450 protein-coding genes, 8 tRNA genes and 1 pseudogene (2 of these 459 cut by a window edge) are annotated in these 453,641 nt (G+C 69.8%); 129 read left to right on the plus strand and 330 right to left on the minus strand.

The genetic code is table 11. From position 1 onward, the window contains the following. A protein-coding gene (locus ASG74_RS05155; RefSeq protein WP_056139737.1) for a hypothetical protein crosses the window boundary here: on the plus strand, positions 1-236 show its 3' portion. Its footprint begins 703 nt before the window's first position; the window shows 236 of its 939 coding nt (coding positions 704-939); its start codon lies beyond the left edge, outside the window; its stop codon occupies positions 234-236. Between the two features lie 43 nt (positions 237-279). On the opposite strand, the gene ASG74_RS05160 is transcribed toward ASG74_RS05155, so the two are convergent. From ASG74_RS05160 to ASG74_RS05205, 10 genes are all read right to left on the minus strand, one after another. Further along, complete coding sequence (locus tag ASG74_RS05160) at positions 280-690, minus strand: DoxX family protein (RefSeq protein ID WP_056139739.1); 411 nt, start codon at positions 688-690, stop codon at positions 280-282. Between the two features lie 89 nt (positions 691-779). Next, positions 780-1,133, minus strand: a complete 354-nt coding sequence (locus ASG74_RS05165; protein ID WP_056139742.1) for a YciI family protein — start codon at positions 1,131-1,133, stop codon at positions 780-782. 100 nt (positions 1,134-1,233) lie between these two features. Then, the gene (locus ASG74_RS05170; protein ID WP_056139745.1) at positions 1,234-2,079 is read right to left on the minus strand and encodes a GNAT family N-acetyltransferase; all 846 of its coding nucleotides are present in this window, start codon (positions 2,077-2,079) and stop codon (positions 1,234-1,236) included. An 89-nt stretch (positions 2,080-2,168) separates the two neighbouring features. After that, positions 2,169-3,329: a flavodoxin-dependent (E)-4-hydroxy-3-methylbut-2-enyl-diphosphate synthase gene (ispG, locus tag ASG74_RS05175; RefSeq protein ID WP_056139746.1), complete on the minus strand. Its 1,161-nt coding sequence runs from the start codon at positions 3,327-3,329 to the stop codon at positions 2,169-2,171. Between the two features lie 143 nt (positions 3,330-3,472). Continuing rightward, positions 3,473-4,837, minus strand: a complete 1,365-nt coding sequence (locus ASG74_RS05180) for a M50 family metallopeptidase (protein WP_056139749.1) — start codon at positions 4,835-4,837, stop codon at positions 3,473-3,475. 3 nt (positions 4,838-4,840) lie between these two features. Then, positions 4,841-6,100 (minus strand): 1-deoxy-D-xylulose-5-phosphate reductoisomerase, encoded by a 1,260-nt coding sequence (dxr, locus tag ASG74_RS05185; protein ID WP_056139752.1) that lies wholly within the window; start codon positions 6,098-6,100, stop codon positions 4,841-4,843. Beyond that, complete coding sequence (locus tag ASG74_RS05190; RefSeq protein WP_235498828.1) at positions 6,097-6,609, minus strand: acyl-CoA thioesterase; 513 nt, start codon at positions 6,607-6,609, stop codon at positions 6,097-6,099. The genes dxr and ASG74_RS05190 overlap by 4 nt, the downstream gene beginning before the upstream one ends. 76 nt (positions 6,610-6,685) lie before the next feature. Beyond that, the gene (locus ASG74_RS05195) at positions 6,686-7,030 is read right to left on the minus strand and encodes a barstar family protein (RefSeq protein ID WP_056143173.1); all 345 of its coding nucleotides are present in this window, start codon (positions 7,028-7,030) and stop codon (positions 6,686-6,688) included. Beyond that, positions 7,030-7,530: a ribonuclease domain-containing protein gene (locus ASG74_RS05200; RefSeq protein ID WP_056139767.1), complete on the minus strand. Its 501-nt coding sequence runs from the start codon at positions 7,528-7,530 to the stop codon at positions 7,030-7,032. Before ASG74_RS05200 ends, ASG74_RS05195 begins: the two co-directional genes overlap by 1 nt. A gap of 14 nt (positions 7,531-7,544) precedes the next feature. Then, positions 7,545-9,008, minus strand: coding sequence for an NAD-dependent succinate-semialdehyde dehydrogenase (locus tag ASG74_RS05205; RefSeq protein WP_056139770.1), 1,464 nt, complete (start codon positions 9,006-9,008; stop codon positions 7,545-7,547). Between the two features lie 51 nt (positions 9,009-9,059). Between ASG74_RS05205 and ASG74_RS05210 the strand changes: the two genes are divergently transcribed. After that, a complete protein-coding gene (locus ASG74_RS05210; RefSeq protein WP_056139773.1) occupies positions 9,060-10,166 on the plus strand; it encodes an LOG family protein in 1,107 nt (368 codons plus the stop codon). Here ASG74_RS05210 and ASG74_RS05215 read toward each other — a convergent pair. From ASG74_RS05215 to rpsB, 7 genes are all read right to left on the minus strand, one after another. After that, positions 10,150-11,340 (minus strand): monooxygenase, encoded by a 1,191-nt coding sequence (locus ASG74_RS05215; protein ID WP_056139776.1) that lies wholly within the window; start codon positions 11,338-11,340, stop codon positions 10,150-10,152. The genes ASG74_RS05210 and ASG74_RS05215 overlap by 17 nt on opposite strands. Before the next feature lie 208 nt (positions 11,341-11,548). Further along, positions 11,549-12,790, minus strand: coding sequence for a 23S rRNA (adenine(2503)-C(2))-methyltransferase RlmN (rlmN, locus tag ASG74_RS05220; protein ID WP_056139780.1), 1,242 nt, complete (start codon positions 12,788-12,790; stop codon positions 11,549-11,551). Between the two features lie 55 nt (positions 12,791-12,845). Beyond that, on the minus strand, positions 12,846-13,778 hold the full coding sequence (locus ASG74_RS05225; protein WP_082569678.1) for a phosphatidate cytidylyltransferase: 933 nt from the start codon (positions 13,776-13,778) through the stop codon (positions 12,846-12,848). A gap of 21 nt (positions 13,779-13,799) precedes the next feature. Beyond that, complete coding sequence (gene frr, locus ASG74_RS05230) at positions 13,800-14,357, minus strand: ribosome recycling factor (protein ID WP_056139783.1); 558 nt, start codon at positions 14,355-14,357, stop codon at positions 13,800-13,802. 93 nt (positions 14,358-14,450) lie between these two features. After that, entirely contained in the window at positions 14,451-15,203 is a 753-nt protein-coding gene (pyrH, locus tag ASG74_RS05235; RefSeq protein WP_056139788.1) for a UMP kinase, read from the minus strand. A gap of 246 nt (positions 15,204-15,449) precedes the next feature. Beyond that, positions 15,450-16,280 carry a translation elongation factor Ts gene (gene tsf / locus ASG74_RS05240; RefSeq protein ID WP_056139789.1) on the minus strand — a complete coding sequence of 277 codons (831 nt, stop codon included), beginning with the start codon at positions 16,278-16,280 and terminating at the stop codon, positions 15,450-15,452. A 61-nt stretch (positions 16,281-16,341) separates the two neighbouring features. Then, entirely contained in the window at positions 16,342-17,313 is a 972-nt protein-coding gene (rpsB, locus tag ASG74_RS05245; RefSeq protein ID WP_056139792.1) for a 30S ribosomal protein S2, read from the minus strand. Between the two features lie 354 nt (positions 17,314-17,667). Here rpsB and ASG74_RS05250 point away from each other — a divergent pair, with 354 nt between their 5' ends. Genes ASG74_RS05250 through ASG74_RS16865 form a run of 3 tightly spaced genes read left to right on the plus strand, consistent with a single transcriptional unit; the run spans position 17,668 to position 19,251 of the window. After that, a complete protein-coding gene (locus tag ASG74_RS05250) occupies positions 17,668-18,930 on the plus strand; it encodes an MFS transporter (protein ID WP_235498829.1) in 1,263 nt (420 codons plus the stop codon). Continuing rightward, positions 18,923-19,141 (plus strand): hypothetical protein, encoded by a 219-nt coding sequence (locus ASG74_RS17590; protein ID WP_056139799.1) that lies wholly within the window; start codon positions 18,923-18,925, stop codon positions 19,139-19,141. The genes ASG74_RS05250 and ASG74_RS17590 overlap by 8 nt, the downstream gene beginning before the upstream one ends. Continuing rightward, positions 19,072-19,251 carry a hypothetical protein gene (locus ASG74_RS16865; protein ID WP_235498908.1) on the plus strand — a complete coding sequence of 60 codons (180 nt, stop codon included), beginning with the start codon at positions 19,072-19,074 and terminating at the stop codon, positions 19,249-19,251. The genes ASG74_RS17590 and ASG74_RS16865 overlap by 70 nt, the downstream gene beginning before the upstream one ends. Here the strand turns inward: ASG74_RS16865 and ASG74_RS05260 are convergent. Next, on the minus strand, positions 19,238-19,930 hold the full coding sequence (locus ASG74_RS05260) for a DNA alkylation repair protein (protein ID WP_056139802.1): 693 nt from the start codon (positions 19,928-19,930) through the stop codon (positions 19,238-19,240). The two genes, ASG74_RS16865 and ASG74_RS05260, sit on opposite strands and share 14 nt — an antisense overlap. A 43-nt stretch (positions 19,931-19,973) precedes the next feature. Between ASG74_RS05260 and ASG74_RS05265 the strand changes: the two genes are divergently transcribed. After that, positions 19,974-21,134 carry a pyridoxal phosphate-dependent aminotransferase gene (locus ASG74_RS05265; protein WP_056139805.1) on the plus strand — a complete coding sequence of 387 codons (1,161 nt, stop codon included), beginning with the start codon at positions 19,974-19,976 and terminating at the stop codon, positions 21,132-21,134. A 90-nt stretch (positions 21,135-21,224) separates the two neighbouring features. Continuing rightward, positions 21,225-21,782, plus strand: a complete 558-nt coding sequence (locus tag ASG74_RS05270) for a murein hydrolase activator EnvC family protein (RefSeq protein ID WP_235498830.1) — start codon at positions 21,225-21,227, stop codon at positions 21,780-21,782. Between the two features lie 9 nt (positions 21,783-21,791). Here the strand turns inward: ASG74_RS05270 and ASG74_RS05275 are convergent, their stop codons facing one another. The 12 genes from ASG74_RS05275 to ASG74_RS05325 form a co-directional block, all read right to left on the minus strand. After that, positions 21,792-22,808 (minus strand): DUF3152 domain-containing protein, encoded by a 1,017-nt coding sequence (locus ASG74_RS05275; RefSeq protein WP_056139808.1) that lies wholly within the window; start codon positions 22,806-22,808, stop codon positions 21,792-21,794. Beyond that, complete coding sequence (locus ASG74_RS05280; RefSeq protein ID WP_056139810.1) at positions 22,801-23,778, minus strand: tyrosine recombinase XerC; 978 nt, start codon at positions 23,776-23,778, stop codon at positions 22,801-22,803. The genes ASG74_RS05275 and ASG74_RS05280 overlap by 8 nt, the downstream gene beginning before the upstream one ends. 59 nt (positions 23,779-23,837) lie before the next feature. Next, positions 23,838-24,992 carry a DNA-processing protein DprA gene (gene dprA / locus ASG74_RS05285; protein ID WP_082569540.1) on the minus strand — a complete coding sequence of 385 codons (1,155 nt, stop codon included), beginning with the start codon at positions 24,990-24,992 and terminating at the stop codon, positions 23,838-23,840. Beyond that, a complete protein-coding gene (locus ASG74_RS05290; protein ID WP_056139817.1) occupies positions 24,989-26,533 on the minus strand; it encodes a YifB family Mg chelatase-like AAA ATPase in 1,545 nt (514 codons plus the stop codon). Before ASG74_RS05290 ends, dprA begins: the two co-directional genes overlap by 4 nt. Next, positions 26,530-26,889, minus strand: coding sequence for a YraN family protein (locus ASG74_RS05295; protein ID WP_056139820.1), 360 nt, complete (start codon positions 26,887-26,889; stop codon positions 26,530-26,532). The genes ASG74_RS05290 and ASG74_RS05295 overlap by 4 nt, the downstream gene beginning before the upstream one ends. A gap of 108 nt (positions 26,890-26,997) precedes the next feature. Then, a complete protein-coding gene (locus ASG74_RS05300; RefSeq protein WP_009778240.1) occupies positions 26,998-27,312 on the minus strand; it encodes a DUF2469 domain-containing protein in 315 nt (104 codons plus the stop codon). Beyond that, complete coding sequence (locus tag ASG74_RS05305; RefSeq protein ID WP_056139823.1) at positions 27,302-28,087, minus strand: ribonuclease HII; 786 nt, start codon at positions 28,085-28,087, stop codon at positions 27,302-27,304. Before ASG74_RS05305 ends, ASG74_RS05300 begins: the two co-directional genes overlap by 11 nt. Before the next feature lie 74 nt (positions 28,088-28,161). After that, complete coding sequence (lepB, locus tag ASG74_RS05310) at positions 28,162-29,004, minus strand: signal peptidase I (RefSeq protein ID WP_056139826.1); 843 nt, start codon at positions 29,002-29,004, stop codon at positions 28,162-28,164. 17 nt (positions 29,005-29,021) lie between these two features. Continuing rightward, positions 29,022-29,705, minus strand: coding sequence for a signal peptidase I (gene lepB / locus ASG74_RS05315; protein WP_056139829.1), 684 nt, complete (start codon positions 29,703-29,705; stop codon positions 29,022-29,024). Between the two features lie 58 nt (positions 29,706-29,763). Beyond that, a complete protein-coding gene (gene rplS / locus ASG74_RS05320; protein ID WP_056139832.1) occupies positions 29,764-30,120 on the minus strand; it encodes a 50S ribosomal protein L19 in 357 nt (118 codons plus the stop codon). Between the two features lie 215 nt (positions 30,121-30,335). Continuing rightward, positions 30,336-30,497, minus strand: a complete 162-nt coding sequence (locus ASG74_RS17110) for a hypothetical protein (protein WP_156465294.1) — start codon at positions 30,495-30,497, stop codon at positions 30,336-30,338. After that, positions 30,490-30,921 carry a hypothetical protein gene (locus ASG74_RS05325; RefSeq protein ID WP_156465295.1) on the minus strand — a complete coding sequence of 144 codons (432 nt, stop codon included), beginning with the start codon at positions 30,919-30,921 and terminating at the stop codon, positions 30,490-30,492. Before ASG74_RS05325 ends, ASG74_RS17110 begins: the two co-directional genes overlap by 8 nt. A 64-nt stretch (positions 30,922-30,985) precedes the next feature. Between ASG74_RS05325 and ASG74_RS05330 the strand changes: the two genes are divergently transcribed. After that, the gene (locus ASG74_RS05330; protein ID WP_056139839.1) at positions 30,986-31,744 is read left to right on the plus strand and encodes an ABC transporter permease; all 759 of its coding nucleotides are present in this window, start codon (positions 30,986-30,988) and stop codon (positions 31,742-31,744) included. A gap of 123 nt (positions 31,745-31,867) precedes the next feature. Here ASG74_RS05330 and trmD read toward each other — a convergent pair whose 3' ends face one another. From trmD to rpsP, 4 genes are all read right to left on the minus strand, one after another. Then, positions 31,868-33,058, minus strand: a complete 1,191-nt coding sequence (trmD, locus tag ASG74_RS05335; protein ID WP_056139842.1) for a tRNA (guanosine(37)-N1)-methyltransferase TrmD — start codon at positions 33,056-33,058, stop codon at positions 31,868-31,870. Between the two features lie 14 nt (positions 33,059-33,072). Beyond that, positions 33,073-33,624, minus strand: a complete 552-nt coding sequence (gene rimM / locus ASG74_RS05340) for a ribosome maturation factor RimM (RefSeq protein WP_056139847.1) — start codon at positions 33,622-33,624, stop codon at positions 33,073-33,075. A 91-nt stretch (positions 33,625-33,715) separates the two neighbouring features. Further along, positions 33,716-33,958 (minus strand): RNA-binding protein, encoded by a 243-nt coding sequence (locus tag ASG74_RS05345; RefSeq protein ID WP_056139850.1) that lies wholly within the window; start codon positions 33,956-33,958, stop codon positions 33,716-33,718. 2 nt (positions 33,959-33,960) lie between these two features. Then, positions 33,961-34,563: a 30S ribosomal protein S16 gene (rpsP, locus tag ASG74_RS05350; protein WP_442910079.1), complete on the minus strand. Its 603-nt coding sequence runs from the start codon at positions 34,561-34,563 to the stop codon at positions 33,961-33,963. A 243-nt stretch (positions 34,564-34,806) separates the two neighbouring features. Here rpsP and ASG74_RS05355 point away from each other — a divergent pair, with 243 nt between their 5' ends. Beyond that, positions 34,807-35,241: a hypothetical protein gene (locus ASG74_RS05355; RefSeq protein ID WP_056139857.1), complete on the plus strand. Its 435-nt coding sequence runs from the start codon at positions 34,807-34,809 to the stop codon at positions 35,239-35,241. On the opposite strand, the gene ASG74_RS05360 is transcribed toward ASG74_RS05355, so the two are convergent. Together ASG74_RS05360 and ASG74_RS05365 are read right to left on the minus strand one after the other, a co-directional pair. Then, positions 35,184-36,167: a phosphotransferase enzyme family protein gene (locus ASG74_RS05360; RefSeq protein ID WP_056139860.1), complete on the minus strand. Its 984-nt coding sequence runs from the start codon at positions 36,165-36,167 to the stop codon at positions 35,184-35,186. The two genes, ASG74_RS05355 and ASG74_RS05360, sit on opposite strands and share 58 nt — an antisense overlap. Positions 36,168-36,185: 18 nt before the next feature. Next, entirely contained in the window at positions 36,186-37,751 is a 1,566-nt protein-coding gene (locus ASG74_RS05365) for an SDR family NAD(P)-dependent oxidoreductase (protein WP_235498831.1), read from the minus strand. A 188-nt stretch (positions 37,752-37,939) separates the two neighbouring features. On the opposite strand from ASG74_RS05365, the gene ASG74_RS05370 reads away from it, so the two are divergent. Next, a complete protein-coding gene (locus ASG74_RS05370; protein ID WP_056139863.1) occupies positions 37,940-38,863 on the plus strand; it encodes a sulfite exporter TauE/SafE family protein in 924 nt (307 codons plus the stop codon). A gap of 1 nt (position 38,864) precedes the next feature. Here ASG74_RS05370 and ASG74_RS05375 read toward each other — a convergent pair whose 3' ends face one another. From ASG74_RS05375 to ASG74_RS05400, 6 genes are all read right to left on the minus strand, one after another. Next, on the minus strand, positions 38,865-39,953 hold the full coding sequence (locus ASG74_RS05375; protein ID WP_056139865.1) for an amidohydrolase family protein: 1,089 nt from the start codon (positions 39,951-39,953) through the stop codon (positions 38,865-38,867). A 72-nt stretch (positions 39,954-40,025) separates the two neighbouring features. Beyond that, entirely contained in the window at positions 40,026-40,859 is an 834-nt protein-coding gene (locus tag ASG74_RS05380; protein WP_056139868.1) for an alpha/beta fold hydrolase, read from the minus strand. Further along, on the minus strand, positions 40,856-42,463 hold the full coding sequence (ffh, locus tag ASG74_RS05385) for a signal recognition particle protein (RefSeq protein ID WP_056139872.1): 1,608 nt from the start codon (positions 42,461-42,463) through the stop codon (positions 40,856-40,858). The genes ASG74_RS05380 and ffh overlap by 4 nt, the downstream gene beginning before the upstream one ends. 187 nt (positions 42,464-42,650) lie before the next feature. Further along, a complete protein-coding gene (locus ASG74_RS05390; RefSeq protein ID WP_056139875.1) occupies positions 42,651-45,029 on the minus strand; it encodes a [protein-PII] uridylyltransferase in 2,379 nt (792 codons plus the stop codon). 84 nt (positions 45,030-45,113) lie between these two features. Further along, positions 45,114-45,452 (minus strand): P-II family nitrogen regulator, encoded by a 339-nt coding sequence (locus tag ASG74_RS05395; RefSeq protein WP_056139877.1) that lies wholly within the window; start codon positions 45,450-45,452, stop codon positions 45,114-45,116. Beyond that, on the minus strand, positions 45,449-46,885 hold the full coding sequence (locus ASG74_RS05400) for an ammonium transporter (RefSeq protein WP_056139882.1): 1,437 nt from the start codon (positions 46,883-46,885) through the stop codon (positions 45,449-45,451). The genes ASG74_RS05395 and ASG74_RS05400 overlap by 4 nt, the downstream gene beginning before the upstream one ends. A gap of 141 nt (positions 46,886-47,026) precedes the next feature. Here ASG74_RS05400 and ASG74_RS05405 point away from each other — a divergent pair, with 141 nt between their 5' ends. Further along, entirely contained in the window at positions 47,027-47,419 is a 393-nt protein-coding gene (locus ASG74_RS05405) for a thiol-disulfide oxidoreductase DCC family protein (protein WP_056139885.1), read from the plus strand. A gap of 27 nt (positions 47,420-47,446) precedes the next feature. Here the strand turns inward: ASG74_RS05405 and ASG74_RS05410 are convergent, their stop codons facing one another. Genes ASG74_RS05410 through ASG74_RS17595 form a run of 4 tightly spaced genes read right to left on the minus strand, consistent with a single transcriptional unit; the run spans position 47,447 to position 51,675 of the window. Continuing rightward, entirely contained in the window at positions 47,447-48,145 is a 699-nt protein-coding gene (locus ASG74_RS05410) for a maleylpyruvate isomerase N-terminal domain-containing protein (protein WP_056139888.1), read from the minus strand. 1 nt (position 48,146) lies between these two features. After that, entirely contained in the window at positions 48,147-49,364 is a 1,218-nt protein-coding gene (ftsY, locus tag ASG74_RS05415; RefSeq protein WP_082569541.1) for a signal recognition particle-docking protein FtsY, read from the minus strand. Positions 49,365-49,399: 35 nt separating this feature from the next. After that, positions 49,400-51,361, minus strand: coding sequence for a M13 family metallopeptidase (locus ASG74_RS05420; RefSeq protein ID WP_056139894.1), 1,962 nt, complete (start codon positions 51,359-51,361; stop codon positions 49,400-49,402). After that, positions 51,361-51,675 (minus strand): hypothetical protein, encoded by a 315-nt coding sequence (locus ASG74_RS17595; protein WP_235498832.1) that lies wholly within the window; start codon positions 51,673-51,675, stop codon positions 51,361-51,363. Before ASG74_RS17595 ends, ASG74_RS05420 begins: the two co-directional genes overlap by 1 nt. Positions 51,676-51,825: 150 nt before the next feature. On the opposite strand from ASG74_RS17595, the gene lepB (ASG74_RS05430) reads away from it, so the two are divergent. Next, on the plus strand, positions 51,826-52,563 hold the full coding sequence (lepB, locus tag ASG74_RS05430; RefSeq protein ID WP_082569542.1) for a signal peptidase I: 738 nt from the start codon (positions 51,826-51,828) through the stop codon (positions 52,561-52,563). On the opposite strand, the gene smc is transcribed toward lepB (ASG74_RS05430), so the two are convergent. The 3 genes from smc to ASG74_RS05445 form a co-directional block, all read right to left on the minus strand. After that, positions 52,485-56,051 (minus strand): chromosome segregation protein SMC, encoded by a 3,567-nt coding sequence (gene smc / locus ASG74_RS05435; protein ID WP_056139897.1) that lies wholly within the window; start codon positions 56,049-56,051, stop codon positions 52,485-52,487. The two genes, lepB (ASG74_RS05430) and smc, sit on opposite strands and share 79 nt — an antisense overlap. Positions 56,052-56,313: 262 nt before the next feature. Continuing rightward, the gene (locus ASG74_RS05440) at positions 56,314-56,601 is read right to left on the minus strand and encodes a chorismate mutase (RefSeq protein WP_056139899.1); all 288 of its coding nucleotides are present in this window, start codon (positions 56,599-56,601) and stop codon (positions 56,314-56,316) included. Positions 56,602-56,684: 83 nt separating this feature from the next. After that, on the minus strand, positions 56,685-57,008 hold the full coding sequence (locus ASG74_RS05445) for an acylphosphatase (RefSeq protein ID WP_056139902.1): 324 nt from the start codon (positions 57,006-57,008) through the stop codon (positions 56,685-56,687). 73 nt (positions 57,009-57,081) lie between these two features. Between ASG74_RS05445 and ASG74_RS05450 the strand changes: the two genes are divergently transcribed. Continuing rightward, positions 57,082-59,040 carry an acyltransferase family protein gene (locus ASG74_RS05450; RefSeq protein WP_056139908.1) on the plus strand — a complete coding sequence of 653 codons (1,959 nt, stop codon included), beginning with the start codon at positions 57,082-57,084 and terminating at the stop codon, positions 59,038-59,040. Between the two features lies 1 nt (position 59,041). Here the strand turns inward: ASG74_RS05450 and mutM are convergent, their stop codons facing one another. The 9 genes from mutM to ASG74_RS05495 form a co-directional block, all read right to left on the minus strand. Continuing rightward, the gene (gene mutM, locus ASG74_RS05455; protein WP_056139912.1) at positions 59,042-59,917 is read right to left on the minus strand and encodes a bifunctional DNA-formamidopyrimidine glycosylase/DNA-(apurinic or apyrimidinic site) lyase; all 876 of its coding nucleotides are present in this window, start codon (positions 59,915-59,917) and stop codon (positions 59,042-59,044) included. A 13-nt stretch (positions 59,918-59,930) separates the two neighbouring features. Beyond that, positions 59,931-60,704, minus strand: a complete 774-nt coding sequence (gene rnc / locus ASG74_RS05460; RefSeq protein ID WP_056139914.1) for a ribonuclease III — start codon at positions 60,702-60,704, stop codon at positions 59,931-59,933. Positions 60,705-60,715: 11 nt separating this feature from the next. After that, complete coding sequence (rpmF, locus tag ASG74_RS05465; protein ID WP_056139918.1) at positions 60,716-60,910, minus strand: 50S ribosomal protein L32; 195 nt, start codon at positions 60,908-60,910, stop codon at positions 60,716-60,718. Position 60,911: 1 nt separating this feature from the next. After that, positions 60,912-61,493 (minus strand): YceD family protein, encoded by a 582-nt coding sequence (locus tag ASG74_RS05470; protein WP_056139921.1) that lies wholly within the window; start codon positions 61,491-61,493, stop codon positions 60,912-60,914. Between the two features lie 294 nt (positions 61,494-61,787). Beyond that, the gene (gene coaD, locus ASG74_RS05475) at positions 61,788-62,294 is read right to left on the minus strand and encodes a pantetheine-phosphate adenylyltransferase (protein ID WP_056139925.1); all 507 of its coding nucleotides are present in this window, start codon (positions 62,292-62,294) and stop codon (positions 61,788-61,790) included. Positions 62,295-62,327: 33 nt separating this feature from the next. Next, entirely contained in the window at positions 62,328-62,966 is a 639-nt protein-coding gene (locus ASG74_RS05480) for a hemerythrin domain-containing protein (protein WP_056139929.1), read from the minus strand. A gap of 48 nt (positions 62,967-63,014) precedes the next feature. Then, complete coding sequence (gene rsmD / locus ASG74_RS05485; protein ID WP_056139931.1) at positions 63,015-63,563, minus strand: 16S rRNA (guanine(966)-N(2))-methyltransferase RsmD; 549 nt, start codon at positions 63,561-63,563, stop codon at positions 63,015-63,017. 7 nt (positions 63,564-63,570) lie between these two features. Continuing rightward, positions 63,571-65,772 (minus strand): ATP-dependent DNA helicase RecG, encoded by a 2,202-nt coding sequence (locus tag ASG74_RS05490; protein ID WP_056139934.1) that lies wholly within the window; start codon positions 65,770-65,772, stop codon positions 63,571-63,573. A 4-nt stretch (positions 65,773-65,776) separates the two neighbouring features. Beyond that, positions 65,777-67,501 (minus strand): DAK2 domain-containing protein, encoded by a 1,725-nt coding sequence (locus tag ASG74_RS05495; protein WP_056139937.1) that lies wholly within the window; start codon positions 67,499-67,501, stop codon positions 65,777-65,779. 172 nt (positions 67,502-67,673) lie between these two features. Here ASG74_RS05495 and rpmB point away from each other — a divergent pair, with 172 nt between their 5' ends. Next, on the plus strand, positions 67,674-67,868 hold the full coding sequence (rpmB, locus tag ASG74_RS05500; RefSeq protein WP_009778186.1) for a 50S ribosomal protein L28: 195 nt from the start codon (positions 67,674-67,676) through the stop codon (positions 67,866-67,868). Between the two features lie 251 nt (positions 67,869-68,119). Here rpmB and thiL read toward each other — a convergent pair whose 3' ends face one another. Then, positions 68,120-69,160: a thiamine-phosphate kinase gene (gene thiL, locus ASG74_RS05505; RefSeq protein WP_056139941.1), complete on the minus strand. Its 1,041-nt coding sequence runs from the start codon at positions 69,158-69,160 to the stop codon at positions 68,120-68,122. 148 nt (positions 69,161-69,308) lie between these two features. Here thiL and ASG74_RS05510 point away from each other — a divergent pair, with 148 nt between their 5' ends. Together ASG74_RS05510 and ASG74_RS05515 are read left to right on the plus strand one after the other, a co-directional pair. Continuing rightward, positions 69,309-69,542 carry an Lrp/AsnC family transcriptional regulator gene (locus ASG74_RS05510; RefSeq protein WP_056139944.1) on the plus strand — a complete coding sequence of 78 codons (234 nt, stop codon included), beginning with the start codon at positions 69,309-69,311 and terminating at the stop codon, positions 69,540-69,542. A 2-nt stretch (positions 69,543-69,544) separates the two neighbouring features. Continuing rightward, positions 69,545-70,000 carry a DUF3515 family protein gene (locus ASG74_RS05515; RefSeq protein WP_235498833.1) on the plus strand — a complete coding sequence of 152 codons (456 nt, stop codon included), beginning with the start codon at positions 69,545-69,547 and terminating at the stop codon, positions 69,998-70,000. Between the two features lie 81 nt (positions 70,001-70,081). Here the strand turns inward: ASG74_RS05515 and ASG74_RS05520 are convergent, their stop codons facing one another. Beyond that, complete coding sequence (locus tag ASG74_RS05520) at positions 70,082-71,230, minus strand: D-alanine--D-alanine ligase family protein (protein WP_056139947.1); 1,149 nt, start codon at positions 71,228-71,230, stop codon at positions 70,082-70,084. A gap of 51 nt (positions 71,231-71,281) precedes the next feature. On the opposite strand from ASG74_RS05520, the gene ASG74_RS05525 reads away from it, so the two are divergent. Next, on the plus strand, positions 71,282-72,358 hold the full coding sequence (locus ASG74_RS05525) for a trans-sulfuration enzyme family protein (RefSeq protein WP_056139950.1): 1,077 nt from the start codon (positions 71,282-71,284) through the stop codon (positions 72,356-72,358). A gap of 14 nt (positions 72,359-72,372) precedes the next feature. On the opposite strand, the gene ASG74_RS05530 is transcribed toward ASG74_RS05525, so the two are convergent. Both ASG74_RS05530 and ASG74_RS05535 read right to left on the minus strand, forming a co-directional pair. Further along, positions 72,373-73,371 carry an NAD(P)H-dependent glycerol-3-phosphate dehydrogenase gene (locus tag ASG74_RS05530; RefSeq protein WP_056139953.1) on the minus strand — a complete coding sequence of 333 codons (999 nt, stop codon included), beginning with the start codon at positions 73,369-73,371 and terminating at the stop codon, positions 72,373-72,375. Beyond that, entirely contained in the window at positions 73,368-74,198 is an 831-nt protein-coding gene (locus tag ASG74_RS05535; RefSeq protein WP_056139956.1) for a lysophospholipid acyltransferase family protein, read from the minus strand. Before ASG74_RS05535 ends, ASG74_RS05530 begins: the two co-directional genes overlap by 4 nt. 115 nt (positions 74,199-74,313) lie before the next feature. Between ASG74_RS05535 and cofC the strand changes: the two genes are divergently transcribed. From cofC to ASG74_RS05550, 3 genes are read left to right on the plus strand one after another with little or no spacing between them, the layout of a single operon-like run. After that, positions 74,314-74,946 (plus strand): 2-phospho-L-lactate guanylyltransferase, encoded by a 633-nt coding sequence (gene cofC / locus ASG74_RS05540; protein ID WP_056139959.1) that lies wholly within the window; start codon positions 74,314-74,316, stop codon positions 74,944-74,946. 9 nt (positions 74,947-74,955) lie between these two features. After that, a complete protein-coding gene (locus ASG74_RS05545) occupies positions 74,956-75,165 on the plus strand; it encodes a hypothetical protein (RefSeq protein WP_056139962.1) in 210 nt (69 codons plus the stop codon). A 53-nt stretch (positions 75,166-75,218) separates the two neighbouring features. Beyond that, positions 75,219-75,932 carry a hypothetical protein gene (locus tag ASG74_RS05550; protein WP_056139965.1) on the plus strand — a complete coding sequence of 238 codons (714 nt, stop codon included), beginning with the start codon at positions 75,219-75,221 and terminating at the stop codon, positions 75,930-75,932. Positions 75,933-76,020: 88 nt separating this feature from the next. On the opposite strand, the gene ASG74_RS05555 is transcribed toward ASG74_RS05550, so the two are convergent. From ASG74_RS05555 to leuC, 3 genes are all read right to left on the minus strand, one after another. Then, positions 76,021-76,722, minus strand: coding sequence for an HU family DNA-binding protein (locus ASG74_RS05555; RefSeq protein WP_056139968.1), 702 nt, complete (start codon positions 76,720-76,722; stop codon positions 76,021-76,023). A gap of 388 nt (positions 76,723-77,110) precedes the next feature. Further along, the gene (leuD, locus tag ASG74_RS05560; protein WP_056139971.1) at positions 77,111-77,698 is read right to left on the minus strand and encodes a 3-isopropylmalate dehydratase small subunit; all 588 of its coding nucleotides are present in this window, start codon (positions 77,696-77,698) and stop codon (positions 77,111-77,113) included. A gap of 1 nt (position 77,699) precedes the next feature. Beyond that, positions 77,700-79,133, minus strand: coding sequence for a 3-isopropylmalate dehydratase large subunit (gene leuC, locus ASG74_RS05565; protein ID WP_056139975.1), 1,434 nt, complete (start codon positions 79,131-79,133; stop codon positions 77,700-77,702). 131 nt (positions 79,134-79,264) lie between these two features. Between leuC and ASG74_RS05570 the strand changes: the two genes are divergently transcribed. Continuing rightward, positions 79,265-80,008 (plus strand): IclR family transcriptional regulator, encoded by a 744-nt coding sequence (locus ASG74_RS05570; RefSeq protein ID WP_009778172.1) that lies wholly within the window; start codon positions 79,265-79,267, stop codon positions 80,006-80,008. Between the two features lie 74 nt (positions 80,009-80,082). Here ASG74_RS05570 and ASG74_RS05575 read toward each other — a convergent pair. The 3 genes from ASG74_RS05575 to gltX form a co-directional block, all read right to left on the minus strand. Next, positions 80,083-80,155 (minus strand) — tRNA-Glu (locus ASG74_RS05575). 99 nt (positions 80,156-80,254) lie between these two features. Then, positions 80,255-80,326 (minus strand) — tRNA-Gln (locus ASG74_RS05580). A gap of 117 nt (positions 80,327-80,443) precedes the next feature. Continuing rightward, complete coding sequence (gene gltX, locus ASG74_RS05585) at positions 80,444-81,976, minus strand: glutamate--tRNA ligase (protein WP_056139978.1); 1,533 nt, start codon at positions 81,974-81,976, stop codon at positions 80,444-80,446. A gap of 78 nt (positions 81,977-82,054) precedes the next feature. Between gltX and ASG74_RS05590 the strand changes: the two genes are divergently transcribed. Further along, entirely contained in the window at positions 82,055-82,267 is a 213-nt protein-coding gene (locus tag ASG74_RS05590) for a dodecin (RefSeq protein WP_056139981.1), read from the plus strand. Positions 82,268-82,363: 96 nt separating this feature from the next. Here ASG74_RS05590 and ASG74_RS05595 read toward each other — a convergent pair whose 3' ends face one another. From ASG74_RS05595 to ASG74_RS05610, 4 genes are all read right to left on the minus strand, one after another. Then, the gene (locus ASG74_RS05595; protein ID WP_056139984.1) at positions 82,364-83,596 is read right to left on the minus strand and encodes an RNA polymerase sigma factor; all 1,233 of its coding nucleotides are present in this window, start codon (positions 83,594-83,596) and stop codon (positions 82,364-82,366) included. A 22-nt stretch (positions 83,597-83,618) separates the two neighbouring features. Beyond that, complete coding sequence (locus ASG74_RS05600) at positions 83,619-83,972, minus strand: YciI family protein (RefSeq protein ID WP_056139986.1); 354 nt, start codon at positions 83,970-83,972, stop codon at positions 83,619-83,621. Between the two features lie 134 nt (positions 83,973-84,106). Beyond that, on the minus strand, positions 84,107-84,880 hold the full coding sequence (locus tag ASG74_RS05605) for a fumarylacetoacetate hydrolase family protein (RefSeq protein ID WP_056139989.1): 774 nt from the start codon (positions 84,878-84,880) through the stop codon (positions 84,107-84,109). A gap of 21 nt (positions 84,881-84,901) precedes the next feature. After that, a complete protein-coding gene (locus tag ASG74_RS05610) occupies positions 84,902-85,750 on the minus strand; it encodes an SGNH/GDSL hydrolase family protein (protein ID WP_056139993.1) in 849 nt (282 codons plus the stop codon). A gap of 118 nt (positions 85,751-85,868) precedes the next feature. Between ASG74_RS05610 and ASG74_RS05615 the strand changes: the two genes are divergently transcribed. Continuing rightward, a complete protein-coding gene (locus ASG74_RS05615; protein ID WP_056143188.1) occupies positions 85,869-86,765 on the plus strand; it encodes a hypothetical protein in 897 nt (298 codons plus the stop codon). Here the strand turns inward: ASG74_RS05615 and arfB are convergent. Further along, positions 86,752-87,207: an alternative ribosome rescue aminoacyl-tRNA hydrolase ArfB gene (gene arfB, locus ASG74_RS05620; RefSeq protein WP_056139996.1), complete on the minus strand. Its 456-nt coding sequence runs from the start codon at positions 87,205-87,207 to the stop codon at positions 86,752-86,754. The genes ASG74_RS05615 and arfB overlap by 14 nt on opposite strands. A 37-nt stretch (positions 87,208-87,244) precedes the next feature. Continuing rightward, positions 87,245-89,254 (minus strand): citramalate synthase, encoded by a 2,010-nt coding sequence (gene cimA / locus ASG74_RS05625; protein WP_442910080.1) that lies wholly within the window; start codon positions 89,252-89,254, stop codon positions 87,245-87,247. Here cimA and ASG74_RS05630 point away from each other — a divergent pair. The 3 genes from ASG74_RS05630 to ASG74_RS05640 all read left to right on the plus strand — a co-directional run bounded on the left by ASG74_RS05630 (position 89,253) and on the right by ASG74_RS05640 (position 91,907). After that, the gene (locus tag ASG74_RS05630) at positions 89,253-89,714 is read left to right on the plus strand and encodes a YdeI/OmpD-associated family protein (protein WP_056140000.1); all 462 of its coding nucleotides are present in this window, start codon (positions 89,253-89,255) and stop codon (positions 89,712-89,714) included. The genes cimA and ASG74_RS05630 overlap by 2 nt on opposite strands. 73 nt (positions 89,715-89,787) lie before the next feature. Beyond that, the gene (locus tag ASG74_RS05635) at positions 89,788-90,249 is read left to right on the plus strand and encodes a Fur family transcriptional regulator (RefSeq protein ID WP_082569545.1); all 462 of its coding nucleotides are present in this window, start codon (positions 89,788-89,790) and stop codon (positions 90,247-90,249) included. Positions 90,250-90,281: 32 nt separating this feature from the next. Continuing rightward, a complete protein-coding gene (locus ASG74_RS05640) occupies positions 90,282-91,907 on the plus strand; it encodes a catalase (protein ID WP_082569546.1) in 1,626 nt (541 codons plus the stop codon). A gap of 141 nt (positions 91,908-92,048) precedes the next feature. Here the strand turns inward: ASG74_RS05640 and ASG74_RS05645 are convergent, their stop codons facing one another. Both ASG74_RS05645 and ASG74_RS05650 read right to left on the minus strand, forming a co-directional pair. Then, positions 92,049-92,441: an ankyrin repeat domain-containing protein gene (locus ASG74_RS05645; RefSeq protein WP_056140004.1), complete on the minus strand. Its 393-nt coding sequence runs from the start codon at positions 92,439-92,441 to the stop codon at positions 92,049-92,051. A 15-nt stretch (positions 92,442-92,456) separates the two neighbouring features. Beyond that, entirely contained in the window at positions 92,457-93,824 is a 1,368-nt protein-coding gene (locus ASG74_RS05650; RefSeq protein WP_056140009.1) for a DUF2786 domain-containing protein, read from the minus strand. A 187-nt stretch (positions 93,825-94,011) separates the two neighbouring features. On the opposite strand from ASG74_RS05650, the gene ASG74_RS05655 reads away from it, so the two are divergent. Further along, entirely contained in the window at positions 94,012-94,260 is a 249-nt protein-coding gene (locus tag ASG74_RS05655; protein WP_056140012.1) for a hypothetical protein, read from the plus strand. Beyond that, a complete protein-coding gene (locus tag ASG74_RS05660; RefSeq protein WP_056140015.1) occupies positions 94,247-94,804 on the plus strand; it encodes a hypothetical protein in 558 nt (185 codons plus the stop codon). Before ASG74_RS05655 ends, ASG74_RS05660 begins: the two co-directional genes overlap by 14 nt. Here the strand turns inward: ASG74_RS05660 and ASG74_RS05665 are convergent. The 24 genes from ASG74_RS05665 to glgP all read right to left on the minus strand — a co-directional run bounded on the left by ASG74_RS05665 (position 94,771) and on the right by glgP (position 121,099). Further along, on the minus strand, positions 94,771-95,496 hold the full coding sequence (locus tag ASG74_RS05665; protein WP_056140019.1) for an SAM-dependent methyltransferase: 726 nt from the start codon (positions 95,494-95,496) through the stop codon (positions 94,771-94,773). The two genes, ASG74_RS05660 and ASG74_RS05665, sit on opposite strands and share 34 nt — an antisense overlap. Positions 95,497-95,538: 42 nt before the next feature. Beyond that, a complete protein-coding gene (locus tag ASG74_RS05670) occupies positions 95,539-96,648 on the minus strand; it encodes an MBL fold metallo-hydrolase (protein ID WP_056140022.1) in 1,110 nt (369 codons plus the stop codon). Further along, complete coding sequence (locus ASG74_RS05675; RefSeq protein ID WP_056140025.1) at positions 96,645-97,391, minus strand: gamma-glutamyl-gamma-aminobutyrate hydrolase family protein; 747 nt, start codon at positions 97,389-97,391, stop codon at positions 96,645-96,647. The genes ASG74_RS05670 and ASG74_RS05675 overlap by 4 nt, the downstream gene beginning before the upstream one ends. Position 97,392: 1 nt before the next feature. After that, positions 97,393-98,160 (minus strand): 3-oxoacyl-ACP reductase, encoded by a 768-nt coding sequence (locus ASG74_RS05680; protein ID WP_056140028.1) that lies wholly within the window; start codon positions 98,158-98,160, stop codon positions 97,393-97,395. A gap of 26 nt (positions 98,161-98,186) precedes the next feature. Beyond that, on the minus strand, positions 98,187-99,563 hold the full coding sequence (locus tag ASG74_RS05685; protein WP_056140032.1) for an aldehyde dehydrogenase family protein: 1,377 nt from the start codon (positions 99,561-99,563) through the stop codon (positions 98,187-98,189). Between the two features lie 8 nt (positions 99,564-99,571). After that, a complete protein-coding gene (locus ASG74_RS05690; protein WP_056140037.1) occupies positions 99,572-100,957 on the minus strand; it encodes a glutamine synthetase family protein in 1,386 nt (461 codons plus the stop codon). Between the two features lie 22 nt (positions 100,958-100,979). Further along, positions 100,980-101,693: a FadR/GntR family transcriptional regulator gene (locus ASG74_RS05695; protein WP_200942534.1), complete on the minus strand. Its 714-nt coding sequence runs from the start codon at positions 101,691-101,693 to the stop codon at positions 100,980-100,982. A 94-nt stretch (positions 101,694-101,787) separates the two neighbouring features. Then, the gene (locus ASG74_RS05700) at positions 101,788-103,326 is read right to left on the minus strand and encodes an amino acid permease (protein ID WP_056140041.1); all 1,539 of its coding nucleotides are present in this window, start codon (positions 103,324-103,326) and stop codon (positions 101,788-101,790) included. Positions 103,327-103,480: 154 nt separating this feature from the next. After that, positions 103,481-104,578: a branched-chain amino acid aminotransferase gene (locus tag ASG74_RS05705; RefSeq protein WP_056140043.1), complete on the minus strand. Its 1,098-nt coding sequence runs from the start codon at positions 104,576-104,578 to the stop codon at positions 103,481-103,483. A gap of 42 nt (positions 104,579-104,620) precedes the next feature. Further along, positions 104,621-105,706, minus strand: a complete 1,086-nt coding sequence (locus ASG74_RS05710) for a 3-isopropylmalate dehydrogenase (RefSeq protein ID WP_056140046.1) — start codon at positions 105,704-105,706, stop codon at positions 104,621-104,623. Between the two features lie 558 nt (positions 105,707-106,264). Then, positions 106,265-106,543, minus strand: coding sequence for an HU family DNA-binding protein (locus ASG74_RS05720; RefSeq protein ID WP_056140049.1), 279 nt, complete (start codon positions 106,541-106,543; stop codon positions 106,265-106,267). Between the two features lie 173 nt (positions 106,544-106,716). Further along, complete coding sequence (serA, locus tag ASG74_RS05725) at positions 106,717-108,303, minus strand: phosphoglycerate dehydrogenase (protein ID WP_056140051.1); 1,587 nt, start codon at positions 108,301-108,303, stop codon at positions 106,717-106,719. A gap of 304 nt (positions 108,304-108,607) precedes the next feature. Beyond that, the gene (locus ASG74_RS05730) at positions 108,608-109,048 is read right to left on the minus strand and encodes a pilus assembly protein TadG-related protein (protein ID WP_156465297.1); all 441 of its coding nucleotides are present in this window, start codon (positions 109,046-109,048) and stop codon (positions 108,608-108,610) included. A gap of 38 nt (positions 109,049-109,086) precedes the next feature. Beyond that, entirely contained in the window at positions 109,087-109,539 is a 453-nt protein-coding gene (locus tag ASG74_RS05735) for a TadE family protein (RefSeq protein ID WP_056140058.1), read from the minus strand. Beyond that, positions 109,536-109,925: a TadE family protein gene (locus tag ASG74_RS05740; RefSeq protein ID WP_082569548.1), complete on the minus strand. Its 390-nt coding sequence runs from the start codon at positions 109,923-109,925 to the stop codon at positions 109,536-109,538. Before ASG74_RS05740 ends, ASG74_RS05735 begins: the two co-directional genes overlap by 4 nt. Before the next feature lies 1 nt (position 109,926). Further along, positions 109,927-110,136 carry a hypothetical protein gene (locus ASG74_RS05745; protein WP_235498835.1) on the minus strand — a complete coding sequence of 70 codons (210 nt, stop codon included), beginning with the start codon at positions 110,134-110,136 and terminating at the stop codon, positions 109,927-109,929. Positions 110,137-110,156: 20 nt separating this feature from the next. Continuing rightward, on the minus strand, positions 110,157-111,089 hold the full coding sequence (locus tag ASG74_RS05750) for a type II secretion system F family protein (protein ID WP_056140060.1): 933 nt from the start codon (positions 111,087-111,089) through the stop codon (positions 110,157-110,159). Then, positions 111,086-111,955 carry a type II secretion system F family protein gene (locus tag ASG74_RS05755; protein WP_056140064.1) on the minus strand — a complete coding sequence of 290 codons (870 nt, stop codon included), beginning with the start codon at positions 111,953-111,955 and terminating at the stop codon, positions 111,086-111,088. The genes ASG74_RS05750 and ASG74_RS05755 overlap by 4 nt, the downstream gene beginning before the upstream one ends. After that, positions 111,952-113,181: a CpaF family protein gene (locus ASG74_RS05760; protein WP_056140067.1), complete on the minus strand. Its 1,230-nt coding sequence runs from the start codon at positions 113,179-113,181 to the stop codon at positions 111,952-111,954. The genes ASG74_RS05755 and ASG74_RS05760 overlap by 4 nt, the downstream gene beginning before the upstream one ends. 288 nt (positions 113,182-113,469) lie before the next feature. Further along, entirely contained in the window at positions 113,470-113,751 is a 282-nt protein-coding gene (locus tag ASG74_RS05765) for a hypothetical protein (protein WP_156465298.1), read from the minus strand. 174 nt (positions 113,752-113,925) lie between these two features. Next, positions 113,926-115,773 carry a chromosome segregation ATPase gene (locus tag ASG74_RS05770; RefSeq protein ID WP_235498837.1) on the minus strand — a complete coding sequence of 616 codons (1,848 nt, stop codon included), beginning with the start codon at positions 115,771-115,773 and terminating at the stop codon, positions 113,926-113,928. A 358-nt stretch (positions 115,774-116,131) separates the two neighbouring features. Next, the gene (locus ASG74_RS05775) at positions 116,132-116,803 is read right to left on the minus strand and encodes a response regulator (protein WP_056140076.1); all 672 of its coding nucleotides are present in this window, start codon (positions 116,801-116,803) and stop codon (positions 116,132-116,134) included. Beyond that, complete coding sequence (locus ASG74_RS05780; protein ID WP_156465299.1) at positions 116,797-118,233, minus strand: sensor histidine kinase; 1,437 nt, start codon at positions 118,231-118,233, stop codon at positions 116,797-116,799. Before ASG74_RS05780 ends, ASG74_RS05775 begins: the two co-directional genes overlap by 7 nt. 265 nt (positions 118,234-118,498) lie before the next feature. Next, positions 118,499-121,099 carry an alpha-glucan family phosphorylase gene (gene glgP / locus ASG74_RS05785; RefSeq protein WP_056140082.1) on the minus strand — a complete coding sequence of 867 codons (2,601 nt, stop codon included), beginning with the start codon at positions 121,097-121,099 and terminating at the stop codon, positions 118,499-118,501. A gap of 113 nt (positions 121,100-121,212) precedes the next feature. Here glgP and ASG74_RS05790 point away from each other — a divergent pair, with 113 nt between their 5' ends. The 6 genes from ASG74_RS05790 to ASG74_RS05815 all read left to right on the plus strand — a co-directional run bounded on the left by ASG74_RS05790 (position 121,213) and on the right by ASG74_RS05815 (position 131,532). Further along, the gene (locus ASG74_RS05790) at positions 121,213-123,258 is read left to right on the plus strand and encodes an alpha-1,4-glucan--maltose-1-phosphate maltosyltransferase (RefSeq protein WP_056140084.1); all 2,046 of its coding nucleotides are present in this window, start codon (positions 121,213-121,215) and stop codon (positions 123,256-123,258) included. A 4-nt stretch (positions 123,259-123,262) separates the two neighbouring features. Beyond that, entirely contained in the window at positions 123,263-124,975 is a 1,713-nt protein-coding gene (gene treS / locus ASG74_RS05795) for a maltose alpha-D-glucosyltransferase (protein ID WP_056140088.1), read from the plus strand. Then, the gene (locus ASG74_RS05800) at positions 124,968-126,452 is read left to right on the plus strand and encodes a maltokinase N-terminal cap-like domain-containing protein (protein ID WP_056140091.1); all 1,485 of its coding nucleotides are present in this window, start codon (positions 124,968-124,970) and stop codon (positions 126,450-126,452) included. The genes treS and ASG74_RS05800 overlap by 8 nt, the downstream gene beginning before the upstream one ends. Beyond that, on the plus strand, positions 126,449-128,800 hold the full coding sequence (glgB, locus tag ASG74_RS05805) for a 1,4-alpha-glucan branching protein GlgB (RefSeq protein WP_200942536.1): 2,352 nt from the start codon (positions 126,449-126,451) through the stop codon (positions 128,798-128,800). Before ASG74_RS05800 ends, glgB begins: the two co-directional genes overlap by 4 nt. Then, positions 128,797-130,461, plus strand: coding sequence for a phosphoglucomutase (alpha-D-glucose-1,6-bisphosphate-dependent) (gene pgm, locus ASG74_RS05810; RefSeq protein WP_056140094.1), 1,665 nt, complete (start codon positions 128,797-128,799; stop codon positions 130,459-130,461). Before glgB ends, pgm begins: the two co-directional genes overlap by 4 nt. A gap of 150 nt (positions 130,462-130,611) precedes the next feature. Next, positions 130,612-131,532, plus strand: coding sequence for a type IV toxin-antitoxin system AbiEi family antitoxin domain-containing protein (locus ASG74_RS05815; RefSeq protein ID WP_156465300.1), 921 nt, complete (start codon positions 130,612-130,614; stop codon positions 131,530-131,532). Between the two features lie 9 nt (positions 131,533-131,541). On the opposite strand, the gene ASG74_RS05820 is transcribed toward ASG74_RS05815, so the two are convergent. The 11 genes from ASG74_RS05820 to ASG74_RS05870 all read right to left on the minus strand — a co-directional run bounded on the left by ASG74_RS05820 (position 131,542) and on the right by ASG74_RS05870 (position 142,414). Then, complete coding sequence (locus ASG74_RS05820) at positions 131,542-132,807, minus strand: ATP-grasp domain-containing protein (RefSeq protein ID WP_056140100.1); 1,266 nt, start codon at positions 132,805-132,807, stop codon at positions 131,542-131,544. Positions 132,808-132,846: 39 nt separating this feature from the next. Further along, the gene (locus tag ASG74_RS05825; RefSeq protein ID WP_056140103.1) at positions 132,847-133,593 is read right to left on the minus strand and encodes an esterase family protein; all 747 of its coding nucleotides are present in this window, start codon (positions 133,591-133,593) and stop codon (positions 132,847-132,849) included. 5 nt (positions 133,594-133,598) lie between these two features. Further along, entirely contained in the window at positions 133,599-134,651 is a 1,053-nt protein-coding gene (locus ASG74_RS05830) for an alpha/beta hydrolase (RefSeq protein WP_056140107.1), read from the minus strand. Between the two features lies 1 nt (position 134,652). Next, positions 134,653-135,645, minus strand: coding sequence for a co-chaperone YbbN (locus tag ASG74_RS05835; RefSeq protein WP_056140109.1), 993 nt, complete (start codon positions 135,643-135,645; stop codon positions 134,653-134,655). An 87-nt stretch (positions 135,646-135,732) separates the two neighbouring features. After that, the gene (locus ASG74_RS05840; protein ID WP_056140113.1) at positions 135,733-136,737 is read right to left on the minus strand and encodes a hypothetical protein; all 1,005 of its coding nucleotides are present in this window, start codon (positions 136,735-136,737) and stop codon (positions 135,733-135,735) included. Next, positions 136,734-137,384: a hypothetical protein gene (locus tag ASG74_RS05845; RefSeq protein ID WP_056140115.1), complete on the minus strand. Its 651-nt coding sequence runs from the start codon at positions 137,382-137,384 to the stop codon at positions 136,734-136,736. Before ASG74_RS05845 ends, ASG74_RS05840 begins: the two co-directional genes overlap by 4 nt. Before the next feature lie 170 nt (positions 137,385-137,554). Then, the gene (locus ASG74_RS05850; protein ID WP_056140118.1) at positions 137,555-138,109 is read right to left on the minus strand and encodes a MarR family winged helix-turn-helix transcriptional regulator; all 555 of its coding nucleotides are present in this window, start codon (positions 138,107-138,109) and stop codon (positions 137,555-137,557) included. 69 nt (positions 138,110-138,178) lie between these two features. Then, the gene (locus ASG74_RS05855) at positions 138,179-138,982 is read right to left on the minus strand and encodes a carbohydrate ABC transporter permease (RefSeq protein ID WP_056140120.1); all 804 of its coding nucleotides are present in this window, start codon (positions 138,980-138,982) and stop codon (positions 138,179-138,181) included. Continuing rightward, complete coding sequence (locus ASG74_RS05860) at positions 138,982-139,878, minus strand: carbohydrate ABC transporter permease (protein ID WP_056140123.1); 897 nt, start codon at positions 139,876-139,878, stop codon at positions 138,982-138,984. Before ASG74_RS05860 ends, ASG74_RS05855 begins: the two co-directional genes overlap by 1 nt. Further along, a complete protein-coding gene (locus ASG74_RS05865) occupies positions 139,878-141,242 on the minus strand; it encodes an extracellular solute-binding protein (RefSeq protein WP_056140132.1) in 1,365 nt (454 codons plus the stop codon). The genes ASG74_RS05860 and ASG74_RS05865 overlap by 1 nt, the downstream gene beginning before the upstream one ends. Continuing rightward, on the minus strand, positions 141,239-142,414 hold the full coding sequence (locus tag ASG74_RS05870; RefSeq protein WP_056140135.1) for a carbohydrate kinase family protein: 1,176 nt from the start codon (positions 142,412-142,414) through the stop codon (positions 141,239-141,241). Before ASG74_RS05870 ends, ASG74_RS05865 begins: the two co-directional genes overlap by 4 nt. A 134-nt stretch (positions 142,415-142,548) precedes the next feature. Here ASG74_RS05870 and ASG74_RS05875 point away from each other — a divergent pair, with 134 nt between their 5' ends. Beyond that, the gene (locus ASG74_RS05875; RefSeq protein WP_056140138.1) at positions 142,549-143,307 is read left to right on the plus strand and encodes a DeoR/GlpR family DNA-binding transcription regulator; all 759 of its coding nucleotides are present in this window, start codon (positions 142,549-142,551) and stop codon (positions 143,305-143,307) included. After that, positions 143,304-144,647 (plus strand): 6-phospho-beta-glucosidase, encoded by a 1,344-nt coding sequence (locus tag ASG74_RS05880; RefSeq protein WP_056140141.1) that lies wholly within the window; start codon positions 143,304-143,306, stop codon positions 144,645-144,647. The genes ASG74_RS05875 and ASG74_RS05880 overlap by 4 nt, the downstream gene beginning before the upstream one ends. A 110-nt stretch (positions 144,648-144,757) precedes the next feature. Here ASG74_RS05880 and ASG74_RS05885 read toward each other — a convergent pair whose 3' ends face one another. The 7 genes from ASG74_RS05885 to ASG74_RS05915 all read right to left on the minus strand — a co-directional run bounded on the left by ASG74_RS05885 (position 144,758) and on the right by ASG74_RS05915 (position 153,817). Beyond that, positions 144,758-145,405 carry an ABC transporter ATP-binding protein gene (locus ASG74_RS05885; protein WP_056140144.1) on the minus strand — a complete coding sequence of 216 codons (648 nt, stop codon included), beginning with the start codon at positions 145,403-145,405 and terminating at the stop codon, positions 144,758-144,760. A gap of 52 nt (positions 145,406-145,457) precedes the next feature. Continuing rightward, positions 145,458-146,312 carry an ABC transporter ATP-binding protein gene (locus ASG74_RS05890; RefSeq protein WP_056140147.1) on the minus strand — a complete coding sequence of 285 codons (855 nt, stop codon included), beginning with the start codon at positions 146,310-146,312 and terminating at the stop codon, positions 145,458-145,460. Further along, positions 146,306-149,461, minus strand: coding sequence for an FtsX-like permease family protein (locus tag ASG74_RS05895; RefSeq protein ID WP_056140149.1), 3,156 nt, complete (start codon positions 149,459-149,461; stop codon positions 146,306-146,308). The genes ASG74_RS05890 and ASG74_RS05895 overlap by 7 nt, the downstream gene beginning before the upstream one ends. A 139-nt stretch (positions 149,462-149,600) precedes the next feature. Continuing rightward, positions 149,601-149,903 carry a thiamine-binding protein gene (locus ASG74_RS05900; protein ID WP_056140152.1) on the minus strand — a complete coding sequence of 101 codons (303 nt, stop codon included), beginning with the start codon at positions 149,901-149,903 and terminating at the stop codon, positions 149,601-149,603. Between the two features lie 23 nt (positions 149,904-149,926). After that, entirely contained in the window at positions 149,927-151,615 is a 1,689-nt protein-coding gene (locus ASG74_RS05905; RefSeq protein ID WP_156465301.1) for an FAD-dependent oxidoreductase, read from the minus strand. A 10-nt stretch (positions 151,616-151,625) separates the two neighbouring features. Next, complete coding sequence (gene meaB / locus ASG74_RS05910) at positions 151,626-152,603, minus strand: methylmalonyl Co-A mutase-associated GTPase MeaB (protein ID WP_056143196.1); 978 nt, start codon at positions 152,601-152,603, stop codon at positions 151,626-151,628. Beyond that, the gene (locus ASG74_RS05915) at positions 152,600-153,817 is read right to left on the minus strand and encodes an acetyl-CoA C-acetyltransferase (protein WP_082569550.1); all 1,218 of its coding nucleotides are present in this window, start codon (positions 153,815-153,817) and stop codon (positions 152,600-152,602) included. The genes meaB (ASG74_RS05910) and ASG74_RS05915 overlap by 4 nt, the downstream gene beginning before the upstream one ends. Positions 153,818-153,983: 166 nt before the next feature. On the opposite strand from ASG74_RS05915, the gene mce reads away from it, so the two are divergent. Together mce and ccrA are read left to right on the plus strand one after the other, a co-directional pair. Beyond that, entirely contained in the window at positions 153,984-154,430 is a 447-nt protein-coding gene (mce, locus tag ASG74_RS05920; RefSeq protein ID WP_056140153.1) for a methylmalonyl-CoA epimerase, read from the plus strand. A 113-nt stretch (positions 154,431-154,543) separates the two neighbouring features. After that, complete coding sequence (gene ccrA / locus ASG74_RS05925) at positions 154,544-155,884, plus strand: crotonyl-CoA carboxylase/reductase (RefSeq protein ID WP_056140155.1); 1,341 nt, start codon at positions 154,544-154,546, stop codon at positions 155,882-155,884. An 89-nt stretch (positions 155,885-155,973) separates the two neighbouring features. On the opposite strand, the gene ASG74_RS05930 is transcribed toward ccrA, so the two are convergent. Together ASG74_RS05930 and ASG74_RS16870 are read right to left on the minus strand one after the other, a co-directional pair. Next, positions 155,974-157,287 carry an AI-2E family transporter gene (locus tag ASG74_RS05930; protein WP_056140157.1) on the minus strand — a complete coding sequence of 438 codons (1,314 nt, stop codon included), beginning with the start codon at positions 157,285-157,287 and terminating at the stop codon, positions 155,974-155,976. A gap of 42 nt (positions 157,288-157,329) precedes the next feature. After that, positions 157,330-157,629: a hypothetical protein gene (locus tag ASG74_RS16870; protein ID WP_082569551.1), complete on the minus strand. Its 300-nt coding sequence runs from the start codon at positions 157,627-157,629 to the stop codon at positions 157,330-157,332. A gap of 50 nt (positions 157,630-157,679) precedes the next feature. On the opposite strand from ASG74_RS16870, the gene ASG74_RS05935 reads away from it, so the two are divergent. Continuing rightward, positions 157,680-158,294 carry a maleylpyruvate isomerase family mycothiol-dependent enzyme gene (locus ASG74_RS05935; protein ID WP_056140159.1) on the plus strand — a complete coding sequence of 205 codons (615 nt, stop codon included), beginning with the start codon at positions 157,680-157,682 and terminating at the stop codon, positions 158,292-158,294. Positions 158,295-158,302: 8 nt separating this feature from the next. Here the strand turns inward: ASG74_RS05935 and ASG74_RS05940 are convergent, their stop codons facing one another. The 3 genes from ASG74_RS05940 to ASG74_RS05950 form a co-directional block, all read right to left on the minus strand. Beyond that, a complete protein-coding gene (locus ASG74_RS05940) occupies positions 158,303-160,789 on the minus strand; it encodes a GcvT family protein (RefSeq protein ID WP_056140162.1) in 2,487 nt (828 codons plus the stop codon). Positions 160,790-160,908: 119 nt separating this feature from the next. Further along, positions 160,909-162,687 carry a 3-hydroxyacyl-CoA dehydrogenase family protein gene (locus ASG74_RS05945; protein WP_056140165.1) on the minus strand — a complete coding sequence of 593 codons (1,779 nt, stop codon included), beginning with the start codon at positions 162,685-162,687 and terminating at the stop codon, positions 160,909-160,911. A gap of 83 nt (positions 162,688-162,770) precedes the next feature. Beyond that, the gene (locus ASG74_RS05950; RefSeq protein ID WP_082569552.1) at positions 162,771-164,138 is read right to left on the minus strand and encodes a multidrug effflux MFS transporter; all 1,368 of its coding nucleotides are present in this window, start codon (positions 164,136-164,138) and stop codon (positions 162,771-162,773) included. Between the two features lie 143 nt (positions 164,139-164,281). Between ASG74_RS05950 and nucS the strand changes: the two genes are divergently transcribed. Continuing rightward, positions 164,282-164,977, plus strand: coding sequence for an endonuclease NucS (nucS, locus tag ASG74_RS05955; protein ID WP_056140168.1), 696 nt, complete (start codon positions 164,282-164,284; stop codon positions 164,975-164,977). Between the two features lie 17 nt (positions 164,978-164,994). Here the strand turns inward: nucS and ASG74_RS05960 are convergent, their stop codons facing one another. Beyond that, complete coding sequence (locus ASG74_RS05960) at positions 164,995-165,618, minus strand: histidine phosphatase family protein (RefSeq protein ID WP_162252785.1); 624 nt, start codon at positions 165,616-165,618, stop codon at positions 164,995-164,997. Between the two features lie 96 nt (positions 165,619-165,714). Here ASG74_RS05960 and ASG74_RS05965 point away from each other — a divergent pair, with 96 nt between their 5' ends. Further along, the gene (locus tag ASG74_RS05965; protein ID WP_056140173.1) at positions 165,715-166,983 is read left to right on the plus strand and encodes a GNAT family N-acetyltransferase; all 1,269 of its coding nucleotides are present in this window, start codon (positions 165,715-165,717) and stop codon (positions 166,981-166,983) included. Between the two features lie 117 nt (positions 166,984-167,100). Here the strand turns inward: ASG74_RS05965 and ASG74_RS05970 are convergent, their stop codons facing one another. The 3 genes from ASG74_RS05970 to ASG74_RS05980 are packed head-to-tail and all read right to left on the minus strand — an operon-like array spanning position 167,101 to position 170,664. Next, positions 167,101-169,176, minus strand: coding sequence for a protein meaA (locus ASG74_RS05970; protein WP_082569554.1), 2,076 nt, complete (start codon positions 169,174-169,176; stop codon positions 167,101-167,103). Positions 169,177-169,234: 58 nt separating this feature from the next. Continuing rightward, the gene (locus ASG74_RS05975; RefSeq protein WP_235498839.1) at positions 169,235-170,281 is read right to left on the minus strand and encodes a heparan-alpha-glucosaminide N-acetyltransferase domain-containing protein; all 1,047 of its coding nucleotides are present in this window, start codon (positions 170,279-170,281) and stop codon (positions 169,235-169,237) included. A 29-nt stretch (positions 170,282-170,310) separates the two neighbouring features. Further along, the gene (locus tag ASG74_RS05980; protein ID WP_235498840.1) at positions 170,311-170,664 is read right to left on the minus strand and encodes an STAS domain-containing protein; all 354 of its coding nucleotides are present in this window, start codon (positions 170,662-170,664) and stop codon (positions 170,311-170,313) included. A gap of 101 nt (positions 170,665-170,765) precedes the next feature. On the opposite strand from ASG74_RS05980, the gene ASG74_RS05985 reads away from it, so the two are divergent. Continuing rightward, a complete protein-coding gene (locus ASG74_RS05985) occupies positions 170,766-171,449 on the plus strand; it encodes a cob(I)yrinic acid a,c-diamide adenosyltransferase (RefSeq protein ID WP_056140176.1) in 684 nt (227 codons plus the stop codon). 55 nt (positions 171,450-171,504) lie between these two features. Here the strand turns inward: ASG74_RS05985 and ASG74_RS05990 are convergent, their stop codons facing one another. The 10 genes from ASG74_RS05990 to ASG74_RS06035 all read right to left on the minus strand — a co-directional run bounded on the left by ASG74_RS05990 (position 171,505) and on the right by ASG74_RS06035 (position 179,886). Further along, positions 171,505-171,933, minus strand: a complete 429-nt coding sequence (locus ASG74_RS05990) for a DUF2550 family protein (RefSeq protein ID WP_056140179.1) — start codon at positions 171,931-171,933, stop codon at positions 171,505-171,507. Positions 171,934-171,951: 18 nt separating this feature from the next. Beyond that, positions 171,952-172,221, minus strand: a complete 270-nt coding sequence (locus ASG74_RS05995) for a F0F1 ATP synthase subunit epsilon (RefSeq protein ID WP_056140182.1) — start codon at positions 172,219-172,221, stop codon at positions 171,952-171,954. Positions 172,222-172,360: 139 nt separating this feature from the next. Next, positions 172,361-173,818 carry a F0F1 ATP synthase subunit beta gene (gene atpD / locus ASG74_RS06000; RefSeq protein WP_056140185.1) on the minus strand — a complete coding sequence of 486 codons (1,458 nt, stop codon included), beginning with the start codon at positions 173,816-173,818 and terminating at the stop codon, positions 172,361-172,363. A gap of 8 nt (positions 173,819-173,826) precedes the next feature. Continuing rightward, entirely contained in the window at positions 173,827-174,729 is a 903-nt protein-coding gene (locus ASG74_RS06005; protein ID WP_056140189.1) for a F0F1 ATP synthase subunit gamma, read from the minus strand. A gap of 166 nt (positions 174,730-174,895) precedes the next feature. After that, positions 174,896-176,533, minus strand: coding sequence for a F0F1 ATP synthase subunit alpha (atpA, locus tag ASG74_RS06010; protein WP_056140194.1), 1,638 nt, complete (start codon positions 176,531-176,533; stop codon positions 174,896-174,898). Between the two features lie 97 nt (positions 176,534-176,630). Further along, entirely contained in the window at positions 176,631-177,440 is an 810-nt protein-coding gene (locus ASG74_RS06015) for a F0F1 ATP synthase subunit delta (RefSeq protein ID WP_056140196.1), read from the minus strand. Continuing rightward, the gene (locus tag ASG74_RS06020; RefSeq protein ID WP_056140199.1) at positions 177,440-178,099 is read right to left on the minus strand and encodes a F0F1 ATP synthase subunit B; all 660 of its coding nucleotides are present in this window, start codon (positions 178,097-178,099) and stop codon (positions 177,440-177,442) included. Before ASG74_RS06020 ends, ASG74_RS06015 begins: the two co-directional genes overlap by 1 nt. A gap of 48 nt (positions 178,100-178,147) precedes the next feature. Continuing rightward, positions 178,148-178,357: an ATP synthase F0 subunit C gene (atpE, locus tag ASG74_RS06025; protein ID WP_056140202.1), complete on the minus strand. Its 210-nt coding sequence runs from the start codon at positions 178,355-178,357 to the stop codon at positions 178,148-178,150. Positions 178,358-178,448: 91 nt separating this feature from the next. Beyond that, the gene (gene atpB, locus ASG74_RS06030; protein ID WP_056140203.1) at positions 178,449-179,267 is read right to left on the minus strand and encodes a F0F1 ATP synthase subunit A; all 819 of its coding nucleotides are present in this window, start codon (positions 179,265-179,267) and stop codon (positions 178,449-178,451) included. 157 nt (positions 179,268-179,424) lie between these two features. Beyond that, positions 179,425-179,886 (minus strand): hypothetical protein, encoded by a 462-nt coding sequence (locus ASG74_RS06035; protein ID WP_056140206.1) that lies wholly within the window; start codon positions 179,884-179,886, stop codon positions 179,425-179,427. A gap of 137 nt (positions 179,887-180,023) precedes the next feature. Here ASG74_RS06035 and ASG74_RS06040 point away from each other — a divergent pair, with 137 nt between their 5' ends. Beyond that, a complete protein-coding gene (locus tag ASG74_RS06040) occupies positions 180,024-181,409 on the plus strand; it encodes a sugar transferase (protein WP_056140209.1) in 1,386 nt (461 codons plus the stop codon). A 75-nt stretch (positions 181,410-181,484) separates the two neighbouring features. On the opposite strand, the gene glyA is transcribed toward ASG74_RS06040, so the two are convergent. The 6 genes from glyA to ASG74_RS06070 form a co-directional block, all read right to left on the minus strand. Continuing rightward, entirely contained in the window at positions 181,485-182,759 is a 1,275-nt protein-coding gene (gene glyA, locus ASG74_RS06045) for a serine hydroxymethyltransferase (protein ID WP_056140212.1), read from the minus strand. Further along, positions 182,752-183,453, minus strand: coding sequence for an L-threonylcarbamoyladenylate synthase (locus ASG74_RS06050; RefSeq protein ID WP_056140213.1), 702 nt, complete (start codon positions 183,451-183,453; stop codon positions 182,752-182,754). The genes glyA and ASG74_RS06050 overlap by 8 nt, the downstream gene beginning before the upstream one ends. A gap of 328 nt (positions 183,454-183,781) precedes the next feature. Beyond that, the gene (gene prmC / locus ASG74_RS06055; protein WP_056140224.1) at positions 183,782-184,639 is read right to left on the minus strand and encodes a peptide chain release factor N(5)-glutamine methyltransferase; all 858 of its coding nucleotides are present in this window, start codon (positions 184,637-184,639) and stop codon (positions 183,782-183,784) included. After that, positions 184,636-185,718, minus strand: a complete 1,083-nt coding sequence (prfA, locus tag ASG74_RS06060) for a peptide chain release factor 1 (RefSeq protein ID WP_056140228.1) — start codon at positions 185,716-185,718, stop codon at positions 184,636-184,638. Before prfA ends, prmC begins: the two co-directional genes overlap by 4 nt. A gap of 109 nt (positions 185,719-185,827) precedes the next feature. Beyond that, positions 185,828-186,043, minus strand: a complete 216-nt coding sequence (rpmE, locus tag ASG74_RS06065; RefSeq protein ID WP_056140230.1) for a 50S ribosomal protein L31 — start codon at positions 186,041-186,043, stop codon at positions 185,828-185,830. A 227-nt stretch (positions 186,044-186,270) separates the two neighbouring features. After that, positions 186,271-187,452, minus strand: a complete 1,182-nt coding sequence (locus ASG74_RS06070) for a trans-sulfuration enzyme family protein (protein WP_200942537.1) — start codon at positions 187,450-187,452, stop codon at positions 186,271-186,273. A 111-nt stretch (positions 187,453-187,563) separates the two neighbouring features. On the opposite strand from ASG74_RS06070, the gene ASG74_RS06075 reads away from it, so the two are divergent. Further along, complete coding sequence (locus tag ASG74_RS06075; protein ID WP_056140235.1) at positions 187,564-188,067, plus strand: Lrp/AsnC family transcriptional regulator; 504 nt, start codon at positions 187,564-187,566, stop codon at positions 188,065-188,067. Positions 188,068-188,218: 151 nt separating this feature from the next. Here ASG74_RS06075 and rho read toward each other — a convergent pair whose 3' ends face one another. The 7 genes from rho to ASG74_RS06110 all read right to left on the minus strand — a co-directional run bounded on the left by rho (position 188,219) and on the right by ASG74_RS06110 (position 197,534). Continuing rightward, positions 188,219-190,318: a transcription termination factor Rho gene (gene rho, locus ASG74_RS06080; RefSeq protein ID WP_082569555.1), complete on the minus strand. Its 2,100-nt coding sequence runs from the start codon at positions 190,316-190,318 to the stop codon at positions 188,219-188,221. A 252-nt stretch (positions 190,319-190,570) separates the two neighbouring features. Then, a complete protein-coding gene (thrB, locus tag ASG74_RS06085; RefSeq protein ID WP_235498841.1) occupies positions 190,571-191,464 on the minus strand; it encodes a homoserine kinase in 894 nt (297 codons plus the stop codon). A 41-nt stretch (positions 191,465-191,505) separates the two neighbouring features. Further along, on the minus strand, positions 191,506-192,594 hold the full coding sequence (gene thrC, locus ASG74_RS06090; RefSeq protein WP_056140244.1) for a threonine synthase: 1,089 nt from the start codon (positions 192,592-192,594) through the stop codon (positions 191,506-191,508). 1 nt (position 192,595) lies between these two features. Further along, on the minus strand, positions 192,596-193,927 hold the full coding sequence (locus ASG74_RS06095; protein WP_056143211.1) for a homoserine dehydrogenase: 1,332 nt from the start codon (positions 193,925-193,927) through the stop codon (positions 192,596-192,598). A gap of 65 nt (positions 193,928-193,992) precedes the next feature. Beyond that, entirely contained in the window at positions 193,993-195,432 is a 1,440-nt protein-coding gene (gene lysA / locus ASG74_RS06100) for a diaminopimelate decarboxylase (protein WP_056140245.1), read from the minus strand. Positions 195,433-195,443: 11 nt separating this feature from the next. Further along, entirely contained in the window at positions 195,444-197,090 is a 1,647-nt protein-coding gene (gene argS, locus ASG74_RS06105; RefSeq protein ID WP_056140248.1) for an arginine--tRNA ligase, read from the minus strand. Between the two features lie 9 nt (positions 197,091-197,099). After that, positions 197,100-197,534, minus strand: a complete 435-nt coding sequence (locus ASG74_RS06110; RefSeq protein ID WP_235498842.1) for a response regulator — start codon at positions 197,532-197,534, stop codon at positions 197,100-197,102. A 74-nt stretch (positions 197,535-197,608) separates the two neighbouring features. Here ASG74_RS06110 and ASG74_RS06115 point away from each other — a divergent pair. After that, a tRNA-Arg gene (locus ASG74_RS06115) sits at positions 197,609-197,680 on the plus strand. A gap of 241 nt (positions 197,681-197,921) precedes the next feature. On the opposite strand, the gene ASG74_RS06120 is transcribed toward ASG74_RS06115, so the two are convergent. Further along, positions 197,922-198,959 (minus strand): hemolysin family protein, encoded by a 1,038-nt coding sequence (locus ASG74_RS06120; protein WP_056140250.1) that lies wholly within the window; start codon positions 198,957-198,959, stop codon positions 197,922-197,924. Continuing rightward, positions 198,956-200,305: a hemolysin family protein gene (locus tag ASG74_RS06125; RefSeq protein WP_056140253.1), complete on the minus strand. Its 1,350-nt coding sequence runs from the start codon at positions 200,303-200,305 to the stop codon at positions 198,956-198,958. The genes ASG74_RS06120 and ASG74_RS06125 overlap by 4 nt, the downstream gene beginning before the upstream one ends. Before the next feature lie 171 nt (positions 200,306-200,476). Here ASG74_RS06125 and ASG74_RS06130 point away from each other — a divergent pair, with 171 nt between their 5' ends. From ASG74_RS06130 to ASG74_RS06145, 5 genes are all read left to right on the plus strand, one after another. Beyond that, positions 200,477-201,475 (plus strand): ABC transporter ATP-binding protein, encoded by a 999-nt coding sequence (locus tag ASG74_RS06130; RefSeq protein WP_056140254.1) that lies wholly within the window; start codon positions 200,477-200,479, stop codon positions 201,473-201,475. Continuing rightward, positions 201,475-202,281 (plus strand): ABC transporter permease subunit, encoded by an 807-nt coding sequence (locus ASG74_RS06135; RefSeq protein ID WP_056140258.1) that lies wholly within the window; start codon positions 201,475-201,477, stop codon positions 202,279-202,281. The genes ASG74_RS06130 and ASG74_RS06135 overlap by 1 nt, the downstream gene beginning before the upstream one ends. Before the next feature lie 209 nt (positions 202,282-202,490). Continuing rightward, positions 202,491-206,345 carry a multifunctional oxoglutarate decarboxylase/oxoglutarate dehydrogenase thiamine pyrophosphate-binding subunit/dihydrolipoyllysine-residue succinyltransferase subunit gene (locus ASG74_RS06140; RefSeq protein WP_056140261.1) on the plus strand — a complete coding sequence of 1,285 codons (3,855 nt, stop codon included), beginning with the start codon at positions 202,491-202,493 and terminating at the stop codon, positions 206,343-206,345. 163 nt (positions 206,346-206,508) lie between these two features. Beyond that, positions 206,509-206,685, plus strand: coding sequence for a DUF6104 family protein (locus ASG74_RS17415; protein ID WP_200942538.1), 177 nt, complete (start codon positions 206,509-206,511; stop codon positions 206,683-206,685). Between the two features lie 3 nt (positions 206,686-206,688). Then, entirely contained in the window at positions 206,689-207,375 is a 687-nt protein-coding gene (locus ASG74_RS06145) for a GDSL-type esterase/lipase family protein (protein ID WP_056140263.1), read from the plus strand. Between the two features lie 18 nt (positions 207,376-207,393). Here the strand turns inward: ASG74_RS06145 and ASG74_RS06150 are convergent, their stop codons facing one another. Beyond that, positions 207,394-208,362 (minus strand): zinc-binding dehydrogenase, encoded by a 969-nt coding sequence (locus ASG74_RS06150; RefSeq protein ID WP_056140265.1) that lies wholly within the window; start codon positions 208,360-208,362, stop codon positions 207,394-207,396. A gap of 48 nt (positions 208,363-208,410) precedes the next feature. Between ASG74_RS06150 and mmuM the strand changes: the two genes are divergently transcribed. Next, complete coding sequence (gene mmuM / locus ASG74_RS06155; RefSeq protein WP_056140268.1) at positions 208,411-209,295, plus strand: homocysteine S-methyltransferase; 885 nt, start codon at positions 208,411-208,413, stop codon at positions 209,293-209,295. Between the two features lie 9 nt (positions 209,296-209,304). On the opposite strand, the gene ASG74_RS06160 is transcribed toward mmuM, so the two are convergent. Continuing rightward, the gene (locus ASG74_RS06160) at positions 209,305-210,462 is read right to left on the minus strand and encodes an NAD(P)-dependent malic enzyme (RefSeq protein WP_056140271.1); all 1,158 of its coding nucleotides are present in this window, start codon (positions 210,460-210,462) and stop codon (positions 209,305-209,307) included. Positions 210,463-210,636: 174 nt separating this feature from the next. Between ASG74_RS06160 and ASG74_RS16875 the strand changes: the two genes are divergently transcribed. Both ASG74_RS16875 and sodN read left to right on the plus strand, forming a co-directional pair. Beyond that, on the plus strand, positions 210,637-210,996 hold the full coding sequence (locus ASG74_RS16875) for a S24/S26 family peptidase (protein ID WP_200942539.1): 360 nt from the start codon (positions 210,637-210,639) through the stop codon (positions 210,994-210,996). Positions 210,997-211,063: 67 nt separating this feature from the next. Then, positions 211,064-211,465, plus strand: coding sequence for a superoxide dismutase, Ni (gene sodN / locus ASG74_RS06170; protein WP_056140276.1), 402 nt, complete (start codon positions 211,064-211,066; stop codon positions 211,463-211,465). Positions 211,466-211,580: 115 nt separating this feature from the next. Here the strand turns inward: sodN and ASG74_RS06175 are convergent, their stop codons facing one another. The 3 genes from ASG74_RS06175 to ASG74_RS17115 all read right to left on the minus strand — a co-directional run bounded on the left by ASG74_RS06175 (position 211,581) and on the right by ASG74_RS17115 (position 214,331). Further along, positions 211,581-212,765, minus strand: coding sequence for an HD-GYP domain-containing protein (locus ASG74_RS06175; RefSeq protein ID WP_156465302.1), 1,185 nt, complete (start codon positions 212,763-212,765; stop codon positions 211,581-211,583). Between the two features lie 155 nt (positions 212,766-212,920). Next, on the minus strand, positions 212,921-214,015 hold the full coding sequence (locus ASG74_RS06180; protein ID WP_056140281.1) for an HD-GYP domain-containing protein: 1,095 nt from the start codon (positions 214,013-214,015) through the stop codon (positions 212,921-212,923). Positions 214,016-214,193: 178 nt separating this feature from the next. Beyond that, the gene (locus ASG74_RS17115) at positions 214,194-214,331 is read right to left on the minus strand and encodes a hypothetical protein (protein ID WP_156465303.1); all 138 of its coding nucleotides are present in this window, start codon (positions 214,329-214,331) and stop codon (positions 214,194-214,196) included. Between the two features lie 167 nt (positions 214,332-214,498). Between ASG74_RS17115 and ASG74_RS17935 the strand changes: the two genes are divergently transcribed. After that, positions 214,499-214,573: a 50S ribosomal protein bL37 gene (locus tag ASG74_RS17935; protein WP_009775747.1), complete on the plus strand. Its 75-nt coding sequence runs from the start codon at positions 214,499-214,501 to the stop codon at positions 214,571-214,573. A gap of 120 nt (positions 214,574-214,693) precedes the next feature. Here ASG74_RS17935 and rsrA read toward each other — a convergent pair whose 3' ends face one another. The 4 genes from rsrA to ASG74_RS06200 all read right to left on the minus strand — a co-directional run bounded on the left by rsrA (position 214,694) and on the right by ASG74_RS06200 (position 217,238). Further along, on the minus strand, positions 214,694-214,978 hold the full coding sequence (gene rsrA / locus ASG74_RS06185; RefSeq protein ID WP_056140284.1) for a mycothiol system anti-sigma-R factor: 285 nt from the start codon (positions 214,976-214,978) through the stop codon (positions 214,694-214,696). Next, positions 214,975-215,601, minus strand: a complete 627-nt coding sequence (locus ASG74_RS06190) for a sigma-70 family RNA polymerase sigma factor (protein WP_056140287.1) — start codon at positions 215,599-215,601, stop codon at positions 214,975-214,977. Before ASG74_RS06190 ends, rsrA begins: the two co-directional genes overlap by 4 nt. 165 nt (positions 215,602-215,766) lie before the next feature. Continuing rightward, entirely contained in the window at positions 215,767-216,399 is a 633-nt protein-coding gene (locus ASG74_RS06195; protein WP_056140288.1) for an alpha/beta hydrolase family protein, read from the minus strand. Beyond that, positions 216,396-217,238 (minus strand): SOS response-associated peptidase, encoded by an 843-nt coding sequence (locus ASG74_RS06200; RefSeq protein WP_056140291.1) that lies wholly within the window; start codon positions 217,236-217,238, stop codon positions 216,396-216,398. Before ASG74_RS06200 ends, ASG74_RS06195 begins: the two co-directional genes overlap by 4 nt. Before the next feature lie 126 nt (positions 217,239-217,364). On the opposite strand from ASG74_RS06200, the gene ASG74_RS06205 reads away from it, so the two are divergent. The 3 genes from ASG74_RS06205 to rsgA are packed head-to-tail and all read left to right on the plus strand — an operon-like array spanning position 217,365 to position 220,229. Then, positions 217,365-217,904, plus strand: coding sequence for a DoxX family protein (locus ASG74_RS06205; protein WP_056140292.1), 540 nt, complete (start codon positions 217,365-217,367; stop codon positions 217,902-217,904). Then, positions 217,891-219,198, plus strand: coding sequence for a 3-phosphoshikimate 1-carboxyvinyltransferase (gene aroA / locus ASG74_RS06210; protein WP_056140295.1), 1,308 nt, complete (start codon positions 217,891-217,893; stop codon positions 219,196-219,198). The genes ASG74_RS06205 and aroA overlap by 14 nt, the downstream gene beginning before the upstream one ends. Next, positions 219,198-220,229 carry a ribosome small subunit-dependent GTPase A gene (rsgA, locus tag ASG74_RS06215; RefSeq protein ID WP_056140299.1) on the plus strand — a complete coding sequence of 344 codons (1,032 nt, stop codon included), beginning with the start codon at positions 219,198-219,200 and terminating at the stop codon, positions 220,227-220,229. The genes aroA and rsgA overlap by 1 nt, the downstream gene beginning before the upstream one ends. A gap of 85 nt (positions 220,230-220,314) precedes the next feature. Here rsgA and ASG74_RS06220 read toward each other — a convergent pair whose 3' ends face one another. From ASG74_RS06220 to ASG74_RS06240, 5 genes are all read right to left on the minus strand, one after another. Beyond that, entirely contained in the window at positions 220,315-221,541 is a 1,227-nt protein-coding gene (locus ASG74_RS06220; RefSeq protein WP_056140300.1) for an ABC transporter ATP-binding protein, read from the minus strand. After that, on the minus strand, positions 221,534-222,568 hold the full coding sequence (locus ASG74_RS06225) for an ABC transporter ATP-binding protein (protein WP_056140302.1): 1,035 nt from the start codon (positions 222,566-222,568) through the stop codon (positions 221,534-221,536). The genes ASG74_RS06220 and ASG74_RS06225 overlap by 8 nt, the downstream gene beginning before the upstream one ends. A 16-nt stretch (positions 222,569-222,584) precedes the next feature. Beyond that, positions 222,585-223,505: an ABC transporter permease gene (locus ASG74_RS06230; RefSeq protein ID WP_056140305.1), complete on the minus strand. Its 921-nt coding sequence runs from the start codon at positions 223,503-223,505 to the stop codon at positions 222,585-222,587. Next, the gene (locus ASG74_RS06235; RefSeq protein WP_056140316.1) at positions 223,498-224,427 is read right to left on the minus strand and encodes an ABC transporter permease; all 930 of its coding nucleotides are present in this window, start codon (positions 224,425-224,427) and stop codon (positions 223,498-223,500) included. Before ASG74_RS06235 ends, ASG74_RS06230 begins: the two co-directional genes overlap by 8 nt. A gap of 281 nt (positions 224,428-224,708) precedes the next feature. After that, complete coding sequence (locus tag ASG74_RS06240; protein ID WP_056140319.1) at positions 224,709-226,370, minus strand: peptide ABC transporter substrate-binding protein; 1,662 nt, start codon at positions 226,368-226,370, stop codon at positions 224,709-224,711. Positions 226,371-226,565: 195 nt separating this feature from the next. Between ASG74_RS06240 and hisN the strand changes: the two genes are divergently transcribed. Then, positions 226,566-227,348, plus strand: coding sequence for a histidinol-phosphatase (hisN, locus tag ASG74_RS06245; protein WP_056143218.1), 783 nt, complete (start codon positions 226,566-226,568; stop codon positions 227,346-227,348). A 29-nt stretch (positions 227,349-227,377) separates the two neighbouring features. On the opposite strand, the gene ASG74_RS06250 is transcribed toward hisN, so the two are convergent. The 4 genes from ASG74_RS06250 to ASG74_RS06265 form a co-directional block, all read right to left on the minus strand. After that, entirely contained in the window at positions 227,378-228,736 is a 1,359-nt protein-coding gene (locus ASG74_RS06250; protein ID WP_056140321.1) for a M16 family metallopeptidase, read from the minus strand. Continuing rightward, on the minus strand, positions 228,733-230,019 hold the full coding sequence (locus ASG74_RS06255; RefSeq protein WP_056140325.1) for a M16 family metallopeptidase: 1,287 nt from the start codon (positions 230,017-230,019) through the stop codon (positions 228,733-228,735). Before ASG74_RS06255 ends, ASG74_RS06250 begins: the two co-directional genes overlap by 4 nt. Positions 230,020-230,028: 9 nt before the next feature. Beyond that, positions 230,029-231,447, minus strand: coding sequence for an NAD(P)/FAD-dependent oxidoreductase (locus ASG74_RS06260; RefSeq protein ID WP_056140328.1), 1,419 nt, complete (start codon positions 231,445-231,447; stop codon positions 230,029-230,031). 262 nt (positions 231,448-231,709) lie between these two features. After that, positions 231,710-231,783: transfer RNA gene (locus ASG74_RS06265), tRNA-Met, on the minus strand. 90 nt (positions 231,784-231,873) lie between these two features. Between ASG74_RS06265 and ASG74_RS06270 the strand changes: the two genes are divergently transcribed. Beyond that, on the plus strand, positions 231,874-232,911 hold the full coding sequence (locus ASG74_RS06270; protein ID WP_056140330.1) for an FUSC family protein: 1,038 nt from the start codon (positions 231,874-231,876) through the stop codon (positions 232,909-232,911). A gap of 34 nt (positions 232,912-232,945) precedes the next feature. Here the strand turns inward: ASG74_RS06270 and ASG74_RS06275 are convergent, their stop codons facing one another. Next, positions 232,946-236,059, minus strand: a complete 3,114-nt coding sequence (locus tag ASG74_RS06275; RefSeq protein ID WP_056140333.1) for a UPF0182 family membrane protein — start codon at positions 236,057-236,059, stop codon at positions 232,946-232,948. 91 nt (positions 236,060-236,150) lie between these two features. Here ASG74_RS06275 and ASG74_RS06280 point away from each other — a divergent pair, with 91 nt between their 5' ends. Further along, the gene (locus ASG74_RS06280; RefSeq protein WP_056140336.1) at positions 236,151-236,687 is read left to right on the plus strand and encodes a PPA1309 family protein; all 537 of its coding nucleotides are present in this window, start codon (positions 236,151-236,153) and stop codon (positions 236,685-236,687) included. A gap of 73 nt (positions 236,688-236,760) precedes the next feature. Here the strand turns inward: ASG74_RS06280 and ASG74_RS06285 are convergent, their stop codons facing one another. Together ASG74_RS06285 and ASG74_RS06290 are read right to left on the minus strand one after the other, a co-directional pair. After that, on the minus strand, positions 236,761-237,852 hold the full coding sequence (locus tag ASG74_RS06285) for a YlbL family protein (protein ID WP_156465304.1): 1,092 nt from the start codon (positions 237,850-237,852) through the stop codon (positions 236,761-236,763). 35 nt (positions 237,853-237,887) lie between these two features. Beyond that, positions 237,888-238,343 (minus strand): molybdenum cofactor biosynthesis protein MoaE, encoded by a 456-nt coding sequence (locus ASG74_RS06290; RefSeq protein ID WP_082569561.1) that lies wholly within the window; start codon positions 238,341-238,343, stop codon positions 237,888-237,890. 88 nt (positions 238,344-238,431) lie between these two features. Between ASG74_RS06290 and ASG74_RS06295 the strand changes: the two genes are divergently transcribed. After that, the gene (locus tag ASG74_RS06295; protein ID WP_056140342.1) at positions 238,432-239,853 is read left to right on the plus strand and encodes a zinc-dependent metalloprotease; all 1,422 of its coding nucleotides are present in this window, start codon (positions 238,432-238,434) and stop codon (positions 239,851-239,853) included. After that, positions 239,850-240,428 (plus strand): NUDIX hydrolase, encoded by a 579-nt coding sequence (locus tag ASG74_RS06300; RefSeq protein WP_156465305.1) that lies wholly within the window; start codon positions 239,850-239,852, stop codon positions 240,426-240,428. Before ASG74_RS06295 ends, ASG74_RS06300 begins: the two co-directional genes overlap by 4 nt. A gap of 13 nt (positions 240,429-240,441) precedes the next feature. Here ASG74_RS06300 and ASG74_RS06305 read toward each other — a convergent pair whose 3' ends face one another. Next, positions 240,442-241,008, minus strand: coding sequence for a M48 metallopeptidase family protein (locus tag ASG74_RS06305; protein WP_056140345.1), 567 nt, complete (start codon positions 241,006-241,008; stop codon positions 240,442-240,444). A 279-nt stretch (positions 241,009-241,287) separates the two neighbouring features. On the opposite strand from ASG74_RS06305, the gene ASG74_RS17420 reads away from it, so the two are divergent. From ASG74_RS17420 to ASG74_RS06315, 3 genes are all read left to right on the plus strand, one after another. Further along, positions 241,288-241,449 carry a DUF5679 domain-containing protein gene (locus ASG74_RS17420; RefSeq protein ID WP_200942540.1) on the plus strand — a complete coding sequence of 54 codons (162 nt, stop codon included), beginning with the start codon at positions 241,288-241,290 and terminating at the stop codon, positions 241,447-241,449. Positions 241,450-241,606: 157 nt separating this feature from the next. Further along, on the plus strand, positions 241,607-242,218 hold the full coding sequence (locus ASG74_RS06310; protein ID WP_056140348.1) for a hypothetical protein: 612 nt from the start codon (positions 241,607-241,609) through the stop codon (positions 242,216-242,218). Further along, positions 242,215-243,549, plus strand: coding sequence for an ABC1 kinase family protein (locus ASG74_RS06315; RefSeq protein WP_056140350.1), 1,335 nt, complete (start codon positions 242,215-242,217; stop codon positions 243,547-243,549). Before ASG74_RS06310 ends, ASG74_RS06315 begins: the two co-directional genes overlap by 4 nt. A 129-nt stretch (positions 243,550-243,678) precedes the next feature. Here ASG74_RS06315 and ASG74_RS06320 read toward each other — a convergent pair whose 3' ends face one another. From ASG74_RS06320 to ASG74_RS06335, 4 genes are all read right to left on the minus strand, one after another. Beyond that, positions 243,679-244,257 (minus strand): HhH-GPD-type base excision DNA repair protein, encoded by a 579-nt coding sequence (locus ASG74_RS06320; protein ID WP_056140353.1) that lies wholly within the window; start codon positions 244,255-244,257, stop codon positions 243,679-243,681. A gap of 290 nt (positions 244,258-244,547) precedes the next feature. Next, on the minus strand, positions 244,548-244,835 hold the full coding sequence (locus ASG74_RS06325; RefSeq protein WP_056140355.1) for a WhiB family transcriptional regulator: 288 nt from the start codon (positions 244,833-244,835) through the stop codon (positions 244,548-244,550). A gap of 146 nt (positions 244,836-244,981) precedes the next feature. After that, positions 244,982-245,209 (minus strand): hypothetical protein, encoded by a 228-nt coding sequence (locus tag ASG74_RS06330; RefSeq protein ID WP_056140358.1) that lies wholly within the window; start codon positions 245,207-245,209, stop codon positions 244,982-244,984. A 173-nt stretch (positions 245,210-245,382) separates the two neighbouring features. Further along, a complete protein-coding gene (locus ASG74_RS06335; RefSeq protein ID WP_056140362.1) occupies positions 245,383-247,524 on the minus strand; it encodes an ATP-dependent DNA helicase UvrD2 in 2,142 nt (713 codons plus the stop codon). A gap of 58 nt (positions 247,525-247,582) precedes the next feature. Here ASG74_RS06335 and ASG74_RS06340 point away from each other — a divergent pair, with 58 nt between their 5' ends. Continuing rightward, a complete protein-coding gene (locus tag ASG74_RS06340) occupies positions 247,583-247,843 on the plus strand; it encodes a mycoredoxin (RefSeq protein WP_056140365.1) in 261 nt (86 codons plus the stop codon). 3 nt (positions 247,844-247,846) lie between these two features. Here ASG74_RS06340 and nudC read toward each other — a convergent pair whose 3' ends face one another. After that, positions 247,847-248,794 carry an NAD(+) diphosphatase gene (gene nudC / locus ASG74_RS06345; RefSeq protein ID WP_056140370.1) on the minus strand — a complete coding sequence of 316 codons (948 nt, stop codon included), beginning with the start codon at positions 248,792-248,794 and terminating at the stop codon, positions 247,847-247,849. 40 nt (positions 248,795-248,834) lie between these two features. On the opposite strand from nudC, the gene ASG74_RS06350 reads away from it, so the two are divergent. Further along, positions 248,835-250,289, plus strand: a complete 1,455-nt coding sequence (locus ASG74_RS06350; protein WP_082569564.1) for a macrolide 2'-phosphotransferase — start codon at positions 248,835-248,837, stop codon at positions 250,287-250,289. On the opposite strand, the gene ASG74_RS06355 is transcribed toward ASG74_RS06350, so the two are convergent. From ASG74_RS06355 to ASG74_RS06365, 3 genes are read right to left on the minus strand one after another with little or no spacing between them, the layout of a single operon-like run. Next, the gene (locus ASG74_RS06355) at positions 250,255-253,647 is read right to left on the minus strand and encodes an ATP-dependent helicase (protein ID WP_235498843.1); all 3,393 of its coding nucleotides are present in this window, start codon (positions 253,645-253,647) and stop codon (positions 250,255-250,257) included. The two genes, ASG74_RS06350 and ASG74_RS06355, sit on opposite strands and share 35 nt — an antisense overlap. After that, entirely contained in the window at positions 253,644-256,790 is a 3,147-nt protein-coding gene (locus ASG74_RS17820) for an ATP-dependent helicase (protein WP_156465306.1), read from the minus strand. Before ASG74_RS17820 ends, ASG74_RS06355 begins: the two co-directional genes overlap by 4 nt. Before the next feature lie 49 nt (positions 256,791-256,839). Further along, positions 256,840-258,030 (minus strand): ThiF family adenylyltransferase, encoded by a 1,191-nt coding sequence (locus ASG74_RS06365; RefSeq protein WP_056140373.1) that lies wholly within the window; start codon positions 258,028-258,030, stop codon positions 256,840-256,842. Between the two features lie 122 nt (positions 258,031-258,152). Here ASG74_RS06365 and ASG74_RS06370 point away from each other — a divergent pair, with 122 nt between their 5' ends. From ASG74_RS06370 to ASG74_RS06380, 3 genes are all read left to right on the plus strand, one after another. Continuing rightward, positions 258,153-258,794, plus strand: coding sequence for a TetR/AcrR family transcriptional regulator (locus ASG74_RS06370; RefSeq protein ID WP_200942541.1), 642 nt, complete (start codon positions 258,153-258,155; stop codon positions 258,792-258,794). A gap of 62 nt (positions 258,795-258,856) precedes the next feature. Beyond that, positions 258,857-259,081 carry a DUF3107 domain-containing protein gene (locus ASG74_RS06375; protein ID WP_056140379.1) on the plus strand — a complete coding sequence of 75 codons (225 nt, stop codon included), beginning with the start codon at positions 258,857-258,859 and terminating at the stop codon, positions 259,079-259,081. Positions 259,082-259,291: 210 nt separating this feature from the next. Continuing rightward, the gene (locus ASG74_RS06380; RefSeq protein ID WP_056140382.1) at positions 259,292-259,561 is read left to right on the plus strand and encodes a GlsB/YeaQ/YmgE family stress response membrane protein; all 270 of its coding nucleotides are present in this window, start codon (positions 259,292-259,294) and stop codon (positions 259,559-259,561) included. Between the two features lie 174 nt (positions 259,562-259,735). Here the strand turns inward: ASG74_RS06380 and ASG74_RS06385 are convergent, their stop codons facing one another. Beyond that, on the minus strand, positions 259,736-260,413 hold the full coding sequence (locus ASG74_RS06385) for a ferritin-like fold-containing protein (protein WP_056140384.1): 678 nt from the start codon (positions 260,411-260,413) through the stop codon (positions 259,736-259,738). Positions 260,414-260,612: 199 nt separating this feature from the next. On the opposite strand from ASG74_RS06385, the gene ASG74_RS06390 reads away from it, so the two are divergent. Further along, positions 260,613-262,223, plus strand: a complete 1,611-nt coding sequence (locus ASG74_RS06390; protein ID WP_082569565.1) for a DEAD/DEAH box helicase — start codon at positions 260,613-260,615, stop codon at positions 262,221-262,223. Positions 262,224-262,340: 117 nt separating this feature from the next. Here the strand turns inward: ASG74_RS06390 and ASG74_RS06395 are convergent, their stop codons facing one another. From ASG74_RS06395 to ASG74_RS06420, 6 genes are all read right to left on the minus strand, one after another. Beyond that, entirely contained in the window at positions 262,341-263,405 is a 1,065-nt protein-coding gene (locus tag ASG74_RS06395; protein WP_056140386.1) for an NAD(P)-dependent alcohol dehydrogenase, read from the minus strand. A gap of 66 nt (positions 263,406-263,471) precedes the next feature. Further along, positions 263,472-264,254: a ParA family protein gene (locus tag ASG74_RS06400; protein WP_056140388.1), complete on the minus strand. Its 783-nt coding sequence runs from the start codon at positions 264,252-264,254 to the stop codon at positions 263,472-263,474. A gap of 76 nt (positions 264,255-264,330) precedes the next feature. After that, a complete protein-coding gene (locus tag ASG74_RS06405) occupies positions 264,331-264,768 on the minus strand; it encodes a VOC family protein (RefSeq protein ID WP_056140391.1) in 438 nt (145 codons plus the stop codon). Between the two features lie 58 nt (positions 264,769-264,826). Continuing rightward, entirely contained in the window at positions 264,827-266,746 is a 1,920-nt protein-coding gene (gene selB, locus ASG74_RS06410) for a selenocysteine-specific translation elongation factor (protein ID WP_082569566.1), read from the minus strand. Continuing rightward, the gene (gene selA, locus ASG74_RS06415) at positions 266,743-268,071 is read right to left on the minus strand and encodes an L-seryl-tRNA(Sec) selenium transferase (protein WP_056140394.1); all 1,329 of its coding nucleotides are present in this window, start codon (positions 268,069-268,071) and stop codon (positions 266,743-266,745) included. The genes selB and selA overlap by 4 nt, the downstream gene beginning before the upstream one ends. A 48-nt stretch (positions 268,072-268,119) precedes the next feature. Next, positions 268,120-268,215, minus strand: a tRNA-Sec gene (locus ASG74_RS06420). Between the two features lie 35 nt (positions 268,216-268,250). Here ASG74_RS06420 and selD point away from each other — a divergent pair. Together selD and ASG74_RS06430 are read left to right on the plus strand one after the other, a co-directional pair. Next, the gene (gene selD, locus ASG74_RS06425; protein ID WP_056140397.1) at positions 268,251-269,267 is read left to right on the plus strand and encodes a selenide, water dikinase SelD; all 1,017 of its coding nucleotides are present in this window, start codon (positions 268,251-268,253) and stop codon (positions 269,265-269,267) included. Beyond that, positions 269,264-269,662 carry a rhodanese-like domain-containing protein gene (locus tag ASG74_RS06430; protein WP_235498845.1) on the plus strand — a complete coding sequence of 133 codons (399 nt, stop codon included), beginning with the start codon at positions 269,264-269,266 and terminating at the stop codon, positions 269,660-269,662. Before selD ends, ASG74_RS06430 begins: the two co-directional genes overlap by 4 nt. A gap of 44 nt (positions 269,663-269,706) precedes the next feature. Here the strand turns inward: ASG74_RS06430 and ASG74_RS06435 are convergent, their stop codons facing one another. Genes ASG74_RS06435 through ASG74_RS06470 form a run of 7 tightly spaced genes read right to left on the minus strand, consistent with a single transcriptional unit; the run spans position 269,707 to position 279,416 of the window. Beyond that, on the minus strand, positions 269,707-271,002 hold the full coding sequence (locus tag ASG74_RS06435) for an L-lactate MFS transporter (protein WP_056140400.1): 1,296 nt from the start codon (positions 271,000-271,002) through the stop codon (positions 269,707-269,709). 26 nt (positions 271,003-271,028) lie between these two features. Beyond that, complete coding sequence (gene nrfD / locus ASG74_RS06440; protein ID WP_056140404.1) at positions 271,029-272,171, minus strand: NrfD/PsrC family molybdoenzyme membrane anchor subunit; 1,143 nt, start codon at positions 272,169-272,171, stop codon at positions 271,029-271,031. Further along, a complete protein-coding gene (locus ASG74_RS06445) occupies positions 272,168-273,286 on the minus strand; it encodes a 4Fe-4S dicluster domain-containing protein (protein WP_056140407.1) in 1,119 nt (372 codons plus the stop codon). Before ASG74_RS06445 ends, nrfD begins: the two co-directional genes overlap by 4 nt. Further along, positions 273,283-276,663, minus strand: a complete 3,381-nt coding sequence (fdh, locus tag ASG74_RS06450) for a formate dehydrogenase (RefSeq protein WP_200942542.1) — start codon at positions 276,661-276,663, stop codon at positions 273,283-273,285. The genes ASG74_RS06445 and fdh overlap by 4 nt, the downstream gene beginning before the upstream one ends. A 33-nt stretch (positions 276,664-276,696) precedes the next feature. Continuing rightward, the gene (locus tag ASG74_RS06460) at positions 276,697-277,623 is read right to left on the minus strand and encodes a RecB family exonuclease (protein ID WP_082569568.1); all 927 of its coding nucleotides are present in this window, start codon (positions 277,621-277,623) and stop codon (positions 276,697-276,699) included. A gap of 60 nt (positions 277,624-277,683) precedes the next feature. Continuing rightward, positions 277,684-278,574, minus strand: a complete 891-nt coding sequence (gene purU / locus ASG74_RS06465; protein WP_056140414.1) for a formyltetrahydrofolate deformylase — start codon at positions 278,572-278,574, stop codon at positions 277,684-277,686. Next, positions 278,571-279,416, minus strand: coding sequence for a PHP domain-containing protein (locus ASG74_RS06470; RefSeq protein ID WP_056140416.1), 846 nt, complete (start codon positions 279,414-279,416; stop codon positions 278,571-278,573). The genes purU and ASG74_RS06470 overlap by 4 nt, the downstream gene beginning before the upstream one ends. Before the next feature lie 132 nt (positions 279,417-279,548). Here ASG74_RS06470 and ASG74_RS06475 point away from each other — a divergent pair, with 132 nt between their 5' ends. Beyond that, positions 279,549-280,046, plus strand: coding sequence for a SigE family RNA polymerase sigma factor (locus ASG74_RS06475; RefSeq protein WP_056140419.1), 498 nt, complete (start codon positions 279,549-279,551; stop codon positions 280,044-280,046). Beyond that, entirely contained in the window at positions 280,039-281,058 is a 1,020-nt protein-coding gene (locus tag ASG74_RS06480) for a hypothetical protein (protein ID WP_056140421.1), read from the plus strand. Before ASG74_RS06475 ends, ASG74_RS06480 begins: the two co-directional genes overlap by 8 nt. Before the next feature lie 17 nt (positions 281,059-281,075). On the opposite strand, the gene ASG74_RS06485 is transcribed toward ASG74_RS06480, so the two are convergent. From ASG74_RS06485 to ASG74_RS06495, 3 genes are all read right to left on the minus strand, one after another. Further along, positions 281,076-281,480, minus strand: a complete 405-nt coding sequence (locus ASG74_RS06485) for a VOC family protein (protein WP_056140422.1) — start codon at positions 281,478-281,480, stop codon at positions 281,076-281,078. Between the two features lie 24 nt (positions 281,481-281,504). Next, positions 281,505-282,047, minus strand: coding sequence for a MaoC family dehydratase (locus ASG74_RS06490; protein WP_200942543.1), 543 nt, complete (start codon positions 282,045-282,047; stop codon positions 281,505-281,507). A 163-nt stretch (positions 282,048-282,210) separates the two neighbouring features. Beyond that, entirely contained in the window at positions 282,211-283,113 is a 903-nt protein-coding gene (locus tag ASG74_RS06495) for a type IV toxin-antitoxin system AbiEi family antitoxin domain-containing protein (protein ID WP_162252786.1), read from the minus strand. Between the two features lie 166 nt (positions 283,114-283,279). Between ASG74_RS06495 and glpK the strand changes: the two genes are divergently transcribed. Further along, positions 283,280-284,794 carry a glycerol kinase GlpK gene (gene glpK / locus ASG74_RS06500; protein ID WP_056140428.1) on the plus strand — a complete coding sequence of 505 codons (1,515 nt, stop codon included), beginning with the start codon at positions 283,280-283,282 and terminating at the stop codon, positions 284,792-284,794. Between the two features lie 46 nt (positions 284,795-284,840). After that, positions 284,841-286,547 (plus strand): glycerol-3-phosphate dehydrogenase/oxidase, encoded by a 1,707-nt coding sequence (locus tag ASG74_RS06505; RefSeq protein WP_082569570.1) that lies wholly within the window; start codon positions 284,841-284,843, stop codon positions 286,545-286,547. A 75-nt stretch (positions 286,548-286,622) separates the two neighbouring features. On the opposite strand, the gene ASG74_RS06510 is transcribed toward ASG74_RS06505, so the two are convergent. Beyond that, positions 286,623-287,498 carry a DUF2332 domain-containing protein gene (locus tag ASG74_RS06510; RefSeq protein WP_056140431.1) on the minus strand — a complete coding sequence of 292 codons (876 nt, stop codon included), beginning with the start codon at positions 287,496-287,498 and terminating at the stop codon, positions 286,623-286,625. A 185-nt stretch (positions 287,499-287,683) separates the two neighbouring features. On the opposite strand from ASG74_RS06510, the gene ASG74_RS06515 reads away from it, so the two are divergent. Further along, complete coding sequence (locus ASG74_RS06515; RefSeq protein ID WP_056140433.1) at positions 287,684-289,177, plus strand: aminopeptidase P family protein; 1,494 nt, start codon at positions 287,684-287,686, stop codon at positions 289,175-289,177. 80 nt (positions 289,178-289,257) lie between these two features. On the opposite strand, the gene ASG74_RS06520 is transcribed toward ASG74_RS06515, so the two are convergent. The 3 genes from ASG74_RS06520 to ASG74_RS06530 form a co-directional block, all read right to left on the minus strand. Further along, positions 289,258-290,004: a PIG-L deacetylase family protein gene (locus ASG74_RS06520; protein ID WP_056140436.1), complete on the minus strand. Its 747-nt coding sequence runs from the start codon at positions 290,002-290,004 to the stop codon at positions 289,258-289,260. A 37-nt stretch (positions 290,005-290,041) separates the two neighbouring features. Then, positions 290,042-290,626, minus strand: coding sequence for a general stress protein (locus ASG74_RS06525; protein ID WP_056140439.1), 585 nt, complete (start codon positions 290,624-290,626; stop codon positions 290,042-290,044). A 111-nt stretch (positions 290,627-290,737) separates the two neighbouring features. Continuing rightward, a complete protein-coding gene (locus ASG74_RS06530; RefSeq protein ID WP_056140441.1) occupies positions 290,738-291,952 on the minus strand; it encodes an acyl-CoA dehydrogenase family protein in 1,215 nt (404 codons plus the stop codon). A gap of 317 nt (positions 291,953-292,269) precedes the next feature. On the opposite strand from ASG74_RS06530, the gene ASG74_RS06535 reads away from it, so the two are divergent. Beyond that, a complete protein-coding gene (locus ASG74_RS06535) occupies positions 292,270-293,124 on the plus strand; it encodes a serine protein kinase RIO (protein WP_056140444.1) in 855 nt (284 codons plus the stop codon). A gap of 20 nt (positions 293,125-293,144) precedes the next feature. Here the strand turns inward: ASG74_RS06535 and ASG74_RS06540 are convergent, their stop codons facing one another. Together ASG74_RS06540 and ASG74_RS06545 are read right to left on the minus strand one after the other, a co-directional pair. Beyond that, positions 293,145-294,014 (minus strand): HpcH/HpaI aldolase/citrate lyase family protein, encoded by an 870-nt coding sequence (locus ASG74_RS06540; protein WP_056140447.1) that lies wholly within the window; start codon positions 294,012-294,014, stop codon positions 293,145-293,147. Next, on the minus strand, positions 294,014-295,123 hold the full coding sequence (locus ASG74_RS06545; RefSeq protein WP_056140451.1) for an HpcH/HpaI aldolase/citrate lyase family protein: 1,110 nt from the start codon (positions 295,121-295,123) through the stop codon (positions 294,014-294,016). The genes ASG74_RS06540 and ASG74_RS06545 overlap by 1 nt, the downstream gene beginning before the upstream one ends. A 54-nt stretch (positions 295,124-295,177) precedes the next feature. Between ASG74_RS06545 and ASG74_RS06550 the strand changes: the two genes are divergently transcribed. The 4 genes from ASG74_RS06550 to ASG74_RS06565 are packed head-to-tail and all read left to right on the plus strand — an operon-like array spanning position 295,178 to position 298,767. Next, positions 295,178-295,726 carry a hypothetical protein gene (locus ASG74_RS06550; RefSeq protein ID WP_056140454.1) on the plus strand — a complete coding sequence of 183 codons (549 nt, stop codon included), beginning with the start codon at positions 295,178-295,180 and terminating at the stop codon, positions 295,724-295,726. 10 nt (positions 295,727-295,736) lie between these two features. Further along, positions 295,737-297,035 carry a magnesium transporter MgtE N-terminal domain-containing protein gene (locus tag ASG74_RS06555; protein ID WP_056140458.1) on the plus strand — a complete coding sequence of 433 codons (1,299 nt, stop codon included), beginning with the start codon at positions 295,737-295,739 and terminating at the stop codon, positions 297,033-297,035. Next, positions 297,028-297,612 (plus strand): DUF1003 domain-containing protein, encoded by a 585-nt coding sequence (locus tag ASG74_RS06560; protein WP_056140461.1) that lies wholly within the window; start codon positions 297,028-297,030, stop codon positions 297,610-297,612. The genes ASG74_RS06555 and ASG74_RS06560 overlap by 8 nt, the downstream gene beginning before the upstream one ends. Before the next feature lie 9 nt (positions 297,613-297,621). Next, a complete protein-coding gene (locus ASG74_RS06565) occupies positions 297,622-298,767 on the plus strand; it encodes an Mrp/NBP35 family ATP-binding protein (protein ID WP_056140464.1) in 1,146 nt (381 codons plus the stop codon). Positions 298,768-298,895: 128 nt separating this feature from the next. Here ASG74_RS06565 and ASG74_RS06570 read toward each other — a convergent pair whose 3' ends face one another. Genes ASG74_RS06570 through sigE form a run of 4 tightly spaced genes read right to left on the minus strand, consistent with a single transcriptional unit; the run spans position 298,896 to position 301,953 of the window. After that, positions 298,896-299,300, minus strand: coding sequence for a twin-arginine translocase TatA/TatE family subunit (locus ASG74_RS06570; RefSeq protein ID WP_056140467.1), 405 nt, complete (start codon positions 299,298-299,300; stop codon positions 298,896-298,898). A 27-nt stretch (positions 299,301-299,327) separates the two neighbouring features. Further along, positions 299,328-300,752 carry a S1C family serine protease gene (locus ASG74_RS06575; protein WP_082569571.1) on the minus strand — a complete coding sequence of 475 codons (1,425 nt, stop codon included), beginning with the start codon at positions 300,750-300,752 and terminating at the stop codon, positions 299,328-299,330. Next, positions 300,749-301,315: a hypothetical protein gene (locus ASG74_RS06580; protein ID WP_056140470.1), complete on the minus strand. Its 567-nt coding sequence runs from the start codon at positions 301,313-301,315 to the stop codon at positions 300,749-300,751. The genes ASG74_RS06575 and ASG74_RS06580 overlap by 4 nt, the downstream gene beginning before the upstream one ends. Then, a complete protein-coding gene (gene sigE, locus ASG74_RS06585; protein ID WP_056140474.1) occupies positions 301,312-301,953 on the minus strand; it encodes an RNA polymerase sigma factor SigE in 642 nt (213 codons plus the stop codon). Before sigE ends, ASG74_RS06580 begins: the two co-directional genes overlap by 4 nt. A gap of 103 nt (positions 301,954-302,056) precedes the next feature. Between sigE and ASG74_RS06590 the strand changes: the two genes are divergently transcribed. Then, positions 302,057-302,692 (plus strand): O-methyltransferase, encoded by a 636-nt coding sequence (locus ASG74_RS06590; protein ID WP_056140477.1) that lies wholly within the window; start codon positions 302,057-302,059, stop codon positions 302,690-302,692. A 73-nt stretch (positions 302,693-302,765) separates the two neighbouring features. Here ASG74_RS06590 and ASG74_RS06595 read toward each other — a convergent pair whose 3' ends face one another. From ASG74_RS06595 to dapE, 9 genes are all read right to left on the minus strand, one after another. Next, a complete protein-coding gene (locus ASG74_RS06595; RefSeq protein ID WP_056140482.1) occupies positions 302,766-303,131 on the minus strand; it encodes a hypothetical protein in 366 nt (121 codons plus the stop codon). After that, positions 303,128-304,654: a leucyl aminopeptidase family protein gene (locus tag ASG74_RS06600; protein ID WP_056140487.1), complete on the minus strand. Its 1,527-nt coding sequence runs from the start codon at positions 304,652-304,654 to the stop codon at positions 303,128-303,130. The genes ASG74_RS06595 and ASG74_RS06600 overlap by 4 nt, the downstream gene beginning before the upstream one ends. 75 nt (positions 304,655-304,729) lie before the next feature. Then, entirely contained in the window at positions 304,730-304,906 is a 177-nt protein-coding gene (locus tag ASG74_RS16880) for a DUF3117 domain-containing protein (RefSeq protein WP_082569572.1), read from the minus strand. A gap of 122 nt (positions 304,907-305,028) precedes the next feature. Beyond that, entirely contained in the window at positions 305,029-306,330 is a 1,302-nt protein-coding gene (locus ASG74_RS06605) for a hypothetical protein (RefSeq protein WP_056140490.1), read from the minus strand. Next, a complete protein-coding gene (locus ASG74_RS06610; RefSeq protein WP_056140494.1) occupies positions 306,327-308,474 on the minus strand; it encodes a hypothetical protein in 2,148 nt (715 codons plus the stop codon). The genes ASG74_RS06605 and ASG74_RS06610 overlap by 4 nt, the downstream gene beginning before the upstream one ends. Further along, a complete protein-coding gene (locus tag ASG74_RS06615; protein ID WP_056140497.1) occupies positions 308,471-308,890 on the minus strand; it encodes a hypothetical protein in 420 nt (139 codons plus the stop codon). The genes ASG74_RS06610 and ASG74_RS06615 overlap by 4 nt, the downstream gene beginning before the upstream one ends. Beyond that, on the minus strand, positions 308,871-309,164 hold the full coding sequence (locus ASG74_RS06620) for a hypothetical protein (RefSeq protein ID WP_056140501.1): 294 nt from the start codon (positions 309,162-309,164) through the stop codon (positions 308,871-308,873). Before ASG74_RS06620 ends, ASG74_RS06615 begins: the two co-directional genes overlap by 20 nt. Before the next feature lie 34 nt (positions 309,165-309,198). Beyond that, a complete protein-coding gene (locus ASG74_RS06625) occupies positions 309,199-309,933 on the minus strand; it encodes a TIGR00730 family Rossman fold protein (RefSeq protein ID WP_082569686.1) in 735 nt (244 codons plus the stop codon). Positions 309,934-310,014: 81 nt separating this feature from the next. After that, positions 310,015-311,097 carry a succinyl-diaminopimelate desuccinylase gene (dapE, locus tag ASG74_RS06630; protein ID WP_056140505.1) on the minus strand — a complete coding sequence of 361 codons (1,083 nt, stop codon included), beginning with the start codon at positions 311,095-311,097 and terminating at the stop codon, positions 310,015-310,017. Between the two features lie 82 nt (positions 311,098-311,179). On the opposite strand from dapE, the gene dapD reads away from it, so the two are divergent. After that, positions 311,180-312,103 (plus strand): 2,3,4,5-tetrahydropyridine-2,6-dicarboxylate N-succinyltransferase, encoded by a 924-nt coding sequence (dapD, locus tag ASG74_RS06635; RefSeq protein WP_056140509.1) that lies wholly within the window; start codon positions 311,180-311,182, stop codon positions 312,101-312,103. Further along, positions 312,103-312,987: a hypothetical protein gene (locus tag ASG74_RS06640; RefSeq protein ID WP_056140512.1), complete on the plus strand. Its 885-nt coding sequence runs from the start codon at positions 312,103-312,105 to the stop codon at positions 312,985-312,987. The genes dapD and ASG74_RS06640 overlap by 1 nt, the downstream gene beginning before the upstream one ends. Before the next feature lie 109 nt (positions 312,988-313,096). Here the strand turns inward: ASG74_RS06640 and ASG74_RS06645 are convergent, their stop codons facing one another. From ASG74_RS06645 to fdxA, 3 genes are all read right to left on the minus strand, one after another. Beyond that, entirely contained in the window at positions 313,097-314,395 is a 1,299-nt protein-coding gene (locus ASG74_RS06645; protein ID WP_056140516.1) for a citrate synthase, read from the minus strand. Positions 314,396-314,497: 102 nt separating this feature from the next. Next, entirely contained in the window at positions 314,498-315,643 is a 1,146-nt protein-coding gene (dapC, locus tag ASG74_RS06650) for a succinyldiaminopimelate transaminase (protein WP_056140518.1), read from the minus strand. A gap of 2 nt (positions 315,644-315,645) precedes the next feature. Further along, complete coding sequence (gene fdxA / locus ASG74_RS06655) at positions 315,646-315,975, minus strand: ferredoxin (RefSeq protein ID WP_056140522.1); 330 nt, start codon at positions 315,973-315,975, stop codon at positions 315,646-315,648. Between the two features lie 20 nt (positions 315,976-315,995). Between fdxA and ASG74_RS06660 the strand changes: the two genes are divergently transcribed. Further along, positions 315,996-317,045 (plus strand): GNAT family N-acetyltransferase, encoded by a 1,050-nt coding sequence (locus ASG74_RS06660; RefSeq protein ID WP_162252787.1) that lies wholly within the window; start codon positions 315,996-315,998, stop codon positions 317,043-317,045. A gap of 19 nt (positions 317,046-317,064) precedes the next feature. Here ASG74_RS06660 and ASG74_RS06665 read toward each other — a convergent pair whose 3' ends face one another. Genes ASG74_RS06665 through ASG74_RS06690 form a run of 6 tightly spaced genes read right to left on the minus strand, consistent with a single transcriptional unit; the run spans position 317,065 to position 324,426 of the window. After that, positions 317,065-318,780 carry a VanW family protein gene (locus tag ASG74_RS06665; protein WP_056140528.1) on the minus strand — a complete coding sequence of 572 codons (1,716 nt, stop codon included), beginning with the start codon at positions 318,778-318,780 and terminating at the stop codon, positions 317,065-317,067. A gap of 38 nt (positions 318,781-318,818) precedes the next feature. Beyond that, positions 318,819-319,322, minus strand: coding sequence for a flavin reductase family protein (locus tag ASG74_RS06670; RefSeq protein WP_235498846.1), 504 nt, complete (start codon positions 319,320-319,322; stop codon positions 318,819-318,821). Next, positions 319,319-320,182, minus strand: a complete 864-nt coding sequence (gene mshB / locus ASG74_RS06675) for an N-acetyl-1-D-myo-inositol-2-amino-2-deoxy-alpha-D-glucopyranoside deacetylase (RefSeq protein WP_056140531.1) — start codon at positions 320,180-320,182, stop codon at positions 319,319-319,321. The genes ASG74_RS06670 and mshB overlap by 4 nt, the downstream gene beginning before the upstream one ends. Then, entirely contained in the window at positions 320,179-321,993 is a 1,815-nt protein-coding gene (locus ASG74_RS06680; RefSeq protein ID WP_235498848.1) for an ABC transporter substrate-binding protein, read from the minus strand. The genes mshB and ASG74_RS06680 overlap by 4 nt, the downstream gene beginning before the upstream one ends. Positions 321,994-322,040: 47 nt before the next feature. Beyond that, positions 322,041-323,945 (minus strand): translational GTPase TypA, encoded by a 1,905-nt coding sequence (typA, locus tag ASG74_RS06685; RefSeq protein ID WP_056140533.1) that lies wholly within the window; start codon positions 323,943-323,945, stop codon positions 322,041-322,043. A 25-nt stretch (positions 323,946-323,970) separates the two neighbouring features. Next, on the minus strand, positions 323,971-324,426 hold the full coding sequence (locus ASG74_RS06690; protein ID WP_056140536.1) for a (deoxy)nucleoside triphosphate pyrophosphohydrolase: 456 nt from the start codon (positions 324,424-324,426) through the stop codon (positions 323,971-323,973). 191 nt (positions 324,427-324,617) lie between these two features. Here ASG74_RS06690 and ASG74_RS06695 point away from each other — a divergent pair, with 191 nt between their 5' ends. The 8 genes from ASG74_RS06695 (at position 324,618) to ASG74_RS06730 (ending at position 332,437) form a co-directional block, all read left to right on the plus strand. Then, the gene (locus ASG74_RS06695) at positions 324,618-326,291 is read left to right on the plus strand and encodes an ABC transporter substrate-binding protein (protein ID WP_056140539.1); all 1,674 of its coding nucleotides are present in this window, start codon (positions 324,618-324,620) and stop codon (positions 326,289-326,291) included. A gap of 148 nt (positions 326,292-326,439) precedes the next feature. After that, a complete protein-coding gene (locus ASG74_RS06700) occupies positions 326,440-327,450 on the plus strand; it encodes an ABC transporter permease (RefSeq protein WP_056140541.1) in 1,011 nt (336 codons plus the stop codon). 4 nt (positions 327,451-327,454) lie between these two features. After that, positions 327,455-328,465 carry an ABC transporter permease gene (locus ASG74_RS06705; protein WP_056140548.1) on the plus strand — a complete coding sequence of 337 codons (1,011 nt, stop codon included), beginning with the start codon at positions 327,455-327,457 and terminating at the stop codon, positions 328,463-328,465. Between the two features lie 8 nt (positions 328,466-328,473). After that, positions 328,474-329,505: an ABC transporter ATP-binding protein gene (locus ASG74_RS06710; protein ID WP_082569688.1), complete on the plus strand. Its 1,032-nt coding sequence runs from the start codon at positions 328,474-328,476 to the stop codon at positions 329,503-329,505. Beyond that, the gene (locus tag ASG74_RS06715; protein WP_056140550.1) at positions 329,502-330,674 is read left to right on the plus strand and encodes an ABC transporter ATP-binding protein; all 1,173 of its coding nucleotides are present in this window, start codon (positions 329,502-329,504) and stop codon (positions 330,672-330,674) included. The genes ASG74_RS06710 and ASG74_RS06715 overlap by 4 nt, the downstream gene beginning before the upstream one ends. 44 nt (positions 330,675-330,718) lie before the next feature. Next, entirely contained in the window at positions 330,719-331,027 is a 309-nt protein-coding gene (locus tag ASG74_RS06720; protein ID WP_056140553.1) for a 4a-hydroxytetrahydrobiopterin dehydratase, read from the plus strand. Next, entirely contained in the window at positions 331,020-331,742 is a 723-nt protein-coding gene (locus tag ASG74_RS06725; protein ID WP_056140556.1) for a VIT1/CCC1 transporter family protein, read from the plus strand. The genes ASG74_RS06720 and ASG74_RS06725 overlap by 8 nt, the downstream gene beginning before the upstream one ends. Beyond that, a complete protein-coding gene (locus ASG74_RS06730; RefSeq protein ID WP_056140559.1) occupies positions 331,742-332,437 on the plus strand; it encodes a type 1 glutamine amidotransferase in 696 nt (231 codons plus the stop codon). Before ASG74_RS06725 ends, ASG74_RS06730 begins: the two co-directional genes overlap by 1 nt. Before the next feature lie 32 nt (positions 332,438-332,469). Here the strand turns inward: ASG74_RS06730 and malQ are convergent, their stop codons facing one another. The 3 genes from malQ to ASG74_RS06745 all read right to left on the minus strand — a co-directional run bounded on the left by malQ (position 332,470) and on the right by ASG74_RS06745 (position 336,772). Next, positions 332,470-334,602, minus strand: a complete 2,133-nt coding sequence (gene malQ / locus ASG74_RS06735; protein ID WP_056140562.1) for a 4-alpha-glucanotransferase — start codon at positions 334,600-334,602, stop codon at positions 332,470-332,472. 92 nt (positions 334,603-334,694) lie between these two features. Continuing rightward, positions 334,695-336,377 carry a monocarboxylate uptake permease MctP gene (gene mctP, locus ASG74_RS06740; protein ID WP_056140565.1) on the minus strand — a complete coding sequence of 561 codons (1,683 nt, stop codon included), beginning with the start codon at positions 336,375-336,377 and terminating at the stop codon, positions 334,695-334,697. Then, complete coding sequence (locus tag ASG74_RS06745) at positions 336,374-336,772, minus strand: DUF3311 domain-containing protein (protein WP_056140568.1); 399 nt, start codon at positions 336,770-336,772, stop codon at positions 336,374-336,376. Before ASG74_RS06745 ends, mctP begins: the two co-directional genes overlap by 4 nt. Positions 336,773-337,102: 330 nt before the next feature. On the opposite strand from ASG74_RS06745, the gene ASG74_RS06750 reads away from it, so the two are divergent. After that, positions 337,103-338,479 carry a sensor histidine kinase gene (locus tag ASG74_RS06750; RefSeq protein WP_082569575.1) on the plus strand — a complete coding sequence of 459 codons (1,377 nt, stop codon included), beginning with the start codon at positions 337,103-337,105 and terminating at the stop codon, positions 338,477-338,479. On the opposite strand, the gene ASG74_RS06755 is transcribed toward ASG74_RS06750, so the two are convergent. Both ASG74_RS06755 and ASG74_RS06760 read right to left on the minus strand, forming a co-directional pair. After that, positions 338,470-339,165, minus strand: coding sequence for a response regulator transcription factor (locus ASG74_RS06755; protein WP_056140574.1), 696 nt, complete (start codon positions 339,163-339,165; stop codon positions 338,470-338,472). The two genes, ASG74_RS06750 and ASG74_RS06755, sit on opposite strands and share 10 nt — an antisense overlap. Beyond that, positions 339,146-339,949 (minus strand): phosphatase PAP2 family protein, encoded by an 804-nt coding sequence (locus ASG74_RS06760; protein WP_056140576.1) that lies wholly within the window; start codon positions 339,947-339,949, stop codon positions 339,146-339,148. Before ASG74_RS06760 ends, ASG74_RS06755 begins: the two co-directional genes overlap by 20 nt. Before the next feature lie 143 nt (positions 339,950-340,092). Here ASG74_RS06760 and ASG74_RS06765 point away from each other — a divergent pair, with 143 nt between their 5' ends. Further along, positions 340,093-341,151 carry a lysylphosphatidylglycerol synthase transmembrane domain-containing protein gene (locus tag ASG74_RS06765; protein ID WP_056140580.1) on the plus strand — a complete coding sequence of 353 codons (1,059 nt, stop codon included), beginning with the start codon at positions 340,093-340,095 and terminating at the stop codon, positions 341,149-341,151. Then, positions 341,148-342,230, plus strand: coding sequence for a glycosyltransferase family 4 protein (locus ASG74_RS06770; RefSeq protein WP_056140583.1), 1,083 nt, complete (start codon positions 341,148-341,150; stop codon positions 342,228-342,230). The genes ASG74_RS06765 and ASG74_RS06770 overlap by 4 nt, the downstream gene beginning before the upstream one ends. Positions 342,231-342,484: 254 nt before the next feature. Here the strand turns inward: ASG74_RS06770 and ASG74_RS06775 are convergent, their stop codons facing one another. The 7 genes from ASG74_RS06775 to ASG74_RS06805 all read right to left on the minus strand — a co-directional run bounded on the left by ASG74_RS06775 (position 342,485) and on the right by ASG74_RS06805 (position 347,563). Further along, positions 342,485-343,333 (minus strand): MBL fold metallo-hydrolase, encoded by an 849-nt coding sequence (locus ASG74_RS06775; RefSeq protein WP_056140586.1) that lies wholly within the window; start codon positions 343,331-343,333, stop codon positions 342,485-342,487. A gap of 296 nt (positions 343,334-343,629) precedes the next feature. Then, the gene (locus tag ASG74_RS06780; RefSeq protein ID WP_056140589.1) at positions 343,630-344,322 is read right to left on the minus strand and encodes an NYN domain-containing protein; all 693 of its coding nucleotides are present in this window, start codon (positions 344,320-344,322) and stop codon (positions 343,630-343,632) included. 251 nt (positions 344,323-344,573) lie between these two features. After that, positions 344,574-345,665 carry a redox-regulated ATPase YchF gene (gene ychF / locus ASG74_RS06785; protein ID WP_056140592.1) on the minus strand — a complete coding sequence of 364 codons (1,092 nt, stop codon included), beginning with the start codon at positions 345,663-345,665 and terminating at the stop codon, positions 344,574-344,576. A gap of 12 nt (positions 345,666-345,677) precedes the next feature. Continuing rightward, positions 345,678-345,902, minus strand: a complete 225-nt coding sequence (locus ASG74_RS06790; protein WP_056140602.1) for a hypothetical protein — start codon at positions 345,900-345,902, stop codon at positions 345,678-345,680. Then, the gene (locus ASG74_RS06795) at positions 345,899-346,432 is read right to left on the minus strand and encodes an NUDIX domain-containing protein (protein ID WP_056140604.1); all 534 of its coding nucleotides are present in this window, start codon (positions 346,430-346,432) and stop codon (positions 345,899-345,901) included. Before ASG74_RS06795 ends, ASG74_RS06790 begins: the two co-directional genes overlap by 4 nt. A 96-nt stretch (positions 346,433-346,528) precedes the next feature. Then, a complete protein-coding gene (locus tag ASG74_RS06800; RefSeq protein WP_056140608.1) occupies positions 346,529-347,041 on the minus strand; it encodes a hypothetical protein in 513 nt (170 codons plus the stop codon). 57 nt (positions 347,042-347,098) lie between these two features. Then, the gene (locus ASG74_RS06805; protein ID WP_056140611.1) at positions 347,099-347,563 is read right to left on the minus strand and encodes a hypothetical protein; all 465 of its coding nucleotides are present in this window, start codon (positions 347,561-347,563) and stop codon (positions 347,099-347,101) included. 170 nt (positions 347,564-347,733) lie between these two features. Between ASG74_RS06805 and ASG74_RS06810 the strand changes: the two genes are divergently transcribed. The 3 genes from ASG74_RS06810 (at position 347,734) to ASG74_RS06820 (ending at position 351,653) form a co-directional block, all read left to right on the plus strand. Continuing rightward, positions 347,734-349,725, plus strand: coding sequence for a sensor histidine kinase (locus ASG74_RS06810; RefSeq protein WP_056140614.1), 1,992 nt, complete (start codon positions 347,734-347,736; stop codon positions 349,723-349,725). Then, the gene (locus ASG74_RS06815) at positions 349,722-350,366 is read left to right on the plus strand and encodes a response regulator transcription factor (protein ID WP_056140618.1); all 645 of its coding nucleotides are present in this window, start codon (positions 349,722-349,724) and stop codon (positions 350,364-350,366) included. Before ASG74_RS06810 ends, ASG74_RS06815 begins: the two co-directional genes overlap by 4 nt. Positions 350,367-350,444: 78 nt before the next feature. After that, the gene (locus tag ASG74_RS06820) at positions 350,445-351,653 is read left to right on the plus strand and encodes a DNA recombination protein RmuC (protein ID WP_056143254.1); all 1,209 of its coding nucleotides are present in this window, start codon (positions 350,445-350,447) and stop codon (positions 351,651-351,653) included. On the opposite strand, the gene ASG74_RS06825 is transcribed toward ASG74_RS06820, so the two are convergent. The 3 genes from ASG74_RS06825 to ASG74_RS06835 all read right to left on the minus strand — a co-directional run bounded on the left by ASG74_RS06825 (position 351,626) and on the right by ASG74_RS06835 (position 353,647). Continuing rightward, positions 351,626-352,246, minus strand: coding sequence for a DUF1989 domain-containing protein (locus ASG74_RS06825; RefSeq protein WP_056140621.1), 621 nt, complete (start codon positions 352,244-352,246; stop codon positions 351,626-351,628). The genes ASG74_RS06820 and ASG74_RS06825 overlap by 28 nt on opposite strands. Continuing rightward, positions 352,243-352,557, minus strand: coding sequence for a YqcI/YcgG family protein (locus tag ASG74_RS06830; RefSeq protein ID WP_056140624.1), 315 nt, complete (start codon positions 352,555-352,557; stop codon positions 352,243-352,245). The genes ASG74_RS06825 and ASG74_RS06830 overlap by 4 nt, the downstream gene beginning before the upstream one ends. Before the next feature lie 64 nt (positions 352,558-352,621). After that, entirely contained in the window at positions 352,622-353,647 is a 1,026-nt protein-coding gene (locus tag ASG74_RS06835) for a 4-hydroxy-3-methylbut-2-enyl diphosphate reductase (RefSeq protein WP_056140629.1), read from the minus strand. Positions 353,648-353,729: 82 nt separating this feature from the next. Between ASG74_RS06835 and xseA the strand changes: the two genes are divergently transcribed. Next, the gene (xseA, locus tag ASG74_RS06840) at positions 353,730-354,962 is read left to right on the plus strand and encodes an exodeoxyribonuclease VII large subunit (protein WP_056143257.1); all 1,233 of its coding nucleotides are present in this window, start codon (positions 353,730-353,732) and stop codon (positions 354,960-354,962) included. Between the two features lie 10 nt (positions 354,963-354,972). Further along, positions 354,973-355,233: an exodeoxyribonuclease VII small subunit gene (locus ASG74_RS06845; protein ID WP_056143260.1), complete on the plus strand. Its 261-nt coding sequence runs from the start codon at positions 354,973-354,975 to the stop codon at positions 355,231-355,233. Between the two features lie 12 nt (positions 355,234-355,245). Here ASG74_RS06845 and ASG74_RS06850 read toward each other — a convergent pair whose 3' ends face one another. Beyond that, complete coding sequence (locus ASG74_RS06850) at positions 355,246-355,800, minus strand: DUF4245 domain-containing protein (protein ID WP_235498849.1); 555 nt, start codon at positions 355,798-355,800, stop codon at positions 355,246-355,248. Between the two features lie 117 nt (positions 355,801-355,917). On the opposite strand from ASG74_RS06850, the gene glpX reads away from it, so the two are divergent. The 5 genes and pseudogenes from glpX (at position 355,918) to ASG74_RS06875 (ending at position 360,459) form a co-directional block, all read left to right on the plus strand. After that, the gene (gene glpX / locus ASG74_RS06855; protein ID WP_056140630.1) at positions 355,918-356,916 is read left to right on the plus strand and encodes a class II fructose-bisphosphatase; all 999 of its coding nucleotides are present in this window, start codon (positions 355,918-355,920) and stop codon (positions 356,914-356,916) included. Further along, positions 356,916-357,851 (plus strand): carbohydrate kinase family protein, encoded by a 936-nt coding sequence (locus tag ASG74_RS06860; protein WP_056143266.1) that lies wholly within the window; start codon positions 356,916-356,918, stop codon positions 357,849-357,851. Before glpX ends, ASG74_RS06860 begins: the two co-directional genes overlap by 1 nt. A gap of 5 nt (positions 357,852-357,856) precedes the next feature. Next, positions 357,857-358,874: pseudogene (locus ASG74_RS06865) on the plus strand (fumarate hydratase). Continuing rightward, positions 358,871-359,386, plus strand: coding sequence for a beta-class carbonic anhydrase (locus ASG74_RS06870; RefSeq protein WP_056140633.1), 516 nt, complete (start codon positions 358,871-358,873; stop codon positions 359,384-359,386). Before ASG74_RS06865 ends, ASG74_RS06870 begins: the two are co-directional and overlap by 4 nt. Positions 359,387-359,580: 194 nt before the next feature. Further along, complete coding sequence (locus tag ASG74_RS06875) at positions 359,581-360,459, plus strand: MOSC domain-containing protein (RefSeq protein ID WP_056140636.1); 879 nt, start codon at positions 359,581-359,583, stop codon at positions 360,457-360,459. Here the strand turns inward: ASG74_RS06875 and ASG74_RS06880 are convergent. Then, positions 360,431-361,084: an SDR family oxidoreductase gene (locus ASG74_RS06880; protein ID WP_056140639.1), complete on the minus strand. Its 654-nt coding sequence runs from the start codon at positions 361,082-361,084 to the stop codon at positions 360,431-360,433. The genes ASG74_RS06875 and ASG74_RS06880 overlap by 29 nt on opposite strands. Positions 361,085-361,087: 3 nt before the next feature. Beyond that, complete coding sequence (locus ASG74_RS06885; RefSeq protein ID WP_056143269.1) at positions 361,088-361,516, minus strand: Ohr family peroxiredoxin; 429 nt, start codon at positions 361,514-361,516, stop codon at positions 361,088-361,090. 45 nt (positions 361,517-361,561) lie between these two features. Between ASG74_RS06885 and ASG74_RS06890 the strand changes: the two genes are divergently transcribed. From ASG74_RS06890 to ASG74_RS06905, 4 genes are all read left to right on the plus strand, one after another. Next, a complete protein-coding gene (locus ASG74_RS06890; RefSeq protein WP_056140643.1) occupies positions 361,562-362,932 on the plus strand; it encodes a GH1 family beta-glucosidase in 1,371 nt (456 codons plus the stop codon). 121 nt (positions 362,933-363,053) lie between these two features. Further along, complete coding sequence (locus tag ASG74_RS06895) at positions 363,054-363,890, plus strand: ABC transporter substrate-binding protein (protein ID WP_056140644.1); 837 nt, start codon at positions 363,054-363,056, stop codon at positions 363,888-363,890. 101 nt (positions 363,891-363,991) lie between these two features. Continuing rightward, entirely contained in the window at positions 363,992-364,813 is an 822-nt protein-coding gene (locus ASG74_RS06900; protein WP_082569577.1) for an amino acid ABC transporter permease, read from the plus strand. A gap of 6 nt (positions 364,814-364,819) precedes the next feature. Next, positions 364,820-365,686, plus strand: a complete 867-nt coding sequence (locus ASG74_RS06905; RefSeq protein WP_056140647.1) for an amino acid ABC transporter ATP-binding protein — start codon at positions 364,820-364,822, stop codon at positions 365,684-365,686. An 87-nt stretch (positions 365,687-365,773) separates the two neighbouring features. Here ASG74_RS06905 and glmM read toward each other — a convergent pair whose 3' ends face one another. The 3 genes from glmM to rplM form a co-directional block, all read right to left on the minus strand. Continuing rightward, positions 365,774-367,120, minus strand: a complete 1,347-nt coding sequence (gene glmM / locus ASG74_RS06910) for a phosphoglucosamine mutase (protein WP_056140650.1) — start codon at positions 367,118-367,120, stop codon at positions 365,774-365,776. A 215-nt stretch (positions 367,121-367,335) separates the two neighbouring features. Continuing rightward, on the minus strand, positions 367,336-367,854 hold the full coding sequence (gene rpsI / locus ASG74_RS06915) for a 30S ribosomal protein S9 (RefSeq protein ID WP_056140653.1): 519 nt from the start codon (positions 367,852-367,854) through the stop codon (positions 367,336-367,338). Beyond that, on the minus strand, positions 367,851-368,297 hold the full coding sequence (gene rplM / locus ASG74_RS06920; protein ID WP_056140656.1) for a 50S ribosomal protein L13: 447 nt from the start codon (positions 368,295-368,297) through the stop codon (positions 367,851-367,853). The genes rpsI and rplM overlap by 4 nt, the downstream gene beginning before the upstream one ends. Before the next feature lie 303 nt (positions 368,298-368,600). Between rplM and ASG74_RS06925 the strand changes: the two genes are divergently transcribed. Then, positions 368,601-369,212 carry an ArsR/SmtB family transcription factor gene (locus tag ASG74_RS06925; RefSeq protein ID WP_056140659.1) on the plus strand — a complete coding sequence of 204 codons (612 nt, stop codon included), beginning with the start codon at positions 368,601-368,603 and terminating at the stop codon, positions 369,210-369,212. Then, positions 369,209-370,477, plus strand: coding sequence for an MFS transporter (locus tag ASG74_RS06930; protein WP_056140663.1), 1,269 nt, complete (start codon positions 369,209-369,211; stop codon positions 370,475-370,477). Before ASG74_RS06925 ends, ASG74_RS06930 begins: the two co-directional genes overlap by 4 nt. Before the next feature lie 97 nt (positions 370,478-370,574). Here ASG74_RS06930 and ASG74_RS06935 read toward each other — a convergent pair whose 3' ends face one another. Next, positions 370,575-373,664, minus strand: coding sequence for a pullulanase X25 domain-containing protein (locus ASG74_RS06935; RefSeq protein ID WP_082569578.1), 3,090 nt, complete (start codon positions 373,662-373,664; stop codon positions 370,575-370,577). Positions 373,665-373,809: 145 nt separating this feature from the next. Here ASG74_RS06935 and ASG74_RS06940 point away from each other — a divergent pair, with 145 nt between their 5' ends. Then, positions 373,810-374,475: an LmeA family phospholipid-binding protein gene (locus ASG74_RS06940; protein WP_162252788.1), complete on the plus strand. Its 666-nt coding sequence runs from the start codon at positions 373,810-373,812 to the stop codon at positions 374,473-374,475. A gap of 17 nt (positions 374,476-374,492) precedes the next feature. Here the strand turns inward: ASG74_RS06940 and truA are convergent, their stop codons facing one another. After that, a complete protein-coding gene (gene truA / locus ASG74_RS06945) occupies positions 374,493-375,344 on the minus strand; it encodes a tRNA pseudouridine(38-40) synthase TruA (RefSeq protein ID WP_056140673.1) in 852 nt (283 codons plus the stop codon). Between the two features lie 38 nt (positions 375,345-375,382). Here truA and ASG74_RS06950 point away from each other — a divergent pair, with 38 nt between their 5' ends. Both ASG74_RS06950 and ASG74_RS06955 read left to right on the plus strand, forming a co-directional pair. Next, the gene (locus tag ASG74_RS06950) at positions 375,383-376,624 is read left to right on the plus strand and encodes a hypothetical protein (protein ID WP_056140674.1); all 1,242 of its coding nucleotides are present in this window, start codon (positions 375,383-375,385) and stop codon (positions 376,622-376,624) included. 10 nt (positions 376,625-376,634) lie between these two features. Further along, positions 376,635-376,937, plus strand: coding sequence for a DUF2087 domain-containing protein (locus ASG74_RS06955; RefSeq protein ID WP_056140676.1), 303 nt, complete (start codon positions 376,635-376,637; stop codon positions 376,935-376,937). A gap of 299 nt (positions 376,938-377,236) precedes the next feature. Here ASG74_RS06955 and rplQ read toward each other — a convergent pair whose 3' ends face one another. The 10 genes from rplQ to ASG74_RS07005 form a co-directional block, all read right to left on the minus strand. Continuing rightward, complete coding sequence (gene rplQ / locus ASG74_RS06960) at positions 377,237-377,968, minus strand: 50S ribosomal protein L17, sunset domain variant (RefSeq protein WP_056140681.1); 732 nt, start codon at positions 377,966-377,968, stop codon at positions 377,237-377,239. A gap of 27 nt (positions 377,969-377,995) precedes the next feature. Further along, positions 377,996-379,036, minus strand: coding sequence for a DNA-directed RNA polymerase subunit alpha (locus tag ASG74_RS06965; protein ID WP_056140684.1), 1,041 nt, complete (start codon positions 379,034-379,036; stop codon positions 377,996-377,998). Between the two features lie 215 nt (positions 379,037-379,251). After that, positions 379,252-379,860 (minus strand): 30S ribosomal protein S4, encoded by a 609-nt coding sequence (gene rpsD, locus ASG74_RS06970; RefSeq protein WP_056140688.1) that lies wholly within the window; start codon positions 379,858-379,860, stop codon positions 379,252-379,254. Positions 379,861-379,892: 32 nt separating this feature from the next. Further along, positions 379,893-380,297, minus strand: coding sequence for a 30S ribosomal protein S11 (gene rpsK, locus ASG74_RS06975; protein ID WP_056140691.1), 405 nt, complete (start codon positions 380,295-380,297; stop codon positions 379,893-379,895). Next, positions 380,297-380,674 (minus strand): 30S ribosomal protein S13, encoded by a 378-nt coding sequence (gene rpsM, locus ASG74_RS06980; protein ID WP_056140694.1) that lies wholly within the window; start codon positions 380,672-380,674, stop codon positions 380,297-380,299. Before rpsM ends, rpsK begins: the two co-directional genes overlap by 1 nt. 228 nt (positions 380,675-380,902) lie before the next feature. Further along, on the minus strand, positions 380,903-381,016 hold the full coding sequence (gene rpmJ / locus ASG74_RS06985) for a 50S ribosomal protein L36 (protein ID WP_009775928.1): 114 nt from the start codon (positions 381,014-381,016) through the stop codon (positions 380,903-380,905). A gap of 108 nt (positions 381,017-381,124) precedes the next feature. Then, positions 381,125-381,346 carry a translation initiation factor IF-1 gene (gene infA, locus ASG74_RS06990; RefSeq protein ID WP_006946284.1) on the minus strand — a complete coding sequence of 74 codons (222 nt, stop codon included), beginning with the start codon at positions 381,344-381,346 and terminating at the stop codon, positions 381,125-381,127. A gap of 217 nt (positions 381,347-381,563) precedes the next feature. Then, a complete protein-coding gene (gene meaB, locus ASG74_RS06995; RefSeq protein ID WP_056140696.1) occupies positions 381,564-382,547 on the minus strand; it encodes a methylmalonyl Co-A mutase-associated GTPase MeaB in 984 nt (327 codons plus the stop codon). Beyond that, positions 382,544-384,745 carry a methylmalonyl-CoA mutase gene (gene scpA / locus ASG74_RS07000; protein WP_056140700.1) on the minus strand — a complete coding sequence of 734 codons (2,202 nt, stop codon included), beginning with the start codon at positions 384,743-384,745 and terminating at the stop codon, positions 382,544-382,546. Before scpA ends, meaB (ASG74_RS06995) begins: the two co-directional genes overlap by 4 nt. After that, positions 384,742-386,472: a methylmalonyl-CoA mutase subunit beta gene (locus tag ASG74_RS07005; RefSeq protein WP_056140703.1), complete on the minus strand. Its 1,731-nt coding sequence runs from the start codon at positions 386,470-386,472 to the stop codon at positions 384,742-384,744. The genes scpA and ASG74_RS07005 overlap by 4 nt, the downstream gene beginning before the upstream one ends. A gap of 203 nt (positions 386,473-386,675) precedes the next feature. Between ASG74_RS07005 and ASG74_RS07010 the strand changes: the two genes are divergently transcribed. Together ASG74_RS07010 and ASG74_RS07015 are read left to right on the plus strand one after the other, a co-directional pair. Beyond that, positions 386,676-387,320 carry a dihydrofolate reductase family protein gene (locus ASG74_RS07010; protein ID WP_056140705.1) on the plus strand — a complete coding sequence of 215 codons (645 nt, stop codon included), beginning with the start codon at positions 386,676-386,678 and terminating at the stop codon, positions 387,318-387,320. Position 387,321: 1 nt separating this feature from the next. Further along, positions 387,322-387,900, plus strand: coding sequence for a dihydrofolate reductase family protein (locus ASG74_RS07015; protein ID WP_056140710.1), 579 nt, complete (start codon positions 387,322-387,324; stop codon positions 387,898-387,900). A 12-nt stretch (positions 387,901-387,912) separates the two neighbouring features. Here the strand turns inward: ASG74_RS07015 and ASG74_RS07020 are convergent, their stop codons facing one another. Together ASG74_RS07020 and map are read right to left on the minus strand one after the other, a co-directional pair. Continuing rightward, positions 387,913-388,935, minus strand: a complete 1,023-nt coding sequence (locus ASG74_RS07020) for an LLM class flavin-dependent oxidoreductase (RefSeq protein WP_056140712.1) — start codon at positions 388,933-388,935, stop codon at positions 387,913-387,915. Positions 388,936-389,009: 74 nt separating this feature from the next. Further along, positions 389,010-389,858 (minus strand): type I methionyl aminopeptidase, encoded by an 849-nt coding sequence (map, locus tag ASG74_RS07025; RefSeq protein WP_056140715.1) that lies wholly within the window; start codon positions 389,856-389,858, stop codon positions 389,010-389,012. A 104-nt stretch (positions 389,859-389,962) separates the two neighbouring features. Between map and ASG74_RS07030 the strand changes: the two genes are divergently transcribed. Then, entirely contained in the window at positions 389,963-391,009 is a 1,047-nt protein-coding gene (locus ASG74_RS07030; protein WP_056140720.1) for a tellurite resistance/C4-dicarboxylate transporter family protein, read from the plus strand. Positions 391,010-391,034: 25 nt separating this feature from the next. Here ASG74_RS07030 and ASG74_RS07035 read toward each other — a convergent pair whose 3' ends face one another. The 59 genes from ASG74_RS07035 to ASG74_RS07325 all read right to left on the minus strand — a co-directional run bounded on the left by ASG74_RS07035 (position 391,035) and on the right by ASG74_RS07325 (position 441,750). Further along, the gene (locus ASG74_RS07035; RefSeq protein ID WP_082569691.1) at positions 391,035-391,574 is read right to left on the minus strand and encodes an NADPH-dependent FMN reductase; all 540 of its coding nucleotides are present in this window, start codon (positions 391,572-391,574) and stop codon (positions 391,035-391,037) included. 140 nt (positions 391,575-391,714) lie between these two features. After that, positions 391,715-392,689, minus strand: coding sequence for a hypothetical protein (locus ASG74_RS07040; protein WP_156465310.1), 975 nt, complete (start codon positions 392,687-392,689; stop codon positions 391,715-391,717). 130 nt (positions 392,690-392,819) lie between these two features. Continuing rightward, positions 392,820-393,380, minus strand: a complete 561-nt coding sequence (locus tag ASG74_RS07045; protein WP_056140731.1) for an adenylate kinase — start codon at positions 393,378-393,380, stop codon at positions 392,820-392,822. Beyond that, positions 393,380-394,696, minus strand: a complete 1,317-nt coding sequence (gene secY, locus ASG74_RS07050) for a preprotein translocase subunit SecY (protein WP_056140733.1) — start codon at positions 394,694-394,696, stop codon at positions 393,380-393,382. The genes ASG74_RS07045 and secY overlap by 1 nt, the downstream gene beginning before the upstream one ends. A 181-nt stretch (positions 394,697-394,877) precedes the next feature. Continuing rightward, positions 394,878-395,375 carry a 50S ribosomal protein L15 gene (gene rplO, locus ASG74_RS07055; RefSeq protein WP_056143275.1) on the minus strand — a complete coding sequence of 166 codons (498 nt, stop codon included), beginning with the start codon at positions 395,373-395,375 and terminating at the stop codon, positions 394,878-394,880. A 2-nt stretch (positions 395,376-395,377) separates the two neighbouring features. Beyond that, complete coding sequence (gene rpmD, locus ASG74_RS07060) at positions 395,378-395,560, minus strand: 50S ribosomal protein L30 (RefSeq protein ID WP_056140736.1); 183 nt, start codon at positions 395,558-395,560, stop codon at positions 395,378-395,380. After that, positions 395,560-396,234 carry a 30S ribosomal protein S5 gene (gene rpsE / locus ASG74_RS07065; RefSeq protein WP_056140739.1) on the minus strand — a complete coding sequence of 225 codons (675 nt, stop codon included), beginning with the start codon at positions 396,232-396,234 and terminating at the stop codon, positions 395,560-395,562. The genes rpmD and rpsE overlap by 1 nt, the downstream gene beginning before the upstream one ends. A gap of 46 nt (positions 396,235-396,280) precedes the next feature. Further along, entirely contained in the window at positions 396,281-396,655 is a 375-nt protein-coding gene (rplR, locus tag ASG74_RS07070) for a 50S ribosomal protein L18 (protein WP_056140742.1), read from the minus strand. A gap of 3 nt (positions 396,656-396,658) precedes the next feature. Then, positions 396,659-397,195 carry a 50S ribosomal protein L6 gene (rplF, locus tag ASG74_RS07075; protein WP_056140744.1) on the minus strand — a complete coding sequence of 179 codons (537 nt, stop codon included), beginning with the start codon at positions 397,193-397,195 and terminating at the stop codon, positions 396,659-396,661. A 12-nt stretch (positions 397,196-397,207) separates the two neighbouring features. Beyond that, entirely contained in the window at positions 397,208-397,606 is a 399-nt protein-coding gene (gene rpsH, locus ASG74_RS07080) for a 30S ribosomal protein S8 (RefSeq protein ID WP_056140747.1), read from the minus strand. 142 nt (positions 397,607-397,748) lie between these two features. Continuing rightward, positions 397,749-397,934 (minus strand): type Z 30S ribosomal protein S14, encoded by a 186-nt coding sequence (locus tag ASG74_RS07085; protein ID WP_035902511.1) that lies wholly within the window; start codon positions 397,932-397,934, stop codon positions 397,749-397,751. A 1-nt stretch (position 397,935) separates the two neighbouring features. After that, positions 397,936-398,508 (minus strand): 50S ribosomal protein L5, encoded by a 573-nt coding sequence (gene rplE, locus ASG74_RS07090; protein ID WP_056143277.1) that lies wholly within the window; start codon positions 398,506-398,508, stop codon positions 397,936-397,938. An 8-nt stretch (positions 398,509-398,516) separates the two neighbouring features. Continuing rightward, positions 398,517-398,864, minus strand: a complete 348-nt coding sequence (gene rplX / locus ASG74_RS07095; RefSeq protein WP_056140750.1) for a 50S ribosomal protein L24 — start codon at positions 398,862-398,864, stop codon at positions 398,517-398,519. Between the two features lies 1 nt (position 398,865). After that, complete coding sequence (rplN, locus tag ASG74_RS07100; RefSeq protein WP_056140755.1) at positions 398,866-399,234, minus strand: 50S ribosomal protein L14; 369 nt, start codon at positions 399,232-399,234, stop codon at positions 398,866-398,868. 82 nt (positions 399,235-399,316) lie between these two features. After that, the gene (gene rpsQ / locus ASG74_RS07105; protein WP_056143279.1) at positions 399,317-399,595 is read right to left on the minus strand and encodes a 30S ribosomal protein S17; all 279 of its coding nucleotides are present in this window, start codon (positions 399,593-399,595) and stop codon (positions 399,317-399,319) included. A 23-nt stretch (positions 399,596-399,618) separates the two neighbouring features. After that, entirely contained in the window at positions 399,619-399,867 is a 249-nt protein-coding gene (gene rpmC / locus ASG74_RS07110) for a 50S ribosomal protein L29 (RefSeq protein ID WP_056140757.1), read from the minus strand. Beyond that, positions 399,867-400,286 (minus strand): 50S ribosomal protein L16, encoded by a 420-nt coding sequence (rplP, locus tag ASG74_RS07115; RefSeq protein WP_056140760.1) that lies wholly within the window; start codon positions 400,284-400,286, stop codon positions 399,867-399,869. The genes rpmC and rplP overlap by 1 nt, the downstream gene beginning before the upstream one ends. Then, positions 400,286-401,113 carry a 30S ribosomal protein S3 gene (gene rpsC, locus ASG74_RS07120; protein WP_056140763.1) on the minus strand — a complete coding sequence of 276 codons (828 nt, stop codon included), beginning with the start codon at positions 401,111-401,113 and terminating at the stop codon, positions 400,286-400,288. Before rpsC ends, rplP begins: the two co-directional genes overlap by 1 nt. A gap of 2 nt (positions 401,114-401,115) precedes the next feature. Next, the gene (gene rplV / locus ASG74_RS07125; protein WP_082569692.1) at positions 401,116-401,490 is read right to left on the minus strand and encodes a 50S ribosomal protein L22; all 375 of its coding nucleotides are present in this window, start codon (positions 401,488-401,490) and stop codon (positions 401,116-401,118) included. Between the two features lie 32 nt (positions 401,491-401,522). Beyond that, positions 401,523-401,804 (minus strand): 30S ribosomal protein S19, encoded by a 282-nt coding sequence (rpsS, locus tag ASG74_RS07130; protein WP_009775961.1) that lies wholly within the window; start codon positions 401,802-401,804, stop codon positions 401,523-401,525. Positions 401,805-401,821: 17 nt separating this feature from the next. Next, positions 401,822-402,658 (minus strand): 50S ribosomal protein L2, encoded by an 837-nt coding sequence (rplB, locus tag ASG74_RS07135; protein WP_056140769.1) that lies wholly within the window; start codon positions 402,656-402,658, stop codon positions 401,822-401,824. Positions 402,659-402,689: 31 nt separating this feature from the next. Further along, positions 402,690-402,998, minus strand: a complete 309-nt coding sequence (gene rplW, locus ASG74_RS07140; protein WP_056140772.1) for a 50S ribosomal protein L23 — start codon at positions 402,996-402,998, stop codon at positions 402,690-402,692. Continuing rightward, positions 402,995-403,993: a 50S ribosomal protein L4, sunset domain variant gene (gene rplD / locus ASG74_RS07145; RefSeq protein ID WP_056143282.1), complete on the minus strand. Its 999-nt coding sequence runs from the start codon at positions 403,991-403,993 to the stop codon at positions 402,995-402,997. Before rplD ends, rplW begins: the two co-directional genes overlap by 4 nt. Before the next feature lie 5 nt (positions 403,994-403,998). Beyond that, positions 403,999-404,655: a 50S ribosomal protein L3 gene (rplC, locus tag ASG74_RS07150; RefSeq protein ID WP_056140775.1), complete on the minus strand. Its 657-nt coding sequence runs from the start codon at positions 404,653-404,655 to the stop codon at positions 403,999-404,001. A gap of 10 nt (positions 404,656-404,665) precedes the next feature. Further along, entirely contained in the window at positions 404,666-404,974 is a 309-nt protein-coding gene (gene rpsJ / locus ASG74_RS07155; RefSeq protein ID WP_009775966.1) for a 30S ribosomal protein S10, read from the minus strand. Between the two features lie 396 nt (positions 404,975-405,370). Further along, positions 405,371-406,465 (minus strand): YihY/virulence factor BrkB family protein, encoded by a 1,095-nt coding sequence (locus ASG74_RS07160; RefSeq protein ID WP_056140778.1) that lies wholly within the window; start codon positions 406,463-406,465, stop codon positions 405,371-405,373. Between the two features lie 113 nt (positions 406,466-406,578). Then, entirely contained in the window at positions 406,579-407,181 is a 603-nt protein-coding gene (locus ASG74_RS07165; RefSeq protein WP_056140780.1) for a hypothetical protein, read from the minus strand. 262 nt (positions 407,182-407,443) lie between these two features. Next, entirely contained in the window at positions 407,444-408,640 is a 1,197-nt protein-coding gene (tuf, locus tag ASG74_RS07170) for an elongation factor Tu (RefSeq protein ID WP_056140783.1), read from the minus strand. Positions 408,641-408,802: 162 nt separating this feature from the next. Further along, positions 408,803-410,920, minus strand: a complete 2,118-nt coding sequence (gene fusA, locus ASG74_RS07175; RefSeq protein ID WP_056140786.1) for an elongation factor G — start codon at positions 410,918-410,920, stop codon at positions 408,803-408,805. 122 nt (positions 410,921-411,042) lie between these two features. After that, a complete protein-coding gene (rpsG, locus tag ASG74_RS07180; protein WP_056140789.1) occupies positions 411,043-411,513 on the minus strand; it encodes a 30S ribosomal protein S7 in 471 nt (156 codons plus the stop codon). Further along, positions 411,513-411,887, minus strand: a complete 375-nt coding sequence (gene rpsL, locus ASG74_RS07185; protein WP_009775972.1) for a 30S ribosomal protein S12 — start codon at positions 411,885-411,887, stop codon at positions 411,513-411,515. Before rpsL ends, rpsG begins: the two co-directional genes overlap by 1 nt. Positions 411,888-412,355: 468 nt before the next feature. Then, positions 412,356-412,889, minus strand: coding sequence for a GNAT family N-acetyltransferase (locus ASG74_RS07190; RefSeq protein ID WP_156465312.1), 534 nt, complete (start codon positions 412,887-412,889; stop codon positions 412,356-412,358). Between the two features lie 120 nt (positions 412,890-413,009). Continuing rightward, entirely contained in the window at positions 413,010-416,900 is a 3,891-nt protein-coding gene (locus tag ASG74_RS07195; protein ID WP_056140799.1) for a DNA-directed RNA polymerase subunit beta', read from the minus strand. Positions 416,901-417,014: 114 nt separating this feature from the next. Continuing rightward, positions 417,015-420,503 carry a DNA-directed RNA polymerase subunit beta gene (gene rpoB, locus ASG74_RS07200; RefSeq protein ID WP_056140802.1) on the minus strand — a complete coding sequence of 1,163 codons (3,489 nt, stop codon included), beginning with the start codon at positions 420,501-420,503 and terminating at the stop codon, positions 417,015-417,017. 423 nt (positions 420,504-420,926) lie between these two features. Then, on the minus strand, positions 420,927-421,316 hold the full coding sequence (gene rplL, locus ASG74_RS07205; RefSeq protein WP_056140805.1) for a 50S ribosomal protein L7/L12: 390 nt from the start codon (positions 421,314-421,316) through the stop codon (positions 420,927-420,929). A 75-nt stretch (positions 421,317-421,391) separates the two neighbouring features. After that, positions 421,392-422,027: a 50S ribosomal protein L10 gene (rplJ, locus tag ASG74_RS07210; protein WP_056140808.1), complete on the minus strand. Its 636-nt coding sequence runs from the start codon at positions 422,025-422,027 to the stop codon at positions 421,392-421,394. A 324-nt stretch (positions 422,028-422,351) separates the two neighbouring features. Then, entirely contained in the window at positions 422,352-423,146 is a 795-nt protein-coding gene (locus ASG74_RS07215; protein ID WP_156465313.1) for a hypothetical protein, read from the minus strand. Between the two features lie 80 nt (positions 423,147-423,226). Continuing rightward, positions 423,227-423,946 (minus strand): hypothetical protein, encoded by a 720-nt coding sequence (locus tag ASG74_RS17120; protein ID WP_156465314.1) that lies wholly within the window; start codon positions 423,944-423,946, stop codon positions 423,227-423,229. Continuing rightward, the gene (locus ASG74_RS07225; RefSeq protein WP_056140816.1) at positions 423,930-424,421 is read right to left on the minus strand and encodes a hypothetical protein; all 492 of its coding nucleotides are present in this window, start codon (positions 424,419-424,421) and stop codon (positions 423,930-423,932) included. Before ASG74_RS07225 ends, ASG74_RS17120 begins: the two co-directional genes overlap by 17 nt. Continuing rightward, positions 424,418-425,689: an MCE family protein gene (locus tag ASG74_RS07230; RefSeq protein WP_056140819.1), complete on the minus strand. Its 1,272-nt coding sequence runs from the start codon at positions 425,687-425,689 to the stop codon at positions 424,418-424,420. Before ASG74_RS07230 ends, ASG74_RS07225 begins: the two co-directional genes overlap by 4 nt. Continuing rightward, entirely contained in the window at positions 425,686-426,912 is a 1,227-nt protein-coding gene (locus ASG74_RS07235) for an MCE family protein (protein ID WP_056140821.1), read from the minus strand. Before ASG74_RS07235 ends, ASG74_RS07230 begins: the two co-directional genes overlap by 4 nt. Further along, positions 426,909-428,156, minus strand: a complete 1,248-nt coding sequence (locus ASG74_RS07240) for an MCE family protein (protein ID WP_056140824.1) — start codon at positions 428,154-428,156, stop codon at positions 426,909-426,911. The genes ASG74_RS07235 and ASG74_RS07240 overlap by 4 nt, the downstream gene beginning before the upstream one ends. Then, entirely contained in the window at positions 428,153-429,124 is a 972-nt protein-coding gene (locus tag ASG74_RS07245; protein WP_056140828.1) for an MCE family protein, read from the minus strand. Before ASG74_RS07245 ends, ASG74_RS07240 begins: the two co-directional genes overlap by 4 nt. Continuing rightward, a complete protein-coding gene (locus ASG74_RS07250) occupies positions 429,121-430,149 on the minus strand; it encodes an MlaD family protein (RefSeq protein ID WP_056140830.1) in 1,029 nt (342 codons plus the stop codon). The genes ASG74_RS07245 and ASG74_RS07250 overlap by 4 nt, the downstream gene beginning before the upstream one ends. Further along, positions 430,146-431,456 carry an MCE family protein gene (locus ASG74_RS07255; RefSeq protein ID WP_056140832.1) on the minus strand — a complete coding sequence of 437 codons (1,311 nt, stop codon included), beginning with the start codon at positions 431,454-431,456 and terminating at the stop codon, positions 430,146-430,148. The genes ASG74_RS07250 and ASG74_RS07255 overlap by 4 nt, the downstream gene beginning before the upstream one ends. Before the next feature lie 2 nt (positions 431,457-431,458). Next, a complete protein-coding gene (locus ASG74_RS07260; RefSeq protein WP_200942544.1) occupies positions 431,459-432,289 on the minus strand; it encodes an MlaE family ABC transporter permease in 831 nt (276 codons plus the stop codon). Positions 432,290-432,299: 10 nt separating this feature from the next. Then, positions 432,300-433,067 (minus strand): MlaE family ABC transporter permease, encoded by a 768-nt coding sequence (locus ASG74_RS07265; RefSeq protein WP_056140835.1) that lies wholly within the window; start codon positions 433,065-433,067, stop codon positions 432,300-432,302. Continuing rightward, on the minus strand, positions 433,064-434,053 hold the full coding sequence (locus ASG74_RS07270; protein ID WP_056140837.1) for an ABC transporter ATP-binding protein: 990 nt from the start codon (positions 434,051-434,053) through the stop codon (positions 433,064-433,066). The genes ASG74_RS07265 and ASG74_RS07270 overlap by 4 nt, the downstream gene beginning before the upstream one ends. Positions 434,054-434,278: 225 nt before the next feature. Then, a complete protein-coding gene (locus ASG74_RS07275; RefSeq protein WP_056140839.1) occupies positions 434,279-434,839 on the minus strand; it encodes a hypothetical protein in 561 nt (186 codons plus the stop codon). Between the two features lie 116 nt (positions 434,840-434,955). Continuing rightward, the gene (rplA, locus tag ASG74_RS07280) at positions 434,956-435,678 is read right to left on the minus strand and encodes a 50S ribosomal protein L1 (protein WP_056140843.1); all 723 of its coding nucleotides are present in this window, start codon (positions 435,676-435,678) and stop codon (positions 434,956-434,958) included. A gap of 152 nt (positions 435,679-435,830) precedes the next feature. Further along, positions 435,831-436,262: a 50S ribosomal protein L11 gene (gene rplK / locus ASG74_RS07285; protein ID WP_056140845.1), complete on the minus strand. Its 432-nt coding sequence runs from the start codon at positions 436,260-436,262 to the stop codon at positions 435,831-435,833. A gap of 70 nt (positions 436,263-436,332) precedes the next feature. Beyond that, positions 436,333-437,247, minus strand: a complete 915-nt coding sequence (gene nusG / locus ASG74_RS07290) for a transcription termination/antitermination protein NusG (RefSeq protein ID WP_056140848.1) — start codon at positions 437,245-437,247, stop codon at positions 436,333-436,335. A gap of 72 nt (positions 437,248-437,319) precedes the next feature. Further along, complete coding sequence (gene secE / locus ASG74_RS07295) at positions 437,320-437,592, minus strand: preprotein translocase subunit SecE (RefSeq protein ID WP_056140851.1); 273 nt, start codon at positions 437,590-437,592, stop codon at positions 437,320-437,322. Positions 437,593-437,623: 31 nt separating this feature from the next. Further along, positions 437,624-437,696: transfer RNA gene (locus ASG74_RS07300), tRNA-Trp, on the minus strand. A gap of 200 nt (positions 437,697-437,896) precedes the next feature. After that, positions 437,897-438,535 carry a hypothetical protein gene (locus ASG74_RS07305; protein ID WP_156465315.1) on the minus strand — a complete coding sequence of 213 codons (639 nt, stop codon included), beginning with the start codon at positions 438,533-438,535 and terminating at the stop codon, positions 437,897-437,899. Further along, on the minus strand, positions 438,532-439,461 hold the full coding sequence (locus ASG74_RS07310) for a hypothetical protein (RefSeq protein WP_056140856.1): 930 nt from the start codon (positions 439,459-439,461) through the stop codon (positions 438,532-438,534). Before ASG74_RS07310 ends, ASG74_RS07305 begins: the two co-directional genes overlap by 4 nt. Continuing rightward, on the minus strand, positions 439,458-440,345 hold the full coding sequence (locus ASG74_RS07315) for an ABC transporter ATP-binding protein (RefSeq protein ID WP_056140859.1): 888 nt from the start codon (positions 440,343-440,345) through the stop codon (positions 439,458-439,460). Before ASG74_RS07315 ends, ASG74_RS07310 begins: the two co-directional genes overlap by 4 nt. Continuing rightward, positions 440,342-441,196 (minus strand): zf-HC2 domain-containing protein, encoded by an 855-nt coding sequence (locus ASG74_RS07320; RefSeq protein WP_056140867.1) that lies wholly within the window; start codon positions 441,194-441,196, stop codon positions 440,342-440,344. The genes ASG74_RS07315 and ASG74_RS07320 overlap by 4 nt, the downstream gene beginning before the upstream one ends. After that, positions 441,193-441,750: an RNA polymerase sigma factor gene (locus ASG74_RS07325; RefSeq protein ID WP_056140877.1), complete on the minus strand. Its 558-nt coding sequence runs from the start codon at positions 441,748-441,750 to the stop codon at positions 441,193-441,195. The genes ASG74_RS07320 and ASG74_RS07325 overlap by 4 nt, the downstream gene beginning before the upstream one ends. 130 nt (positions 441,751-441,880) lie before the next feature. Here ASG74_RS07325 and ASG74_RS07330 point away from each other — a divergent pair, with 130 nt between their 5' ends. From ASG74_RS07330 to ASG74_RS07360, 7 genes are all read left to right on the plus strand, one after another. Further along, the gene (locus tag ASG74_RS07330; protein WP_056140880.1) at positions 441,881-443,176 is read left to right on the plus strand and encodes an aminotransferase; all 1,296 of its coding nucleotides are present in this window, start codon (positions 441,881-441,883) and stop codon (positions 443,174-443,176) included. A gap of 28 nt (positions 443,177-443,204) precedes the next feature. Next, positions 443,205-443,735 (plus strand): adenosine deaminase, encoded by a 531-nt coding sequence (locus ASG74_RS07335; protein WP_235498850.1) that lies wholly within the window; start codon positions 443,205-443,207, stop codon positions 443,733-443,735. Next, complete coding sequence (locus ASG74_RS07340; RefSeq protein ID WP_082569580.1) at positions 443,732-444,808, plus strand: adenosine deaminase; 1,077 nt, start codon at positions 443,732-443,734, stop codon at positions 444,806-444,808. The genes ASG74_RS07335 and ASG74_RS07340 overlap by 4 nt, the downstream gene beginning before the upstream one ends. 255 nt (positions 444,809-445,063) lie before the next feature. Further along, complete coding sequence (locus ASG74_RS07345) at positions 445,064-445,579, plus strand: helix-turn-helix domain-containing protein (protein ID WP_056140882.1); 516 nt, start codon at positions 445,064-445,066, stop codon at positions 445,577-445,579. 203 nt (positions 445,580-445,782) lie between these two features. Beyond that, positions 445,783-446,472, plus strand: coding sequence for a hypothetical protein (locus ASG74_RS07350; RefSeq protein WP_056140887.1), 690 nt, complete (start codon positions 445,783-445,785; stop codon positions 446,470-446,472). After that, positions 446,465-446,779 carry a 2-polyprenylphenol hydroxylase gene (locus ASG74_RS07355; protein WP_156465317.1) on the plus strand — a complete coding sequence of 105 codons (315 nt, stop codon included), beginning with the start codon at positions 446,465-446,467 and terminating at the stop codon, positions 446,777-446,779. The genes ASG74_RS07350 and ASG74_RS07355 overlap by 8 nt, the downstream gene beginning before the upstream one ends. Beyond that, a complete protein-coding gene (locus ASG74_RS07360) occupies positions 446,760-447,290 on the plus strand; it encodes a metallophosphoesterase family protein (RefSeq protein ID WP_442910081.1) in 531 nt (176 codons plus the stop codon). Before ASG74_RS07355 ends, ASG74_RS07360 begins: the two co-directional genes overlap by 20 nt. Here the strand turns inward: ASG74_RS07360 and ASG74_RS07365 are convergent, their stop codons facing one another. From ASG74_RS07365 to ASG74_RS07400, 8 genes are all read right to left on the minus strand, one after another. Further along, a complete protein-coding gene (locus ASG74_RS07365) occupies positions 447,291-447,695 on the minus strand; it encodes a secondary thiamine-phosphate synthase enzyme YjbQ (protein ID WP_056140893.1) in 405 nt (134 codons plus the stop codon). 11 nt (positions 447,696-447,706) lie between these two features. After that, positions 447,707-448,780 (minus strand): UDP-N-acetylmuramate dehydrogenase, encoded by a 1,074-nt coding sequence (locus tag ASG74_RS07370; protein ID WP_056140896.1) that lies wholly within the window; start codon positions 448,778-448,780, stop codon positions 447,707-447,709. After that, positions 448,780-449,202 carry a MaoC/PaaZ C-terminal domain-containing protein gene (locus tag ASG74_RS07375; RefSeq protein WP_056140899.1) on the minus strand — a complete coding sequence of 141 codons (423 nt, stop codon included), beginning with the start codon at positions 449,200-449,202 and terminating at the stop codon, positions 448,780-448,782. Before ASG74_RS07375 ends, ASG74_RS07370 begins: the two co-directional genes overlap by 1 nt. Beyond that, positions 449,199-449,660, minus strand: coding sequence for an FAS1-like dehydratase domain-containing protein (locus tag ASG74_RS07380; protein WP_056140902.1), 462 nt, complete (start codon positions 449,658-449,660; stop codon positions 449,199-449,201). The genes ASG74_RS07375 and ASG74_RS07380 overlap by 4 nt, the downstream gene beginning before the upstream one ends. A gap of 81 nt (positions 449,661-449,741) precedes the next feature. Then, positions 449,742-449,909: a 50S ribosomal protein L33 gene (rpmG, locus tag ASG74_RS07385; RefSeq protein ID WP_009776014.1), complete on the minus strand. Its 168-nt coding sequence runs from the start codon at positions 449,907-449,909 to the stop codon at positions 449,742-449,744. A 137-nt stretch (positions 449,910-450,046) separates the two neighbouring features. Further along, positions 450,047-450,120: transfer RNA gene (locus ASG74_RS07390), tRNA-Met, on the minus strand. A 44-nt stretch (positions 450,121-450,164) separates the two neighbouring features. Next, a tRNA-Thr gene (locus ASG74_RS07395) sits at positions 450,165-450,237 on the minus strand. 86 nt (positions 450,238-450,323) lie between these two features. After that, a complete protein-coding gene (locus ASG74_RS07400) occupies positions 450,324-451,367 on the minus strand; it encodes a zinc-dependent alcohol dehydrogenase family protein (protein WP_056140904.1) in 1,044 nt (347 codons plus the stop codon). Between the two features lie 56 nt (positions 451,368-451,423). Here ASG74_RS07400 and ASG74_RS07405 point away from each other — a divergent pair, with 56 nt between their 5' ends. Both ASG74_RS07405 and ASG74_RS17425 read left to right on the plus strand, forming a co-directional pair. Beyond that, a complete protein-coding gene (locus tag ASG74_RS07405; RefSeq protein WP_056140906.1) occupies positions 451,424-451,960 on the plus strand; it encodes an ASCH domain-containing protein in 537 nt (178 codons plus the stop codon). Between the two features lie 186 nt (positions 451,961-452,146). Then, a complete protein-coding gene (locus ASG74_RS17425) occupies positions 452,147-453,454 on the plus strand; it encodes a hypothetical protein (RefSeq protein ID WP_200942545.1) in 1,308 nt (435 codons plus the stop codon). A gap of 38 nt (positions 453,455-453,492) precedes the next feature. Here ASG74_RS17425 and ASG74_RS07420 read toward each other — a convergent pair whose 3' ends face one another. Next, on the minus strand, positions 453,493-453,641 hold the final stretch of the coding sequence (locus ASG74_RS07420) for a helical backbone metal receptor (RefSeq protein WP_056140913.1). The gene runs 607 nt beyond the window's last position; 149 of the gene's 756 nt are visible here — the last part of the coding sequence; its start codon lies beyond the right edge, outside the window — the gene reads right to left on this strand; the stop codon is at positions 453,493-453,495.

Genomic DNA, 453,641 nt, shown 5'->3' on the forward strand with positions numbered 1-453,641 from the left:
TCGACGCCGAGTGGGAGGGACTCGTGGTCGAGATCGATGGTGGCCACCACCTCCTCGGCATGAACCCGCTCGATGACGCACTGCGCTCCAACGACGTCGTCATCGAGGGTTCGCGGGTGCTGCGGCTCCCCGTGCTCGGGCTGCGGCTCGAGCCCGAACGGTTCATGATGCAGGTGAAGCTCGCGGTCGAGCGTTACGTCATGCCAAACGCGTCACAGATGCCGCGTCTGGCATGACCGGGATGGGGTCCGGGCTCTGTGGCACCGACCGAACCAGCCGTCAGTGGCGACCGGCGGCGCGCAGTGCCGTGCGGATGAGCGGCCACTGCATCGGCAGGCGCGCGATCGTCGCCGCGAGGAAGGCCTTGGACCCGGTGTCCCCCTTGCGCTGGGCCCGCTTGGCATGGTCGGTGCTCATCTTGACGTTGCCCGGGAACACCGCGACGAGGAGCACGGCGCTGGCCAGACCCGCGGCCTTGCGGGTGCGCGGGTGCAACAGTCCCACCCCGCAGACGATCTCGGCGACACCGCTGACGAAGACCAGCTCGCGGCGGCGGGGCAGTGCGTCAGGCACCATCCCCTCGAACGTCTGGGGCCGCACGAGGTGGGTGGCTCCCGAGCTGAGGAACAGCGTCGCCAGCCCGATGGTGGCCTTGTCGAGCGGCGGGATCGTCCGCGGGGTCACTGGCATGCCGTCATCCTGTCAGGGGTCACACACCTGTGACCGGGAGCAGTTGCGCCAGCTGGCGTTCATGGAGCCATGCGGTCGACGGTGGTTGTTCAGCCCTCGAAGGGCCACATCTCCCGCACCTCGATGACCCCACCGTGCGCCATGGAGTGCCCGGACGCGATCTGCACGGCCTCCTCCATCGAGTCGCACTCGAGCACGTCGAAGCCGGCGATCAGCTCGCTGGTCTCGGTGAACGGCCCCTCCGTCAGCACGACTTCGCCGCTGCGCACGCGGACGCTGCGGGCCTCGGACACCGGACGCAGCCTCTCCCCCATGACGTACTTGCCGGCGTCGTTGGCCGCCCGCCACCACTGCTCGACGTCGGGTGCCCCGTCACGGTCCGCCTGCGAGGGCGGCTGGGGCGAGTCGGCGCGGTCGCGGCAGACGAGCATGAGGTACTGCATGGGAGGTCCTTCTTTCGTTGGGGTCATGGGCGAACTTCACCTCGATGACGAACGGGGACGGCCGTCATCGACAGAGCGAGCCGAGAAGTTTCGAGCCCGCTCAGAGCAGGACCGTGGTGAAGTCGCCGACAGGGGTGAGGCCCAGTCGCGCATAGGTCGCGAGCGCCGGGGCGTTGAAGTCGTTGACATAGAGCGAGACCATCGGCGCCGGCCCGGCCATCACCTGCTCCATCACCGAGGCGAGCATCGGTGCCGCGAGCCCCTGCCCGCGCAGGTGCGGCGCCAGCCACACCCCCTGCAGCTGGGCGCACCCCAGGGCCAGCGACCCGACGTCCGTCTTGAAGATGACCTCGCCATCCTCGACGACGACATAGGTGTGGCCCTGCGCGATGAGCGCCGCGAGCGACCCGCGATAGCCGCGGCTGTTGCCGGAGTAGGGCGCATAGCCGATTTCTGCGGTGAACATGTGCACGGCCGCCGGGAGCACGAGGTCGAGCTCCTCGGCCCGGGCCAGCCGCACCCGCGGATCCATGTCGACGCCCAGGACCGACGGCGGGGTGGACGTCGAGAGCAGCGGCTGGTGGGAACGCACCGCCCGGGGCGCTCCCCAGTGCGGCTCCAGCGCGTTCCACAGGTCGACGACCTCGTCGCGCGAGCCCAGCAACGATGCGACGCGACCGCGCCACCGACGCATGCGCTCGGCATACAGGGCTCGTGAATCGGCCGACGTCTCGACGGGGACCACGTTGGCGCTGGCCCAGCACACCGAGGTGAGGCGACCGTCCTCACGCACGCCCATCGCCGAGGAGACCGATCCGGTCCTGACGGACTCGAGGATGCGCGCGGCGACGAAGACGTGCGCCGCGACATTGCGCGAGCAGAGCTCGAGGGCGTCGTCGACGTCGGTTCTGGTGAGCGACCTCACCGGGGTGCGGGTGCGAAGCACGTGCTCAGCCTAAGCGGCGAGCACCCTTCTCACCGGCAGTTGTGAGTCCCTTTGCCGACAGCACGTATGCCGCCCGCCCGCCGAACGCGTCAGCTGACCGTGACGCTCGGAGCACCTGCGGACGCCTCGTCCATGGGCTCGCCCATCTCGTCGGCGATGCGCATGGCCTCCTCGATGAGCGTCTCGACGATCATCGCCTCGGGCACGGTCTTGATGACCTCGCCCTTGACGAAGATCTGGCCCTTGCCGTTGCCGGAGGCGACACCGAGGTCGGCCTCACGGGCCTCGCCGGGGCCGTTGACGACACAGCCCATGACGGCCACCCGCAGGGGCACGGTCATGCCCTCGAGGCCTGCCGTGACCTGCTCGGCCAAGGTGTAGACGTCGACCTGGGCGCGACCGCACGACGGGCACGACACGATCTCGAGCTTGCGCGGCTTGAGGTTGAGCGACTGCAGGATCTGGTTGCCGACCTTGACCTCCTCCACCGGAGGGGCGGAGAGGGAGACACGGATGGTGTCGCCGATGCCCTGGGAGAGCAGCGCCCCGAAGGCGGTCGCCGACTTGATGGTGCCCTGGAAGGCGGGACCGGCCTCGGTGACGCCGAGGTGCAGGGGCCAGTCGCCCCGCTCGGAGAGCATCTCGTAGGCGCGGACCATGACGACGGGGTCGTTGTGCTTGACCGAGATCTTGAAGTCGTGGAAGTCGTGCTCCTCGAACAGGCTGGCCTCCCACACCGCGGACTCGACGAGCGCCTCGGCGGTGGCCTTGCCGTACTTCTGGAGCAGGCGCGGGTCGAGCGAGCCGGCGTTGACGCCGATGCGGATCGAGACACCCGCGTCCTTGGCGGCCGCGGCGATCTGCTTGACCTGGTCGTCGAACTTGCGGATGTTGCCCGGGTTGACCCGGACCGCGGCGCAGCCGGCGTCGATGGCGGCGAAGACGTACTTGGGCTGGAAGTGGATGTCGGCGATCACCGGGATCTGCGACTTGCGCGCGATCGCGGGCAGTGCCTCGGCGTCGTCCTGGCTCGGGCACGCGACGCGCACGATGTCGCAGCCGGTCGCCGTGAGCTCGGCGATCTGCTGGAGCGTGGCGTTGATGTCGGTCGTCGGGGTGGTCGTCATCGACTGCACCGAGATGGGTGCGTCGCCGCCGACCTCGACCTTGCCGACCTTGATCTTGCGGGTCTTGCGGCGCGGAGCCAACACGGGGGCGGGCAGGGACGGCATACCGAGACCAACAGTCATGTCATCCATTATCACGCACGCAACCGACACCCCCGAACGCCGCACCCACCTCGCCCTGCGCACGTTTCTCACCCAATTCCCCCGAAATGCACAGACACGCCGGTGCACAACCCGGGAATTGGGTGAAAAACGTACGGAACTGGTCAGCCGCCGAGGTTGATGGGGTTGACCAGGTCCGCATAGATGAGCAACGCCGACATCACCAGCAGACCCAGCGACACGGCATACGCGACCGGCAGTGCCTTGGCGACGTCGACGTGACCGGGGTCGGGCCTGCCGCGCAGGCGGGCCCAGCCCTTCTTGGTGCCCTCCCAGAGGGCGCCGGCGACGTGGCCGCCGTCGAGTGGGAGGAGCGGGATGAGGTTGAAGACGAAGAGCATGAAGTTCAGCGAGGCGATGAGCATGACCAGGAACCACACCTTGTCGCCCCACGACTCCCCCACGAAGCTGTCGAGCTTGCCCGCGGAGACCTCGCCCGCGACCCGCCCGACACCGACGACGGACATGGGGCTCTCGACGTCACGCTCCTGGCCAGAGAAGGCGGCGTTCCAGACGCCCACCATCTTCTGCGGGATCCGGAAGGTCGCTCCTGCCGTGCGCCAGAGGTTGTCGCCGATGATCCCCGGCACCGCCGTGACGGGCTGGGTCTCGTAGTCGAGCACTGCTCCCGAGGACACACCGAGGTAGCCGGTCTCGATGACCTTCTGGGTCCCGTCCTCGGCGAGGATCGGCTGTCCCTGGTCGTCGTAGGCGGGCAGGGTGTTGAGGATGGGCGTGACCGTGAGGGTCTGCTCGGCACCGTCGCGCACGACGACGATCGAGGTGGGCTGGTCCACGCGAGGGCGCACCAGGCGGCCGACGTCGGCGGAGGACGTGACGGCCTCACCGTTGATGGAGCGGATCTCGTCACCGGGCAGGATGCCGGCGGCGTTCGCCGGGGTCGGGGGCGCGTCGGCGCAGCTCGGGTCGGTCTGCGCCTGCTCGACCGTCTTGACGCACTGCGCCACGCTGGCGACCCGCGCGCCGTCCTGCACCGCCAGCATGCCGTGGGCGGTGACGAGGATGGTGAGGAGCACGGTACCGATGACGAGGTTCATGAACGGGCCGCCGAGCATGACGACGACCTTGTGCAGCACGGGCAAGCGGTAGAAGACGCGCTTGTCGTCTCCGGGACGCAGCTCCTCGAGGGAGGCCTTGCGTGCCTCGTCGGCGAGCTGGCTGAAGCGTCCCGTCGACGAGACGCGGACCATGGCCGGGTCCTCGCCGGCCCGCGGAGGGAACATGCCGATCATCCGGATGTAGCCGCCCAGCGGGATGGCCTTGATGCCGTACTCGGTCTCGCCACGCCGCCGCGACCACACCGTCGGCCCGAAGCCGACCATGTACTGGGTGACGCGCACGCCGAACCTCTTGGCCGGCACGAGGTGACCGATCTCGTGCAGGGCGATGGACGCGGCCACGCCGAAGGCGAGGACGAGGACGCCCACCACGTATGCGAGAACGGTCATGAGTCAGTGCACCTCGGTGTGTCGCGGTCTTGGCGTCTGGGGCTCGAAGGCTGACAGACCCAGCTCGGCAGCGGCCTGCCCCCGGGCCCATGCGTCAGCGCCGAGCACTCCCTCAACGGTTGACGCGTCGAAATCACTCCCAGTATGCGCGTCGGCATGGACATCGACCACACGCTTCACGGAGTCGACGATGTCGACGAAGCCGATGCGGCCCTCATGGAAGGCGTCCACCGCGACCTCGTTGGCGGCGTTGTAGACGGCTGGGAACGTCCCACCGGCCTCCCCCACCTGCCGGGCCAGTCGCACCGCCGGGAACGCCTCGTCGTCCAGCGGCTCGAACTGCCAGGACTGCGCCCTGGTCCAGTCGCACGGCACGTCGACGTCGTCGAGGCGCTCGGGCCACGACAGTCCCAGGGCGATCGGCACGAGCATCCGCGGTGGTCCGAGCTGGGCGATCGTGGATCCGTCACGGAACTCGACCATCGAGTGGATCTGCTGCTGCGGGTGGACCACGACGTCGATGCGGTCGTAGGGGATGTCGAAGAGCAGGTGCGCCTCGATGACCTCGAGCCCCTTGTTGACCAGGGTCGCGGAGTTCGTCGTGATGACCCGCCCCATCGAGAAGTTGGGGTGCGCGAGCGCCTGCTCGGGGGTGACGTCCGCCAGCTCGGCGCGTGTGCGGCCACGGAACGGTCCGCCGCTGGCCGTGACGACCAGCCGGCGCACCTCCTCGGCGCGCCCGCCACGCAGTGACTGTGCGATGGCGCTGTGTTCGGAGTCGACCGGCACCAGCTGGTCCGGTCCGGCAGCGCGCTTGACCAGCTCGCCACCGATGATGAGTGACTCCTTGTTGGCGAGCGCGAGCGTGGAGCCGGCCGCGAGGGCAGCGAGGGTGGGACGCAGCCCGATGGAGCCGGTGATGCCGTTGAGGACGACATCGGCACCGACCCCTGCGGCCGTCTCGGCCGCTTCGTCCCCGACCACGATCTGCGGTGCGTATGCCGGCCCACGCAGGGCGTGGGACCCGCGCCCCGGGCTCGCGGCATACGCCGCGATCGCGGAGCGCACGTCGTCGGCCGAGCCGGACGCCATGGCGACGAGGGGGACCTCGAAGTCGACCGCCTGGCGGGCGACGAGGTCGATGTTGCTGCCCGCGGAGAGGGCGACGACGATGAAGCGGTCACGGTTGCGGCCGATGACGTCGAGCGCCTGGGTGCCGATCGACCCGGTGGAGCCGATGAGGGCAACGGTGCGTGCGGTCATGCCTGCACCTCGGTCTCGCTCTGCTCGGGTGCCCGGGAGGCCTCGATGGCGGCGCGCATGGCGAGGCGGTGCTGGCGCCGGATCTCGGCCTCGCGGAAGCGCCGCCTCTCGTCGGGAGTCTGGAGGTCGAGCGCCGGGATGGACTTGGGCTTGCCGTCGGCGTCCACCGCGACGAAGACCAGGTAGGCACTGGAGACGTGGACGCGCTCGGTGATGGAGTCCCAGCGGTCAGCCTCGACGCGTACGCCGATCTCCATCGAGGAGCGGCCGGCCCAGTTGAGCTGTGCACTCGTGTGGAGGATGTCGCCGACGCGCACGGGCGTGAGGAAGCTCATCTCGTCCATCGCTGCGGTCACGGCCGGGCCTCCCGCATAGCGGTTGGCGACCACCCCCGCGACGTTGTCGACCGCCTTCATGAGCGTGCCCCCGTGGACGTTGCCGAGGAGGTTGACCTCGGTGGCGCCCATGATCGCGGAGAGGGTCACTACGGTCTCGCTGGGTGTCGTCACACCGCCCATCCTGCCAGCGTCGGTGCAGTGCTCCGGGTGCCCGGGTCCGCCCCGACGCTGGCTGCCAGGCGCGACGTCAGCGGTCGATCAGGGTGACGTGGACGCGCGGGAACTCCTCGTCGATCTCACGCAGGATGCCCTCGATGCCGCTCGCGGCCCGTGGGTCCTCGCGGCGCAGGTCGGCGACACCGTCCCAGACGATCTCCCACTCCCCCTCGCTCTCCCGGGCGAGCGTGTCGAGGCAGTCGGCGAGGGCGTCGAGGTTCATGCCGAACCACTCGGGGAAGTTCAGCTCCTGCGAGAACGCCTCGAGGGTCGCCTGCTTCGTCGCGCGGCCCCGGACCACCTGCACCTGGCGGCCCTCCTCGACAGCGTCGGCGAGGAGCCCGGCGAGGTCGACCTTGTCACCAATAACCCGCATCACGTGCCCTCCTGGATCTGGCGGAAGCTGTCGTAGTGGTCGTCCGTGTAGTAGCGGTCACCCTCGCGGCCCCCGATGATGCGGCGAGCGCCCCGGTCGTTCGATCCCGGTGTCTCGACGGTGTACTCGCGGTAGTAGCCCTTCTTCTGCGGCGGCAGGGTGCCCTCCCTGTTCTGGAAGGTCTTGTCGTCCTGGTCGTACCTGTAGGGCCCGCCTGCCCGGATCAGCTGCAGCACGGCGCGGGCCTCCTTGGGCAGCTTCGACTCGGCCACGGTGTCCAGTCCCGAGTCGGGCGTGTTCGCAACCGAACCACTCGGGTATGCCGTCCGGTCCTGTCCCGCGGTCGCCGTCGCCCGGGTGCCGGGGTTCGCTGCCGAACCCGTCGAGCTGTCGCGGGTCGCCAGCCACCACGCACCAGCGACGAGCGCGATGACCAGCAATGGGGCGAGCCAGGTGAGGGAGGAGCGTGCTCCGGTGACGGGTCTGGACACGTGCGCCATTGTGCCCGTGCCCGTCAGGGGTTGAGCGAGATGTAGGCCGTCTCGAGGTACTCGTGGATGCCCTCGAAGCCACCCTCCCGGCCGAAGCCCGACTGCTTGACGCCACCGAAGGGTGCCGCGGCGTTGGAGACGATGCCGGTGTTGATGCCGACCATCCCGAACTCGAGCCCCTCGCTGAGGCGCAGTACCCGGGCGTGGTCGCGCGTGTAGGCGTAGGCGACGAGGCCGTACTCGGTGGAGTTCGCGACCCGGATCGCCTCGGCCTCGTCGCCGAACGTCGTGATGGGTGCGACCGGGCCGAAGATCTCCTGGGTGAGCACGCGGGCCCGCGCCGGGACGTCGACCAGCACCGTCGGGGCGTAGAAGTGTCCTCGACCGGCAACCTTCTCGCCACCGGTGAGGACCTGCGCGCCCTGCTCGACAGCCTCACGCACCAGCTCGTGGACGCCGTCTCGCGCCTTGTCGGTGATGAGCGGACCGACCTCGACGCCCTTCTTGGTGCCCTTGCCGAGGGTGAGCGCACCCATGCGCCGGGCCAGGGCCTGGCCGAACTCGTCGGCCACGGACTCATGGACCAGGAACCGGTTCGCCGAGGTGCACGCCTCGCCGATGTTGCGCATCTTGGCGAGCATCGCCCCTTCCACCGCGGCGTCGACGTCGGCGTCGGCGAAGACGAGGAACGGGGCATTGCCACCGAGCTCCATCGACACACGCAGCAGATGCTCGGCCGACTGCTCGACGAGCTTGCGGCCCACGGCGGTCGACCCGGTGAAGGTCAGCTTGCGCAGGCGGGGGTCGCGGATGATCGGCTCGGACACGGTCGCCGTGTCGGTCGTCGTGACCACGTTGAGCACCCCTGCGGGCAGGCCGGCCTCCTCGAGGACGGCGGCGAGGGCGAGCATCGACAGGGGCGTCTCGTGCGCCGGCTTGACCACCATGGTGCAGCCCGCCGCCACGGCCGGCCCGATCTTGCGCGTCCCCATGGCGAGGGGGAAGTTCCACGGGGTGATCATGAACGTCGGACCCACCGGCCGCTGCAGCGTCAGGAGACGTGACCCGCCGGCGGGATTGACGGCATACCGGCCGTGGATGCGCACGGCCTCCTCGCTGAACCAGCGGAAGAACTCCGCGGCATAGGCGACCTCTCCGCGCGACTCGGCGAGCGGCTTGCCCATCTCGAGCGTCATGAGGAGGGCGAACTCCTCCGTGCGCTCCGTGATGAGCTCGAAGGCCCGCCGCAGGATCTCACCGCGCTCGCGCGGCGGAGTCGCGGCCCAGTCCGCCTGTGCCGCAACCGCTGCGTCCAGGGCGGCCGTCCCGTCGGGGATGGTCCCGTTGGCCACATGGGCGAGGACCGACCCCGTCGCCGGGTCCTCGACGGGGAACGTCGTCGAGCTGCTGGAGTCGACCCACCTCCCGCCGATGAACAGCTGGGTGGGCACCGAGGAGAGCACGGACTTCTGGGTCGCTGGAGCCATGACTCGACCATAGCCACCCCGTGCCCCCGTCGGCCTTGGCAGGATGGCGACGTGAACGAGATCGAGAACCTGCGCGACCTCGGGGCAGCCCTGAGCAGCGGTGACTCGCTCGCCGGGTTGAGGCTGCAGGACCTCGACCTCACCCGCCACGAGGACCGGCTCCTCGCCCGCACCGACCTCGAGGGCCTCGTCGTCCTCGGCGGGCGGCTCTCCCCCGAGCTCGACGAGCACCTGCGCCTCCACGGTGCCCTCGTCTTCCCCACCGACCCTCACGCACCGGTCAACCCCTACCGGGCCAGCCTCTACCAGCCGCACGAGCTGTATGCCGGTCTGGCCACGTACGGCTACGACCACACTCCCGACGCCCGCGCCTACACGTGGGCACGCGAGGCCGTCGCGCACCGCGACGTGTTCGTCACGCTGCTGCGCGCGATCCACGACGACTCGGTGAACGACGCCCTCACCGAGTTCGTCGGCGCCTCACCGGTCGTGGGTGTCATGGGCGGCCACGCCCTGACGCGCGACAGCGAGGAGTATGCCGGAGCAGCCCGTCTCGGGCACCGGCTCGCCGAGGCAGGACTGGTCGTCGCCACCGGTGGTGGCCCAGGGGCGATGGAGGCCGCGAACCTCGGCGCACTGTGCCCGTCGGAGCAGGCGGTGACCGAGGCACTGGGGCGACTGGCCGGCATACCGTCGTTCCACCCCTCCGTCGGCGAGTGGGCCGGCTCGGCCCTGGCGGTCTATGACGACTTGATCCGGGTTCCGTTGCCGGACAGCCGGGTCCGGTCGATCGGTCTCCCGACGTGGTTCTACGGTCATGAGCCGCCCAACGTGTTCTGCAACGGCATCGCGAAGTACTTCAGCAACGCGCTGCGCGAGGACGGGCTCCTCGCCCGGTCGACCGCGGGCCTCATCGTCCTGCACGGCGCCGCCGGCACGGTGCAGGAGATCTTCCAGTCGATCACTCCCCTGTACTACGCGGAGGTGGAGTTCCCGCTCGCGCCGCTCGTGCTTGTCGGAACGGATCACTGGACCCGTGAGGTGCCGGTGTGGCCGGCCGTCGAGGCCCTCGGGCGTGACCGGGGTCTGGCCAACGCGGTGCACCTCGTCGACACGGTCGAGGAGGCTGCCGAGCTCGTGATCAGCTCGCGCGGGTGAACAGCACGATGCCCAGGCACATCTCGTCGGTCGTGCCCTCGCCCCAGGCGACGTAGCGCTCGGGGATGCCCTTGTAGGCCGGCAGGACGTCACGCAAGGCCTGGTCGTGCGTGCAGGTCACCGTGACCTTGTCACCCTTCTGGACCGCCACGGGCTTCTTGAGCGGCACCGCGCCCTGGTCGTCGAAGTTCCAGACGGGGATGTCGAGGACACGCTTGGCCTGGGGCGTGCCCTTGTTGACGTCGACGGTGATGGACTTGCCGAGCAGGTGCATGTGACCGGCGACGGCGCGGATCAGTCCGGGCTCCCTCACGGGACGCGTGCACGACTGCGTCGGTCCCGGCTCGAGCCCACCGCAGAGCAGGTGCAGGAGGTCGGCTGTCGCGACCTGCTCCCCGAAGCGCTGGCGGATGTCGGCCACCGCCGGCGTGCGCGCGCACAGCTCACCGGGAGTGCCCTTGCGGCAGGGAAGCTCGACCGGGGCCGGGAGCAGCATCGTCTCGAGCGGAGTCTTCTTGCCAGCACTCGCGGGGCTGAGCCGCAGGCGGGCCGAGCTCTGGTCAGCGCCACCGCCGGCCAAGAGGTTGTAGTGGACCTGCATCACGACCTGCGACCCCTTGGGCAGCGGGATGCCGATGTCGTCGCCCAGCACACGCTCGCCCCCGCCCGGCGCCCACGCCGAGACCCACTCGTCGTTGTTGAGCTGTGCGCCCGGCCCCGCGTTGATGCCGCTGCCCCCGAAGCAGGTCCAGCCCTCACCGGGCTCAGCCGCATCCTTGGCCTGAGCCGCACCGACGTTGGCCGGGTCGACCTTGTAGAGGATGACGTGGTGGACGACCGCGGGGTTCTGGGGCTGGAACTGGACGCCGCTGACGATCATGTCCTGCGCGAACTTCGGGTCGACGAGGAAGCAGCGGTAGTCGTCGGTCCCCGAGCCGAAGGGCGCCTTGGGCGTGTACTTCGCCGGCATCGTGAGCTCCTGGAAGCGCTCGCCGGCACGCAGCGGCTCGTCGGCAGGGGCGGGCTTGCTCTTGCCTGCAGTGGCCGAGGGCGACGCGGCGTGGCCTGAGGCACCGTGCGAGTCCCCGCCGCGGAGGTTGTCGGGCAGCGTCCCGCCGCAGGCGGAGAGGCTGAGGGCGGCCACGAGGCCGACCACGGTGAGACGCAGGCGCATGAGGTCAGGGTAGTCGCTGGCGGCTGGGTGGCTCGGGCGTCCGGGACGAGCTGGGCAGGTGGGCTGCTCCCGACCTGCAGGTCCCGCCCATGCCTGTCGTTCCCGTCGAGCCATGCCCCCATGACGCCCTGGAGGAGCGAGAACGCCATGGTGCGTCGCCAACGGAGGCGGGCGGACGGCATACGCCCGGGGTGTCGGGTGCGGGAGGTCAGGCGGTCGCGGCAGCGAGCTGGCCGCAGGCGCCGTCGATGTCGGACCCCCGGGTGTCGCGCACCGTCGTCGGGATGCCGTGGGCCCGCAACCGCTCGACGAACTGCTGCTCGACGCCGTGGCGGGACGCCGTCCACTTCGAGCCGGGCGTCGGGTTGAGCGGGATCGGGTTGACGTGGACCCAGCCCTTGCCGCGCGACGTGAGCTTCTTGCCGAGGAGGTCGGCGCGCCACGCCTGGTCGTTGATGTCCTTGATGAGGGCGTACTCGATGCTCACCCGCCGGCCGGTCGCCTCGTAGTAGCGGTAGGCGGCGTCGAGGGCCTCGTCGACCTTCCATCGCGTGTTGATCGGCACGAGCTCGTCGCGCAGCTCGTCGTCCGGGGCGTGGAGGCTGAGGGCGAGGGTGATGGGGATGCCCTCGGCGGCGAGCTTGTCGATGGCGGGCACGAGGCCGACCGTGGACATCGTGATGCCCCGAGCGCTCATGCCGAGGCCATTGGGTGCGGGGTCGGTGAGGCGGCGGATCGCACCGATCGCCGCCTTGTAGTTGGCCAGGGCCTCGCCCATGCCCATGAAGACCACGTTGCTCACGCGCTGGGGGCCGGCACCCTTCGAACCGTCCGACGCCTCGGCCGGCTCGTCCTGCTCGTCCTGTTCGCTCTCGTCGCCGAGGCCGGCCTCGGCCGGGTGGGTGGCACCGAGCGCCGGGAGGGCCCCGTGGCGCAGCTTGCGGTTGGCGTCGACGACCTGCTCGACGATCTCGGCCGCGGACATGTTGCGGGTGAGCCCGGCCTGGCCGGTGGCGCAGAACGGGCAGTTCATGCCGCAGCCGGCCTGGCTCGAGATGCAGATGGTCACCCGGCGCGGGTAGCGCATGAGCACCGACTCGACGAGGGCACCGTCGTGCAGGCGCCAGACCGACTTGAGCGTCGCGCCGCGGTCCGCCTCGAGCGTGCGCACGGGCGTGAGCAGCGTGGGCATGAGGTCGGCGACGAGCTGGTCGCGCACGTCCTTGGGGAGGTCGGTCATGTCCTCGGGAGACTCGACCAGGCGCTCGAAGTAGTGGGTCGACAGCTGCTTGGCCCGGAAGCCCTTGTGTCCGAGCTCCTCGACGGCCGCCTTGCGTTCGGTCGGAGAGAGGTCGGCGAGGTGGCGCGGCGGCTTGCCACGCCGGGGCGCGGTGAACGTCAGCTGCCCGGGGACTGGCGGGCCGACCTTGGGCTCAGGAAGAGAAGTCATCGAGGCCCATTCTCTCACTGCACCGCGCCCGCCTCGCACCTCTCGGGGTGTGGGCTCAGGGATGAGCCCACAGGAGCAGGGCCCACACCACGGGGATGCACACCACGAGGGAGTCCAGGCGGTCCATGAGGCCACCGTGGCCGGGGAGCAGGGTGCCCATGTCCTTGACGCCGAGGTCGCGCTTGATGCTCGACTCGATGAGGTCACCGACCGTGGCCGCCGCCGCGACGACGACCCCGATGACCAGGCCCATCCACCACGTGCCGTCGAGCAGCAGGGCAAGCGCCAGCGCGCCGACGACCGCACAGGTGAAGGCCGAACCAGCGAAGCCCTCCCAGGACTTCTTGGGCGACAGGGACGGCGCCATCGGGTGCTTGCCCAGGAAGACCCCGAAGGCATAGCCGCCGATGTCCGACGCGACGGTCACGAGGATGAAGAAGACGATCCTCAGGTGGCCGTCGTCGGGGGCCAACAGGAGAGCGGCGAACCCCCCGAGGAAGCACGGGTAGAGAGCGACGAGGAAGGCTCCCCCGATGTCGCCGATGGCGCCCTCCAGCCCATCGGCGACCCGCCAGATGAGGATGCCGACGCACGTGAGGCCGAACGTGAGGACGAGGGCTTCGGGTCCGCGGTAGAACGCGGCGAGCACCATGGAGACAGCCCCCAGGACGACGGGCACGAGCGGCACGTCGAGCCCTGCCTGGCGCAACGCCCGCCGCATCTCCCAGGCACCGACCCCCATCGCCCCGACGAGGACGAGGAGGAAGGCGTCACGGCGGAAGGCCAACGACGCAATGACGAGGACGGCGAGCCCCACGCCGACGCCGATGGCTGCGGGCAGGTTGCGTCCGGCCTTTGGCGCCTTGGACCCTGCCCCGGGCACCGGGCTCGCGTCCGGGGCCGTCGCGGCCGTGGAGGTGGTGGGCGGCGCGGCGGTTGGCGCGGTTGGGGTGGCCCGCGGGTCCTCAGTCGCGGAGAAGTCGCTCATCTCGGGGACGTCCACTCAAGGTCAGACCTCGAGCAGCTCGGTCTCCTTGCCCTTGAGCACCTCGTCGATGGTGTCGACGTACTTCTTCGTCGTGGACTCGAGGTCCTTCTCGGCGCGCGAACCCTCGTCCTCGCCGATGTCGCCGTCCTTGACGAGCTTCTCGATGCTCTCCTTGGCCGTGCGACGGATGTTGCGGATCGCGACCTTGGCGTCCTCGGCCTGGTTGCGGGCCATCTTGATGTACTCCTTGCGGCGCTCCTCGGTGAGCTGCGGGAGGATGCACCGGATGATGTTGCCGTCGTTGGAGGGGTTCACCCCGAGGTCGGCGTCGCGCAGTGCCTTCTCGATGTTGGTCATCGCGCCCTTGTCGAACGGGGAGATGAGGATCGTGCGCGCCTCGGGCGTCTGGAAGGACGCCAGCTGCTGAAGCGGCGTGGGCGCGCCGTAGTAGTCGACGACGACCTTGTTGAACATGCTGGGGTGGGCCCGTCCGGTGCGGATGCCCGCAAAGTTGTCCTTGGCCACCTCGACGGCCTTCTCCATCTTTTCCTCGGCCTCGAGCATGGTGTCGTCGATCATGGGGTCCCGTCTCCTTCGGTATGCCGCGCCGGAAAGTGGTGCGTCAGGGTTCAGTCTGTCAAACAATGCCGGCCGGCCGAGGTGCTGCCTGCGTCAGGCCGTGACGAGCGTGCCGATGCGCTCGCCCTGGATGGCCCGGGTGATGTTGCCCTCGCCCTCCATGCCGAAGACCATCATGGGCAGGCCGTTCTCCATGCAGAGGCTGAACGCGGCCGCGTCGACCACCTTGAGGCCCTTCTGGAGCGCCTCCGAGTAGGTCAGGGTGTCGAGCTTGCGGGCGTCGGGGTTGGTGCGCGGGTCCGAGTCGTAGACCCCGTCGACACCGCTCTTGGACATGAGCACGATGTCGCACTGGCACTCGAGCGCACGCTGGGCGCTGACCGTGTCGGTGGAGAAGTAGGGCATGCCAGCGCCGGCGCCGAAGATCACGGCGCGCCCCTTCTCGAGGTGGCGGATGGCGCGGCGCGGGATGTAGGGCTCGGCGACCTGGCCCATCGCGATGGCCGTCTGCACGCGTGTATCGATGCCTTCCTTCTCGAGGAAGTCCTGCAGCGCCAGGCAGTTCATCACCGTGCCGAGCATGCCGATGTAGTCGGCGCGCGAGCGCTCCATGCCCTTCTGCTGCAGCTCGGCCCCGCGGAAGAAGTTGCCACCGCCGACGACGATCGCGACCTGGCTGCCACCACGGATGGCCTCGGCCAGCTGGCGGGCGATGCCGCGCACGACGTCGGGGTCGACGCCGACGTTGCCGCCACCGAAGACCTCTCCGCTGAGCTTGAGAAGTACTCGTCGAGGTCGTCGCCCGGTCCGGGTGGGAGCGAGCTGCGTCTGGACGTCAGTGGTCACCGTGCCTCCTCGGCTGTGTCTGCTGGCGGTGCCCGAATCCTCGCACACTGCGAGCGCGACGACAGCCCTCGGGTTGGCACTCGCGGCACCCCGAAGCCACTCGTTGCGTCCGCGGATGGGGCTGCCCCAGCGACCGCATCCGCGGACGCAAGCGCGAGAAGGTGCCCGCAGACGCAGGTATGCCGCCCGCTCTCGTGAGCGGACGGCATACCGGATGCGCTGTTGCGCGGCTTTCAGACCCGTCGGTCAGCCACCGACGCGGAAGCGCGCGAAGGACGTCGCCGTGGCGCCGGCCTCCTCGAGCACCTTGGCAACGGTCTTCTTCGGCTCCTTGGCGAACGGCTGCTCGAGCAGGACGTTCTCCTTGAAGTAGCCGTTGACGCGACCCTCGACGATCTTGGGGAGCGCAGCCTCGGGCTTGCCCTCCTCCTTGGCCGTGGCCTCGGCGACGCGACGCTCGTTCTCGACCGTCTCGGCGTCGACCTCGTCACGCGTGAGCACGGTGGGGCTGAACGCGGCGATGTGCATCGCGACGTCACGCGCAACCTGCTCGTCGCCACCCTCGGTCGCCACGAGGACGCCGATCTGGGCCGGGAGGTCAGGGCTGGTCTTGTGCTGGTATGCAGCGACCACGGGCGCCTGGATGCGGGCAACCCGCTTGACCTCGATCTTCTCGCCGATCGTCGCGTTGGACGCGTCGAGCAGCTCCTTGACCGACTGGCCGTCGGCGAAGGTGCTGTCGAGGAGCTCGTCCGCCGAGGCAGCCTTGGTCTCGACGGCCTGCGTGAAGACCTTCTCGGCGAGGGCGATGAACTTCTCACCCTTGGCGACGAAGTCGGTCTCGCAGAGGACCTCGACGAGCGTGCCGACGCCACCCTCGGCCCTGGCGATGACCAAGCCGTTGGAGGTGGTGCGACCCTCACGCTTGGTCACGCCCTTGAGGCCCTTGACCCGCAGGATCTCGGTGGCCTTGGCCTGGTCGCCGTCGGCCTCGTCGAGAGCCTTCTTGACGTCGAGCATGCCGGCACCCGTGGACTCACGGAGCGCCTTGATGTCAGCGGCGGTGTAGTTCGCCATATGTGTGTGCGCTTCTTTCTCTAACGAAGACGGGCAGAGAGGAGGTGGAGCAGAGGGTGGCTCAGGCCTGCTCGGCCGGAGCAGCCTCTGCCTCGACCGGGGCAGCCTCGACGGGAGCCTCGGCCTCGGTGACCTCGGCAGTGTCAGCCACAGGTGCCTCGAGGGGCGCCTCGGCAGGTGCCTCGGCCGGAGCAGCCTCGGCAGCGTCGGCTGCAGCGGTCTCGCCAGCGGCGGGGGCAACGGCCTCGGCGGTCGCCTCGGCGTCGCCACCGAGGAGCTCGCGCTCCCACTCGGGCAGGGGCTCGTCGCCAGCACCCTCGGCGTCGGCGGCGGCGTTGCCACCGGAGCGCGAGATGAGGCCCTCGGCGACGGCGTCGGCGATGACCCGCGTCAGCAGGGTGACGGAGCGGATGGCGTCGTCGTTGCCCGGGATCTTGTAGTCGACCTCGTCGGGGTCGCAGTTGGTGTCGAGGATCGCGATGACCGGCAGGCCGAGCTTGCGAGCCTCGTCAACGGCGAGGTGCTCCTTCTTGGTGTCGACGATCCACACGGCGGACGGGACCTTGGCCATGCCGCGGATGCCACCGAGGGTCTTGTCGAGCTTGTCGCGCTCACGCTTGAGGAGCAGGAGCTCCTTCTTGGTGTGCGAGGAGCCGGCGACGTCCTCGAAGTCGATCTCGTCGAGCTCGACGAGACGGGTCAGACGCTTGGAGATCGTCTGGAAGTTGGTGAGCATGCCACCGAGCCAGCGGTGGTTGACGTAGGGCATGCCGACGCGCGTCGCCTGCTCGGCGATGGGCTCCTGGGCCTGCTTCTTGGTGCCGACGAAGAGGATGCTTCCGCCGTGGGCAACGGTCTCGCGGACGAACTCGTACGCGTTGTTGATGTAGGTCACCGACTGCTGCAGGTCGATGATGTAGATCCCGTTGCGCTCGGTCATGATGAAGCGCTTCATCTTCGGGTTCCAACGTCGGGTCTGGTGCCCGAAGTGGACGCCGCTCTCGAGGAGCTGGCGCATGGTGACAACGGCCATGCCGGTGTTCTCCTTGTGCTGGGTTCTCAGTTGCGTCGGCGGAGCACGGGTCGTGCACTGCCTGCCTGGCGACTCGACGGACCACGCCGTATGCCGTGTGCTCCAGTGGAGCTGGCACAAGGACTGTCGTGGTGCGCCCCGCTTCGTGGTGATCCAGTCAGCGGTCGTGAGTCGCGCGAATTTGGATCCCGGGTGCGAGCACACGAGAACCAGCGCTCATCGTACGCGCGGGGACGGCATACCGAGAAATCCGCCGCCGCTCCCCTCGCCTCGTGTGCCCCACGCAGACGTATGTGCCTGCCTCAGGCACACGAGGCGAACGTCCGGCTCATGTGCCGCGTAGCCTCACCTCTCGTGTCACGCCTCGGGGAAGCTCTCGCGCCGACCCGTCTCGGCACGCCGTTCCGCTGGCTCATGTCGGCGTCGTGGTCGAGCAACATCGGCGACGGCATCGCCCTCGCGGCGGGGCCGCTCCTCGTGGCCTCGCAGACCCGCAGCCCGACGCTCGTCGCGATGGCCGCCCTGCTGCAGCGGCTGCCGTGGCTGCTGCTCGGGCTGTGGGCGGGAGCGATCGCCGACCGGCTGGACCGCAAGCGCATCATCATCGTCGCCAACGCCCTGCGCGTGCTCGTCGTCGTGGCCCTGTGCGGGTTCATCGTCAGCGACCAGGTGTCCATCGGCATCGTCCTCGCGACGATGTTCGTCTACGGCGTGTGCGAGGTCTTCGCGGACTCCACGACCGGGACGTTGCTCCCCATGGTGGTCCGGCGCGACGACCTGCGCACCGGACAGGTCCGGCTCCAGGCCGGCTTCCTCACCGCCAACCAGCTGGTCGGGCCGCCGGTGGGTGCGTTCCTCTTCGCCGCCGGCATGGTCTGGCCGTTCGTCACGCAGGTCCTGCTCGTCGTGGTGGCCATCGGGCTGGTGAGCCGCATGGAGCTCCCCCGTGGTGGCGTGCGCGGAGCCGTCGACACCCACGTGCGGGCCGACATCGTCGACGGGCTGCGCTGGGTGCGCCACCACGCGGCGATGCGCACCCTGGCGCTGGTCATCCTCACCTTCAACATCACGTGGGGTGCGGCGTGGTCGGTGTTGGTCCTCTACTCGCTGGACCACCTGCACATGGGCGCCGTGGGCTTCGGCCTCCTCACCACCGCGAGCGCCGTCGGAGGCGTGCTGGCCACGACGAACTTCGACCGGCTCTCGCCTCGCTTCTCATTGGCGACCCTGATGAAGGTCTGCCTGCTCGCGGAGGTCGTGACCCACCTCGCCCTGGCGCTGGCCACCACCGGCTGGGTGGCCATCATCATCATGACCGTCTTCGGTGCCTACGCCTTCACCTGGGGAACCGTGAGCAACACGGTCCGCCAGCGGGCCGTGCCCACGGCGTACCAGGGACGGGTCGGCAGTGTCTACATGACGGGGCTCTTCCTCGGTCTGGTCATCGGGCAGGCGATCGGCGGCCCGATCGCCGAGCACTGGGGACTGACCGCACCGTTCTGGTTCGCCTTCGTGGGCACGGCGCTCATCCTCGCCCTCGTCTGGCGCCAGCTCGGCTCCATCGCGCACGCCGGCGACGACGACCCTGACCTCAAGGGACACCCGGATCATGGATGACGTGATCCGGACGGTGTTGATCGCCATCGCCGTGCTGCTGGGCCTGTTCCTGGTCGTGGTTGCACTCCTGATGTGGCGCAACCGGATTCTGCCGCGTGGCTGGTGGCCCTGGGCCTTGCCGGCTTCTACCTGGTCACGCCCATCGGCGTCGTCCCGGAAGCCCTGCTCGGGCCACTGGGCCTGGCCGACGATGCTGGCGTCGTCGGACTGACGTTCTGCGCCGCTCGCGCGACCGGCGCCCGCCGTGGTGACCGGCGCTCGCATGGGAGTAGCGGTCATCAGCCTGAGTGGCGGTCGCGCCAGCGGCTCACAGGTGCTTGAGGGCCTCGCGCCGGCTCAGCGCCGACAGTCGCTCGCCGTGCTCCGCGACGAAGGTGCGCACCCACTGCGGGTCTGTCCGGGCGTACTGGCGCAGCGCCCACCCGATGGCCTTGCGGATGAAGAACTCACGGTCGTCGAGGTTGGGCTCGATGACGTCCTCGAGGAGGCTGGTGTCGGTCCGGTCCCCGTGGCGCAGCTGGCTGAGGATCGCTGAGCGTCGCAGCCAGAGGTCCTCACGCTCCGACCACGCCCTCATCCGCCGTCCCTCCCCCTCGGGGTCGAGCAGCACCACCTCGCCCACCACGTTGCCCACCTCGTCGACGTAGTCCCACCACGCACCCGTGACGACGATGTGTTCGACGAGCGGCATGACGTCGGGGTCGCGCCACGAGCGGTAGGTGCGGTGGCGGAGCAGGGCCAGTGCGGCATACCGGTCCTCCCGGAACTCGGCACCGTCCCACAGCTCGCGGATCGAGCGTTCCCAGGCGGAACGGGAGTCGATCCGCAGGGCCGGGTCGGCCAGCAGCGGCGCCAGGAGCGCGCGGCGTTGCGGCGAGGTCACGCCGAGGAAGGGCATCTCGCTCTTCATGTAGCGCTGCTGTCCGATCGCGCGCTCCGGGTTCGCGCCCGAACGAAGGGCGGTCCGCATCGCCTCGAGCAGCTCGGAACCGTCGGTCATGACGCCGAGCCTAGGACCGAGACTCGACGCGTAGCCTGCAGACATGGATTCGCCTCTGGTGCAACGGATGCAGGGCTTCGGGTCGACGATCTTCGCCGAGATGACCGCGCTGGCCAACGAGCACGGCGCGCTCAACCTCGGCCAGGGCTTCCCTGACACCGACGGGCCGCAGGAGATCCTCGACGCGGCGAAGGCGGCGATCGACGGCGGCCGCAACCAGTACCCACCTGGCGCCGGCGTCCCGGAGCTGCTCGACGCGATCGCCGCCCACCAGAAGCGTTTCTATGGCATCGGCCTCGACCCGCGCAGCGAGGTCCTCGTGACGGTCGGTGCGACGGAGGCCATCGCCGCGACGATCCTCGCGCTGTGCGAGACGGGCGACGAGGTGGTCACCTTCGAGCCCTACTACGACTCGTATGCCGCGTCGATCGCCCTCGCGGGAGCGGTGCGCCGGACGTCGGTGCTGCGCTTCCCCGACTTCGCCGTCGACGAGGAGTCGCTGCGTGCGGCGTTCTCGCCACGGACCCGGCTCGTGCTGCTCAACACCCCGCACAACCCGACGGGCAAGGTCTTCACCCGTGCCGAGCTCGAGCTGATCTGCGCGCTGGCCCGCGAGCACGACGCGTGGGTGGTCACCGACGAGGTCTACGAGCACCTCGTCTTCGACGGGCTGAGCCATCTGCCGGTCGCCAGCCTGCCCGGGATGCGCGAGCGGACGCTGACGATCTCCTCGGCGGGCAAGACCTTCTCGACCACCGGCTGGAAGGTGGGCTGGGTCAGCGGTCCGGCGCAGGCCGTCGCGGCTGTGCGCACGGTGAAGCAGTTCCTCACCTATGTCGCGTCCGGCCCGTTCCAGCCTGCGGTGGCACTCGGCCTGGGTCTCGGGGACGAGGTGTATGCCGGTCTGTCGCGTTCGTTGCAGGGCAAGCGCGACGTCCTGGTCGAGGCCTTGCAGGGCATCGGCCTTGACGTGTCCGTGCCGTCAGGGACGTACTTCGTCGTGGCAGACGTCGCTCCCCTCGGCGCCACGGACGCCTTGGCATTCTGCCGTGAGCTGCCCGCCCGGGTCGGGGTCGCAGGGGTGCCGGTGTCGGTGTTCCACGACGACGTCGACGCGGCGCGAACGCTCGTGAGGTTTGCGTTCTGCAAGCAGGACGCGGTGCTGCGCGAGGCCGCGGCGAGGCTCTCGACGCTGCGCGCCTGATCGTCCACAGCGTCCGGCCCGCTTCTCGCTCGTCCACAGATCGTCGGAGGAGGCTGGCGCCCGTCGGGGTCAGCGCCACAGGCTCGCCACATGCCCATGCGTACGTCCTACCGTCGTCTCCTCCTGGCGCTCAGCGCGGTGGGCAGCCTGCTCCCGGGAGCGGGGCTGCCCGTCCCCGGCTCCGTTTCCGAGCCTGCTCGTTCGGCGGCCGTCGTGGACCCGGCTGCGCTGCACCGGACCTGGTCCTGGCCGCTGACACCTCGACCGAGCGTGCTCGCGCCCTACGTCGCGCCCCGCTCCACCTATGGCGCAGGACATCGCGGCATCGACGTGGCGGCGGCTCAGGGCCAGGAGGTGCTCTCCGTCGACGCCGGCGTGGTGACCCACGTGGGCGTCGTCGCCGGCCGGGGCACCGTGAGCGTCACCCATGCGTCTGGCCTGCGCAGCACCTACGAGCCGGTCCGGGGGTCCGCGGACACCGGCTCGACGGTGGTGGCCGGGCAGGTCATCGGCACCGTGGTGGGACGCACCCACTGCGGCTCCGTGTGCCTGCACCTGGGCGCGCGGCGCGGCGAGGGCTACACCGACCCCCGGCCGCTGCTCGGCGGCGGCCCGGTGATCCTCCTGCCCCTGGAGGCCGGGTCGTGACCCTGCGGGTCAGCCGGCGGTGGGCCAGGGGTTCTGGGCACACCCGTCCAGGCCCTTGCTCTGCTGGAGCATGACGGGGGCGATCTCGCCCTTGCCGGGGCACTCGACGTGTCCGTGGTAGAGCCCGTGCCCGACCTCGTGGTTGACCATGTACTGGCGATAGGCCGGAAGGTTGCCGGCATATCCCGACACTCCCTGCGACCAGCGACGCACGTTGAGCACCACCTTGCGCAGGTTGAAGCACGACACCTCGCCCCGGGTCCGAAGCGGCGCGCAGAGCTCATCGGTGAGGTCGGGGCTGGCGAGGACGATCGTGAGGTCCACGTCGCCGGCCTTGACGTCTGCAGCCGAGGCCGCACGGAACCTGACCTTGTCGAGCGTCTGCCACCCGCGTTCGTCCCCGAGCGTCGCCGAGATGACGGAGGCAGCCTCGTCCACGTCGATGCCCGTGCCACCCTCGACCTCGAGGCCGATCGTCACGGTGCGGTTCGGGTTGAGCGTCGGGGGCGCGATGGCGGGAAGACTGACAGGGGTCACCTTGCCGGTGCCCGACTGCGCCACCGGGGTGTTGCCGGCACGAGGTGTCGTCGTCGGCATCGAGGCAATGTCCTCGGCAGCGGGCTCCGGGTCGCTCTTCTCCCGCAGGGCGGTCGCAGTGAGGTCGGCCGTGTCCCGGGAGGGCGAGCTCGAGTCCTGGCTCGGCCAGAACGACCACAGGAGCAGAGCGAGCGCGGTCGTCAGCACGAGGGCCGTCACGATACGTCGACGGGCGAAGGTCAGGGCGGAGGTGGTTCCCGAGCGGCCCCTGCTCACACGACGTCGTGGGCCTGCCCCCGGCTCCACGGGCGGGGAGGGAGGGACCATCTCCACCGGTTGGGGAGTGGTTCGCGTCGACGTCTGGTGCGGGGCGTCGCCCGGCAGACGCCGACGACGGTCACTGCCGCGCGAGGCGCGGGTGTCGTCGCGGTCAGGGAGCGATGCGCGGACCTCGCTCACCCAGTCGGGGACGTCGATGTCGTCAGGCACGCGGGTGCGCCTGTGCGTAGGAGGCGGCAAGTCGCTCGATCGAGACGTGGGTGTAGATCTGGGTCGTGGCCAGAGATGCGTGACCGAGAAGCTCCTGCACCATGCGCAGGTCGGCTCCCCCCTCGAGGAGGTGAGTGGCCGCGCTGTGCCGCAGCCCGTGGGGGCCGAGATCGGGGGCATCGGGCACGTGGGTCAGCATGTCGTGGACGAGGGTACGCACCTGCCTGGGATCGATGCGCCTCCCCCTGCGACCGAGGAACAGGCTTGGGCCGGAGCCGGACGCGACGAGGCGGGGACGTCCCCGCTCCAACCACTCCTGCAGGGCGCGGCTCGCCGGTGCCCCGAAGGGAACGCGGCGTTCCTTGTCGCCCTTGCCGATGACCCGCACGACCGTGCTGGCGAAGTCCACGTCGTCGATGTCGAGGCCGGTGAGCTCCCCCACGCGAATGCCGGTGGCATAGAGCAGCTCGAGGATCGCCCTGTCCCGCAGGTGCACCGGGTCGTCGTCGTCCGCCGCGACCGCCGCCACGTCGAGCAGGCCAACTGCATCGTCCTTGGCGAGCACGGGGGGCAGGGTGCGGTGCCGCTTCGGCGCGACGAGCCGCAACGAGGGGTCGAGGTCCACGTGTCCCTGACGGGTCGCCCAACCGAAGAACGTGCGCAGCGCCGCCGAGCGCCGGGCGACGGTCGAACGGGCAGCCCCGGCAGAGGCGAGGGCGCCCAGCCAGGCCCGGAGGTCGGCCAGCCTGATGTCCTGCAGCGGCGTCTCGGGCCGTGCCACCGTGTCCGGCGGAGGTGTCACCGCGCCGCCGGCGCCTCCACTCGAGTGCGCACCCCCCTCCCCGTCCACGTGGGCGAGGAAGTCGCGGAGATCCGCGAGGTAGGCGCGCACGGTGTGCGCTGAGCGGCCGCGCTCCAGGCGGAGATGACGCTCATACGCGTCGACCACGTCCTGTCGGCTGCCACTCACATCCCGCACCGTCTCATCGGGGAGGTGCCCGATCAACTACCCGACCGGCGGGTCCGGTCTCACCATCGCGACTTGGGGACCTTGCGCCACCGCTCCCCCACCCGCTCGACGATGCCGAGCATCGAGAGCCGTCCCAGGGTGCTGAGCAGCGTGGCGGAGTCCAGGGCGGTCAGCTCCTGCAGTCGGCCGAGGTCTGCCGGGACGCGGACGGGCACCGCGGACCACACGCTGCGGTCACGGTCGCCGAGCTCGGACTCCAGGGTGGCCACCGCCCGTGCTGGTCCCACTGCGTCCATGCCGAGCCGGCCCATGAGGTCCAGGACCTCCGCGACGTCGGTCACCAGGGTGGCGTCGGTCTCGCGGAGGAGCTTGTGGCACCCGGCGGACTGCACCGAGGTGACGGGTCCCGGGACGGCCGCGACGTGACGCACGAGCTTGCGTGCCTCCTTGGCCGTGTTGAGCGACCCTGACCTCAGCCCGGCCTCCACCACCACCGTGCCCACGCTCATGGCCGCGATGAGCCGGTTGCGGGCGATGAACCTCTGTCGGTAGGGAGCCCAGCCCGGGGGGAGCTCGCTGACGACCGCTCCCTCCGCGGCGATCTCACGCAGCAGGCCCTCGTGCGCCTGCGGGTAGGCCCGGTCGAGACCCCTGGCCAGCACGGCGATCGTCGGCCCGCCTCCGGCGAGCGCCCCGCGGTGGGCTGCCGCATCGATGCCGAACGCTGCTCCGGACACGACCGTGACGCCGCGCTGGACGAGGCCCTCTCCCAGGTCGGCAGCGACCCTCAGCCCGTAGGCCGTCGCCGCGCGGGAGCCCACCACCGCGATGCTTCCCTCGGCGATGCCCAGATCGGCGGAACCGCGCACGTAGAGGCACATCGGCGGGCACGCGAGCTGGTCGAGGCCGAGCGGCCACTCCTCGTCGCCGGGGATGACCACTCTCACCTGCAGCCGGTCGAGGGCATGACGGGCCTGGTCGATGTCGAGTGCCGCGACGCGCTGGTCGTAGCGCCCGTCCGGCACCAGCGTCCCGCCCAGCAGGCGGTCCATCGACTCGACGGCTCCGTGCCGACCGATCCAGTCACGCACCGACGCGGTCTCGGGCTCGGCGATCCGGCTCCAGGCCATCCGCGCCCACCGCTCCTGCGCGAGGGCCGCGACTCCGCGGGGCCCCGACTCCTCCGGAGCTTCCGGAGCTGGTTTTGCGGTCATGCTGCAGCCCTCCCCTGGCTGCGCAGCGTGAAGGCCAGCCCGACGTCCTCGGCCGTGGGTGAGACCCGGCCGAACAGGTCGGCTGCCGACCACGCGAGCCGCACGGTCCGGTCGTAGCCACGCAGGGTGAGCTGGCCCAGGTCGAGCGCCCGGTCGATGGAGGCCGTGGCCCCGCTCGGCAGCCGCCAGGGCCGGCGCCGCAGGGCGTGCCCCGGGACGCGGGAGTTCGTCGTCCAGCCATGCCTGGACCACCGCTCCCGCTGGACAGCCCGGGCGCGCAGGACGCGCTCGAGCACCACCTCGCTGGACTCCCCCACCTCGTCGCCGAACGCAGCCCGCGACACCGGCGGCACGACCACCTGGATGTCGACCCGGTCGATGAGCGGCCCTGAGAGCTTGGCCTGGTAGCTGCGGAGCTCGACCGCACTGCACATGCAGTCGATGCCCTTGCCCCACGCGCGTCCGCAGGGACAGGGGTTCGTCGCGAGGACCAGCTGGAAGCGCGCCGGGTAACGGACGAGCTGCTTGGCCCGTGCGATCGTCACCTCCCCCGACTCCAACGGTTGGCGCAGCTGCTGCAGCACGGAGGTCTTGAACTCCCCGGCCTCGTCCAGGAACAGGACGCCGCAGTGCGCCCGGGAGATCGCTCCGGGCAGCACGACGCCCGAGCCACCGCCGGTGATCGAGGCCATGGACGCGCTGTGGTGCGGCGCCACGAAGGGCGGAGTGAGGTCGAGCTCGCTCGCCCGGATCTCGTCCCCGGTGAGCGAACGGATCGCATGGGTCTGCAGGGCCTGCTCCCGGGAGAGCGGAGGCAGGATCGTCACCAGGCGCTCCGCCAACATGGTCTTACCGACCCCGGGTGGGCCGTTCATCAGCAGGTGGTGCCCACCGACCGCCGCCATCTCGACGGCCAGCCGTGCCTCAGGCTGACCGACGACGTCGGCGAGGTCGCCCCGACGCGCCGTCGCCTCGGCCTGCTCGCTCACCGCACCCGCGACCGGCAACGGGTCGACCCCACCACGGGCGGCATACCAGTGCACCAGCGTGGCCAGGGTCGGCGCGCAGTGCACCGTAACGCCGTCGACGAGCTGCGCCTCGGCGACGTTCTCCGGTGGGACGACCACGTGCCGCACGCCGGCCCGTGCCGCCGCCAGGACAGCGGGCAGGATGCCCCGCACGCCCCGCACCCGTCCGTCGAGACCCAGCTCGCCCAGGTGCACGACCTGCGCGATGCGACGTGCGTCGACGGCCCCCGACGCTGCCAGGACCGCCAGGGCGATCGCGATGTCGAAGCCGGTGCCCTGCTTGGGGATCGAGGCCGGCGAGAGGTTGACCGTGATGCGTTGAGGCGGCAGGGGGCAACCACTGGTCGCGGCAGCGGACCGGACGCGGTCGGGCGCCTGGCCGCACGCCTTGTCGGGCAGGCCGGTGACGCTGAAGTTCGGCAGCTGTGAGGAGATGTGGGCCTCGACGTCGACGAGGCGGCCCTCGAGCCCGCTGAGGGCCACGCAGAGCGTCCGCCCGAGCTTGGCGCTCATGAGCCGACCGCCACGACGTGACGCAGCACGGGGCGGCGTCCGGGCTCGGCCAGGATGCCGATGACGTCGATGCGTACCTGCGGCACGGCGCTCGGACGAGAGCGCAGGTAGGCCGCGGCAAGTCGTCGCAGCCGGCGCGCCTTGCGCCACGTCACGGCCTCGAGCGGGTCACCCAGGCCGGTGCCGCGGCGGGTCTTGACCTCGCAGACGACGAGGCAGTCCCCGTCGAGGGCGACGAGGTCGATCTCGCCCTCGGGGCACCTCCAGTTGCGCTCGAGGACCTGAAGGCCGCGATCGCGCAGGTATCGCGCCGCGAGGTCCTCGCCGTACCTGCCCAGGTCCACGTGTCCGTCCATGCGAGGAGCATCGGTCGGAGCGAGAGCCCGTCGCCAGCGGCTCAGTTGATCTGTGGACAGACTGGGACGCCGACCACCGCCTGTGGACGACCGGACGTGCTCAGCAGGTCAGAAATCACCCTTGGGGAGCTCGAGCTCGGACTTGGCCAGCTCCTCGACGTTGACGTCCTTGAAGGTCACGACGCGCACCTGCTTGGCGAAGCGGGCAGGACGGTAGATGTCCCAGACCCAGGCGTCCTGCATGGTCACGTCGAAGAACACCTCGCCTCCGTCACTGCGCACCTTCACGTCGACGGAGTTGCAGAGATAGAAACGGCGCTCGGTCTCGACGACGTGCGAGAACAGCCCGACGACGTCGCGGTACTCGCGGTAGAGCGAGAGCTCCATCTCGCTCTCGTACTTCTCGAGGTCCTCAGCGCTCATGCGTCACCGCTCCGTCGTCGTGGGCGTCGGAGGTCACCGACACCAGTGGTGGTGGCATCGCCGAGGCCGCGTCCTGCTCGGCGAAGCCTCCATCATCGTCCATCGTTCCCGGGAGCCGCCACGAGCGTCGGTGCAGCACCGTCGGGCCGAAGGCTCGCAGGGCCTCGATGTGCTCGGGTGCGGAGTAGCCCTTGTTGAGGTCCCACCGGTATGCCGTGTGCTCCGGTGCCAGCTCGACCATGATCCTGTCGCGCTCCACCTTGGCCAGGACGCTGGCCGACGCCACCGAGGAGCACCTGAGGTCGGCCTTGATCATGGTCGTCACGGGCGGGGTGTGGACCTCGCTCGAGCCGAACGCCAGCAGTCCGACCTCGTCGGGCACGGAGAGCCAGTCGTGGTTGCCGTCGAGGATCACGAGGTCGGGGACGACGTCGAGCGCCGCCAGCGCGCGACGGCCGGCGAGTCGCAGGGCGGCGATGATGCCGATCGCGTCGATCTCGGCCGGCGACGCATGACCCACCGCGTGCGCGAAGGCCCACCGACGGATCCGCGGGACCATGACCTCACGGGCGTGCGGCTGCAGCAGCTTCGAGTCGCGCACGCCCTGGGGTGCGGACCGGCAGGACTCATCGATGACGACGACACCCACCGACACCGGCCCGGCCAGTGCACCCCGCCCGACCTCGTCCATCCCGGCGAGGAGGCGGTAGCCGTCGCGCTGGAGGGCGCGCTCGACGCGCAGGCTGGGCTTGCGGGAACGGGGTGCGGGGGGCATGGCCGGTGGTGCGGACTCTCTCAAGCGGTGGGGTTCAGTGGCAGTGGTCAGTGGTGCAGCAGGTCAGGGAGGTCTCAGGGACTGCTGGAGGGCGACCCGGAGGGTGCAGGCGAGGCCGCGCCGGGTGCGGGAACCTTGTCGAACGTGGTCCCAGGCCGGCTCAGCCAGCCCGCCCGGTCGAGGGGCCAGACGATCGCGACAGCCCGCCCGGTGATCCGGTCGATCGGCACGGAACCCTCGGCACCGGTGCCGGCCGGGTCGTGGAAGCGCGAGTCCTCGGAGTCACCACGGTGGTCGCCCATGACCCACACCTTGCCCTCGGGGACGGTGATGTCGAAGGTGATGGAGCTCGGCACGTCACCGGGCTTGATGTAGGACTCGGTGATCGGCACCCCGTTGACCGTGAGGTGGCCCTGGGCGTCGCAGCAGACGATGTGGTCGCCCGGCAGGCCGATGACGCGCTTGATGAGGTGGTTGTCGGAGGTGTTGGGCAGCAGCCCGACGAAGGTCAGCACGCGCTCGACGCCGTCGCGCACGGGGCCGTGGCTCACGGCGGGCACCGACGAGAGCCACTCCCCCGGGTCCTCGAAGACGATGACGTCACCGTGCTCGAGGTCCATGACGTCGGGGACGAGCTTGTTGACGACCACGCGGTCGTTGAGGATCAGGGTGTCCTCCATCGACCCCGAAGGGATGTAGAAGGCCTGGATGAGCCACGTCTTGACGACGAACGACAGCGCGAGCGCCATCGCCACGACGACGACGAACTCACGGATCGCGGCCCCCGCTGCACCCGCCGCCGAGCGAGCGCGCGAGGGCCCGTCCTGCGGGGGCTCGACGGGACCGTCGTCGGGCCCTCCCGGGGGCGCGTCAGGGTCGAACTGACCCGGCTCGAACCGGGCCTCGTTGCTCGTCATCACTGTTGTCCGCGCTCTCAGGGCTGGGTGGTGGTCGGTGTGGCAGGGGAACCCATCTCGCCGAGCGGCCAGATGCGCGTGACGACGGTCCCGATGAGGGCGTCCTCGGGGACGGTCCCGTCGGTGCTGAGCGACCCGGCCCCCACGTGGGTACGCGAGTCCATCGCGTCGGAGGCACTGTCACTGAGGAGGAAGTATCGACCCGTCGGCACCCGAATCCGAAACGGCGCCGCATTGTCGGCGAGCCGCGGCCCCACCGACGTGCCATTGACCGCGACGTGCCCCCCGTCGCAGCAGACCACCTCGTCGCCCTCGCCGGCGACGACGCGAGCCAGCACCGAGCGCTCGCCGAGGTCGATGCCCAGGGCCCCGGCGGCCGCACCCAGGGTCCGTCCGATGACGCCGTCGTCGGTGTGCGTCGAACGGTCCGGCCCGGGCCACGCGTGGGTGACGTCCGCGACGACGACGTCCCCCACGGAAGGCGTGCCGACCTTGGCGATGAGGACACGCTGGCCGGCTTCGAAGGTGGGCGACATCGAGTCGCTCGCCACGGCATACGGCTGCAGGAGGAACGCCCGCACGAGCATGACCGCCAGGACACCGGCACCGAGCATCACCGGAAGGCGGTACGCATGACTCGACCCGGCCCCTGCCGTGGTGGCGGGGACCGGGTCGGTGTCGTGTGGGGCCGGCGAGGTCATCGAGATGATGCTAGTCGCCGAGCTCGAGAAGGTGCAGCGTGAGGGGACCTTGGCGAAGTCAGCTCGCGGGGGTCTCGCGCTTCTCCTTGATCTTGGCAGCCTTGCCGCGCAGGTCGCGCAGGTAGTAGAGCTTGGCGCGACGGACGTCACCGCGGGTCACGAGCTCGATGTGGTCGATGACCGGCGTGTGGAGCGGGAAGGTGCGCTCGACACCGACGCCGAAGGAGACCTTGCGAACCGTGAAGGTCTCGCCGAGGCCGCCACCGTGGCGACGGATGACGATGCCCTTGAAGACCTGGACACGCGAGCGCGTGCCCTCGATGACCTTGACGTGGACGTTGACGGTGTCGCCGGCGCGGAAGGCCGGGATGTCCTCCCGCAGGGAGGCCTTGTCGATCTCGTCGAAACGCTGCATGACTGGTTCGCTTTCTCGTGCGGTGCCACAGGTCACCCACAGGTGCTGGTGCTGCAATGAATGGTGGTGCGACGTCGTGCCTCATGCGGAAGCTGCCGGGCCGGGGCCCGCACGCTCCGCACTCCCCCTGTGGCAGGGGCGTGAATCGACGGACGCAAGGAGCAAGTTTGCCAGAGCACCCGGCATACGGAGAAATCGGGCGTGCGCCGTGGCGGCTAGGGAGTCGCCGACTCCGTCGGGTTCGGGCGGGTTCGACGCCGGGCGTTGGCGATGAGGACGATGTCGGGGTCGACCTTGTCCTCGCCACCGCGCAGCCGGATGAGCAGCTTGGCGGACTCGATCTGGTCACGGGTGACCTTGACGATGCGCTCAGTCATGTGCGGCTCCTCTCGCTGCCTCATCTCCATCATCCTCCACAACCCGGACGTCGTCCACGGCCATTCCCTGGGCGCCGAGGCCGACCTCGTCACCCTCCTGGTCGAACCGGGCGTGCGCGAGCAGGACGTCCTCCAGGAGCTGGCGGTCCTCCGGCGAGGTGAGATCGCTGTCGACCAGCGCCGCGAGCACGATGCGGCCGAACTGGCGGCGGCGGAACGAGTCGTCCGAGTTGAGGTCGGCCAGGGCCGCGGTGAAACGTCGCCCCCACTCCTCGCGGGCACTGGCGCGCTCACGCTGGTGGAGATCGTCGGCCGCCGCACTCGCCTGCGCCTGGGTGTCGCGTCGCGCGGCGTAGAAGCTCGCCCCCGAACCGACCGCTGCCCCGACGAAGGCGAGGATCGCCGGCCACCACTCCCCTGTCATGGCTCCCAGCATGCCAAGGCGCGCCGACAGCCGCTCGGTCGGCGCGCGGCATACGGTGTGCCCCGTGAGCATCGATCCCGGGTGGCCGGTCGGCCTGGCGTGCGTTGCGCTCCTCGCACTGACGTTGGTCATGTATGCCGTGGGGCGGCTCCCGCACGCCGGCTCCACCCTCGTCGCGGCCGGGCGGGCGGTCCTCCAGCTCGGGGTGGCGGCCCTGGTCATCGCCGCCGTGGCCCAGAACCTGCTGCTCTCGGTGCTGCTGCTCTGCTTCATGTTCGCCGTCGCGGTGTTCACGACGACGCGACGGGTCGAGGCCGAGCCGGCATGGCCGTGGGCGACGGCGGCCATGCTCGCCGGGCTGCTGCCGGTCGTGGCGATCATCCTGGGAACGCGGACCGTGCCGCTCGAGGGCATCGCCCTCATCCCCGTCGTCGGCATCGTCCTGGGCAACACGATGAACGGCCACACGCTGGTGGGGCGTCGCGCGTTCGCGGCGCTGCGTGAGGAGACGGCCCAGTACGACGCGGGGTTGTCCATCGGGCTGACGAGGGCACAGTCCATCGACGAGATCGTGCACCGGCGCCTGCCCGAGGCCCTCATCCCGGGGCTCGACCAGGTCCGGACCGCTGGCGTCGTGACGCTTCCCGGAGCCTTCATCGGCGTGCTGCTCGGTGGCGGCTCGCCCGCCCAGGCCGCCGCTGCCCAGGTGCTCGTGCTACTGGGGATCATGGCCGCCCAGACCACGACCGCAGTGGTGGCGGGCCGACTCATCCGCTCAGCGCGGCTGCTGCCCGAGGACCTGCACGCCCGCCTGCGCCCCTAGCCGGGCTCGGCAGGCCGCACCAGGCGGTTCACGAACCCTGACGTCACTCGCAGACCGGGTCGTTCAGGCTCGCGAGCCACCGTGAGGTTCGTGAGCCGTTTCGTGCACGCCCGCGCGGTGTGGTCATTCCGGCGCGCCGGTCGCCGCCCTGCGCTTGGTGAGGTCGACCGTTCCGGGGAACTCACCCTCGCCGGGGCGGATGCGGTAGCCGGCCTTCTTGTACATGCGCAGGTTCTCCGTGCTCTTCGCACCGGTGTTGAGCCAGTAGGTGCGCACGTCCTCGGAGGCCAGCGACTCGGCATACGCGAGCAGCTCCCGTCCGAGCCCACGTCCCTGGAGATAGGGCGCGATCATGAGGCGGCCGATCTGCCACGTCGCCTCCTGCGTGGGGTGGCGCCGGACCCGCAGTGAGGCGAGCAGCTGCCCGTCCTTGCGCCAGACCCGGGTGTCCCATTCCTGTATGCCGTCGCGCACCGTCTCGAGGTCCTCCTCGCCTGCGCCGAACATGCCGTAACGCGCGAACTCCGGCGCCCAGCAGGCGCGCGTGAGCACCTGGAGGTCCGGGGCGTCCGCCGGCGTCGCCACCCGCTCCTCGAGCTGGCTCAACGCCGACGCCGCAGCGGTCGGTGGCAGGAGGTCGGGGCGGCGCTCGGCGGTGCGCTGGACCCGCTGCTCGTGACGCCACGCCGCGATGGCCCGGTGGTTGCCGCTGAGGAGGACCTCGGGCACGGCGCGCCCCTCCCACTCGGCAGGCTTGGTGTAGACGGGGTACTCGAGGAGGCCGTCCTCGTGCGACTCCTCGACGAGGGACTCGGCGTTGCCGAGAACTCCCGGCAGGAGGCGTGCCACGGCCTCGACCATGGCGAGGACCGCGACCTCGCCACCGTTGAGGACATAGTCGCCGAGGGACAGGACACGCACGGGCATCCGCTCGCCGGCCCACTCGTAGACGCGCTCGTCGATGCCCTCGTAGCGCCCGCAGGCGAAGGCGAGCCAGGGTTCGTCGGCGAGCTCGCGCGCGACCTGCTGCGTGAAGGGCTCGCCACCGGGACCAGGGATGACGAGAGTCGGCACGGCCGCACTGCGCTGCGCGGCAACGTGGTCCAGCGCCTCTGCCCAGGGGCCCGGCTTCATGACCATGCCCGCTCCCCCGCCGTAGGGGCTGTCGTCGACCGTGCGGTGCCTGTCGTGCGCGAAGTCCCGCAGGTCGTGCACGTGAAGCTCGAGCAGACCCTCGCGGCGGGCCTTGCCGATGAGGGAGAGGTCGAGGGGCGCGAGGTACTCGGGGAAGATCGTGACGACGTCGAGTCTCATGCGTGCTGCCGCTCTCAGGTCTCGTCGAGGTCGAACAGGCCGGCGGGTGCGTCGACCACGACGTGACCTGCCTCGGTGTCGACCTCGGTGACGATCGCCTCGACGAACGGGACCAGCGCCTCGCGGCCGTCGCTCAGGCGCACCTCCAGCAGGTCCTGCACGGCCCCCACCACGAGGCCGGTGACCTCCCCGAGGACAGCGCCGTCGGGGTCCCGGACGCTCAGCCCCACGAGGTCGTGCTCGTACCAGCCGTCGTCATCGGCGTCCGCGTCCTCCTCCACGGTGTCGAGGTCGAGGAACAGGCGGGTGCCGCGCAACGACTCGGCCCCCGTGCGGTCCGGGATCTCGGCGAACCCGAGCAGCCAGACCTCGCGGTGCTTGCGCGCGGTGGACAGGGTGAGCTGCCTCGGGACGCCGGTGCCGGGCTGCGCCTCGGTCTCGAAGAGGGTGCCCGGGGCGTAGCGGCTCTCGGGGTCGTCGGTGTGCGTCTGGACCGTCACCTCACCGCGCAGCCCATGGGGCTTGCCGATGCGGGCAACGAGGAGCGAGTCGGTGGTGCGAGCCATGGGACAGATCCTCTCAGGGGCCGGGCAGACGAACGCGCCGCCCCACGAGGGACGGCGCGTTCGATGCCCGACGGCTGTGCTGCTGCTGCGCTCAGCGCACCCGGTCGGTGTCGACGATGTCGATCCGCACGGGGCGACCACCGGAGAGGGCGGTCAGCACCGTGCGCAGGGCACTGGCGGTGCGGCCGGAGCGGCCGATGACGCGACCGAGGTCGTCGGGGTGGACCCGGACCTCGATGATCTCGCCGCGACGGAGCTCCTTGCGCTGCACCGCGACGTCGTCCTTGTGGTCGACGATCCCGGTGACGAGGTGCTCCAGCGCCTCCTCGAGCATGGTCAGGACCCAGCCTTGGCGTCGTCGCCTGCGGCGGCGTCGGTGCTCTCGGTGGCCGCAGCGGTGTCGGCGCCCTCTGCGGGCTCCTGCGCGTGCTCGGTGGTCGCGGCGCTGGAGTCGGTGTCGGCCGCCGGAGCGGTCTCCTCGGCCGTGTCCTCAGCCTTGGGGGCGTCGGCCTTGGGGGCCTCGTCCTTGGGGGCGTCAGCCTTCTTGGCCGCCTTCTTCTTGGCGGTGGTGGCGCCCGAGGCGTCATCGCCCCCGGACTTGCCGGCGGCGGCAAGAGCGGCCTCGTAGAGGTCCTTCTTGTTGGCCTTGGGCTCGGCGACCTTGAGGGTGCCCTCGTCCATGATCTTCAGGAGAGCGGCGACGGCCTCGGTCGGCTGAGCACCCTTGGAGCGCCAGTGATTGGCGCGCTCCATGTCGATCTCGATGAGCGACGGCTCCTGGTTGGGGTCGTACTTGCCGATCTCCTCGATGGCCCGGCCATCGCGCTTGGTGCGCGAGTCCATGACGACGACGCGGTAGATGGCGGTACGGATCTTGCCCATACGCTTGAGACGGATCTTGACGGCCACGTGTGTGGTCTCGCTTTCAGTTGTGGGCACGGCCAGACCGCGGGAGCAAACACGCGGGGTACCGAACGGCCCGGGGTAGGCATCCAGCCGACATCAGCGCCAGCCAGAAGGTGTACAGCGGACCATTCTGCCAGACCGCGCGCGGTGCGCCGAACCGGCGGACGCGGCTCCCCGGCATACCGGGAAGAGCCGGCGGCGTATGCCGGCCCACGCCGAGCGTGGGACCCGCGCCCACCCTTGCGAGTGTGCGTCACCGCGAGGACGATGAGTGCCATGCCGCTGCTCCTCGGCCTGTGGACGCTCACCGGTCTCGCCTGGGTCCTCACCTTCATGGGGATGTTCTCGATCGGCATCTTCGTCCTGCCCGTGGCGGTGGGTCTGCTCGTCCTCTCGATCGTGCGGACCGTGCAGCGACCGGGCTGGTGGCCCGCCCTGGCAGGGCTGGGGGTGGCGCTGTCGGTGGGTGTCGCCTGGCTCGGCTGGACCTTGGCCAGTGCCGGGCCCTCGCAGCTGTCGTGCTCCGGGTCCTCGGACGGCCCGACCGTCTGCACGTCCGGTGGCAAGGTCATCGACCCGGACGCGGTCGACTGGGCCGTGGCCACTCCGTCCTTCGTCATGGCGGGCGTCATCGCACTCGTGTCGGTGGTCGGCTATGCCCTGCTCGCGGCGCGCAGCACCCGCGCGAGCGCGGCCATCGTGGGCAGGTAGTCCGCGACCGCCTCCCTGACCTCCCCGCGAGCCTGTTCGCGCCTCGCGGGCAAGGCGCTCGTGTCGAGCGCAAGACGGATCTGGCTGGCGAGGAAGTTGGTCTCGGCGCACAGCACCATGGCGAAGTCCTCGACGCCGGCGACCACTCCCGGACCGGCCGCGGCGCGGTAGGCCCTCGTGGTCACGGCAACGGCGCCCTCGTCGACGTCGTCGCCGAGCACGTGCCACTGCACGAGCGTCTTGGCCAGCTCGCGCGAGGGCTGCAGTGGCCCGCAGTCCTCCCAGTCGAGGGCACGCAGGCTGCCATCCGGGCCGAGGACCACGTTGTCGGGATGCAGGTCGCAGTGGCCGAGGACGAAGGGACCTGCAGGCCGGCCGGCCCGCCGCACGACCTCGGCGTATGCCGTGAGGTCACCCAGTCGGGCCGCGAGCGCTCCGTGCCACGCCTGCCCGTGTGACCTCTGCACGAGCTCGGCCCAGGCCTGCGCCGAAGGCATCGTGGAGTGCCAGTCCCTCGGCGGCTCGACCGTCGTCGGACCGGCGCGGTGTAGCTGTGCGACAAGGGTGCCCAGCTCGCCGGCCACCTCGGAGGTACGGTCGGTGACCGGCGTCCCGGCGACCCAGTGGCTCACGCGCGCGCTGCCACCGCCCAGCTCGGCGGGGACGTCCCTGACGAGGTGGCCGTCCGAGGTGGCGACGTGCGTGGGCACCTCCACGCCCTGCATGGCGAGCTGGTGCAGGAGCGCAGCCTCCCGCCGAACGGCCGCCGCGTCGAGCGCCCGGAAGGGCCGCTTGACCGCGAAGTCCCGCCCCGCGACCGACAGGTGCCAAACGTCGCCGTCGGCGCCACGTCCCCCGACCCGCGACGTGATCGTGCCTGTCCCCAAGCCGAACTCGGACCGGACCCACTCAGCGAAGGCGTCCACGCGGCATACCTCGTCCTGTCACCAAGGACTGGGTTCGTAGTCCTTGACGAAGGCTCCGTAGAGGTCCTCGCCGGCCTCGCCTCGCACGATCGGGTCATAGACGCGGGCGGCGCCGTCGACGAGGTCGAGCGGTGCGTGCCACCCCTCGGCGGCGATGCGCAGCTTCTCGTGATGGGGACGCTCGTCGGTGATCCAGCCGGTGTCGACCGCGGTCATGAGGATGCGGTCGGTCTCGAACATCTCCCCCGAGCTGGTGCGGGTGAGCATGTTGAGCGCGGCCTTGGCCATGTTGGTGTGCGGGTGGCCGGCGCCCTTGTACCTGCGGGAGAACTGTCCCTCCATGGCCGAGACGTTGACGACGTAGGCGCGACGAGCCCCTGCCTGCACCGCTGCTCGCATCGACGGGCGCAGTCGTGAGATGAGGATGAAGGGCGCCGTCGAGTTGCAGAGCTGCACCTCGAGGAGCTCGAGCGGGTCGACCTCGTCGACGACCCGGGTCCAGCTGTTGTTGCGCTGGGTGTCGGGCAGCAGCCCACCGGCGTCGACGGCGGTGCCGGCGAGGTGCGCCTCGAGGCTGGCATTGCCCGCCGTGAGGGCCATCTCGGAAATCGAGGCCGCGGTGCGCTGGGCAAGGGCACGGGCGGCCTCCTCCTGCGACTCCCCCTCGTGGTGAGCGACCTTGTTGCTCGTGAGAGTTCCGAGCAGGTTCGCCGGGTGCGCCTCGCTGATGCGGTCGAACGTCACGAGCTCGGGGTAGCGCACGGTGGAGTCCAGCGGCACCTGCTCGCCGTCGACGAGGTGCGAGTAGGACCCCGGCGAACGGCGCACCGTCTGGGCCGCGTTGTTGATGAGGATGTCGAGAGGCCCTGCGGCAGCGACCTCGTCGGCGAGGGCGACGACCTGCGTGGGGTCGCGCAGGTCGATGCCCACGACCTTGAGGCGGTCGACCCACTCGTGCGAGTCCTCCTGCGCGGCGAAGCGGCGGGCGGCGTCGTGGGGAAAGCGCGTGGTGATCGTGAGGTGGGCACCGTCGCGCAGGAGCATGAGCGCGATGTACATGCCGATCTTGGCTCGCCCGCCGGTGAGCAGGGCGCGCTTGCCGGTGAGGTCGACGCGCTGGTTGCGCTTGGCATGGCTCTTGGCGGCGCAGCGTGGGCACAGCCAGTGGTAGAACGCGTCGACGAGCGTGTAGTCGTCCTTGCAGATGTAGCAGCCGCGCGGCTCGACCAGCTCACCCACCGTGGTGCCCGCCGCGGGGACCTCGAGGAGGATCCCCTTGGTCTCGTCGTCGATGCGCATGGGCGAACCGGTGGCGGTGCTGGCGAGGATCGCCTCGTCGTGGTCGACCTGGGGCTGCTTGGCCTCGCGGCGGCGGGTCTTGCGGACCTGCTTGTACATGCGCCCGGTGGCGCGCTTGACCGTCTGGAGGTCGGGGTGTCCGGCCTCGAGCCGGGGCAGGCACTCGAGGACCCGCAGCACGGTGGCCAGGTCGTCGGGGTCGATCCCGGGACCGAAGTCGTCCGGGTCGTTGTCGGTCGGGTGGACGTCGACGGGAAGGGTGCAGCGTTCGCGGGCGTGCGTCATGTGCGGTCCGTGCGCGCCGAGATGTCCACGCCGCATTCTCTCCCACTCAGGGCGTGCACCCGAACGTGATCCACCCACCCGTGGGGACCACCATGTGGGACATAACCCCTTGTTACTTGTTCCATAATGTCAACACGAGTGAGACTCCTCCCGAAGAGACCACAGTCCGTCGATCTCGGGAGTCCCCCTTGCGCAAGCTCACCCTGTTGGCCATCGTCGGCCTCGTCGCCCAGCTCGTCGACGGGAGCCTGGGCATGGCCTACGGCGTGACCACGACGAGCCTGCTGCTCGTCATCGGCACCAACCCGGCCGCGGCCTCGGCCACCGTGCACCTCGCCGAGATCGGCACGACCCTGGCGTCCGGGACGGCGCACTGGCGCTTCGGCAACGTCGACTGGGGTGTCGTGCTGCGCATCGGAATCCCCGGAGCGGTCGGTGCCTTCCTCGGAGCGACCGCGCTCGCCTCGCTCGACACCACCGTGGCCAAGCCCCTCATGGCCCTGATCCTCGTCACGCTCGGCGTCTACATCCTCGTGCGCTTCACCCTGCGAGGGTTGCGCACCGACCGTCTCGGGCAGCCGCTCCGGTCACGCTTCCTCGCACCGCTGGGCCTGTTCGCCGGCTTCGTCGACGCGACCGGCGGCGGAGGCTGGGGTCCCGTGGGAACGCCTGCCCTGCTCGCCTCCGGGCGACTCGAGCCCCGCAAGACCATCGGTTCGATCGACACGAGTGAGTTCCTCGTCTCGGTCGCCGCGAGCCTGGGCTTCCTCCTCTCCCTGGGGTCCCAGGGCATCGATCTCGGCTGGGTGCTGGCGCTGCTCGGCGGCGGGCTCATCGCTGCCCCGATCGCGGCGTGGCTGGTGCGCCACCTTCCACCCCGTGTCCTCGGGTCCGCCGTCGGGGGGCTCATCGTCCTCACCAACATCCGCACCCTGCTCGGCTCCTCCTGGGTGGACGCCGGCGACGCGGTGAAGGCCGGGACCTACCTCGTCGTCGCGGTGGCGTGGGTCGCCGCCATCACCTGGTCGGTCTCCGAGCACCGCCGGGACGAGGCCCTCGTGCCGGCCGGCGCGCACGAGGACGAGCGGGACCTGGCCGCGGACGCCGTGTGAGTCAGTAGGTCACACCGCGCAGCACGATCGCCGTGGGCTCGCCGAGAGCGGTGATGTCCTGCCGGGGGTCACGGTCCAGAACGAGCAGGTCGGCGTCGGAGCCCTCCTCGAGCCCGGGCCGGCCCAGCCAGGCGCGAGCTGCCCAGGTGGCCGCAGCGAGGGCTTCGGTGTGGCTGAAGCCGATCTTCGCGAGCTCGACGGCCTCTTCTGCGGCCAGTCCGTGGGCGATCGAGCCTCCCGCGTCGGTCCCGAGATAGATGGGTATGCCGGCCTCTCGCGCCGCGCCGAACGTCTCGTAGCGTCGTGCGTGCAGGTCGAGCATGCGCCGGTGGTAGTCGGGGAACTTCTCCTTGGCCGGCTCGGCGATGGCCGGGAACGTCGCGATGTTGACCAGCGTCGGGACGATCGCGATCCCCTGCGCGGCGAAGGACTCGATCGTGTCCGGCTCGAGGCCGGTGGCGTGCTCGATGCAGTCGGTGCCGGCGGCCGCGAAGTCGCGCAGGGAGTCCGGGCCGAAGCAGTGGGCCGTCGTGCGCGCGCCCTCCTCGTGTGCCGCAGCGACTGCCGCGGCGAGGACATCGGCGGGCCAGCAGGGCTCGAGGTCGCCCGTCTCCCGGTCGATCCAGTCACCGACGAGCTTGACCCACCCGTCGCCGACCCTGGCCTCGATGCGGACGCGCTCGACGAGCTGCTCGGGCTCGACCTCCCACGCGTAGTTGCGGATGTAGCGCTTGGTCCGGGCGATGTGGCGCCCCGCCCGGATGACCTTGGGCAGGTCGTCGCGCTCGTCGATCCAGCGCGTGTCGGCCGGTGACCCGGCATCGCGGATGAGCAGCGTGCCGTTGTTTCGGTCCGCGAGCGCCTGGGCCTCGGTGGTGTCGTGGTCGACCTCGCCGTGATGGTCCAGACCGACGTGGCAGTGGGCGTCGACCATGCCCGGGACGAACCAGCCCCGGAGCGTCTCGACGTCGTGCCCGGCGCCGGTCGGCCGTTCGAAGGTCAGCCTCCCCCCGACCACCCACGCCTGCGGCCGGACCTCCTCGGGTCCGACCAGAACCTCGCCCAACAGGTGCAGCACCGGTGCCGTCATGGCCCCGACCCTAGCGACCCCTCCCACGCCCCTCCACCTGACGTCTGCGCCGATGGTCGTTTGTGCAGCCGCTTACGCTGGCGTTGCGGTGAGGACCCGGCGCAGGGCCTCGATGACCACCTGCGGCGCCTCGCTGTGCACCCAGTGCGACGCGCCCTTGACGGTCAGCTGCCGCACCCGCGGGAACAACGCACGCATCGTCGGACCGTCTCCCTCCTTGATGTAGCGCGACTCACCCCCAGCGATCCACAGGACCGGCCCGGCATACGGCTCGACCGCTGCCGGCGCGATCGGGAAGTCCGCGATGGCCGACTCCTGCCCACGGGCGGCGTCGGCCACGAAGAGGTCGAGGTTGGCCTGCCAGCGCCAGGACGAGCCCTCGCGCCGCAGGTTCTGCAGGAGGAAGGCCTTGACGCCCGGGTCCGGCTCCTCGAAGCGTGCCTCGGCGTCCGCCCGGTCCCGCAGCTCGTCCAGGGGCAGGCGCTTCATCTCCTGCATGTAGCGGGTGAACCGCGTGAGGTTGCCGTAGCTCTTGGGCGCGATGTCGACGACGACGAGCCGTGACACCAGGGCCGGGTCGGTCAGGGCCAGCACCATGGCGACCTTGCCACCGAGCGAGTGCCCGACGACCACCCAGGGGCCGGGGTCGATGGCGCGCAACGTCGAGGCGACGGACACGGCATACGCCATGTAGGAGAACTGCGCCGACCACGGACTGCGACCGTGGTCCGGGAGGTCGACGAGCGTGCACCGCGCCCCCGTGCCATCAGGCCCCGCCAACGCCTTGGCGATCGTCGACCAGTTGCGCCCCTGCCCGAAGAGTCCGTGGAGGAAGGCGACGCGTGGCCCGGCCGTGCCCACCGACAACGTGTGCAGCTGCCCGGGGTCCACGGCCGCGGCGCTCACTTGCCCAGGAACTTCTCGAAGCCCTTGGGGAGCTGCGACGGGTCCATCGCGGCCGGGTCGAGCCCACCGGGGGCGCCGCCGCCGCCGAAGGAGCTGCCGGCCGGCCTGGACGAAGCACGCTGTGCCTCGGCCTGGGCGTCGGCCGCGCGCTTGGCCGGGTTGCCCGACTTGGACTTCTTGCCCCGGACCTGTTGCTGCTGCTGACGAGCCTTCTTGCCGCCGCCACCGCCCATGCCCGGCATGCCGGGGATGCCGCCACCGCGGGCGAGCTGCTTCATCATCTTCTGCGCCTCGCCGAAGCGCTCGAGCAGCTGGTTGACCTCGGACACGGTCACACCGGAGCCGCCGGCGATGCGGGCGCGGCGGGAGCCGTTGATCTGCTTGGGGTGGTTGCGCTCGAAGGGCGTCATGGAGCGCACCATCGCCTCGACCCGGTCGAACTCGCGCTCGTCGAGGGCGTCGAGCTGGGCCGACATCTGGCCCATGCCCGGCATCATCTTGAGCATCGACTTGAGCGAGCCCATCTTCTTGATCGCCGACATCTGCTGGAGGAAGTCGTCGAAGGTGAAGTCCTCGGCCGCGAGGAACTTGCGCTCCATCTCGGCGGCCTGGCCGCGGTCGAAGGCCTTCTCGGCCTGCTCGATGAGGGTGAGGACGTCACCCATGTCGAGGATGCGCGAGGCCATGCGGTCGGGGTGGAAGACCTCGAAGTCCCGCACGTTCTCGCCGGTCGACGCAAACATGATGGGGCGACCGGTGAGGCCGGCGACGGAGAGCGCGGCGCCGCCGCGGGCATCGCCGTCGAGCTTGGTGAGGACGACGCCGGTGAAGTCGACGCCCTCGAGGAACGCCTCGGCGGTCTCGACGGCGGCCTGGCCGATCATCGCGTCGATGACGAAGAGGACCTCGTCGGGGTTGATCGCGGCCCGGATGTCGCCGGCCTGCTGCATGAGGTCGGAATCGACCGCCAGACGACCGGCGGTGTCGACGATGACGACGTCGTGGTGCTTGGTGACGGCTTCGCGTATGCCGTCACGCGACACCGTGACCGGGTCCCCGAAGCTCCGGGTGCCCTCGCCCGTGGGTCCGACGGCGTCGTGGCCACCGACGTTGCCCTGCTCGGGAGCGAAGACGGGGATGCCAGCACGCTCACCGACGACCTGGAGCTGGGTCACGGCATTGGGTCGCTGCAGGTCCGCGGCGACGAGAATCGGGGTGTGGCCCTGCTCCTTGAGCCAGCGGGCGAGCTTGCCTGCGAGCGTGGTCTTGCCCGCGCCCTGCAGGCCGGCGAGCATGATGACGGTCGGGCCGGTCTTGGCGAAGCGGATCGTGCGGGTCTGCCCGCCGAGGATGTCGACGAGCTCCTCGTTGACGATCTTGACGACCTGCTGGGCCGGGTTGAGCGCCTGCGACACCTCGGCCCCGAGCGCACGATCACGGACGGCGGAGGTGAAGTCCTTGACGACCGGCAGGGCCACGTCGGCGTCGAGCAGGGCCATCCGGATGTCGCGGACGGTCTTGTTGACGTCGGACTCGGACAAGCGCCCCTTGGTGCGGAGGTTCTTGAAGGTCGCTGTCAGGCGGTCTGAGAGGCTCGTGAACACCGCACAAGGTTAACCGGCCGCGCGCGCCGGGCCGGCACCCGCGCACGAGAGGCGACCACACGGCATACCGACTGGGTATGCCGCGTGCACCGTGCGCGGCAACCTCACCGTCCGCGGACCATGCCGTGCCGGATCGGCGGCACGTCCGTGGCCTTTGCCGCGCACCGTGCCGGCTCGCAGGAACGCGTCAGATCGCACCGTCACAGGTGTCAATGATCGCCGCCACGACCTGGGCGACCTTGGCCGGTTCGAGCGGCCGGCCCGAGAAGTCCGAGACGTAGAACGTGTCGAGCGTCTGGCCGGCATAGGTCGCAATGTGCGCGGAGCGCACCGAGACCCCGGCCTTGGCGAAGGCCATGCCGAGCTCGTGGAGGAGCCCGGGGCGGTCGTCTGCGCGCACCTCGAGGACCGTGGCGTGGGTGCTCGCACCCGGCACGACCAGCGCCCGGGGCTGGCCCGGCGTACCGATCGTGGAGCTGCCGCTGGGCCGCGTGGCGAACTGCCGTCGGCGGTCGAGGAGGCTGAGCGGCCCGCGGTCGCCGGTGGCGAGACGCATCAGGCCACGCACGATCCGTTCCTGCTCGGGCCCTGCGTCGCTGGGGCTCTCGACGTGCCACTCGTTGACCGCCATCCCGTCGTGCGTCCTCAGTACCGCCGTGCGCACGACCAGTCCCTCGGCGGCGAGCAGCCCCGCGGTGTCGGCGAAAAGCCCGAGGCGGTCGCGGTCCGCGATGTCGACGCGGTAGGAGCCTCCGTGGGACACGACCCGCACGTGGGGTTCGCCGGAGACCAGCGTCCTCACGACGTCGTCGGGGACGACGGCAGGTGCGGCCTCGCCCTCGGCCGGTGCAGGTGGGCGGAGCCGGGCGCGGACAGCGGCGGCGAGCTGACCCAGCAGGGCGGCCCGCCAGTCTGTCCACGCCGTGGGTCCGGCGGCGACGGCGTCCGCCTCGGTCAGGGCGAGCAAGAGCTCGAAGCGGTCGCTGTCACCGTCGACCGCTGCCAGGGCGGCCTCGATCGTGCGGGGGTCCGCGTGGTCGCGCCGGGTCGCGAGCTCGATGAGCGTCAGGTGCTCCCGCACGAGCGAGGTGACGACGGCGACGTCGTCCTCGTCGTGACCGAGTCGCCGCATGACCGTCTGGGCGATGGGTGCGCCGGTGACCGAGTGGTCGTGGGAGCCGGGGAGCTTGCCGATGTCGTGGAGGAGGGCAGCGAGCAGCAGGAGGTCCGCCCGTCCCACACCGCGCACCAGCCCGGTCGCGTGGACGACGGTCTCGATGAGGTGGCGGTCGACCGTGTGCCGGTGCACGGCGTTGCGCTGGGGTCGCGAGCGCACCGAGGCCCACTGCGGCAGCCAGCGCTCGATGATGCCCTGCTGGTCCAGGCCCTCCCAGACGGTGACCAGACCCGGACCCGACGCGAGCAGGTCGCCGAACAGGCCGCGGGCGAGCGGTGACCAGGGGGTGGGCAGGTCGGGACACCTCGTCGCGAGGTTCTCGAGCGTGGTCGGAGCGATGGGCAGGTTCGCACGGGCCGCGGCCACGGCTGCCCGCAGTGGCAGGTGCGGGTCGGAGTCGAGGAGCCGCCCGGAGCCGAGCACGACCTCGCCGTCGCTCTCGAAGAGGCCGTGGCCGAGTGGCGCCATCTGCGGGCGACGCGGACCGACGCGCAGGACCCGCGCTCGCTGCGACTGCCCCGCCCTGCGCAGGGTCCCGTCGAGTGCATAGGCGATCGAGCGGCCTGCGTCCGAGGTGTCTGCGAGCAGGTCGTCGGGGTCGTCGTAGCCCAGCAGCGCCGCGACGGCGTCGTGGTCCTCGCGCCCGAGACGGTCGCGTCCGCGGCCGGTGACGACGTGGACCGCGTCGCGCACGTCGAGCAGGAGCCCGTATGCCGTGTCGACCTCACCTCGGGGCCGGTCGGCCAGCCAGGCCTCGGCCAGGGCGCTGAGGACCCTCATGTCGCGCAGGCCACCGCGGGCCTCCTTGAGGTCGGGTTCGATCGACTGGGCCAGGTCGCCGTGCCTGCGGTGGCGCACGGCCATGGCCTCGGCCAGCTGGGGCAGCCGCTTGCGCGCGTTGGCGCGCCAGTCGTGGCTCACGGTGGCCCGGGCCGCCGTGACGACCTCGGCGTCTCCGGCGACGGGTGAGATGTCGAGCAGCCCGACGGCTGCGGTGAGGTCCTCGGCGGCGACGCGGCGGCACTGGCTCACCGTCCTCACGCTGTGGTCGAGGCGGATCCCGGCGTCCCAGATCGGGTACCAGATCCGGTCGGCGAGACGGGTGACCTCGTCACCGGACAGGGTCCGGCCATAGTGCAGGAGGACGAGGTCGTAGTCCGACAGCGGCCCGGCGTCGCCGCGGCCGACGCTCCCGACGGCCGCGAGGGCAACGCCGTCGACCGGGCGGCCATGCGTGGCCTCGCGCCACAGCCCACCCAGCCACTGGGTGTTGAAGTCCGCGAGCCGCTGGCGGCGCTCCTGCCCGGAGCCGGGGTGCTCGAAGGCCCGCGTGCCGGCCAGGTCCAGCCGCCGTGCCGCAACGTCCACGACCTCGGCGCCGTCACTCATGTGCCATCACTCCCCTCTCTCGCAACCTGCCTTGTGTGCCCCAGCGCGAGCCATAGCTCGCGCTGGGGCACACAAGGCGAGTGATCAGATGGCTTCGGAACCGTGCTCGCCGGTGCGGACCCTGACGACGTCCTCGACCGGGACGGTCCAGATCTTCCCGTCCCCGATTCGACCGGTCTGGGCAGCCTTGAGGATGACGTCGGCGACGCTGGAGGCATCCATGTCGTCCACGAGGACCTCGATGCGAATCTTGGGGACGAAGTCGACGTTGTACTCCGCACCGCGATAGACCTCGCTGTGCCCGCGCTGGCGCCCGTAGCCGGATGCCTCGCTGACGGTCATGCCCGAGATGCCGTAGGCCTCGAGCGCCTCCTTCACCACGTCGAGCTGGTGCGGCTTGATGATGGCGGTGATGAGCTTCATGCCTGAACTCCTTCGGGGGCGAGCTCGTCGTGGTGACGGGCGTCGTGGGACAGGGCCGGGGTGGAGCTCGTGCCGAGGCGCCCTCCGCGGGAGACGAGGTCGTAGCCGGACTCCGCGTGCTCCGCCTGGTCGATGCCGGCCACCTCGTCGTCCTCGGAGATGCGCCAGCCGATCGTGGCCCTCAGGGCGAGAGCGATGACCGCGGTGACGGCTGCCGAGAAGAGAAGGGACGCGAGCGCGATGACGACCTGCACGACGAGCTGCCGTGGCCCGTCACCGTAGAGGAGCCCACCCGAGGTCGCGAGCAGCCCGGCACCGATGGTCCCCCAGAGGCCGGCGACCAGGTGCACCCCGACGACGTCGAGGGAGTCGTCGTAGCCGAAGCGGAACTTCAGGCCGACGGCGAGCGCGGCGAGGCCGCCGGCCACGAGGCCGAGGATGATGGAGCCGACCGGCGACAGCGCACCACAGGCGGGAGTGATCGCGACGAGGCCCGCAACGACACCCGACGCCGCACCGACCGAGGTCGCGTGACCGTCACGCAGCTTCTCGATGACCAGCCAGCCCAGGATCGCCGCACAGGTCGCAACGGTCGTGTTCACCCAGACGAGACTCGCAACCCCGTCTGCCGCCAGCTCCGACCCGGCGTTGAAGCCGAACCACCCGAACCACAGCAACCCTGCCCCGAGCATGACCAACGGAACGTTGTGCGGACGCATGGCGGTTCTGCCGAACCCGAGACGCCGACCGACGACGAGCGCCAGCACGAGTCCCGCGACACCGGCGTTGATGTGGACGACGGTACCGCCGGCGAAGTCGATCGGCAGAACCTTGGCCACACCGTCAGCGGCACCGAAGATCTTGGCCGCGAGCCCGTCGGCCGAGCCGCTGAGCAGTCCGCCACCCCACACCATGTGGGCGATCGGGAAGTAGGCGAGCGTCACCCACAGCCCGCTGAAGACGAGCCAGGTCGAGAACTTCACGCGGTCCGCGATCGCACCGCTGATGAGCGCCACGGTGATGACCGCGAAGGTCAGCTGGAACCCGACGAAGAGGATCTCCGGGATCCAGACCCCTGAGCCGAAGACGTCCACCACCGCGGTGCCGTCGGCGTCGAGCGTGGCACCAGTGGCCTCACCGACCACGCCCCTCAGACCGAAGTTGTCGAAGGGGTTCCCGATGAGCCCGCCGACGTTGCGGCCCCCGAAGGACATCGAGTAGCCCCACAGCACATAGACGACACCGATGACTCCCATGGCGCCGAACGACATCATCATCATGTTGAGGACGGACTTGGCGCGCGTCATGCCGCCGTAGAAGAGGGCCAGCCCCGGCGTCATCAGCAGCACCAGGGAGGAGCAGACGAGGACGAAGGCCGTGGCCGATGCGTCGATCACGGGAGTGTCCGCGAGAGGAAGGAGTGTTGGGCTCATGCGCAAGGAGTCTGCGATCGGGGCGTTTCACCTCGCGGCACCTCGTGTTACGCCGACGTTGCGCCTTCGCTCCCCAGGTAAGAAGTGTGTTTCGCCCTCACAACACCTCTTTCGGCCGCGCGTCGGTGCGAGACTGGCGCCATGGCTCGACCAGTACTCGTCTACGACGGTGGTTGCGGCGTGTGCACGAGGCTGGCCACAGTGGTGACCACCCGGCTGCGCAGCAGGCCCGAGGACTACGACGTCACCGCCTACCAGGATGCCGACCTCGCGGCGCTGGGCCTCACCGCGCAGGAGTGCGACGCGGCCCTGCAGTGGGTCTCCGCGGACGGGCGGGTGAGCTCGGGCGAGGACGCCGTCGCCCAGGCCCTTCGGGCGTCACGTATGCCGGCCCGCCCCCTGGGTGCCCTGGTCCAGGTCCCCGTTGTGCACGCCATCGCCGGCCTCGCCTACCGCTGGGTGGCGAACCACCGGCACCTCCTCCCGGGCGGCACCCCGGCCTGCTCCTTGCCGGCGGGGCAACGTCCCTCCTGAACGGATCCAGCTCCGCTCGGACACGTCTCAGAAGGCCGAGATGTCCCCGCTCGAGCGCTGAGGGCGGCTCAGCGCCCGCATGAGCGCGACCTGGCCGTGGCGTTGCAGCGAGACACCGGTGAGCAGCCGGAGGACCGACGCGACCACGACCGGCTCGTGCTCGTGCGTCTCGAGCCCCACGCTGGCAGCGAGGTCGTCCCCGTGCACGACCATCTCCATCATCCGGGTCGTGAGGAAGTCCGGCGTCGACAGCGACCAGCCCTGCCACGGGATGAAGACGGTGTCGGGGTCACGCCGTTCGGCCAGGAGGTGCGGCAGGGCGTCCAGGGCCGCGCTCGCCTCGCCGAGGACGGCATCCGCACCCTGACGGGCCCCGGTGTTGTCGGTCTCGAGCTGCTCGCCGTCGACCCCACCCTGGCGCGAGGCGGCCACCCAGGGCGCGCGGGCGTAGTGGTCGAGGAGGCCGATGACCGGCGCGTCGGGAGGTGCCTGCACCGCCAACAGCCGGGCCGAGTTGCGCAGCTGGCCCAGCAGGTGGTGCGTCAGCCCGCCCACGGTCATCCGGGCGCAGGCGCTCTCCCGCTCCCACGTGGACCGGACCTCCTCCCGGCGGGCGAGCCCCAAGGCGACCTCGGCGCAGGAGAGGAAGGCCCGGACGCACGCCTCGCGGCCCAACTCTGCGCCGAGCCCAGAGTCCGGCTCACTGCGGTGCCCCGCCTCGCTCATGTCAGTCGATGATGGCGTCGACGAACCCCTCGGGGTCGAAGGGCGCCAGGTCGTCGGGACCCTCGCCCAGGCCGATGAGCTTGACCGGGACGCCGAGCTTGCGCTGGACGGCGACGACGATGCCGCCCTTGGCCGTGCCGTCGAGCTTGGTGAGGACGATGCCGGTGATGCCGACGACCTCGCTGAAGACCTCGGCCTGGCGCAGGCCGTTCTGGCCGGTCGTGGCGTCGAGCACGAGGAGCACCTCGTCGATGGGGCTCTGCTTCTCGATGACGCGCTTGACCTTGCCCAGCTCGTCCATGAGCCCGACCTTGTTGTGCAGGCGACCGGCGGTGTCGATGATGACCACGTCGGACTCGAGCTCGGCAGCACCCTTGACGGCGTCGAACGCCACGGCAGCGGGGTCGGCGCCCTCGCGATCGGACCGGATGGTGGGAACGCCCACGCGCTCCCCCCAGGTCTGGAGCTGGTCGGCAGCAGCTGCCCGGAACGTGTCAGCCGCCCCGAGGACGACATCCTTCTCCTCGGCCACGAGCACGCGCGCGAGCTTGCCCACGGTGGTCGTCTTGCCGGTGCCGTTGACGCCGACGACGAGGATCACGGCTGGGCGCCCCTCGACACGCGAGGACGCGATGGTGCGGTCCATCGACGGGTCGACCAGCGTGATGAGCTCCTCGCGCAACCAGCCGCGCACGGTGGCCTCGTCGGCGTTGCCGTTGACCTTGACCTTGGTGCGCAGCGCGTCCACGAGCTCGGTGGTCGCCTCGACGCCCAGGTCCGCCGTGAGAAGGGTGTCCTCGACGTCCTCCCAGGCCGCTTCGTCGAGGTCGCCTCGCGAGAGCAGGGCCAGCAGGCTCTTGCCGAGCGCGGTGTTGGAGCGGGCCAGCCGGGCCCGCAGCCGCTGCAACCGGGTCCGCGGCGCCTCGGGGCGCTCGACCTCGGGGACCGCGACGGGCGGAAGCGTCTCCTCGACCGTGTCGTCGATGGTGTCCCCGGCAGGCGGGGGCAGGGTGTCGACCGACGACCCGCTGCCGGCGCGGTCGTCGACCTCGTCGCTGCCCGGCGCCGGACGAGTCGGTGCCTGCGTCGGCTGCTCGGGCGGCAGCTCCTTGGTCGCTCCACCCCGCCCTCGCAGGAGGGCCACGGCGAGCCCGCCAAGGATGACGAGCAGGCCGACGGCGACGGCGATGAATTCCCAGAGAGTGTCGATGGCGCTCACGAGAACCATCCTTGCATCACCGCCGGACGCCGAGTTCAGAAGATCCGGATGCGGTCCTTCTCGGGCACCCACATGCCGTCACCCTGCGTGACGTCGAACGCCTCGTGGAACTCGGTGAGGTTGCGCACCGCGTTGGCCCGCAGGTCCATCGGTGCGTGCGGGTCGATCGCGAGCAGGCGCACCGCTTCGGCCTCGCGGGCCACACCGCACCACACGCGGGCCCACCCGATGAAGAAGCGCTGGTCACCGGTGAGCTCGTCGAGGACCGGCGCCTGCGTGCCTTCCGTCGAGATCCGGTATGCCGCGTGCCCGATGGTGAGCCCGCCGAGGTCACCGATGTTCTCACCGACCGTGAGCGCGCCGTTGACCTTGTGGCCGGGTGCGTCGCGCGACTCCAGCTCGTTGAACTGGGCGATGAGCCGCTGGGCACGGCCGTCGAAGTTCTCCCGGTCGGTCTGGGTCCACCAGTTGCGCAGGTTGCCCTCGCCGTCGTACTGCGAGCCCTGGTCGTCGAAACCGTGGCCCAGCTCGTGCCCGATGACGGCACCGATGCCGCCATAGTTGACGGCGTCGTCGGCGTCCACGTCGAAGAACGGCGGCTGCAGGATCGCCGCGGGGAAGACGATCTCGTTGAGGCCGGGGTTGTAGTAGGCGTTGACGGTCTGGGGAGTCATGAACCACTCGTCGCGGTCGACGGGCCCACCGAGCTTGGACAGGTTGCGGTCCACCTCGAAGGCTGAGGCGCGGGCGACGTTGCCGAGCAGTTCCTCAGCCACGACCTTGAGCGTGGAGTAGTCGCGCCACGATTCCGGGTAGCCGACCTTGGGCGTGAAGGCCTCGAGCTTGGCCAGAGCCTCGGTGCGGGTCTGGAAGCCCATCCACTCGAGGTCGGCGAAGTCACGCCGGAACGCCTCGACGAGGTTGTCGACGAGCTCGAGCATGCGCTCCTTGGCCCGGGGCGGGAAGTGCTGCTCGACGTACAGCTGGCCGACGGCCTCGCCCAGGGCGTCCTCGACGAGACCCACGCCGCGCTTCCACCGGTCGCGGATCTGCGGGACGCCGGAGAGCGTGCGGCCGTAGAAGTCGAAGTTCTCGGCGACGACGGCGTCAGCGAGGTAGGGGGCCAGGGCGTGGACGACTCGCCAGCGCAGCCAGTCCTGCCACGTCGTGACGTCGACGTCGGCGAGGGCGGCCGCCATCGAGCGCAGGTGGTCGGGCTGGCGGGCGATGACCTGGTCGAAGGCCCCGGCCGGCGCCTTCGCCGCAGCGAGGTAGGCGTCCCAGTCCACGCCCGGCGTGAGCTCGGCGAGGCCCTGACGGTCGACGAGGGTGTAGGTCTTCACGGCGTCACGGTTGGCGACGGTGTCCCAGTGGGCCGCGGCGATGCGGGTCTCGAGTGCCATGACGCGGTCGGCGGCAGCGGACGCCGCGTCACCGGCATACACGCCCGCAAGGGTGAGCATGCGCGCGAGGTGACCGGGGTAGGCCGCCCGGATGGCCTCGTGCTGCGGGTCCCGGTAGTAGGCCTCGTCGGGCAGGCCGATGCCCGCCTGCTCGAGGTAGACGACGTAGCGGCTCGAGTCGCGGTCGTCGGTGTTGACGATCGGGTGGACGAGGCCATCGACGCCCGCGCGCAGGAACGACCCGAGCAGCCTCATGACGTCGGCCGGTGCGGCCACCTCGTCGATCGCGGTGAAGAAGGGCTCGAGGGGCGCCACGCCGAGCTCGTCGATGCGGGCCTCGTCCATGAAGGAGCTGTAGAGGTCGCCGACCTTGCGGGCGACGGTGCCGGCCTCCGGGTTGCCCTGTGCGACGGCGGTGATGATGTCGCGCACCTGCTGCTCGGCGGTCTCGCGCAGGATGTCGAACGAGCCGTAGCGCCCGCGGTCGGCCGGAATCTCGGTGCGCGCCACCCAGCCGCCGTTGACGTGCGCGAAGAGGTCGTCCTGCGGACGGACCGTGGGGTCACCGGCGGAGTGGTCGATCCCGGAGCGCATCAGGAGCGCGCCGGGTCGACGGGAGCGGCCGGTGCGACCGAGGCAGCTTGGGCGGCCGCGCTCGCGGGTGCTGCGGTGCTGCTCACGCCCCCGGCCGGGGCGTGGGCCACGCCGTCCTCGGACGACTCGTCGCCCTCCGGGCGCTCGAGACGCTGACGGGACGACTGCTGGCGGTCCTTGAGGGCACTCACGACCTCCTCGCCCTTGGGCGTGAGCAGGTCCCGGCCATCGCGTCGGGCGGGCACGGCGACCATCGCCACGACGGCCAGGGCGAGTGCGACGCAGATGAGCATGCCGATGATGAGCGCAACCATGTTCCAAGAATCTCCCAGTCGGGGCCGCGCGTGCAAAACGACACCCCGTGCGAGAAGGCGCCCCCCGGCCACCGGGCGCCGCGTAGGCTCGGCCGGGTGACGGCGACAACCTCGGCAACGCCCCCTCCTCGGGGCCGCCGGAGGCTCCCGGTGGGGGTCGAGATCCTGTTCGCCGTGCTCGTGGTCGCGCTGATCCAGGCGTTCGTGGTCAAGCCGTTCGGCGTGCCGTCGCAGTCCATGGAGCAGACCCTGCGCATCGGCGATCGGATCATCGTCAACCGGACGAACCCCCAGGTGCACCGCGGCGACGTCGTCGTGTTCTCCCACGGGGAGTCCTGGCAGGAGTCGCAGCTTCCGGAGGCCGGCAACCCGTTGCTCAAGGCGGTCCGCACGTTCGGCGACCTCACCGGGATCGGGCCGTCCAACAAGGCCTACACGGTCAAGCGGGTCATCGGCCTGCCGGGCGACCGCGTGCAGTGCTGCGACGACCAGGGCCGGGTGACCGTCGAGGACGAGCCTCTCGCGGAGCCCTACGTCTTCGAGGACCTCACGTTCCGTGCCCCCGACCTGACCTGCGACACGACCCCACGGTCCTCACGGTGCTTCCCCGAGATCCGTGTTCCCACCGACCGGCTCCTCGTGCTGGGTGACCACCGTTCGCAGTCGGCGGACTCCGTCGTCAACTGCCGCGGCGGGACCCAGGCCGAGGGATGCGCTCGCTTCGTGCCGGTGAACCGGGTGGTTGGTCCCGTCGTCTTCCGCATCTGGCCGCTGGACACCTTCGGCCGCGTCAACCACCACGGAAGCAGTCAGGCGGTGGCGGCGACGTCGCGGATGCGCTGGGACACCACGGTCGTGATGCCGTCCCCACGCATGCTCACCCCATAGAGGGCGTCGGCGATCTCCATCGTCTTCTTCTGGTGGGTGATGACGATGAGCTGGCTGCTGTCACGCAGCTCCTCGAAGAGCGTGATGAGCCGGCCGAGGTTGGAGTCGTCGAGGGCAGCCTCGACCTCGTCCATGATGTAGAACGGGCTCGGCCGCGCCTTGAAGATCGACACGAGCAGGGCCACCGCCACGAGCGAACGCTCACCACCGGAGAGCAGTGACAGCCGCTTGATCTTCTTGCCGGGCGGACGTGCCTCGACCTCGATGCCCGTCGTGAGCATGTCGCTTGGGTCGGTGAGGGTGAGCTTGCCCTCGCCCCCCGGGAAGAGGCGGCCGAAGACGCCCTCGAACTGCGCGGCCGTGTCGTGGAAGGCCTCGGCGAACACCTGCTCGACCCGCTCGTCGACCGACTTCACGATGTCGAGCAGGTCGCGCTTGGAGTTCTTGAGGTCCTCGAGCTGCTCGGTGAGGAACCTGTGCCGCTCCTCGAGCGCCGCGAACTCCTCGAGGGCGAGCGGGTTGACCCGGCCGAGAGCCGAGAGGCCGCGCTCGGCCTTGCGCAGCCGCTTCTCCTGCTCGTCACGCACGAAGGCCGACGGCATGGGCAGGTCGCCCACGTGGTCCGGTCCGGCGATGAAGGGGATGAGCTGGTGCGGCCCGAAGTCCTCCATGAGGACGTCGGGGTCGACGCCGAGCTCCTCGACCGCCTTGGCCTGCAGCTGCTCGATGCGGGCGACCTGTCGTGCACGGGCGACCTCGTCGCGGTGGGCCGAGTCGGTGAGCTCGCGCAGCTCGTCCTGGTGCGTGGCCATCTCGGCTCGGAGTGCGTGGACCGCCGTGTCGCGCTCGGCCCGCCCACGTTCGGCCTCCTCGCGCAGACGTGCGGCGCGTTCCAGCGCACTCGCCATGCGGTCGGTGGCGTATGCCGCCGCGCGGCCCACTGCGTCAGCGATCGTCACCTCGCGACGGCGTCGTTCCTGACGCTGGCGCAGCTTCTCGCGTGCCTGGATCTCGTTGCGCGCGGCGCCCTCGAGCGAGTCCGCCCGCCCCTTGAGGGAACGAGCGCGCTCCTCACGGGTGCGCAGGGTGAGGCGCAGCTCGGTCTCCGCGGTGCGGGCCCGGCTGGCGGCGAGCTCGAGGTCGTTGCGCAGGTCCGTCGACGGCTCCTCGGACTGCGTGGGCTCGGCACTCGCCTCCTCGAGTCGTGCGGTGAGCGCCGTGAACTCCACGCGGTCGGTCTCGAGGGCCGACTCGGCGTCCGCGATCGTGCGCTCGGTGCGCTCGATCTCGGCCCGGCTGCTGCGGATCGTCGACTGGAGCCCACCGAGCTGCTCGGCGACGGCGGCCATGCGGGCGTCACTGTCGTGCAGCGCCTCCAGCGCCGCTTCGACGCGCTCGGTGACGGCGGCCGCCTGCTCGCGCTCGGTCGCGAGCCGGAATCGGGTCTGCTCTCCCTTGGCGGTGGCCGCTGCGACGGCCGACTGCGCCTCCTCGAACGCCGACTGGATCTCGAGGAGCGACTCACCGCTGCTGGACCCACCCCGCACCCAGCCGGGTGCGAAGACGTCGCCGTCCTCGGTGACGGCCGTGATGCCGAGGCCCCGGGCGACGAGGGCCAGGGCGTGCTCTGAACCACCGACGAGGGCAACCCGGTCGAGGAGCTGGTCAACGGCGGGCAGCACGTCTGCGGGCGCCGAGACCACGTCGCGGGCCCAGACGCCCGAGCCCTCGAGGTCGGGCCAGGTGGAGGGGTCGGACGAGGACGCGGTGTCGCCGACGAGCAGGGTGGCCTGGCCCTGGTCGTCCCGGCGCAGGGCGGAGACGGCCTGGGCTGCTCCCTCGACCGAGGCCACGGCAAGTGCCTCCGAGGCCCACCCCAGTGCCGCTGCGACCGCGCCCTCGTGTCCGCGGGTGACCTGCAACAGGGAGGCGACGGTGCCGACGATCCCGTGCTGCTCGTCCGAGGCGGCCAGCAGCGCAGCGGCGCCGTCCTTGCGACGCAGGCTGAGGCCGAGGGCCTCGACCCGGGCCGAGGCGGCCGAGCGCTCACGCTCGGCGTCGCGCTCAGCGTTCTCCAGCGCGGTGATGCGTCCCTCGATCTCGGCGAGCTCCTCGGCGGCGGTCTCGTAGGCGCTGTCCAGACCCTCTTCGCCCTCTTCGTCGTGGGCGACCGTCCCCTCGAGGTGCGAGAAGGCCTGCTCGGCCTCGGCGGCGCGCTTCTGCGACGCCTCGATGATGCCGCGGAGCCGGCCGATCTCGGCCTCCCCCGCCTCGATCCGGCTGCGACGGGCACCGACCTGACCGGCCAGCTTGGCCAGCCCTTCGCGGCGGTCGGCCGCGGCGCGCGCGAGACGTGCAAGACGGTCCTGCTCCGCGGCATACGCCTGCTCTGCCTCCGCACGTGCGGTGACCGACAGCGACAGCTGCTCAGCAGCGCTGGCGACCTCGGCGAGGAGCTTCTGCTCGGCCTCGCGGGCCTGTGCCGCCTGCGCGCGCAGCTCCTCGGGGTCGCGCCCGGTCGTCGCCTCGTCGACGTCGTCCTGGCTGAGCAGGCGGACCCTCTCGCGGGCGATCGACGCGGTGGACTCGAGGCGGTCACGCAGGGACTGGAGCCTGACGAAGCGGTCCTGCGAGCGCCCGAGCTCGGGGGCTGCGTCGGCGGCCTGCCGCTCGATCTCGGTGATGCGCGAGCGCAGCGACTCGAGGGCGTTCTCGACGGTGGTGCGGCGCTCGATGACCGCGGTCTCGTCGGCGACCTCCTGCTCGAGGGTCGCGGTGAGCTGGACGAGGTCGTCGGCGAGCAGTCGCTGGCGGGCATCCCGAGCCTCGGCCTGGATGACGGCGGCCTTGCGCGCGGCCTCGGCCTGGCGACCGAGCGGGCCGAGCTGACGACGGATCTCACCGGTGAGGTCGTGCACGCGGGTGAGGTTGGCCTCCATCGCGTCGAGCTTGCGCAGGGCGCGCTCCTTGCGCTTGCGGTGCTTGAGGACGCCCGCGGCCTCCTCGATGAAGCCGCGTCGCTCCTCGGGGGTCGCGCGCAGGACGGCGTCGAGCTGCCCCTGGCCGACGATGACGTGCATCTCTCGACCGATCCCGCTGTCGGACAACAGTTCTTGGATGTCCAGGAGGCGGCTGGGGGTGCCGTTGATGGCGTACTCGGAGCCGCCGTTGCGGAACATCGTGCGCGTGATGGTCACTTCGGCGTAGTCGATCGGCAGGGCGCCGTCGGTGTTGTCGATCGTCAGGCTCACCTCGGCGCGTCCGAGCGGCGGGCGCCCGGCGGTGCCGGCGAAGATGACGTCCTCCATCTTGCCGCCGCGCAGCGTCTTGGCACCCTGCTCGCCCATGACCCAGGCGAGGGCGTCGACGACGTTGGACTTGCCCGAGCCGTTCGGGCCGACGATGCAGGTGATGCCGGGCTCGAGGCGCATCGTCGTGGCCGAGGCGAAGGACTTGAACCCCTTGAGGGTCAGGCTCTTGACGTACACGCGATGGCTCTCGGTTCCTCGGCGGGACTGCTGACGGATCGACGCGGCCACTGTACCGGCGGGCACACGGCGGGCCCGGGACCTGCGGGGTGCTCTGCGTTGCCCGTGACTGATGTGACCAGAGGTGCCGCTGAGGCCCTTGGGCCCGCTGTGGCCGACGACGCGGCCCACCTTTTCCGGCTGGTCACAGCAACGGAGCGTTCGGCCGGGAACGGTTCCCGGCGGAACAGTGCGGTTGCTTGATCAGCCGGAAAACGAGAGGTCAGCTGTTGGCGATCGTCTCGTGGTGGTGGATGACCTCGGCGATGACGAAGTTGATGAACTTCTCGGCGAACTCGGGGTCCAGCCCGCTCTCGTGTGCCAACCCACGCAACCGCGCGACCTGGCGCTCCTCGCGTGCGGGGTCAGCGGGCGGCATACCCTCGGTCGCCTTGAGCTCGCCGACCTGCTGGGTGCACTTGAAGCGCTCGGCGAGCAGGTGGACGAGGGCCGCGTCGATGTTGTCGATGCTCGATCGCAGACGGGCCAGCTCGGGAGGGACGTCGCTCATCGCCCCATCGTAGGAACGTTCCCCTCCCGCAGTGCCCACGTCCCACGAGCCGGTATGCCGTCCGCCCCCGGCCCGTGCGCACGTCACCTCTCGACGAAGCCCGAGACCCCCTCGCGCGGCTCGCTCACGAGGGGCGTCGAGACCGACAGGACCTCACCCGGGCGGTGCGCCGTGGAGGGCTGTTCACCGAGCAGGTCGACGAGCCGGTCGACGGCTCCACGCGACCCCTGGGCGACGACCTCGACGCGTCCGTCCGAGGTGTTGCGGGCATGGCCGACGAGTCCGAGCTCGAGCGCGCGGGCCCTGGTCCACCAGCGGAAGCCCACGCCCTGGACGCGGCCCCTCACCGTGACGGTGGCACGGATGGGCTGCAGGCCGTCCCGATCGGGGTCAAGACTGCTCTCCATGGCGAGATCGTAGGTCCGACCCGGCCCAGCGCGCCTCCCGGACCCTGTCGGTGCACGTCCATAACCTGAGGGCATGAGCGTGGAGACCCCAGCAGCGGGGCCCGGAGCCAGGCGCAGGCCAGCCCCGTCCCGCGGCGCGACCGCGCCTTCATCGGGCCGGCTGCCGGGCCTCGACGGCCTGCGTGCCGTCGCGATCCTCGCCGTCCTCGCCTTCCACCTCGACCCCCGCTGGCTCCCCGGTGGATTCCTCGGGGTCGACGTCTTCTTCGTCATCTCCGGCTTCCTCATCACGACCCTGCTCGTGCGCGAGCGGGCGCGCACCGGGCGCATCGACCTGTGGGGGTTCTGGACCCGGCGAGCCAGGCGCCTGCTGCCTGCGCTGCTCGTCCTCGTGCCGAGCGTCATCCTGCTCGCCCGCCTCGTCGAGACCGACCTGCTGGTCGGCATCCGCCGGCAGGCCGTCGGCGCCCTGACCTTCACGAGCAACTGGCTCGAGATCGCCGCGGGCTCGGACTACTTCCACAGCACCGCGCCCCAGCTGCTCATGAACCTCTGGTCGCTCGCGGTCGAGGAGCAGTTCTACCTCGTGTGGCCGCTCGTCGCGCTCGCCCTGCTGCGGTTCGCCCCCTCGTCCAGGGTCCGGACGGGTTGTGCCCTCGCGCTGGCCGCGACCTCGGCCGTGCTCATGGCGACCCGCTTCGACCCGTCGCTGGGCGCGACCCGGGTCTACTACGGCACCGACACCCACCTCATGGGACTCATGCTCGGGGCTGCGCTGGCCTTCGCCTGGGCGGCCCCGCACCGTGCGTGGACCTCGAGCGACCGGTGGCAGAGGGTGCGCGTCCCGGTCGTGGCACTCGCCGGGGCGGCCCTCGTGGCTCTCATGCTGTTCCTCGACGAGTCGAACCCGCTGACGTTCCGGGGCGGCCTTCTCGCTGCATCGCTGGCCACCACCGTCCTCGTGCTGGGCGTGGTCGAGCGCCCGACTCCCCTGCGAACCGTGCTCAACCTGCCGGTGCTGCGCTGGGTCGGTGAACGCTCCTACGGCCTCTACCTCTGGCACTGGCCGGTCATCCTCATCGTCGAGGCCGACCTCTCGTGGGCGGCACGCGGCTCCGAGAACTACCTCTGGTCCCGCCTGTGGTGCGTCGCCGTCACCGTCGCGATCGCCGACCTGTCCTACCGCCTCATCGAGACGCCGGTGCGCACGCACGGGTTCCGCGGCTCGGCCGGGCGCCTGCTGCACACGATCCGCTACTCCGGCACGCGCACGGCCCGGGCGGTCTGGGCCTCCGTGGCCGTCCTCGCCATCATCCTCACCGTCGTCCTCGTGACGGCCCCCACGAGGACCCGTGTCGAGCAGCTGCTCGAGGCCAACGCCTCGGCCGCGACGGCCTCGGCCCCCGCAACCACGGCGTCGACGACGTCCTCGACCTCAGCACCGTCCGGCGCGGCCGCTGCCCAGGCCTCGACCAAGGGCAAACCGGCCCCGCTGGTGCAGAGCTGGACGATGCCGACCGGCGCCGAGATCGACGGCTACGGCGACTCGATGATGGTGGGCAGCGTCCATGCCCTGCGCTACTACTTCCCCGGGATCCGCCTGGACGCTCGCTCCAACCGCCAGTGGTCCGAGGGACTCGAGCTCGTCCGGGAGCGCGGTGCCGCCAACCGCCGGGCCGTCGTCATCGCCCTCGGCACCAACGCCGGCACGGACCTCGAGCGGGCGCGCGAGACCCTGGATGCGCTCGGCCCCGACCGCATGGTCGTCCTCGTCACGCTCCACGGCCGCATCAACCGGATCGCCGAGGACAACGCGGCCCTCGAGCAGCTCGTCGCGGGGCGCGACAACGTCGCCCTGGCCGACTGGGACGCCGCCCTCAAGGGCACCGAGGGCCAGCTCCAGTCCGACGGCATCCACCCCTCCCTCGTGGGTGCCCACCTCTACGCCAAGACCATCCGCCAGGCGTTCGCGGAGCTGAGCGCACGGCATACCGGCAAGACCGTCACGCTCAAGGAGCTCCCGATCCCGTGACTCACCCCGCCCGGCGGCGGACGCGCGGGCGAGTCTGGCACTGGGGACAGGAGAACGAGGACCGGTTCATGAACTGCTCGCGCCGGATCGGCGTGCCGCACCGGGCACAGGGCCGGCCCTCCTGCCCGTAGGCGTGCAGCGACCGGTCGAAGTAGCCCGAGGCGCCGTTGACGTTGACGTAGAGCGCGTCGAAGCTCGTGCCGCCCTGAACCAGCGCGGCCGCCATGACCTCGCGGGCGTGCTCGAGCACCCGGGCGATCGTCGGCTTGGTCAGGCTGCTCGAGGGGCGTTCGCCGTGGACGCGGGCTCGCCAGAGAGCCTCGTCGGCATAGATGTTGCCGATTCCGGACACGACGCCCTGGTGCAGGATCATCCGCTTGATGGCGCTGTCGCTCGCCTTGATCCGGCGCACGACCGCCGCCTGGTCATAGACAGGTTCGAACGGGTCGGGGGCGATGTGGCGGATCTGGTGGGGCACCCCGTCGTCGGCGAGGTCGTCGAGCGCGAAGCCTCCGAACGTGCGCTGGTCCACGAAGCGCAGCTCGGGATCGCCGTCGGCAAAGGTGAAGCGCGCATGCAGGTGCTTCTCGTCCGGGGCGTCGGCCGGCTCGACGAGCAGCTGGCCGCTCATCCCCAGGTGGGCGATGAGTCCGTGGACGGGGTGGCCGTCCTCGCTGAGGACGAGCCAGAGGTACTTGCCGCGACGACGCGCCTGCGTGACCTCGAGCCCGGTGATGCGGTGGGCGAGGTCGACCGGGCCGGGGATGTGGCGCCGCGCGACCCGGGCTCCGGTGAAAGAGGCAGCCGTGATGCGGCGGCCGACCACGTGGTCGGCGAGGCCGCGGCGGACGACCTCGACCTCGGGCAGCTCGGGCACCGGTCAGGCCCGCTCAGCCGAGGTCGGGCAAGGGGGCGGTCGACGCCCCGTCACCGTGGCGGTCACGCAGGACCTGCCATGCCTGGGCGGCGGCCTGCTGCTCGGCGTCCTTCTTGGTACGTCCCACTCCGGCGCCGTGCTCCTCGCCACCGACGAGGACCCGCGCGCTGAACGTCTTGGCGTGCTCGGGGCCCTCCTCCTCGAGGACGTACTCGACCGCGCCGGCAGAGTGCAGTGCGCCGATCTCCTGCAGGCTCGTCTTCCAGTCCAGCCCCGCACCGAGGGTCGCCGAACTGGCCATCAGCGGGTCGAGGAGGTGGTGCACGAGCGCGCTCGAGGCCTCCAGGCCAGCGCTGCAGTAGGTCGCACCGATGACGGCCTCGACGGTGTCCGCGAGGATCGAGTCCTTGTCGCGCCCACCGGTGGCCTCCTCGCCCCGGCCCAGGTGCAGGTAGTCGCCCAACCCGAGGGTGCGGCCGACCGCCGCGAGGGCGCGCATGTTGACGACGGCGGCCCGCAGCTTGGCGAGCTGGCCCTCGGTGAGGTCGGGGTGGGTCGTGTACAGCGTGTCGGTGACGACGAGGCCCAGCACCGAGTCGCCGAGGAACTCGAGGCGCTCGTTGTGTGGGATGCCCCCGGCCTCGTAGGCGTAGGAGCGGTGCGTCAGGGCACGACCGAGCAGCGCCTCGTCAATGTCTCCACCGGTCACCTCGGTGAGGTGCTGGTGGAGCTCAGCGACGGGGCGCTGTGGCGTCCTGGCCACAGGGCCGTTCGCGCCCCTCCCCATGAGGAGTGGGCTCAGCCCTGGTGCTCGGTGCGCTCGGCCACGCCGTAGTGGCGGCCGTTGTAGGTTCCGCACGACGGGCACGCGATGTGCGGCTGCGTGGGCGCCTTGCACTGGGGGCACGCCGTCAGGGTGACGGGCGTGGCCTTCCAGTTTGCACGGCGGTGGCGGGTGTTTGAGCGAGACGTCTTCCGCTTCGGAACAGCCACGTCAGGTCCTGTCTGTTGTCTTCGTCGTGGGTGGCTCGGACGCGAGGTCCGTGAGAGCCGCCCACCTGGGGTCGATCACGTCATGTGCGTGGTCCGGGTCGTCCTCGAGGTGCATTCCGCATTCGGAGCACAACCCCGGGCAGTCCGGGCGACACACGGGCTGGAACGGCAGTGCGGGCACCACCGAGTCCCGGAGCACCATCTCGAGGTCGATGAGACCGTCCTCGACGAGGTACACCTCGGCTGCTTCTTCGTCGCCCACCTCTTGGTGGTGGGCGTTGCGATCGGCGTAGGCGAACAGCTCCTGGAACGTCCCAGCCACCTCGTGGCTGATCGGATCCAGGCACCGCACGCAGGCGCCGGTCGCCGTGCCTTGCACCGAACCACTCACCAGGACGCCCTCGACGACGGACTCGAGCCGCACGTCGACCGACAGGGGTTCCCCCTCGGCAACGCGCAGCACCTCCGTGCCGAAGTCGGCTGGTGCCTCCACCACGCGCGAGAGCTCTGCCATCGAGCCGGGTCGCCGGCCAACCTCCTTGGTGTCGAGTACCAGAGGAGACCGAGGATCGAGACGAGTCATTGCCCTTGCCATGGTCGAGTGGTTCGGTCCGTCGTCACGGCTGACGCAGACCGAAGATCAAAGGTACCGGAGGGGGTGCCACCTCCCCAAATGCAGTCCGTCGGGCGGCTCGGTCGCGACCTCTCCCATCGGGTGGCGTCCGCAAGCCGGGTGCTGCCGTATGCCGGCTGCTTGCGTCCGCAACCTTGGTCACCTTCGCGACCACCTCCGCGGACGCTGCCGTATGCCGACTGCTTGCGTCCGCAAACCTGGTCGCCCTCGCGACCACCTCCGCGGACGCAGGCTCCTCCACGCTCAGGACCCGGCCGGGAACTTCTCCGTCAACGCGGCCAGGACCTCGTGCGGGACGAGCCCGCCAACGTCTCCCCCGAACCGCGCGACCTCCTTGACCAGCGAGCTCGACACGTGCCCGTACTCCGGCGACCCGGGCAGGAAGACGGTCTCCACGCCGGTCAGGTGCCGGTTCATGAGCGCCATGGGCAGCTCGTAGGCGAAGTCGGTCTCACCGCGCAGCCCCTTGACGATGGCATCGGCACCGACGTCACGGCATACGTCGACAAGAAGGCGACCAGCGAAGGCCTCGACGCGCACGCGCGGGGCGACCGCCTCGGGAACGGCGCGCTCGATGAAGCCGAGCCGCTCCTCCACGCCGAACAGGCCGTGCTTGGCGGGGTTGTGCAGGACCGCGACGACGACCTCGTCGAAGAGCGCGGCCGCCCGCACGAGGACGTCGACGTGGCCCAGGGTGATGGGGTCGTAGGAGCCCGGGCACAGGGCTCGTCGAATCTGCTGCTCGCTCACGCGCGCCAGCCTACGGTTCCGGTGGCGTCCGGCTCAGTCGCCGGCCTTTTCCTGTTCCTTCGAGGCCTCCTCGACCTCCTTCGCCTCCTTCTTGGCCTTCTCCTCGATCTCGTCGGCCTCCTCACGGGCCTTCGGGGAGGCGATCGTGCCCTCCTCCTCAGCGCGGTGGAGCAGCGCCTTGACCTGCTCGAGGCTGGCGCACCCCTGGTCGAGCAGCTCGTTGCGCCTGGTCGCCCAGGCGACGCCGAGCTCCTTGCGGACGTCGAGGGAGACGTCCTCCCGGGCGGGGTTGAGAATCGTCTGCTCCTCCTCGTTGGCGTGGTGGTTGACCGCCGTCGCCAGGTCCTCGAGGGCCGAGTCGTACTTGTCGGTGTCGGTGCCCTTGGCCTCGAGGAAGCCGATGATCGCCTCGTTGATCTCGGCGTGCTCCTCCTTGCCATGCTCCTGCTCGTGCTCCCCGATCGCGCGCTTCGTGCGCAGCGTCGAGTAGACCTTCTCCTCCTCGGCCTCGCCGTGCGCGACGAGCAGCTCGGTCAGCGCCGTGCGTGCTGCCTCGCGGTCGACGTCGTTGCGTCGCGCCTGCCGCAGGAGGTCCTCGAAGAGGCGGTGGTCGTCGAGGATGAGGTCGAGCACGTCACCACTGGTCGGCCGGGGAATCTGGTAGTCGCTCATGTCGGCATCCTTGCTGATTCTCGGACGTGACGGAGAGGAAGCACCCCGTCAGTTCGTGGCGTACCAGATGACGGTCTCGCCGTACTTCTTGAGCCGTTCGGGCTCGAGCCCCTCGGGCCAGCTCGGCTCGGCGGTGCGCTTGGAGCGTTCGACGACGACGAGGGACGCCTCGGCGAGCCACCCGCCCGTGACCAGAGCCGAGAGGTTGGCCGCGAGCGCCTCCTCGGTGAGGTCGTAGGGCGGGTCGAGGAAGACGAGGTCGTGCTCCTGGGCCGTCCCCGCCAGCGCCGACGAGACGGTGGTCGCGAGGACCGTCGCCGGCAACCCGAGCCGGGCAGCGTTGTCCCGGATCACCCCGGCCGCCGTCCGGTCCGACTCGACGAGGGTTACCGCCGCCGCACCACGGCTGGCCGCCTCCAGTCCCAGGGCCCCGGAGCCGGCATACAGGTCGAGCACGTGCGCTCCCGAGAGCGCGTCGCGCGCCTCGAGGGCGGAGAAGAGGGCCTCGCGCACCCGGTCGCTCGTGGGACGGGTCCCGCGCCCGGGTGGGGTGCGCAGCTCACGCCCTCCGGCCGTGCCGGCGATGATCCGGGTCATCGACGACTCACCCCCGCTCCAGGTAGGCCGCCTGCTCGGCGTCCACGCGGGCGTGGACCAGCTCGGCAAGCCTGGGGTGGGCGGTCAGGTCGGGGTCGTCGGCAACCACCGCGAAGGCATCCTCGCGGGCGTCCTCGATGAGGTCCTCGTCCTCGAGGACGTGGAGGAACTGCAGCTGGCTGCGCACGCCGTGCTGCGAGGAGCCCAGGATGTCGCCCTCACGACGCTGGCGCAGGTCGATGCGGGCCAGCTCGAAGCCGTCGGTCGTGCCGGCCACGGCGTCCAGGCGCTCGTGCGGGGTCTCCGGGTCGCCCGAGTGGACGAGCAGGCACAGTCCCGGGAGGCCACCTCGCCCGACGCGACCACGCAGCTGGTGCAGCTGCGAGACACCGAAGCGGTCGGCGTCCATGACGACCATGACGCTGGCCCGGGGGACGTCCACACCGACCTCGATGACGGTGGTCGAGACGAGGACGTCGATGCCACCCGACGCGAAGTCGCGCATGATCCCGTCCTTCTCATCGGCCGGCAGACGGCCGTGGAGGATCTCGATCCGCAGGCCCTCGAGCGCGGGGTTGGCAACGAGGTCGGCGTGGACCCGGTGGACCGAGGCGAGCGGGCGGGGCGGGGGCGCGTCATCGTCGCTGTCCTCAGCACCCCCGTCGCCGTCGGTGTCACCGGCCGCCTCGGGAGCGAAGATCTCGGCCTCCTCGTCGGGCTCGTCATCATCGCCGATGCGCGGGCACACGACATAGGCCTGGCGCCCCTGCGCGACCTCCTCGGCGATGCGCTGCCAGGTGCGCTGGAGCCAGCCCGGCTTGCCCTCCGGCACGACATGGGTCGTGATCGGCGCGCGCCCAGCCGGCAGCTCGCTCAGGGTGGAGGTCTCCATGTCGCCGAAGACGGTCATGGCGACGGTGCGCGGGATGGGGGTGGCGGTCATGACGAGGACGTGGGGTGGCTGGGCGGCCTTGCCGCGCAGGGCATCCCGCTGCTCGACACCGAAGCGGTGCTGCTCGTCGACCACGACGAGCGCCAGGTCCTGGAAGCTCACGTGCTCCTGGATCAGCGCATGGGTGCCGATGACGATCCCGGCGTCGCCACTGGCGATGTCGAGCATGGCCTTGCGTCGTGAGGCGGTCGACATGCTGCCCGTGAGGAGGGTGACCCTGGTGCCGATGTCGCTGCCACCGAGCATGCCGCCCTCGGCGAGGTCACCGAGCATCGCCGTGATCGAGCGGTGGTGCTGCATGGCGAGCACCTCGGTGGGAGCGAGCAGCGCAGCCTGGCCCCCGGAGTCCACCGCGGCGAGCATCGCCCGCACCGCGATGACCGTCTTGCCCGAGCCGACCTCCCCTTGGAGGAGCCGGTGCATGGGGACGTCGCGGGCCATCTCGGCGGCCAGGGTCCGGCCCACCTCCACCTGTCCGGCCGTGAGGGTGAAGGGCAGGCGCTCGTCGAACGCGTCGAGCAGTCCACCAGGGCGGGGGCTGCGAGCGATCGTGGACTCCGCCGACTGGCGTGCGCGACGCTGCGCGAGCGCCACCTGGAGGATGAACGCCTCCTCGTAGGACATGCGCCGGCGCGCCGCGTCGACCTCTGCGTGTGACTGGGGTGTGTGGATGCCGCGCAGCGCCGACGTGCGGTCGCCGAGGTCGCGCCGGTCGAGGATCTCCTCAGGGATCGGCTCGGGGCTCTCGCGCAGCAGGTCGAGGACCATGCGCACGCACTCGGTGACCGTCCATGTGTGGAGGTTGCCCACCTGCTTGTAGATGGGGATGAGGTCGCGCCGGTCCCCCCGGTCGAAGTCGCTGAGCAAGGAGTAACCGGGGTGGGCCAGCTGGAGACGGTTGTTGAAGGAGGAGACCTTGCCGGCAAACAGGGCGCGCGTGCCGGGGACGAGCTTGCCCTCGTGCCCGTAGGCGCTGAAGAACGTGATCTCGAGATCCTTGCTCCCATCGGTGATCACGGCCTGGAGCATCTTGCCGCGACGGGCCTTCATCGCCCGGGTGGTGGCCGACTTCACCTCGGCCACGGCGACGATGTAGGAGCCGATCCGTGCCGCGGCCAAGTTGCTCTCGCGGTCCTGGTAGCGGCGCGGCCAGTAGGCCAGCAGGTCACCCACGGTCGCAATGCCGCGCGAGTCCTTGAACTTCTTGGCCTCGCGCTTGTCCAGCACCTTGGTCAGCGGCGTCGACTCGTCGTACACCGGGCTACTCCACCCCCACGAGGAGCGGGTACACCTGTTGCCCGCCCGCGATGCGCACGACCTCCACCTCTGCGTGCTCCTTGGCGATGCGCGCCTCGACGGCATCGATGAAGTCCGGGTCGGCCTCTGCCCCGGAGACGAGGGTGACGAGCTCGCCACCACCTGACAGGAGCCTGTTGAGGACCTCGACGGCGGTCTCGGTGAGGTCGTCCCCGATGAGCGCCACATCACCGCTGACGATGCCCAGGATGTCGCCGACCGACACCGACCCGGCCCAGGTGAGCACCTCGCGCGACGCGATCGAGACGGCTCCGTGGCGGGTGGACACGGCGGCGCCGGTCATGGCGATGACGTTCTCGCGCAGGCCCCTGTCGAAGTCGACGACGGCCAGGGCCGCGAGCCCCTGCACGGCGGTGCGCGCCGGGATGATCGCGGTGTCGATGCCGTCGTCCTTGGCACCACGGCAGGCGACCTCGGCCGCCATGAGGGTGTCCTTGTCGTTGGGGAGCACCACGACGGACGCTGCACCGGTACGACGGATGGCGTCGAGGAGCTGCCCGGCCGATGCCCGCGCCCCCGGTGCGCTCAGCACCACCTCGGCGCCTGCCTCGCTGAGGACCGACGCCATGCCGGGACCGGCGGCGCACGCGACGACGGCGAAGTGCTGGGGCTCGCGGGCCGCGATCTGCGTGGCGAAGTGCGTCACCCTGATGCGGTGCGGACGGCCTGCCTGGATCCCGGTCTCGATGGCGGCGCCGACGTCGTCGACGTGCACGTGGACGTTCCAGAGGTCGGGTCCGCCGACGACGAGCAGGGAGTTGCCCAGGCCATCGAGGGCGGTCCGCATCATCGCCACCCGCTCGGCGTCGCTCTCGTCGAGCAGGAACATGACCTCGAACGCCGGTCCGTCGAGTCCGGTCGCTGCGGCGTCCAGCGGGTCGTGGGGACTGGCCGCCGCCAGGCCTCCCATCGGCTGCTCCGAGCCGGCACCGTCGGCCACAGCCGCGGGGACGGCTTCGGCGTGCCACGACGCCCGGGGTCCCAGGTCGTCCGACTCGTGGTGCAGAGAGCCCGTCTCGCCGTTCCAGTCGCCCGTCAGCGCGCGGTGCAGCGCCTCGATCATGAGCAGGCAGCCGGCGCCACCGGCGTCCACGACCCCGGCGCGGGCGAGCGTCGGCAGCTGTTCGGGCGTGCGCGCCAGAGCGGTCTCGGCCGCGGCGACCGCCGCAGCGGCCACCTCGATCGCGTCGCCGCCGGCGTCGGCTCGCTCTCGTGCAGCGACCGCGACCGCGTCCGCCACGCTGAGGATCGTGCCCTCCTGGGGATGCGCCACACTGGCCCGGGCGAGCTCGGCGCCGCGCGTGACGGCTCGGGCCAGGGCGGCTCCGTCGACCTCGGTGAGCTCCTCCTCGACGATGACCTGGCTGATCCCCGCCACGATCTGGCTCACGATGACCCCCGAGTTGCCGCGGGCCGACATGAGCATCGCGCGAGAGAGGTTGCGGGACTCGTCGACCAGGCTGGCGGTGCCGAGGATCCCCTGCGCCCCGTGGACCCGGTTGACCTCGTTGATCGCGGTGTCGATCGTCAGGTAGAGGTTGGTGCCCGTGTCACCGTCCGGGACCGGGAAGACATTGAGCCCGTCGATCTCCGCACGGCGGGCCGCGAAGGCCGCGCGGGTGAGCGCGCCCCACTGGCGGGCTCCATCGGCGTCGAGAACGGCTGGCACGGTGGCAGGCTATCGGGCGCCACCGACTCGTTTTGGAGCCACACCCGAACTCGGCTACGCTTTGACGGTTCCGCGTGAGCCCCATGCCTTGGGGCGGGCACCGGAATCCACTGACCTGGGACGGCTGGCTCTTCAGCCCTCTCGTATGACACCTGACTCAAGGAGACCAACCGTGGCTGCCAACTGCGATGTCTGCGGCAAGGGACCCGGCTTCGGCCACAGCATCTCGCACTCGCACCGCCGCACCAAGCGTCGCTGGAACCCCAACATCCAGCGCGTGAAGGCTCTCGTCGGCGACAAGGGTGTGACCCCCAAGCGCCTCAACGTCTGCACCTCCTGCCTCAAGGCGGGCAAGGTCAAGCGCTGACCCCCTAGCCCCATCCCGAAAGGGCGCCGTCCGACTGCGGACGGCGCCCTTTCGCATGCCCGAAGGCCAGCGCGCAGGGCTGTGAAGAGCGCCCCACCTTTTCCGGCTGGTCACACAAGCGGAGTGTTCGGCCGGGAACTGTTCCGGGCCGAACACTCCGCTTCCCGGACCGGCCGGAAAAGGTGGTGCGGGGTTTCGAGTGCGCGCGAGGTGTCCCAGCGGGCCAGGAAGACGAGCAGCCGGTATGCCGGTCAGCCTGCGAAGTGGTCCCAGCCGGTCACGCTCGGCACGGCGCCGCCGACGGTGAGCCGCGGCCCCTTCGGGCCGGCATCCACCACGCGGCCGATGACCGTCCACGGGGCGCGCGGGTCATCGGGCACGCGGTCCGCCGGGAACGTCGCGAGCAGAGAGTGCTCCTCTCCCCCGGACAGCACCTGCCGCCAACCCGTCTCCGGACCGACGGCCAGCTCGACCGGTCCGGCCAGGAAGTGCTCGCGCAGGAGCGTCTCGTCCAGCGCCAGCTCGACGCCGCTGGCCGTGGCCACCCGGCCACCGTCACGCACGAGCCCGTCGGAGAGGTCGATCATCGAGGTGGCCCCGGCGTCGGCAGCCACCGGCCCGGACTCCCACGGAGGACGCGGGGACCGGTGGAACCACATGAGCAGGGAGGCCGCCTTGTTGACAGGACTGAGGTGTCGAGGGCTCTCCGAGCGTGAGATCGGGTCGAGCGCACCGCCCTCATAGAGTGCCAGCCCAGCACCGGACCAGCCGAGCGAGCCCGCCACGGCGACGACGTCACCGGGCCGGGCACCCGAGCGCAGGACCGGCTGGCGCCCCTGAAGGTCACCGAAGGCCGTGAGGGCGACGATGACGACGCCTGACGGGGCCGATGAAAGGTCCCCGCCCACGACGGGGCAGCCGGCGTCCTCGGCAGCGACGGCGATGCCACGGGTGAGGTCGAGCACCCAGTCGAGCTCGGTGTCGGGGTCCGCGGCCAGGGAGACGAGCAGACCCGTGGGCACCGCGCCCATGGCCGCGACGTCGGCGACGTTCTGGGCGACGACCTTGATGCCCACGTCATGCCCGGTCGACCAGTCGTCGCGCCAGTCACGTCCGCGCACCATCGAGTCGGTCGTGACGACGACGGACTCGCGAGCCGTGATCACGGCGGCGTCGTCACCGGGCGGGACGAGCACCCCGGCACCCGCGGAGGGGCTCTCGCCGAACAGGGGAATGATGCGGGCGAGCAGATCGGACTCGCTCACGGAGCCGATCGTCGTGTGCGCGACCATGCACCCACCTCCTGAGCCACCCGAGACTTGCGGACCACCGGCACGGTACCGTGCAGACACCGACGCCCCGGCGACGGTCAAGGCACGATCCAGCAGACCCAGCGGAACGGCATACGGTGCTCGTTCCACGACAGTGAGGTGACACCCAGTGGTCCAGGCCTACATCCTGATTCAGACCGAAGTCGGTCGCGCAGCAGCCGTGGCCCAGGCGATCGGTGAGATCGCGGGGGTCGCTCTCGCCGAGGACGTCACCGGTCCCTACGACTGCATCGCCCGCGTCGAGGCCGAGACGGTCGACGAGCTCGGCAAGCTCGTCATCGCCAAGATCCAGGAGGTCGAGGGCATCACTCGCACCCTCACCTGCACGGTGGTCCACGTCTGACCGTGCCCACACGGTCACGCAGAACGACGGCGGTGGCGCTCGGCGCCACCGCCGTCGTCATGCTCTCCGGCTGCTCGTCCGCCGTCGAGATCGCGCCCACGTCCCTCTCCCACGGCGAGGTATGCCGTGACGTCGCCTCTGCATGGCCGGAGAAGGTCGGGACCCACGCACGTCGCGAGGTCTCGGACGCGAGCGCCGGTGCGGCATACGGGGATCCGCCGATCATCGCCCGGTGCGGTGTCCCGGCGCTCGGACCCACCACGGACGACTGCATCGAGGTTGACGGCATCGGGTGGGTCGCGCAGAAGCTGAGCGACGGCACCCGCTTCACGACGTTCGGGCGCGACCCCGCCGTGGAGGTGCTGATCCCCCGCGACTACGCGCCCGAGCCGCTGTTGCTGCCCGCGTTCACGAAGGCCGCCGAAAAGCTCCCCAAGAACACCCTCGCCTGCCGCTAGCCCTTCGTGCGACTGATGGCCCGTTTGGCCAGTGGCTCGCTGCGCTCGCGGACCAGCCAAACGGGCAATGGGTCGCGGTTCTCACCGCAGGCCGACGCGGCGCTCCATCGCGAGGGCGATGAGCTCGTCGATGAGCTCCGGGTAGGTCAGGCCCGCCGCGGCCCACATGCGCGGGTACATCGAGCTCGGCGTGAAACCGGGCATCGTGTTGATCTCGTTGATGAGCAGGTCGCCGGACTCGGTGAGGAAGAAGTCGCAGCGGGCCAGGCCTTCGCACCCCGCAGCCGTGAAGGCAGCGACCGCCATCTCGGCGATCTGCTCGGCGATGCCGGGTGAGACGTCGGCGGGGGCCTCGAGCCGGATGTCGTCGGCCGCGAGGTACTTGGCCTCGAAGTCGTAGAACGCGTGGTTCTGCACCACGATGCACTCCCCCAGCGGACTGGTGCGCGGGGCGTCGGTGCCATGGCCGTCGAGGACGCCGCACTCGATCTCTCGCCCGACGATGCCCTGCTCGACGACGACCTTGGGGTCGTGCTCGCGGGCGGCCTCGACCGCGGCGCGCACCCCGTCGGGGCCGTCGACCTTGGTGATGCCCATGCTCGACCCGGCGCGGGCCGGCTTGACGAAGACGGGGAACTCGAGCGCACCGACGGCATCGAGCGCCGCCTCGGGGTCGCTCAGCCACTGGCGGTCGGTGATGACGGTGTAGGGACCGACGGGAAGGCCGGCGGCCGCGAAGACGACCTTCATCATGTGCTTGTCCATCATCACCGCGGACGCGGTGACCCCGGAGCCGACGTAGCGGACGTCGGCCAGGTCGAACATCCCCTGGATCGTGCCGTCCTCACCGAAGGGCCCGTGGAGGAGCGGGAAGACGACGTCGACCTCGCCCAGCTCGCGCGGCGCGGCCCCGGGCTCGTGGACGATGAGGTGGCGGGCTGTGGCGCTCGTCGGCACGAGCACAGCCGGGCCGGACCCGTCGACCTCCGGGATGTGCCCCGCCGCGAGACGCAGGGGCTCGGGGTCGTTGGGGGCGAGCACCCAGCTGCCGTCCTTGGCGATGCCGATGGGGATGACGTCGTAGCGCTCGGGGTCGAGCGCCGACATGACGCTCGCGGCCGTGGCGCACGACACGGCGTGCTCGGAGGAGCGCCCGCCGAAGACGAGGGCGACCCGCAGCCGGCGCGGCGAGTTCCCCGTGGAGGCTGTCGGTGTGAGGTCTGAGTTCATCGCTCTGGACCCTATCTCGCGGAAGCGGGCACACGGCATACGCTCGCTCGCGTGGACCATGACGAGCTGAGCCCTGCCACCCGTGTCGTCTCCCTGGGCCGGGTGCCCCGTGAGCCGGGAGCACAGGTCGGCGCACCGCTGACCCTGACCTCGACCTACCACGCGGACGGGCCGGTGAACTACGCGCGCGCCGGCAACCCGACCTGGGCCGCCTTCGAGGAGGCGCTCGGGTCGCTCGAGGGCGGTGAGGCGCTGGTCCTCGCCTCGGGAATGGCCGCCGTCGCCGCTGCCCTCTCCCTCGTGCCCCATGGCGGCCGCGTCGTCGTGCCCTCAGCCGCCTACAACGGGACCCTGGTCACCCTGACGGATCGCGCGGAGGCCGGTGAGGTCGAGGTCACGCACGTCGACATCACCGACACGGGCGCAGTGGTGGCCGCTCTCGACGGGGCCGCCATGCTGTGGATCGAGTCGCCCACCAACCCCCTGCTCGACGTCGCCGAGGTGGAGACCCTCGCGCAGGCCGCCCGGGCGCGCGGCGTTCTCGTCGTCGTCGACAACACCTTCGCCACCCCCCTGCTGCAGAAGCCGCTCGCCCTCGGCGCTGACGTCGTGGTCCACTCGGCCACCAAGTACCTGTCCGGCCACAGCGACCTCCTGCTCGGCGCCACCGTGACGAGCCCGGACGATGCCGGTCGGGGACTGCACGAACGGATCCGTCGCCACCGTCAGCTGCACGGCGCCATCGCCGGACCGATGGAGACCTGGCTGGCCCTGCGCGGACTGCGCACGCTGTCCGTCCGGCTGGAGCGGGCCTGCGCCAACGCCGCCGTGCTCGCGTCGCGGCTCGAGGGCCACGCCGGTGTGGAGCGGGTGCGCTACCCCGGCTTCGGGGCCATGGTCTCGATCGACGTCGCCGGTGACGCCGACGCGGCGGAGCGGGTGGCCGCGGCCACGCTCCTCTGGGTGCACTCGACGAGCCTGGGCGGGGTCGAGAGCCAGGTCGAGCGACGGCGTCGCCAGCCCGGCGAGCCCGAGGTCGTGCCCGAGAGCCTGCTGCGGCTCTCGGTCGGCATCGAGGACGTCGAGGACCTGTGGCGCGACCTCGACGCCGCCCTCGGCACCGTCTGACGCGCCTGGGCGTCTCAGCCGGTCTCGGCCTTGCGGGGCCGCGCAAGCAACGTGCCCACGACGTCCTGGGCCGACTTGCCCTCGGTGATCATGGCGTTGACCTGCTCGATGATCGGCACATCGACGCCGTGGCGGCGCGCCAGGTCGAGGATCGAGGTGCAGGACTTCACGCCCTCCGCGGTCTGCTTGGTGACCGCGATGACCTCCTCCACGGTCATGCCCTGGCCGAGGCGCACGCCGAAGCTGTGGTTGCGCGAGAGGGGTGACATGCACGTCGCGATGAGGTCGCCGACGCCCGCGAGGCCCGAGAAGGTCACGGCCTCCGCGCCCAGGGCAAGGCCCAGACGCGTGGTCTCGGCGAGCCCACGGGTGATGATCGAGGCCTTGGAGTTGTCGCCCATCCCCAGCCCCTCGGCCATGCCCACGGCGAGCGCGATGACGTTCTTGGTCGCCCCCGCGATCTCGGTCCCGACGACGTCGGTCCCGGTGTAGGGACGGAAGTATGCCGCGGCGCAGGCGTCCGCGACCCGCTGCGCCACCCGCTCGTCGGCCGCTGCCACCACGCTCGCCGCCGGCTGCTTCACGGCGATCTCGCGGGCCAGGTTCGGTCCGGAGATGACGACGATGCGATCCGGCTCGACGCCACCGGCGTCGGCGATGACCTCGCTCATCCGCTTGGTGGTGCCGAGCTCAACACCCTTCATCAGGGAGACCACGGCCGCATCACCCGGCAGCGTGGAGCCCCACGCCACGAGGTTGTCGCGCAGCGTCTGCGACGGCACAGCGAGGATGACGATGTCGGCCCCGGCTGCTGCCTCGGCGGGGTCGGTGGTCGCCGAGATCCGGGACGAGAGGCGCAGCTCGGGGAGGTACTGCTCGTTGCACCCCGCGTTGATCGTGTCCACGACCTCGGCGCGTCGGCCCCACATGGACACGTCGGTCCCGGAGTCCGCGAGGACGGCTGCGAACGCCGTGCCCCAGCTGCCGGTGCCGAACACGGCTGCAGTGCTCACGCGTCGTCCTCCACATCGTCGGGGTCGTCCTTGGCCCATTGTGGGGGCAGTTCACGCTCACGCGGACCAGAACGTTCGCTCGGCGTCGTCGCTCGCGGCCGTCCGGTCACGGTGATCCCCTGCTCACGGGGGTCGAACCGCTCCGCCGGCGCCTCCTCGCCGCGCAGGCGTTCCAGCTCGCGGGTCAACGCCGTCATGATGCGGTCGGTGGCCTCGGCCAGGACCGTGGCCGTGACCGGCCGGTCATGGAGGTCGTCGAGGTGGACGGGCTCGCCTGCCCGGACCTGCATCGTGTGGCGGGGCAGCACGCTCGGGCGATGCCCGTAGGGAGCAAGGACGGCCTGGGGGCCCCACTGGACGATGGGGATGACCGGGCAGCGGGTCGCGAGGGCGACCCGGGCGGCACCGGTCTTGCCCCGCATCGGCCACAGCTGCGGCTGTCTCGTGAGCGTGCCCTCCGGATAGATCGCGACGCACTGCCCGGCCGCGACTGCGTCCACCGCGGCGCCGTAGGCGTCGGACGCCTGACCCGTCTCGCGGTAGACGGGGATCTGCTGGGCGCCCCTGAGGATCGAGCCGATGACGGGGAGGCGGAAGACCTCGATCTTGCCGAGGAAGTGCGGCACGATCCCGGCGTCGTTGAGGAAGTGAGCGAAGATGAAGGGGTCGATGTGCGAGACGTGGTTGGCCACCGCGACGAACCCGCGGTCACGGGGCAGGTGCTCGACCCCGGACCACTCGCGTCGGGTCAGCACCATGAGCGGGGGCCGCAGGAGGGAGACGACGAACCGGTATGCCGGAGGGGCGCCCGATGGTCCGGTCCTCATGCAGGCCTCTCGTCTCGGGCACCGCGTCACCGGCGGTGCCGTGCGGTCTGCGGACATCTTGGTCTGCAGCGGGGGCGATGTCGAGCAGGCACGAGCCGCATTGGAGGATCGAGGCATGCCGTCGCCCTGCGAGACCAGCTGGTACGTCGTGGTCCCCGTCAAGGGCGGTCGCACAGGCAAGTCGCGCCTGCGTCAACATCTCGACGACGAGGACCTCGTCGCGGCGATCACCCATGACACCTTGGCAGTGGTGGCGCGCGTCGTGACCTCCGCCCGGACCATCGTCGTGACGTCCGACCCGGGCGAGGCGGCACGTGCCCGTGAGCTGGGCGCCGCTGTGGTCGCTGACCCCGGCCGCGGACTGAACGCTGCCTGCCTCGCGGGAGTGCGCGCGGTGAGGTCGCTGGACTCGACCGAGCGCGTCCCCGTGGCGGTGCTCCTCGGCGACCACCCGGCCCTGCACGCCGACGAGCTCAGCGCCGCGCTGCGTGCCGGGTCCACGCTGGAGACGTTCTTCGTGCCCGATGCCGATGGAGTCGGCACCGCTCTGGTGGGCACCACGGCTGCTGGGGAGCCCGACCTCGCGTTCGGACCGCACAGCGCCTCGCGTCACGCCGGTCTCGGCCACGTGCGGCTCGACCTCGACCTCCCCGGCCTGCGGCACGACGTCGACGATGCGGCCTCCCTGCACCATGCAGCAAGCCACCTCACGTTGGGCCCGCGCACGCGACGGGCTCTGGAGCGATAGCGTCGGCTCGTGCAAGCCAGCGTCCACACCTTCTCCCCCGACGGCTCCGGCTCAGCCCTGCTCGACGACGGACAGGAGGTGTCGTGGCCCGGAGAGGTCTTCGCGCACAGCGCGCTGCGACACGTGCGCATCGGCCAGCGCGTCAGTGTCGAGCTCGACGGCGAGACGGTGACCCGTCTGTGGATCGTGGGGATCGGTGAGGGAGAGGTCATCCGCTGATCCGCGTACGAGTACTCAGGCGAGGAGGTCCGGCACACACCTAGGTTGAGCGCGTGTCGACCCTCACGCGCATCGTGCGCCTCGTCTGCGTCGCGATCGCGGCCGTTGTCGCCCTCGCCCTGACGGCCTACCTCACGGTCAACCTCGTCGGACTGGTCTCCGCGACGGCCAAGCGGGCAGAGCTCAGTACTCAGCTCACCGCCCGCATCGCGACGGAGGTTCCGACCTCGCAGGAGCGCGCGCAGGATTTCGCCAGGGACATCGATGCGCCGCCGACGCACCACTGGGTGGCGCAGCAGTGTGGCTTCAGCAGCGACGACGCGGGCTGGATGGTGCAGAACTACCGCCAGGTCTGCTCCCTGGAGTCGGTCCACGTGTGGAAGGTCGCCACGGAGGGCGAGGCGCGCACGTTGCTCGGCGACCACGTGCAGACAGGCACGCGGCCCTTCACGATCGACGCCTGCCAGCGCTACCAGGTGGCGGACTCCTTGGGCGCGCAGGACGCCTTCTCGGACAGCCAGCTCGCACTCACCTACCTCGGCCCGGCGGCCGAGGGCAGCCGTTGGTGCGAGCCCACCGACCGGCGCTACCAGCAGCGGCGAAGCGTCGTCGGCGAGATCCCCGTCCTGGACGACACCCAGGGCTGGCTCGTCGCCGTCCAGAGCGACAAGCTCGTCGACGAGGACCTCGGGTGCCTGCACTGGAGCGTCATCTTTTGCGACAACCCGTTCGGCAACGCACCTGCCTGGGGCAGGCCGCCCGGCTGAGCACGCCAGGAGCGGCACGCGCTTCCCGACACGACAGGGCCGGCGCCCGTGGCGCCGGCCCTGTCGGTGTGCGGTGGTGAGGCAGCGGTCAGCGACGTGCCGTCTTCTTGGCAGTGGTCGTCTTGGCCGGAGCCTTCTTGGCCGCAGCCTTCGTCGTCCTCGTGGCAGCCGCCTTGGTGGCGGTGGCCTTGGTGGCGGTCGCCTTAGTGGCGGATGCCTTCTTGGCGGGTGCCGTCCTGGCAGCGGACGTCGTCGCCGTCTTCTTGGCCGCAGCCTTCGTGGCGGTGGCCTTCGTGGCGGTCTTCTTGGCCGGGGCGGCCTTCGTGGTGGCTGCCTTCTTGGCGGGTGCCGCCTTGGCCACGGTCTTGGTCGCCGCCTTCTTGGCTGCCGCAGTCGTGGCCTTCGTGGCCGGGGTGGCCTTGGCCGCGTTCTTCTTGGCGGGTGCCGCCTTCGCGGCGGCCGAAGCGGTGCCTGCACTCGCGCGCTGGGCGGCCGGCGATGCCTTGGGCAGCGTGGAGGGCTTCTTCACGTAGGCCTTGAACGCGGCACCGGCGCGGAACCGCGGGGCCTTCGCCTTGGGGATGCGGACGCTGGCGCCGGAGTGCGGGTTGCGCCCCGTGCGCGCGGCGCGCTCGACGCGGTCGAAGGTGCCGAAGCCGGTGATGCCGACCTTGCCACCCTTGGTGACCTCACGAACGATCGTGTCGAGGACCGCATCGAGGGCCTCCGTCGCCGCCTTGCGGCTGCCGAGACGCTTCTCGAGCTCCCGGACGAGTTCTCCCTTGTTCACTGGCTCTCCATCGAGTTTGCCGCCGGCACTACCGACGATGTGTGTGACCAGACGATCGCCTGACCTGTCTCGACGGTAGGCCCGGCCCGGCGTGCAGTCCATCACCTCCGCCCGTGTTCCGTTGTCCCGCAACCCCATTGGTCTCGGTCCACACTGAACCCGGCCCACCTGCGCCACGAGCGGCATGATGGACGCCCACCGGCCCACTCACGGCCAGCACCGTTGTGGCACAGGACAATTGGTCGAGGGGTCAGCGGCCTGCACGGCGTCACCCGGAAGACGGGAGCGCACGACCCAGGTCACACCAGCCACACCAGTCACAAGCAGGACGATGGGACAGCTGGACGAATTGCTTACTCCCCCAACGGCGTGTCGCGAGCCTTGATGCTCAGATCGTGACGGGCTTCCACGCCGGACGGGTGCCCTCGTATGCCGTGATGTCACCCTCGTTGCGCAGCGTGAGCGAGATGTCGTCCAGGCCCTCGAGAAGGCGCCAGCGGGTGTACTCGTCCACCTCGAATGCGGCGACGAGCTCTCCAGCCGTGATCGTGCGCGAGACGAGGTCCACGACGACGGGGGTCCCGGGCTCGTTCTCGAGGAGCTTCCAGAGGAGCTCGACGTCGTCCTGGCTGCACTGGGCCGTGAGCAGCCCGGCCTTGCCGCTGTTGCCGAGGAAGATGTCGGCGAACCGCGAGGAGATGACGACCCGGAAGCCGTAGTTCATCAGCGCCCAGACCGCGTGCTCCCTCGAGCTGCCCGTCCCGAAGTCGGGACCGGCGACGAGCACCGAGCCCGCGGCATACGTCGGGTCGTTGAGCACGAACGTCTCGTCCTTGCGCCACGCGGCGAACAGGCCGTCCTCGAAACCGGACTTGGTCACCCTCTTGAGGTACTCGGCCGGGATGATCTGGTCGGTGTCGACGTTGCTGCGGCGCAGCGGGACACCGGTGCCGGTGTGGGTGGTGAAGGCATCCATGTCAGGCCTCCTGGGTGGCCAGGTCGACGACGGGCGTTGCGAGCGGCTCGAGGTCGGAGGGGCTGGCAAGCGTGCCACGCACCGCGGTGGCCGCGGCGACGAGCGGGCTCACGAGGTGGGTGCGCCCGCCCTTGCCCTGACGCCCCTCGAAGTTGCGGTTGGACGTCGACGCGCTGCGCTCACCGGGGGCCAGCTTGTCGGGGTTCATCGCCAGGCACATCGAGCAGCCGGGCAGGCGCCACTCGGCCCCCGCCTCGGTGAAGATCGCGTCGAGACCCTCGGCCTCGGCCTGCAGGCGCACCCGGGCAGAGCCGGGGACGACGAGCATGCGCACACCGTCGGCGACCTGGCGACCACGGACGACGGAGGCGGCAGCACGCAGGTCCTCGATGCGACCGTTGGTGCAGGACCCGACGAAGACCGTGTTGACGGCGATCCGGCGCAGCGGGGTGCCGGCGACCAGACCCATGTACTCGAGGGCGCGCTCGGCAGACTGGCGCTCGGTGTCGTCCATCGTCGACGGGTCCGGCACGCTCTCGCCGAGCGGTGCGCCCTGACCGGGGTTGGTGCCCCACGTGACGAACGGGGTGAGGGAGGCTGCGTCGAGGACGATCTCGTTGTCGAACTCGGCGTCGTCGTCGGTGCGCAGCTCGCGCCAGCTGGCGACGGCGGCGTCCCAGTCGGCGCCCTGGGGTGCGTGGTCGCGGCCCTTGAGGTACTCGAAGGTCGTCTCGTCGGGGGCGATCATCCCCGCACGCGCGCCGGCCTCGATCGACATGTTGCAGACGGTCATGCGCCCCTCCATGGAGAGGGCGCGGATGGCGCTGCCGCGATACTCGAGGACGTAGCCCTGACCGCCACCGGTGCCGATCCTGGCGATCACGGCCAGGACGATGTCCTTGGACGTCACTCCCTCGGGGAGGTCACCCTCGACCGTGACGGCCATGGTGCGGAACGGCTTGAGCGGCAGCGTCTGCGTCGCCAGGACATGCTCGACCTCGGAGGTGCCGATGCCGAACGCCAGGGCGCCGAACGCGCCGTGGGTGGACGTGTGGCTGTCGCCGCAGACGACGGTCATGCCCGGCTGGGTCAGGCCGAGCTGCGGTCCGACGACGTGGACGATCCCCTGCTCGGCGTCGCCCATCGGATAGAGCTTGATGCCGAACTCCTCGCAGTTGCGACGGAGCGTCTGCACCTGCGTGAGGCTGATCGGGTCGGTGATCGGCCCCGGGGTGGTCGGGACGTTGTGGTCCTCCGTCGCCAGGGTGAGGTCGGGGCGGCGCACCGGTCGCCCGGCCAGTCGCAACCCGTCGAAGGCCTGCGGGCTCGTCACCTCATGCAGGAGGTGGAGGTCGATGTAGAGCAGGTCCGGCTCCCCCTCGCCGCGACGCACCACATGCGCGTCCCACACCTTCTCTGCCAGGGTCCTGCCCACGACCAACACCTCCACGAAACGGTTTGTGGCGCCGCCGCCCCCATGGTCGGCGACATCGCTCCCCACGAGAGTTCCACGCACGCCGCGCCGGGGAACTTGCGTCTCACGGCTTGGGACGGCAGTATCAAGACATGGACAACACCAGTGGTGTCGGCGTTCTCGACAAGGCGGCCATCGTCTTGAGCGCCCTCGAAGCCGGCCCCTCAACCCTCGCCCAGCTCGTCACCGCCACCGGGCTGGCGCGCCCGACGGCCCACCGCCTCGCGGTGGCCCTCGAGCACCACCGGCTCGTCGGGCGTGACATGCAGGGACGCTTCGTGCTCGGCCCTCGCCTGGGCGAGCTCGCCGCCGCGGCCGGCGAGGACCGCCTGCTCGCGGCAGCAGGGCCCGTCCTCGGGGCCCTGCGTGACCACACCAACGAGAGTGCTCAGCTGTTCCGCCGCCAAGGCGAGCACCGGATCTGCGTCTCGGCCGCCGAGCGGCCGGTGGGGCTGCGCGACTCCATCCCGATCGGCGCCAGCCTGACGATGCTCGCCGGCTCGGCCGCCCAGATCCTGCTCGCCTGGGAGGAGCCGGACCGGCTCCACCGCGGCCTGCAGGGCGCAGCCTTCAACGCCACCACGCTCTCGGGAGTGCGCCGGCGCGGCTGGGCCCAGAGCGTGGGCGAACGCGAGGCCGGCGTCGCCTCCGTCTCCGCGCCGGTCCGCTCCCCCTCGGGGCGCGTCATCGCGGCCGTGTCGATCTCCGGACCCATCGAGCGCCTGTCGCGCCAGCCCGGCCGACTGCACGCGGCCACCGTGATCGCGGGGGCCAACAAGCTCACCGAGGTCCTCGCCCGCCACGCGAAGACCGCAGAGGAGCAGCACTCGGCCTGACCGCCGCGGTGAGGCCACGGCATACACGCAGAAGTCCCCGCCACCTCGAGGAGGTGGCGGGGACTTCGTGTACGTAGCCCCAACGGGATTTGAACCCGTGCTAACGCCGTGAGAGGGCGCCGTGCTAGGCCGCTACACAATGGGGCCATGACTGTGCTGTCGGAGCGAGCTTCGACAGCGGGTGAAAGAATACCGTAGAACGGCAGTTCTTTCGAATCGGCCTCCGCCACAGGGGCTTTGACCAAGCTGGGGTACCAGGACTCGAACCTAGAATGACGGTACCAGAAACCGTAGTGTTGCCGATTACACCATACCCCAAGGGGGTATCACCGACGCTGTGGTCCGAAGACCTCATCCACCGGTGAACCGAGGAGTGATACTACCGGCCGCTCCCCCGACGCCCAAATCGACTCGTGTTCGGGCTCCCTCGACCGCTCAGAGCGAGTCGCGCAGGGCCTGCAGACGGGTGAGCGTCGAGGCCTTGCCGAGGATCTCCATCGACTCGAACAGGGGCGGGCTGATGCGTGCGCCCGACACAGCCGTGCGCAACGGACCGAAGGCGAACTTCGGCTTGATGCCGAGGCCGTCGACGATCGACTTCCGCAGGGCCGCCTCGATGGCCGCAGCATTCCAGCCACTGTCCGTGCCGAGCACGCCGGTGCCCTGGTCGTCGATGTCACCGAGAGCGGCCAGCGCGGCGTCGAGCACCTGCCCGGCGTCGTCCTTGAGCTGACCGCGTGCGTCCTCGGCGATCTCGAGGGCGTCGTCGGCGACGAAGAACGGGCGCACGAGCGCCGAGGCCTCGGTGAGGTGGGCGATGCGTGTCTGGATGAGCTCGGCCACCGCCTTGAGCCGGCCGAGCTCGCCGAGCGACGGGTTGCCGGACAGCACACCGTCACGCTCGAGGAAGGGCAGCAGGCGCGACGTGAAGTCGCCCAGCTCGAGCTCACGCAGGTAGACGCCGTTGAGCCAGTCGAGCTTCTTGAGGTCGAAGATCGGGCCGACCGGGTTGACCTTCTTCCAGTCGAAGCCGTCGCTGAACTCGCGGAACGTGAAGACCTCGCGCTCGGTGCCGTCCGCTTCGAGGATCGGCGGGTAGGCGAGCAGCGCCAGGAAGTTCACGAGCGCCTCGGGCAGGTAGCCCTCCTCGCGGAACCACGTGAGCCGCGCCGCAGGGTTCTTGCGCTTGGAGATCTTGGACTTGTCGGTGTTGCGCAGCAGCGGCATGTGCGCGAACTTCGGCAGGTCGAGCCCGAGCCACTGGTAGAGCAGCACGTGCTTGGGCGTGGAGCTGATCCACTCCTCGCCGCGGACGACGTGGGTGATGCCCATCTCGTGGTCGTCGACGACGACGGCGAGGTGGTAGGTCGGGAAGCCGTCGGCCTTGAGGATGACCTGGTCATCGGGACGCGGTGCCGACACGGTGCCACGGATGAGGTCCTCGAAGGTCAGCGGCGCGTCGTCGGGGATGAACATCCGCACGACCGGGTCCTTGTCGGTGAAACCGGGCAGGGCGGCCCGCTCCTCGCGGGTCTTGCCGTGGCAGAGACGGTCGTAGCCCGTGGGCTGCTTGGTCTTCTGCTGGACCTCGCGCATCTGGGCGAGGCGCTCCCCCGAGCACCAGCAGTAGTACGCCTTGCCGTCGGCGAGCAGACGCTCCACGTAGGGTCGGTAGGTGTCGAGACGCTCGCTCTGGCGGTAGGGCGCGAAGGGCCCGCCGACATCGGGCCCCTCGTCCCAGGTCAGCCCGAGCCAGTGCAGCGTGTCGTAGACCTGCTGCTCGCTGTCGGCCCGGAAGCGCGCCCGGTCGGTGTCCTCGATGCGCAGCAGGAAGCGTCCACCCTGCTGTCGCGCGAACGCGAGGTTGAACAACGACATGTAGGCCGTGCCGACGTGCGGGTCTCCCGTGGGGGACGGGGCGACGCGGAGGCGAGGGCTGCTGGCTGACGAGGTGGGCTGTTCGCTCATGATGACCCGATTCTAGGGTCTACGTTGGGCGCAGGGTCCGGGCGACCGGCGTCCGGCACGACCTGACGGAGACACCCCATGACCGATCACGTCTACGCCATCTCCGAGCTGGTGGGCAGCTCCCCCGACGGCGTCGAGGCGGCAGTGAACAACGCCCTCGCCTCCGCCAGCTCCAGCGTCCGCAACCTCGACTGGTTCGAGGTGACCCAGATCCGTGGCCACCTCGGCGAGTCCGGTGAGGTCGCCGACTGGCAGGTGGGCATCAAGCTCGGCTTCCGCGTCGAGAAGTAGCCCCCGGGACGACTGATTGCCCGTTCGGCCAGCTGCGAGCGCAGCGAGCGACTGGCCGAACGGGCAATCAGTCGTACTCCTGTCCCTGATGGTCGGTCAGGTCTCGCGCCGCGCAGCCAGCCAGGCACGCTCGGCCGGGTTCTGCGTGGTCGCGATCGCGGCGGCATACGCGTGGGTTGCGTCCTCCGCACGTCCGAGACGGCGCAGCAGCTCCGCTCTGCTTGCGTGCCATGGTGCGTATGCCGTGAGCTCCAGTGCGTCGATGACCGCCAGTGCGACGTGGGGCCCGTCGACCTCGGCGAGGGCGACCGCACGGTTGAGCTCGACGACCGGTGTGGGGTGGACGCGCACGAGCTGGTCGTAGAGCGCGAGCACCTGGCCCCAGTCGGTGGCCGATGCCTCGAGGGTGTCGGTGTGGACGGCCTGGATCGCGGCCTGCAGCTGGTAGGCACCAGGAGCATTGCGGCGCAGGCACTCTCGCACGAGCGCGTGGCCCTCCTCGATGAGCCCGAGGTCCCACAGGGTCCGGTCCTGCTCGCTGAGGGTGACCCACCGCCCGTCGGCGCCGATGCGTGCGGGGCGGCGGGCTCGGCTCAGGAGCATGAGCGCGAGCAGGCCGTCGACCTCGGGTGGTGAGCCGACGCCGACCGCGATCGACTGCACCTGGCGAGTGAGCCTGATGGCCTCGTCGGCGAGGTCCTGGCGGTCGGCACCGTCACCGCTGGAGCTGAGGTAGCCCTCGTTGTAGATGAGGTACAGCACCGCGAGCACGCCATCGAGGCGTTCGGCGAGGTCGTCCGGGGCAGGGACTCGGTACGGGATCCGGGCCCTGGCGATCTTGCCCTTGGCGCGGGTGATGCGCTGGGCCATGGTCGTCTCGGGGACGAGGAAGGCGCTGGCGATCTCCGCAACGGTGAGGCCGCCGAGCAGGCGCAGGGTCAGGGCGACCCTGGCCGGCTCGGCGAGCGCGGGGTGGCAGCAGGTGAAGATCAGCCGGAGCCGGTCGTCCTTCACCGGACCGCTCGCCTCCGGGGGCGTGTCGTCGGTGAGCATGGCGGCCTCGGCGTACTTCTCGTCGCGCACCTTCTCGCGACGGAGGTGGTCCAGCGCCTTGCGGCTGGCCGTGGTGGTGAGCCACCCGGCGGGGTTGGGCGGGACACCGTCGCGGGGCCACCGCTGGAGCGCGATGACGATGGCCTCGCCGAGGGCGTCCTCGGCCACGCCGATGTCGCCGTAGCGACGGATGAGACCGGCAACCACCCGGCCGTACTCGGTGCGGACGACGTCGGCGACGGCGTCCGAACCACGAGCGGCTGCGGGGGCGGGCACGGGCGGGCTCAGGTGCAGTCGGTCACTGGGAGGCGGCGTCGAAGGGACGGACCTCGACCGCGGCCCCGCAGGCGGCCGAGCCCTGCTTGGCCCAGTCGAGCGCGTCGTCGAGGTCGGCCGCCTCGATGATCCAGAAGCCCCCGAGGAACTCTTTGGCCTCCGAGAAGGGGCCGTCGGTCACGGTGGGGCGCTCGCCAGTGGCGTCCACCACCGTCGCGGTCGTGATCGGCGCGAGACCGCCGGCGAAGACCCACTTGCCGGCCTCCTGGAGCGTGTCGTTGAAGCGTCCGACCGTCGCGAACATCTCCTGCATCTCGTCGTCCGTGGGGACGGCGTCGTCGACGTTGCCGACGACGGAAAGCATGTACTGCGTCATGGTGGCTCTCCTTGAGGTGAACGACCGGCCGCCGTCCGTGGCGTCCTGCGTCGTCGTTCATCCTCTCCACGAACGGGCCCGCACGGATACGACAGACTCCGCGAAGTTTTCTCGGACTTCTGCAGGGCTCGGGCTCACTCGGCCGCGACGAAGGGGTTGCTCAGCGTGCCGATCTGGTCGATCTCGACCTCGACGCGCTGACCGGCGACGACCTGCCCGACACCGGCGGGGGTGCCGGTGAGGATGACGTCGCCCGGCAGCAGGGTGAAGGCCTGCGAGGCATGGGCGATGAGCTCGGCGACGCCGTGGACCATGTCGGACGTCGGGCCGTCCTGGACGACCTCGCCATCGAGGGTGGTGCGGATCCGGCACCCGGCCGGGTCGAGGCTGGTCTCGATCCACGGGCCGAGCGGGCAGAACGTGTCCAGGCCCTTGGCCCGCGACCACTGTCCGTCGCCGCGCTGCAGGTCACGCGCGGTCACGTCGTTGGCGACGGTGTAGCCGAAGACCGTGGAGAGGGCTTGGTCGACCGGCACGTCCTTGGCCAGGCGCCCGATGACGACGGCGAGCTCGCCCTCGTAGCTGACCTCCTGCGTGAACCCGGGGATCACCACCGGGTCACCGGGCCCGACGACGGCGGTGTTGGGGATGAGGAACATCAGCGGGCTCGTCGGAGCCTCGCCGCCCATCTCCTTGGCGTGCTCGGCGTAGTTCTTGCCGATGCCGATGACCTTGCTGCGCGGGATGACCGGCGCCAGCAGGCGCACGTCCTCGACGAGGTGGGTCGCGCCCGTCAGCTCGATCCTGGTGTAGAGCGGGTCGCCCGTGATCTCGGCGATCTTCTCGCCAGCACCGTCGACCAGCCCGTAGACCGGGTCCTCACCAGTAGTGAATCTCGCAATACGCACGGGCTCACTCTAGGGCGAGCCTCACTCCAGGCGAGCAGCGACGGTCGACGCGAGGACGGCATACCCGGCGTCGTTGGCGTGGATGTCGCTCTTGGTGCACATCCAGGTCCAGGCGCAGATCGTCGCGACGTTGGTCGGGATGGGTCCGTATGCCGTGGTCACGGGTGTCGTGTTGGTGGACCTGAACGCCGTGGCGACGTCCGCGACGTCGGCCCCGGCCGTGGCCGCCGCACGAGCGACCGCGGCGTTGAGTGCGCCCTGCAACACGCTCGATGCCCCTGCAGCCGTCTGACCGGCCGTACCGGTGAGCCAAAGGGCGAGGAACGGGTTGTAGTAGTTCAGGACGACGATCTGGGTGTCCGGGCCGGTCGCGGCGCGCAGCTCGCCGAGCGTCTTGGTGAGGTTGGCCTCAACCGTGCCGACCGCCTTCAGGGCGCACGTGAAGTCGATCACCGGGCGTGCACACGGGGTGACGTCGTTGGCGCCGATGTCGATGGTGACGAGGTCGACCTTGCTCTTGTGCGCCTTGAGGAACTGCACGCCCTCGGCCAGCTGGCTGCCGGCCTCGTAGGCGCAGCGGTCGGTGCCCATGAGCGAGGTGGTCGTCGCTCCGGAGCACGAGATGTTGCGCAGCTTGGCCTTGGGAGCGGTCTCCTGCAGGGCGTCCAGCACGCCGCCGACGTAGCCGCCAGTGCGGTCGTCGCCCACCCCTGGCTGGTATCCGGCCGCGAGGGAGTCACCGAGGGCGAGGTACCAGCTCGTCGCGTTCTGCGCCGCCTTGCCCTGGTCGCCGCCCGGGCCTGCGTACGCAGCGGACGGCGCCACGAGGGCGAGGAAGCAGGCGATGACCAGGGTGAGGGTTCGACGCATGACGGCAGCTCCAGGGGGATGCTCATGGCCGCGGCATGCGGCCCACCATGGATCGTCGCACGACCCCGCGTCGTCCGTGGTGACTTGGCCCGACCGACTCACCTACGCTGGTGAGGCCATGCTGCCGGACGCCCCCACCCTCCTCGACTCCCCGACATGGACCGTGCGCGAGTCCGCCCACCACTCGCGGGTCGAGGCGGCGACCGCGGCGCACCGAGCCCGGCGCGGCCAGCAGGTGCGCCACCCGGTCGAGGACTTCCTCTTCAGCTACTACTCGACGACGCCCGCGCAGCTGCGCCGTTGGCACCCCGGCGCCGGCGTGCGCCTGGCCGGTGCGAGCGGCCTCGAGCGAGCGGGGTGGAAGCACTACCGCGTCGTGGACGACGCGGTCGAGCTCGACGTCGAGGCGTTCGTCGCGGCCCGCGGACGCGCGGTCGAGTTCATCGCGCGGCTGCTTTCGGCGACGGCCTCGCGACCTGCTCGGCTCGGCTGCTTCGGCCTGCACGAGTGGGCCATGGTGTATCGCGCCACGGACGGTGACATCCGGCACGAGCAGGTGCCACTGCGCCTGAGCCAGGCTGCGACGGACGCGGTCGTCGAGCGCCACCAGATCACGTGCACCCACTTCGACGCGTTCCGCTTCTTCACGGCGGATGCGTTGCCCCGCAACGCTGTCCAGCCCACGAGGGAGTCGCAGGTCGCGCTCGAGCAGCCGGGCTGCCTGCACGCGGGGATGGACGTCTACAAGTGGGCGACGAAGCTCACTCCACTCGTGCCGAGCGAGCTCACGCTGGACTGCTTCGACCTCGCGATGGAGATCCGCCTCCTTGACATGCAGGCGTCGCCCTACGACCTCTCCGCCTACGACGTCGAACCGGTGAGGATCGAGACGGCAACGGGCAAGGCGGCATACCTCGAGCGCCAGCGAGCGTTCGCCGAGCGCTCCAACGTCCTGCGCCACCGCCTGCTCACGGTCCTCGAGACCTCGGGCGCTGCTGGGCTCATTCGGGCCTGAGCCGACCGCGTCCGGACTTGAGGGTGCCGCGGCGCTTCTTGGCGTCGAGGCGGCGGCGCTGGGAGCCGCGGGTCGGGCGCGTCGGCCGACGGGTGGGCGGCGCCGGTGCCAGGGCGTCGCGCAACAGGTTCGCGAGCCGCTCGCGGGCGGCGGCTCGGTTGCGCAGCTGTGACCGGTACTCGGACGCGGCGATGACGAGCTGGCCCTGCACGAGGCTGGACGCGAGGACCTCGAGGACGCGTTCGGCCTGGGTCGGCGTGAGGGACGCCGAGGTTGCGGGTGCGAAGGCCAGCTCGACCCGGCTGTCGGTGGTGTTGACGCCCTGGCCGCCGGGGCCGGACGAGCGGCTGAAGCGTTCGACGAGCTCGCCGGCATCGATCACCAACCCGCTCGCAAGCCCCGGACCGGGTCGCACGACGAGGTCGCCACCAGGTCCGCTCATGCTGCTCATGGTCGCACCCGGGTGCGCGCATCGCAGGTCAGCGTGCGGGCACTCCCGCCCGAAGCAGGCCGTAGGTCACGCTCTCGACGAGGGCCCTCCAGCTCGCCTCGAGGATGTTGGGGGCGACGCCGATGGTCTCCCAGGTCGTCTCGCCGTCACTGGTCTCGATGAGGACGCGGGTCACGGCGTCGGTGCCGTGGGCGGCGTCGAGGATGCGCACGCGGTAGTCGATGAGCTCGAGGTGCTCGACCTCGGGATAGGCCGGGGCCAGCGCCAGGCGCAGGGCGTGGTCGAGCGCGTTCACCGGGCCGTTGCCCTCGCCGGTGCGCAGCACCCTCTTGCCGCCGGCCGTGAGCTTGACCGTCGCCTCCGAGAGGGCCTCACCCTCGGACTGCGAGTCCGTGATGACCCGCCACGACTCGACCTCGAAGAAGGCGGGGAGGGCGCCGTCGATCTCGCGTCGCAGCAGCAGCTCGAAGCTCGCGTCGGCCGCGTCGAAGGTGTAGCCGCGCAGCTCGAGGTCCTTGACCATTGCCAGCACCTTCTGGACGAGCACGCCGTCGGCCTCGTTCTGCGAGTCGAGCTCGAGGCCGAGCTCGCGCGACTTCAGCTCGACCGAGGCACGTCCGGCCATGTCCGAGATGAGCATGCGCATGTCGTTGCCGACGTGCTTGGGGTCGAGGTGCTGGTAGAGGTCCGGGTCGACCTTGATGGCGCTGGCGTGCAGGCCCGCCTTGTGTGCGAAGGCGCTGGCTCCCGTGTAGGGCTGACGGCTGTAGGCCGGCACGTTCGTGATCTCACTGATCGCGTGGCTGATGCGCGTCGACTCCTGCAGGCGGTGCGGCTCCATGACCGACACCCCCTCCTTGAGCTGGAGGTTGGCCACCACCGTGACGAGGTTGGCGTTGCCGGTGCGCTCGCCGTAGCCGTTGATCGTGCCCTGCACGTGCGTTGCGCCGGCGTCGACGGCAGCCATCGAGTTGGCCACGGCACAACCGGTGTCGTTGTGGCAGTGGATGCCGAGACGAGCGTCCGCCCCGGTCGGGTCCAGCCCGAGCGCCGCGACCACGTCGGTGACGACGTCCCACACCTGCCCGGGCAACATGCCGCCGTTGGTGTCGCACAGCGCAGCCACCTCCGCACCCGACTCGAGCGCAGCGTGAAGTGCCTCGAGGGCGTACGCCCGGTCCACGGCATACCCGTCGAAGAAGTGCTCCGCGTCCAGGAAGACGCGCCGCCCCTCCCCCCGCAGGAACGACACGGTGTCGCGGATCATCTCGAGGTTCTCCGCACCGGTCGTGCGCAGCGCCCGCTCGACGTGCCCGATGTGCGACTTGGCGACGAGGGTGACGACAGGTGCCTGGCTGTCCAGGAGGGCCCGCACGAGCGGATCGGTCGAGGCCTGGCCTCCGGCCCGGCGGGTGGCGCCGAACGCGGCGAGGGTGGCGTTGTGGAGCGTGAGCTCGGTGGCGGCCCGGGCGAAGAACTCGGTGTCCTTGGGGTTCGCGCCGGGCCAGCCACCTTCGATGAAGCCGACTCCGAGGTCGTCGAGGTGGGACGCGATCGTGAGCTTGTCCACGACAGAGAGGTTGAGTCCCTCCTGCTGGGCACCGTCACGCAACGTCGTGTCGTAGACGTGCAAGTCGCTCATGGGTGTCGCCTCGATCTGGTCTCGTGCATCGGCGTGCTCAGACGTGTGCCTCACGTGTCGCTGTCGACTGGCGCTGCGACTCGGCCACCGGGGGTGGGGCGGCCGAGCTTCTCGTCCGGGCGACTCCGGCTTCCCGTCGTCGACCAAACAAAAAGACCCCCCGGGTGTGGGAGGTCTGCGCGACGAACTGTGTGTTCGTCGCGCTAGTCGATAATGACGGTGGCGGTGGCCACGGACATGAGAGTCACAGGCAGAGCGTGGCAGAACAGACCAGCATCCGGGAAGGCCTGTCCACATCGTGGGCACCCTCCTCGTCCGCGTCTCGTCATCGCCTGCGCGAGCGGTTGATTCGACGTATGCCGTCCGCTCGCCCACGTCGCTAGGCTCGCCTCCCATGGGAGAGACGCTGCACCTGACCGCCGTCCTTGAGGCACGCGGCCCTGCTGGTGGGTTCACGTTGACGGACGAGCAGGTTGCCGCACTGGGTGATGGCGCGAAGGCCTTCCCCGTCGTGGTGACGGTCAACGGCAAGCCCATCCCGCTTCGCCTCGCACGCATGGGTGGCGAGAACCTCGTCGGCTTCAGCAAGGCCAACCGTGCCGCAGCCGGGGTCGAGCTGGGTGACGAGGTGACCTTCGACATCGCCGCCGACCAGGCACCGCGCGAGGTCCAGGTCCCCGACGACCTCGCCGCCGCACTGTCGGCCGACCCGCCCGTCGAGGCGGCCTTTGCTGCGTTGGCGTCCTCGCACCGCAAGGAGTTCGTGCGGTGGGTCACCGAGGCCAAGCGTGAGCAGACCAGGGCCGAGCGCGTCGCCAAGACCGCCGAGATGGTCCGCGCCGGCCAGACGCGCTGACCGCCGGCGCCGCAATCGGCCGGGTGCCACTGTTTTCTTGACTGATTCCAGAATTGTTGGTTGAGTGAGGGTCATGCCCACTCCGATGAAGCCAGCGGCCGTCCTGCGTGCCGCTTCACTTCGGGTGACGAGGCCGCGCATGGCTGTCCTCGAGGCCGTCTGGGCACACCCGCATGCCGATGCCGAGACCCTCGCGCGCGCGGCGCGTGCCGGCCTCGGCAAGGTGTCCACCCAGGCCGTCTACGACGTCCTTGCCGCCCTGAGCAGTGCGGGGCTCATCCGCCGGATCGAGCCCGCCGGCTCGCCCGCGCGCTACGAGGCCCGCACCGGGGACAACCACCACCACATCGTCTGCCGGCAGTGCGGCGAGATCGCCGATGTGGACTGCGCCGTGGGTGAGACCCCGTGCCTCGCGGCCCAGGACAGCCACGGCTTCGTCATCGACGAGGCCGAAGTGACCTACTGGGGCACCTGCCCCGCCTGCAGCACCGCCGCGGGGTCCATCCCCTCGGCGTCCACCCACCACCCGTTGTGAGCAAGAGCCCCACACCACAAGGAGAGATCCCGATGAGCGTTGAAGGACCCCGGCAGGACCCGGGCAACACCAACCCGCTGACCACCGTCGCCGGAGCACCGGTCTGGGACGGCGAGAACAGCGTCACCGCCGGCCCTCGCGGCCCCCTGCTGCTCCAGGACGTCTGGTTCCTCGAGAAGCTGGCCCACTTCGACCGTGAGGTCATCCCCGAGCGACGCATGCACGCCAAGGGTTCCGGCGCCTACGGCACCTTCACCGTGACGGGCGACATCACCAAGTACAGCAGCGCCAAGATCTTCTCCGAGGTCGGCAAGCAGACCGAGATGTTCGCCCGGTTCTCCACGGTCGCCGGTGAGCGCGGTGCGGCCGACGCCGAGCGTGACATCCGTGGCTTCGCCGTGCGGTTCTACACCGAGGAGGGCAACTGGGACATCGTGGGCAACAACACGCCCGTCTTCTTCTTCCGTGACCCGCTCCAGTTCCCGGACCTCAACCACGCCGTCAAGCGCGACCCGAAGACCAACCTGCGCAACGCCGAGAACAACTGGGACTTCTGGACCAACCTGCCCGAGTCCCTGCACCAGGTGACGATCGTGATGTCGGACCGCGGGATCCCGGCCACGTACCGCAACATGCACGGGTTCGGCTCGCACACCTTCTCGTTCACCAACGCCGAGGGCGAGCGCTTCTGGGTCAAGTTCCACCACCGCACCCAGCAGGGCATCAAGAACCTCACGGACGAGGAGTCGAGCGCCCTCATCGGCGCCGACCGCGAGTCGCACCAGCGTGACCTCTTCGAGGCGATCGAGAAGGGTGACTTCCCCAAGTGGAAGCTCTTCGTCCAGGTCATGCCCGAGGCCGACGCCGACAAGGTTCCCTACCACCCGTTCGACCTCACCAAGGTCTGGCCCAAGGGCGACTACCCGCTCATCGAGGTCGGCGAGTGGGAGCTCAACCGCAACGCCGAGAACTACCACATGGACGTGGAGCAGGCTGCGTTCAGCCCGGCCAACGTCGTGCCGGGGATCAGCTTCTCCCCCGACCGCATGCTCCAGGGTCGCCTGTTCTCCTACGGTGACGCCCAGCGCTACCGCCTCGGGGTCAACCACCACCAGATCCCGGTCAACTCCCCGCGAGGTGTCGAGAACCCGAACGACCCGCACCGCGACGGCGCCATGCGCATCTCGGCAGGGTCCACCCCGTCCATCACGCCGAACTCCTACGGCCGCTATGCCAGCCAGCCGCAGTACCGCGAGCCCGCCTGGAGCATCGGGTCGAGCGGCGACCGGTTCAACCACCGCGAGGATGACCAGGACTACTTCACGCAGCCGGGTGTGCTCTTCCGCGAGAAGATGACGCCGGAGCAGCAGCAGGTCCTCTTCGAGAACACCGCACGTGCGATCTCGGGTGCCTCCAAGGAGACCATCGAGCGGCACATCGCCCACTGCACCGCGGCCGACCCGGCCTACGGTGAAGGGGTCCGCAAGGCGATCGAGGCGCTCAACGCCGAGGCCGGCGATGCGCAGGACGTTCCCAAGGGTCCGTTCAACGACAACGCTCCGACCGAGGGCGGGACCGACCGCGACGGCGGCGCTGCGAACGCGGGCGACAACGGTGGCTCCGAGGCCAAGAAGGACGACTTCTCCGACCTCCTCTGAGCTCGGCCTGAGCCTGCTGTGAGCCACACTCTGGGGTGGCGACGCACACGGCACGACGTCGAAGGGGATCGCGACTCCAGGTCGCGGTCCCCTTCGTCATGTCCTGGGCATGCCCACCGCGTGGGGACCCGGCGGACGAGCTCAGGTCTCGAGGAGTGACTGCGTGCCGAACATCTCGGCGGCCTGGCGCGCCGTCGGTGTGCCGGCGTCCAGGTCGGCGCCGGCGGTGACGAGCGCTCGCACGACCTGCTTCTCGCCCTTGAACAGGGCGCCGGCCACCGGCGTCTGGTCCCGGTCGTTGCGCCGGTCCACGTCAGCACCGCGGTCGACCAGTGCCACCACCGTCTCGGCGTGCCCGTGGTAGGCCGCGAGCATGAGCAGGGTGTTGCCCTGGGTGTCGGCGAGGTTGACGGGCAGGCCGTGGTCGAGGAACTCCAGGAGCTCGTCGGTGCTACCGTTGCGCGCCAGGTCGACGGCGAGGTCGGCGACGCGCGCACTGTCGTCCGGACTCAGTCCGCCGAGGGAGGTCGCCATCGGGCCAGCCTACGGTCAGCCGCGCCGTCGTCCCACCCTGGACCGGGGCCCGGATCCGTCGAGGTCGGCCCGGTCCGCCGCCTCACGGCCCACGTGCCAGCCCTCGGCGTCGCGCACCGAACCGATCGAGCTCCTGGTGACCTTGGGGAACCACTGGCCCATGACGGCGTCGACCTGCTCGGCTCGCGCTGCGAGCAGTGGCACGAGCTCCTGACCGCGTGGGCCGGCCGACTCCTGCGCCGAGGCCACCTCGGCATCCGCGACCTCGCGCAGCCGCTCGCCGATCCGGTGGGCATAGGCGGTAAGGAAGGACTGGCGGAAGGAGCGAGTGCGGCTGCGACCGCGATGGTCCGCACGCTTGCCCTCGGCCATCAACCGGGAGTTGGCCTGCACGAGCAACGACGTGAACAGCAGCTCGACGCTGTCGAGGTCGGCCTCGAACCCCATCACCGTGCCGAAGCCCAGCTCACGGGTCCACACCATGCGGCACCGGTTTGCCCTGGCCACGGCATCGAGCAGGGAGGCCTTGGGCCCGTCATAGGGAGTGTCGATCCCGATGCGCCTGCCGTGCGGGCCACCGCCTCCGGCGCCCTCTCGGCCGCCGGTTCTCCGCTCCTCCGCCGCCAGCCAGGCGGCATCGATGCTGTGCCTGGCCATGAGCGCCTGCGCCCCGGCGGTGAAGGTCTCGGCCTCGGCCTCGAACGTCGTGGACTCCGCCTTGGCCAGCATCATCCGCACCCGGGCGAGGATGCGGTCGTCCACCCGCGCCACAGGCTCTTCGGCACCTCGGGACGCGTCCGGCGAGGACCGGGATCCGGCGCCGGCCCCAGCGGCGGTCGCCGTGCCAGGCAGGGGCGACAGCCGCTCGATGTGCGGCAGGGTCCAGAGAAGGTGCAGCACCGTGAGAGTCTGCGAGAGCAACGTGAGCCAGTCGGTGCCGCGTTCACGTCGGGCGTCGAGCCAGGTCTGTGAACGCGCCCACCAGACGCCACCCTCGAGCTCCGCGACCTGGGCCAGCCACCGGTGGTCCACGGTGGACACCGCATATCTCGCGAGCTCGTCGCTCATGGCGTCGACGACGATGGCCTGCTCAGCGGGAGCCAGGGTGCGGGTCGCCATGCGATGGACATCGGCTGGCTGCCAGCCGCGCTCCCATGCCTGCGTGGTGGCGGCGGCGACGTTCTCGGCGAGCGTCGGGACCACCGACCGACGCCCCTCGTCAGTGCTGCACCGCTGAGCGAGTGAGACGGCCACGTCGTCGAAGGCTCGGCCCCGGTGGGAGGCCAGTGCGGACAGCGCCAGGGCGATCAGGGCCTCGGTCGAGCGGTGGCGGGGGTCGCCGGCCGCGGCGCCCTCATGCTGGGCCGTGCTGCTCTGGCTCATCGTGTCCCCTCTCCTGGTGGGGAATCAGCATGACATCGCGGCAGGACAGCTCAGCGACGGCGGACCCAGCACTGTGGACGACGGCGAGCCGAGGTCGTGCCTGTGGACAACCGGGCGGTAGACGAAGACCGCGAGAGATGTCAACAAAGGATTGACACGGGATCTGTAGTCAACCTACGGTTGACGCATGGCTACCAACCTCCTGCGCCCGACGAGGACGACCTCGCTCTCCTCAGGCATGATCTGCGTCCTCCTCGGCCTCGGCTCCTTCGCCCTCTCCCACGGACGGGATGGCTTCGACAAGGGCCTCCTCCTGGGCATGACGATCGCGCTCATGGTCCTCGGTGCCTACCTGCTCGGGTCGGCGACGTTCCGCAAGGGCACCGACGACGAGCCCGGTGACGCCGCGTGGCTGCCGAGCAGTGACGAGCGCTGAGCCGGACGACGGGCTGGTCGAGGCACTGGGCTCGGCCATCCTGGACGGCGCACCGGTCGACGACCCGCTCGCCCTGGTGCGCCGCGTCGCGGACGCCGAGGGCTCCGTCCGCCGGCTGCTGCACCAGTCCGTGGGCGCCGCCCGTGCCGCCGGCCACAGCTGGGCCGCGATCGGCGCCGAGCTCGGCATGAGCCGACAGGCCGTGCAGCAGCGCTTCGGTGACCGGGTCGGCACGGCCGATGACGACCTCACCGAGGAGCAGCGCTGGCTCGGACCGGTCACCGCCTTCGACGAGATGTCCGAGCTCGAGCTCGCCGGTCGACGCGGCTGGCACACCGTGCGCGCGGGCATGCTCCGCCACCTCATGGTCCGCACGTCGACGCAGTGGGAGCACAAGCGGGTGCTCTGGTCCGGCTCGCTCGCGCGCCACGAGAAGGCCGGGTGGGTCGTGGGCGCTCGCGCGTTCCCCTGGCTCTACCTCGTGCGAGACACCGGACTGCCCGCTGAGGGTCAGGACAGGGCGGGCACCCCGAGGGTGAGGTAGGCGAACCCGAAGGCGTTGCGGTAGCCGTGCAGCCACCGCGACCGGTGCTCGTCGGCGCGGGCGCGGACCTGCGCGTCGTCGTGGTGCATCAGCCACTGCTCCAGGTCCGCGAGATAGCCGGACTCGAACGCGAAGAGCTCGTCCTCGTTGGCCGTCTCGACCCAGAGCGGCCGGTACCCCGCCTCCACCGCCAGGTCCACGAGGCCGGCCACCGAGGGCAGCGCCACGACGTCGTCCCACACGCGGTCGGGACCGACCGGACCACGCACCTCCCAGGTCCCCTCCCCCAGCACGAGCCGGCCACCGGGACGCACCAACGGCCGCAGCGCGGCAAGCGCCTGCGCCGCAGTGTCGCCGAACGCGTGTGAGGAGCCGATGCAGATCACGACGTCTGCGGCCGCCGTCACATCGTCACCCGGCTGGTTCTCGAACCGCACTCGCCCTGACACCCCCAGCTCCCGGGCACGCACCCGAGCCCTCTCGAGGTGGCGCTCCTCGGTGTCGACGCCCACAGCCGTGGCGTACGGCACTCGCCCGACGACCCGCAGGAGCAGCTCGGCCCACCCGCAGCCGACGTCCACGATGGTCGCCGGGCCGGCAGCCGCGAGCCGTCCGGCCAAGGCCTCGGCACGCGCGTCCGACAGGGGCGCGTTGAAGGTCAGGTGCTCATAGAAGCCCGGGGCGTCGGTCACCCCGCGAGTCAACCAGCGATGCCCGGGGTTCGCGACCGCGTTTCAGGTGATCGAGCGCCACCAGAAGCTCGGCTCGGCGGGGACTGCGGACAGGTCGATGCGCTCGCCCGGCCGCGGCACGACGACGGTGGCCCCACGGCGCTCCGCCTCGACCAGGAGCCGCTCGACCGGCTCACTCCATGGGTGGAAGGCAAGGTTGAACGTGCCCCAGTGCACCGGCACCATGACGGCCGCCTGGACGTCCAGGTGCGCCTCGACGCCGTGCTCGGGGTCCATGTGGATCGTGGGCCACCCGTCGTCGTAGGCGCCGATCTGCACGAGCGACACGTCGAACGGACCGTAGCGCTCCCCGATCTCCGCGAACCCGATGAAGTAGCCCGTGTCCCCCGAGTAGAAGACCTTGTGCGACTCGCCCTCGATCACCCACGAGGCCCAGAGCGTGCCGTCGCGCGACAGACCACGACCGGAGAAGTGCTGGGCCGGTGTGGCGACGAGGCGCACGCCCTCGACCTTGGCGTCCTCGTGCCAGTCCAGCTCGTCGATGCGCTCCAGCGGCACGCCCCACTTCTCGAGGTGCACACCGACGCCGAGCGGGACGACGAACCGGGTCTCGGGGCGCATCGCCGCGAGCGCCTTGATCGAGTCCATGTCGAGGTGGTCGTAGTGGTCGTGCGAGATGACGACGGCATCGACGGGTGGCAGGTCGGCCAGGGCCACCGGCACGGGGTGGAGCCGCCGGGGCCCGACCTGCTGTGAGGGCGAGCAGCGGTCGCTCCACACCGGGTCGAGGAGGATGACGGCCCCGTCGACCTGGACGAGGGCGGTCGAGTGACCCAGCCAGGTGACGTGGGTGCCCTGGGCCACCGGGTCGAGCGCTCCACGCACCAGCGGGATGTCGCCGACGGGATGGCGCTCCTGGCGGCCGGCGACGAGCTCCTTGACGCTGCCCGCGAGGGAGCGCGCCGACGGCTCGAAGCGGAGCCGCTGGTTGTGGAACTTGCCGTTCGACCACTCGGGCGACTGCGCCATGCGGGCAGCCCGGGCCCCGGTGGCCCGTCCGCCCATCGCGTCGGGCACCGGACGCCCTGCTCGCACGAGCCAGGTTGCGAGCCCGACACCACCCACGGCCACTGCCAGTCCTGGAATCCTCACCGCTCCAGTGTCACCCCACCGCTCCCCTCGGGACGACAGGCCGCCACCAGTGCGTCGAAGAGTCGCGTGTCCGTCCCCGCCTCGGGGTGCCACTGGACGGCAAGACGGAACGGGTATGCCGTGTCCTCCATCGCTTCGAGCGTCCCGTCCTCGTGCCACGCCGCGGCGTCGTACCCGGGGTGGGCGCGCACCGCCTGGTGGTGGTAGGTCGGGACGTCGAGGACGTCCCCGCCGAGGATCGACTCCAGGAGCGTGCCCTCGACCGGAGTCACGTGGTGCGAGGCATAGACGCCCGGCGTCGGGCTGTGCGCCTCGTGCCCCACTCTGTCCGGGACGTGCTGCTCGAGCTCGCCCCCGGCCTCGACCGCCATGACCTGCATGCCACGACAGATGCCGAACAGGGGAAGCCTCGTCTGCGCGGTCACCCGGGCCACCGCGAGCTCGAAGGTGTCCCGGTCCGGTCGGGGCGACTGGATGCGGGAGTCGGGCACGGCGGCATACCGGCTGGGTTCGACATCGGCGCCACCGGCGATGATGACGCCGTCCAGACGCGCGAGCAGCCCTGCGACGAGGGCGTCGTCGGCGTCGAGGCGGGGTGGGAGCACCACGGCGATGCCGCCAGCGCGCTCGACGTGCTCCACGTAGGCGTGCGGCAGCACCGCGCTGCGCTGGCCGGCCCAGTCGCCGCGAGAGACCGGCTCGACATAGCTCGTGATGCCGATGACCGGCCTCGCGTCCGCCACGTCAGAGGGGCGTGACGTAGGCGCCGGAGATGCCGCCGTCGACGAGGAACGTGTTGGCAGTGATGAAGCTCGACTCGTCGGAGGCGAGGAAGAGCACGGCGTTGGCCATCTCCTCGGGCTCCCCGAACCGCCCCATCGGCACGTGCACGAGGCGCCGAGCCGCGCGCTCCTCGTCCTTGGCGAACAGCTCGCGCAACAAAGGCGTGTTGACCGGTCCAGGGCACAGCGCGTTGACGCGCACCCCCTGCCGGGCGAACTGCACCCCGAGCTCGCGCGACATGGACAGCACCCCGCCCTTGGAGGCGCTGTAGGAGATCTGCGAGGTCGCCGCGCCCATGACCGCGACGAAGGACGCCGTGTTGATGATCGAGCCCTTGCCCTGCTCGAGCATGTAGGGGATGGCCGCCTTGCAGCAGAGGTAGACCGAGGTGAGGTTGACCTCCTGGACCTTGCGCCAGGCGTCGAGGTCGGTGTCGAGGATGGAGTCGTCCTCGGGCGGGCTGATGCCGGCGTTGTTGAACGCGATGTCGACGCTGCCGAACTTCTCCTTGGCCGTCGCGAACAGCGCGTCGACCTCGTCCTTGCTGGTGACGTCGCAGTGGACGTAGGCGCAGCCGACCTCCTGCGCGATGCGCTCACCGTTGGCGTCGTCGAGGTCGCCGATGACGACCTTGGCGCCCTCCTCCGCGAACCGTCGCACCGTCGCGAGCCCGATGCCGGAGCACCCTCCCGTGACGACGGCGACCTTGCCTGCCAGCCGATCTCCCATGTCTACCAAGCCTTTCAGTGAAGCAGTCAGTTGTCGGTGCTGATGAAGACGTTCTTGACCTCGGTGAACGCATCGAGCGCATCGGGGCCGAGCTCGCGCCCGATGCCGCTCGCCTTGTAGCCACCGAAGGGGGTCGAGTAGCGCACGCTGCTGTGGCTGTTGACCGACAGGTTGCCGGCCTCCACCGCCCGCGAGACGCGGATCGCGCGACCGACGTCGCGTGTCCAGATCGAGCCGGACAGCCCGTATGCCGTGTCGTTGGCCATCCGGATCGCGTCGGCTTCGTCGTCGAACGGCATGACCCCCACCACCGGGCCGAAGATCTCGTCCTGCCACACCCGGTCCGTGGTGCTGCCCGGCAGGACCACGGTCGGCGGGTACCAGTAGCCCGCGCCCTCGGGCGAGCTGCCGCGGAAGGCGACGTCGACCCGCGTGTCGGAGTCCTCGACGAAGTCACGCACCCTCTCGCGCTGCTGAGCGCTCACGAGCGGGCCCATCTGGGTGCCCTCGTCGCGTGGGTCGCCGACCCGGACGTCGCGGATGCCCGCCTCGAACCGCTCCATGAACGCGTCGAACACGGTGCGCTTAACGAGGATTCGGGTCCTCGCACAGCAGTCCTGCCCGGCGTTGTCGAGGAAGCTCATCGGTGCGGCCGCGGCCGCGAGGTCGAGATCCGCGTCGTCGAAGACGATGTTGGCGGACTTGCCACCGAGCTCGAGGGTCACCCGCTTGAGCTGGTCGGAGGCCTTGCGCATGATCCCCTGGCCGACGGTGGTCGACCCCGTGAAGCAGACCTTGCGGACGTCGGGGTGCGTGACGAAGCGCTCCCCCACCACCGCACCGCGACCGGGGAGCACCGTGAAGACACCCTCGGGGACGCCGGCCTCGAGGGCCAGCTCCCCCAACCGCATGGCGGTGAGCGGCGTGAGCTCGGCCGGCTTGAGGACGACCGTGTTGCCCGCGGCCAGCGCCGGCCCGAAGCCCCAGCCGGCGATGGGCATGGGGAAGTTCCACGGGACGATGATCGACACCACGCCCAGGGGTTCCTTGAAGGTGAGGTCGATGCCCCCAGCCACCGGGATCTGCTGCCCGAAGAGCCGCTCCGGTGCCGCGGAGTAGTAGGCGAGGACGTCACGGACGTTGCCGGCCTCCCAGCGGGCGTTGCCGATGGTGTGGCCGGCGTTCTCGACCTCGAGGAGCGCGAGCTCCTCGAGGTGCTCGTCGACGACCTCGCTGAAGCGGCGCAGGAGCCGCCCCCGGTCAGCCGGTGCCATCGCGCGCCAGGCGGGCCCGACCTCGACGGCCCGCGCGACCGCCTCGTCCGTCTCCTCGACCCCGACGAGGTCGATGGTGCGGACCGACTCCTCGGTCGCCGGGTTGATGACGTCGTGTGTGGTGCTCATGGTGTTCCTTACAGTCTCTCGAAGCCTCGGATGCGTTCCCAGTCGGTGACGGCCGCGTCGAAGGCCTTGAGCTCGACGTCCGCGGCGTTGACGTAGTGGTCGACGACGTCGTCGCCGAAGACCTCGCGGGCCATGGACGAGGCCGCCAGGAGCTCGCGGGCCTCACGCAGGGTCGACGGCACGGTCTCCACGTCGGACAGGTAGGCGTTGCCCTCGAACGCCGGCTCGAGCTCGAGCTCGTGCTCGATGCCGTAGAGGCCGCCGGCGAGCATCGCGGCCACGGCGAGGTAGGGGTTGACGTCTCCGCCGGGCACGCGGTTCTCCATCCGCAGCCCGGCACCGTGACCGACCACCCGCAGTGCGCAGGTGCGGTTGTCACGCCCCCAGGCGATGGCCGTCGGTGCGAAGGAGCCCGCGGCAAAACGCTTGTAGGAGTTGATGTTCGGCGCATAGAAGTAGGTGAAGTCGCGCATCGTCGCGAGCACGCCGGCGAGGAACTGGTCGTGCAGGATGCCCTGGCCGCCGTCCCGGTCCTTGTCGGCGAAGACCGCCTCGCCGTCGAGACCGCGCAGGGACAGGTGGATGTGGCAGGAGTTGCCCTCGCGCTCGTCGTACTTCGCCATGAAGGTGAGCGACATGCCGTGCTTGGCCGCGAGCTCCTTGGCCGCGGTCTTGTAGATGACGTGGTTGTCGCAGGTGCGCACGACCTCGTCGTAGAGGAAGCCGATCTCGTGCTGCCCGAGGTTGCACTCGCCCTTGGCACCCTCGACGGTGACGCCGGCGGCATACATCTCGTTGCGGATCTCACGCAGGAGCGGCTCGACGACCGTCCCCCCGGTGATCGAGTAGTCGACGTTGTAGCGGTTGGCTCCGGTGAGCCCGACGTAGCGCCGGTCCCAGGCGGACTCGTAGGTGTCCTCGAAGACGATGAACTCGAGCTCGGTGCCGGCGATCGCCATCCAGCCCTTCTCGGCGGCGCGCTCGGCCTGGGCCCTGAGGATGCTGCGAGGTGACTGGCGCACCAGCCCGGACCCGTCCAGCCAGGCGAGGTCGCACTGGATGGTGACCGAGTGCGGCTGCCCCGGGGTGCGCCGCAGGGTGTCCATGTCGAGGACGAACTCGAAGTCGCCGTAGCCCTTCTCCCAGGACGACATCTCGTAGCCGTCGACGGTGTTCATGTCGACGTCGACCGCCAGGAGGTAGTTGCACCCCTCGAGCGCACCGTCGATGACGTGGTCGAGGAAGTAGGCCGCGTGCAGCCGCTTGCCGGTCAGCCGTCCCTGCATGTCGGTGAAGGCGGCGATGACCGTGTCGATCTCACCGCTCTCGGTGCCGGCCCGCAGGTCCTCGAGGCTCAGCTGCGTGGGCCCCCCGGAGTGGATGGAACCGCTCATCTGTCGTTCTCCTTCTGGTCGTTCATCCGAGAAGTCCTCTGAGCAGGGCGGAGGTCGCGTCGCAGTGCTCCTCCATGGCGGCACGCGCGGCGTCGGCGTCGGCGTGCAGGATCGCTTCCACCACAGCATCATGCTGCTCGCACGAGTGGGAGATGTTGCGGGGCAGGACCGGGATGGCGGCGAGCATCTCACCCAGCGCCGCCTGTGCCCGGGTCACCGACTCGATGAGCATCGGCGACCCCGACAGCGTGGCCACGGCCAGGTGGAAGCGGCTGTCCGCGATCCGGTGGGCCCCGGCCTCGGGAGCCGCCCAGACGGCGGCCGCCGACTCGACGAGCCAGGAGCGCTGGTCGCCGGCAAGGTTCTGCCCGGCCGCCAGCCAGGCGGCACCCGGCTCCACGACCCGGCGGAAGTCGAGGGCGTCGGCCAGGGCAGCGCCGCGCCGCACGGGCGCGGGTGCCGGCGACGAGCCGGGCTCCGGCGTCACGTAGGTCACGACCGTGCCTCCCCCACGCCCGCGACGCGTGGCCACGAGGCCACTCTCGCGCAGGGCCGCAATGGCGTCGCGCAGGGTGTTGCGGGCGACGCCGAGCCGCTCGGCCAGGTCGCGCTCGGGGGGCAGGTGCTCGCCGTCGACGAACACTCCCAGCCGGATGGCGGTGGCCAGCTGCTCGACCGTCGTCTCGAAGACGTTGGCCGTCGCGGGACGCAGGACCGCCTCGGAGAGGCGCCCCACGTCAGGAAGGTGAGCCGTCACGGCATACCCCCGCCTTGTGTGCCTGAGAGCGAGCTGTACGCCGCGCTCAGGCACACAAGGCTGGTGGGGGCGGTCACTCGAAGATCTCCGCCGCTGGCCTGGTGTCGTGGCCCGTGGGCACGTCGACCATGAAGTGCTGGCGACCGCGCAGGAACCACGAGACCAGCGCGAAGATCGCGACTATCGCAACGGCGATCGGCGCGTAGTTGAAGGTGTCCACGGTGACGGGCGAGGCCGGCGGAAGCATGAACAGGATGACGATGAACGCGACCCAGACCACCGCGATCCAGCCGATGGGCGCCGACCAGCGTCCGAGGTTCCAACGGCCCTGCCGGAAGTCGGGGTTGAGGCGTCGGAGCAGGACCGGGGTCACGTAGGCGATGTAGAGGCCGATGACCGCGATGGACGTCACGGCGAGGTAGGCCGTCGTCGAGAACAGGGACGGCGAGGCCAGGATGATCGAGGCCACGGTGACGAGCCAGATCGAGTTCGTCGGCGTGCCGGTGCGCGGGTTGACCTTGGACCACAGCCGCGACATCGGCAGGGCGTTGTCGCGCGAGAAGGCGAAGGACATGCGCGAGGAGCTCGTGACGCAGGCCATGCCACAGAAGAACTGGGCCACGGCACAGATGAGCAGCAACCCCTTGCCCAAAGTGGAGCCCGCGGCGTCGATGAAGATCTGCGCCGGCGGAAGCCCAATCTCGGTGGTGCGAGCGGCTTCCCAGTCCTGCACGGCGAAGGTCACGGCCAGCAGGAGCACCCAGCCGGCGGCCAGGGAGACGACGACGGAGTTGACGATCCCCTTGGGCGCGGCCACGGAGGCGTTGCGCGTCTCCTCGGCGACGTGGGCTGAGGCGTCGAAGCCGGTGAAGGTGTACTGCGCCATGAGCAGTCCCATGAGGAAGACATAGGGGGTGCTCCCCCAGCCGGTCTCGTTCTTGAACTCGGTGAAGACGAAGGAGGCGCTCTGGTGCTGGTCCGGGACGAACGCGAGGACGAGCACGATGACCGCAACACCGGCGAGGTGCCACCAGGCGGAGACGCTCGAGAGCATCTGGACGAGGTTGACGCCGAACGCGTTGAGCAGCCCGTGCAGCAACAGGATCACGACGAAGCAGATGAAGGTCTTGAGCGCCGTCACCTCGATGCCGATGGTGAGGTCGAGGAAGGCCATCCACGTGATGGCGGCGCCCATGTCGACGGCGGTGGTGACGGCCACCTCGCCGAGGAGGTTGAACCACCCCACGGTCCAGGCCCACTGCCGCTTGCCCTTGGTCGCGAGGCGGCCGGCCCAGAAGTACAGACCTCCCGCGGTCGGGTAGACCGAGCAGATCTCGGCCATGGCCAGGGCGACGCACACGACGAAGAAGCCGACCAGCGGCCAGCCGATCGAGATGGCCACCGGGCCACCGGCGTTCATGGCGATCAGGTAGCTGGTGATGCACCCGGCAAGGACCGAGATGATCGAGAACGAGACCGCGAAGTTGCTGAAGGCGCCGAAGCGGCGATGCAGCTCCTGCTTGTAGCCAAGCTCGGCGAGCAGCGCGGCGTCGGCCTCGTCGTACTGGCTGAGCCGTGCTGCTGCGACGTCGTTGTCACGCTGCGTTGCCATGGGCGCTCTCCATCAAAGGTCTGTTTCTGGACCCCGTGGTCCGGAAACCTCAGTGGAGGACAGACAACACCCCTACGGCATACGGCGTCAATGGTTCCTTAATAAACCTTTTGGTCCCGTATGCCGTCCGCCCACCTCCGGCGGAGAGCTCGCCTCAGGCGAGCTGCGTGAGCCAGCCTCGAGTGTCCTCGGCGCGGCCGTACTGGATGTCCAGCAGCCGCGAGCGGATCGTCCGGGTGACCTCGCCGCCCTCGGGGCCGCCGACGCCCGGAGCCGTGCCACCCTGCCAGCGAAGCTCCCCGACCGGCGTGACGACCGCTGCCGTGCCGCAGGCGAAGATCTCGACGATGTCCCCGGAGGCCACACCGTCCTTCCACTCCTGGATCGGGACAGTGCGCTCGACCGGCGTGAGGTCGAGGTCCTTGGCGAGCTCGAGGATCGAGCTGCGGGTGATTCCCTCGAGGATCGACCCCGACAGCTCGGGCGTGACGAGCTCGCCACCCTTGGTGAGGAAGAACAGGTTCATCCCCCCGAGCTCCTCGATGTTCTCGTGCGTGGCCGAGTCGAGGAAGACCGCCTGGTCGCAGCCGTTCTCGATGCCCTCGAGCTGGCCCGCGAGCGAGGAGGCGTAGTTGCCACCGCACTTGGCGTTGCCCGTGCCGCCGGCGCCGGCGCGCGCGTAGTCCTGCGAGATCCACAGGGTGACCGGCTTGAGGCCCCCGGCGAAGTAGGGACCGGCGGGCGAGGCGATGACCGAGTAGGTCACCTCGTTGGCCGGGCGCACGCCGAGGAACGCCTCGGACGCATACATGAACGGGCGCAGGTAGAGGCTCGCCTCGCCGCCGTCGGCCGGCGGAACCCAGGCCTTGTCGACCTCCAGCAGCGCCTTGAGCGAACCGATGAAGTCCGCCTCAGAGAGCTCGGGAAGGGCCAGTCGCCGGGCGCTGCGGGCCATGCGGGCCGCGTTGGCCTCGGGCCGGAACGTCCAGACCGAGCCGTCCTCGTGGCGGTACGCCTTCATGCCCTCGAAGATCTCCTGCGCGTAGTGCAGCACGGCCGCGCTCGGCATGAGCTGGATGGGGCCGTAGGGCGTGACGCGACCGTCGTGCCAGCCACCGTCCTTGGTCCACGTCGCCGAGACCATGTGGTCGGTGAAGTGGAGGCCGAACCCGGGGTTGGCGAGGATCTCGGCGCGACGCTCGTCGCTCACGGGGTCCGGACGTCGCTCGACGCTGAACGAGAGGTCGGTCATGTTCGGGATCCTTCCAACGCGGGTGTGGGGCTCCTAGTGAGCCTAGGACAGGCGCGCAGTGACGGCGTCACCGATGGCGCTCGTCGTGCGCACCTGGCGACCTCGCTCGGCCAGGTCGGCCGCAACGGCGGCCTCGACGCGCGCCGCCTCGTCGCTGCGGCCGAGGTGGTCAAGGAGCATCGCGACCGACAGGATCGTCGCCGTGGGGTCAGCCTTGCCCTGGCCGGCGATGTCCGGGGCCGAGCCGTGGACGGGCTCGAACATGCTCGGAGCCTCGCCCGTGGGGTTGATGTTGCCGCTGGCGGCCAGCCCGATGCCGCCGGCGATGGCTGCGGCGATGTCGGTGATGATGTCGCCGAACAGGTTGTCCGTGACGATGACGTCGAAGCGGCCAGGGTCGGTGGCGAGGAAGATTGTCGCGGCGTCGACGTGCTGGTAGGCCGTCTCGACCCCGGGGAACTCGGCGCCGACCTCCTCGACCGTGCGCCGCCACAGGTGGCCGGCGTGGGTGAGCACATTGTGCTTGTGGACCAGGGTGAGGTGCCTGCGCGGACGGGCCTGGGCGCGGGCGAAGGCCTCACGCACGACGCGCTCGACGCCGAAGCGGGTGTTGACGCTGACCTCGGTCGCGATCTCCTGCGGGGTGCCGGCGCGCAGCGAGCCGCCGTTGCCGACGTAGGGTCCCTCGGTGCCCTCGCGCACGACGACGAAGTCGATGCCGTCCGGGGCGACGCGGTCCACGGCCAGGGGGCTCTCGACGCCCGGGTAGAGCTTGGCGGGGCGGAGGTTGACGAAGTGGTCGAGGGCGAAGCGCAGCGGCAACAGGATGCCGCGCTCGAGCACGCCGCTCGGCACGCTCGGGTCGCCGATGGCGCCGAGCAGGATGACGTCGTGGGCGCGCAGCTCGTCGAGGACGCTGTCCGGGAGCGTCTCGCCGGTCGCGTTCCAGCGCTTCGCGCCGAGGTCGTATGCCGTGCTGGCCACCTTGGTGCCGCTCCCGGCGGTCACCGCCTCGAGGACCTTGAGGCCCTCGGCCACCACCTCGGGACCGATGCCGTCACCGGCGATCACCGCGAGGTTGATGTCCTGCGTCGGGGTGGTCGCGGCCTCTGCGCTGCTGTGCGTCATGCCTCCACCCTAGGAAGGGATCTCGGAATGCGGGACGACCGGCTCACCATGCGGACGCCCCCACACAAAGACCTTCCCGCCTGAAGTGGCTTTCTCTCACTTCGCTCGGTCGCGGTGGTCAAGCGAGGTGAGAGGAACCCACTTCAGGCGGGAAAGGTGGGGCTGGGTCAGGCGTCGGTGTGGTCCTGGTCGCGCAGGTCCATCGACTCCTGCAGGGCCCGCTGGGCCTGCTTGGCTTCTTCGCTCATGGGGAATTCAGTCCTTCAGACGTTCGAGTATGGGTGGGTCGGTCGGCTCCAAGCCCTCGTGCGGGCGAACCGGTCAGCGGCGTCGCAGGGTCTCCGCGACGAGGGAGCTGACTACCGAACCTCGCCGCGGCTGGCGATGAGACGTACCTGCCGCTGCATGGGTTCGAGATTAGAAGGACGTCCAACTATCGGGAAGAGGGTGCTCACGTTGTGAGACGGCGTCTCAGCGCGAAACCCTCCACTCCCCGGAACGCACGTATGCCGTGCGCTCACCGGAGTGAGCACACGGCATCCGTGGTGGAGCGTTGAGTCAGCTCTTGGCGAGCTTGCGCTTGAGCTCGGCGGCCGGCTTGAAGGCGGCGGCGGTGCTGGCAGCGATCTCAAGGGCCTCACCGGTCTGCGGGTTGCGACCGGTACGAGCCGCACGCTCGCGCGTCTCGAAGATGCCGAAGCCGGGCAGCGACACCTTCTCGCCGGCGACGAGTGCGTCGGTGATGGCGTCGAGGACAGCGCCCACGGCGCGGTCGGCGTCAGCGGCGCTGAGCTCCGTGCTCTCGGCAACCTTGTTCTTGAGCTCCGTACGGTTCACAAACCCTCCTGGGTCAAACGTGGTCATTGACGGGCCAACGATAAGCACACGCGGCGAGAACACGTGACATTGCCCAGACACGCGTATGCCGGGTGGTCACCTCGGAGGGTGACCACCGGGCATACGCGGTGTGTGTCAATCGGGCTGTGCCACAACGGATCTCAGGGGAGAAGTCACTCCACCAGGTCGACGACACGCACGTCGGAACCGAGCTCGGCAGCGATGGCGCCCACGACGTCAGCGGGGATCTTGTTGTCGACCGTGAGGGCCACGAGAGCCGTGCCGGAGGCGTCGTCGCGGGCCACCTGCATGCCCCCGATGTTGACGTCGGCCTCGCCGAGGAGCCGGCCGATGACGCCGACGACGCCCGGGCGGTCCTTGTAGGAGAAGAACGCCAGGTGGTCGCTGATCGGCACCTCGAGGTCGAAGCCGTTGATGCTCGTGAGCTTCTGGACCATCTTGGGTCCGGTGAGCGTGCCGGCGACCGAGACGTTGGAGCCGTCGGCGAGCGTGCCACGCAGGGTCGTCACGTTGCGGAACTCCTCGGAGACGGCGTCCGTGAGCAGTCGCACCTCGCAGCCGCGCTCCTTGGCGAGCAGCGGGGCGTTGACGTAGGTCACGGCCTCCTCGGTGACGTCGGTGAAGACGCCCTTGAGTGCGGCGAGCTCCCACACCGACACGTCGTGCGCGGTGATCTCACCGCGCACGTCGACGTCGAGCTGGACGGGGACGGAGCCGGCGACACCGGTGAAGATCCGGCCGAGCTTCTCGACGAGGTCGATGCCCGGGCGGACTTCCTCGGCGACCGCACCACCGGCGACGTTGACGGCGTCGGGGACGAGGTCACCACCGAGGGCGAGGCGCACGGACTTGGCGACGGCGACGCCGGCCTTCTCCTGGGCCTCCTCGGTGGACGCACCGAGGTGGGGGGTGACGACGACGGACTCGTGCTCGAACAACGGGCTCTCGGTGGTCGGCTCCTTGGCAAACACGTCGATGCCGGCACCGGCGACGCGACCCTCACGCAGGGCCTCGGCCAGGGCCTCCTCGTCGACGATCCCGCCGCGAGCGGCGTTGATGATGCGCACCGAGGGCTTGACCTTGGCGAAGGCCTCCTTGCCGAGCAGACCCAGGGTCTCGGGCGACTTGGGCAGGTGCACCGTGATGAAGTCGGACTCGGCCAGGAGCTCGTCGAGGCTGACCAGGCGGGCGCCCAGCTGGCCGGCCTTCTGCGCCGACACGTAGGGGTCGTAGGTGAGGATCTCCATGCCGAAGCCCTTGAGGCGCTCGGCGACCAGCTGGCCGATGCGGCCGAAGCCGACCACGCCGACCTTCTTCTCGAGGAGCTCGACCCCGCCGTACTTGCTGCGCTTCCACGCACCGTTCTTGAGCGCCTGGTTGGCGGGGGCGATGTTGCGCGCCGTCGACAGGAGCAGGCCCACGGCGAGCTCGGCGGCGCTGGTGATGTTGGAGGTCGGGGCGTTCACAACCATGACGCCGGCCTGCGTGGCGGCGGGGACGTCGACGTTGTCGAGGCCGACCCCGGCGCGGGCGATGACCTTGAGCTGCTTGGCGGCGGCGATGGCCTCGGCGTCCATCTTCGTGGCCGAACGGATGAGCACTGCGTCGACGTCGGCGAGGGCCGGGAGGAGCTGGGAACGGTCGGATCCGTCGATCTGGCGGATCTCGAAGTCCGGTCCGAGGGCATCGATGGTGGCCGGGCTGAGTTCCTCGGCGATGAGCACGACGGGCTTGGTCACGAGCAGTCCTATCGGGGGTCGTGGGAAGGGGCCGCACGACGCTGTGCGCAGCCCCGAGTCTAAAGGTGCGTTCACCATGTGGATGGTCCCGCTCGGTATGTGACACACCACAACGCCCACTGATTGCGCGTTCGGCCAGTGCCCCAACCCGACTGATTGCCCGTTCGGCCAGTGCCCCAACCCGACTGATTACGCGTTTGGACTGCCCGAATGGGCAATCAGTGGAACGGTGCGGGACGTGGCGACCACGGCATTGTGCCCGACCAAGGGCCAGTCTCCGGGCCTCCGCGCACTCATCACGGCGCTACTCGAGGTCCGAGCGCGCCCTCGAGACGACATTGATCTCGATCCCATTGCCGCTGAGCATCCACCCGATGAACGGGACCTCGGCCACGCAGGACATGTGCACCACGGCCAGCTGACCATCGGGCGAGCCCGTGTCTCCTCCGAGACCCCACTGCAGCATCCCGGTTGGCATCGACCGGCTACCGATGTAGTTGCTCGCCGCCTGCTGGACGGTTGCGTTGCTCAACGGGACGGCCTCCCCAACGCCCGCGCTGTATGCCGTGTCGTCCAGTGCGTTGGCGGCTGCCAGGGCCGCGCCGTCAGCCGCGTCGAGCAGCTTCATCCGGGAGAGGTGGACGGACGTCACGGCGATGACGCCAGTGATGAGCACCGTGCTGATCATCGTGAAGACGAGGATGAGGAGCATGACCCGGCCTTCCTCGTCGCACCGGGCAGTCATCCTGCACAACGGATCCCGCCGGGGGCTTGCGTGAGCCGTCACGGCGCGCCCCGGAAACGGTCGACGGTCGACAGGTGGCTTGCCGTGAGTGGAATCTCCAGCGGCACGACTCCCCGCGCGAAGGCGGGGATGAGCGGTAGTGGCACGGAGACTCGTGCCGTCGTCTCGATGCGGGCATTCGGCGTGAGGCAGGGGGACGTCGAGCAGGCAACTTGCAGCCTTCCCATTCCGTCAAAGCCTTGGTCGGCGAAGGCCACGTCCGACGCCGCCCGTGCTCGCGCCGGGGCGTCGTCGCCCGACTCGGCGGTCACGAAGGCGCGACCAGCCTCACGCGCCGCGGTCGTCACCGCGAACGATCCCGCCTGCACCCTTCCGAGCGTCATGACGAGGTAGATGAGTGGGACCAGCATGAGGACGCCCAGAAAGACGAACTCGATGATGGCACTGCCATCCTCGCTCCGTGCACGGGCCGACCGCTCCTGCCAGCTCACTGTCGCTCCAGGAAGGCCCGGCCAGTGACATCGAGCCGGCCGTCCGGCCCCAACAGTCCCAGGACCGGGAACGGCGCCCGCACCCTCACCTCGACGACCTGCACTCCCCCCACGAGGCCGGTCCCCACCGTCACGTTCTCGGCGTAGCGCTCGGACAGCGAAGCCCCGATGAGCTCGCGGGCACGTGCAACACCCATGCCCGGGTCCGCATCTGCCCGGGCACCCAGCCGCGCACCCTCGCTCGCACAGGAGGTGAGGGTGTTGCGGATGTGGAGGGTGAGCCCGAGCTGGAACACCGCCATGAACAGGAACACAACGAGCCCCGAGACCATGACGAACTCCGCCACGGCCGACCCGTGCTCACGCCGGAGAGTGAGCGCGGCCACGTCAGCGGCTGACGCTGTCCATCGCCCTCCGGAAGAGGGCCTGGAGCTGGTCCTCCGCGACCGTCCACAGGACGGCGACCAGCCCTGCCGTCATGAGGGTGATGAGCACCCAGCCCGGCACGTCACCGCGCTCCCGGCGCCGGTGAGCGGTGTCGGCGAGGTCGACGGCGGCGAGCTGCGCCCGCAGGAGCGATCTGTGGATGGTCTGCATGGGGTTGCCTTTCGGAGGTGTCACATCGAGAACTTGAGGAACGAGTAACCGGGGAAGATGGCGAAGACCACGGTGATGGGAAGCACGAGAAAGACGACGGGAACCATCATGGCGATCTCCTTCTTGCCCCCCGCTTCCATGATGAGTCGGCGGCCCTCCTCGCGCACGTCCTGCGCCTGAGCACGCAGGACATCGGCCAAGGGAGTCCCCCGCTCCACCGCGATGACGATCCCGTCGACGAAGCGAGTCAGGCTCATGAGTCCCGTACGGTCCGCGAGCCCCTGGAGAGCGATCGGCAGACTTGCTCCAGCTCGTGCATCGGCGAGACATCGCCGCAGCTCGTCGGACAGCTCGCCACGGGACAGCCGACACACGCGCTCAAGGGCGCCGACGGCGCCTTCACCGGCGCCCACCGCGAGCGCGAGCAGCTCTGCGACAGTTGGGAACTCAGCCAGCATCCGTTGCTCGCGCCGGTTGGCGCGATGGCTGAGGTAGACGTCGGCAGCAACCACGCCGGACGCGATACCGATGCCAGTGAGGAGGACCACCAGAGCAGCGCTGGACCCGCGCGTGACGGTCGAGAGGGTGCCGAGCGCAAGCATGGCGAGGCCGGCCGACACTCCCCACATCACCTGTTGGGCACGGAACTTGTCGACGTCCGGCGCCATGCCCGCCCGGAGCAGTCGTCGCCGAACCGAGGGAGCGCCCCCCATGATCCGCTCGACGTGGCCGGACATCTCGCCAAGGATGGGAGCGAACAACACGCTGAGGATGCCCCTGGCCTGCACGTTCGGGCTGAGCAGGTTCGAGGGCCGGGGCGTGTCCTTGAGGTAGGGCAGAACCCGGTCTCCCAGACCCGCCCGGCGGTGCCGTGGGAGCCCGAACCACACGAGGAGCAGGCCGGCGCCGACGAGGAAACCGAGAATGGCGCCAGAGCGAGCAAGGCCTGTCATCGCAGGACCCGCTCGTCCTCGGGCAGGCGTCCGATGCGCATCATGATCCAGTAGGCGACACCCGTCAGCAGGGCGCCGAGGAACAGCACGATGGCCCCCGCCGCCGAGGAGTACGCCTGCACGGACTCCGGACGGCTGGACAGCATCGCCAGCACGACCCAAGGAGCCGCGACCGCGAGGCGGGCTGCGTTGACCGTCCACGCCTGGCGGGTCTCGAGCTCCGCCCGGGTCCGCGAGTCCTCCCTGAGGAACACAGAGAGGGTGCGTAGGAGCCTGCCGAGGTCGCTCCCGCCGACCTCGCGGGCGATGCGCAACGACTCGATGAGCCGGTCGGCCACTGGGTCGCTCAGTCGCTCCTTGAGACGGTCCAGGCAGTCATGGAACCTGCCGGTGATGCGGTAGTCCTGACCGAACGCCTGGAAGGCAGGCCGCAGCTCCTCGGGACCTCGCGCACCGAGCTGCGACACCGCCTCGGGCAGCGACATGCCGGCACGGACGGCCGAGGTGATGTTGTCGACGGCATCGGGCCAGAGGTCACGCAGACGGTTGCGGCGCTTGCGGGCCCGCATCCGCACGAGGGCGTAGGGACCCCAGGCCGCCATGAGCGCGAAGCAAAGACCGATCGCCGGAACTCCGACCACGGCATACACCAGCAGGAAGACCAGCAGGAAGGCGACCGAGCACCCCACGAGTAGCGTGCGCGCCGTCACGCTCGGGTAGCCGGCCTGGACCAGCTCGTCGCGCAGGACGCGCATCAGCTTGGGCGGTTCCGACGTCCGCTCCGGATCCTCTTCGCGCACCCAGCAGCTCCACCAGATGCAGAACAGTCCGGTGCCGAAGAGCAGTCCGAGAATGATGCCCGTCATGCGGGCTCCTGGGCCAACAGCGCGGGAAGGTCGTAGCCCGCGCGCTCGAACCGTTCGCGGTGCGGTGGGTAGCCATCGGCGCGCACGAGCTCGCCGCCACGCATGACGAACAGGTCCGCGATCTCGATGACGTCGCCCTCCACCCGCCCAGGGACTGCAGCAATCTCCCGGATGCGGCGCGTGCCGTCTCGCTCGAGTGCGGCGTGGACCACGATGTCGATGGAGCCGGCGACGGTCGGTACAACGAAACGCGAACCCACGTTCTCACCGGCAAGGAGGGGCAAGGTGCACATCTTTGTGATGGCCTCGCGCGCACTGTTGGCGTGGATGGTGCACATCCCGGGCAGACCCGAGTTCAACGCGATGAGCAGGTCGAGGCTCTCGGCCTGACGGACCTCACCCACGATGATGCGGGAGGGCCGCATGCGCAGCGCCTCCTTGACGAGGCGCCGCAACGGCACCTCGCCCGTGCCCTCGAGGGAGGGCTGGCGACACTGCATCGAGGCCACGTCGCGCATGGGGATCTTCAGCTCGAAGACCTCCTCGCACGTGACCACACGCTCGCGCGCCGGAATCGCCGACGCCAAGCAATTGAGCATGGTGGTTTTGCCAGCCTGCGTTCCGCCAGCGACAAGAACGTTGAGCCCCGACGCCACGGCGGCCTCGAGAAACTTGGCCGCTTGGCGGGTGACGGTCCCCAGACGCACGAGGTCGTCGAGACTGTCGGCCTTGACGATGAACTTGCGCACATTGACATGCCAGTGCTCGCGGGTGATGTCGGGGATGACCACGTGGAGACGGGAACCGTCAGGCAGGACGGCATCGACGAACGGGCTCGACAGGTCGACCCGCCGCCCCGACGACTTGAGCATCCGCTCCACGAGGTCGCGGACCTCGTCCCCGGTCAGCAGGGTGGTGGTCAGCTCGGCCACGCCACCTCGCGCCACGAAAACGCGGGTGGGCTCGTTGATCCATATCTCCTCGACCGTGGGGTCGTCGAAGTACTGCTGCAGGGGTCCGAACCCCGCCACGGTGTCCCAGACGGACTTCTCGGCACGCGCGACATCGCCGAGCACGGGCATGCCACCATGCATCGAGCGCTGGTCGTAGTCAGCCACGGCGTCACGCACGAGCCGCTGCACCGCCTTTGGCTCGCGCGCCGGATCGAGCCCGGAGCGGCGGATGAGTTCGCGGACTTCGGCCTCGACGGTGCGAACTGCGTCCACTGGGACCCCTCCCCTCCACGCCCACGCTGCCCCGAACTGGTTCACGCGTCGGATCGATCGGCCTGTGCTCTGCCTGCACAGACATCAAAGCAACTTTGAGGATCGTGGCCGCGGAGTTGTCCACAGGCCGTCACCTCCGAGGTGCGAACCTCAGGTTAACCAGCACAAGACCTCGTGTCTCGGCGAGTCGACTCACCACATACATCGCGACGTCCGAAGGCGGGAGCAGGCTCTCCTTCGTCCGACATTCGTCGCTCACGGCACCGGCGACGTGCGTCCCAAGCCCGTTCACTCGCATTCGGGTCCCCCGGCTGGAGTTGCACAGGCGCTGTCCACCGCCGCCATGAGCGCGCTCCCCACGTGGCGTGCCTCGCTCAGGGTGTACTCGCGGGCACCGATCAGCACGTAGGGGCCGTCGCTCGTCCCTGTTTCGGGATCGACCGACATGACGACGTATGCCGGTATGCCGTCCGCCACGAGGAGCGGTTCACCGGTGTGAACCCAGTTCTCCTCCCCCAGGTGCACCCCGTGGCGGGTCACGCACCAGCTGGGGCAAGGCGAGACGGGCACAGAGGCACCCTCGGGCACAAAACTGGATTCGGCCTTCGACATCGGTCCTCCTGGAGTGGTGGTTCTGCTCGTCGTGATGACGCTGGCCGATGGTCTGGCGCCGAATGGGCGAGGGCCCCAGGCTGACTGCCTGGGGCCCCCGGTCACTCCTCCGACAGGTGCGAGCTCTCGCGATCAGGCGAGGCAGCCGCCGAGGGCGATCGTCCCGTCGATGGCGGCGATGCGATCGAGAACCGCCGCGTACTGCGTCTGCAGGCCCGCCACGACCACCTTTTGCGCGGCCACGGCGTCACGGTTGACCTTCTTGGCGCTTTCCAGCGTGCGCAGGGTTGCCGACTCGGTCACGATCTTGGCGTCGAGGGCATTCAAGTCGGCCTTGGCGGTGGCCAGCGCCGCCTCTTGGTCACTGATCTGCTTGTTGAGCGTGTTCAGCGACGTCTGCAGCGGGGTGAGCTGGTTCTGCAGCGACAGGATGGTGTTCTCCGCTGCAGTGATCGTCGAATTGAGGGTTCCCAGAGCGGCGACGAGCTTGGTGACCTCACCGTCGAGCTTGGTCACCTCGGCGGTCTGCTCGCTGACGGCGGTGTTGGCCGCGGTCAGGGTGGCCTGCAGCCCTGGCAGGGCGTCCTGGAGGGCCTTGAGCTCGCCCTGCTTCGTCGTGACTTCTGCCTGTGCGGCCGTGAGGTCCCCGGTCAAGCCAGGCAGCTCCGCCTCCAGCGCGGCAATCTCCGCCTTCTTCGCGGCCACTGCGGCGTTGGCGTCCGTCAGCGCGGTGTTGGCTGCGGTCTGAGCGGCCTTGGCGTCGGCCAGGGTGCTGGTGGCGCTGGTGACCTGTGCGTTGGCGCCCGCGAGGCTGGTCTGGAGTCCCGGGAGCTGCTGCTGGAGGTTGCTGCTCTCCTGCTGCTTGGCCGACAGCTGGGAATTCAGCGTGGCCAGCTGGCCCTGAAGCTTGGTGAGGTCACCGTTCAGGGCGGTGATCAGCGCGGTCTTGGTCGCGGCCTGCTGGTCTGCGGCATCGATGTCCAGCTTGAGCTGGGCAATCCGGTCCCTCAGGTCCTGCTTCTTCTTTTCGGCGTTTCCCTTGATCGCGGCCAGTTCAGCCTCTTTGGCAGCAAGCTCGGAACGCAGCGCGTCCGCGTCGGCGACCGGCTTCGCGGTGGCGGCGGCGATCTCCCGCTGCTTGGCTGTGATCTCGGCATTCTTCGTGGCGATGTCGCCCTGAAGGCCTGCGATCTCGGTCTGCAACACGGGCAGCCGGGCCTCGATGGTGCCGATCTGCTGAGTCAGGGTTGTCACGCTCTGCTCCGCGAGGCGAAGGTTCTCCTCCGCCTTCACGACAGCGGCTGTGGCCGCCGCTGCGTTGGTGTCGGCGGTCTTCGCCGCCGTCTCCAGCGCGGGCAGCGCGGCGCGGGCGTCGGCCAGCTTCTTGTCGGCCGCGTCCACGAGCTCCTGAGCGGCGTCGCCCTGAGCGACCAGTCGAGCAAGCTCCTCAGTCGCCGTGTCGATCGCTGCAACCTGGGCATCGACCTTGTCCTGGGCGGAGGTCGCCGCGGCGGTCGCGCTGTCCAGCCGGGTCTTCGCGGCAGCCAGGTCCCCCTCCTTGGCGGCCAGGCTCCTGACCACTGCGTCCTTCTGCATCTTCAGCGCGGCCAGATCGCTCTGCGCGGCGGTCAGTTGGGTCTGCAGCGGAGTGATCTGGTCCTCGAGCGCGGTGCGTTCGCCCTGCAGGGTGGTCAGCTCGGTGTTTGCGGTCGCGATGGCTGCGGTCAGCGTGGCCTTGTCTGCCTCGAGCTGGGTCAGCGACATCGTCACGGTGTCGACCTGGCCGACCAGCGTGGCCTCTACGGTGTCGAGTTCGGCGATCTCCTTCTCCGCAGCGGTGATCTCCGCGGTGAGAGTGTTCTGCCTGGTGACCAGGGCGGCACGCTCGGCCACCAGGCTGGCGATCTGCTCGGCGTTCAGGCGAGCCGCGGCCTTCAACAGGTTGGGCTGCACGTTGAGGCGGTGCGACTGCTGGTTCATGACACCGTTGCAGATGCCGCCACCCGTGGTCGGTGCGGCGGAGGCCGGAGCCCCGAAGGCCATGGCTCCGAAGGCCGCGAAGGTGACCAGAGCTGCGAGGCTGCGGCTTGGAGCAGGACGTGAAGACGACATGTGGTTTCTCTCCCCAGGCGGGGGCAGATCCCGGTCGGCTGCCCCTCTCCAATCACCGTAGGAGCGGGGCAGAGGTGCTCGTGACCACTTCGGAGTTCAAAGACCTGAACGCGGACCGATGTTCAGGCCTTTGAACGCTCCGAACCCGAGAACCGGCACCGGACAGCGAAACTGGTGGCGGGCGGCATACGACGTCTGTCTGCGACTCATGGCCGCGAAGCCCGTCTCACCCCGGCTCGTCGGGGCTGTCCTGAGCTCCGCTGAGCAGGCGCAGTGCGCTCTCGCGGTCCTTGACCCGCAGCTTGCGCAGCACGGTCGAGACATGGACCCGCACGGTCGTCGGAGAGACGAACAGCCGCTTGGCGACGTCGTCGGTGGACAGCCCCTGGCTGAGCATCTCCATGACCTCCCACTCGCGAGTGCTCAGCTTGTCCGCGGCCGCGGACTTGCGGAGGAACTTGCGGCGGGAAGGGCCGCGGAACTCCTGCATGATCCGCATGACCAGGGTGGGCGACATCGCCGCCTCCCCGAGCAGCACCCCTCGCAGGGTCGCGGACAGGGTCGCCGGGTCACCTCCCTTGACCAGGTAGCCGGCGGCACCGGCCCGGAGCGAGTCGAACAGGTCGTCGTCTTCGGTCGACTGGGTGAGCATGACGACCGCCGTCTGCGGCAGACTCCGGCTGATCTGCTGGGCAGCGCTGATGCCGTTGCCGGGCATGTGGATGTCGAGCAGCGCGACGTCGGGCCGGTGCTCCCGGGCGAGGGCGACCGCATCGTCGGCGCTCGCGCCCTCGCCGCAGACCTCACACCCGTCGGCCTCGAGCGCTCGACGGATCTGCTCCCGCATGCGGGCGCTGTCATCGGCGAGGACCAGACGGATCGGCCTCTGCGTCACCACGTGACCGTCACCCTGCTCCCGCTCCCGCGCTCCGACTCGATCTCCAGGGCGCCGGGCAGAGCCAACGCGCGGTCGCGCATGCTGACCAGGCCGTAGCCGAGGCCGTCGGCCATCGCACGGTCGGCGTCGAAGCCCTGACCGTCGTCCTGGACGACTAGGCAGCGGCCGTTGTCGCCCTGCGCGAGCCTCACGTGGATCCGCGGCGCCCTGCCGTGGCGCACGGCGTTGGTCACCGCCTCACGCATGATGCGCATGAGGGCGTGCTTCTGGTCGGCGCGCACGTCGATGGAGTCGTCGACGTCCACCTCGAGGCTGACCCTGTGGCGCTCGGCCAGCTCCGTCGCCGCTCGGTGGAGCACGTAGCCCAAGGGTTCGTCCGCCGGTCGGCCGAGAGCCTGCACCGCTGCCCTGGCCTCGTCGAGCCCCCGGTCGCAGGCGGAGATGATGCGGTCACCAGCGGGAAGGTCCGCGGGCAGCGCATGGCTCTCGGAACGGATGTAGGCCAGCTCCTGGATCACCCCGTCGTGCAGCTCGCGGGCCAGCCGCTGGCGGTCCTCGAGCACGGCCGCCCGGGCCTGGGCGCTCCAGTACTGGCTGAGCTCACGGGCTGCGCCCACGAGCAGCAGCAGGTAGCACCCGGTGCGCAGGAGGTCGCCCGTGTAGAGCCAGTCGGTGTAGAGGGAGGGGAAGAGGAGGTAGTTGACCCGCGCGAAGGCCGCGAGCGCGAACGCCGGCCCGAGCCAGCGGAGCAGCTCGTCGTCGCGCACGGCGGACTGTGCCGCGAAGGCGATGGAGGCAATGAGGAAGCACAGCGTCGCCACGGTCTGCGCGAGGAGCAGGACGGGATGCCCTGTGAGCAGGGCACCTCCGGAGGACGGCACCTCCGACGCTGGGTCGACGGCCACGGGAAGGTCAGACCGGCTCACCCACAGTGCCGCTCCCAGCACCACGATGAGGATGAGGGGCAGCAGCCAGGCATGTCGTCGGGCGAAGGCTTGACGGATGGGCCGGTTCCCGGTCAGTGCCGCCACGACGATGCATACGGCGCCTGCCAGCCGCACGCTCAGCGGCAGCCAGATCTCCAGCGTTGCGGGTGACACTCCGGGGAGCCGGCTGGTCAGGGTGGACAACGCCAGGCCGCCTGCTGCGAGGAGCACAAGACCCTGGGCCAAGAGGCGGTCCTGCCACCGCCGACGACGGATGAAACGCGCATGAACGAGGTAGGCGACCAGCAGGGCGACGCAGGCGTCCGTGGTGTCGAGCACGAGGTGCAGCGACGGGCTGTGGAAGCCCCAGGTCAGGTAGGGGCTCCACAGAATCAGGGCGGTGACGAGCAGCCCCAGGAGCCACCCCACCGCGGTCGCGGAAACGCCCGGGCGAACGGGCGCGTGGCTGAGGAGGGAAGCCCCAGACGTCCGCTCATGCCCCATGCGGCGAATCCTAGGAACGCACCGACGCCAGCGTGGTCAGTTGCCGAATTTGGCACCGAACACCCGGCTTCCGCGGCACGGCAAGGCCGCACACGGGGAAGCGCAGCCGAGGGTGGCGGAGGAAACGTTGAGGGTCCGGACGGAAATGTTCCATCCTGACCCGCAACGTTCCCGCATGGGGAGCGAAAGTTGGGGCGCCTGGGACGCCTGGGGCGCCTGGGGCGCTTGGGGCGCCTTGAGGCGGTTGGGGTGCTGGGGGCTGGGGTCAGGCGGTGGTGACCAGTCCCAGGCTGGCCGGTGCCACGAGGCCCTTGTGCTTGGGCAGGATGCGCACCGTGTAGCCGAACGCGCCGCTCGTCTTGAGCACGAGGTCACCGGAGAACTGGTGGCGACCGTGCTCATAGGACTCGGCGTGCGTCAGCGACAGCGTCCTGATGTCGTGCAGGTCGTCACCGCGGTGGTTGGTCCGGCCGTGGACCACCTGCACCTCGACGTCCTCGGGCGCGAGGCCGTCGAGCGAGACGTAGGCGTTGACGTGCAGCGTCTCCCCGATCTCGGGGCTGTCGCTGATGCCCGAGGTCTCGACGTGGTCCACGCTCACCTTGGGCCACGATCCCTTGACCCGCGCGGTGTAGGCCGCGAGGTCGCGAGCGCCGGCGTAGTCGTCCTCCTTGAGCGCCCAGCCCGCACGGGCTGCCGGGACGTAGAGGCGCTCGGTGTACTCGCGCACCATCCGGCTCGCCCGCACCTTGGGGCCCAGGGTCGAGACCGTGTGCATGACCATCGAGAGCCAGTTCTGCGGGAGCTTGTTCTCGTCGACGTCATAGAAGCGCGGTGCGACCTGGTTCTCGATGAGGTCGTAGAGCGCGTTGGCCTCGATGTCGTCACGCCGCTCGGGGTCCTCGACACCATCCGCGGTCGGGATGGCCCAGCCGTTGTTGCCGTCGAACCACTCGTCCCACCACCCGTCGAGGATCGAGAGGTTGAGCGCACCGTTGAGCGCGGCCTTCATGCCCGACGTGCCCGAGGCCTCGAACGGGCGCAGGGGGTTGTTGAGCCAGACGTCGCAGCCCGGGTAGAGGTGCTGCGCCATCGCGATGTCGTAGTTCGGCAGGAACGCGATGCGGTGACGCACCTCGGGGTCGTCGGTGAACTTGATCATCTGCTGGATGAGCTGCTTGCCGGTCTCGTCGGCGGGGTGGGACTTGCCCGCGATGAGGATCTGGATGGGGCGCTCGGGGTCGAGCAGCAGCTTCTTGAGCCGGGCGGGGTCGCGCAGCATGAGCGTGAGCCGCTTGTAGGTCGGGACGCGGCGGGCGAAGCCGATCGTGAGGATGTCCGGGTCGAGGATCTCGTCGGTCCAGCGGAGCTCGGCCGTGGACGCGCCGCGCTTGACCCAGGAGGCGCGGACACGTGCCCGGGCCTCGGTGACGAGCTGTGCGCGCAGCTCTCGCTTCGTGGCCCAGACGTCGTCGCGAGGCAGCTCGGCCATGGACTTCCAGGACTCGGTGCTGTCGAGCACAGTGGTGTCGATCGAGACGCCGTCGGCGTGGCGGGCGGCGAGCTCGTAGACCTTGCGGTCGACCCACGTCGGGCCGTGGACACCGTTGGTGATGCTCGTGATCGGCACCTCGTCGGCGTCGAACCCGGGGAAGAGGCCGTCGAACATGTCACGGCTCACGACGCCGTGGAGCTTGGAGACGCCGTTGGCGCGCTGGGCGATCCGCAGGCCCAGCACCGCCATGTTGAAGACCGAGGCGTCCCCACCCTCGTAGGTCTCGGCCCCCAGGGCGAGGAGGCGGTCGAGCGGCACACCGGCCGGGGCCAGGTCGCCACCGAAGTAGATCTCGATGAGGCGGCGCTCGAAGCGGTCGATACCGGCCGGGACCGGGGTGTGGGTGGTGAAGACCGTCGCGCCGCGCACGGCCTCGAGCGCCTCGTCGAAGGTCAGGCCCGAGCCGGTCACGAGCTCACTGATGCGCTCGATGGCGAGGAAGCCGGCGTGGCCCTCGTTGGAGTGGTAGACGTCGGGGGTGGGTGCGCCCGAGAGCTTGGACCACAGGCGCAGGGCGCGGACGCCACCGATGCCCAGGAGCATCTCCTGCTGGAGCCGCTGCTCACCACCGCCGCCATAGAGGCGTTCGGTCACGGCGCGGGCCGCGTCGTCGTTGCCGGGCACGTCGGAGTCGAGCAGGAGCAGCGGGACACGGCCGACCTGGGCGCGCCACACGTGGGCCCGCAGGTCGCGGCCACCGGGGAGCTTGACGGTGATGACGCTGGCCGAGCCGTCCTCCTCGCGCAGGAGCGACAGGGGCAGGCCGTCGGGGTCGAGGACCGGGTAGTCCTCCTGCTGCCAACCGTCACGGTTGAAGCTCTGCCGGAAGTAGCCGGTCTTGTAGAACAGGCCGACGCCGACGATCGGCAGGCCGAGGTCGGAGGCCGACTTGAGGTGGTCGCCGGCGAGGATGCCCAGACCACCGGAGTACTGCGGCAGCGCGGCGGCGATGCCGTACTCGGGGCTGAAGTACGCGATGGACGAGGGCGCTCCCGCGTCCCCCTGCTCGCGTGCCCACTGCTGGTACCACCGGTCCTCACCCAGGTAGCGGTCAAGGCCCTGCTTGACGGCGTCGACCCGGGCCACGAACTCGTCGTCGGCCGCGAGGGCCTCGAGCTCCTCGATCGGCGTGGCCGAGAGCATGGCCACCGGGTCGGCGCCGACCGAGGCCCAGCGCTCGGGGTTGATGCTCTCGAAGAGGTCGCGCTTGGGCGGGTGCCAGCTCCAGCGCAGGTTCATCGCGAGATCACCGAGCGCGGCGATGCGGGTGGGCAGGACGGGGCGGACGCTGAAGCGACGGATGGCCTTCACGAGGCGCCATCCTAGGGTCATGGCGGCCCAACGCGGAAACGTTTACGCCCCGCGCGCCGCTGACGTGCGGTGATGACTCGTCCCTTGGGCCCGATCACCGATAGCGTCGGAGTGTGACTGCCACTCCTCAGAGCACCCCACCGCAGACCCCGATCGGGCGCATCCCCGTCCTCGACGTCTCCCCCGTCGTCGATGGGGGCGCCCGCCCCACGAAATCCGTGGTCGACGAGACCTTCCTCGTGGAGGCGACCGTCGTGCGTGAGGGCCACGACGCCGTGAGCGCCTCGGTCGTCCTCACCGATCCCGCCGGCACCGAGCACGTCACGCAGATGACGTGCACCAACCCCGGTCTCAACACGTGGGAGGCCGTCGTGTCGGCCGACAGTCCCGGCATGTGGACGTTCCGGGTCGAGGGATGGGCCGACCCGTTCGGCACCTGGGAGCACGACGCCACGGTCAAGATCCAGGCGGACGTCGACACGGCGCTCATGCTTGCCGAGGGCGCGCTGCTCCTGGACCGCGCCGCCCAGGCGCAGGAACGCACCGCCGAGGGCCGGGCCGCACTCGAGGCCGGCGCGGCCGCCCTGCGCGACGAGACCCGCCCCGCCCAGGTGCGGCTGTCCTCGGTGACGCACGGGCCCGTGCACGACGAGCTGATGGCCACCCCGGTGAGGGACCACGTCAGCCCTGGCACGGCATACCCCCTGCTCGTCGAGCGCCAGCTCGCCCTCTCGGGTGCCTGGTACGAGTTCTTCCCGCGCAGCGAGGGCGCGGTCTACGACGAGGAGACCCACTCCTGGCGCAGCGGCACCCTGCGGACCGCCGCCAAGCGCCTCACGGCCGTCGCCGGCATGGGCTTCGACGTCATCTACCTCACCCCCATCCATCCCATCGGGCAGGCCGCCAAGAAGGGGCCCAACAACACGCTCGACGCCGGCCCCGAGGACCCCGGGAGCCCCTACGCGATCGGCTCGCCGAACGGGGGCCATGACGCGATCCACCCGGACCTCGGTACCTTCGAGGACTTCGACGCCTTCGTCGCCGAGGCGCGACGGCTGGGGCTCGAGGTCGCGCTGGACATCGCGCTGCAGTGCTCCCCCGACCACCCGTGGGTCACGGAGCACCCGGAGTGGTTCACCACGCGCGCCGACGGCACGATCGCGTTCGCCGAGAACCCGCCGAAGAAGTACCAGGACATCTACCCGCTGAACTTCGACAACGACCCGGCCGGCGCCTACGCCGAGATGCGCCGGATGATCCAGGTGTGGATCGACCACGGGGTCACGCTCTTCCGCGTCGACAACCCGCACACCAAGCCGGTCGAGTTCTGGCAGTGGCTCATCCAGGACGTGGCGCGCGACCACCCCGAGATCATCTGGCTCAGCGAGGCCTTCACGAAGCCGGCGATGATGCGCACCCTGGCCAAGGTCGGCTTCCAGCAGAGCTACACCTACTACGCGTGGCGCAACACCAAGCCCGATCTGCAGGAGTACGTCACCGAGCTCGCGACCGAGACGGCGCACTACATGCGGCCCGCGTTCTGGCCGACGACGCACGACATCCTCACGCCCTACATGCAGTTCGGCGGCCCAGCGGCGTGGAAGCTGCGGGCGGCCCTGGCCGGGACGCTCGTGCCCACCTACGGGATCTATGCCGGTTACGAGCTCATGGAGCACGTGGCCCGACCCGGGGCCGAGGAGCAGATCGACAACGAGAAGTACCAGTACAGGAACCGGCAGTGGGAGGACTTCGAGCCCGGCGGCGCACGCGAGGGCCAGTCCCTCGCGTGGTACCTGCGGCGGCTCAACGAGATCCGGCGCCAGCACCCGGCCCTGCACTGGCTGCGCAACATCACCTTCCACCACGCCGACGACGAGAACATCATCGCGTTCAGCAAGCGCCGGGTCGTGCTGGCTGACGCCAAGACCGGCGCGCCCGAGCACGAGGACGTCGTCATCGTCATCGCCAACCTGGACCCGCACAGCACCCGCTGGAGCCGCGTCGTCCTCGACATGCCCGCCCTCGGACTCCACCCGGACGAGGGCTTCCGCGCGCACGACCTCATCACCGACCAGTGGTGGGGCTTCCTGCGCGAGAACATGGTCCAACTCGGACCAGACCACGAACCGGTCCACATCATCGAGCTGAAGAGGTACTGAGAACGTGACGACCACGCATGGACTGGGACTGAACCAGCCGGGGCTCAAGCACGACCCCGAGTGGTTCAAGACAGCCGTCTTCTACGAGGTTCTCGTGCGGGCCTTCGGAGACTCCAACGCCTCGGGCGCCGGGGACTTCCAAGGGGTCATCAACCGCCTCGACTACCTGCAGTGGCTCGGGGTCGACTGCCTCTGGCTGCCGCCGTTCTATGCCAGCCCCCTGCGTGACGGCGGCTACGACATCGCCGACTACACGCAGGTGCTGCCGGAGTTCGGGACGCTGCCGGAGTTCCAGCAGCTCGTCACCGAGGCGCATGCCCGCGGGATCCGCATCATCACCGACTTCGTCATGAACCACACGAGCGACCAGCACCCCTGGTTCCAGGCGTCGCGCTCGGACCCCATGGGCCCCTACGGCGACTTCTACGTGTGGTCCGACACCGACGACAAGTACACCGACGCCCGGATCATCTTCATCGACACCGAGACGTCGAACTGGACCTTCGACCCGATCCGGCGGCAGTTCTTCTGGCACCGCTTCTTCGGCCACCAGCCCGACCTCAACTTCGAGAACCCGGCCGTGCACGAGGCGATGTTCGAGGTCGTCCGCTTCTGGATGGACATGGGCATCGACGGCTTCCGGCTCGACGCCGTCCCCTACCTCTACGAGGAGGAGGGGCACAACGGCGAGAACCACCCCAAGACGCACGAGTTCCTCGCCAAGCTGCGCGCGATGGTCGACGAGGAGTACCCCGGGCGCATCCTGCTCGCCGAGGCCAACCAGCCCCCGGCCGACGTCGTCGACTACTTCGGCACCGAGGACGCGCCGGAGTGCCAGATGTGCTTCCACTTCCCGGTCATGCCGATGCTCTACTACGCCCTGCGCGACCAGCGGGCGCAGCCGATCATCGACGTCCTCGCCGAGACGCCGGACATCCCGGCCGGCACCCAGTGGGGCACCTTCCTGCGCAACCACGACGAGCTCACCCTCGAGATGGTCACGCCGGAGCAGCGCGTCGCGATGTACGGCTGGTACGCCCCCGACCCGCGCATGCGCGCCAACGTCGGCATCCGTCGCCGGCTCGCGCCCCTGCTTGACAACTCACGTCCCGAGATCGAGCTCATCCACGCGCTGCTGCTCTCGCTGCCGGGCTCTCCGTGCCTGTACTACGGCGACGAGATCGGCATGGGCGACAACATCTGGCTCATCGACCGCGATGCCGTGCGCACCCCGATGCAGTGGACGCCCGACCGCAACGCCGGGTTCTCCGAGGCCGACCCGGGCAGGCTCTACCTGCCGGTGATCTCCTCTCTCGTCTACCACTACAACGGTGTCAACGTCGAGGCGCAGATGGCGACGGGGCACTCGCTGCTGCACTGGGTGCGCGGCATGCTCGGCGTGCGGCGCCTGCACCCCGCGTTCGGTCTGGGCGACTTCGCCATCGTGCCGACCGACAACGAGTCGATCCTCGCCTACACCCGGTCCATGGCCGCCTCGCGCGACCACGCGGGCGAGACGCTCCTGTGCGTCAACAACCTCTCCGACAAGCCACAGGCGGCGACCGTGCAGCTGCCCGAGCACCTGGGCGAGAACGAGCTGTTCGACCTCTTCGGTGGTGCCAACTTCCCGTGGATCGCCGCGGACGGGCGGGTCACCTTCACCATGGGCAGCCGGGACTTCTTCTGGCTGCGCATCGGAGCGGAGAGCCGTGGCTGAGCTGCACAAGGGAGCCGACCTCACCCCCACCAAGCTCGAGCTCATCGAGGCGTGGATGGGGACTCAACGCTGGTATGCCGCCAAGGGCACCTCACCGTCGGTGCGTCGCCTTGCGTCGTGGAGACTCGGCGACCCGGCCGGTCAGGTCGGAGTCGAGGTGCTCATCGTCGCGGACGTGTCGGGATCGGTGCCCGTGATCTACCAGGTGCCGCTCACCTATCGCGGCGCCCCGGTCCCCGAGCTCGAGCCAGCACTCGTCGGGGTGATGGAGCACTCGGTCCTCGGCACGCGGTGGGTCTACGACGCCCCGCATGACCCCGTCTACGCCGCGCAGCTCCTGGAGCTCGTGCAGGGGCGGGTACGGGCCGAGTCCAGCGCTGCCAGTGGCGAGCTCGACGACACCGTGGTGGCCACACCGGGACCGACCTGGTCCCGCTCGGTCACCGTGCGCGACTCCAAGGTCCTCTCCGGTGAGCAGTCCAACACCTCGGTGATCCTGCAGTGCGTCGACGCCGAGGGCGACCTCGTCCCCGTCATCGTCAAGGTGTTCCGGATGCTCTCCGCTGGTGAGAACCCCGACGTCGTCCTCCAGTCGGCGCTCGTCGAGCACGGGTCCTCCCGCGTCCCGGCCGTCGTCGGGTCCGTCGCCGGGCAGTGGCCCGAGCCGGGACCGTCCGGGGAAGCCGCGGCTGCGGACGAAGGCGGGCGCACGGCATACGGGCACTTCGTCTTTGCGCAGGAGTTCCTGCCCGGCGTCGAGGACGCCTGGCGCGTGGCGCTCGAGGCGGTGCGTGCGGGCGAGGACTTCAGCGGCCCGGCCCGCGCGCTCGGCGAGGCCACGGCCGAGGTGCACGCGATGCTCGCCGACGCCCTCGGCACCACCGAGACGACGGCGGAGATGGCTCGTGACATCGTGGCGGGCATGCGTGATCGCTACGCCGCTGCCGCCGCGGAGGTGGGTGCCCTGCACGACCACGAGGACGCAGTCTCCACGATCTTCGACGCGGCCGAGCAGGTGAGCTGGCCTGCGCTGCAACGCATCCACGGTGACTACCACCTCGGCCAGGTGCTGCACACCCCCGATGGCGGGTGGATCCTGCTCGACTTCGAGGGAGAGCCGCTGCGACCCCTCACCGAGCGCAGCCAGCCAGACCAGCGCATCCGCGACATCGCGGGCATGCTGCGCAGCTTCGACTACGCCGGTGGCGCCGTCGAGCACTCGAGCACCGCCACCGCGCGGGACTGGGTCACCACCGCCCAGCAGTCTTTCCTCGACGGTTATGCCGCCCAGAGCGGCGAGGACCCACGCGACCGGGCCGCCCTGCTCGCCGCGTTCGAGCTGGACAAGGCGATGTACGAAGTCGTCTACGAGGTCCGCAACCGACCATCGTGGGTCGACATCCCGCTGGCCGCCATCGAACGGCTGGCCTCGGGTTTCCCCACATCCACGACCACATCCCAGGAGGACACCCCGTGACCCCGACCCCTGCCCACGAAGTCAGCGGTGCGATCAGTGCCCTCATCCAGGGGCGCCACCAGCAGCCGCACGACCTCCTCGGCCAGCACCTCGAGGACGGTGGCCTGCGCATCCGCGCCCTGCGCCCCATGGCGTCGTCGGTGCGAGTGCGCTTCCAGGACGGCGAGGAGCTGACCCTCGAGCACGAGGCCGAGGGCGTCTGGACCGCGGTGCGGGCCGGTGCGACCGAGACGATGGACTACCGCCTGCTCGTCGCGTGGGGTGACGGTGTGGAGCACCTCCAGGACGACCCCTACCGCTTCGCCCCCACGCTCGGCGCGATCGACCTGCACCTCGTCGGCGAGGGGCGGCACGAGCAGCTGTGGACCGTGCTCGGGGCTCGGGTGCGTGAGTACCCCGGACCCCTCGGCACGGTGCGCGGCACGTCCTTCGCCGTGTGGGCGCCACGGGCCAAGTCCGTGCGTGTCGTCGGGGACTTCAACGGCTGGGACGGGCGCGTGCACCCCATGCGGCTCATCGGGTCCAGCGGCGTCTGGGAGCTGTTCATCCCCAACATCGGCGCAGGCTCGGTCTACAAGTACGAGATCCGCGGCGCCGACGACATCGTGCGGGCCAAGGCCGACCCGATGGCCCGGCGCACCGAGACCCCGCCGCTCACTGGGTCCGTCGTCGACGAGGCGACCCACGAGTGGGGTGACGACTCGTGGCTCACGACTCGACGCGAGGGCGATGCGCACTCCGGGCCGATGAGCGTCTACGAGGTGCACCTCGGCTCCTGGCGCCAGGGACTGTCCTACCGCGAGCTTGCCGAGCACCTGGTCAACTACGTCGCCGACCTCGGCTTCACCCACGTGGAGTTCCTGCCGGTGATGGAGCACCCCTACGGCCCGTCCTGGGGCTACCAGGTGACGGGCTACTACGCCCCGACCTCGCGCTTCGGCACGCCCGACGACTTCAAGTTCCTCGTCGACACCCTCCACCAGGCGGGCATCGGCGTGATCCTCGACTGGGTGCCGGGCCACTTCCCGCGCGACGAGTGGGCGCTGGCGCGCTTCGACGGCCTGCCGCTCTACGAGCACCCCGACCCGCGCCGCGGCGACCAGCCGGACTGGGGCACCCACATCTTCGACTTCGGCCGGCTCGAGGTGCGCAACTTCCTCGTCGCCAACGCGCTCTACTGGCTCGAGGAGTTCCACATCGACGGACTGCGCGTCGACGCGGTCGCCTCGATGCTCTACCTCGACTACTCGCGCAACGACGGCGAGTGGCTCCCCAACGTCCACGGCGGGCGAGAGCACCTCGAGGCCATCGGCCTGCTCCAGGAGACCAACGCCACCGCCTACAAGCGCGTCCCCGGCATCGTCACGATCGCCGAGGAGTCGACGTCCTGGCCGGGCGTGACCAAGCCGACGAGTGGTGGCGGCCTGGGCTTCGGGCTGAAGTGGAACATGGGCTGGATGAACGACTCGCTGCGCTACCTCGGCGAGAACCCCTACAACCGCCAGCACCACCACGGCCTGCTGACCTTTGCGCTCATGTATGCCTTCAGCGAGAACTACGTCCTCCCCATCAGCCACGACGAGGTCGTCCACGGCAAGGGTTCGCTCGTCAACAAGGCGCCGGGCAACCGGACCGACCAGCTCGCCACCGTGCGCGCCTTCCTCGCCTACATGTGGGCCCACCCGGGCAAGCAGCTGCTCTTCATGGGCTGCGAGTTCGCGCAGCCCAGCGAGTGGGCCGACGGCCGCTCGCTCGACTGGTGGCTGCTCGACCAGCCGGGGCACTACCGCGTCCACAACCTCGTCAAGGAGCTCAACCGGCTCTACCGCGCGCACCCGGCACTGTGGACCCTGGACTCGCACCCCGCTGGCTTCGAGTGGCTCGACGCGGACGACAACCAGGGCAACACCTACTCGTTCGTGCGGTTCGAGGATGCCGAACGCCGCAGCGGCGACGTCGTCGCAGCCATCGTGAACTTCGGCGGCGACTCCAAGGAGTGGCTCCGGGTCGGTGTCCCGTTCGGCGGCCGCTGGCGCGTCATCCTCGACACGAGCGGCTACGACCAGCACGGCACCCCGAGCCAGGCGGACCTCGAGCTCGACGCCGTCGAGGAGCCCTGGAACAACCAGCCGTTCCACGTCACCGTGCGACTGGCCGGCCTCACGGCGATCTACCTGACGCCGGTCGTGGACGAGCCGGAGCCCGAAACCGAGCCCGTGCCCGAAGCCGCGCCCGAGCCCGCAACGCCTGCGGATACGGCTGCCGGAGCCACCGTCGTCGCAGACGTCGTGGACGGCAGCGCGACAGCTGCCACTGGAGAAACCACAGCCGAGGAGGTCGTCGAATGACGAGTTCGCGTGCAGGACAGCCAGCCCAGCCCTCCGACCTGGTCGACGTGCCGCACTTGGTCGCGTCCTACTACGTCCTGAAGCCCGATCCCGAGAACGTCGACCAGCAGGTCGCCTTCGGCACGTCAGGACACCGTGGATCGTCCCTCAACACCGCCTTCAACGAGGACCACATCCTCGCGACGACCCAGGCGATCGTCGAGTACCGCGCGGCCCAGGGGTTCGACGGCCCGCTGTTCATCGGGCGCGACACCCACGGGTTGTCCGAGCCGGCCTGGGCCACCGCCCTCGAGGTGCTCGTGGCCAACGACGTCACCGTGCTCGTGGACTCCGCAGACCGATACACCCCGACACCTGCGGTGTCGCACGCCATCCTCACGGCCAACCGCGGCAAGGTCACCCGTGTCGACCGTATGCCGGCCGGCGCAGGACTCGCCGACGGCATCGTCGTGACTCCGTCGCACAACCCACCCTCCGACGGCGGCTTCAAGTACAACCCCCCGCACGGCGGACCGGCGGACTCCGACGCGACCAAGGCGATTGCCGCCCGCGCCAACGAGCTCATCCGGGCCGGCCTCGACGGCGTGAAGCGGATCCCCTTCTCGCGAGCCCGTTCTCAGGTTCAGTCGTACGACTTCATGGGCACGTATGTCGACGACCTGCCCAACGTCGTCGACCTCGCAAGGATCAAGGAGGCGGGTGTGCGCATCGGCGCCGACCCGCTGGGTGGGGCGTCGGTGGACTACTGGGGAGCCATCGCAGACCGCCACGGCCTGGACCTCACGGTCGTCAACCCACTCGTCGACCCGACCTGGCGCTTCATGACGCTCGACTGGGACGAGAAGATCCGCATGGACTGCTCCTCTCCCAGCGCCATGGCGTCCCTCATCGGCCGCAAGGACGACTTCGACATCGCCACCGGCAACGACGCGGACTCGGACCGTCACGGGATCGTCACCCCCGACGGCGGCCTGATGAACCCCAACCACTACTTGGCGGTGGCGATCCAGTACCTCTATGGCGGTGCCCGGCCACAGTGGCGCGAGGACGGGTTCATCGGCAAGACGCTGGTGTCCAGCTCGATGATCGACCGTGTCGCCGAGGACCTGGGACGTCGGCTCGTCGAGGTCCCCGTGGGCTTCAAGTGGTTCGTGCCCGGGCTGCTCGACGGCTCCGGGCCGTTCGGCGGCGAGGAGTCGGCCGGTGCCTCCTTCCTGCGGATGGACGGGTCGGTGTGGACCACCGACAAGGACGGCATCATCCTCGCGCTGCTCGCCTCGGAGATCCTCGCGGCGACGGGGAAATCCCCCAGCCAGCACTACGGTGAGCTGACCGCGAAGCACGGCACGCCGGCATACGCCCGCATCGACGCACCCGCCAACCGCGAGCAGAAGGCCAAGCTGGCCGCGCTCTCCCCGGACGCCGTCACCGCCGAAAGCCTTGCAGGAGAGCCGATCACGGACAAGCTGACCGAGGCTCCCGGCAACGGGGCTGCGATCGGTGGCCTCAAGGTCGTCACCGAGTCGGCTTGGTTCGCGGCGCGCCCGAGTGGCACCGAGGACGTCTACAAGATCTATGCCGAGTCCTTCAAGGGGCCCGAGCACCTTGCCCAGGTCCAGGCGGAGGCCAAGGACGTGGTGAGCGCCGCCCTCGGCTCCTGACGTGAGCCAACCCGGCTCCCGAGCCTGTGTCGACCTCCCGCGCCTCATTGATCCGGCTCCGCAGCGGACACCCGGCTCCCGAGCCGAATCAGTCGGCCCCCTGTGGAGAACTCAACCGCGCTGACCTCCGATTCGGGCACCCTTGCGTGCATGAGCGAACTCTCCGGCCCTCTGGCGGCCATCGCCGCTGAGCACCGCGGCCTCGTGACCCGTCAGATCGCCCGCGCTCGCCACATCTCACCCTCAGTGGTCGCTGCGGCCCTGCGCACACAGGCTCTGCACCGGCTTCGTCCCGGCATCTTCGTGGACCAGAGGGTGTGGGCGGCGACCCAGGCCCACGATCGCTTCGCACTCCTGGTCCGGGGTGTGCTGCTCGGGCACCCTCATTGGCTGGCGTCGCACCACGCGGCACTGGCCCTGCATGGCCTTCCACTGTTCGGGGTGAACACCTCGCTGGTCGACGTCGCCGCCGCGGTCACCACGAGCAAGAGGCGCGCGGGTCTGCACGTTCACGTGGCGACTCCTGCACAGCGGGCCCTCATCAAGGACCCGGAGTCCATGGCCGTATCCGTCGTCGATGCCTGTCTGCTCACTGCAGCGGACCACGGCTTCGTCAGCGGCGTGGTCGCGATGGACGCGGCGGTCAAGCGGCGTGAGACGACGGTGGATGCCCTGTCGACAGGCCTGAGCAGCTCGGCGATCCGCTACGGCGCTGAGCAGGCGCGCGCCTCGATCGAGGCGATTGACCCGAAGTGCGAATCCCCTGGCGAGACCAGAACTCGCATCATCCTCACCGCTGCTGGGCTCGACGTACGCTCCCAGGTCTCCTTGAGCGATGCCGAGGGATTCATCGGTCGTGTCGACTTCCTGGTCGCAGATCGTGTCGTGGTGGAGTTCGACGGGGCGATCAAGTACGACGGGCTCGACGGTAAGCGGGCCCTCATGGAGGAGAAGCGTCGGGAGGAGCGCCTGCGCGACGCCGGTTTCCGGGTCGTGCGCGTCACCTGGGCCGACCTCACGCGAGCCGAGGTGCTCGTGGCTCGCATCCGTGGGTACCTCGCCGCCGCGTGAGAGATGAGGTCAGGCCCCGGCGACCGATCCCAGCCGGTGCTGCTCGTCCGTGAGCCACATCCCGAGCAGCCCGCCGAAGTGGCCCTCGAACTTCTCCCACTCGTGCGGTGGATAGGTCTGGTGGATCGTCGTCTGCAACAACTTGCGGAACTCGTCTGAGCCGATCCACTCGTGCACCATCTCGTCGACGTGCGGCAGTGAGGTCGCGCAGAACTCCTGGTAGCGCTCGGTCTCGAAGTGGTCGTCGGCCAGACCCTGGTATGCCGTGAGCTTGCCTGCGTAGTCCAGCGCCGCGTCGTCCGCGATGGCGAACCACGGGTCGGTGTCGACCTGGGTGCGCGCCTTGCGTCCGGTGACGGTGCAGTAGACCGACCACCGCAGCAGGGCCTTCATCGCCCACGGGAAGTAGTAGTGCAGCGACGTGACCGCGACGTCGGGGCAGGCGTTCGCGTAGTCGATCGGGTACAGCACCCCGTCGCGCACGAGCATCTCGCAGGAGTTGAACTCCCACCGGAAGAAGGCGTTGACCGTCTGCGCGATGGTGACGGCCTCGCGACCGGTCTCGTCGGAGAGGAAGCCGTGGTCGACGGCGTAGCGGTTGTGCATCGGCTCGTCGGGGCGGAAGTTCATCACCATCGTCTCGGGCCCGATGGTCAGTGCCCGCGCGAACACCTCGAAGCCATCGACGGCCTTCTGGAGGTGCATGAGCATCTCGCCCGAGTCGTCGTAGGCGTGGTGCAGCGCCTCGCGATCCTTGATCTGCGACACGCCGCGCCACGCGCCACCGTCGAACGGCTTCATGAACATGGGATAGCCCAGCTCGTCGGCGATCGCGTCAAGGTCGAAGGACTGGTTGTAGCGGCTGGAGGTGTAGGCCCAGCGCGAGTTGTCGACGGGGTTCTTGTAGGGCACGAGCACCGTGTCGGGCACGTGCATCCCGAGCCGCATGAGCGCGCAGTAGGCCGAGTGCTTCTCCATCGACTGGAACGTGAAGGGACTGTTGAGCAGGTAGACGTCGTCCATGAGCGAGACCTTCTTGAGCCACTCGCGTGGGTGGTAGTACCAGTGCGCGAGCCGGTCGATGACGAGGTCCTGGCGGGGGCGGTCGCGCAGGTTGAAGGGCTCGATCGACAGCCGCTCGGTGCTCACCCGGTGGTCCGCACCGTCGGCGGTCCGAACCACACCGAGCCGGCGGGCCAGGGCCTCGAAGGCGGTCGGCCAGTCGTCCTCAGCGCCGAGCAGGAGGCCGATGAGGTGGTCGGTCTTGGGTGCCATGTGCGTCCCTTCGTTGGGTGGTGCCGATGCTGCCAGTTCTCAGACGAATCGTGGGAGATGGTGCGCAAGCTGCTTCTGCCACCACGGCCAGTCGTGGGCGGAGTCAGCGCCCCAGACGTCGAGCTCGTGACGAATTCCCCTATGGGACAGCAGATCCGCGAAGGCGCGAGTCCCGGGCAGGGCCCCTGTCGGTGACACCTCGAACGGACCCTCACCCACGACGAGCAGCACCGACAGTCGCGAACGGAGCCACTCGAGGTGCTCACCGTCGAGTCCCGGAAGGTATGCCGTGGGGTTGGCGAAGTAGGTCGCGTCACCGAGGTCACCCCACGCGTTCCAGGTCGAGGGGTCGTAGTTGCCGGAGAAGCCCATGGCCAGGGGGACCAGGTCCGCGCGCTGCAGGGCGAACTGCACCGCGTGGTACGCACCGAGGGAGACGCCGAACGTGATGAGCTCGGGCTGGCCGCCTGTCTGCTCGCCGATCCACGGGACCACCTGCTGCTCGACCCACGCCTGGTAGGTGCCGTGCCGGGCTGCCCGCTCGTCGGTCGGGATGTCGTTGGCCGACCACGTCCAGCCGTCCAGGGAGTCGACCGCGAAGACCCTGACGCGTCCGGCATCGACGAGGTCGCGGACCGACTCCAGCAGCCCACGGCCCTCGAAGTCCGCGGCACTGCCGCCCTCGCAGGGGAAGGCCAGGAGTGGCTGCCCGTAGTGGCCGTGTCGCACCACCCGGAGCTCGGTGTCGAGGCCGGGCACTGGGAGGCGAGCCTCGGCGCGGTGCATGGTGCCTATCCTTGCGCGTCCCCCCACACGTCCCGCAACACATCGCCCAGATGGGGGTCGAGCGCGTCGCGCCACGCGGTGTAGTTGTGCAGGTCGCGGACCTCCGTGTGCGTCACGTCGTGACCGGCCCGTCGCAGCGCTGCCGCGATGTCACGGTTGTTGGCGGCGTTCTCCTCGAGCGCCCCGCACGTGAGGCCGATCCGGAGCGGTCGGGCCACCGAGCGCATGTCCAGGATCTCCTGGACCCGGCGTGAGATCCGGTCGAAGTACTTGTAGGAGCTCTCCTGGCCGTCGTGCTTGTGCTGGAAGAACGACCCCGACTGGGAGAACACTCCCCCGATCTCTGCGACGTCGAGCAGGCCGACGAGCAGTGCCGTGAGGCCCCCGAGGCTGGCACCCATGACGACGACGGGACCTTGGGTCGGGAAGTCCTCGTTGATGCGCGAGAACCCCTGTCCCGCAATGGTCCGCAGGTACTTCGGCGAACCCGAGTACCACGCGTCCCGCAGGACCGGGTGCGCCAACGCCAACCGGTGGGGAGGCAGCTCTCCGGAGGCGATCTTGGCGCCCGAGAACTGCGTGATCGAGGCCAGCTGGTCGTACTCCGGGCCGTCGTTGACCAGGAGCAGCGGCAGCGGCTGCCCCTCGCTCCCCTCGGGCTCCCAGATCGTCACCGGCACGTCGGCGACCGTCTCACCCTCGAGGGCCATCGGAGTGAACCGGCCGGGGACGGAGGGTTCGGACAGCCAGGAGGGAACGGCATACCCCGGCATCTGCATCACGGAACGCGAGCCGAAGGCGGTCTCGACCACGACGGGGTTGTCCGGGTCGAGGATGGTCTCCGCCGCGACACCGTCCTCGACGGGACGGGTGACGATGAAGCGGTACTCGATGCGTTGGAGGTCCGGCCGCGGCAGCGCGAGCTCCCAGACGTCATCGACGAGGGCGAACGCGCGCCCGCCCGGGATCACGGAGTCGCAGTCCAGGGAGACACCGACGGCTTCTGGCGCCCCGGCGAAGCGGAAGCGCACGTGGTCGTCGAGCAGCTTGGGCGGCACCTCAGAAGAGGGCGTTCATCAACGCCGTGCGGCCCTTGCGCACCCGCTCGTCGTGGTTGCCCACGACGTTGAACAGCTCGAGCAGGTGGGTGCGAGCCTTGTCGCGGTCCTCGCCCTCGGTGGCCTTCACGGCGTCGATGAGACGGGTGAAGGCGTCGGCGACGTGCCCACCGAGGACGTCGAGGTCCGCCACCGCGATCTGCGCGTCGACATCCTCCGGCGAGTGGGCGGCCGCGGCGCGAACCGCCTGCGGGTCCAGCCCCTCGGTGCGCTGCATGAGCCGCACCTGGGCGAGGCCCAGCTCGGCCTCGTGGTCCTTGGGGTTGGCGGCGAGCGCCTTCTCGTAGGCCGCGACGGCACTGTCGAGGTCGCCGCGGTCGATGGCGTCGTAGGCCTGCTGGATGAGCGGGGGCAGGGCCGGCTCCTCGTCGTCACTGGCGCTGGCACCGGCGACCGGGCCGAGGTCGACGCGGCCGGTGATGCCGTTCTGGATGGCGGCCTGGACGAGCTGGTCGAGGATGGTGCGGATCTCGTCGTCCTGGGGCAGTCCCGGGAAGAGCGGGACCGGCTGCCCCTGGAGCAGGCCGAACGTCACGGGCACGGTCAGCTGGCCGAAGGCCTGGACGATGACCTGCTGGAAGGCCTGAAGGACGCCCGGCGAGCTCTGCACGTCGGCCGAGACGACGAACACGCGTCCCTCGAGCTGGGCCGCGACCGCTGCGACGCGCTCGGCGAGGCCGACGGTCTGCTCGTGCGCGGAGGACCACAGCACGAGCACGGCGGGAACCTGCAACGTCCGGTTCATCACCTCGGAGAAGGTCGCGTCCGTGACGTCGACGAGAACTCCAGCAGGCAGGCCGGAGCTGCCGGCGCCCGGGGAGCCGGGCGCACCAGCTGCGGAGGCCGTGCCTGCGGAGGCAGCCGGGGAGGCGCCGAGGGCGGAGAGGTCGATGGCGCCGCGTGCGCCCGAGGGCGGGGTGGGGGTGGTACTCATGACAGGGATCCTCTCAAATGTTCGACCCGGCCCTGCGCCATGGGCGTGGGACCGGGTCGAAATCGGGGGTTCGGGTTGAGCAGCCGGTCACTCAGCGGTGGCCGAGACGATCTGCTCGTCAGCGCCGACCGTCGAGGTGGTTCCCGTGGCGGGCACGACCATCACGAGGTTCTCGAGGCTGTTGATGGTGATGCTCTTGTTGGCCTTCGTCTTGCCGATGAGCTTGCTGTAGGTGCCGGGGATGACCAGCTCCTTGGCAGCCTTGTTGGCCGTGATGACGTCCTTGCGCACCAGCTGGCCGAAGGTCACCGTGCCACCGTCGGCCAGGCGGAAGGCGATCGTGTTGTCGGGGACCACGGTGTGCTTCTGCGACAGCGTGGCCAGCTTGCCCAGCGACCTGACCTGAGCGGCCGTCGACGAGCGCAGGGCAGTGGCGTAGGCGTCGGTCGTGGGGATGGACTTGTTGACCGTCGGCTTCGGGTAGTTCAACCCGGAGGCGTAGCCGGTGAGGGCCTGGATCGGGGTGAACAGCGCGCCCGCCTTGTCCGTCGGCTTGACCAGGGGAGAACCGACCGCGAGGTCGCCGATGGCCGGGATGCTCGTGCCGGGCAGCATCGGCACCGAGGCATGGACCTTGAACGGCTCGGTCGCGGACGCGGACATCAGGACGTGCAGCGTCTGCGTCTTGCTCGCCTTGTCGAGGGTGCCGACGAGGATCGCGCGCGGCCACGCCTTGCCGCTGGACACTGCGACGACCTCCGGGTCGCTCGACTGCTGCAGCGGGTCCGATGCCGTCACGGTGCCCAGCCTGGTCGCCGCCTTGGCCTGGGCGAGGGCGGCGCCCGCGAGGACCTCGGACTGGGCCTTGGCGGCCGCGGTACCCGTGGCGCCCCGCGCAGCGGCGGCAGCGTCGAGGACCCTCGCCGCCACCTTCTCCGCGCCGTCGACGTTGAGGGGCGCGGCGTCGGTGCGTTCGGCCGGGGCGTCGTGGAGACCGACGACGCTGGCGCCGAGACCGCAGCCGGCCAGGCTCGCGGCCAGGGTCAGGCCGGCAACGGAGGCGGTGATGCCACGTCGGGTGAGAGCGATCATGAGGTCTCCCCCTCGTGGGTCGGCTGGTCCGCGCGGGTGCGGCCGGCGCTGGCGTCGCGGCGTGAGCTCCACAGCAGGCTGAGCCCGCTGAGGAGCAGGAACAGGCCCACGAGGGCCGCGATGACGGACTGGACGAACCAGGACTTGCGCTCCCAGGTGAGGTCGATGCGCGCGAGCTGGCCCGTGGTCGCCTGCGCGATGACCGTCTCCGGCGCGTTGGCCTGCTCGACGGTCATCGAGACGGCACCGTCACCGGCGTCGGTGTTGCGCCACACGTCGGACGTGTCGAGCGCGGGGGTCTCGCCCGTGCCGTCGGTGGTGGTCGTGAGCTCCCAGGGCATGGTGCTGACCCCCGTGACCGTGGTGTGCGCGCTCCGCCCGAGGACGGCCTTCGCGTCGGAGGGCGCGGCTGCAGCGAGCCACACCGAGCCACCCTTGCGGGGAGTGGCCGTGACCTTGACGTCGCCGTCGACGCGGTTGAGGACGGTCTGCGGGACGAGCACCGGGTTGGTCCCGGTGCTCGTGGCAGAGAAGGTCGCGGTACCGCTGCCACCGAGGTGGAGGGCGTACCACAGGCCGATGACGGTGAGCACCAGGCCGAGGAGGGCGAGGAGAGCACCGACGACCCGCTTGGCGAGCGTGGGCATGCAAGGTCCTTTGTTCTGGAGCACGGGCGGTGGCCGAAAGATGTCTCATTTCGGTCACGGACTGCTCTCCACCATGACAAAGGAGGGTGGCCGTAGCCAAATCGTCGAGGCCTGCCATCACCCGCGGAACAACGTCGGGCACCCCTCCGGCCCTCCCCCGAGCGCGTCCGTCAGGAGCGACCCACCGGCGACCAGGCAGGCTCCTCACCGGTGTCGAGAAAGTCCCCGGCAGCCACCCGCACGCCCCTGAGCAGGGAGAACAGCTCGGCCTGCTGTTCAGGTTCGAGCATCCCGAGCCCGAACTCCACCGCCTCGAGGTCGGCGGTCGTCGCCTCCATCGCGCCCCGGCCGGTGTCGGTGATCACAGCGAACGCCCCCCGCCGATCCGCCGGGTTGGTCACGCGCTCGACAAAGCCCTGGGCGGCCAGTCGCTGGACGATGTTGGTGGCGCTGGTCGGGTGCACCATGAGCCGCTCACCGATGCGCCCCATCGACAGGCGACCCTCCCGGCTGAAGGCCAGGAGGACCAGGGCCTCGTAGCGCGCGAAGGTCAGGCCGTGCCGCCCCGCGATGGCGTCGAACTTCCCGAGCAGCAGCTGCTGGACTCGCATGATCGACGTCGCGGTGACCATGGGCGAGACCTCACTGTCCTCGCCCCATCGCGCGCGCCAGAGCTCACCGGCACGGGCGATGGGGTCGAAGGGCAGCTTGAGGTCCTTGGGCACACGAGCACGCTAGCGGCACCTGCCCTCGCCCACCTCGCGGGACGTGCCGACCGACCCCACCGGCAGGAGTCAGTCCTTCACCGCCCCCTCGAGCATCCCGGCGATGAAGTGCCGTTGCAGGAAGAGATAGACGATGACGACAGGCAGCGCGACGATCGTCGCGCCTGCTGCGAGCAGGGCGTAGCCCTGCGTGTACTGACCCGAGAAGAAGCCGAGCCCCAGGGGTGCCGTGCGCAGCGCCTCGTTGGTCGGGATCATGACGAGCGGGATGAGGAACTCGTTCCACGTCCACATGAACGTCAGCACCACCAGGGTGACGATCGCGGGCCGCGCCAGGGGCACGAGCACCTGCCAGAGGATGCGCCCGGTGGACGCGCCATCGAGACGGGCCGCTTCGATGAGCGAGCGGGAGCTCGACCGGAACGCCGCCCGCAGCCAGAAGGTCCCGAACGCCACCGACTGGGCGACCTGAGGCAGCGCGATCGCCCAGAAGGTGTCGGTCAGCCCGATGGCCCGCAGGTCGAAGAAGAGCGGCACGACGATCGCCTCGGCGGGCATCATGATGCCGACGAGCATGAGGTAGAAGATCGCGTCCGCTCCCCTGAACCGCATGGTCCCGAAGGCGAACCCGGCCAGGACCGACAGCACCGTGCTCACCGCGACCACGAAGGTGGACACGAGCAGGCTGGTCCGCAGGTAGCTGCCGAAGCGACCGATCTCCCACGCCTGCTGCAGGTTGCCCAGACCGCCGTGGGCCTCGGCGTCGGGCTGGAGGCCGGCGATGACGATGCTGAGGATCGGGTAGATCGCGAAGACGGCGAACGCCACGAGGATGACGTAGTTCATCGTCCGCTCGGAGCCGGAGACGCGCATCAGTCGGCCCCCCTGTCGCCGACCCTGGTGATGACGAAGCTGATCGCGAAGATGATGACGGTGAGGCAGACGCCGATCGTGCAGGCGAGCCCGACCTGACCGAGCTCGAACGCCTGCCGGTAGACCTCGTAGCTCGGCACGGTCGTGGTGTGTCCCGGCCCGCCCGAGGTCGTCATGTAGATGAGGTCGAACGTCTTCAGCGCCGCGATGACGGTGAGCGTCAGCGCCACCGCGATCTCGCCGCGCACCGACGGCAGGGTCACCGCGAAGAACTCACGCACCGCCCCCGCGCCGTCGAGCCGGGCCGCCTCGTAGAGGTCGCGAGAGATGCGGCCCATCCCGGCCAGCAGCAGCACGGTGACGAGTCCGCTCTCGAACCACGTCCCGATGAGGCCGACGGCTGGGAGGGCAAAGGCATACTCCCCCAGCCAGCCTCGCGTCCACGACTCCAGCCCGATGGAGCGCAGGACCGCGTTGATGGAGCCATCCGGGGCATAGATCCGGCGCCAGGCCACGGCGATCACGACCATGGCCACGACCTGTGGCAGGAAGACCACGGTGCGGAAGAAGCCCAGTCCGCGCACGGTCGCCCGGTGCAGGATCGCGGCGAGCAGGAGGCCGACGAACAGCGGCACGACGGCGAAGAAGAGCATGAGCACCAGGGCGTGCGTGAAGGACGCGCGCAGCCGCTCGTCCGTGAGCACCTCCCGGTAGTTCGACAGCCCAGCCCACGTCCCGACCGTGAGCCCGTCCCACTCGAAGAGCGAGAGGTAGACGGCCTTGAGCAGCGGGTAGAGGGCGAACACGGCATACACGAGGAAGGCCGGGAGGACGAACAGGTAACCGATGCGCCGAGGCTCTCCCGGTGGACCATGGGCCCGGGCTCGCGCCTCCATCACTTGCTGGTGAACTCGCTGTAGTCCTTCTGCAGCGCCTCCAGAGCCTTCTCGGGCGTGAGCTTCTTGGCGAGCAGGTCCTGCAACCTGGCGCCGAGGGTGTCGCCCATGGTGGGAGTCGCCCAGTCGAGGTAGGGCACGAGGCCGTCGTTCTTGGACACCGCACCGAACGCCGCGAAGATGTCGGTCCCGAGCGCGTCGGGAGCCTTCTGCTCAGCAGTCTCGACGACGGGAAGGTTGCCGTTCTCGGCGAGCACCTTCATGGCGTCCGGACTCGTGAGGAAGTTGATGTATGCCGCCGCCGCATCCTTGTTCTTCGCCTTCTGCGTGATCGCGAAGGGCAGGCCGGTCCCACCCGTGGTGACCGGGGTGCCGCCCGCCTCCGGGGCCGGCGGCAGCGAGAACGTCACGTCGGACTTCATCGCGGCCGACAGGTCGGCCTGCAGCCAGGACCCGGCGATGAGGAAGACGCCCTTGCCCTTGGTGAACCCCTGCCAGGCAGGGTCGTAGTCGAGTCCGTTGAAGCCGGGGCTGAAGTAGCCCTTGTCGACCCAGTCCACGAGGGTCCGTGCGGCCTTGGTGTTCTCGGGCGTGACCCAGTTGCCGCCGCTCTGCCCGAAGCCGAGCGTGCGGATGTCCTCGGCCTTGGTGAAGCGGCCCTGAACCACGCCGAAGACATGGCCGGCCGGCCACTTCTCGAGGTTGCCGAGGACGAGCGGGACCTCTCCCTTGGACTTCGCCGTCGCGAGCGCCGCGTCGAACTCGGCCCAGGTCTTGGGTGGGTTGATGCCCAGCGTCTTGAGCTTTGCGGCGTTGGAGAAGATGCCGACGACCTCGCCGACCTGAGGCATGCCGAAGAGCGACCCCGAGCCGAAGGTCTTGCCGTCCGGAGAGTAGGAGGCGACGTTGCGCACCGACTGCGGGTAGCGCTTGTCCCACCCGTAGGCCGCGGCGTACGGGTCGAGGTTCACGAGCTGGCCCGCCTTCACGAACTCGCCCATCTGCGAGCGGGTGTTGTTGGCCTGCACCACGTCGGGGGCGTCGGCCCCGCTGAGGGCGAGCCGCAGGGTCTTGACGAGGTCGTCGAAGGATCGTGACACCCGCTTGATCTTGATGTTGGGGTAGGTCTTCTGGAAGTCGGCGTTGAGCGTCTCGATCTGCTTGGCCTGCCCGCCGCGCACCTCCTGGTCCCAGACGGTCAGCGTGACGTCACCGAGGGCCGCGGCGTCGGTCTTGACCGTCTCCGGCGAGGGCGCCTTCGACGCGTCACCGGAGCCGGAGCCCGAGCTGCCCGGCGCGCAGGCGCTGAGGGCGAGCCCGGCGCCCGCCGTGAGAGCGAGCAGCAGGGTGCGCGTGCGGTTCATGATGTCTCCTCGGGAAGTGGTTCGGGTGGCTGCGGGGTGGTGGGCGCTTGGGCGTCGGACAGCTTGGCGATGGTCGCCGCCGCACGGCGCACCGCGCCCGGCGGGACCTCCGCGACGAGGTCGTCGAGGAAGGCGAAGCGACGCTGCACCGAGCGGGCGGCAGCGTTGGACGTGGGCTGGCGGCGCACCCGGTGCCACCAGTCGGCGAGGTCTCCCCACCCGGGAGCGGCGAGCGAGCCACCGAACTCCTGGACGGCCAGGCTGGAGCACAGGGTGGCGAAGTTCATCCGGTCGAGCAGCGGCCAGCCTGCCAGGGTGCCCACGAGGATCGCCGCGTCGAAGACGTCACCGGCCCCGGTCGGGTCGATGGCGTCGACCCTCAGCGCGGGAACGGACGCCTCCTCCCCGGTCGCGGAGTCGATGGCGACGGCGCCGTCGCGCCCGTTCGTGACGACGGCGAGCGGCACGAGGTCGGCCAGGGCGTAGAGCGCGTCGTGTGCGGAGTCGGTGCGGGTGTAGGCCATGGCCTCGGTGGCGTTCGGAAGGAAGGCGTGGCAGTGCTTGAGCTGGTCGAGCACCGACGGGGACCAGCGCCCGGTCGGGTCCCAGCCCACGTCCGCGAAGAGCAGGGCACCATCGGCTGCGGCCTGCTCCACCCACTGCCGCTCCGGGTGCCCTTCGCCCAGCACGCGCTCGGCGTCGAGGTCGATGAGCAGTGAGCGGGCGCGGGGTGCGGACCCGATCATCTCCGTGGCGGACTCCGGTGCGGCATGGCCGTGCGTGATCATCCGCCGGTCCCCACCGACGGACACCGAGACGGTGACGGGGGTGTGCCAGTGCGGATAGCGCTGCGAACGCGAGAGGTCGACGTGCTCCTGCTCCTCGAGGGAGCGCCAGCAGAACTCGCCGTAGTCGTCGTCACCGAAGGCAGCGCCCAGCGAGGTCTGCAGCCCGAGCCGGGCGGCCGCCACGGCGAGGTTCGCGATGCCGCCCGGGCACGAGCCCATCCCCTCGGCCCACACCTCCGTGCCGTTCTTGGGCATGGCGCTCAGGCCGGTGAAGATGATGTCGAGGAAGACGGTTCCCTGCACGAAGACGTCGAAGGCGGGGTCGCCGTCGCGACGCAGCGAGGCGAGCGGGTCGTAGATGGAATCTCCCGGCACGAACGACATCGTGTCCTGACATCGAGGCCACCGCAAGGCCATCGTGCGCGTTTCTGCGCGCTTTGCGATCGGTGGCACGCTCCCCTCGAACCACGTGCGCGCAACCATGGCTGAAAGTGCGCACTCTTGGTACGTTTCGGAAGGTGAAGGTGCAACGGCACAGCGAGATCGTGGCCCGGGTCCGCGAGGGCGGGAGCGTCTCGGTCCGGGAGCTCTCGAGCGCCCTCGACGTGAGCGCGTCGACGATCCGTCGCGACCTGCACCAGCTCGACCGGGCCGGCGTGCTCACCCGGGTCCACGGTGGCGCGGCCGTCACCGCCTCCGACCCCGACACGTCCCGCCCCTTCGATGCCGTCGCCCGCGCCGACACCCGCGAGAAGTCTCTCGTCGCCGCGGCCGCCGCCGCGCGGGTGCGTGATGGTGAGGTGATCGCCCTCGACATCGGCACCACCACCGCCCTGTTGGCCCGTGAGCTGCGCGGCCGATCGATCACCGTGGTCACCAACAGCCTCGCCGTCCTGGACGTCCTGAGGTTCGACGAGTCCGTCGAGCTCATCCTGCTCGGGGGGATGGTGCGGCGCCCCTACCACTCCCTCGTCGGTGTGCTCACCGAGGACGCCGTGCACCAGATCGGCGTGGACCGTGCCTTCCTTGGCACGAGCGGGCTGTCCGGCGGGGGCCAGGTCATGGACTCCACGTTCGTCGAGGTGCCCGTGAAGCGGGCGTTCATCGCGGCTGCCCGCGAGGTCGTCCTCGTCGCGGACGGCCACAAGATTCCCGGTTCCGGAACTCTGCGCGTATGCCGGGTGGACCAGGTCGACGTCCTCGTCACCACTGCGGGTGCCGATCCGGCGATCCTTGACGAGTGCCGCGAGCGCGGCGTGGAGGTGGTTCTCGCGTGAAGCTGACGATCCTGGGAGGCGGAGGCTTCCGCGTCCCCCTGGTCCACGGCGCCCTGCTGCGCGACAACTCGGAAGGTCGGGTCACCGAGGTCGTGCTCCACGACCTCGACGAGGCACGCCTGCGTGCCATGAGCCGGGTGCTGACCCAGGCCGGCGCAGGCGTGGCCCACGCACCCGCGGTGAACGCGACGACCGACCTCGACGAGGCGCTGCGCGGCGCCGACTTCGTCTTCTCCGCGATCCGCGTGGGCGGCCTCGCCGGCCGCACGCGCGACGAGCGGGTCGCCCTCGACCTCGGCGTCCTCGGCCAGGAGACCACCGGCCCGGGCGGCCTGGCCTATGCCCTGCGCACCGTTCCGGTGGCCCTCGACATCGCCCGGCGCACTCGCGAGGTTGCCCCCGACGCATGGTTCATCAACTTCACGAACCCTGCCGGCATCGTGACGGAGGCCATGCAGGCAGTGCTCGGAGACCGGGTGATCGGCATCTGCGACTCACCGATTGCGCTGGCGCGCAGGGCAATTGGTGCACTGGGTCTCGACTCCTCGGCCACGGAGATCGACTACGTGGGCCTCAACCATCTCGGGTGGCTTCGAGCCCTGCGTGTCGACGGGAGCGACCACCTGCCCGAGCTGCTCGCCGACCCGGCGGCACTGCTCACCCTCGAGGAGGGGCGGTTGTTCGGGCCGGAGTGGGTCCGCGCCCTGGGTGCCATCCCCAACGAGTACCTCTACTACTACTACTTCGGGCGCGAGGCGAGGGCCGCGATCCTCGCGGCGCCGCAGACCCGGGGGGAGTTTCTTCTCGACCAGCAGGACGCCTTCTACGCGGCCGTTGCCGAGCACCCCGAGACCGCGGCCGCCGAGTGGAGGCGGGTGCGCGAGGAGCGCGACGCCACCTACATGCGCGAGGCGCGCGCCGAGGACGAGGAGCGCGACGCCGCCGACGTCGCGGGTGGCGGCTACGAGGGCGTGGCCCTGGCCATCATGGCGGCCATCAGCCGCGGAGAGACCTCGTCGATGATCCTCAACATCCGTGGTGCCGGGGCAGTGCCCGGTATGCCGGACGACGCGGTTGTCGAGATCCCCTGCGATGTCGACGCAGACGGTCCGCACGCGCGAGCGCTCGCACCGGTGGAGGGCCACATGCTCGGGCTCATGCAGCAGGTCAAGGCGGTCGAGCGCCTCGTCATCGAGGCCGCCACGACCGGGTCCGAGCAGGCTGCCGTCAAGGCATTCGCCCTCCATCCCCTCGTCGACTCCGTGTCGACGGCGCGGGCGCTCTTCGAGGGCTACCGGCGAGCGCACCCCGAGCTCGCGGCCCTCTTCGCCCCGCACTGATCGGAACCGCCCAGCACTGCAGCTCTCGCCCGTGCATGTCGTTCCTGTCGGGCCACGCCGTCACAGCGCCATGGCCGGACGAGAACGACATGGACCGCCCCGCGCCGGGGTCAGCCCGGGAGAACCTCGCCGTCGTCGAGCCGGACGACCCGGTCCGCCCGCTCGGCGGCCTCGGGGTCGTGAGTGGTCATGATGACGATCGCCCCGTCGTCAGCCTGGGCGCGCATGAGCTCCAGGACGCGTTCGCGGTTGTCGTGGTCGAGCTCGCTCGTGGGTTCGTCGGCCAACAGGATGCGCGCCCCCAGCGCCAGGCCCCGGGCGACGGCTGCCCGCTGCTGCTGACCGCCGCTCAGCTCCTCGACGAGGTGCGACCCCGACTCCCCCAGCCCTACCGAGCGCAGCGCCTCGGTGGCGCGCGCTGCCGCCACCTGCGCTCCATGGCCTCGTGCACGCAGCGGAGCGAGGACGTTCTCGTAGGCCGTCAGCACGCTGGCCAGCCCGTTGCCCTGCGGGATGATCGCCACGGTCTCGAGGTCACGCGACGCGTCGCTGCCCCGGCCGAGGTCGACCTCACCGCCGGCGAGGGGCACAATGCCGGCGATGGCATTGATCAGCGTCGTCTTCCCGGCGCCGGAGTGGCCGGTGATCGCCACGAACTCACCGGGACCCGCGCTGAGGGAGACCCCGCGAAGGGCCGCCACCTCGCCATAGCTCACCGAGAGCTCACGCACGTCGATGTGCGCCGGCACCTCGGCCACCGCAGCTGCGGTTAAGTGCCGCTCGCTACCCCGCTGCGGTCGGGGCCCGCGCTCAGAGTGCTTCCCCATCGGGCACCTCCTCGAGCTCGTCCCTGACCAGGGTCCAGCCCTGCTCCGACTCCACGAGCCGGACAAGGGTGCCCGGAGTCAGGGTGGCCAGCACGTGGGGAGGCAGCGGGACGGACCCGTCGGCGGACACCACGGCGAACTCCTCTCCCTCACGGCCCTCGGCGCCGACCCGGCCGTCGCGGATGGTGACCGTCCGCGGCATACGCGCAGCAACCTCCGGGTCGTGCGTGACGACGATGACCGTGGTGCCCCACCTCGTGTTGATGTCGCTGAGCGTCTGCAGGACCTGGTCGCGAGCGTCGTGGTCGAGCTGGCTCGTCGGCTCGTCACCCAGGAGCAGGCCGGGCCGAGTGGACACGGCCACCGCCAGGGCACCGCGCTGCAGCTCCCCGGGAGTCAACGACGTCAGCGGCTCATCGGCCCGGTCGCCCAGGCGGACCAGGTCGAGGACCTCGTCGACGGGCGCGACGTCCTCACCGCGCGCACGGGAACCCTGCGCGAAGGCGACGTTCTCGCGGATCGTCTTGTGCGGGATGAGGTTGCGTGACGCGCCCTGGAGGACGATCCCCACCTCGCGACCGCGCAGGGAGTCCAGGTCCGCCTCCGACATCCGCGACAGCTCGTGCTCACCGATGCGGATGCGGCCCGCGCTCGGGCGCAGCAGTCCGCCGAAGAGCGTGAGCAGCGTGGACTTCCCGGCGCCCGAGGGCCCGAGCAGGGCCACCATCTCACCGGCCTGCACCGAGAGGTCCACCCCTGCGAGGGCGGCGACGTCATGGTGCTCGGCTCGATAGATGTGCACGAGGCCGGCGGTCATTACGGGCAGTCCGGTCACCATGCCTCCCTCAGTCGGTCCGCGTCGCCTCGCCGGGCCGCGCGCAGGGCGAGGACGGCGGCAACGGCGAACAGCACGAGCAGGGCGAGCACCCAGGACCCGGCCATGACCAGCCAGGCAGGCGAGTGGTCGAGTGCGGGAACGGGTGCAGGAGTGTCGAAGAGCGGGATCAGGGGCATCGCGAGGACCGCGCCTGCCACCCCACACAGGGCGCCGACGGCGGCAGCGAGCAGCACCGGAGCGAGGTACTCACGCACGGTGGCTCGTCGCAGGTCCCGGCCGGAGACCCCCGCGACCCGCAGTGCCGCGATGTCCTTGGACACGATCCGCCCGGTGGTCATGGCCACGACCACCAGCATCACCGCAGCAAGGAGCAGGGACAGGATGGCGGTGAAGAGGAACAGCAGCAGGCCCCAGCCGGTGGCCGACTCGTCGAGCAGCCGCTTCTCGGCCGCGAGCGTGCGGGTGGAGAGGACCTCGACACCGTGGTCACGCAGCGCCTTCTCGGCACCCTCCAGCCCACCGGGGAACTGGTCGTCGACCCATACCTCCATGGCACCCAGGGCCGGAAGGGTGCCACCCACGCGCAGCATGAGGTCGAGGTTGACCAGCGCACCTCGGTCGCCGACGAACGGCAGTGCGGCGACCCGTTGCTCGGCGGTCGCCGACGTCGTCCGGCCAGCCAGGCTCTGGATGTCGAACCTCGTCGCCGTGCCCCCCGAGGGGATTCGTCCCGACAGGATGGCCGGGGTGAGCTCGGGCGCATCGGCTCGGTTGACGGAGGCGACGCGTCCCGTGTTGGTGAACGTCAACCGCAGGCCGCCCGAGGGAGCCGCCGCGAGAGCAATGGAGTCGGTGGGCAGCCCCTGGGTCTCGACGGGGAACCCGGTCGCGGGGTCGATGACGGCACCGAACGAGCCACCACTCGGGTCCTCCGCGTCACCGCGAGGGGGCAGCCAGCCACCCACCCCGTCGATGCCGAGATCCTTGCCGTCGAGTGCCAGTGCGGAGATGTCGACCGTGCCGCCGACCGCCTCGAGACCGGGAACCGTGTCGAGGCGCAACCACAGGGACTGGAGGCGGCACTGCTGGGGGCAGAGCACCGGTGCGTCGACGGTCAGCGACCCCCGGCCCAGGTGCGGCAGGCTGGCGAGGTCCCTGGTGAGGACGTCACCGTCGGCTGTCGTGACCGAGATGCCCAGGCGCAGGGGCTTGACCTTGACCGACGGCGCCGTCCACTGCTCGGGCGGCACGTCGTCGGGACGCTTGCCGAAGCCGGTGCCCACCGCGGAGAGCGCGTAGTCGACCTTGGCGGTGAGTCGCTCGCCGCGCAGGGTGACCGGCTTCTGGTCCGGCGGGTCGAGCGCGCCGAGGTCGAGGGAGGGCTGCGAGGCGGGCGGGTAGGCGATCCTGCGGAACTGGTCAGGGCGAGCCGCAAGGGTCGTCGTCGAGTCCGGGTCATTCTGGCGGACGAGGCCCACCGGCATGGCGTGCTCACGCTGTCCCGGTGGCAGCTGGTCGACCACCCGGGCCACCGCAGTCGGGTCCTTGGACCCGGTCCGCAGCGCCGCAAAGGCGCCGACCGTCACCTCGGCCCGGTCCTCGCGGTTGCGGTCCGCAACCGCGACGGCATTGCTGGCGAAGACGACGAGAGCCGACACGGCCGTCACGACGAGGAGCACGTGACGCGTCGTCGGGCGACGCGCCAGGGCGAGCGCGGCCAAGCCTGACCTCAGGCTCCCGGAGGCAAGGCAGCGTTGCCCGATCACCGTCGCGACGACGACCACGACCGCGCCCAGCAGGGCGCCTGCCGCGAGCGCCAGCAGCGTCGGGGTGAGGATGGCCATGGGTCCGGTGACCTGGTTGGTCGCGATGCCGACAATGCCGACCGCTGCGAGGACGACGAGGATGATGTCACCGGCCCGCAGGCTCCTGCCGGCGGTGGCCGGAGGAACTCGGCGCAGCAGCGAGGCGATCGGTTCACGCAGGACGGGCCGCGCGGCGGCATACACGACGGCAAGTGACGCGACCCCGGCGACGGCCGCGGCGGCCGGGACCTGCCAGCCCAGCTCGAACGGCACGCCCGGAGGCAGGATGAGGCGACGCACGAGCTCGCTCAGCCCGACGGCGATCAACACGCCGAGTGGCAGGCCCAGGAGCACGGTCAGGCCCAGCTCCGCCATGACCAGCCGCCGGCTCGCGTCGCGGCTGCGCCCACGCAGCCGGGCGACCGCGATCTCCGGGCGCCGCTGCGCGACGGCCGCACCGGCGACGAGCACGAGCACCGCGAGCGCCACGGCCACGAGCTGGGCGATGAGCAACGGTACGAGCTGGCGGACCAGCGCCTGGCCGTTGTCGACCTGCTCGGCGATCTCGGGCAACGGGCTGCCCACGCTGGCCTGTGCCGGCGGCCGGATGGCGGCGACCGCCGCTCCCGCCGCGGCGAGGGAGTCCAGGGTGATCGTCGAGGACCTGAGGCGGTAGTCCACGGACAGCTGAGCACGCTGCCAGCCCTCGGCCAGACCCGCAGGAGCGACGATGAAGTCGTCAATGCCCGGCACGAGGTCGCCGAACTCGATGAGGTTGCCCGACTTGCCCTGCACCTCGGTGCGCAGCCAGTAGTCCGGCTCGTCCTTGGCCGTGTAGGTGCCCGCGATCGTGTAGTCGATGGGCTTCTGCTCCTGGTCGGGAACCGTGAGGGTCGACCCCGGCTTCCAGCCCCAGACCTTGGCGTCGGCGGTGGAGACGAGCAGGTCGCGCGCGGACGACGGGCACGAGCCCTCGTCCAGGGTGATGTGCTCGCAGACCTCGTCGCGCGCGACGAGACGCACCGGTGACGGCTTCTTGCCGGCAGTCGGCACGACCTGGCTCTCGGCGGTCGTCATCGACAGGCCCGGCTCGTACCACTGCTGCAGGCCCACTGGCATGCCCGCCTCGACCGCCTGCGCCGTGAGCGTCGCGTCAGCCGCGCGGCTCGCCAGGACGCTGAGCTTGAGGTCTGCCGTCTCCAGCCTGCCCAGCGTTGCTCGCAGGAGCGCCTGGTCGATCGAGCGGGAGAACAGCGGGGCGAACGCGGCGCAGGTGGCCACGAGCGCCGAGATGAGCACGAGGACCAACGACTGACCGCCGCGGTAGCGGATGGCCTTCCACATGCGTCGGTCTCTCCCCGCTCATCGATGGGTGCAGGGCGCACCCCCGGTCACGGTAGCCACGTGCACCGAGTATCCGATTCGTTGACGTCAACCGTGACGTTTTCGCAACCTGCTCCAGGGGGTGCGGGGGGCGGCGCGATCAGCCCTGCGCGAGCGTCGCCTCGAGACGCTCGAGCTTGGCGGTCAGCTCGCCGGTGCGCCCGGGCCGCACGTCGGCCTTGAGCACGAGCGAGACGCGCGGCCCATGCGCCGCAACGGCGTCGACGCACGCCTTCACCACGGCCATGCACTCGTCCCACTCGCCTTCGATCGTGGTGAACATCGAGTCGGTGCGATGCGGCAGACCGCTCTCGCGCACGATGCGCACGGCGTCGGCGACCGCACCGGCGACTCCTCCTTGGTCGTCGGAGACGGACGGGGACACGGAGAAGGCAACGAGCATGCATCCACCGTATGCCGTCCGCCTCAGTTCGCGACAGATGCCAGGTGGGCGTGCACGAGAGGCACGACCCCCGCACCCTCACCGCTGGCGGAGGCGACCCGCTTCATCGACCCGCAACGGATGTCGCCCGCCACGAAGACGCCGGGGACCGTGGTCGCGTACGGCGCGGGCGGACGACCTCCCTGCCAGGACTGCCAGGGCGTGTCGGCCCCCGACAGGACGAAGCCACGCTCGTCCCGGGCGACGTCCGTGGGGAGCCACTGACACGTGGGCTGTGCGCCGAGCAACAGGTAGAGCCCTGCGGCGTCCACCCGCTCGTCGTCGCCGGAGTCCAGGTCGCGCAGGTTGAGCCACTCGAGGTGGCCCTCGCCGCCCCCGTCGGTGACCATGGTGCGCGGTCGGACGGTGACCCGCGGATTGCCCTCGATCTCGCGGATGAGATAGCTCGACATGCTCGAGGCGAGGTCCCCGCGTCTGACGAGCATCGTGACGTGCTGCGCGAACCGCGAGAGGTGCACTGCCGCCTGGCCCGCGCTGTTGCCCCCACCCACGACGAAGACGCGCTTGTGCTTGACCTCCCGTGACGTGCTCACCGCCGCTCCGTAGTTCACACCGCGCCCGACGAGGCCTTCGAGCGCCTCGACTCCGAGGCGGCGGTAGTCGACGCCCGTGGCGATGAGGACCGAGCGCCCCCGCACCGTCTCCTCCCCCAGCTCGATGACGTGGCTGCCTTCCGGTCCGCCGCCGAGCCGCAGACCGGTGACCTCCTGCCCCGCGAGGAACCTCGCCCCGAAGCGCACCGCCTGCGACCGGGCACGCTGGGCCAGCCGCATCCCCGAGATCCCCCGCGGGAAGCCGAGGTAGTTGCGGATCATCGAGCTCGTGCCCGCCTGTCCGCCGATCGGGCCCTGGTCGATGACGAGCGTGTCGAGCCCCTCGGACGCGGCATAGACGGCGGCGGCCAGCCCAGCCGGTCCGGCTCCGACGACGACGAGGTCGCAGACGGCGTCCTCACCGATGTCGGTGGGCCGTCCGTAGAGGACGGCTCCGAGGTCGGCGTTCGACGGGTTCGAGAGGAGGGAGTCGTCGTTCGGCGCCTGCAGCAGCGGGAGGGGCGTGTCAGGACCGGCGACGGCGAGCGCGGCGACACCGGCGGGGCTGTCGGGTGCGTGCACCGTGTTGGGCAGGCCCATCCGGTCGAGGAAGTCCCGGATCCTGGCCAGGTCCGGGGAGGGCCCGTCGGCGATGATCCGGGTGCCGTCGATCTCGGAGTAGCTTCCCGACTGCGCCCAGTCCGACAGGGTCTCGGCGATCGCCGTGTGGAACTCCTCGTCGCGCGGCCCCTGCGGCAGCATGAGGTAGAGGTCGAGCCGGCCCTCGGCGAGGCTCTCGTGCAGCTGCCTCACGGCGCCCCGGAACCGCTGCGCCGGGACATAGACGAGGCGTCGGGCGCTCGGCATGAACTTCTGGAGCTTGGCGAGCAGGTGGGTGGCCTTCTCACCTCCGGCGAAGAACTCGCAGGCCGCGAGCGCCACCGGACGCTGTCCTGTCCTCAGCTCGGTGAGGACCTCGATCGTCTCCTCCATCGAGGAGGGCGCGAGGATCTCGTACTCCCTCCCGTACCTCTGGGTGAGCACGTCCACCATGGCCTGCCGGAAATCGGAGCCGAGGACGAGGATGACGGGCGTCGGGCGCGTGCCGGGTGGAGTCACCCGCATCACGCTAGTGGGGCTCGGTGCCCGTCGTCACTGCTCCGACGACCTGGTGCGCAGCGGCATAGACGTCGGTCGTCCCCGCGGCGACGGCGGCAGCGAGGTCCTCGGAGACGAGACCGCCCTCCCCACCGAGCCGGCGTCGCAGGGTCGCCAGGGCGATGGCCTCGATCTCGGCCTGCGCCCGGCGCCGCCGCCGCTCCGCGAGAGCGCCCGACTCCATGAGCCACTTCCGGTGTGCCGCAAGGGAGTCGACAAGCTCCGGTATGCCGTCCGCTCGGCTGGCGACCGTCCTCACCACCGGGGTCCGCCAGTCCACGGTCCGCTCACGGTTGCCGAGCTGGATCATGTGGCGCAGGTCGCGCACGGTGTCGTCGGCACCGTCCCGGTCGGCCTTGTTGACGACGAAGACGTCACCGATCTCGAGGATGCCGGCCTTGGCCGCCTGGATGCCGTCGCCCATGCCCGGCGCGACGATGACGACCGTCGTGTCGGCCCGCGCCGCCACCTCCACCTCCGACTGGCCGACGCCGACGGTCTCGAGGAGCACGACGTCGAAGCCCGCGGCGTCGAGCACCCGCAGCGCCTGCGGCGTGGCGAAGGACAGCCCGCCGAGGTGCCCCCTCGAGGCGACCGAGCGGATGAACACGCCGGGGTCCGTGGCGTGCTGCTCCATCCGGATGCGGTCACCGAGGAGCGCCCCGCCGGAGAACGGCGATGAGGGGTCCACTGCCAGGACGGCGACCCGTTTGCCCTGTCCCCTCAGTGCGGTGATGAGGGCAGCGGTCGTCGTCGACTTGCCCACACCGGGCGAACCGGTCAGCCCGACGACGTGCGCGCCACCGCTGTGCGGGGCGAGGGCAGCCATCACCTCGGGCAGCGCGGGATGGCCGTCCTCGACGAGCGAGATGAGTCGGGCCACTGCACGCGAACGCCCCTCCCTCGCTTGCGCAACGAGAGAGGGGACGTCGACGGTGCGCGGGGTCAGCTCGACGCCGGCACGGTGAGCAGGAGGGCGTCGCCCTGGCCTCCACCGCCGCAGAGCGCCGCTGCGCCGGTGCCCCCGCCACGACGCTTCAGCTCGTGCGCCAGGGTCAGGACGACGCGCGCCCCCGACATGCCGAGCGGGTGTCCGGTGGCGATGGCGCCACCGTTGGGGTTGACGATCTCGGGGTCGACGCCGAGCTCCTTGGTCGAGGCGAGCCCGACGGCGGCGAAGGCCTCGTTGATCTCGATGGCAGTGAGGTCGGTGGGCGAGATGCCGGCGCGCTCGCACGCCTTCTTGATGGCGTTGGCCGGCTGGGACTGCAGGCTCGAGTCCGGACCGGCCACGACGCCGTGGGCGCCGATCTCGGCGAGCCAGTCAAGGCCGAGCTCCTCTGCCCTGGACTTCTTCATGACGACGACGGCGCAGGCACCGTCGGAGATCTGCGAGGCGGAGCCGGCGGTGATGGTGCCGTCCTTCGCGAAGGCCGGGCGAAGCCGTGACAGCGACTCGGGCGTCGTGTCGGCGCGAATGCCCTCGTCCTGCGTGAACTCGATCGGGTCACCCTTGCGCTGCGGCACGGAGACGGGGATGACCTCGTCGTCGAACAGGCCGTCCTTCCAGGCCTTGGCCGCAAGCTGGTGGCTGCGGGCCGCGAACGCGTCCTGCTCCTCGCGGCTGAAGTTGCCGGAGTCCGCATTGCGGGACTCGGTGAGCGATCCCATCGCCTGCGTGGTGAGGATGTCGTAGAGGCCGTCGTAGGCCATCGAGTCCTGCAGGGTGACGTCGCCGTACTTGTAGCCGTCCCGGCTCTTGGGCAGCAGGTGCGGTGCGTTGGTCATGGACTCCTGCCCACCGGCGACGACGATGTCGAACTCGCCGGCGCGGATGAGCTGGTCGGCGAGCGCGATGGCGTCGATGCCCGACAGGCAGACCTTGTTGACCGTGAGTGACGGGACGTCCAAGGGGATGCCGGCCTTGAAGGCGGCTTGGCGGGCGGGGATCTGGCCCTCGCCTGCCGTGAGGACCTGGCCCATGATGACGTAGTCGACGTCCTCGGGCTTGACGCCGGACTTCTCGAGGGCGCCCTTGATGGCGAAGCCGCCGAGGTCGGAGCCGCTGAAGCCCTTGAGGCTGCCGCTCATGCGTCCCATCGGGGTGCGTGCTCCCGCGACGATGACTGTGGGGTCGGTGTTGTGGGTCGAGGGGGTGCTCACTGCTGTCCTCCAACGTCGATGTCGGGCTGGGTGCCCAAGGGCCTCCCCCGATGCTAGTCACTGCCACGCACCGGGTCGAAGCCCGCGTGACGGAGGTCCCGTAGGTGGCGAGCACCACACCTCCAAGACCTGTCTGGGCGACGTGCACGTCCCTAGGCTCTGGGGCATGAACCAGCCCTCCGCCGACACCCCCCTGTTCACGGCGATCGACCACGTCGGCATCGCCGTCAGCGACCTCGACGAGGCGATCGCCTTCTACCGCGACACCTATGGCATGACGCTGGCGCACGAGGAGGTCAACGAGGAGCAGGGGGTGCGCGAGGCGATGATGGCCGTCGGCGACTCGGGCTCCCACGTCCAGCTGCTCGCCCCTCTCTCCCCCGAGTCGACCATCGCGAAGTTCCTCGACTGCTCCGGGCCCGGCGTCCAGCAGGTCGCCTACCGCGTGGACGACATCGACGGTGTCAGCGCCACGCTGCGCGAGCGTGGGCTGCGCCTGCTCTACGACGAGCCCAAGCGCGGCACGTCCAGCTCGCGGGTGAACTTCATCCACCCCAAGGACGCCGGAGGCATCCTCGTCGAGCTCGTCGAACCAGCCCCCCACTCCCACTGATTGCCCGTTGGGAGAGCTGCGAGGACAGCTAGCCACTCTCCCAACGGGCAATCAGTGGGACGCACCACCTGCATCACCTGACCTGACCACCCAGATCAAGGAGCACCCCTCTCATGGACCAGATCCGCGACGCCATCCTCAGCGGTGACCGTAGCGAGGAGACCTACGCGAACCTCGCCATCCCCGCGACCTACCGCGCGGTGACCGTCCACAAGGACGAGGTGGACATGTTCGAGGGGCTCGCCTCCCGCGACAAGGACCCCCGCAGGTCGCTCCACGTCGACGACGTCCCGGTCCCCGAGCTCGCCCCGGGTGAGGCCCTCGTCGCCGTCATGGCCAGTGCGATCAACTACAACACGGTGTGGACCTCGATCTTCGAGCCGGTCTCGACCTTCGGCTTCCTCGAGCGCTACGGACGCACGAGCGAGTACGCGAAGCGGCACGACCTGCCCTACCACGTGGTCGGTTCCGACCTCGCCGGTGTCGTGCTGCGCACGGGCCCGGGCGTGCGCAAGTGGAAGCCCGGCACCGAGGTCGTCGCCCACTGCCTCTCCGTCGAGCTCGAGGACGCGGACGGCCACAACGACACGATGCTCGACCCGCAGCAGCGCATCTGGGGCTTCGAGACCAACTTCGGTGGCCTCGCCGAGCTCGCGATCGTCAAGACCAACCAGCTCATGCCCAAGCCGACCCACCTCAGCTGGGAGGAGGCGGCCTCCCCCGGTCTGGTGAACAGCACGGCATACCGGCAGCTCATCTCCAAGAACGGTGCCGCCCTCAAGCTCGGTGACCGCGTGCTCATCTGGGGCGCCTCGGGCGGCCTCGGCTCCTACGCGACGCAGATGGCGCTCGCCGCCGGTGCGACCCCGATCTGCGTCGTGTCCTCACCCGAGAAGGCCGAACTCTGCCGCGCCATGGGTGCCGAGCTCATCATCGACCGCAACGCGGAGGGCTACAGGTTCTGGAACGACGAGAACACCGAGCAGGACCCCAGGGAGTGGCAGCGCCTGGGCAAGAAGATCCGTGAGCTCACCGGTGGGCACGACGTCGACATCGTCTTCGAGCACCCCGGCCGCGAGACCTTCGGTGCGAGTGTCTACGTCGCGCGCAAGGGCGGCACGATCGTCACCTGTGCGTCGACGTCGGGCTTCATGCACGAGTACGACAACCGCTACCTGTGGATGAACCTCAAGTCCATCAAGTCCTCGCACTTCGCGAACTACCGCGAGGCCTGGGAGGCCAACGAGCTCATCGAGCGTGGCCTCATCCACCCGACGCTGTCCAAGACCTACCCGATGGACGAGGTCGGACAGGCCGCACTCGACGTGCATCAGAACGCGCACCAGGGCAAGGTCGGTGTCCTCACCCTCGCCCCCGAGGCGGGCCTGGGCATCACCGATCCCGAGAAGCGCGCCCGCTTCGAGACCGAGATCAACCGCTTCCGCGACGCCTGACCCCCCGACGACTTATTGCCCGTTCGGCCACCTTCCCGGCACCGTTTCAGGATGCTGGGAGCCGGCCGAACGGGCAATAAGTCGTTCTCCTACTGGTGGCGCTGGCGCGGGATGAGCACCTCTTCGACGAGGAGGAGCAGCGCGGCAGCCACCGGGATGGCGAGCAGGGCGCCGAGGACTCCGAGCAGGGTGCCGCCGGCGAGGGCCGCCACGACGGTCAGTGCACCGGGCACCGAGACCGTCCGCTGCATGATCTTGGGCGCGATGACGTAGTTCTCGACCTGCTGGTAGACGATGTAGTAGATCGCCGCGAAGAGGGCGATGCGCGGTTCGTCGAAGAACGCGACCAAGCAGACCAGCACCGCCCCGAGCGTCGCACCGACCATCGGGATGAGCCCGACGAAGCCGACGACGACGGCCAGCACCGCGGCATACGGAATGCCCAGGATGAGCATCATCACGTAGCTGAGCATCGCGTTGATCGTCGCGATGGCGACCTGGCCGATGGCGTAGGAGCCGGTGCGCCGCATGATCTCCTCGCTCAGCTGCTCGACGCGGTTGCGGCGGCTGGCCGGGACCATCGCGTAGGCCGTGCGCTTCATCTTGGGCAGCGAGGAGAGGAAGTAGAGCGTGAGGATGAGGATCGTGAAGGTCTGGAAGACGCCGCTGAGGACGGCGCGGCCGGCACCGAGCACCCCGCCGAGCACGGAGCTGAGGAACGACTGGTCGGTGATGCGCTTGTTGAACTCCTCGCGGATCTTGTCGACGACGTCGTAGTTCTTGTTGAGCTCCTTGGCCCAGCTGGCGTTGAGGACGCGGTCGAGATAGGTCGGCGCCTGCTGGACCAGCTCGCTGCCCTGGGACACGACCGGCGGGAAGACCAGCAGGCCGAGCAGGACGAAGACGACGATGAGGCCCGCGAAGACGATGCCGACGGACAGGGCACGACCCAGGCCCCGGCGACCGAGCCACTCGACCATGGGGTTGAGCGCCAGCGTGAGGAAGAGGGCCACGAGGAGGATCGTGATGGTCGTGGCCAACCGCCCCAGCGAGTGCCACAGACCGAGGGCGAGCAGCGCGCCGATGGCGCCGACGAAGCCGAGGAGGAAGGGCGAGTGGCGGTTCATGGGTCGCCCCATCTCGCCGAACTGCGTGATCCCGGACGACTCCGACGTCGCGGCACGCCCGAGGACCCCGGGGGTGTCCGAGGCGTCAGTGTCCGCAGCCTCACCTGTGGTGGAGCTCTCCGCAGCACCCTCCTCACCCAGCACGTCGTGCAGGAGGCTGTGCTCCAGGTGCTCGTCCTCGTGGCGGATGCGGTTGCTCTCTCGCAGGGCCTCGCGTTGACGGATGCGGTACTCACGCCAGTTGCGGACCGAGTTCTTGCCCCAGCTCAGGTTCACGTGACCTCCTCGAACGTCAGCCTATGTCGACGTCGCCGCAGGTCAGCGGATCGCGCCTCGGGGATGCCTGCGCTCTCGCGCCGCCCAGCACGGAGTGTGCCAGTGGCGGCGGTCACCGACGCCACCGACCCCTTCGTCCGGCCAGGCCACGACGTGCGGCGTGCCGGGCACGATGTCCTGCTCGCAGCCGGGGCACAGGTATGTCCGGTCCGAGGACTGCCCGGTGAGGTGTCGTACGGACCAGCGCTGCCCGGCATACATCTCGCTCGTCGTCCCACCCCGTCCCAGCCGCCCCAGGGCCAGGGGCACGTCGTCTCGACGACGTCGGTTGGCGCGGGGCATGGGTCGATCGTCCCAGACCGCCGAGCCGCGCAACCTGACAGGCTGGACGGGTGAGCGATGTCTGGGAGCTCGTGCACCACGAGCGGGTGGCCCTGCTGAGGGATCTCGCCGTCCTCGACAAGGACCAATGGGAGGTCCAGTCGCTGTCCCACGAGTGGACCGTGCGTCAGGTCGCGGCGCACCTCGTCGACAACGCCCGGACGACACCGATGCGCATCGTCGTCGCGATGGCGCTGGCGCGCTTCAACTTCGACCGCCAGAACGCCATGGGGGTCGAGCGCGAGCTCGGAGAGACCGCGGCCGACACCCTCGAGGGGCTGCGCGAGGTCGCCCACCGCCGCTCCGGACCACCGGCTCCCCTCGACAGCCGCCTCGTCGAAGAGGTCGTCCACGGCGAGGACATCCGGCGCCCCCTCGGCATCACCAGGTCCTATCCCGTCGAAACGGTCGAGCGCTCCCTGCGTTACCAGGCCCGCACGTCGGTGGGTCTCGGCGGCGGCAAGCAGCGCATCGCGGGTGTGCGGCTGCGGGCCACCGACGCCGACATCGTCATCGGCGACGGGCCCCAGGTCCACGGGCCTGCCCTGTCGCTCCTGCTCTTGACCTCTGGACGAAACGCGGCGCTGCCCGACCTCGATGGACCGGGCCTGACCGCGTTGAAGTGACCAGCGGGTCAGGCGCGCACGCGTGCGCTCGTCGGGTCATAGAGCGGCCGCAGTGAGACCGTGGCCGGAACGTTGGTCCCCGCGACGTCGACCTCCCAGGTGCCAGCGTCGAGCCAGTCCTTGGTGACCGGCTCGTCCGCCGTGACGGAGGCGATACCCACCGCCCCACCCAGCGTCCAGCCGTAGGACGCCGAGCGCACGTCACCCACCGGCTGCCCGTCGCGCAGCAGGACCTCCGCCCCGAACATCAGCGGTTCAGGGTCGGTGAGCAGCACCTGGACGAGCTTGTCGTGGCGCGGGCTCTCACGCTCGGCGACCACGGCGTCACGCCCAATGAAGTCGTGGCCGAGGTCGACGGCGAACCCGAGCCCGGCCATGCCGACGGTGTCGGTGTTGTCGATGTCGTGCCCGTAGTCGCGGTAGGCCTTCTCGAGGCGCAGGGACCCGAGCGCCCGAAGGCCGGCAGGCACCAGCCCGTATGCCGTGCCACGCTCGCGCAGAGCGCTCCAGACCGTGGCCGTGTCGTCGCGCGCGATGTAGAGCTCGTAGCCGAGCTCCCCGACATAGGTGATGCGCACGCAGAGCACCTCGACCCCGGCGACGGTGATCGTGCGGGCGTCACGGAAGGCGAAGGCGTCGTTCGAGAGGTCGGCGTCGGTCAGGGTGGCGAGCAGCTCACGCGAGCGCGGACCCTGCACGTTGAGCTGGCCGGTCGCCTCAGTGACGTCCTCGATGGCGACGTCCGCGTCGCCGATCTGTCGGCGCAGCCAGGCGAGCGTGTGGCCGTGGGCGGTGTCCGATGCGACGACGAGGAAGTCGTTGGGCCCGCGCTTGGTCACCGTCAGGTCGGCCTCGATGCCGCCGTCGGGGCCGAGCCACTGCGTGTAGGTGATCCGGCCGGCATCGCCGTCGACGTGGCCGGTGCTGACCCTCTCCAGCACGGCACCGGCATCCACGCCGGTGACCTCGAACGTCGCCATGAAGGACATGTCGATGAGGCCCACGGCCTGCCGGACGGCCCGGTGCTCGTCGGCCCAGCGGTCGAACCACGGCTGGCGACCCCAGGACGGGGTGAGCTGCGGCGTCTGTCCGTCACCGGCATACCAGTCGGCACTCTCCCAGCCGGAGACGTCCTTGAGCCGGGCGCCGGCGGCGACCATCTCGTCGTGGACCGGTGACACGAAGGTCCCGCGCCCGGTCACGAGCTCGATGCCGGGAGTGTGGGCGGCATAGGTCCTGCCCAGGACCTCCATGACCCGGCTCTCGCGATAGTCACGGTGCAGCTGGTGCGGCATGAAGCGGGCGACGTCGATGGCGGTGACGTCCACGTCGGGGCGGCCCGTCGAGATCCACTGTGCGACAACGCGTCCCAGCCCTCCGCTGCTGAGGATGCCGACGGAGTTCAGGCCCGCCGCAACGAAGTAGCCCTGCAGGTTGGGCGCCTCACCCACGGCGGGAAGCCGGTCAGGGGTGAACGACTCCGGACCACAGAAGAACGTGCGGACGCCGGCGTCGAGCGTGACAGGCACCCGCGACATCGCGACCTCGAGAGCCGGGGCCATCCGCTCCCAGTCCGGCGGAAGCGTGCCGAACGAGAAGTCGTCCGGTATCCCGTCGAGCTGCCAGGGCGCCGCGACCGGCTCGAACAGGCCGACCATCATGCCGCCGCCCTCCTCGCGGTAGTAGCCGTAGCGCGCCGGGTCCTCGAAGACCGGGCCGTTGGGGTCGAGCCCGGGGATCGTGTCGGTGATGAGGTAGTAGTGCTCGGCGGCCTGGTTGGGGATGACGACGCCGTGCCGCTCCCCCAGCTGGCGGGCCCACATGCCGGTGCAGTTGACGACGGTCTCGCACTCGATGTCTCCCGCGCTGGTGCGCAGGCCGGTGACGCGCGGGAGCGCCCCGTCGGGGCGGGTGAGGACGTCACCGGCCGTCACGCCCTCGACGATGCGCACGCCGAGGTTCCTGGCTCCTCGGGCGAGCGACATGGTGAGGTCGACGGGGTTGACGCGACCGTCACCCGGGACGTGGAAGCCGCGGATGAGGCCGTCCATGTCGGCGTGCGGGAAGAGGTCGGCCATCTCGCGCGGGCCGATCTCGTCGACCTCGAGCCCGAGGCGGCGCTGGAAGGCCGCAACGCGGCGGTACTCCTCGAGCCGGTCGCTCTCGCCGACGGCCTCGATGAGACCGACGGGACGGAACCCGGTGGACAGGCCCGTCTCGGCCTCGAGGCGTGTGAACAGGTCGCGGGAGTACAGCCGGATGCCGGTCAGGGTCTCGCTCGTGGAGCCGAAGCAGGTCATCAGCCCGGCCGCGTGCCATGTCGTGCCGCTCGTCAGGCGGTCGCGCTCGACGAGGACGACGTCGGTCACGCCCTCGTGCGCCAGGTGGTAGGCGATCGAGGCCCCGATGACCCCGCCACCGATGATGACGACGCGGGCGCGGTCGGGCAGCTGGGAGGTCGAGGTCGAGGTCGAGGTCGCAGGGGAAGCACTCACACGCGGAGGCTACCGACGACACCGACCGATTGCCCGTTCGGCCAGGAAGACGCGAGGCTCACCGCTGCTGGAAGCAGCCGAACGGGCAGTCAGTCGAGCAGCGAGGGGGCCGGCGGCGCTCAGGCGTAGGTGCGGAAACCCCGTCCGGTCTTGCGGCCCAGGTAGCCCGCCGTCACGAGGTGCTCGAGCAGCGGCGCCGGCGCGTAGCCCGGTTCCCGGAACTCGATGTAGAGCTCGCGCTCGATGGCCAGCGACACGTCGAGGCCCACGACGTCGAGCAGCTCGAACGGCCCCATCGGAAGGCCACAACCAGTCTTCATCGCGGTGTCGATGTCGTCGGCCGTGGCGTAGTTGGCCGACAGCATCTTGATCGCGTCGTTGAGGTAGGGGAAGAGCAACGCGTTGACGATGAAGCCCGACCGGTCGCCGCAGGTCACCGGCTGCTTGCCGATCTCGCGACAGAGCTCCTGGACGGTCGCCACGACGTCGTCGCCGGTCGACACGGTGTGCACGACCTCCACGAGCCTCATCACCTGGGCGGGGTTGAAGAAGTGCATGCCGACGACGTCCTGGGGTCGTGACGTGACACGCGCGCACTCGATGATCGGCAGTGAGGACGTGGTCGTGGCCAGGATCGCCCCCGGCTTGCAGATCACGTCGAGCTCGCGGAAGAGCTCCTGCTTGACGTCGAGGTCCTCGGCGATCGCCTCGACGACCAGGTCGACCTCGGCGAGGTCGGCGCGCGAGGTCGTGGGGTGCAGACGCGACAGCAGCGCGTCGACCTCCTCCTGGGTGGCCCGGCCCTTCTCGACGGCCCGCGCCTGCGACTTCTCGATGGCCGCACGGACCCCGGCGAGCTTGTCCTCACTACGGGCGACGAAGGTGACCGACTTCCCGGCCTTGGCGAGGACCTCGATGATGCCGGTCGCCATGGTGCCCGACCCGATCACTCCGACGGAGGACACCTCGCGCAACGTCACGCCGTCGGCGACTCCGGTGGACGGCGTCTGGGCGTCCGCCACCACCTCGGGCGAGCCGGCCGCTGCGTAGGTGTAGAAGCCGCGTCCCGTCTTGCGCCCCGTGAGGCCGGCGGACACCATCTGCTTGATGATCGGGCTGGGGGCGTGCAGGCGGTCGCGGCCCTGCTTGTACATCGTGTCGAGGATCTCGTATGCCGTGTCGAGACCGATGAGGTCGAGCAGTGCCAGCGGGCCCATCGGGTAGCCGCAGCCGAGCTTCATGGCCGCGTCGATGTCCTCGCGCGTGGCGTAGCGGCTCTCGAACATCGACACCGCGTGGTTGAGGTAGCCGAAGAGCAGCGCGTTGGCGATGAACCCGGCCTTGTCACCGACGATGACCGGCTTCTTGCCGAGGCGCTCCGCCAGCGCCTTGACGTCCTCGAAGACGTCGTCCGCGGTGATGACCGTGCGGATGACCTCGACGAACTGCAGGACCGGAGCGGGGTTGAAGAAGTGCATGCCGACGACGCGCATCGGGGTGCTCGTCGACGCAGCGATCTCGGTCACGGGCAACGAGGAGGTGTTCGTCGCCAGGATGGCGTCTGCGGCGACGATCGAGTCGAGCCTGCCGAAGATCTCCTTCTTGAGCTCCAGCTGCTCGGGCACCGCCTCGACGACGAGCTGGCAGTCCACGAGCGCCTCGAAGTCGGTCGCATAGCTGACGTGGGCGTGCAGGGTGTCGTGAGCGGCTTGGTCGATCTTGCCGCGGTCGAGCGCGCGCCCCGTCGACTTGGCGAGGAACGACCGCCCCCGCTCGACGGCTGCATCGGTGATGTCCACCGCGACGACGTCGATACCGTTGCGCGCGAACACCTCCACGATGCCGGCACCCATGGTGCCCAGTCCGATGACGCCAACCTTGGTGAACTTCCGTGACATGGTGGCGAGTCTCCCAGAGTGGTGGCGGCGTGTCGTCACCGCGCCGACGTGAGCCTGCCCACCCCCACCTGCCGCGACATCCGTCAGCTCGCCGACGACGCCGTGACGGCGGCCGACTCGTCCTGCTCCGCGACGAGACTCCACGGCCGCACGAGGACCAGCAGGACGAGTGCCGCGAGCCACACAGCCCCGGTCATGACCACGGCCATGCCCACCGCGCTCCCCGTGCTGACCAGGCCGGTGAGCGGGGTGATGATGCTGGCCATGCCGAACTGGATGGCGCCGAGGAGGGCGGCTGCTGAGCCGGCTGCCTCCCCGTGCCGAGACAGGGCGAGCGCCGGCGTGTTGGGGAAGGACAGTCCGACGGCGAACATCACGAACCAGAGCGGCACGAGAACGAGGACGAGTGGCGCGTTGGTCAGGGCGGCCACCAGCAGGCCGGTCGTCGCGAGCATGCCCAGGGCGACCCCGCCGGTGAGGATGTGCTGGGGCTCCCACCTGCGCAGCAGGAACGGGTTGACCTGGGTCGCGATGATGAGTCCGGCCGCGTTGACGCCGAACAGGATGCCGAACTGCTGCTCGTCCAGGCCGTAGTACTCCTGGAGCACGAAGGACGAGCCGGCGACGTAGGCGAAGAGCGCGCTGAACATCAGGCCGGCGAGCAGCACGAGGCCGACGAAGGGCCGGTCCCGCAGCAGGCCGGCATACGTGCGCAGGGTCGCGCCGATCCGGGCAGGGCGGCGGCGCTGGACCGGCAGCGTCTCGTCCATCCCGCGCAGCGCCACCACGAAGAGCACGACGGCCATCAGGGCGAGGAAGACGAAGATCCCGCGCCAGCCGGTGAGCTGGAGCAGCAGTCCGCCGAGCGACGGCGCGAGGATGGGCGCCACGCCGATGACGAGCGTGAGGTGGCTGAGCAGCCCGGCCGCGCGGCGACCCGAGAAGAGGTCACGCACGACGGCCATCGCCGTCACCGCGACCGCCGCGCCGGAGACTCCCTGACCGATGCGCACGGCGGTGAGGATCTCGATCGACGGCGCGAAAGCGGCGAGCACCGACATCGTGGCGTGCGCGGCGATGCCGCCGAGCATGACCCGGCGCCGCCCCACCGCGTCGGAGACCGGGCCGAGGACGAGCTGGCCGAGACCCAGGCCGAGCATGATGCCGGTGAGGGTGAACTGCACCTGCGGCTCGCTGGCGCCGAGGTCGTCGGCAAGCGTCGGCAGCGCCGGCAGGTAGGTGTCGATGGTCAGCGGACCGAGGGCGACCAGGGCGCCGAGGACGAGGACCATCCGGACGTAGGCGCGGCCGACGAGAGCCGGCGCCTTCGCCGGAAGGGAGGCCGGTGCTGTGCTCGGGGCAGCGTCGGGCCGCGGCTCGGTCAGGACTCCGACACCGCCGGTCCCCTCAACGGGTTCGGCGGACAACGAGGGGGCGGGTCGCGCTGGCATGGTGCTGGCTCCTGGGATGTGGTCGTCGGATCATGGTCGCGGCGCACATCGATGAACCCGCATCACGTGGTGCAAGTCGCGAGCGGCCTGATGCATTCCCGGGCGACCCGCGCTGCCCGACCGAGGGCGACTAGGGTGACCCGGTGCGAGTGGTGATTGCGAAGTGCAGCGTCGACTACGACGGACGGTTGACGGCCCACCTCCCGCTGGCGACGAGGCTGCTCATGGTCAAGGCCGACGGCTCGGTGCTCATCCACTCCGACGGCGGGTCCTACAAGCCGCTCAACTGGATGTCGCCGCCGTGCGCGATGGCGGAGGTCGAGCCCGAGGAGGCAGAGCTGGCCGAGGGCGTCACGGCGGTCTGGGTGGTCCAGCACGCCAAGTCCGAGGACCGCCTGCGGGTGAGGCTGCACGAGATCCACAGCGACAGCAGCCATGACCTCGGTGTCGACCCCGGCCTCGTCAAGGACGGCGTCGAGGCGCACCTGCAGAGGCTGCTCGCGGAGCACATCACGACCCTCGGCGACGGCTACACCCTCACCCGCCGCGAGTACATGACGCCGATCGGTCCTGTCGACATCCTGTGCAAGGACGGCGCCGGTGCGACGGTGGCCGTCGAGATCAAGCGGCGTGGCGACATCGACGGCGTCGAGCAGCTCACGCGCTACCTCGAGCTGATGAACCGCGACCCGCACCTGCGTCCCGTCGTCGGCATCTTTGCCGCGCAACAGATCAAGCCGCAGGCACGCACGCTTGCCGAGGACCGCGGCATACGTTGCGTCGTCCTCGACTACGACGACCTCAAGGGCATCGACAACAGCGAGCACCGCCTCTTCTGAGGAGCGCCAACAACCCCTCAGACCACCGCTCGGTCGGCGCTCCCGGGCCAGGACAGGATCGTGACGTCGTCGGCGTCGATCGACACCTCGGCCACGGCGCAGTTGGGCAGGAACTGCCGTGCCGCCAGGTCGTTGCGCACGTTGCGGCCCATCCGCGGCAGGCAGAACGACATGACCCCGCCGTGCGAGAAGACCAGCACGGTCTCTCCGCGGTGCTGGTCCGAGATCTCCTCCAGGGCCGCCCGGTAGCGGTCGAGCACCTCGCGACCGCTCTCACCGCCCGGGATGAACGTGTCGAGCTCACCGGCCTTCCACGACTCGAAGACCTCCAAGAGCTCGGGGTCGTCGTGGTCACGCCCTGCGAGCGCTCCGACCGAGAACTCCTGGAGCCCCTCGACCATGCGCGGAGCGACGTCGAGCACCTCGGCGGCGACGGCGCCCGAATCCACCGCCCGCTGCATGCGGCTCGTGTAGACCCCGGCGACGTTGCGCAGGCGCAGCGACTCCGCCAGCTCGCGCACCTGCTGCCCACCCTTGTCGGTCAGCCATCCCCCATCGTCTGACAGCACCCTGGCGTGCGGGTAGTCGGCATCTCCGTGACGCGCGACCAGCAGGGTCGCGGGGCAGAACAAATCGCTCACTCCTCCACCTTCCCACGTCGGGCCGACAAGCCGTCCGTATGCCGTGTGCCCGGAATGCGTTCGACAGTGCGCCTCGGGCGATGGTCGACTGGGCGGGTGACCGACGACCTGACCTCTGCCACGCTCGACCTCCATGACGAGAGCGAGGAAGGCGCCGCCCGGGTCACCGGCTGGCTGGAGGCCGTCATGCGCGGCTTCCACCAGGGCAGCCCCACCGAGGAGTTCGGCACCAGGTGGCTGCAGTCGCAGCGGGCGGACGGTGCGGTCAACCGCGGCGTGTGGCAGGCACCCGTCGCCGGGCTCTCGAACGCTGTGCCAGTCGCGACCTTCGGCCACATCGTCAAGACCATCAACACCGGCGCCGCAGTCGTCCCTGCGTGGATGATCACCGACGTCACGGTGGCGCCGACCCACCGTCGCCGGGGACTCATGCGCCGGCTCATGACCGAGAACCTCGACGCCGCTGTCGCCGATGGTGCTCCCCTCGCGGTGCTCACAGCGTCAGAGGGGTCGATCTACCAACGATTCGGCTTCGGCCCCGCGACCCGAGAGGCCCGTGTCCGCGTGGACACGTCACCACGCTTCCGGCTGCGCGAGAGGCTCGCCGACGACGGCCGAGTCGTCATCGTTCCTGCGACGGAGGCATGGCCCCTCCTCGAGAAGGTGTTCGCCCGTCACCATGAGGTCACGCGCGGAAGCGTGGGACGCCCCACCTACTACGAGGAGTGGCTCAAGGGCTACGACTGGGACGAGATGAGCGAGGACCGCAAGCAGCGCCTGGCCGTGCACCTCGACGCCGGGGGTGAGCCGGATGGCTTCGTGGCCTACGCGATGAAGCGCAAGGACGAGGTCGGTGAGGTCGAGGTGCGAGACATGGTGACGGCCGGTCCAGCCGCGCACCTCGGGCTCTGGCGGTTCCTCGCGGACATCGACCTCGCGGAAGTCGTGACGGCACCTGCTCCCGTCATCGACCCGCTCCAGCACGCGCTGGTCGACCACCGCGTCCGCCGGGTCACGTCGGTGGGCGACCACCTGTGGGTGCGCATCCTCGACCTCGTGGCATGCCTGGAGGCCCGTCCCTGGTCCGGCGAGGGCGAACTCGTCGTGCGGGTGATCGATGAGCTCGGCCACGCCGACGGCACCGTGCGGGTCGAGGCGGGCGGTGGACGCGCGACGGCCGCGCCCAGCTCCGCGCAGCCCGAGGTCACCCTGGACGTCGAGACGCTCGGCGCGCTGTACCTCGGGGACGTGCCTGTGGACGTCCTCGCACGCGCGGACCGCCTCGAGGGCACCGAGGATGCGGTGCGCCGGTTCGCGGCACTGGCGGACGGCAGCCCCTCCCCCTACTGCAACACCCACTTCTGACCCCTGCCTCTGGTAGTGGGTGGGTGCCTCAGTTCGGCCACATGGATTGTGGGGTGCAGGCGTTTGCGACGAAGGAGCAACTGAGCCTGTACCGCACAATCCAGGTCGCCGTGGGCGCTAGGAGCCGACCCGGGAGTCGCGGATGACGTCGACGAAGCGACCCATGATGTCGTTGAGCCCGAAGTCCTTGGGCGTGAAGACCTCGGCCACCCCGAGCGCCTTGAGCTTCAGGGCATCGGACTCGGGGATGATCCCCCCCACGATGACCGGGATGTCACCGGCACCGGCCTCGCGCAGTCCGTCGAGCACCTCGGGGACCAGCTCCATGTGGGACCCCGACAGGATCGAGATGCCGACCAAGTGCACGTCCTCGGAGACCGCAGCCGCGACGATCTGCTCCGGCGTGAGCCGGATGCCCTGGTAGATCACCTCGAAGCCCGCGTCACGGGCGCGCACCGCGATCTGCTCTGCCCCGTTGGAGTGTCCGTCGAGTCCCGGCTTGCCCACCAGAAGGCGCAGCGTCTCGCCCAGCTCGTCGCGCAGCCCGGCCACCCGCTCGCGCACGGCCGAGAGCTCGACGCCCGCCGCGCCTCCGGTCAGGCCGACCGAGCCCGTGACGCCCGTGGGCGCCCGGAACTCACCGAACACGTCACGCAGCGCCTGGGCCCACTCCCCTGTGGTCACCTCGGCGCGGGCGCACTCGAGAGAGGCCTCCATGAGGTTCTCGTCCGTCTCGGCGACCTCACGCAGGTGCGCCAGTGCTGCGGCAGCACGGTCGCGCTTGGCCGGGTCGGCGTCGCGCCTCTCGCGCCACTCGCGCACGGCGGCTGCGGCAGCTGCCTCCACGCCCGCGTCGACGGTCTGGATGGCCGTGTCGAGGTCAGCGGTGAGCGGGTTGGGCTCGGTGGTCTCGAACCTGTTGACTCCGACGATGACGTCCTCGCCGGCCTCGATGCGCTGACGCCGCAACGCGTGCGAGGAGACCAGCGCCGACTTCATGTAGCCGCTCTCGACCGCGGCGACGGCGCCGCCCAGCTCGGCGACCCGGGCGATCTCTGCCTTGGCACCAGCGACGAGCTCCGCCACCTTCGCCTCGACCACGGCCGAGCCCTCGAAGAGGTCGTCGTACTCCAGGAGGTCGGACTCGTAGGCCAGCACCTGCTGCATGCGCAGCGACCACTGCTGGTCCCACGGGCGCGGCAGTCCCAGGGCCTCGTTCCAGGCCGGCAGCTGCACGGCGCGGGCCCGAGCACCCTTGGAGAGGGTCACCGCGAGCATCTCGAGGACGATGCGCTGCACGTTGTTCTCGGGCTGAGCCTCGGTGAGCCCGAGTGAGTTGACCTGGACCCCGTAGCGGAAGCGCCGCTGCGTGGGGTCGCTCACCCCGTAGCGCTCGCGCGTGAGCTCGTCCCAGAGCTCAACGAACGCCCGCATCTTGCACATCTCCTCGACGAAGCGCACGCCGGCGTTGACGAAGAAGGAGATCCGGGCGACGACCTCACCGAAGCGCTCCGCAGGAACCTGCCCGGCGTCACGCACGGCGTCGAGCACCGCGATCGCCGTGGACATCGCGTAGGCGATCTCCTGCACGGGCGTGGCGCCGGCCTCCTGCAGGTGGTAGCTGCAGATGTTGATCGGGTTCCACTTGGGGATGTCGGAGACCGTGTAGGACACCATGTCCGTGATGAGCCGCAGCGAGGGAGCCGGCGCGAAGACATAGGTCCCGCGCGACAGGTACTCCTTGATGATGTCGTTCTGCGTCGTGCCCCCCAGCGCCCTGACGACCTCGGCGGGGTCCTCGCCCGCGGCGGTGGCCTGGTCCTCGGCCGCCACCTGGTACATCGCCAGCAGCCACATCGCGGTCGCATTGATCGTCATCGACGTGTTCATCTGCCCGAGCGGGATCTGGTCGAAGAGGGCCCGCATGTCACCGATGTGCGAGATCGGGACGCCGACCTTGCCGACCTCGCCCCGAGCCAGGACGTGGTCGGGGTCGTAACCCGTCTGCGTCGGCAGGTCGAAGGCCACGGACAGGCCGGTCTGGCCCTTCTCGAGGTTGCGGCGGTACAGCGCGTTCGAGGCGGCCGCACTGGAGTGGCCGGCATACGTGCGCATGACCCAGGGACGGTCGCGTTCGGGACGGGAGGGCTCGGCGGCGTCGGACACCGGCTCGGCAGAACGGTCTTCGGGCATGTCGTGGACGCTACCTGCGGGCCACCGGTCGAGACAGGGTCTCAGGCGGTGAGAGTGCTCACGCCGGGAGCACCGCTCCTGCGTGCCGTGGCGGCGCGATCCGCTCGAGCGCCCACTCCACCGGGCCCTGCCCGATGAGGCGCGCCCACCCCCACGCCGTTCCCAGCGAGAGCGAGAGCAGGATCACCATGGCGGCCCACCCGCCCTCGGGGAAGGGCGCGATGAGGGGGACCAGCAGCAGGACGTGGCCGACGTAGAGCGACAGCGCGACCCGGCCGAGCAGCGCGAGCTGGCGCAGCACGGCATACAGCGGTCGTTGCCCGACCCTCGCGAGACCGGTCACCATGACGATCCCGTATGCCGCGAGCGCCAGTCCGTTCTCCTGCACCTGGTCCGGGAGGTCACCCGAGAAGCGCACCGGGTGGCCCAGGAGCTCGGCCGCGAAGCTGGCCCAAACCATGCCCAGCCCCACGAGGGCGCACCACCACGCCGTGCGCTCGTCGCGGAGCCCTCGACGCGCCAGCACCGCCCCGACGAGGAAGACGGGCAGGAGCGTCAGCACCCGGTAGTGGGGGTTGAGGACCACCCACTGCACGAGCGGGTTCGTCGCCCACGGTGCGTCGGGCGGCTGGCCTCCGGCCACTCCTCCTGCCGCGCGGGTGGCTGCCCGGATGACCCAGGGCCCGGCCACGAACAGGGCTGCAGCGAGGCCGAGCAACCAGCGCGCGGCGAGACGGAGGAGCGGTGTGCCGAGGATGAGCAGCAGGCCCAGGATGTGCAGGATGACGGCCACCCAGTGGTCGAGCTGCTCGAGCAGGGTCCCCAGGAGGATCAGCGCAAGCCCCTTGACGACGGCTCGAGCGTCCCCGCGCGCGGCGTCACTCCGGCGGAAGACCAGGCCGGCGGCCACTCCCATGACCAGGGCGAACAGCGGCGAGGCGAGGTCGTTGACCTGTTGGAGGACGAAGGCAGCCGACTCCGAGATCCGGCCACTGACAAAGGGGAGCCCATGGGCGATGACCATGGCGACGACGGCGAGGCCACGCGCAGCATCGAGCCCGAGGACCCGCGAGGCACCCACGCGTTCGGTCCTGCTCTGACTCACCTGCTCTGCCACAGGGACAGCGTGGCAGGTCAGCCCACTGCAGCGGTGACGGTCAGGGGTGCCGGCCCGACCAGGTGGGCGAGTCGCGCACGCCTCAGCAGCCGGTGGGTGCGGGGATCGGCATCGACGATGCAGAAGGTCCGCGACGCACGTCGGGCACGTCGCAGGCACTCCACGATGACCCCGAAGCCCGTCGCATCACCGATCTCGCACTCCGCGAGGTCGAGGAGGAGGTCGTCGCTGCCGTCGTCGACGATGCTGTGCAGCACCATGCGCAGGTCCGGCACGGTGTGGAAGTCGAGCCGCCCCCGCAGGGAGACGTGATGACCCAGGGCGTCACGGCGCTCCTCGAGCGTCACGATCGTGTGTCCACGCTGATCCACGGTCGCCTCCCTTCAGCTGAGGTCCATTGAACGCGACGATCGATCGGTCCCGGGCATGCTGCAGGTAAAGACTCGGCAAAGCCGTCTGGCAGGCTGCTGCCATGGTCAACCTCACCCGCATCTACACCCGCACCGGCGACAACGGGACGACGGCCCTCGGCGACTTCAGCCGCACGAGCAAGACCGACCCGCGGTTGGCGGCCTACGCCGACGTCAACGAGGCCAACGCGGTGATCGGCGTGGTCCTCGCGGCGGGTGACCTTCCCGACGACGTGCGCGCCATCCTCACCCGGGTCCAGAACGACCTCTTCGACGTCGGTGCGGACCTGTGCACGCCCCTGTTGGAGGCCCCTGAGTACCCGCCCCTGCGTGTGCAGTCCGAGTGGATCGACGAGCTCGAGGCCGACTGCGACACCCAGAACGCCAAGCTCGAGAAGCTGCGGTCCTTCATCCTTCCCGGGGGCACGATCGCGGCCGCGCACCTCCACCAGGCCACCACGGTCGTGCGCCGGTCCGAACGCAGCACGTGGGCGGCCATCGAGCGCCACGGGACGGCGATGGGCACCGCCAAGGGCGAGGGCGGGGTCAACCCGACGACCGCGGCCTACCTCAACCGCCTCTCTGACCTGCTGTTCATCCTCGCGCGGGTGGCCAACCTCGACGCCGGTGGTGACGTCCTGTGGCAGCCCGGTGGCGGACGTGCTGCGGCTCCCACCAAGGCACGCAAGGCCTCCGGGAGCCCGGCCGTGTCCGAGCAGGACGACCCCACGACCGACGACGACTGAGCTGCGGCCAGGGCACTCGGCCCTGAAGCGCTCCGCGGCTCAGGCGCTCAGCGCCTCAGGCGACGTTGACGTTGAAGCCCGGCGGCGAGCTCTCGAGCCACGCCCGCAGCGCGGTGTAGGCCGGCGGACTCATGGCCAGCTCGTAGTTGGTGGTGCGGGACCGGCCGGTCACGGTCACCGCGTCCGGGGGCAGGCCGGGGACGGTCTCACCGAGGCGGTGGGGCGCACCGAGGTCGAGGTCGTGGCGCACCCAGGCGTGGGCGGGGCGCAGGGAGGGGCCGATGACCGAGAACCAGTCGAGCCGCTCCCCCGCGATGCGTGCCAGACCCAGGCGCCAGCGCCCGTCACCGACGCTGATGGCGCACAGCATGAGGGGCTTGCCGCCCGAGATGTAGCGACGCCGCACCCAGATGAAGATGATGCAGGCTGCCAAGAGGGCGAGCGCCACCACGAGCACGAGCTCGATGGCGGCGATCGGCTTCATGGCATGTCCGCCGGGGCTCTAGTTGCTCAGGTCCGAGGCGTCGACGGCCTCGGCGAGGATCGTCACCCGGTCGTGGTCGACGGAGAGGAAGCCACCGTTGATCGTGGCGGTGCGGACACCGCCCTCACCATGGATCTTGATGTCCCCCTCGACGAGCACGCCGAGAATGGGCGTGTGACCGGGCAGGATCCCGAGCTCACCGTCGATGGAGCGGGCGCTGACCTGGCGTGCCTCGCCCTCCCAGACCTTGCGGTCCGCGGCGACGAGTTCGACCTGAAGCTGGCTCACGTGTTCCTCCGGGGAAGTGGTGTGTGGTGAAGTCTACCGGCAACAAAAACGACGTCCGGCGACGATCAAGGGAGTGCGTGGCAGGCTCGCGAGGAACGAGCGAGCCACGCACTCCCGTTGAGGAGCCGGACAGATGTGATTACAGGTTCTTCTGGATCTCCGCGGCCTGGCGCTCGACGTCGTCGAGGCCACCACACATGAAGAACGCCTGCTCGGGGAAGTGGTCGTAGTCACCGTCGGCGATCTTCGTGAACGCCTCGATGGTGTCGACCAGCGGCACGGTCGAGCCCTCGATGCCGGTGAACTGCTTGGCAACGTAGGTGTTCTGACCGAGGAAGCGCTGGATACGACGGGCGCGGTTGACGAGGATCTTGTCCTCTTCGGAGAGCTCGTCGATACCGAGGATCGCGATGATGTCCTGCAGCTCCTTGTTGCGCTGCAGGATCGACCTGATGCGGACCGCGGTGTTGTAGTGGTCCTCGGCGATGTAGCGACGGTCGAGGATGCGCGAGGTCGACGTGAGCGGGTCCACGGCCGGGTAGATACCCAGCGAGGCGATCTCACGCGAGAGCTCGGTCGTCGCGTCGAGGTGCGCGAACGTCGTGGCCGGAGCCGGGTCGGTGTAGTCGTCAGCCGGCACGTAGATCGCCTGCATCGAGGTGATCGAGTTGCCTCGGGTCGAGGTGATGCGCTCCTGGAGCACACCCATCTCGTCGGCGAGGGTGGGCTGGTAGCCCACGGCGGACGGCATACGGCCGAGGAGGGTGGAGACCTCGGAACCGGCCTGCGTGAACCGGAAGATGTTGTCGATGAAGAGCAGCACGTCCTGGTTCTGCACGTCACGGAAGTACTCGGCCATGGTCAACGCGGAGAGCGCGACGCGAAGTCGCGTGCCCGGCGGCTCGTCCATCTGGCCGAAGACGAGGGCGGTCTGTCCGAGGACGCCAGCCTCCTCCATCTCGACCATGAGGTCGTTGCCCTCACGGGTGCGCTCACCGACACCGGCGAACACCGACACACCACCGTGGTCGCGCGCGACTCGGGCGATCATCTCCTGGATGAGCACGGTCTTGCCGACACCGGCACCACCGAACAGGCCGATCTTGCCGCCCTGGACGTAGGGGGTCATGAGGTCGATGATCTTGATGCCGGTCTCGAACATCTCGGTCTTGGACTCGAGCTGGTCGAAGGCCGGAGCCTTGCGGTGGATGCCCCAGCGCTGCTTGGGCTCGAAGGTCTCGCCCTCCTCGAGGTTCATGACCTCGCCGGTGGTGTTGAAGACCTTGCCGAGCGTCTCGTCGCCCACGGGGACCGTGATGGGGCCGCCGGTGTCCTGCACCTGCGTGCCGCGGACGAGGCCGTCGGTGGGCTGGAGCGAGATGGCGCGGACGATGTTGTCGCCGACGTGCTGGGCGACCTCGAGGTTGAGGTTCTTCTTCTCACCCGAGAGCTCGACCGTGGTGGTCAGCAGGTTGTACTGCTCGGGCATGGCGTCGGCCGGGAACTCGATGTCGACGACGGGGCCGATGATGCGCGAGACACGGCCGATACCGCCCTCGCGGGTCTCCTGAGTGTTGTCAGTGACAGTGGCAGTCATTTTCTCTCTCACTTGCTCTCGGCCAGGGCGCTTGCGCCGCCGACGATTTCGCTGATCTCTTGGGTGATCTCGGCCTGACGAGCCTGGTTGGCCAGTCGGGTGTACTTCTTCACGAGCTCCTCGGCGTTGTCCGTGGCGGACTTCATCGCGCGCTGGCGGGCTGCGAGCTCGGACGCGGCGGCCTGGAGCATGGCGTTGAACAGGCGGGACGTGACGTACTTGGGCAGCAGCGCGTCGAGCACCTCCTCGACGTTGGGCTCGAACTCATAGAGCGGGAAGAGGTCTCCCTCTGCGGGAGCCTCGGTGCCTTCGACGATCTCCAGCGGAAGCAGGCGGATGACCTCGGGCTCCTGCGTCACCATCGACACGAAGCGGGAGTAGACGATGTGGACCTCGTCGACACCACCCTCGGACTCGGTGTCCAGGAGGAAGTCGCCCACGAGCCGCTCACCGATCTCACGAGCGGTCTCGAACGTGGGCTTCTCGGAGTTGCCGGTCCACTCAGCCGCGACCGCACGACCACGGAACTTGTAGTAGCCAGCGGCCTTGCGACCCAGGAGGTAGGGGATGGCCTCCTTGCCCTCTTCCCGCAAGCGCGCGATGAGGCGCTCGGACTCCTTGAGCACCGACGAGCTGTAGGCGCCTGCGAGACCGCGGTCCGAGGTGATGATGACGACCGCCGCGCGGGTCACCGTCTCCTTCTCGGTGGTGAGGACGTGGTCCTCGTTGGAGAAGGTCGCGACAGCCGAGACGGCACGAGTGATCGCTCGCGCGTAGGGCGTCGATTCACGCACGGCCTGCTGGGCCTTGACGACGCGAGACGCGGCCATGAGCTCCATGGCCCGCGTGATCTTCTTCGTCGCGCTGACGGACCGGATGCGCTGCCGGTAAACCCGGATCTGCGCTCCCATAGTTTTCCGCCCTTCCTGGTCTGAAGTCTGTGGTGGTGCTGAGTTGACTGCTGGTTCTGAGCCGGTATGCCGTGTGCCCGGTTGCGTGGCACGTGGCCCCGCGTCCGGCTCCCGGTGCCGGGTGGTCACGCAAGGTGACCACCCGGCATACCGGAAGAAGCGGTTGTCAGCGCTTCTGCTTGACGATCTGCTCCTGCTCGGAGTCCAGGGCGTCGTCGCCGCTCTCGGACTCGTCACCGACGGGCACGTTGTCCTTGTTGGAGGGCTGGAAGCCCTTCTTGAAGGCGTCGATCTCGGCCTTGAGGGCTTCCTCGGTCGACTCCTCGAACTTGCCCGTCTCGCGGATCGCGTCGAGCAGGTCCTTCTTGCTGCGACGGAGGTGGTCGAGGAACTCGGCCTCGAAGCGGCGGATGTCCTCGACCGCGACCGAGTCGAGCTGGCCGGTGGTGCCGGCCCAGATCGAGACGACTTGCTCCTCGACCGGGAACGGGTTCGACTGCGACTGCTTGAGCAGCTCGACCAGCCGCGCACCCTTGGCCAGCTGGGCCTTGGATGCCGGGTCGAGGTCGGACGCGAACATGGCGAACGCCTCGAGCGCACGGAACTGGGCGAGGTCGAGCTTGAGTCGACCGGAGACACCCTTCATGGCCTTGGTCTGCGCAGCGCCACCGACTCGGGACACCGACACACCCACATCGACCGCGGGGCGGACGTTGGCGTTGAAGAGGTCGGCCTGGAGGTAGATCTGGCCGTCGGTGATGGAGATGACGTTGGTCGGGATGTAGGCCGAGACGTCACCCGCCTTGGTCTCGATGATCGGGAGGCCGGTCATCGAGCCCGCACCGAGCTCGTCGCTGAGCTTCGCGCAACGCTCGAGCAGACGGGAGTGCAGGTAGAAGACGTCACCCGGGTAGGCCTCGCGGCCCGGCGGGCGCCGGAGGAGGAGGGAGACGGCGCGGTAGGCCTCGGCCTGCTTGGACAGGTCGTCGAAGACGATGAGGACGTGCTTGCCCTGGTACATCCAGTGCTGCCCGATGGCCGAACCGGTGTAGGGCGCGAGGTACTTGAAGCCGGCCGAGTCGGAGGCAGGGGCCGCGACGATGGTGGTGTACTCCATGGCGCCGGCGTCCTCGAGCGTGCCGCGAACGGCAGCGATCGTGGACCCCTTCTGACCGATGGCGACATAGATGCACCGCACCTGCTTGGACGGGTCGCCGGACTCCCAGAACTCCTTCTGGTTGATGATCGTGTCGACGGCGACGGTGGACTTGCCCGTCTGACGGTCACCAATGATGAGCTGGCGCTGGCCACGGCCGATCGGCGTCATGGCGTCGACCGCCTTGAGGCCGGTCTGCAGTGGCTCGTGGACCGACTTGCGCTGAACCACGTTGGGCGCCTGCAGCTCGAGCGCGCGGCGCTCGTCGCTCTGGATGTCGCCGAGACCGTCGATCGGGTTGCCGAGCGGGTCCACGACGCGACCCAGGAAGTTGTCACCGACAGGGACGGAGAGGACCTCTCCGGTGCGCTTGACCTGCTGGCCCTCCTCGATGTTGGAGAAGTCACCGAGGATGACGACACCGATGCTGTGGACGTCGAGGTTGAGTGCCAGGCCCAGGGTGCCGTCCTCGAACTCGAGGAGCTCGTTGGTCATGGCCGAGGGAAGGCCTTCGACGTGGGCGATGCCGTCACCGGCGTCGCTGACTCGGCCGACCTCTTCGCGGGAGGCCGCGCCGGGCTCGTAGGACTGGACGTAGGTGTCCAGTGCGTCCCGGATCTCCTCCGGACGGATCGAGAGCTCCGTCATGTGATCTCTTCTCCCTTTGATGTAACCGCTGCCGGCTCCGATTGAGCCGAAGTGTGTGTGGGGTCCTGCGTTTTCAGATGTGGTCGAGCGTGGTGCGTCAGCCGGCGAGGTCGCGGCGGACCTTGTCCAACCTGCGCAGCACCGTGCCGTCGACGACCTCGTCGCCGACCTGGACGCGGATCCCACCGATGATGCTCGGGTCGAGCACCATCTGGAGGCTGATCTGCTTGCCGTAGAGCCCTCGCAGGGCCGAGGCCAGGCGGGACTGCTGCTGCTCGTCGAGCGGCACGACGGCGGTCACGAGAGCAATGAGCTCGTCGTGGCGCTCCGCCGCCAGCGTGAGGTAGGACTCGAGCACCCGGTCGAGGCGACGACCGCGAGGCACGAGCACGGCCTGCTCCGCGAGACGGATCGTCTCGGGCGCGGCCTTGCCCTCGAGCAGGTTGCGCACGAGGCCGGCCTTGCCGGTGGCGTCGGTGTTGCGGCTGGAGAGGGTGTCGCGCAGGTCGGGGTTGGCCGCGATGATCCGCTCGAAGCGGAACAGCTCGTCCTCGACCGCGTCGGCGTGACCGGCCTTCTCGGCGCTCGCGATGAGCGCCCGCACCGCCAGGGCCTCGAAGGTGTCCCCGAGGTCACCCTCCTCGGACCAGCGTTGCGCCACGACCTCACCGGTGAGGGTGTTGGCCGCCTCACTCACCTTGCCGCCGAAGAGGCGGTCGGCGAGCGCACGCTTGGCGTCTCCCTCGCGAGAGGGGTCGGCGAAGGCGCGCCGCAGCGAGACGTCATTCTCGATCGCACCGGCGATCGAGAAGAGCTCCTCGGCCAGTGCCGCACGGTCGACGCCGTCGAGTGCCGAGGTGAGGGCCTTGTCGGCCGCCGCCCGGGCTCCACGCGACGAGCCACGCATCAGGAGTCCCGCCCTGCGGATCCCTCGGCGCCGAGGGTGGAGCCATCGGCTCCAGCCTGCTCCGCCGCTGAGGAGTCGCCGACCGTGGCGCTCGCGCCGACCTTCTCGGGGCGGACGGCGCCGCTCTCGAGCTCGGCCAGGAAGCGGTCGACGATGCCCTTCTGGCGGACCTCGTCCTCGAGGGACTCACCGACGATGCGACCCGCGAGGGTCGTCGACAGCGTGCCGACCTCCGAGCGCAGGGAGACCACGGCCTGCTGGCGCTCGGCCTCGATCTGGCGACTGGCCGACTCCGTGATGCGGTTGGCCTCGGCCTGTGCCTTCTCACGCATCTCGGTGACGATCGATGCACCCTCGGCACGCGCCTCCTCGCGGATGGCGTTCGCCTCGGTGCGAGCCTCGTGCAGCTGGGCTTCGTACTGCTGCAGCGCTGCCTGAGCCTGCGCCTGCGCCTGCTCGGCCTGCTCCATGCCGCCCTCGATCGCCGCGGTGCGCTCTGCGTAGAGCGCCTCCATGCGCGGGACCACCTTGGACTTGAACAGCCAGTACATGATGGCGAAGGCGATGAGCCCGACGATCATCTCAACCGGGTGCGGAAGCAGCGGGAACCCCGAGGGGAAGCCCACCTCATCGGCGGCAACGACGGATGTGGGAATCACATCTGGTCCTATCTGTTAGGGCTCGGTCAGCGGTGACGAGGGGTGATGTCAGCCCTGGAAGACGAAGGCGAAGACCAGACCGAGGATGGCCAGGGCTTCGGTGATCGCCATGCCGGTGAAGGCGATGGTCTGGAGCATGCCGCGAGCCTCGGGCTGACGCGCAACGCCGTTGATGTAGGCGGCGAAGATCAGGCCGACACCGATGCCGGGGCCGATCGCGGCAAGGCCGTAGCCGAGGTAGGCAATGTCGCCAGTCATGAGCGTGTTCCTTTCGATGGCACCGGGACCAGTTCCCGGTGTCGGGGTGGGTTATTCAGTTGGGTCGTGCGCGGGCCCGAGGGCTCGCGGGTCAGTGGTGTTCGGAGACCGCGTCGGAGATGTAGAGCGCGGCGAGCAGCGTGAAGATGAACGCCTGGAGGAACTCGATGAGCAGCTCGAAGAAGCTCATGCCGATCGAGAAGCCGAAGGCGAGGATCCCGGAGAAGTTGAGGAAGAGGTTCTCGCCGTGCAGCAGGAGGTACTCGCCGCCGAGGATGAAGACGAGGAGCATGAGGTGACCGGCGAGCATGTTGCCCATGAGTCGCAGCGCCAGCGTGAGCGGGCGGATGAGGAAGTAGGTCAGGAACTCGAGCACGAAGAGGATCGGCTTGAGCCAGCCCGGCAGTCCCGGAGGGACGAGCGACTTGAGGTAGGGCAGGACGCCGTGCTTCCGGCGGATCGCGACCGTGTGGTAGACGATGTAGACGATGAGGGTGAGCACCAGCGGAACGCCCAGGCGGCTCATCGTGGGGTACTGGATGAAGGGCAGGATCCCGAAGACGTTGTTGAGCAGGATGAGTGAGAACAGCGTCAGGAGCAGGGGCAGGAACTGGATGAAGTCCTTGCTGCCGATGATGTCGCGCCCGATCGTGTTGCGCACGAAGTTGTAGACGCCCTCGACCATGAACTGGCGCTTGGTGGGGACCACGCTCAACCGAGCCGTCCCCGCGAAGAACCACGCGATCATGCCGACGGAGAGCAGCAGCACCAGCGCCGGGCGGGTGAAGGCCATCGCGCCCTCACCGATCAGCGGCCACCAGAAGGCTTCGACGCCGGGCGTCTGGAACCCGCCTTCGCCGGCAACGGAACCGATGCCGGACAGCGTGTGGGTCAGCACGTTCAGGCTCAAGACCTCTCCTCCAAGGACGAGTTCAACATCTGTCGCGACGCTTCCGACGCGAGGACAAAAGCTGTGGCGCGGCGCGGGCTGGAACAGGGCGTACCTGTTGCCGACGGCACGCCGTACGGTACCGGACGAAACGGGGTCGAGGCGACGCGGGGCCCCATCACGACGTCCGCCCATCGGTGGCGTGATCAGTGGCCGGAGCCTCGTCGTAGACCGGCACCCGAGCGCGTCGCCAGGCATACATCTGGGCCCCCTGCCAGACCACCACGGTGACCAGGAGGGCGATGCCGGAGGCCACGCTGTCGAAGCTCTCGAAGCGCCGAGCCACGATCAGAACGCCGAGCAGGAGCATGACCTGCGCGAAGTAGACCGTCATCCCCACGGCCATGAACAGGGCCGGCTGCGAGTTGTCGCGCACGAACCGGCCCACGACGAAGAGCCCGGACGCGAAGAAGGCGAGGCCGATGGCCACCCCCACGAGGGCGGCGACGAGGCCCGCGACACCGCGGAAGGGGGTGAGGAGCAGAGAGGTGACGACGCCGGCGCCAGCTGCCGGAAGCAGGGCTCCGCGCAGGACGACGTCGAAGAGGTTGTCGCCTCTCGCTGCGCTCTGCTGGGTCATCAGGGATCCTCGTCGACGGGTGTCGGTGACGCTTCCGGGTGCTTGTGAAAACTATCACAAGCGCTCCCGGGGAACCAACTGGCCCACGGTCCCGTGCGTCCCCGAGCACGACTGGGACGGCGAATACACTTCCCGCCATGAGACAGCGGCTCCTCGTCGGCACAGCCTGCGCGGATGCAGCCCTCCTCGTCGTCGCGTTCTTTCTCGCGGCGATCATCCGCTTCGGCGGGCACCCGTTCAGCCAGGCGGTCGTGATCCAGACCCAGAACCGCGGGCTCGTGAAGATCCTCGTCATCACGACCATCGGGTCCCTGCTCGGCAGCGCTCTCGTGGCGGCCGTCATGCCCCAGGGACCGCCGCGGCCGACTTTCGGCCGGGCCGCGCTCAGCGTCCTCTTCGCCTTCCTCGCGATCACCGCGCAGATCGTGCTCATCCGGCCCTACTACTCGCGGCCACACCTGTTCACGACCCTGGTCATCTGGCTGGGCCTGGTCCTGCTGCTTCGCGCCCTGCTGCGCCTACGGCCCTGGAGCGAGCGGCTGGTCATCGTCACGAGCTCCGACGCGATCGTGCAGGCGCTCGACGCGACACCGCACATCACGGTCGTCGGTGTCATCGACCCCGCAGCGACGGGGCCCCTGTCCGCTCCCCCACCCGACACGGTCCTCACCGTCGACCTCAGTGCCCCGTGGTCGCGTGAGGTGACGCGCTACGTCTCGGCGACGTCCGTGGCCGGTCGTGAGGTCCGTCCGCTCAACGAGGTCTACGAGGGTCACACCGGCCGGGTGCCCCTCGACCACCTCTCCGAGGGCTGGGAGATCGAGACCTCACTGCTGCGCAAGCTGCCCTTCCTGCCGTTCAAGCACGCTGTCGACCTGCTCCTCGTCGTGGCCACCCTGCCGCTCTGGCTGCCGGTCATCGCGGTCATCGCGGTGGTCGTCCGCATCGTCGACGGCAGCCCGGTGATCTTCCGTCAGGTCCGCGTCGGTCGCCGGGGCGAGCTCGTCGAGCTGTTCAAGTTCCGGACCATGCGTGCCGATGCCGAGGCGGAGGGCGCGCGCCAGGCCACGGGCGACGACCCCAGGATCACCCGTCTCGGAGCGGTCCTGCGCAGTATCCGCGCCGACGAGCTCCCCCAGCTCTTCAACATCCTGCGTGGCGAGCTCTCGCTCATCGGGCCACGCCCCGAGCAGGTGAGCTTCGTCGAGAAGTACCGCGAGGCGATTCCCTTCTACGACCAGCGCCACCTCGTGCGGCCGGGCATCACGGGCTGGGCCCAGGTGCGCCACGGGTATGCCGCCTCGGAGGAGGAGACGATCGAGAAGCTCTCCTACGACTTCTACTACCTCAAGCACATGTCGCCCCTGCTCGACCTCGAGGTGCTGGCGCGGAGCGTGTGGACCGTCGCGTCGGCCTCGGGGACCAAGCCCAGGGCGGCGCTGTCCGCCGACGAGGCGGCCGAGCTGGAGACCGAGGCGCGCGAGCAGGCCGCCGACGACAAGCACCGCCAGAAGCGCCGCTGAACCGCCCGGAAGCGACTGGTTGCCCGTTCGGGTAGTTCCGCGGAACTACCCGAACGGGCAATCAGTGGTTGTTGTTCAGCGGGGGTATGCCGGGAAGCGCGTCACGAGATCGGTCACCTCGGCGCGCACCTCCTGGGAGACCTTGTGCTCGGGGTCGGCGTCACCGTCGACGACCGCACGGGCGATCAGCCCGGCGATCGTGCGCATCTCGTCCTCACCCATGCCCTGCGTGGTGACGCAGGGGGTGCCGACCCGGATGCCGCTGGCCACGTTGGGCTTCTGGGGGTCGAACGGGATGGCGTTCTTGTTGAGGGTGATCCCGGCGGCGTCGCAGCGCGCCTCGGCATCGACGCCGGTGACCTGAACCGGCTGGAGGTCGTGGAGCGAGAGGTGGGTGTCGGTGCCGCCCGTCGTCGGGCGGATTCCCATCTCGCCCAACGTCTCGGCGAGGACCCGGGCGTTGGCGATGACCTGCGTGGCGTAGGTCTGGTACTCGGGCGTGGCGCACTCCTTGAAGTTCGTCGCCTTCGCCGCGATCGTGTGCATCTGCGGGCCGCCCTGCATCATCGGGAACACGGCCTTGTCGATGGCCGCCTTGTGCTCCTCCTTGCAGACGATCGCACCACTGCGCGGGCCACGGAGCACCTTGTGGGTCGTGAAGCTCACGACGTCGGCGTAGGGCACTGGGCTGGGGATGGCCCTGCCGGCGACGAGGCCGATGAAGTGCGCGGCGTCGACCCAGAAGATCGCGCCGACCTCGTCGGCCACCCGGCGGAAGAACTCGAAGTCGATGAGGCGCGGGATCGCCGACCCGCCGGCGAGGATCACCTTGGGCCGGTGCTCCTTGGCGAGGCGCTCGACCTCGGCGTAGTCGATGTCCTCGGTGTCCTTGTCGACGCCGTAGTGGACGGCGTTGAACCACTTGCCCGAGAAGGACATCTTCGTGCCATGGGTGAGGTGGCCGCCGTGCGGGAGGCTCATCGCGAGGATCGTCTCGCCCGGCTTCATGAAGGCGCCGTAGACGGCCTGGTTGGCGCTGGCACCGGAGTGCGGCTGGACGTTGGCGTGCTCGGCGTCGAAGAGGGCCTTGGCCCGCTCGATGGCCAGCGTCTCGGCCTTGTCGACCTCGGAGCAGCCGCCGTAGTAGCGGCGCCCCGGATAGCCCTCGGCGTACTTGTTGGACAACGTCGACCCGAGGGACGTGAGGACCGCCGGGGAGGACATGTTCTCGCTCGCGATGAGCTGCAGCCCGCCACGCAGGCGGTCCAGCTCGGACACCAGCACTCCCGCGATCTCGGGGTCGAAGGCCTGCAGCGCCTCGAAGTCCGAACCGTAGAACGTCTCACTCATCGTTGCTCACTCCTGAAGGTTCTGGTGTCGGCTCAGCTGACGCGGTTGGCGGCAACTCTAGGTGCTCGGCCGCGAGGGCCAGGATCTCGTCCGAGTCGATCGCCCCACGACGCAGGATGGTGGGTCGGTCATGCGTGCAGTCCACGATCGTCGATGCCAGCCCACCCGTGACCGGCCCCGCGTCGAGGTAGAACTCGACCGAGGCACCCAGCTGGGTCGCGGCGTCGATGACGGTGCGGGACGCGGGATGACCGGTGCGGTTGGCGCTGCTCACGGCCATCGGGCCGACCTCCCTGAGGAGCTCGAGCGCCACGTCGTGGTCGGGCATGCGCACGGCCACGGTTCCACCGGTGTCGCCGAGGTCCCACATGAGGGAGGGCTGCGCCTTGAACACCAGGGTGAGCGGGCCCGGCCAGTAGCGCTCGATCAGGGCACGGGCGTAGGCCGGAACCTCCGTCGCGAGTCCGTCGACGGTCCGGACCTCGGGGACGAGCACGGGCGGAGGCATGTCGCGACCACGGCCCTTGGCGTCGAGGAGCCGCTGGACCGCGTCCGGCGCGAACGCATCGGCCCCGATGCCGTAGAGGGTGTCGGTGGGAAGCACGACGAGCTCGCCCTGGCGCACTCCGGCGGTCGCCTTGGCGATGCCGTCCTGGCGCCCCTCGGGGGTCGTGCAGTCGAAGACGGGGCTCATGGGGATCAGCCTAGGACCTGCCCGTGCCGGCCGGATCAGGGCTGCGGCGGAACGTTCTGACCAGCGGCTTCGCGGAGAATCGCCGACGACAAGACGCATGTCGAGGCTCGGGACTGAGTAGGGTCGGACCGTTCGTCAACGTCTATCGAAAGAGGTGCTACGCATGCGTGGTTCTGGACTCATCTGGACGATCGTCGGTGTGCTACTGATCATCGCCCTGCTGATCTACATCCTTTGACAGGTCTGACGACACCTACGGCCCCCGGTCCTTGACCGGGGGCCGTAGCTGCATCAGGGGGGCTCGCGCCATCGCGTCGGGCTCGGCGCCTCAGGCGCGGACGGCGACGGTCGCGCGGGGACGCCCGGTGAGGTCGAGCCGGTCCTCGACGTGTGACCACGAACCCGTCGCCCTCAGGGCCGCGGGCAGCGACTCGCCCTGGCTGTCGGCATGCTCCATCACGAGGACCCCACGACGGTGAAGCAGCCCCGCTGCGCGCGCGGCCACCAGGCGCGGGATGGCCAGACCGTCCTCACTGCCGCCGTAGAGCGCGACCTCGGGGTCGTGGTCGCGCACCTCGGGATCGACCGGCTCGGCGGTCGTGGGGATGTAGGGCGGGTTGGACACGACGACGTCGACATCCGCGAGCTCCTCGAACGCCGTGACGGCGTCGCCGTGCACGATCTCGACGTCGAGGCCAAGACGGTCGCGGTTGCGCAGCGCCCACGCCACGGCGAGGTCGCTGACCTCGACGGCATGCACCTGCGCCTGGGGCACCTCGGCCTTGACCGCAAGGGCGATGGCACCCGAACCCGTGCAGAGGTCCACGACGACGGGTGAGGTCACGCCCGACTCGAGGGTCGACAAGGTGGCCTCGATCGCCCAGCCGGCGACGACCTCCGTCTCGGGGCGCGGCACGAAGACGCCCGGCCCGACCTCGAGCTCGAGCCCACGGAACCAAGCCCGGCCCGTGAGGTGCTGCAGCGGAACGCGACTCGCCCGCTCGGCCACGAGTCCGGCATACGTCGCCGGAACGTCACCGCCGAGGACCATGAGCCGCCGCACCTCACTGGGCTCGACGCGAAGGGCGTGAGCCGCGAGCACGACGGCATCGTGCTCGGGTGAGCCGACTCCAGCGGCGGCGAGCTGCTGGGTGGCCTCACGGACGGCCGCTCTGAGGTCGCTCACGAGGCGCCCTCCCCGAGGACCGCGAGACGCGCAGCGTCGTCAGCGGCCATGGCTGACTCGACGACCGGGTCGAGCTCCCCACCGAGGACGGTGTCGAGGTTGTAGGCCTTGAAACCGGTGCGGTGGTCACTGATCCGGTTCTCGGGGAAGTTGTAGGTACGGATGCGCTCGCTGCGGTCCACGGTCCGGACCTGGCTCGCGCGGATGTCGGCACTGGCGGCGTTGGCCTGGTCCATCGCGATCTGGTGCAGGCGCGCACGCAGCACGCGCATCGCGGCCTCACGGTTCTGCAGCTGCGACTTCTCGTTCTGGCACGACACGACGGTGCCCGTGGGCAGGTGGGTGATGCGGACCGCCGAGTCGGTGGTGTTGACGCTCTGCCCGCCCGGGCCTGACGACCGGAAGACGTCGATGCGCAGGTCGTTGGGGTGGATCTCGACCTCGACCTCCTCCACCTCGGGCATGACCCAGACACCCGCGGCGCTGGTGTGGATGCGGCCCTGGGTCTCGGTGACCGGGACCCGCTGCACGCGGTGGACCCCGCCTTCGTACTTGAGCCGTGCCCACGGCCCCTCGCCCGCCTGCGGCGTGCCCTTGGCCTTGACGCTGACCTGGACGTCCTTGAAGCCCCCGAGGTCGGTCTCGGTCGAGTCGAGCACCTCCGTGCGCCAGCCGCGCTGCTCGGCGTAGCGCAGGTACATGCGGAGCAGGTCGCCGGCGAACAGCGCCGACTCCTCGCCACCCTCCCCCGCCTTGACCTCGACGATGACGTCGCGGTCGTCGTGGGGGTCGCGCGGGATGAGCAGGCGCCGGAGCCGGTCGGCGGCCTCGGTGGCGGTCACCTCGAGGGCGGGGATCTCCTCGGCGAAGGCGGGCTCCTCCGCCGCGAGCTCACGGGCTGCCTGGAGGTCGTCGGTGGCCGACTGCCACTGCGCGTATGCCGTCACCGTCGGTCCGAGGGCGGCGTACCTCTTGTTGATCTCGCGCAGCTGGTCCGGGTCCGAGGCGATCGCCGGATCCCCCATCTCCCGCTCGAGCTGTGCGTGCTCGTCGGCCAGCGCCGCGGCGGACTCGAACATGGGCAGTCCTCTCAGGGACGGTCGGGGTGGCGCGAGGCAGGTGGCGGATACACGAATGCGCCGACCCGGACCCCTGGGAGGGAGTCGACGGGTCGGCGCATCGAGGGTGCTACGCGTCGGCCTTCTTGCCGTAGCGCGCTTGGAAGCGTGCGACGCGGCCACCGGTGTCGAGAATCTTCTGCTTGCCCGTGTAGAACGGGTGGCACTGGCTGCAGACCTCGGCGTGGATGGCGCCGTTCTCGGCGGTGCTGCGCGTGGTGAACGACGCGCCACAGGTGCAGGTGACCGTGGTCTCGGCGTAGTTCGGGTGGATGTCCTTCTTCACGATTCTCTCCTTGAGTGCTCTGGATGTCTCCGGGTCGGCGGGCCCATCAGGTAGATGCAAACCCTGTAGCGCCCCGCCTGCATCCCTCGTGAGGGGTGATGCTCAGGAAACGCGTTCGTGCCGTGAACCGGTCCAGCGATCAAGTGTGCCAGAGCAGGCACACGCCTACCTAAACGGCGAGGTGGCACCACGCATTCCCTCGGGGCAGGGCCTGGGGACACATCCGGTCAGGGCAGGTTGGCAAAGGCCTTGTCGAGGTCGGCGATGACGTCCTCGACCGCCTCGAGGCCGACGGACAGTCGCAGCAGGTCGTCGTCGGGTCGAGCGTCAGCCACGACGAGGCGGTGGGTGAGGCTTGCCGGATGCTGGATGAGGGTGTCGACACCGCCCAGCGACACGGCGTGGGTGACGAGGTCGAGGTGCTCCAGGAACGCCGACGCCGCGGCATACCCACCAGCGAGGCGGAAGGCGACCAGAGCGCCGGGCCCCGACATCTGCGTACCAAGCAGGCCCAGAGGGTCTGCGCCCGGAAGGCCCGCGTAGTGCACCCGGGACACCTCCGGCCTCCCGGCGAGCCAGCCGGCGACGGCGCGTGCGGACTCCTGCTGGGCGCGCACCCGGACGTGGATCGTCTGGAGCCCCCGGTGCAGCTCGTAGGCGGCCAGCGGGTGGAGGACCGCCCCGGTGATGGCCCGCAGCTGGCGCAAACGCGCGGCCCACTCGTGGTCCGCGGCGACGACGCCTCCCATGACGTCGCCGTGACCACCCATGAACTTCGTCGCCGAGTGCAGCACGAGCGTCGCACCCTGGCGCATCGGCTGCTGGAGCACCGGTGTCGCGAAGGTGTTGTCCACCGCCACCGGGACCTCGCCGGCCTGTGCCACGACCGCGGCGATGTCGACGAGGTCGAGCGAGGGGTTGGCGGGGGTCTCGAGGAGCACGAGGCCGGTGTCCGCACGGAGGGCAGCGCCGACCGTCTCCGGTGTGGCCCAGGTGACCTCGGTCCCCAGAAGGCCCGCGGCCAAGAGGTGGTCCGAGCCGCCGTAGAGCGGACGGACGGCGACGACGTGCGGCTTGCCCGCAGCGACGCTCGCGAGCAGGGTCGCGGTGAGCGCGGCCATCCCGCTGGCGAACGCCACGGAGGACTCCGCCCCCTCCAGGGCGGCGACGGCTCGCTCGAACCGGTCGACACCGGGGTTCCACAGCCGCTGGTACACGAGGGTCGACTCGGCATCCGGCCGCTCCCCCGCGGCGATGGTGTCGTATGCCGCACCACCGGCTTCCACGGTCGGCATCGGGTACGTCGTGGCCAGGTCGATGAGCGGCACGTGCAGCCCGAGGCCGGGAAGGTCCTCCCGGCCGGCGTGCACTGCGTTCGTCGCGGGATTGGGCAGTGAACTGGTCGTCATGCGCCAGATTCTCCGCATGATCATCGGATGAGCGGAAGAGTTCCGTGGATACCGTGTCCTCCCGCCGATGCCTCCGAGGAACCTGCACGAGGACGCGCCTATTGTGAGGCCATGCCGAAGAATCCGCACCGTCTCACTCCCGGGCCCGCGCCAACGGTTCCTCCGGTCCTCGACCACGTCGACCGGGCACTCGTGGCAGAGCTAGTCGCTGATGCGCGCATCTCCAATGCGGCTCTCGCGCGGACGGTGGGGATCGCCGAGTCCACGTGCGTCGGACGGGTGCGCTCCCTGCGCGAACGCGGCGTCATCACCGGCTTCCACGCGTCCCTCGACCTCGCCATGCTCGGGCGTCCGCTGCAGGCCGTCATCGCCATCGGGCTGGCGGGGCACGACCGGGCCCAGGTCGAGACGTTCGGTGACGAGATCGCGGCCCTGCCGGGAGTGCTGTCCGCCCACAACATCTCCGGAGCCGACGACTTCCTCGTGCATGTGTGCGCGCAGTCCCCCGAGGACCTGCGGGACTTCGTCCTCGACAACATCTCGAGCCGGCCAGGGGTCAAGCACGTCCAGACGTCGCTCGTCTTCCGCAGCCACCCCGGCAGCCCGACTGGCTGAGCCAGGTCACCGAGCCTTCACCCCGTGCGCTCACGAGACGCCGGGCCGTCGGCCACGCACGTTCGGTGGGCGGACGGCATACCTGCGGGTATGCCGCGAGGCGGCCTCCCGATCGGGAGACCGCCTCGCAGTGGTCAGGGAAGCCTGCGACTCAGCTGTCCTCGGCCTCGAGCTTCGCGGAGCTGGTCTGCTGGACCTGCACCAGGAACTCGTAGTTGGTCTTGGTCTTGCGCAGGCGGTCGAGCAGGAGCTCGATGCCCTGCTGGCTGTCGAGCGCGGCCAGGACACGACGCAGCTTCCACATGATCTTGAGCTCGTCGGGTGCGAGGAGGATCTCCTCGCGACGCGTGCCCGAGTTGTTGATGTCGACCGCCGGGAAGATGCGGCGGTTGGACAGGCCGCGGTCGAGCTTGAGCTCCATGTTGCCGGTGCCCTTGAACTCCTCGAAGATCACCTCGTCCATGCGCGAGCCCGTCTCGACGAGGGCGGTCGCGAGGATCGTGAGCGAGCCCCCGTCCTCGATGTTGCGCGCGGCGCCGAAGAACTTCTTCGGCGGGTAGAGCGCGGCCGAGTCGACGCCGCCCGACAGGATGCGGCCGCTCGCGGGGGCCGCGAGGTTGTAGGCGCGACCGAGCTTGGTGATCGAGTCGAGCAGCACGACGACGTCGTGACCCATCTCGACGAGCCGCTTGGCACGCTCGATGGCGAGCTCGGCGACCGTGGTGTGGTCCTCGGCGGGACGGTCGAACGTCGAGGCAATGACCTCACCCTTGACCGCACGCTGCATGTCGGTGACCTCCTCGGGGCGCTCGTCGACGAGCACGACCATGAGGTGGACCTCGGGGTTGTTGGTCGTGATCGCGTTGGCGATCGCCTGCATCACCATCGTCTTGCCGGCCTTGGCCGGGGCGACGATGAGGCCGCGCTGGCCCTTGCCGATCGGGGCCACGAGGTCGATGATCCGCGTGGTGAGGATGCCGGGCTCGGTCTCGAGGCGGAGGCGGTCCTGCGGGTAGAGCGGGGTGAGCTTGCCGAACTCCACGCGCTTGAGCGCGTCGTCGGAGCTCATGCCGTTGATGGAGTCCAGGCGCGCCAGCGGCGTGTACTTCTGGCGGTTGTTGCGGGTGCCGACGGACTGCTGCTGCGGCTCCTCGCCATCGCGCGGTGCCTTGGTCGCGCCGACCACCGCGTCGCCCTTGCGCAGGTTGTGGCGCTTGACCATGCCGAGCGGAACGTAGACGTCGTGGTTGCCCGGCAGGTAGCCCGAGGTCCGGACGAACGCGTAGTTGTCGAGGATGTCGAGAATGCCGGCGACGGGGACGAGCACGTCGTCCTCGGTGATCTGCTGCGACTCGTTCTCGTGCTGGGTCTCGCCACCGGGGCTCACGCGACGCTTGTCACGGTCACGGTCGCGGTTGCGGTTGCGGTTGCGGCGACGACGTCCGCTGCGACCGCTCTCGTCGTCGTCGTCGTCACCCGGGCCGTTGTGGTCCTGGGCGCGGTCGTGGCGGCCGTCGCGCTGCTCGGCGTTGCGCTCGCGCTGCTGCTCGCTGCGACCGTCACGGTCCTGCGGACTGCGGTCCCGCTGTTGGGCACTGCGGTCCCGCTGTTCGCGACCGTCACCGTCCTGGGTGCTGCGCTCACGTGGCTCGCGGGCCTCACGCTGCTGGCCATTGCGGTCGCGCGACTCGCGAGCCTCGCCGTCCTGGGCGGTGCGGTCCGAGCCGTCGCGGTCCGAACCACTGCGGTCCTGGGCGGTGCGGTCCTGGGCGGTGCGGTCCGAGTCATGACGACCCGAACGGCTGCGGTTCTCGCGGCTGGACTCCTGCGCGGAGGCATCGGCCTCCTCAGCGCGGTCCCTGCGATGGCCACGGTCCTCGCGCGGAGCCTCGGACTGGCTCGGCGCGCTGGACGTCTCCTGCTTGGGGGTCACCTGACCCGACGAGGAGGCGCGACGCGACCGTGTCCTCACGGGAGCGTCGGATGCAGCGGACGGCGCGTGGAACGCAGCGGACGGGGCGTCGGATGCGGCGGACGGGGCATCGGAGGACGCCACGGGCCCGCTCTCACCGTTCTGCCGCGACTTGATGGCGGCCACGAGGTCGCCCTTGCGCATCTTGGCGGTTCCCGAGATGCCCATGCTCGAGGCAAGTCCCTGCAGCTCGGCGAGGCGCATGGCCGTCAGCGAACCGGATCGGCGCGGGCTCTGCCCGGACGCACTGGATGCCTCAAGAGTGGTGGTGTCTGTCACGAAGGATCCTTCACCTCGTCAGTGGGCCCTGCCCGCGCAGGGCGGGGCCGAAGTGGGTGCCAGAGATCTGGCGGGTGTGTTCCACGGGGCCTGCCGACATCCGGCGCGTGACTCAGCACGAACGGCCAACAGTGGAGGGTGCGGATTCGCGGTAGGCATCGGTTGACAAGAACGCTTCCCCGGCATCAACTACGACCGCCCTTTCACTCTAACACCAGAGGGCCTGCGCGGTCGCAGACTTGGTGGGCGCGCTCAGCCTTCGAGCACCTCGACACCACGAGGCGGTATGCCGGGCAGCAGCACTCGCCAGAGCCCACCTCCGGCGCGGCCGACCGCCGACGCTGTCGCCGTCGTGGCGAGGACGAGCACCGAGGGTCCGGCACCCGAGATCACGGCGGCGTGGCCGGCGGCGCGCAGCTCGTCGACCAGGGCCATCGACAGTGGGTAGGACGGCCGCCGGGGCTCCTGGTGGAGCCAGTCGCGCGTGCCGTCGAGGAGGTGTTCGGGAGCCGACGTCAGGGCATGGACGAGCAGGGCGGCACGAGCAGAGTTCGCAGCGGCATCGGCGAGCCGGACCTGCGCCGGCAGGACCGCGCGCGCGGTGGCCGTCGACAGCTGGGTCTCCGGAGTGAACACCACGGGGACGACCTCCGGGTGGGCGCCCAGGCGCAGGGTGCTCGTCCCCTGGGCGGGGTCGTCGGACCACGAGAGGGTCACCCCACCGAAGACGCTCGCCGAGGAGTTGTCGGGATGGCCCTCGAGTCGGGCGGCGAGGTCGTTGACGGCGGTGAGATCGAAGGCGTCGGCCGCGCGGCCGTCACGCAGCGCGAGCAGGGCGTGCGCGAGGCTGACGCCTGTGACGATGGCGGTCGCCGAGGATCCCATGCCGCGGCCGTGCGGGACCGCGTTGTCGCACTCGAGCCGCAGCCCCTCCGGTGCCGCCTCCCCCAGGTCCTCGAAGGCGTGACGCAGGCTGCGGAAGACGAGGTGCGAGACGTCGGTCGGGACGACCTCGGAGCCTTCACCCCGGACGCTGACCTCGAGACCGGGTTCGACGAGAACCGTTGCGCGACAACCGTCCCAGACGCCCAGGGCCACGCCGATCGAGTCGAAGCCCGGACCCAGGTTCGCGCTGCTCGCGGGCACACGAACAGCAGCAGAGAGGCCCGGCAGCCACTCCCCCACGATCAGCTCGCGAAGCCGAGGACCTCGGCGACGGCGTGCGCCTCGGCCGAGACCTTGACCGGCTCGATCTCCGAACCGTCAGCGGTGCGCAGGGCCCACTGCGGGTCCTTGAGCCCGTGGCCCGTCACCGTGCAGACGATCGTCGCATCGGCCGGGATCTCGCCCCGCTCGCTGGCCTGGACGAGGCCCGCGATGCTCGCGGCCGACCCCGGTTCCACGAAGATCCCCTCCGTCGAGGAGAGCAGCCGGTGGGCGGCGAGGATCTGCTCATCGGTCACCGACTCGATGCGCCCACCCGACTGGTCGCGGGCCTCCTCGGCCTGGCGCCACGACGCCGGGTTGCCGATGCGGATCGCCGTCGCGATGGTCTCCGGGTCGTCGACCGGGTGACCGAGGACGATCGGTGCGGCACCGGCCGCCTGGAAGCCCCACATCTGCGGCGTGCGGGTCGAGACGGCCGGCAGGCCCTCGGCGTCGGTGGCGTACTCGGTGTAGCCACGCCAGTAGGCCGTGATGTTGCCGGCGTTGCCGACCGGGAGGATGTGGATGTCGGGGGCGTCGCCGAGGGCGTCGACGATCTCGAAAGCAGCGGTCTTCTGACCCTCGATGCGCGCGGGGTTGACCGAGTTGACCAGCTCCACGGGGTGTACCTCGGCGAGCTTGCGGGCCACCGTGAGGCAGTTGTCGAAGTTGCCGTCGACCTGGATCAGCGTGGCGCCGTGGGCGATGGCCTGGCTCAGCTTGCCCATCGCGATCTTGCCCTCGGGGACGAGCACCGCGCAGGTCATGCCGGCCTTGGTGGCGTAGGCCGCCGCCGAGGCGCTCGTGTTGCCCGTGCTCGCGCAGATGACCGCCTTGGCCCCGCGGCCCTTGGCGTAGGAGATCGCGCTGGTCATGCCGCGGTCCTTGAACGAGCCGGTGGGGTTGAGCCCTTCGTACTTGACGAGGACGTTGGCCCCGACGAGCTCGGACAGGTGCTCTGCCTGGATGAGCGGGGTCCCGCCCTCGTGCAGGGTCACGACAGGTGAGCCGGCAAGCATCGGCAGGCGGTCGGCATACTCACGGATGACTCCGCGCCACTGGTGTGCCACGTCAGGCTCCTTCCACGCGCATCCACGAGACGACGGCGTCGACCGTGTCCAGACCGGTGAGGGCATCGACGGTGGCGGCCAGCGCCGAGTCCGTCGCATGGTGCGTGACGATGACGAGGGACGCACGTGACTCGTCGCCCTCACCCAGCACCCGCTGACGGACGGTCTCGATCGAGACGCCGTGCTCGGCGAACGCGGAGGCGACCTGGGCAAGGACGCCCGGGCGGTCGGCCACCGCAAGACTGATGTGGTACCTCGTGGTCGCCTGCCCCATCGCGGCGACCGGCAGGTCGGCGTAGGCCGACTCGGCGGGCCCGTGCCCACCGGCGAGGCGGTGTCGAGCCACGGCGACGACGTCGCCCAGGACGGCGGACGAGGTCGGCTCACCACCGGCACCCTTGCCGTAGAACATGAGCTCGCCGGCAGCCGACGCCTCGACGAACACCGCGTTGTAGGCGTCACGGACAGAGGCCAAGGGGTGGCTGCGCGCGATCATGGCCGGGTGGACGCGCACGCTCACGGCGCTGGGAGCGCCGGAGTCGTCGCGCACCAGCTCGCAGATCGCGAGCAGCTTGACCACCGCATCCATCTCGCGCGCCGCCTGGATGTCGGCAGCGGAGACCTCGGTGATGCCCTCGCGGTGGACCTGGTCGATCGAGACCCGGGTGTGGAAGGCCAGCGACGCGAGGATGGCTGCCTTGGCGGCGGCGTCGAAACCCTCGACGTCGGCCGTCGGGTCGGCCTCGGCGTAGCCCAGGGCCTGCGCCTGCTCCACGGTCTCGGCGAAGCCGGCGCCGGTGCTGTCCATCTTGTCAAGGACGAAGTTGGTCGTGCCGTTGACGATACCCAGCACCCGCTGCACGTCGTCACCGACGAGGGACTCCCGCATGGGTCGCACGATCGGGATCGCCCCGGCAACAGCCGCCTCGTAGTAGAGGTCGACGTTGTTCTCGGCCGCGGCGGCATAGAGCGTGGGCCCGTCCTCGGCGAGGAGCGCCTTGTTGGCGGTGACCACCGACGCGCCGTGCTTCATGGCGGTGAGGATGAGCTCACGTGCCGGGTCGATGCCGCCGATGACCTCGATGACCACGTCGGCGCTGCGTACCAGGGTGTCGGCGTCAGCGGTGAAGAGCGAGGGGTCGACAGGAACGTCGGGGCGGGGACGTTCCGGTCGCCGCACGGCGATGCCGATGAGCTCGAGCCGAGCACCGACCCGGGAGGCCAGGTCGTCCCCGTTGCGCACGAGCATGGTCGCGACCGCCGACCCGACGACACCACACCCGAGCAGGGCAACCTTGAGGGTGGGCAGCGGCGTGCTGGTGGGGGAAGCCATCTCGGCGGGGATCTCCTCGGGCGTCACGGCCTCGACCCGGCCAGCGACATCATTGAGCTGCGACATCAGCTGCTCCCGACGTCGAGAGCCAGCAGATCGTCGATCGTCTCACGACGCACGATGACCCGTGCCTTGCCGTCTCGGACCGCGAGCACAGGTGGACGGGGGGTGTGGTTGTACTGGCTCGACAGGGCGCGGCAGTACGCGCCGGTCCCGGGGACGGCGATGAGGTCGCCCGGCTGGGTGTCGGCCGGCAGCCACTCGTCCTGCACGACGATGTCGCCGCTCTCGCAGTGCTTGCCGACGACACGGGCCAGCATCGGTTCGGCATCGGAGCGCCGGTTGGCCAGGGTGCACGAGTAGTCGGCCTCGTAGAGCGCGGGTCGCACGTTGTCGCTCATGCCCCCGTCGACGGAGACATACGTCCGGGAGTGGTGGTCACCGAGCTCGACCGGCTTGACGGTGCCGACCTCGTAGAGCGTGAACGTCGACGGGCCGGCGATGGCGCGACCGGGTTCGATCGACACCCTGGGCACGCGCGTGAGGTCACCGTCGCCGATCGCCTTGAACTCGCGGCCCACGATGTCCGCCAGCTGCTCCCCGAGCTCACCCGGATCGAGGGGCGTGTGCTGGGACGTGTAGGCCATGCCGAACCCGCCCCCGAGGTCGATCTCGGGGCTGTGGTGCCCGAGCTCGTCGGCGATCTGCGCGTGCAGCCCCACGAGGCGCCTCGCGCTCATCTCGAAGCCCCCGGTGTCGAAGATCTGGCTACCGATGTGGGAGTGCAGACCCCGCAGGTCAAGGGTGTCGTGCGCCAGCACCACCCTGGCCGCCTCGAGGGCCTGCCCGCCGGAGAGGCTGAAGCCGAACTTCTGGTCCTCGTGCCCGGTCGCGATGAACTCGTGGGTGTGGGCCTCGACGCCGACCGTCACCCGGATCATCACCGGTGCGACGACACCCAGGTCGGCCGCGACCTGCGCCACCCGCTCGATCTCGATGAACGAGTCGACGACGATCCGGCCGACGCCGTAGTCCAGGGCGTCACGGATCTCGGTCAGGGACTTGTTGTTGCCGTGGAAGCCGATCCGCTCGGCGGGGAAGCCAGCGCGGCGAGCCACGGCGAGCTCGCCACCGCTGCACACGTCGAGCGAGAGACCCTCTTCGGCGACCCAGGTCGCGACGGCCGTGCAGAGGAACGCCTTGCCCGCGTAGTAGACGTCGGCACCTCCGCAGACGGTCTGGAACGGTGCCGTGAAGTCGTCGCGGTAGGCCCTCGCCCGGGCGCGGAAGTCGCCTTCGTCGACGACGTATGCCGCAGTGCCGAAGTCGCGCGCGATGCTCACCACGTCGAGACCGGCGACGGTCACCCGGCCCTCGCCGTCACGGCATACGGAGTGTGGCCACAGCTGCGGCAGCAGCGCGTTGACGTCGTCGGGGAACGGCAGGTAGAGCGGCGGGCCGCCGTAGCCGTCGGCGTGGAGGGCACCGGCCTCGTGCGAGCGCATCGGTCAGTCCCTCACATGCGCTCGGGCGCGCTGACGCCGAGCAGGTCGAGGCCGTTGGCGAGCACCTGGCGCGTGGCGTCGTTGAGCCACAGCCGGGTGCGGTGGAGGTCGGTGACCTCCTCCTCGGCGTTCATCGGCCGCACCCGGCAGGTGTCGTACCACTTGTGGTAGCGGCCGGCGAGGTCCTCGAGGTAGCGCGCGACACGGTGGGGCTCGCGCAGGTGCGCCGCCTGGGCGACGACGCGCGGGAAGTCGCCGAGCGTGGCGAGCAGGGTGGCCTCGGTCGGGTCGGCGAGCAGCGCGGGGTCGAAGCCGTCCTCGCGGCGCACGCCGTCCTCCCCCGCGAGACGCGACACGTTGGCCGTGCGGGCGTGGGCGTACTGGACGTAGAAGACGGGGTTGTCGTTGGTCTGCTTGCGCAGCTCCTCACCCTCGAGGGACAGGGGGCTGTCCGCGGGGTAGCGCGCCAGCGAGTAGCGAACGGCGTCGGTCCCGATCCAGCTGAGGAGGTCGTTCAGCTCGATGATGTTGCCGGCCCGCTTCGACAGCTTGGCGCCGTTGAGGTTGACCAGCTGGCCGATCCGCACGTCGATGTTGACGTCCGGGTCGTCACCCGCTGCCGCCGCGATCGCCTTGAGCCGGTTGATGTAGCCGTGGTGGTCGGCGCCGAGGAGGTAGATCTTCTCGGTGAAGCCGCGGTCCTTCTTGCTCAGGTAGTAGGCGGCGTCGGCGGCGAAGTACGTCGGCTCCCCGTCCGCGCGGATGAGCACCCGGTCCTTGTCGTCGGTGAAGTCGGTGGTGCGCAGCCACACCGCACCGTCCTTGTCGTAGACGTGCCCCTGCTCGCGGAGCCGGGCGACGGCCTGCTCCACCGCACCGCCGTCGTGCAGCTCCTGCTCGGAGAACCAGACGTCGAAGAAGACCCCGAACCGCTCGAGCGTCTGCTGGATCTCGGCGAGCTGCGCCTCGTAGGCCAGGGGCCGGGCGACGGCGACGGCTTCGTCGTCGGGCAGCTCCAGCAGGTCGGGGCGCTGCTGGGTCACGATCTCGGCGAGGTCACCGATGTAGGCGCCGGGGTAGCCGCCCTCCGGAGTGGGCTCGCCCTTGGCACTGGCGAGGACGCTCAGCGCGAACTTGTCCATCTGGGTGCCGGCGTCGTTGATGTAGTACTCGGCCGTGACGTCTGCCCCCGACGCCGCGAGCAGTCGCCGCATCGAGTCACCCAGCGCTGCCCACCGGGTGTGCCCGATGTGCAGCGGGCCGGTCGGGTTGGCCGAGATGAACTCGAGGTTGATGGTGTGGCCGGCCTCGGAGTCGTTCTTCCCGTATGCCGTGCCGCTCTCGACGATGCTTCGCGCGAGCTCGCCGGCGCTGGCGGCATCGAGGGTGATGTTGAGGAAGCCGGGACCTGCGACGTCGACCTGCGTGATGCCGTCGATCGCGGTCAGGCGCTCGGCGAGGCGCGTCGCGAGGTCTCGCGGCGGCATACCCGCCGGCTTGGCGAGCTGGAGGGCGACGTTGGTGGACCAGTCGCCGTGGTCACGGTTCCTGGGTCGCTCCACGCGCACCTCGGCCGGGATGTCGGCGGTGAAGTCACCAGCGGCGGAGGCCTCGAGCAGGGCAGCCCGGATCGCGGACGAGAGTTCTTCGGGAGTCACCCGCGAAGTCTATTGGCCGGGTATCTGCGGTCGTCCCTCGGCCGCGAGGCGTGAGATGACCTCCACGAGGTCGGCGGGGTCGAACGGTTTGGCGACGAACGAGTCGAAACCGGCGAGGGCTGCCTCGCTGCGGTCGTGCGCCGTCGTCGACGCGGTCACGAGGATGGTCGGGACGTCCTTGAGCCGCGGGTGGGCCCGGATGGCCGCGATGGCCCACCAACCGTCACGTCGGGGCGTCTGTGCGTCGAGCACGATCACGTCGGGAACCCGGGCTGCGGGGTCGATGAGGTGGCTCATCGCCTCGTGCCCGTCAGTGGCCTCGAGGACGTCGAAACCCTCGAGCTCGAGGTTGATCCGGATGATGGCCCGGATCGACTCGATGTCGTCGCACACCATGACCAGCGGACGAGGCGTGATAGCCACGACAGCAGGACCGGATTCCATACCGAGAACTCTAGGCTGCTACCCTCCCTGAGCATCCCAGAACGGCACGAATCTCCAGCATGCGGACGGTTCGAGCCCCCGTAGCTCAGGGGATAGAGCACCGCCCTCCGGAGGCGGGAGCGCAGGTTCGAATCCTGCCGGGGGCACGCGAAGCAGGCCGGTGAATGACACGGAGTGTCGATTCACCGGCCTTTCGCGTCCCCCGGCAGAAGTCACAGGCGCTTCGAACGGAGTGAGAGCGCCGACGGGGCACCAACGACCAAGGCCCCGAACCGCGCGAAGCGCTGGTTCGGGGCCTTGTTCGTTGGTGCCCCATGCGACTGATTGCCCGTTAGGACAGTGACTCGCTGCGCTCGCAACTGTCCCAACGGGCAATAAGTCGGGGTTTCAGCTGCGCTGGGAGCTGTCCGTGACCTCGCCGACGAGCTCCTCGATGACGTCCTCGAGGAAAACGACGCCGAGCACCTCACCGTCCTCGGCCACGACCCGGGCCAGGTGCGAACCGGTGCGCTGCATGGTGGCGAGCACCGACTCGACCTCGTCGTCGCGCCGGACGTTGGCCATCCTGCGGATGCGCTTGGAGGGCACGGGCTGGAGCCGCTCCTCCTCGTCGGCGAACAGGACGTCCTTGAGGTGGAGGTAGCCCGAGAGCGTCCCGCCGGCGTCCACGACCGGGAACCGGGAGTACCCGTGCCGGGCCACGAGGCGCTCGATGCCGTCGGGCGTGGCGTCGAGACCGACGGTGACGAGGTTCTCGCGGGGCACTCCGACATCACCGGCGTCCTTGTCGCTGAACTCAAGTGCCGCGCCGAGGAGTCCGTACTGCTCCGCCTCCACCAGGCCTTCGCGGTGCGACTCGGAGACGATCTGGGCGACCTCCTCGGCGGTGAACGCCGACGCGAGCTCGTCCTTGGGGTCGACTCCCAGAGCCCTGACGAGGACCTTGGAGACCCAGTCCATCGCGCTGATGACCGGCTTGACGACCTTGGAGACCATGACGAGGGCGGGAACCAGCGCGATGGCCGCGCGCTCCGGCGTCGCGATGGAGAGGTTCTTGGGGATCATCTCGCCGACGACGACGTGCAGGAAGACCACGATGAGCAGGGCGAGCACGAGTGCCAGGACATCCGCTGCGGCCTCGGGTGCTCCGAGGGCCTCGACCGGCCCCACGAGCGCGTGGTGGAACGCCGACTCCGACACGGCACCGAGGAGAACCGAGCAGACCGTGATGCCGAGCTGGGCTGTGGCGAGCAGGATCCCGGTGCGCGACATGGCCTCCATCGCGATGCGGGCACGGCTGTTGCCCTCCTCCGCGAGCGGCTCGAGCTGACTGCGGCGAGCCGACATCGCGGCAAACTCGGCGCCGACGAAGAAGGCGTTCGCGAGCAGGAGGACGACGGTGATGAAGATGGTTCCCGGGCTCATGCGGGCGCCCCCTCCTGTGCCTCGTCGGGGCCGGTGGCGGCATCACCCTCGGCGGGAACCGGAGTGAAGCGGAGCCGGTCCACCCTGCGGGCCTGCATGTCGATGACCGCGATGTGCCAGCCTGGCAGCTCGACCACGTCACCGACGTGGGGAACGCGCCCGAGCTCGGACATGACGAACCCGGCCACCGTCTCGTAGGCGGGCCCCTCCGGGATTGTGATGCCGGTGCGCCGCAGGACCTCGTCGGGTCGCCACAGGCCGGGCACGGTCCACGAGCCGTCGCTGGAGCGGCGACCGGTCGTCTGGCTCCGGTCATGCTCGTCCGACACCTCGCCGACGATCTCCTCGACCAAGTCCTCCAGCGTCACCACGCCGGACGTCCCGCCGTACTCGTCGACGACGATGGCGAACTGCTGGCCGCTGTCGCGCAGATGGATGAGCAGCGGGTCGAGACGGATCGTCTCCGGCACGACGAGGGGTGGAGTCATGAGGGCCGACACGGGGACGTCGTCGCGGCGCTCGTGAGGCACCGCGATGGCCTTCTTGACGTGCACGACTCCGTCAACGTCGTCCCAGTCGTCGTCGATGACGGGGAAGCGCGAGTGCCCGGTCTGTCGCGCGAGCTCGACGCACTCACGAGCCGAGGCGGAGCGGTCGATCGCCGTGGCCCGCGAGCGCGGGGTCATGACGTCGGCCGCGCTCTGGGCGCCGAACGTCAGGGACGCCGCGACGAGGCGCGCCGTCCCGAGGTCGAGGGTGCCGGCCTCCGCGGAGCTGCGCACGAGCGAGGCCAGCTCCGCGGGACTCCTGGCCGCCGAGAGCTCCTCCTGGGGCTCGACTCCCATCGCGCGCAACGCAGAGTTGGCCGTGCCGTTGAGCACCCAGATGAAGGGCTTGAAGGCGAGCGCGAACCACCGCACCGGCCCGGCCACCCACTTCGCGGTGGCCAGCGGCGTCGAGATCGCGAGCGTCTTGGGCACCATCTCGCCGATGATCATCGAGAAGACGGTGGCGATGGCCATCGCGAGCACCGAGGCCACCTTCTGCGCCGAGGACCCGCTGAGGCCGAGCGACTCCAGCGGACCGAGCAGCAACTTGCCGATCGAGGGATAGGCGAGGAAGCCGAGGACGAGCGTGGTCAGGGTGATGCCGACCTGGGACGCGGAGAGCTGGGTCGACAGCGCCCTCAGTGAGGTGAGCACCGAGCGGGCTCCCCCGTCCCCGCGCTCGACGGCCTTCTCCACGGTGGGCCGGTCCAGCGCGACCAGGGCGAACTCTGCGGCGACGAACAGGGCGGTCCCCAAGGTCAGCGCGACGCCGGCAAGGACGAGTAACCACTCGGTCATAGTGCGCCCATCCTAGGGAAGGTGCGCAGGCCCGGGTGACAGAGCCGCCCGCACACCCGCGTCGTCATCCTCGTGACGGACCCCGCTCCACCGCACGGTTGACCCTGACGCGGCGGGAGGCTGCGAGACTGGCGCCATGCCCAGACTTTCCCAGCCCGGGGGCAGCGCTCGATGACCGCTGCTTCGACAACCACCGGCGCACGCATCGAGGTGCGTGACCTCACCAAGATCTTCGGGTCCTTCATCGCCGTCGACCACCTGAGCTTCGATGTGGAACCCGGCCGGATCACCGGCTTCCTCGGCCCCAACGGCGCCGGCAAGACGACCAGCCTGCGCATGCTGCTCGGGCTCATCCACCAGAGCTCGGGCACGGCGACCATCGACGGGCAGAACTACCACGACCTCGCCCACCCCCAGTCCGTGGTGGGCTCGGCGCTCGAGGCGACGAACTTCCACCCGGGGCGCAGCGGACGCGACCACCTGCGGGTGCTCGCCGCTGCCGGTGGCCTGCCCGACAGCCGGGTCGACGAGCTCCTGGAGCTGACCGGCATACCGGCTGCTGCGCGCAAGCGCGCCGGTGAGTACTCCATGGGCATGCGGCAGCGCCTCGGCCTGGCCGCTGCGCTGCTCGGTGACCCCCGCGTCCTCATCCTCGACGAGCCGTCCAACGGCCTGGATCCCGAGGGCATCCGGTGGCTGCGAGGGTTCCTCCGCCACCTCAGCGCCGAGGGCAAGACGATCCTGGTCTCCAGCCACCTCCTGCAGGAGGTCGAGGCGACGGTCGACGACGTCGTCATCATCGCCAACGGCCGCATGGTCCGCTCCGGCGCGATGTCGGAGCTGCGCGGCAAGCCCTCGACCATCGTGCGCACCTCCGACGCCGAGCAGCTCGCCGGCGCCCTGCGCGTGGCCGACGTCCTCTCCTCCCCCGGCACCGACGGCGAGCTCATCGCCGAGACGACCGACAAGCAGCTCGTCGGTGACGTGGCCCTGCGCGCCGGGCTCCCCATCTGGGAGCTGCGCGACCGCAAGGCCGACCTCGAGGCGCTGTTCTTCGAGCTCACCGAGGGAACCAACCGCAACCTCGGCGACGGAAACCCCGGCCAGCCCGGTGACCACGTCCCCGTCGAGCCCGATGCCATCTCCGGCAGGGAAGGGGCGAACGAGTGATGGGCCCTGCCATCAAGTCCGAGTTCCGCAAGTTCTTCACGACCCGCATGTGGTGGGGCATGGCGATCGCGATCTTCATCGCGGCTGCGCTCTTTGCCGTGCTCTTCGGCTTCCTGCTCACGATCCCGCCAACCCAGGAGTCGATCGACGCGGGCCAGCCGACCGGCTCGCCACTCCAGATCGCCAACAGCGTCTACACCTCTGGCCTGACCATCGGCTACACGCTGACCCTGGTCATCGGCATCATGCAGATCGGCTCCGAGTACCGCCACAAGACGATCACCAGTACATTCCTGAGCACGCCGCAGCGCGCACGGGTCATGGGCGCCAAGATCGTCGCGCTGCTCGGCATCGGCGCGCTCTACGGCCTCATCTCGCTCGTCGGCTCCGTGATCGCCGGAGCCATCGTCCTGAAGTCGCGTGGGTTCGATCCCTTTCCCAGCGCCGAGGTCCTGCGCGCGCTCGCGCTCAGCCTGCTCGTCCTCGGGCTGTGGGCGCTGATCGGCCTCGGGGTCGGCATCCTCATCCCCAACCAGGTCGCTGCCCTGCTCATCGCCATCGGCGTCGCGCAGATCGTCGAACCGCTTGCCGGTTTCGCGCTGACATTCTGGGACTTCGGCCATGAGCACATCGCCAAGTTCATGCCGAGCCAGGCAACGAACGCGATGGTCAGCGGGGTCACGCAGGGCGGCGACAACGCGGTCCAGCCGCTGAGCTGGTGGACGGCCGCCCTCGTCCTCGCTGCCTACGCCGCCGTCCTCAGCGCCATCGGCACGTGGCGCACCGTGCACCAGGACATCTCCTAGGACCAGCACGCCACTTCTCGAACCGGGCCGGTTGGAGAAGCAGAGCGGGTATGCCGGGTGCGAGCCACCCGGCATACCCGCTGGTTTTCGTGTCGTGGGACGGGCGAGCCACGCTGGCTGGACCAACGCCCGTCGGCTAGGGGTGGAGAGATAGGCTGACCGCACACGTGAACGTCGTTTGCCAACCCGCAGAAAGAGGCGTAGCCGCCGTGCCTGACCAGCCCACTCCGACCGACCCCCTCACCGCATTCGGCCCGAACGAGTGGCTGGTGGACGACCTGTTCGAGCAGTACCAGAAGGACAAGAACTCGGTCGACAAGGCGTGGTGGGACTTCTTCGCGAGCTACACCCCCGAAGGCAGCGGTGGTCCCACCGGCGGCAACGGCAAGGCCGAGAAGGCGGCGTCGTCGGCACCGGCTCCGTCTACAGCACCCAAGGCCGAGGCACCCAAGTCCGAAGCACCGAAGGCCGAGACCGCGAAGGCCGAAGCACCGAAGGCTGAGACTGCGAAAACCGAGGCGCCCAAGGCAGAGACCCCGAAGGCCCCAGCACCGCAGGCCGAGACCCCCAAGGCCGAGGCCCCTGCAGGCACTCCCAAGCCGCGCGACGCTGCGCCCGCCAAGTCCGAGTCCCCGGTCAACGCCCCGGAGACCACGCCGATCCGTGGTGCGAGCGCGCGCGTCGTGACCAACATGGAGGCGTCCTTGGCAGTTCCGACCGCCACGAGCGTGAGGGCGGTCCCGGCCAAGCTGCTCGTCGACAACCGCATCGTCATCAACAACCACCTCGCGCGCTCGCGCGGTGGCAAGGTCAGCTTCACCCACCTCATCGGCTACGCGGTCGTCAAGGCCCTGGGCGTCATCCCGTCGATGAACTCCGGCTTCACGACCGACGAGAAGGGCAAGCCGGTACTCGTCACCCCGGCCCACGTGAACTTCGGCCTGGCCATCGACCTCGAGAAGCCCGACGGGAGCCGGCAGCTGCTCGTGCCCTCCATCAAGTCCGCCGAGACGATGGACTTCGCGCACTTCTGGACCGCCTACGAGGAGATGGTCAAGAAGGCCCGCACCAACAAGCTCACGGTCGAGGACTTCCAGGGCACCTCGATCTCCCTGACCAACCCCGGTGGCATCGGCACCGTCCACTCCGTCCCGCGCCTCATGGCCGGCCAGGGCGCGATCATCGGCGTCGGCGCGATGGACTACCCGGCCGAGTGGCAGGGCGCGAGCGAGGAGACCCTCAACCGCGACGCCGTCTCCAAGATCCTCACGCTGACGAGCACCTACGACCACCGCATCATCCAGGGTGCCGTGTCCGGCGAGTTCCTGCGCGTGGTCCACCAGCTCCTCCTGGGCGAGAACGGCTTCTACGACGAGATCTTCGAGAGCCTGCGCATCCCCTACGAGCCGGTGCGCTGGGTGCAGGACATCTCGGCCAGCCACGACGACGACATCAACAAGGTGTCGCGGGTGCAGGAGCTCATCCACGCCTACCGCGTGCGCGGCCACCTCATGGCTGACACCGACCCGCTCGAGTACAAGCAGCGACGCCACCAGGACCTCGACGTCACGAGCCACGGACTGACGCTGTGGGACCTTGACCGCTCCTTTGCCACCGGTGGCTTCGGCGGGCAGCCCTTCCTCAAGCTCCGCAAGATCCTCGGCATCCTGCGCGACAGCTACTGCCGCAGCATCGGCGTCGAGTACATGCACATCCAGGACCCCGAGCAGCGCAGGTGGATCCAGTCCAAGATCGAGGTCGGCTACGCCAAGACGACCCGCGAGGAGCAGCTGCGCATCGTGCGCCGGCTCAACGCGGCCGAGGCGTTCGAGACGTTCCTCCAGACCAAGTTCGTCGGACAGAAGCGCTTCTCGCTCGAGGGTGGCGAGTCCGTCATCGCGCTGCTCGACCGGGTCCTGTCCCGCGCCGCCGAGGACAACCTCGACGAGGTGTGCATCGGCATGCCCCACCGCGGCCGGCTCAACGTCCTCGCCAACATCGCCGGCAAGTCCTACAGCCAGATCTTCCGCGAGTTCGAGGGCAAGCAGGACCCGAAGTCCGTGCAGGGCTCCGGTGACGTCAAGTACCACCTGGGCACCGAGGGCACCTTCACCGCCGAGGGCGGTGCGACGACCAAGGTCTACCTCGCCGCGAACCCCTCGCACCTCGAAGCCGTCAACCCGGTGCTCGAGGGCATCGTGCGCGCCAAGCAGGACCGCCTCGACCTCGCGGGAGAGGACTTCACCGTCCTGCCCGTGCTCCTCCACGGTGACGCGGCGTTCGCCGGCCAGGGTGTCGTCGCCGAGACGCTCAACCTCTCGCAGCTGCGCGGCTACCGCACCGGCGGCACTGTCCACGTCGTCATCAACAACCAGGTCGGGTTCACCACCTCCCCGAGCTCGTCGCGGTCCTCGACCTACTCGACCGACGTCGCCCGGATGATCCAGGCGCCGATCTTCCACGTCAACGGTGACGACCCGGAGGCGTGCGTGCGCGTCGCCGAGCTCGCCTACGAGTTCCGCAAGGAGTTCGCCAAGGACGTCGTCGTCGACATGGTCTGCTACCGCCGCCGCGGTCACAACGAGGGGGACGACCCCTCGATGACCCAGCCGCTCATGTACAGCCTCATCGAGGCCAAGCGCAGCGTCCGCAAGCTCTACACCGAGTCGCTCATCGGCAGGGGCGACATCACGCTCGAGGACGCAGAGGCGGCGCTGCGCGACTACCAGCAGCAGCTCGAGCGCGTCTTCGTCGAGACCAAGGAAGCCCTCAAGCAGAACGAGGCCGACGCCGCCGCCAGGAGCGACGACAGCTACGCCGGGACCGACGTCGAGGGCCACACCGGTCTCGAGCCGCCCACGGCCCAGACGACCGACGCCGCAACGCGCTCGGCCACCGAGACGGCGATCTCCCCCGAGGAGCTCAAGGCCATCGGTGAGGTGTTCGCCAACCCGCCTCACGGCTTCACCGTCCACCCCAAGCTGCAGCAGATGCTCGAGAAGCGGGTGGCAAGCGTCAGCCAGGGCGGGATCGACTGGGCCACCGGCGAGCTGCTCGCCTTCGGCTCCCTGCTCAAGGAGGGCACCCCGGTGCGCCTCGCCGGTCAGGACAGCCGCCGTGGCACCTTCGTGCAGCGTCACGCGGTCCTCATCGACAAGGCCACGGCCCTCGAGTGGACGCCGCTGCTCTACCTCGGCGAGGGCCAGGCGCGGTTCTGGGTCTACGACTCCCTGCTGTCGGAGTTCGCGGCCCTGGGCTTCGAGTACGGCTACTCCGTGGAGCGTCCCGACGCGCTTGTCCTGTGGGAGGCGCAGTTCGGCGACTTCCTCAACGGCGCCCAGACGATCATCGACGAGTTCATCAGCTCGTCGGAGCAGAAGTGGGGACAGCGGTCCTCCGTCGTCCTCCTGCTCCCCCACGGCTACGAGGGACAGGGCCCGGACCACTCCTCCGCCCGCATCGAGCGCTTCCTGCAGATGTGCGCCGAGGACAACATGACGGTGGCCTACCCGACGACTCCGGCGTCGTACTTCCACCTGCTGCGTCGTCAGGCCTACGCCCGCCCCCGCCGCCCGCTCATCGTCTTCACGCCGAAGTCGATGCTGCGCCTCAAGGCGGCGTCGAGCATGCCCGAGGACTTCACCACGGGCACCTTCCGACCGGTCCTGCCCGACCGCGAGGGAGCGACCAGTGGCACCGTGGACCGGGTGCTGCTCGCGGCAGGCAAGGCGGTGCACGAGCTCGAGGCCGAGCGCGCCAAGCGCGGCGACACCAGCACCGCGATCCTGCACCTGGAGCAGTACTACCCGCTCCCGGGTGCCGAGCTCGCGACCGAGCTCAACAAGTACCCCGAGGCCGAGCTGGTCGTGGTGCAGGACGAGCCGCAGAACCAGGGTGCGTGGCCGTTCCTGGCACTCAACCTGCCGGACGCGCTCGCCGAGCACGGTGTCCAGCGCCCGCTGCGGGTCCTGTCGCGCAAGGCGTCGGCCTCGCCCGCCACCGGGTCGAACAAGAAGCACCAGGAGGAGCAGGCCGAGCTCGTCGCGGCCGCCTTCACCCGCTGACCCCGCACCACCTTTTCCGGCTGATCCGGGAAGCGGAGCGTTCGGCCCGGAACTGTTCCGGGCCGAACGCTCCGTTTGTGTGATCAGCCGGAAAAGGGGAGGCCTGTGGGCGCCTCGGGCGTGGGTCCTCAGCTCCCTCGGCTGCGCGCGTTAGGGTTCGCTGGTGTACTTCACCGACCGAGGCATCGAGGAGCTCGAGGCGCGCAGGGGCGACGAAGAGGTCACCCTCGCCTGGCTCGCCGAGCAGCTGCGCACCTTCGTGGACCTCCACCCCGACTTCGAGACCCCCGTCGAGCGGCTCGCCACCTGGCTGGCTCGGCTCGACGATGAGGACGACTGACACATGACCGACCAGATCGCACATCCGGACTCCTCGGGCGAGGGGTCCCACAGCGACATCGAGTTCCGTCCGAGCGCCGACTTCAGCATGGCCGGCGAGGGGCCGCGTGACGTCGCCATCGTCTTCATGGGCGACTCCCTCGTGGCCGGTGTCGGGGACCCCAAGGGGCAGGGATGGGTGACGCGGGTCGTGGGTCGCACGTCGCACCCCGAGGTCGAGTTCACGGCATACAACCTCGGGGTCCGCGGACAGACGAGCGGCGACGTGCTCACCCGCTGGCACACCGAGTGCCCGCCCCGCTGGAAGTCGCGCAGCGAACGCCGCCTCGTGATCTCCTACGGCGCCAACGACATCGCAGCCGGTGTCACGCTCGCTCGACACCGCCTCAACCTGGCCAACATCTTGGACGAAGCGGCCAGCACCGGCGTCTCCGCCTTGGTCGTGAGCAGCCCGCCCACCAGTGACGAGGCGTTCAACGACAAGCTCGCCATCCTCGTCGAGGCGCAGGCCGACGTGTGCGCCCGCCGGTCCGTGCCCTTCGTCGACTGCTTCCACCCGTTGCTGGGGCACGACCAGTGGCGCTCGGAGCTGGCCGCGAGCCGGGACGGACACCACCCCGGACAGGCCGGCTACGGCCTCATCGCCTGGCTCGTCCTGCACAACGGCTGGAACGAGTGGCTCCAGATCTGAGCGCGCCCAAGGCAGGTTTCAGGCTGTGAACACGACCTTGCCGGTGACCTGACCCTCCACCATCCTGGCGAAACCCTCGCGGGCGTCGGCGAGAGGTACGACGGAGTCGATGAGGGGCTCGATACGTTGTGCCACAACGAAGTTCGCGAGCTTCTGCAGCTCCTCATGTGTGCCCATGGTGGAACCGACGACGCGCAGCTGCTTGAAGAAGATCTTGGTGAGCTCGGCCTTGGCGGGAGCGTCTCCCGAGGTCGCGCCCGAGATGACGATGGTGCCGCCCGGTCGCAGGGCGTTGACGGAGTGCGACCAGGTCGCGGCACCCACGGTCTCCATCACGGCGTCGACCCGTTCGGGGAGCCGCTCCCCCGAGGCGAAGGCGCGGTCTGCGCCGAGCGAGACGGCCTGGGCACCCTTGGCCTCGTCGCGGCTGGTCACCCACATGCGCATGCCGGCTGCAGCGCCGAGCTGGACGAGCGCGGTGGCCACGCCACCGGCCGCACCCTGGACGAGGACCGAGCCCCCGGGCTGCACCCCCGAGTTCGTGAACAACATCCGGTATGCCGTGAGCCAGGCTGTCGGCAGGCAGGCCGCCTGCTCCCAGCTGAGCTCGGCGGGCTTGGCGACGAGGTTGGCGCGCGGCACGGCCACCTTGGTGGCCAGGGTCCCGTCGTGCAGCTCGGAGAGCAAGGTGCGTCGTGGGTCGAGGGTCTCGTCGCCATGCCACCCGTCCGAGGGGATGACGGAGTGGATGAGGACCTCGTTGCCGTCGGGGTCGATCCCTGCCCCGTCGCATCCGAGGACCATCGGGAGCCGGTCCGCCGAAAGGCCCACACCGCGCAGGGACCAGACGTCGTGGTGGTTGAGCGCGGACGTCTTGAGGTCGACCACGACCCATCCGTCACGCTCCTGCGGGTCCGGTCGCTCGGCCACCTCCAGCCCCGACAGGGGGTCGTCAGCGGACTGTGAGGCGGCGTAGGCAGCGAGCATGTCCCGACCCTACTCAAGGCGTCGCGCCAGCGGTGCGACGATGTGGCGATGACCATCCAGGAACTGCTCTCCACAGGCACCGTCGTCCTCGACGGAGGGCTCTCGACCGCACTGGAGGCACGTGGCCACGACCTGTCCGGGAGCCTCTGGTCGGCCCGGCTGCTGCGGGAAGACCCCGCTGGGGTCGTGGCAGCGCACCGGGGCTTCGTCGAAGCAGGGGCCCAGGTGCTCATCACGGCGTCCTACCAGGCGAGCCACATCGGCTATGCCGCGGCCGGTCTCACGCCCGAGCAGTGCGATGCAGACCTCGGGGCCTCGGTCCGGTTGGCACGCGAGGCTGCCGACGGGCGGGCGCTCGTCGCAGCCTCGGTGGGGCCCTACGGAGCGGCCCTGGCCAACGGCTCCGAGTACACCGGCTACCCGCACGTGGGTCGTTCCTCGTTGCGCGACTTCCACGCTCGTCGCCTCGAGCGGCTCGTCGCCGCCTCCCCCGACCTCGTCGCGGTGGAGACGATCCCCGAGCTCGGCGAGGCCGAGGTCGTGGTGCAGCTCCTCGATGAGATCGCCCCGTCCCTGCCCTACTGGGTGTCCTTCTCGGCGACGGCGGATGCACGGCTCACGGGCGGGGCTCCCTTCACCGAGGCCGTCGACGTGGTGCGCGGGTCCGCCATCGCCGTGGGTGTCAACTGCACGGCTCCCGCCCACATCGAGGAGCTGCTCGCGTCGGCCAGTCCCTCGGTGCCCTACGTCGTCTATCCCAACGCCGGAGCATCGTACGACGCCGACACCAAGACGTGGACCGACGACGGCTCGTCCCGCTTCGCCCCCGAGGCCCTCCACCGCTGGCAGGAGCTGGGCGCGGCCCTCATCGGCGGCTGCTGCGGCATCGCCGCGGACGGCATCCAGGAGATCGCCGGCGCCGTCCGCGAGTGAGCGCCGCGCTCAGGCGAGGTTGGCCACGGCCGCAGCCACCGTGTCCGCCACGCCCGGAGCGAAGACGCTCGGCACGATCTCGTCCGCCGTGGGCTCGGCAACCATGGCCGCGATCGCCTCGGCAGCCGCCAGCTTCATCGCCTCGGTGATCTGGCTTGCTCCCGAGTCGAGGGCCCCCCGGAAGATGCCGGGGAACGCGAGCACGTTGTTGATCTGGTTCGGGAAGTCCGAGCGGCCAGTGGCCACCACGGCGGCGTGGCGGTGGGCCACGTCGGGGTGCACCTCGGGGTCGGGGTTCGCGAGCGCGAAGATGATGGAGTTCGCGTTCATCCGGGCGATCTCCGCCTCGGGCACGGTGCCACCGGACACGCCGATGTAGACGTCGGCCTCGACCAACGCCGTTGCGACCTGGCCCGAGAGCCCACGCGGGTTGGTGGATGCCGCGATGCGGTGCTTGTGCCCGGTGAGGTCGGTGCGTGAGGGCGAGATGATGCCGCGCGAGTCGCAGACGACGACGTCGCGCACGCCAGCCCGCTGGAGCAGCCCGGTCACGGCGACCCCGGCCGCTCCGGCACCGGCCACGACGACGCGGAGCTCGGCGAGCGCGCGGTCGACGACCTTGGCTGCGTTGATGAGTCCGGCGAGGACGACGATGGCCGTGCCGTGCTGGTCGTCGTGGAAGACGGGGATGTCGAGGCGCTCCTTGAGCTGGTCCTCGATCTCGAAGCAGCGCGGCGCCGAGATGTCCTCGAGGTTGATGCCGCCGTAGGACGGGGCGAGCCTGGCGATCGCGTCGACGAGCTCGTCCACCGTGCCCGTCTCCATGCACACGGGCACGGCGTCGATGGCGCCGAAGTGCTTGAAGAGGATCGCCTTGCCCTCCATCACCGGCATCGCGGCCAGCGGGCCGATGTCTCCCAACCCCAGCACTGCGGTCCCGTCGGTGATGACCGCGACGGTGTTGCGGCGTGCGGTGTAGCGGGCCGAGAGGCTCGGGTCCTCGGCGATCGCACGACAGACGTCAGCGACACCAGGGGTGTACAGCAACGACAGGTCCTCGCGGCCGCGCAACGGCTGCGTCGCGTGTACGCCGAGCTTGCCGCCCTCGTGGGCCCGGAACACCGGACTCTCGAAGTCGAAGCTCGAGTACGACGGAGACGCTGACATGACGGGGCTCCCAACACGGAGGACGACGCGCAACCGATGACATCGGTGCGGCGGGGCCGAACCCCGGGTGCAGGGTCGACGTGGTGCGGGAGGTGTGCCGCGCGATGTCATCCTCGCACGGGCCCGGGCGCCGTGTCTGCGGACCGCCGCGTGCGCAATGCCACAATCAGCCGCGTGGTCCCGTCCTCGATCCCCCGCCCCCGCGTCGTGCGCGTTCGCGGGCGGTCCATGGAACCGACCCTGCACGAGGGTGACCTCCTCCTCACGCTGTGGGGAGCTCGCCCCCGGCGCGGCTGCGTGGCGGTGGTGCACCTGCCCCCGGACCGGGCGGGGGCAGACCGCCCTGTCTCGGTGAAGCGGATCACCGGGCCGGATCCCGTTGAAGGCAGCCGCTGGTGGCTCGACAGTGACAACCCGCGCGAGGGCGTGACGTCCTTCGACGTGGGGTCGATCGCGCCGGACGACGTGCTGGCAACGGTCGTGGCACGCCTCTGGCCCCGGCCGGGGAAGGTGAGCACACGGCATACGGGCTGACTGCGACCGAGCGCCGCGTTGTAGGTTGGGAAGTGGCCGACAACTCAGCCCAACGAAAGGGACGTTCATGCGCCTCCCCGCTTTGTTCAGTGTCACCGATGTCAGCGCCCACTGCGACCTGCCGTGCGGTGTCTACGACCCCGCCCAGGCCCGCATCGAGGCGGAGTCCATCAAGGGAATCATCGCCAAGGTCGCCGACAACGACGACCCCGACTTCCGCACCCGGGCGGTGCTCATCAAGGAGCAGCGCTCGCAGCTCGTCAAGGAGCACCTGTGGGTGCTGTGGACCGACTACTTCAAGCCGCCGCACTTCGAGAAGTACCCCAACCTGCACACCCTCATCAACGAGGCCACCAAGCTCGCCGGCGCCTCGGGCACCAAGGGTCAGTTCGACGCCGCCAAGGCCGACGAGCTCCTCTCGAAGATCGATGAGATCGACGCGATCTTCAAGGAGACCAAGCAGGCCTGACCGGCCAGCAGGACTGCGCGCAAGGCCCCGGCACAGGACGTGCCGGGGCCTTGAGCGTCGTGGGACCAACCCGTGATGGCAGCCCGTGATGGCAGCCCGTGGCGCCAGCCGCAGGTCAGCTCATGCCGTTGGGGCCGGATGCAGGCAGCGACACCGATCGGATGAGGGCCTCGACCACCTCGGGGTCGTACTCGTAGCCCAGCCCGAGGTGGATCCGCTCGAGGGCGGCCTCGACGGAGGTGTGGTCCGTGCGGCCGTGGGAGTAGTCGTCGAAGGCGTTGGCAACCTTGATGATCCGGCTCTCGAGGGGCACCTTCTCACCCCACTCGCGCACGTGCCGGAACGGGGTCGTCTGTCGCTCCATGAGGTCGGCCACCCGACCGAGCACCTCGGTGCGGCGCACGATGCGCGCGCCCTCGGAGGCGATGCGTCGCTGGTCGTCCGGAGCCGCGAGCACCGTGGCACCGTCGGGGATGGGTGAGCGCAGTCCGACCTGGCCGAGGTCGTGGAGCAGGGCGGCATACTCGAGGTCCTGGAGATCCTCCGCCCGCAGGCCCATGGAGCGAGCGATGGTGACCGAGCGCTTGGCGACGCGCGCAGCGTGGCCCTCGGGGGTGTAGCCGGCGACCTCGGTGAGGCGGGACAGGGTCGCGATCGTCTGCCGGTAGGTCTCGCGGTTGGTGGTGTAGCGACGCACCGCGATGTAGGTGAGGACCATCGGGAGCAGGCCGAGTGGCAGGGCGAGCAGGCCGACCTCTGGCGCCAGGAACGCCACGAGTGGGCCAGCCGCCAGGAGCCCCAGGGTCAGCGCCTGGGCCTCCTCCAGCTCCTCGCTGAGGGTGCTTGCGACCGGCAGCCCGTGGCGCTGGGCGCGGACGAACCCGGTGAGGAGGATCTCGACGAAGAGACCCGCCGCGGCAGCTCCGAGCATGACGACGGCCACGACCCAGGCCGGGCGCGCGTGGTCGATCTCCCAGGACCACCGTCCCGAGCCCTCCAGTGGTGCGGCACGCAGGAACGCGGCGGTGACCACCACCCCCACGGTGCGTGCTGCCACGACGTACCAGCCGACGTGCAGGTGGCGCACCAGCCGCAGGAGAGCCCCGAGGACCAGGGAGGCCGCCACCACCAGGGCGACGATGCCGACGGGGACGTCGAACATCGGCTTGCCGTCGAGAGGTCCGAGAACGGCCAACGCGATGGCTGACGCTGTCGAGACCGGAGCCGTGACCCGTCCGGACGGCATCTGTATGCGAAGCTGCTCACCGATGACGATCGCGACGGCGAAGGCTGCCAGCACGGCGGCATGTTCGCGAACCGTGACGCCCAGGCGGGACGACTCCGTCAGCAGAGACCATCCGACCGTGAGTGCCCCGAGGGCGAGGACCGCAGGCTCGGCCCTGCGCAGACGCCCGTCGGCTCTCCGAGCCGGCAGACCCAGATGCCATGCGCGTGTCATGGTGTCTCGAAAGCGTCGGCGTCGGAGCGGTCCTGCTGGCTCACCACGCGGGACAGGGAGGCCAGGACCCGGTCACTCCCGGCCGAGACGACGTCCCGGTTCCGCAGGTGCGACAGAGCCAGGTGCGAGCTGACCGGATCGTGCGCATCGTGCAGCAGCAGGTCGTACCTGTCGGCCACGCGCACGATGTCGGCCGCGACAGAGGGCGGCGCCCCGGCTTCGGGGGCCCTCGCGACCTCCTCCATCACCGCGGAGGCGCCGTGCAGGAAGGGCAGGCCCTGCAGCATGGCGGCACCCCGAACGGCGGCGCTGTCTCCTCGGTCGGATCCTTCCTGGCCGGGCGCGACGATGACGCGCCCGAGGTCATGGAGCAGCCCAGCCGTGCGGATGTCGGCGACATCCCGGGGACCCAGCCCCAGCTCTTGCGCCATGAGCCCTGCCAGAGTAGAGACGCGCCGGCTGTGGCCGTCGAGGATCGGAGCCCTTGTCTCGATCGCCGTCACGAGGGCACCGAGGGCACGCTCGCGGGCGTCACGCTCCTCGCCGAACTGCAGGAGTGCCCAGCGGGCACCAGCCAACGGTGCCAGGCCCACGAGCAGGGCGACCGGCCCGAGCTCACCGGGCAGCCACATGACGACGATGATGAAGGCGATGACCCCGTAGGCGAACTGGGTCAACCCCGAGCTGGTCAGCATGTCCACGAGCTGCAGCTGGAGTGGCACACCTGCCGACAGCCGGACCACACCCGCCACCAGCAGCGCGTTGGCGAGGAGGTTCACCGCGTCTGCGACGACGATGGGAAGTCCGACGTGGAGCACGAGCGGCAGCATGCCGTGAAGCTCCGCGACGTCGAGCGACCCCCCGACGAGGTGGTAGGCCAGGCCACCGATCATGGCCGAGGATGACGCCATCGCCATGTTGAAGACGCGACGATGCACGGGGATGCGCCGACGGGTCAGGCCGGCCATGACCAGACCGACCACCCCCACGCCGAAGGGCCCGACGAGCGGGATGGCGGCCAGCACCACGACGTTGTCGGCCGTGAAATGGATCCGGCCGTCACTCGACGTGGAGGGCAGCCACCACGTCAAGGCCCCCAGAAGAGTGAGAACCCCCAACGCCACCGAGCTGTGAGGCCAGCCGTACCTCAGGTAGCAGAAGCAGCCGAGTCCCAGCGCAACCAGGACCGAAGCCGCAATGTAGATCCGCGTGGCCGAACGGGCGGATGCCGGAGTCGTGGACTCCGGCATCACCGCAGCGTCTGAGGGCTTACCACTGCCAGCCGGCGAACTGGACCACGGAGGTCTTGGCAGTCGCCGTGCCGTCGGCCGCCTGGGCGGCGGAGGTACCAAGGATGGACAGAGCGGCCAGCACGACGGCGGCAGCGGTGAGGCGGAGAGCGCGCATGAGAGAACCTTTCACGTGTCACGGCCAGGGAAGCCGGGACTGGTGGCTCTATCCTGCCATGCGTTGGGGGTATGAGACACTGTTAGTGACGAACCCGTGATCTGTGGGGCCAGGACATGACTCAGGCCCCGTGGTTGTCGGCCCATCCCAAGACTTGAGGAGCACCCATGAGCAAGCGCGCCCGCAAGCGCCGCTCGCGCAAGGGCAACAAGGCCAACCACGGCCGCAAGCCCAACGCCTGAGCACTGCGCAGCAGACGCCGAAGGGGCGGCCACCACACGGTGGTCGCCCCTTCGACGTGTTCGAGAGCTGACCAGTGCCGGTCCCCGGCCGGGCCGCGGTCGGCGACCGCCTGAGACGGGTCAGCGGTCGAGCTCGAGCCGGACCATCGTGATGCGCTCCAGCACCTGCACCCGGAGCTGGTCCGGGCAGTGCTCCGGCGCGGACGACCGACGGACCGCAGCCTTGACTGCCCGGTCGAGGTCGTGCTCGTGCAGGCAGGGACCACAGGCCTCGAGGTGCTCGGCGACCCGGGCCACGTCGGCCGGCTGCATCTCCCCGTCGAGGTACTCGTAGATCCGGTGCAGGACCTCGGAGCACTCCGCGTGTGACTGGGAGTGCGTCTCATTCCCTTGGCTCTCGTTCACGATCGGACCTCCTTGCCGAAGCCGCGCTCGGCGGCATACTCCGTCAGCATTTCGCGCAGCTGGCGCCGACCGCGGTGCAGCCGCGACATCACGGTGCCAATGGGCGTTCCCATGATCTCAGCGATCTCCTTGTAGGCGAAGCCCTCGACGTCGGCGAGGTAGACCGCCATCCGGAAGTCCTCGGGCAGGTCCTGCAGCGCCCGCTTGATCTCGGAGTCGGGCAGGTGGTCGAGCGCCTGCGCCTCGGCGGACTTCAGGCCGCTGCTCGTGTGCGACTCCGCCCGGGCCAGCTGGTAGTCCTCGACCTCGGAGGCGTCGGACTGCAGGGGCTCGCGCTGCTTCTTGCGGTAGGTGTTGATGTAGGTGTTGGTGAGGATGCGGTACATCCAGGCGCGCAGGTTCGTCCCCGGCTTGAACTGGTGGAAGGCGGCGAACGCCTTCGCGTAGGTCTCCTGGAGCAGGTCCTCCGCGTCGGCCGGGTTGCGCGTCGTGCGCATCGCGGCGGCATAGAGCTGGTCGAGCAGCGGCAGCGCCTCTGCCTCGAAGCGAGCCTGCCGCTCCTCGGGAGTCTCGGTCGCGACGTCTACCGTGGGCTCGTCGTTGGTGGTCTGTGGTGTGGTCATCGCACTCCACCCTAGACCCGTCTCTGCGGGCGACGTCGTGTGCAGCACGAGCACGGACAGGCCTCTCGATGGCAGGGCGCACCTCTGTGGTGGTGCGTGGACATGGATGTCAACAGGCGGCGTCGTGGCGCCATTCCCGCATGTCCGTCCGGGGTGCTCCTGCCCTCAGCCGACCGACTCGAGGAACACCCGTGCCGCCTCGACGAGCGGACCCGTCACCCTGATCGTGTGCTCGCCCTGGACGGCGGTGACGTATGCCGGGTCGTCCAGCTCGGCGCGCACCTCACCGGGGCTGCCGAACGGGTCGCGCTCGCCCTGGACCACGTGCAGAGCGATGCCCGCCGTGAGCGGAGCTCGCAGCTCCTGCGCCCGCGAGACCTCGGGCCGGCCGGGCGGGTGCAGGGGGAAGGACAGGCAGAGCACCGCGTCCGCACCGAGGTCGGCCGCGGTGCGACAGCTGACCCGGGCGCCGTTGCTCTTGCCCGACAGGACCAACGGGCCGGGCAGCCGACCGCGCCCGCTGCGCAGGGACCGGACCACCGGCAACCAGGCCGCGTCCTGCGAGACGGGACGCGGCGGCATACGCCGTCCGGCCACGCCCCACGCCTGCTGCACGAACGCCACGGCCCAGCCGCTCTCGACGAGTCCGTCACGCACGGCCATGAGGTCGGCTCCCCCGAGCCGGCCACTCGCACCATGGGTGAGGACCACGGTCCCGCGAGCGCGAACCGGCCGGACGACGTGGGCGTGGGCGGGACCGAGTGGAGTGTCGACCTCGACCAGCCGGCGGGTCGTCACGACGGTGAGCCGAGGATCTCGCCGGTCATCGGGTCCACGACCCCGTGCAGCTCGGACTCCGGCAGCGGGTCCAGGAGCTGAGGACCGTTGGACCGGTTGCTGCTCACCGCCCGCGAGACGGGGTATGCCGTGAAGCGACCGGGCGGTCGAGGCTCCAGCAGGGCGGCAACGTGCGCGGGGTCGGTGAGCTCGGGGTCGAGCCACGCCTGCCAGTCGGCCCGGTCGAGGACGAGGGGCTGCCGGTCATGGATGCGGTCCAGGCCCGGCTCCGCCTCGGAGGTGATGATCGTGAACGTCGTGAGCCACGCGGCCGGGTCGTCGTTGTCGGCGACCGCCGGGTCGCGCCAGAACTCGTAGAGGCCCGCGAGCGCGCAGCTCTCACCGTCGTCACGCGAGGTGAAGAACGGCTGCTTGAGCGGCTTGCCCTTGGCATCGGTGGCGGTCGGGGAGACCTGCCACTCGTACCACCCACGCGCCGGGACGAGGCAACGCCTGCGGGCCGCTGCCTTGGCGTAGGCCGGCTTGTCCAGCACCGACTCGGCACGGGCGTTGATCATGCGCACACCCGACTTCGGGTCCTTGGACCAGCTGGGGACGAGTCCCCAGGTCAGCAGGCGCAGCTGACGGCTGGGGGGTGCGTCGTCCTCGCCCCTCGGAGTCCTCGTGAGGACGACCGGAGCCTGCTTCGTCGGCGCCATGTTGGTGTCCGGCGTGCCGGGAGGCGGCGACTGGGGGTTGACGAGGACGCTGCGAGTGGGCTCGGCGGAGCGGTCCTCGTCCACCTCGAACTCGAGGGTCAGCTCGTCTGGGTTGGCCGTGGCCGCATAGCGCCCGCACATGTCGCCAAATCTACGCACGTCCACGAGTCGGCGCCCCGATGGGCTCGGCCCTTCAGGACACGGCTGCGGGCCCACCAACTACGGTGGGTGCAGGTCAACGATCCCTTTCAACCCTGAGGAGGACACATGTCACTCGTGCGCCGCGTCGCCCGTCCGATGCTCGCCGCCATGTTCGTCATGGGCGGTCTCGACCAGCTCAAGCACCCCGGAGCCAAGGCCAAGGCCGCGCGCCCGGTGCTCGAGCACGCGAGCAAGATCGGCCTGCCAGATGACCCCGAGCTCCTCGTGCGCGCCAACGGCGTTGCCATGGTCGGTGGCGGGGCGCTCCTGGCCACGGGGCATGTGCCGCGCATCGCCTCCACCATCCTCGCCGGATCGCTCGTGCCCACCACGGTTGCCGCTCACCCGTTCTGGAAGGAGTCGGACCCGCAGAAGCGAGCCCAGCAGAAGATCCAGTTCCTCAAGAACCTCGGCCTGCTCGGCGGCCTGCTCCTGGCTGCGGTCGACACGGCAGGCAAGCCCAGCCTGGCCTACCGCGCGCACCTCGCCAGCGAGAGCGCGCACCGCACCGCCCGCACGACCAAGCGGCAGGCCCGGCACGTGGCCAAGGCCGCCCGTCGTGAGGCCCGACTGAAGGCGGCCCAGGCACAGAATGCCCTCCCCTGACTGGACCAGCCCAACCGCCGAGGGTCCGGTCGACGCGATCGTCGACCTCCCCGGCAGCAAGTCCCTGACCAACCGCTTCCTCATCCTTGCGGCGCGTGCCGGGGGCGTCTCCCGACTGAGGTCCCCGCTGCGTTCTCGGGACACCCTGCTCATGAGCGACGCTCTGCGTGGGCTGGGTGTCGGTGTCGAGGACGTCGACGGCGAGGACTGGCTCGTCACCCCCGGTGACGCCGTCGGTGACGCGGCGGTCGACTGTGGCCTCGCGGGCACCGTCATGAGGTTCGTGCCGCCGCTGGCCGCCATGGCTCGCGGCCCCGTGCGGTTCGACGGTGACCCCCACGCTCGCACGCGCCCCATGGGTCCGGCCCTGGAGGCACTTCGCACTCTGGGCGTGCGCATCGAGGACGACGGCCGGGGCACCCTCCCCTTCACCGTCCACGGTTCCGGCTCGGTCCGTGGAGGTGCCGTGACGCTCGACGCGTCGGCGTCCTCCCAGTTCATCTCCGCGCTGCTGCTCTCCGCTGCGCACTACGACGACGGCGTGACGATCCTCCACGACGGCCCACCGGTACCGAGCCAACCCCACATCGACATGACCGTGGAAGCACTGCGCGACGCCGGGGCCGACGTCGACGACAGCGAGACCAACACGTGGAGGGTGGAGCCCGGCCCGCTCAACCCGCTCGACGTGCAGATCGAGCCCGACCTCTCCAACGCCGCACCGTTCCTCGCCGCAGCGCTCGTCACCGGCGGTCGGGTGCGGGTGCCGGGCTGGCCCCAGCACACGACCCAGGCGGGGGACCTGATCCGCGACCTGCTCGACGAGATGGGTGCTGACGTCACGCTGGCCCGTGACGGTCTCACCGTGAGTGCGGTGGACGGGTTCGGCGGGGTCGACGTGGACCTGCACGACGCCAGCGAGCTCACACCGGTCGTGGCGGCGCTCGCAGCCCTCGCTCACGGGCCCACCCTCATCAGGGGCGTGGCCCACATCCGCGGTCACGAGACCGATCGCCTCGCCGCTCTCGCGCGAGAGCTCGGCGCGCTCGGGACCGAGGTCACCGAGACCGAGGACGGGCTGCACATCCGGCCTGCTCCGCGCGCGCAGCTGTCAGCCACGACCTTCCACACCTACGGTGACCACCGCATGGTCATGGCCGCCGCGGTGATGGGTCTCGCCGTCCCTGGACTCGTCATCGAGGACATCGGGACCGTCGCCAAGACCTTGCCCACGTTCCCCGAGCTGTGGACCGGCATGCTCGGCCGGTCGGCGGCACAGGGACGCACAGCCTGATGGCGCGAGCCACGAGCGACTACGACGAGTCCGACGTCCGGATCCGTCCCAACAAGAGGGGCACGCGGCCACGCTCCAAGGACCGGCCCGCGCACCTCGATGCCGTGCCCGGCATGGTGATCGGGGTGGACCGCGGCCGCTACACCGTCCTCATGGAGCCGGGCTCCGGCGACGAGCGCACGGCGCTCACCATGCGGGCGCGTGAGCTGGGGCGCAAGGGGATCGTCGTCGGTGACGACGTGTTCGTGGTGGGCGACACCTCCGGCAGCCCCGATGCCCTCGGACGCATCGTCCGGGTCGAGAAGCGCCGCACGCTCCTGCGGCGCACCGCCGACGACACCGACCCCGTCGAGCGGGTCATCGTCGCCAACGCCGACCAGCTCGTCGTGGTGTGCGCACTGGCCAACCCCGAACCACGGCCCCGGCTGATCGACCGCTGCCTCGTGGCTGCCTACGACGCAGGGATGTCACCGCTGCTCGCACTGACCAAGGCCGACCTGGCCGACCCGGCGCCGTTCCTCGAGAACTACGCACCGCTGGAGGTGCCCGCGGTGATCACGGCGACGACCGACCGCGACGGAACCGACGGGCTCGACGCCGTGCGTGACGCGCTGCGCGGGCACGTGAGCGTCCTCGTCGGTCACTCCGGCGTCGGCAAGTCCACGCTCGTCAACGCCCTCGTGCCGGGCGCCTATCGCGCCGTCGGCGTCGTCAACGACGTGACCGGGCGGGGACGGCACACGTCGACCTCGGCCGTGGCCCTGCGGCTCCCGGACGGCGGCGGCTGGGTCATCGACACCCCCGGCATCAGGTCCTTCGGCCTCGCCCACGTCGACCCCGAGCGCATCGTCACCCACTTCCCGGAGCTCGAGGCGGGCACTGACGGATGTCCCCGCGGCTGCACCCACGACGAGGAGGAGTGCGCGCTGGACGCCTGGGTGGCACAGGGCCACGCAGGCCCGTCCGGCCCCTCACGGCTGGAGTCGCTGCGGCGGCTGCTGCGCACCCGCCATCCACAGACGGGTGACTGACGGCACAGTTCGTCGGAGAACCGGACAACAGGTATGCCGTCCGCTCACCTGAGCGGACGGCATACCTGTTGCGTGTCTCGACCGGTCAGGCGCGGGGGTCGCGCTTCTCCGCCGGGTCGTCATCGATCATCGTGTGGATGTCGTTCGGGCGGTCCAACGGACCCTCCGACTCCCCCATGGCGTGGGAGCGGTCGGCCATGGTTGCCGCATCGGCGGGCGCCACCCCGTCATCGTCCGTGAACGCGTCCTCATCGATGACGTCGGTGGACGCGTAACGGGAGTCAGGGACGAGGTCGGAGACGTCGATCGTCTCCACGATGACCCGCGGCTCGGCGAAGTGACAGGCCGAACGGTGCGCACCTGCCCCGTCCGGGCGATCCATGAGCTCCGGGTCGTCGACCGAGCAGCGCTCCTGCGCCTTGAAGCACCGGGTGTGGAAGCGGCACCCCGACGGCGGGTTGGCCGGCGAGGGCACGTCGCCGGAGAGCACGATCTGCTCACGCTTGCCACGCATCGTCGGGTCCGGGACCGGCACCGCCGAGAGGAGTGCCTGCGTGTAGGGGTGGGTCGGCCGCTGGTAGATCTCCTCCTCGGTGCCGAGCTCGACCATCCGTCCGAGGTACATGACTCCGACGCGGTCGGAGATGTGCCGGACGACGGAGAGGTCGTGGGCGATGAAGATGTAGGACAGGCCCAGCTCGTCCTGCAGCTTCTCCATGAGGTTGATGACCTGCGCCTGCACCGAGACGTCGAGGGCCGAGACCGGCTCGTCACAGATGAGCACCTTGGGGCGCAGGGCGATACCGCGGGCGATACCGATGCGCTGACGCTGACCACCGGAGAACTGGTGCGGGTAGCGGTTGATGTGCTCGGGGTTGAGGCCCACCAGGTCGAGGAGCTCCTTGACGGCCGCCTTGCGACCACCCTTGGGCACGACGTCGGGGTGGATCTCGAAGGGCTCACCGATGATGTCGCCGACCGTCTTGCGCGGGTTGAGCGACGTGTAGGGGTCCTGGAACACGATCTGGATGTCGCGACGCAGCTTGCGCATCGCGGAGCCACCCTGCGAGTACATGTCGACGCCGTCGAAGTTCACGGTGCCCGAGGTGGGCTCCTCGAGACGCATCAGCACGCGGCCCAGCGTGGACTTGCCACAACCGGACTCGCCGACGATGCCGAGCGTCTCACCACGGTGCAGCTCGAAGGAGACGCCGTCGACCGCCTTGACGTGACCGGTCGTCGTGCGCAGGACACCACCCTTGATCGGGTAGTGCTTGTACAGGTCGTCAGCCTTCAGGATGACGTCAGCCATTGAGGACCTCCTCGGCGAAGTGGCAGGCGGACTGCTGGTTCCCGACGGTGCGCAGCGCGGGCTCCTCGGTGCGGCAGATGTCCTGGGCCATGCGGCAGCGCGGGTGGAACGTGCAGCCCGAGGGGATGCGGGTGAGGTTGGGCGGGAGCCCACCGATGGCCGCCAGCGTCTGGCCCTTCTGGTCCAGTCGCGGGATCGACTCCAGCAGCCCACGGGTGTAGGGGTGCGCCGGGTGGGCGTAGAGGTCCTCGATCCCGGCCCGCGCGACGATGCGGCCGGCATACATGACGGCAGCACGGTCGGCCACGTCGGCGACGACGCCGAGGTCGTGCGTGATGAGGATCAGGCCCATCTGGCGCTCCTCCTGGAGCTCAGCGAGCAGGGCCATGATCTGAGCCTGGACGGTCACGTCGAGCGCGGTCGTCGGCTCGTCGGCGATGAGGACTGCCGGGTCGAGCGCGATGGCCATGGCGATCATGATGCGCTGGCGCATACCGCCCGAGAACTGGTGCGGGTAGTTCTTGACCCGGTCCTTGGCTCCGGGGATCGCGACCCGCTCCATGAGGCGCACGGCCTGGGCGTACGCGTCGGAGCGGTTCATGCCCCGGTGCTGACGGAACATCTCACCGATCTGCCACCCGACCGGGAAGGTCGGGTTGAGCGAGCTCAGCGCGTCCTGGAAGATCATCGAGATCTCCGGGCCGCGCGACTTGCGGCGCTGCTCCTGGTTCATGGTCAGGAGGTCCTGGCCGCAGTAGCGGATCGCTCCGGACGGGATGACCGCAGGCGGCATGTCGAGGATGCCCATGATCGCCTGCGCGGTCACCGACTTGCCCGACCCCGACTCACCGAGGATCGCGAGGGTCTCTCCCTGACGCAGGTCGAAGGAGACGCCGTTGATCGCCCTGGCGACACCCTCGGGGGTGTGGAACTCGACGAAGAGGTCCTCGACCTCGAGGAGCAGGCCGTCGGCGCCGGCCTTGTAGTTGGACTCCGGGATGGCGGACTTGGTGGTGCTGGTGCTCACTGGTGGCTCCTCCTGCTCATCGGGACTTCGGGTCGAAGGCGTCCCGCACGGCATCGCCGAGAAGGATGAACGCCAGCACCGCGAGGCTGAGGAACAGACTGGGGAAGAAGAGGACGTGCGGGTAGGTGCGGATCGAGCTCAGCGCGTCGCTGATCGCCACACCCCAGGAGATCGCCGGAGGCGTCAGGCCGATGCCGAGGAACGACAGGGTGGCCTCCACCACGATGAAGACACCGAGGTTGATCGTCGCGACGACGATCGCCGGGGCCAGCGCGTTGGGCAGGATGTGCGAGCGGATGATCCGCCAAGGGCTCGCACCGAGGGCGCGGGCCGCCAGGACATACTCGTTGGGCTTGACCTGGAGCACGCTCGAGCGCATGAGACGCGCGATCGTGGGCCAGCCGAACACCGTGAGGACCAGGACGACCTTGCCGACCACGATGAAGTAGTTGGAGTTCGGGCCGTTCGGGAAGCTCGCCATGAAGAGGATCCCGCCGAGGATGAGCGGGATGGCGTAGAAGATGTCCGTGATGCGCGACAGGAGCGCGTCGAGCCAACGGCCGTAGAAGCCGGAGACGACCCCGATGACCCCGCCCAGGAGCAGGGTGGTCAGCGACGCCAGCACACCGACGAGGATCGACGCGCGAGCGCCGTAGATGGTGCGGGCGTAGATGTCGTAGCCCTGCGTGTCGGTACCGAACCAGTGCTCCGCACTGGGGGTGGCCCGCACGTTGCTGATGTTGCCGAAGGAGGGGTCGGTCTTGGTGAACAGGGACGGCCAGATCGACATGAGGACGAAGAGTCCGATGAGGAGGACTGCGCTCCAGAACATCGCGTTGGAGCGCAGGGAGCGCCACGCGTCCTGACCGAGCGAACGGGCCTCGCCGACCTCTTCGACGGCCGCAGGCTGCACGGTTGAGGCGACGGTGTCACTCATGGCTGATCCTCGGGTCGAGCACGCCGTAGAGCAGGTCGACGAGCAGGTTGACGAGCAGGTAGACGATGACGAGCACGGTCACCGTGGAGACGACGGCGATACCGTCGCGGGAGTTGATGCCCTTCCAGATGTAGCCACCCACTCCCTGGATGTTGAAGATGCGCTCGGTCACGATGGCACCGCCGAGGAGCGCTCCGAAGTCGGCACCGATGAAGGTGACGACGGGGATGAGGGAGTTGCGCAAGGTGTGCACACCGACGGCGCGCCGCTTCGTCAGGCCCTTGGCGACGGCCGTGCGCACGTAGTCGGCGCGCAGGTTCTCGACAAGGTTGGTCCTCGTGAGTCGCGCGACGTAGGCGACCGAGAGCGAGCCCAGCACGAACGCCGGCAGGATCAGCGAGAAGGTGGACGCCTCCAGGCTCGGCACGGTGGCGGGGAAGATTCCCCACTTGATACCGAACAGGTACTGGAGGAACACCCCGATGACGAACACCGGGATGGAGATGACGAAGAGCGTGCTCACGGTGACGAGGTTGTCGACGAACCTGCCTTTTCGCACGCCAGCGAGCACGCCTGCGAGGATGCCGATGAAGGTCTCGAAGGCGATCGCCATGATGGCGAGCCGACCGGTGATCGTGTAGCGCTTGGCCAGGTCTTCCTTGACGGGAATGCCGTAGTAGTTCGTGCCGAGGTCGCCCTGCGCGAACTTGCCGAGGTACTTGCCGTACTGGATGAGCAGCGGGTCGTTGAGGTTGTGCTCCTCGCGGAACTTCGCGACGTACTCCGCCGAGCACGGACGTTCTCCGCACTTGCCGGAGGTCGGGTCTCCGGGCAGGGCGAAGACCATGGCGAAGATGATGAAGGTTGCTCCCAGTACCACCGGGATCATCTGCAGCAGTCGCCTGACGATGTACTTGCCCATGTCACCTCCTGGGTTGCAATCGGCCCCTTCCGTGGTGACGGATGGGCGCAAACGGGACGGCAGTGGCTCGCCTCGTGATGTCTGAGAGTGGCCTCGTGGGCCAGCCAGACCTGCAACATACCTGACGGCGGGGGGGCCGTTCGGCTGGTCACAGGTGTGGGGGGCGACGGTGCCCCTGTGCCGGGGCCCATGCCCCGGCATGCTGTCGGCCTGCCGGCGAAGTGCCGGCAGGCCGACAGCCTGCTGAGTGTCGGGTCAGCTGCTCACCCGACACGGGGGAATCACTTGAGCGTGATGCTCCCGTAGTCCGGCACACCGAACGGCGTGACCTTGACGTTGGTGACCTTGTCGGACCAACCCATGGTGGTGGTGCCATACCAGAGCGGGATGGACGCCATGTCCTGGGCGAGAAGGGCCTCGGCCTCCTGGTAGAGCTTGTTCGACTCGGCGGCGTCGGTCGCAGCAGCGGCCTCGGCGAGCTTGGCGTCGAACGCCGGGTTGTTGTACTCGCCGTCGTTGGACGAGGCACCCTTGCCGTAGATCGGCGTGAGGAAGTTCTCGATCGACGGGTAGTCCATCTGCCAGCCGGTGCGGAACATGCCCTTCATCTTGTGGTCGTGGATCTGCTTGCGGAAGGTGGAGAAGTCCACGACACCGGTGGCGACACAGTCCACACCCAGGGCGTTCTTGATGCTGTTGCAGGTGGCCTCGGTCCACTCCTTGTGCGATGCGTCAGCGTTGTAGGAGAGGGTCATCTTGCCACCCTTGAAACCGCCGGCCTTCTCGAGCTGGGCCTTGGCCTTGGCGGGGTCGAACTTGCAGAACTCTCCACAGACGTCGGGCTTGTAGCCGTCGACGACCGGGGAGACCCAGCCGGTGGCGGGCTGACGCGTGCCGTTGAAGATGGCCTTGATGATGCCCTCACGGTCGATCGCCATGGAGATGGCCTTGCGGACCTCCGGCGGGTAGTTCGGGTCGACCGACTTGGGGGCGGTGGTGATCGTCTGGATGACGCCGACCGGCTTCTGGAGGTTGCGGTCCGGAAGGTCGGTCTTGTACTTGGCGTCGATCTGGGCGCTGGCCGGGATCTCGTCGGTCACGTCGAGCTGGTTGGCCAGGACGTCGGCGTAGGCAGCCCCACTGTCCTGGTAGATCTTGAACGTGATGTTGTCGACGTTGGCCTTCTTGTCGCCGCTGTAGTCCGCGAACTTCGAGAGCTTGATCTCGGCGTTCTTGGTCCAGGTGTCGAGCTTGTAGGGGCCGGCCGCGATCGGCTTGTCACCGAAGCCCTTGGGGTCGGAGAAGAACGCGTCGGGCTGGGGCGAGAAGGCCGTGTAGCCGAGGCGGACCGGGAGGTTGGAGACCTTGGCTGCCGTCTTGATCGTGAAGGTGTTGTCGTCGACGACCTTGAGGCCGGACATCTCCTTGGCCTTGGGGTCGGGTGCCTTCTGGGGCCCGTCCGGGCCGTCCGGGTCCTCGGACTGGAGGTCGGCGTAGCCCTCGATGGGCTCGAAGAAGTAGGAGCCGAGCTGGGCATTGGGACCGTAGGCGGTGTAGTTCCACGCGTCGACGAAGTTCTTGGCCTTGACGACGGTGCCGTCCTGGAACTTGTAGTCCTTCTTGAGCTTGACCGTGAAGTTCTGGTTGTCCGTGGTCTCGATCGACTCCGCGATGTCCATCTCGGGAGCAGCCGTCTCGTCGTTGTACTTGATGAGCTTGGCCGTGATGACGTCGAGCACGTTGCCACCACAGGTCTCGGACGTGTTGCCCGCGATCAGGGGGTTCTCAGGGTTGCAGCCACGAACGGAGATGGATCCGCCGGTCTTGCCGGCCGTGTCGGTCTTCTTAGCATCGTCGCTGCCGCCGCCGCCGCCGCAGCCTGCGAGAAGCAGGGCTGCCGCCGAAATGCCGGCCACGGCCACCGTGCGAGTGGTTCCTCGCATGGATGTCCTCCTACGTGTAGAGCCGTCCCAGGGAAAGTGAACGGACATCAGATGAGGGCCGGTCCCGGTCGGGGGGCCCACGCATACCTCGAACGGCACGCGGTCCCCATGTAAGACCACATCGGCGACATGCACGAGAGGCGTGACCGACCCGAGACCCGATTGTGACCGTTGCGAGCGGCTACGGTGACGGTCGTGCCGACCTATGACGACGACCTCCGACTTGCCCACGTCCTCGCGGACGCCGTCGAACGGGTGACGGTGTCTCGCTTTCGCGCCGAGGACCTGCACGTCGAGTCCAAGCCCGACCTCACCCTCGTCAGCGACGCCGACAGAAGCGCCGAGGAGCTGGTGAGGTCACAGCTCAAGCGCACGCGCCCGCGCGACGCCGTCATCGGTGAGGAGATGGAGTCGACGGGTCACGGCCCACGACAGTGGGTTCTCGACCCGATCGACGGAACCCACAACTTCGTGCGCGGCGTCCCGGTGTGGGCGACCCTCATCGGGCTGATCGATGCCGGACGCCCCGTCCTGGGTCTGGTGGCCGCACCGGCCCTCAACCGGAGGTGGTGGGCCGCTACGGGCAGCGGAGCCTGGGCGGGCCGCAGCCTCACCTCGGCCAAGCGCATCACCGTCTCGAAGGTCTCGAGCATCGGCGATGCCTCGATCTCCTACAGCTCTGCGACGTCCTGGGAGGCGGTCGGCCGCCAGGAGGCCCTGCTCGACCTCGCGCGGGACTGCTGGCGCGAACGTGCCTACGGCGACTTCTGGTCCTACATGCTGCTGGCCGAGGGAGCGGTCGACATCGCCGCCGAGCCCGAGCTCAACCTCCACGACATGGTGGCGCTCGCGCCGATCGTCACCGAGGCCGGAGGCCGCTTCACCTCCTTGAAGGGTGAGGACGGACCCTTCGGTGGCAACGCCGTGGCGACCAACGGACTGCTCCACGACGAGGTCCTGGCACGCATCGGTCTGTGACACCGCCATCTCGGGCGGGAAGCACCGCCTCAGTTGGGGACGACGGTCACCGGCCCCAGGCCGAGCCCCTCGATCCCTTCGCGGACCACCGCGGCATCACCGACGACCACGATGACCCACTCCCCCGTCACGACGTCGTTGTATGCCGTCGTGAGACGTGCGTTGTCCACGTCCCTCATGCGGCGCAGCGTGGCGGTCTGGAAGTCGAGTGGCAGGCCCTCGATGGACAGGGCCGAGGCCTCGTCGGCAACGGCGTCCGCGGTGGCGTAGCGTCCGGGGGCGGTCTGCACGACGTAGTCGACCCCGGCGCGGATCTCCTTGTCGGAGAATCCCTCTCGCGCGTGGTCGAGGATCTCGACGAGAAGCCGCAAGGCGTCCACCGTGGCGTCGGCACGCACCGATCCGGCGGTGACGAACGACCCCCCACGTGCGCGCGGCCGGAAGCTGGCGCGGATGCCGTAGGTGTAGCCCTTGTCCTCACGCAGCACGGCGTCGACGCGAGCACTCGGTGACCCGCCGACGATGAACGAGAGCACCGGGTAGGGGTCCCAGCCCGTGCTGACGGAGCGGTCGGGACCGGGGGCCGCCAGCGACAGCTCGCTCTGCACCGAACCGGGCCGGTCCACGAGCACGATGCGGGTGGCACCGCCTGCTGCCACCGGCGGACGCGCCGGGGTGGCGACCACGTGCTCGGGGTTGGCCCAGGCGCCGAGGCCCTCGGCGACCACCGCCGCAACGTCCACGTCCGCAAGGTCTCCCGCGACCACGAGGGTGGCACCCTGCGGTCCGACGTGCGCGCGGTGGAAAGCCACGACGTCCTCGCGCGTGAGGGCCCCGATGGACGCCGGCGTGCCAGCCGTGGGGCGCGAGGCCCGCTCGGTCGGGGCCCAGAGGTTCGCGGTCACCTCGCGCGCGGCGCGGTGGGGTGCGGACGCACGCTCCTGCTCGATCTCGGCGAGGCGGCTGCGCAGGATGCGCCGGACCTCTGCCTCGGGGAAGACCGGCTCGGCCACGGCCTGGCGCAGCAGGTCGAGTGCCGTGGGCAGGAAGCGCTGCGGGACGTCGAGGTCGACGCTGAGCGCGCCGTCGGTGACCGAGGCGCCGAGCACCATGCCGCTGCGCTCCATCAGCTCGGCGAACTCGTCGCTCGAGTGGCGGGCGGTGCCCTCGTCGAGCAGTCGCGCCGTCATCGACGCCACCCCCTCGCGGTCCTGGGGCTCGTCCGAGAGGGACAGGGGCACGACGAGACGCACGGAGATGACGTACTGGCCGGGGACGGCATACGAGAGAACGCGTATGCCGTTCTCCGTCACCGACTCGTCGGGCAGTGGGAACGCCCACGGTCCGGGAGGTGCGACATCGGGCCTGGGCACGGCGGCGGCGCTCATGCGACCTCCTCGCTCTCGTGGTCGGTGCGGTAGGCGATGACCGCTCGGGACTCGGGACGCAGCCACGTGGCGGCGGCGGCCTGCACCTGCTCGGGGGTCACGGCGCGCAGACGGTCCAGGTGGGTGTTGACCATCGTCGGGTCACCGTGGAGGAGCGCGTAGTGCGACAGCGCGTCGGCTCGCTCCTCCTGGCTGGCAAGCATCGACAGCCAGCCACGCTCGGCCTGCGCCAGCGCGGCGTCCATCTCGGCATCCGTGGGGCCCTCGAGGGCGAACGTCTCGAGCTCCTCCAGCACCGCGGCCTCCACGTCGTCGGCGTCGGCGTCGGAGTCCACGTCGACGACGATGAACCCCAGCGAGACGCCGTCCACGAAGCCCCAGGAGGTGGCGTGTGCACCCAACGCGGTCTGCTCCTTGCGCACGAGGCGTCGCACCAGTCGTGAGGACGCGAGCCCGCCCAGTGCATCGAGGGCAAGGCTCGCGGCGCTGAACTCCTCCGTCTCGTCGACGGGGAGCCGGAAGGCGATGTGCAGCCGGTCGTTGGGCACGGACTCGCGCCGCTCGACCCTGACCGGTCGGGTGAGCGGCGGGAGGGCGTCGACCGCCTCCCGCCGGGGCTCGGGTCGAGGAACGATGGAGCCGAAGTACCGCTCCACGAGGGCGAATCCGTCGTCTGGGGTGACGTCACCACACAGGGTGAGGACGGTGTTGTCGGGCGCGTAGTGGCGCCGGAAGAACTCGTGGACGTCCTCGACGCTGGCGGCGTCGAGGTCCTCCATCGAGCCGATCGTGGAGTGGTGGTAGGGGTGCCCCGGCGGGAAGACCGCGGCATAGACGTCGATGAGCGCGTTGCCGTAGGGCTGGTTGTCGTAGCGCTGGCGCTTCTCCTCCTTGACCACGTCACGCTGGTTGTCGAGGTTGGCCTGGTTGACGGCATCGAGGAGGTGTCCGTGCCGGTCGGCCTCGAGCCAGAGAGCGAGCTCGAGCGCTCCCTTGGGGATCGTCTCGAAGTAGTTCGTGCGGTCGAACCAGGTCGTGGCGTTGAGCCGGCCACCCTGGGCCATCAACGCCTCGAAGTGCTCGCCGCTCGCCACCTGCCGCGAACCCTGGAACATGAGGTGCTCGAAGAGGTGCGCGAAACCGGTGCGGCCCACGCTCTCGTGGCGCGACCCGACCCCCACCCAGATGTTGACGGTGACGTTGGGGACACTGAGGTCCGGGGAGACGACGACACGCAGACCGTTGGGCAGCGTGCGCTCGTGCACCGGGTAGTCGAGCGGCATGACGCCACCCTACGTGGCGCGGCGCAGCCTCTCGTCGGTCGACGGCACGGAGTCGGTGGGCTCGGGGGCCGCGACCGGAGCAGCATGGTCGGACTCGACCAGCGGCAGCCTCGGCAGGTCCTCCGGCGGCAGCTTGCGCATGATGTTGCGGGCCAGGATCTGCTGGGCCGTGACCGTGCGCTCCGACCGGCCGCGGCCGATGAAGCTCACCATCCAGTGCAGCAGGGTGGTGATGCGCTGCTTGAAGCCGATGAGGTAGACGATGTGGATTCCGAGCCACAGCACCCACGCGAGGAACCCCGAGAAGCGCAGCTTCCCGACGCTGGCGACGGCGCTGAAGCGGGAGATCGTGGCCATCGACCCCTTGTCGAAGTAGGAGAAGGCCTCCGGAGCGGGCTTGTCGTCGAGGCGCGCCTTGAGGTGCTTCGCGGCGTAGCGAGCGCCCTGGATGGCCACCTGCGCGACGCCGGGAAGGTTGTCGAGGGCAGCCATGTCGCCGACGACGTAGACGTCGGGCCGACCCGGGAGGGTGAGGTCGGGGTTGACCTTGACCCGCCCCGCACGGTCGAGCTCTGCGTCGGACTGGTCGGCGAGCATGGCTCCGAGCTCGGAACCCTGCACGCCAGCGGCCCAGACCTTGGTGGCCGCCTCGATGCGTGCGTGGCTCCCGTCGGCCTTCTCGATGTCGATACCGGTGGAGTCGACGCCGACCACCTTGGTGCCGAGCTCGACGTCGACACCCATCTCCGTGAGGCGTCGCTTGGCCGCGTCGCCGAGACGGTCACCGAAAGCCTGCAGGACCTGTGGCGCGGCGTCCAGCAGCAGGATGCGCGCCTGGCGGGTGTCGATGGTCTTGAAGTCGCGGTTGAGGGTGCGCTGGGCCAGCTCGGCGATCTGACCGGCCATTTCGACGCCGGTGGGACCGGCACCGACGACGACGAAGGTGAGGTAGCGGTCGCGCTCGGCCGGAGACGTTGCCAGCTCGGCCCACTCGAACGCACCGAAGATGCGGCCGCGCAGCTCGAGCGCGTCGTCGATGCTCTTCATCCCGGGGGCGTACTCGGCGAACTGGTCGTTGCCGAAGTAGGACTGGCCGGCCCCTGCCGCGACGAGGAGCGTGTCGAAGGGGGTCACCGTCTGGCGGCCCAGCACGTCGCTCGTCACCGTCTTGGCCTCGAGGTCGATACCCGTGACCGTGCCGAGGATGACCCGGGCGTTCTTCTGGCGGTGGAGGATCTCCCTGGTGGTCGGCGCGATCGCGCCCTCGGAGAGGATGCCGGTCGCCACCTGGTAGAGCAGGGGCTGGAAGAGGTGGTGCGTGGTCTTGGCCACGAGGGTGACCTCGATGTCGTCACGACGCTTGAGTGCCTGGGTTCCGAAGAGCCCGCCGAAGCCGGAGCCGATGACGACGACACGATGCGGGGCCATGCTGTGCCTCCTGGACACGTCCGCGTGCAGTCACGCGGGTGCTGGATTCAAGAAACGGCGAGTCGTCCGGGACGACACGCCGTTGTGGTGTGATCGCGACCAAGCCGACTTGGTTGCTGGGCAATTCTATCGGATCTCGGCCTCCCGTCTCGCCACAGGCAGTCACACTGCATGTTCCGGGCGCCCAACACCTCCCGGCGGACCGAGGAACGGCAAAGGCCCTCTCCTGCAAGGAGAGGGCCTTTGACCTGCTGCTGAGAAGTAGCGGGGGCAGGATTTGAACCTGCGACCTCCGGGTTATGAGCCCGGCGAGCTACCGAGCTGCTCCACCCCGCGTCGGGTGAGTGACCTTGCGGCCTCTCGGTAGCCCTAGGTTACGTGACGGCGGCTGGTGCACCAAATCCACCTCGATGCGACGATGGGAGCATGTGGAGCGATGGCCGGGACAGCACCTCCCGACCACCCACCCTCGACTTCGCCTGGCCTGACCTCCTGCGACTGAACCCGGTTCCCGCGGGTTCACACCGGGTGGCCGTGCGTGCCGGTCTCAGCGTCGCCGTGCCGCTGCTCGCCGTCGTCCTGCTCGACCGCACGCCGTGGGCTGCCTACGCCGCCTTCGGTGCGTTCACCTCGCTCTACGGCCGCAACCACGTGCACCTCCCCCGGGCCGTCATGCAGGCCACCGCTGGAGCGGCACTCGTGACCTCCGTGACCTTCGGCGCCGTGCTCGCTGCGCTGCAGGCAGGCCCTTGGGGTCTCGTGGCGGGGACCATCGTCATCACCGTCCTCGGCTCCCTCGTGTCCGGCGTCTTCGACTGGCACCCCTCGGGCCCGCTGTTCATGATCTTCGGGCTGGGCACGGTCGCGTCCGGCTCCGGGCAGTGGTCCGAGGTCCCGGTGGCCTTGGCGGTCAGCGCAGCCAGCGCACTCCTCGCCGTGGTCATCGGCAATGTCGGCGCGGTGATCGGTCGCGTCCCGAGCCAGACCCGGCCGCGGCTGCGCGCGCCGGGGGGACCGGACCCTGTGCGCTACCTGCTTGCCGTGGGTGCCGCGGGCACCATCGCCACCCTGCTGGGCATCGGTCACCCGTGGTGGGCCATGGTTGCGGCGGCGGCCCCCCTCAGCGTGCGTGGCCGCTCACACCAGGCCCTGCGCGCCGGGCACCGCATCGCCGGAACGCTCCTTGGACTGCTCACCAGCGTCCCACTGCTGCTGCTGGAACTCGACCCCGTCCCACTCGTGCTCGTGGTCGTCGTGCTCCAGGTCGTCACCGAGCTCCTCGTCGGGCGCAACTACGGCTTCGCGCTGCTCGTCATCACGCCCATGGCGCTGCTCATGGGCCAGCTCGGCAGCACGCAGTCCACGACCGGGCTGCTCTTCGACCGCGGGGTCGAGACCGTCATCGGCGCGGTGGTCGCCATCGCGCTCCTGGCAGCAGAGAACCGCCGCGCCCACCAGTGGTGAGCGCGGCGGCCTCGAGATACGGGGCGCTTCGCCGTCAGGGACTCGGCGTCGGCGTCGACGTCGGGCTTGCCGAACTGCTCGGCTTGGGTGCGATCGTGAGCTGCGGAGAGAGCTCCGCCGCCCGTGCGATGGCGTCCTGCAGGTCCTTCTGCGCTGCTCCGTATGCCGCGAAGTCGCCCTTCTTGAGTGCGGCCTGACCCGCTGCGTTGGCGGCCTCGATGTCCCGGATGACCTCGGCCAGCTGTGCGCTCGGAGCCGTCGTGGGCGTCCCGGTACCCGTGCCCGGAGGTGTCGTGACCTCCGGAACGGTTCCGCTGTCTCCGGCATCTGCACCGGAGTTGCCGCCGAAGAGGCCGTCGAGCGCCTGGTCGAGAGTCTCTCCCCACGCGATCTTCTTGCCGAAGACCGCGACGGTGGCCTTGTTCTGCGGGAACGACCCACCCTCACGGGATGCCTGGACGTACATGGGCTGCACATAGAGCAGTCCCTCACCCACGGGCAGGGTCAGCAGGTTGCCGTAGGTCAGCTGCTTGCCCGACTGACGGTTCTGCGCGATGAACTGGCTGAGGTTGAGCGGTTCGGTGGGGCTCTGGGAGCGCGCCGTCGAGACCTCGATCTGGTTCTGTACCTGACCGGGCCCGTCAACGGCCGAGTTGCGTGGCAGCTCGAGCAGCCGCATCGAGCCGTAGCTGCCAGCGGGCTTGCCTGCGGTCGAGCCGGCGTCAGCATCCACCGCCAGGAAGCCACGCAGGATCTCACGGCCAGAACCCTTGGGGATGAACGTCGTCGTCAATGAGAACGCCGGGCTCGTCTGGTCCGGCATCGCGAGCGACTGGTAGTAGACCGGCTGGTCCTGGGTGGCATGCGTCGGGTCCTTGGGAACCTGCCAGAAGTCACCACCGCCATAGAACGAGTTCGCGTCGGTGACGTGATAGCTCGCCAGCAGCTGGCGCTGGACCTTGAACAGGTCCTGCGGGTAGCGCACGTGCGACATGAGCTGCGAGGACATCTCCGACAACGGGGACACCGAGCCCGGGAAGGCCTTGCCCCACGCCTTGAGGATGGGGTCGTTGGTGTCCCAGCCATACAGCTTGACCGAGCCGTCGGCCGCATCGACGGTGGCCTTGACCGAGTTGCGGATGTAGTTGACCTGTCCCGCCCCGGTGACCACAACCCGCGAGGTCTCGCTCACGGAGTCGGCCGTCGCGGTGCTGAGATCGGTGAGACGGCTGTTGGGGTAGCGCGCGGTGGTGGTGTAGCCGTCGACGATCCACTTCACCCGCCCGTCGACCACCGCCGGGTAGGCGTTGCCGTCGACGGTCAGCCACGGTGCGACCCGCTCGACGCGCTCACGGGGCATCCGGTGGTCGAGGATCCGGGAGTCCGAGTTGACGGCATTCGACAGGAGGAACTTCGGCTCGCGGTACTTGATCGCATAAGCCACCTTGCGGATGAAGGAGCCGATCTTGACTCCCCCGTTGCCGTCGAAGGTGTTGTTGGTCTGGCCGCCTCCGCCCTTGTCGTCAGGGAAGTCGAACTCCAGCGGCTTGGCGCCCTTGGGGGCACCCACGATCGAGTAGGTCGGTGACTGCTCGCCGAAGTAGATCCGGGGGTCGTACTCGGCTCCCGCCGGGCCCTTGGTCGAGAAGCCGCTCGAGAAGAACTGCGGGTCACCTTCACTCGTTCGACGGTTGCCGTAGGCACCGATGAAACCGAACCCGTGCGTGTAGACAGTGTGGTCGTTGAGCCAGTTGCGCTGGTCCGCAGGGACACCGTCGAGGTTGAGCTCGCGCACGGCCACGATCGAGTCGCTCTTCTTGCCGTCGACGGTGTAGCGGTCGACGTCGAGGATGTCGGGGAACGCGTAGTACTGACGCAGACCCTCGAACTGGCGGAACGTCGGAGAGACCACATTGGGGTCGACGAGCCGGACACCCGGGATGGTCTCGGCGTCGGCCCGTAGCTGGCCTGGCTCCGCATCGGTGGTGGCGGCGTAAGGGGTCTTCTCGATGCCGTCGATGGCGAAGGCAGCCCGGGTGGCGTTGATGTTGCGCTGGATGTACTTGGACTCGAGCGACTTCTCTGACGGACTGACCTTGAGCGACTGCACCGCGGCTGGATAGATGCCGCCGGCGACGACGGAGAGCACCGTGAGCAGCCCGACACCGATGAGCGGCAGGCGCCAGCTGCGGGTCCAGATCGAGGCGATGAAGAAGCCGGCACACATCACCGTCGCCACGGCGAGAATGGCCTTGATGGGCAGCACGGCGTTGGCATCGGTGTAGGTGATGCCGGTGATGAGCTTGGAGTCATGGGTGGTCAGGCTGTAGCGACCCAGCCAGTAGGCAGCCGCCCGCACCAGGGCGAGGAGCGAGGCGATCGTCGCGATCTGGATGAAGGCCGCCCGGGTCGTTGTGCCCCGGCCCGGCAGCTGCAGGCCTCCGTAGACGTAGTGCGTGAACGCCGCCGCGATGAGCGCGAGCAGCAGCACGACGGTGAAGAAGCTGACGAGGAAGTGCAGCCACGGCAGCGTGAAGACGAAGAAGCCGACGTCGAGCTTGAACTGGGGGTCCTTGGTCCCGAAGGGGACGGCGTTGCGCCACAGCAGGAACGTGCGCCACGCTCCCATGGCTGCGGCGCCGGCGAGGAGCCCGAGGACCGAGGGAACGACGATCGTGGCCAGGCGGCGGAGGGGGTCCAGGACCTGGCGGTACTGGTCGAGGACCTGCGCCGAGGGCGAGGGCATGATGCGCAGCGGCCTGTTGCGGAAGGCGATGACGAGACTGGCCCCGACGGCACCGGCCGTGACGATGAAGGCTGCGACGAAGAGGAGCACACGGGTGCCCAGCTCTGTGAGGAAGACGCCACGGAACCCGACGGACTCGAACCACCACAGGTCCGTGAGGATGCCGGAGATCATGAGGGCGATGATGACGAGCCCGGCGAGAATGGCCAGGGTCGTCCCGAGGGGTCCCCTCTTGGGGGGCGTGCCCACTCCACCTGGACGCACCCGACCGCCGAACCCTGCCGCTCCGGCCCCTGGGCCGCCGGGACGAGGTGGGCGCCCCGAGTCGCTGGGCCCGGTCGAGCCGGTCCCCTTGTCTGCGTCGTCGGGGTCGATCCCGTCGAACCACTCTGGCCGGCTCACTTGTCGCTGACTCCACGTCCGTACTTCCCCGGGCCGCGCCCGGGCTGGAGGTCAACCTATCCCGGCCACCTGAGTGCGGCACGATGGCCTCGTGAATTCAGCCGCCCAGCCCGTGACCGACCCACTCGCCCTCGCCGCTCTCGACACCGAGCGCCACGTCGCATCGTCGGGCTGGGACCAGGGTCCCCGCCTCTTTGCCCTGGTGCCGACGGAGGACCTCCTGCGGCGAGAGCCGCACCTCGCAGCCGGACTGACGGTGTCCGACCAGATCGCCGGCGCCCTCACCGCGGTCGAGCAGGAGGAGCTGCCCGAGACGGACTCGATCGAGTCGTTGCTGGGGCAGATCGCGTGGCCCGACAGCGTCGAGGGCTGCGCCATCGTCGTGGAGCGCCTCGTCGTCCCGCCCGAGGCGGAGCGCGACCTGCCGGCCGACCGCGAGGCGGCTCTGACGGCGCTCGCCGAGCACCCCGGTCGACGGGATGTCAGGCTGCTCGCCGCAGTGACCCGCGACGGTCGCAGCATCTGCCTGCTCCGCCAGCGCGAGCACGACCGCGACGACCGGGTCGCCACGGGGAGCGACATCGCCCCCGGCCTGGTGGCCGCCCTGCGGGCCACGTTCACCGACTGATTGCCCGTTCGGCCAGTTGGACCGGGCCCCGACCACCCACTGGCACACGGGCAGTCACTGGGTCAGTGGGAGGTCAGCAGCCCGGGAGAGTGTCGGCCTTGTCGGCGGCGATCGCCTTGACGGCGCCGAGGGCGTCGTTGAAGCTGCCGATCCTCACCACCGTGAGGCCGTCGGGGACGTGCCCCTTGACCTCGTCGCAGTTGTCGGTGGGCGCCAGGAAGTAGTCCGCTCCACCGTCACGGGCTCCGTGGAGCTTCTGCCGGATGCCACCGATGGGACCCACGGACTCGTCGGGCTCCATCGTTCCCGTCCCGGCAATGCGCTTGCCCGCCGTGAGGTCCCCGGGAGTGAGGAGGTCGTAGACCGCGAGGGTGAACATCGTGCCGGCAGAGGGACCCCCGACCCCACCGGAGTCGATGGTGACGTCGACCGGGAGGTCGTAGTTCCGCCCGAGCAGGACGCCGATGACCGTGGTTCCGCGGTTGTCGCGGGTCGTCACCGAGACCGACGTGTCCACGCCGTCGCGCTTGACGACGACCGGGACCGTGCTGCCCGGCTTCTGCGAGCGCACGGCGGCCTGCACTGCTGCGGCATCCGGGGTGCGCTGGCCCGCGACCGAGACGAACTCGTCGCCCGGCTCGAGGACACCCTTGGCGGGAGAGCCGTCCGGCACCCGCGAGACCGTGACGCGCTCGGGCACGACGTGCCCGGTCTCGCGCAGGGCGATCGCTGCAGCGACCTCCTGCGAGTTGACCATCTCGGCGGTGTTCTCCTGCTGGACCTCCTCGCGAGTCGCCTTCTGGGGATAGATCTCCTCGCGCGTGAAGACCTCTTCATCGTCACGCACCGCCGCGGTCACGAGGTCGAAGATGTCGACCCGCACACCCGGGCCACCGTCGACACGGACCGTGGTGAAGTCGAGCGCTCCCTTGGCCGGATAGGTGCGCTCCCCCTTGATCTCCACGATCGGCTTGCCGTCCAGCTGGCCCAAGGTGTTGGTGATCGGACCGGGCGACAGCACGACATAGGGCAGGGAGACGAAGGACAGACCCACCCCCAGGGCGATGACCACGAAGAGGCCGATGACGAGGAAGGAGCTGCGCCGGCTCACGGCGTAGGGGCCGGGTTGAGGCGCGGCGAGGTCGTGCGGGGCACGAGGTTCCATCCTTCCGCTCCCGTGAGCAGAGGGATCGAACGAGGTCACGGCATACCCACCCATTCGGTGGCGCCATCGCCGAGGTGCTGCTGCTTCCAGATCGGGACCTCGGCCTTGAGGGTGTCGATGAGGTCTCGGCACGCGGCGAACGCAGCCCCCCGGTGGGGCGCGGAGGCCGCGACCACCACGGCCACGTCACCGACCGCCAGGTGGCCGCTGCGGTGAAGAGCCGCGAGGCGGACGGCACCGGAGCGCTCCGCCACGAGGGTCGCCACCTCGTGCAGGCGGGTCTGCGCGGTCGGGTGCACGGAGTAGTCCAAGGCGTCGACGCCCTGGCCCCGGTCGTGGTCCCGCACGACTCCGACGAAGAGGGTGATGCCACCGCAGGTCGGGTCCTGGACGGCCGCGAGGACCTCGTCGACCGAGAGGGGGTCCTCACGGATCTGCGCGAGGGCCACCGTGCCCGGCACTGCGCCGGCGCCCGTCTCGTCGTTCTCCACACGTTCCTCCTCGGAACTATCCCCGGGTCATCCGTGGTTGGGTACTGATGAGACCACATCTTCTCACCGTCGCCCCAGGAGCCCCGCAGTGACAGATTCGCACGACCTGCCCGACGAGCCCGAGGACTCGGGGCTCCCACCGGGCCTGGAGGAGGTGCTCAGGGGCCTCACCGGCGGCCGGGAGCTCGATCCGCAGATGCTCGAGATGATGCGCGGCATGGGCCTGGACCAGGTGGACCCTCAGATGTTGCAGATGGTCGCCGGCCAGGTGCAGGCCATGTTTGCCGGTGCCGACGAGTCCGGAGCGGTCGACGCCACGGTCGCCACGGACATTGCGCGCAAAACCGTTGCGGCACAGGGCGACCCCTCTGTAGGTGCCGCGACCGCCAACGACGCACGTCAGGCAGTCGACGTGGCGAACCTGTGGCTCGATGCGGTGACCGACCTCGACCACTCCGGCCTCGTCGGGCGGGCATGGAGCCGCTCCGAGTGGGTTGAGGCGACCGTGCCCGTGTGGTGCGAGCTCGTCGACCCCATCGCCGTCGGCGTCGGTGACGCCATGGGCAACGCCCTGACCAAGCAGCTCGGCAGTCTCGGCGAAGCCGGGCTGCCGGAGGGCCTCGTGCCGCCCGGCACCAACCCGGCCGCCATGATGGGCGAGATGGCGCCGATGCTGAGGCGCATGCAGGGCTCGATGTTCTCGGTCCAGCTCGGCCAGGCAGTCGGTGCCCTGGCCGGCGAGATCCTCACCGGAGGCGAGGTGTCGCTCCCCCTGGTGCCGGCGCCCGACGTCGTCCTCATGCCCGACGCGATCGCGCTCTTCGCGCAGGGGCTCGAGATCGACGAGCCGCAGACCCGGCTCCACCTGGCCGTGCGCGAGAGCGCCCGGACCCGCCTCTTCCACGCCGTGCCGTGGCTGGCACCCCAGCTGCTCTCCGCCGTGCAGGACTACGCACGCGACACGACGATCGACACGGACGCGATCGAGGAGGGGCTGCGCTCGATCGACCCGACCGACGCCGAGGCGATGCAGCAGGCTCTTGCCGGTCGCCTCTTCGCCCCGCAGCAGTCCGCCAACCAGAAGGCCGCGCTCAGCCGTCTCGAGACCCTGCTCGCCCTCATCGAGGGCTGGGTCGACGTCGTGACCGCCGCCGCCGTGGGGCCGCACCTCCCCCAGGCGAACGCGCTCGGCGAGGCCGTGCGGCGACGCCGTGCCAGTGGCGGTCCTGCCGAGAAGACGTTTGCTGCCCTCGTCGGACTGGAGCTGCGTCCTCGTCGCCTGCGCGATGCCGCCAACCTCTTCGCTGCCCTCGAGTCCTCCGGTGGCTCGGCTGCGCGTGACGGGGCCTGGGCCCACCCGGACATGGCACCTGCCGCCGGTGACCTCGACGACCCCCTGGGCTACGTCGAGCGCCAGCAGGCCGCTGCCGCCGGACGCGACGACTTCGATGCTGAGCTCGATGCCTTCCTCAGCGGTGACGGCGGCGACGACGAGCCCTCGGGAGCGTGACGCCCGACCAGGAGGTAGTGCGGGCCTTCGCCCACCTGCACACGCAGGCGTGCGCCACTCTGGGGGGGTGGAGCGCTCCCGACGCCGGGCAGGACCGGTTGCGGACGGCATACCTGGACCATCTCGAGCGCCATCCCGACGCGGTGGCGAAAGCCGGCCCGCCGGCGCACCTCACCGCGAGCTGCCTTGTGATGAGCCCCGACGGTGCCAGCGTGCTGCTCACCCACCATCGGCGCGCACAGCAGTGGTTCCAGTTCGGCGGTCACCTCGAGGCCGGTGACACGAGCCTGTATGCCGCCGCGGCCCGAGAGGGTCGCGAGGAGTCCGGGATCGCTTCGGTGACACCCGAACCGGTCATCGTGCAGCTGGACCGACACACCCTCAGCGGGAGCTTCGGCCGGTGTCGTGAACACCTCGATGTGCGCTACGCCGCGCTCGTCGATCCCGGCATCGCGCCGACGACGAGCGTGGAGTCGCTCGACGTCGCCTGGTGGCCGACGGACGGACTCCCCGAGGGGACGCGGGCCGAGATCTCGGCCCTGGTCGCAGCGGCCACGGCGACCCTCGGTCTGTGAGCGCTGGTTCGGCTCAGGCGGTGGCGTCCTCGACGCTCGCGTCGTCGACGCTGGTGTCCTCGTCGGCGTCGTCGGCGATGTCCAGCCCCTTGGCCAGGGCGACACCATCGAGGAAGCCTCGCGCGCGCTCGAGCCTGGGGTAGGACCGCAGCAGCGTCCAGAAGTCGCGATTGTGGCCCGCGACGAGCAGGTGTGCGAGCTCGTGCAGGATGACGTAGTCGACGACGTATCCCGGCATCCCCTGCAGGCGGTCGGAGAGCCGGATCGAACCGTCGGCCGGCGTGCAGCTGCCCCATCGTGAGCGCTGGTTGGAGACCCACCGGATGCTTCGCGGGCGCGCGTGCCCACCGAGGTAGCGCTCGGACAGCTCGCTCGCGCGGGTCAGGAGGTCGGTGTCGCTGGGACGCCTGCGCCGCTCGCCGGCCTTGAGCTTGTCGAGCATGCGAGCCACCCAGACCCGCTCCTCCGAGCGTGACATGGACGCAGGGATGAGCACGACGACACGGTCACCCTCGCGTCGCGCACTGACCGTGCGGCGGCGCCGCGGGCTGCGTCGGACCTCGACGTCCTCGGTGCTCACGCTTCCCACGGTAGGCCAGAGTGCGGACAATCGGCGTAGCCCACGCACAGGAGGCACACGCTCACACGGGCGGACGGCATACGCCGGGGGTTTCAGGCGATGGAGACGCAGCCGTCCGAGTGACTTCCGGGGCAGGTGGTGCGCAAGGGGCGGATGTGACGCGGAAGCGGCCCTCGCTGCTGGGCCGGGGCACGCGTGGCTGAGCACGAATCCGTGCTCGCGCGTCTAGGGTGAAAGAGTCATCGCCGCGCACCGCGGCACCACGACCAAGGAGTTGCAATGGCTGACGAGACCTACAAGGGCGAGTTCTACTGCGTGAAGTGCAAGGAGAAGCGCGAGGCCGAGGGCAACGTCGTCGTCTCCGACAACGGCCGGCGCATGGCCAAGGGCAAGTGCCCCGCGTGCGGCACCAACCTCAACCGCATCCTCGGCAAGGCCTGAGCGCCCCACCCTCTCGTTCCCAGCGGCCCCCGGTTCTCCGGGGGCCGCTGCCGTGTCCCGCGGGAACGTCCTGCAGGGTCGGAGCCTGTGGATGACCGGCTGGGGCCGCGGCCGCGTTGTGCCAGATTGACGGGACCACACGTCTCGGGAGGCAACCATGGTCCAGCGGGCAATCGTCGTGGACGGGCGCGGCGGCCTCCCCGAGGAGATCTGCCGTCAGCTGCGCCTCGCCGCACCGGTGCCCGTCCACGGAGGCCCGTTCGCGGCTGACGCCGCGGAGGCGCTCCTGGGACTCAACCCGCTCGAGCGTCCGGCTGCGGTGGTCCTCGTCGCCCACCACACGGTCACGGTGGAGGCGACCGCGCCGTGGCACCGTGCCGGGATCGCCCACCTGCCCGTGACGTGTGACGGCGAGTCCTCGGTCGTGGGGCCGCTCATCATCCCCGGCCTGGGCTCGTGCTGGCGCTGCCATGCCCTCACCACGCGTGACCTCGACGCCGTCGGCGCGCCGGCGTCCGGTCACTTCGCCCTCGACCCGGTGGCGCTGCCGGCCGGCGGCCTGGGAGTGCTCACGGCCGCCGTCACGGCCAGCGTCATCCTCGCCGCCCTCACCGGCGCCACCGGGCTGGGTGGGGTCTCCACCGAGCTCGAGGTCGAAGGACCCAGCGTCACCCACCGCCACTGGGGCCGGCACCCGATGTGCTCGGACTGCGCTCCGCGGGGAACCGCTGCGTGGCCCCTTGGCAGTCAGGGGACAATGGCCGGGTGAGCGACATCCCCCGAAGGTCCCTGACCCGAACGGCCAAGCTCGTCGGCCTGCCCCTGGGCCATGCCGGCCGCGCCGCCGTCGGCCTGGGACGCCGAGTCGGTGGCGCTCCGGCCGAAGCCATCGCGGCAGAGCTCCAGACCCGCACCGCAGAGCAGCTCTTCGCCGTGCTCGGCGAGCTCAAGGGCGGGGCCATGAAGTTCGGCCAGGCGCTCTCGGTGATGGAGGCCGCCATGCCGGAGGAGCTCGCGGGCCCCTACCGCGCCACGCTGACCAAGCTCCAGGAGGCCGCTCCGCCCATGGCGGTCGAGCGGGTGCACGCGATCCTCGCCGAGCAGCTCGGCCCGCGGTGGCGCACGGCCAAGTTCCAGTCCTTCGAGGACCTGCCGGTCGCTGCTGCCTCCATCGGCCAGGTGCACCGGGCGGTGTGGCGCGACGGTCGCGAGGTCGCGGTCAAGGTGCAGTACCCCGGCGCGGGCGCCGCCCTGCTCTCCGACATCACCCAGCTCTCCCGGGTCGCCCGGCTCGCGGGCGCCTGGATCCCCGGCATCGCGATGGGCCCGATCCTCGAGGAGGTCCGGGACCGGATGAGCGAGGAGCTCGACTACGACCTCGAGGCGACGAACCAGCGGGCATTCGCCAAGGCGTTCCGCGGCGACGACGACGTCCTCGTCCCCGACGTGCTCGCCCACTCCGGTCAGGTCATCGTGTCGGAGTGGGTGGACGGGCGCCCCCTGTCACAGGTCATCGCCGACGGCACGCCCGCCGAGCGCGACCAAGCGGCGAGCCTCTATCTGGAGTTCCTCCTGCGCGGACCCAACCGCGCGCGCCTGCTCCACGCCGACCCTCACCCCGGCAACTTCCGCATCACCGACGACGGACGCCTCGGCGTCCTCGACTTCGGTGCCGTGAACCGGCTCCCGGACGGGATGCCCTCGGACATGGGCGAGATCATCACGCGCACCCTCGCCGCCGACGCCGCCGGGTTGGGCGCCGCGCTGCGCCGGGCCGGTTTCATCCGACCAGGTGTCGAGGTGTCCGACGGCGCACTCCTGCGCTACCTGAGCACCTTCGTCGAGCCGCTCCAGCGAGAGAGCTTCACGTTCAGCCGCAGCTGGCTGCGCTCGGTCTCAGCAACGATCCAGGACCCCCGCCGCGACGAGTTCCTCGTGGGGCTGCGCTTCAACCTTCCCCCGGACTACCTGCTCATCCACCGGGTGTGGCTGGGCAGCATCGGCGTCCTCTGCCAGATCGGGGGAACCGTGCCGATGCGCGAGCTCGTCTTCGCGCACGTGCCCGGGATCGACGAGGACGCCGTTCCCCCACCGAGCTGAGCCGACCGCCTGGCCTTCCAGCGGGTATGCCGGTCGGCACAGTCGTGCGCCGGCCGTGTGGCGGCGCGCCCGGCGGCGCGCCCGGCCGGGCGTCCTGCGCCCTGCGCGCCCGGCGCGACCGTCCAGGTCTCAGCCCTGCGTGGCCTTGGCCGCAGCCTTGGCCGCCTTCTTGAAGTCGCGCACCTTCTGCAGGGACTCGGGATCCACGACGTCGGCCACCGACCGGAAGCTGCCCGCCTCTGCGTAGTCCCCCGCAGCCCTGTCCCAGCCGTCAGGGCGCACCCCCAGCTGCTTGGCGAGCAGCGCGACGAAGATCTTGGCCTTCTGCTCCCCGAAGCCCGGGAGCTTCTTGACCCGAGCGAAGAGCTCGGCCCCGGTCGGCGCGTCGGACCAGATGCGGCTCGCGTCACCGTCGTACTCGTCCCGCACGACGGTGGCAAGCGCCTGGATGCGCCCAGCCATCGCGCGGCCGTAGCGGTGGACCGCCGGCGGAGTCGCGCACAGGTCGGCGAAGCCCTCGGGTTCGGCCGCGGCGATGGCGGCCACGTCGAGGGTGCCGAAGCGCTCGAGCACCTTGGCCGGCCCCGCGAAGGCGCGCTCCATCGGGAACTGCTGGTCGAGGAGCATCCCGGTCAGCAGCGCGAACGGGTCGTTGCTCAGCACCTCGTCGGCGGACTCGTCCTGGGCGATACGGATCTGGGTGGCCATGAGGCTCAGCCTAGGTCCGTCCGTTGCGTGTGGAGGCGTCCGGACAGGGAACGACGCCGCCCCCAACGTTCAGGGGCGGCGCCGACTCCATGGCTCATCGCACGATCATGCGGGCCTCGGCGAGCAGTCGCTCTCGCTCGAGGTGCAGCTGCGCCTTGCGTTGCGTCTCGTGGACGTTGCGCTCGTGCAGCATGCGACGAAGCTGTTGCCTTCGTCTGCGGTACATGGTTCCTCCAGGGATCCAGGTGGGTGGTCATGTGGTCAAGTCGTGCGGGTGGGCACGGACAGGGTCATGCCGCGACCGTGTCCTTGCGCGGGCGACCGCGGGGTCGCTTGCGGGGGATCACGACGCCCTGCTCGAAGAGCTCGCCGCCCCAGACTCCCCAGGGCTCCTGGCGGTCGAGGGCGCCCGCGAGGCAGGCGCTCCTGATCGGGCAGGTGCCGCAGAGGGTCTTGGCGAACTCGACACCTGCAGGGGTGTCGGCGAACCAGATCTCAGCGTCGTTCTCGCGACAGGGCACGGCGTCACCGAGCTCGGCAGTGCACTCCTGTGCGTCGATGAGGTTGGTCAGCTGCATGAGTGTCACCTCCTTCTCCGCCCGGTCGGGGCGGGGTTGTGTACTTCGATCGGTTGGATCTGTGGTGTCTGTGGATCGACGGACAAACCAAAAAGGCCGCGGATCCCGGGTGGGTTCCGCGGCCTCGAGGCCAGTCGCTGCTGTGACTACAGCGGCGACGCCAGGAAGGAGGCGGAGCGGTCACCCGTGGTGGGGTCGAAGGCACCATCGATGCGACGGTCGGCACCGAGGACGGCAACAGCCGTCTGGCCGGCAGCGGGCACAGTGGTCCCCTGAACCGAGGCAGTGGCGGCGAGGATCGGCAGTGCACCCTGACGCTCAAGCGTGCGGAACGGGACGGTGGAACCCGTCGCGATGCTCTTCATGATGTCCATGCGGCCAACCCTCCTCGCTGCTTCGGTGACGTCGTGACACGGCGGGTTGCCGTGCTGTGTCTGATCAGGTTAGGGGACCGCTGAGATCGCGTGCAACGGAATTAACGACGGAATTTCGTGCGATAAGACCTCAGGTGTCGAGTTCGCCTGTGGCAGAACGGTCCTCGGCGTAATTAATTCTTTTCGGATGGGTCCGTGGAGCCGGGTGCGCCATCACCCAACAAGGCGAGGACCTCGGCTCCGTAGAGGTCCAGCTTGCGCTGCCCGACCCCACTGATCGCCGACAGTCCCGCGACGTCGGTTGGCGCCTGCTCGGCGATCGCCGTCAGGGTCGCGTCGGTGAAGACCACGAAGGCCGGCACGCTCGCGGCACGCGAGGTGGACAGCCGCCACTCGCGCAGGCGCTCGAACAGCGCCTCGTCGTAGGTCGCCGGACATGTGGAGCAGCGGCCGACCGTGCGCTCCGCGGCCGTGGCGAGGTCCGCGCCACACGTGCGGCACGTGCTCCGGCGTGGTGCCTTGGGAGGCCTGCCTCCTCCCCCGACCCGCGAGGCACGCTTCGGCACGGACCGTGCCCCGTCGCCGAGGATGCTGGCCGTGCCGTCGAGGAAGCGGGACGGGCGACGGGTGGCGCGAGCGCCGGGTGTACGAGCTCCCGACCACGACACCACGAGCCGGTCGCGCGCCCGTGTGACACCGACGTAGAGCAGGCGACGCTCCTCCTCGATCGCCTCGGGCGTGTCCGCCATGGAGATGGGCAGGTAGCCGTCGGAGGCACCGATGAGGAAGACGGTCCCCCACTCGAGGCCCTTGGCTGCGTGGAGCGAGGCGAGCGTGACCCCCTGGACCGAGGGAGCGTGCTGGGAGGCCATGCGTTCGTCGAGCTCGCGCACGAAGGCCGCCATCCGCGCTTCGGCGTCGGCCGCCACGAGGTCGTCGGCCAGCGCAGCGAGGGAGGCGAGGGACTCCCACCGCTCGCGTGCGGCTCCCCCGGCGCTCGGTGCGTCACGGCTCCATCCCGCTCCGAGCAGGACGTCGCGCACGAGGTCGGGCAGCGGGACCGAACCGTCGTCGGAGCGCGCGGCTCCTCGCATGAGGACGATCGCCTCACGCACCTCCTTGCGCTGGAAGAACCTCTCGCCCCCGCGCACGAGGTAGGGGATGCCGGCGTCGGCGAGGGCCGACTCCACGGCCTCGGACTGACCGTTGGTGCGGAACAGGACAGCGACGTCCGCGGGCGGCGTGCCCGCGCCGAGGAGCTCACCGATCTGGGCCGCCACGGCAGCTGCCTCGCTGGGGTCGTCAGGATGGTTGAGCAGGACCGGCGCCGGTCCGCTCCCCCGCTGGGCCTCGAGGACCACAGAGCCGCTGCGCCGCCCGCCACCGGGAGACCGGAGCACGAGGTTGGCCAGTCCGACGATCTCGGGGGTCGACCGGTAGTTGCGCACGAGCTCGACCTGCCGGGCCTTGGGGTGGCGGGACCGGAACCCGAGCAGGTGGGCGGGCGATGCGCCGGTGAACGAGTAGATGGTCTGGGCGGGGTCGCCGACGACGCAGATGTCCTGCCGGTCGGCGAGCCAGAGGTCGAGCAGACGCTGTTGGAGGGCGTTGACGTCCTGGTACTCGTCGACGACGAAGCTGCGGTACTGCTCGCGCACAGCCCGGGCCACCGTGTCGTTCTCCTCGAGGATGCCGACGAGGACGAGGAGGACGTCCTCGAAGTCGATGACCCCGCGCTCCGCCTTGACCTCCTCGTAGGAGGAGATGACCCGCGACATCGCCGTGAGGTCCAGGCCCGGCGCCTCGCGGGCCGTGGCGCGTGCGGCGCCGGCATAGGTCTCGGACGTGAGCATGTTGACCTTGGCCCACTCGACCTCGGCGGAGAGGTCACGGATGCCGGTGCGGTCGAACCGCATGCGCAGCCGACCCGCGGCCTCGGCGACCGCACCAGCCTTGTGCGGCATGACCTCGGGTGCGGCGCCCCCGATGGCCTGGGGCCAGAAGTAGTGCAGCTGCCGCAGCGCAGCGGCGTGGAATGTCCGTGCCTGGACGCCGCCGACCCCGAGGTCACGCAGGCGCGTGCGCATCTCACCCGCGGCCCGGGCAGTGAAGGTGACGGCAAGCGTGCGCTGCGGCTGCTGCGCACCGGACAGCACGGCATACGCGATGCGGTGGGTGATGGCCCGGGTCTTGCCGGTGCCGGCCCCCGCGAGCACGACCATCGGGCCCGACGGGTTCGCCGCGACCTCGCGCTGCTCGGGGTCGAGGCCGTCGAGGACGGCGTCGGCGGACGGGTGCGCGGGCATGGAAGACATCGATGCGATCCTAGGTTGCAGGTAGGACCACCCACTCCCACCCGTCCACAGGAGCGTCATGAGCAGCGAGAACCCCGCCTCCGGCACCGTCACGATGTACTCGACGACCTGGTGCGGCTACTGCCGGCGCCTGAAGTCCCAGCTCGACCGCGAGGGCATCGCCGTCGAGATCGTGGACATCGAGCGCGACGAGGACGCCGCCGCCTTCGTGATGCAGGTCAACGGGGGCAACCAGACGGTGCCCACCGTGGTCTTCCCCGACGGGTCGGCCGCCACCAACCCCTCTCTCGCGGAGGTCAAGGCGCGCCTCAGCGCCTGACGGTCACCCCCGCAGCGGCGCGTCCGGGACGTCGATCTCCTCGCCGTACCAGTGCTCGATGAGCCGGCGCGCGATGGAGATCCGTTGGGAGACCCGCAGGGACCCGTCGGCCACGGAGCGGGTGAGCTCATCGCGAGTGAACCAGCGCGCCGCCTCGATCTCGGAGGTCTGCAGCCTGAGCTCCGTGGACGTCGCCCGCGCCGTGAAGCCGATCATCAACGACGAGGGGAACGGCCAGGGCTGGTCGCCCAGGTAGGTGACGTCGGTGACGGTGAGGCCGACCTCCTCGTGCACCTCGCGCGCCACCGCCCCCGACAGGCTCTCGCCCGGCTCCACGAAGCCTGCGAGGACCGACATTCCGCCGGGGGCAAAACCGACACCGCGCGCCAGCAGGATCCGGTCCTGCTCGTCGATGACCGACATGATCACGGCGGGGTCGGTGCGCGGGTAGTGCTCGCTCCCGTCGGCCGGGCAGAGCCGGGTCCAGCCCGCCTGCGCCGGCTCGGTCGCATGGCCGCACAGCGGACAGAAGCCGTGGCGCGCGTGCCAGTTGGCCAGACCGGTCGCCGTGGTCAGCACGCCGGCGTCGAGGGCATTCAGGCGCGCGCCGACCGAGCGCAGACCGCTCCGTGGAGGGTCGTCGGCTTCCGCTGTGCTCTCCGGCACGACGGACAGCACGTATGCCGTGCCGCCCGTGCGTGCATCCTGGCCCAGATAGGCGACGAAGCGGTCGCGGTCGAGGGTCACCGGCGCGCGGTAGCGCAGCCTGACGCCGCCATCGTCGCCGTTCTCCTCCACCTCGGCTTTGCCGCCGACCAGCTCCAGAACGCGGGTCGCCGGGTCGTCGAGCAGTGCGTCGACGAGTCCTGGATCGGCACGGCGCTCGCTGTGGCGGTCGAGAGGGCCATCGGAGAGGGCAAGGGAGGAGAGACTCGCTGGTGCAGGCGCCACGTTCACCACCCTAGAGGGCCGCACGGCATACGGTGAGCGGGTGGAACGCACTCCGACCTTCCTTGCGGCCGTGGCCAGCGCTGGCGTTCCCGGGCTGGACCCGGTGAGCGTCGAGGCGCTCCCCAGCGTGCCCGAGCAGGACTTCGACGTCGCCTTCGTCCAGGACAGCGAGCACCGCCGCTGGGTGGTGCGGGCTCCGCGCAGCGAGGCTGCGACCGCCCGCATGGACCTCACGGTCCCGCTGCTCCAGCTCTTGGCCCGGCGCCTGCCGTTCAGCGTGCCGGCACCGCGCGGCTTCGTGCAGCTCAAGGACGGCAGCCGCGCGATGATCTATCCGTACCTGCCCGGCCACAACCTCGACTTCGAGGAGATGCCGGCCGGTGCCGGGCCGGCGGCCGAGCTCGGCCGGGCCCTGGGTGCCCTGCACAACACCGACCCGCGCCTGTTCGACGAGGCCGGGATGCCGAGCTACGACACCGACTCCTACCGGACCCGACGCCTCGCCGAGCTCGACCGTGCGGCGGAGTCCGGTCGGGTTCCCACCGCCCTGCTGGCCCGGTGGGAGCACGCGCTGGAGGATGTGGCGCTGTGGAGGTTTGCACCCACACCCACCCACGGCGACCTCACCGGTGACCAGGTGCTGGCGGTCTTCGAGGACGACTCGGACGCGTCGACCGGTCGGATCCGGGGCATCACAGGGTGGGAGGACGCCAAGGTGGCCGACCCGGCCGACGACTTCGCAGCCCTCGTCGAGCAGGCCGACCCGGCGACGCTCGAGACCGTCCTCGAGGCCTATGCGCACGCACGCGTCGAACGACCGGACCCCAACCTCCTGGTGCGCGCCCGGCTCGTGGCGGAGCTGACCGTGCTCGCCGAGCTCATGCGGGCCGACACGCGGGGGGACGAGCTGGCGGTCGAAGGGCTCTCGACCCGGCTTCGCCGCCTCGACGAGGAAGTTCACGCCGAGGACGCGTCCGATGACTACCGGCGCACCTCGCTCACGCCGGTGGCGCTGCGCAGTCGCGCCGTTCCCCCGCCCGAGATCGCGGACGAGGACGACGACGAGGAGGACGTCGAGTTCGAGCCGGCGCCCATCGGACCGGCAGAGCCCACGCCGGACGTGGCGCTCTCCCGCCTCGGGCTCGACCTGGAGGACGACGACACCGAAGACGAGGACGGCAGCGACGCCCCTGCGCCCGAAGCGGACCAGGGCGGATCCCACGTCGCCGAGGCCAACCGGGGGGGATCCCACGTCGCCGAGAAGGCAGACGAAGCCAGCTCCGGGGCGGACGAGGACGAGCACACCGAGGACGCGGCTCCTGGTCAGGCCGACTCGGCCGACTCGGTTGCCGAGGACGCCTCGCACGACGACGAGGTCGCGTGGTCCCCCAGACCGTTGGGCTCCGCCTCCGGCAGCACCGAGGTCACGCTCGAGGACGAAGCGGGACCGGAGCCCGACGTCACGCCAGGGGAACACTCGCGAGAAGACCGCTGATCTCCGACTCGTCCGCCAAGTCAGGCCAGACCGTCTCGCCGCTGCCGGCGTAGTAGAAGGCGCCGCGTACCCGCGCGGGGTCGACCCCACGCAGGCGCGCCCACGCAATCCGGTAGGCCGCGAGCTGGAGCGCGCGGGTGCGGGCGGTCTCGCCCGAGGGACGGCGTCCCGTCTTCCAGTCGACGATGACCCATTCGACGTCCTCGACATCGGCGAACACCGCGTCGATCCGGCCGCGGATGGCCACCCCGCCGACGACGGTCTCGAGGGCGGTCTCGATCTCGATGGGAACCCGAGCCGCCCACGGACTGGCGAGGAACCTCTCCCTCATGGCCGGCAGCTCCTCGTCGGCCATGGGGTCCTCGTCCGCACTGCCTGGCAGGTCGAAGAGGTCGACGATCGCAGCCCGGGCATAGTGCTCCTCGACCCAGGCGTGGAAGGCCGTGCCCCGGCGCGCCGCTTGGGCCGGCGCCGAGGGCATGGGACGCCGCAGCTCGGCAGCGAAGCGCTCGGGGTCGCTCGCGAAGGACACGAGGGCCGACGTCGACAGGTGTGACGGCAGCTCCACGACCTCGTCGTGGCGCGACTGGCGGGAGGCGCGCTCGGCAAGGAGCACGTCGAGCTCCCGGGCCCACGGGCCGGTCACAGCGGCCCCGTCAGCCCCGCCCGGCACCGGGCCCGAGGCGGCGTCCTCGACCATGTCGTGGCCCGGCGCGACGGTGGCGGAGACGGCGTCGCTCACGGCGCGGGCGGCTGCCTCGGCCCGCACCCGGCGGTGGGCGAGGTGGTCCACGGGCCAGGTGAACTCCTGGCCGTCCTCGGTGCCCGGCTTGACCACTGGCGACCCGTCCTCGGGCGGCACCGGCAGCTCCTCCCACGGGCCGACCCGCACCCTGGAGCCCTCACGACCCGCGAGCGCCACCACCTCGTCGAGGAAGCGCGAGCTCACGCGCGGGGTCTTGGGCCGGCTCCACACGCTTGCGGTCAGGAGCAGCGCGTGGCGGGCTCGCGTCGCCGCCACGTAGGCGAGGCGGCGCTCCTCGGCGATCCCGTGCACCCCGCCGGCCACGGCGAACTCCTCGAGCCGACCCGCGAGGTCGTCCCACCCCGCTGCGCTGCGCCAGCCGAGCTCGGGCAACCCGTCACGGTCACCGCGCAGCTCGTAGGGCAGGCCGCCGTCCTGAAGGCCCGCGAGCCAGCCCTTGTCCTTGGGCGCCGAGATGCGCCACTGCCCCTCCTTGAAGCTCGGCGAGTGGAGGTTGTGGGCCGGGAAGGTGCTCTCGACCAGCGCGGGCACCGCCACCACGTCCCACTCCAGGCCCTTGGCCGCATGGATGGTCATCACCTGCACCGCGTCGACCGTCGCGTCGGCATAGCCGCGGTCGAGTCCGCGCTCCTCGTCGATCGCGGCCTTGACCCAGTCGAGGAAGCCGCCGAGCGTCGCTCGGTCGGCACTGAGCGAGAACTGGGCTGCCACGTCACCGAAGGCGTCGAGGTGCGCTCGCGCCGCTGCGGGCGTGTACTCGGGACGCGACAGCACCTCGATGTCGAGGCCGAGGGCCTTCTCGGCCTCGAGCACGAGGTCGGGCAGGGGCAGGAAGGTCAGGCCGCGCAGCCGTCGCACGGCCGACGCCAGGCCCGCCAACCGGTCGTGGGCGATGTCCGAGAGCCGCTCTCCCTCGTCGCCGACCCAACCGCGAGGCGGCAGGGAGTCGAGGGCCTCGACGATGCTCGGGGAGTCTGCGGCATCGGGCGCGAGGTCCTTCTCGTGCCGCGCGAGTGAGCCGCCGCGCAGCCTCTGCTGCACGCGCGACCAGGCGGCCAGGGCGTCGAGGTCGGCGATGCCGAGCCGCATCATCGGTCCGGAAAGGATCCGGACCAGGTGGTCACCCCTCGACGGGTCCTGCACGACGTGCAGCAGCGCGACGACGTCCTCGACCTCGGGCGTGAGCAGCAGCCCCCCGAGCCCGACGACCTCGTGGGGGATGTCGTGCTCCTCGAGCGCCGCTGTCACCGTGGCGAACTCCGCCCGCTTGCGGCACAGGACCGCGGCGCTCACCCCGCCTCGCGCCCGGTGGCCGGCGAGCCATCGGGCGATGTGGCCGGCCTCGTCTGCAGCGGTGGCCAGCCGGGCCACGTCGACGACTCCGGCGCCGGCTCCGGGACGGGGCATGAGCGGCTCGACCGTGACCCGGGAGGCCGCGCGCAGGGGCTGCGCGAGGTGGTTGGCGACGTCGAGGATCCCGCTGTCGTTGCGCCAGCTCGTCGAGAGGTCGAGCTTTGCCGCCGGCTCCGGGTCCCCGAACTCCTCGGCGAACCTCGTGAGCGTCGTGGCGCTGGCCCCGCGCCACCCGTAGATGGACTGGTGGGGGTCCCCGACGGCGGTGACCGCAGACGTCTCGCCGGGGGCGACGTAGAGCGCCTTGAGCAGGGCGAGCTGCGCCTCGGACGTGTCCTGGAACTCGTCGAGCAGGACCACGCGGTGGCGGGCACGCTCGATGGCACCGATGTCGTCGAACGTCATCGCGAGCCTGGCGGCGAGCGCCATCTGGTCGGCGAAGTCCATGGCGTCCCGGCTGCGCTTGAGTCGGGCGTAGCTGTCGACGATGGGCAGCACTGCGCGGCGCAGGCGGAGGTTGGTCAGCTCTGCTGCGGCGGGGTTGACCTTCCTCCTGGTCTCGCCGCGCTCGAGCTGCTCCAGGTGCTCGATCACCGAGTCAAGGTGCGCTGCGACGTCCTGCGGCGTCTGCAGGTGCTCCGCCATCTCGCCCGCGAGGTCCACGACCGCAGCGGTCACGGTGCTCTCGGCCTTGTCGACCTCCTCCATGGGACCGTCGTAGCGCACGACCGCCTCGTGCGCGGTCTGCCAGGCGGCGGCCTCGGACAGCAGACGGGCGTCGGACTCGTAGCCGAGCCGCAGGCCGTGCTCACGAACGAGCCGTCCGGCATACGAGTGGTAGGTCGACACGCTCACGGCAGCCCCCAGCGAGGGAGCGCCGTCGACCTCCTGAGGAGTCCACAGACCCACCCGCCGCAGCTGCGCCAGACGGTTGCCGATGCGGTCGGACAGCTCGGTGGCCGCCTTGCGGGTGAAGGTCAGGCCGAGGACGTCCTCGGGCTCGACGAACCCGTTGGCCACCAGCCAGACGACCCTGGCCGCCATCGTCTCGGTCTTGCCCGACCCCGCACCCGCAATGACGAGCAACGGCCGCAGAGGTGCCTCGATGACCGCCGTCTGCTCGGGCGTGGGCCGGTGCGGCAGACCGATCGCCTCGGCGACGGCAGCGGCCGACCACCGCACGTCGGGCAGTCCGGATACAGCCGCGCCCACGCTGTCCAGCGAGCGTGCAGCGCTCACAGCGCCCTCCCCTCGGGCTGGGCCGGGCAGCAGCTGCGCACCGGGCACGTCCGGCACACGTCGTCGCTGGGCGTGGCCACGAAGGTGGAACCGCCCATGAGCTCCCCGGTCTCGACGACCAGCGTGCGGGCCCACTGGGGGTCCTCGTCGCGGTCGAGCGGCTCCTGGACCTGCATCGTCGTGCCCTTGCCTGCGGCCTTGCCGAGGTGCAGCAGCGCCGCGCCCGAGGACGCCTGTGGCACGTCGACGTCCTCGAAACCATCCTCCAGCACCGCCAGCTGGTAGGCACCGAGCTGGCCGTGCCGGGGCACATCGGCCGCCCTTGGCTTGCTCGACCCGGTCTTGTAGTCGATGACGCGCACGGCACCGTCGGGCCCGACGTCCAGGCGGTCGACCGAGCCGCTGAGCACGACCCGCCCGAGCTCGATCCTCATCCGCGACTCGGCCGCGAGGCGCTGCCACCCCGCTGCGGTGTTCTCGTCCAAGAAGCGGGCGAGGCGGTCGACCATGCGCTCGGCCTCGCGTCGCTTGGCGTCGGTCGGCCATCCCGACGGGAGTCCCAGGCGCGGCCAGCGCTCGTCGAGGGTGGCACGCATCGTGGCGGCGTCGGCGTCGCCCTCGGCCGCGATCTCGTGGATGAGCGTGCCGATGTCTCGCTGTCCGATCATCGGCCCCTCACCACCGGCCTTGGTGAGCGCCCACTTGAGCTGGCACGCGGAGAACCCGTCGATGGAGGAGGGACCCACGCGCACGGTGTCGTCCGGGCCGCGACGGGGCCGGTCGTCCGAGAGGCCGTGGAGCACCCACCACGAGGCCGGGTCCGCGCCCGGCACCCCTGCGCGCGCGAGCCGTGCCAACCCGGTGATGGCACCGCCCCTGCGCCGGGTGTCGTCGGACACGACGTCACGACGCAGGGCGCCCACGAGGGCCGGAAGCGTCACGGGCCGGGCCCAGTCGCTCACCTCGCGGTGGTCCGCGCCGTCGGGCAGTGGGTCGACCACATCGAGGTAGGGAGAGGGCTGCTCGTCCTCGCTGCGCACCGCAGTGACCAGCAGCGAGCGGGTCGCCCGGGACACGGCGACGAGGAAGAGGCGGGTCTCGTCGTGGCGCACCGCGGCGAGCGCGGCACGGTGGCCACCCTCACGGCCGCGGACCACGTCGACGAGGTCCTGCGAACCCAGGAGGGACCCACGCAGGCGCAGGTCGGGCCAGCTGCCCTCCTGGACGCCCGCGACGATGACGAGCGGCCACTGCCGCCCCGCCGCGGACTGCGGCGTGAGGAGCGAGACCGCCTCGCCGGCCGGGGCCCGGGCGGCCAGGGTGTCACCGGGCACGTCCTGCCCCAGGACGTGGTGGAGGAAGGTCTCGGGCGACGAACCGGGCAGCCGTTCACCATGGGTCGCGGCGGCACGCAGGACGGCGAGGACGGCGTCGAGGTCCCGGTCGGCACGAGCACCAGCCGCTCCCCCGGCCAGTGCCGTCTCGCGCCACTGCGTCGCCAGACCAGAGGCGTCCCACATGGCCCAGAGGATCCCCTCGGCAGTCGCCCCGGGTGCCCAGCGAGCTCCGTCAGCGATGCCGCAGGCCTCGACACCTGCCCGGATCATCCGGCCGATGCGCTGCACCGACCTGCCCTCGAGACCGAGCCGGTCGTGGACGGCCGGACGCAGCAGCACCTCGGCGAGGAGCTCATCACTCGTGCGTGAGCCTCCCGCATCGAGCTCGTCACGGCGCAGCGCCCGGCGAAGCCGTCGCAGCTCGACCGGGTCTGCCGCCCCCAGGGGTGAGACGAGGACGTCCAGCGCCACCTCGACCGGGATCTCCTCGGTGCGGCCCAGCGCGAGGTCGGCCACCGCCTGCAGCAGTGTCAGGAGCGGCTTGACGGCCGGCTCGTCGCGCACGGGCAGCTCTGCCTCGGCGGCGCTGACGGGCACGCCCGAGGACTGCAGCGCCCGGCGCAGGGCCGCACTGCGCGACTGGCCGCGCACGATGACCGCCATGTCGGACCACGGCACGTCGTCGAGCAGGTGCGCCGCCCGCAGCCGCGACGCGATGAACCCGGCCTCCTGGCTGGCGGACCTCAGCAGGTGCACCTGCGCCGAGCCACCGTCGCCGCAGGCCTGCGCCCTGCGGTGGGTCGCGTCGCCCAGCACGCCGACGTGACCCGCGACCGCAGCGCTCACCTCGCGCAACCGCTCGGGCAGGCGGTGGCTGCGCGGCAGGATGACGGTCGGTCCGTCCCCGAGGACGGCCCACTCGCGGGCGAGCAGGGCCGGGTCGCCGCCGCGGAAGGTCTGGGTGGCGCTGTCGGGATCACCGACCAGCACCACGCCGGCCGCCGGTGCGACCTGCCTCAGGACCTGGAGCAGGCGCAACGCGGCTGGCGTCATCTCCTGGGCATCGTCGACCACCACGAGACGCAAGGACGACGTGAGGGCGCTGGCAAGGTCCTCGTCCCCCGCGAGCGCGCTCGCCGCGGCCCCGAGGATCCACGCCGGGTCGAACGCACCGGGCGTCAGCAGGGCGGTGACCTCGTCGTACTCGCGCAACAGCTCGGCGCCGGCCACCCACTCCTCGCGCCCGTGCAGGGCGCCCAGCTCCCCGAGGTCGTCCGGGTCGAGACCGAGCTCGACGGCGCGCATGAGCAGGTCACGCAGCTCGGCCCGGAACGCCCGGGTCGGCAGCGCGAGCCGGACGCGCTCGGGCCAGCGAGGCCCGACGCTCTCGCCCGAGGCGTGGCCGGCGAGGAGCTCACGGAGCACGACGTCCTGCTCGGGACCGCTGAGCAGGCGTGGCGGTGGCTCCCCCGCGAGGGCCGCCGCGGCTCGCAGCACCCCGAACCCGAAGGAGGGGAAGGTGCGGGCCAGCGGCTCGGTCGAGGTGCCGCCGACGCGTGCGGTCACCTGGTCGCGCAGCCGGGCGGCACTGCGTCTCGACGACGCGAGGAGCAGGCACTGGTCGGGAGAGGCCCCCTCAGCGACCTGTGCGGCGACGAGCTCGACCGCGACCGTGGACTTGCCCGTGCCCGGCGCACCGAGGACGCGCAGCACCCCGCCGCCGCGCCAGTCGACGACCGACTGCTGCACGGCGTCGAGGACCGGCACCTCGGTCTCGTCCGTCACGGCTCGCCTCAGGGTCAGCACGTCCCGATCCCATCACGGCCGACCGACACCGGTCTGCGGACCACCTCGGTCAGTAGGTCGGCAGGCTGGGGTCGACGTCCTGCACCCACGCCAATACGCCCCCGGTCACGTCGACCGCGTCGAGACCACGCTCGCGCAACAGGCGGACTGCCTCCGCCGAGCGAGCTCCGCTCTTGCAGTGCACAAGCACCGGTATGCCGTCCGCAGAGTCTGCGAGCACGTCACGCTCGCCGCTGCGCAGCAGTGCGAGCGGGATGGGCAGCGCCCCCGGGATGGTGACGACCTCACGCTCCCCCGGCTCGCGCACGTCCACGAGGACGAAGTCGTCGCGGCCGGCCTCGCGCTCGAGCAGCCTCGAGGCGAGAGCCGTCGCCGTGATGGACGGCAACGCCGGATCGCCTGCGGCAGAGCCGGATTCCGCGGTGGACACCGCCTCGTCCTCGATCCCGAGCGGGCGCCTCGGGTCTGCGGTGTCACCGCACACAGGGCAGTCGGGGTCGGCCGCGACGGCGATCGTGCTCCACTGCTGGCGCCACGCGTCGTGCAGCAGCAGTCGCCCGACGAGTGGCTCACCCGCGCCGACAAGGAGCTTGACGACCTCCTCGGCCATGACGGACCCGACGGCACCGACGCTGGCACCCAGCACGCCTCCGGTGGAGCAGGACGGCACGGCTCCCGGTGGCGGGGGGTTGGGGAAGACGCAGCGGTAGCACGGACCCTCGCCCGCCCACCAGACGCTCACCTGGGCGTCGTGCTGGAAGACCGAGCCCCACACGTGCGGGACCCCGAGACGGGAGCAGGCGTCACCGACGAGGTAGCGCGTCGGGAAGTTGTCGGCGCCGTCGACGACGACGTCGTGGTCCGCGACGAGGTCGAGGATGTTGTCGGCCGTGAGGCGCTCAGCCACCGGCACCACCGTGGCATCCGGCGCGAGTCCCGCGAGGGCCGCGACCGCTGACTCGACCTTGGGCCGGCCCACGTCGGCCACACCGTGCACCACCTGCCGCTGCAGGTTCGTCGAGTCGACGGTGTCGTCGTCGACGACGGTGAGGTGGCCCACCCCGGCAGCGGCGAGGTACAGGAGGATCGGTGAGCCGAGGCCCCCGGCGCCGACCACGAGGACGCGGGCCGCCCGCAGGCGACGCTGTCCCGAGTCACCGATCCCCGGAAGGATGACGTGCCGCGCAAAACGGGTCCGCTCGGAGGGCGAGAGCTCCTCGCCGACCGGTGCGAGCGGCATACGCCCGCTTGTCCTGCCCACCGCGTCCACCCGCTCACGATACGTCGGCGCCCACACACGCACCTTCGCGTTCCGTACGATGACGCGCACCACATCGACTGCGAAGCACGGACAGGACCCCCATGGACACGAGCGCCCACCGCGGACAGCGCATGCCCCGATCCGAGCGCCGGGCCCAGCTCCTGGTGGCGGCCCAGTCGGTCTTCGTGGAGCGCGGCTACCACGCCGCGGCGATGGACGACATCGCCGAGCACGCCGGGGTCTCCAAGCCGGTGCTCTACCAGCACTTCCCCGGCAAGCTGGAGCTCTACCTGGCCCTCCTCGACGAGCACTGCGACACCCTCGAGGGACTCGTGCGTGAAGCCATGGCCGCGCCGGCCGAGGACAACGAGGACCGGGTGCGGGCGACGATCAGCGCCTACTTCGACTTCGTCTCGCGCGAGGGTGCCGCCTTCCGGATGATCTTCGAGTCCGACCTCACGAGCGTGCCGCAGGTGCGCTCCCGCCTCGACGGCCTCGAGCTCGCGTGCGCGGAGGCGATCGCCGACGTCATCGCCCACGACGCCGGCATCCCCGACGACCACGCCATGCTGCTCGCCTCCGGCCTCTCGGGGATGTCCCAGATCACCGCGCGCCACTGGCTGGCCGCCGAGTCGGACCTCAGCCGCGAGGACGCGAGCGCGCTCGTCACGGCGCTGGTGTGGCGAGGCATCGGCTCCCTGCCCAAGGCGGGCGGGGAACGATCCGACGCCGCTCAGGGTTAGCCTCTCGTGAACAGGTCGTCGGCCCCTGCCGGACGGCCACCACGAACGGAAGGGAACTGACCGTGGAGGTCAACATCGGCGTGCAGAACGTCGCACGCGAGATCGCACTCGAGACCGACGCCTCGCCCGAGGAGGTGTCCAAGGCCATCGACGCCGCCCTCAGCGAGGGCGGGGTGCTGCGCCTCACCGACACCAAGGGCCGCGAGCTCCTCGTTCCCGGCCGGGCCCTCGGCTGGGTACAGGTCGGCGAGACCGAGAAGAGCAAGGTCGGCTTCGGCCAGATCTGACCCGAGGAGGGCGGCGGGCCGACCGCATGTACCACGGCGCGCGCCTTCCACAAAACCGGCGTTGACCTGCCGGGATACAACGCCGGCCGAGCCAAATTAGGGCGACGCGCTACGCCCGATCGGGCTCTCATGTGCCATATGGTCAAAGCGTCAAGGTCATCAACACGATGATCACCCTCTCGCCCAACAGGGCCAGAAAGGACGGTTGCCGTGATCTCCACCATCATCGTCGCCATCATCGTCGGTGCCATCATCGGAGCCCTTGCTCGCCTCGTCCTTCCGGGCAAGCAGAGCATCTCGCTCGTCGTGACGATCATCCTGGGCATCCTCGGATCGCTCATCGGATCGTGGATCGTCTACCAGCTCGGCTACAGCAACGACAACGGCGGGTTCAAGATCATCCCGTTCCTCGCCGGCATCGTCGTGGCAGCCCTGCTCATCGTGGGCTACGGCGCTGCGACTGGCAGGAAGCAGGTCTGACGCCTCTGAGCGCCTGACTGCACCACAACGAAGGCCCCGGTCCGATTGAGGACCGGGGCCTTCGCCATGCCATGGAGGTCACGTATTCGCGATGCGTGCGTTTGCGACGAAGGAGCAACTGAGCGCGCAGCGTGAATACGCGACCTCCGCCGATGAGACGGAAGGCAGAGGGACTCAGGCGGTGAGGCCGAGGCGCGCCATGCGCTGGCTGTGCCGGTCCGTGAGCCGGGTGAACATCTGACCGATGGCGGTGAGGTCGGCTCCACCGCCGACGAGCAAGCCCGAAAGGGCATCCCGCTCGACGGCGACGGACTGGCCCTGGCTCAGCGCCTCGCCGAGCAGCCGGCGACCCCACAGACTCAGCTTGCCGGTGGCCTTGCGGTTGGTCCTGATCTCGTCACGCACGACGGAGACGATGAAGTCACCGGCACCCGCGTCGTCGAGCGCGTGGTCCATGACGCTGCGCGTCTCCTCGTCGACGAACGAAGCCATCTCACGGTAGAAGTCCTTGGCGATGCCGTCGCCGACGTACGCCTTGATCAGGCCCTCGACCCAGCTCTTGGGCCGGGTGCGGTCGTGGAACGCGGAGAACGGGACCACGAACGGCTGCATCGCGGTCTCGGCGTCCACCCCCAGGGTGCCGAGCCGGTCCACCAGCAGCTCGTACTGGCGGTACTCGGTCGCGGCGAAGCCGGCCATCTGCGCCTTGATCCGCAGCGACGGCGCAAGGTCGGAGTCCGTGGCCATCCGGATGCAGGCCGTCAGCTCGCCGTAGGCGAGCACCCCCAGCAGGTCCACGACCGCTGCCCGGTATGCCGGGTCCCCCAGTCCCGGCGCACCGTTGGTCTCCATGTTGCGCAGCCTAGCCACTGGCACCTCGGCGGGCGGACGGCATACGGCACGGTAGGCTGAGAGGGTCCACGGTGCCCGGTCGGCACGACGCACGCCTCTGTGAGGTTCTCCTGACGAGAGCCCGCCCGAAGACCTCCGATCGGCCCGCCACAGCGGCGAGAAGCATCACCTGCGTGACGCCGCCGACCAGAGAGCTCCCATGACAGACGCATCACTCCTCCCTGCCGACGCGACCGCGGAAGCGATCCCCGACGAGGCCGCCATCGAGGCGACCAAGCAGGCCACGGCGGTCGAGCAGACCTTCGCCGACTTCCCCGTCCACCCCGACATCGTGGCCGCACTCGCCGCACACGGCATCACCACGCCCTTCCCGATCCAGGCGATGACCCTGCCCGTCGCGCTCGGCGGCCACGACATCATCGGCCAGGCCAAGACGGGCACCGGCAAGACGCTCGGCTTCGGCATCCCGCTCCTCAACAAGGTCATCGCCCGTGGCGACGACGCATGGGAGGGCTTCACCCACAAGGGCAAGCCCCAGGCCCTGGCCGTCGCCCCGACGCGCGAGCTCGCGGTGCAGGTGGCCGCCGACCTCGAGCGCGCCGGCAAGCTCCGCGGCATCCGCGTCCTCACCGTCTACGGTGGCCGCGCCTACGAGCCGCAGATCGACGCGCTCGTCAAGGGTGTCGAGGTCGTCGTCGGCACCCCGGGGCGCCTCATCGACCTCGCCAAGCAGGGCCACCTCGACCTCTCGCACGCCAAGACCGTCGTGCTGGACGAGGCCGACGAGATGCTCGACCTCGGCTTCCTGCCCGACGTCGAGAAGCTCCTCGCCATGACGTCGCCCGCCCGCCAGACCATGCTGTTCTCGGCCACGATGCCGGGCGCCGTCGTGGCACTCGCCCGTCGCTACATGACGCAGCCGACGCACATCCGCGCGATGCAGGAGGGCGAGGGCGACACCTCGCAGACCGTCAAGGCGGTCACGCAGCACGTCTTCCGCGCCCACGCCATGGACAAGGTGGAGATGCTCGCCCGCATGCTCCAAGCGAATGGTCGTGGCCTGACGATCGTCTTCAGCCGCACGAAGCGCACCGCCGCCAAGGTCGCCGACGAGCTCGCCGACCGCGGCTTCGCCGCCGCCGCCATCCACGGTGACCTCGGTCAGGGCGCTCGTGAGCAGGCACTGCGTGCGTTCCGGTCGGGCAAGGTCGACGTCCTCGTCGCCACCGACGTGGCTGCCCGTGGCATCGACGTGGAGAACGTCACCCACGTCATCAACTACCAGTGCCCCGAGGACGAGAAGACCTACATCCACCGCATCGGCCGCACCGGCCGCGCGGGCCAGACCGGCATCGCCGTGACCTTCGTCGACTGGGACGACCTGCACCGCTGGACGATGATCAACAAGGCGCTCGACCTCGGCATCCCGGACCCCGAGGAGACCTATTCCTCGTCGGACCACTTCTACGCGCAGATGGACATCCCGGTCGGCTCCAAGGGACGTCTGGCCAAGTCCGAGCAGACCCGCGCCGGGCTCGGCGCCGAAAAGCTCGAGGACCTCGGCGAGACCGGCAAGTCCGGCGGTCGTCGCCCGAGCGGTGGCCGAGGTGGACGCGACGGTGGTTTGCGTGACGGTGGTTCGCGTGGCGGTCGCGACGGCGGCTCCCGTGACGGCGGCGCGCGCAGCAGCGACCGTCCTCGCAGCGACGCTCCCCAGGCCAGCGGCGACTCCGAGGGCGCGACTGCCCCGCGTCGCAACCGCAGCCGCCGCCGCACCCGTGCCGGCAAGCCGGCCGCGTCGACCGACTGAGCCGACTCCCCGGCATACGGAAACACCTTTTCCGGCTGATACGGGAAACGGAGGGTTCAGCCCGGAACTGTTGCGGGCCGAACCCTCCGTTTCTGTGACCAGCCGGAAATGGTGAGGTCAGGCAGAGGGGGTGATCGTGGCCGTGTCGATGACGTAGCGGTAGCGCACCTTGCCGGCAACCACCTCGTCGTATGCCGTGTCGACCGTCGTCGTGTCGCTCGCGTCGATCTTCTCGATCGTCGCGCCGATGCCGTGGTCGGCGCAGAAGTCGAGCATCTCCTGGGTCTCACCGATGCCGCCGATGTTGCTGCCGGAGAGCACCTTGTTGCCGCCGATGAGACTGCCCGGGTTGACCGCGAGCTTGCTCGGCGGGAGTCCGACGTTGACGAGGGCGCCGTTCGGGCGCAGCAGCCGGACGTAGTCGTCCATGTCGAGGTCGGCGCTCACGGTGTTGACGATGAGGTCGAAGCTGGCGCGCGCGGCCTTCATGGCCTCGGCGTCACTCGTCGCGATGTGCTTGCTCGAGCCCAGCTCCTTGGCGTCGTCGGCCTTGGCCATGGAGCGCGAGAGGGTCGTGACCTCGGCACCCATCGCTGCCGCGAGCTTGACGGCCATGTGCCCCAGGCCGCCGACTCCGACGACCGCGACCTTGCGGCCCGGGCCGGCGCCCCAGCGCTTGAGCGGCGAGTAGGTGGTGATGCCGGCGCACATCAGCGGGGCGGCCTCGTCGAGCTCGATGCCCTCGGGGACCCTCATGACCATGCGCTCGGTGACGACGATCTGCTGGCTGTAGCCGCCGGCAGCCCACTCGCCGTCGTAGTTCTGGCTGTTGTAGGTGCCGACGGAGCCCTTGGAGCAGAACATCTCCTGGCCGTTCTTGCAGTGCTCGCACTCTCCGCAGGAGTCGACGAGGCAGCCGACGCCGACGCGGTCACCGACCTTGAACTTGGTCACGCCGTCACCGACCGCGCTCACCGTGCCGGCGATCTCGTGACCGGTGACGATCGGGTAGTGCGCGGCACCCCACTCGTCACGCACGGTGTGGATGTCGCTGTGGCAGATGCCGGCAAAGGCGATGTCGATGCGGACGTCGTCGTCGCGCAGGTCGCGGCGCTCGATCTCGACGGCCTGGAACGGGGCTCCGGCGGACGGGACGGACAGGGCGGAAGTCGTAGTGGGCATGAATCCACCGTAAACCCGCCGAGCCGGGCTCAGTGACACGCGCGACGCCGGAGCCTCGCCAGACGCCTACAGCGTCGGGGCGAGGGACTGCGCGACGTCGCGGTAGGCACGCGCGCCCTTGGAGGTGCGTGACGTCGCCAGGATGGAGCGGCCGACGGCGGGCGCCTCGGCAAAACGCACCGTGCGCGGGATCGGCGGCGAGAGCACCGGCAGCGAGTAGCGCTCGCCCACATCGGCCAGCACCTCCTGGGCGTGGTTGCTGCGTCCGTCGAACAGGGTGGGGAGAATGCCGATGACCTTGAGCTTCTTGTTGAGGAACTTCTTGACGTCCGCCACGGTGTCGAGGAGCTGCCCGACTCCGCGGTGGCTGAGCATCTCGCAGGGCATGGGGATGATGAGGCCGCTCGCGGCCGTCAGCGCGTTGAGGGTGAGCACCCCCAGGCTCGGAGAGCAGTCGATGAGGACGATGTCGTAGTCCTTGCGCACGCCGGCGAGGGCGGTCTGCAGGACGTACTCACGAGCGGGGCGTCCGAGGAGGACGGCCTCGGTACCGGCGAGGTCGATCGAGCTGGGGAGCAGGTGGACGCCGTCCTCGCACTCGATGACGACGTCGGCCGCGTCGACCTGGCCGAGGAGGACGTGGTGGATCGACTCCTCGACCTCGTCCGGGTCCACGCCGAGGCTGAACGTCAGGCAGGCCTGGGCATCGAGATCGACGAGCAGGACCCGCTTGCCGAGCTCGGCAAAGGCGGCTCCCAGGGAGGCGACCGAGGTGGTCTTGGCGACGCCACCCTTCTGGTTGGCAACAGCGATGATCGTGGCGCCGGAGGAGCGTTGGCGTGGGGGCACGAGGAGTCCTTGCAACAAGAGTGGGTATGCCGTCCGCCCCAGTCTCTCAGCCCACGTCCCTCGTCATGGACACCCCTCAGGTGGCGTCGGACACGGGCGGGAGGACCAGCTGCCCCACGGGTCCGGGGTTCCACGCGATCTCCCACCGGAAGCCGTCGGGGTCGGCGAAGTAGCCGGTGTAGCCGCCCCACTCGCGCTCGACGGCCCCGGACACCTCACCGGCACCGGCTGCTCGGGCTTCGGCGAGCACGGCGTCAACCTCTGCGTGCGTGCCCACGTTGTGGCTCAGGGTGACCGGGACGACGCACGGGCCCGACCGGGCAGGCGTGCCGACCTCTGCCTCGAAGTGCGCGCGGTCCCACAGGGAGAGGACGGTCTGCGGCCCGGCGCGGAACATGAGCACCTCGCCCGGGGCGTAGAGCTCCGGCGTCCAGCCCAGGCCCTCGGCATAGAACCGGTGTGATGCCGCGAGGTCGTGCACGGCCAGGGTGATGAAGGAGACGCGCTGGTCCATGGGGCCAGCCTCGCACTGGCCACGGCCATCGGCCACCGGTCACCGATCACGGAACCCGTCAGCCGTTGGCTCCCCTGACCGTGCGCAGGGTGCCGTCGACCCGGCGGGTCCAGCCTCGTGAGTCCAGGTGCTCGAGCAGCGGTACGGCCACTCGGCGGGTGGTCCCGAGGGCCTGCCGTGCAGCGCTCAGGGTGAAGGGCTGCTCGAGCGAGCTGAGCACTCGCATGGCCCGCGCCGGCCCGTCGGGCAGCAGGACGACCTCGTCGGCGAGCCTCAGCAACCTCCCGGTGCGCGCGGCCGCTGCGAGCTCCCTCGCCCCGAGCCCGAGCTCACTGAGGAGGTCACGGTCGGGGGCGGCGAAGGGCGACTGGCCCAGGGTCCGCTCAACCGCGGCGACGCCAGCCTCTGCGGGACCGAGGTCCGAGGCCTCCCGGACGCGCGGGTCGTGCACCCGGCCGTCCGTCACGGCGAGCTGGGACAGCACGGCGAGGTGCGTCACCAGCTCGGGCCCCGGCGCTGCGGTCCCGGCCGGGAGGCTGCCGCCCTGCACGGCAGGCAGGAGGTGCCCTGGCAGGTCGAGGGCGTGCCGGGCCTCGGCACTCGTGAGGCCGGCGCTGAGCGGATGGGCGGCGTGATGCCGACGCACCGCCTCGCTCAGACGGGCCGCCCACTCCCGCTCGGCGGACGGGTCGACCCACCACTCGCCGACCAGCACGCCGCTGGCGGGCATGGGCAGGCCCAGCCGGGACAGCTGCAACCCGTGCTCCGCACCACGCGAGGCGAGCCTCACGTCGGAGGGCGCCCCACCCTGCTCGAGGGTCTTGGCCCGGCGTGCTGCGGCTCCCCGGCGACGCAGCGGCAACGGGTCCACGTCGGTGACGAGGACAGACCACAGCTGCCTGCCGCCGGGGTCCCGCAGGATCGCCCGGTCACCCACGCGCCACGGCAGGGCGTGCTCCGTCGTGAGTCGCGCGTGGTGCCCACCGAGAGGTCGGACACCCACGTGCTGGTGGCCCGATCCCACGTGCAGCACCGCCCAGTCCGGGAGGTGGTCCTCTCGCCGTGAATCCCAGTGCCCGCCCTCGACACGTCCGGCGCCCGGCGTGCTGGACCCACCGCCGGCTCGGCGGTGCGGCACCCGGACGGGCGTGAGCCGGACGTCGACGACGCTGGCCACGGCGAAGGATCCCGGCGTGAGGAGGACGGCGGAACGCGAGAGCGTGGCGGAGTCGACCCGTCGCAGGTTCACGGCCACGCGGGAGACAGGACCGACGGCTTGTTGGGCGACGTCCTGGCTGTGCAGGCCGCGCACGACGACCTCACGGCTGACGCCCGCGTCGAGCAGGGTGAGGGTGTCACCGACCTGCAGCGTTCCCGAACCCAGCGTCCCCGTGACGACGGTCCCCGCACCGCTGACCGAGAACGAGCGGTCGGTCCACAGCCGCACGGGGGCATCCTGCGCGGGGACCGGCAGTCTGGCCACGAGGCCGGCCAGCTCCTCGCGCAGGAGGTCCATCCCGAGACCGCTGACGGCGGAGACGCCCACGCAAGGAACGTCCAACCCCCGCTCCCCCAGGCGCCGGGCCGCGTCCTCGGCGACCTCGTGGCGGCGCTCCTCGTCGGCGAGGTCACAGCGCGTCACGACGAGGACCCCGTCACCGATGCCGAGTGCCGACACAGCGTCGAGGTGCTCCTGGCTCTGCGCCTGCCAGCCCTGGTCCGCCGCGACGACGAAGACGACCGCCGGCGTGGGCCCGAGGCCGGCGAGCATCGTCCCCACGAAGCGCTCGTGGCCGGGGACGTCGACGAACGCGACCTCGTCCCCGTTGGGCAGACTCGTCCAGGCGTAGCCCAGCTCGATCGTCATCCCCCTGGCCTTCTCCTGCGCCAGCCGGTCCGGGTCGCGCCCGGTGAGCGCACGCACGAGTGTCGACTTGCCGTGGTCGACGTGGCCGGCGGTGGCGAGCACGGACCTCACGGGGCCCGGTCCTCGTCCGCCAGTGCCACCGCCAGGGCGTCGCGCACGTCATCGTCGCGCTCGGCCGGGACGCACCTGAGGTCGACGAGTCCCCGGCCGCCCTCGACTCGTGCCAGCACGGCTGGGATGTCCCCCGGTGGCCGACGGAGGCGCTCGACCGCAGCGACCGGGATCTCGACGGCCCACCCGGGCAGGGCGAACCCCGGAGCGCCGCCACCGCCGACGCGTCCCTCCACGCCGACCACGTCACGGCCGAGCGCCTGGGCGAGCCGCGCGGTGCGGGGACGGAGCTCGTCTGCGGTGAGGTGGAGCGCGACCCACACCGGCGGCTCCGGCCCGCGAAGCGTCGCCTCGAGGGCAGCCAGGGTGAGCTTGTCCACCCGCAGGGCCCTGGCGAGCGGGTGGCGACGCAGCAGCTCGACGGTGCTCGCGTCACCGAGGACCAGACCGGCCTGGGGTCCGCCCAGCAGCTTGTCACCGCTCGCGGTCACGAGGGAGGCGCCATCGTCCAGGGCGCTCGTGGCGTCCGGCTCATCCGGGAGCGCGGCGTCGTGGGTGAGCAGTCCCGAGCCGATGTCGGCCACGACAGCCACGGGTGAGCCGTCAGGCCGGCGAGCCGCCCTCAGCTCCGCGAGCCCCACGGCCGAGACGAACCCGTCCACCCGGAAGTTGCTCGGGTGCACCTTGAGGATGCAGCCGGTCTCTGGACCGACCGCGTCGATGTAGTCGCGCAGGTGCGTGCGGTTGGTCGTGCCGACCTCGCGCAACCTGGCGCCGGTCGACGCGATGAGGTCGGGAAGCCGGAAGCCGTCCCCGATCTCGACCAGCTCACCGCGCGAGACGATGACCTCACGACCCGCCGCGAGCGCCGTCGTCGCGAGGACGAGGGCCGCAGCCCCGTTGTTGACGACCAGCGCGTCACCGGCGGCGGGGACCGCCTCGCGCAGCGCGGACAGCGCGCCGGCCCCGCGTCGGCTGCGTGCCCCCGTCGCGAGGTCCATCTCGACGTCGACATGACCGGCCGCGTCCAGCACCGCCTGTACCGCCGCCGCCGAGAGCGGGGCCCGACCGATGTTGGTGTGCACGACGATGCCCGTGGCGTTGAGCACCGGTGTCAACGTCGAGGCCCGGCGCGGCAGCAGCGCCACCGCGGCGTCGGCGACCTCGTCGGGCAGGACCTCCCCCCGGCGGGCCCGGTCCTGCGCGCCGGACACGGCCCGGCGCACGATCGTCCGGCCGAGTCGCCCCGCCGCGTCCATCAGCCTCGGATCCGCGAGGAGGACGTCCGTGCGCGGAATGCTCCGGCGAGGATCGGCGTCGCTCAACCCAGGGCTCCCTTCGGTGCGGCGAAGGCCGGAGCCCTTCGACGTGTGTGGCGGAGACGGACGGGAATCGAACCCGCCAGACCGAGGTACTCGGTCTCACCGGTGTTGAAGACCGGGGGGCCCACCAGGAACCCAGACGCCTCCGCCCACCACCCTAGACAGGTGACTAGCCTCAGTGCATGGAAGCACTGCGCCTGACCCAGTTCGCGCGTGGCGGTGGCTGCGCCTGCAAGATCCCGGCCGGAGAGCTCGAGGAGCTCGTGGCGGGTCTCCACGCGAGCGGTGGGTCCGGTCCCTTCTCCGGTGGCGAGGTCCTCGTCGGGCTCGACGACGGCGACGACGCCGCGGCCGTGCGTATCGAGGGCGGGGTGGTGGTGCTGTCCACGGCCGACTTCTTCACCCCCGTGGTCGACGACGCGTACGACTGGGGACGGATCGCCGCCGCCAACGCACTTTCAGACATCTATGCGATGGGCGGCACTCCCGTGATGGCCATCAACCTGGTGGCGTGGCCGCGCGAGCTGCTGCCGATGGAGCTGTTGCGCGAGGTGCTCCGCGGCGGCCTCGACGTGGCGGGCCAGGCAGGCTGCCCGGTGATCGGTGGGCACAGCATCGACGGTCCGGAGCCCACCTACGGCATGGCCGTCACGGGAACCGCCGACCCGGAGCGCCTGCTGCGCAACGACGCGGCCGCCCCGGGGCTGCCCATCAGCCTCACCAAGCCGCTGGGGCTGGGGGTGCTCAACAACCGGCACAAGTCGACCGGAGAGAGGAGCGAGGAGGCCGTTGCGGTCATGACCACCCTCAACCGTGACGCCTCGCGCGCGGCGGTGGCCGCCGGCATACGGGCTGCCACGGACGTCACCGGGTTCGGACTGCTCGGTCACCTGTTCAAGATGGGGCGCGCATCGGGCGTCGCCGCGCGGGTCGACGCCAGCGCCGTGCCCTACGTCGAAGGGGCACGGGAGGCGCTGTCGGCTGGGAACGTGCCGGGTGGTTCGCGCCGCAACCTCGACTGGGTCCGTCCGCACCTCGACGTGGCCGCAGGGGTCAGCGAGAACGAGCTCATCCTGCTCGCGGACGCCCAGACCTCGGGCGGCCTGCTCGTCGTCGGTGAGGTGCCGGGCGCTCCCGTGGTGGGTGAGACCGTTCCAGCGGGTTCGCTCGGCGACGGCGTGGTCCTGGCGGTCGCATGACGCCGGAGCACCGACCGGCGCCGACCGCCCCGTCCCGGGTGTCGGAGGCCCTGAAGCAGTCGCGGGCTGACCTGCGCAGGCTCACGCCCTCAGAGGCACTCGCGGCGCAGGGGCAGGGAGCGCTCCTCGTCGACACCCGCACTGCCAGCCAGCGCGCCCGTCAGGGTGAGCTGCCCGGCGCGATTGTCATCGACCGCACGGTGCTCGAGTGGCGCCTGGACCCGAGCTCACCGCACCGGATCGCCGAGGCCGATGACGGCGTACCCGTGGTGGTCATCTGCCGCCAGGGCTACAGCTCGTCGTTCGCGGCCGATTCCCTGCGCCGGGTCGGCGCGTCGACGCCACCGACGTCATCGGTGGTGTCGAGGCGTGGCGATCGGCCGGCCTCCCGCTGACGCAGGGGCCGGCCGACGTCCGCGAGTGATGTGCGGGCCTGCCCTCAGGTGTGCTTCGGCGGGCGCGCGACGATCGGCAGGATGAGACCGGCCAGCGCGATGATGCCGACGACGGTGAAGCCGAGTGTGTAGGCCTGGTCCTCGCCGATGAGCCACGAGATGAGCAGCGGGCCGACGATGCCACCGATCGACCAGCCCAGGAGCATGAGGCCGTAGATCGCCCCGGAGTGCCTGACGCCGAAGAAGTCGCCGGCCGTCGACGGCATGGTCCCGAAGGCCCCGCCGTAGCAGGTGTAGACGAGGGCGCAGAGGATGTAGAACACCGCCTGGCTCCCCGCGTGCGGGATGGCCAGCAGCGCGAGGCCCTGGAGGCCGAGGATGCCGATGAAGGCCGGTCGCCGTCCGATCCGGTCCGAGATTGCGGCCCAGAGGATGCGCCCACCGCCGTTGAACAGGCCCATGACGCCCACGAGGGTCGCGGCTCCCCCGGCCGTGAAGCCGGCGACGTCGGTCGCGGTGCCGGCGGCCACGGAGATGAGCGAGATCCCGGCCGTCACGGAGATCGTGAGGATGAACATGAGCATGTACCACTGAGGCGTGCTGAGCGCCTCCTGGGGCGTGAAGTCACGACCGGCGGCGTTGCGCTTCGGAGCCGCTGACTCCGCCGCCGGGGTGCGGGCAGCGCTCGCAGCGGCATACCCCTCGGGTGGGTTGCGGAAGAAGGACGCCCCGATGAGACCGGCGACCAGATAGGCCAGGCCGAGCCACAGGAAGACCTTGGTCGGGTAGCGCTGGTAGTCCTCGTTGCCCTGGATCATCCGCTGCGCCAGCGGCGACGTGATCACTGCGCCAAAGCCGAAGCCACCGACCGCGATGCCGGTGATGAGCCCGCGCTTGTCGGGGAACCACTTCTGCAGCATGGCGATGGGCACGATGTAGGCCAGGCCGAGCCCGAAACCCCCCAGCACGCCGTAGCCGAGGATGAGCAGCCAGAGGTCGCTGGCGTCGCGCGTCAGGCTCGCGAGCATGATGCCGATCGAGTAGATCGTCACGCCGACGAGGGCGACGACGCGGGGGCCACGCCGGTCCTGGATCCGGCCACCGAGGTAGGTTCCGACGAAGATCATGCCGATGGCCACCTCGAAGGGAATGGTGGCCTGCACCTTGGACAGCTCGATGGCGGACGGGTCCGCCTGGATCGCCTTGCTGAAGGTGCTCCAGGCGTAGACCGCACCGATGGCGAGCTGGACGAGGACACCTCCGGCGAGGACGACCCACCTGTTGCCCGTCCGGGTGACGACTCCGTCCTGCTCGTTCTCGCGCGTGCTCGTGGTGCTCATGCGGCCTCCTGGGTGGATGCGGCTCGTCACCTCACGGTGACGATGCTGTCGTCGACGGTTCCTTGTGCCCTGCGCTGCTCGAGCCTGGCCTTCTGTGGCTCGACGGTGTACTTCGGGTCCTTCGCCGACTCGATACCCGCATCGACGATCGCGAACCGGGTGAGGGCCGAACCAGTGGCCAGGGCGGCACCGGCCACGACGGCGACGGCGCGGCTGCGGCCGGCCAGCACTGTCCCCAGTCCCCCGGCCACGATGAGCGCCTTGGCCGTCCGCAGCATCCTCCCGGCGTGCCCGGTCTCCATCGGCTCGCGGACACCGTCCTCCTCGAGCTGCGACTCGAGCCGGTGCATGGCGACCAGGTCGCTCGCGACGCCGAGCAGGGCGAGCCGACGCGCCGGTCCCGCCTGCGCCACCGGGGAGAGGACCATCTGCACCCCCGAGGCAGCCAGGGCGGCCGAACCCACGAAGACGAACGGCAGGTGCCGTCGGCTCTCGAACCAGAGCGGAGTTGCGGTGTCGGACAGGAGGACCGACGTGTATGCCGCGAGCGGAGCCGCGAAGAGAGCCTGACCGACGCCTGCCGGCGTCTCCACGGCGTCCAGGAGTCGCAGCACCGTGCCCACGGGTCCACTCGAGCGCTGCGGCAGCATCCGGGCCAGCTCGGCCGCGGTCGTCACCCCGGTGAAGGCGGAGTAGCCGGAGAAGATCCACGTGCCCACCGACATGGGCGAGGTGAGCTTGACCGTCCGCAGCATGTTGAGGAACCGTTCGGGCCGCCCGAGGTCCGAGACGAGCAAACCCCCGCTCACTGCCACCGCCGCCATGGCGGTGAGCCGGCTGCGTCGGCGCAGGACGTCGAGTCCCGTGGCTGCGGCCCCGGTGCCCAGCAGGCCGGAGCCGGCAGCGACTCCTCCGATGAAGAGGTAGGCGGGGATCTCGTGCTTCCAGGGCATCGGCTTGACGACGGAACGTCCGTAGTAGCTGGAGAACTCGACGTCAGGGACGGCCTGCGCCTCGCGTCGGCCCCCACCATCTCCAGTGAGCCAGCCACTGCTCCCCCGGGCCATGGAGCGCGCAGCACCCGAGACGTTGTCGCGCAGCGAGGGCCGGCGCCGACGCCTCCCGCCCTCATCCGGTGGGCGATAGCTGTCGAAGGCCGACGTCGTCACGAACGACCTCCCAGGAAGGCGACCGCCGCTGCACCCAGCATGCCGAGGCCGGCATACCCGGCGGTGCGGAACATCTCCGGAAGGCGCGACGTGGCGCACACCGGGTCCGGAGGAAGTCCGTAGACCTCGGGCTCGTCCAGCAGCAGGAAGACCGAGCCGGTACCACCCACGCCGTCGTCGTCGTTGGCGCCGTAGAGCCGGGCCTCGGTGAAACCCTGCTCGTGCAGCTGGCTCACGCGGGCGCGCGCGGCCTCGACCATGTCGTCGCGGTCACCGAAGCGGATCGAGGTGGTCGGGCAGGTCTGGGCACACGCCGGCGTCTGGTCGTGCTGGAGGCGGTCGTAGCAGAGGGTGCACTTCTGCGCGATGCCGATGTTGGGCACGTGGCCGTCTCCGCGCACCGTGGTGCTGGCGTCGGAGCGGCGTTCGATGACTCCGAAGGGGCAGGCCCCGACGCAGTAGCCGCACCCGTTGCAGATGTCGGCCTGCACGACGACCGTGCCGTGCTCGCTGCGGAAGAGGGCACCGGTGGGGCACACGTCGAGGCATCCGGCGTGGGTGCAGTGCTTGCAGACGTCCGAGGCCATGAGCCAACGGAACTCGGGCAGAGCCCCCACCATCGGGGTGCCGTCGACGGTGGTGCCGTGGGACGCCCCGTCCTCGGGCGACCTGTCCTCGAATGCGCGTGTCTCGGTGAGCATGTCACCGAGGCTCGGGCCGTGGTCCTCGACGGGGGCCGGGAGGACGCCGTAGCCGGCAGGCGCGCCACCCTGTGTCGCCGCCTGCGCGGGCGCCCCGACACCGGGCATGCCGAGCTCGACCAGACGCCGGCCGGACTCGCGGGCGGCGGCGATGCGGTCCGCGTCCTGCTCGACGAAGGCGACGTGTCGCCACGTGCTCGCGCCGAGGTCACCGGTGTTGTCGTAGGAGTTGGCCGACAGCGCGAGACCGTCGAGCGGGATCGCGTTCCACTCCTTGCAGGCCACCTCGCACGCCTTGCAGCCGATGCAGATGGAGGTGTCGGTGAAGAAGCCCTTGCGCCCCGGGGCGTCCTGCCACCCGGCATCCTGGGCGGGGTCGGTGCGACCGCCCAGCTGTCGCTGCAGATAGCTCATGAGCTCCCACCTTCGCTCTCGTCGGACGTGAGGGTGGCGGCCCGTCGACGCCTGATGTCCTCGGGTACCGGGTTCGCGTGCTCGGTGCCCGTCTCGACCGTGGTGCCGGCCCGGGACTGGTACTCGGCGACGAGCCGGGGCAGCTCCTCGCCGCGCGGCCGGCGTCCCGGCCGGATGTCGCACGAGCCGACCTTCGACTCCTGGATCTGGACGTTGGGGTCGAGCACGACGCCGAGCAGGTCGTTGGCGCCGTCTCCCTCGACGACGGCGTCCTTGCCCACACCCCAGTGGTAGGGCAGCCCGATCTGGTGCACCGTGTGGCCGTTGATCGTCAGCGGTCGTACCCGGTCGGTCACGAGGACGCGGGCCTCGATCGCGCTGCGGGCGGAGATGATCGTCGCCCAGTCCCCGTTGACCAGGCCGCGCTCCTGCGCGAGCTGCGGCGAGACCTCGCAGAACATCTCCGGCTGGAGCTCGGAGAGGTAGGGCAGCCAGCGGCTCATGCCTCCGGCCGTGTGGTGCTCGGTGAGCCGGTAGGTCGTGAAGACGAACGGGTAGACGTCGGAGCCCGGCTGCGTACCGGACGGACTCCAGAGGTTGTCCTTGCGCGCATAGATGAGACGGCTGGGGTTGCTCTGCTGGGTGTAGAGCGAGTTGGAGACCGGCGACTCCTGGGCCTCGTAGTGGGTCGGCAGCGGCCCGTCCACCATGCCCTTGGGTGCGAAGAGCCAGCCCTTGCCGTCGGCCTGCATGATGAAGGGGTCGTCGCCGGCGATGGCGGCGGGACCGCCCGCATCCGGGTCCGGCCGGAAGGAGGGGTCCCGGTCGATCGGGAAGTCCGGGACGTCCTTGCCCACCCACTTGCGCTGCTCCTCGTCCCACCAGACGTACTTCTTGCGCTCGCTCCAGGGGCGACCCTGCGGGTCGGCCGAGGCGCGGTTGTAGAGGACGCGACGGTTCATGGGCCATGCCCATCCCCACTCCGGTGCCACGTCGTCCTGCTGCTGGCCGGGGACGCGGTTCTTGGAGCGGTTGATGCCACCAGCGAAGACGCCGGTGTAGATCCAGCAGCCCCCGGCGGTCGAGCCGTCGGCGCGCATGTCGACGAACTTGTCGAGCACCTCGCCCGCCCGCTCACCGGTGACGTGGTAGCCGTTGATCTCGCGCAGCACCGCCTCGGCGTCCACCTCGCCGTGCTCGTCGGTCGGGTAGTCCCACGTGAGGTCCAGCAGCGGGCGGTCGCGCTCGTCGGTGGAGTCCTTGAGCCGCTCGCGGATCCGCACGCCGAGCTCGTGGAAGAAGTCGAGCTCGCTCTGGACGTCGTCGGCGGGCCGGATCGCCTGGTGGTGCCACTGGAGCATCCGCTGGGTCTGGGTGAAGGTTCCCGACTTCTCGACGTGGTTGGCGGCCGGGAAGAAGAACACCTCGGTGTCGATCTCCTCGGGGCTGGTCTCCCCCGAGGCCACCTCGGGGCCGTCCCTCCAGAACGTCGCTGTCTCGATGAGCTGGAAGTCGCGCACGACGAGCCACTTGAGGTGCGACAGCGCGTCTCGCTGCATCTTGCCGTGGGCCGAACCCACGGCAGGGTTCTGCCCCAGGACGAAGAAGCCGTCCACCTCGTCGTCGATCATCGCCATGGTGCTCTGGTAGGTGCCGTGCGCACCGGACAGCCGCGGGAGGTAGTCGAAGCAGAAGTCGTTCTCCGCGGTGGCCGCATCGCCCCACCACGCCTTGAGCAGGCTGGCCGTGTAGGCGTCGGCCTCGGTCCAGAAGCCCTTCTGGCGCGGCGAGGAGATCGAGGTGAGGTACTCCTCGAGCGTGTCGTGCTGGCCCACCATCGGCATGGGCAGGTAGCCCGGCAGGAGGTTGAACAGCGTGGGGATGTCGGTCGAGCCCTGGATGCTCGCGTGCCCGCGCAGGGCCATGATCCCGCCGCCGGGCCGACCCATGTTGCCCATGAGCAGCTGGAGGATGGCCGCGGTGCGGATGAACTGGGCACCGAGGCTGTGCTGGGTCCAGCCGAGCGCGTAGGCGAAGCAGGTCGTCCGCTCGCGTCCGGAGTTCTCGGCAATCGCCTTGGCGATCTCGTGGAACTGGTGGACGGGGATGCCACAGAGGTCGTTCACCATCTCCGGCGTGTAGCGGGCGTAGTGCCGCTTGAGGATCTGGAACACGCTGCGTGGGTGCTGGAGGGTCTCGTCGCGCACGACGTTGGCGTGCTCCATGGGCGCTCCTGCAGCGCCGTGGCTGTGGGGCGCTGCACGGTCGGACTTCTCCGAGCCGTGCTCGTCGCCACCGCCCGGCTCCTCGACCTTGCCGTCGCCGTCACCACCGTTGCCGTCGCCACCGTTGCCGTCACCCTCGGCGTAGGCCCAGGACGACATGTCGTACTTGCCGGTCTGCGGGTCGTAGCCGCTGAAGACCCCGTCGAGGTCCTCGGTGTCGACGAAGTCCTCGTTCACGAGCGTCGCGGCGTTGGTGTACGCCACGACGTAGTCACGGAAGTAGAGGTCGTTGGAGAGCACGTGGTTGATGAGCGCACCGAGGAGCACGACGTCCGAACCGGCCCGGATCGGGACATGGGTGTCGGCGATCGCCGAGGTGCGCGTGAAGCGGGGGTCGATGTGGATGACCCGGGCGCCGCGCGCCTTGGCCTCGGACACCCACTGGAAGCCCACCGGGTGGCACTCGGCCATGTTGGAGCCCTCGATGATGATGCAGTCGGCGTTGGCCATGTCCTGCAGTGACTGCGTGGCTCCGCCACGTCCGAACGAGGTCCCCAGACTGGGAACCGTGGAGGAGTGTCAAATACGCGCCTGGTTCTCGATCTGGATGGCACCGGCCGCGGTGAACAGCTTCTTGATGAGGTAGTTCTCCTCGTTGTCGAGGGTGGCTCCCCCGAGCGAGGCGATGCCCATCGTGCGGCGCAGGCGCCGGCCCTTGTCGTCGAACTCCTGCCAGCCGTGCTGACGGGCCTCGAGGAAGCGGTCGGCCACCATGTCGATCGCCTGGTCGAGCTCGATCCGCTGGAACTCCTTGGCTCGCGGCGCACGGTAGAGCACGTGCGTCTGGCGCGAGGGCGAGTTCACCAGCTGCTCGCTCGCGGCTCCCTTGGGGCACAGCCGCCCGCGGCTCACGGGCGAGTCCGGGTCACCCTCGATCTGGACGACCTTCTCGTCCTTGACGAAGACGCGCTGCCCACACCCCACGGCGCAGTAGGGGCAGACGCTCTGCACGACCCGGTCTGCCGTCGTCGTGCGCGCCTCGACGTGCCTGGTCCGGCGCGACGTCACGGAGGTTCCCCGGCCGAGGAAGTCACCGCTCGCAAGCTGCCGGAGCACGGGCCAACCGAGGAAGGTGGTGTCCTTCGAAGCCATCTTGAGCCCCTTCGACGACGTCGTCTGCGCTGGTCAGGTCACCGTAGCGCGTCCCGGGCCCTGGCGCCGGGGAGAGGGCCGCGCAACATCTGGTCGTGTCGTCTCCGCCATCTCGAGGGCGGCCCAGCCCGACTTCTCGGGCCCGGCGGCCTGCCCCTCGGGGCAGTGCGCCCGGAAGTCGCACCACGTGCAGATGGGCCCCACCACGGCCGGGAAGAGCGCGGACTCGACACCTCGTTCGGCGAAGTCGGCGTCGGCGCGCTGGGCGTCTCGGGCGATGGACTTCGCCTCGTCAACCTTGCGGGTCAGCGACTCGGGGGTGTGCGTGTGCGAGATGACCTCACCGGAGGTGACGTGGTGGAGCTCGACCCGAAGGCACGGGCGACGGAACATCTTCCACACGGCCGCGGCATACAGAGCCATCGGCAGGGAGGTGCGGGCATCGTCCTCACCCAGCGGCTTCTGGCTCGTCTTGTAGTCGACGACGACGAGCTCACCGTCGCGGTCGTCGAGGCGGTCGATGCGCCCGGTGACGCGCAGGGCGCCGCTGACGAACGACACGGTGCGCTCGATCCCGCGGGGCGGGTCGTCGGGGTCGACTCCGGCGAGATAGGCGACGACGTGCTCCTGTGCCCGCTTGCGCCACGCACCCGACTGCTCCGGGTCGCGGAAGCCGACGTCGATCCAGGACGTGCGGACGAGCTCGCGCCCGGCCGAGGCGGTGCGCCGCTCGCGCGGCAGGTCCCACCAGTCGCGCAGCGCGTTGTGGACGGCCAGGCCGAAGGACGTGTGCGCCCGCTGCGCCCGCTGCTCGGGACGTGGCTTGTCGAGGTACTGCATCCGATAACGACGGGGGCAGTCGAGGTGAGCGAGCAGGCGCGATGGGCTCGCGGCATACAGCTTCGGCGGCATGCCCGCGAACTCGCTCTGGACCGGCCTCCCGGTCTCCACGTCGGTCACGGGACCAACCTAGCCAGCGCGACCGACAGCGCGAGCCGGCCGTCCACAGGTGGACTCACCTCAGCTGAAGACGACGGTGCGGTCCTCGTTGAGGATGATGCGGCTCTCGCAGTGCCAGCGCACGGCGCGGGAGAACACCCGCGACTCGACCTCCTCGCCGGCGGAGACGAGGTCCTCGGCCTCCATGCGGTGGTCGACGCGGTGGATGTCCTGCTCGATGATCGGGCCCTCGTCGAGGTCGGCGGTGACGTAGTGCGCCGTCGCCCCGATGACCTTGACGCCGCGTGCGTAGGCCTGGTGGTAGGGCTTGGCACCCTTGAAGCTCGGCAGGAAGGAGTGGTGGATGTTGATGACGCGACCACCCAGGTCACGGCACAGGTCGTCGCTCAGCACCTGCATGTAACGGGCCAGGGCGATGAGCTCGACGTCGTGGGCGGCGACGACCTCACGCAGCTGAGCCTCGGCCTCGAGCTTGGTCTCGCGCGTCACCGGGATGTGGTGGAAGGGGATCCCGTAGGAACGCGCCATGGGCTCGAGGTCCGTGTGGTTGCTGACGATCCCGACGATGTCGGCGTTGACCTGACCGGACTTCCAGCGGAAGAGGAGGTCGTTGAGGACGTGACCGAACTTGCTCACCATCACCAGCGTCCGGTATGCCGTGACCGCCTTGCGCAGCTCCCACGCCATCTCGAACTCGGTTGCGACAGCGGCGAACTCACGCTGCCAGAGCTCCACGTCCACGGTCACGTCGCCGGTATCGAAGCGCACTCGCATGAAGTAGCGACCCGTGCGGTGGTCGCTGAACTGCTGGCTCTCCTCGATGTTGGCCTCGCGCTCGAAGAGGTGCTGGCTCACGGCCGCGACGATGCCGGGGCGGTCGGGGCAGGACAGGGTGAGGACGAGGTCACCCTCGCCCCCTGCCTTGCTGCGCCGCGAGGCGGCTTCGGTCATGGCTGGACCACCTTCACGCCGTGGGACTGCTCGACGATACGGGACCACTCGCGCGGGTCCGTCGTGTGCTCGCCGAGCCGGTTGAGCTTGCCGGTGCCGTGGTAGTCGCTGCTCCCCGTGACGACGAGGTCGTGGCGGTCCGCGAGGCGCAGGGCCCGCTCCACGTCGCCCGGCTCGTGGTCACGGTGGTGTGCCTCGAGGCCGGCCAGCCCGGCCGCCGCGAGCTCCTCGACCAGCTCGTCGGAGATCGTGGCCGTCCGCATCGCAAAGGGGTGTGCGAGCACGGGAACTCCCCCGGCGTCGCGCACGAGCGCGATCGCCGTCGCGGGGTCCGGCGCGTAGTGACCGACGTAGTACTTGCTCCCGTCGTGCAGCAGGTCCCGGAAGGCCGCGTCGCGATCCTCGACGATCCCCTTCGCCACGAGGGCGTCGGCCAGGTGCGGCCGCCCGAGGGTCGCCCCGGGCGCCACCTGGGCGCGCACCTCCTCGACCGTGACCGGTATGCCGTCGTCGGCCATGCGCTCGATGATCCGGTCCATCCGTGTCACCCGGCTGTCGCGAGCGCGGGCCAGCTCGGCGGCCAGGCGCGGGTCGTCGGGGTCGGGCAGGTAGCCCAACAGGTGGATGCTGCGGTGGTCGCGGCTGCACGAGATCTCGATCCCCCGAACCAGCTGCACCCCGAGCCGGACCGCCGCCTCCACCGCCTCCGCCCACCCGGCGGTGGTGTCGTGGTCGGTGATGGCCAGCATCGTCACCCCGGCCGCCCTGGCTGCAGCGACCAGCTCGGCCGGGCTCTCGGTCCCGTCGCTGGCGGTCGAGTGGGCGTGCAGGTCGATCGTCACGCTCGTACCCTATGCGGGCCCCACGGCCCCCAAGCCCGCACGCCGCGGAAGTCACAGCACCATGACAACCTTTCGCTCGGGTTCCCCGTATCAGGGGCGTCCGGTCCGGCAATGCGGGAAGAAGGTGGTGTCGTGAACAGTCGCGACGACGGCTCGTTCGACGAGTTCATGAGATCGAGCTCCGGCCGGTTGCTGCGCCTGGCATGGCTGCTCACCGGTGGTGCCTCGAGCGCCGAGGACCTGGTGCAGGAGACCCTCGAACGCGTCTACGTCGCCTGGCCACGGATCGAGCCGGGCGGCACCCACAACTACGCCCGCCGGGTGCTCGTCAACCTGCACACCGACTCGCACCGCCGTCGCTGGCGCGAACGCCTCACCGACGAGGTTCCCGAGGCGGGCAGCACCGACCGCTCCGAGCACATCGCCCTGGCCGACGAGCTGTCGAAGGCGCTGGCCTCCCTCCCCGTGCGCGAGCGCCAGTGCGTCGTCCTGCGCCACCACGTCGGCCTCTCCGAGCGGGAGACGGCCGACGCCCTCAACGTCAGCACCGGCACGGTGAAGTCCTCGACGTCACGAGGACTCACCCGACTGCGCACCCTGCTCGTCACCCAAGGAGAACGTCATGTCTGACCCGATCCTCGACCTCCTCGCAGCTCCTCCCACGCCCTCCATGTCCATCGACGAACGTTCCGTGCACGCGGGCGGGCGCCGCCGGTTGCGCCGACGCACCATGCGCCGCACCGGCTTTGGCCTCGGTGCCGCTGCTGCGGCCGCGGCTGTCGCCTTCGCCACCATCGGCACAGGGGTCGGCGGTGAGGCGCTCCCGGCCGGCCCACCGACGTCGTCGTCCTCGGCCTCGGACCAGCGCGTGTCGGCCGCACTCTTCGACGGCGCCTGGTCGGTCGAGGTGCGCCCGGGTGCGCCGGCCGACCAGCCCAACATCGTCTTCTACAAGGGCTCGGGCGCGACGCGCCAGCAGCTCGCCGGATCCAGCGCCTCCGCGGACGTCGTCTCGATGGGCACCGGTTCGGGAGCCGAGGGGGTCATGCTCGGCACCGCGCCCGCGGACGCCGACCAGTTCCTGACGATCACCAGGGACGGCTTCAAGGGTGGCGTCTCGCAGGACACCCAGCCGCTTCCCGGGACCGACTTCCAGGCGGTCGCGCTGAAGTTCGACGAGCCCGGCCAGACCGAGAACTACGTCGACACCATCTGGACCAACGCCGCCGACGAGGTCCGCTCGGCCAACGGCACGATGCTCCCCACCGTCCCGATCGCGGGAGGGGACCGGTTCTTCATCTCCAGGGAGTCCGGCGTCATGGGCGTCTTCATGGCCGGCGGGCGGGGCGGCTCCACCAGGCCGCTCAGCCGCAAGGCGACCACCACCATGGGCTACGGCGAGCGGCCGGACAACGGGGCATGGGCATGGACCTCGGCCACCCTGCTGCCCGAGGGCGCGCGCGACGTGAGCTTCACGTGGGCCCATGCGCAGACGCACACCAAGGTCACCGTGAAGTCACTGGGAACCGGCGAGGTCGCCTACGGGCAGGCCACTGCTCCGGGGACCGACTCGGGCCCGCTCGTCACGAAGGTCACGTGGACCGACAAGGCGGGCACACGGCATACCGACGCGGTGGAGTGAGGGGCGGCTGAGGCGACTCAGACCACGAGGTGCGAGTAGGGGTCCGGTCGCTCGGACTCGCTGCGCAGGACGCAGAACTCGTTGCCCTCCGGGTCGAGGAGGGTTGCCCAGCCACCGTCCGGCTCGCGCAGGTCCTGGTGCATCGTCGCGCCGTGGGCGAGCAGCCGCTCCACCTCCTCCTCGCGCGTGCGGTCGGTGGGTGTGAGGTCGAAGTGGAGCCGGTTCTTCACCGTCTTGCCCTCGGGCACCTCGATGAAGAGCACCCGCTGGCGCCCGTCGGGGCTGAAGATCATGCACTCCTCGTGGCCGGGGAGGTTGGGGTCCTGCGGGTCCTGTGACCAGCCGAGCACCTCAGCCCACCAGATCGACTGGGCGTGGGCGTCGCGGGAGTCGACGGACGTGTGCATGAGGCGTGAGGTCATGGTCCCCAGCCTGTCAGCGGAACGTCAGGTCGTGCCAGTGGTTTCGGGGCCGGGCCAGTGCTTGTCGGGCTGCGGCACCGGGCGACCGGGCTGCTCGCCGCCCCGCGACTCGAGGTAGTTGTCCTTCGGGACCATGACCTTGCGTCGGAAGATGCAGACGACCTTGCCGTCCTGGTTGTAGCCGATCGTCTCGACGTGGACGACGCCACGGTCGTCCTTGGACGTGGACTCCCACTTGTCGAGGACGCGGGTCTCGCCGTAGAGGGTGTCGCCGTGGAACGTCGGGGCGACGTGGCGCAGGGACTCGATCTCGAGGTTGGCGATCGCCTTGCCGGAGATGTCGGGCACCGACATGCCGAGCAGGATCGAGTAGACGTAGTTGCCCACGACGACGTTCTTGCCGAACTGCGTCGTCTCCGACGCGTAGTTGGTGTCGAGGTGGAGCGGGTGGTGGTTCATGGTCAACAGGCAGAACATGTGGTCGTCGAACTCGGTGACCGTCTTGCCGGGCCAGTGCTTGTAGGTCGCTCCGACCTCGAACTCTTCATAGCTGCGTCCGAACTGCATGCCGCCCATCCTTGCGTGCCCCTCGCGTCGACACATCACGTATGCCGCGTGCGTTCCCTCACAGCCCTCCCGCCCGCGCCTACCCTCTCCGGGCTCCCCCATGACGCGGAAATCGGTGATCGTCCCGGTTGCAACCGGGCACATCCCCGATTTCGGGTCAGCCTCAGGCCGCCAGGGCGCGTCGGAGCATGGCCGCCGCCCGATCCGGCTTGGCGAGGTCGGCCCACGTGAGTCGCACGATGGCGTAGCCCAGCGCCCTCAGCCTGTCCTCGCGTCGCTTCTCAGCAGCCAGTGCCCCATGCCCCTGTGCCCCGGCGTACTTGTTCAGGCCGTCGAACTCCACCACGACGCGACCCTCCACGAGGAAGTCCACCTTGGCCACGAAGTCGTCGTTGTCGTCGCAGATGATGACCTGGCTGCGCCACTGGTGGCCGAGGTCATGGAGCAGCAGACGAGTGCGGGTCTCCCCCGGGGAGTCGCTGCGGGCATCGGCCAGCTCGAGGAGGCGTTGTCCGAGCGCCTTGCGGGTGTGTGGCACGAGCAGAGCGACGGCTGCCTCGACCCGCTCCAGGGTGCATTTCTTTGTGCGCAACGCAGCGTCGAGAGGCAGGAGGGCCGCCTCCAGGCCGGACCGGAGCAGAACCTGAACGATGGCATGCTCGAGTGAAACGCATCTCACGCCGTCCACATCAGTGTCAGGGAGGCGGCCCGGCGCGGTGCGCAGCCCAGCGGAGAGTCGCACTCGACCCACCTTGCCCTGCAGGTCCACCACGTCCAGGCGGACACCGTGCAGGGGCAGATGCCGCAGGGCGAGAGCTGCCTGGTGTGTCGCGACGTCCTCGCGTCGCGTCCGCGCCACGGCCATGGTCCGCAGTCTCAGGCACTCCTCGTGCTCAGCGGTCGCCCACGCGGTGCCCAGGACGTAGGCGCCTCGCCGAACCCGGACGATGTCTCCGGCCCGGACCAACGCCCGCAGCTCGGTGTCCTCGACATCCACGCCGCGGGCATCGTGGGTGCTGAAGACGCCGCCCTGGGACGTGGCGATGGCGAGCAGGCGGGCGTTCATCCCACCCATGGTGGCCGACATCGCTCGCGTGGCTCCGCGGTCATCCACAGGCCATGGTCCGAGCCAGGAATTCGGAGATGTGCCCTGTTGCAACCGGGCACATCTCCGATTTCCGCGTCATCGGGGCATCGGGGGGTGGCGGGTGACGCGTCATAGGGTGACCGGCATGGCGGACTTCATCGGCGCAGTCGACCAGGGCACGACCAGCACCCGCTTCATGGTCTTCGACCACGACGGTCGTGAGGTCGCCCGCCACCAGCTCGAGCACGAGCAGGTGCTCCCCCGTGCCGGCTGGGTCGAGCACAACCCCCTGGAGATCTGGGACCGCACGCAGACCGTCATCGGCAGCGCCCTGACCCGAGCCGGACTCGCCACCACCGACCTCGCCGCCATCGGCATCACCAACCAGCGCGAGACCGCCATCGTGTGGGACCGGCGCACGGGCCGCCCGTACTACAACGCCGTCGTCTGGCAGGACACCCGCACCGACTCCATCGCCAAGGCGCTCGACGCGGACGAGCGCGCGCAGACGATCCGCCACAAGGCAGGCCTCCCGCCCGCCACCTACTTCTCGGCCGGCAAGGTCCAGTGGATCCTCGAGAACGTCGACGGAGTGCGCGAGGCGGCCGAGCGCGGCGACGCCATCTTCGGCACCCCCGACACGTGGCTCGTCTGGAACCTCACCGGCGGCCCCCGCGGTGGCATCCACGCCACCGACGTCACCAACGCCAGCCGCACCATGCTCATGGACCTCACCACGCTCGACTGGGACGACGAGCTGCTGGGTTTCTTCGGCATCCCGCGCCAGATGCTTCCCGAGATCCACGCGAGCAGTGACGACACGGCATACGGGATGACGTCCGGGGAGCGGGGCACCGCGCAGGTGCCGATCACCGGGGTCCTGGGCGACCAGCAGGCAGCCACGGTCGGGCAGGTCTGCTTCGAGCCGGGCGAGGCGAAGAACACCTACGGCACCGGCAACTTCCTCCTGCTCAACACCGGCACCGAGCTCGTGCGCAGCGACAACGGCCTCCTCACGACCGTCGCCTACCAGCTCGGTTCTGCGGCACCGGTCTACGCGCTCGAGGGCTCGATCGCCGTGACCGGCAGCGCGGTCCAGTGGCTGCGCGACCAGCTCGGCATCATCTCCGGCGCGTCGGAGGTCGAGACCCTCGCCGCGCAGGTCGAGGACACCGGTGGCGTCTACTTCGTGCCGGCGTTCAGCGGCCTCTTCGCCCCCTACTGGCGCAGCGACGCGCGCGGCGCCATCGTCGGGCTCTCGCGCTTCAACACCAACGCCCACCTGGCCCGCGCGACGCTGGAGGCGATCTGCTACCAGAGCCGCGACGTCGTCGACGCCATGGCCGCCGACTCGGGCGTCACGCTGACCACGCTGAAGGTCGACGGTGGCGTCACGGCCAACCGGCTCTGCATGCAGCTGCAGGCCGACATCCTCGGCGTCCCGGTGAGCAAGCCGGTCGTCGCCGAGACGACCGCCTTGGGAGCCGCGTATGCCGCGGGGCTGGCCACCGGCTTCTGGGCCGGCACCGACGAGCTCAGGGACAAGTGGGCCGAGGCCGAGCACTGGGAACCGCAGTGGTCCGACGAACAACGCACCAACGGCTATGCCGGGTGGCAGAAGGCGGTCGGGCGCACCCTGGACTGGGTCGAGGTCGACTGACGGCGTCCCCCGACGCCGAGGAGGGCGGCACCTATGCTTGCTCCTCGTGACCCTTTCTCCCGCGGCGCGTGCGTCCACCCTGGAGCGGCTGCGGTCGGGCGAGGAGCTCGACGTCCTCGTCGTCGGTGGCGGCGTGGTCGGTTGCGGGGTGGCGCTGGACGCGGTGACCCGCGGCCTCTCGACCGGCCTCATCGAGGCCCGTGACTACGCGAGCGGGACGAGCTCACGCTCGAGCAAGCTCATCCACGGCGGGCTGCGCTACCTCGAGATGCTCGACTTCGGGCTCGTCCACGAGGCCCTCCAGGAGCGACGCCTCCTCCTCAACACGATCGCCCCACACCTCGTGCGCCCGGTGCCGTTCATGTACCCGCTGAGCAAGCCCGCGTGGGAACGCTTCTACGTCGGCTCGGGCATCGCGCTCTATGACGGGCTCGCGTTCGGTGTGCGCCAGACCGCGGGCCTTCCCCGCCACCGGCACCTGGGCAAGAAGGCCGCCCTGCGGCTGATGCCGAGCCTGCGCCCCGACGCCCTCACGGGTGCGATCCAGTACCACGACGCCCAGGTCGACGACGCCCGCTTCGTGCTCGAGCTGGCGCGGACCGCTGCCATGCACGGAGCCCACGTGGTCAACCGGGTCGCGGCCGTCGGCATGCTGCGGTCGGAGGACGGCAAGCAGGTCATCGGCGTGCGCGCGCGGGACCACCAGAGCGGCGAGGAGTTCGACATCCGCGCCCGGCGCGTCATTGCCGCGGCCGGCGTCTGGACCGACGAGATCCAGACGATGATCGGCGACGAGGGACCTCTGCAGGTGCGGGCGAGCAAGGGCATCCACCTGGTCGTCCCCCGTGACCGGATCACCTCCGAGACGGGCGTCATCCTGCGCACCAACAAGTCGGTCCTGTTCATCATCCCGTGGGACGAGCACTGGATCATCGGCACCACGGACACCGACTGGAACCTCGACAAGTCCCATCCGGCTGCCACCTCCGCGGACATCGACTACCTCCTCGAGACGGTCAACTCGGTTCTCGTCACTCCCCTGACGCGTGACGACATCGACGGCGTGTATGCCGGTCTGCGACCGCTGATCTCCGGCGACGAGAACGATGCGACGACCAAGCTGTCCCGCGAGCACGTCGTCGCCACACCGCTCCCCGGGCTCACGCTCGTCGCCGGCGGCAAGTACACGACCTACCGGATCATGGCCAAGGACGCCGTCGACGAGGCGGTCAAGGACTTCGAGCAGGAGGTCGCCGAGTCCTCCACCGACAAGGTGCCCCTCGCCGGTGCAATCGGCTGGGAGTGGCTCAGCGAGCGGCCCCAGATCCTTGCCCGCTCGGCAGGCATCGACCAGGAGCACATCGAGACCCTCCTCGAGCGCTACGGCACGCTCACCAAGGAGCTCATCACCCTGATCAACGCCCGCCCCGATCTCGGCGAGCTGCTGCCCGGTGGCGAGACCCACCTCAAGGCCGAGATCGTCTTCGCCGCGGCGACCGAGGGCGCGGTGCACCTCACCGACATCCTCACCCGGCGCACGCGCATCTCCATCGAGGCCCGCGACCGTGGGCTCACCGCCGCGCCCCATGCGGCTGCCCTCGCGGCGCCGATCCTCGGGTGGGACGACGCCCGCGTCGCCGAGGAGCTCGACATCTATCACCGCCGCGTCGAGGCCGAGATGTCGAGCCAGACGATGCCCGACGACGAGAGCGCCGACCTGGCCCGGCGACGCGCTCCCGACGCCGCACTCTGAGGTTGGTGCGTTTCTCACCCAATTCCCGGGTTACACACATGTGTGTAACCCGGGAATTGGGTGAGAAACGGACGGTCAGTGGGCGGGCACCAGGGTCAGGGGCGGGCCGTGATAGGTGCAGTGGCCGATGACGTCGTCGTCGACCTCGACCTGCGGGCGCCACGTGCTCGTGGTCGGCAGCGGGTCGGGGTCCTCGAGCGCGACCCGCACCACCGGTAGGCGTGAGCGGGCCTCGTCGATGGCGGCGATCATCGACGCGCACTCCGCAGCAGGCCAGTACTGACGCGTGATGGAGTGCCACACCACGGTGAGCACGTCGTCGGACCCGTGCTCGGAGCTCGCCAGCTGCTCGCGCACCCAGTCGGCCGCGCCGGCGCGGTCGATCGTCACGGGGTGCTCACGGAGCGTCGTCAGCGCAGCGACGAGCCGGCCGTCACGCTCGGGCATGTGCGGCCAGATGAACGAGCGCAGGTGGGCCGCACCCTCGTCCGTCGTGCCGTCGAAGGGGTCGAGATCGCACCCGCGCCGTGCAACGACCTCGAAGTCGGCCGGCACGAATCCCGGTGCGGCACACCCCTTCAACACGAACGAGGCAGTGACCGGGCCCGCCGACCACCCGTCGCCCTCGAAGCGGAAATGGTCCACGAGGAGGTTCAACCCGGCCGACGCTCCGGGCTCGAGGAGACGCACCCGGCGAAGGCCCGTGCGTCGCACCGCTTCTGACAGCCCGACCAGCAGGGCGACAGAGCGCCCGACCCCGTTCGTCTGCGGCGCGACCTCGAGCGCCGCCCGCAGCTCGGGCACGTGCGCACGAAGCACGGGCTCCAGAGCCGGCCACACGGCAGACCGGTCGGCCGTTCCGCCCACGGACGGATAGAAGTCGGCCAGCTCGGGCGCATCTCCGCGCAGGACGATGCGGTGGATGCCGGCGAGCAGGCGCAGCTGCACCATGTCTCCGGGGGTGTCGCCTCGTGGCCGCTGAGGATCTCGCGAGCCACCCCGCCGGCGTCCCAGTCCCGCGCGAGGTCACGCAGAAGCACGCCGTAGAGGTGCTCCGTGCTCCCACCGAAGTGGTTGCGCATGCGCTCACCCAAGGTGGCTCCGTCGTAGGCACTCACGCGTGCCACCATAGGTGGGTGAGCGAAGAGCAGAAGAAGGCAGAGAACCGCGCCCGCCCGACGACCGAGGAGTTCCGCGGCTTCGTGCGTGAGGACTGGGCTGACCGTCGACCGCAGGCGGGGGGCCAGTCACCCGCAGCGCAGTATGCCGCGGCGCGACGTGCGCTCGTGAGCGCCGCCTTCCCGAAGCAGCGGCTCATCGTCCCCGCGGGCGGGCTCAAGGTCCGCAGCAACGACACCGACTACGTCTTCCGCCCGCACAGCGCCTTCGCCCACCTCACCGGGCTGGGCGCCGACCGCGAGCCCGATGCCGTGCTGGTGCTCGAGCCCACCGATGACGGGCACGAGGCGATCCTCTACTTCCGCCCCCTGGGCGAGCGCGACAGCGACGACTTCTTCGCCGACGCCCGCTATGGCGAGTTCTGGGTCGGCGCGCGTCCGAGCCTGGCCGACATCGAGCTGGAGCTGGGACTGACCGCCCGCCACATCGACGAGTTCGAGGCCGCCGCGGCCAAGGACGCCGGAGAGGTCACCGTGCGGCTCGTCCGCGACGCCGACCGTGACCTGACCCGCACCCTCGACGCCGCCCGCGTCGAGAACGGCGCGGCCGAGGAGACGCTCGAGGAGCACGACGACTCACTCGCCCACGCGTTGTCGAAGCTGCGTCTGACCAAGGACGAGTTCGAGATCGAGCAGATGCGTGAGGCGGTCGCCGGGACCCACGTCGGGTTCGAGGCCGTCATCGCCGAGCTCGCCACCGCGGTCGAGCTGGGTCGCGGTGAGCGTTGGATCGAGGGCGTCTTCGGACTCCACGCCCGCCACCAGGGCAACGGTGTCGGCTACGACTCGATCGTCGCGTCCGGCGACCACGCCAACACGCTGCACTGGATCAAGAACACGGGCGACGTGGCCGAAGGCGACCTCGTCCTCCTCGACGCCGGCGTCGAGGTCGACTCCCTCTACACCGCCGACATCACCCGCACGCTCCCGGTGAGCGGCACCTTCACCGACGCGCAGCGCGAGGTCTACGACGCCGTGTATGCCGCCCAGGAGGCCGGAATCGCGGCGGCCCAGCCGGGGGCGAAGTTCTCCGACATCCACGCGGCCGCCATCCGCGTCATTGCCGAGCACCTCCACGCGTGGGGCCTGCTCCCCGAGGGCGTGTCGGTCGAGGACACCCTGGACACCGACCACGGCCAGTACCACCGCCGCTGGATGGTGCACGGCACCTCGCACCACCTCGGCATCGACGTGCACGACTGCGCTCTCGCCACCCGCACCGAGTACATGGACGCCGAGCTCACGCCGGGCATGGTGCTCACGGTCGAGCCCGGTCTCTACTTCAAGGCCGACGACCTCAAGGTTCCCGAGCGCTTCCGCGGCATCGGCGTGCGCATCGAGGACGACATCGTCATCACCGAGGACGGCAACGAGAACCTGTCGGCCGCGATGCCGCGCGCGAGCGCTGACGTCGAGGCGTGGATCGCCGAGGTCCGCGAGGAGAACGCCTAGCCTCTTGACCAACTGACTGCCCGTTCGGCAGGGGAGGAGCGCAGCGACGAACCGGCCGAACGGGCAATCAGTTGGTGTTCTCAGCGGCGGATGACGACGTCCAGCGCCAGGGCGTGGGTCACGCCCTCGGCCTGCGCCGCCTGGGCGCCCATCTCGAGGATCATCGGCACGAGCTGTGCCGGCTTGGGGAAGTCGTCGGGCAGCGCGGCGTTGTAGGCCGCGTGCTCCTCGAGCGAGGCCACCGCCACGTCGACCTTGTCGGAGACATCCACGTAGTGCGTCGGCGCCATCGGGCCCGCGAAGGCGAGGATGCCCACGTTCCACGGCTCGAAGCCCTCGTCGACCAGCTCGGGGAAGATCCACCGGTTGCCGGCGTCGGCGACGGCATCCGCGCACGCGAGCCCCACAGCACGATGGTCCGCCTGGTTGAGCATCCCGCCGACGAACCGGTTGCCGTAGTCGCCGGTGATGACGACATCCGGCGTGCGACGACGGATCTCGCGGGCGATGTCTCGACGCAGAGCCAGGGAGTACTCGACGTTGCCGTCACGGTGGTCGCCGAAGTCCACCTCGGTGACGCCGACGACGGCAGCACTCGCGCGCTCCTCGGCCTCACGCGCCGGGCCCGCCTCGGCCGGCGACATGGTGTCGATGCCCGCCTCACCCCGGGTGAGGAGGAAGTAGGTCACCGTCTTGCCCGCTGCGGTCCACTTCGCGACGGCTGCCGCCGTCCCGTACTCGATGTCATCGGGGTGCGCGACGACGCACAGCACCGAGGAGAAGTCCTCGGGCAGCGGCTCGAGCGGCGTCGTGGGAGGAGCATCCATGGCACTCACGCTAGACCCCTGCCACGGGCCGGGCGGGTCAGTTGGTCGAAGCCGGGCCCTCGGCCTCTCGCGCTCGGCGCGCCTCTTCCTGCGCGCGTTGGACCTGCGCCTGCGCCGCGGCCATGGGGTCCATCTCGGTCAGCAGCTCACGCCCGCGAGTCGCGTACTTGTGCTCGGTGAGTACCTCGTACTTGGTGGCGACCACCTGGGTCACCGAGGTGAAGTCACGCTCTCCACCGGTGAACGAGTAGCCGACCAGCGCCCACACGGCGCCGAACACGGCCCCGAAGATCACCGTGGCGATGACCGAGACCCACGAGAAACCGCTGGTGTCGAACAGCGCGAAGATGATCCCGATGAGCAGCCCGAGCCACGCACCCGACAGCAACCCGCCGAGGAGGATCCGGCTGCGGGTCAGCCGACCGGTCACCCGCTCGAGCTGCTTGAGGTCGGTGCCGACGATGAGGACGTTCTCGACGGGGAAATCGTGGTCGGAGAGGTAGTCGACGGCCTTCTGCGCTGAGGCGTAGGTGTCGTGGACGCCCAGCGACATGGGGTAGTCGAGGGACAACAGCTGCTTGGCCGCGGCCGCGCCGAGACCACGGGTCGGTTGGGTGCTCATGCCCTCATTCTCCCACTCCCGGCTGGGCGGCCGCTGGGAGGTGGCTGACCGGCATACCAAGACGTCGTATGCCGGCCGCTCGCCCGGGCGACCACCGTCACCGTCACCGGATCAGCGCTTGAGCGCGTACTCCTCGAGGAGCCGGCGGCCGATGATCATCTTCTGGATCTCTGCCGTGCCTTCGCCGATGAGCAGCATCGGCGCCTCACGGTAGAGGCGCTCGATCTCGTACTCCTTGGAGTAGCCGTACCCACCGTGGATGCGGAAGGACTGCTCGACGACGTCGGCGCAGTACTCGGCCGCGAGGTACTTCGCCATGCCCGCCTCGAGGTCGTTGCGCTCGCCCTTGTCCTTGAGACGCGCTGCCTTGACCATCATCTGGTGGCCGGCCTCGACCTTGGTCGCCATGTCGGCGAGGCGGAACAGAATCGCCTGGTGCTGCGCGATCTGCTTGCCGAAGGTCTCACGCTGCTGCGCGTAGGCGATCCCGAGCTCGAACGCCCGACGCGACACTCCACAGGCGCGCGCCGCGACGTTGACCCGGCCCACCTCGACGCCATCCATCATCTGGTAGAAGCCCTTGCCGGGCACCCCGCCCAGGATCTGGGCCGACGTCGTCTCGTGGTTCTCGAGCACGAGCTCCGTGGTGTCGACGCCCTTGTAGCCCATCTTCTCGATCTTGCCGGGCACCGTGACACCCTGGGCGGTCTGGCCGAAGCCGGGCTCCTTCTCGACGAGGAAGGTCGTCATGTTCTTGTAGGGGCTGTCGGACTCCCCGAGGTCGGTCTTGACGAGCACTGCCACGAGGTTGGACGAGCCGCCGTTGGTCAGCCACATCTTCTGCGCGTTGACCGACCACTTCTGGTCCTCACCCTCACCCTCGCCCGCGACAGCCTTGGACTTGATCGCCGCGACGTCGGAGCCCAGCCCCGGCTCGGACATCGAGAACGCACCCCGGACCTCACCGGTCGCCATCCGCGGCAGGTAGCGCTGCTTCTGCTCCTCGGTGCCGTGCTGCAGCAACATGTAGGCGACGATGAAGTGCGTGTTGATGATGCCGCTCACCGACATCCAGCCGCGCGCGATCTCCTCCACGCACAGCGCATACGTGAGCAGGGACTCCCCCAGACCGCCGTACTCCTCGGGGATCATCAGCCCGAAGATTCCCATCTCCTTCATGCCCTCGACGATCTCCGTCGGGTACTCGTCGGCGTGCTCCAGGTCCTGCGCCACGGGGATGATCTGCTCCTCGACGAACTGCCGCACGAGCTTGATGAGCTCGCTCTGCTCGTCGGTGAGACCTTCGGTGCGCTGGAGCCGAGACATGCGTGAGAGCCGCCTTCGAGAGGGTTGGGCAGGACCCTGTCGAGTATGCCGTCCGCCCACCTCCCGCTGAACCCGCTCGGTGCGTGATCCCGCCCACCCCACCAGCCTCGACTTGTTGCGACTTGGCGCAGCTGCGAGCGCAGCGAGCGAACTGCGCGAAGTCGCAACAAGTCGGTGGCGCGGGGCGCGCCCGGGTGGGACGCTGGTTGGCAACCGCACGGCATACGCCGCTGTGCACCGACTCCCGAGGAGGCGCGACATGTCCACGACTGTCCCGGGCCGCTCCCGTGCCCACATCCCTTCCCCGATGGAGTCCCATGACCACGTTTTCCGAGGCCGCGACGGAGTCGCCCCTCTTCGCTAGCAACACCTGCCCCGACACGCCTCCCGAGGGCGAGCGGTGGTCCAGCTGGGACGGTGCGATGCACGGCCCCACACCGCGACCCGACTGGGTCATCACGGCCCTCGGCGCCGTCGAGACCGATCTCGGCGTGCTCAAGACCGGCAAGGAGGCCGACGTCCACCTGGTGCGCCGGTGGCTGCCCGAGGGCACCGACGCACCGGCCGTCGACTCACTCCTGGCAGCCAAGCGCTACCGGGGCGCCGAGAACCGCCTCTTCCACCGCGACAGCGGGTACCTCGACGGCCGTCGCGTCCGCAAGACCCGCGACATGCGGGCCATGCAGCGGCGGACAACGTTCGGCCGCAGCCTCATCGCCGGCCAGTGGGCCTTCGCGGAGTTCGAGGCTCTGGGCAAGCTGTGGGAGCTGGGGCTGCCCGTCCCCTATCCCGTCCAGCTCAGCGACACCGAGATGCTCATGGAGTTCTTCGGCAGCGGTCGCGAGGCGGCACCCCGGCTCGTGCAGACGAAGCCGTCGCCCGATCTGCTGGCCGAGCTCTTCGAGCAGTTCCGCGACGTCGTCCTCGCCCTCGCTGGTGAGGGCTGGGCGCACGGTGACCTCTCGCCCTACAACGCCCTCGTGCACGAGGGGCGGCTCGTCGTCATCGACTGGCCGCAGATCGTCGACGTCGTCGGCAACCCGCACGGCTTCGAGTTCCTCGAGCGCGACGTGCGCGTCATGTGCGAGTGGTTCCGCCGCCGAGGGCTCGACGTCGACGCCGACACCCTCTTCGGTGACGTCGCCGCAACGGCTGCGGGCTCCGCCTGGTGAGCCACCCACACCCCGTTGGGTCAGCGGCTGGTGATGACCTCGTGGACGGCCAGGACCCGCCGCGCGATGTCGACGTGGAGGTTCTCGACCATCCGCCCGTTGTGGGTGACGACGCCGCTGCCGGCACCGGCCTCCCATGCCTCGAGGATGCCGCGGGCCTCGGCGACGGACTCCTCGGTCGGCGCGAAGATCGCGTTGCAGGGCTCGACCTGGCCGGGATGGATGAGGGTTTTGCCGTCGAAGCCGAAGTCGCGGCCCTGGACACACTCGGCCTCGAAGCCCTTGGCATCCTTCACGTCGTTGTAGACGCCGTCGAGGATCGCGATACCGGCCTCACGGGCGGCGAGCAGCGACAGCTGGAGCGAGGTGAGCAGGGGGCCGCGGCCCGCCACGTGGTCCGCGTGCAGCTCCTTGACGAGGTCGTTCGTCCCCATGACGAGGACGGCCAGCCGCGGTGAGGCAGAAGCGATCTCGCGCACGTTGAAGACGGCCTCGGGCGTCTCGATCATCGCCCAGAGCATCGTGTGGTCAGGTGCCCCGGCGGCCTCGAGCCCGGCCACCAGCGAGCGCACCTCGTCAGCCGAGCCCACCTTGGGCACAACCACACCCGCCGGCCCTGCCGCGGCTGCCGCGGCGAGGTCGGCCTCGTGCCACTGGGTGCCGATGCCGTTGATCCGGATCGTCACCTCGCGCTGGCCGTAGTCGCCCGATGCCGCTGCGGCACAGGCGTTCTGGCGCGCTGACTCCTTGTGGTCCGGACCAACCGCGTCCTCGAGGTCGAGGATGAGCCCGTCGACCGGCAGCGACTTTGCCTTCTCGAGGGCGCGCTCGTTCGAGCTCGGCATGTAGAGAACCGAACGACGCGGTGCGTATGCCGTCTGCTCGCCCATCAGGACGCCGCGCCTTCCGCGTCGGGAGCGTCAGGTGCGTCGACGGCATACAGGGCGGCGAGCTCGGGGTCGTTGGAGCCGAGACGGTCGGCGAGCTCGAGGATCACGAGGCACTGCTTGAGCGAGGCGTCGTCTTCCATCTTGCCGTCGAGCATGACGGCACCGGTGCCGTCGCCCATGGCCTCCTTGACACGGCGGGCATGGGCGACGTCCTCGGCGGAGGGGCTGAAGACCCGCTTGGCGATCTCGATCTGCACCGGGTGCAGCGACCACGTGCCGACGCAGCCGAGGAGGAAGGCGTTGCGGAACTGGTCCTCGCACGCGACGACGTCCTTGATGTCACCGAAGGGGCCGTAGTAGGGGAAGATCCCGTGCATGGCACACGCGTCGACCATGCGGGCGATCGTGTAGTGCCACAGGTCCTGCTGGTAGGTCGTGCGCTCGGCCGTGACCGGGTCCACGCCCTCGCCGAGGTCCTTGGCCGGGTCCTGGCGCACGAGGTAGCCGGGGTGGCCACCCCCCACACGGGTGGTCTTCATCCGGCGGTCCGCGGCCAGGTCGGCCGGGCCGAGGCTGATGCCCTGCATGCGCGGTGAGGCTCCGGCGATCGCCTCGACGTTGGCCATCCCCCGGGCGGTCTCGAGGATGGCGTGGACGAGGATCGGGCGCGTCAGGCCGGCCCGGGCCTCGAGCTGGGCGAGGATCCGGTCGACGTAGTGGATGTCCTCGGGCCCCTGCACCTTGGGGACCATGATGACGTCCAGCTTGTCGCCGATCTCGGTGACGAGGGTGATGAGGTCGTCGAGGACCCACGGGCTGTCGAGGCTGTTGACGCGCGTCCACAGCTGAGTGCTGTCCCCGAAGTCAGTCGCCTTCGCGATGTCGACCAGCCCCTGACGGGCGGCTTCCTTCTTGTCGGCCTTGACCGCGTCCTCGAGGTTGCCGAGGAGCACGTCGACCGAGCCGACCATCGACGGGATCTTGGCCGCCATCTTCTCGTTGCTCGGGTCGAAGAAGTGGATCATCCGACTGGGGCGGGCGGGCACCTCACGCACGGGTGCCGGGGCACCAACCGCAAGAGGGCTGAAGAAGTCCTTGGGTGAGCGCATGAGCCCGGACGCTAGCAGTGACGCGGCGCCGTGCGTTATGAGACAGTTCACGCCGTGAGCGGTTCGCCGAACGCCCCCACCCCCGGACAGGCCTCCGTCAATGTCACACGCCTGCTCGCCGAGGCGGCGAGCAAGTCCAGCGTCCTGTGGGTCGAGCTGCCCGGCGGCGACAGCCACGCCGTCTGGTTCGTGTGGCACGACGACGGCGACGCCCGCGGCACGGGCCCGGCCATCCACGTCGTCTCCGGGGACGGCGAGCAGACCCTTCCTCCCCTGCCCGACGAGGTGACGGTGATCCTGCGCAGCAAGGACAACGGTGGCCGCCTCCTGCGCCTGCGGGCCACGGCGAGGACGGTGGATCCCACCAGCGACGAGTGGGAGGCCGCCGCCGAGGTCCTGCGCGCCAACCGGCTCAACGCCATCGGTGACACGCTCGCCCGCTGGCGCGAAGGCGCGACGATCTCCGTGATCGCGCCACACGGCATACCCGAAGAAGGTCCCGGAGCCTACGACTCGGGGTCGGGACGAGCGCCAGTCTCCCCCGGCCGGGGCGCCACGGCGCGCTGGCGGCCGTGGCACTGGCGCGGACGCGGACCCGGCTAGCCTGTCGTTCGTGAGCACGAACACCCGCGTCTTCGTCGGCCGACTGGCCGAGCTCGCCGTGTTCGACCCCTTGGGCGATCCTGTCGGTCGCGTGCGGGACGTCGTCCTGACCTTCAGCGTGCAGCGGTCGAGACCGCGGGTCATCGGCCTCGTCGTCGAGGTGCCCGGCCGCCGCCGCGTCTTCGTCCCCATGACCCGCGTGACCTCCGTGGACGGTGGCCAGGTCATCACGACCGGCCTGGTGAACATGCGCCGCTTCGAGCAGCGCCCCAACGAGACCCTCGTCCTCGCCGAGCTCATCGAGCGCCGCGTGAGGGTGCGCGATGAGCACGGGGAGCAGGTCGATGCCACGGTCGAGGACATCGGACTCGAGCGCGACAATGCCCGCAGCTGGTCGGTCACCCGTGTCTTCGTGCGCCGCACCTCCACCCGCAGCTCCCTCACCCGCCTCGGCCGGCGCCGCGGCGAGACCTTCGTCGTGCCCGTCGAGGACGTCACGGGTCTGCGTGACACGGCGGACGAGCAGAGTGCGGCGCGCCTGCTCGAGCACTACGAGGACCTCAAGCCGGCCGACCTCGCCGAGGCCATCCACGACCTCCCGGTCAAGCGACGGGCCGAGGTGGCCGCCGCCCTGGCCGATGACCAGCTCGCCGACGTCCTCGAGGAGCTCCCGGAGGACGAGCAGGTCGAGCTCATCGCCGGGTTCGGCAACGACCGCGTCGCCGACGTCCTCGAGGCCATGGAGCCCGACGACGCCGCCGACCTCCTGGCGGAGTTCCCCACGGAGCGCCGGGAGGTGCTCCTGCAGCTCATGGAGCCCGACGAGGCCGCCGATCTGCGGCGCCTGCTCACCTATGACGAGAACACCGCCGGTGGCCTGATGACGACCGAGCCGGTCATCCTCGGCCCCGACGCGTCCATCGCCGAGGCGCTCGCCGTGGTGCGGCGTCAGGAGCTGTCGACGACGATGGCGTGCACGGTCTTCGTCTGCCGCCCCCCGTTGGAGACCCCCACCGGGAAGTTCCTCGGCATGGTGCACATCCAGCGGCTGCTGCGCGAGCCACCGCATGCCTCCATCGGCACGATCCTCGACAGGGACGTCGAGCCGGTCACGACCGAGGCGACCGTCGGCCAGGTGACCCGCATGCTCGCGACCTACGACCTCATCGCGCTGCCCGTCGTCGACGAGAACGGCCTGCTCCTGGGGGCCGTGACCGTCGACGACGTGCTCGACCACCTGCTGCCGGACGACTGGCGCGAGGACCGCCACGAGGTCACGGGCTCGCACGAGGTGATCCCGCATGGCTGAGCGCCGCGACCGCGCGCCACGCCTGGACCAGCCGCGCGAGGCCCGCCGGCAGTTCATCAGCCGACCGGAGGCCCTCACCGAGGAGGCCTTCGGTGTGCTCTCCGAGAGGTTCGCCCGCTACATGGGGACGGCCTACTTCCTCATCGGGATGACGTTCTTCGTCCTCGTCTGGGTCCTGTGGAACCTCCTCGCGCCGATGGACTGGCGCTTCGACAACTACCCGTTCATCTTCCTCACGCTCATGCTCAGCCTGCAGGCGTCGTATGCCGCGCCGCTCATCCTGCTCGCGCAGAACCGGCAGGCCGACCGCGACCGAGTGATGCTCGAGCAGGACCGCACCCGTGACGAGCGCAACCTCGCCGACACCGAGTTCCTCACCCGCGAGGTGGCGGCCCTGCGCATCGCCATGCGCGACTCCGCGACGCGTGACTTCGTGCGCGGCGAGCTGCGCGACCTCCTCGACGAGATGGAGGATCGGGGGCTCGTCATCGGCAGGCTCGCCGTGGTCGAGGACAGTGACGCGTCAGACACCGTCAGGAACCGGACCGATGAGGGCGGACCCAAGCGCTCGACCTAGCATGGAAGCATGCCTGTCACTGCTGCTCCTGTGAGCGATGAGGCGCTGCGCGCCGCCCTCGCCACCGTCAACGACCCCGAGATCCGCAAGCCGATCACCGAGCTCGGCATGGTCGAGTCCGTGGAGTGTGACGACACCGGCCGCGTCGCCGTGACGATCCTGCTGACCATCGCTGGGTGCCCGCTCAAGGACACCCTCACCAATGACACGACCAACGCCCTGCTCAAGATCGCCGGCGTCACCGCGGTCGACGTCACGCTGGGTGTCATGTCCGAGGAGCAGCGCGCCGAGCTGCGTACCAACCTTCGAGGCGGTGCGCCCGAGAAGGAGATCCCCTTCGCCAAGGCCGGCAGCCTGACCCGCGTCTATGCCGTGGCCTCGGGCAAGGGTGGTGTCGGCAAGTCGTCGATCACCGCCAACCTCGCCGCGGCCCTCGCGCAGCAGGGCCTCAAGGTCGGTGTCGTCGACGCCGACATCTACGGCTTCTCGATCCCCCGCATGCTCGGGGTGGAGCAGCGGCCCACCCAGGTCGACGAGATGATCCTGCCGCCCATCGCCCACGAGGTGAAGGTCATCTCGATCGGCATGTTCGTGCCCGGCAACCAGCCCGTCGTGTGGCGCGGCCCGATGCTCCACCGGGCGCTGCAGCAGTTCCTCGCCGACGTCTTCTGGGGCGACCTCGACGTGCTGCTCCTCGACCTCCCGCCGGGTACCGGTGACATCGCGATCTCGGTCGCCCAGCTCATCCCCGGCGCCGAGATCCTCGTGGTGACCACGCCCCAGCAGGCTGCCGCCGAGGTGGCCGAGCGCGCGGGAGCGATCGCCATGCAGACCCACCAGCGCGTGGCCGGCGTCATCGAGAACATGTCCTGGCTCGAGCTGCCCGACGGCACCCGCCAGGAGATCTTCGGCTCCGGCGGTGGCCAGGTCGTCGCCGACTCCCTGACCCGCAGCATCGGCGCACCGGTGCCCCTGCTCGGCCAGATCCCGCTCGACACGACGTTGCGGGTCGGCTCCGACCAGGGCATGCCCGTCGTCCTCACCGACTCGACGTCGCCGGCCGCGGTGGCCCTTCGCGGCATTGCCCGCGAGCTCGGCACCCGCTCCCGTGGTCTGGCCGGCCGTTCCCTCGGCCTCACGCCGTCGGGCCGCTAGCCGAACGAAAACTCGGCGTCGCTCGTCGGCGTCAGTCCCCGCGCCGCAGGGGGATGCTGGCGTGCGCGCTCAGTTGCTCCTTCGTCGCAAACGCACGCACCCCACCATCCCTCAGCGGCTTCGCTGACCTAGGTGGCGTCGACGTCGTAGGGCGTGGGGCGCAGTGGATCCCAGGAGCGCGGGTCCGGGCCGAGGTGCACGGCGTTCTCGTCGAGGGCGTCGACGTCGGCCATGTCCGGGTTGGTCCCGCCCGACTTCAGGGTTGACGCGGCATCCTCGAGGGGCTCGATCAGCGCCTCACGCACGATCTTGCGCGGGTCATACTGGCGCGGGTCGTACTGGCGCCAGTTGATGTCGTTGTACTCGGGCCCGAGCTGGTCCTTGAGCTGACCCTTGGCGCCCTCGGCCATCACTCGGGCCTTCTTGATCAGCTGCGCGAGCTTCTGGGCGTACTCCGGGAGCCGCTCGGGACCGAGCACGAAGACCGCGATGAGGCCCAGGAGAACGACCTCCCAGCCATTGATGCCGAACACGCGTCCTCCTGTGCGCTCGAGAGCGCGTCAGTCGCTTCTGCCCTGGAGGACCATCTTGACATCCCGCTCCTTGCCGTCACGCATCACGGTCAGCGTCACGGTCGACCCGACGGCCTTGGACCGGATGGCGACGACCAGCGCGTCGGGGTCCACCATGGGCCGGCCCTCGAAGGCCGTGATGACGTCGCCGGGCTTGAGCCCTGCCTTCGCGGCCGGACCGTTGGGGGTCACGGCGGGGGTCTGACCGGTGTCCGAGGCGATGCGGATGCCCTCGCCCTGGTACTCACGGTCGAGCAGGACGCCGATGATGGGGTGCTCCGCCTTGCCGGTGCGGATCAGCTGGTCGACCGTGATCCTGACCTGGGCGCTGGGGATGGCGAAGCCGACACCGATGTTGCCGCTCTGCCCACCGATGGCGTTGCCCGCCACCCGCGCGATCGCCGAGTTGATTCCGATCACGCGTCCCTGCATGTCGAGCAGAGGGCCGCCGGAGTTGCCGGGGTTGATGGCGGCGTCGGTCTGGATCGCGTTGATGAACGACTGGTCGTTGGCGTCACCCGGGGTCACCGGTCGGTTGAGCGCCGAGACGATGCCGGTGGTGACGGTCGAGTCGAGGCCGAGCGGGGCGCCCACGGCGATGACCGGGTCACCCACGACGACGTCGTTGGAGTCGCCGATCGGCAGCGGGCGGAGGTCGGTGCGCTCGACCTTGAGGACGGCGAGGTCGTAGGACACGTCGCGCCCGACGATCTTGGCCGCCGTCTGCTTGCCGTTGGTGAGGACCACGGTGATCTTGCCGCCGTTGGCCGCGGACGAGACGACATGGTTGTTGGTGACGATGTGGCCCTTGTCGTCGAGCACCCAGCCCGAACCGGTCCCGTCTCCACCCGCGGCCTCGACCCGGATCGTCACGACGCTCGGGATGGCCTTGGCCGCGATGTTCGCGACCGAGCCCTCGGGTCGCGACGTCGCGCCGGCGCCCGGCTTCGGTGTCGAGCCGTTCGAACCGGAACTGGCGAGGTCGAGACCGTCGAAGCGGTCCGACGAGCCCAGCCACCCACCGAGCAGCCCGCCCCCGAGGCCGGCAAGCAGGGCAGCGAGGCCGGCGATGAGGAAGACCCCCAGCCACCCCGGACCGCTCCTGCGCGGCCGTGCCGCCGCTGCGGAAGGCGACGACGCGGCATGCGGGTTGGGCGTGTAGGGCACCGACGGCGCGTATGCCGGCTGCTCACTGGTGCTCCAGCCCTGCGGAGCGTGGTGCTCGGGTGCGTCCTGCCCGGTGGGGCCGTGCGCCCACTGGGACGAGCGATCGGGCTCCTGCGGGGGCAGCAGCGGAGCCTGCCCGGGCGGCGGACCGAACTGCTGGGTCTGGCTCAGGTCGACCTCTTGCGTGTGGTCGGGATCGACGCGGTGCTGGTCGGCCTCGTCCCGGCGGGCGCTGTCGTCGCTCATGTCCGAGATTCTGCCTCGCAGATGTCCAGGTTCCGAACTGAGGTGCTGCTCATCCATACCGTGGAGACGGTGCGGGCCCGCGGGCTCGACGACGGGCTGGGGCCGCCGCCAGCCGGTCGCACAGTGGGCGAGGCTCCGCCGACCGACGTGACGGTGGTCGTGATCGCACCCGGACCGCCGATGGTGAGGCTCCACGCGACCGCGGCCGTGGCCCCTGCAGCCGCGGTGGCCAAGGCCGCAGAGCGCAGGGGGCTGCGGTGGGCCGGGGGCGCCGACGGCGGCACCATCTCAAGTGGTGCGCGCCCGCTCGTCTGGGCCATGGCCGGTCCGGTCATCGACGAGGCGAGCGCGACGAGCTGTGCGTGGAGGCTGCCGGGCATGGACGGGCACCCCGACGACAGGAGCGTCTGGAGGCGACGCTCGCCCGCGACGGCGTGCTGGCAGTTGACGCACGAGATGAGGTGTCGGTCCCAGTCGAGGGTGCGCTGCGCCGAGAGCTTCCCCGACACGTAGTCGGGGAGCTCGTCGAGGCGGCAGCGCGAGGGACGCGACAGGTGGATCACACGGCACCCCGGGCGGGCGTGAGGACCCCGGGCAGTCGAGAAGAGGTGGTCGCGGAGCGGACCTCGGGGGCGCGGTGGGCCAGCGCCTCGCGCAGCTGGGCTCGGCCACGGTGGATGCGCGAACGCACGGTGCCGAGCTTGATGTCGAGCGTCGCAGCGATCTCTTCGTAGGACAGGCCCTCGATGTCGCAGAGGACCACGGCGGCGCGGAAGTCGGGAGCGAGCGAGTCCAGGGCTCGCTGCACGTCGTCGTCGAAGTGGGTGTCGGCAAAGGTCTGCTCGGGGCCGGCCTCGCGGGTGGGCAGCCGGGCCGCCGACTCGTCCGAGAGGGCGTCGAAGCGGATGCGCTGCTTGCGGCGCATCTTGTCCAGGAAGACGTTGGTGGTGATGCGGTGCAACCATCCCTCGAACGTGCCGGGACGGTAGGTGTGCAGCGAGCGGAAGACGCGGACGAAGACGTCCTGCGTGAGGTCCTCGGCGTCGTGGACGTTGCCGGTGAGGCGGTAGGCGAGCCGGTAGACGCGGGCTGAGTGCTCCTCGACGATCTGCTCCCAGGTCGGCGGCGTCCACTCCCCCGTGACCGCACCTGCGTCGCTCGTCATCGTCGTCCCCTGCTGCGTTGCCACGTGGCTGTCCATGTCATAGGTGTCTACGCGTCGCGCCCGGGAAATGTTCCGGAAGATCCTGTATGCCGCCTGTGAGTTCGGTGCCCATGCGGGCCCGCGAGTAGGGTTGCCGCCCATGAGCACCCTCAAGCCCGCGAGCTGGTCGTACGCGGAGGACTTCGTCCCCGAGCCCGAGGTCATCGAGCAGGCGCGCAGCCGCGGCCTGGCCTTCGACGCCGCCACCCCGGTGGGTACGGGAGCAGGTGCTGCGCTGCGGCTGCTCACGGCCGCGATCGGCGCCAAGCACGTCATCGAGGTGGGAACGGGAGCGGGCACGTCGGGCCTGTGGCTGCTCGCCGGCATGCCCCAGGACGGCGTCCTCACGACGATCGACATCTCGCCGGAGCACCAGAAGGCCGCGCGCGAGGCCTATGCCGCGGCCGGCTACCCGACCCAGCGGACCCGCGTCATCTCCGGTCGCGCGAGCGACGTGCTGCCCCGCATGACCGACGGCGCCTACGACATGGTGCTCATCGACGCCGACAAGGCGAGCTACCCGGCATACGTCGAGCACGGCATCCGACTGCTGCGCAGCGGCGGCGTGCTGGCGCTCGACAACATGCTCTGGCACGACAAGGTCGCAGACCCGGCGGCCCGTGACAGCGACACGACGACCCTGCGCGACCTGGGCAAGCGCCTGCGCGACCACGAGGACCTCCTGCCGGCGCTGCTGCCGGTGAGCGACGGCCTCCTCCTCGCCGTCAAGCGCTGAGAGAACGACTTATTGCCCGTTGGGACAGGTGCTCGTTGCCCTGGCAACCATCCCAACGGGCAATAAGTCGCTGTCAGGCGTGGGCGTCGACCCGGGGGCCAGCGCCGCGGCGGAAGCCGGCCGGTCCCTCGGCGATCGCCACGACCTCGAACTCCTCGATGCTGATCGGGGAGGAGCCGATGAGCTCTGAGCCCTTGGACTCGGCTGCGGTGGCCTCGAAGTCCTCGCGGAAGACCTTGCGCTCCTGCTCGCTGTCGAAGACGTAGGTGCCCTCGAACCACTCGCCCTCACGCATGCGCCAGACCTTGAACGCGAGCCCGTCGAGGAACATGAACTTGGCGATCGAGGTCCCCACGACGTACTCGCGCAGGAGATCCGGCGCGTTCTCGGGGGCACCCTCGAGTGACCAGCGCACAGCCAGTCCGTATCCGGCGTTCATGAAAGACCTTCCAACCATCGCAGCAGCAGTCGTGCACCGAACCCCGTCCCACCCTTGCCGTGGACTCCGGAGTCGACATCGGAACGGCCGGGGCCGGCGATGTCGAGGTGGGCCCAACGTCGCCCTCCCACGAACTCGCGCAGGAAGAGCGCCGCGGTGATCGACCCACCTCCGACCGAGGGCCCGATGTGGTTGATGTCAGCCACGTCGGACTCCAGTGCCCGACGGTAGGCCTGCACGAGCGGGAAGGGCCAGAGCGTCTCACCTGCTGTCTCGCCGGCCGAGCGCAGCTGGGACGAGAGCTCGTCGTCGGTGGCATAGACCGGCGCCATGCTCCTGGCGAGGGCGACCCGGGCCGCACCGGTGAGGGTCGCGATGTCGACGATGACGTCGGGGTCGAGCTCGGCGTCGGCGTAGGCGAGGGCGTCCGCCAGGACGATGCGGCCCTCGGCGTCGGTGTTGCCGATCTCGGTCGTCGTCCCGCCGAAGTGCGTCACGACGTCACCGGGCCGGTATGCCGCACCGCTCACCATGTTCTCGGCCAGGGCCAGCAGGCCGGTCACCCTGACCGGCACCGCGAGGTCACGGCACGCGGCGAGGACCGCCAGCACGATGGCGGAACCTGTCATGTCGGTCTTCATCGACAGCATCCCCTCGGGGGGCTTGACCTGCAGACCGCCCGAGTCGAACGTGATCCCCTTGCCGACGAGGACGACGTGAGGAGTCCTCGCATCGGCACCCTCCGGCACATAGCCGAGCTGGACGAGGCGCGGAGGAGTCGCGGAGCCGCCACCCACCGCGAGCAGGCCGCCGAAGCCGTCCGCCGACAGGGCCTTGTGGTCCCACACCCTGACGTCGAGGCCCGAGCGGGTGGCGACCGTGCGGGCCTGACGGACCATCCAGGCAGGGTTCTTGATGTTGGACGGGGCGTTGGCGAGGTTGCGGGCGACCAGGGTGGCGCTGGCCCGGCGCACCGCGCGCTCGACGACAGCGGCCCCGTCCCCGGCATCGGGCCCGACGAGAACGATGTCGGTGGCGATCTCCGCACCCGGGACCCAGGCTCCCCCGGTGAACTTCGACGGCGCCCATCCTCCGAGGACCGCGCCCTCGACGAAGGCACCATGGCCCACCTCGTCGGCGGGCGGGGCCAGCACGACGACGTCTGCTCGCCCGCGCGTGGCCCGGCCGGCGGCCGCACCCGCGAGGCGCAGGTCGTGCGAGTCGCCCTGGCCCAGACCGACGAGGACCAGCACTCGCACCGCGTTCTCACCGGGGGCCAGCCGGACGACCGTGGACGAGCCCACGGACGTCTGGGGTTCGTGGGTCAGCACCAGCTCGTCCGGCACGAAGCCCGCGGCGGTCAGCTCCGTGCGGGCGTGCTCGCCCCACGGGTCGTCCCCGTCGGCGATCCCGACGACGAGCGCGAGGTCGGTCGGGTCGCGGTCGGCCAGGACATCGGCGAGCGACCGGTCGGCAGCGCTCCAGGAGGGCAGGGAGGGGGCAAGGAGATCTTCGGTGGGCACGCCCTCGACACTACCGACGACGAGAGGGCCCCCACCTCGCCGGTGGGGGCCCTCCTCACGTCTGCGTTGCGCAGGCTACTTCTTCAACGCCTCACAGTCGTCGATGGCCTGCCCCAGTGCACGCACCTCGTCCGGAGTCATCTCGACGACGAGACGGCCACCACCCTCGAGAGGCATGCGCAGCACGATGCCGCGACCCTCCTTGGTGACCTCGAGAGGGCCGTCGCCCGTCCTGGGCTTCATTGCCGCCATGGGTGTTCCCTTCGTTGCCGTGCCACGCAGTCGCGTGCCACGTGTTCGCGTGCCGGCGTTGGCGCACCGGTATCCCGAACCATTATTCCTTGACGCGTGGCGCAGGCGAAATCCGGGGTCGCTCACGGCGGTCGGGAGCCCCAGGGCGTGTAGGTGAGCAGAGCGCAGGTCCACCACACCAGTCCGGCCACTGCGGGCACGAGCAGCGCCAGCACCCGCCTGCGCCAGTGGGGCACGATCGACTCCCCCGTCGAGGTGCGCATGGCGACGCTCGCGAGCAGGGCCGCGATCGGGAAGTCCAGCAGCAGGAAGCGCCACATGCTCGTGATGGGTCGCAGGACGGCGAAGAGGTACAGCGGGTAGGCCACGGCCCACACGCGGACCTCGATGGGCAGCCACCGTCCGTGCCGGCCCAGGATGAGGGCGATGTAGCTCCCGCACAGCGCCACGAGAACGGCCACCCCCGCGACTCCCCGCCCCTCCCAGGCCCACTCGAGCCAGAGGACGAACGGGCCCGATCCGGGGTTCTGGCCCCAGGCCGCCTGCACGTCGAAGAACGCCATGGGGATGCCGCTCACCACCCCGACGACAAACGGCCATGCCAAGCCGGACAGCCCCGTGACGACGAGCATGAGGGCGGCCGAGGCCCGCTGCCCACGCAGGGGGGAGACACCGGCGGCCCGGTCCTCGCGGATGCGCACGACGAGGTGGATGAGTGCGGCACAACCCATGGCCGGAGCGACGCCGCGGGTGAAGCCCAGCGGTACCGCGAGCATCGCCACGACGGCATACCGCCGCCTCATGAGGTAGAGCAGGGAGGCGGCCACGAGGACCACCGCGAGGGGCTCGGTGTAGGCCTTGAGCATGACCCCCGTCGCCGGGTAGAAGCACCACAGGCAGGCCGCCACGAGCGCGAGCCGCTCACGTCCCGGCTGGGGATCCGCGTGGAGGCCGTGGCGGAAGAGGGCCCAGATGAGGACCGCGCCGAGAGCGCCGAGCACGAGGTTGAGGGCCACGGCACCCACCGTGAACGGGATACCGAGAGCCATGAGCCCCTTCACCATGAAGGGGAACAGCGGATAGAAGGCCCATGCGCTGTAGGTGAGCTTCCCGGAGGCAGGGTCGGCGGGAAGCGGAACCGGGTAGCCCTGTGTGGCAACGGTTTCGTACCAAGTGCTGTCCCACAACCCGATGAGGTCGGCCACGGTCGGGTGGAGGTGCCCCACTCCGGCCGGGTTCTGGAACCAGGTCGCGGCGATCCACAACGCGACCAGCGCGACGATGCGGGAGAGGACGTAGGCGCCCAGGATGGTGCGGACCGGGTGCGCGAGCGCGACACCCGCCACGTGTGAGCGCCCAGCGGGTGTCAGGAGCGAGCGTGACGCCGATGGCGCCCGGATGCCACCGGCGGTACCCACCTTCATGAGCGCAGTTCCCGCACATCCCACACGAACACGTCCTCGACCTGCTGGGGCTCGCCCAGGACGGTGACCAGCGAGTCGCGCAGGGCAGCGGTCTGCGGCCGCATCGGCAGCACCACGGCGTCGGTGCGCCACGCTCGCAAGTCCGCGTTGAACTGGAGGCGCTGGGCCTCGGTGGCAGGGGTCACGACGTTGGCGGCGTTGACGTCGTAGAGCCAGAGGGACAGGGGACGCCGGGATGCGCCGTACTGGCCGCCGCGATCAGGCTGGCCGTCGGGTCCCACGAAGTAGCCCTCGACGAGAGGGAAGGCCATCGTGTCCGCGGCCAGCTGCCAGTCGAACGCGCGGGCGTCGACGATGTCCGTGGGAGGCACCGCGAGGATGGAGCCGCCGTGGCTGAAGTTCCGCCACGCGTCCCCGGTGAAGAACGTGGGCACGGCCGGGCGTGGGTCGACCTGGAGTGCCGTGGGCAGCACGGGCAACAACGCCACGACCGCGGCGGCGGTCACGATCCCCGCACCGATTCGGGGCCACCATGTCGGCAGGTCCAGCTCTGCGGAGTCCTCCCGACGCGAGGGTGCTGCCCTGACGGCTGCGTCGATGCCGACCGCCAACAGGCCCGCGACGGCGGGGACGGCGATCATGGCGAACCGGGTGGGCAGGACGTTCTCGAGAACGGGCAGCTGGTCCAGGGGAGCCCACAGACTCGGTATGCCGGTCGGTTGCCCGTGGAGCAGCACCTGCTCCCCCAGCGAGAGCCAACAGGCGAGGAGCACCACTGCGGCCAGGGCCTGCACGACGGGGCGCCGGATGAGGACCAGCACGATGACGCCCACGAGCAACCACAGGGGGACGCCGAAGAAGGCGTTCTCCTCGGTGCGGTTCATCGACACCGCCGCGGAGGCCCACGGGTCAGCGCCGAAGGTGCGGGTCGCCCTGCCCCAGAGCGCGGCGAGGTCGTTGCCGGCAGGCGGGTGGTAGATCGAGGTGTAGCTCTGCCGGCCGAAGAACTGCCACCACAACGGGACCGCCAGGAGCACGAGGCAGATCGCGCCGGCGATCGTGGCGCCGGGCAGCATGCGCCGCACGTCGATCCGGCCGTGCACGAGGAGGACGAGCCCGGCGAGGAGCATCCCCACGGCGGCGAGGAGCAGGGGTTCCTCACCGATGAAGACCTGCCACGTGACCAGCAGCGCGAGCAGCACCGAGTCCCGCAGACGCCGCGCCCCGTTCCCGTCAGCAAGGCGCCAGACCCGGTCGATGATCACCGGGATGAGGAAGAGCGCGACGAAGTTGGGGTGGCCGTTCGCGTGCGACACCATGGCCGGCGCGAAGCCGGTGAACCAGCCTCCGACGGCGGCGCCGGTGCGCCCGATTCCTCGCCGGCGCAGGAACCAGAACCACGCTGCCGCCGTCCCCGCGAGACCGAGCAGCTCGACGACGAAGAACGTGACGTGTGCGCTGGTCGCCAAGGTGAGTGGGGCCAGGGGAATGCCGAGGCCGGTGACCGCGGCGTTGGCCATGAGGTTGACCCCGTCGGGGAAGTTCTGACGGTCGCTGAACAGCGGGTTCGACAGCGTGCTCACGTTGTGGGCAGAGGCCCCGAAGTACCACTCGAAGGCCTGGTGGTCCTGTACGCCCTGGGACAGGTAGCCCGTCGAGGTCCGGCCGATGAGCCCGGAGAGGACGTGCAGAGCCGTGGCGACGTAGGCCGCGACCACCGCGAGGTCCACCCACCCCCACCCCACCGCAGCGTCCGCGGATCTGGTCGCTGGAGCCACCGTTTCCGCAGACGCAACGGTGGGGCCGAGGGCGCGGGCGCCCCTCGTCCCGGCCGGGTGTGACGACGTCGGGGCTGCGCCGCGCAACAGGGCGTCGTTGACGGCGATCTGGGAGTCGAGCCGCTGCAACGCCTCCTCGACCCGGTCCACCGGGTAGCCGAGGACCTGGAGCCGGAACTGCTGGCCGCCAGCCGCGCCGTGCTCGGCGTCCTCGCCGCCCACACGACCAGCCACACCACCAGCCACACCACCAGCCTCACCACCACTCGCACGGCCGAAGCGGGCGCTCTCGCGCCTGGCGAGGAACCAGGACAGGGCGAGGGCGCAGAGCACGACGGGGAGGCTGAGGCGCAGCGCCCACGTCATGCGTCCACCGCCACCAGCCGGTCGACGACAGGACTGAAGATGAGGGGTCCCAGGACGTCACCCACGCGCCTCGTGACGCCACGCAGGCCGGGCACCCCGAACCAGAGCTCCTCGGTCCACGTCAGACGGGACCCACCGGCATACGGGATGACGACGGCCTCGGCCCACCCGCTCAGGCGACCGGTCTTGCGTACCCGCCACCGCCGGGGCGCCTCCCAGACCTCGATGACCATGGGGTCGTCGAAACGCAGCGGCCCGAGGCGGGTGCGCACCATGAAGCCCCAACCCGGCGCCGGTTCGCCCGGGTCGGCCATGGTCGTCGTGAGCGGAACCGTGGCCGTGTGCTCGCGCAGGGCGGCGACCCGCAGCCACAGCTCGACCGGGGGCAGCGACGAGTCACGCGTCAGGGTGAACATGACCGTCCCGTCCGGCGAGCTGGCGCTCCTGGTCGGCCAGCCGGTCACGGCGGGAGTCCAGCGCCTTGTCGACCTCGGCCGGTGCGTAGCCGTACAACGTGCTCCCCATGCTCAGCACGTCGACGTCAGAGCTCCGGACGGTCTGCGGCAGCTCGAGGGGCGCTCTCGTGGTCGTGGGCTCGGCCAGTCCGGCGACCTCGAGCCGACCGGTCGCCACCAGCGCCGTCACCGTGACGACGGCGGCGGCGAGAAGTGAGAGAGCAACCCATTCCACGTCGCGATCCTAGGGGCGAGCGGGCCGATGACCCTCACTCCGGGTGCGTGCCCGTGCCCGCCGGCGTGTCCTTGGTGCGCCCCCGGTCCGAGGCGACGATGGCGGCGACGGCCTCGTCCACGTCGTCGGTGAGGGTCACGAGGTCGAGATCCTTGGCACTGATGGTCCCGGCCGACAGGGCGGACTGTCGGAGCCAGTCGAGCAGCCCCTGCCAGTACGAGGTGCCCATGAGGACGATCGGGAAGGACGTGACCTTCTGGGTCTGCACCAAGGTGATGGCTTCGAAGAGCTCGTCCAGCGTGCCGAAGCCACCGGGCAGGACGATGAAGCCCTGGGCGTACTTGACGAACATCGTCTTGCGCGCGAAGAAGTAGCGGAAGTTCACCCCGAGGTCGACGAACTCGTTGAGGCCCGTCTCGAACGGCAGCTCGATGCCGAGGCCGACGGAGGTCCCTCCCGCCTCACAGGCACCCTTGTTGGCCGCCTCCATGGCGCCCGGGCCGCCACCGGTGATCACGGCGTACCCCGCCCCCACGAGGGCCGCACCGACGCGCTCGCCGAGCGCGTAGGTCGGGTCGTCGGGCCTGGTGCGCGCAGAGCCGAAGACGCTGACAGCAGGCCCGAGCTCGGCCAGGGCACCGAAGCCCTCGACGAACTCCGACTGGATGCGCATGACGCGCCACGGGTCCGTGTGGACGAAGTCGGCTGGACCCCGGCTGTCGAGCAGCCGCTGGTCGGTCGTCTCGTCGGGCACCTTGGAGCGACGCATGACGACCGGGCCCTTGAAGTAGTCCTGCGTCGCGTCCCAGTGCTTCGGTGTCTCGCTCGGTGCGTCAGTCACGGGACCAACCTAGGCGAGCCACCTGAGCATCGCCGCCTCGCAGGACACGAGCTGGTCGACCGGGCACCGCTCCTCGTCGTGGTGCGCGAGGTTGGGGTCGCCCGGCCCGAAGTTCACGGCCGGAAGGCCCATCGCCTGGAAGCGGGCCACGTCGGTCCAGCCCTGCTTGGCGATGACGTCGACGCCGAGGGCCTCGACGAAGGCCCTGGCCGCCGGCAGGTCCAGGCCCGGGCGCGCTCCCCCGGCGTTGTCGGTCACCTCGAAGGTCAGGCCGTCGAAGACCTCGTGCATGTGCGCGACCGCCTGCTCCTCGCTCATGTCGGGGGCGTAGCGGTAGTTCACCGACACCAGGCAGCGGTCGGGGATGACGTTGCCGGCAATGCCGCCGCTGATGCTCACGGCGTTGAGGGCCTCGCGGTACTCGAGGCCGTCGACCACGACCGTCCGCGGCTCGTATGCCGTGAGGCGGCTGAGGATGTCGGCCGCGTCGTGGATGGCGTTGTGCCCGTTCCACGGTCGCGCCGAGTGGGCGGCCGCGCCCTTGGTCGTCAGGTCGATGCGCAGCGTCCCCTTGCACCCACCCTCGACGATGGCTCCGGTCGGCTCGAGCAGGACGGCGAAGTCGGCATCCTCGATGAGGCCGGGCTGCTGCTCCTGGATGTGGAGCAGGCCGTTGAACTCGCTCTCGATCTCCTCACCCTCGTAGAAGACGTAGGTCACGTCGCGGCTCGGGGCGGGAACCGTTGCGGCAAGGCGCAGCTGGACCGCGACCCCACCCTTCATGTCGACCGTGCCCCGGCCCCACAGCACCTCGCCCTCGCCGTCACCGCCGGGAAGGCGCCTGGTGGGCAGGTTTGGCGGGTCGGTGAGTGGCACGGTGTCGATGTGACCGGCGAGGACGACCCGCTCACCGTGCCCGAGCTCCGTACGGGCCACGACGGTGTTGCCGATGCGCGTGACGGTGAGGTGCTCGAGCGGTCGCAACGCCTCCTCGATCGCGTCGCAGACGGCGGCCTCGTCCTGGCTCACCGACTCGATGTCGCAGAGCGCAGCGGTGAGCGTGACTACATCGGCAGTGAGGTCGAGCGGCATGCGCCGAACCCTACCGACGGGGATCGACGAGCGCGGCGAGGGGATGACCGAAGTCCACGGTCGGCCACCTAGGCTTGTCGCCATGACCGCGCGCACCGCACACGGCTTTGGCCTCCTCACCCTTCACGGCGACACCGTCCTCGACGCCTGGTTCCCCGCACCGGCACTGGGTGACGCCACCGGCGCCCAGGAGCCGGCCGCACTGACCGCTCTGGCGGGCGCGGACGAGGTGCGTGGCGTGACGCGCGAGCTGCAGCTGGTCGAGGTGGACCTCGACTCCGCCCCAGCAGACGCGGCTGACGGTTGGCTGCGCCTGCACCTCCTGTCGCACCGCCTGGCGGCCCCCAACACCATCAACCTCGACGGCCTGTTCGGTGTGCTCACCAACGTCGTGTGGACGAGCCAGGGTCCGTGCGCGGTCGACGGCTTCGAGCTCACCCGCGCCGCCATGAGTGCCCGTGGCCCGGTGCAGGTCTTCGGGGTCGACAAGTTCCCGCGGATGACCGACTACGTGGTGCCCTCGGGTGTCCGCATCGCCGACGCCGACCGGGTCCGCCTGGGGGCCCACCTGGCCAGCGGCACGACCGTCATGCACGAGGGCTTCGTCAACTTCAACGCCGGCACCCTGGGAACCTCGATGGTCGAGGGCCGCATCTCGCAGGGAGTCGTCGTCGGCGACGGCTCCGACATCGGCGGTGGGGCCTCGACGATGGGCACCCTCTCCGGAGGTGGCACCGAGCGCGTCTCGATCGGCGAGCGCTGCCTACTCGGTGCCGAGTCCGGCCTGGGCATCGCCCTGGGTGACGACTGCGTCATCGAGGCGGGCCTCTATGTCACTGCCGGCACCAAGGTGACCCTGCCCGACGCCACCGTCACGCGGGCCAGCGAGCTGTCCGGCCAGTCCAACCTGCTCTTCCTGCGCAACTCCGTGACCGGAACGGTGGAGGCACGCCCGCGCGACGGCCACGGCATCGTGCTCAACTCCGCACTCCACGCCAACGACTGATGCCCGCGAGTCGCGGTCGCCGGGTCGTCCTGGCCGAGGAGCAGCCGCGCCGCGGTCCTCGGTGGGTCGCGCGCGTCCTCGTCCTCTCGCTCGTCGCCCTCCTCGGACTGGGGGCCTGGTTCGGAGGGCGCAGCCTGTTCGACACCGTCCTCGGCGCGCGCTGCCAGGCGACGGCCGGTGGGAACTCGGTGCAGTTCGACCCCGAGCAGATGAGCAACGCCGCCACGATCACCGCCATCGCGCTGCGCCGTGGGCTGCCAGCACGGGCCGCGACGATCGCCCTGGCGACCGCGATCCAGGAGTCCAAGCTGCGCAACATCCGCTACGGGGACCGTGACTCGGTCGGCCTCTTCCAGCAGCGCCCCTCACAGGGCTGGGGCACCGTCGAGCAGATCCTCGAGCCCGAGTACACGACCAACAAGTTCTACGACGCCCTCGTGAAGATCAAGGGCTGGGAGAACGACACGATCACCGTCGTCGCGCAGAAGGTCCAGCGCAGCGCCTACCCGGAGGCGTACGCGGACCACGAGCAGGAGGGGCGCATCCTCGCCTCCTCCTTGGCGGGCCACTCCCCACGCGGTGTCGCGTGCCGCCTCAACGAGCCCGAGGGCGAGGCCGACGTGGCCCTCATCGGACGGCTGCTCACGTCCGAGTACGCCCTGCGGCCCACCGCCGCACGCGGCACCCTGACCGTCGACGCGCCCAGTGACCAGATCGCCTGGTCGATCGCCTCCTGGTCGGTCGCCAAGGCCGTCGACACCGGCATCACCGGGGTGACGATCGGCGACCGGCGATGGGTCCGCAGTCGCGAGTCGTCCGCCTGGACCTGGGCACGCACCGACGCACCCGCCCCCGGGCAGCAGGTCATCCTGCACCTCGGCTGAGCCGCCCGACCGGGCGCGGCCCACCCACCCACGGGCGACGGCCCCCGTCCTGCATCGTGCAGGGCGGGGGCCGTCGCGTATGCCGGGTGGCCGGCTGGCGCTGCTGGGGTCAGCGGCCGCTGATGGCGCGGTAGTCGCGCTCGGGCTCACCGGTGTAGATCTGGCGGGGGCGACCGATCTTGGTGTCCGGGTCCTCGATCATCTCGCGCCACTGCGCGATCCAGCCCGGGAGGCGCCCCATGGCGAAGAGCACGGTGAACATCTTGGTCGGGAAGCCCATGGCCTTGTAGATGAGACCGGTGTAGAAGTCGACGTTCGGGTAGAGCTTGCGCTCGATGAAGTAGTCGTCCTCGAGGGCGACCTGCTCGAGCTTGAGGGCGATGTCGAGCAGCGGGTCACGCACGCCGGTCTTGCCCAGGATGGTGTCCGTCGTCTGCTTGACGATGGCGGCGCGCGGGTCGTAGTTCTTGTAGACCCGGTGGCCGAAGCCCATGAGCTTGACGCCGTCCTCCTTGTTCTTGACCTTCTTGACGAAGGTGTCGACGTCACCGCCGGACTGCAGGATGCCGTCGAGCATCTCGAGCACGGCCGAGTTGGCCCCACCGTGCAGCGGCCCGGACAGGGCGTGGATGCCGGCCGAGACCGAGTTGAAGAGGTTGGCGTGTGCCGAACCGACGAGGCGGACCGTCGACGTCGAGCAGTTCTGCTCGTGGTCGGCGTGCAGGATGAGGAGCTGGTCGAGCGCCTTGACCATGTCCGGGTCGATGTCGTAGTCGGTGGCCGGGACGCCGAACGTCATGCGCAGGAAGTTCTCGGTGAGCGAGAGCTCGTTGTCCGGGTAGAGGAACGGCTGGCCGATGCTCTTCTTGTAGGCGTAGGCCGCGATCGTCGGCAGCTTGGCCAGGAGGCGGATCGTCGAGATCTCGACGTGCTCCTTGTCGAACGGGTCGAGGCTGTCCTGGTAGAAGGTGCCGAGCGCGGAGACCGCCGAGGACAGGACCGGCATGGGGTGGGCGTCACGCGGGAACCCGTTGAAGAACGCCTTGAGGTCCTCGTGCAGCATCGTGTGCTGGCGCACCCGCTCGGTGAACTCCGAGAGCTCGGTCTCGGTGGGCAGCTCGCCGTAGACCAGCAGGTAGGAGACCTCGAGGAAGCTGGACTTCTCGGCCAGCTGGTCGATCGGGTAGCCGCGGTAGCGCAGGATGCCGGCGTCGCCGTCGATGTAGGTGATGGCGCTGTTGCACGACGCCGTGTTGACGAAACCGATGTCGAGGGTGGTGTCGCCCGTCTCCTTGAGGAGCGTGGAGATGTCATAACCGTTGTTGCCCTCGGTGGCCTTCACGAGGGGGAACTCGAGTTCCCTGTCGCGGACCTTGAAGGTCGCGCCAGTGGCTGCGTCTGTACTCATCGTCTCTTCATTCCTCACGTCTCGGGCGAGGTCGCAGTGGGCGTCCCTCACGCACCTGTGACGCTACCTCAGACGCCGCGCGCGGGGGAAAACAGTGTCCGCTCAGTGCCCTCGCAGGCGCTCGGCGGCGGCGGCGATCCGCTCGTCCGGGGCGGTGAGGGCGATGCGCACGTGCTGTCGCCCGGCTGAGCCGTAGAAGGTGCCGGGGGCGGCGAGTATGCCGCGTGCGGCCAGGCGCTCCAGCGTCACCCACGCGTCCTCCCCGGCCGTGGCCCACAGGTAGAGGCCCGCGTCGCTGTGGTCGACCTCCAGACCGAAGGCGCGAACCCCTGCGAGCAGGTCCTCACGGCGCCCGCCGTAGACGGCCTTCTGTGCCTCGACGTGCGACGCGTCGCCCAGTGCCGCGGTGAGGGCGACCTGGATCGGCCACGGGACGATCATCCCCGCGTGCTTGCGCACCTCGAGGAGCTGCTTGACGAGCGTGGGGTCACCTGCGACGAACGCGGCGCGGTAGCCGGCGAGGTTGGACTGCTTCGAGAGGGAGTAGACGCAGAGCAGACCCTCGTGCGAGCCACCCGTCACCCTCGGGTCCAGGATCGACGGAGTCGTCGGTGCGGTCGAGCCGCCCCGGTCGGTGCGCCAGTCGAGCTCGGCGTAGCACTCGTCGCTGGCGACGACGACACCGTGCTGACGGGCCCAGGCCACGACCTTGGCCAGGTGCTCGACGCCGAGGACCTGGCCAGTGGGGTTGCCGGGGCTGTTGAGCCACAACAGCTTTGGGGTCGTCGAGGGCAGGAGTGGTCCGAGTGCGGCGAGCCCGTTGACCACCTGTGGCGTGGCTCCAGCCAGTCGCGCCCCCACGTCGTAGGTGGGGTAGGCGGCGGCCGGGAAGCCCACGATGTCGCCCGGCCCAAGACCGAGCAGCGTCGGCAACCAGGCGACGAGCTCCTTGCTGCCGACCGTGGGCAGCACCCCGTCAGGGTCGAGGTCGGGGACGCCCCGGCGGGTCGCGAACCACGTGGCCACCGCCTCGCGCAGGGCGGGCGTCCCCCAGGTCTGCGGGTAGCCGGGGGCATCCGAAGCCGAGCGCAACGCGTCCTGCACCACCTGGGGCGTGGGGTCGACCGGCGTCCCGACCGAGAGGTCGACCAGGCCCAGACCATCGGCCGTGGCAACAGAACTCGCCCGCTCCTTGAGCGGAGCGAGCGAGTCCCAGGGAAAGTCGGGCAGGTGCAGCAAGAGCGTCACGCTCAGTCGTTGTCGTGGCTCTGCGGCGGAAGGTCCGCGATGAGCGGGTGGTCCTTGGGGATCAGACCCATCTTGGCCGCTCCGCCGGGGCTGCCGAGGTCATCGAAGAACTCGACGTTGGCCTTGTAGTAGTCGGCCCACTGCTCGGGGGTGTCGTCCTCGTAGTAGATCGCCTCGACGGGACAGACCGGCTCACAGGCACCGCAGTCGACGCACTCGTCGGGGTGGATGTAGAGCGATCGCTCACCTTCGTAGATGCAGTCGACCGGACACTCGTCAATGCAGGCCTTGTCCTTGAGGTCCACACAGGGCTGCGCGATCACGTACGTCATACAGCCATAGTATGCCGGGCGTGCCCGCCTCATTCGACGCCGTCCGGATCGGTGCCCGTGTCGTCGTCCGCTGGCGGCTCGAGCGCTCCCACGAGGTGGACGCGCAGGGTCCGTCGATGACCGACTCGGTCGGGAAGCTGGTCGCCCGCACGCAGGGTGACCTCACCGTCGCGACCCGGCAGGGAGACGTCGTCATCCCCCGCGCCCGGATCGTCGCGGCCAAGGAGATCCCGCCGAGGCCGAGCCGAAGGGGGGCCGCGCACCTTGCCCTCTCGGTCCCGGACCTCCAGCGGGTCATGGGCCCGAGCTGGGGGGCGCTCGAGCGCGAGGCCCTCGGCGAGTGGGAGCTGCGCGCGTCGCGGGGCTTCACCCAGCGGGGCAACTCCGTGCTTCCCGTGGGCGACCCCGGACTTCCCCTCTCGAGCGCCGTGGACCGGGTCGAGGCCTGGTATGCCGTGCGCGGACTGCCTGCCAAAGCGGTTCTTGCCGGGCCGGTCGGGTTCGACCCCGTCTCGGACGCCCTGGGCGCCGAGCTGCTGTCACGGGGGTGGACCGTGGCCGACCGCACGCTCACCCTCACGGCCGCGACCGCCCAGGTCGCAGCGACCGACCCGGGCGGGCCCGACGTCCACCTGGACCCAGAGCTCGACCCCCGATGGCTGGAGGCCTACCGCCAGAGCCGTGCCTCGGTGCCCGAGGCAGCCCCCGGTGTCCTGCGGGGCAGCCCGCGGCAGCTCTTCGCCAGCATCGCGCTCGGTGGGGGCCTCGCGCAGAAGCTCGGGCTGAGCACGCCTGGCTCGCGCGCACCTGGTCCGGTGGCGATCGGCCGGCTCGGCATCGCCCATGGCTGGGCGGGCCTGGGCGCGGTGTGGACGGATCCCGACCTGCGTGGGCGCGGACTGGCAGCCCACCTCACGGCATCCCTTGCGGCGGCCGCGCTCAGGGAGGGGCTGCAGCTCATGCACCTGCAGGTCGAGGCCGACAACGACACGGCCATCCGGCTCTACGAACGACTGGGGTTCGCGAGGCACTCCAGCTACGTCTACGTCACCCGTCCGGGCGCCGGCTGACCCCACGCCGGCACCGGCACTACTTGGAGTCGGGGTGCGTGCAGTTGACGTCGTCCTCGGGGATGTAGTGGGTGTTGAAGTCCTCCGTGCGGAGTGCCTTTCCGCCCTGCAGGAACGTGCGTGTGACGGTGACGTCGAAGCCCGGCGTCGGCGTCTGCGTGACGCAGTCGGGCGAGTCGTCCGTGATCTTCTTGAAGGGCACGATGTTGCGTCGCGGCCCCTTCTTGGCGGTGATGTCCCACTTCTTGGTCCCGTAGAAGGCGACCGTGACCTGCCCGTTGGAGGACGTGGCACGGATCTGGACGCCACCGTCGGTGGTGTTGACCCACTTGTTGTCCGGGTAGGGGAAGGAGATGGTCGCCTCACGACCCTCCGGGTAGCGGGAGATGTAGAAGCCGTGGGGCATGTACTCGAGGAATCGCATGCCGGCGAAGAAGGCCGCGTTGAACACGGTCGTCGAGACCTGCGAGATCCCGCCGCCGTAGTTCTCGTTGAGCCGGCCGTCCTGGATCACGCCGCCCTTCTGGTAGCCCTTCTCGGGCGTGCGCTTGCCCAGGATCCCGTTGAGGCTGAAGGTGCCGCCCGGCGGGACGTAGGTGCCGTTGAGCGTGCGCGCGGCGAGCTCGATGTTGTGGACCCGTCCGCCGCCGTTGGGGTTGAAGTACGTCGTGAAGGTCGAGATCAGCCCCTTGGGCAGGGTCGCCTTGGCCTTCTCGGTCGTGAACGTGGGCTGCGAGACGGTGACCGGGATGATGGCGGCCCGCTCCGCGGAGGTCAGGGCGGCGGTGACCGGCGCCACGATCTTGCCGGTCTCGAGCGCGACCCCCGTCCTGGAAGGGACGACCGTGGCCTGCCCGCTGCGGTAGGTGACGGTCGCGTCCCTGGCCTCGGACGTCGCGTCGGCCTTCTCCGCGGCCCGGGTGACGGCCTCGATGATGCGCTTGTCGTCGAAGGCAGGCGTGATCTTGCCGCTGGCATCCGCGGGGAAGCTGATCGCGGGCGCGAGCGCGGCGGCGCTGATCTCGAACGTCTTGTCCCCCGCCTTGACGGCCACCGGACCCGACATCGCCTTGTCGGCGAACTCGGTCTTGACCCGCTTCAGCTCGTCCAGGGACACCTTGGGCGTCGACTCGGTCACCGGAGCGACGATGGGTGCGCTGCGCGGCCAGGACGACGAGATCGTCTCGACCGTCCGGTCGACCTGGACCTTCTGGCCCCTGACCGGCTCGGTCAGCGCCACCTTGCCGCCCTTGACCGAGATCGCCCCCTCCTTGGCCGGGACGGCCAGCGTCGCGGCCGCCTTGGTCACGGCCGCGGTGAGCCGGGACTCGTCGACGTGGGTCTTGAGGCTGTGCTCCCCACCGCCGGTGAGGTGGCCCAGGACCTTGACGGGGTTGAGGGTGAACCCGGTGAGGTCGCGGACCGAGGCGTCGAGGTCGACGCTGAGCCCGGCCTGCTCGGGGTTGATCTTCGCCGACTTCTCACCGGCGGTGAGGGTGACCGGCGCCGAGCTGCGCTCCTCGACACCCGCCGCAAGGGCCTTGCGCGCCTGCGAGGGTCCCATCCCGCCGACCTGCACGCCACCGACCTTGGTGTCGCTCGGCGTGCGGCCACTGGCGTACGCGGCCGCCCCGACATAACCGGCGATGAGCACGACGAGCGCTCCCAGAAGTGCCGCCACGGCACCTCGTCGGGATCGGGAGGAGCCCTGGGGCTGGTCGAGCCTGTCGGTCATGGTGGTCCTTGCGTGAAGTCGGATGGAACGTCGTGGGGTCAGGGAAGGGTCGAGTACTGTCCGCGGAAGTGTACGAGGGCCGCACCGGGGTCGCCCCCCAGCGAGAACCGGTCCACGGCCGCGACGATGATGCTGTGGTCACCGGCGGGGTGCACGTCGCGCACGGAGCACTCGACGGTCGCCAGCGCACCGGTCAGCAGCGGGACGCCCGTGACGGCGCGCGTGTGGGGAGCACGGTCCATCTGCCCGGGCACCGGACGGCCGGGCGTCGCGAACCACGCGGCCAGCCCCCGCTGGCTAGCGGCGAGCACGCTGACCCCGAACACGCGCGACTCCAGCACCGCGTCGTGGAAGCGGGCGTCGGTGTCGACACAGATGAGCAGGAGCACGGGATCGAGCGAGACGCTGGTCACCGAGTCGGCCGTGAGTGCATGGTCGTGCCCGAACGCCGTGGTGGTGACGACGGCCACACCCTTGGCCAGGCGGCCCATCACGTGGCGGTAGGCGTCGGCGTCCACGGTGCCGTCGTCCAGAGCCGTCACCGGGGCTCACCCGCGAGACCGCGCACGGTGCCCTCGACCGGGACGAGCTCACCGCTGGCGGGGTCCAGGAGCGCATAGCCCTCACGCCCGGCCAGGCGCGCCGCGATGTCGTTGGAGAGTGCGAACCAGCCGTCACCGACGACGACCTGCGTGGCATGGTGGCGCAGCGCCTCCTGCTGAGCGGGCACGAGCGCGGGGTCATCGATGACGTGGGTCACGAGGTCGTCGTCGACCACGGAAGGCGGCATCGGGTCGCTCGGCGACGGCACGGCATACGGCAGGTCCGGTGGCAGGTGCTCGAGAAGCCAGGCGCGGTCCTCGAGGACCCACGAACGCGGGGTGAGGTTGACGAAGAGCGATGGCGCCGAGGGCATGGCAGCCACGGCAGCGCGCACGGCGTCGTGGACCCGGATGTGGTCGGGGTGGCCGTAGCCCCCCTGCGCGTCGTAGGTGACGACGACGTCCGGCGCGATCTCGACGATCGCGGTGCGCATCACCTCGGCCACCTCGAAGAAGTCCGACCCGGCGAAGGCCCGCGGGTGGGCGAAGGCCTGCGACCCGACCATGCCCGAGTCCCGGTATGCCGGCCCGTCACCGCGGGTGCGCTCGCCGAGGAAGTGGTGGGTCACCCCCAGGACCGACACGGCACCGGCGAGCTCATCGCGTCGGTGTGCGGCGAGCGGGTCCCCCGGCGCGCCCTCGAGGTGCGCCAGCTCGGCCGGGATCACCTCACCCTCCTCGCCCAGGGTGCAGGTGAGCACGTGCACGTCGTCCCCGCGCCGGACGTGGTGGAGGATGGCGACACCGGTCGCCAGGGTCTCGTCGTCGGGGTGCGCGTGGACGAACAGCAGGCGCGTCATCGGCGGACCGCGATGTCCGCGAACTCGACCACGCCACCGATGACCTCGTTGGCCGAGAGGTTGCGCACGTCGCTGCCGGCGATGTAGAGCGCGCGCCGCTCGGCCAGGCCGATGTAGGCGCCGGTGGTCTGCAGCCGCACGTCCAGCGACGTCCAGGCCTTCTCGCGCTCGGCCCGGTCGGCGATGCCGTTGATCCGGACGATCTCCTGGTTGACCTCGGGGTCGGCGAAGTAGCCGTAGTCACGGCCGGGACCGGCGGGGGTGAGGTTGATCGAGCTGTCGAACAGGGCCGGCAGGATGGTGCTCGCCGAGGCCCAGGCGGGAGCCCAGTTGGACCAGAACACGTCGTAGGCCGTGCCCGCCGACGGCTGGGTGATCGAGGTGAAGTAGTCGTCCTTGAAGGGGACGAGCTCGGGAGCGAACCCTGCCTCGGTCCACCCCGCGACCAGCGAGGCCATCGCCTTGTCGGCCACGGGGCTCGAGCGGTAGGCGACCTTGATGGGCACCGGGATGGTCAGCCCCGCCTTGCCGAGGAGCACCTTGGCCCGACCGGCATCGCCGCGACGACCCGGCTCGAGGGGGTTGTCGTCGTGCGCGGCCGGAAGGGCCGCCGGGATGACGGAGGGGGTCGGCAGGGCCGTCGAGCCACCGCCGAGAGCGGTGACGTACGCCTCGCGGTTGGTTGCCACGGCCAGGGCCTGACGCGCCTCGACCTTGGCGAACATCGGGCTCTTGAGGTTGGGGACGAGGTAGTCGACCAGACCCGTGCCCGCCTGCACGGAGCGCTCCCTGAGCGCGTCCACCGTGAGGATGTGCTGCTGGATCGCGGGTGGGGCCGAGCCCAGCGCGACGGCCTCCCGGGCGTTGTCACCATCTGCCATGATCTGCTGCGCCACCGTCTGGGTCTCGATCCCCTCCTGGTAGTCGATGCGGTCGGGGAAGGCCCCGCGCACCTCGTCGGTGGTGGCCTTCCAGTGCGGGTTGCGCACCCACGACCCACCGGTCGACGCACGCCACGGTGCTGCGAGCTTGTAGGGGCCGTTGGAGAAGACCGCGAAGATGCCATCGGCACCCTGGTCCGCGGACTGCTTCACCGGGGCGAAGGCCGCCTGGGTGACCATCTCGTTGAAGTCGCTGACGGGAGCGGCCAGGAGGAAGGTGATCGTGGGGCCCGAGCAGCTCACCGCCTTGTCGAACGCCGCGACCCCGGGGTCCTTGGCCGCGACCTTCGCGTAGGGGCCGCCGTAGACCGAGGTGCCGTCCGGCTTCTTGGGCACGGCCAGCACGGCGAGGGCGTCCGTGGCCCCACCCGTGATCTCCGTCGTCGCGAACGTGCGCGAGATGCCGTACTTGACGTCCTCGCAGGTCACCTTGCTGCCGTCCTCCCAGGCGATCCCTTCACGCAGGGTGAACGACCACGAGGTGAGCTCCTTGTTGGGCGTCCCCGTGTCGGTGGCGAGGTCACCGACCAGTCGCGACTGGTTGCGCACGTCGGTGCTGGGTTGGTAGGCCGTGAGGGTGCGCAGGAACGTCCGTCCGGCGAACGCCGCATCGTCGCGCGCGGCGATCCGCTGGGGGTCCCAGCTGAGCACGGGCCCCAGCGACAGGGCCTTGAGCGTGCCCCCACGCTCGTCGGTGCGGTCGTGGGAGGCCGCCACTGCGGGCGTGGACGACGGCTCGCCGCCCTCCCCACCGAGCACGCTGCACCCCGCAGCCCCCACCATGACCACGGCCACCACGGCCGCAGCCAGTGCCCAGAGGCGGCTGCGAGGGTGACGGGGTCGGTGACGGGTGCTGCGGGGGGTGCTCAAGGATGCGCTTCCTGGGAGGAGGTCCGGGGAGAGGTCCTGGTGACGCCTCAGGCCTTGTTGCGCGCGCGGGACGCGGTGCGGCCGCGGACGGTCTGGTCGAGCTCGACCTTGCGGATGCGGACGGCCTCGGGCGTGACCTCGACGCACTCGTCCTCGCGGCAGAACTCCAGCGCCTGCTCGAGGGTGAGGCGACGCGGGGGGACGACCTTCTCGAAGTTGTCGGCCGAGGAGGCGCGCACGTTGGTGAGCTTCTTCTCCTTGGTGATGTTGACGTCCATGTCGTCGGCGCGCGAGTTCTCGCCGACGATCATGCCTTCGTAGACCTCGGTCGCGGGCTCGACGAACAGCGTGCCGCGCTCCTGGAGGTTGACCATCGAGTAGGCGGTCACCGGGCCGCTGCGGTCGGCGACGAGCGAGCCCGACGTGCGGGTCGTGATGGTGCCGAACCATGGCTCGTAGGACTCGAAGACGTGGTGCGCGATGCCGGCGCCGCGAGTGTCCGTGAGGAACTGGGTGCGGAAGCCGATGAGGCCACGCGAGGGCACGAGGAACTCCATCCGGACCCAGCCGGTGCCGTGGTTGGTCATCTGCTCCATGCGGCCCTTGCGCGCGGCGAGGAGCTGGGTGATGGCGCCGAGGTACTCGTCCGGGGTGTCGATGGTGAGGCGCTCGACCGGCTCGTGGAGCTTGCCGTCGATCTGCTGCGTGACCACCTGCGGCTTGCCGACGGTGAGCTCGAAGCCCTCGCGCTTCATCTGCTCGACGAGGATCGCGAGCGCGAGCTCGCCACGCCCTTGGACCTCCCAGGCATCCGGGCGCTCGGTGGGCAGCACGCGCAGCGAGACGTTGCCGACGAGCTCCTTGTCGAGGCGGTCCTTGACCATGCGGGCGGTGACCTTGGAGCCACGCACCTTGCCGACCATGGGGCTGGTGTTGGTCCCGATGGTCATGGAGATGGCGGGCTCGTCGACGGTGATGATCGGCAGCGCGATGGGGTTCTCGGCGTCGGCGATGGTGTCACCGATCATGATGTCGGGGATGCCCGCGATCGCGATGATGTCACCGGGGCGGGCCGACTTGCCCTCCTCGAGCGGCTTGCGCTCGAGCGCCTCGGTCATGAGGAGCTCGGTGATCTTGACCCGCTCGATGGTGCCGTCGTGCTTGCACCACGCGACCTGCTGCCCCTTCTTGATCTCACCGTTGAACACGCGCAGGAGCGCGAGACGTCCGAGGAAGTTGGACGCGTCGAGGTTGGTGACGTGCGCCTGCAGCGGCGTCTCGGGGTCGTAGGTGGGTGCCGGGATCGTGTCGATGATGGTGGCGAACAGCGCCGTGAGGTCGTCACCGTCGGGCAGGCCACCGTTGTCGGGGCGCTCGAGGGACGCGCGGCCGTTCTTGGCCGACGCGTAGACGATGGGGAACTCGATCTGCGCCTCGGTCGCCTCGAGGTCCATGAACAGCTCGTAGACCTCGTCGACGACCTCCTGGATGCGGGAGTCGGGACGGTCGACCTTGTTGATGCACAGGATGACGGGCATGTTGGCCGCGAGCGCCTTGCGCAGGACGAAGCGCGTCTGCGGCAGCGGGCCCTCGGAGGCGTCGACGAGCAGCACGACGCCGTCGACCATGGACAGGCCGCGCTCGACCTCGCCACCGAAGTCGGCGTGACCGGGGGTGTCGATGATGTTGATCGTCAGGCCGTCGGCCAGGCCGGCCGCGACGGCCGCCTTGCCGGCGTAGTGCACCGCGGTGTTCTTGGCGAGGATCGTGATCCCCTTCTCGCGCTCGAGGTCACCGGAGTCCATGACGCGTTCGCCCGTGGACTCGACGGTCGCCCGGGCCTCGAAGGCACCGGACTCCCAGAGCATCTTGTCGACCAGAGTGGTCTTTCCGTGGTCGACGTGCGCCACGATGGCGACGTTTCGGATGTCGTCGCGAGTAGTAATCGGCATAACCCGAAGTGTCTCAGGATTTTTCTCATTGACGAAAACGGGCGGACCGCGCCAGCACCTCCCCGATCGCACGCACGATCGGGAGGTCGGCCGGGAGCCACTCCACGGCATACAGGTCGTCCGTGCCCAGCCACCGGAGCAGGTCGTGGTCCTCGAGTGGCTCGGGGACGCCGTCGGTCACCTCTGCGACGTGCACCGACATGGCGTATGCCGTGCCCAACGGCCATCGCCCCGCCTCCAGCGGGCCGGGCACGAGGTCGCCCAGGGCGACCTGCACACCCAGCTCCTCGGCGAGCTCGCGCCGCAGCGCCTGAATCGCGCTCTCACCCGGGTCCACCTTGCCGCCGGGCAGCTCCCAGCCGCCGGCGAGCGATGGCGGGGCGGTGCGACGGGCCGCCAGCAGCCTCGTCGGCGCCGCGAGGTCGTCGACGATGGCCGCCGCGACGACCTCGACGACTGCGGGTGGCTCCGGGGCGCTCACCGCAACTCCTCCCCCTTCCGGGTCTCACTCCGATAAACAATGCTCGGGGTCCGGTCCAGCGAGCACGAATGTCGCTAGGGTCAACCCACTCGCGCAGTGAAGCACGACCCGGAGGATGCTGCGCGGGCCCGTTCCATCCCTGCAGGGCGTCAACGTGGCCCCTGGGGTTTCGCACACCAAGCGAGGTATTCATGAAGTTTGCGCGGAAGGCGGCACCCGCCGCAGTGGCGGCGCTCGCCCTCACTCTCACCGCTTGTGCCCAGTCCGACCGTGACACCGGTGGCGACACCGCGAAGAGCGGTGGCGACGTCAAGGACACCATCACGTTCGGCGCCGCGGGCGCACCCGAGCTCTTCGACCCCTTCTACGCCACCGATGGTGAGACGTTCCGCGTCACCCGCCAGATGATGGAGGGCCTCGTCGGCATCAAGGCGGGCACCGCAGAGATCGAGCCCGAGCTCGCCAAGTCGTGGGAGCCCTCGGCCGATGGCAAGACCTGGACGTTCAAGCTCCGCGACGACGTCAAGTTCTGGGACGGCGAGCCGTTCAACGGCGAGGCGGTCTGCTACAACATGGAGCGCATGTTCGACCAGAACGAGGTTGCTGCCGGTGGACCGGCGGGATACTGGGCCGACGTCATGGGCGCGTTCAAGTCCGATGCCGCCAATGCCCTCTACCAGAGCTGCACCGCTCCCGATCCCACGACGGCCGTCATCAAGATCAGCCGTTCGACCTCGAAGTTCCCCACGGCGCTCTCGCTCGACTCCTTCTCGATGCAGTCCCCCAAGGCGCTCAAGGAGGGCGACGCCAACAACGTCACCAAGCAGGGTGAGGGCTTCGGCTACCCCGCCTACTCCAAGAACCCGGTCGGCACCGGCCCCTACAAGCTCGACAAGTACGACGAGGCCAACAAGACGGTCACCCTCGTGCGCAACGACGACTACTGGGGCGAGAAGGCCAAGACGGCCAAGATCGTGTTCAAGATCATCCCCGACGAGAGCACCCGTCGCCAGGAGCTCGAGGCCGGAAGCATCGACGGCTACGACCTGCCGAACCCGGCCGACTGGAAGGGGCTCAAGGAGGCGGGCAACGACGTCCTCGTCCGACCGGCCTTCAACATCCTCTACCTGGGCCTGAACCCGGAGAAGAACCCCAAGCTGAAGGACCTCAAGGTCCGTCAGGCCCTCTACTACGCGCTCAACCGTGACCAGATGGTCAAGACCCAGCTGCCCGAGGGTGCCACGGTCGCGACGCAGTTCATGCCCGACACCGTGTCCGGCTACAACAAGGACCTCAAGCCCTACGCCTACGACCCCGACAAGGCAAAGTCGCTCCTCAAGGAGGCCGGCGCCGAGGGCATGACCCTCACGTTCGCCTACCCCTCGGCGGTGTCGCGTCCCTACATGCCGGACCCCCAGAAGATCTACGAGGCCCTGCGTGGTGACCTCGAGGCTGTCGGCATCAAGGTCAACGTCGTGACCAAGCCGTGGAACGGTGGCTACCTCGACACCGTCGACAACGGCGGTTTCGACGCCTGGCTGCTCGGGTGGACCGGTGACTACGACTCGCCCGACAACTTCATCGGCACGTTCTTCGCCAACCTCAAGGCGAACGACTTCCACACCAGTGCGACGTCCTATGGCGCGCAGCTGTCGAAGGACCTCCAGGCTGCCGATGCGATCGTCGACGAGAACGAGCGGTCCGCCGCCTACCAGAAGCTCAACCAGCAGATCATGGAGGAGTACCTGCCCGGACTGGCCATCAGCCACTCCCCGCCGGCCCTCGTGGTGAGCAAGAAGGTCAAGGGCCTCGTGGCCAGCCCGCTCACGGCCGAGGAGTTCTCCACGGTGACGGTCACCAAGTGACCTGAGGTCGCCACATAGGACACTGCACGATGGTGTGGCCGTCCCAGCCGAACTTGCTGGGGCGGCCACACTCGTGTTGAGCACCACAGTCGTGTAGAAACAGTCGTCGGCCGAAGATGTCCGTCGCTACCCGAGGAGAGTTGGCCACGTGCTGAGATTCATCATTCGACGCATGATCCAGATGGTGGGCGTGGTCGTCGTGCTCTCACTGCTCGTCTTCCTCTGGCTGCGTTCCCTTCCCGGGGGCACCGTGTCGGCCATCCTCGGCGAGAAGGCCACGCCGGAGCGGCGGGCCGCCCTCGAGAAGGCCCTCGGGCTGGACCAGCCCATCTATGTGCAGTACTGGCAGTTCGCCAAGCGTGCCCTGCACGGCGACTTCGGCGCCAGCACCAAGGTCCTGCCCGGCACCGACGCCTTCGACCTGTTCATGCAGCGCTTCCCCGCGACGATCGAGCTCAGCATCGTGGCGATCATCCTGGCCGTCGGGCTGGGGATCCCGCTGGGCTACATGGCAGCGCGCCGCCACAACTCCCTGTTCGACAACGGCTCGATCGTCGCCTCCTTGGTGGGCGTCGCCGTCCCGGTCTTCTTCCTGGCGTTCCTGCTCAAGTACTACTTCGCCATCAAGCTGCACTGGCTACCGGTCTCGGGTCGCCAGAGTGCCGGCCTCGGCGCCACGCACACCACGGGGTTCTTCGTGCTGGACGGCCTCCTGACACGGGAGTACGACGCCGCGTGGGACGCCATCAAGCACCTCATCCTGCCCAGCCTGGCGCTGGCGACGATCCCTTTCGCCGTGATCTTCCGCATCACCCGGGCCTCGGTCCTCGAGGTCCTGGACGAGGACTACGTGCGCACGGCCGAGTCCAAGGGTCTGACGAGCCGGGTGATCCGCGGGCGGCACGTGCTGCACAACGCGCTGCTGCCCGTGGTCACGACCATCGGCCTGCAGACGGGCGGGCTGCTGGTCGGGGCGATCCTCACCGAACGGGTCTTCAACTTCGGAGGCATCGGGGACACCGTCGCCCAGGCCTTCGAGCAGCGTGACTACGGGGTCCTGCAGGTGTGCATCCTCATGGCCGCGATCACCTTCGTGGTGGTCAACCTCCTGGTCGACATCGCTTATGCCGTGATCGACCCCCGAGTCCGGACGAGGTGACGACGTGGACAACCCACTGAACCCCAACCGCAAGAAGCAGCGCATCGACGACCTTGCCGCCACCGCCGGGACCGGGGGCGGTGCCGGCAGCGTGGCCGTCGCCGACCTCACCGTCGGGGACGCCGGCCACATCGCCGAGTCCACCGGCGTCTCGCTCATCGCCAGCGCGTGGAGCCGGCTGCGCCGCGACCCGGTGTTCCTGCTCGGAGCCTTCATCACCCTGGCCTTCGTGCTCCTGGCGATCTTCTCCCCGCTCATCGCCCCCCACGACCCGACCGCCGGCCTGCTCCTCAAAGAGGTGCGCCCGCAGACCAACCCCATCCCGGGAGCGCGTCCGGGCTACCCCTTCGGTGCCGACAGCTCCGGGCGGGACATCTTCTCGCGGCTCATCGTCGGGAGCCGCCAGACGCTCATCGTCGGGGTCATGGCCACGCTGTTCGGCTTCATCGGTGGTCTGACGCTGGGCACCCTCGCCGGTGCGATCGGTGGCTGGGTGGACTCCGTGGTCATGCGCGTCGTGGACGTCATGCTCTCCATCCCCTCACTGCTGCTCGCGTTCTCGGTGGCTGCCATCGCAGCCCGGCCGAGCCAGTGGACGGTCATCGTCGCCATCGCCACGGTGCAGGTGCCGATCTTCGCCCGCCTGCTGCGGGGCTCGATGCTCGCGCAACGGGGCAGCGACCACGTGCTCGCGGCACGGGCTCTCGGGGTCAAGCCCTCGGCGATCGTCTTCCGGCACATGCTGCCCAACTCCCTCAGTCCGGTCATCGTCCAGGCCACCCTCGTGGTGGCCAGCGCGATCATTGACGCCGCGGCGCTGTCGTTCCTCGGGCTGGGCAACCCCGACGACCGCCAGCCGGAGTGGGGACAGATGCTGGGCAAGGCCCAGCAGTACATCTACGACCATCCCGCCCTGGCCATCTGGCCCGCCCTGTGCATCATCGTCGTCGCGCTGGGCTTCACTTTGATGGGCGAGTCGCTGCGCGAGGCCCTCGACCCCAAGAGCCGGAGGTGACCTTCGAGATGACCAGCATGAGTGCATCCCCGTCCACCCACCCCAGCGTGCACCCGGGCGCCGGCGAGCCACTGCTCTCGGTGCGTGACCTGCGGGTGACGTTCCAGCGCCAGGGCCAGGAGCCCTTCGAGGCCGTGCAGGGAGTGAGCTTCGACGTGCGTCCCGGCCAGACCGTGGGCCTCGTCGGCGAGTCCGGCTGCGGCAAGTCGGTGACCTCGCTCGCGATCATGGGCCTGCTGCCCAAGCACGGAAACCACGTGTCCGGCACCGTCGACTACGAGGGCACCAACCTGCTCACGCTCTCGGACCAGGAGATGAGGGACAAGCGGGGCAAGGACATCGCGATGGTCTTCCAGGACCCGCTGTCCTCCCTCAACCCGGTCGTGCCCATCGGGATCCAGGTGACCGAGGTGCTCGAGCGCCACCGCGGCCTGTCCCGCAAAGCCGCGACGCCGGTGGCCCGCGACCTCCTCGACCGGGTCGGCATCCCCGACCCGGACCGCCGGCTCAAGGACTACCCGCACCAGCTCTCCGGAGGCATGCGCCAACGTGCCCTCATCGCCATCGCGCTGGCCTGCAAGCCGCGCCTGCTCATCGCCGACGAGCCGACCACCGCGCTCGACGTGACCATCCAGGCCCAGATCCTCGCGCTGCTCAAGGAGCTCGTGCAGGACACAGGGACTGCCCTGGTGATGATCACCCACGACCTCGGTGTCATCGCGGGCCTCTGCGACGAGGTCAACGTGCTCTACGGCGGGCGCATCGTCGAACGGGGGGAGCGACACGAGCTGTTCGCCCAGCCCCGCCACCCCTACACCCACGGCCTGCTGGCCTCGATCCCCCGGCTCGATGCCCCTCGCGGGCAGCGCCTGCAGCCGATCCCGGGATCGGTGTCCGACAACCTGCCGTGGACCCATGCCTGCGCGTTCGCCCCCCGCTGCTCGCAGCCCATCGAGGTGTGCACGCAGGTCATGCCCGAGCTCGAGGAGCAGCACGGACGAGCGCTGCGCTGCCACAACCCCGTGGAGGGCCACCGATGACCGAGACGACCACTGGACGCACGCAGCCCACGCACGGCGAGCGGACGGCATACGACGGCGAAGACGTCCTCGTCGATGTGCGCGGCATCAAGGTGCACTTCCCGATCAAGCGCGGGGTGATCTTCGACAAGACGATCGGGCACGTCTATGCCGTGGACGGTGTCGACCTGCAGATCCGGCACGGCGAGACCTACGGCCTCGTCGGCGAGTCCGGGTGCGGCAAGTCAACGCTCGGCCGGGCGATCCTCAACCTCGAGCCCCCCACCGCCGGCTCGGTGACCTTCGACGGTGTCGACATCGCCTCGCTCAAGGGCGAGGACCTGCGCCGCAAGCGCCAGGACATCCAGATGGTCTTCCAGGACCCCATGGGCAGCCTCGACCCCCGGCAGTCGGTCGAGTCCCTCCTCCTCGAGGGCATGAAGGCCCACGGGCTGGCCAAGGACTCCGCCGCGGCCAACGCCAGGCTGCGCGAGCTGCTCAAGGCGGTGGGCCTGCCGGTGACGGCGCTGTCCAAGTACCCCCACGAGTTCTCGGGGGGTCAGCGCCAGCGCATCGGGATCGCGCGGGCACTCTCGGTCAACCCCAAGCTGATCGTCGCCGACGAGCCCGTGTCCGCCCTCGACGTCTCGGTCCAGGCCCAGGTCATCAACCTGCTCGAGGACGTGCAGGAGGAGTTCGGGCTCACCTACCTCGTCATCGCCCACGACCTCGCGGTGGTCCGCCACATCAGCGACCGCATCGGTGTCATGTATCTCGGCGCACTCGTCGAGGAGGCCGCGGCGGACGACCTCTATGCCACTCCCCTGCACCCCTACACACGAGCCCTCATGTCCGCCGTCCCGGTCCCCGACCCGCTCATCGAGGACCGCCGCGAGCAGATCCTGCTCACCGGTGACCTTCCCTCGCCCTCGAACCCGCCGACGGGCTGCCGCTTCCACACCCGCTGCCCGTGGCGGCAGGAGACCCGGTGCGACACCGAACGCCCGGAGCTGCGGGTCCCGGACGTCCCCGGCGTCGATGCGGGTCAGCGCGTCGCCTGCCACTGGACCGAGCAGATCGCGTCCGGCGAGATCACCGCTCACCCCGTCAGCGGCGAGGTCGTCGAGCGGGTTGAGGGACCCGACGACACGGACTTCATGGGCCCGGCGTCCATCTCCGAGGCGCTCTGACTCACCTCCCCAGCGGTGTGGGGGCTCTGGGTAGGCTGCGGGGCATGAGCCGTCAGCTGACCCATGAGGAGATCGAGCGCCAGCTCGGCGACCTGCCGGGGTGGACCCGTGAGGGCGACGCCATCGTCGCGACGATCGAGGCCCCCGACTTTCCCGCCGCGATCCGCATCGTGGATGAGGTCGCCGAGGTCGCCGAGGAGATGAACCACCACCCCGACATCGACATCCGGTGGCGCACGACCCGCTGGCTCCTCACGACCCATGACGCCGGCGGGCTCACCCAGCTCGACATCGAGCAGGCTCACCGCATCACCGAGATCGCCCGTCGTCACGGAGCTCCTGCCAGTGACTGAGAACCCCCAGCTCGTCGACGAGCACGACGAGCCACATGACGGGTCCATCGGAAGTCGCCTCAACTGGCTGCGTGCGGCGGTCCTCGGCGCCAACGACGGCATCGTGTCCACGGCCGGTCTGGTCATCGGCGTGGCCGCCGCCACGACCGAACGGTCCACGATCCTCACCGCCGGCCTTGCCGGTCTGGCGGCCGGTGCGATGAGCATGGCGGTCGGCGAGTACGTCTCGGTGAGCACCCAACGCGACACCGAGCAGTCGCTGCTGGCCAAGGAGCGTCGCGAGCTGCTGGAGGAACCCGAGGCCGAGCTCGACGAGCTCACCGAGATGTACGCCGACAGGGGCCTGTCGCCGGAGCTGGCCCGCGAGGTGGCGGTCCAGCTCACGGCCCATGACGCGCTGGGGGCGCACGCCGAGGTCGAGCTGGGAATCGACCCGAACGCGCTCACGAGCCCGTGGCACGCCGCGTGGGCATCCCTCGTCGCCTTCACGGTCGGCGCCCTCATCCCACTCGTCGCCATCGTTCTGGCCACGGTCAGCATCCGTGTGCCCGTCACGGTCCTCGCGGTCGTCCTCTCGCTGTTCGGCACAGGCTGGCTCAGCGCCCGGCTGGGGTCGGCACCGGTGGGCCCGGCCGTGCGACGCGTCATCTTCGGCGGCGTCCTTGCCATGGCCGTGACCTATGGCATCGGCTCGCTGGTGGGCACCCAGATCTGATGACGCGCTTCCTCGTCGTCCAGCACGAGCCCGAGGCTCCCGGCGGCTGGCTCGCCGAACGCTGGGCCGAGCTGGGAATCACCGTCGACACGGTGCGCCCCGACCTCGGTGATCCGGTGCCCAAGACCCTGTCGCACGACGCCCTGGTGGTCCTGGGCGGTGCCATGAACGCCTACGAGGACGACCGCTACGCGTGGCTCGCACCGACCAAGGCGCTGCTGCGCGCGTCGGTCGCGGACGGCATACCGACGCTGGGTGTCTGCCTGGGCCACCAGCTGATGGGGGTGGCCCTCGGAGGCGAGGTCATCCTCAACCCGATGGGTCGGACCAGCGGCCTGGTTCCCTTGTCGCTCAACGCTGCCGGCGAGAGCGACCCCCTCCTCGAGGGACTCTCGGGGAGAGACGTCGTGCACTACAACGGCGACGTCGTGAGTCGTCTCCCCGACGGCGCCACCCTGCTCGCGACGGCACCGGACGGGTCCGTGCAGGCTGCCCGCTTCGCACCCCGGGCATGGGGCGTGCAGTTCCACCCCGAGACGACCCCGGAGATCTTCGCCGGCTGGATGACGACGTTCGAGCCACAGGGTGAGGAGCCCGCCGACGGACCACGCCAGTGGCTCGACGCGATGGAGTCGCGTCGTGCGACGGTCCGCACCACCGGGTATGCCGTGGCCGAGGCCTTCGCTCGCGCCTGACCTTCCGGGGCGCACCGGCCCCGCCGTGCCGGTCAGTCGCCTCGGGTTGCCTCGAAGAGGACGGGTGCGAGCTCGGACTCCAGAACCTCCTCGAGCGACACCGGGCGCTCGTCCGGCCCGGCGAGCGGGATCCGCCAGTTGGGGTACTCGTCGTCGGTGCCCGGCTGGTTGATCGCCCTGCGGTCTCCCACGACGTCGGCGAGCGAGACCGCCAGCATCGCGCTGGGCGTGTGGCCCAGCCAGCGGTGCATCGCCTCGATGACCGAGGGCAGCCCGGCGCCCTCCTCGAGCCAGCCGCGCGCGACGAGTGCCTCACGCATCGTGGCGATGGACTGCTCCTCCTGGGCGCGTTCCTCCTCCACCGGACGCGTGAGGAGGCCGAGTCGCTCGCGGATGTCGACGTGCTCGAGGGTGAGGAAACCCGCTGTGGGAGGGAGGTCGTGGGTCGTCACCGACGACAGGCACAGCTCGCGGTAGTCCTCGGGAGGGATCGGCCCCTCGTCGGTCGTCTCGAACCACATGATGCTGGTGCCGAGGACGCCGCGCTCGCTGAGGTATTCACGCGCGTTGGCCGGGACGACTCCCAGGTCCTCGCCGATGACCACGGCACCGGCGCGCTGCGCCTCGAGGCACAGGATTCCGATGAGGGCCTCGTGGTCATAGGTGACGTAGGTGCCGTCGGCCGGCGTGAGGCCCTCCGGGATCCACCAGAGGCGGAAGAGACCGATGATGTGGTCGACACGGATGCCCCCCGAGTCGCGCAGGACCGTGCGGACCATGTCACGAAACGGCGCGTAGCCCAGCTCGGCCAGGCGCTCGGGGTGCCACGGCGGCTGCGACCAGTTCTGTCCCAGCTGGTTGAACTGGTCCGGCGGTGCACCCACCGTCACCCCGCGAGCGAGAGCGTGGGCGAGGCCCCACGAGTCGGCGCCCCGGGGGTGGACCCCCACGGCGAGGTCGTGGACGACCCCCAGCGACATGCCGGCGTCCTTGGCCTCGCGCTGGACCTCGCCGAGCTGACGGTCGAGCAGCCACTGCAGCCACATGTGGAACCCGACGAGCGCCGTGTGGGCCGCCGTGAACTCGGCGACGGCCGGGCTCTCGGGGTCGTGGTACTCGGAGGGCCACTGCGACCAGGGCAACCCGTGCCGCTCGGCGAGCGCGCACCATGTGGCGAAGGTGGCCAGCCCCTCCCCCTCGCGCTCGCAGAACCGGTCGAAGTCACGCGCGCGACGACCCTCCAGGCCGACGGCGTGCACAAGCCCCAGCGCCTCGCGCTTGGCGGCCCATGCGGCGTCACGGTCGATCGTGTCGGCGGTGTTGAGGGCCTGGACGCCGGCGGCGAGCTCGGCGACCCGCTCGCGGGCAGCCTCGTCGAGCCGCACCAGCTCGGGGATGTCCTCGATGCGCAGGTAGACCGGGTTGACGAAACGACGCGTCGTCGGCAGGTAGGGCGAGGGCTCCATCGGTGCCACGGGCTCGGCGGCGTGCAGCGGGTTGATGAGGACGAAGTCGGCCCCGAGGTCGCTCGCGGCCCACGAGGCGAGCTCACCGAGGTCGCCGAGGTCACCCAGGCCCCACGAGCCGGCCGAGCGCACCTGGTAGATCTGCGTCATCAGGCCGGTGACGCCTCCGTGGCGCAGGACCTCGGGCAGCTCGAGCCGCTCCGGGGTGACGACGAGGGTGGCGACGCCGGTGCCGTCGGCCACTGCCGGCCCGTCGAGGTGGGCGACGAGGCGGTGCCACCCGGTCGGGACATCGCCCGGCAGCTCGAAGGTGGCCTCCCCGACCTCGCGACCGTCGATGGTGCGGGGGTGGACCCAACGCTCCACCTGCGGCACCTCGCGGACGCTGCCGTCCTCGAGCTCGAGCGTCAGCGACACGGCTGCGCCGTGGGGCACGTGCGCACGGACCCATGGGGTCCAGCCCTCACGGCATACGACGGTTGCGGGCAGCGTGCGCCGCCAGGGGCGGTCCTCGACCTCGGCCAGGGCGGCAGTGACGGACTCCTCGGAGTCCGTGGGCACGCCGAGTGCTGCGAGGACGCTGCGCAGCGCTCCGTCGGCGATCACCGTGTGGGTTCCCTTCCAGTCCACGAACTCGGTGGCCACGCCATGGGCGTGGGCGAGCTCGACGAGGGCGGGGGACGGGGCAACCGGGGTCATGTGTCCATCCTGCCCGTCGGGCCAGCCACGACGAGGCAAGGGCGCCGTCGCATGTGCGACGACGCCCTTGCGAGCTCAGCTCCCGCAGCGGGTCAGGGGCTGGCCGTGGTCTCGCGTGGTCCGAGGTCGAGCTTCTGGACGCGGGGGTCGCCCGCCTCCGCGAAGTAGTCGCCCTTGATCGTCTCGTCCACACCGTTGGGCACCTTGGCCGCGTTGAGCGCGACGCTCAGCACGGCGGCGATGATGAGGTTGATCGCGAACGCCGTGAGGCCGATGTAGCCCATCTGCGCGATGCCGGGGATGTTGGCCACGGACCCACCGAAGTGGTTGCCCGTGGCCGGGTTGATGACGTTGTAGGCCGCCAGGGTGCCGTAGACCATGCCGACCGCCCAGCCCGCGAGCAGCGCCCACCGGTGGAACCAGCGGGTGTAGAGGCCGAAGACGATCGCCGGGAAGGTCTGCAGGATCCAGATGCCGCCGAGGAGCTGGAAGTTGATCGCGTTCTGCTTGTCCAGGAGCAGGACGAAGACGAGCGCGAAGCCCTTGACGACCAGCGAGACCAGCTTGGAGACCTGGGCCTCCTGCTTGGGGGTCGCGTCCGGCCTGACCCACTCCTTGTAGACGTTGCGGGTGAACGTGTTGGCCGCCGCGATCGACATGATCGCCGCGGGCACGAGGGCACCGATGGCGATGGCCGCGAACGCGACACCGGCGAACCAGCTCGGGAACATGTCCTCGAAGAGCTGCGGCACGACGAGCTGGGCGTTGGGCTTGCCGTCGAGGCCGATGGGCTTGGTGCCGGCAGCGATCGCCACCCACCCGAGCAGGGCGAGCAGCCCGAGGATGAACGAGTAGGCCGGCAGGATGGCCGCGTTGCGCCGGATGACGTTGCGCGAGCTCGCCGACAGGCTCGCCGTGATCGAGTGCGGGTACATGAACAGCGCGAGCGCCGACCCGAGTCCCAGCGTGGCGTAGGCCCACAGCTGCTGGCTGCCCGGGATGAAGGCCCCGGTCGGCTTGCCGGTGGTGGGGTTGGGCTTGGCCATCTTGTCCTGTGCGGCGCTGAAGATCGTGTCCCAGCCACCTACCTTGGAGGGTAGGTAGATGATCGCCACGATGATCACGAGGTAGATCAGCGTGTCCTTGACGAACGCGATGATCGCCGGCGCGCGCAGGCCGCTGCTGTAGGTGTAGGCGGCAAGCACGACGAACGCGACGAACAGCGGTGCGTCCTTGGCGAGCCAGTTGCTTCCGCCACCGACACCGGCGACCTCGAGGACGGCCTGGATGCCGACGAGCTGCAGGGCGATGTAGGGCATGATCGCCAGGAAGCCGGTGATGGCGACGGCGAGCGAGAGCTCACGGCTGCCGTAGCGGCCCTTGACGAAGTCGGCCGGCGTGACGTAGCCGTGCCGGTGGCTCACCGACCACAACCTGCCCATGAAGACGAAGATGATCGGGTAGAGCACGATCGTGTAGGGCACCGCGAAGAAGCCGGACACCGAACCGAGGGCGAACATCGCCGCCGGGACCGCGACGAACGTGTATGCCGTGTAGAGGTCACCTCCGAGGAGGAACCAGGTCACCCAGGTGCCGAAGGACCGGCCACCGAGCCCCCACTCGTCGAGCGACTCCATGTTGGCCGGTCGGCGCCACCGTGTGGCCATGAACCCCATGACGGTGACGATGAGGAAGAGCACGATGAGGACGGTCAGTGCCGTCCCGTTGATGCCGGTGTGCGCGTCCGCGGGGACTGCTGTGCTCAGGGTGCTCATCGGTTGCCCTCCTCGGCGTCGAACGGCTGGCCGTCGTGCAGGTCGGCGTCAGTGGCGTCACCGATCGTCGCGCCCTGGGAGTGGCGGCCTCGTCCGGACCCGGTGGGTCCGGTGGGGCGGTGCGGGTGTCGCTGCGCATCCGTCATGGGGCGGTGCGGGCGTGCCTTGAGGACGATCCGGTACGCGCTGTAGGTCATCGCCGAGCAGAGGAAGACCCAGAGGAACTGGTACCAGATGAAGAAGGGGAAGCCCCAGAGCTTGGGCTCGAGCTTGGCGTAGGAGCCCACCCACATCAGCGCAACGATGGGGATCAGGAGCAGGACGCCGGCCGCGGCCAGGAGTCCTTTGTTGGCGGGTGGGACCGTGTCGTGGTCCACGACCTCGTGTTCGTCCACGAGAACAACCTTTCCTCGGCGAGGGGTGCGCGTCATTGCGCCGCACCCGCGAACACTAGACCTGTGACGTGTCCCACGTCGCAGCGCCGCGCCGCCAATTTCGGCGCTCGGCACAGGCAGCTTCGGGCTCCTCGGCGGCGGCGGTACTCCTCTGGCGCCGCTCGACCGCCTGCCTCGGTGGGAACGACGGATGCGGTCCGCTCAACGATGTCTGCGAGCAGTTCCGCGCCCCCCACCCTTTCGTTGCCGGACGGCATCCGCCCCTCGTTCAGGCGACACTCAATGCGCCACTGTTAGCCTGCCAACGCCATCGAGGGACGGGTCAGGTGCGTGAGACGTTGGAACGCTTGGTCGCTGCGACGCCGGGTTCTCGTCGTGTCGGCAGCCGCGGTGACGGTGGCCATCGCTCTTGGTGTGGTCGGATTCGTCGTCGCGCTCGACCGGATCCTCTACAGCTCCGCGCAGGACTCTGCCCGAAACCATGCCCACGAGATCAGCAGCACCATCGCCTCGGGTGAGCAACCCGCGAGGACCGCGCTCAGTGACGTCACGAGCAAGGGCTCGCTGGTGCAGGTCCTCGACAGTGGCCAACACGTCGTCGCCTCCTCCGAGCCCGCGCTCGAGGGCAGGCCGATCACCAGGCTGCGTCCCGGGCCGGGCGTCGTGCAGGTGGACCAGGAAGCGACCCTGCGGGGCGAGGTCGGTGAACCGCACGCCCTCGTCGCCGAAGGTGTCACGGACCCCAACGGCGCGGCATACGTCGTCGTCGTGGCCAACCCACTGGACGTGGAAGCGACGACCATTCGCACGGCCACGGTGCTTCTCGCGCTGGGCGCGGTGGTACTCCTGCTCGTCCTGATCGTGCTCATCGACCGCATCCTCGAACAGGCTCTCGAGCCCGTCGAGCGCATCCGAGAGGAGGTCGCCCGAATCACCCGGGTGAGCGGTCGGGGCCACCTCACCGTGCCGCCCTCGGGCGACGAGATCGCCCGGTTGGCCGAGACGATGAACGTCATGCTCGACCGACTCGAACGCGCGGACGCCACCACCCGACGCTTCATCTCCGACGCCTCGCACGAGCTGCGCAGTCCGCTGGCGACGATCCGCACCGCGATGGAGGTCGCGGCCCAGCACCCCGGACCGGACCCCGAACGTGACGCGGTGATCTCCGGCGAGGTCCTGCGCATGCAGCACCTGGTCGAGGACCTGCTCACCCTGGCCAAGGTCGACGACGGGGGGCGGCTGACCCTCGAGGAGGTGGACCTCGACGACCTCGTCGAGGCCGAGGTCCGGCGAGTACGCGCCATGGACACCGCGCCCGTCACGGCGGCCATCACTGCCGCGCGCATCGTGGGCGACCGCCCCAAGCTCGCGCAGGCTCTGCGCAACCTCGTCGACAACGCGATGCGCCACACCGTCGGAGGTGTGGCGCTCGCCGTGCGGCCCGCCGGAGATGTCGTGGTGCTCACCGTCGACAACGACGGGAAGCCGGTGCCCCTCGACCAGCGGGAGGCGGTGTTCGAGCGGTTTGCCCGGCTCGAGGAGTCCCGTGAGCGTGACACCGGGGGCAGTGGCCTCGGGCTCGCGATCGTCCGGACCATCGTCGAGGCCCACGGCGGCTCGGTCGAGGCGACGCAGACTCCCCAGGGCCAGTGCCGCTTCGAGGTCACGCTCCCCCGCGAACGGCCTCCTCTCGCTCACTCCTGAGTCGGCTCCCCGCCGTCCACCGCCATGAGCCGGTAGCCCATTCCGCGCACGGTGACCAGGGATGTGACACCGAACGCGACGTCGATCTTGCGCCGCAGGTAGCCGACGTAGACCTCCACGATGTTCTCGCTGCCGTCGAAGGCCTGGTCCCAGACGTTGTCGAGGATTTCGGCCTTGGACAGCACGACCTCGGGGTGGCGCATGAGGAACTGCAGGACGGAGAACTCCTTGGCGGTCAGGGAGATGGGGTGGCCGTTGCGGCTCACCGTGCGCCTGTTCGGGTCGAGCTTGAGGCCGCCGACAGCGAGGTCAACCGGTCTGGGCGGCGCACCGCGGCGCACGAGCGCCCGCAGCCGGGCCACGAGGACGACGAAGCTGAACGGCTTGGTCAGGTAGTCGTCGGCACCGAGCTCGAAGGCGTCGGTCTGGTCGTACTCGCCGTCCTTGGCGGTCAGCATCATGGCCGGCGCCCACACCTTGAGCTGGCGGAGGTTGCGCAGGACCTCGTAGCCGTTGCGACGCGGCAGCATGATGTCGAGGACGATGACGTCATAGGGGTTCTCGGTGGCCATCCACTGGCCCGTGACCCCGTCATGCGCGACGTCGACGACGAAGCCCTCGTTCGTCAGGCCCCGGCGGATCGTCTCTGCCAGTGCCTTCTCGTCCTCAACGAGCAGAACTCGCATGGCTTCCCTTCGCATCGTCGGGGCTGCTGGCTGGACTGGTGCCAGGGAGCAGCGTCGCCGCACCGGCGGTGGCCGGGGCAAGACCCATTCTCGTCAACAGTGTGGCCGCGAGAGCCATGAACGGCGTGGCGGCGACGACGGTCACCGCGAGGACGGCGACGGCGAGCACCCACGCGGCCACCACGTCGGTGGCCCAGTGGTAGCCGAGATAGACCCGGCTCGCGCCCACGACCAGGCTTGCGGCGGAGGCCACGACCACGGCGGTGACCCGAGTGCCGCGCGTCGCCGTGGGCCACACGAGCAGGAGCACGACCAGTCCGAGGAACACGGTGGAGAACAGGGTGTGGCCGGACGGGAACGAGTAGCCGTTGTCGACCGGCCCCATGACATAGCGGGCCGCGGGGCGGTGCCGTTCGACCAGGTGCTTGCCGAGGAGCGTCAGCACGACGCCGGCTCCCATGGCGCCGGCGAAGAGCACCGCGCGGGCGCGGTCACGCGGCCCGAACCACAACCAGGCGAGGACCAGCAGGCTGAGCACGGCGACGGAGACCTCGCTCCCGACGAGGCTGGCCAGCTCGGCGACGATGGTCAGCACCGGGCGCCTCATGGACGCCACCGACGAGGTGATGCCCGGGTCGTACGTGGAGAGGTCCGCGTGCTCGTCCACTCCGTCCACCAGTCCGACCACCCCGGCCACACAGGCTGCGGCGACTCCGGCCCCGGTGAGCACGGAGGTCCTGGAGGCGGGCGTCGACGGCAGGGCGAGGTGGGGTCGGGAGGGCATGGGACCACTGTCGCCCCGTCCTCCTGAGCGTTTCCTGAGCGCTGCGAGCCCTTCCCCAGCGCCTCAGCAGCCCTTCAGGTGGGGGGAGCCATGGTGGGCACGTCGGCCACCATCGGCAGACCACGACAGTCGAGGAGTGGCTCATGGACGCACACCCGGTCCCCGCCACCACAGCGTCATGGTCGGTGCCGGTCCGAGCGGCCGCCACCCTTGCTCTCGCCGCGCTCGTCCTCTGGTGGGCCCTGCCGAGGGTCACCGGTGTCGACTGGTCCGCCATCGGCGGCGTGGTCGCCGGCATCACGCCGCGGGCTGCGCTGCTCCTCGCGGTGCTGTGGATGGCTGGCCTGTTCACCCACTCCTTCGTCCTCACCGCCGCCCTGCCGGGCCTGAGCTGCAGGCGCGCGCTCACGCTCAACCTCACCGGAAGTGCCGTGTCCAACGTCGTACCGTTCGGCGGCGCCCTGGGCCTCGCGCTCAACCTGTCGATGATCCGCTCGTGGCGCTTCCACCGCAGTTCCTACGCCACCTTCGTCGTGGTGACGAACATCTGGGACGTTCTCGCCAAGCTGGCCCTGCCGGTCGTGGCGCTGGCCGTCATGGTGGCCCGCGGCGCGCTTCCCACTCCGGCCCTCCGCTCGGGTGCCGAGGCAGGCGCGGTGCTGCTCGCCCTCTTCATGGCGGTCGTCGTAGCAGTGGTGTGGAGTGACCCCTTGGCACACGCGGCAGCGCGCCTCCTCGTCTCGGTCGCACGTCGCTTCCGACGCCGCCCCGGGACCACGAACGCCGGTCTCGAGGAGCACCTGCTCGCGGCGCGGAGCCGGGTCCGCCAGGTCGTGGCACACGGCTGGGCGCAGCTGACGATCGGCATGGTCGGATACGTCGCCTGCCAGGGTGCGCTGCTGTGGTTCTGCCTGCGGGCCGTGGGACAGACCCAACCGGTGTATGCCGTGCTTGCCGCCCTCGCTGCGGACCGCCTCCTGAGCCTCGTCCCCCTCACCCCCGGCGGGGCCGGGTTCGCGGAGGTCGGTGCCGCAGCGACCCTCATCGCCTGTGGGGCACAACCTCTGGCCGTCACTGCCGGCGTCCTGCTCTATCGCGCCTTCATCTTCCTCCTCGAGATCCCGGTCGGCGGCCTGTGGCTGGGGTGCTGGTGGGCCCTGCGCAGCCGCGCCGGCCTCGCCGCTGAGGTGGTGGCACCGTGAGGATCCTGCACGTCACCGACACCTACGCCCCCACGGTCGGCGGCATCGAGGTGCTCGTGCGGACCCTGGCCGAGAGCCAGGCCGTCGTCGGCCTTGAGGTCACCGTCCTCACCTGCACGCCCGACCGTGTTGCGCACCCGTGCCTCTCGGGGGACGTCGAGGTGTGCCGGGACCCCCGGGCGCTGCACTCCCTCGTCTCTGACGCCGACGTCGTGCACGGGCACGTCTCTGCGTTCTCCCCCCTGGCCCTTCGCGGCGTCGAGATGGGGGCACGAGCCGACGCCGCTGCCGTGGCCAGCGTCCACTCCGTGTGGGGCAGTGCGTGGCCGCTCTTTCGTGCAGCCGCGGCCGTTCGTGGTTGGACCGACCTGCCGATCCAGTGGGCCGCAGTGAGTGAGGTCGCCGCCGGCCCCGTGGGTCGCGCGTTGCCCGGCCACGACGTCCTCGTCGTTCCCAACGCCGTCGACACGGGCTTCTGGGCACCACAGGGAAGCCCACGGCATACCGACGTCGTGACCGTGGTTGCGGTGATGCGGATGGCCGGCCGCAAGCGGCCGCTCGCCCTCGTCGACGTGCTCGAGCGCATGCGAGCGCTCGTTCCCGGGCACGTCGCCGTGCGTGCCGTCCTCGTCGGGGACGGCCCGCTCCTGGGTTCGGTCCGCCGGCGTCTGGACCAGCGCGGGATGTCCGAGTGGGTGCGCACGCCGGGCGACGTCAGCCACGCCGAGCTGCGCGAGCTCTACCGCCGCTCGCAGGTGTTCGTCTCGCCGTCCACCCATGAGTCCTTCGGCCTGGCCGCCCTCGAGGCTCGTGCCGCGGGCCTGGCCGTCGTGGCGCGGTCGCAGACGGGGATCGCCGAGTTCCTCGCCGACGGCGTCGAGGGTCTCCTCGCCGACAGCGACTCCGGGCTGGCGGAGCACCTCGCGCACCTGTGCGTGGACGAGCCCTTGCGTGGACGGATCGTGGCGCACAACCACGCGCACCGCCCGGCGCTCGACTGGTCCTGCGTGCGCGAGCGCACGACCGCACTGTACCTGCGGGCCGGAGCGCTCGACATCGAGGCGACCCATGCCGCCTGACCTCCTCACCGCGACGACCGGCGGCGTACGTGTGCCGCCGGTCGCCTCCCACCTCGCCCGGGTGCCCGACCCCGTTCCTCACGGTGTGTCGCCCCATGTCGAGGGCTGGCCGGCACCACGCAGCGCCCCCTTTCGCTGCGCGCTGGCCGTCGCTGCCTGGCGGTCCCTCCGCCGCCAGGCAGCGACCTGCCCTGTCAGCGAGTGAGGTCGGAGCCGCCGGGGTCGCGGCGAAGCGCGGTGGCGACGGCGCGGGGTTATCGCCCGGCGCCGTCCAATGCGTAGGAGTCGCCACGCCGGAGGACGCGAACCCGGTCCCCGATGCCGGCTTCGCGTGCCGCGGCCGTGAAGTCCGACAGGGGTGACGTGAACACGTCGTAGTCCTCGTAGTGGATGGGGATCGCGATGGCCGGGTCGATGAGGCGCACGGCCTCGACTCCCTGGTCGGCGTCCATGGTCACCATGATGCCGAGCACCTTGGTCCCGCCGAGGTGGAAGAAACCGACGTCGAGGTCGGGGTGGCGCTGCGGGATCGCCTCGAGGTCGTCGTACATGAGCGTGTCACCGCTGATGTAGAGCTTGGGCACCGAGGTGTGCTGATCCGCCTCCAGCACCGTGCCCATGACGTCGGGCAGCACAAGGTCGGTCACGCCGGGGCCGTGCCGCGCCGGGCAGGCCGTCACGACGAGCCGGCGATCGCCCTTCGTGATCGTCATGCGGTCCCAGGTGTCGAGCCCCCGGGCCTGAGCGAAGCCGAGCTCGTGGAGCGCGTCTCGAGCCTGTGGGGTGGTGACGACCGGCAGTGACCTGTCGAGCTTGGCCTGCGCCTCCTGGTCGAAGTGGTCACCGTGGAAGTGCGAGAGCAGCACGAGGTCGATGGGCGGCAGGTCCGCGATCTCCATGGCGGGATCGGTGAGCCGGGTCGAGCTCATGCCGTAGCCCAGGTCGACCTTCTCGTGTCGGTGCACGAAGGTCGGGTCGGTGAGGATCGTGAACCCGCCGTAGCGCAGGAGCAGGGTGGCGTTGCCGATGAACAGCACCGAGTCCTCGTCAGGCTCCGCGGAGGCGGCGGCGCGGGTGGTGGGCAGGGTGAGCTCGAGGTCCATGTCGGTTGCGCTACCCGCTCCTCGCCACGCCAAACCACCCCGATGCCCGCCCCACCTTTCCCGCCTGAAGTGGGTTTCTCTCACCTCGCCTGACCGCGGTCGTCAAGCGACGTGAGAGAAACCCACCGCAGGTTCAGGTCGTCGAATGACAGGGGGCCGGGCGTCGCTACGTCGGCGCACCGCTTCAGGCTGCGTCGGCGCACCGCTTCAGGCTGCATGTCTTCCACCGCGTTCCGACAAGCCCCCTGCCACGTGAGGGCACCTCGCGGCGCGAGGGAGGAACTCGTGCAGGGACGTCACGAGCTCTTCTTGATGCGCACCGCGACGCTGGTCGTGCCCTCGTTGCGGAACTCGTATCCCGGAAGGTTCTTGAGCACCTTTGTCCAGCTTGCCTTGCCATGGTCCTTGGCGGACTGACCATTGAGCTGACGCATGTGGTTCGCAACGGCGCTGACTCTTGCCCAGCCCTGCTTGTCACCGTTCTTCGCGATCGCGCCAGCCAACAGCTCGGGCAGGGGCGGTTGCCGCTTGGCGAGAGGCGTCGGCCTTTCGGCCGCTGCTGCGGGGACGGCAATGAACAGGGAGCAGGCGGCCCGGAAAGATGTCGCAGTGCTCTCGCGGCCGTAGCCGATAACGGTTGCTCCGCGCTCCCGGAGAAAGTGAGCCACGGGCGCGTAGTCGCTGTCGCTGGACACGAGGGCGTACACGTCCGGCTTGGTCGTGTGGTGGATGTCCACCGCGTCAATGACCAGCGCGAGATCGGTGGCGTTCTTGCCGCGAACCGGGTCCGACTGCTGGACGGGCCGGATACCGCGACGGCTCAGCTCAGCGTCCCAAGCCTTGAGTGCGGGCTTGAACCAGTTTCCATAGGCGCGCCGGATGGTGACGTCGCCGTGCTCGGCCAGGGATCTGAGCACTCGATCAAGGCTGCTCAACGCTGCGTTATCGGCATCGATGAGGAGGGCGACGGCAGGGCGGACGGTTGTCACGCTGGCACCTTAGCCACCCTGCGACACATTGGGCTGGCCTTTCGCGGAGCCGCTGACATGACGCCACTGTCCGCGGCCGATCCATGCGGGTGGGCCACTGAGATGACATGGGCCACCTCAGGCGCGGTCAACCGGCCGCCTGGGGGCTGACGAAAAGTCCACGAAAGGGCAGATCGGATGTATGACCCGATGCTCTTGCGAACTCTGTGCGGTCTGAAGGAGTCCGCCCCCCGACCTGAGAACGCGCCGAGTCACACGTTGAAGCGGAACTCCACGACGTCGCCGTCCTGCATGACGTAGTCCTTGCCCTCCATGCGGACCTTGCCGGCGGCCTTGGCGGCGGCCATCGTGCCAGCCGAGTCGAGGTCGGCGAAGGACACGATCTCGGCCTTGATGAAGCCCCTCTGGAAGTCGGTGTGGATGACGCCGGCGGCCTGGGGCGCGGTCCAGCCCTGGCCGATCGTCCACGCCCGCGACTCCTTGGGCCCGGCCGTCAGGTAGGTCTGCAGCCCGAGCGTGTGGAACCCGGTGCGCGCCAGCTGATCCAAGCCGGACTCGGTCGCGCCGAAGCCCTCGAGCATCTCCTGGGCATCCTCGGGAGACATGTCCATGAGGTCCATCTCGAGCTTGGCGTTGAGGAAGACCGCGTCGGCCGGAGCCACGAGCTCGCGCAGGCGGGCGTGCAGGTCGGTGTCCGCGAGCTGCTCCTCATCCAGGTTGAAGACATAGATGAACGGCTTGGTCGTGAGCAGCCCGAGCGAGGTGACCCCGTCCCAGTCGAGACCGACCTTCGCGTCGTTCTTCACGGCATACAGGGTCGTGCCCTCTTCGAGCACCTTCTGGGCCGCGAGCGCGTTGTCGAGCAGCGGCTTGGCCTCCTTCTTGATGCGCGCCTCCTTCTCGAGGCGCGGCACGGCCCTCTCCAGCGTCTGGAGGTCGGCGAGAATCAGCTCGGTGTGGATGGTCTCGATGTCGCTCGCAGGCGAGACCTTGCCGTCGACATGCACGACGTCGCCGTCCTCGAACGCACGCACCACCTGGCAGATCGCGTCGGCCTCGCGGATGTTGGCGAGGAACTTGTTGCCCAGCCCCTCCCCCTCCGAGGCGCCGCGCACGATGCCGGCGATGTCGACGAACGAGACGGTCGCCGGGAGCAGCTTCTCGGACCCGTGGATCTCGGCGAGCCGACCGAGCCGCTCGTCCGGCAGCGGGACGACGCCGACGTTGGGCTCGATCGTGGCGAACGGGTAGTTCGCGGCGAGGACGTTGTTCTTGGTCAGGGCGTTGAACATCGTCGACTTGCCGACGTTGGGGAGCCCGACGATTCCGATGGTGAGTGCCACGGGGACAAGAGTCTACTGGCGCGCAATGCGTGCGCTCGCCACCCTGCTTCCCACCCACCCGGCGAGGGCCGCGAGCGCGATGCCGACCACCGCGAACACCGCATAGAGCCGAGCCGCGTCACCGTCACGCTGGTTGAGGGCATAGGCGACAGCCACGAGGCTCACGACGACCCAGACCAGCAGCGCGGTGGCGAGCAGCAGACCGACGACGAGACCGACGAACCTGCCCGCGGTCACGCCATGCTCCCGGGGATCTCGCTGTTCTCGAGATACAGCGGGTATGCCGGTCCGTCGCCTTCCAAGACCTGCTCCAGCAGGCGGGCGGCATAGGGCGCCACGTGCTCCCCGATGTCCTTCGGCGCGACCCAGTGGACGTCCTTGATCTCGCGCGGCAGCAGAGTGAGGTCGTCGGTGAACGAGCGCGGAACCACTCCCAGGTCATAGAGGAACAGCACGGCGTCATCCCATCCCCGCCAGGGCGGCAGCCAGTTCACCGCCAGCAGTCGCTCGATGCCGACCGAGACACCGAGCTCCTCACTGATCTCGCGCACGACGCACGCGGCCGGCGACTCCATCGGGTCGACGACTCCCCCGGGCAGGTCCCACTCGGCCTTGTAGGTCAGCTGGCACAGGAGGACGTCGCCGTCCTCGTTGCGCAGGAGTCCCTGCCCGATGTTGCGCTTGCGCGGCAGCTTCGCGTTGAGGATGTGGATGAACGAGCGTCGGCCGGACTCTGTCGAGGTGTCGGGTCGCCCGCTGTCAGCCATGGTCCGAGGCTAACCTCCCCTTCGCCGCTGCTGCCACGAGCCACTCCAGGCCACGGTCTCAGCCGGTGGGGCCACCCCACCCCACCGGCCCCCGTCTCACCCGCACCTGAAGTCGTCCTTGGCAACCGTCGTGACGCCGTTGCCATTCACGGTCAACTTGCCTGACATGGTCAGCAGCAGGCGAGAGCCGTCGCTGCCAACCAAGGGCATACGCACGCGGTACTGGCCGATTCGCCCCACGTCGTCACCATTGCCATCGGTGCCCACGAGGATCGAGTTGACCTTCTCGCGATAGCTGCCGACGTAGGTCGGCAAGCTCGGGTCGTCCGGAACGAGCTCGAGGATGCCGTCGATGGCGCCGTTGGCGTGCATCTCACCGTCACGCTGGCCGCCCGAAGGTGTCACCAGACGGTATCCCCCGTCCCGCACCTCGTGCTGGGTCCCGGCCCACGCGACGCAGGGCCCCTCGCCCGCCGTGAAGTGACGGGTCGACTCGTAGCTCTCGGGAAAGTAGTCATGTGCGGCGGAGGCCGATGCGGTCGAGGCCGCAGTGACGAGTAGGACGGCGGAGGCAGTCGTGGCGATCAGGGCGAAAGGTGGGTGTTTCATCGTGACTCCTGTTGAGGTGTGATGTGGGCTGATATGTGTCGATGAGGTGCTGGGTGGTCAGCCGACGACGCAGACGACGGCAGCGGCGAGGAAGGAGAGTGCGCCGGCGCACGCCGACACAACGACGGCGGGGGAAAAGGAGCCGACCCGTCGGCGGTAGGCGAACGGCAAGGCGGTCGCCACGGCCCCGAGAACCATGGGCCAGCCCGACCAGAACACGACAAAGGTCAGGACGGACCCGATGGCCAGCCCCATGGCGGTGCGCTGCAGCGCCTGCGGCCCACGGGCGAGCGCGCGCACCCCAAGCCAGCTGGCCAGGGCCACGGCTGCCCCGACGAGCGCCACGTAGAGCGCGATCTCCCCCATCGACACGGGCGTTACGTCCGTGGTGTCGGCGTTCAGGTCGAAGACCTCTCCCGCCGTCATTGCCGCGCCGAAGGCCACGGCTCCGAGGCCTGCCGCCGCCAGCGGGTGGATCGAGACCTCGCGGCTGTCCGACCTGGCGATGTCGAGTGTGCTCATGGTGCGGTCCTTTCGTGTAGGAGCAGGGCCGGTGTGGCCTCCTCACACGAGACCACGCCCACACTGGTGTGCGGACGTGTCACCAGTCGTGTCCGACCCGGGACGTCCTCCCGGGCCGGCCAGGTCTCCAGACCCGGGACAGGGGGTTCCCGGCGGAGCACACTTGCGCCATGGCGCTGCACCCGGACCGCGGCCGCAAGGTGGCTGGCTGGATGCTCGCGGCCCTCGTCGTCCTGCTGTACGCGACCGTGCCGCTGTCGCTGTCGGGCGACGTGATCTCGCGGCCCTCGGTCACCCTGTCCCCCGGCGGGGTCTCCGTGGGCCTGATCCTCGGGGCGTTCGCACTGTCCGGGGCCTTCCTCACCCACGCGCGGCCCCGCAACGCCATCGGATGGATCATCATCGGCTCCGGTCTCCTGCAAGCCGTGAACAGGGCGGCAGACGCGTACTCCGCGCGCGCCCTCACCGATCCCGACGGGTCCCTGCCGTGGGGGCTGCCAGCGGCCTGGCTTGCGTCGTGGTCGTGGATGCCCTCGCTCCTCGTCCCGGTCCTGATCCTCCCCGCCCTCTACCCGACCGGCCGAGCACCCTCGCCCTACTGGCGGTGGCACGTGCGCCTCGCGAGCGCCGGGATCGCGCTCACCCTGCTCGTGACGTCTGTCCTGCAAGGGGGCGTCGATGACAGCGTCGCCGGGACCAGCCTCCCGTGGACGACCCCGGACTGGGTCAGCTGGGTTCTCGGCGTCCCCGCGGCCGTACTCGTGGGCGCCTGCGCCCTCAACGTCGTCGTCGGGACGGTCGTGCGGGCAGCGAGGTCCAGCTCGCCCGAACGCCAACAGCTGTTGTGGCTGATCGGCGTCGTTGCACTCATGGTGGCGACGTTCGTGGACCCCTTCCACGTGATGTTCGGCTTCGCCTACGGGCTGTTGCCTGTCGCGGTCGTCGTCGGGGTGCTTCGCTACCGCCTCCTCGGCATCCAGGTGGCCTTGCGCCGGACGCTGCTGTACGTGCCGCTCACGATCCTGGTGGCGCTGGTCGTCGGCGGCATGACGACCGGGCTGTCCGAGCTCGTCCCCGAAGGGCCCGTGCCACTTCTCCTCTCCTCAGCGGTCGCCGCCGTGGTGGTGATCTTTGTGGCTCAGCGCCTCCGCGTGCGTGTGGACCGTTTCGTCCTGGGGCCAGAGAGCGATCCGCTCGCCCTCGTCGACCGCGTCGCCGCGGGGCTCGAGATCGAGCACGCCGACCCCGTCGCCTCGATGCTCGAGGCTGTCGCCTCGGCCGTAGGAGCCGGGTATGCCGCGGTCCTGGCTCCCCATGGCGCCGTCACGGCTGCGGTAGGTCACCCTGCAGACGACCCGGCTCAGGTGCGCCTGCCGCTCCGACACAGTGGGGTCGACCTGGGGGAGCTCGTCGTGGGTGGGCCAGCCGGCACACCTCTGCCCGAAGGGGGTCTACGGCTCACCGCAGCACTGGCCCCCCACCTCGCGGTCGTCGTCGAGGCGACCCGCCTCGCGGTCGAGCTCGACCGCGAGCGTGAGCGTGTCACCACCGCGACCCTCACCGAACGCGACCGGCTTCGCAGGGACCTCCACGACGGACTCGGTCCCTCGCTTTCAGGGATCGCGCTGGGACTGGAAGCGACGGCCCTCGCGAACGAGACCAACCCGGGCGCGGTGCCGGCGCTTCTGGCCCGGACACGTCAGGAGGCGGACTCCGCGGTGGCCGAGATCCGCCGTGTGCTCGACGGACTGAGGCCCGCCGCTCTCGACCTCAGCGACCTTCCGGGTGCAGTGCGGAGCACTGCAACGATGCTGGGTCTGGGCCGTACCGGCTCGGCGGCGTTCGAGCTCGTGACGGACCCGATATCGGGACTTTCCCCGAGGGTCGAGGAGGCGGCATACAGAATCGTCGCGGAGTCACTGACCAACGTCGTGCGGCACGCAGGGGCCACCCGGTGCATCGTTCGGCTCGTCCACTCCGACAATAGCCTCCAGGTCCTGGTGACCGATGACGGGCGCGGCCCCGGCGCGGGACGGGCCTCCGGCCACGGTGTCGAGTCCATGAGGCGGCGTGCCGTTGACATCGGCGGCACGTTGGCCATCGGGGCGGCGGCCGCGGGCGGCACCACAGTGTCGGCGGTTCTGCCGCTGGAGGGGCCATGACACTGCGTGTGGCGATCGCCGATGACCACCCGATGTATCGCTTCGGGCTCGCGGCCGTCCTGGCGCAGTCCGACGACGTCGAGGTCGTCGCCCAGGTCGGCACGGGCGAGGAGCTGCTCGCGGCCGTGAACGAGCACCAGCCCGACGTGGCCATCACGGACCTGTCGATGCCAGGCGTCGACGGGGTGCAGGCCACCAGTCGCCTACTGAGCCAGCGACCGGACCTGCCCATCCTCGTGCTGACCATGCACGAGGACGATGAGCACGTCTTCGCTGCCCTGCGCGCGGGTGCCCGTGGCTACCTCGTCAAGGGCGCCGATGGCACGGAGATCGTCGGTGCCGTGCGTACGGTGGCCGCAGGGGGCGCCGTCTACGGAGGAAGCGTCGCCCGTCGAATCGTGTCGTTCTACTCGGGTGGTGCTGAGCAGTCCCCGACGGAGCGCGCCTTCCCTCAGCTGACTCCACGGGAGCGCGACGTCCTCGAACTGGTTGCGCTCGGCTGCCGCAACCACGAGATCGCCCGCCGCCTCCAGATGTCGGACAAGACCGTCCGCAACCACGTCTCGGCCATCCTGACCAAGCTCCAGGTGCCCGACCGGACGGCCGCTGCGCTGCGGGCACGCGATTCGGGCGCGGGTTGACCCTGGACCGGACGCGGCCCGTAGCCGGTCGCCCATGACCTCCCCGTGTTGTCGGTGTCGACTGGCACGGTGGTGCCCATGAACCCGTGGATCGCGTTGGTGGCCGGCATCGTCCTGGGTGCCGTCACGGCATACCTGCTTCTCCGGCAGACGTATGCCGTGCGTGCAGCTTCCGTGGCCACCGAGCGTGACCTCCTGCGCGAGCGGGTGCTGGACCTCGAGGCCTCGCTCGCCGAGGACCTCGAGACCGCCTCGCTGCTCGCACCGCTGCGTGACGCCCTCGGCCGTGTCGAGCGCCAGGTCGGTGTCCTCGAGCGTGACCGGGTGGAGCAGTTCGGGGCACTGCGTGCCGTCATGGGGCGCGTGGAGTCGGAGGCCCAGCAGCTCGGCCGGCAGACCCAGTCCCTGGCGGGCTCGCTGAGGTCCTCGTCGGTGCGCGGTTCGTGGGGGGAGGTGCAGCTGCGCCGCGTGCTCGAGGCCTCCGGCATGCTGGCCCGCTGCGACTTCGAGGAGCAGGTCCGAGCGCGCAGCCGCCACGACCGCGAGGTCCGCCCCGACGTGGTCGTCCGTCTGCCGGGTGAGCGCGCGCTCGTCATCGATGCCAAGGCCCCGATGGCCGCGTTCCTCGATGCCCAGACCGAGGAGCTCGCCGACGACGAGCGGGCCGAGCTGCTGCGCGACCACGCGAGCGCTCTGCGCCAGCACGTGCACGCGCTGTCGGCCAAGGACTACTGGTCGGCGTTCGAGACGACCCCCGAGATGGTCGTGTGCTTCGTGCCGAGTGATGCAATGCTCGGCGCGGCGCTGGCGGCCGACCCCGGGCTGCACGAGCGCGCCATGGCGGCCAAGGTCGTGCTGGTCGGACCCGGCACCCTTCTGGCGCTGCTGCGCACCGTGGCGTTCGGGTGGCAGCAGGACGCCCTCTCGTCGAGCGCGCGCGAGCTGCTCGCCCTGGGTCAGGAGCTCTATCGACGCCTGTCGACGCTCGGCACCCACACCGCCAAGATGGGGCGCTCGCTGCACGCGACGGTCGAGAGCTACAACCAGTTCGTGGGAGCGCTCGAGTCGCGGGTGTTCGTCACGGCCCGGCGCATGCAGGACCTCGACCTCGTCGCCGATGATCTGCCACAGCTGGTGCCGCTCGAGACCGGGCCACGGGTGCTCACCGCCATCGAGCTGCTCGAGGCGGTCGCCGGTGAGGACCGGCGACCCGAGGTCGACCTGGACGACCTGGACGACCTCCGCGCAGGCTCAGGGCGTCAGGAGTCGGTCGACGAGACCGCATAGTCGATGGGCTTGCAGGAGCCGCCGTTGGACTTCTCCGCCGAGCAGGCAGTCAAGCCCACGTGCAGGTCCATCTCGGCGCGCACCGCGAACCGGTCACCAGCGCGGGAGGTCGGTGGGTCGATGTGCAGCTCCTCGCCCGGGCGCGACCCCACGTTCATGAAGATGTTGAGCGTGGTGCCGATCTGGTCCGGCTCCACGCCGAAGGGCTCCAGCCCGCGGCAGAGGTTCTCGAAGCAGCTGGGGTGGTAGGCCCCCTCGAACTCGGGGTACAGGAGGTCGAAGGTCTGCTGGCTGCAGGGTGTCAGCGTGATGTCGTGCCGACCACAGGTGTCCTCGACGATGGTCATCATCGGCCTGCTGCGGTTGCTGTACAGCACGTGGCCCGTGGACAGGTAGAGCGAGTTGGCATAGTCGATCGTGCGCCCTCCCGACATCCACTCACCGTGGTCGTCCGCGGCGAAGCAGAAGAGGTCGCTCACCTGGCCCCCCATGGGGTCGACCACCGTGAGGGTGTGGCCCCGGGGCAGCAGGAACCCGGTTCCGGTCTGCGGTGCGAGGCGCACGAGGTCGATGTTGGGCTCGACGCTGCTCATCGAGACTCCTCCGCGACCAGATGGCCGGTGACGTCGGGCGCGTGGGACGTGAACGGTGCCTCCCACTGCTCGTCAACAGCCCGGCCGGAGTACTGCGCGGCCTCCGAGCCCTGACCGTGGTCATTGACCATCGGGTTCAGCGTGCCCTGCACCGCCGTGTCGCGCCGGCGGATGGTGTCACGCATCCGGGCGTACTTGTCGCTGGCCCGCAGCTCCTCGAACTGGTCGTGCAGGTTGAAGACCAGCGTGGGAAGCGGCGCCCGACGGGCGATGCGCGACGTGCTCCAGCCCGCTCGCGGCCAGCTCGGCAACGTGCTCCTTCGAGCTCCGTCGCTGTGTCCTGCCCCGTCTCCCCGCCGCCGCTTCGCTGCGGGCTCAGTGGAGGGAGCCCGTCTCGGCAAACGCTCCGTCGTGACGCATCTTGTCGGACAGACCCGCGGCCTTGAGGTCACGACGGATCTCGTTGGGCAGCGAGAACATCAGCGACTCCTCTGCCGCGACGACGGGTCGCACGTCCTCGTAGCCGTGCTCGACGAGGTAGTCCAGCACGCCGCGCACGAGGATCTCGGGCACTGACGCGCCGGAGGTCACACCGACCGTCGTGACGCCGTCGAGCCAGGACGCGTCGATCTCCTCGGCGTAGTCGACGAGGTGGCCGGCCTTGGACCCGTGCTCGAGGGCGACCTCGACGAGGCGCACCGAGTTCGAGGAGTTGCGCGATCCCACGACGATCATGAGGTCGCAGTCGGGAGCCATGTGCTTGACCGCGAGCTGGCGGTTCTGGGTGGCGTAGCAGATGTCGTCACTGGGCGGGTCCTGCAGCAGCGGGAACTTCTCGCGCAGCCGGCGCACCGTCTCCATCGTCTCGTCGACCGACAGCGTGGTCTGCGAGAGCCACACGACCTTGTCCGGGTCGCGAACCTCGACGTTGACGACGTCGTCGGGCCCGTCGACGAGGGTGATGTGCTCGGGAGCCTCACCAGCGGTGCCGACGACCTCCTCGTGACCCTCGTGGCCGATGAGGAGGATGTCGTAGTCGTCGCTGGCGAAGCGGACGGCCTCACGGTGCACCTTGGTCACGAGCGGGCAGGTCGCGTCGATCGTCTTGAGGTTGAGCGCCTTGGCCTCCTCGTGCACGACCGGGGCGACACCGTGCGCCGAGAAGATGACGGTCGCGCCCTCGGGTACCTCGTCGGTCTCCTCCACAAAGATCGCGCCGCGCTTCTCGAGGGTGGTCACGACGTGCTTGTTGTGGACGATCTCCTTGCGGACGTAGACCGGCGCCCCATAGAGGTCGAGGGCCTTCTCGACGGTGACGACGGCCCGGTCGACGCCGGCGCAGTAGCCGCGCGGCGCGGCGAGCAGCACGCGTTTGGTGGCCTGGTCAGTCGTGGCGGTCATGCCTCTCATTCTACGTGGGCGCCCGGACACCCCCTGTATGCCGTCCGCACCGTGCGTCGGTGGCCGCACCTACGCTGTGCCCATGTCTCCCGAGGTGCTTCCCGAGCGGGCCGGTGACACCACGGCCGAGCAGCCCTGGCCGGTCCGGCTGCTCTCGATGAAGATCGCGGAGTACGTCGACAAGATGTCGGTGCTGTGGGTCGAGGGGCAGGTCGTCCAGCTCAACCGCCGGCCGGGGGCGCGCACCGCCTACCTCACCCTGCGCGACCCGGACGTCGACATGTCGCTGTCCGTCGCCATCCAGGTCAACGCCCTCGACGCGATGGCCGCACCCCTGGCCGAGGGGGCGCGCGTCGTCGTGCAGGCCAAGCCGACGTTCTGGACCCAGCGCGGCAGCCTCATGCTCGACGGTCGGCAGATCCGTCCCGTGGGCGTGGGCGAGCTCCTCGCCCGGATCGAGTACCTCAAGCGCAACCTCGCGAGCGAGGGACTCTTCGACGCCGACCGCAAGCGAGCGCTGCCCTTCCTTCCACGACGCATCGGCCTGATCTGCGGGCGGGCCAGCGCGGCCGAGAAGGACGTCGTCGAGAACTCCCGGCGCCGCTGGCCCACCGCCCAGTTCGAGATCCGGCAGGTGGCCGTGCAGGGATCGGTCGCCGTCACGGAGGTGACGGCGGCACTCGCCGAGCTGGACGGCATACCGGACGTCGACGTCATCGTCATCGCCCGGGGAGGCGGCAACGTCGAGGACCTGCTGCCCTTCAGCAACGAGGCGATGCTGCGAGCCGTGGCGGCCGCGCGCACGCCCGTGGTGAGCGCCATCGGGCACGACGTCGACTCTCCCCTGCTCGACCTCGTCGCCGACCACCGGGCATCGACCCCGACCGATGCGGCCAAGGCGATCGTCCCGGACGCCGAACGGGAGCACCAGCTCGTCGTGGCAGCCCGCACCCGTGGGCGCCGAGCCCTCGAGGCACGGCTGCACCATGAGCGCCGACGCCTCGTCGAGCTGCGCTCACGCCCGGTGCTGGCCGACCCCGCCGCCTTCGTGCGAGTGCAGCGCGACGTCGTCACGGCCCTGAGGTCACGAGCACGCCACCGGGTGCAGGCCCAGCTGCACCGCCACCATGACCACGTCGGCCACTTGCGAGCCCAGGTGCGCACGCTCTCACCGCAGTCGACGCTCGACCGTGGCTACGCGATCGTGCAACGCGTCGACGGGGCGGTCGTGCACGACCCGGCCGACCTGAGCATCAAGGAGCTGCTGCACGTGACAGTGGCTCGCGGCGACTTCGGTGTCCGCACCGAGGGTTAGGGTGCTCGGCATGGCCAAGGAGACACCGCAGCCCGAGCCCGCGCAGGACCGGACGTCGGGCGCCGAGGTGCCGTCCACGGACGGCACCAACGCCGACGTGGCCGACCTCAGCTACGAGGCCGCCCGCGACGAGCTCGTCGACATCGTGGCCCGCCTCGAGAACGGTCAGGTCGGTCTCGAGGACAGCATGGGGCTGTGGCAGCGCGGCGAGGCGCTGGCGGCGCACTGCGCCCAGTGGCTCGACGAGGCCGAGGCCAGGCTCAGCGAGTAGCCACCCGCGACCTCAGGGCTTGACCGGCCCGAGGTGCTCGGCGACGAAGGTCATCTCCTCGAACGTGGCGGTCCCGGTGAGCAGGGTCGTCAGCTCCCCGGGGTCGGTGCGACGGTCCACCAGGCTGTTCTGGACCTTGCCGCCGCGCTCGTACTTGATCCACGTGGTGCCGCCGATCTGCAGCTCACCCGTGCGCCGGGCCCGGTTGGTCTGCGCCTCCACCCACCCGCGGGTGGCGTCACGCGTCTGCTCGACCGCGACGTAGTTGCCTGACGGGGCCTGGTATCCCGCGTGCCACGTCAGCAGCCCGTCGGTCCCCTTGACGTAGCGCGCGCTCGTCGTCTTCCAGTCCTGCGGCAGGTCGACCGCTTCCGAGATCGGCCAGCCGCTGTCCTTGGCGACGGTCAGCGCCGTGCCGTGGACATCGACCACCGGGCCGCCGAGGGTGTTGACGCGCGGCGTCATGAACCAGATGAGCGCCATGAGGGCGCCGATCACGAGGAGGGACCGCACCATGTTGGGTGCGGATCCCATCGAGTATCGGCTCTTGGCCGGCGCTTCGCTCACCCCTCCATCGTCCCTGATGACCCCACGAGTCCACGTATCGGGTCGGCGCTAGAGTCAGGATCGCAGGGTCCTCAGCCGATCCGCCCACCGCGCCCCGTCAAGGAAGACAGGTTCCCCATGCCCGACGCCCCGTCCGCGAACGTCCCCGACCGCAACCTCGCGCTCGAGCTCGTCCGGGTCACCGAGGCCGCCGCGATGGCCGGTGGCCGCTGGGTGGGGCGAGGCGACAAGAACCGCGCCGACGGCGCCGCCGTCGAGGCCATGCGCGCCCTCATCTCCACCGTCGAGATGCGCGGCACCGTCGTCATCGGTGAGGGCGAGAAGGACAACGCCCCCATGCTCTTCAACGGTGAGCAGGTGGGCGACGGCACCGGTCCCGAGGTCGACGTGGCCGTGGACCCCATCGACGGCACCACCTTGGCCGCCAAGGGCATGCCCAACGCCATCGCGGTCATGGCCGTGAGTGACCGCGGGACGATGTACGACCCGAGCGCCGTGTTCTACATGGACAAGCTCGTCGCGGGCCCCGAGGTCGCCGACGTCGTGGACATCCGCCTCCCCGCCGGCGAGAACGTCCGGCGCATCGCCAAGGCCAAGAAGCAGCGGCCCGAGGACGTCACCGTCGTCATGCTCGACCGGCCGCGCCACGAGAAGCTCGCCGACGAGGTGCGCGCCAGCGGTGCCCGCATCAAGCTCATCTCCGACGGCGACGTCGCCGGTGCGATCTCCGCGGCCCGCGAGACGACCGGCATCGACCTCCTCCTCGGTGTCGGCGGCACCCCCGAGGGCATCATCACGGCCTGCGCGATCAAGTGCCTGGGCGGAGTGATCCAGGGACGGCTCTGGCCCCAGGACGACGACGAGAAGCAGAAGGCGCTCGATGCCGGCCACGACCTGGACCGCGTGCTCACGACCGAGGACCTCGTCACCTCTGACAACTGCTTCTTCGTCGCCACGGGCATCACCGATGGTGAGCTCCTGCAGGGCGTGCGCTACTCCCGCGGCCGCGCGACGACCAACTCGATCGTCATGCGCAGCAAGTCGGGCACCGTCCGGGTCATCGAGAGCCACCACGTCCTCGACCGGACCGCCGGCCTCCCGCTGAGCAACGCGTGATGGCGACCCACCCCGGCACCGGCCCGCGCGTGCTCGTCGTCGGCGAGACGCTCGTCGACATCGTCCAGTCCCCCGACAGCTCCGTCGCCGAGCACGTCGGTGGCTCGCCGGCGAACGTCGCCATGGGCATCGCGCGCCTGGGGCACGACACGGTCCTCGCCACCACCCTCGGCGAGGACCCGCACGGCGTCCGTTGCCGCGAGCAGATCACCCGCAACGGTGTCACCATCGACAACCTCGACGCCGGGGGCCATCCGACCTCCACCGCGCTCGCCGTGATCGACGACGTGGGCGCCGCGTCCTACGAGTTCGACCTCCACTGGGACCTGCGCCCGGTGACCGACCTCGACGCTGCCGCCCACGTGCACACCGGTTCGATCGCCGCGACCATGACGCCGGGAGCAGCTGTCGTCACGCAGACGCTGGTCGACGCCCGTGAGCACGCCACGACCTCCTACGACCCCAACGTGCGGCCGACCATCATGGGCAGCGCCGACGAGGTCCGGCCACGGGTCGAGGAGCTCATCGCGCTCAGTGACGTGGTCAAGGCCAGCGACGACGACGTCGCCTGGCTGTATCCCGGTCAGTCGCTGCCCGAGGTCATGGCCGCGTGGGAACGGCTCGGCCCGGGCCTCGTCGTCATCACCCGTGGCGGCGCCGGTGTGACCTATCGGGTCGCGGCCACCGGTGAGGTCGCCGAGGCGCGCGCCACGGCTGACCGGGTCGCCGACACCGTCGGCGCCGGAGACTCGTTCATGGCGGGGCTCGTCTCCGGACTGCTCGACGCCGGCCTCCTCGGTGACGCGCAGGCCCGCCAACGCCTCAGCACCGCTTCCCTCGACGTGGTCTCGAGCTCGGTGGACCGCGCCCTGGCAACGAGTGCCGTCACGGTCGGCCACGCCGGCGCCTACGCCCCCACGCGTGAGGAGCTCTGAACGACGTGACCGAGTTCGCGTACGAGGACCTCCTGCCGATCGGCAGTGACGACACGGCATACCGGCTCCTCACCACCGACGGCGTCGAGGTCCTCGACGGTCCTGGAGGGCGCCAGTTCCTCTCGGTCGCCCCCGACGCCCTGCGCCTGCTCAGCGAGACGGCGATGCACGACATCGCCCACTACCTGCGTCCCGCCCACCTGCAGCAGCTGCGCAACATCCTCGACGACCCCGAGGCCAGCAACAATGACAAGTTCGTCGCGCTCGACCTGCTCAAGAACCCCAACATCGCCGCCGGTGGGGTCCTGCCGATGTGCCAGGACACCGGCACCGCGATCGTCATGGGCAAGCGCGGCCAGCACGTCCTCACGCAGGGAGTTGATGAGAAGGCGCTGAGCCACGGCATCCACGACGCCTACACGCGCCTCAACCTGCGCTACTCGCAGATGGCGCCCGTGACGATGTGGGACGAGAAGAACACCGGCTCCAACCTGCCGGCCCAGATCGAGCTCTATGCCGACACCGCGCCCGGGCACGAGAGCACGTACAGGTTTCTCTTCATGGCCAAGGGCGGCGGCAGCGCCAACAAGTCGTTCCTCTTCCAGGAGACCAAGGCCGTCCTCAACGAGGCGGCGATGATGCGCTTCCTCGACGAGGAGCTCCGCGGGCTGGGCACTGCCGCCTGCCCGCCCTACCACCTGGCCATCGTCATTGGTGGCACGAGCGCCGAGTTCGCCCTCAAGACAGCGAAGTACGCGAGCGCCAAGTACCTCGACACCCTTCCCACGACACGGCGGGTTCTACCTCGGCTCCATCGGCGGCCCTGCCGCCCGCCTCGCCCAGGACTGCATCAAGAGTGTCGAGGTGCTCGAGTACGCCGAGCTCGGCATGGAAGCCATCTGGAAGATCGAGGTCGAGAACTTCCCGGCCTTCATCGTCGTCGACGACAAGGGCAACGACTTCTTCGCTTCGGTGACCAAGCCGCTGGCCATGACCATCCCCAAGAGAACAGGACTGCTATGAGCGAGAACTCCTCTGCAACACCCGGATTCGATGACCTGCTTGAGGCCAACGAGGCCTTCGCCGCCAACTTCGCGCTCGGCGGCTTCGACGGCATCGCCCAGCGTGGTGTCGCCCTCATCACCTGCATGGACTCCCGCATCGACCCGCTGGGCATGCTCGGCCTCTCCCCCGGTGACGCCAAGATCTTCCGCAACCCCGGTGGTCGCGTCACGGCGGCAGCCCTCGAGGCGCTCGTCCTCGGCGTGCACCTGCTCAACGTCAACCGCATCCTCATCGTCCCGCACACGAAGTGCGCGATGACGCAGATGTCCGAGGCCGAGCTGCGCGAGGTCATCACCGAGAAGGCCGGTGTCGACGCGTCATGGATCGGCTTCCACGTCGTGCCCGACCAAGAGGCAGCGCTCAAGGCCGACGTCGCCGCCGTGAAGTCCCACCCGCTCATCCCCGAATCGGTCGCAGTCGGTGGCTTCCTCTACAACGTGGACACCGGCACGCTCGACCGCCGCGTGTGAGCTGTCGGTGAAGGTCGGCCGCACGGTCGGCCGGACGACGATGCGCGCTCAGTCGCTCCTTAGTCGCGAACGCGCGTGAGCTGTCGGTGACGGTCAAGCGCACGGCGACGCACGCTCAGTCGCTCATTCGTCGCGAACGCGCGCATCGCCCTGCGCTCGACCTTCTGTTCCGCACCACGAGGGGTACCTGACTCATGTCGACATCACGCGTCGTCGGGCTGAACCTGCACCCCGTCAAGAGCTGCGCCATCCGGCCCGTGGAGGTCGCCACGGTGGAGCGGGCCGGGTTCGCCGGGGATCGTCGGTGGATGGTCGTCGACTCCGACGGGAAGCTCGTCTCGGCCCGTGAGGAGCACCGCCTCTTCTCCATAGTCCCCGACACGGCTGAGACCAGTTCGGATATGACACGTGGCCTTCGCCTACATGCCCCGGATGTCGACGACCTTCTCGTCAGCTCAGCCCCGGGGCCCGAGATCTCGGTGCGGCTGCACCGCCACGACCTCAGTGGTTCTCTGGTCTCACGCGAGGCCGACGAGTGGGTCAGCACGGTGGTGGGTCGCTCCGGGCTACGGCTGGTGCGTTGTCCAGACCCGACTGCCCGGGCGCTCAACCCGGACTTCAGCGCAGAAGGCGACCACACGGCATACGCCGATGGTTATCCGGTGACGCTCGCCAGCCGGGCCTCGCTGGCCCGGCTCAACGAGTGGATCGCGCAGGGCGCGGTCGAGCGTGGTGACGAGGCGCCCCCTCCCCTGCCGATGGAGCGCTTCCGGCCCAATGTCGTCATCGACGGCGACCTCGAGGCGTTCGTCGAGGACAGCTGGTCGAGGGTGCGGCTGGGCGGGGTGAGCTTCCGGGTCGCGAAGCCGGTCGACCGCTGCGTCATGACAACCATCGACCTCGCGGACCTCGAGACCGGCAAGGAACCGATCCGCACCCTGGCCCGTCACCGGCGCTGGGACGGAGCCACCTGGTTCGCCATCCACCTCATCCCCGACGGCACCGGGGAGGTCCACGTCGGCGACGAGGTGCTGGTCGACCAGGTCAGACGATCGCGTCCAGCGCCAGCCTGATCGGCGTCTCGCCGTTGTTGAACTGGATCGTCGTCCGGGCGAAGTCGGCGTGGTCGATGACGTAGGCCGCAACGGTCGCCACGTCGTCGCGCGCCACGTGCCCGGCCGTCACGCCGTCGCCCGTCTCGATCGCGCCCGTGCCCGCGTCGTCGGTGAGCGTGCTCGGCGCGAGGATCGTCCAGTCGAGTGACGTGTCGCGCAGGTGGGCATCGGCATCGGTCTTGGCCTGGGCATAGGTGAAGAACGCGTTGTCCTGCGGCACACCGTGATCCGGGCCTGCCCCGAAGTAGGAGACCATGACGTAGCGCGAGACCCCGGCAGCGACTGCCGCGTCCATCGACCGGATCGCAGCCTCACGGTCGACAGCAACCGTGCGCTCGGGGCTGCCGCCACCCGCACCTGCGGACCACACGACGACGTCGGCTCCCGCGAAGGACTCGCTCATCTGTTGCGTCGACATGGTCTCGACGTCGAAGACGGCTGGCGTGGCACCGGTCTCCTCCACGTCGGAGCCCTGCTCTGCCTTGCGGATCCACGAGGTCACCTCGTGACCCTTGTCGGAGAGCTGGCGGGCCAACCGCAGGGCGATCTTGCCGTGACCCCCGATGATCGTGACGGCTGCCATGGCTCAGGCCGTCCGGACCGTGATGTCGACGTCGATGTTGCCGCGCGTCGCCTTGGAGTAGGGGCAGGCGGCGTGGGCCGCGTCGACCAGCTCCTGTGCCGTGGCTTCCTCGATGCCGGGGACCAGCACGTCGAGGGTGACGGCGATACCCACCCCGGAGTCCGTGTGACCGAGGGTGACGGCGGCCGTCACCGTGGACTCGCTGGTGTCGAGGCCCTGCGCGGTGGCGATGCTGTTGAGGGCGTTGCCGAAGCAGGCTGCGTAGCCGGCCGCGAACAGGGTCTCGGGGTTGGCCTTGGGGTTGGCCTTGCTCCCCGGCTTCCCGAGGGCGAGGTCGAGGACCCCGTCCTCACTCGTGACGTGTCCCTGGCGGCCGCCCTTGGCGGTGGCGGCAGTGACATAGAGGGGCGTGGTGATGGATTCGTGGGGCATGGCAACACCCTGCCGCACGATGGTGTCCCGCACTACGTTGGGGGCATGACGTTCGAGACGACCTTTCCCGACAGCTTCCTCTGGGGCGCGGCGACCGCGAGCTACCAGATCGAGGGCGCAGTGGCCGAGGACGGGCGCCTGCCCTCCATCTGGGACACCTTCTGCGCCGAGCCCGGCAAGGTCCTCGGGGGTGAGTCCGGCGAGGTCGCGTGTGACCACTACCACCGCATGCCGCAGGACGTCGCGCTCATGAAGGAGCTGGGCCTCGACGCCTACCGCTTCTCCATCGCCTGGCCCCGTGTCATCCCGACCGGCACCGGAGCGGTGAACACCAAGGGGCTCGACTTCTACTCACGGCTGGTGGACACGTTGCTGGACAGGGGGATCCGTCCCTTCGTGACGCTCTACCACTGGGATCTTCCTCAGGCGCTCGGCGACCAGGGCGGGTGGCTCAACCGGGACATCAAGGACTGGTTCGCCGAGTACACGGGGGCCGTCGTCGGCGCCCTGGGTGACCGCGTCAAGAACTGGACGACCCTCAACGAGCCGTGGTGCTCGTCGCTGCTCAGCTACTCGCTCGGCCACCACGCGCCCGGCCACACCGACCGCGTCGAAGGTCTTGTCTCGGCGCACCACCTCATGCTGGCCCACGGCACTGCTGTGCCCGTCATCCGTGAGGCCTGCCCGGACGCCGAGGTGTCCATCACCCTCAACCCGACCCAGGTCATCGGTCCGGACGACCCGACCGACGCCGACCTCGACGCCATGCAGCGCGCCGACGACGTCCTCAACGGCATCTTCTTCGGACCGCTGTTCCACGGCGCCTACCCGCCCACCCTCCTCGAGAACACCGCCCACCTCACCGACCACGCCTACATCCACGACGGCGACCTCGAGGTCATGAGCGCACCGCTGGACAACCTGGGCGTCAACAACTACTTCCCCACTCGGGTGAAGCACACCGACGGAGCCACCCACCCGCTACCGGGCGGCGAGGGCGTGGAGGAGACCGAACCCCACCCGCCACTGACCGCCATGGGCTGGGAGATCAACGCCGACGCCCACCACGACATCCTCATGCGCTCTTCGCAGGAGTCCGGGCTGCCGATCTACGTCACCGAGAACGGCTCGGCCTGGCCTGATGTCATCGAGACCGGCCCGGAGGGTGAGTCGGTCCACGATGTGGACCGCACGGCATACCTGCACGGGCACCTCGACGCCGTGAAGCGTGCCATCGACGACGGAGCCGACGTCCGGGGCTACTTCGCGTGGTCGCTCATGGACAACTTCGAGTGGGCGTTCGGCTACAGCAAGCGCTTCGGCATCGTGTACGTCGACTACGACACCCAGGAGCGGACGGTCAAGGACTCCGGCAAGGAGTACGCCCGGATCATCGCCGCGCACCGCACCGACTGACCTCACGAGGTCACGATTGGGGACCGTCACCACAAAATCGTGGGTATGCCGGGTGTCGCTCGGTAGGGTCAGCGCCAGTCGGCGTGAATCGACAACGCCAACAGCCGAACAAGGAGTACCCGTGAGCACCTCACGCCCCCGCCGCGTCAGCACCTTCGCTGCCGCCGCGCTCATCTCCACCCTGGCGCTCGCCGCCTGTGGTTCCAGCGACGACGGCGGGGACGCCGCGGCCACGAACGCCAGCGGTGTCACCACCATCGAGTCAGGCAAGCTCAAGGCCTGCACGCACCTCTCCTACAAGCCGTTCGAGTTCAAGGAAGGCGCTGACGTCGTCGGCTTCGACAAGGACCTCACGGACCTCGTCGCCAAGAAGCTCGGCCTCACCCAGGAGGTCGTCGACATCGAGTTCGCCACGATCACCTCGGGCGCAGCCTTCGCCGCCAAGAAGTGCGACATGGGCTACGGCGCGACGACCATCAACGAGGAGCGCTCCAAGGCGGTGCTCTTCTCCGACCCCTACTTCGACGCCACGGCGGCGCTCATCGCCAAGAAGGACGGGGGTGTCACCGACCTGGCAAGCCTCAAGGGCAAGAAGATCGGTGTCCAGACCGACACCACCGGCCAGGAGTTCGCCGAGAAGAACAAGGACGCCAACGGATACGAGGTGGTCGTCTTCGACGACCTGCCGACGCAGCTCGCCGGCGTGCTCTCCGGCCGGGTGGACGCAGCGATCAACGACAACGGCCCACTCCTCGACTACGCCAAGGACAACCCCTCGACCTCGGTCGTCAAGGAGTTCGACACGGGCGAGCAGTACGGCCTGATGTTCAAGATCAACGACCCCAACGGCACCAAGCTCGCCGAGACCGCCAACGAGGTGCTCAAGTCGTCCCAGACCGACGGCACCTACAACACGATCTACAAGAAGTGGTTCGGAGTCGACGCTCCGAAGAAGTGACCCTTCCGCAACGTCGGGGGCGGCGGTACGGTTTCGACCGGCCCGCCGCCCTCGGCGTTGGGAGCCCATGACCACGGACATGCCGGTCGGCAGGAGAACTGATGAGCACCACCGCTGAAGCGCCACCGAAGAAGAAGCTCTCCCCACGCAAGCGCGCCCAGCGCATCCGTTGGGCGCAGTACGCCATCCTCGCCGCCATCGCCGTCGTGGTCGCGTTCGCGGCTGACTGGGGCCAGATCCAACACGTGTTCTTCCGGTCCGACATGGTCAAGGCAACCTTCACCGAGGGCCTGCCCAATGCGTTCAAGAACACCCTCGTCTACACCGCCGGGGCCTTCATCATCGGGCTGCTGCTCGGGACGGTGCTCGCCCTCATGCGCCTGTCGTCCGTCGGGCCCTACCGGTGGATCGCCAGCATCTGGATCGAGTTCTTCCGTGGGCTGCCCGCGATCGTCGTGTTCATCGCGTTCGGACTGCTGCCGTTGGCCTTCGCGGGCCTGGTCATCCCCTTCGACCCCTACGGGACCGTCTGGGTTGCCCTGGGCCTCGTGGCCTCGGCCTACATGGCGGAAACGATCCGGGCCGGAATCCAGGCGGTTCCGCCGGGCCAGATCGAGGCGGCCCGCTCGCTCGGGATGCCTGCAGGTGCCGCCACTCGCAAGATCATCCTGCCGCAGGCGTTCCGCATCATCACCCCTCCCCTGACGAACGAGGTCATCCTCCTCGTCAAGGACTCCTCACTCGTCTACGTCCTGGGACTCTCCGGGTCCGCCTACGAGCTGACCAAGTATGGGCGCGGCCTGGCCAACACGAACGCCAACCTCACCCCCCTCGTCGTTGCCGGATTCTGCTACCTGCTCATCACCCTCCCGCTCTCCATCCTCGTGCGCCGTATGGAAGCCCGCCAGAAGAAGGAGCGCTGAGTCCTCATGTCCGCACCAGCCAGCACCGCCCACGTCGTCGAGGTCACCGACCTGCACAAGTCCTTCGGTGACAACCATGTCCTTCGGGGCCTCAACGCGACCATCAGCCAGGGAGAGGTCGTCTGTGTCATCGGCCCCTCGGGCTCGGGCAAGTCGACCTTCCTGCGCTGCATCAACCTCCTCGAGCAGCCCTCGAGCGGCTCGATCAAGGTCGGCGGCGACGAGGTCACCGACCCGGACTGCGACATCGACGGCATCCGCCGCAACATGGGCATGGTCTTCCAGCAGTTCAACCTCTTCCCGCACCTGTCGGCCCTCGACAACTGCACCATCGCCCAGACCACCGTGCTCAAGCGCAGCAAGGACGAGGCGCGCGCCACGGCTCGCGAGAACCTCGAGAAGGTCGGGCTGTCCGAGAAGGCCGACGCCTTCCCGGCCCAGCTCTCGGGCGGCCAGCAGCAGCGCGTCGCGATCGCTCGTGCCCTGTCGATGGATCCCAAGCTCATGCTGTTCGACGAGCCGACCTCCGCCCTGGACCCCGAGCTCGTCGGTGACGTGCTCTCGGTCATGCGTCGCCTCGCCACCGAGGGCATGACGATGTTCGTTGTCACCCACGAGATGGCCTTCGCGCGCGACGTGGCCGACCGCGTGATCTTCATGGACGGTGGCTACATCGTCGAGGAGGGCTCCCCCGACCAGGTCATCGGTGACCCCAAGGAGGAGCGCACCAAGACCTTCCTGCAACGGGTCCTCGACCCCACGCACGTCGACCCGGGAGCCGAGGACGCGGCATACAGCAAGCGCCACATCGCCGAGGCCACCGCAAGGAGCGCCACCCCGCCGCTGGACCCCACGGCGTTCCCCGAGCGCTAGAACAACCGACGAGAGTAGACGAAGTCCCGCCTCCAGCTGCTGGAGGCGGGACTTTGCCTACTCTCGACTGCTTGGTGGAGGGCTCGGTCAGAGGGTGAGGCGCTCCTTGACGACGGACACGAGCCGGTCGGCCACCTGCTGGGCGTCGTCCTTGGTGGCCGCCTCGACCATGACGCGCACCACGGGCTCGGTGCCGGACTTGCGCAGCAGCACCCTGCCGGAGCCGTCGAGCTGCCTCCCGGCGTCGGCGACCGCCGCCTGGACCCCCTCGTCGGTCTCGACGCGGGCCTTGTCGACGCCCTTGACGTTGATGAGGACCTGGGGCAGGTGGGTCATGACCGTGCCGAGGTCGGCGATGGTGCGGCCGGTCGCGACCATGCGGGCCGCGAGCATCAGCCCGGTCAGCACGCCATCGCCGGTCGTCCCGTGCTCGAGCATGATGACGTGGCCCGACTGCTCGCCACCGAGCGAGTGCCCCGACCTGCGCATCTCCTCGAGGACGTAGCGGTCGCCCACCGCGGTCTGCTTGACCGTGATGCCCTCACGCTTCATCGCCTGGAGCAGCCCGAGGTTGCTCATGATGGTGGCCACGAGGGTGTCCTCGTGCAGGGCGCCCCGCGACTTCATGTCGACGGCGAGGATCCCCATGATCTGGTCACCGTCGACCTCGTTGCCCTCGGCATCGACCGCGAGGCAGCGGTCGGCGTCGCCGTCGTGCGCGATGCCGAGGTGGGCCCCCTTGCGCACGACCGCGTCCTTGAGGTGGTCGAGGTGGGTCGAGCCGTAGCCGTCGTTGATGTTGAGGCCATCGGGCTCGGTGCCGATCTCGATGACCTCGGCGCCGGCGAGGCGGAAGACCTCGGGCGAGACCGACGAGGCGGCCCCGTGGGCGCCGTCGATGACGACCGTGAGTCCGTCGAGGCGGTTCGGCAGGGCCTCGAGCAGGTGGGCGACGTAGCGGGCCTGACCGGCGCGGTTCTGCAGCACCCGACCGACCTGGGCGCCCGTGGGGAGCACGGGCGGGCTGTCCAGGCCCGCGGCGATCTCGTCCTCGAGCGCGTCAGGCAGCTTGTGGCCACCGAGCGCGAAGAACTTGATCCCGTTGTCCGGCATGGCGTTGTGCGAGGCCGAGAGCATGACGCCGAAGTGGGCGTCCATGTCGGCCGTCAGGAACGCGACGGCCGGGGTCGGGAGGACGCCCACGTCGTGCACGTCGACCCCGGCGGACGCGAGTCCGGCCACGACCGCCGCGCTGAGGAACTCGCCCGAGGCTCGGGGGTCGCGCCCCACGACGGCCTTGGGTTTGCGCCCCGCTGCCCGGGCCTCGCGACCGAGGACGGTGGCCGCCGACATGGCGAGCCTCAGGGCGAGGTCGGCAGTGATGTCGACGTTGGCGAGTCCTCGGACTCCGTCGGTCCCGAACAGTCGAGCCATGCGTGGGCCGTGCCTTTCGTGGTGCGTGTGGGGTCGGGCGACGCGGCATCCCCGCGCGGGGACAGCCGAAACGGCCGACGAGTCAACCTACCCCCGGGAGGCCGAAGCCAGCATCCGGCCAGGGCAGGGCGGGAGAAGACGAAGTCCCGCGTGCGGGGTCGCGACGCGGGACTTCGTCTTGTCTCGATGGGCAGGAGTCCGCCCATGGAGAGGGATCAGCGCTTGCTGTACTGAGGCGCCTTGCGGGCCTTCTTGAGACCAGCCTTCTTGCGCTCGGGGACGCGGGCGTCACGGGTGAGGAAGCCGGCCTTCTTGAGTGCCGGACGGTTCAGCTCCTCGTCGACACCGTTGAGGGAACGGGCCACGCCCAGGCGCACGGCGCCGGCCTGGCCGGAGGGGCCACCACCGTGGACGCGCACGAGCACGTCGTAGGCGCCGTCGAGCTCGAGCAGCGTGAACGGCTCGTTGACGATCTGCTGGTGGACCTTGTTGGGGAAGTAGGCCTCGAGCGAGCGGCCGTTGACCTTCCACTCGCCGGTGCCGGGGACGATGCGCACGCGGGCGATGGCCTGCTTGCGACGGCCGGTGGCCGCCCCGGGCGCGGAGGCGGAGGGGCGACGGGTGGGCTCGCCGGCGACGTCACCGGAGGACTCCGAGGTGTACTCGGTGATCTCCTGGTCCTCGCTGTCGGTGCCGAACTCAGCCGCAGTGGCTTCGGTGATGTTCTCGCTCATGACTGGGCCACCTGGGTGATCTCGAAGGGCTTGGGCTGCTGAGCAGCGTGGGGGTGCTCGGAACCTGCGTAGACCTTGAGCTTGGTGAGCTGCTGACGGCCCAGCGTGGTGCGCGGGAGCATGCCGCGAACGGCCTTCTCGACGGCCTTCTCGGGGTACTTCTCGAGCATCTCGACATAGGTGCGGCTACGCAGGCCACCCGGGAACCCGGAGTGGCGGTAGGCGCGCTTCTGCTCGGCCTTGGCGCCGGTGAGGGCGACCTTGTCGGCGTTGATGATGATGACGAAGTCGCCACCGTCGACGTGGGGGGCGAAGGTCGGCTTGTGCTTGCCGCGCAGGAGCGTCGCCGTCTGGACGGCGAGGCGACCGAGCACGACGTCCGTGGCATCGATGATGTGCCACGTGCGGGTGATGTCGCCCGGCTTCGGGGTGAACGTACGCACGGTATTGCCTAACGTGTGAATGGGTCGGATGAACCTGTGGCCGCCGCTCGGAGAGACGATGCAGACCTCAGGGGTATGCCGTGTGCTCCCGTCAGGGTCCGAACCTTCCGGTCTCGATCCTCTCGGGCCACCCTGAACAAGGGCGCACGGCACAACAGTCCTCAAGTTTACGGAGGAAGCCCCCCGGCACCCAAATCGCGGTCAAGGCGACCCGAAACTGCGGTTGACCTGCAGGAATAGCGGTCACAGAACGGCATACACAGCTCTTGTGCAAACAGAGTGTGCACAGGTATTGTGCACACCATGCCTTCCCAACAGCCCCAGAACGCGCCCGGCCTCACCGGTCTGCGCCTCGACGCACCGGCGCTCAAGGTGCTCGCGCATCCCCTGCGCTCACGCCTGCTGTCCGCGCTGCGCGTCGGCGGCCCCGCGACGGCGACCGACCTCGCCGCCTCCCTCGGCACCAACTCGGGCGCCACGAGCTATCACCTGCGCAAGCTCGAGTCCGTCGGCCTGGTCGCCGACACCGAGGAGGGCGAGGGCAAGCGCCGTCTGTGGCGGGCCGCCACCGAGAGCCACCAGTGGGAGCCCAGCGACTTCGCCGGCGACGAGGACTCCGAGACGGCACTCAACTGGCTCGTGCGGGACTACACCCGCCACTTCGCCGAGCAGTTCGAGAAGTGGCTCGACGTCGAGGCGGCGTGGCCGATGGCCTGGCGCGACGCCGCAGGGATGAACGACTCCTACGTCATCGCGACCCCGGCCCAGCTGGAGGAGATGAAGGCGGAGATCTCGGCCCTCATCGACAGCTATCGCCGTGTGGGACAGGGCAATCCGGCCGCACGCCGTCTCGCCGTCTACAGCGTCATCTATCCCCTGGACCTCGACCGCATCCCGCGCGGAGACGACCAATGAGCACCATGACCCCCGCAGCCGCCCAGCGCACCTTCTACCTGCTGACGACGACGCGCTGGCTCCCGGTCGGCTTCGTTGCCGGGATCTTCACCCTCGTGGCCCGCGAGCGCGGGCTCTCGGTCGAGCAGATCACGCTCTACATGACCGCCCAGGGCATCATGGTGCTCCTGCTCGAGCTGCCCACGAGTGGCTTCGCCGACGTCCTCGGACGCAAGCCCGTGCTGCTGGCGGCCGGGGTGGTCAACATCGTGGCCGGCCTGGCCTTCATGTTCGCCCACTCCTTCTGGACCTTCGCGCTCGCCGCCGGCCTCATGGGTGTCTATCGCGCGCTCGACTCCGGCCCGCTCGAGGCGTGGTACGTCGACACGGTCCACGAACGTCAGCCTGGAGCCGACGTGCACGGCGCCATGTCGATCCAGGGCGTGCTCGTCGGCGTGGGGATGGGTGGTGGTGCCCTCGTCTCCGGCGGACTCGTCGCCTGGCACCCCTTCAAGGAGTCCAGCGCGCTCCTGCTGCCCATCCAGGTGTTCGTCACCCTGTGCGTCGTCCACCTCGTCGCCACGCTGTTCCTCCTGCGCGAGGCGCCTCGGACCGACGGGCGCCTGCGCGGCCGGCTCGCGTCGTCCGTGCGCGAGACCCCGGCCGCCATCGGCGACGGGCTGCGACTCCTCGCCCACAACTCGGTCCTGCGCGCGCTCGTCCTCGTCGAGGTGTTCTGGGTGACCGGGATGATGGCCTACGAGACGCTCATGCCGCTGCGCCTGGCCGAGCTGCTGGGGTCCGAGGCCCGCGCGGGTGTGTGGATGGGTCCGGCAGCCGCTGGAGGCTGGGCGCTGTTCTCCTTCGGCTCCTGGCTCGGCGGGCGGTTGGCCGACCGGCTCGGCCTCGTGTGGGCGGCGATCCTGGGCCGGGTGGTCAACGGCCTCGGCGTCGTCGCCATGGGCCTCACGCTCGGCCCCGCAGCGCTCGTCGTGGCCTACCTGTTCACCTACACGATGCACGGCGCTGCCAGCCCGGCCTTCATGGGCCTCATGCACCGTGAGGCGAGCTCGAAGAACCGCGCCACCATCCTGTCGATGGGCTCACTCGCCATGCAGGGAGGAGGCGCCATCGTCGGCCCCCTCCTCGGAGTCCTGGCCGCAGCCACCTCGATCGCCACGGCGATGGTCGTGGCGGGCCTGGTGAGCATGGTGGGCTTCGTCTGCTTCCTGCCGGCCCGCCGCCAGGAGCGCGCCCGTCAGGCCCCGGAGGTCCTCACATCCTGACCGCACCCCACTTCCCCTCCCCCAACTCCGACTGATTGCCCGTTTGGCCAGTGCGAAGCACTGGCCAAACGGGCAATCAGTCGCTCGGTGGGGCCGCCTACTGGCTCGTGACGGTCGTGAGGTGCGTCGCCGAGTCGTAGGTGAAGGACGTCTTCGCGCCGTTCGTGGGAACGGTCACCGTGATGTCGCCGCCCTTGAACACCCCACCGTCGCCGTAGTTCTCGTCCCAGGACAGCCCGTGCGCCACCTTGAACTGCCACGTGCCCGCCGGGATCCGGGTCGTCGCCCAGCTGTAGACGCCGTCGCCGTCCTTGTCCTGCAGCCACGGGCGCATGCAGTCCGGCGCCCAGTCGCCGGGGCACCCGAGCTCGGACTGGAACGAGCCGGGCGCCGTGATGATCGGACCCTCCTCGTCGGAGGTGGCCCAGTGCGTCGTGGGGTCGTAGTAGAACGTCACCTTGCCGTCGAGGGTCTCGTAGGAGATGTTGGCGCCCTCACGCTCACCCTTCGCGCCGTAGTTCTCGGTCCACGACTTGTCGAGCGCGGCCTTGTAGGCGTACGGCCCGACCGGCAGCGTGAACGCCTTCTTCCAGATCTGGTCAGCGGGGTCGAGCGTGAGCTGCGAGGCGTCGCAGAGCTCGTCCCAGTCCTTGCTGCACCCCATCTCGGAGTTGTGCGTGCCCGGGACCCCGACCGTGCTCGGCTGGGTCGCGGGTGGGTCGCCGATCTCGGCCGGCGCCGGCGGGGGCACGTCGGCGACGACCGATGCCCAGGTCCCGTCAGCCGCCACGCGGCCGGCGGCGTCACGCACGACCGCGCGGTACTCGAGGACCGAGCCGAGCGGCATACCGGCAACGTCGTGGAAGACGCGGAACGGAGCGTTGTCGTCGGTCCCGATGGTGCGCCACTGCGTCGTGCCGACGGGCCGGTAGAGGAAGGTCGTCTGCGCGAACGTGCTCGCGGACACGTCGGCCGAGATCTCGGCGCGACCTGCGACCGTAGCTGCGTCACGCGTCGACACCTCGACGGTCGGGGCCGCACCCGTCGTGCTGATCGTCTTGTTGGCCCGCCAGATGCTCACGGTGAGCGGTGGGACCTTCACCGTGAGCGAGCCGTCCGCCGCGGGCTTGACCGCGGTGTCCGTGCCCGAGACCGGCGTGAACACGACTCCCTTGCCCTTGCTCCAGGTCGGGAAGGTCGCCGACGACGGGGTCGTCGCGTTGTTGGCCGCGACGACGTACTCGACCTTCTGCTTCGCGTCGATGCGCGAGACGGCGAAGATTCCGTCGCCGTCGGCGGCGAAGCGCGCGACCTGGGCGCCGTCGGCGAGCGCCGGGTGCTTGGCCCGCACCTTGGACAGCGCGCTGATGTGCTGATAGAGCGGGTGGTCGGTGGCGAAGCGGTCTCGGGAGCCCTCGGGACCGGCGAGCACCTCCTCGGTGTTGTAGATGCCGACCTTGCTGGCGAACATGTCCTCGCGGGCGAGCTGGTCGCCACCGGTGCCGATGAAGCCCTGCTCGTCGCCGTAGTAGGTCACCGGGTTGCCGCGGGTCGCGAACATCAGGGAATCCGCGAACTTCACGCGGGCCAGGTGCTCGGCCTCGTGCTTGGTCCCCTCCTTGAGGAACATCGCGACGCGGCCCATGTCGTGGTTCCCGAGGAAGGTCGGCAGCTGGTAGGCGTTGCTGTCGGCATCGGTGTACCAGTCGTCCTTGGCGAAGAAGTCGGCGAGCACGTTGGCCGGCTTGCCCTTGGCGAAGTCGACGCCCTGCTGCTGGAAGCCGAAGTCCAGGGTCGCCTGCAGCGTGCCGCGGGTCGTGTACTCGGACATCACCGCCGGGTTGCCGTCATAGACCTCACCGAAGGCGAAGAAGTCGTCGTTTTTGACGGCCTTGGCCTCGGCGAGGATGTCGGGCACGAACTTCTGCCAAAACTCGAGGTTGACGTGCTTGACGGTGTCGATGCGGAAGCCGTCGATGCCGAAGTCGACCCACTTCTTGTAGATCTGGCCCATGCCGTCGACGACCTCGGGCCGCTCGGTGAAGAGGTCGTCGAGCCCGATGAAGTCGCCATACGTCGAGGACTCGCCGGCAAAGGTGGAGTCACCGCGGTTGTGGTACATGAGCGGGTTGTTGAGCCACGCCGGGGTCTTGGCGTCCTCGTCGCCCTTGTGGAAGAACGGCATGTAGGGGAACGACGTCGCCGGGTCCATCTCGGGGAAGGCCTTGTTGACGTAGTCGCGGTCGTCGAACGCGGTGCCGTCGGCGTCCCGGTAGGGCGAGGTCTTCTTGGACTTGTAGGTGTAGGTGCCGCCCTGGTAGTCGATGACGTCGGCGGTGTGGTTGGTGATGATGTCGAAGAAGACCTTCATCCCCTTCTTGTGCGCCGCGTCGATGAGCGCCTTCATCTCCTCGTTGGTGCCCAGGTGCGGGTCGATCTGGGTGAAGTCGGTGATCCAGTAGCCGTGGTAGCCCGCGCTCTCCTCGCCCGGCTTGCCCTGCACCGGCTTGTTCTTGAAGCTCGGCGTGAGCCAGATCGCGGTGGTGCCCAGCCCCTTGATGTAGTCGAGCTTGCTGGTCACGCCGGCCAGGTCACCACCGTGGTAGAAGCCCTTGTTCGTCGTGTCGAAGCCGGTCGTGAGCGGCCCACCGGTGAGCCCGCCGCGGTCGTTGTCCGTGCGCCCGTTGGCGAAGCGGTCCGCCATGAGGAAGTAGAACCGCTCCTTGGTCAGCGGCGAGCGCAGCGAGCTCTGCGCGAGCCTCCCGTCGGCACTCGTGGTGCCCCCGGCGAGCCCACGGGGGATGAAGCTCACGAGGTGGGTCACGTCGTCGTAGGTGAAGTCCAGCGTCGCCGGCCCCTCGAGCACGAGCGGGATGTTCGAGCCGTTCAACGCACCGCCCGCCCCGTAGTTGATGTCCCACGAGTCGTTGATCGCGATCTTGAACTCGTACTTCCCAGCCGGGAGGCTGAACGACCGGGCGTATGCCGTGCTGTTGCCCACGCGCGTGAGCTCCGTTGCGCTGCACTCGGGCTGCCAGTCGCCGGAGCAGCCGAGCTCGGACTGCAGCGAGCCCGCGAGCGCCACCGAGGTCGTCTCGGCGGCAGCCGGAACAGCCGCCGACAGGAACGGGGTCAGGGCCAGTGCGGCACCGGCAGTGACGGCATACACACGTCGTGGACTGGGCATGTGGTGCTCCTCCAGGGTCGCCGCGAGACGTCGTTGTCCGCTGTGATGACTGCAGAGAAGGCTATCTCCAAGATCCCAACCTCGCCTTCTGTGCCTGAGGCCGACATGCACCTCTGCGTAGGGCACACGAGGCAGGATGGGGTGGGTGAAGCAGTTCCTCCTCGGTGCGGTCTCGATGCTCGTGGCGCTCGTGCTCGCCGTCGTGGCCCTGGTGTGGTCGGTCGGCAGCCCGGGCTCGAACACGGACGTCACCCGTCCGGCGACCGCCAGAGCGACGCCGAGCCCCTCGGCCCCCACGGACCTCGCCAAGGGTGAGACGTGGCTGGGTGACGCGCGCCTGACGAGCGCGCACGTGGTGACCGGAGACGGTGGCCTGCGCGACGTCACGGCAACCGGCTCTGCCGTGACCCTTACGAAGGACGGCCTGCGCGCCGAGCGCCTGGACATCGACGCGGTGCTGCCGTTCGAGACCGCTGCCTCACAGATCGGCGACGGCGTCACCCTCTATGCCGCGGGCGGCGGGCTGGCCGGGCTGCGACGTCGCGTGAGCGTCCTGAACCGTGAGGTCGAGGTCCGGGCCACCGGTGCGGTGCAGGCCGTCGACGGGCAGCTCGTCATCACTCCCGACACGGTCGACCTCGACGGACCCGACTGGCTGGACTCGGCCGCGTCAGCGATCGTGCGGCGACTCGTGACCATCCACCACACCGTGGAGGGCGTCCCCCAGGGCATGGCACTCACCTCGGTGTCGGTGGAGGCCGACGGCTTCCGCGCGCACCTGCGCGGCGAGAACGTGGCCATCGCGCCCTGACTCACCCCGAGGTCGAGTCAGTCCTTCGCGTCGAGGGACCGGGTGGCCCGGGCCTCGTGGGCGCGGGCCGCGAGCCCGCTGTCGGCCGGATAGCTCACCTTCTCGAGGCACAGACCGTGGGCGGGCATGACCCTGACCCGTGGGTCCCTCGCGCGCGCACCCAGAACCTGGTGCGGGAAGCCGACCTCCGCACGGCCCAGTCCGACGGGGACGACCGATCCCACGAGTGCGCGAACCATGCTGTGGCAAAAGGCATCTGCGACGACCGTGGCAACGACTGTTCCGTCCCACGCGCGCTCCCACGAGTAGTCCAGCAGTGTCCTCACCGTCGTCGCACCCTCGCGCTTCTTGCAGAACGCAGCGAAGTCGTGCAGACCCACCAGGTGCTCGGCGGCCGCGTTCATCGCGTCCACGTCCAGCTCCTCCTTGAGGACCACGGTGTCGCGACGCCTCAGCGGGTCGAGCAACCCCGGACGGTCGCAGATGCGATAGCTGTAGCGGCGCATCATCGCCGAGAAGCGCGCGTCGAAGCCGTCGGCTGCGCGCGCGACCGATCGCACCACCACGTCCGGCGGCAGGATGCCGGACAGGCGGGCCCTCGCCGACTCCTCGGGTGAGCGGTCCGACCGACCGGGCAGGGCGGCATACAGGCTCTGGTCGACATCAGCGTGGGCGACCTGTCCGCGGGCGTGCACGCCGGCATCGGTGCGCCCGGCAACGGTGAGGCGCACCGGTTCCGGCGCGCGGAGCAACATCGTGAGCGCCGATGACACCTCGCCCTCCACGGTCCGGCGTCCCGGCTGCGCGGCCCAACCCGAGAAGTCGGTGCCGTCGTAGGCCAGGTCGATCCGCACCCGCAGCAACGTCATGATCCGGCAGCCTAGGACAACGGGTCTACGGTCGGGGCGTGACCAACCCTCACGCACGGCTGGCGATCAGCGCCGCCTTCTTCGTCCAGGGCCTGCTGTTCATCACGCTGACCCTGCGGCTGCCCGTCGTGCAGGACCTCCTCGGCCTCTCGGCGCTGGCGCTGTCGGGCGTCATGCTCATGCTCGTGCTGTGCGCGGGTGCCGGCTCGGTCGTCGCCGAGGCCCTGGCCCGCCGGGTCGACAGTGCGCGCACGCTGCGACTGGCCCTGTCGGTCATCGCCATGGGGTTCGTCCTCATCGCGCTGGGAGTGCGCGGCGACGGTTCCCTGCCGGTCTTCGCCGCAGGCGTTGCCGTCTACGGCTTTGGCCTCGGCGGCAACGATGCGGCGAGCAACATGCAGGCGGTCGCCCTGGAGCATCGGCTCGGCCGACCGGTGATGCCGTCCTTCCACGCCGCCTGGACCGCCGGGGGGCTGCTCGCCACCGGGCTCGCGTTCGTGCCGGTGAGCTTCCCGGCGATGGTGGCCACGCTCGTCGTGGCGCCGCTGGCCGTGCTGGCGGCTCCCCTGCTGCGGCGCGAGCTGGCTTCCGTGGTCGCGCCGGCCACCACCGAACCGCTGGGGATCCCGTGGTCACGCATCCTGCTCGTCGGCGTCGCGCTCATCCTCTTCTACATGGTCGACACCTCGGCGACCGCGTGGGGCCCGGTCTACCTCAGCAGCCCCCACGTCTTCGACGACCCACCCACCAACAGCGCGATGTTCGCACTCGCCACGCTGCCCTACCTTGCGGCGACCCTGCTCGCTCGGGTCTTCGGCGACGGGCTGACGGCGCGCCTCGGCGCCACGGCGGTCGTGCGCGCGGGCAGCATGCTGGCCTTCCTGGGCCTGGTCGTCATCGTCTTCGCGCCGAGGTCGACGTGGCAGGTCGGCATCGTGGGGTTCTTCGTCGTGGGCCTGGGAGTCGCCGTCATCGCCCCCTTGGCCTTCTCCGCCGCCGCCCGCATCGCCGGCGAGACCGGGGACTCGGAGGTCGACGACGCCACCCATCGCGCTCGCGTCGACGCCGTCATCGCCCGCTTCAACCAGTTCAACTACGTCGGTGCGCTCCTGGGTGCCGTCCTCACCGGAGCGATCGGCAACGGCAACCTGCGGATCGGGTATGCCGTCCCGATGGTTCTCGTCCTGGCCCTGCTGCCGCTGGCGAGACACTTCGTGGGGCCGGCCACGGCACCGGCCGTCACCGACAAAGCCCTCGCGCCGGGTCGCACGACTCCCTAGGGTCGAGCTCATGGACCGACCTGCCCTTGCCGATGCGCTGGCCCACCGCGAGACCGTCCTGCGGGCCTTCATCGGGGCGGATGGTCGCCTGTCGAGCATCCCCACCAGGCTCACCAAGCGGCTCGTCATCCTCGACCACATCGCCCAGTCCTTCGAGCCCGGGGTGCGCTACAGCGAGGCGGAGGTGAACGCGATCATGCACCGGTTCCACGCCGACCATGCCGCGCTGCGCCGCCACCTCGTCGAGAACGAGTTCCTCGAGCGCGATGCCGGCCTCTACTGGCGCGCCGGCGGCAGCACGGACCTCACCTGAGCGAGCACCCGCCGCGGCAAACACCCCCCAGGACCAACCCCTTTGAGCGTGCAGGGTGCAAGAAAGCGCTCGTTTGCCGCCCACTGTGCCGGTCCCTAACGTCGCGCGGCACGGGACGAGGTGGCAAGCAGAGCGCCCGAATGCCGGTTCGCCGCCGACTGGGACTGGCGGGAGACCCGAGCGCGCTCAGCGCGCGAGGGTCGGATGGGACAGCGGCGAACGGGCTTTCGGTCGCGGAGCCAAAACACACGGGCCGTTCACCCCGAAGGATGAACGGCCCGTGTGACAGGCGAAGCAGATCAGGCGTTGTCGCCCTCGGCCTGCTGCTTGGCCTCGCCGCCAGCAGGCTCGAAGCCAGCTGCCTGGGCGTCGTCGGCCGAGGCGAACCAGAACTCGGCCTCGGTCTGGTCGTACCACTGCGAACCCTCGACGTGGTACTTGCCGGAGTCGGCGTTGCCCTTGACCGAGTAGCCCTCGGGAGCAGAGCCATCCTCGTTCGCCGCGACGGCGCCCTGGGGCAGGTCGGCGGCGGCAGCGGTCTCGGTGGCGGGAGCGTCGGTGGCCTCAGCCTCGACGGTCTCGTCCTGGGCGACCTCGGCCTCGGCGGCCCGGGACTCCTTGACGGCACGCTTGGTCGCGCCCTCGGCCTCCTTGACGGTGGCCTTCCTGGCGACGGGCTCGCGGACGAGCTCGATGACCGCCATGGGGGCGTTGTCGCCCTTGCGGGGACCGATCTTGGTGACGCGGGTGTAGCCACCCTGGCGGTCGGCCATGTCGGGGGCGATCTCCACGAAGAGGCGGTGGACGACTCCCTTGTCGCGGACGACCGTCATGACGCGGCGACGGGCGTGCAGGTCGCCGCGCTTGGCGAAGGTGACGAGGCGCTCGGCGAGCGGACGCAGGCGCTTGGCCTTGGTCTCGGTCGTCGTGATCGAGTCGTGCTCGAACAGCGAGGTCACGAGATTCGCCAGGATGTGGCGCTCGTGAGCCGGGCCGCCTCCGAGGCGGGGACCCTTGGTGGGCGTAGGCATGTCAATACTCCTTGGTGTGGGTCAGCGTCAGAGCTGCTCGTCCTCGGCGAACGACGCGTCCTCTGCGTCGTCGGCGTCGGAGAAGCTGAACTCGTCGTCGTAGGAAGCGATCTGGCTCGGGTCGAAGCCGGCGGGGCTGTCCTTGAGGGCGAGACCCATGCCGTGGAGCTTGGCCTTGACCTCGTCGATGGACTTCTGACCGAAGTTGCGGATGTCGAGCAGGTCTGCCTCACTGCGACCGACGAGCTCACCCACGGTGTGGATGCCCTCGCGCTTGAGGCAGTTGTAGGAACGGACCGTGAGGTCCAGGTCCTCGATCGGCAGGGCGAGGTCGGCAGCCAGTGCCGCGTCCGTCGGGGACGGGCCCATGTCGATGCCCTCGGCCTCGACGTTGAGCTCGCGGGCGAGCCCGAAGAGCTCGACGAGGGTCTTGCCGGCGGAGGCGAGCGCGTCGCGCGGGGTGACGGCCTGCTTGGTCTCGACGTCCAGGACGAGGCTGTTGAAGTCGGTGCGCTGCTCGACTCGGGTCAGTTCGACCTTGTAGGTGACGTTGAGGACCGGGCTGTAGATGGAGTCGACCGGGATGCGGCCGATCTCCTGGTCACCGGACTTGTTCTGGGCGGCGGAGACGTAGCCGCGACCGCGCTCGACGGTCAGCTCCATCTCGATGCTGCCCTTGTCGTTGAGCGTCGCGATGTGCAGGTCGGGGTTGATGACCTCGACACCGGCCGGCGGTGCGATGTCCGCGGCGGTGACGGCGCCGGAGCCCTGCTTGCGCAGGTACATGACGACCGGCTCGTCGTGCTCCGAGGAGACGACCAGCCCCTTGATGTTGAGGATGATCTCGGTGACGTCTTCCTTGACACCCGGGATCGTGGAGAACTCGTGGAGCACTCCATCGATGCGGATGCTCGTCACTGCGGCACCGGGGATGCTCGAGAGCAGGGTGCGGCGGAGCGAGTTCCCGAGCGTGTAGCCGAAGCCGGGCTCGAGGGGCTCGATGACGAATCGGCTCCGGTTCTCGGAGATGACGTCCTCGGAGAGGAGTGGACGCTGTGCGATGAGCACGGTGATTTTCCTTCCCACGGGCGACCGCTATATGACGCCTCGTGAAACAACGCCGGGTGCGAACCCGGCAAGCCCAGCCCACCTCTGTCTGTGGTCAGGACAAGCCTTGCTGTATGCCGTGGAGCACGCAGGTGCCCACAGCCCCGACTTATTGCCCGTTCGGCCATCCCTCGCAGAGCTCGGGCGTGGCCAAACGGGCAATAGGTCGGCTGAGATCAGTTCTTCGAGTAGAACTCGACGATGAGCTGCTCGGTGAGGATCGAGTCGATCTGCGCCCGGATCGGGAGCGAGTGGATCAGGATCTGCAGCGAACCCGGGACGACCTGCATCCAGGCCGGGGTCGGGCGCTCGCCGAACGTCTCGCGAGCGAGCTGGAGCGGGAACGTCTCCACCGACTGCTTGCGCACGGTGATGATGTCGTACTGCTCGACGCGGTAGGACGGGACGTCCACGCGCTTGCCGTTGACCTCGAAGTGGCCGTGCGTGACGAGCTGGCGCGCGGCACGACGGGTGCGGGCGAGGCCCGCGCGGTAGATGACGTTGTCGAGTCGGGACTCGAGGATCGTCAGGATGTTCTCACCCGTCTTGCCGGGGCGGTTCGCCGCTTCCTTGTAGTAGCGACGGAACTGCTTCTCCATGACGCCGTAGGTGAAGCGAGCCTTCTGCTTCTCCTGGAGCTGGGTCAGGTATTCCTTCTCCTGCATCCGGCGACGGCCGTGCTGGCCGGGCGGGAAGGGGCGCAGGTCGAAGTTCTTGTCGCCGCCGACGAGGTCAACCCGCAGACGACGCGACTTCTTGGTGATGGGGCCGGTATAACGAGCCATGTTCTAGTTCTCTTTCCGTCTTCTCGCGGCGATCAGACGCGGCGGCGCTTGGGCGGGCGGACACCGTTGTGCGGTGAGGGCGTGACGTCCTGGATCGAGCCGACCTCGAGGCCGGCTGCGGTCAGCGAACGGATCGCGGTCTCGCGACCCGAGCCCGGACCCTTGACGAAGACGTCGACCTTGCGCACGCCGTGGTCCATCGCACGACGGGCAGCGGCCTCAGCGGCAGTCTGCGCGGCGAACGGGGTGGACTTGCGCGAGCCCTTGAAGCCGACCTGGCCGGCGGAGGCCCAGGCAATGACGGCACCGGTGGGGTCGGTGATCGAGATGATCGTGTTGTTGAACGTCGACTTGATGTGGGCCTGGCCCACGGGAACGTTCTTCTTGTCCTTGCGGCGCACCTTCTTGGCGCCGGTCAAACGGCCCTTGGGAGGCATTACTTACCAACCTTCTTCTTGCCGGCGACGGTGCGCTTCGGACCCTTGCGGGTACGCGCGTTGGTCTTGGTCCGCTGACCGTTGACGGGCAGGCCCGAACGGTGACGGCGACCCTGGTAGGACCCGATCTCGACCTTGCGGCGAATGTCGGCCTGGACCTCACGGCGGAGGTCACCCTCGACCTTGAGGTTCTCGTCGATCCAGTCGCGCAGCGCGACCAGGTCGGCGTCGCTGAGGTCCTTGACGCGGGTGTTGGCGTCGACGCCGGTGGCGGCGAGAGCCTTCTGCGAGCTGGAGCGGCCCACACCGAAGATGTAGGTCAGTGCGATCTCGACGCGCTTCTCGCGCGGGAGGTCGACTCCTTGGAGACGTGCCATCGTGTGATGGTTCCTGTTCTGGGATTCCGGAGGTCTGGTGCAGTCGCCGGTCCGGCACTCGTGTCCGGTCCTCGGCCTCCGGGCCGAGGGTGACGTCCCGTGCTCACCTCTGACAGGTGACGCCCACGGGGGTCGGGCGCTGCGTTCTCATCATGAACTTCTTGCGTGTGCTCGAAGCTGTGCTCCGTGCAGGGTCCTGGCTCGGAAGCCGGGACGGTCAGGCTCTGCTCAACCCTGGCGCTGCTTGTGGCGCGGGTTCTCGCAGATGACCATGACCCGACCGTTGCGGCGGATCACCTTGCACTTGTCACAGATCTTCTTGACGCTCGGCTGAACCTTCATTGCCTCTGCTGTCTTGTCGATCCTCCCGACACGGCGGAGGCCGTGCGGGTCGTTCGGGTGGTGCTGGTTGCTACTGCTGTGCCAACCGATGAGTGAGCAAAGCCCACGTCAGCGGTAGCGGAAGACGATGCGGCCTCGGGTCAGGTCGTAAGGGCTGAGCTCCACCACCACGCGGTCCTCGGGGAGGATCCGGATGTAGTGCTGACGCATCTTGCCCGAGATGTGTGCGAGCACCTTGTGACCGTTGGTGAGCTCCACGCGAAACATCGCGTTGGGGAGCGCCTCAACGATGGTGCCCTCGATCTCGATGACGCCGTCCTTCTTGGCCATACCCTCTCAATCCGTTGCTGGCCCCACCCTGGGTGTGGCGCGAGGCCACCAGTGGAACCATGGGAGTCCGGTCGCGCATGCGCAAGCACACGAGACCGACGCTCCATCCTACGGGAGCGCACGCTGAGCACGAAATCGCCCTTGGCCCGCTCCCCACCCGCCACTGACTGCCCGTTTCGGCCAATGAGCGGCGGCGACGAGCTGGCCGAACGCGCAATCAGTGCGCTTTGTCTCCATGGCCGAAGAGGTCGAGGACCTGTGCCGCGGCGTCGACCGCGCTGACCTCACCCGAGCGGACCGCCGCCTCGAGCTTGGCCCGCTGCGCCTTGACCGCCGGCGCCGACCTCACGGCGTCCTCGAGGTGGGCGTCGACGAGGGCCCACATCCAGTCCTGCTGCTGCTGTGCCCGGCGCAGCTCGAGCGACCCCTCCGACTCCAGGTGCGCGCGGTGCTCGAGCACGGCCTCCCAGACCTCGTCGAGTCCCGTGCCCGTGACCGACGAGCAGGTGAGCACGGGAGGGCGACGCACGTCCTTGCCCGGCAGCATGAGTCGCATCGCCGACGAGAGGTCCCGGGCCGCACCGCGCGCCGGCCCCTCCCCGTCGCCGTCGGCCTTGTTGACCGCGATGACGTCGGCCAGCTCGAGGATGCCGCGCTTGATGCCCTGGAGCTGGTCACCGGCGCGGGCCAGCGTCAGCAGGAGGAAGGTGTCGACCATCTCGGACACGGCGATCTCGTTCTGCCCGACGCCGACGGTCTCGACGATGACGACGTCGAAGCCAGCGGCCTCGAGGACGAGCATCGACTCGCGCGTCGCCCGGGCCACTCCCCCGAGGTGGCGTCCGCTCGGACTGGGCCTTACGAACGCCGAGTCGCTGGCACTGAGCTCACCCATCCGGGTGCGGTCACCCAGGATCGAGCCACCCGTGCGACGCGAGCTCGGGTCGACGGCGACGACAGCAACCTTGTGCCCGGCCTCGATGAGGCGGCCACCCATCGCGTTGATGAAGGTGGACTTGCCCGCACCCGGAACCCCAGAGATCCCGACGCGCACCGCTGAACCCGTGTATGCCGTGAGCTCGGTGAGGAGGGCACGGGCCCGTTCGCGGTGGTCGGCTCTCGTCGACTCCACCAGGGTGATCGCGCGGGCGATCGCCGCCCGCGACCCCTCGCGAATACCGTCGAAGAGCTCGTGGGTCACGCGCCAGCCCGGTCTGCGGCGCCCCGCTCGTCGATGTGCAGCCTCGCGCGCAGGTCGCCGATGAGGCTGATCGCCGCGGTCGAGATCACCGTGCCGGGTGGATAGATCGCATCGGCCCCGGCTGCTCGCAGGTCGTCGAAGTCCTGGTTGGGGATGACGCCGCCGACGACGATCATGAGGTCCTCGCGGCCGAGCGCGTCGAGCTCCTTGCGCAGCGCAGGCACCAGGGTGAGGTGCCCGGCGGCGAGCGACGAGACCCCCACGACGTGGACATCGGACTCGACGGCCTGACGCGCGACCTCCGTCGGCGTCTGGAACAGGGGGCCCACGTCGACGTCGAAGCCGAGGTCGGCAAACGCCGTGGCGATGACCTTCTGCCCGCGGTCGTGCCCGTCCTGGCCCATCTTGGCGACGAGGATGCGGGGGCGACGACCCTCGGCCTCCTCGAACTCCTCGACGAGCTCCTGCGCCTTGCGCACGGTGGCGTCGGAGCCGGCCTCGTCGGAGTACACGCCACCGATCGTACGGATCTGGGCGGTGTAGCGGCCGAAGGCCTCCTCCATCGCGGCGGACATCTCACCGACCGTGGCCTTGGCCCGGGCGGCGTCGATGGCGAGCGCGAGGAGGTTGGTGTCGAGGGTGCCATCGGAACCACCGCGGGCGGCGGCGGTCAAGCGCTCGAGGGCTGCACGGCATACGTCGTCGTCGCGCTCTGCGCGCAGGCGTTCGAGCTTCTCGATCTGGCTCTTGCGCACCGCGGCGTTGTCGACCTTGAGGACCTCGATGGGTTCGTCGTTCTCGGGGATGTAGCGGTTGACGCCGATCACCGGCTGCTGGCCGGAGTCGATGCGCGCCTGGGTGCGGGCAGCGGCCTCCTCGATGCGCATCTTGGGGATGCCGGCCTCGATGGCCTTGGCCATGCCGCCGGCGGCCTCGACCTCCTCGATGTGCGCCCAGGCACGCTCCGCGAGGTCGTGGGTGAGGCGCTCGACGTAGGCCGAGCCGCCCCACGGGTCGATGGTGCGCGTCGTGCCCGACTCCTGCTGGATGACCAGCTGGGTGTTGCGGGCGATCCGTGCACTGAAGTCGGTCGGCAGCGCGATCGCCTCGTCGAGGGCGTTGGTGTGCAGGCTCTGGGTGAGCCCCTGCGTCGCGGCCATCGCCTCGATGCAGGTCCGGACGACGTTGTTGTAGACGTCCTGCGCCGTGAGCGACCAGCCACTCGTCTGGCAGTGGGTGCGCAGGCTGAGCGACTTCGGGTTCCTGGCGCCCTGCTGCTCGACCAGCCGCGCCCACAGGAGGCGGGCCGCGCGCATCTTGGCGACCTCCATGAAGAAGTTCATGCCGATCGCCCAGAAGAAGGACAGGCGCGGGGCGAAGCGGTCGACATCGAGGCCGACGTCCTTGCCTGCCCGGAGGTACTCGATGCCGTCCGCCAGCGTGTAGGCGAGCTCGAGGTCCTGCGTCGCCCCGGCCTCCTGCATGTGGTAGCCGGAGATGGAGATCGAGTTGTAGCGCGGCATCTTCTCGGAGGTGAACGCGAAGATGTCGCTGATGATCCGCATCGAGGGCTCGGGCGGGTAGATGTAGGTGTTGCGGACCATGAACTCCTTGAGGATGTCGTTCTGGATGGTCCCCGAGAGCTGCTCGGGCGCGACGCCCTGCTCCTCGGCCGCGACGACGAAGAGTGCCAGCACGGGGATGACCGCGCCGTTCATCGTCATCGACACCGACATCTGGTCGAGCGGGATGCCGTCGAAGAGGGTGCGCATGTCGTAGATCGAGTCGATGGCCACACCGGCCATGCCGACGTCGCCCTCCACGCGCGGGTGGTCGCTGTCGTAGCCTCGGTGGGTGGCGAGGTCGAAGGCGACGCTCAGGCCCTTCTGTCCGGCGGCGAGGTTGCGGCGGTAGAAGGCGTTGGACTCCTCGGCGGTGGAGAAGCCGGCGTACTGGCGGATGGTCCACGGCTGGTTGACGTACATCGTCGGGTAGGGCCCGCGCAGGAACGGCGGCGCACCGGGGATGGTCTCGAGGAAGTCCAGGCCCTCGAGGTCGGCCTCGGTGTAGAGCGGCGGCACCTCGATCTGCTCGGGGGTGAGCCACGTCCGGGCGTTGCCGCCCTCGTCGTGGGGCCCGGCGCTCTCGGGGCGGCCGTTCCCCAGGTCGAGGGTCGTGAAGTCGGGGATCGAGCTCATGCGGGAGCTCCCATCTCGTCGAGGAGGGCGGAGAGGAAGGCGACCACGTCCATGTCCTTGGCGACACCCTCGTAGCCCGTGTCGGTGGCGGCCAGCGTGATGGCGGCTCTGCTGTCTCCGTCGCCGTCGACGGTGTCAACGGCGTGGATGCCGGCCACGGTGAGCAGGTTGACCACGTCGATGCGGCGGTCGGCCGCGCGGGGCACGTCGAGGAGCGGCACGGCGACACTCGGCGCCTGCCCGTGCTTCGCCGCGTAGGCCGCCGACCGATCGCGCAGGGCTTCGAAGATGCTCGAGTCCCGGTGTGGTGCAAGCGCATCGGGCCCGGTGGAGAGCTGTGCGCGAGCCTTGCGCTGGAGCGGCTTCTCGCCGGCGAGGGGGAACGTGCTCACGCCGGTGATGGGAGTGGATCGCGTCGCGAGCGCCGTGTCGCGCTCGGCGACAGCGGCCGAGATCCGTTGTGCCACAAGGCCACTGGTGAGGGCTTCCGACATGCCACCAGCGGCCTCGATCTCCTGGAACGTCGCCCAGGCGGCCCGGGCCACCTCGTCGGTGAGGGTCTCGACGTACCAGGAACCTCCGGCCGGGTCAGTGACCCGGCCGACGTGGGACTCCTCGGCGAGGAGGATCTGGGTGTTGCGGGCGATGCGCCGCGAGAACGGCGTGGGCAGTCCCGACACCGTGTCGAACGGCAGGACGGTGATCGCGTCTGCCCCACCGAGGCTGGCGCCGAACGTCGCGAGCGTGCTGCGCAGGATGTTGGTCCAGGCGTCGTCCCGGGTGAACATGCGCCCCGACGTCACGGCGTGAGTGAACGCGCCACGCGCCTTCTCGTCGACCCCGACGCTCTCGCCGATGCGCGCCCAGGTCCGGCGGAGCGCACGCAGGGCGGCCGCGGAGAGGAACTGGTCGGCGCTGGCGCTCACGCGGAACTCGATGTGGCGGAATGCCTCGGCGACGGCGACCCCCTCGGCCTCGAGGTGGCGCAGGTAGGCCACGGCCGTCGCGAGGGCGAAGGCGATCTCGTCGGTCACCGTGGCGCCGGCGTCGGCGTGGACCCGGGTGTCAACCGTGATTGCGCGGACCTCGCCCAGGTCGGTGAGCCGGTGGACCGAGTCGGCCAACGGGGACAGGTCCGCGGCCGTGCCCGTGCGGGCGGCAGCGCCGAGCGGGTCGTGGCCGAGGTTGCCGGAGGCGGCAGGAGAAGCCGAGAGGACGGCATACAGGGCGTCCGCGGCAGCGACCTGGTCGTCCCACGACGAGACGACCACGGGTGCGAGGTCGAGCTGGACGTCGGCGAGCGCGTCGGCCAAGTCGCCCGGCGCCAGACCGTCGGCACCGACGTGGAGCCAGACCGAGGTGACACCGTTCTCGAGGTCGGCGAGGACGAGCTTGCGGGTCGCGGCCACGTCGGGGTCGTCGTGCAGCTGACGGACGTCCCAGGGGACGTCTGCGTCGCGCAGGGTCCGTCCGCGCGTGAAGGGCATCGCTCCCGGCACGCCGAGCGGCGCGGGCTCCGCGGGCCTCGTGTAGAGCGGTTCGATGTCGAGCCCGCCCTCGAGGTGGGAGCGCATGGAGGCAACGGCCTCGTCGGTGCCGAGGTGCTGGTCCTCGGGTCGCCCCTTGTTGACGACGCCGGCGACGAGCTCTCGCCACTGCTCCTGCGTCTGATCCGGGAAGTGTGCCGCCAGCGTCATCGCTGCGGGCCGCTTCGGGGCCACCGTCATCCGCTGCTCCTGATGTCGATCGGGTCAGCCCGCACCTGTCGTCGTGAGGTCTGCGAGCCTCAAATCACCCTACCGGCGCGGTGCTCGGGCCCGAACGAGAGTTTGGGCACATCGGGCCGCTTCGACGGACACGGTGGCCGGACTGCCGCCCCTACGCTGGCTTCTGGTGGCACGTCGCCACCACCTCTGCGCCAGGAGCCGGCATGTCCCTCGCCCGCGTCACCCAGTTCAGCATCTCGCTCGACGGCTACGCCACCGGCGACGTCCAGTCACTGGAGAAGCCGTTCGGTCACGCGGGGATGCGCCTGCACACGTGGATGTTCTCCCCCCAGGGGGTGGCCGGCGGCCGTGTCCAGCATGGGGTCGACGGTGCGCTCGCGGCCGTGGGGTGGGACGGCTCCGTCGGCGCCGAGATCATGGGCCGACGCAAGTTCGGACCACAGACGGGGCCGTGGGAGGACGAGGAGTGGCGCGGCTGGTGGGGTGAGGATCCGCCCTTCCACACGCCCGTCTTCGTGCTCACCCACCACCCCCGTCCCTCGCTCGAGATGGAGGGCGGCACGACCTTCCACTTCATCGACGCCTCGCCCGCCGAGGCGCTCGAGCAGGCCCGGGCCGCCGCCGGGGGCCTCGACGTCCGCATCGGCGGTGGGCCGACGACGGTGCGCGAGTTCCTCGAGGCAGACCTCGTCGACGTGATGCACGTGGTGCTCGTCCCGATCGTCCTGGGCCGGGGCGTCTCGCTCTGGGAGGGGCTCGAGGGCGTGGAGTCCCGCTTCGACATCGAGTCGGTCACCTCCCCCAGCTCGGGCGTGACCCACCTGCTCTTCCAGCGCAAGGGTGCCTGAGGTGGGACGCCTGCGCTACGGGATGCTCGTGTCCCTCGACGGCTACGCCCGCGATGCGTCGGGCTCCTTCGACTGGGCCCGGCCCAGTGATGAGCTCCATGCCTACATCAACGCCCAGGAGCGCGGGGTGGGGACCTACGTCTACGGCCGTGGCCTGTGGGAGGTCATGCGCTACTGGCAGGACGCGCCTCCCGGAGAGGCGAGCGCCCCCGCGCACGACGAGTACGCCGCCATCTGGCAGGACAGCGACAAGGTCATCATCTCGACGACGCTGCAACCCCCGCCGGAGCCACGGACCGATGTCTGGGACCGCTTCGACGTCGACCGCCTCGCCACGCTGGTCCGCCAGTGCCCCACCGACGTGAGCATCGGCGGACCGACCCTGGCCGGGCACGCACTCAGGGCGGGACTCGTCGACGAGATCACGGCATACGTCATGCCGCACGTCGCCGGCGGCGGGCTGCCGTGGCTGCCCGACGGCTTCACGTCCAGCCTCGCCCTGCGAGAGCACCACACCTTCGACAGCGGAGCCGTCGCCCTCGTCTATGACGTCACCACGAGTGGCGTCACGAACACCTAGCGCAAACCTGCGTCAGTCGCGCCAGCCGAGTGCCGGAGCCACGTGCGTGAGGATGCTCTCGAGGATGTGGGCGTTGTAGTCCACGCCGAGGGTGTTGGGAATCGTCAGGAGCAGGGTGTCCGCCGCCGCGATGGCCTCGTCCTCGGCGAGCTGGCGCACCAGCTCATCCGGCTCCGCGGCATACGACTTCCCGAAGCGGGCGAGCCCACCGTCGATCATCCCGACCTGGTCGGTGCTGCGACGGTCCGCCCCGAAGTAGGCATGGTCCTGCGCCGTCACGAGCGGGAAGATGCTGCGGCTCACCGACGTCCGTGGGGTGCGCTCGTGACCGGACTCGCGCCAGGCGTCGTGGAACATCTGGATCTGCTCGGCCTGCAGCTGGTGGAAGGGCACTCCGGTGTCCTCGGTGAGCAGCGTTGAGCTCATGAGGTTCATGCCCTGCTGCGCGGTCCAGACCGCGGTCGCGCGCGACCCCGCGCCCCACCAGATGCGGTCGCGCAGACCCGCGGAGTGTGGTTCGACGCGCAGCAGGCCGGGCGGGTTGGGGAACATGGGGCGCGGGCTGGGTTGCGCGAAGCCTTCGCCGTCCAGGACGGTGAGGAACTCGGCCGTATGCCGTCGCGCCATGTCCGCGTCCGACTCACCTTCGCGTGGGTCGTGGCCGAAGTAGCGGTAGCCCTCGACGACCTGCTCGGGCGATCCGCGGCTGATGCCGAGCTGAAGTCGTCCTCGGGCGATGAGGTCGGCCGCGCCGGCGTCCTCGGCCATGTAGAGCGGGTTCTCGTAGCGCATGTCGATGACGCCCGTACCGAGCTCGATCCGGCTCGTCCTGGCCCCGGCCGCGGCGAGCAACGGGAACGGTGACGCGAGCTGCTGGGCAAAGTGGTGCACGCGGAAGTAGGCGCCGTCGGCCCCGACCTCTTCAGCCGCGACCGCCAGCTCGATGGACTGCAGCATGACGTCGGACGCCGTGCGGACCGCTGACTGCGGGTGGGGGTTCCAGTGCCCGAACGAGAGGAATCCGATGCGCTTCATACCTGCATTGAACACCGCCGGTCGGCGGGCATTCCTCGGTCAGCTCGAGCCCAGCTACGGACAGAGCCCTGGGGTCACGCGAGCGGAGCGTAGGCCGCGCCGAGCTCCCTGAGCTTGGCCTCGCCGCCGTCGACCTCGGTGAGGACCCACAGGCCCTTGCCGGTCACGGCCACGGTGTTCTCCCAGTGGGCCGCCCGGGACCCGTCGTTGGTCACCACCGTCCAGTCGTCCTCGAGGACGCGGTTGGCCTCGGGCCCCAGCGTGACCATCGGTTCGATCGCGATCGTCGTCGCGTCCACGACGATCGGGCCCTTGCCGCTCACGCGGTAGTTCGGCACCTGGGGGTCCATGTGCATCGAGGTGCCGATGCCGTGGCCGACGTAGTCCTCGACGATGCCGTACTCGCGTCCACGCCGCTCCCCCGCCGCGGTGAGGCTGTCCTCGACCGCGGCGCCCACGGCATACAGGCTCTGGCCGACCGTGAGCGCGCAGATCCCGGCCCACATGGACGCCTCGGTGTCGTCGATGAGCTCGAGGTCCTCGGGGCGGGCTGCCTCGCGGCCGCCGACGACGAGCGAGATGGCGGCATCCCCGTGCCAGCCCTCGACGATGGCGCCGCAGTCGATCGAAAGCAGGTCGCCCTCGTCGAGCACCCGTCCGCCGGGTATGCCATGCACGACCTCCTCGTTGACCGAGGTGCACAGGGTGCCCGTGAAGCCGTGGTAGCCCAGGAAGCTCGGGGTGCCGCCGCCGTCGCGGATGGCGGTCTCGGCCAAGGTGTCGAGCTCCTTGGTCGTCATTCCCGCCCGCACGGAGGAGCGCAGCAGCTGCAGGGTCTGCCCCACGAGGAGGCCTGCGGCGCGCATGAGAACCACCTGCTCATGCGTCTTGGCCTCGATGCGCTCACGTCCGAACAGTCCCATGGTCGGCGAATCTACCGTGCGGCCGCGGGAAGGCCTGACCGGCGGTGGTAGCCGGGCGACGCGGCGGGGTTGCCACGAGAGTGGGCCCGGGCCAGTCTTTCGCCATGACGACGTCGCCCCAGGTGCGTGCTCGCGCCGGTCTGCTCGCCGGGCTCACGCCCGGCTACTACGCGTTCGTCATGGCCAGCGGCATCGTGTCGCTGGGCTTCGACCTGCTCGGCTTCAGGACGCTGTCCGTCGCGCTGTTCGCCATCTGCGTGGTCGGCTACGTGGTCCTGTGCGCCCTCAATGCAGCACGCTTCACCAGCCACCGGCGTGCCATGGCCGACGACTTCCGCGACCCGAAGCGGGCGTTCGGCTTCTTCACCTTCGTCGCCGGCACGAACGTCCTGGGGGTCCGTGCCGGAGCCGAGGGCTGGTATGCCGTGACCGCCACCCTGCTCGTCGTCGCCGGACTCGCCTGGCTCGTGCTCGGCTACGTCATCCCGTGGAGCGCGGTCCTGGGGCAGGAAGAGCGACCCGTCGTCGCCTTCGCCAACGGGACGTGGTTCATCTGGGTGGTCGCGAGCCAGTCGGTCGCCGTGTCCGCCGCCACCCTGGCGAACGTCTACCCACGAGGGCTCCACGCGCTCGTGATCCTGGCGATCCTGTGCTGGTCCGTCGGCGTCTTCCTCTATGCCGCGTCGGGGATCATCGTCGCCCTGCGACTCATGCTCTACCCGCTCGACCCCCGCGACTTCGACCCGCCCTACTGGGTGGCCATGGGCGCAGTGGCCATCACCGTCGTCGCGGGAGCACGCATCGTCGAGATGGACTCCGCGCCGATGGTCGACGCGACGCGCGGCCTCATCGCCGGGCTGTCGGTCGTGTTCTGGGCGTTCGCCACCTGGCTCATCCCGGTGCTCGTCGCCGTCGGCGTGTGGCGGCACGTCCTGCGCAAGGTCCCCCTGCGCTACGAGCCCACCTTGTGGAGCATGGTCTTCCCGCTCGGCATGTATGCCGTGGCCGGCATCTACCTGGGACGCGCCGACGAGCTCCCGATCGTGGACTGGATCGGCTCGGCCTGGCTCTGGGTGGCGGCCGCCGCCTGGGCCGCGGTCTTCGTCGCGATGCTCCGTGAGGTGGTGCGCACGGTGTCGGGCCCTCGCTGAGGAGCGCCCGACACCGCGGTGAGGGTCAGGACTGGGCCGCGACCCCGTCGAGGTCGAGGACCTTGCTGTGCAGGGTGTCGAGGAGGTCGCGCAGCTCGGTGCTCGCTGCGCCCTCGGCGTCGACGACCGAGCCGTCGATGGTCAGCTGCTCGGGGAAGCTCAGCCCGAGGCCACCCACCACGTCGGCCTTGACATGGGTGAGCACCTTGGCGAGGTCGGCGCACGCGTCGCTGGCGCCGCTCCAGCCGTAGCCCACGAGGCCGATCGGCTTGGAGTCCCACTCCGCGAAGAGGTAGTCGATCGCGTTCTTGATCGGCGCGGGGTAGCTGCGGTTGTACTGCGGCGTGACGACGAGCACCGCGTCCGACTCGAAGATCGCGCTGGCCCACGCCTGGGTGTGCGGCTTGGCGTAGTTGCCGTTCTTGGGCATGTCCTCCTCGTCGAAGAAGGGCAGGTTGATCTCGCCCAGGTCGAGGATCCTGACCTCCCACTGCTCGCGGGACGCCTGCTCGCTCACCCACTGGGTGACCTTGTGGCCGATGCGGTTCGGACGGGTGCTGGACACGATGATGCTGAGTTGATTCACATTTCAACCAACAGCCCGGTCCCGCTCCCCATTCCCACCTCCGCCAGCAGTCGAGAGGAGACGACATCCCGTATGCCGTCCGCCCACGCGGGAAGTTGTCTCCTCTCGACTGCTTCCGGTCAGAGGATGTTCAGGCTGCGCGGGTCGAGGCCCAGGGCCCGGGCCACGAACTCCAGGGTCTCGACGCGCCTGGGAGGTCGGAAGATGTCGTCGACGAAGAGCTCCCGCACGGTGTGGCCCGTGGACTCGAGCAGCCGGCGCTTGGCCTCGTCGCCGCTGCGTGCATCGATGTCGGCGTGGACCTGTCCCTGGTACTCCGCCGCCACGCGCCGTGCCCACCACAGGAGGTCCACCTCGGCGAGGTACTCACCAGCGTCGTCGGTGACCACGCCGTTGACCTCGGGTTCGGGGAGCCCCGCGCGGACGAACATCAGCCGGGCGCGTGACTCCATCGGCGACTTCACACGGGGACGGATGAGATCGAGCGCCTGGCGCAGCATGACCTTGCCGCGTGGTCGCACACGCCGACCCAGCGCCTCGTGCAAGGCCATCACCCCTCGCGATGTCCGTGCTCCCGACCGGACCTCCGCCTGGGTGCCGGCATCGAGCCGCGCGACCACTGCATCGCCGAGCACGACAGGGTCGTCGACCGTGAGCCGGCCCCTCCGCAGCTCGCCGAGGTCACACCAGGTGTCGGCCAGGCCGACCAGCCTGAGGCCATCGACGACCTCCACCTCACGGATCTCGAGGCCGCGGTGGCCCCGGCAGCCCTCTCGCTTCACCTGGCCGTCCGAGGTGGGGGCCATGATGTCGAGGTCCCCGGTCTCGGCCTCCCGGACGAGGAAGCTCGGCACCGGTAGGTCGCGAAGGACCGCATTGGTGACGTGGGAGAAGGCGCGGGCGGACGGCATACCGGCGGCGTAGGCCGCAGCCCGTTCCGCCACGGTGACCGGAGTGGTCAGGGAGTGCGCACCATGGGTTGGGTGGACGAGGTCGCCCCGATGCATGCGCATCCCGGGCACGCCGAGCTCTCGAGCGCGGGACGTGGAGAACGGACCTCGCGCAAGCTCGTCGGGAAGCGGCTGCGGTCGCACCCGAGGAGCATCCCCGAAATCGAGGTTTCGGCCGCGGAGTCATCCACAGGAGCAGTCGAGAGTAGACGACATCCCGCGTGCCGTACCGGCACGCGGGATGTCGTCTACTCTCGACTGCTTCTGGGGCGGTTCAGGCCAGGGCGGCGATGACCCGCTCAGTGACCTCGTCGACCTCACCGAGGCCGTCGACCTCGACCAGCAGGTCGCGCTCGGCATAGACGTCGGTCAAGGGAGCGGTCTCACGGCGGTAGATCGCCTGACGCTCCCGGATGACCTCTTCGGTGTCGTCGACACGGCCCTCGATCTCGGCGCGCTTGAGGAGGCGGTCGACGACGGCGTCCTCGTCGACCGTGAGGGCGAGGACCTTGTCGACGCCGACGTCGGTCTTGGCGAGCATCTCGTCCAGGGCGACGACCTGGCCCGTCGTGCGCGGGTAGCCGTCGAGCAGGAAGCCGCCCTCGCAGTCGGACTGCGCGAGGCGGTCTTCGACGATCGCGTTGGTGATGTCGTCGGAGACGTAGCCACCGGAGGCGGTGATCTCCTGGACCTGCTTGCCGAGCTCCGTGCCGGCCTTGATGTTGGCGCGGAAGATGTCGCCGGTGGAGATGGCGGGGATGGCGAAGTGCTCTGCGATGCGGGCGGCCTGCGTGCCCTTGCCTGCACCGGGGGGACCGAGAATGATCAGACGCATTACTTCAGGAACCCTTCGTAGTGTCGCTGCTGCAGCTGGGACTCGATCTGCTTCACGGTCTCGAGCCCGACACCGACGATGATCAGGATCGAGGTGCCACCGAACGGGAAGTTCTGGTTGGCCCCGACGAGGACGAGCGCGAGCAACGGGATGATCGAGATCAGCGCGAGGTAGATCGCTCCCGGCACGGTGATGCGTGTGAGCACGTACTGGAGGTACTCGGCCGTGGGTCGCCCGGCCCGGATACCCGGGATGAAGCCGCCGTACTTCTTCATGTTGTCGGCAACCTCGGTGGGGTTGAACGTGATCGACACATAGAAGAACGTGAAGAAGAGGATGAGCGCGGTGTAGGTGAGGCCGTAGGCCCACGTGTCACCGCCGGAGTAGTTCGCGTCGATCCACTGCACCCAGCCCGACGACGTGCCGTCGGCCTTGCGGTTGAACTGGGCCAGCAGTGTCGGGAGCGCAAGCAGCGAGCTGGCGAAGATGACGGGGATGACACCCGCCATGTTGACCTTGAGCGGGATGTAGGTCGACGTGCCGCCGTAGACGCGGCGCCCGACCATGCGCTTGGCGTACTGGACCGGGATGCGCCGCTGGCTCTGCTCGACGAAGACGACGAGCGCGATGATGACGAAGCCCATGAGGATGATCCCCAGGAAGATGTCCCAGCGACCCTCCTTCTGCTGGATGGCCCACAGGGCGCCCGGGAAGGTCGCGGCGATCGACGTGAAGATGAGGATCGACATGCCGTTGCCGACGCCGTGGTCGGTGACGAGCTCACCGAGCCACATGACGAGGCCGGTGCCGGCCGTCATCGTGAGCACCATGATGAGGATCGTCACGAGCGAGTGGTCGGTGAGGATGTTGGTGCATGCCGGGTTGGCGAAGAGCTGCTGCGGGTTCTGCGCGAAGGTGATGAACGTCGCCGACTGCAGCACGGCCAGGGCGATGGTCAGGTAACGCGTGTACTGCGTCATCTTGGCCTGCCCGGCCTGTCCCTCCTTCTTGAGGGACTCGAACTTCGGGATCACCACGGTGAGCAGCTGGATGATGATGCTCGCGGTGATGTAGGGCATGATCCCCAGCGCGAAGATCGACAGCTGGAGCAGTGCCCCACCGCTGAAGAGGTTCGCGAGGCCCAGCAGGTCGTTGGCGTCGCCCGCGCCCTTCTGGCACGCCTGGATGAGCGAGTAGCTCACGCCGGGCGTGGGCACCTGGGCGCCCAGACGGTACAGAGCGATGACCCCGAGCGTGAACAGGATCTTCCTGCGCAGGTCGGGCGTCTTGAACGCACGGCCGAAAGCGGTGAGCACAGGTCCTCCAGGTGGGCGGCGGTAGCCGCATCAGTGTGTTGATCGACGAACAAGATACCCCGACGCCGCTGACGGTCGACGACCGCCGTGGTCACGGAGGGTCAAACGACGTATGCCGCAGGGCAGGTTCCCGAAGCTGCCCTCGGGAACCGCGCCCTGCGGCATACGCGCTGGAAAAACGTCAGGCAGAGTCGCCCAGGCTGGCCGAGCCGCCCGCCGCCTCGATCTTCTCCTTGGCAGAGGAGGAGAACGCGTTGGCGGTGACGTTCACGGCGACCGTGATCTCGCCGGTGCCGAGCACCTTGACGAGGTGGCCGTCGCGGACCGCACCCTTGGCCACGAGGTCCTCGACGCTGACGTCGCCACCCTCGGGGTAGAGGGAGGACAGCTTGTCGAGGTTCACGACCTGGTACTGGGTCTTGAACGGGTTCTTGAAGCCGCGCAGCTTCGGAAGACGCATGTGGAGGGGGGTCGAGCCACCCTCGAAGCGCTCCGGAACCTGGTAGCGGGCCTTGGAGCCCTTGGTACCGCGACCGGCGGTCTTGCCCTTGGAGCCCTCACCACGACCGACACGGGTCTTGGCGGTCTTGGCTCCGGGGGCGGGACGCAGGTGGTGGACCTTGAGGGCCGAGGACTGGGTGCTGGTCCCAGCCCCTGCCGTCGTCTGCTTGTCAGCCATGATCACTCCACTTCCTCAACGGCAACGAGGTGCGTCACCGTCTTGACCATCCCGCGGATCTCGGGACGGTCCTCCTTGACGACGACGTCGCCGATGCGCTTGAGACCGAGGCTGCGCAGGGTGTCGCGCTGGTTCTGCTTGCCGCCGATCTCCGAACGGGTCTGGGTCACCTTGAGACGGCCCATCAGGCACCTGCCTTCGCGGCGTCACGGGACTCGGCGATACCGGCTGCCTGCGCACGGAGCATGGCGGCGGGGGCCACCCGGTCCACGGGCAGACCGCGGCGCGCGGCCACGGACTCCGGACGCTCGAGCTCCTTGAGGGCCTGAACGGTGGCGTGCACGATGTTGATCGCGTTGTCGGAGCCGAGGCTCTTGGACAGCACGTCGTGGATGCCCGCGCACTCGAGCACCGCACGCACCGGACCACCGGCGATGACACCGGTACCGGGGCTGGCGGGGCGGAGCATGACGACGCCGGCAGCGGCCTCACCCTGGACGGGGTGCGGGATCGTGCCCTGGATGCGCGGGACCTTGAAGAACTCCTTCTTGGCCTCCTCGACACCCTTGGCGATCGCGGCGGGAACTTCCTTGGCCTTGCCGTAGCCGACACCCACGGTGCCGTCTCCGTCACCGACGACGACGAGGGCGGTGAAGCTGAAGCGACGACCACCCTTGACGACCTTGGAGACGCGGTTGATGGTCACGACGCGCTCAAGGTACTGGCTCTTCTCGGCCTCGCGGCCGCCACCGCGACGGTCGTCACCGCGGCCACCGCGACGGTCGCCGCCACGGTTGTCGCTGCGCTCGCCACCGGTGGTGGTTGCGGGCCCGGTGCCTCGACGCTGGGGTCCTGGCATCAGATGTTCCTCATTTCACTGCTGGTCATGTGCACGATGGTGGAGGTCACAGCGACAGCCCACCCTCGCGGGCGCCGTCGGCAATGGCCGCAACGCGACCGTGGTACTTGTTGCCACCGCGGTCGAAGACGACAGCCTCGACGCCAGCAGCCTTGGCACGCTCGGCCACGAGCTCGCCGACCTTCTTGGCCTTGGCGGTCTTGTCGCCCTCGAAGGAGCGGACGTCGGCCTCCATGGTCGAGGCCGAGGCGACCGTCTGGCCCAGGGTGTCGTCGACGACCTGGACGAAGACGTGGCGCGACGAGCGCGAGACCACGAGACGCGGGCGGACTGCGGTGCCCGTGACGCGCTTGCGGAGACGAATGTGGCGACGGCCGCGCGAGGCGACCTTGCCCTTGGCACGCTTGATGATCATTGCCATGGCTTACTTACCAGCCTTTCCGACCTTGCGGCGGATCTGCTCGCCGGCGTAACGCACGCCCTTGCCCTTGTAGGGGTCGGGCTTGCGGAGCTTGCGAATGTTGGCGGCAACCTCACCGACGAGCTGCTTGTCGATGCCCTCGACCTGGAACCGCGTGGGGTTCTCGACGGTGAAGGTGATGCCCTGCGGCGCGTTGACCGTGATCGAGTGCGAGTAGCCGAGCGCGAACTCGAGTGAACCGCCCTTGTTCTGCACGCGGTAACCGGTGCCGTGGATCTCGAGCTTCTTGACGTAGCCCTCGGTGACACCGAGAACCATGTTGTGGATGAGGGAGCGCGTCAGGCCGTGGAGCGAACGCGACTCGCGCTCGTCGTCGGGACGTGACACCTGGACCTCACCGTCGGTCTTCTCGACCTGGATGGGCTGGGCCACCGTGTGTGCGAGCTCGCCCTTGGGTCCCTTGACCTTGACGGTCTGGCCCTCGACGTTGACCTCGACACCGGAGGGGATGGCAACCGGAAGACGTCCGATGCGCGACATGTCGTGATCCCCTTACCAGATGTAGGCGAGGACTTCCCCACCCACACCCTTGCTAGCGGCCTGCCGGTCAGTGAGCAGACCGGACGACGTCGAGATGATGGCAACACCGAGTCCACCGAGAACCTTGGGCAGGTTGGTCGACTTGGCGTAGACGCGCAGTCCGGGCTTGGACACGCGACGGACACCGGCGATGGAGCGCTCGCGGTTGGGGCCGTACTTGAGGTTCACGGTCAAGGTCTGTCCGACCTCGGCGTCCTCGACGGTCCAACCGGCGATGTAACCCTCGGCCTCGAGGATCTCCGCGATGTGCGACTTGAGCTTGCTGAAGGGCATGGCGACCGTGTCCTTGTGCGCCGAGTTGGCGTTCCGGACGCGGGTCAACATGTCCGCGATCGGGTCAGTCATTGTCATTGGGCTTCTCCGCCCTCTCTCACCGTGGTTTCGACCGGGGCTGCTGCTCCGGCTGACCTTCGATGTAGATGGTTTTGGGGTATGCCGCGTGTGCGGCGTGATCCCGGCTGTGCCGGGACCGGGTTGGCTGGGTCAGCCGTGGTCACCAGGACGACTTCGTCACACCGGGGAGCTCGCCACGGTGGGCCATCTCCCGCAGGCAGATCCGGCACAGGCCGAACTTGCGGTAGACGGAGTGGGGACGGCCGCAGCGCTGGCAGCGCGTGTAGCCGCGCACCTTGAACTTCGGCTTCTTGTTCGCCTTGTTGACAAGAGCGGTCTTGGCCATCTCAGTTCTCCTTGAACGGGAAGCCGAGCGCCTTGAGCAGCGCGCGTCCCTCGTCGTCGTTCGTCGCGGTGGTGACGATGGTGATGTCCATGCCCCGGACGCGGTCGATCTTGTCCTGGTCGATCTCGTGGAACATCGACTGCTCCGTGAGACCGAACGTGTAGTTGCCGCGGCCGTCGAACTGCTTCGGGCTCATGCCACGGAAGTCACGGATGCGGGGAAGCGCGACCGAGATGAGGCGGTCGAGGAACTCCCACATGCGGTCACCGCGCAGCGTGGTGTGCGTGCCGATCGGCATGCCCTCACGCAGCTTGAACTGGGCGATCGACTTGCGGGCCTTGGTGACGACCGGCTTCTGGCCGGTGATCGCCGTGAGGTCCCGGACCGCACCGTCGATGAGCTTGCTGTCCTTGGCCGCGTCGCCGACACCCATGTTCACGACGACCTTGACGACGCCGGGAACCTGCATGACGTTGGCGTAGCCGAACTGCTCGAGCAGGCCCGCACGGATCTCGTCCGCGTAGCGCTGCTTGAGCCGGGGCTTGACAGCGGTGGTTTCAGTCTGAGTACTCATGGTCTGGCTCACAGGTCCTTGCCCGAGCGCACGCTGACGCGGGTACGGGTCGCCTTCTGGCGGCCGTCACGCTCAACGGTCTCGACGCGGGTCTTGGTGCGGGTCGGCTTCTTGTCCTCGGGGTCGACGACGGCCACGTTGCTCACGTGGATCGGCGACTCCTGGACGACGAGGCCACCGGTCTGGCTGCCGCGGGCAGTCTGCCCGGCCTTGGTGTGGCGGGTGACGCGGTTGACACCCTCGACGACGACGCGGTTCTTCTCGCGGTCGACGGAGATGACCTTGCCGGTCGAGCCCTTGTCCTTGCCGGCGAGCACCTGGACGGTGTCGCCCTTCTTGATGCCGAACTTGGCCATGTCAGAGCACCTCCGGCGCCAGCGAGATGATCTTCATGAACTTCTTCTCACGCAGCTCGCGACCCACCGGGCCGAAGATGCGGGTTCCACGAGGGTCACCATCGGTCTTGAGCAGCACTGCTGCGTTCTCATCGAACTTGATGTAGGAACCGTCGGGACGACGGCGCTCCTTCTTGGTCCGGACGATGACCGCCTTGACGACATCGCCCTTCTTGACGTTGCCACCGGGGATGGCGTCCTTCACGGTGGCGACGATCGTGTCGCCGATACCGGCATACCGGCGACCCGAGCCACCGAGAACACGGATGCACAGGATCTCCTTGGCACCGGTGTTGTCGGCGACGCGTACTCGCGACTCCTGCTGGATCACTTATCTGTCTCCTATACGTCGTGCTGGTTCTCTGCGTTGCCCCGGACGAGCCGGCAGCGGCAGAGCCTGGCCGAACTGGGCTTTACTTGGCCTTTTCGAGGATCTCGACCACGCGCCAGCGCTTGGTCGCCGAGAGCGGGCGGGTCTCCATGATGAGGACGCGGTCGCCGATGCCGGCACCGTTCTCCTCGTCGTGCGCCTTGACCTTGCTGGAGCGACGAAGCACCTTGCCGTACAGCGCGTGCTTCACGCGGTCCTCGACCTCGACGACAACGGTCTTGTCCATCTTGTCGCTGACCACGTAGCCCTGGCGGGTCTTGCGGTAGTTCCGGGCAGCGGTCTCAGCGGCCTGGGTGTGCATGGTCTCGTCCTTCACGTTCTCACTCACTTGCTGTCCTCCGACGTGGCCGGGGCGGACCCGATGCCGAGCTCACGCTCGCGCATCTCGGTGTAGATCCGGGCAATGTCCTTGCGAACGGCGCGCAGCCGACCGTGGTTGTCGAGCTGTCCGGTGGCGGACTGGAACCGCAGGTTGAACAGCTCCTCCTTGGCCTTGCGCAGCTCGTCGACGAGCTTGTCGTCGTCGAACCCACGCAGCTCGTTGGAGATCAGGTCCTTGGAACCGATAGCCATCAGAAGTCACCACCTTCACGCTGGACGAAGCGGCACTTCATCGGCAGCTTGTGCATGGCCAGGCGCATGGCTTCACGCGCGACCTCTTCGGACACACCGGAGATCTCGAACATGATGCGTCCGGGCTTGACGTTGGCGATCCACCACTCGGGCGAACCCTTACCGGAACCCATGCGGGTCTCAGCCGGCTTCTTGGTCAGCGGGCGGTCGGGGTAGATGTTGATCCACACCTTCCCACCACGCTTCATGTAGCGGGTCATCGCAATACGAGCGGACTCGATCTGGCGGTTGGTGACATAGGCCGGCTCGAGAGCCTGGAGGCCGTAGTCACCGAACGCGATGACCGTCCCACCCTTGGCAGCGCCGGAACGACCCGGGTGGTGCTGCTTGCGGTGCTTGACGCGACGGGGAATCAACATCAGCTGGACGCTCCCTCGGTGGTCGTCGCCGCGGCCGGAGCCTCGGCGGTGGCGACCTCGGCCTGCGGGGCGGACGCCTGAGGTGCGTCGGTGCGGTCGCGGCGGGCGCGAGCCGGACGGTCAGCACCGTCGCGGCGCGGGCCACGGCCCTGACGCGGCGCGGTCGCCTGCTGGGCAGCGAGCTCACGAGCGGTGAGGTCACCCTTGTAGATCCAGACCTTCACGCCGATGCGGCCGAAGGTGGTGCGGGCCTCGTAGAAGCCCACGTCGATGTTCGCGCGAAGGGTGTGCAGCGGCACGCGACCCTCGCGGTAGAACTCGGTGCGGGACATCTCGGCGCCGCCGAGACGGCCGGAGACCTGGACGCGGATGCCCTTGGCACCGGCGCGGGTCGCCGACTGCATGCTCTTGCGCATGGCCCGACGGAACGAGACACGGGCAGAGAGCTGCTCGGCCACGCCCTGGGCGACGAGCTGCGCGTCGGTCTCGGGGTTCTTGACCTCGAGGATGTTCAGCTGCACCTGCTTGCCCGTGAGCTTCTCGAGCTCGCCGCGAATGCGGTCGGCCTCGGCGCCACGGCGACCGATGACGATGCCCGGACGTGCGGTGTGGATGTCCACGCGCACACGGTCACGGGTGCGCTCGATCTCGACCTTGGAGATGCCCGCTCGCTCCATGCCCTCGGACATGAGCTTGCGGATGGCAACGTCTTCCTTGACGTAGTCGCGGTAGCGCTGACCCTCCTTGGTGGAGTCGGCGAACCAGCGGCTGCGGTGCTCGGACGTGATACCCAGACGGAAGCCGTGCGGGTTGACCTTCTGACCCATCTTCAGCGGCCTCCCTTCGAGTTGTTTGCGCGCTTGGGTGCGACGACCACGGTGATGTGGCTCGTGCGCTTGTTGATGCGCGAGGCGCGGCCCTGCGCACGCGGACGGAAGCGCTTCATCGTCGCGCCCTCGTCAACGTAGGCGGACGTGATGACGAGCTCCTGCTCGTCGAAGCGCTCGGCGGTCTTGTCGGCCTTGACCCGCGCGTTGGCGATGGCGCTCTCGAGCACCTTGAGGATCGGGTCCGACGCACCCTGCGGGGCGAAGCGCAGCGTGGCGATGGCCTCGCTGGCGTTCTTGCCGCGGATGAGGTCGATGACTCGACGCGCCTTCTGCGGGGTCACCCGGACGTGGCGGGCCTGGGCCCGCGCCTCCAGGGTGACGGCGGTGGTTTCGGTCGTGGTGGCCATCAGCGGCGCCGGCCCTTCTTGTCGTCCTTCACGTGCCCCTTGAAGGTGCGCGTGGGTGCGAACTCGCCGAGCTTGTGGCCGACCATCGACTCGGTGACGAACACCGGGACGTGCTTGCGGCCGTCGTGGACGGCGAGGGTGTGGCCGAGCATGTCCGGGCTGATGACCGAACGGCGCGACCAGGTCTTGATGACGTTCTTGGTGCCCGCTTCGTTCTGGACGTCCACCTTCTTCTGAAGGTGGTCGTCGATGAAGGGGCCCTTCTTCAAGCTACGAGGCATGTGTCAATGGCTCCTTGTCAGCGCTTCTTGCCAGTGCGGCGTCGGCGGACGATCATCTTGTCGCTCGGCTTGCCCGGGCGACGGGTGCGGCCTTCGGCCTTGCCCCAGGGGCTGACCGGGTGACGACCACCGGAGGTGCGGCCTTCGCCACCACCGTGCGGGTGGTCGACCGGGTTCATGACGACACCACGGACGGTCGGGCGCTTGCCCTTCCAGCGCATGCGGCCGGCCTTGCCCCAGTTGATGTTGGACTGCTCGGCGTTGCCGACCTCACCGATCGTCGCGCGGCACCGCGCGTCGACGTTGCGGATCTCACCGGACGGCATACGCAGCTGGGCGTAGGGACCGTCCTTGGCGACGAGCTGGACGCGGACGCCGGCCGAGCGCGCGATCTTCGCGCCGCCACCGGGGCGGAGCTCGACGGCGTGGACGACCGTACCGGTCGGGATGTTGCGCAGCGGCAGGTTGTTGCCGGGCTTGATGTCAGCGCCGGGACCGTGCTCGATGCTCGCACCCTGCTCCAGGCCCTTGGGGGCCAGGATGTAGCGCTTCTCGCCATCGGCGAAGTGGAGCAGCGCGATGCGGGCGGTGCGGTTGGGGTCGTACTCGATGTGAGCGACCTTGGCCGGGATGCCGTCCTTGTCGTGGCGACGGAAGTCGATGAGTCGGTAGGCGCGCTTGTGGCCACCACCGATGTGACGCGTCGTGATGCGGCCGTTGTTGTTGCGGCCACCGCTCTTGGTGAGCGGTCGCACGAGCGACTTCTCAGGCGTGGTGCGCGTGACCTCGACGAAGTCGGCGACGCTTGAGCCGCGACGGCCAGGCGTCGTCGGCTTGTACTTGCGGATACCCATGTCGTGTTTCCTTAAGTTCCTCAGTCGTCTCTCAGGCGCCAGCGCTGCCGAAGATGTCGATCGTGCCCTCGCGGAGGGTGACGATCGCGCGCTTGGTGTCCTTGCGCTTGCCCAGGCCGAAGCGGGTGCGCCGGGTCTTGCCCTGACGGTTCAACGTGTGGACCGAGTCGACCTTGACGCCGAAGATCTCCTCGACGGCAATCCTGATCTCGGTCTTGTTCGAGCGGGGGTCCACCAGGAAGGTGTACTTGCCCTGGTCGAGCAGTCCGTAGGACTTCTCGGAGACCACCGGCGCCAGCAGGATGTCGCGCGGGTTCTTGCCCAATGTTGACGAGCTCACTTCTGCTCCTCCTCGGAGTCCTCAGCGACCTGCTGGGCCGCTTCGCCACCGGCCGGGACGAACCCGGCGGCCTTGGCTGCGTCCGCGGTGCGGAACCAGACCTCGGCCTCGGTCGCGTCGTACCAGCGTGAACCGGGCACGTGGTACTTCATCGAGTCCTTGTTGCCCTTGACCTCGAAGCCCGCGGGAGCGGAGCCGTCCTCGAGGGCAGCGGAGCTGTCGGCGCCGAAGCCACCGTCGGTGTCCGCGGCGTCCTCGGTGTCGACGAGCGCGACCGGCGTGTCGGCCTTGGCGGGCTTGTCCGCCTTGGGGGCCTTCTGTGCCTTCTTCGCCTCGGCCGGCTTCTCGGCGGCGGCCTCGACGATGGTGACCTCGACGTCAGCGGTCTTGACCTTGGCGACGGGCCCGGCGACGAACGCGTCGAAGGCGGCCTGCGTGAAGACCACGTCGTCGGCGCACAGCACGTCGTAGGTGTTGAGCTGGTCGGCGACGATGACGTGGAGGTTGTCCAGGTTGCGCACCGACTTCATCGACACGATGTCGCTGCGGTCGAGGACGACGAGCATGTTCTTGCGCTCGGTCAGGCCTGCGAGCAGCGAGATGGCTTCCTTGGTCGAGGGAACCTCACCCGTGACGAGCGAGGCCACGACGTGGATGCGGCCGTGACGAGCCCGGTCCGAGAGGGCGCCGCGCAGGGCAGCAGCCTTCATCTTCTTCGGGGTGCGCTGCGAGTAGTCGCGAGGGGTCGGCCCGTGGACGACGCCACCACCGGTCCAGTGCGGCGCGCGGGTCGAGCCCGCACGGGCACGACCGGTGCCCTTCTGGCGGTGCGGCTTGCGACCGCCACCGCGGACCTCGCCGCGGGTCTTGGTCGAGTGCGTGCCCTGGCGCGCCGCAGCGAGCTGGGCGACGACGACCTGGTGGATCAGCGGGACGTTGGTCTGCACGTCGAAGATCTCGGCGGGCAGCTCGACGTTCACGGTGTTCGTGGCCATGGAGGTCACGCTCCCTTCACGGCGTTGCGGACGAGCACGACCGCGCCGCGGGGACCGGGAACGGCGCCCTTGACGAGCAGCAGTCCCTTGTCGGCGTCGACGGCGTGGATCGTGAGGTTCTGGGTGGTCTGGCGCACGCCACCCATGCGGCCGGCCATGCGCATGCCCTTGAAGACACGACCCGGGGTGGCGCAGCCACCGATCGAGCCCGGCTTGCGGTGGTTCTTGTGCGCACCGTGGGAGGAGGAGACGCCGTGGAAGCCGTGACGCTTCATGACACCGGCGAAGCCCTTGCCCTTGGTGGTGGCGGAGACGTCGACGGCCTGTCCGGCCTCGAACGTCCCGGCGGTGAGCTCCTGGCCCAGCGAGTACTCGCCGGCGTCCGCGGTGCGGAGCTCGACGAGGTGGCGGCGCGGCGTGACGCCCGCCTTCTCGAAGTGGCCGGTGAGCGGCTTGGTCACCTTGCGCGGGTCGATCGCGCCGAACGCGATCTGCACCGCGGCGTAGCCGTCGGTCTCGGCGTTGCGGACCTGCGTCACGACGCAGGGTCCGGCCTCGATGACGGTGACGGGGACGAGCCGGTTGTCGGCGTCCCACACCTGGGTCATGCCGAGCTTCTTGCCCAGCACGCCCTTCACGGTCTTGGTTGCAATGTCAGTCATCTGTCAACCCTCAGAGCTTGATCTCGATGTTGACGTCAGCCGGCAGGTCGAGACGCATCAACGAGTCGACGGCCTTGGGCGTCGGGTCGATGATGTCGATGAGGCGCTTGTGCGTGCGCATCTCGAAGTGCTCGCGGCTGTCCTTGTACTTGTGCGGCGAACGGATGACCACGAAGACGTTCTTCTCCGTGGGCAGCGGCACAGGGCCGACCACCGTTGCGCCGGCACGGGTCACCGTGTCGACGATCTTCCGCGCCGAGTTGTCGATGACCTCGTGGTCATACGACTTCAAGCGGATGCGGATCTTCTGTCCCGCCATCTTGGCTTCCGTCTCTCTCTCGCCGTCTTCTTACTTCTGTCAATGTGCCGGTCCCGGCTCCGACCCCCGAGGTCGGGCGTGTCGCGCCCGCTCCGCGGCCCGACGGCATACGCGATCTCTGCGTGGAACCGTCGGATGGATCGTTTCCCCGGAATCCGGGGGCTGCTCGCACCTGCTGTGTGTCGCCCCGGCCGAACCGGTTCGATGTGTTCTCACAGTCAGGGGGCTAGGTCGGAACCCTTCGAGTGGTCGAAGCATCACGTCCTGCACCAAGCAACCCAGCAAGTGTGCCAGAGGCGGGGGTGACCTACCAAATCGGGACGGGGGCGGACGGCATACCGGCGCCGGTGGCGCGTCGCTGCGACCCGGGCTGCCGCGCTCCGTCAGCCCGGAACGTCAGTCCTTCGAGCCGTCGTCGCCCGCTCCCCCGCCGTCGGCGTGTGCAACCGCACTCTCCCTCAGCCGTCGGCCCTGCGCCACCCGCTCCTCCTCCTTGCGCGCCCGCTTGCGCGACCCGGAGTCGTCCCGTGGCGGCAGCTGGAGCGTCTCCTCCGCCTCGATGCCGGCCTGGAGCTGCCGCGAGCGCTCGAGCTCGGCGTCGACCTCGGCCCCGAAGAGCAGCGCGAGGTTGGTGATCCACAGCCAGAGGAGGAAGACGATGACCCCGGCCAGGGAGCCGTAGGTCTTGTTGTAGGAACCGAAGTTCGCGACATAGAGCCCGAAGAGCAGCGAGGCGAGCACCCAGACGACGATCGCGACCACGGCTCCGATGCTCACCCACCGGAACTTCGGCTGCTTCACGTTGGGGGTGGCGTGGTAGAGCATCGCGACGAGCAGGACCACGACGAGGAGCAGGACGGGCCACTTCGCGATGCTCCAGACGGTCACCGCCGTGGAGCCGAGCCCGATCGTTTTCCCCACCGTCTCGGCCACGGGTCCGCTGACGACGAGCCCGACGAGGACCAGGCCCACGAGGACGATGCCGACGAGCGTGAGGAGGAGCTGGAGCGGACGGAGCTTCCAGAACGGGCGGCCCTCGTCGATCTCGTAGATCCGGTTGCTCGCGCGGCCGAAGGCACCGACGTAGCCCGAGGCCGACCAGAGCGCGCCCAGGACACCGGCGAGCAGGGCGAACCCGGCCGAGCTGGTCTGGGTCATCTGCTTGATCGGACCCTCGAGCTGGTTGGCGACGTCGGACTGGCCGAGGTCGCGCACCATGCCGAGCAGAGTCTGCGTCGTCGACTCCCCCTGCCCGAAGAGCCCGAGCAGCGAGACCAGCGCCAGCAGCGCCGGGAACAACGCCAGCACGGAGTAGTAGGTCAGCGCGGCAGCGAGGTCGGTGCAGTGGTCGGAGCTGAACTCCGCCCACGCGCGCTTGGCGGTGTAGCGCCAGGAGGGCTTGGTGATGTCACCCGGCGAGTCGGGCTTCGCCGCCGAGTCTGCAGGCGGTGCCGTCCGGGCCTTCGTCGTGCTCTTCTGCTCGTGTGCCATGGGCACCTGATACCCGCCACCGGCAGCGGCATGCGCCGGGACCATGACCTGGACCGGCAGGAGCCCCCGCGGGTCCCTGTCCCGCGGGGGCTCCTGCGTGCATGAGCCTGCGGTCAGCGAGGCCCTCCCCCGAGCACACCGGCGTCGAACGCCTTGAGCACCGACGCCTTGTCGGCCTCGGTGAGCGTGCCGTCCTTCACCGCCGTGTCGAGACGCTGTGACATCGCCGTGCGGTGCTCGGCCTCGCGGGCGCTCTCGAGCGTGTCGAGGGCAGTGGTGACCTTGCTCGCGGAGACGCCCAGCTCCTTGGCCAGGGCCGTGACGTATGCCGTCCGGCGGGCTTCGCGGTCCGCCTCGGTGGGCGTGGCGCCCTCCGTCGGCGGCTGTGTGGGCCGGTTGGCCTCACGCACCGTCGTGATCGCCGCCTGAACCGTGGCCTCGTCGAGGCCGAGCGCCGTGGCCAACGCGGCGGCGTCGGCGCCCTTCATCCCACCCGGCCCGTGACCGGGTCCACCGGGTCCACCACGGTCACCGGGAGCGCCGGCGGTGGTGCCGCCGGGAGTGGTGGTGCCGGGCTGCTGCGCCGAGGCTGACGAGCTCGGACTCGGGGTGGGCGTGCTCTCGGCGAGCGCGGCGTTGGCACCGAAGCCGGCGAGCGTCACGGCGGTCGCGCCGGCCACACCGGCCAGTGCGGACGTGATGGTGATCCTGGGCATGAGGGGTGTCCTCTCGTCTCAAGCCGACCCGGAGTGGTCGACCTGTTCGCTCAAGACTGGGCCGTCGGTCTGTCGCGAGCCCATGGCCGACCTGTCACTCACCTGTGTGGCCAGCAGTGCCGGCCCCGGGCACGTGGACGGACCACCGAGGACGTGCGGAAGGGCCCCGCCTGCACGAAGCAGACGGGGCCCTTCTCGAGTGCGTCAGGAACGCAGTAGTCGGTCGATCAAGCTCGCCCGACGACGACGACGTCGTCGACTGTTACTTGGTGATCTTGGTGACGCGACCGGCGCCGACGGTCCGGCCACCCTCACGGATGGCGAACTTGAGGCCCTCTTCCATGGCGATCGGCTGGATGAGCTCGACCGACATCTCGGTGTTGTCACCGGGCATGACCATCTCGGTGCCCTCGGGCAGGGAGACGACGCCGGTGACGTCCGTGGTGCGGAAGTAGAACTGGGGACGGTAGTTGTCGTAGAACGGCGTGTGACGGCCACCCTCATCCTTGGACAGGATGACGACGTTCGCGTCGAAGTTCGTGTGCGGCGTGATCGAGCCCGGCTTGCAGATGACCTGGCCGCGCTCGACGTCCTCGCGCTTGATGCCACGGATGAGCAGGCCGACGTTCTCGCCCGCACGACCCTCGTCGAGGAGCTTGCGGAACATCTCGATGCCGGTGACCGTGGTCTTGGTCGCGGGGCCCTCGTGGATGCCGACGATCTCGACGTCCTCGTTGACCTTGAGGATGCCACGCTCGATACGGCCGGTGACGACGGTGCCACGACCGGTGATCGTGAAGACGTCCTCGACGGGCATGAGGAACGGCTTGTCCACGTCACGCTCGGGCTCGGGGATGGTCTCGTCGACTGCATCCATGAGCTCGAGAACGGTCTTGCCCCACTCGGCGTCGCCCTCGAGCGCCTTGAGCGCCGAGACCTTGACCACGGGGACGTCGTCGCCCGGGAACTCGTAGGCCGAGAGGAGCTCACGGACCTCCATCTCGACGAGCTCGAGGATCTCCTCGTCGTCGACCATGTCGGCCTTGTTGAGCGCCACCACGATGTAGGGGACGCCAACCTGGCGGGCCAGGATGATGTGCTCCTTGGTCTGCGGCATGGGGCCGTCAGTGGCGGCCACGACCAGGATCGCACCGTCCATCTGGGCAGCACCGGTGATCATGTTCTTGACGTAGTCCGCGTGACCGGGGCAGTCAACGTGTGCGTAGTGACGCTTCTCGGTCTGGTACTCGATGTGCGCGATGGAGATGGTGATACCGCGCTGCTTCTCTTCGGGTGCCTTGTCGATGTCATCGAACGCGAACTGCGGGTTCAGGTCCGGGTACTTGTCGTGCAGGACCTTCGAGATCGCAGCCGTCAGCGTCGTCTTACCGTGGTCGATGTGACCAATGGTGCCGATGTTGACGTGCGGCTTGGTCCGCTCGAACTTTGCCTTCGCCACTTTGTTGTCCTCCTCAGGACTCTTCTTTGGTGAAACGCTTCACGGCCGTGCGGGACGTGGCGTCGTACTTGGGGTTGTGCATGTGGTTGTTCTGGAACATTGTCGACTCGGCAGTGCGTGCCGACGTGTGACCCAGATCCGGACCGGCGACCAGTCTAGCGGTCACTCGCCCCGGGTCTTGGCGATGATCTCTTCGGCGACGGACTTGGGAACCTCTGCGTAGGAGTCGAACTCCATCGAGTAGTTCGCCCGGCCCTGCGTCTTCGACCGGAGGTCTCCGACGTAACCGAACATCTCGGACAGCGGGACGAGGCCGCGAACGACCTTGGCGCCGCTGATGTCCTCCATGGCCTGGATGTGGCCACGGCGCGAGTTGATGTCGCCGATGACGTCGCCCATGTACTCCTCGGGCGTACGCACCTCGACAGCCATCATCGGCTCGAGGATCACGGGGTTGGCCTTGCGGACAGCCTCCTTGAGCGCCATCGACCCAGCGATCTTGAACGCCATCTCCGAGGAGTCGACGTCGTGGTAGGCCCCATCGAGCAGCGAGGCCTTGATGCCGACGAGCGGGTAGCCCGCGAGCACGCCGTACTGCATGGCGTCCTGGATACCGGCGTCGACCGACGGGATGTACTCGCGCGGGACGCGACCACCGGTGACCTTGTTCTCGAACTCGTACAGCTCGCCGGACTCCGTCGTGTCCAAGGGCTCCAGACGGATCTGGATCTTGGCGAACTGGCCGGAGCCACCCGTCTGCTTCTTGTGGGTGTAGTCGTGCTTCTCGACCGTGCCCTTGATGGTCTCGCGGTAGGCGACCTGCGGCTTGCCGACGTTGGCCTCGACCTTGAACTCGCGCTTCATGCGGTCGACGAGGATGTCGAGGTGGAGCTCGCCCATGCCGGCGATGATCGTCTGGCCCGTGTCCTCGTCGAGGTGGACCTGGAAGGTCGGGTCCTCGGCGGAGAGCTTCTGGATGGCCGTGGAGAGCTTCTCCTGGTCACCCTTGGTCTTGGGCTCGATCGCGACCTGGATGACCGGGTCCGGGAACGACATCGACTCGAGCACGATCTGCTGGTCGGGGTCGCTCAGGGTGTCACCGGTCGTGGTGTCCTTGAGGCCGATCGCGGCGTAGATGTGACCGGCGAGGGCCTCCTCGACCGGGTTCTCCTTGTTGGCGTGCATCTGGAAGAGCTTGCCGACGCGCTCCTTCTTGCCCTTGGTCGTGTTGACGACCGGCGAGCCCGCGGCGATGCGGCCGGAGTAGACGCGGATGAAGGTGAGCGTGCCGAAGAACGGGTGGCTCGCGACCTTGAAGGCGAGCGCGGAGAACGGCTCGGTGCGGTCCGGACGACGCGTCATCGGGATCTCCTCGTGGTCCGGCTTGTGGCCGACCATCGGGGGGACGTCGATGGGCGAGGGGAGGAAGTCGACGACAGCGTCGAGCATCGGCTGGACGCCACGGTTCTTGAAGGCGGAGCCACACAGGATCGGGTAGAGCGTCGAGGAGACGGTCAGCTGGCGGATGGCGCCCTTGATCTCGGCGACGGTGAGCTCCTCGCCACCGAGGTACTTCTCCATGAGCTCGTCGTCGGACTCGGCGACACGCTCGATGAGCAGGTGGCGGTACTCGTCGGCCTTGGCCTGGAGGTCGGCGGGGATCTCCTGGACCTCGTACTTGGCGCCCATGGTCACGTCACCCTTGGCGTCACCGGGCCACACCAGGGCACGCATCTCGACGAGGTCGATGACACCGACGAAGTCGTTCTCGGCGCCGATGGGCAGCTGGATGACCAGCGGCTCCGCACCGAGGCGGTCCTTGATCGTCTGGACGGTGAAGTAGAAGTCCGCGCCGAGCTTGTCCATCTTGTTGACGAACGCGATGCGGGGGACGTCGTACTTGTCGGCCTGGCGCCACACGGTCTCGGACTGGGGCTCCACGCCCTCCTTGCCGTCGAACACGGCAACGGCGCCGTCGAGCACGCGCAGCGAGCGCTCCACCTCGACGGTGAAGTCGACGTGACCGGGGGTGTCGATGATGTTGATCTGGTTGTCACCCCAGAAGGAGGTCACGGCGGCAGACGTGATCGTGATGCCGCGCTCCTTCTCCTGCTCCATCCAGTCGGTCGTCGAGGCACCGTCGTGGGTCTCGCCGATCTTGTGGTTGACGCCGGTGTAGAAGAGGATGCGCTCCGTCGTCGTCGTCTTGCCGGCGTCGATGTGCGCCATGATGCCGATGTTGCGGACCTTGGTCAGGTCCGTCAGGACGTCGAGTGCCAATGTAGTTGCTCTCATCTCGCTTGTTACGAAAGTGCGTACGGGGTGTGGCTTGGGCGTCAGACCCCGACCACACGGTTCCGGTATGCCGGGAGCGCAAGCAGCGCACCCGGCATACCGGGAAGTCACCAGCGGTAGTGCGCGAAGGCCCGGTTGGACTCGGCCATCTTGTGCGTGTCCTCGCGACGCTTGACTGCAGCGCCGAGGCCGTTGGAGGCGTCGAGGATCTCGTTCATGAGGCGCTCGGTCATCGTCTTCTCACGACGCTGACGCGAGTAGCCCACGAGCCAACGCAGGGACAGCGTCACGGCGCGGTTGGGCTTGACCTCGATCGGGACCTGGTAGGTCGCACCGCCGACGCGGCGGGACTTGACCTCGAGGGTCGGCTTGATGTTGTCGAGGGCGCGCTTGAGCAGCAGCACGGGGTCGGTGCCGGACTTCTCCTTGGCGCCTTCGAGCGCGCCGTAGACGATCGTCTCGGCGATGGACTTCTTGCCGTCGAGCAGGATCTTGTTGACCAGCTGGGTCACCAGCGGGCTCTGGTAGACCGGGTCGATGACGAGGGGGCGCTTCGGAGCGGGGCCTTTACGGGGCATTACTTCTTCTCCTTCTTGGCGCCGTAACGGCTGCGAGCCTGCTTGCGGCCCTTGACACCCTGGGTGTCGAGCGAGCCACGGATGATCTTGTAGCGAACACCGGGGAGGTCCTTCACACGGCCACCGCGCACGAGCACGATGGAGTGCTCCTGGAGGTTGTGACCCTCACCGGGGATGTAGGCCGTGACCTCGATGCCGGAGGTCAGCTTGACGCGCGCGACCTTGCGGAGCGCGGAGTTCGGCTTCTTGGGGGTGGTGGTGTACACACGCGTGCACACGCCGCGGCGCTGCGGAGAGCCCTTGAGGGCAGGAGTGGTCGTCTTCGTGACCTTGTCCTGCCGGCCCTTGCGCACCAGCTGGTTGATGGTAGGCAACCTGGATCCTTTGTCTCATCTGGTCGATGTCGGGCGGATGCCGCGACTCCTTGGTGGTGTCCGGTGCTCGACCCCCGCGCTCGGGTGTGTCGCAACGGATGCTCTCCCCTGCACTCCCCGCTCCAGGCCGTGTCACAGTGAAGCGACTCGGTCGTGGTGTGGGGTGCCCGGCGAGAGGTGGGCGGTCACGTCCCTCGCGCTCTCGGCGCTGAACATGGCCAACGTCTGGTCCTAGCCAGACACGAGGATCAACGATACCGGTAGGCCGGGAGGGCACCAAATCGCGGCGGGCGACGTGCGCGGACGCTCTCGGACGAGGGTGCCGGATGCCTCGTCACCACTGCGCCGGTCGCTCGACAGGCGCAGTGCCTGACGACCGCCATCCGCGTACGAGCACCGGTCACCACGTTGAGTGCCGGTCGTGCGACCGGCGCAGACGTGGCGGGGGTGGACCAGCTGTCTCTGGGCTCAGGCCTCGAGGCGTTCGTAGGCCGGGGCGTAGCGGAACGGGCCCGCCTGCTCCGGGCGCCAGGCGCGCAGCGTCTTGACCTGAAACTGCGCCGGGTCCCACGGCCCGGGCGAGCCGATGCCGAGGTCGCCGGCCGGGACGAAGCCGAAGTGGGCGTAGTAGCCGGGGTCCCCCAGCAACACGATCGCGACGTCCCCGCGCTGGTCGGCGGAGGCGATGACCGAGGCCATGAGGGCCGCTCCGATGCCCTGCTGCTGCAGGGCCGGGGTGACGCCGATGGGGCCCAGACCGACGGAGGGCCGCTCCCCCATCGTCGCCGCCGAGCACATGACGTGCCCGACGACCGCGCCGTCGAGCTCGGCGACGAAGGTCAGCTCGTCGATGACGTCGCCGTCGCCGCGCAGCTCGTCCACCAGGCTCGACTCGACCGAGCGGGCAGCACCCTCGACCCGCTCGAACGCGTCGTCGTGCAGGGCAGCGATCGCCGCGAAGTCCTCGGGGCGCTCGCGCCGGATGATCATGTCGTCACGCATGCGCCCCACCCTCTCACCCCGCCGGGTTCGGCCCGGAAACGGAGCGTTCCCCCCGGAAAGTTTCCGGGGGGAACGCTCCGTTTCCCTGATCAGCCGGGAAAGGTGTTGCTGGGGTGGAGCTCAGAGGCGGTCGAGACCGAGCTCGCTGTCGTCGAGCCGGACGGCCTCGCCCGAGCCCGGACCGAAGGCCGGGTAGGCGAACTCGTCGTAGTTCGGCATCGAGTACATGGCGGCCTTCGCCTCTTCGGTCGGCTCCACGTTGATGTTGCGGTAGCGCGTGAGGCCCGTCCCGGCAGGGATGAGCTTTCCGAGGATGACGTTCTCCTTGAGGCCGAGGAGGGAGTCGGACTTGCCCTCCATGGCGGCCTCGGTGAGGACGCGCGTGGTCTCCTGGAACGAGGCCGCGGACAGCCACGACTCCGTCGCCAGCGAGGCCTTGGTGATGCCCATGAGCTCGGGACGACCCGAGGCAGGGGTTCCACCCTCGGCGACGACGCGACGGTTCTCGTCCTCGAAGCGACCGCGCTCGGCGAGCATGCCCGGGAGCAGGTCCGCGTTGCCGGCCTCGATGATCGTGATCCGGCGCAGCATCTGCCGCACGATGACCTCGATGTGCTTGTCGTGGATCGACACACCCTGCTGGCGGTACACGTGCTGGACCTCGTCCACGAGGTGCATCTGCACCTTGCGCGGGCCCAGGATGCGCAGCACCTGCTTGGGGTCGATGGAACCCACGGCGAACTGGGTGCCGACCTCGACGCTCTGACCGTCGGTGACGAGCAGGCGCGCACGCTTGCTCACCGGGTAGGCGTGCTCCTCGGAGCCGTCGTCCGGCGTGAGCAGGATGCGACGAGCCTTGTCGGTCTCCTCGATCGTGACGCGGCCACTGGCCTCGGCGATCGGCGAGACACCCTTGGGGGTGCGGGCCTCGAAGAGCTCGACGACACGCGGCAGACCCTGCGTGATGTCGTCACCGGCCACACCACCGGTGTGGAAGGTACGCATCGTCAGCTGGGTGCCGGGCTCACCGATCGACTGGGCCGCGATGATGCCGACGGCCTCGCCGATGTCGACGAGCTTGCCCGTGGCCAGCGAACGGCCGTAGCAGAGCGCACACGTGCCGACCTTGCTGTCGCAGGTCAGGACCGAGCGGACCTTGACGCTGTCGACACCGGCGGCGAAGAGCGCACCGATGACGACGTCACCGAGGTCGATGCCGGCCTCGGCCAGCGTCTCGCCGTCCTTGATGACGTCCTCGGCCAGCGTGCGGGCGTAGACCGAGGTCTCGACGTCGTCGTGCATGGTGCGGTTGCCCGTGCGCTCGTCGGTCGCGGCGATCGGCATGGCCAGGCCACGGTCGGTGCCACAGTCGTCCTCACGGATGATGACGTCCTGCGAGACGTCGACGAGACGACGCGTGAGGTAGCCCGAGTCGGCCGTGCGGAGCGCGGTGTCCGCCAGGCCCTTGCGCGAGCCGTGCGTGGAGATGAAGAACTCGAGCACCGACAGACCCTCGCGGAAGTTCGCGCGGATCGGGCGGGGGATGATCTCGCCCTTCGGGTTGGACACGAGCCCACGCATACCGGCGATCTGGCGCAGCTGCATCCAGTTGCCTCGTGCACCCGAGGACACCATGCGGTAGATGGTGTTGGTGGCCGGGATGTTGGCCTCCATCTCCTTGGCGACCTCGTTGGTGGCCTGGGTCCAGATCTCGATGAGCTCCTGACGACGCTCGTCGTCGGTGATGAGACCACGCTCGTACTGGACCTGGACCTTGGTGGCCTTGACCTCGTAGCCCTCGAGGATCTCGAGCTTCTTGGGAGGCGTGACGACGTCGGAGATGGCGACCGTGATGCCGGACCGGGTGGCCCAGTGGAAGCCGTACTCCTTGAGCGCGTCGAGCGAGGCCGCGACCTGCACCTTGCTGTAGCGCTCCGCGAGGTCGTTGACGATCGTCGAGAGACGCTTCTTGTCGACCTGGTCGTTGACGTACGGGTAGTCCATGGGCAGCGTCTCGTTGAAGAGCGCGTTGCCCAGGCTCGTGTCGACCAACCACTCGGCGAGGTAGCCCTCGTCGTCGACCTCGAGGCCCTCGGGCAGCTCCGCACCCGGCGTCGGGACGACGTGGTGGAGGCGGATCTTGACCGGCGTGCCCAGCAGGATCTCGCCACGGTCGAAGGCCATGCGGGCCTCGGACACGGTCGAGAAGACCCGGCCCTCACCCTGGCTGCCCTCGACGGGCGAGGTCAGGTGGAACAGGCCGATGATCATGTCCTGGGTCGGCATGGTCACGGGGCGACCGTCAGCCGGCTTGAGGATGTTGTTGCTCGAGAGCATGAGGATGCGGGCCTCGGCCTGCGCCTCTGCGGAGAGCGGCACGTGCACGGCCATCTGGTCACCGTCGAAGTCCGCGTTGAAGGCGGTGCAGACGAGCGGGTGGATCTGGATGGCCTTGCCCTCGACCAGCTGGGGCTCGAAGGCCTGGATGCCGAGGCGGTGCAGGGTGGGTGCGCGGTTGAGCAGGACCGGGTGCTCGGTGATGACCTCTTCGAGGACGTCCCACACGACGGAACGGTGACGCTCGACCATGCGCTTGGCCGACTTGATGTTCTGGGCGTGGTCGAGGTCGACCAGGCGCTTCATCACGAACGGCTTGAACAGCTCGAGAGCCATCTGCTTGGGCAGGCCGCACTGGTGCAGCTTGAGCTGGGGGCCGACGACGATGACCGAACGGCCGGAGTAGTCGACGCGCTTGCCGAGGAGGTTCTGGCGGAAGCGTCCCTGCTTGCCCTTGAGCATGTCGGACAGCGACTTGAGCGGACGGTTGCCGGGGCCCGTGACCGGGCGACCGCGACGGCCGTTGTCGAAGAGGCTGTCGACGGCCTCCTGCAGCATCCGCTTCTCGTTGTTGACGATGATCTCGGGAGCACCGAGGTCGAGCAGTCGCTTGAGGCGGTTGTTGCGGTTGATGACACGACGGTAGAGGTCGTTGAGGTCCGACGTCGCGAAGCGGCCACCGTCGAGCTGCACCATCGGGCGCAGGTCGGGCGGGATGACCGGGACGGCGTCGAGGACCATGCCGGACGGCTTGTTGGTCGTCGTCATGAAGGCGGAGACCACCTTGAGGCGCTTGAGCGAGCGGGTCTTCTTCTGACCCTTGCCCGTGGCGATGATCTCGCGCAGGAGCTCGGCCTCGGCCTCGAGGTCGAAGGACTCCAGACGCTTCTGGATCGCCGCCGCACCCATGCCACCCTCGAAGTACAGACCGAAGCGGTCACGCATCTCGCGGTAGAGGATCTCGTCGCCCTCGAGGTCCTGGACCTTGAGGTTCTTGAACCGGTCCCACACCTGCGCGAGACGCTCGACCTGAGCATCGGCGCGCTTGCGGATCTGGTTCATCTCACGCTCGGCCGAGTCGCGGACCTTGCGCTTGGCGTCGGACTTGGCGCCCTCGGCCTCAAGCGCGGCGATGTCGCCCTCGAGCTTCTTGGCGCGGGTGTCGACGTCGACGTCGCGACGGTTCTCGAGCTCCTTCTTCTCGGCCTCGATCTGGGCCTCGAGCGAGGGCAGGTCGGTGTGACGCTGCTCCTCGTCGACGCTCGTGATCATGTAGGCGGCGAAGTAGATGACCTTCTCGAGGTCCTTCGGCGCGAGGTCGAGCAGGTAGCCCAAGCGTGACGGGACGCCCTTGAAGTACCAGATGTGGGTGACGGGGGCGGCGAGCTCGATGTGGCCCATCCGCTCACGACGCACGGCCGCACGGGTCACCTCGACGCCGCAGCGCTCACAGATGATGCCCTTGAAGCGGACGCGCTTGTACTTGCCACAGGCGCACTCCCAGTCACGGGTCGGACCGAAGATCTTCTCGCAGAAGAGTCCGTCCTTCTCGGGCTTGAGGGTGCGGTAGTTGATGGTCTCGGGCTTCTTCACCTCGCCATGGCTCCACTCACGGATGGAGTCGGCCGTGGCGAGGCCAATGCGCAGTTCGTCGAAGAAGTTGACGTCGAGCACGTGGTTCCTTCTCTCGTTGCTCTTGCTTAAGTCTGAATGTGGGTCAGGAAAGGCTGGGGTATGCCGTGTGCTCGGCTCGCGCTGTCAGCGCGAGGGGAGCACACGGCATACCGGTCAGACCTCTTCGACCGAACTGGGCTCGCGACGCGACAGGTCGATCCCGAGCTCCTCCGCCGCACGGAAGACGTCTTCCTCGGCGTCGTGCATCTCGATCGCCTGGCCATCACTGGACAGGACCTCGACGTTGAGGCACAGGCTCTGCATCTCCTTGATGAGCACCTTGAAGGACTCGGGGATGCCGGGCTCGGGGATGTTGTCGCCCTTGACGATGGCCTCGTAGACCTTCACGCGGCCGTTGACGTCGTCGGACTTGATCGTGAGCAGCTCCTGCAGCGCGTAGGCCGCGCCGTAGGCCTCGAGCGCCCAGACCTCCATCTCACCGAAGCGCTGGCCACCGAACTGGGCCTTACCGCCGAGCGGCTGCTGGGTGATCATCGAGTACGGGCCCGTGCTGCGCGCGTGGATCTTGTCGTCCACGAGGTGGTGCAGCTTGAGGATGTACATGTAGCCCACCGACACCGGCTCCGGGTACGGCTCGCCGGAGCGGCCGTCGAAGAGCGGCGTCTTGCCGGAGCCGTCGATGAGACGGACACCGTCACGGGTCTCGCGGGTGCTGTCGAGCAGGCCGACGATCTCGTTCTCGCGCACACCGTCGAAGACGGGGGACGCGACGCGGGTGCCGGGCTCGGCCGAACGCGCGTCGTCGGGGATGAGGTTGGCCCACTCGGGGTTGCCCACGATCTCCCAACCACGGCTCGCGGCCCAACCCAGGTGCAGCTCGAGGATCTGGCCGATGTTCATGCGGCCGGGGACACCGAGCGGGTTGAGCACGACGTCGACCGGCGTGCCGTCCTCGAGGAACGGCATGTCCTCGACGGGCAGGATCTTGGAGATGACGCCCTTGTTGCCGTGACGGCCGGCGAGCTTGTCACCATCGGTGATCTTGCGCTTGTTGGCGACGTGGACGCGCACCAGCTGGTTGACGCCCGGGGGGAGCTCGTCGCCCTCGTCCTTGTCGAACACCTTGACGCCGATGACCGTGCCGGTCTCGCCGTGGGGCACCTTGAGGGACGTGTCGCGGACCTCGCGCGCCTTCTCACCGAAGATCGCACGGAGCAGGCGCTCCTCGGGGGTCAGCTCGGTCTCACCCTTGGGGGTGACCTTGCCGACGAGGAGGTCGCCGTCGCGGACCTCGGCACCGATGCGGATGATCCCGCGCTCGTCGAGGTCCGCGAGGACCTCCTCGGAGACGTTGGGGATGTCCCGGGTGATCTCCTCGGGGCCCAGCTTGGTGTCGCGGGCGTCGACCTCGTGCTCCTCGATGTGGATCGAGGAGAGGACGTCGTCCTGCACCAGGCGCTGGCTGAGGATGATCGCGTCCTCGTAGTTGTGGCCCTCCCACGGCATGAACGCCACGAGCAGGTTGCGACCCAGGGCCATCTCGCCACCGTCGGTCGCGGGACCGTCGGCGATGAGGCCACCCTTCTCGACGCGGTCACCCTCGTTGACGGTGACGCGCTGGTTGTAGCTATTGCCCTGGTTGGACCGGGTGAACTTGTCGATCCGGTAGGTGCGCGACGTGCCGTCGTCGGCGGCGACGGTGACGAGGTCGGCGGAGACCTCGGTCACGACCCCGGCCTTCTCGGCGACGACGACGTCACCGGAGTCGACGGCTGCACGCAGCTCCATGCCGGTGCCGACCAGCGGGGCCTCGGCCTTGACCAGCGGCACCGCCTGACGCTGCATGTTGGAACCCATGAGCGCACGGTTGGCGTCGTCGTGCTCGAGGAACGGGATGAGCGCGGTCGCGGCCGAGACCATCTGGCGGGCGGAGACGTCGATGTAGTCGACGTCGTCGGCCGGGATGTACTCGACCTCGCCACCCTTGACGCGCACGAGCACGCGCTCCTCGGCGAAGCGCTCACCGGTGGAGTCGAGCGCGGCGTTGGCCTGGGCGATGACGTGCTCGTCCTCCTCGTCGGCCGACAGGTAGTGGATCTCGTCGGTGACGCGGCCCTTGGTGACCTTGCGGTACGGGGTCTCGATGAAGCCGAACGCGTTGATACGGCCATAGGACGCCAGCGAGCCGATGAGCCCGATGTTCGGGCCCTCAGGGGTCTCGATCGGGCACATGCGGCCGTAGTGCGACGGGTGGACGTCACGCACGTCCATGCCGGCGCGGTCACGGGAGAGACCACCCGGGCCCAGCGCGGACAGACGACGCTTGTGCGTCAGCCCGGAGAGCGGGTTGTTCTGGTCCATGAACTGCGACAGCTGCGAGGTTCCGAAGAACTCCTTGATCGAGGCCACCACGGGGCGGATGTTGATCAGGGTCTGCGGCGTGATCGCCTCGACGTCCTGGGTCGTCATGCGCTCACGCACGACGCGCTCCATACGGGACAGGCCGGTACGGACCTGGTTCTGGATGAGCTCACCCACGTTGCGCAGGCGACGGTTGCCGAAGTGGTCGATGTCGTCGGTCTCGACGCGGATCGCGACGTCCTCGCCCTTGCGACGGCCCGGGAGGGTCTCGTCACCGTTGTGCAGGGCCACGATGTACTTGATCGTCGCGACGATGTCGTCGACGTTGAGCGTGGAGTTGGTGAGGTCGCCCTCGATGCCGAGCTTCTTGTTGATCTTGTAGCGACCAACCTTGGCCAGGTCGTAGCGCTTGCCGTTGAAGTAGAGGTTGTCGAGCAGGTTCTGCGCGGCCTCACGGGTGGGCGGCTCGCCCGGACGGAGCTTGCGGTAGATGTCGAGCAGCGCGTCGTCCTGGCCCTCGGTGTTGTCCTTGTCGAGGGTGAGCTCGATCGACTCGTAGCCGGCGAACTCCTCACGGATCTGCGCCTCGGTCATGCCGAGCGCCTTGAGGAGGACGGTGACGGACTGCTTGCGCTTGCGGTCGACGCGGACGCCGACCATGTCGCGCTTGTCGATCTCGAACTCGAGCCAGGCTCCGCGGCTCGGGATGATCTTGGCGGTGTAGATGTCCTTGTCGGACGTCTTGTCGGGCGTGCGCTCGAAGTAGACGCCCGGGCTGCGGACGAGCTGCGAGACGACGACCCGCTCGGTGCCGTTGATGATGAAGGTGCCGCGCTCGGTCATGAGCGGGAAGTCGCCCATGAACACGGTCTGGCTCTTGATCTCGCCGGTGGTGTTGTTCATGAACTCCGCGGTGACGAACAGGGGCGCGGAGTAGGTCTGGTCGCGCTCCTTGCAGTCCTCGATGGAGTACTTGACGTCTTCGAAGCGGTGGTCGCGGAACGACAGCGACATCGAGCCGCTGAAGTCCTCGATCGGGGAGATCTCTTCGAAGATGTCCTCGAGTCCCGAACGCTCCGGCACGTCGTCGCGACCGGCGGCGCGTGCCTGTGCGACACGCTCCTGCCAGCGCTCGTTGCCGAGGAGCCAGTCAAAGCTCTCGGTCTGCAGGGCGAGGAGGTCAGGGACCTCCATGGGCTCACGGATCTTGCCGAACGAGAGACGGCCCGTAGCCGTCATTGCGGTGGTCACGATCTTGGACGCGGTGCGCGAGGCAGCCAAGGATGGTCCTTCCACTGGCCATGTGTTTGTACGGAGGTCGCACGGCCCATCACTGCCGGTCCGCTCAACGTGGACGAGCCGAACGCTGGGTGCAGTTGCCGGGATGCGGCAGGGGCACGCAGAGGTCGCTCAACGAGAGCAGGCGGAGGTCATGGACAGGGCAAAGCAACAGTCTAGACCCAAAAGGGCACAACAGTCCAACCCTGTCCAATCCAGCGCGGACGCGGGATGCGGGTACGGTCGCCGTCGCATACGGAAGGCACGCGGTGTGACCCGCAAAGAATGACTGGCGCAGGCGCGAACGTCAAGCCTACGGGCGGCATACCGCGAACTTTTGTGCCTGGGCATGCGGAACGGGCGGGACGGATCATCACGATCCATCCCGCCCGTTCGCGGAGTGCTCAGCCTCGGGAGAGGCTCAGGTCACTTGACCTCGACGGTCGCGCCTGCGGCCTCGAGCTGCTCCTTGGCCTTCTCGGCCGTGGCCTTGTCGACCTTCTCGACAACGGGCTTGGGAGCGCCGTCGACGAGGTCCTTGGCCTCCTTGAGACCGAGGGAGGTCAGCGTGCGGACCTCCTTGATGACGGCGATCTTCTTGTCACCGGCAGCGACCAGGACGACGTCGAACTCGTCCTGCTCGTCCTCGGCGGCGGCGTCGCCACCACCGGCGGCGGGGGCGGCACCGGCAACCGCGACGGGCGCGGCGGCGGTGACGTTGAAGGTGTCCTCGAACTGCTTGACGAACTCGGAGAGCTCGATGAGGGTCATCTCCTTGAAAGCCTCAAGGAGCTCGTCGGTGCTGAGCTTGGCCATGATGGCGCCTTTCTTCTTCGTGTATGCCGTGAGTGGCGGTGGTGTTTTCCTGGGACCTCAGCTGGTGCTGGGTCCTCAGGCGTCGTCGCCACCCGTGGCGACGTCTTCGGTGGCCTCGACCGCAGGTGCGGCGTCGGCGGGGGTCTCCTCGGGTGCAACCTCGGCCTCGGCCGCGGGAGCGGCGTCGGCCGGACCCTCGGTCTCGACCTTGGCGCGCAGTGCGTCGACGACCCGAGCGGTCTGCGACAGCGGCGCGGCAAAGAGGTAGACAGCCTGCGTGAGCGACGCGTTCATGGCGCCGGCCAGCTTGGCGAGAAGCACCTCGCGGGACTCGAGGTCCGCGAGCTTGGTGATCTCCTGCGCGGAGAGCGACTTGCCGTCAAGCAGGCCGCTCTTGATCACGAGGAGGGGGTTTGCCTTGGCAAAGTCACGCAGGCCCTTTGCGGCCTCGACCGGGTCGCCGTCGACGAATGCGATGGCGGACGGTCCCACGAGCTGGCCGTCGAAGGCCGTGACTCCGGCCTCCTTGGCGGCGAGCTCGGTCAGCGTGTTCTTGACCACGGCGTAGGTCGCGTTGCCACGAAGGGCGCCACGAAGCTCGGTGACCTGTGCCACCGAGAGCCCGCGGTACTCAGTCAGAACTGCGGCGTTGGAGCTGCGGAACTTCTCCGCGAGCTCGGCGATCGCCGCGGACTTGTCTGCACGAGACATTCGGGCCTCCTTCCGTCGGGTACGACCATCGGTGAAGGCCCGGACAACAGATCGAGCCCCGGCGCAGGGCGCGGGGCTCGTGGTGGACGTCGCGGGGCGACGCTCACCTTCGAAACTCGGCCTGCGCTGGTCGCCCGCTCTCGCGGAACCTTCAGTCCTGGTGCGGGTGCACCGGACAACCGGCGGTCTTTGGTCGAGCACAACTCTAGGGCGCGGACGGCACACGACCAAATCCAGACGACTTATTGCCCGTTTGGCCAGGATGTGCGAACGGGCAGCTGGCGCGTGTGGTGGCCAACCGGGCAATAAGTCGTGGGAAGAAGGTCAGGTGGACGAGGGGAAGCTCATCGGGCCGACCTGGTCGGCGGGCGGCGCGCTGATGTCGACCTTCTTGCCCCAGTCGCTGTAGGTCACCGTGATCGCCTGGCCGGAGACGCTGGTCGAGATGGTCACCGGGCGGTCCTGCCCGTCGAGCACGTAGGTCATGGACAGCGGCGGCGTCGAGGCGCTGGGCGACGGGGTCGGCGCCGCGGCGTCCCCGAGGGCCTTGGCGGGGTCGACCGTGAACTCGTAGGTCGTGTTGCCGCCGTCGGTGGAGGTGACCTTGGCCTGGGTGCCCTTGAGGTTCTCGGCCATCTTGGTGGGGTCGCTGATGCCACCCTCGGCGATGCCCTTGAACATCTGGCTCACCGGGTCGTCGCCGCTCGGGTCGATCTTGACCCACGGCTTGGCCTGGCCGGGCAGTCCCTTGAGGTAGACGAAGTCACCGACGGAGATGATCTCCATCTCGGAGCCCTCGACCGGCACCGTGGTGTGCTGCTGGAGCTTGCCGTCGACGTACGTGAAGTCGCCCGTGGCCTTCTCGCCACCGGTGTCCATCGACATCGTGCCGCTGCCGGCCTTCTGCATGGCGGCGACCATGCGCGTGGCGACGTCACCCGCGTCGACGCTCTCGCCCTTGGCCTGCGTGCTCGCGGCGGCGCTGGTCTCGGAGCTCTTGTCGGAGCTCTTGGCAGTGGCGCTGCCCGCCCCGTCGTCCGACGAACCGCAGGCGCCGAGCGCGAGGAGCCCCGCCAGGGCCAGGGCGGCACCGCTGGAGCGGCGCATCGAGATTGTCATGGGTTCCTCCCAGTTGAGTCCCTCGAGCGTAACGGTGCGAGCCGACTGGCCCGAAACCCCGCAACCGCCGTGCGCAGGGGTCAGTAGGCCTTGAGCGCCGACACGAGCCACCTGTTGCCGACCCTGGTCATCGTGGCGATGACGCGGTTCTGGTCGATCGAGGGCTCCTTCTGCTTGTCGCTCGTCTTCGCCTGGTTGACGAACGCCTGCACGGTCACGGTGCCGTCGGTCTGCGACATCACCCCGGCCTCGTAGATCCGCGCCTTGACGACCGTCTTGTCCTTCTGGGCGAGCGGCACGATGGTCTTGGTCATCGTGTCGGCGAACTCCTGCTTGAACGAGCCGGTGAGCAGGGCCTGGGTCGCAGGGATCTGCTGGGTCATCGTGGCGTAGTTGTAGCTGAGCGCCTGCTCGAGGGTGCTGCGGGCCGTGGCGGTGGCCGCGGCGGCTGCCCTGGGCCGCTCCCCCGGGTCGTGGCGGGTGACGACGAGGACCGTCGCCAGCAGCGCGAGGCAGACGGCCAGGGCGATGGCCGGGAGCACTGGCGAGCTGCTCTTGCCCTCCGCTCCGGCCGGGTCGGCATCCTGACGGGGAAGTCGTCGGATGACGCGGAAAGAACCGCGTCCTGCGACGGCTTCCGCGTCATCGGGAGCCGGGCCCTCGCGAGCCGGGCCCTCGGGAGCCGGGCTCCCGGGCGTGCTGCCCTCCCCCGGGGTCTCGGGCAGGACCGGCCCACCCTCGCGGGCGGGCCGGCGACGCTGACCCGCGACCCGGGGGCGACGGTTAACCGACGAACTCAAGGCGCTCCACCTTCCACTGCTCGCCGACGTGACGCAGGCCGAGCTTGGTGCGATAGGTCTTGGTCTCGCCCTTGGGCACGACCGTGTTGCTCGTCGGGGCGATGAGGCCCACGATGACCGTCGCGGAGTCACGGTCACCGGAGACCAGGGCCGCCTCGGCGCGCTCGACGCTGCTGACGGACTTGTTCTCGACGATGACCTTCTTGAGGTCGTCGAGCTGGCTGGTGTAGCTCGCGAGGAACTCCCCGGTCGCTCCCGCCTTGACCCTGGCGGTGTCCTCGTCGACCTTGCGGTAGTCGATCGTGGCGAAGTTGATGGCGTGCTGGCGGCCGGCGGCGAGGGCCTCGGACTGTGCCTGCTCCGTGGTGCGGGCGTCCCACCAGTCGCGGCCACGCGTCGCCGCGAGCGCCACCGTGGCGACCAGCGCCAGCACCGTGAGCGCCCACAGGGCCCGGGCGGTGCTCTGCCGGCTCATCGGGCGGCCTCCTGCATGATCCACGACCAGGAGTCTGCCCCGCCCGCTCCCCCGGCCGGCGCCTGGGGTGCCGACACCCGGGGCGAGCCCTCCGCGGCCGCGGCGTTGCCGAGCGGCAGCATCTGGTTGGCCAGGGCCAGCGGGTGCGAGGACGCGACGCCACTGCGCGGTCGAGGCGCGTTCTGGGCGCCGCGCACGTTGGAGGCCGAGCCTCGAGGCAGCGTGCAGCCGGCGTCGGTGTTGACCTTGGGGAGGTTCTCGGTGCGGTTGGGGTCCGTCCTCTGGGTGCCCTCATAGCCCTTGGTGCACACCGGCGCCGACTGGCTGAGCTGCATGCCGAAGTGCGCCGTGCCGTCCCCCGGGACGACGGTGAAACCGCCGCCCACGACCTCGGGGTAGGTGACGAACATCTGCTCGATGCCGTCGATGCGCGACGTCGTCACCTGCCCGATGGTGATGAGGTTGGCGATGAGGGTCGCAAGGTCGCCCTGGTTGTCCTTGACGAGGCCCTCGAGCTCCTTGGAGGCGACGACGCCCCGGTCGAGGATGAGGCGCAGGTCCGCGTCCGAGGCCTGCAGGGTCTCGGAGAGGTTGGCGAAGTCGGTCGCGAAGTTCTTGATCTGTGGTGCGGTGTCGCGCTGGGTGTCGAGCACCGTCTTGCTGTGCTGGAGCAGGGCCACCGTCTCGGGCAGCGCGGTGAGTGCCGCCTGCGTCAGGAGGTTGCCGTTGTCGATGAGCTGGCTGATGTCCGGCCCGGAGCCCTCGAAGCCCGTGCCGAGCTCGTCGATGACGGTGCGCAGGTCCTCCTTGTCGACCGAGCGCACGGTCCGGTCCACGTCGAGGAGCAGCTGGTCGACGCGGATCGGGTATGCCGTGTCCTTGCGTGGGATGCGATCTCCCGTCTGCAGGGAAGGACCACCGAAGGACCGGGGCTGCAGGTCGAGGTACTGCTCGCCGACGGCGGAGCGGTTCTCGACCACGGCCTTGGTGTCCTTGGGGACCTCGACGCCACGCTTGAGCTGGGCCTGGACGAGCACCCCGTCCTTCTCGAGCTCGAGCCCGGAGACCCGGCCGACGGCGACCCCGCGATAGGTGACCTCGGAGCCGACGAAGATCCCGCCGGACTCGGCGAAGCTCGCGCTGAACCGTGCACCCCCACCCAGCAGGCGCTCGGTGAGGCCGATGTAGTTCGCCGACAGGATCGAGACGGTCACGATCGTGATGAGCATGAAGGCCGCCAGCTGGGCCTTGGTGAGCGTGCGGATCATGCGTCACCCCCTCCGTAGAGCGTCGTCCACGAGGTGTCGCGCCCGTGCGAGTCGCTCGTGCACAGCGGTGGGCACAGCGGGCTCTTGGGCGTCGCCGTGGGGGTGGGGACCGTCGGAACCGTGGGGACCTTGGGGACCTTGGGCAGCTTCGGCAGCGGCGCGGAGGGCAGGGACGGCAGCGGGACCGGCGGCAGGGTGACGCCCGGCAGGGGACTGCCCGGGACTCCGCCCTGAAGGATCTTGAGCTCACGCAGGTCGAGGTCGGCGGTGAGCGACAGGTTGGTGAAGTCGCCCTTCATGGCGCCGACGGCCGCGTCCGGGAAGGGGTAGGTGAGGATGAGCTCCAACGACTGCGGGAGCGCGTCACCGGCCTTGTTGAGCTGCGTGAGGACGGGCCCGAGGAGCCTGAGGTTGGCGAGCGTGTCCTCCTTGGAGCCGCGGATCACCTTGGTGCCGACGGCGCCGAGGCGGCTCAGCGCCTGCAGCATCTCGGTGAGCTGGATCCGCTGGTCGGCGAGCACCTTGAGGCCCTTGGGCAGCTCCTCGAGGGTCTTGCCGATGAGGTCCTTCTGCTCGGCGAGCCGGGCGGCCAGCTTGTCCACCATGTCCAGGGCCCGCACGATCTCGGCCTTCTGGTCCTCGAGTCCGCCGATGAAGGTGTTGAGCTCACCGATGAGGTGCTTGATCTCGTCGGTGTTGCCCCGCAGTGCGTTGTTGAGCTCCCGCTCGATGACGGACAGCTGAGCGATCCCTCCGCCGTTGAGCAGCAGCGACATCGCCGAGAGGACCTCTTCGACCTCGGGGTTGCGGTTGGTGCGCTCGATCGGGATGAGGTCTCCGTCCGAGAGGGTGCCCACACCCTTGCCGTCGGCGGGCTCCGACAGGGCGATGTACTTCTCACCCAGCAACGACGTCTGCTTGAGCTCGGCCGTGGCGTTGTCAGGCAGCTTGCTCGAGACGGGGATCGACAGGGTCACCCGCGCGGTCCACCCGTTGAGCTCGATCTTCTCGACCTGGCCGACGGCCACCTCGTTGATCTTCACGGCGGACTTGGGCACGAGGTCCAGGACGTCGGCGAAGTCGACCTTGACCCGCATCGACGGGCCTTCGCCCTTGGCGCCGCCGGGCAACGGAAGGTCGAAGGCTCCCTGGCACGAGGTCAGGGTCAGGGCCACGACGACGGCAAGGGCCACCGCACGAAGTGAGCGCACGGCATACGTCATGGCTTCTCCTTCGCAAGGAGACCACCGAGGGTCGGGTCTGCCCCACGGATCGTGACGTCCACGGCCTCGGTCTCCGACTGCGTGGGCGCGGCCGCCGCCTGCGGTGCGATCGCTGCAGCGACCTGGGGCACCGTGAAGGCCGCCGGGATCGCGGACAGGCCGGGGAGGTTGAGGAGGCCGGGGAACAGGCCGCTCTTGGGGATGATCGTCTGGAGCAGCGCGCACAGGTTGGGGTTGGCGTTGCCGGTGCCCGTCGCCCCCGTGAGGAGTGAGCACAGGATGAGCGCCGGGTCGTCGAGGCCCTGAATGTTGCTGCGCGTGTCGAGGGTGCCCGATGCCGGGTTGTAGGCGAGCTGGAGGTTGGACAGGGCGACCGGCGCGTTGTCGAGCGCCTCGGCGAGTGCGTCGCGCTTCGCCGCCACCGCCGACGTGAGGTCGGTGAGCTGGTGAACGTCCTTGGTGAGCACGGCGCGGTTGTCCTTGACGAAGCTCGAGATCTCGCTGAGGGCGACGGCAAGGTTCTTCAGGGCTGCCGAGAGGTCGTCGCGCTCGCCATCCAGCTGGTCGGAGACCTTGGACAGGTCGGTGTTGAGCCGGCGGACCTGCTCGTCGTTGGTGGCCAGCATGCCGGTGAAGGTCTCGAGGTTCTTCACCGTGGCGAAGAGGTCACCGCGCCCCTCGGCAAAGGTCTGGACCGCCTGCGAGAGGCCGCGGTTCATGTCGTGGAGGTTCTGCCCGTTGCCCTTGAGGTTGCGCGCACCGGTGTCGAGCACGCGGTTGAGCGCACCCTCCTTGTTGGCGCCGTCGGGACCGAGGGCCACCATGAGGTCGTCCAGTGCCTGCGAGACCCGGTCGAGCTCGACGGGCACGGCGGTGCGCTCGCGGGGGATGGACGCACCGTCCTTCATCACGGGTCCGGTGGTGTAGGCAGGCAGCAGCTGGACGTAGCGGTCACTGACGAGCGAGGGGGCGACGATGGCCGCCTTGGCCTGCGCCGGGACCTTGACGTCGGCGTCCACCCGGAAGGTCACGTGCACCGTCTCGCCATGCGGCTCGACGGTCTCGACCTGGCCCACGCGCACACCGAGCACACGCACGTCGGAGCCGGGGAACAGTCCGACGGCCCGGGAGAAGTCGCCCGACACCGTGAGCTTGTCGGCGCGGGGCCACCACACGAAGGCTGCCGCGACCAGGCCCACGACGACGATCGCCGCGACGACCCTGGAGAGGATTGCGGGCTTCATCGACCCACCGCCCCGACGGGGACCGTGAGGTTCTGGATGTAGGTGTCGAACCAGCGGCCGTTGCCGAGCGCACTCGCGAAGACCCTGGTGAAGGGCCCCATGGCCTCGATGGTCCTGGTGAGGTCGGCCTCGTGCTTGCGCAGGGTCTCGAGGACTCCGTTGAGCTGGGTGAGGGCCGGCCCGAGCTGCGCCCGGTTGTCGCGCACGAGGCCGGTGATCTGCACGGCCATGGCGCTGGTGTTGGTGAAGAGGGTGTGGATGGCGTCGCGCCGTTCGTAGAGCTCGGCGAGCAGGAGGTCACCGTCGGTGATGATCTTCTCGATGACCTTGTTCTGGTCGGCCAGGGTCCCGGACACCGAGTTGCTCGCCTTGAGCAGCGCCTTGAGCTCGCTGTCGCGGCTCGAGATCGTCCTGGACAGGCGGGTGAGCCCGTCGAGCGCAAGCCGCACGTTGGCCGGGGTGTCGCTGAACTCGCTGGCGATCGTGTCGAGCGACTTGGCGAGCTGGGTGGTGTCGATGCGCTCGGTCGTCTCGGTGAGGTCCGAGAAGGCGTTGATGATGTCGTAGCTGGAGACGGTGCGCGACAGCGGGATCGTTGCGCCTTCAGCCATCTGGCCGCGGCCCCTGGGCTCGAGGGAGACGTACTTCTGGCCGAGGAGGGTCTTCATCCGGATCGACGCCCCGGACTCGGGGCCGAAGGCGACGTCCTCGGTGATGCGGAACGCGACGTCCACCTTGTTGCCGTCCAGTGAGATGTCGGTGACCTTGCCGACACGCACGCCGGCGATCCGGACCTCGTCACCGGTGCGCAGGCCGCCCGCCTCGCTGAACGACGCGGCATACGACTGCCCCCCACCGATGATCGGCAGCTTCGAGGCGTTGAAGGAGGCGAACAGGATGAGTCCGATCGCGAGCAGGCCCGCAATGCCGATCGGCAGGGGGTCGCGGGCGCGGAACGGCGTGCTCATCGGCACCTCGCAGCGGAGACGTTGTAGCCCAGGCCGCCCGGAGTCGGGCCGGTCGGCAGCAGGAGGTTCTTGACGTCGAACCGGCAGAGGTAGAAGTTGAACCACGACCCGTAGGTCGCCGTGCGGGTGATCGTCGAGATCTTCTCGGGCGCCCCGGTGATGAACTTCTCGTAGATCGCCGTGTTGGCCGGCTTGTTGAGGGTCTTGCTCAGGGCGCCGAGCTGTCCGATGTCGTTCTTGATGTCCGGGCGGCCGGCCTCGAGGAGCCGCGCCGTCTCGTCGGTGACGGAGTTGATGTTGGTGAGGGACTCGCCGATGGCCTTGCGGTCGGCAGACAGCCCGGACACGAAGCGCTGCAGCTGGATGAGGAGCTCACCGAGCGCGGTGTCGTGCTGCTCCACCGTCGTGAGGACGGTCGTGAGGTTGCTGATGACCCGGCCGATGACCTTGTCGCGGTCGGCCAGCGTGTCGGTGAGCGACGCCGTCTGGCCCAGCAGGGAGTTGATGTTGCCTCCCTCGCCCTGGAGCACCGAGATGATCTGGGCCGACAGCTCGTTGACCTCCTTGGGCGAGAGTGCGGCGAAGAGGGGCTTGAAGCCGTTGAACAGGACCGTGAGGTCGAGGGCCGGGTGGGTGCGCTCCAGCGAGATCGTCGCACCGTCCTTGAGCGGGGTCGCGGCACCCGGGCCCTGGGTGAGCGCGACGTAGCGCTCCCCGATGAGGTTGCGGTACTTGATCGTCGCCACGGTCCCCTGGGTGAGGGTGCTCGTGCTGAGGACGTCGAAGGTCACCTCGGCGTGGGTCCGGTCCCTGGCGACCTCGATGTCCTTGACGGTGCCGACGCGCACCCCGGCGATGCGGACCTCGTGGCCCTTCGCGAGACCCGTGACGTCGGTGAAGACGGCCTTGAAGGAGTTGCGGTCACCCGGCTGGATGTTGGCAATCGTCGCCGCCAGCGTGCCCGTCGCGAGGATCGTGACGATCGCGAAGACGATGAACTTGATGAGGCTGGGAGTGGTCTTCACTGGCTCACCACCGTCCCGCGCATCATCGGCCCGGCGAGCAGGGTCGCGAGGGAGGCGTCCTGCCCCTCGTCGAGCCCGACGAGGGCGCCCACGAGGTGCTGTTCCTGAACGGTGCCGGCCAGGCCCGAGTCGACGGCGGGGATGCGCGCACCCTCGGGAGCGAGGAAGGCCTGCGGAAGCGCCGAGTGCGTCGCGTCGGTCGCCGCACCCTCGGTGCCGTCGTCGAACTTCGACCCCCGGCGCGGCTTCGCCTGGCTCCCCTGCACGTTGGGCAGGCCCTTGCAGCTGGGAGCGCGCTTGTCGTGCCACGCCGGCTCCTCGCCGGGGTGGTAGGCCTGCGTCTGCGGGACGAACTCGAGGGTGATGTGCATCTGCCCGTCGCGGAAGAGCTGGTTGGCGCGCGGCAGCCAGTTGACCAGGCCCTGGGTGAAGCAGGGATAGATCGGTGAGTGCTTGGCGAGCACCTGGAGCGTCGGGCGCTGCACCCGGCCGACCTGGATGATGCGGTTCTGGTTGGTCTCGAGGAAGCCGGCCGTGGTGTTGGCGAACCCTGCGGTGCCGGCGAGGAAGCCGGCGAGCTCCTTCTGCTTCTCGACGATGGTCGCGTTGGTCGTGAGCAGCGCCTTGGCCGCGCGCAGCAGCTCGGGGGCGGCCACGGCATACGTGCTCGCCAGGTCGGCCAGGCCCGAGATGTCGGCCTGGATCGTGGGCAGGTGGGGGTTGAGCTTGGTGAAGTACTCGTCGACGAGGACGAGGTTCTTGCCGAGGGCTGTGCCGCGGCCGTCGAGAGCGGTCGCGAGGGCGTTGAGGGTGGCGGACAGCTTGGCCGGGTCGATGCTGCGCAGCAGCGGCAGGAGGTCGTCGAAGACCTGCTCGAGCTCGATCGCCACGCTCGTGCGGTCCTGCGGGATGACGTCCCCTGCGCGGATGGCACGTCCGGGGGCGCCCTCGGGCGGGACGAGGTCGACGTAGCGCTCGCCGAAGAGGGTCTTGGGGAGCAGGCGGGCGCTCACCTTGGCCGGGATGAGGTCGACCATCTCGGGCTTGAGTGCCAGGTGGAGGGTGGCGCCCTTGTCGCTGGACTCGATCGTGCGCACCTCACCGACGATGAGCCCGCGGATCTTGACGTCGGAGGCCTCCTGCAGCTGGCTGCCGATGCGGTCGGTCTTCAGCGTCACCTCGACGATGTCGGTGAAGACCTTCTTGAACGACGCGATCGACAGCGAGAGCAGCAGGGCGACGACGAGGATGAACGCCACACCGTAGGTGCGGTGCCCGAGGCGTCCGAGAGTGCTGGCCTTGGACATGGCTAACCCGCGATCCTCACCGTGGTGGTCGCACCCCACACCGCCAGCGAGAAGAAGAAGTCGACGAGGTTGACGGCCACGATCGACGTGCGTACGGCCTTGCCCACGGCCAGGCCCACGCCTGCTGGACCGCCGCTGGCGGTGTAGCCGTAGTAGCAGTGGATCAAGATGATGATCACCGCGAAGACGAGCACCTTGAGGAACGAGTAGAGGATGTCGATCGGCGGTAGGAACAGATGGAAGTAGTGGTCGTAGGTCCCCTTGGACTGCCCGAAGTAGTCGGTGACGATGAACCGGGTGGCCGCATAGGAGGACAGCAGCCCGATGACGTAGAGCGGGATGACCGCCACGAAGCCCGCGATCATGCGGGTCGTCACGAGGAACGGCAGGGAGGGGATGCCCATGACCTCGAGGGCGTCGACCTCCTCGGAGATGCGCATGGCGCCGAGCTGCGCGGTGAAGCCGCACCCGACGGTGGCCGCGAGCGCGAGGCCGGCCACGAGCGGCGCGATCTCACGAGTGTTGAGGTAGGCCGCGAGGAAGCCGGCGAAGGCGCCCGTCCCCAGCTGGTTGAGCGAGGAGTAGCCCTGCAGCCCGACCTGGCTGCCGGTGAAGAACGCCATGAAGGTCAGCACGCCGACGGTCCCGCCGATGACGCTCAGGGCGCCACTGCCGAGGGAGACCTCGGCCAGGAGGCGCAGGACCTCCTTCTTGTAGCGGCGGATCGTGCGGGGGCTCCACATGATCGACCGGACATAGAAGTGCATCTGGTCGCTCAGGGCGTCCAGCGCCCTGCCCGGTCGGGCGGCGAGGTCTCGGGTGCGGCTCATCATCGGTGCCCCCTCAGACCTTCTGCGGGACGACTTGGAAGTAGATGGCGGAGACGACGAAGTTGATGACGAACAGGAGCATGAAGGTGATGACGACCGCCTGGTTCACTGCCTCGCCCACACCCTTGGGCCCTCCCCCGGCCGTGAGGCCCTTGTAGGACGCGACGATGGCGGCCACCATCCCGAAGAGCAGCGCCTTGATCTCGGAGGTCCAGAGGTCCGCGAGCTGCGCCAGGGCGGTGAACGAGGCGAGGTAGGCGCCGGGTGTCCCGCCCTGGATGACGACGTTGAAGAAGTAGCCGCCGGCCACGCCGACGACGGAGACCAGGCCGTTGAGCAGGAGCGAGACGACCATCGTCGCGAGGACACGGGGGACGACGAGGCGCTCGATGGGGCTGATGCCCAGCACCTCCATGGCGTCGAGCTCCTCACGGATCTTGCGGGAGCCCAGGTCGGCGCAGATGGCCGACCCACCGGCGCCGGCGATGAGGAGGGCCGTGACGATCGGCGACGCCTCACGGACGACGGCGAGCACGCTCGCGGCGCCGGTGAAGGACTGGGCACCGAGCTGACGCGTGAGCGTGCCGAGCTGGAGGGCGATGACCGCGCCGAAGGGGATGGAGACCAGGGCCGTCGGGACGATCGTCACCGAGGCGATGAACCAGCACTGCTGGATGAACTCCTTGGTCTGGAAGGGCCGCTTGGGCAGGGCGCGCAGGACGTCCAGGGCGAGGGCGAAGAGGGCACCGGCCTGCTTGACCGGAGCCGTGAGGACGTTCACGTCGCCGCCCCGGACTCGAGCTCGGCGGACTGGGAGACGCCCGGGACACCGGCGTTGCCCGACCGGAACGAGCCGGGAGGAGGCGTGACGTCGTTGGCGCGGCACCAGTCGCCCGGTGCCTTCTCCGCGCGCCGGAAGCTGCCGTCGCTGGTGCCGAGCTGGATCGGGATCGGGGGCAGCGGCGGCAGCTCCTGCCCCGACTCCGAGGCGAGCTCGTCGGCGTCCTTCTCCTCGGACATGCCGATCGGCCCGATGGTCTGGGCGTTGAGGAACTGCCGCACCACCGGCTCCTCGGAGCTGAGGAGCATCTCGCGCGGGCCGAACATCGCGAGGTGGCGGTGGTAGAGCAGGCCGATGTTGTCCGGCACCGTGCGGGCGGTGTTGATGTCGTGCGTGACGATGAGGAACGTCGCGTCGATCTGGGCGTTGAGGTCGATGAACAGCTGGTTGATGTAGGACGTGCGCACCGGGTCCAGGCCCGAGTCGGGCTCGTCGATGAGCAGGATCTCGGGGTCGAGCACGAGGGCCCGGGCCAGGCCGGCACGCTTGCGCATCCCGCCGGAGATCTCTCCCGGGAGCTTGTCCTCGGCGCCGGTGAGGCCGACGAGGTCCATCTTCTCCAGGACGATGTCGCGGATGACCGACTCGGTCTTCTTGGTGTGCTCGCGCAGCGGGAAGGCGACGTTGTCATAAAGGTTCATCGACCCGAAGAGCGCACCGTCCTGGAACAGGACGCCGAAGAGCTTGCGCACCTCGTAGAGGTCGTTCTCGCTGAGGGTCACGAGGTCGTCGCCGTTGATGACGATCGAGCCCTTGTCGGGCTTGAGCAGCCCCACGAGGGTCTTGAGGAAGACCGACTTGCCGGTGCCCGACGGGCCGAGCATGACCGAGATCTCGCCCGCCGGGAGGGTGAGGGTGACGTCGTTCCAGATCACCTGGGACCCGAAGGCCTTGGTCAGGCCCTGGACCTCGATCGCGACGCCCATGCAACACCTCTCTCTCGGCCAGGTTGCGCGGCAGGGGTTCATCGCCTCGGTCGAGGAGGCCATGGATGCAACAGGGCTCCGGTGAAGTTACCCCGGGGTTACCTCTTGGACAAGGCTTGGGACCAAAGAGAATTTCACGTCACACGAACCATGCTGGCCAGGTGGAGGCGGTTCGAACGGGTCTGGGACGGTCTGGCTCGTCCGAACCGCCGACTCCTGTGCATCTCACCTGAGCTCGGAGAAGGAGGCCACGCTGTCGGCGGCGGGTGCCGTGACGTCCACCGGCTCGCCCCACCCCGAGTACGTCAGGGTCATGGTGGAGCCGGCGTCACCGACGAGCTCGACCTTGGTGGGCAGGTTGTCGGCGCCGATGCTCTGGCGCACGGTGATCGGCTTCATCGCCGTCGTGGGCGTCGGCATGGGGGCGTCGCCCATGCCCATGTCCTCGAGACGCTTCTGGGCGAGCGCGAGCTGCTGCTCGGTGGACAGGGTGCTCTCGTAGGTCGTCGTGCCGTCCTTGATCTCGACGACCGTGGCCTTGAGCCCCTCGGGCATGTTCCCGGTGAAGCTGTAGGACTTCGTGGCCTTCATGGCGGCCGCGGTGTCCTGGAACACTGCCGCGAAGTCCACCTCGTCGCCCACCTTCGCCGTGAGCGTGTCTGCTGCGGGCTGCGCGCTCGCTGCGGTGTCGGGTGACGTGGCGAGCGTGGAGCCGCAGGCTCCCAGCCCGGCGGCGACGGCGACGGCTGCCAGGGCAGCGCTGAATGATCTGGTGGTGATGGTCATGGGGTCCCCTGCGTGCGTGGTGGCCGCGACCTGCGGCGGCGCCACGTCAGCCCACGGCACGCACGAAGCGACCCCCGTTCACCACAGAACGGGGGTCGCTTGCCGTGCGTGGAGGATCAGGCGTCGGCCTGAGCGTCCTCCTCGAGGAGGTTGCGCGTCTTGGTGAAGTCCAGCGGCACACCCGGACCCATCGTCGTCGACATGGTCGCCTTGCTGATGTAGCGGCCCTTGGAGGCAGCCGGCTTGAGGCGGAGGATCTCCTCGAGCGCCGCAGCGTAGTTCTCGACCAGCTTCTTCTCGTCGAACGAGGCCTTGCCGATGATGAAGTGGAGGTTGCTGTGCTTGTCGGCGCGGAACTCGATCTTGCCGCCCTTGATGTCGGTCACGGCCTTGGCCGTGTCCATCGTGACGGTGCCCGTCTTCGGGTTGGGCATGAGGCCACGCGGGCCGAGGACCTTGCCGAGACGACCGACCTTGCCCATGAGGTCGGGGGTGGCGACGATGGCGTCGAAGTCGAGCCATCCGCCGGCGACCTTCTCGAGCATGTCGTCGGAACCGACGTAGTCGGCGCCGGCTGCGCGGGCGGCCTCGGCCTTGTCGCCGTTGGCGAACACGAGGACGCGGGCGGTCTTGCCGGTGCCGTTGGGGAGGTTCACGGTGCCGCGGACCATCTGGTCGGCCTTGCGCGGGTCGATGCCCAGACGCATGGCGACCTCGACGGTCTCGTCGTACTTCGCCTTGGCGTTGCTCTTGGCGAGGCGGACGGCCTCGAGCGGGGTGTACACCTTGTCGGCGTTGATCTTCTCCGCGCTGGCGCGGTAGCTCTTGCTGCGCTTCATTGCTGCTCCTGATGTCTCAGTGGTGGAGTCGTGGTCCGGGCCAGCGCTGGCCCTGCCACCGTCGCGCTCTGCTGAGCGAGACGCTTTTCGGTATGCCGGCCGCCCGCCTGGGCGGCCGGCATACCGAACGTCTGTGCTTGAGACGCTCCCGCTCAGACGGAGGTCTCGATGCCCATCTGACGGGCGGTGCCGGCGATGATCTTCATCGCGGCGTCGATGTCGTTGGCGTTGAGGTCGGGCATCTTCTGCTCGGCGATCTCGCGCACCTGGTCCGCGGTCAGCTTGGCGACCTTGGTCTTGTGCGGCTCGCCGGAGCCCTTCTGGACACCCGCGGCCTTCTTGATGAGCTCGGAGGCCGGCGGGGTCTTCGTGATGAAGGTGAAGGACCGGTCTTCGAAGACGGTGATGACGACGGGGATGATGTTGCCCCGCTGGTGCTCGGTCGCAGCGTTGTAGGCCTTGACGAACTCCATGATGTTGACGCCGTGCTGGCCGAGGGCCGGGCCGACGGGGGGCGCCGGGGTCGCCGCACCTGCCTGGATCTGCAGGTTGATGTAGCCGGAGACCTTCTTCTTGGGAGGCATTGCTGTGTGTCCTTTTGTTGGTTGTGGGCCCACGCCGTGGGCGATGACCCGGTTGCAGTGCTGTCAGGCGTCAGAGCTTGGAGACCTGGCTGAACGACAGCTCGACCGGGGTCTCCCGGCCGAAGATGGAGACGAGGACCTTGAGCTTCTGGCCCTCGGCGTTGATCTCGGAGATCGTCGCGGGCAGGGTCTCGAACGGACCGTCCATGACGGTGACCGACTCGCCGACCTCGAAGTCGACGACGGGTGAGGAGGCGGCCGAGCCGCCACCGGCGCCAGAGCCGGAACCGCCCGCGGCGGCAGCGGCAGCGATCTCGAGCTCGGCGGGCTTGATCATGGTGTAGACCTCGTCGAGGCTCAGCGGCACCGGCTGGTGGGCGTTGCCGACGAAGCCGGTCACACCGGGCGTGTGGCGCACGGCGCCCCACGACTCGTCGGTGAGGTCCATGCGGACGAGGACGTATCCGGGCATCCGGACCCGGCGGACCAGCTTGCGCTGACCGCTCTTGATCTCGGTGACCTCCTCCATGGGGACCTCGATCTCGAAGATGTAGTCCTCCATGTTGAGGGACTGGATCCGCGTCTCGAGGTTGGTCTTCACCCGGTTCTCGTAGCCGGCGTAGGAGTGGATGACGTACCAGTCGCCGAACTTCGCGGCGAGGTCCTCCTTGAACGCCTTGACCGGGTCGATGTCGGTCGGGACGACGTCGCCGTCCTCGTCGCTCTCGGTGGTCGCGGCCTCGAGGGTGCTCTCGGCGGGCGCGTCGTCGGACTCGTCGGAGTCGGCGGTGTCGTCGGACTCGTCGGTGCCGGTGGCCTCGTCAGCATCGGTGGCCTCGTCGGCCGGGAGGTCGAGGAACTCGGGGGCGGTGTCGCCGAGGGTCAGCGACTCACGCTGGGCGGCGCTGTCGGTCTCTTCGACGGCGAGGATCTCGGCGTCGCCGGAGGTCGACTCGGCGTCCTGGGACGTCGTGTGGTCGGACACGTACGGACCTACTTCCTGTGCAGCGTGTGTTTCAGGTGGGGCGGGGCGCGCCCTGCGTCAGAGCGGGCGGACTCAGCCGCCGTTGCCGAAGGCGAGGGCGACGAGCTTGCCGAAGCCGAAGTCCAACGCGGACACGAGCGCCATCATCACGGAGACGAAGACGATGACGACGATCGTGTAGTTCCACAGCTCGTTGCGCGTCGGCCGGACGACCTTGCGCAGCTCGTCGAGGATCTGGCTGATGAACAGACCGAGGGACCCGAAGAGCCGTGACACGGGGTTGCGGCTCTCGCCCGAGCTCTTGCTCGCACGTCGAGAGTCGCGGGACTCGCCCACTTCCGTCACAGTTCCTCTTCTCCGAGATGATCTGAACCTGCAGGGCAGGAGGGACTCGAACCCCCAACCGCCGGTTTTGGAGACCGGTGCTCTACCAATTGAGCCACTGCCCTAGGAACGCACCCGCTGGGTGGGTGGTTCCGGAGGTGACGGCAGGCATGACGAATCATGGTGCCAACACCGAGGGATCAGCATACGGGACGCCCCGGCTCGACGCGAAACCGTCGGACCGGCCCCGGGCCCACGTGCACTCCAGCGGCGGCAGCTGCTGCCCATACCCCAGCGGCCCGACGGGCCTGCACGATCACGCCCGTCAGTGCCCGGCCGATCTGGCGTCGGTCTCTCTCCAGCGGGATCCCTCATCCCTGCTGCCCCACGCCAGACCGGCTGCTCCCAGCAGGGCGATGACCGCCCAGGCCACCGTTGTCGAGCCCCGCTCCCCCGAGAGGTCGAGCACGAGGACGTCTCCGGGCACGGGCACGAGACCCAGTGCCAGGACCGCGAAGACCAGACCACCCGCGACGGTGGACGCCGGCTCGTCCTGCCCCCGGCGGACGAGGGCGGCACAGAGCCCGAGACCCACGGTGACGAGTGCACCGCCGGCGAGCACCTGGGCCCACCATGCGGGAACACCGACAGCGAGCTGCGCGCGCCACACCACGGCATACGCGACCCAGCCTGCGAGCGCGCCGAGACCGGCACAGGCACGCACGGCCATCCGCCAGCCACGGCTCGTCGGGACGGACTGGACGGCACCGGCAGCCGGCTGGTCGAGCGAGAAGCCTGCGGCACCCGCGAGCAGTGCGCCGCCGACCCATGCGGTCACGGACCCCGGGCCGCTCGGCCAGACGGTGCCGTCGAGAGCGAGCACCGTCGCAGCCGCGGCACCTGCACCGAGCACCGGGCCCCAGCCGACCGCGCGCAGCTCGGCGGCGAGCGCGGATCGCGTCACCACAGCGGGTTCCACGGTCCGTAGTGCCCCTCCGGGCCCGTGAAGGTGGCCAGGAGGAGGGCGATGACGGTGAGGCCTCCCACGGCCAGCGAGACCCGGACCAGCTGGCGCCGCTGCTCCCCCGTGGTCCCGTGCGCGCAGGCTGCCAGCGCGGCCAGCAGGCACAGCCCGGCGAGGTAGGCCACCCGCCAGTGGTGGCTTCCGCCCTGGGCCCAGGTCGAACTCTCCGTGTTGAAGACGGCCAGCGCGAACGGCGAGGAATGGTGGATGAGAGCACCCCACCAGGAGGAGTCGCGGTAGACGCTGCTCAGGACAGCCCACAGGATGAGCGCGACTGCCGTGATGGCACCGGCCGTGGGCCACCGCCACCACCGAGCGACCGCCACGCCGAGCAGTGGTCCGCCGACTGCGGCCAGGACGCCCTCGACCATGATCGAGAAGAGCTGGGTGTCGGTGAACTCGGTCCAGGCCATGGCCTGCAGCGGCGGGTCGACCATCCAGAAGACGAAGACGTAGGCAGCGCCGGCGAACGCGACCACGGCCGGCACGAGGCACACGAGGCAGAGGGCAAGGCTGCGCTGGAGCTTCGTGGCGGGCGCTGCCTCGAGCACGTCACCCGTGCGCGATGCCCCCTTCGCCACCCGGTTCATGGCGATGAGACCACCCAGGCCGAGGAAGAAGGCGGGAACCACTGGCCAGTCGAGGTTCGTCTCTGTACCGTTCTCCGCGGTGACGACGTAGTCGGCGTTGGCGTAGTCGCTGAACGGAGTCGTCACTGCCATCAGGACGAAGAGGAACACGGCCACGAGGAACACCGGCTGGTGCAGCAGCCGTCGCACCTCGATCCGGGCGATGCTGCGCACGACCTCGGCCGACGCCCGACGCGAGGTCGATGGCACCCCTGGCACGAGGACCGCGGAGCTCATGCCGTCATCCCCGCGACCGCGTCGTCCGCCTGGCCGCCGCGCAGCAGCAGGTAGGCGTCCTCGAGCGTCGGCTCGGCGAGCTCGGCACCCAGAGGTGCCTCGTGCGCCACGTGCCGGTAGCGGCCGGTGCCGACCCGCCACGAGCTGAGCGCCGAGGGCGACTCCTCGTCGGCGAGCCACACCCTCCCAGCGGCCTGTGCGACGAGCTCGCGCACCGGACCGTCGTAGCGCACGCGACCGGAGTCGAGGACGACGACCCGTTCGCAGAGGGCGGCGACGTCCTCGGTCTGGTGGGTCGCGAGGAGGACGGTGGCCCGGCGGGCGAGGTCGGACAGGACGCCTCGCAGCGAGGCCCGCTGCTCGGGGTCCAGACCGTTGGTCGGCTCGTCGAGGACGAGGAGCTCCGGTGACCCGAGGAAGGCCTGGGCCAGCGCCACCCTGCGCCGCTGGCCCCCGGAGAGCCGGCGCATCTTTGTGCCGGCGAGCTCCTCCATCCCGACGAGGGCGAGGACCCTCCTCACCTCGGCGTGCCGCTGCGAGCGGTCGGTCCACTCCTTGAGGGCTGCGACGTAGTCGACGAACTGGAAGGCCGTGAACCCGCGTGGATAGCCGGCCTCCTGCGGGAGGTAGCCGAGGGAGCGCCGGATCTCGGTCCGGTCCTCGTGGGAGCCCGGGTCCAGCCCGAGGATCCGGCAGCGCCCCTCGGTCGGCGCCAGCACGGTGCCGAGCAGCCGCAGCAGCGTCGTCTTGCCCGCCCCGTTGGGACCGAGGAGACCGGTCACACCCGGCTGGAGGCTGAGGTCGACGTGGTCGAGGGCGGTGCTGTTGCCGTAGCGGCGGGTGACGCCTGTGAACATGACGCTGGTGCTGGAAATGGTGCTCATGAGAACTCCCCGAAGTGGGACAGGCGGTCGGAGCGGACGGCGAAGACGGCGCCCGCGACGACGGCGATGACGAGGTAGACGGGCAGGACGTCCGCTGAGAGCAGCTCGACGGTGGCCGAACCCACCGAGCTGCGGTAGCCGTCGGCGGCGGTGGCGCCACTCACGGCGGTCCAGGCGAGCGCGACACCCGCGCCGGCATGGGTCACCGGCCACCACGTCGCGAGCGCGAGGGTGAGGGCGACTCCCGCCAGCGAGGGCATGAGCCAGGCGATCGAGGCCCAGGGCGACCCGGGCAGGACCGCGCCGGCGAGCGCGGAGAGCGGCACCGCCGTGGCGATGACCGCCCCCGACCGCAGCAGGATGAGACGGACGGGGGACGAGGGGCTCGCGACGGCGAGCTCCCAGCTGGGGTCGGCGTGCGGCCCGAACGACATCGCGACGGCGAGCACCGGCACGAGCGGAGCGGTCCACAGGAAGAGCAGGGAACCGTAGGCCGCACCCGACGCAGCCGCGATGGTCGCGAAGAGCAGGCAGAGCAGGATGCCGAGGACCCACGCTCCCTGGACCGCCGGTGTCGAGCGCACGAGCACGACGTCACGGTCGGCAAGCCCCAGGTGTCGCAGGAACACCTCGAGGCGTGTCGGCGCCGGAGCGGAGATGTCGGTGACGATGGAGTCCCAGATGCCCTGAAAGGGAACGGGATCGGACAGCTGACGCACGCCGCTGCGGCACTGACCGCAGCGGACGAGGTGCTGCTCGACCGATGCGGAGACGGCCGCGGACGTCCTGCCGTCGAGGTATGCCGTGAGCAGGCTCTCGTCCGCGTGCCAGGTCGGCTGCGTGCGGTTCATGGTGCTCCTCCCGCGAGGTCGGCACGAAGCTGCGCCTTGGCGCGGTGCAGCCGGGTCTTGACGGTGTTCTGGGGGATGCCGAGCAGGGTCGCGGCCTCCCTGCTGGTGAGCCCGTCGAGGACGGTCGCCTCGACCACGGCTCGCATCTCGGGGCTGAGCCGCTCGAGGGCTCCGCCCAGGTCGCCGTACTCGATGCCGACGAGGACGCGCTCCTCCGCGCTCTCCGCTGCGAGCGACGGACCGGACTCGGGGCGGACCGGATCCCGGTGCGTCGCGCCGGGCGAACGCAAGCGCGAGACCAGGCGCCGGATGGCGATCCCCCAGAGCCAGGCGGCAACCTCCCCGTCGCCGCGCCACGAGCCGCTGGAGCGCCACACCGAGGTGAAGCAGTCCTGCAGGGCATCGGCGACGACGTCGGGATCGCTGCACCGGCGCCGCAGCCTCGCAGCGAGCCAGGGGGCGTGCCGGTCGTAGAGCACCCGTAGAGCGTCCACGTCCCCCCGGTGGAGGGCCCGGACCAGCTCCGCGTCTGCGGGCTCATCGGCGTGCCACATACAACGACTGTCGCAGCGCCGCAGCCCGGCGGTTCCCACTTCGCGAAGGTAGGTGAGCCCGGTTGCGGACGGACCGCCCACACGGTGACATGGCCTCGATCCGGGGCGCTGCCTCTGACACCATGAACGCGTGACCGAGCAGAGCACCCTCGCCCCCCTGTCGTCCCTGTCCCCCGCGGACCTCGAGACGTTCCTCGAGAGCCAGCGCACGGCATACACCGAGCTTCAAGGTCGTGGCCTCAAGCTCGACCTCACGCGCGGCAAGCCGTCCGCGCAGCAGCTGGACCTGTCGGACGCGCTGCTCGACCTACCGCAGGGCTACCGCGACGCCGACGGGACCGACGTGCGCAACTACGGGCTGCTCGCCGGGCTGCCCGAGCTGCGGGCGATCTTTGCGGACCTGCTCTGGGTCGAGCCGTCGCAGGTGGTCGCCGGCGGGAACTCGAGCCTGACGATGATGCACGACTGCCTGGTGCAGCTGCTGTTGCACGGTGCGCCCGACTCCCCCCGGCCGTGGTCCCAGGAGGAGAGCGTGAAGTTCATCTGCCCGGTGCCCGGCTACGACCGCCACTTCACGATGCTCGCCTCGTTCGGCATCGAGATGCTGCCCGTGCCGATGAACCCCGACGGCCCCGACGTGGACGCGGTGCGCGAGCTCGTCAAGGACCCTGCCGTCAAGGGGATCTGGGTCGTCCCGACCTATGCGAACCCGTCCGGGTCGATCTGCTCCCAGGAGGTCGCGAGCGCCCTGGCGTCCATGGAGACCGCGGCACCGGACTTCCGCATCTTCTGGGACAACGCCTACGCCTTCCACCACCTGACCGAGGACGAGGCCAAGAGCGCCGACATCATCACGTTGGCCTCGGGCTCGGGCCACCCGGACCGGCCCCTGATGTTTGCCTCGACCTCCAAGATCACCTTCGCCGGCTCGGGCGTCGCGTTCTTCGCCGCCTCGAAGAACAACGTCGACTGGTACCTGTCCCACCTGCAGTTCGCCTCGATCGGCCCCGACAAGGTCAACCAGCTGCGGCACGTGCAGTTCTTCGGTTCGGCGCAGGGCGTGCGCGACCACATGGCGCGCCACCGCACGATCCTCGCGCCGAAGTTCGCGGCCGTGGAGCAGGCGCTGAGCTCCGCGCTCGCCGGGCGCGAGGTGGCCCAGTGGTCGCAGCCGCAGGGTGGCTACTTCGTCAACCTCGACGTCATGGACGGCACCGCCTCACGGGTGGTCGAGCTCGCCAAGGGAGCCGGCATCGCCCTGACGCCCGCGGGCGCGTCGTTCCCGCTCGGCGAGGATCCCCGCGACCGCAACATCCGCCTGGCACCGACCTTCCCGGTGCTCTCGGAGGTCGAGACCGCGATGGCGGGCGTCGCCACGTGCGTCCTGCTGGCCGCAGCCGAAAAGCTCGCGACCCAGCGCGACTGAAAGGGTCGCCCGCGTGCAAGGCTGAGGTATGAGCGATCAGTCTGGAACCGAGAACTTCGACACCGACCTGGGCTCGATGAGCCTGGACGACGGGGTGGACGCCGGCAGCGGCGAGCCCGACCTGCTCGACTCGAGCGAGGGCGACAACCTCCCGGCCACTCCCCCCGACCTGCAGCCCCGCAACACCGAGTGGGGCACGACGGCGGCCGAGCAGGCGCAGGACGAGACGATCGACCAGCGCATCGCCCAGGAGGTCCCCGACCCCAACTCGGCCTACGGTGCCCCCGACAACGAGTCCGGGCTCGATGGTCCTCCCGATGTCGGCGGTGACGACCCGGACGCGATCCCTGCCTCCCAGGACTTCCTCGGGGAGCCCAGCGAGGACATCGATGGCGGCTCCCTCACCTCCCCCGACGCCGGCATGCGCGAGGACGACGAGAGTGAGCTCCTCGGCGCGGAAGGCCTTGACGTCGACCCCGACCCGCGCGCCGGGTACGTCACCGACGCCAGTGATGTCGAGTCGACCGAGGAGTCGGCCATGCGAATCATCGAGGAGTGAGCGCAACACCTCCTGCGCCGCGCCCCGGCCGCGACACCGCAACCCTGCCGAAGGCACACCTGCACCTGCACTTCACGGGATCCATGCGCATCGAGACGGTGCGCCAGATGTCGGCCTCCCACGACCTGCGCCTGCCCTCCGCGCTGCAGGCCGACTGGCCGGTCACCTTCGAGACCCGCGACGAGCGTGGGTGGTTCCGCTTCCAGAGCCTCTATGACGCCGCGCGTGCGTGCGTGCGCACCGAGGCCGACATGCGCCGGATCGTGCGCGAGGCGGCCCTGGACGACGGGGCCGAAGGGTCGCGGTGGCTCGAGATCCAGGTCGACCCGACGTCCTATGCACCGTTCGTCGGCGGGATCACCCCGGCCCTGGAGATCATCCTCGACGAGGCTGCTGCCGTGTCCCGGGAGCCTGACGCTGCCCAGGTCGGCGTCATCGTCGCCGCCTCGCGGATGCGCCACGAGCTCGAATCCCGCACGCTGGCGCGCCTTGCGGCCCGGTATGCCGGTGAGGGGCCCGGTGCGGTCGTCGGCTTTGGCCTGAGCAACGACGAACGACGTGGGGAGACCGAGGCGTTCGCCGCCGCGTTCCACATCGCGCGCCGGGCCGGGCTGGCTCTGGTCCCGCACGCTGGAGAGCTGTTGGGGCCGGATGCAATCGAGCGCACGCTCACGTCGTTGGAGCCCGACCGGCTGGGCCACGGTGTGCGCTCGGTCGAGGACCCGCGGACCCTGGACCGGGTCGTGGCCGACGGAGTGGCCCTCGAGGTGTGCCCGGGCAGCAACCTCTCGCTCGGGGTCTATGACGAGATCGAGGACGTGCCGCTGCGCCAACTCGTCGACGCAGGGGCCACCGTCGCGCTGGGAGCCGACGACCCGCTGATCTTCGGGTCGCGGCTGCAGGCGCAGTACGAAGTGGCCCGGTTGCTGGAGTTCTCGGACGCGGAGCTGGCCGACCTCGCCCGCGCGTCGCTGCGTGCGTCCCGGGCCCCGACCGAGGTCAGGGCGGCGGCCGACCGTGACATCGACGCTTGGCTGGCCGCCGAACGGGTCGAAACCGTCGCCGAAGGCTGAGCGAGACGACCCCGACGGGTGTCCGACAAGGACGTGTCTTTGCTTCACCACATGACGCACTGACACTCCCACTGCACACGACCGCCGGCCAAGCTGTGTGGCGTTGCTGGGCCGATGCGAAGTCCCACCGCCGACGACCTGCTACGAGGCCTGGAGAGCAGGGTCGTTGTCCACACCTCGCCCGGTGGGTTCGGGTTGTGCACAGAACACACCAGTGCTCTGGCGGGCTCGCAGCGACGGGCGCACAGTCGACGCATGACACCCGAGCAGTGCGCGGCACAACGACAGATCGACCTGGCGGCGACCATCCGAGGCCTCACCCTTGCCGACGCGGTGGGACTCGCGCTGCGTGACCACCGCAGACGGTTGGGACTGTCGCAGCGCGCCTACGCCAGGCTTCGCAGCAAGACACCCAGCTCGATCGCCCGTCTCGAGAGCTCCGCGGGGTGCTCCCAGCTCAAGGCCGTGATCGAGGCTCTCGACGGCACGGGGTTCGAGCTGGCGCTGGTCAGGCCCGGCGATGAAGACACTGGTTCCACGCCGGCAGCGATCGTCGGTCCGGACGCCTGGCCCATGACGGAGCTCCTCGCACGGGTGCGCGATGGGAGTCGGCGGTTTCCGGCGCACCACGAGGCTCAGGCGGTGGTCAGCCCACCCTCGTGGTGGTGGCACCGCGAGTTCTTCGCCGGTCGGCCCGGGCCCGAGCCCCAGTGGTATGCACCCCGTCCGACGCCGCAAGAGCCCTATCCGCTCCGGAGTGACACCGCGTGACCACCCCTCCTTCGTGGTTTCGTCACCGTCGACTCGCTTCGTCGAGACTTTGAGGAAGCGAGTAAAAGCCGGCGAACTGAGCATGACGGCACCGAAGTCGTCGACGCCGAGCGAGGTCCGGCAGGTGGCCGATCGTGACATCGACGCCTGGCTGGCCGCTGAGGAGCAGTGACCCGTCCTATGTTGGGTCGATGGAGCCACAGATGAGCGGTGCCGCAACCGGAGATGGTGACGGCTCGCCCGCGCTGGGACTCGTCGGCCGGCTCGGCGGGCTGGCACTTGCCGCACCCTTCGGTGCGCTCGCCCGGCTGCGCGGGACGCGAGCGCTGCACCCCGTCGGGTTCTGCGGCACCGGCTTCTTGACCGTGAACCCCGGACCGCCCAGCGGAGTGGTGCTGCTCGACGAGGCCGGACCCCATCCCTGCCTCCTCCGTTGGTCGAGGGCGACCGGTCTGCGTGAGGGCCCGGACGTGGAGGGCCTCGCCGTCCGGGTGCAGGGACGAGCGGCAGGTGACGTGCTCCTCGCCTCCACCGGCACCGGCGTGGTGACGCGGCACCTGCTCACGTTGCGCACCCGCCACGTGCACGGACCCCTCACCACCCTGCTGCCGCTGTCGACGGCACGCGGGCCGCTCCTCCTCCGTCTCGACCCCGTCACCGGCGACGACCTCCCTTCTGCCTACCGCCTGCTCGTCGCCGCGCCCGGCCATCCGTGGCACGAGCGCGGCCGGCTCGACCTCACATGGACCGACAGCGACTGCACCCGACGCCACGACCCGGTCGGGCACCCTCCAGCCGGCACGTGGACCTCCCCGCTGTGGGCTCGTCTGCGCAAGCCGTCGTATGCCGTGTCCGAGCAGGTCCGTGCCGACCCGGAGGAGCCACGTGCCTGAGCAGCAGGACGCCGCGGACGAGGACGCGGACCGCTGGCTCGTCGTCGGCGGCCGCCGGTGGCGCCGTCAGGACCCGGAGCTGCCCGACGATGCGGCGCAGCGGTTGCTCTCGCACCTCGGCAGGGGGCGCTCGGGCGTGAAGTCGGCGTCCGCGGCAGGCGAGGACCCGGCTGCGTCACGGCGCCGGGTCGACCTCGCCAAGCACGGGCTCGGCGAACGCGGCACCCCGTGGTGGGAGCAGGACGCGGGGCAGCGGCGGGCCCGCTGGGAGGAGGCGTTGAGCGACCTTGACGCACTCGACGACTGAAGCCCCTGCGCTGCGCCTGCTGCTGCTTGCCGACACGCACGTGCCGGCGCGCGCCCGCGACCTCCCGGCGCAGGTGTGGGACGCGGTGGACGCCGCCGACGTGGTGGTCCACGCGGGCGACTGGATCGTCCCGAGCCTGCTCGATGCGCTCGAGGCCAGGGCACCACGGCTCGTGGGGGTCTGGGGCAACAACGACGGGGCCGAGCTGCGGCGCCGCCTGCCCGAGGTGGCCCGGGTGGAGCTCGGCGGCCTGACCTGGGGTGTCGTGCACGAGACCGGGCCCAAGCAGCGGCGCGAGGAGCGGATGCGGGCAGCCCACCCCGACATCGACGTGCTCGTCTTCGGGCACAGCCACATCCCGTGGGACACCGAGCACGACGGACTGCGCCTGCTCAACCCCGGCTCACCGACCGACCGGCGCCGCCAACCCGCCTGCACCTATATGACCTGCACCGTCGGCGGTGGCGAGGTCACCGACCTGCGCCTGCACGCCCTGCCACCGCGTCGCTGATCAGCCGGCGAGGAAGTCGAGGCGGACGCTGCGGTCGTGGTTGTCGACGTTGAGGTCGACCAGGCAGATGCTCTGCCAGGTGCCGAGCGCGAGCCGGCCGTCCTCGACAGGGACGCTCGCGTAGGGCGGCACCAACGCAGGCATGACGTGCGAGCGGCCGTGCCCAGGAGTGCCGTGCCGGTGACGCCACCGATTGTCGGCCGGCAGGAGGTCGCGAAGCGCGGCGAGCAGGTCGTCGTCGGAGCCCGCTCCGGTCTCGAGAATCGCGATGCCGGCCGTCGCGTGCGGGACGAAGACGTGCAGCAACCCGTCACCGAGCTCGCGCACGAAGTCCGCGCACTCGTCGGTGAGGTCGAGGACGGCGTCCTGGTCGCCCGTGTGCACCTGGAGCGTGTGAGTCTGCATGAGTTCCCCTCTCAGAGCTCGTGACCGACGAAGACGGGTTCGTTGACCAGCGTGACACCGAAGCGGTCGTGCACCCCGTCGCGGACCTGCCGGGCCAGCGCGGCCACGTCCGCGGCCGTCGCCGATCCACGGTTGGTGACCGCGAGCGTGTGCTTCGTCGACAAGGCGGCGGGACCCGGCATACCGAAGCCTTTGCCGAAACCGGCCTTGTCGATGAGCCAGGCCGCGCTCGTTTTGACACCGCCGTCGGCGTCCTCGAAGCGCGGCGGGGTGGGGCCGTCGTCGCCCAGCTCGGCACGCACCCGCGACTGCAGGTCCTCGAACCGGGCCGTCGACATGATCGGGTTGGTGAAGAACGAGCCGCAGCTCCACGTGTCGTGGTCGGCCGGGTCGAGCACCATGCCGCGCTTGCGGCGCTGCTCGAGCACGGCCTCACGGGCATCACCGAGCGGCACGCGCGCGCCGGTCTCGATACCGAGACCCGCGGCGAGGTCGGCGTAGGCGATGGGCCGCGAGAGGTCGGCGACGACGAACTGGAAGGTCACGTCGAGTACGACGTAGTTCGAGCTCGCCTTGAAGCGGGAGTGACGGTAGGTGAAGCTGCACTCGGACGCGCTGAAGCTGCGCACCTCCTGGGTGCCGCGGTCCCAGACCCGGACGCGGGCGATCGTCTGGGCGACCTCCTGGCCGTAGGCGCCGACGTTCTGCACGGGCGTCGCTCCGGTGGAACCGGGTATGCCGGACAGCGCTTCGACTCCCGACCACCCTTGCGCGACCGCTTGGCTCACGACGTCGTCCCACACCTCGCCAGCGGCGATACGCACGGTCGCCCCACCGCAGGAGTCCTGGGACTCCACCTCGATGCCGGAGGTCGCGACCCTGACGACCGTCCCCGCGAAACCCTCGTCCGCAATGACGAGGTTGGAGCCGCCGCCGAGGACCAGCAGGGGCTCCTGGGCGTCGTCGACCTCGCGCACTGCGTCCACGAGCTCGTCGATGGTCTCGGCGACGACCAGGCGCTGCGCGGGGCCGCCGACCCGCATCGTCGTGTGCTCGGCGAGGGAGACGTCGTGCAGCTCCTGCATCAGTCGAGCTGGACGATCGCGATGCAGCGGCCGAGCACCTTGGCGCCGTCGGCCGATGCCGTGACCTCGACCGTCGCCCGGCGGGTGTCCTGGTCGACGGCCTTGACGACGCCCTCGACGCGGACCTGCGCGCCCGCAGCAGGGACGACGACGGGCTTGGTGAAGCGGGTGCCGAACTCCACCACGCGGTCTGCTCCCCCGGCCCAGTCGGAGACCACGGACCCGGCCGCGCCCAAGGTCCACATGCCGTGGGCGATGACGTCGGGCAGGCCGACCGACTTCGCGAAGTCCTCGTCCTGGTGAATGGGGTTCTGGTCGCCGGAGGCGTGGGCGTAGGCGACCAAGGTGTCGCGACCGACCTCGACGGTGACGGGTCCGAAGACGTCGCCCGCCTGGGTCTCTCCAGCAGTGCGGACGGTCACTGGTCCTCGCCTCCTCGGACGACGATGGTGGAGGTCGAGGTGCACACCGGCTCGCCGCCGGCGGTGAGCTCGGTGCGGGTCGTGATCATCGCGTGGCCACCGGCCATGCGGATCGCGTCGACGGTGAGCTCACCGAGGAGCTCGTCACCGGCCGCGATCGGGCGATGATGGACGAAACGCTGCTCGCCATGGACGACGCGGCTGTAGTCGATGCCCGCCTCGGGATCCAGAATGTATTCGCGGTCGCACTTCTGCCCCAGGGTCACGGCGAACGTGGGCGGTGCGATGACGTCGGGATGGCCGGCAGCACGGGCCACCTCGGCGTCACGGTGCATGGGGTCGTCCGAGCCGACCGCGTCGGCGAAGGCGGCAATGTCGGCTGCACTCACGGCATACGGACCGCTTGGGGGGTAGGTGCGCCCCACGAAGTCGGTGTTGACCACGGAAGTCTCGCTCATGCGCCCACTCTAGAGACCCGGGAACGACGAAGCCGCCCGGCACCGTGAGGTGGGGCGGCTTCGGCGGACGAGGCGCTGGGGTCAGCGGGTCTCGCGGTGCTCGGTGTGCTTCTTGCAGCGGGGGCAGAACTTCGCCAGCTCGAGCCGGTCGGGGTCGTTCCGACGGTTCTTCTTGGTGATGTAGTTGCGCTCCTTGCACTCCGTGCACGCCAGGGTGATCTTGGGGCGGACGTCAGTGGCCTTGGCCATCGGGGCAACCTGCTCTCGAAAAGGGTGATCGTGGTGTGATGCAAACTGTGTGTCGCGCCAGTTCAACGATGTGGCTTCACGCGACGACCAGCACAACAGAGTACGCGGGTTCGGGTATTCCCCGAAATCGCGCTGCGTAGCGGGAGCGGGGCTCGATCCCGCGACCTCACGATTATGAGTCGTGCGCTCTAACCAGCTGAGCTACCCCGCCTTGGGGGCCGGAGGTCACCACCGTGCGGCGATGACCCTGACCAGAGCCCCCTGTCGGAATCGAACCGACGACCTTTTCCTTACCATGGAAACGCTCTACCGACTGAGCTAAGGGGGCGTTTCAGGCACCGGGTCAGACCCGGGCTGAGTGCGTCGGGAATGCTACACGGACACCTGCGCGGGGGTGAAATCCGGTCCTCGTGCTCAGCCTCCGAGGCTGATGACGGTCATCCCCGGCGACGTCGGCGGGGAGTCCATCGCGGCCAGTGCCGCACCGGCCCGGTCCAGCGGCAGGACCTCGCCGACGAGCAGGTCCGGCCGGAGCCTGCCCTCGGTGATGAGCGCCAGCATCGGGGCGTACTCGTGGGCGGCCATGCCGTGCGAGCCGTGGATCTCGAGCTCCTGGGCGATGACCCGGTCCATGGGCAGCGGCGGCGTCGACGAGGGGCCGAGAAGCAGGCCGACCTGGACGTGCCGGCCCCGGCGTCGCAGGGAGCTGACCGAGGCGACCGCCGTGGCGGGGGTGCCGAGGGCGTCGATGGAGACGTGGGTTCCGCCGCCGGTGAGCTCGCGGATGGCGGCCGCCGTGTCGGTTTGGATGGTGGCGTTGACGACGTGCTCGGCGCCGAGCTCCCGGGCTCGCGCGAGGGCCGAGTCGGCCACGTCGACGGCGACGACGCGGGCGCCGAGCGCCACGCCGATCATCACGGCGGACAGTCCGACTCCGCCGCAGCCGTGAACAGCGAGCCATTGGTCGGGCGTGAGCCGGCCATGCGCCGTGAGGGCGCGGAAGGCGGTGGCGAAGCGGCAGCCCAGCGAGGCGGCAGTGACGAAGTCGATCTCGTCGGGCAACGCGACCAGGTTGGCGTCGGCTGCGCTGATGGCGACGCGTTCGGCGAAGGACCCGCGTCCCGTGAAGCCGGGCTGGGTCTGGTCGGGGCAGACCTGCGCGTCGCCGGTGATGCACAGGTCGCACACGCCGCAGCCGCAGACGAACGGCACGGTGACGCGGTCGCCGACGAGCCACTTGGTGACGTCGACACCGACCTCGGCGACGGTGCCGGCCAGCTCGTGGCCGGGGATCTGCGGGAGCGGCACGGGGTCGTGGCCCTTCCAGGCGTGCCAGTCCGAGCGGCAGACACCGGTCGCCCCCACGGCGACGACGACTCCGCCGGGCTCGCAGACCGGGTCCGGGACGTCGGTCAGCGTGGGTGCCTCCCCGTAGGCGGAGTACTGGATGGCCCTCATGGGCCCAGTCTCACGCACGGTGCCCGCGCTGCCAGCGCGACTGGCAGAGTGGCCGCATGAGTGACGACGTGACGACGCAGTCCGGCGAGGGCTCCCTCGAGACCGTTGACGAGCGGGTCCACACCTTCTGGGAGGTGGCCAGCGCGCACGCCCGCCTCAACGGTGTCCCGGCCTACTTCGGGCCCAATGTCCTCGACTCGGTGCCGCCGCCCGCGTGGTCGTTCGGCACCGGAGCAGAGGAGGCCGACAACCTGCTCGCCCTGGTCCTCGCCGGCACGAAGACGGCGACCGCGAGCGCGCAGTGGGACTACGCGGCGGATAACGAACCCCTGCCCGAGCCCGGCGCGCTGAGCATCATCCTCGCCGGGACAGGGCAGCCCCGAGCCCTCATCGAGACGACGGACGTCGAGATCGTGCCCTTCGACCAGGTCACCGAGGAGCACGCCCGGCTCGAGGGCGAGGGCGACCTGTCCCTGGACTACTGGCGCGAGGTGCATGAGAAGTTCTTCCGCGAGGTCGCCACGCACGCTCACGGCTTCGTCGCCGACATGCCCGTCGTGTGTGAGCGCTTCCGGGTCCTCTACTCGGAGTGAGCCCTCGATTGGCGGCCGTGAACTAGTCATTTCGCCACCACTTGGATGAGCGCTTCTCCTTCGAGAAACGCTGTGTCACCATGAGGCTCCCCTTCATCGGGTGGTCACGGAACCATCATTTCGTACTCTTGACGGCGACCGCGCCGACGAGGGCGGCCCGGACCATCCTCCTGCCCGAGGTATGCCATGAGACGGTCCTTTCGCGCTTCGCTTCTTTTCCTGACCACCCTGGCGCTGGCCCTGTCCGGCCTGTCCTGGGGCCTGACGGGGGCAACGGGGAGCACCGCCTCCTCGGTGGCTGCGGTGGAGACGAGCACGGCCGGGGGCTTCGTCCCCGTGACCCCGACSCGCATCYTGGACACCCGCCTGGGCAACGGCGCCCCCGTCGCCGCCMTCSGCCCCGGCGCCACCCTGCACCTGCAGGTCACCGGCAGAGGCAGAGTCCCCACCACCGGCGTCTCCTCCGTCGTGCTCAACGTCACCGCCGTCCGGCCCGCCGCCACCGGACACCTCACCCTGCACCCGGACGGCACCACCCGCCCCAACGCCTCCAGCCTCAGCTTCCTGCAGGGCGACACGGCCGCCAACCTCGTCATCGCCCAGGTCGGCTCCAACGGCAAGATCGCMATCCACAACAACTCCACCGGCACCATCCACCTGCTCGCCGACGTCACCGGCTACCACCTGGCGACAACGTCGACCACGCCGACGCCGACCCCCACTCCCACCACTCCCAGCCCGACCCCCACCACTCCGACTCCGACTCCGACCACCCCCACCCCAACTCCAACTCCGACCACGCCTACCCCGACGCCGACCCCACCTCCGGCCTCGTCCTGCACGAGCCCTGCGTGGACCTCGTCACAGGCCTTCGGCACGTGGCAGACCAACGGCTACCTCGTCAACAACAACATGTGGTCGGGCGAGGCCGGTCCCCAGACGATCAGCGCCTGCTCCTCGCGCCAGTGGTCCGTCACGTCGAACCAGCCCGGCACGGGCACGGACGACAGCGTCAAGACCTATCCCGACACGCAGCGCCACGTCAGCTACCCGCTCAGCTCCCTCAAGTCCATGCCCTCCACCTTCGACGTCACCGTCCCGCCCGGTGGTGGCACCGTCCCGGCCAAGGGCAAGCAGTGGAACGCCGCCTATGACCTGTGGCTCGACAACTTCGGCACCGAGGTCATGGTCTGGAACACGTGGACCATGAACTGGCAGTACTGGTACAACACCTACCGCGGCCAGAAGGTCACCATCGACGGTGTCACCTACTTCGCCTACCGCAACAGCAGCAGCAGCGCGATGTGGTTCATCCGGGAGAATGTCACCAACAAGGGAAGCGTCGACCTCGCCCACATCCTCCAGTGGGCGGTGGCCAACGGCTGGCTGAAGTCGTCACAGGTCCTGGGCGAAGTCGAATACGGCTTCGAGGTCTCCTACACCGGCGAGCCGACCAAGTTCACCCTCAACGACTACACGTTGACGCTGCCCTGACCGGCGCGTATGCCGGCCGGTCAGGTCCGTCACTCCGGTCACGCCTCCAGGGCGTGGCGGGACTCGACCAGTGACGGGCCGTACCACGTGATCAGCCGACCACTCACGAGCCGGGTCGCGGTGCGTGAGAACGCTTCTGGCCCGTCGTCCGCCGTGAAGACGTAGGGCTCGTCGGGCAGCAGCACGA

Source organism: Knoellia sp. Soil729 (assembly GCF_001427985.1).
GTDB lineage: Bacteria > Actinomycetota > Actinomycetes > Actinomycetales > Dermatophilaceae > Knoellia.

Coding starts and splice junctions, on each gene's coding strand:
- ASG74_RS05160 (WP_056139739.1), bottom strand. CDS start 690: ATGCCAGTGACCCCGCGGACGATCCCGCCGCTCGACAAGGCCACCATC.
- ASG74_RS05165 (WP_056139742.1), bottom strand. CDS start 1,133: ATGCAGTACCTCATGCTCGTCTGCCGCGACCGCGCCGACTCGCCCCAG.
- ispG (WP_056139746.1), bottom strand. CDS start 3,329: ATGACTGTTGGTCTCGGTATGCCGTCCCTGCCCGCCCCCGTGTTGGCT.
- ASG74_RS05180 (WP_056139749.1), bottom strand. CDS start 4,837: ATGACCGTTCTCGCATACGTGGTGGGCGTCCTCGTCCTCGCCTTCGGC.
- dxr (WP_056139752.1), bottom strand. CDS start 6,100: ATGACCGCACGCACCGTTGCCCTCATCGGCTCCACCGGGTCGATCGGC.
- ASG74_RS05195 (WP_056143173.1), bottom strand. CDS start 7,030: ATGCGGGTTATTGGTGACAAGGTCGACCTCGCCGGGCTCCTCGCCGAC.
- ASG74_RS05200 (WP_056139767.1), bottom strand. CDS start 7,530: ATGGCGCACGTGTCCAGACCCGTCACCGGAGCACGCTCCTCCCTCACC.
- ASG74_RS05205 (WP_056139770.1), bottom strand. CDS start 9,008: ATGGCTCCAGCGACCCAGAAGTCCGTGCTCTCCTCGGTGCCCACCCAG.
- ASG74_RS05215 (WP_056139776.1), bottom strand. CDS start 11,340: ATGCGCCTGCGTCTCACCGTGGTCGGCCTCGTGGCCGCCCTCAGCCTC.
- rlmN (WP_056139780.1), bottom strand. CDS start 12,790: ATGACTTCTCTTCCTGAGCCCAAGGTCGGCCCGCCAGTCCCCGGGCAG.
- ASG74_RS05225 (WP_082569678.1), bottom strand. CDS start 13,778: ATGAGCGACTTCTCCGCGACTGAGGACCCGCGGGCCACCCCAACCGCG.
- frr (WP_056139783.1), bottom strand. CDS start 14,357: ATGATCGACGACACCATGCTCGAGGCCGAGGAAAAGATGGAGAAGGCC.
- tsf (WP_056139789.1), bottom strand. CDS start 16,280: ATGGCGAACTACACCGCCGCTGACATCAAGGCGCTCCGTGAGTCCACG.
- rpsB (WP_056139792.1), bottom strand. CDS start 17,313: ATGGCCGTTGTCACCATGCGCCAGCTCCTCGAGAGCGGCGTCCACTTC.
- ASG74_RS17590 (WP_056139799.1), top strand. CDS start 18,923: ATGGATGACGTGATCCGGACGGTGTTGATCGCCATCGCCGTGCTGCTG.
- ASG74_RS05260 (WP_056139802.1), bottom strand. CDS start 19,930: ATGACCGACGGTTCCGAGCTGCTCGAGGCGATGCGGACCGCCCTTCGT.
- ASG74_RS05265 (WP_056139805.1), top strand. CDS start 19,974: ATGGATTCGCCTCTGGTGCAACGGATGCAGGGCTTCGGGTCGACGATC.
- ASG74_RS05270 (WP_235498830.1), top strand. CDS start 21,225: ATGCCCATGCGTACGTCCTACCGTCGTCTCCTCCTGGCGCTCAGCGCG.
- dprA (WP_082569540.1), bottom strand. CDS start 24,992: ATGACCGCAAAACCAGCTCCGGAAGCTCCGGAGGAGTCGGGGCCCCGC.
- ASG74_RS05290 (WP_056139817.1), bottom strand. CDS start 26,533: ATGAGCGCCAAGCTCGGGCGGACGCTCTGCGTGGCCCTCAGCGGGCTC.
- ASG74_RS05295 (WP_056139820.1), bottom strand. CDS start 26,889: ATGGACGGACACGTGGACCTGGGCAGGTACGGCGAGGACCTCGCGGCG.
- ASG74_RS05300 (WP_009778240.1), bottom strand. CDS start 27,312: ATGAGCGCTGAGGACCTCGAGAAGTACGAGAGCGAGATGGAGCTCTCG.
- ASG74_RS05305 (WP_056139823.1), bottom strand. CDS start 28,087: ATGCCCCCCGCACCCCGTTCCCGCAAGCCCAGCCTGCGCGTCGAGCGC.
- lepB (WP_056139826.1), bottom strand. CDS start 29,004: ATGACGAGCAACGAGGCCCGGTTCGAGCCGGGTCAGTTCGACCCTGAC.
- lepB (WP_056139829.1), bottom strand. CDS start 29,705: ATGACCTCGCCGGCCCCACACGACACCGACCCGGTCCCCGCCACCACG.
- rplS (WP_056139832.1), bottom strand. CDS start 30,120: ATGCAGCGTTTCGACGAGATCGACAAGGCCTCCCTGCGGGAGGACATC.
- ASG74_RS17110 (WP_156465294.1), bottom strand. CDS start 30,497: ATGACTGAGCGCATCGTCAAGGTCACCCGTGACCAGATCGAGTCCGCC.
- ASG74_RS05325 (WP_156465295.1), bottom strand. CDS start 30,921: ATGACAGGGGAGTGGTGGCCGGCGATCCTCGCCTTCGTCGGGGCAGCG.
- trmD (WP_056139842.1), bottom strand. CDS start 33,058: ATGAGACTCGACGTCGTCACGATCTTCCCCGAGTACCTCGCGCCCCTC.
- rimM (WP_056139847.1), bottom strand. CDS start 33,624: ATGGCTCGCACCACCGACTCGCTCCTCGTTGCCCGCATCGGCAAGCCC.
- ASG74_RS05345 (WP_056139850.1), bottom strand. CDS start 33,958: ATGCTCGAGGAGGCGCTGGAGCACCTCGTCACCGGGATCGTCGACCAC.
- ASG74_RS05355 (WP_056139857.1), top strand. CDS start 34,807: ATGCCGCTGCTCCTCGGCCTGTGGACGCTCACCGGTCTCGCCTGGGTC.
- ASG74_RS05365 (WP_235498831.1), bottom strand. CDS start 37,751: ATGACGCACGCCCGCGAACGCTGCACCCTTCCCGTCGACGTCCACCCG.
- ASG74_RS05375 (WP_056139865.1), bottom strand. CDS start 39,953: ATGACGGCACCGGTGCTGCACCTGTTGGGCGAGGTTCTGGTCGGACCC.
- ASG74_RS05390 (WP_056139875.1), bottom strand. CDS start 45,029: ATGAGTGACGGCGCCGAGGTCGTGGACGTTGCGGCACGGCGGCTGGAC.
- ASG74_RS05395 (WP_056139877.1), bottom strand. CDS start 45,452: ATGAAGCTCATCACCGCCATCATCAAGCCGCACCAGCTCGACGTGGTG.
- ASG74_RS05400 (WP_056139882.1), bottom strand. CDS start 46,885: ATGAGCCCAACACTCCTTCCTCTCGCGGACACTCCCGTGATCGACGCA.
- ASG74_RS05405 (WP_056139885.1), top strand. CDS start 47,027: ATGGCTCGACCAGTACTCGTCTACGACGGTGGTTGCGGCGTGTGCACG.
- ASG74_RS05410 (WP_056139888.1), bottom strand. CDS start 48,145: ATGAGCGAGGCGGGGCACCGCAGTGAGCCGGACTCTGGGCTCGGCGCA.
- ASG74_RS05420 (WP_056139894.1), bottom strand. CDS start 51,361: ATGCGCTCCGGGATCGACCACTCCGCCGGTGACCCCACGGTCCGTCCG.
- ASG74_RS17595 (WP_235498832.1), bottom strand. CDS start 51,675: ATGGTTGCGCTCATCATCGGCATGCTCATCTGCGTCGCACTCGCCCTG.
- ASG74_RS05440 (WP_056139899.1), bottom strand. CDS start 56,601: ATGAGCGACGTCCCTCCCGAGCTGGCCCGTCTGCGATCGAGCATCGAC.
- ASG74_RS05445 (WP_056139902.1), bottom strand. CDS start 57,008: ATGGAGAGCAGTCTTGACCCCGATCGGGACGGCCTGCAGCCCATCCGT.
- ASG74_RS05450 (WP_056139908.1), top strand. CDS start 57,082: ATGAGCGTGGAGACCCCAGCAGCGGGGCCCGGAGCCAGGCGCAGGCCA.
- rnc (WP_056139914.1), bottom strand. CDS start 60,704: ATGGGGAGGGGCGCGAACGGCCCTGTGGCCAGGACGCCACAGCGCCCC.
- ASG74_RS05470 (WP_056139921.1), bottom strand. CDS start 61,493: ATGACTCGTCTCGATCCTCGGTCTCCTCTGGTACTCGACACCAAGGAG.
- ASG74_RS05480 (WP_056139929.1), bottom strand. CDS start 62,966: ATGAGCGACTACCAGATTCCCCGGCCGACCAGTGGTGACGTGCTCGAC.
- rsmD (WP_056139931.1), bottom strand. CDS start 63,563: ATGACCCGGATCATCGCCGGCACGGCCGGAGGGCGTGAGCTGCGCACC.
- thiL (WP_056139941.1), bottom strand. CDS start 69,160: ATGGTCGCGCACACGACGATCGGCTCCGTGAGCGAGTCCGATCTGCTC.
- ASG74_RS05520 (WP_056139947.1), bottom strand. CDS start 71,230: ATGAACTCAGACCTCACACCGACAGCCTCCACGGGGAACTCGCCGCGC.
- ASG74_RS05535 (WP_056139956.1), bottom strand. CDS start 74,198: ATGAGGACCGGACCATCGGGCGCCCCTCCGGCATACCGGTTCGTCGTC.
- cofC (WP_056139959.1), top strand. CDS start 74,314: ATGCCGTCGCCCTGCGAGACCAGCTGGTACGTCGTGGTCCCCGTCAAG.
- leuD (WP_056139971.1), bottom strand. CDS start 77,698: ATGGATGCCTTCACCACCCACACCGGCACCGGTGTCCCGCTGCGCCGC.
- ASG74_RS05570 (WP_009778172.1), top strand. CDS start 79,265: ATGGACAACACCAGTGGTGTCGGCGTTCTCGACAAGGCGGCCATCGTC.
- gltX (WP_056139978.1), bottom strand. CDS start 81,976: ATGAGCGAACAGCCCACCTCGTCAGCCAGCAGCCCTCGCCTCCGCGTC.
- ASG74_RS05590 (WP_056139981.1), top strand. CDS start 82,055: ATGACCGATCACGTCTACGCCATCTCCGAGCTGGTGGGCAGCTCCCCC.
- ASG74_RS05600 (WP_056139986.1), bottom strand. CDS start 83,972: ATGACGCAGTACATGCTTTCCGTCGTCGGCAACGTCGACGACGCCGTC.
- ASG74_RS05610 (WP_056139993.1), bottom strand. CDS start 85,750: ATGCGTCGAACCCTCACCCTGGTCATCGCCTGCTTCCTCGCCCTCGTG.
- ASG74_RS05615 (WP_056143188.1), top strand. CDS start 85,869: ATGCTGCCGGACGCCCCCACCCTCCTCGACTCCCCGACATGGACCGTG.
- arfB (WP_056139996.1), bottom strand. CDS start 87,207: ATGAGCGGACCTGGTGGCGACCTCGTCGTGCGACCCGGTCCGGGGCTT.
- ASG74_RS05630 (WP_056140000.1), top strand. CDS start 89,253: ATGGGAGAGACGCTGCACCTGACCGCCGTCCTTGAGGCACGCGGCCCT.
- cimA (WP_442910080.1), bottom strand. CDS start 89,254: ATGGGAGGCGAGCCTAGCGACGTGGGCGAGCGGACGGCATACGTCGAA.
- ASG74_RS05635 (WP_082569545.1), top strand. CDS start 89,788: ATGCCCACTCCGATGAAGCCAGCGGCCGTCCTGCGTGCCGCTTCACTT.
- ASG74_RS05640 (WP_082569546.1), top strand. CDS start 90,282: ATGAGCGTTGAAGGACCCCGGCAGGACCCGGGCAACACCAACCCGCTG.
- ASG74_RS05645 (WP_056140004.1), bottom strand. CDS start 92,441: ATGGCGACCTCCCTCGGCGGACTGAGTCCGGACGACAGTGCGCGCGTC.
- ASG74_RS05650 (WP_056140009.1), bottom strand. CDS start 93,824: ATGAGCCAGAGCAGCACGGCCCAGCATGAGGGCGCCGCGGCCGGCGAC.
- ASG74_RS05655 (WP_056140012.1), top strand. CDS start 94,012: ATGGCTACCAACCTCCTGCGCCCGACGAGGACGACCTCGCTCTCCTCA.
- ASG74_RS05680 (WP_056140028.1), bottom strand. CDS start 98,160: ATGGGAGATCGGCTGGCAGGCAAGGTCGCCGTCGTCACGGGAGGGTGC.
- ASG74_RS05685 (WP_056140032.1), bottom strand. CDS start 99,563: ATGAGCACCACACACGACGTCATCAACCCGGCGACCGAGGAGTCGGTC.
- ASG74_RS05690 (WP_056140037.1), bottom strand. CDS start 100,957: ATGAGCGGTTCCATCCACTCCGGGGGGCCCACGCAGCTGAGCCTCGAG.
- ASG74_RS05700 (WP_056140041.1), bottom strand. CDS start 103,326: ATGGCAACGCAGCGTGACAACGACGTCGCAGCAGCACGGCTCAGCCAG.
- ASG74_RS05705 (WP_056140043.1), bottom strand. CDS start 104,578: ATGACCGACCTCTCGTTCAGCGTCGAGCGACGTCCGGACCCCGTGAGC.
- ASG74_RS05710 (WP_056140046.1), bottom strand. CDS start 105,706: ATGACGCACAGCAGCGCAGAGGCCGCGACCACCCCGACGCAGGACATC.
- ASG74_RS05730 (WP_156465297.1), bottom strand. CDS start 109,048: ATGACTGCCCGGTGCGACGAGGAAGGCCGGGTCATGCTCCTCATCCTC.
- ASG74_RS05745 (WP_235498835.1), bottom strand. CDS start 110,136: ATGCAGACCATCCACAGATCGCTCCTGCGGGCGCAGCTCGCCGCCGTC.
- ASG74_RS05750 (WP_056140060.1), bottom strand. CDS start 111,089: ATGACAGGCCTTGCTCGCTCTGGCGCCATTCTCGGTTTCCTCGTCGGC.
- ASG74_RS05755 (WP_056140064.1), bottom strand. CDS start 111,955: ATGACGGGCATCATTCTCGGACTGCTCTTCGGCACCGGACTGTTCTGC.
- ASG74_RS05770 (WP_235498837.1), bottom strand. CDS start 115,773: ATGAACCAGCAGTCGCACCGCCTCAACGTGCAGCCCAACCTGTTGAAG.
- ASG74_RS05780 (WP_156465299.1), bottom strand. CDS start 118,233: ATGGGGCATGAGCGGACGTCTGGGGCTTCCCTCCTCAGCCACGCGCCC.
- pgm (WP_056140094.1), top strand. CDS start 128,797: ATGACGAGTTCGCGTGCAGGACAGCCAGCCCAGCCCTCCGACCTGGTC.
- ASG74_RS05815 (WP_156465300.1), top strand. CDS start 130,612: ATGAGCGAACTCTCCGGCCCTCTGGCGGCCATCGCCGCTGAGCACCGC.
- ASG74_RS05820 (WP_056140100.1), bottom strand. CDS start 132,807: ATGGCACCCAAGACCGACCACCTCATCGGCCTCCTGCTCGGCGCTGAG.
- ASG74_RS05825 (WP_056140103.1), bottom strand. CDS start 133,593: ATGCACCGCGCCGAGGCTCGCCTCCCAGTGCCCGGCCTCGACACCGAG.
- ASG74_RS05835 (WP_056140109.1), bottom strand. CDS start 135,645: ATGAGTACCACCCCCACCCCGCCCTCGGGCGCACGCGGCGCCATCGAC.
- ASG74_RS05840 (WP_056140113.1), bottom strand. CDS start 136,737: ATGATCGCTCTCACCCGACGTGGCATCACCGCCTCCGTTGCCGGCCTG.
- ASG74_RS05845 (WP_056140115.1), bottom strand. CDS start 137,384: ATGCCCACGCTCGCCAAGCGGGTCGTCGGTGCTCTCCTCGCCCTCCTC.
- ASG74_RS05855 (WP_056140120.1), bottom strand. CDS start 138,982: ATGCGCGTCTCCGGCTCCGAGCGGACGATGAACTACGTCATCCTCGTG.
- ASG74_RS05860 (WP_056140123.1), bottom strand. CDS start 139,878: ATGGAGGCGCGAGCCCGGGCCCATGGTCCACCGGGAGAGCCTCGGCGC.
- ASG74_RS05865 (WP_056140132.1), bottom strand. CDS start 141,242: ATGAACCGCACGCGCACCCTGCTGCTCGCTCTCACGGCGGGCGCCGGG.
- ASG74_RS05870 (WP_056140135.1), bottom strand. CDS start 142,414: ATGTCGTTCGTGCCGGGAGATTCCATCTACGACCCGCTCGCCTCGCTG.
- ASG74_RS05890 (WP_056140147.1), bottom strand. CDS start 146,312: ATGGTGACCGGACTGCCCGTAATGACCGCCGGCCTCGTGCACATCTAT.
- ASG74_RS05895 (WP_056140149.1), bottom strand. CDS start 149,461: ATGTGGAAGGCCATCCGCTACCGCGGCGGTCAGTCGTTGGTCCTCGTG.
- ASG74_RS05900 (WP_056140152.1), bottom strand. CDS start 149,903: ATGCTCGTTGCCTTCTCCGTGTCCCCGTCCGTCTCCGACGACCAAGGA.
- mce (WP_056140153.1), top strand. CDS start 153,984: ATGAACCAGCCCTCCGCCGACACCCCCCTGTTCACGGCGATCGACCAC.
- ccrA (WP_056140155.1), top strand. CDS start 154,544: ATGGACCAGATCCGCGACGCCATCCTCAGCGGTGACCGTAGCGAGGAG.
- ASG74_RS16870 (WP_082569551.1), bottom strand. CDS start 157,629: ATGCCCCGCGCCAACCGACGTCGTCGAGACGACGTGCCCCTGGCCCTG.
- ASG74_RS05945 (WP_056140165.1), bottom strand. CDS start 162,687: ATGTCACGGAAGTTCACCAAGGTTGGCGTCATCGGACTGGGCACCATG.
- ASG74_RS05950 (WP_082569552.1), bottom strand. CDS start 164,138: ATGCCAGCGCGACCCGCCCCCTCGTTGTCCGCCGAACCCGTTGAGGGG.
- ASG74_RS05970 (WP_082569554.1), bottom strand. CDS start 169,176: ATGCCCGAAGACCGTTCTGCCGAGCCGGTGTCCGACGCCGCCGAGCCC.
- ASG74_RS05985 (WP_056140176.1), top strand. CDS start 170,766: ATGGTCAACCTCACCCGCATCTACACCCGCACCGGCGACAACGGGACG.
- ASG74_RS05990 (WP_056140179.1), bottom strand. CDS start 171,933: ATGAAGCCGATCGCCGCCATCGAGCTCGTGCTCGTGGTGGCGCTCGCC.
- atpD (WP_056140185.1), bottom strand. CDS start 173,818: ATGACTGCCACTGTCACTGACAACACTCAGGAGACCCGCGAGGGCGGT.
- ASG74_RS06005 (WP_056140189.1), bottom strand. CDS start 174,729: ATGGGAGCGCAGATCCGGGTTTACCGGCAGCGCATCCGGTCCGTCAGC.
- atpA (WP_056140194.1), bottom strand. CDS start 176,533: ATGACGGAGCTCTCGATCCGTCCGGAGGAGATCCGGGACGCACTGGAC.
- ASG74_RS06015 (WP_056140196.1), bottom strand. CDS start 177,440: ATGCGTGGCTCGTCGCGTGGAGCCCGGGCGGCGGCCGACAAGGCCCTC.
- atpE (WP_056140202.1), bottom strand. CDS start 178,357: ATGACTGGCGACATTGCCTACCTCGGCTACGGCCTTGCCGCGATCGGC.
- ASG74_RS06035 (WP_056140206.1), bottom strand. CDS start 179,886: ATGACCCAGCAGAGCGCAGCGAGAGGCGACAACCTCTTCGACGTCGTC.
- ASG74_RS06040 (WP_056140209.1), top strand. CDS start 180,024: ATGAGACAGCGGCTCCTCGTCGGCACAGCCTGCGCGGATGCAGCCCTC.
- glyA (WP_056140212.1), bottom strand. CDS start 182,759: ATGAGTGAGACGTTCTACGGTTCGGACTTCGAGGCGCTGCAGGCCTTC.
- ASG74_RS06050 (WP_056140213.1), bottom strand. CDS start 183,453: ATGAGCCCCGTCTTCGACTGCACGACCCCCGAGGGGCGCCAGGACGGC.
- prfA (WP_056140228.1), bottom strand. CDS start 185,718: ATGTTCGAGTCCGCCGCGGCGCTGGCCGACGAGCACGCACAGCTCGAG.
- ASG74_RS06070 (WP_200942537.1), bottom strand. CDS start 187,452: ATGACGACCAGTTCACTGCCCAATCCCGCGACGAACGCAGTGCACGCC.
- ASG74_RS06075 (WP_056140235.1), top strand. CDS start 187,564: ATGCCGAAGAATCCGCACCGTCTCACTCCCGGGCCCGCGCCAACGGTT.
- ASG74_RS06095 (WP_056143211.1), bottom strand. CDS start 193,927: ATGGCTTCCCCCACCAGCACGCCGCTGCCCACCCTCAAGGTTGCCCTG.
- lysA (WP_056140245.1), bottom strand. CDS start 195,432: ATGCGCTCGCACGAGGCCGGTGCCCTCCACGCCGACGGCTACGGCGGC.
- ASG74_RS06110 (WP_235498842.1), bottom strand. CDS start 197,534: ATGGAATCCGGTCCTGCTGTCGTGGCTATCACGCCTCGTCCGCTGGTC.
- ASG74_RS06120 (WP_056140250.1), bottom strand. CDS start 198,959: ATGAGCCCGGGAACCATCTTCATCACCGTCGTCCTCCTGCTCGCGAAC.
- ASG74_RS06125 (WP_056140253.1), bottom strand. CDS start 200,305: ATGACCGAGTGGTTACTCGTCCTTGCCGGCGTCGCGCTGACCTTGGGG.
- ASG74_RS06130 (WP_056140254.1), top strand. CDS start 200,477: ATGACCGCTGCTTCGACAACCACCGGCGCACGCATCGAGGTGCGTGAC.
- ASG74_RS06135 (WP_056140258.1), top strand. CDS start 201,475: ATGGGCCCTGCCATCAAGTCCGAGTTCCGCAAGTTCTTCACGACCCGC.
- ASG74_RS06145 (WP_056140263.1), top strand. CDS start 206,689: ATGACCGACCAGATCGCACATCCGGACTCCTCGGGCGAGGGGTCCCAC.
- ASG74_RS06150 (WP_056140265.1), bottom strand. CDS start 208,362: ATGCTCGCTGCCTACGCCGCCTCACAGTCCGCTGACGACCCCCTGTCG.
- mmuM (WP_056140268.1), top strand. CDS start 208,411: ATGACCATCCAGGAACTGCTCTCCACAGGCACCGTCGTCCTCGACGGA.
- ASG74_RS06160 (WP_056140271.1), bottom strand. CDS start 210,462: ATGTCAGCGTCTCCGTCGTACTCGAGCTTCGACTTCGAGAGTCCGGTG.
- sodN (WP_056140276.1), top strand. CDS start 211,064: ATGCGCCTCCCCGCTTTGTTCAGTGTCACCGATGTCAGCGCCCACTGC.
- ASG74_RS17115 (WP_156465303.1), bottom strand. CDS start 214,331: ATGCGCGCTCTCCGCCTCACCGCTGCCGCCGTCGTGCTGGCCGCTCTG.
- ASG74_RS06190 (WP_056140287.1), bottom strand. CDS start 215,601: ATGACCACACCACAGACCACCAACGACGAGCCCACGGTAGACGTCGCG.
- ASG74_RS06200 (WP_056140291.1), bottom strand. CDS start 217,238: ATGTGCGGGCGCTATGCGGCCACGGCCAACCCAGACGAGCTGACCCTC.
- ASG74_RS06205 (WP_056140292.1), top strand. CDS start 217,365: ATGTCACTCGTGCGCCGCGTCGCCCGTCCGATGCTCGCCGCCATGTTC.
- aroA (WP_056140295.1), top strand. CDS start 217,891: ATGCCCTCCCCTGACTGGACCAGCCCAACCGCCGAGGGTCCGGTCGAC.
- rsgA (WP_056140299.1), top strand. CDS start 219,198: ATGGCGCGAGCCACGAGCGACTACGACGAGTCCGACGTCCGGATCCGT.
- ASG74_RS06220 (WP_056140300.1), bottom strand. CDS start 221,541: ATGGCTGACGTCATCCTGAAGGCTGACGACCTGTACAAGCACTACCCG.
- ASG74_RS06230 (WP_056140305.1), bottom strand. CDS start 223,505: ATGAGTGACACCGTCGCCTCAACCGTGCAGCCTGCGGCCGTCGAAGAG.
- ASG74_RS06235 (WP_056140316.1), bottom strand. CDS start 224,427: ATGGGCAAGTACATCGTCAGGCGACTGCTGCAGATGATCCCGGTGGTA.
- ASG74_RS06240 (WP_056140319.1), bottom strand. CDS start 226,370: ATGCGAGGAACCACTCGCACGGTGGCCGTGGCCGGCATTTCGGCGGCA.
- ASG74_RS06250 (WP_056140321.1), bottom strand. CDS start 228,736: ATGAGCGCCGCCGCCGTGCCCAGGCCCGATGTCGCACCTCCCGGACCG.
- ASG74_RS06255 (WP_056140325.1), bottom strand. CDS start 230,019: ATGCCGCTCGACTACCCGGTGCACGAGCGCACGCTGCCCAACGGTCTG.
- ASG74_RS06260 (WP_056140328.1), bottom strand. CDS start 231,447: ATGGCCCCGCATCGTGTCGTCGTCATCGGCTCCGGCTTCGGCGGGCTC.
- ASG74_RS06270 (WP_056140330.1), top strand. CDS start 231,874: ATGTGGAGCGATGGCCGGGACAGCACCTCCCGACCACCCACCCTCGAC.
- ASG74_RS06285 (WP_156465304.1), bottom strand. CDS start 237,852: ATGGAACCTCGTGCCCCGCACGACCTCGCCGCGCCTCAACCCGGCCCC.
- ASG74_RS17420 (WP_200942540.1), top strand. CDS start 241,288: ATGGCTGACGAGACCTACAAGGGCGAGTTCTACTGCGTGAAGTGCAAG.
- ASG74_RS06310 (WP_056140348.1), top strand. CDS start 241,607: ATGGTCCAGCGGGCAATCGTCGTGGACGGGCGCGGCGGCCTCCCCGAG.
- ASG74_RS06320 (WP_056140353.1), bottom strand. CDS start 244,257: ATGGCCACCCAGATCCGTATCGCCCAGGACGAGTCCGCCGACGAGGTG.
- ASG74_RS06325 (WP_056140355.1), bottom strand. CDS start 244,835: ATGCAGCTGACCAACCTCATCGACGCACAGGAGTGCACTGCCGAGCTC.
- ASG74_RS06330 (WP_056140358.1), bottom strand. CDS start 245,209: ATGGACATCATGAAGAGCATCGCGACGGGTTCCACCGTCCCGTTCCGC.
- ASG74_RS06335 (WP_056140362.1), bottom strand. CDS start 247,524: ATGTCTTCCATGCCCGCGCACCCGTCCGCCGACGCCGTCCTCGACGGC.
- ASG74_RS06340 (WP_056140365.1), top strand. CDS start 247,583: ATGAGCAGCGAGAACCCCGCCTCCGGCACCGTCACGATGTACTCGACG.
- ASG74_RS06365 (WP_056140373.1), bottom strand. CDS start 258,030: ATGCCGCTCGCACCGGTCGGCGAGGAGCTCTCGCCCTCCGAGCGGACC.
- ASG74_RS06370 (WP_200942541.1), top strand. CDS start 258,153: ATGGACACGAGCGCCCACCGCGGACAGCGCATGCCCCGATCCGAGCGC.
- ASG74_RS06385 (WP_056140384.1), bottom strand. CDS start 260,413: ATGGAGACCAACGGTGCGCCGGGACTGGGGGACCCGGCATACCGGGCA.
- ASG74_RS06390 (WP_082569565.1), top strand. CDS start 260,613: ATGACAGACGCATCACTCCTCCCTGCCGACGCGACCGCGGAAGCGATC.
- ASG74_RS06395 (WP_056140386.1), bottom strand. CDS start 263,405: ATGCCCACTACGACTTCCGCCCTGTCCGTCCCGTCCGCCGGAGCCCCG.
- ASG74_RS06405 (WP_056140391.1), bottom strand. CDS start 264,768: ATGGACCAGCGCGTCTCCTTCATCACCCTGGCCGTGCACGACCTCGCG.
- selD (WP_056140397.1), top strand. CDS start 268,251: ATGGAAGCACTGCGCCTGACCCAGTTCGCGCGTGGCGGTGGCTGCGCC.
- ASG74_RS06430 (WP_235498845.1), top strand. CDS start 269,264: ATGACGCCGGAGCACCGACCGGCGCCGACCGCCCCGTCCCGGGTGTCG.
- ASG74_RS06435 (WP_056140400.1), bottom strand. CDS start 271,002: ATGAGCACCACGAGCACGCGCGAGAACGAGCAGGACGGAGTCGTCACC.
- ASG74_RS06445 (WP_056140407.1), bottom strand. CDS start 273,286: ATGAGCTATCTGCAGCGACAGCTGGGCGGTCGCACCGACCCCGCCCAG.
- purU (WP_056140414.1), bottom strand. CDS start 278,574: ATGACCGAAGCCGCCTCGCGGCGCAGCAAGGCAGGGGGCGAGGGTGAC.
- ASG74_RS06480 (WP_056140421.1), top strand. CDS start 280,039: ATGTCTGACCCGATCCTCGACCTCCTCGCAGCTCCTCCCACGCCCTCC.
- ASG74_RS06485 (WP_056140422.1), bottom strand. CDS start 281,480: ATGACCTCACGCCTCATGCACACGTCCGTCGACTCCCGCGACGCCCAC.
- ASG74_RS06490 (WP_200942543.1), bottom strand. CDS start 282,047: ATGCAGTTCGGACGCAGCTATGAAGAGTTCGAGGTCGGAGCGACCTAC.
- ASG74_RS06495 (WP_162252786.1), bottom strand. CDS start 283,113: ATGAACGCCCGCCTGCTCGCCATCGCCACGTCCCAGGGCGGCGTCTTC.
- glpK (WP_056140428.1), top strand. CDS start 283,280: ATGGCGGACTTCATCGGCGCAGTCGACCAGGGCACGACCAGCACCCGC.
- ASG74_RS06510 (WP_056140431.1), bottom strand. CDS start 287,498: ATGGTGCAGCTGCGCCTGCTCGCCGGCATCCACCGCATCGTCCTGCGC.
- ASG74_RS06520 (WP_056140436.1), bottom strand. CDS start 290,004: ATGGATGCTCCTCCCACGACGCCGCTCGAGCCGCTGCCCGAGGACTTC.
- ASG74_RS06525 (WP_056140439.1), bottom strand. CDS start 290,626: ATGAGCACCCAACCGACCCGTGGTCTCGGCGCGGCCGCGGCCAAGCAG.
- ASG74_RS06530 (WP_056140441.1), bottom strand. CDS start 291,952: ATGTCTCGGCTCCAGCGCACCGAAGGTCTCACCGACGAGCAGAGCGAG.
- ASG74_RS06535 (WP_056140444.1), top strand. CDS start 292,270: ATGACCACGTTTTCCGAGGCCGCGACGGAGTCGCCCCTCTTCGCTAGC.
- ASG74_RS06540 (WP_056140447.1), bottom strand. CDS start 294,014: ATGGGCGAGCAGACGGCATACGCACCGCGTCGTTCGGTTCTCTACATG.
- ASG74_RS06545 (WP_056140451.1), bottom strand. CDS start 295,123: ATGCGCTCACCCAAGGACTTCTTCAGCCCTCTTGCGGTTGGTGCCCCG.
- ASG74_RS06560 (WP_056140461.1), top strand. CDS start 297,028: ATGGCTGAGCGCCGCGACCGCGCGCCACGCCTGGACCAGCCGCGCGAG.
- ASG74_RS06565 (WP_056140464.1), top strand. CDS start 297,622: ATGCCTGTCACTGCTGCTCCTGTGAGCGATGAGGCGCTGCGCGCCGCC.
- ASG74_RS06575 (WP_082569571.1), bottom strand. CDS start 300,752: ATGAGCGACGACAGCGCCCGCCGGGACGAGGCCGACCAGCACCGCGTC.
- sigE (WP_056140474.1), bottom strand. CDS start 301,953: ATGGACAGCCACGTGGCAACGCAGCAGGGGACGACGATGACGAGCGAC.
- ASG74_RS06590 (WP_056140477.1), top strand. CDS start 302,057: ATGAGCACCCTCAAGCCCGCGAGCTGGTCGTACGCGGAGGACTTCGTC.
- ASG74_RS06595 (WP_056140482.1), bottom strand. CDS start 303,131: ATGAACGCCGGATACGGACTGGCTGTGCGCTGGTCACTCGAGGGTGCC.
- ASG74_RS16880 (WP_082569572.1), bottom strand. CDS start 304,906: ATGGCGGCAATGAAGCCCAGGACGGGCGACGGCCCTCTCGAGGTCACC.
- ASG74_RS06605 (WP_056140490.1), bottom strand. CDS start 306,330: ATGAAGGTGGGTACCGCCGGTGGCATCCGGGCGCCATCGGCGTCACGC.
- ASG74_RS06610 (WP_056140494.1), bottom strand. CDS start 308,474: ATGACGTGGGCGCTGCGCCTCAGCCTCCCCGTCGTGCTCTGCGCCCTC.
- ASG74_RS06615 (WP_056140497.1), bottom strand. CDS start 308,890: ATGTTCACCCTGACGCGTGACTCGTCGCTGCCCCCGGTCGAGCTGTGG.
- ASG74_RS06625 (WP_082569686.1), bottom strand. CDS start 309,933: ATGCGTCGCTCCAAGGTGCCCGACGAGACGACCGACCAGCGGCTGCTC.
- dapE (WP_056140505.1), bottom strand. CDS start 311,097: ATGCCGCTCGACCTCACTGCCGATGTAGTCACGCTCACCGCTGCGCTC.
- dapD (WP_056140509.1), top strand. CDS start 311,180: ATGACCGCGCGCACCGCACACGGCTTTGGCCTCCTCACCCTTCACGGC.
- ASG74_RS06640 (WP_056140512.1), top strand. CDS start 312,103: ATGCCCGCGAGTCGCGGTCGCCGGGTCGTCCTGGCCGAGGAGCAGCCG.
- ASG74_RS06645 (WP_056140516.1), bottom strand. CDS start 314,395: ATGAGTACAGACGCAGCCACTGGCGCGACCTTCAAGGTCCGCGACAGG.
- fdxA (WP_056140522.1), bottom strand. CDS start 315,975: ATGACGTACGTGATCGCGCAGCCCTGTGTGGACCTCAAGGACAAGGCC.
- ASG74_RS06665 (WP_056140528.1), bottom strand. CDS start 318,780: ATGACCGACAGGCTCGACCAGCCCCAGGGCTCCTCCCGATCCCGACGA.
- mshB (WP_056140531.1), bottom strand. CDS start 320,182: ATGACGCGCCTGCTGTTCGTCCACGCGCACCCCGACGACGAGACCCTG.
- typA (WP_056140533.1), bottom strand. CDS start 323,945: ATGCCGATTACTACTCGCGACGACATCCGAAACGTCGCCATCGTGGCG.
- ASG74_RS06695 (WP_056140539.1), top strand. CDS start 324,618: ATGAAGTTTGCGCGGAAGGCGGCACCCGCCGCAGTGGCGGCGCTCGCC.
- ASG74_RS06710 (WP_082569688.1), top strand. CDS start 328,474: ATGACCAGCATGAGTGCATCCCCGTCCACCCACCCCAGCGTGCACCCG.
- ASG74_RS06715 (WP_056140550.1), top strand. CDS start 329,502: ATGACCGAGACGACCACTGGACGCACGCAGCCCACGCACGGCGAGCGG.
- ASG74_RS06720 (WP_056140553.1), top strand. CDS start 330,719: ATGAGCCGTCAGCTGACCCATGAGGAGATCGAGCGCCAGCTCGGCGAC.
- ASG74_RS06730 (WP_056140559.1), top strand. CDS start 331,742: ATGACGCGCTTCCTCGTCGTCCAGCACGAGCCCGAGGCTCCCGGCGGC.
- malQ (WP_056140562.1), bottom strand. CDS start 334,602: ATGACCCCGGTTGCCCCGTCCCCCGCCCTCGTCGAGCTCGCCCACGCC.
- mctP (WP_056140565.1), bottom strand. CDS start 336,377: ATGAGCACCCTGAGCACAGCAGTCCCCGCGGACGCGCACACCGGCATC.
- ASG74_RS06755 (WP_056140574.1), bottom strand. CDS start 339,165: ATGCGAGTTCTGCTCGTTGAGGACGAGAAGGCACTGGCAGAGACGATC.
- ASG74_RS06760 (WP_056140576.1), bottom strand. CDS start 339,949: ATGCCCTCCCGACCCCACCTCGCCCTGCCGTCGACGCCCGCCTCCAGG.
- ASG74_RS06765 (WP_056140580.1), top strand. CDS start 340,093: ATGGACGCACACCCGGTCCCCGCCACCACAGCGTCATGGTCGGTGCCG.
- ASG74_RS06775 (WP_056140586.1), bottom strand. CDS start 343,333: ATGGACCTCGAGCTCACCCTGCCCACCACCCGCGCCGCCGCCTCCGCG.
- ASG74_RS06795 (WP_056140604.1), bottom strand. CDS start 346,432: ATGGCTGACAGCGGGCGACCCGACACCTCGACAGAGTCCGGCCGACGC.
- ASG74_RS06800 (WP_056140608.1), bottom strand. CDS start 347,041: ATGAAACACCCACCTTTCGCCCTGATCGCCACGACTGCCTCCGCCGTC.
- ASG74_RS06805 (WP_056140611.1), bottom strand. CDS start 347,563: ATGAGCACACTCGACATCGCCAGGTCGGACAGCCGCGAGGTCTCGATC.
- ASG74_RS06810 (WP_056140614.1), top strand. CDS start 347,734: ATGGCGCTGCACCCGGACCGCGGCCGCAAGGTGGCTGGCTGGATGCTC.
- ASG74_RS06815 (WP_056140618.1), top strand. CDS start 349,722: ATGACACTGCGTGTGGCGATCGCCGATGACCACCCGATGTATCGCTTC.
- ASG74_RS06820 (WP_056143254.1), top strand. CDS start 350,445: ATGAACCCGTGGATCGCGTTGGTGGCCGGCATCGTCCTGGGTGCCGTC.
- ASG74_RS06825 (WP_056140621.1), bottom strand. CDS start 352,246: ATGAGCAGCGTCGAGCCCAACATCGACCTCGTGCGCCTCGCACCGCAG.
- ASG74_RS06835 (WP_056140629.1), bottom strand. CDS start 353,647: ATGACCGCCACGACTGACCAGGCCACCAAACGCGTGCTGCTCGCCGCG.
- xseA (WP_056143257.1), top strand. CDS start 353,730: ATGTCTCCCGAGGTGCTTCCCGAGCGGGCCGGTGACACCACGGCCGAG.
- ASG74_RS06845 (WP_056143260.1), top strand. CDS start 354,973: ATGGCCAAGGAGACACCGCAGCCCGAGCCCGCGCAGGACCGGACGTCG.
- glpX (WP_056140630.1), top strand. CDS start 355,918: ATGCCCGACGCCCCGTCCGCGAACGTCCCCGACCGCAACCTCGCGCTC.
- ASG74_RS06860 (WP_056143266.1), top strand. CDS start 356,916: ATGGCGACCCACCCCGGCACCGGCCCGCGCGTGCTCGTCGTCGGCGAG.
- ASG74_RS06870 (WP_056140633.1), top strand. CDS start 358,871: ATGAGCGAGAACTCCTCTGCAACACCCGGATTCGATGACCTGCTTGAG.
- ASG74_RS06875 (WP_056140636.1), top strand. CDS start 359,581: ATGTCGACATCACGCGTCGTCGGGCTGAACCTGCACCCCGTCAAGAGC.
- ASG74_RS06880 (WP_056140639.1), bottom strand. CDS start 361,084: ATGGCAGCCGTCACGATCATCGGGGGTCACGGCAAGATCGCCCTGCGG.
- ASG74_RS06885 (WP_056143269.1), bottom strand. CDS start 361,516: ATGCCCCACGAATCCATCACCACGCCCCTCTATGTCACTGCCGCCACC.
- ASG74_RS06890 (WP_056140643.1), top strand. CDS start 361,562: ATGACGTTCGAGACGACCTTTCCCGACAGCTTCCTCTGGGGCGCGGCG.
- ASG74_RS06900 (WP_082569577.1), top strand. CDS start 363,992: ATGAGCACCACCGCTGAAGCGCCACCGAAGAAGAAGCTCTCCCCACGC.
- ASG74_RS06905 (WP_056140647.1), top strand. CDS start 364,820: ATGTCCGCACCAGCCAGCACCGCCCACGTCGTCGAGGTCACCGACCTG.
- glmM (WP_056140650.1), bottom strand. CDS start 367,120: ATGGCTCGACTGTTCGGGACCGACGGAGTCCGAGGACTCGCCAACGTC.
- rpsI (WP_056140653.1), bottom strand. CDS start 367,854: ATGAGCGAGAACATCACCGAAGCCACTGCGGCTGAGTTCGGCACCGAC.
- ASG74_RS06925 (WP_056140659.1), top strand. CDS start 368,601: ATGCCTTCCCAACAGCCCCAGAACGCGCCCGGCCTCACCGGTCTGCGC.
- ASG74_RS06930 (WP_056140663.1), top strand. CDS start 369,209: ATGAGCACCATGACCCCCGCAGCCGCCCAGCGCACCTTCTACCTGCTG.
- ASG74_RS06935 (WP_082569578.1), bottom strand. CDS start 373,664: ATGCCCAGTCCACGACGTGTGTATGCCGTCACTGCCGGTGCCGCACTG.
- truA (WP_056140673.1), bottom strand. CDS start 375,344: ATGACGTTGCTGCGGGTGCGGATCGACCTGGCCTACGACGGCACCGAC.
- ASG74_RS06955 (WP_056140676.1), top strand. CDS start 376,635: ATGGACCGACCTGCCCTTGCCGATGCGCTGGCCCACCGCGAGACCGTC.
- rplQ (WP_056140681.1), bottom strand. CDS start 377,968: ATGCCTACGCCCACCAAGGGTCCCCGCCTCGGAGGCGGCCCGGCTCAC.
- rpsD (WP_056140688.1), bottom strand. CDS start 379,860: ATGGCTCGTTATACCGGCCCCATCACCAAGAAGTCGCGTCGTCTGCGG.
- rpsK (WP_056140691.1), bottom strand. CDS start 380,297: ATGCCTCCCAAGGGCCGTTTGACCGGCGCCAAGAAGGTGCGCCGCAAG.
- rpsM (WP_056140694.1), bottom strand. CDS start 380,674: ATGGCACGTCTCCAAGGAGTCGACCTCCCGCGCGAGAAGCGCGTCGAG.
- rpmJ (WP_009775928.1), bottom strand. CDS start 381,016: ATGAAGGTTCAGCCGAGCGTCAAGAAGATCTGTGACAAGTGCAAGGTG.
- infA (WP_006946284.1), bottom strand. CDS start 381,346: ATGGCCAAGAAGGACGGCGTCATCGAGATCGAGGGCACCATCGTTGAG.
- scpA (WP_056140700.1), bottom strand. CDS start 384,745: ATGAGCTCGATCCCCGACTTCACGACCCTCGACCTGGGGAACGGCCGC.
- ASG74_RS07005 (WP_056140703.1), bottom strand. CDS start 386,472: ATGACGGTGGCCCCGAAGCGGCCCGCAGCGATGACGCTGGCGGCACAC.
- ASG74_RS07010 (WP_056140705.1), top strand. CDS start 386,676: ATGTCCCTCGCCCGCGTCACCCAGTTCAGCATCTCGCTCGACGGCTAC.
- ASG74_RS07020 (WP_056140712.1), bottom strand. CDS start 388,935: ATGAAGCGCATCGGATTCCTCTCGTTCGGGCACTGGAACCCCCACCCG.
- map (WP_056140715.1), bottom strand. CDS start 389,858: ATGGGACTGTTCGGACGTGAGCGCATCGAGGCCAAGACGCATGAGCAG.
- ASG74_RS07030 (WP_056140720.1), top strand. CDS start 389,963: ATGACGACGTCGCCCCAGGTGCGTGCTCGCGCCGGTCTGCTCGCCGGG.
- ASG74_RS07045 (WP_056140731.1), bottom strand. CDS start 393,380: ATGCGTCTGATCATTCTCGGTCCCCCCGGTGCAGGCAAGGGCACGCAG.
- rplO (WP_056143275.1), bottom strand. CDS start 395,375: ATGGCTGACAAGCAGACGACGGCAGGGGCTGGGACCAGCACCCAGTCC.
- rpmD (WP_056140736.1), bottom strand. CDS start 395,560: ATGGGCCGTCTCAAGGTGACCCAGACCCGTTCGGAGATCGGCGGCAAG.
- rpsE (WP_056140739.1), bottom strand. CDS start 396,234: ATGCCAGGACCCCAGCGTCGAGGCACCGGGCCCGCAACCACCACCGGT.
- rplR (WP_056140742.1), bottom strand. CDS start 396,655: ATGGCAATGATCATCAAGCGTGCCAAGGGCAAGGTCGCCTCGCGCGGC.
- rplF (WP_056140744.1), bottom strand. CDS start 397,195: ATGTCGCGCATCGGACGTCTTCCGGTTGCCATCCCCTCCGGTGTCGAG.
- rpsH (WP_056140747.1), bottom strand. CDS start 397,606: ATGACAATGACTGACCCGATCGCGGACATGTTGACCCGCGTCCGGAAC.
- ASG74_RS07085 (WP_035902511.1), bottom strand. CDS start 397,934: ATGGCCAAGACCGCTCTTGTCAACAAGGCGAACAAGAAGCCGAAGTTC.
- rplE (WP_056143277.1), bottom strand. CDS start 398,508: ATGAGTACTCAGACTGAAACCACCGCTGTCAAGCCCCGGCTCAAGCAG.
- rplX (WP_056140750.1), bottom strand. CDS start 398,864: ATGGCCAAGTTCGGCATCAAGAAGGGCGACACCGTCCAGGTGCTCGCC.
- rpsQ (WP_056143279.1), bottom strand. CDS start 399,595: ATGCACACCCAGGCCGCTGAGACCGCTGCCCGGAACTACCGCAAGACC.
- rpmC (WP_056140757.1), bottom strand. CDS start 399,867: ATGGCTATCGGTTCCAAGGACCTGATCTCCAACGAGCTGCGTGGGTTC.
- rplP (WP_056140760.1), bottom strand. CDS start 400,286: ATGTTGATTCCCCGTCGCGTCAAGCACCGCAAGCAGCACCACCCGGGT.
- rpsC (WP_056140763.1), bottom strand. CDS start 401,113: ATGGGTCAGAAGGTCAACCCGCACGGCTTCCGTCTGGGTATCACGTCC.
- rpsS (WP_009775961.1), bottom strand. CDS start 401,804: ATGCCTCGTAGCTTGAAGAAGGGCCCCTTCATCGACGACCACCTTCAG.
- rplB (WP_056140769.1), bottom strand. CDS start 402,658: ATGGGTATCCGCAAGTACAAGCCGACGACGCCTGGCCGTCGCGGCTCA.
- rplD (WP_056143282.1), bottom strand. CDS start 403,993: ATGGCCACGAACACCGTGAACGTCGAGCTGCCCGCCGAGATCTTCGAC.
- rplC (WP_056140775.1), bottom strand. CDS start 404,655: ATGACTGACATTGCAACCAAGACCGTGAAGGGCGTGCTGGGCAAGAAG.
- rpsJ (WP_009775966.1), bottom strand. CDS start 404,974: ATGGCGGGACAGAAGATCCGCATCCGCTTGAAGTCGTATGACCACGAG.
- ASG74_RS07160 (WP_056140778.1), bottom strand. CDS start 406,465: ATGGCACACGAGCAGAAGAGCACGACGAAGGCCCGGACGGCACCGCCT.
- ASG74_RS07165 (WP_056140780.1), bottom strand. CDS start 407,181: ATGCCCAGGATCACCATCACGTCCGCACTGGCCGGTGTGGCCGGCGCG.
- rpsG (WP_056140789.1), bottom strand. CDS start 411,513: ATGCCCCGTAAAGGCCCCGCTCCGAAGCGCCCCCTCGTCATCGACCCG.
- ASG74_RS07190 (WP_156465312.1), bottom strand. CDS start 412,889: ATGCGTGACGACATGATCATCCGGCGCGAGCGCCCCGAGGACTTCGCG.
- rplL (WP_056140805.1), bottom strand. CDS start 421,316: ATGGCCAAGCTCAGCACCGACGAGCTCCTTGAGGCTTTCAAGGAGATG.
- rplJ (WP_056140808.1), bottom strand. CDS start 422,027: ATGTCTCGTGCAGACAAGTCCGCGGCGATCGCCGAGCTCGCGGAGAAG.
- ASG74_RS07215 (WP_156465313.1), bottom strand. CDS start 423,146: ATGACAATCTCGATGCGCCGCTCCAGCGGTGCCGCCCTGGCCCTGGCG.
- ASG74_RS07225 (WP_056140816.1), bottom strand. CDS start 424,421: ATGAGCCGGCAGAGCACCGCCCGGGCCCTGTGGGCGCTCACGGTGCTG.
- ASG74_RS07230 (WP_056140819.1), bottom strand. CDS start 425,689: ATGATCCGCACGCTCACCAAGGCCCAGCTGGCGGCCTTCATGCTCATC.
- ASG74_RS07235 (WP_056140821.1), bottom strand. CDS start 426,912: ATGACGTATGCCGTGCGCTCACTTCGTGCGGTGGCCCTTGCCGTCGTC.
- ASG74_RS07240 (WP_056140824.1), bottom strand. CDS start 428,156: ATGAAGCCCGCAATCCTCTCCAGGGTCGTCGCGGCGATCGTCGTCGTG.
- ASG74_RS07245 (WP_056140828.1), bottom strand. CDS start 429,124: ATGAGCACGCCGTTCCGCGCCCGCGACCCCCTGCCGATCGGCATTGCG.
- ASG74_RS07255 (WP_056140832.1), bottom strand. CDS start 431,456: ATGTCCAAGGCCAGCACTCTCGGACGCCTCGGGCACCGCACCTACGGT.
- ASG74_RS07260 (WP_200942544.1), bottom strand. CDS start 432,289: ATGATGAGCCGCACCCGAGACCTCGCCGCCCGACCGGGCAGGGCGCTG.
- ASG74_RS07270 (WP_056140837.1), bottom strand. CDS start 434,053: ATGGGCGTCGCGATCGAGGTCCAGGGCCTGACCAAGGCCTTCGGGTCC.
- ASG74_RS07275 (WP_056140839.1), bottom strand. CDS start 434,839: ATGACCATCACCACCAGATCATTCAGCGCTGCCCTGGCAGCCGTCGCC.
- rplA (WP_056140843.1), bottom strand. CDS start 435,678: ATGAAGCGCAGCAAGAGCTACCGCGCCAGCGCGGAGAAGATCAACGCC.
- rplK (WP_056140845.1), bottom strand. CDS start 436,262: ATGCCTCCCAAGAAGAAGGTCTCCGGCTACATCAACCTGCAGATCCAG.
- ASG74_RS07310 (WP_056140856.1), bottom strand. CDS start 439,461: ATGAGCTCCGCGGTCCTCGTGCCAGGGGTGCCATCGACCTCGCGTCGG.
- ASG74_RS07315 (WP_056140859.1), bottom strand. CDS start 440,345: ATGAGCACCATTTCCAGCACCAGCGTCATGTTCACAGGCGTCACCCGC.
- ASG74_RS07320 (WP_056140867.1), bottom strand. CDS start 441,196: ATGAACCGCACGCAGCCGACCTGGCACGCGGACGAGAGCCTGCTCACG.
- ASG74_RS07325 (WP_056140877.1), bottom strand. CDS start 441,750: ATGTGGCACGCCGATGAGCCCGCAGACGCGGAGCTGGTCCGGGCCCTC.
- ASG74_RS07335 (WP_235498850.1), top strand. CDS start 443,205: ATGAGCGATCAGTCTGGAACCGAGAACTTCGACACCGACCTGGGCTCG.
- ASG74_RS07345 (WP_056140882.1), top strand. CDS start 445,064: ATGACACCCGAGCAGTGCGCGGCACAACGACAGATCGACCTGGCGGCG.
- ASG74_RS07350 (WP_056140887.1), top strand. CDS start 445,783: ATGAGCGGTGCCGCAACCGGAGATGGTGACGGCTCGCCCGCGCTGGGA.
- ASG74_RS07365 (WP_056140893.1), bottom strand. CDS start 447,695: ATGCAGACTCACACGCTCCAGGTGCACACGGGCGACCAGGACGCCGTC.
- ASG74_RS07370 (WP_056140896.1), bottom strand. CDS start 448,780: ATGCAGGAGCTGCACGACGTCTCCCTCGCCGAGCACACGACGATGCGG.
- ASG74_RS07380 (WP_056140902.1), bottom strand. CDS start 449,660: ATGAGCGAGACTTCCGTGGTCAACACCGACTTCGTGGGGCGCACCTAC.
- rpmG (WP_009776014.1), bottom strand. CDS start 449,909: ATGGCCAAGGCCACTGACGTCCGCCCCAAGATCACCCTGGCGTGCACG.
- ASG74_RS07400 (WP_056140904.1), bottom strand. CDS start 451,367: ATGAGGGCCATCCAGTACTCCGCCTACGGGGAGGCACCCACGCTGACC.
- ASG74_RS07405 (WP_056140906.1), top strand. CDS start 451,424: ATGAGTGACGACGTGACGACGCAGTCCGGCGAGGGCTCCCTCGAGACC.